Source organism: Rhizobium aouanii, assembly GCF_037002925.1.
GTDB lineage: Bacteria > Pseudomonadota > Alphaproteobacteria > Rhizobiales > Rhizobiaceae > Rhizobium > Rhizobium aouanii.
Genome location: NZ_JBAMYD010000004.1, coordinates 56725 through 438476, shown reverse-complemented (window position 1 = coordinate 438476; position 381752 = coordinate 56725). Strand labels below are relative to the sequence as shown.

Genomic DNA, 381752 nt, shown 5'->3' with positions numbered 1-381752 from the left:
CAAAAACCGCTGGAGCGAACTCAAAACTGGATAAAACTTGGGGGCAAGGTCACCCCCACCCAGCCAGACCTCCTCAAGGTTGGCCTGCAACATTCTGGACCGGCCTCGAAGAGTTCGTGCTCATCGAACTGTCCGCGAGCGCGATGCAGGCAAAGGGCATAGCCGAACTCACGCGGCTCAGGACGTCGTCGACAGGGATACCGCGGGCGGGCATTTATGAAGCGAAGCTTGTCATCAGCATCAAGCTTCAACAAAATTCAACCTGGCACTCTGAAAGCGCAAACCTGCGCCCATCGGAAACGATAAAATCTCCATCCTCGATACGTGCCAACAACAAGCCGCGTGCCTTAGCACCGGTTTGGACGTCCTTCCTCCAGCCGTCGACGTCACCGTGGTATCCAATCGCATGGAACAACGGGCCATTCGGCGGTGTGATCCTACATCCTCGTTCATTCATTCCACCGCGTGTTGCTGCCCTTGGGTCAACATAAGAAGTGAGACTTCGAAATTGCTTACGAAAATTATTTTTTCCATCATCGGAGAAATAGACGATTTCGACTCCATCAACCGACTGCGTGCCGGGAATGGCCCGCGCATCACGTCGCTCAAATTTGCCACCGAGGATTCTTTCTAGTCTATCCAGCTCGCTCGCCATATCGCCTCCTTTACTTAATGGGAGTAAGTAAGAATTTTACGTTTGTTATTCCGTTCGCGAGAAATACCTTCGAGTAATAGTTAGCAAATTCAACGCTATTGGTATGGTAAATGACACCACCTTCAAAAGCTTGGGAATATTTCTTTGCTTGTGCCAGCACCTTCGCCTGCTCCGTCTTCGACCATGACCAGGAACCAATGCTGCCGAATGGATTTCGGATCGATTTCGTCCAGTTGTCGACATATTTTGCTTCAACCGCAGTCGGTTTTCCATCTATTTGTGTGACCGCGTCCGCAACACCATTAACTATCTTTCCGTCAATCACGGTCTGGTATTCGCGCTCCTCAGCTGTGGCGTTATCGTATTTTTCTCGCACATTTTCTTCATAACTGTCGGCTTTCTCACGGGTCGTCTTGCCATCAGCCGTTACAGGTAAAGTTTCAACAAGCTGATCCCCCTTAATGCCCAGAGTCGGGTCTGAAGGATCAAAATCTCCTGGTATCTTTGGCCTAACGCCTGCCAATCCCTCGGCAGTTCGGATGTCATCCATGCACAGGAAATCGCAGGCGCCCAAAGTCGTTGTAATCGAGCGGGCAAGCAAGCCCTCGAACTCACCAAAGAGTGGAGTGCCCACGGTCACTTGAGCAAGATATTGCCAAGTCTCGCCTTCTACATCGCTCTGCCATCCGTAGAGCGTGTTTGCGATCGCCATAGGTGATGCGTTCGGATCCAGCGTCCAATCGGTATTGCCGATTAGGACGCGCATCTGGTCACCGTCTTTGATTTCCTTCAGATGCTCACTAACACAATTCAGATTATTGCCGCACAATTTGAGTGCAGTGAGGTTAGTGCGCGATTGGACAATCGCCGTGTTCCAGGCACTCTGGCGACATGCGACCGGATTGGCCACTTTTTCGCAGGCTGCGAATTTTTCATAGAGTTCCTGCAACTCCTTATGTTTGAGATAATTGTTTTGGTAGTTGGCCGCCGCATATCCAACACCTTCAGCTCCACCCACAGCTCCGCCCACACCAGCGGCAATGGTTGCGCCGATCAGTTTGGCGAGCGCATCACCTTCGGGCGTTCCTTCGTATTTTGTTCCCTTGAGCATGCCCTTGACGAGTTCAGCAATGGCCGGCGCCATCAAGGTCGTCGCGGCGCCGCCTAGAGCAGCTTTAATCGCTCCCTCCCATCCGTTGACGCCACCGAGAATGCCGCCGCCGATGGCGTGCAGCAGCGCGCGGCCAACACCACCTTCCTTCCAGTAGTCCATTCCAGCTTGGTCTTGGTTCAGAGCAGCCTGTTTGTAGAGGTCGGTGGCTATATCCCCAACGAGCCCACCCATGGCCTTCTGCGCTTCTTGCAAATCAGCCTGCGTCTTGTACTGATCGCGCAGGATGTTCTGCAGGTCCGGCAGGCCGGGCAGCGAGGTGTTGGTGTTATCAGTGTCGCGGCGGATCGTGCCAATGTCCTGCGTCTGGTGCTCGGGATCAGTGATCGTGATACCGATATTGCCGCCGATGGCCGAATAGGCCTTGCCGGTTGCACTCTCTCCTTCCTTGACGGGCGCGAAGCTCAAGCCGCCAACGCCTATGGAGCCGCCGTAGGTGTCGGCCTTCCAGGACGAATGGGTATCGACATCGGCGACATCGAGCGTGCCGGTTTCGAAATGGTTTGGCTCCGCTGAAGCCTGGCTGGTGATCAGGCCGCCGACGAGCGTCGTCTGCTTTTCGACGGTGAGATTGAGACCGCCGACTCCGGCATGGATGCCGGATTGTTCAGCGACGATGGCCACATCGCCGCTGGCCTTCTGCGTCGCGCCGGAGATGCCGGTGGAGCCGAAGCCGATCTGGCCGGAGAGGCTGAGTTGGTCGGCATGGGCCTTCGTCGTATCCACCAGGCTTTCGACAGTCAGGTTCCTGACGTCGGCCGCCACGGAATTGCCGGTAACGGTCGCCCCCCTCAGCGCCAGATCGTTGGTGAGGATGGTGACGTCGCCGGTACCGTTGACATGGGTGTTGGTATGGCTGGTGCTGATGGTGTCGGAATCGCCCTTGCCGTAGGAGCCAGTGGCGCCAACACTTGCTTCGCACCCAGTCTTCGTGGTGCAGCCGAAATTGACGCCGACGCCGGCGCTAAAGGATGAGTTCTTGCTTGATGTATCCGACGAGCCGGTCGCCGCATTGAGATTGATGTTGCCGTTCTTCGCCGACAGGAAGATATCGCCCACCAGCGGATCGTCGGAGATAGCGGGCAGGCCAAACTTGTCATAGCCAGCGGCGATCTGCGCGCCGTCGCTGGTGATCGAACTGTTCTCGGCCTCCATGGTGATCGAGCGGCCGGCGCGGATAGCGGTCACGACGGGCGTCGAAGATGACGAAGACGAGCTGCTTGCCTGATGGCTGACGCCGGCGTTGATGCCGATGTTGAACGATAGCTCCGTTGCGACGTTCGGATCTGTGCTGGTCAGCCCGTCATAGACACCCTGAAGGTTTTTGATGCCCTGATAGAAGCTGAGACCGGCAATCGCACTGTTGGTCAGCCCGTTGACACCACCTGGATCCGACAGGCGCTCCGCTCCGTTCATGATGCTCTGGGCTGCACTCCCCAACTGGCTCGAGACGGAGAGAGTCACGCCGGCGAATGTCTTCTCGTGTACCTCCTGGTAATTGGTGACGTTGTTGGCCGAGAGAAGATTGATGTCGTTGGCGGCGAAGAGGTTGGCGTCACGCTCGGCCGAGGCCTGGGCGGCCTGAAGGTTGACATTGTTGCCGGCGGAGATGTTGAGGTCGCGGCCGGCCGAGAGCATGGACGTGGCATTGGTGTCCGATTGCTGCGCCGAGCTGTCCTTGCTCGTCTGCGCGCCGATGCCGACGGAGAAGCCGCCATTGCCGGCGGAGAAGGATAGCCCGATGCCGGACTTCTTCTCCTGCTCAGACTGCGAGAAGCTTTCTGCGCCAGGCGTCACGTTGACGTCGCGCGCTGCCGACAGGTTGATGTCGCGCTCGGCATCGACGGACGAGCCCATAATGTTTAGGTCAGTTGCTCGGGCCGTCAGGTTGACATCCTCGCCGGCGGAAAGCGCTGAGCCGACATTGATGGTCGAGGCCTGGGCGCCCTTATTCTGCTGGCTGCCGTAGATCGATATGAAGCCGCCACTGGAGCCGACGCCGAGGCCTGACTTCTTGCGCTCGATCTCCAGCTCATGATACTCCTGCGCCCCGATGATCGAGACGCTATCGCCCTCGACGGAAATGGAACCGTCGGCATAGGCTTGCGAACCCGCGATCACCGCCGCCTTGCCGGCGTTCAGGCTGATATTGCCGGATGCGCCGAGCTCGGAAGCAACGGTCGTTTCGTCGTAGCTCTTGTAGCTGGACGAGCCTTTGGACAGGAAGCCGCTTCGCGAGCCATTGTCATCCTTGGCACTGGTGTCCTTGCCGGAGGCGATGATGAGGTCGCCCTTGGTGGTGATATTCAGGTTCGCGGTGCCGGCCTCATTGCCGGCTTCGATCCTCGAGGCCGAGATGACCGTGTTCTGGCCGGATTCAATGTCGACGCCGCCACCGCCCGTGATGGCGGAACCGACGGCCGTCGTCGTTTCCAGATGCGTGGTCGTCTTCTCGCTGCTGCCGAGGAAGCCGCCCTTGATGCTGAGCTTGGTGTCGAGGGTCGCGGTGTCGGTGGCTTCGGCGATCGTTAGGTCGCCATCAGCCTTGAGACCGACCTTGCCATCGGCGGCGAGCTTGCTGCCGACGATGTTGAGATCGTGATCGCCGCTGCCGCTGCCTGCCGTCACCGAGAGGTCGCCGCCCGCCGATATCTCCGAGCCGACATGGGTGATCGACGAGGCGGACTTCTTGCCGAAGGTGGATGCGGAATGCTCCTGCGCGGCGGTGATGTTGATATCGTCGCCGGCATTCAGCGCGACATTGCCGCCGGCCTTGACGGAGGAGCCGGAGAGCAGGATGTCGTCGCCGGCCTTGATCGTCGCATTCGTGCCGGCGGAAAGCTGCGACTGCTGCTGATCGGTGGAGAGGGTCCTGGTATAGCCGGATTGGTTGTCGCGGGTGACATCGGTCGAGACCACGGCTACCGAACCGTTGTCGGCGGTCACCTCGAGCGTCGTGCCCGCCTTGGCCGAACTGCCGATGACGTTGACGTTGTCGGTTGCCTTGATCGACAGAGCCCCGCCGCTGGCAACCTGGCTGCCGGTGGCGTTTTCAGTGTGACCGCTTGCGGTCATCGCGGGCTGACCGCCATTGTCAACCTTGACGGCATCCAGCGTCACATTCTTGCCGGTGAGCGAGGCATTGCCTGTGGCATTGACGGCAGCACCCTTCAGCGTTAGGTCGGTCGCCGCGGCAAGTGTCGCATTGCCGCCGGCGGTGACCGCGGCATTCGGGTTGACCATGGCCTGGCCGCCGAGATCCATGGATTGTGCCGTCAGCGTCAGCGCACCCGAGGAGGACAGCGAGACGTCGTTGTCGGCCTTGAATGTGCCGCCGTTCGAAGAAATCGAAGAGCCGGAAACGGAGAGATCGTTGGAGGCGACCATGGCGCCGGAGTTCTTGATCTCGCCGCCCGCAACGGAGACCGATGCGCCTGACATCAGCGCGCCGGAGGCGGTCAGCTGCGCCGTTGCCGTGCTCGGGAGATAGACGACCGGCGCCAGAACCTCGATGCCGTTGACCACCTGCTTCTGATAGAGGACGACCGGCTTCGTTAGCGCGGCGACTGCTTCGGGCGTGAGCGCCTGGCCAACCTGCAGATTGTGGTCGCTGGCGTACTTGACGCCATTGTCGAGCAGCGTCTTGACCTGCTCGGTGGCATCGCTGCCGGGGATGAAAGAACCCGGCCCCAGGCCCTGGCCAGCAAGCTGCTGGATCTGCTTTTCAATCAGCTGATTCTCGAAGTAAGCGTCGCCGAGGAAAGGAATCGTGGTGTCCGGTTGGTAGCCGATTTTGTCCATGAAATAGCCGGAGCCATAGAAGGTGCCGACATCGAGGTAGGCTGCGCGGGTTTCGAACAGGAAGGTCTGTCCGGCTATATTGCCGCCGAAGCCGCCCGATTGCGGGTTGGTCGAAGCTACAAGGGCGGTGCCGAGGCCCGCATTGACGGTGAACAGCGCGCCGCCGGCGGTCAGGCCGGAGAGCGCCGACAACGGATCGCCGGGATTGCTTGCGGCGGCCACGCTGGCGCCGCCGGCCATCGAGCCGGCCGCAGACGTGTTGTTGACGCTGCTGTAATTGACGGAGAGCGCGCCGCCGGCCTTGATATTGGCCGATACGCCGCCGATCGCCTGGACGGAGCTGACGATCGTCGTGCCGTTGGCGATGTTCTTCGAGGGATTGGCATTGCCGCTGGCATCATAGGCCGTGCAGGCGCCCTGGGCATGGCAGGTCGTCGTCGTCGTGCGAAAGAGGGTGACGCCCTCATTGGTCAGCGTCGAGCCCCGCAGCGTCGCGTCGCCGCCGGCCTCGATCGAGCTGTAGGAATTGCTGAGATTGGTGGCGTCGATGGTCAGGTTGCGGCCCGCCCGGATCGTCGCTTCCGGGCTGAGCGTGCCGACCAGCCTGTCTTCGTAGACCGACTGGCTGAGATGGGACGACCAATCCCATGAATAGGTGGTGCTTTCGTCCGAGCCGCTGAAATTCACCTCGTCGACGATGAAATAGCGCGACGGATTGTTGGGATCGACAACGGGATTGCCATTCGCGTCCCTCGGTACCCGATCCCGGATCCAGTCGATGATTGGCTCGACCTTCTCCGGTCCGTCGGCCGAGATCCAGGTCCATGCACGATAGGTCGTGCCGTCGGCAAGCGTCGCCTTCGACCAGAGCAGCGGCTGATAATCCTGCCACAGCCCCGGATCGACGCCGGCATAGAGCTGGTACATGTTCTGATCTGCGGTCTCGAGGTAGCCGAAAGGCAGGCCGGCGGCGACGGGATTGAGCGTAAAGCCGCTGACGACGCCTGACGAAACCAGCGTCCCGGTCGTCCACTGCGGCGCGGTAGCCCGCTCGTTGGTCAGATTGCTGGTGAGGATGGATATGTCGTTTCCGGCTTGGATCAGACCGGAAATATTGGTGACTTTAGCGTTCCTTTGTCCTGATGTCGTCCCGGCAATCTCAAGATCGTTGCCGGCGAGGATGGCGCCTTGATTGTTGGTGAGCACCCCGCCGATGAATAGGCCCGCGTCGTGGCCGGCATAGGCAAGGCCCGTGGCGCTGTTGGTGAAATTGCCGGAAATGTTGAGCGTCAGATCGTCGCCGGCGGCCAATTGGCCAGCATTGGTGAGAGACGGCAGCGTCAGCGTCAGGTCGTCGGCGGCGAGCAGCGCGGTGCTGACCGAGGTGGAGAGGCCGCCGGCGTTGATGTCGATGTCGCCCGAACCGCCGGCACTGGTGACGGCGTTGATGGTGGCGCCGCTGAGATTGGCCGTGCCTGAGAGATTGAGGGCGAGGCCCCCGAGTGTGATGCTGTTGTTGCTGAGATTGGCGCTATTGGCATTGAGCGTCAGCGTGCCGCCGGCGGTGATGTTGCTGGCTGCGCCATTGGAGAGATCGATATTGGTGGTGGTGAGCGTCAGGTTGCCTGTGGCGCTGGTGGGATTGCCGTAGCTGATCTGACCCGCGGCCGTGAGCGTTGCAGTACTCAGGCTCTGGAGCTGGCCATAGGCGATGTTCTGCGTCGCCGTGGCCGAAAGAGCGCCGCTGCTCAGCAGCGCGTTGCCGGCGGTGATAGAGCCGTTCGTCGCGGTAAGGCTCATGCTGCCTGTCTGCTGCAGCATCAACGTGCCGTTGGCCGATTGGGCGGTGGCGGCGAGATCGACGCCCGAGGCGACGGTCGCGGCTGCGATCGAGCGGCCTGAAGCCGTGACGTTGCCCTCAGCGAGCATATCGCCCGATATGGCGATGTCGGCGCCGGCGGATAGGGTGAGATTGTTGCCGCTGACAAGCGAGGCGGCAGAGATCGAGCCCGATGTCGCCGTGATCGTCAGCGCGTCGGCGCCGTTGACGGCGCCGGCAACCTGGATGTCGCCCGAGGTGGCGGACAGGGCGAGCGCATTGCCGGCCACGACGCTGCCGGCCGCAATGCCGGCGGCCGACGACATCAGGACGTTGGCCGCGCTGTTGACCTCGCCGCCGACACTCAACAACCCGCTGCCGCTAGAAAGCACGATATCGCCATCGGCGGCGACGGTATCGAGGGTGATGCCCTGATCCGCCTGAACGGCGACCTTTGCTTTCGACGTGACCTTGGCGGCCGTCACCTTCGCCTTCGAGGAGATCGACACGCCCTGCTCGCCGGAGACGTTGCCGAGCGAGATCTTGCCGTCGGCCGACAATGACAGCTCGTTGGTGTTGGCGGCTAGATTACCGCTCATGCGCACGCCGGCGCCGTTTTCGGTGACGACTATCTTGATGCGGCCGGCTTGCATCGCGCCGAGTGCCGAACCATCGATGGCGTATTGTGGCGTCCCTGACGTCGCGGACAGCGCCGTCGCATTGCCTGTCGCGTAGTCGAATTTGTTGCGCCCGGCGGTCACGCGAATATCGTTGCCGTAAATGGCGCCGTCGATCTTGACCGCACGGGAGACGACATCGAAAAGGTCGACGCTGCCGGCACCGGCGGCAAGGTTAGCGCCCTTGGAGCCGATGGTGACATCACCGCCGTTGACGGTGAAGCCCTTCAGCGCGCCATCGGCGCCGATATCGGGAACACCGGTCGTCAGCGTCGCATGCGGGGTGTTGATGAAGCCGCATCCGTCGCAGGTGATGCCGTTCGGGTTGGCGATGACGACATCGGCTCGCCCGCCGAACACCTCGATCGGGCCGTTCAAGGCCGAGCGGTTGCCGCTGATGACCTCGTTGAGGATGACCGATGCCGGGCCTGATGTGTTGAGATTGGCATTGCCCGGCGTGACGCCGCCGAGATTGGAGTTGCCGATCTCGCCCTTAAAGTTGTTGAGGATGAGGCCCGGCGTGCCGACGTTGAAATTGTCGTATTTGTTATGCGACAGGCCCTTGCTGTTCGGCGTGACGATGTCGATGAGCGGCACGCCGTTCGGCGCCGTGCCGAAGCCCGGCTGGTTGGCCGCAGGGGCCGTGGTGCCTGCCGAGACCGACTGCGCATTGGCGAGCATCGGCTGGAAGACCAGCAGGCTGCTGAGCAGGAGCGCGAGGGATTGCCGGGAAAAACGTGCAATCTTGCCAACAAATCTTCCATTGGCTCCGGCGACGCCCCTTGTTGCCGTCGTCGACTTACCCAACACTGCGCCCATTACTGCCTTCCGCCACCTGAATCCATAAGCGGATAAATCCCGCCTCGGTTGTAATTTTTGGCAGGAGCGAGACCACAATTGATAGTCATGGTCAACTTGCGCCTGTGCTTGAGGTAAATGCAATCCGAAGAAAACACCATCATTTATCGCGGTGCAGCAGTCCTGGCCGGCTATTACTCCGAACTTCTCGAAGCTGATGGAGAGGGACATCTCGCTTCTTGCTTCGTTACCAATGAGCCGATGCGCTGAAATAAAAGAGGCCGCCGTCGACGTGGTCGAGGCTGCTGGCAACGATGTCGGAATAGCCGATGTCGGCGCTGATATTGCCGCCGACAGCGCGGATACCGGCCGTCCAACTGGCGAGATCGCCGCCCGTCATGTCGAAGCGTTTTTGCGAATAGACGTGCCCGTAATCGAAGCCGAGATAAGGGCGCAGCTCACCGAGCGCCTTCGCAGCCGCGCCGCCGCTTTGGTTGGACCCCGTTCTCCAGACGATTTCGTTATGGCTGAAGAGGCCGTTATTGCCGAAGAGCACGCTTTCGCGTGTGCCGCGGACATTGCTGTAGCTGCCAAGCGAGATCTGCTCCGCGCCAAGGAGATTGTCGGGGGAATATTGACCGCTGAGCAGCGAGGTCAGCTCGAACTGCCGACCGGCCAGCGTGAACGGCTGCGTCACGCTGATCGTCGTGTTGAATTTCGCAAATCGCGGATCGGCATTGCCGGCGCCGGGATCCCCTGGTTCCACGGCATCGAAGAGACCGAGCCCCTTGTCATAGCTGGCGTCGAACACCCAGATGCCGCCGAACATGCGGCGGGAATGGGAAATGCCGATCTCGCCGACCGTATATCGGCGGCTGCCGACCTCGATCAGGTTGCCGAGCAGGAAGTTGTTGGTCTGCTTGTAGGTCAGGCTGCTGCGGACGGTGGTGATCGAATCCTTGTCGCGCAAGACAACGCGATCGATGCCGAGACCCGCCTGCCCCGAATTGCCCGAAGTTTCCAGCGATTGGAAGTTTCCTTCGACCGCACTTTCATATTGGTACCAGGAGCCGTTCAGCGACACGGTGGAGTAGCCGTAGGGGACGCTGACGCTGCCGGAATAGCTGTTGCCATATCCCCGTCCGTCATTGCTCCAGGGATAGTTCGGACCGCTATGCTCGTATGAAAAGTTCCACTGGTCGTTGATATCGAGCAAATCGTCGAAGCCGAGCGAGGCCGAGCTCCTGGAAAAACCGGTGCTTTCCTGTCCCATATTGTTGTTGCCGAAGGCGACATGCCAGGGCCGGCCCGGACGGTTTTCGATGTTCAGGATCGACGTTCCGTCCTTGGGGCCGGGCAGCATGGCGGATTTGGCGTCGTTGGCCTGCAGCCGGTTCATCTGGTCGAGCCCCTGCTCGATATCGCGGATATTGACGACCCGGCCGATCAGGCCCGGAAAGGCTGTCGCCAGCGAACCGCTGCCGGCGACTTTCTGACCATTGAGATAAATGTCCGAGAGCGTGCCTTCGACGACGAGCAGGCGAAGGATCCTGGTCTTGCGAATATCCTGCTGCGGCACATAGGCGCGCGAGGTCACATAGCCATGATCGATATAGAGGTGCGTGACATCCCTCAGCACCGCGTTGATTTCGGCAAGGCCGACGCATCGGTTGCCGTAAGGTGCGGTCACCTTGCCGATATCCTGCGCCGAGAGCAGGGTTGCCCCATCGATCTCGACGCGCATGATGTCGAAACAGGCGCCATTTCCGGGACCCGCGGGCAAAGTCCCGTTTTCCCCATCCGTGCTGCCGCCCGGTGTTGCGCGGCGAAGCGCATCCAGCCGCTGCGACTGCGTCTGCTCTTCCTGGCGGCGGCTAAAATCGTCGGCCGGCGATTGTGCATATGCGGGGATGGCACCGATTACGAGGACGGCGCCGGCGACCAAGAAGGATCGAATCTCTGCGGTCATTTTGAAATTCGGCTACTTCACGGCAGTGGACTGGAGTTCGTCGAGGGCCGGTTTCAGCCCTTTCAGCGAGAAGCGGATATTGACGTCCTGGCCGTTCATCAGTCGCACCAGCCCTTCGGCGCTCGAGCCCTTCGTCAACGCCGCGGCCATCTTCGTATCCAGTGCCTGCTGCGCCCAGCATCCGGACTGGTTGCAATTGCGGTAATCGAGTTTGGCGACCGGCTTGCCGTCGGCCTTGATCGACAGGCCGGAGGGCAGGAAGACGTTGAGCGGCAGAAGGGCGGTCAGCATCAGCCGCGGCTTGCCCTTGTCACCCTTGCCCTTGCCCTTGTCGGTGGAACTGACCGGCGAGGCGGCGATCGCCACCGTCAGGATATTGACGGGTTTGCCGTCTTTGGTGACTTGCGCAACCTGTGCGACTTCGCAGGCCTCCGTGCCTGCCGAACCGGTGCAGCGATAATACCAGTCGTCGAATTTCTGGGATTTCAGGGCCGGGACAGGATCCTGTCCTTGAACCGCCGCATCAGGAGATTGCGAAAAGGAGGGGCTGGCGCAGCCAATGAATATCAGGAGGGAAGCGATGGTACGAAGGCCGCCCTTCATGCCGTTTTCTGAAAATTTACCCATCAAAATTGCAACTTCAAGAAGTTTTTATTCACGTGCAGAACCATATCGCTACCATCGATCATCGGGTCAACCTTAACGTGTCGGAACGGTAAAGTTTCTGTTAGATAGTTACATCGGGTTTCAGCAGATAAATCTCTTTATTTGCCGGCTTCTTGTCAGGAGGCCGGCGGTAAATTGAGAACTTCATGGTACTGAAACGACACATACAATCAGACAATACGCAACTTACGCGGAGCTTTCCATCTGCTCGCCTGCATTGAAAATGTGGTGGGTGAACGTAAAAGATGAACAAACGGGTACAATCTGAAATCAATGAAGGTCCGTATGAAGAAGACCGCTTGTTCCGCAAAGAAGAGCATTGTCCGGCAGCAGCATCCCTGCCGGCTAGACACCGAAACTCCGGAAGATCAAGTTGGCGTTGCGTTATTCGCAAATCCCAAGCTGTATGTCAGATAGATTACACGCATGATTGTCCGCAGTTATTCTTCGTCGAAAAGAGAGGGCGCGCACGGCGAAGGCCGGCATAGTATCTGCGTAACGCCGCTGGCCAGGACCCGACTCGTCCACGCTCTTTGGCTGGCAAGATCGTCGGCTGATCATCCGGCCATCGTCGATGGCTCGGCCGCGCTCGGTCGCGGAATGTCATTTTCGGGATGACATCAGCCCCGTTCTCTGCGAAAAAGAGCGCGATGAGAGACAGGGGCGCCCGTCGACAGACGGGCTGAGAAGCACCCTTCGAACCTGAACCGGATAATGCCGGCGGAGGGAGTCGCTCGGGGTTGGGCTCTGCCGCTTGAACCGCCCCGTGCCTGCCCCGCCTGAAAGGGGCCATATGCAGATGAAGACCACACCAGGAGCGATGCTGAAGGCGATGCGCGAAAAGCCGCCGCTCGTTCAGTGCATCACCAATTACGTCGCCATGAATATCGCCGCGAACGTTCTGCTCGCCGCCGGCGCCTCGCCCGCCATGGTGCATGCCGCGGAAGAAGCCGGCGAATTCGCTGGGATCGCCAGCTCGCTGACAATCAATATCGGCACGCTGTCGGCGCAATGGATCGACGGCATGCAGGCCGCGGCAAAGGCGGCGACATCCGCCGGCAGGCCCTGGGTGCTCGATCCGGTCGCGCATTATGCGACGGCCTTCCGCCGCAACGCCGTCGCCGAACTGCTGGCGCTGCGTCCAACCATCATCCGCGGCAACGCGTCCGAGATCATTGCGCTTGCCGGCGGAGAGAGCCGCGGCCAGGGCGTTGACAGCCGCGACCCAGTCGAACAGGCGGAAGGTTCGGCGCGATGGCTGGCCGAGCGGCAGCAGGCGGTGGTCGCCGTTACCGGTGCCGTGGATTTCGTCACCGACGGCGAGCGGGCCGTGCGCATCGCAGGCGGATCGGCTTTGATGCCGCAGGTCACAGCACTCGGCTGCTCGCTCACCTGCCTCGTCGGCGCCTTTGCCGCGACGGCGCCTGAGGATATCTTCGGCGCGACGGTTGCTGCACTTGCAACCTTCGCCATCGCCGGCGAGGAAGCGGCCCTTGGGGCCGCCGGCCCGGGCTCTTTCTCCTGGCGTTTTCTCGATGCGCTGGCCGCGCTCGACGCCGAAACGCTTGACGCCAGGGCAAGGATATCAGCCGCATGAAGGCTTTCGACCTTTCGCTCTATCTCGTTCTCGACCCCGATCTCTGCGCCGGGATCGGCATGGTCGAGACCGCGCGCCTTGCCGTTGCCGGCGGCGCGACCATGGTGCAGCTGCGCGACAAACATGCCGGCACCATCAGGATGATCGAGACCGGCCGCGCCCTGAAACAGGCGCTGGATGGGACCGGCGCCCTCCTCATCGTCAACGATGACGTCGAGGCGGCAATCGCCATCGGCGCCAACGGCCTGCATATCGGCCAGGAAGACATGGATGCGATGAGAGCGCGTGCGATGGTCGGCCCCGAGATGATCCTCGGCCTTTCGGTCGAGAGCGAGACGCTTGCTAACGCGGTCGATCCTGGTCTCGTCGATTACACCGGCGTCGGGCCGGTGTTTGCGACACCGACCAAGGCCGATCACAAGCAGCCGATCGGCTTTGACGGACTTGCAAGGCTGGTAAAGGCCTCGCCAGTACCATCGGTCGCGATCGGCGGGCTGAAGGCCGATCATGTCGCCCAGGTGTTTGCCGCAGGCGCCAAGGGGCTTGCCGTCGTCTCCGCCATCTGCGGCACGCCCGACCCCGAAGCGGCCACGCGCCGCATCGCTGCAGAAATTCGAAAGGCCCGCGCATGATCCGCAACGTACTCTCCATCGCCGGCTCCGATCCCTCGGGCGGCGCAGGCATCCAAGCCGATCTCAAGGCCTTTTCCGCCCGCGGTGTCTACGGCATGGCGGTGCTGACCGCACTGACGGCGCAGAACACGCAAGGTGTCAGCGGCGTGCATCTGGTGCCGCCGCAATTCGTCGCCGACCAGATCAATGCCGTCTTTGCCGATGTCCGCGTCGACGCCGTCAAGATCGGCATGATCGCCAATGCCGGCATCGCCGACGCCGTTGCCGGCGCGCTGACAGACCATCGCGACATGCCGATCGTCATCGACCCTGTCATGATCGCCAAGGGTGGAGCCGCCCTGCTCGCGCCCGAAGCGGTCGACGTGCTGACCTGCCGGCTGCTGCCGCTTGCCACATTACTGACCCCGAACCTGCCCGAAGCCGCCGCCCTGCTGCACCAGCCGGTCGCGACAAACCGTGCTGAGATGGCGGCGCAGGCCGAACGCCTGGTGGCGCTTGGCCCGGCCGCGGTACTGGTCAAGGGCGGCCATCTCGACAGCAACGAGAGCCCTGACGTGCTTGCCACGGCCGCCGGCCTGCACTGGTTCGAAGCCAGGCGCGTGCCGACCAAGAACACCCACGGCACCGGCTGCACCCTCTCCAGCGCGCTGGCGGCCGAGCTCGCCAAGGGCGCCTCGGCGCGGGAGGCCGTCGCCATCGCCAAGGAATATCTTGCCGGCGCGGTCGCGGCATCAGGACACCTCACCGTCGGCTCCGGCCACGGCCCGGTGCAGCATTTTCATGCGCTTTGGAAAGACGGCGAATAGGCGCTCGCTCCACCAATACTCCGCCAATCGACAACGGCCCGGCCTTCCCGGGCCGTTTTTGCGTTCGGCACCTACCTGCGTTGAAACTGCGGGGAGCGGCGGGTCGTGCCTCTGGCCGTCTGAAAAACCTTGTTGACAAGCCCGGTCAGATGGCCAAGTCTATGACACTAAAAGGGGATATATTCCGCAATAAAGGAACAACTGGAGGAGTGACGGGTGCCAGACCTGCTTGTGAGCCTATATTCCACGGAGCTCGCCGACCTGAAACGCAAAGCCGACGATGTCGGCGTCTCTATCCGCCCGGCGCACCCCCCGGAACTGCATCTCGTCATCAGCTGGGTTCGCGAACGGTTCAGCGAAAACTGGGCAAGCGAAGTCGCGGTCGCCTTCTCCCGCCAGCCCGTTGCCTGCCTGATCGCCGTCGACGGCGGCAAGCTGCTCGGCTTTGCCTGCTATGACACGACGGCGCACGGCTTCTTCGGCCCGACCGGCGTCGACCCGCAAGCGCGCGGCAAGAGCATCGGGCTCGCCCTCTTTTCCGCCTGCCTTCAGACCATGAAGACGCTCGGCCACGCCTATGCCTTCATCGGCGATGCCGGTCCCGTCGATTTCTACGCCAGGACCGCAGGCGCAACCGTCATCCCCGCCCCCGACAAGGGCATTTACGAAGGCATGCTGAGAAGCACGCCGAAATGACCATCTGATCCCGGAGCACCAGAATTGTCCTCGACCCCGCTCGCCCTTTTCGTCGGCCTTCCGAATCCCACTATTTCGGATGATGAATTCGCCCTCTTTCGCGAAACCAATCCGCTCGGCCTCTTCGTCGGCCGACGCAATCAGCGCGAGCCGGAGCAGACGAGGCGGCTGATCGACCGCTTCCGCGAAGCTGTGGGCCGCGATGACGCGCCTGTCTTCACCGACCAGGAAGGCGGCCGCGTTCAGCATCTCGATGCCGGCCCCTGGCCGCTCTTCCGCAGCTTCGGCCAGTTTGCCGAACTTGCGCGCCGCGATTTCGATCTCGGCAAAAAAGCACTGCGCCTTTCCTCCCAGGCCATGGGCGCGATGATGACGGAACTCGGCCTTTCCAGCGGCTGCTCGCCCGTTCTCGACCTCGTCTTCGAGACGACGAGCGCGGTCATCGGCGCCCGCTCCTTCGGCCCTGATCCCGATTTCATCGCTGCCCTCGGCCGGGAGGTGGTCGATGGCCTGCTCGAGACCGGCAACATGCCTGTCATCAAGCACATTCCCGGCCATGGCCGTGCGACGCTCGACTCCCACAAGGAGCGTCCGGTGGTCAATGCCAGTCGCGAGATGCTTACCGCCACCGATTTCAAGCCCTTCGTGGCGCTGAAGGATACGCCCTGGGCGATGGTCGCCCATGTCGTCTATTCGGCCTATGACGCGGAGCTGCCGGCGTCCGTCTCGCCTGTTATGCACGACGTGATCCGCAACGACATGGGCTATGACGGCGTGCTGATTTCCGACTGCATCTTCATGGAGTCGCTCTCCGGCACCCTGCCGGAGCGCGTCAAACAGGTGCTCGACGCAGGCTTCGACATCGCGCTCCACAGCCACGGCGACATTCCGGAAAGCGAAGCCGCCGCCAAGGCCGCCCGTCCGCTGACGGAAGCTGCCTTGAAGCGGATCGACGCCGGCAAGGCCCGCCTCGGCAATCTCAAGATCGACTTCCGCGCCGCCCATGCTGAAGTCGAAGACATGTTTGCAAGCGCGCTGGTCTCCTGACCGGCACCTCATCTCTCACCGCATAAGAAAAGGGGAATAAAATATGAAGAAATATCTTCTTGCAGCCGCAGCACTCACCCTGCTTTCCGGATCCGCCATGGCGCAAACGGTGCTGACGGCGAATATCGAACCGGCGACGACCTGGGTTCGCAACTTCAACCCGTTCAACCAGACCTCGGCGCGCCAGTCGACGCTCGATTTCATCTACGAGCCGCTGGTCATCTTCAACCGCTTCGACAGCAACAAGCCGGTCTATCGCCTGGCCGAAAGCTTCAAGCTCTCCGATGATCTGAAGAGCATCGAATTCAAGCTGCGCTCGGACCTGAAATGGTCTGACGGTAAGCCGCTGACGGCAGCCGACGTCAAGTTCACCTATGATTACCTGAAGAAATTCCCGGCGCTCGACTTCGTCAGCATCTGGACCTTCGTCACCGATATCAAGGCCATCGACGGTCAGACGGTGCGCTTCACCCTCGCCAATCCGAGCTCGCTTGCCGCCGAGCAGATCTCACAGTTGCCGATCGTCCCGGAACATGTCTGGAAGGACATCTCCGACCCGGTCACCTTCGCCAACGAAACCCCGGTCGGCAGCGGCCCGCTGACGGAAGTGCCGCGCTTCACCGGCCAGACCTATGACCAGTGCCGCAACCCGCACTATTGGGACAACGCCCATCTGAAGGTCGATTGCATTCGCTTCCCGCAGCTTGCCGACAACAACCAGATGCTGACCGCAACGGCCGATGGCACGCTCGACTGGGGCGTGTCCTTCATTCCCGATATCGACAATGTCTATGTCTCCAAGGATCCGGCGCATTTCCACTATTGGTATTCACCGAGCAGCATGGTCGCCTTCCTGTTCAACCTGGAAACGGCAAACGAGAACAACAAGAAGGCCTTCAACGACCTGAAGTTCCGCCGTGCCGTCTCGATGGCGCTCGACCGCAAGACGATGATCGACGTCGCCGGCTACGGCTATCCGACACTGAACGAAGACCCCGGCCTGATGGGTGAGCTTTACAAGAGCTGGGCGGACCCGTCCGTCAAGGCCGACTTCGGCAAGTTCGCAACCTATGATGCCGATGCCGCCAAGGCCCTGCTCGACGAGGCGGGCTACAAGGACAAGGACGGCGACGGTTTCCGCGACAATCCCGACGGCACCAAGATCTCCTTCTCGATCATCGTCCCCAGCGCCTGGACGGACTGGATCGACACCGTCAACCTCGCCGTCGAAGGCATGCAGGCGGTCGGCATCGACGCCAAGATCGAAACGCCGGAGGAAGCCGTCTGGACCGGCAACCTCATCAACGGCACCTTCGATGCGGCGATCAACAGCCTGCCGGCATCGGCCTCGCCCTATTACCCCTACAAGCGCGCCTTCAGCGCTTCGGACAAGGGCAAGACCCGCTTCACCGCCCAGCGCTGGTTCAATCCAGAGGTCGAAAAACTCGTCACCGAGTTCACCCATACCGCCGACCTTGCCAAGCAGAAGGACGCGATGAACAAGGCGCAACGCATCGTCGCCGAAAACATGCCTGTCATTCCGGTGTTCAACAATCCGAACTGGTATCAATACAACACCAAGCGCTTCACCGGCTGGTCGACCAAGGAAAACCCCTTCGTCAATCCGTCGATCTCCCGGACCAACCCGGCACGCCTGCTGAACCTGCTGGCCCTCGAGCCGGTCAAGTAAGCACCGCAATCCTCGGGAGCGGCGTAAAGCGCCGCTCCGTCAGGACGGAGTCCCCATGGCCTTTCTGCTTCGCCGCCTCGTCTTCTACATGGCAGCCTTCATCGCGGCAGCGACGATCAATTTCTTCCTGCCGCGTCTGATGCCGGGTGATCCGGTGCAGATCATGTTCTCCAGCGCCGGCACCGAATTGCCGCCGGAAAGCCTGCAGGCGCTGAAACTCACCTTCGGCTTCGTCGACGGCCCGCTCTGGCAACAATACCTCACCTATCTCGGCAGCATCTTCACCGGCGATCTCGGCCGCTCGATCAAATATTTCCCGCTGCCGGTCACCTCGGTGCTCGGTCAGGCGCTGGTCTGGACCGTCGGCCTGATGGGCACGGCGACGATCGTCAGCTTCGCGCTCGGCACCTTTCTCGGCATCGTCGCCGCCTGGCGCCGCGGCAGCAAGTTCGATGTCATCGTCTCCGTCGGCGCGATCTTCGCGACTTCGGTGCCGGCCGTCGTCACCTCGCTGATCGTGCTCTTCATCTTCGGCTTCACGCTCGGCTGGTTTCCGAATGGTTATGCCGCCGACCCATCGCTCGATCCGGCCTTCAGCCTGCAATATATCGGCAGCCTCGCCTATCACGGCATCCTGCCGATGGTGACGCTCTGCACCGTGCTGATCGGCGGCTTCACCGTCACCATGCGCAACAACATGATCAACCTGCTCGGCGAGGACTATATCGTCATGGCCCGTGCCAAGGGCCTCTCGGATCGGCATGTGATGCTCTGGTACGCAGCCCGCAACGCCCTATTGCCAACTGTCTCCAGCCTTGCCATCGCCATCGGCACCATCCTCGGCGGCTCGCTGGTGACGGAGGTCGTCTATAATTACCCCGGCCTCGGCAACATTCTCTACCAGGCGATCCTCGCCCGCGATTATCCCGTCATCCAGGGCCAGTTGCTCATCATGACCGCGACCATGCTGATCGCCAACTTCATCGTCGACGTCAGCTATGTGCTGCTCGACCCGCGGCTGAAGGGAGCGTGAGATGAAGACCCTGCTTCGAAACCGCAAGGCGCTCACCGGTCTCGTCATCATCGCCTTCATCGTCCTCGTCGCGATCGCAGCGCCCCTGCTGACGCAGTACGATCCCGCCGCCCGCACCGGGCGGCCGCATCAGGCTCCGTCGCTCGATCATATTCTCGGCACCACGCGCATCGGCCAGGATGTCTTTGCCCGGCTGATCTACGGTGCCCGCACCTCGCTTGCGGTCGGCTTCGGCGCCGGCCTGCTGATCACCCTCGTCGGTACCGCGCTCGGCATCATCTCCGGCTATCGCGGCGGCAAGACCGACGAGATCATCAGCTTCTTCACCAATATGGTGCTGGTCGTTCCGAACCTGCCGCTGCTGCTCGTGCTTGCGGCCTTCATCGGCCAGGCAAGCCCCCTCGTCATCGCCCTTATCCTCGGCGCCACCTCCTGGGCCTGGGGCGCACGCGTCACCCGCGCCGAAACGCTCTCCGTCAAGCAGAAGGATTTCGTCAAATCGGCCGAGATGATGGGCGAGCCGCAATGGCGCATCATGACATTCGAGATCTTTCCCAACGTGATTTCAATCGTCGGCATCAATTTCATCGGCAGCGTCATCTTCGCGATCATCACCGAGGCGACGCTCGAGTTCCTCGGCCTCGGCGATCCGAGAGCGATCTCCTGGGGCACGATGCTCTATAATGCGCAGAAGGCCTCGGCCCTTTCGGTCGGCGCCTGGTGGGATATCCTCACCCCCTGCTTCGCACTCGCCTTCCTCGGCATCGGCATGTCGCTCTTGAATTTCGCCGTCGACGAAATCGCCAATCCACGGCTGCGCACCGGCAATCATCTGAAGCGCTGGGCCCTGCTCGTCCGCTCCGGGGAGGGCCGCCTGTGACGCAGCCGCTGCTCTCTGTGAGGAACCTCACCATCGACTATATCGGCGAGGAGAAGGATTTCCGCGCCGTCAACGATGTCAGCTTCGATGTCGCGCCCGGCGAGGTCTTCGGCCTTGCCGGCGAATCCGGCTGCGGCAAGAGCACCATCGCGTTTGCCATCAGCCGCCTGCACAAACCGCCGGCGCTGATCCGCAAGGAGAGCCGCATCCTGCTCGACGGGCGCGACGTGCTCGGCCTCGACCGGCAGGCGCTCAGTGCGTTCCGCTGGCGCGAGGTCGCCATGGTCTTCCAGAGCGCCATGAACTCGCTGAACCCGGTGCTGCGCATCGAGGCGCAATTCTACGACATGCTGCGCACCCACAAGGGCATGAGCCGTGCTGCAGCCCGCGAGCGCACCGCTGAGATGCTGACGCTCGTCGATATCGCGCCGGATCGCATGCGCGACTATCCGCACCAGTTTTCCGGCGGCATGCGCCAGCGCATCGTCATCGCCATCTGCATGGCGCTCGATCCGAAGCTCGTCGTCATGGACGAACCGACGACGGCGCTCGACGTCGTCGTCCAGCGCGAGATCCTGCAGCGCATCAACGAATTGCGCCGCAGCTTCGGCTTTTCCGTGCTGTTCATCACCCATGATCTCGGGCTGATGGTGCAGTTCTGCGACCGGATCGGCATCATGCTATCAGGCCAACTGGTGGAGCAGAGCACGGCCGAGGCGATCTACAGGACGCCTGAGCATGACTACACGAAAAAGCTCTGGGCCTCCTTCCCCTCCCTGCATGGAGGAGTGCTGTTATGACAGACGCCATTCTCGCACTCGACCAGGTGACGAAGACCTTCGGTCACGGTTCCGGGGCCGTGCATGCGGCGCGCGCCATCTCGTTTTCGCTGCATGCCGGCCGGGCGCTGGCGCTGGTTGGCGAATCCGGCAGCGGCAAGACCACCTGCGCCCGCATGGCGATGCGCGAATATCTGCCGACATCGGGCCGAATTCTCTACAAGGGCCGGCCTGTCGAAGCGGCGAAATCCGCCGAGATCGCCCGTTACCGCCGTTCGGTGCAGATGATCTTCCAGGACCCCTTCGCCTCTCTGAACCCGGCCCACACCATAGCCCATCATCTCAGGCGGCCACTGAAACTACACCGCCCGGAGATCAAGGGGGCCGAGATCGACGCCGCGATCCGCGAGCTGCTGCAGCGCGTCAGGCTCGATCCCGATCTCGTCGCGCCGAAATATCCGCATGAACTCTCCGGCGGTCAGCGCCAACGCGTCATCATCGCGCGCGCCCTGGCCGTCAAGCCGGAGGTGATCGTTGCCGACGAGCCGACCTCGATGCTCGACGTCTCGGTGCGCCTCGGTGTGTTGAACCTCCTGAACGAAATGAAGCAGGAGATGAATCTCGGCCTGCTCTACATCACCCATGACATCGCCACCGCCCGTTACGTCGCCGAGGACATCGCCGTGATGTATGCGGGCCAGATCGTCGAATGGGGCAGCGTTGCCAAGGTGATCGACAATCCGCTGCATCCCTATACAAGGCTGCTGCTGTCGGCCGTGCCCGATCCCGAGATCCGGTTCGACGACCCGAAGGCCCGGCTGAGGCGCGACGAGGTGGAGGACATCCGCCGCCGTTCGGCCGTGCCGCAGGACGACATCGTCGAATTCGAGCAGGATCATTTCATGCGGATGATCTGATGCCGGCTTGCTGGCCTCATCTGGCGCCCTATGCTAGGGGACGGTCCCTTTCATGTGAGGCGAAGCCGTCATGCTGCCCTGGATCCAGCTCGATTCCGCGACCATTCCCGGTGAAACCGGCGAATTGCGGCTGAAGCAGCGCGGCAGCGAGTTCTCGATCATGCTTGGCGCCAACGAGCTGATGAACAGCCGTCTCAGCGGCTCGGAGGAAGCGCTGGCGACCCTTTCCTGGGATCGGATCAAGGCGCACCCGAAGCCAAGGATCTTGATCGGCGGGCTCGGCATGGGTTTTACCCTGCGCGCCGCTCTCGCCGTTCTTCCCGAAGATGCCGGCGTCACCGTCGCCGAGCTGGTGCCGGCCGTTGTCGCCTGGGCTCGCGGGCCGATGGCCGAGGTCTTCAAGGGCTGTCTCGACGATCCGCGGGTCGGCATCCATCAGGGCGATGTCGGCGAAGCGATCCGCGCCGGCAAGGCTGCCTATGACGCCATTCTGCTCGATGTCGATAACGGCCCTGATGGCCTCACCCGCAAATCCAACGACCGGCTCTATGATTTTGCCGGCCTTCGCACCGCTCGCGACGCCTTGCGCCCCGGCGGCGTGCTCGCCGTCTGGTCGTCCGGTCCGGACGCCGATTTCACGCGGCGCCTCAAGGGCAGCGGTTTTGCCGTCGACGCGATCAATACCCGCGCCAACGGCAAACGCGGCGGCGCCCGTCACGTCATCTGGCTGGCGGTCAAGCCGGTGAGATGACGCTCAAGCAGAAGCGATCCTGCGGGCGGCATTGATGGCGCGGCGGGCGCCGGAGCGCAGTTGCGCTGTCTCGGCGCCTGCAATGACCAGATCGAAGCCGAATTTCAGCAGTTCGCCGGCCCGCTCGCCGTCGGCGGCGAAGGCACAGGCGAATTTGCCGTGGGCGCGGCAGCGCGAAACTGCATGCTGCATGGCGCTGTCGATCTCGGCGGCGTTCGGCGCCACCTGGTCGCCGTTCGAGAGTGCGATCGAAAGATCGGAGGGGCCGATGAAGATCCCATCGATACCGGTAACGCCGAGGATGCCGTCGATCGCCTCGAGTGCTGCCCGGGTCTCGACCATGGCGATGGCGACGGTCAGCGCATTGGCGTTCTTCAGATAATCATCGGCCGACAGGCCTGTATGGTTGAGCGCCAGCGACGGTCCCCAGCTGCGTTCGCCGAGAGGCGGGTATTTCGTGGTCTTGACGAAGGCCTGCGCGTCTTCGGCCGAATTGATCATCGGCGCGATGATGCCGGAGGCGCCGGCATCGAGCAGGCGCGAGGCGGACGCGAAATCACCGACCGGTATGCGCGCCAGCGCCGGCTTGCCGGCAAGCCGCACCTGGGCCACGGCGTTCGCTGCCGAGGGCATGTCCCACATGCCGTGCTGCATATCCAGCACGATTGTGTCGAAGGCCTCCTGCGCCAGGTGGTTGGCGAGCGTGGCGTCGGGAATACCGATCCAGGCGGAAATCATGCCGCCCCGGTGCCTGATCCGGTCCGCAAAGCCGTCGATTTCAGCTGCGCTCATGCCATTCTCCTCAATCCCACAGGCCGCCAGGGGCCAGACATTTCTGCTCGAGGAACTCCTGAATGTCGAATTCCCTCAAAGCCATACACGGGTTGCCGGCTCATCCTCTCCGGCGCAGTCGTGAAATAATGATTGTCACGGCGAGCCCAGCGATAGCCATGATGCCTCCCCAGAGAGCCCAGATGCTTTGGTTGATCATGAAACTGGATGCGGGATAGGGAAAATAGCCGCTTCCCTGGGCGATCCAGATCAGCCCCAGGAGGATCATGAGCACTCCAACGACGTATCCGACGGTTCGCCACATGCTTCGGCCCTTTCCGATGAATCGATGCCACAATGTCGATCGGCATCGGTCATGACAAGGCTTCTCTCCTGAGCGCCAACATATTCCGGATGCGATGACGCGCCAGCCTCGGTCCGAATGTCATGTCCTGCCGACTTCATCCACCAGCCAGGTGCTGAGCCTCTCGCTATCAACATTTGCCGATCGCGGCGGTATCAGCCAATAACCGCGGTCCCAGGCCTCGAGCGCCGGCCCGGCTTCCACCAGCATATGTGTGGAGAGAAGCGTATCGACCAGACCCATCCAGCCGATCGCCACGCCCTGTTCGCTGAGAGCAGCCTGGACGACCAGCGAGTAGGTGTTGAAGCTGATATCGCCGCGGCCGGCATGGAGATCGCGAGTAACGGAGAATTCGGCAAAATAACTTCGCCAATCGAACCAGGGCGATGGCATCGGTGAATCGAGGTGGATCAAGATCGCCTTGGCAAGCTGCTGCGGATCGTCGAATGGGCCGTTGCGATCGAGAAAGCCTCGCGTGCAGACCGGCACCACCTTTTCCCTCAGCAGAAGCGATCCGATAGCGCCGAATTCAGCCTTTGTGCCGAAAACCACCACCACATCTGCGTCGTCACGAAAGCCGGGCTCAAGCCTCTGGGTCGCGACGATCTGTATATCCGTTTCAGGGTGAAGCAGGCGAAAGCCGTGCATGCGCGGGATCAGCCAAAGCGCTGAAAAGGCATAGTCGGTTCTCAGTCTGACGACCGGCCTTTGAGCCTCGGTGCGGAAACTGCGCGCCAGGGCATCGATGTCACCGACCGTTTTGGCCGCGACCTGGAAAAGCCGTTCTCCCTCCGCGGTCAACTCGACGCCGCGATGCAGCCGGCGCAGCAGGGCAACGCCGAACTGCTCTTCCAGCCGCCGGATCTGATAACTGACGGCAGGCTGCGTAAGGCCGAGACCTGCCGCCGCGGCCGAAAAGCTGCCGAGCCTTGCGACCTCCGCGAAGATGCGTATCCATCCCAGCTCAGGCGGGCGATCTGGCATAAAAATTCCTTTTGGCAACCATCGAAAAAAGCCTGCTTTACAGGCACGATGATACTGGCTTTGATAAGATCTGCAAATAGTGAAGGGGTTCCCCTTCCAGCAATGCCTTCCCCGGCCTTTGAGACCACAGGAGACAATTTCACATGACGCGTCCGAATATCCTCATCCTGATGGTCGATCAGTTGAACGGCACTTTCTTTCCCGATGGTCCTGCCGATTTCCTGCATGCGCCGCATCTGAAATCACTGGCGGAGCGTTCCGCGCGTTTCACCAACGCCTATACGGCAAGCCCGCTCTGCGCACCGGCGCGGGCCTCCTTCATGTCCGGGCAATTGCCGAGCCGAACCCGCGTCTATGACAATGCGGCGGAATTTGCCTCTGACATTCCGACCTATGCGCATCATCTGCGCGCTGCCGGATACCAGACGGCGCTTTCCGGCAAGATGCACTTCGTCGGCCCCGACCAATTGCATGGCTTCGAGGAGCGCCTGACGACGGACATCTACCCGGCCGATTTCGGCTGGACGCCGGACTATAGCAAGCCGGGCGAACGCATAGACTGGTGGTATCACAATCTCGGTTCGGTCACCGGCGCCGGAGTTGCCGAGATCACCAACCAGATGGAATATGACGACGAGGTCGCCTATCACGCCGGCCGCAAGCTGTTCGATCTCTCGCGCGGTCACGACGAGCGCCCCTGGTGCCTGACCGTCAGCTTTACCCATCCGCACGATCCTTATGTCGCGCGCCGCAAATTCTGGGACCTCTATGAGGATTGCCCGGCACTGGATCCGGCAATTGCCCCGATTGCCTTCGATCGGCAGGACCCGCACTCGCAACGCCTGATGAAGGCCTGCGATCACGGGGCTTTCGAGATAGACCGCGAGCAGATCAGGCGGGCAAGACGGGGCTATTTCGCCAATATTTCCTATGTCGACGAGAAGATCGGCGAAATCCTCGGCGTCCTGGAACGGAGCCACATGGCGGAAAATACGATCATCCTCTTCGCTTCCGACCACGGCGACATGCTCGGCGACCGCGGCCTTTGGTTCAAGATGAACTTCTTCGAAGGTTCGGCCCGTGTTCCGCTGATGATCGCAGCCCCCGGCTGGACGCCTCAGCAGATCGATCAGCCCGTCTCCACGCTCGACGTCACGCCGACGCTCGCCGGTCTTGCCGGGATTGATATCGCCTCGCTGAAGCCCTGGACCGAGGGTGAGGATCTGGCAGCGCTGGCCGAAGGCACCGGCAGCCGCAGCCCCGTGCCGATGGAATATGCTGCGGAAGGTTCCGAAGCGCCGCTCGTCTGCCTGAGGGATGGGCGATACAAGCTCTCGCTCTGCGAGAAGGATCCGCCGATGCTGTTTAATCTCGAGGCCGATCCGCAGGAGATCGACAATCTGGCGACCGACCCGGCGCATGCCGAGATCTTGGCAAGGCTTGTCGAACAGGCCGGCCGACGCTGGAATCTTGCCGATTTCGACGCCGCCGTGCGCGAAAGCCAGGCGCGCCGCTGGGTGGTCTATGCGGCACTCCGCAACGGGGCCTATTACCCATGGGACTACCAGCCGCTGCAGAAAGCCTCGGAACGCTACATGCGCAACCACATGGATCTGAACGTGCTGGAGGAAAACCAGAGGTTCCCACGCTAGAACAGGATGATTTTAGGCCGGGTCGGACTAAAATCTGAATCCTGTTCTATATTATATGTTTAGAGCATGATGTCGTCCGAAAACCGCTCACACTTTTCGGCATCATGCTCTAGAAATGAGCGAGAGGTGTTTCTGATTTAAGCCGACTTGCGCGTCGGCGCCTCGCGCAGGAAATCCTCGATGAAGGCCTTTTGCAGCAGGATGCCGTCCCATTCGTCAGGGAAGAAGGGCGAGTCGTAGATCAGCGTGAAGGGACCGTCGTAACCGGCCTTCTCGCACATCTCCAGGCACCTGCGGTAATCCTCGGCATCGAGGCTGGCAACGCCATAATCGGCCTTGGCATGGCAGATTTCCGCCCGGCCCATGATGTCGGCAAGGCCCTGATATTTCGCCGGCGCCGCCCAGTTGCCGAGGTCGCCGTTGAGGCCGACTTTGCCGTCCAGCCGGTCCAGCAGCCAGTTCATTTCGACGGGCGACGGCAGCAGGTCGAACCAGTTCTCTACGACGACACGCACGCCGCTGCCTTGGGCCTTTTCGGCCAGCCAGTTCAGATGGCGGGCGGCACGGGTAAGGTTTTCCTCCGTCGGTTTCTGCTTGCCGGCAATGACGCGCATCCTCTCAGCCCCGAGGGCTGCGGCAATATTGATCCACTCCGCCATCCATTTGACGTCGCGTTCCGCAGTCTCCGGATGGCTCGGATCGCCGTCCTCGACGAGCAGCGTCTGGAACAGCACATTCGAGGCCGCCATCGCATCGCGCAATTCGCTTATATAGGCGGCGTCGAGGCTCGGCAGATGGAAGGAACAGACCTCCAGCCGGTTGACGCCGCGTGCCGCAAGCGCCGCCGGGACGTCGATCAGCGCCGCGGCACCGGGGCCATAGGGCTCTTTCGGCGCGGCACTTTTGTCGGGATCGGGACTATAGGCATGAACGGCGCCAAGCAGCCGATGCAGCGACCATGTCGAAACCGCGAAACGTCCGTTTTGTAAAACCTGCACGTGCTTTCCTCCGGGATCTCCTCATGCCATCAATGGCAACTAAATCCCGGCGGTTCAATTGCCAATTCAGGCAAAATCACCGCGGATGACCGCCTCGGCCGCAAGGGCAATCCCCAGCAGCGCCTCATCGCGATGGGCGGTGGCCGAAAGCAGCAGTCCAACAGGCATGCCAGCCTCGCCCGTGCCGCAGGGAATGGAAACGCCGCACCAGTCGAGGAAATTGCCGAGTGCGGTGTTGCGCAACGTCTTGTTATTCGTCGCGAAGAACAGCTCGTCATCCTGCTCCAGCGGCCCGATCGGCGGAGCGACATGGGCGACGGTCGGAAAGGCGATCAGCCGGTCGCCGACGAGGCGCTCGACATCGGCGATCAGGCGGCTGCGCGCCTCGAGGATTTTGAGGTAATCGGGCAGAGTCGTCTTGCTTCCGAGACGGGTGCGCATGACGACACGGTGGTCCATCCTGTCCGCGTCCGCTCCCGCCAAGTGTTCCTGATGAAGCGCGAAAGCTTCCGCCGTGACCAGCGGACCATATCTCGTCATCAGCTCGAATATTTCGTCGAAGGCGGGGATGACGGTGCGGGCAACCTTGGCGCCGGCCTTTTGAAGACGTCCCAAAGCTGCCTCGAACGCAGCGACGACACCGGCTTCAGCGCCATCGAAGACGATATTTTCAGGCACGACGAGTTCCAGCCCCTGCAGGGAATGCGTGGCGACATCGGGCGCCGTCAGGCCGCGCATTGCCGCGTCGATCCAGACCGCGTCCCCGACGCTACGGCAGAGCGGTCCCAGCGAATCCAGGCTCTTTGCCAGCGGATAGACGCCTGCCATTGCGTGGCGGCCGCGCGTCGCCTTGTAACCGACGATACCGTTGAAGGCGGCGGGAATACGCACCGAGCCGCCGGTATCGGTGCCCATGGCGACCGGCACCAGCCCGGCCGCAACGGCGACACCGGCGCCGGAGGATGAGCCGCCCGGAATGCGCGGGAGATCGGTGCCACGCGGATTTGCCGGCGTGCCGTAATGCGGATTGATGCCGAGGCCGGAAAAGGCGAACTCGCTCATATTGGTGCGTCCGACGGCGACCATGCCCGCCTGTCTGAGCAAAGCGACGACAGCCGCATCGCGCTTGGCCGGCACATCCTTTGCCAGAACGACGGAACCCGCCGTCGTCGGAAGGCCTTCAATGTCAAAGAGATCCTTCCAGGCGATCGGAATGCCGTCCAGCAATCCAAGCGAGCGCCCTTCCCGCAGACGTATCGAGGAGGCGCGCGCCTCCTCCATCGCCCGGCTTTCGAGCAGTGTGGTGAAGACCGCCTTGTCGGCATAATTCGCGATGGAATCGAAGACCGTCTCGGCCACCTCGACCGGATCGGCCGCGCCACCTTGAATGAGGACGGAAAGCTGCGCGACCGACATCGCGCCGAAGGATTTGCTCATGGGACTATCCAGAAGAGAGATGTGCCTGTCTGAACTACCCCGGATCATTCCGGTGAACCAGAGCTTCACGATATTTTGCATTTATTGGTACGATTTTTTGAACACTGAGTTTGAATATCGCCCCTTCAATTGCCACGATCGAAGACACACATGCTGCTCGCATGCGAAGCCGGTTCGGCACGAGGGTGAGAGTTTGCTCTGAGAACCCGGCTCCGCATGTGTTGCAGGAGTAATTAAAATGACAGATTGTGAAACTTTAAGCCGTCGCCAGGATATGGTGACCCTCCATGTAAAAGAGGACGAAAACGCCGGTTTAGGCGAGCGCGATTATGTAGATCATGTCAGCGCCCAGAAACTTTCGGCCTTCGAGCGCATTGTCGTGGTCGGAGCGCTGGTTCTCTTGAGCTTTGCGGGTTTTGCCGCATATTCTTCCGGCAATACGGATCCGGTGACGACATCGGCTATTGCCGCGCCGGCCGGCGATACCATGCCGCCGCATCCGGCCTACGGCCATTGCCGCGATAGCAGCCCCTACGCTGAGAGGGTCTGCTGATCGCAAAACCAGTGCATAATTCCTTAAATCGGAACCGATTTAAGGATAAAATTATGCAGTCATTCAAAGTGCTACAGCGTCCTTTGCGCGTCTGAAAGACGCGCGGCGCTGTAGATCGCCGGGCATGGAAACCTTGGGCAAGGCTGCATCGACAGCAGGAAAAGGGAAAGGACCATGGCCGGTGACATCGACTACAAGCTTCACCGCTTCATCGACGCCCAGAACGGCGTCTATGAGCGGGCGCTCTCCGAGCTGGAGGCTGGACGCAAGACGTCCCACTGGATGTGGTTCATCTTCCCGCAAATCGCCGGTCTCGGCACCTCGCCGATAGCGGAAAAATACGCGATCCGCTCGGCCGAGGAGGCCGCGGCCTATCTCGCCGATCCCATTCTCTCAAGTCGGCTGCTGCGCTGCGTCGAGACGATTCTGTCGGTGGACGGCCGGTCCGCGCACGAGATTCTCGGCTCGCCCGACGATCTGAAGCTGCGCTCATCGATGACATTATTTGCCGCGATCAGCGAGCATGGCTCGCCTTTCCACCGAGCGATCGAGCATTTCTATCAGGGAAAGTTCGACGAACGGACGACGGAGATTCTCAGCGCCAGCGATTAGCCGAGTTGCTTTCCAGCGTAGCAATTTCCTCGGAAATTTCTCTCAGCCGCTGACGCAGATCGCTGTCGGTGCCGTCATCGACCTCTTCCTCGCCGAAACAATAGCGCGCATCATGGAGTTCCAGCTTGGCTTCGAGCTCGGCGCGTTTGGCATACAGGCGTTTGAGATAGACGTAGTTCATCTCCCTGCCTCCACATCGCCCTCGGGTTAGTGTGAAAACGGCATGGAAGCGGTAAGGTTCCCCTCCCACACACTTGCGGCGGTCAGGCGAAAGAAGCGATCGCCGCGTGGCAGGCCTTGGCGAAATGACCGCAGCAGCCGGCAGCGCCCATGGCCTGGCGGCTGACGCGTGCGCCCTCGAGCAGCAGCGTCAATGTATCGGCAAGAAGCTGGGGTTCGCGCGCGCCGGCCGCCGAACAGAGCGCGGCCAGGCGATCACGCTGTTCGGCCTTGTGCCGCTCGATCATTTCGTGGGCCGGATGGCCCTCGCCCTTCAGCTCGATGGCGGCATTGGCGAGATCGCAGCCGGCGGGCTCGCCGTTCAGACATTGCGCCCGCAGTTCCACCCAGGCGTCCAGCTGGGCGCGCGGATTGTCAGGATAGGCCGATTCCAGATCGCGCCAGATGGCACCCGCCTTTTCGGAGGCGCGGCGAAGCGTCTCGCACACGAGCTCGTCCTTCGAGCCGAAATGCCGGTAGAGCGTCATCTTGTTGGTCAGAGCCGCGTCGGCAATGGCATCAACGCCGATGCCGCGGATGCCGCGCTCGCGGAAAAGCTCCGAGGCGGTCGAGACGATACGCTCCCGCGGCGGGATGCGATCTTCTGGAACGGCAGCGGGGATTTCATTCGAAGTTTCTGATTTTTTTGCGGACGTAGTCCTTGACATCAATGTGACCGATCGGTAACAAATGCATTGTTACTTACCGGTAACACCACGAAACGCGAAAGTCAATGCCGAGGGCATGGCAGCGGAAAGTGGAACACGGGCGACCGCCCACGAAAGGAGGACAACCATGACAAAGACCAGAGATGACCTGACGATATCCGAAGCCCTTCGCGACCCCCTGATTGCCATGGTGTTGCGCGCCGACGGCGTGAAGCTTGAAGACTTCAAGCAGCTCCTGGAGACGGCCGCCCGCAAACGCGAACCGCGCTCGACATCTGTGGGCAATATGATCGGAGCGCTCGCAAGCCGCGCCAATCTGCCGGCAGTGCCCTGCTTCGGCTGAAGACGCCGCCTAAACAGCTTGGGGATCTCTCCCTGCCCCCGTCAAGGGCTGCCGTCACAACCAGACGGCGGCCCTTGTCGCTTTAAGCATGTCGCGCAAAAGCGTCCAACGGAATTGCGCGCTTTAGAGGATCGGCTTGCCGCCGGTCACCGCGATTGTCGTGCCGGAGACATAGCTCGACAAGGGATCGGCCAGCATCACATAGGCTGTCGCAAGCTCGGCGGGCTGTCCCGGCCGTTTCATCGGCACCTGCTTGCCGAAGTTGCTGACGCTGTCTTCAGGCAGCGTCGAAGGGATGAGCGGCGTCCAGATCGGCCCTGGCGCCACCGCATTGGCGCGAATGCCTTTCTCGGCCAAAAGCTGCGCAAGACCGGCGGTGAAATTCTGGATGGCGCCCTTGGTTGTCGCATAGGCAAGCAGCGTCGGGTTCGGGTTGTCGGAATTGATCGAGGCCGTGTTGATGATGGCGCTGCCGGGCTTCATGTGGGCGACGGCTGCCTTGGTCAGGTAGAACATCGCATGGATATTGACCTTGAAGGTCAGTTCCCACTCTTCATCGCTGATCTCGTCGATGCTCTTGAAACTCGCCTGATGCGCGGCGTTGTTGACGAGAATGTCGATACCACCGAGCTCCTTGACCGCCGTCTCGACGATCTGTCTGCAATGGGCAGGATCCTGGATGTCCCCGCTGACGAGGATAGCCTTGCGTCCGGCCTGCTCGACGAGCCGTTTCGTCTCATCGGCGTCCTCATCCTCGTCGAGATAGGAGAGCACCAGATCGGCACCTTCGCGAGCATAGGCGATTGCCACAGCCCGGCCAATGCCGCTATCGCCGCCGGTGATGATCGCCCGCTTGCCCTTCAGCCGCTCGGAACCGCGATAGCTCTTTTCGCCATGGTCGGGAACGGGGTCCATCTGTGCCGTGAAACCCGGCATCGGCTGCTTCTGGGATGGGAAAGGCGGTGTGGGATAATTTGGCATCGTGACCTCCTGGGTTTAGGGGGTCAAACTCGGAGTAGGGCTTGTTGTTCCAGCGGTGTTGCGGCGGAATGGCTTTTCGAGCAAAATGACCAAAATTGGTCGGTCCTCGAGGATGCATCATGGCAAGTGTCACCCTGGCGGCGGCAAAAGCCCATCTCAGCGAGTTGCTCAATCGCGTCGAAGCCGGCGAGACCGTCGAGATATTGCGGCATGGCAAGCCGGTGGCGCGGCTCGTGCCCGTGAAGACGCGCAAAAGTCCGATCGACGTCGAGCGGCTGAAGGCAATGACCGCCTTAATGAGGCCGTCGTCCGAACCCATTGATTCCACGAATTTTATTCGCGACATGCGCGACACCGATCGCTACTGATTCCCTACATCGCTACATCGGCTCCGGTCACCGCCTGCATGATCGAAAGCAAACAGACGACGCGCAGCGCTGGCTGGCAGCACGTCGAAAAGATCGCGGTCAAGCCGCCTGGTGTCAGCGATCGTAAGGTTCGCCAAGATTCCTTGGCTATCTTCTGTTGCGATTTGCCTCTACGACGGCTATGCCATAGTAATGTAACATAATGGCGTTTTTCATGAGGTGCGTGGAATTGGACGGAAAGACATCCCCCGCGGTTTACTCCGAAGACGAGGGCGTTGCCGACGAGGCTGCTGGCAAGGGCGCGCGCCGCGCGCGTGTCAGCGGTATCGACCGGGCGCTTCAGGTGATCGATCATCTTTACGAGACCGGATCGCCTGCCGGCGTCTATGCCATCGCCAAGGCGGTGAAGGCGCCGCTTTCGACCGTTTACGTGATCGTCGACGATCTCGTCGAGAAAAACATGCTGACACGCCAGGCCGACGGCTCGATCTGGCTCGGCGCGCGGCTCTACCATTACGGCCTTGCCTATGCCAGGTCGCTCGATTTCATGAGCATCGCTACCCACGAAATGCACGATCTCTGCCGCCAGGCCGGCGAAACCGTGCAGGTCTGCGGCCGCGACGGCGACTATATGCTGGTGCTCGCCATGGCCGACGGCCCGAGCCATTTTCAGGTGGCGTCCCGCGTCGGCACAAGGGTACCGCTGAACTGGACGGCCTCCGGCCGCCTGCTCGTCGGCCACCTGGCCGAGGAGGAGCGCATCGAACTGTTCAAGCGCTGTGCCCGCTCTTCACCGACCGGCCGTGCCGAGATCGATCCGGGCACGCTGTCGGAAGCCGCCGGCAAGGCCTTCGAATCGCGCCTGTCGATCCAGGCAGGGGAATCGGATTATGCGGTTGCCTGCATCGCCTCGCCGATCTGCGATCGCGACGGCCAGTGCGTCGCCACCATTTCCATCGTGCTGCCGGAACAGAAGGCGTTTTCCGACGAGAACCACTATACGGCCCATGTGCGCAGTTCAGCGGAACGGATCGAAAAGCTGATGGGCTGGCGCAACCGCTGAGCATTGCGCCCTTCAGCGGATCCTACCTGTAGGAATAGCCATGACTGTGGCGCACCAGCTTGCGCGCCCGCGGCACATAGCGGCTGGCGGCGAAGGCATCGGCGCCCATCACCGCATAGCGCGGCTCGAACAGCTTGTTGAGGACCGAAACGTCGCCGTTGGAATCCGTCGCCTCGAGATCGGAATCGACCAGATCGAAAATGGTGAATTCCGCTTGCGAGCCGACCGAAAGCCGATTCTCCATCGACAGCTTGATGACGGATGCCGGCGCATGGGTGACGGCTTCCACCACCTTGTCGAAAGGCATGCCGGCGCATGGGTGACGGCTTCCACCACCTTGTCGAAAGGCATGCCGACGCTGAGAAGCTTCGACATCGTCGTCGCCAGGTCCCAGACCGGGAAGTTCATCGAATGGCCGTGCAGGTCGGTCGAGATCGAGAACGGTAGAAGCCCGCGCGCGATCGCCGCCTCGGCGACCTTGAAGGAGAAGGAGGCGCCGCCATGGCCGATGTCGAGGCGGATGCCTTCGGAGGCGCAGCGCTCGGCAAGATTGAAGAGGTCCTCGTCTTCCATGATGCTCGAACCGGCCTTGCCGTTGAAGCAGTGGGTGACGACGTCGCCGGGGCCGAGGATCTCCAGCACCTCGTCATAGAGCGCCGGCGGCTCGCCGACATGCACCATCATCGGCACTTTCAAGATCTTGGCGATCTTCTTGCCGAGCTTGACCGGGGTGACGCCCCAGGATCCGGTGATGACATGGCTGGCGCGCACCTTGATGCCGACGATGTGCTCGCTGTTTGCGGCATAGACTTCGAGAATGCGGTCGAGATCGATATCGCGGATATCCCGCAATTCCGCGACGCGGTTGCAGGCGACGAGGCCGATCGAGCCGAGATTGAGGAAGGCCTTGATGCGTTCGCGCGACGGCTCGATGATATATTCCCGAAAGCCATGGAAATTCGCCTCACCGGCCGAACCAGCATCGACCAGCGTGGTGACGCCGCGCTCGACGCCGCATTCGGACGGGCGGATGGAAATATCGGTGCCGCCGTGCCAGATATGCACGTGCAGATCGACCCAGCCCGGCGAAATGAAGGCGCCCTTGCCGTCGATGCGCATCACATCCTGCGAGACGGAAAGCGACGGACCGATCTCGGCGATCCTGCCGTCGGCATTGACGAGAACGTCGGTTGCCCCCTCTGATGGGCCAGAACCGAAAGCCATCGGTTTGACATTGGTGAGGAGAAGCGGCTTCTTCGCCTGGTCGCCGGACATGACATGCATTCCTTTCGAAGTCTCGGACCGGGATCGCTCCTCAGTCATCCGTCTAAAATTCCATAGTTATGCTATATAAATCTTTATAATAGAAAAAAGCCGAGGATGCCGCTGTCAAGAAAAATGACGCGGACGGCACCGCTCAGGAAATGTCCGCGGCGCGATCCTTGCGAAGCGCGCCTATCTCGAAGATCCGGCAAATTCTCGTGTGTTTTCAATCCCGAAGGATCGAATAGTCGAGCCGTGCCAGGTGATCCGGATCGGCGATGGCGTCGATCGCGGCGATCCTGCCGTCGGCGATCGTCAGCGCCGCGACGACGCGGAGCTGGCCCTTGATCTCCACGACGAATCCGAGCTCGCCGTCGACGATGGCGATTTCTGCCGCCTGCGCCCGACCCTTGAAGGCTTCGGCCACGTGAGCTGCGCCGCGCATTTCGCCGATGGTGCCGAAGCGGGCGGCCGTCGCATCCGGCCGGAAGACGACGTCAGGGGCAAGCACCGCGATCAATCCCTCCAGATCGCCATTGCGCGAGGCCGTCAGAAAGGCCTCGGCGATCGTCCGCTTGCGGCCGAAATCGACATCAGGCGCTTCGTCCACCCCCTGCACCCGGCGGCGGGCGCGGCTGGCAAGCTGGCGGGTGGCTGCGGACGAACGGCCGATGATCGGCGCGATCTCGTCGAAGGGCAGGTCGAACATATCGTGCAGCACGAAGGCGACACGTTCGGCGGGCGCCAGCGTCTGCAGCACGACGAGCAGCGCCAGACCGACCGAATCGGCAAATGCGGCTTCGCGCTCGGGATCGTTCGCCGGATCGGCGATCCCGGCATGAACAGGCTCCTCCAGCGGCTCCTCGCGCCGGGTCTTGCGGGCGCGCAGCATGTCGAGGCAGATGCGCGCCACCACCGTCGTCAGCCAACCGCCGAGATTGCCGACCCCTGTCGTATCGGTGCGGCCAAGCCGCAGCCAGGCCTCCTGAACGGCATCCTCCGCCTCGCTGCGCGAGCCGAGCATGCGATAGGCTGCGGCTCTCAGATACGCTCTGTTCGCCTCGAATTCTTCAGTCAGCCATTTTTTCTCGTCCATGTGTCACATTCCTCCGCTGCGTTCCGTCAAGGCCATGACGAATGAACCCCGGCCGATGTGACAGCGCCGGCGGATCGTCAGACAGTCAACGCATCAAGGAGACATATCATGCAGGAGAGAATGGGAAATCCCGCCCTCGTCCTTCCCGCGGCCATGCAGGCGCTCAATGCCCTCAGCAAGGTGCCGGCAGAGAACGGCCTTTCGCCAAAGCTGCTCGAACTTGTCAATCTGCGCTGCAGCCAGATCAACGGCTGCAGCGTCTGCATCGATGGCCATTGGCGCATTGCCCGTAAACACGGCGAGACCGATGAGCGGCTCTTTGCCGTCGCTGGCTGGCGCGACGCCCCCTATTATAGCGATGCCGAACGCGCCGCGCTTGCGCTCGCGGAGGCGCTCACCCGCCTTAGCGATCGGGCAGATCCGGTGCCTGATGATATCTGGGATGAAGCGACCCGGCATTATGACGGCAGGAGCCTTGCGGCACTGGTCATCGCCATCGCCAATATCAACGTCTGGAACCGGCTGAACATCGCCACCCGGCAGATCGCCGGCGCCTGGAAGCCGTAAACGGCGACCGCCGGCAGCGCATCACCCCTGCGCCGCCGGCAACCATCATCCCTAATCAGCATGGGTCCAGGCCATGCCAAACAATCGGGCGTTCAGATGATGCCGCCGCCGCCGGCAGCGGAGGCGGGACGCTCGGCCGCCACTTGTCTGCGGTAACCGCTGGCGCGGTAGACGGCGATCGGGTCGATCGCGCCGCCGGCCCTGCGGCGGGCTTCGGCCAGAATCGGCTCGACATCGGCGCGATAGGCGCGCTTCAGCGTTTCCGACGCCATCAAGGCGTCGTTGTCATCCTGGTAGCCGGAGAGCGCCTTGCGGTCGACGAGCAGTGCCTGCGCGTAGGCGCGGCGGATTTCGTTGGCGCTGTTGATCAGGCTTTCGATCGGGTCGGTCACGTTGTGCGACTGGTCGATCATATGGGCCGGGCTGAAGTCGTTGACGCCGCGCTGCTCGGCGTCCACCAGTTCGTTGAAAACCAGGAACAGCCGGTAGGGATCGATCGCGCCGGCGTCGAGATCGTCATCGCCATATTTCGAATCGTTGAAGTGAAAACCGCCGAGCTTGCCGAACTGGATCAGTCGGGCGACGATCATCTCGATATTGGTGTTCGGCGCATGGTGGCCGAGATCGACGAGGCAATAGGCCTTGGGGCCGAGCGTCTGCGCGATCAGGTAGTTGGTGCCCCAATCCTGGACGATTGTGGAATAGAAGGCCGGCTCGTACATCTTGTGCTCTGAGAATAGCTTCCAATCGTCGGGCAGCGCCTTGTAGATATCCGCCATCGAGGCGAGGTAACGCTCGAAAGCCTTGGTGAAATGGCTCTGGCCGGGGAAGTTCGAGCCGTCGCCGATCCAGACCGTCAGCGCCTTGGAGCCGAGCGCCTTGCCGATCTCGATGCATTCGAGATTGTGCTCGACCGCCTGTGCCCGCGTCGCCGCGTCGGTGTGGCTGAGCGAGCCGTATTTGTAGGAATGGGCCTGGCCGGGCGCATCGGAAAAGGTGTTCGAATTCATCGCATCGAAGCCGAGGCCGAGCGCGTCGCCCTTGGCCTTCAATTCGCTAGCATCTGCCTTATCCCAGGGAATATGCAGCGAGACGTTCGGGGTCGCCTGCGTCAGCTGGTTGATGACGGCACAATCGTCGAGTTTGTCGAAGATGCCGCGCGGCTCGCCGGTACCGGGGAAACGGGCAAAACGCGTGCCGCCGGTGCCCACACCCCAGGAGGGAACCGCAACGAAGAATTCCGCAACCTGGCGCGTGACCGCCTCGATATCGACGCCGCGACGGGCAAGCGTCGCGCCCAGTGCCTCGTAATCGGCTTTCAGCGCGGTTGCCCGCTTGTCGTTATCAGTCGCGACCAGATCTGGCGCAATCCTGGATTCTGTCATCTATTCCTCCCTGGTCGCGAACCATAGGGCGCGGTTCGCGTTCAAACGCTTACATGTCTTCAAACGAAGGAGCTACGATGGACGTTCTCCGCATTCTTCTTGCGATCATCCTGCCGCCCCTTGGCGTATTCCTGCAGGTCGGGATCGGCCTGCATTTCTGGCTCAATATATTGCTGACACTCTGCGGCTATTTGCCGGGGATCGTCCACGCAATATGGGTGATCCTCCGGAAATAGCTCTAGCGCGTAAAACTCTGCACGTTGCCGGCATCGACGTTGATGATGTTGCCGGTCGATTTTGCCGAAAGGTCCGATGCGAGGAAATAGATCGCCTCGGCAATATCTTCCGGAAACACGTTGAGTTTCAGCATCGAACGCTTGCGGTAATGTTCCTCGAGATCGTCCACCTCGATCTTGGACGAGGCGGCGCGCTGCTCGCGCCATTCGCCGCTCCAGATCTTCGAACCGCGGAGGACCGCATCCGGATTGACGGTGTTGACGCGGATGCCGGCATCCGCGCCTTCCAGCGCCAGGCAGCGGGCAAGATGGATTTCGGCAGCCTTTGCCGTGCAATAAGCAGACGCATTCGGCGAGGCGGCCAGACCGTTTTTCGAAGCGACGAAGATGACGTTGCCGCCGAGCGCCTGACGGCGGAACAGGCGGAAGGCTTCACGCGAGACGAGGAAATAGCCGGTCGCCAGAATATCGATATTGCGGTTCCACGTCGACAGCTCGGTCGATTCGATCGGCGCGGAGGAGGCAATGCCGGCATTCGAGACGAGGATATCGATGCCGCCGAATTCGACGCAGGCTTCCGCGAAGGAGGCGATCACCGCATCTTCCTTGGTGACGTCGAGCCGGACGCTGCGCACGGCGTCGGCGCCGAACCTCTTGACGAAATCGGCTTCGGTGCCTTCGAGCGCTGTCTGGTCGATATCGGCAAGCACCACGCAGGCACCCTCGCCGACGAGCCGCGCGGCCGTCGCCCGGCCGATGCCGCCGGCGCCGCCGGTGACAAAGGCGACGCGGCCGGCAAGGCTCTTCGGCTTCGGCATGCGCTGCAGCTTGGCCTCTTCGAGCAGCCAATATTCGATATCGAAGGCTTCCTGCTCGGGCAGTCCCTGATATTCCGAGACCGTCGAGGCGCCGCGCATGACGTTGATGGCATTGACGTAGAATTCGCTGGCGATGCGGGCCGTCGCCTTGTCGCGGGCAAAGGACAGCATGCCGACGCCGGGCAAGAGGAAGATGACGGGATTGGCGTCGCGCATGGCGGGCGAATTGTCATGCTTGCAGTCGTTATAATAGCGGGCGTAGTCGGCGCGGTAGTCCTCCAGCGCCTTGTCGAGACCGGCGATAATCGCGCCGACATCCGGCTTGGCCGGGTCGAAATTGACGATCAGCGGGCGGATCTTGGTGCGCAGGAAATGGTCGGGGCAGCTGGTGCCGAGCGCGCCCAGCGGGCGCAGATGGCTGGAATTGACGAATTCGAGCACGGCGTCCTGATCGTCGAAATGACCGAGCTTGCGCTCCTGCTTGCCGATGCGGCCGCGAATCTCCGGCATCAGCCGGGCGGCGATGGCGCGGCGTTCGGCGACCGGCAGGCTCTCAGTGAGCGCGCCGCCGAAAATCGTCTTTCCTTCGGTCTTTTCGGCAAACCAGACGATCGCCTTGTTGATGATGTCGAGCGTCAGCTCGTAGCAGGCCTTGGCGTCGTTGGCCCAGGTGAAGAGGCCGTGGCTTTCGAGCACGACGCCTTTGGCATTCGGGTTTGCGGCAACGAATGCGCCGAGGTCCAGACCGAGCTGGAAGCCCGGACGGCGCCACGGCAGCCAGCCGATGTCGTCGCCGAAAATCTGCTGCGTCAATTCCCTGGAATTCTTCGATGCGGCGATCGCGATGATCGCATCGGGATGCATGTGGTCGACGTGGGTGAAAGGCACGAAACCGTGCAGCGGCGTGTCGATCGAGGCGGCGCGGGCATTCAGGTTGAAGGTGCAGTGCGGCAGGAAGCCAACCATACGGTCCTCGTCCTCGACACCCTTGTAGATGCCCTTCAGCGATTCCAGCTTGTCCTGGTAGAGTGTCGCGAAACCGTCGAGCTTGATCGTGCCGACGTCGCCGCCCGAGCCCTTGACCCAGAGTACCTTCACCTTGCCGCCGGTCAGCGGATCGGTTTCCATCACCTTCGCCGAGGTGTTGCCGCCGCCATAATTGGTGATGCGCTTGTCGGCGCCGAGCAGGTTGGAGCGATAGAGCAGCTTGCCAGGCTCATCGAGGCCTGCCGCGTAAGCATCATCCCACCGGTTTTCCAGAAGCCGGACGTTCGCCGCCATGTCATCCTCCCATATGAAATCATCATCGGAGCGCAAAGTTCGCGCCCCTTTTCGCTGACGGTATCGCTCATCAAAACCGAGGTTGTCAATCGAAAACGATCAAATTCGATTATTGTGCAGCGCAGTATGAAAATTTATGATCGTTTTTGATTGACACTTTGGCATATGTGCGAAATAAACCATCGAAGGAGGAGCCCCATGCACGAACGTGAACGCCATCGCATCATTCTGAGCGCGGTTCAGGAAAAGTCCGTCGTGACGGTTCAGGATATTTCCGAACTGACCGAGGCTTCCGAGGCGACGATCCGGCGCGACATCGCGGCTCTCCATGTCCAGGGCAAGATCCGGCGCGTGCGCGGCGGCGCCGAAGCCGTGCATCCGCCGCAGCTCGGTAATCTCGCAGGGCGCCCTTTCCGCGTTTCGGAATCCGTTAATATCGACAAGAAACGCGCAATCGCCCGTCAGGCCGTCGAGCTTTGCGATCCGGGCGACGCGATCATCATCAATGGCGGCACGACCACCTTCCAGATGGTGCATTTCATGGCGGCGCACCGCCTGCAGGTGATGACCAATTCCTTCGCGATCGCCGAACATCTGGTCAAGCATTCGAAGAACACGGTGACGGTGCCGGGCGGCGCGATCTATCGCGAGCAGAGCCTGATCCTCTCCCCCTTCGACAACGACGCGATCCGCAATTTCTACGCCCGCCGCTTCTTCATCGGCGCGCAGGGCATCGGCCCGCTCGGCATCATGGAAGCCGACGCGCTGATCATCCAGAGCGAGCAGAAGCTGATGCATCAGGCCGACGAATTGGTCGTCATGGCCGATTCCAGCAAGTTCCATCGCCGGTCGAGCCTCATTCTGTGCCCGCTCGAGCGTGTGTCTACGATCATCACCGATGACGGCATTCCAGAGGAAGCCGTCAGGATGATCGAGAATGCCGGCATCAGGCTCATCGTCGCGAGCCCGGTCGCCCAGGCAATCAAGGAGGATTCCTCGTCGGTCGCATAAGGCGCCGGGGAGGTGTGAAGAGTGTTAATCAAGTGGGAGGATGAAAGCATGAAACTCGCAAAGAAACTCGCAATCGGCGTGGCATTTGCCGTCGCCATGATGGCCGGCACGGCAAGTGCTGCCGACATCAAGATCGGTCTCGTCGTCAAGTCGCTCGGCAACGGCTTCTTCGATGCCGCCAACAAGGGCGCGCAGGAAGCCGCCAAGGAACTCGGCGGCGTTGAGGTCATCTATACCGGTCCGACGACGACGACGGCCGAAGGCCAGATCGAAGTCATCAACTCGCTGATCGCCCAGGGCGTCAGCGCCATCGCCGTTTCGGCCAACGATCCCGACGCGCTCGTTCCGGCGCTGAAGAAGGCTGCACAGCGCGGCATCAAGGTCATCTCCTGGGATTCCGGCGTGGCACCTGAAGGCCGCATCCTGCAGCTCAACCCGTCTTCCAACGAGCTGATCGGCAAGATGTGCCTCACCCTCGTCAAGGACCATCTCGACGGCGGCAAGGGTGACTTCGCCATCCTGTCGGCCACGACCACCTCGACCAACCAGAACATCTGGATCGACCAGATGAAGAAGCAGCTCAAGGATTTCCCGGGCCTCAACCTCGTCACCACAGTCTATGGCGACGATCTCTCGGACAAGTCCTATCGTGAAGCCGAAGGCCTCTTGAAGGCGAACCCGAACATCAAGGTCATCGTCGCTCCAACGACGGTCGGCGTTCTCGCCGCGTCCAAGGTCGTCGAAGACAAGGGTCTGGTCGGCAAGGTCTACGTCACCGGTCTCGGCCTGCCGTCCGAAATGGCCGGCGCGATCAAGTCGGGTGCGACGAAGGAATTCGCCATCTGGAACCCGATCGATCTCGGCTATTCCGCGACGCAGATCGCCTATCGCCTCGTCAAGGGCGAGACCGACGGCAAGCCGGGCAGCGAGATCGAAGCCGGCCGCATGGGCAAGATCAAGGTTGGCGACAATGGTGAAGCCGCCATGGCCGATCCCTTCGTCTACAATGCTTCGAATATCGACCAGTTCTCCAAGGTCTTCTGATCGTTAAGACCCCTTCTGGCCTGCCGGCCATCTCCCCCACAAGGGGGGAGATAATCTGAAGCAACGCCTCCGCCCATCGCGAGCCTCGGCATCGCGATGGGTCAAGCCCCTCCCCCTTGTGGGGAGGGGTTGGGGAGGGGTTTTCAAGGTGAAACGAATAATGCACGCCGCAACGCAAAAGCACGATGTCAGCCCCATGCCCGATACACCGGCCATTCTGGAAATGCGCGGCATCTCCCAGATCTTTCCGGGCGTGAAGGCGCTCGACAATGTCAGCATCGCGCTGCACCCCGGTACGGTGACCGCGCTGATCGGCGAAAACGGCGCCGGCAAATCGACGCTCGTCAAGATCCTGACCGGCATCTACAGGCCGAACGAAGGAGCGATCCTCGTCGATGGCCAGCCGGTGACCTTTGCCAGCGCCCAGGCCGCGATCGATGCCGGAGTCACCGCCATCCATCAGGAAACCGTGCTGTTCGACGAGCTGACGGTTGCCGAAAACATTTTCCTCGGCCATGCGCCGCGCACGCGTTTGCGCACCATCGACTGGCAAGCGATGAACAGCCGCGCCAAGGCGCTGCTGACCGCGCTCGAAAGCAATATCGATCCGACGATCCGGCTGAAGGACCTCTCGATCGCGCAGCGCCATCTGGTGGCGATTGCACGCGCGCTATCGATCGAAGCCCGCATCGTCATCATGGACGAACCGACGGCAGCCCTTTCCCGCAAGGAGATCGACGATCTCTTCCGCATCGTCCGGGGCCTGAAGGAAAAGGGCAAGGCGATCCTCTTCATCAGCCACAAGTTCGACGAGGTCTACGAGATCGCCGACGATTTCGTCGTCTTCCGCGACGGCCGCGCCGTCGGCCAGGGCCGGATCAAGGAAACGCCGCAGGACGAGATCGTCCGCATGATGGTCGGCCGCGACGTCGAGAACGCTTTTCCGAAGGTCGACGTCGCCATCGGCGGCCCGGTTCTGGAGATCCGCAACTACAGCCATCGCACCGAATTCCGTGACATCTCCTTCACCCTGCGCCAGGGCGAGATTCTCGGCATATATGGCCTGATCGGCGCCGGTCGTTCGGAACTCTCCCAATCGCTCTTCGGCATCACCAGGCCGCTTTCCGGCACGATGATGCTCGAAGGCCGCGAGATCACCATCCATTCGCCGCAGGACGCGATCCGGGCCGGCATCGTCTATGTGCCGGAGGAACGCGGCCGCCACGGGCTGGCGTTGCCGATGCCGATCTTCCAGAACATGACGCTGCCTTCGCTTACCCGCACCTCGCGCCGGGGCTTCCTCAGGGCGGCAGAAGAATTCGCGCTCGCCCGCAAATATGCCGAGCGGCTGGACCTGCGCGCCGCTGCTCTTTCCGTGCCCGTCGGGACGCTTTCCGGGGGCAACCAGCAGAAGGTCGTCATCGGCAAGTGGCTGGCGACGGCGCCGAAGGTCATCATTCTCGATGAACCCACCAAGGGCATCGACATCGGCTCGAAGGCGGCCGTGCACGGCTTCATCAGCGAACTCGCCGCCGAGGGCCTGTCGATCATCATGGTCTCGTCCGAACTGCCCGAGATCATCGGCATGTCGGACCGCGTCCTGGTGATGAAGGAGGGTCTTTCCGCCGGAATTTTCGAACGCGCCGAGCTGTCGCCGGAAGCGCTGGTGCGCGCCGCCACCGGCAATGCATGAGGCCCGCAATGCATAAGGCCCAGCAATTCATAAGGTAAGAGCATGGCAAGACTGATCAGAAAACGCGAAACCCTGCTGTTCCTCATCATCGTCGTGATGATCGCGATCTTTTCGACGCGCGCTGCCGATTTCGCAACGCCGGAGAATCTCGCCGGCATTTTCAACGATACCTCCATCCTGATCATCCTGGCGCTGGCGCAGATGACGGTCATCCTGACGAAATCGATCGACCTGTCGGTCGCCGCCAACCTCGCCTTCACCGGCATGGCGATCGCGATGATGAATGCCGCCTATCCCGACCTGCCGCTCGTCGTGCTCATCCTCGCCGCGATCGTCATCGGCGCCTGCCTCGGCGCCATCAACGGCTTTCTCGTCTGGGCACTCGAAATCCCGCCGATCGTCGTGACACTCGGCACGCTTACCATCTATCGCGGCATGGCCTTCGTGCTTTCGGGCGGGGCATGGGTGAATGCTCACCAGATGACGCCGGTCTTCCTGTCGGTGCCGCGCACGCCGATCCTCGGCCTGCCGGTTCTCGGCTGGGTGGGCATCGTCATCGTGCTTCTGATGTATGTCCTACTCAGATATACCCAGTTCGGCCGCTCGGCCTATGCCACCGGCGGCAATCCGACCGCGGCGGTCTATGCCGGCATCGATACAGGCTGGACAAAATTCCTGGCCTTCGTTCTGTCGGGTGCCTTGGCCGGTCTTGCGAGCTATCTCTGGGTGTCGCGTTATGCCGTCGCCTATGTCGATATCGCCAACGGCTTCGAGCTCGACAGCGTCGCCGCCTGCGTCATCGGCGGCATTTCGATTGCCGGCGGCGTCGGCTCGGTCGCCGGCACCGTGCTCGGCGCGCTCTTCCTCGGCGTCATCAAGAATGCGCTGCCGGTGATCGGCATTTCACCCTTCACGCAGATGGCGATTTCCGGAACCGTCATCATTCTCGCCGTCGCCTTCAACGCCAGGCGTGAGCGCAACCGTGGCCGCATCATCTTGCGCGACCGCGCCGCCGCCGAAATCAGAACGGAGGCCGCAGCATGAGCACCGTGTCCACACATGAAAAGCGGGTCATTCCCGACCGCCTCGGCACACCCTTCCGCCGCATCGTCGCGAGCTGGGAAGTGCTGCTCTTTGCCGTCGCCGTCCTGATCTTCATCTTCAATTCGTTGGCCTCGCCCTATTTCCTCGATGCCTGGAATCTTTCGGACGCCACCTTTAACTTCACCGAAAAGGCGATGATCGCTTTCGCCATGGCGCTGCTTGTCATATCAGGCGAGATCGATCTTTCGGTGGCTGCGATCATCGCGCTCGCCTCGACGGCGATGGGCGCGGCAGCCCAGGTCGGCATCGGCACACCGGGCCTGGTCGCGATCGGCATCGGCACCGGCCTTGCCTGCGGCATCTTCAACGGCGTGCTGGTCTCGGTGCTGAAACTGCCGTCGATCGTCGTCACCATCGGCACGATGAGCCTTTTCCGCGGCATTTCCTATATCGTGCTCGGCGACCAGGCCTATGGCAAGTACCCTGCTGATTTCGCCTATTTCGGCCAGGGCTATGTCGTCTGGGTATTCTCCTTCGAATTCGTGCTCTTCATCGTGCTGGCGATCCTCTTCGCCATCCTCCTGCATGCCACGAATTTCGGCCGGCAGGTCTATGCGATCGGTAACAACGACTTCGCCGCCCGCTTTTCCGGCATTCCGGTCGAACGCGTCAAATTCATCCTCTTCCTGCTGACCGGCGTCATGAGCGGCGTTGCTGCCGTCTGCCTGACCTCACGCCTCGGCTCGACCCGGCCGTCGATCGCCCAGGGCTGGGAACTCGAGGTCGTCACCATGGTCGTGCTCGGCGGCATCTCGATCCTCGGCGGTTCCGGCACGATCGTCGGCGTCGTCATCGCCGCCTTCGTCATGGGCCTCGTCACCTTCGGCCTCGGCCTGCTGAACGTGCCCGGCATCGTCATGTCGATCTTCATCGGCCTGCTTCTCATCATCACCATCGCCATCCCGATCATCGCCCGCCGCATCAAGGTCATGAGCTCCCGATGACTTTAGAAAAACACGCCTTCAAAATGCAGCTCAATCCCGGCATGGAAGCCGAATACCGCAGGCGGCATGACGAGATCTGGCCGGAACTGGTCGATCTCCTGCACAAGTCAGGCGCCAGCGACTATTCCATCCATCTCGACCGCGAGACCAACACTCTGTTCGGCGTGTTGACGCGGCCCGCCGACCATACGATGGCGAGCCTGCCGGAGCATCCCGTCGTGAAAAAATGGTGGGCTTATATGGCCGATATCATGGCGACCAATCCCGATAATTCACCGGTCCAGAGCGACCTGGTCACCGTCTTCCATATGCCATGAACGCCACCTCCTATCGCCGCATCGCCGTCCTCGACATCGGCAAGACCAATGCCAAGGTCGTCATCCTCGACAGCGAGACGGGCGCCGAGATCGCCGTGTTGAAACGGCCGAATATTGCGATCAAAACCGGTCTCTATCCGCATTATGACGTAGAGGCTCTCTGGTCCTTTGCGATCGATGCGCTGAAGAGCTTTGCGCGCGAGCCCGGCTTCGACGCCATTTCGATCACCACCCATGGCGCTTCCGCAGCACTCCTTGCCCGGGACGGCACGCTTGCCATGCCTGTCATCGACTATGAACACGAATATCCGAAGGAAATCCGTGATGCCTATACGCGGCTGCGCCCCTCCTTCGACGAAACCTTTTCGCCGCACCTCGCGATGGGCCTCAATGTCGGCGCCCAGCTGCACTACCAGAAGACCGCCTTTCCCGAGGAATTCGCCAAGGTGGCGACCATCCTCACCTACGCGCAATACTGGACGGCGCGGCTAACCGGTGTTGCCGCCAATGAGCTGACTTCGCTCGGCTGCCACACCGACCTCTGGAACCCGAGGGCCGGCAGCTATTCCTCGCTCGTCGACGGGCTTGGCATCCGCGACCTCATGGCGCCGATACGCTCGGCCTTCGATGCGCTCGGCCCGGTCCTGCCCGATATCGCCGCTGAGCTCGGCCGCGCCTCACCCGTGCCGGTCTATTGCGGCATTCACGATTCCAACGCCTCGTTGCTGCCGCATCTGGTGCATCGGGCCGCACCCTTCGCCGTCGTCTCCACCGGTACATGGGTCATCAACTTCGGCGTCGGCGGCGATCTCGATCATCTCGATCCGAAACGCGATGCGCTCGCCAATGTCGATGCCTATGGCCGCGCCGTCCCCTCCTCGCGTTTCATGGGTGGGCGGGAATTCGAGATCCTGTCGGCCGAGATCGGCCCTGTCGACGAAAAAGCGGCTCAGGCGGCAATCGGTCCCGTCATCGACGAGGGCATGCTGCTGCTGCCGAATATCGCCTCCGGTTCCGGGCCTTTTCCGGGAAAGACAAGCCGCTGGATCGGCGCCGAAGAGGCAAGCCGCGAAGAGCGCTCTGCCGCTGCCTGTCTCTATCTCGCTTTGATGACCGATGCCTGCCTCGGACTGGTCGGCGCCAAAGGCTCTATTATCGTCGAAGGGCCTTTTGCGCTGAATGGGACCTATCTCAAGCTGCTTGCCGCCCTGACCGGCCGCGAGGTCATGGCCCTTCCCGGTTCGACCGGCACCAGCCAGGGGGCGGCGCTTCTCACCGGCATCCGGCCAATATCGGGTGTCGAGACGCATGTTCCGCCGACCGCTATCCCCGGACTGACCGCCTATCGCACCCGCTGGCACGCGGCGATGGAATAGGAGTCTTTCCAAAAGCGGCCTTGTTCGTCCCTGCCTTGCCGCTAGTGTGGCACCTCGAAAATCATGTCGAGGAGATAGCATGACAGAGACATTCGATCCGCGCACGGTTGCAGCCAGGCTTCACAGCCTGCGACAGGCCGGTCGGCAGGAGGCAACGGACACGTTCGCGCTGCCAGCCGATCTCCATCAGGCGATGGAGGCGCAGAATTTGCTCACTGCTGCAGACGGTATTTCCAGCAATGCCTGGAAGGTGACGGTCTCGCCGCAGGGCCAGGCGGTCACCGCTCCGCTGCATCCCTATGCCGAAGCCGTCTCGGGCGCCGCCATTCCGTGGTATCCGGGCCTGAAATTCGAGACCGAGATCGCCGTCCGTCTCGGCAGCGACCTCCCGGTCCGCGCGGGCGTTCCCTACAGTCGCACTGAGGTGGTTGAGGCGATTTCCGCTGTCTATCTCGGCGCCGAGCTGCTGGTCAGCGCCGTGAGGGAAAGCGGCAGCGTTTCCTTTCTGCTGTTCGTCGCCGACCGGCTCGGCAATAGCGGCTACGTGCTCGGCCCGAAGCTTGAAAAGAGCGTTGTCGACACCGTTGGCGGAACGCCGCTCAAGGTCACCCATGCCGGCCGCACGATCTATGATGGCCCGGCGCAGCATCCGAAAGGCGATGTCCTCACTTGGCTCGTCGATTACGCCAATGACGGCTTGCGCCCCGAGACATCGCTGAAATCAGGTGCGCTCATCACCACAGGCACGTTGAGCGGCGCGATCGAACTGACCGAACCCGGCGAGATCGACATCCTGCTCGGCGACATCAGGCTCAGCTTCTCGGTGTCGAAGGCTTGATTTGACCCTGGTTTTCTCCGGTTTGGTGCCGGATTTGGCAATTGCCATCCGGTTCCGCCTGCGGTAATAAACTTGAGTGCAAATTGCAGGTTTACTTCCGGCGCGTGGCCGGAGGCGGAAGTGGAAATGACGTTTCAACCGCGGATGCAGAACAAGATCCAGGGCTTTTCCGTCATCGGCGGCGTGCATCGCCGCCTGTGGAACGGCATCGTCGCCGATGTCTGGGACGTGGAATGCGCCTCTTATGCTGGCGGCTATTACGTCTCGCGCGATCCGCGGTTGTTCATCATGCTCGACAAGCGCGGACCGGGCAATTCGCGTATCAAGCTCACGCCGAAGGCGCAGGGCACCGTCCAGGACACGGAGATACGGCCGATCTCCTATGTGCCGGCCGGCATGGAAGTCTGGGCCGATCTGACCGACGTGCATTCGGTGCGCCACCTCGACATCCATTTCGACACCGAGACCGTCAGCCGCCGGCTGATGGAGGATATCGATCCGCGCCGTCTGGAAAGTCCGCAGCTTCTGTTTTCCGATGAGCGGGTGCTGTCGCTGGCACAGCTGGTCGCCGCAGAATGCCTCAATCCGGAGCCGCTGCACGATCTCTATGGCGACGGCCTGGCATTGGCGCTGATCATCGATTTCCTGAAGATTGCCAAGGCAATGCCGCGCAAACGCAGCAAGTTGGCCTCCTGGCAGCTTCGCCGCGCCACCGAATTCATCGAGGAGCACTGCCTGCGCAATATCCGCCTCGAGGAACTCGCCGGCCTGACGGGCCTGTCGCAATCGCATTTCAGCCATGCCTTCAAGGCCTCGACCGGCATCGCTCCGCATCAATGGCAAACCAATGCCCGGCTCGACCGGGCCAAGCGGCTGCTTGTCGAAAGCGAAAATGCGTTGACCGCAATCGCCGCCGAAACCGGCTTTGCCGATCAGGCGCATTTTACCCGCGTCTTCCGCAAGCATGTCGGCATCACGCCGACGAGCTGGAAGAAGGCACAAGTTGCCTGATTGCAACGCTTGGCGGGCAATTGTTTGCAACGCGGAGAATTGCCCAAAAACGTTCAATTTTCCCCGATCACGACAATCCACCCCGGTAAAACTGAGTTAATCACTCATCTTATTCAGGGTTTCGCCGCACGTTAGCATCGCGCGGCACGAGTGGGGTATAGGACATATGCGCGGGCAGACCAGGGGTCTCAATTTCAAGGTAATTCTATTGGCAGGCGTGGCGATTGCCGGCCTTATCGCGGGCTCCGCCGCGGCACAGGAAGCGAATTCGACTGAACTCGCGCCGATCGTCATCCAGGGCGGCGGCGACACCGCCACCAGCCCGGTCAAGGGCTATGTCGCCAAGAACTCCTCCGCCGGCTCGAAGAGCGACACCCCGCTCAACGAAATCCCGCAATCCGTCTCCGTCGTCGGCACCGAAGAAATGGACGATCGGGGCATCACCAACAAGATCGACGAGGCGCTGCTTTATGCGCCGGGCGTCACGTCACAGCCCTTTGGCAACGACGGCGATACCGACTGGTTCTATATACGCGGCTTCGACGCCGGCCAGACCGGCGTCTTCTTCGACAATCTGACGCTGTTCAGCTACGGCTTCGGCGGCTTCCAGCTCGATCCCTTCATGCTGGAGCGCGTCGAGGTGCTGAAGGGTCCGGCCTCCGTGCTTTACGGCGGCGCAAACCCCGGCGGGATCGTCAATTTCGTCCGCAAGCGCCCGCTCGACGAGCCGCTGTTTTATACCGAGATCGGCATCAACAGCAACGGCAACGCCTTCACCGGGTTCGATGTCTCCGACAAGGTCGGCTCCAGCGGAGCGATGAGCTATCGCATCACCGGCAAGGTGGCCGGCGGCGACAATTATTCGGATTTTTCCGAGGATCTGCGCGGCTTCATCATGCCGCAGCTCAACATTTCGCCGGATGACAGCACGAGTCTGACGGTCTGGGGTTACCTCGCCGGGCTCGACCAGGTGCATACCGGCAACGGCTTCTTTCCCTATGTCGGCACTGTCGAGGATGCGCCGTTCGGCAAGATCGACCGCGACGCCTTCTATGGCGAGCCCGATATCGACAACGGCAGCTATGTGCAGAAAATGGTCGGTTACGAATTCGAGCATGAATTCGACAATGGCATCAAGTTCTCGCAGAATGCGCGCTACGGCCACCTCGACAAGCATGAGATCGGCCCCTACCTGAACGGTTGGGTCGGCGGCGTGCCGACGGGTCCGGACTACCAGCTGGCGCGCATCGGCTTCGAAGGCCGCTCGGGGGTCGATAGCTTCTCGATCGACAACCGGCTTGAAGGCGAGACCGAAATCGGCGGCGCCACGCATAATCTTCTCGTCGGGCTCGACTACACCTATTACCGCCTGGAAAATTGGCAGGCCTGCTGCGGCTCCAATTCGATCAGCGCGACCGATCCCATCTATGGCACAACACAGGGCGCGAATTTCGTCTATGCGGACGGCGTCGTGACCAAGAACCAGATCGGTGTCTACGCTCAGGATCGGATCCATTTTGGCGATGGCTGGCTGCTGACGCTCAACGGCCGCTACGACTATGTCGATATCGACCAGGACGCTGTAATCGGCACGACCTACAGCACCAACGACAGCGCGCTCAGCGGCCGCATCGGCCTTGCCTATGAGTTCGACAACGGCCTGACGCCCTATGTCAGCGCCGCGACTTTCTTCAACCCGCTCGTCGGCACCGGTGTATCCGGCGCGCTGAAGCCGGAAGAGGGCGAGCAGTTCGAAGGCGGCATCAAGTATGAGCCGAGCTTTATAGATGGCTCGCTGACCGCCTCGGTCTTTCACATCACCAAGCGCAACAACACGGTGACCAATCCCCTGACCTTCGCCCAGAGCCAGCTCGGCGAGGTGGTTTCGCGCGGCGCCGAACTCGAAGGCAAGGTCAATATCAACGAGAACTGGAAAGTTCTCGCATCGCTCGCCTATACCGACATGGAGGTGATGGAGAACGACGCCAATCCGGCGCTGGTCGGCAATTCACCCTATATCGTCCCGAAGGTGACCGCCTCTCTCTGGATCGACTACACGCTGACGACAGGGGCTTTCGAGGGCATGAGCTTTGGCGCCGGCGTCCGCCATCAGGGCTGGTCCTGGGCCGATGAGGCCAATACCGAGAAGGTGCCGGCCGCCACGCTCGTCGACGCTGCGATCCGCTACGAAAAGGAAAACTGGGGCGCCTCGCTCAACGTCGCGAATCTCTTCGACAAGGAATATGTCAAGGGTTGCGGCGGGCTCACCGTCTGCGGTTACGGCGATGCCCGCACCGTCACCTTCAAGCTCAGCAGGAAGTGGTAAGTTGACAATCGCAGTTTAGTTTTGCAGGAACCTGCGGGGAAAGGGAGAGCCTGCCCTCCCGAAGCCGTTGCAGCGCCGAACCTGGAGCAGATCATGCCTTCGCCTTTCCTTGCCCTGTCGGGAATCGATTATGCCATCGGGCCGAAATCCATCCTCTCCGGCATCGACCTCACGCTTGAGCGCGGCCGCATTTACGGACTGGTGGGGCCGAACGGTTCCGGCAAGAGCACACTTTTGAAGATCATCGCCCGCCAGGTCGGGCCGAAATCCGGCGCGATCTCCTTCGACGGCAGGCCGGCAGGTGACTGGGGCAGCCGGGCCTTTGCCCGGCACGTCGCTTACATGCCGCAATTCACGCCGGCGACAGACGGGATGACCGTGCGGGAACTGGTGGCGCTCGGCCGTTTTCCCTGGCACGGCACGCTCGGCCGCTTCACTGCGACCGATCGCAACATGGTCGAGGAGGCGATCGTCCGCACCGAGCTCGAGGATTTTTCCGATCGTCTGGTCGCCAACATGTCCGGCGGCGAGCGCCAGCGCGCCTGGATCGCCATGATGCTCGCCCAGGACGCCCGCTGCCTGTTGCTCGACGAGCCGACGTCGGCGCTCGACCTCGCCCATCAGGCCAGCGTTCTCTCGCTGGTGCAGGAGCTCAGTCACGAACGCGGGCTGACCGTCATCATCGTACTGCACGATATCAACCTCGCCGCGCGCTATTGCGACGCGATCATCGCGCTCAACCGCGGCCGGATCACTGCCAAGGGCACGCCTATCGAGATCATGCAAACCGACACGCTGCAGTCGATTTTCGGCGTCGGCATGGGCGTTTTCCCGCATCCGGTTCGAAGCGAGCCGGTCAGCTATCTGTTGTAGGCTATGGCGTTTTTCTCCCGCAGGCAGTTTCTGGCCGGTGTGGCGGCCTCGCTCTCCGTCCCCGCGTCTTCGCGGGCGGCGGAGAGCGTGCGCGTCGCAACGCTCGACTGGGCGCTGCTCGAAACCCTGCTGGCGATCGGGGCGAATGTCGTTGCCGCGACCGAACTGCGGCAATTCCGCGAGGTGGCGGTTACGCCTGAAGTGCCGGCGACGACCGCCGATCTCGGCCTGCGCGGCACACCGAATTTCGAGGTGCTGCGCTTTGCACGGCCGGACCTGATCTTCAACTCGAACTTCTATGCCTGGGCAGACGAACGCATGCGCGGGGTCGCACCGGTCGAGAGCCATGCGATCTACAAACCCGGTGAAAGCCCTTTCGCGCTGGCCGAACAGGCCACACTTGCAGTCGGCGAGCGTCTGCAGCTTGCCGCTGCCAGACAGCTGACCGAAGAGCTTGCAGCCGGGCTCGACCGCTACCGGGCTCTCCTTGCCGCCGGCGACGGGCGGCCGGTGATCCCGATCAATCTCGGCGATGCCAGGCATTTCCGGGTCTTCGGCTCCGATAGCATGTTCGGCGAGGTGCTGAAACGCGTCGGCCTCACCAATGCCTGGCAGGCTCAGACCAGCTACTCGGCCGCCGCTCCCGTCGGCATCGAGATATTGGCATCGATGCCCGACGCCTGGATCGTGATGATCCCACCACACCCGGCCGATGCGCTCGCCACGCTCTCCGTCAGCAACTTCTGGAATGCGCTGCCGGCCGTGCGCGAAAAACGCGTGCTGATGCTCGGCTCGATCAATCCCTATGGCGCTCTGCCGGCGGCCGGCCGCTTTGCCGATCTTCTGGCGGAGGGGCTCGACCATGCATGGAATGGTTAGCCGCGCCAAGCCCGCAGGAAGCGCGGGCATGCCCGTCTTCGCGATTTTGCTGCCGGTACTCTGCATCTCGACCTTCGCACTCCTCATCGTAACGCGTCCTGAGGTTCCGCACGGCAATGCCGATGCAGCCATGCTGAACGGGGTGCTGCTCTGGAACAGCATCATACCCCGCGCCATGCTGGCATTGATCGCGGGCGCGGCACTCGGCCTTTCCGGCACATTGCTGCAGCGTGTCCTTCGCAACCCGATTGCCGATGCTTCCACGCTCGGCATTGCCTCCGGGGCGGAACTGGCAATGACGGCGGCCATGGGCTTCTCGCCCCTGCTCATCGGATTTTCACGCGAGATGGCCGCCTTCGGCGGCGGACTCGCGGCTGTCGCCATCGTGCTGGCTTTGAGCTGGCGGCGCGGGCTCGATCCGCTGACCGTGGCGCTCTCCGGCCTGATCGTCAGCCTGATCGCCTCGGCCCTCAGCGTCACGCTGATCCTTTCGCGCGGCGAATATGCCATGTCGATCCATATCTGGGGCGCCGGTTCGCTCAGCCAGCAGGATTGGAACGGCGCGCTCTCGCTCGCCCCCCGGCTTGTCCTCGGCTTTGCCGCCGCTCTTCTCCTGGTGCGGCCGCTCCGCATCCTTGCCCTCGACGACAGCGGCGCCAGGAGCCTCGGCCTTGCCCTGCATTCGACCCGCCTGGCGATCGTCGCGCTCGCCGTCTGGCTTGCCGCCTCGGTGATATCAGAGGTCGGCGTGATCGGCTTCGTCGGGCTCGCAGCCCCCGCGATCGCAAGGCTTGCCGGCGCGCGCAGCACGGATAAGCTGATGCTGACAGCACCGCTGATGGGCGCCGGCCTGCTCTTCCTGACCGATTGCCTCACCCAGATCCTCGGTCCCGGCTTCACCGATCTCGCTCCGACCGGCGCCGCGACCGCCCTGCTCGGCGGCCCCTTATTGCTCTGCCTGCTGCCCAGCGTGCATTCGGTTTCGGTCGTTGCCGCCCAGTCGACTGCAGCGCTGAACAGGCTCGCCAAGCCGCTTCTGGCCCTTGGCGCGCTCTTTGTTGCCCTCATCCTGATCTTTGCCGTCGTCCTCACCCTCGGCCCTGCCGAGGACGGCTGGCATGTCGCGACCGGCTCGCTCCTGACCGATCTCCTGCCCTTCCGACTGCCGCGAACGATCGTGGCGGCCGGGGCCGGCGCCATGCTGGCGGCAGCCGGCTTCATCATGCAGCGGGTCACCGGCAATCCGATCGCCAGCCCCGAAGTCCTGGGCGTCAGCAGCGGTGCCGGTGCGGGCCTGACCGTGGCGCTCTTCCTCTTCGGCTTCCCCTCGCCCATCATCATGCTGCTTGCCATGGCGCTCGGCGCGCTGGCCGCCTTCCTTGCGATGATCGCCATATCAGCCCGCGCTCAATTCTCGCCGGAACGCATGCTGCTTGCCGGCGTCGGCATCGGCGCCTTCGCCATGGCGATCGTGACCATGGTGCTCGCCCAGGGCGATATGCGCGGCTATATCCTGCTGACATGGCTTTCCGGCTCGACCAACCGCGCCGGCGCCTTCGAAGCCTGGACGGCCGTCATCTCGCTCCTCGTGCTGACAGCGCCCTTGCCCTTTCTCAGCCGTTGGCTGACGATCCTGCCGCTTGGCGCCGGCCCCAGCCGCGCTGCCGGCCTTCATGTCGGGGCAAGCCGACTGGCGCTTGCCGTCCTCGCCGCGCTGATGACGGCGATCGCCACCTTCCTTGTCGGACCACTCAGCCTCACCGGTCTGATTGCACCGCATCTTGCCCGCCTTGCCGGCTTGCGCGCCCCAGGCCACCAGCTGACAGCGAGCCTTCTCTTCGGCGCCGGCGTGCTGACGGCGGCGGACTGGCTGTCGCGCGTCGTCATCTACCCCTACCAGGTGCCGGTCGGCCTCTTCGCGGCCCTGATCGGCGGCCCCTATCTCATCTGGCTGCTTTCGCGAAAGGAGGTTCAGCAATGATGGCTGAACGGTTTACAGCCCACAGCGAGAAGGCGTGAGGGGACGCTTTCTGTGATCGACTGCGATCGCGGCTTGCTCCCTCTTCTCCCCAACGGGGAGAAAGTGGAAGCGCCTCGGTCCCCCATCTTCTCTCCGGGAGCAAGTGACATCGGGCAAGAGTTTGCTCCCTCCTGCGATGGGCACGGAAATGAGACAGAGGTTGGCGAATATCATCGAGCTATCAGACTCACTTGCTTTCGCGGAACATCTCGATAATCGCGGAAAAGTCCCTTCCGCCATGTCCCAGTTTGTCGAAGAGCGCATAAAGCTGTGCTGCTTCCGCGCCAAGCGGCGTGGAGGCGCCACTCGCCAGCGCCGCTTCCTGGGAGAGCCTGAGATCCTTCAGCATCAGCGCTGCGGCAAAACCCGGTTTGTAGTCATTGTTCGCCGGCGAGGTCGGCACCGGTCCGGGCACCGGGCAATAGGTGTTGATCGACCAGCACTGGCCCGACGAGGTCGAGGCGACGTCGAACAGCGCCTGATGCGAGAGCCCGAGCTTTTCTGCAAGCACGAAGGCCTCGCAGACGCCCACCATCGAAATGCCGAGGATCATGTTGTTGCAGATCTTCGCCGCCTGTCCGGCCCCGGCCTCGCCGCAATGGACGATCTTCTTTCCCATGGCCTCGAGGATTGGTTTTGCCCTGGCGAAGGCTTCTTCCGAGCCGCCGGCCATGAAGGTCAGCGTGCCCGCCGTCGCGCCACCCGTGCCGCCGGAGACCGGGGCGTCGAGCGACAGGCAGCTGGCGGCCTTGGCCATCTCATGCGCCTTGCGGCTGCTTTCGACATCGATGGTCGAGCAATCGATGACCAGCGTGCCTGGCGCGGCGGTCTGCAGGATATCGGTCCAGGCCGTCAGCACGTGTCTGCCCTGCGGCAGCATTGATATGACGATGTCCGCGTCCTTGACCGCCTGGCTCGCATGGCTTGCCGGCTTGACGCCGCTCTCCTCGGCGGCCTTCAGCACCGAAGCCGCGAGATCGAAGCCGAGGACCTCGTGACCTGATTTGACCAGATTGGCCGCCATCGGCCCACCCATGTTGCCGAGGCCGATGAATGCGATCCTTGCCATGATCTTCTCCTATCGATTGTCTTCGAGGATCATGGCCGCCGCCTTTTCGGCGATCATGATCGTCGGCGAATTGGTGTTGCCCGAGGTGATCGACGGCATCACCGAGGCATCGGCGATCCTGAGCTTGCCGAGCGCCCGGAGCCTCAGCCTGGGATCGACGACGCTGTCCCTGTCGGCGCCCATGCGGCAGGTGCCGACGGGATGGAAGATCGTCGTGCCGATCTCGCCCGCCGCCCGCTCCAGATCGGCCTCCGTCTGATAGGTTGGCCCCGGCTTGAATTCCTCCGGCCTGTAACGGGCAAACGAAGGCTGCGCGACGATCCTGCGCGTCAACCGTATTGAACGAACAGCTATGTCACGATCGCGCTGCGTCGAGAGGTATTTCGGGCTGATCGTCGGCTGGGCGGCAAAATCGGGGCTGGACAGATGGACCGAACCGCGGCTTTCCGGCCTGAGGTTGCAGACGCTCGCGGTGATCGCCGGGAAAGGATGGACGGGATCGCCGAACTTTTCCAGCGACACCGGCTGCACATGATATTGCAGGTCGGGCGTTTCCCGGTCCGGGCCCGATCGGGTGAAGATGCCGAGCTGGCTCGGTGCCATCGCCATCGGTCCGGAGCGGCGGACGAGATATTCGAGCCCGATCGCCGCCTTGCCGATCAGCTTCGTCGCCTTCTCGTTCAGCGTCGGAACCCCCGTCACCTTGTAGGCAAGACGCAGTTGCAGATGGTCCTGCAGGTTCTCCCCGACACCCCTGACCTCGGTGACGACATCGACGCCTGCCTGCTGCAGAACCTCGCCCCTGCCGATGCCCGACAGTTCCAGAATATGCGGCGAGCCGATAGAACCGGCTGAAAGGATGGTTTCTTTGGCGGCATAGGCGCGTTTCGCCACGCCACGATGCTGGAACTCGACGCCGGCAACGGCACCTTCCTCCACCAGCAGCCGCCGGACCTGCGCCTTGGTGAGCACGGTCAGGTTGGAGCGCCTCATCGCCGGGCGCAGAAAGGCTTTCGAGGTGTTCCAGCGAATGCCGGAACGCTGGTTGACGTCGAAATAACCGGAGCCCTCGTTGCTGCCGCGGTTGAAATCCGCAGTCTCCGGAATGCCGGCTTCCCTGGCCGCCTGCTGGAAGGCATCGAGCACGGCCCAGCGCACACGCGCCTTCTCGATCCGCCATTCGCCGCCGGCACCATGCATCTCGTCTTCGCCGCGATAAAAGTCCTCGGACTTGCGGAAGAAGGGCAGAACATCATCCCAACTCCAGCCGCTGCAGCCCATCTGCCGCCAGAGGTCGTAATCGCGCGCCTGGCCGCGCATGTAGATCATGCCGTTGATCGATGAACAGCCGCCGAGAACCTTGCCGCGCGGATAGCTCAGCGCCCGGCCGTTCAACCCTGCTTCCGGCGCCGTGGTGAAGCACCAGTCGGTTCGCGGATTGTTAATGCAATAGAGATAACCGACCGGAATATGGATCCAGTGGTAGTTGTCGCTTCCGCCGGCTTCGAGCAGCAGCACCCGGCTCCTGCCATCGGCAGACAGCCGGTTGGCGAGCACGCAGCCGGCGCTGCCTGCCCCGATGATGATGTAATCGTAACGATCCATGCCCTGCACGAGACTCCAGATGCTTGCCGCTTCCCCCTCCCCGTGCTGCGGGGAGAGGAAGAGTCGCAGCGCCGCCGCCCGTCTCTTTTCCCGGGAAAGAGCGGTTCTTTCCTGAAAAAGAGAGGTCCGCCCGTTCAGCGGCGATAGACGAAGCCCAGTTTCCGCCCTAGCCGCGAGGCGTAGAATTCACCGATGATGCCGCGGCGGAAGATCAGCACGCAGACCATGAAGACGATGCCGGTGATGATCGTCACCGGGAATTCCGACGTGGCGAGGTAGTTTTCCAGCACCACCACCAGCCCGGCGCCGAAGAGCGGGCCGATCAGCGTGCCGATGCCGCCGAGCAGCGTCATCAGGATCACCTCGCCCGACATCTGCCAGGCGACGTCGGTCAGCGTCGCGAACTGGAAAACGATCGATTTCACTGCGCCCGCGAGCCCGGCAAGCGCTGCCGACATGACGAAGGCGCCGAGCTTGTAGCGCGCCACGGAATAGCCGAGCGAGATCGCCCGTTGTTCGTTCTCGCGGATCGATTTCAGGATCATGCCGAAGGGCGAGTTGATGAAGCGCCAGATGATCAGGATGCCGACGAGAAAGACGGCCAGCACGAAATAATACATGTTGGTCGAGCTGTTCAGATCGATGAAGCCGAAGAGGTGGCCGCGCGGCACCGACTGAATGCCGTCCTCGCCTTCGGTGAATTCCGCCTGCAGGCAGAAGAAGAAGAACATCTGCGACAGCGCCAGCGTGATCATCGCGAAATAGATGCCCTGGCGGCGGATGGCGAAGAAGCCCATGACGAGGCCGAGAAACGCCGCACCCGCCACGCCGATCAGGATGCCGAATTCCGGCGGCAGGCCCCATTCCTTCACCGTATAGGCGGTGAAATAGGCAGCACCGCCGAAGAAGGTGGCGTGGCCGAAGGAAAGCAGGCCGGTATAGCCGAGCAGCAGGTTGAAGGCGCAGGCAAAGAGCGCGAAGCAGAGCAGCTTCATCAGGAAGATCGGATAGAAAAAGAACGGCGCCAGCAGCAGGAGCAGCAGTCCCGCAAGCAGGAAACCCGCCTGCACCGAAAGGGCGGTTCGGCTTTTTTCCGTTCGGATGGTTTCGGTGATGTCGGCCATGTCAAGCATCCCGTCCGAAGAGGCCCGCGGGCCTGATGAGAAGCACGATCGCCATGATGACGAAGATCACGATGTTGGATGCCTCGGGATAGAAGACCTTGGTCAGGCCCTCGGCAATGCCGAGCACATAACCGGTGATGATCGCACCCATGATCGATCCCATGCCGCCGACGACGACGACGGCGAAGACGACGATGATCATGTTCGAGCCCATCAGCGGCGAGACCTGGTAGATCGGCGCCGCCAGCACGCCGGCAAAGGCGGCGAGGCCGGCGCCGAGGGCGTAGGTGAGCGTCAAGAGCACCGGCACGTTGACGCCGAAGACCTGCACCAGCACGGCGTTTTCGGTGGCAGCACGCAGGTAAGCCCCGAGTTTGGTCTTCTCGATCAGCAGCCATGTGCCGAGGCAGACGACGAGCGAGACGACCACCACCCAGCCGCGATAGATCGGCAGGAACATGAAGCCGAGGTTCGCCCCGCCGGCAAGGGCCGCCGGCGTTGCATAGGGCTGGCCGGAAGAGCCGTAGAGATAGCGGAAGGTGCCCTCGACTGCCAAAGCGAGGCCGAAGGTGAAGAGCAGGCCGTAGAGCGGATCGAGATCGTAGAGCCGGCGCAGGAACAGCCGCTCGATGACAGCGCCGGCAAGGCCGACAATGACAGGCGCCAGGATCAACGACGGCCAGTATCCGATGCCGGCATAGGTCAGCAGCAGATAGGCGACGAAGGCGCCGAGCATGTACTGCGCGCCATGGGCGAAGTTGATCACCCTGAGCAGGCCGAAGATGATGGCGAGGCCGAGGCTGAGCAGCGCGTAGAACGAGCCGTTGATCAGGCCGATCAGCAGCTGGCCGAACAGCGCCTGCAAGGGAATGCCGAAGATCATCGTCATCTGGTCACACTCCGAGAACCTTGTGCAGCGTATCCATGCGCTGCGGCAGTTCACCGACCGGGAATTCCGACACCATCTGCCCATGATCCATCAGATAGAAGCGATCGGCAATACGGCTGGCGAAACGGAAATTCTGCTCGACGAGCAGGATCGTCATGCCGCGTCCTTTTAGCGTCTGCAGCACCTCGCCGATGCGCTGGACGATAACGGGGGCAAGCCCCTCCGTCGGTTCGTCGAGAATGAGCAACCTGACGCCGGTGCGTAAGATTCGGGCGATCGCCAGCATCTGCTGCTCGCCGCCTGACAGTTTGGTGCCCGGGCTGCCGCGGCGCTCGTAGAGATTGGGGAAAAGCTCGTAGATCTCGTCGAGCGTCATGCCGCCCTGCGCCACGACGGGCGGCAGCACCAGGTTTTCCGAAACGGTGAGCGTCGAGAAGATACCGCGTTCCTCCGGCACGAAACCGATGCCCCGATGCGCCGTCTTGTGCAGCGGCACTTGCATCATATCGCTGCCGGCAAAGCTGATCTTGCCCTTGCGGGCCCGCACGATGCCGGTGATGGTGCGCAGCGTCGTCGTCTTGCCGACGCCGTTGCGGCCGAGAATAGTGATCGTCTCGCCTTGGGCCACGCGCATGTCGACGCCGTGCAGGACGTGACTTTCGCCGTACCAGGCATTGAGCCCCTGGACTTCGAGGAGAGTGGCCATCAATGCTCCTCCGTGCCCATATAGGCCACACGCACACGCTCGTCCTGGCTGACGGTCGCATAGTCGCCCGCGGCGAGGATCTCGCCGCGCTGCAGCACGGTGACGTGCTGGCAGATATTGGCGACGACGGAGAGATTGTGCTCGACCATCAATACGGCGCGGTCGCGGGCGACCTCCCGGATGATCGAGGAGACGACGCCGACATCCTCCTGCCCCATGCCGGCCATCGGCTCGTCGAGCAGCAGCACTTTAGGATCGAGCGCCAGTGTGGTGGCGATCTCCAGCACGCGCTTGCGGCCATAGGAAAGATCGGCGGCGATGTGATCGCGCTCCTTGGAAAGCCCGACGCTGGCGAGCAGTTGCTCGGCGCGCTCGTTCAGCCGATCGAGTGCCGAGAGAGGCCGCCAGAACTGTGTGGAAAGATTGTTCGGCCGCTGCAGCGCCACACGCACATTGTCGAGAACGGTCAGATGCGGGAAGACCGCCGATATCTGGAAGGAGCGGACCAGCCCCATGCGCGCCACCTTGTCGGGCGGCGTTTTCGTGATGTCTACGCCCATCAGGGTGATCGTGCCTGAGGTCGGCTGCAGGAATTTGGTCAGCAGGTTGAAGACCGTGGTTTTGCCGGCGCCGTTCGGGCCGATCAGTGCATGCACGCTTGCGTCAAGCACATCCAGATCGACGTTCTTGACGGCCGTGAAGCCACCGAAATCGCGGCGCAGGCCGCGGGCGGATAGCACCACCCGCGGCTTTTCCTGAGTTTCAATTGCGGAAACCGCCATCGTGCTTACTTCACCAGATTGCAGCCGCTCTTGGCGGGATCGATATAGGCTTCCTTGCCGGGAATGGTGGCGAGCACGTTGAAGTAATCCCACGGCTCCTTGCTTTCGGAAGGCTTCTTGACCTGCAGCAGATACATGTCGTGGATCATGCGGCCATTGGCGCCGACCGTGCCGCCGCGACCGAAGACGTCATCGACCGGCATTTCATGCAACTGCTTGGCGACGGCTTCCGTCTCGTCGGTGCCGGCCTTCTGCACTGCCTTCAGATATTGCGTCACCGCCGAATAGGTGCCGGCATGGACCATGTTCGGCATCTTGCCGGTGCGGGCGAAGAACTTTTTGGCGAAGGCGCGGCTCTCGTCGTCGCGGTTCCAGTAATAACCTTCGGTCAGCGTCAGGCCTTGTGCCGCCTCGAGGCCGAGACCATGGACTTCGGCGAGCGTGAAGAGCAGGGCTGCCAGATGCTGGCCGCCCTGGGTGATGCCGAATTCGGCCGCCTGCTTGATGGCGTTCGAGGTGTCGAGGCCGGCATTGGCAAGGCCGATCACCTTGGCGCCGGATGATTGCGCCTGCAGCAGGAAGGACGAGAAGTCCTGGCTCGACAGCGGATGGCGGACGGCGCCGACGACCTTGCCGCCACTCGACTTGACGTAATCGCTGGTCTGCTGCTCCAGCGAATAACCGAAGGCATAGTCGGCGGTCAGGAAGAACCAGCTGTCGCCGCCCTGCTTGACGAGCGCGCCGCCGGTGCCGACGGCCAGTGCATGGGTGTCGTAGGCCCAATGGAAGCCATAAGGCGAGCAGGCCTTGCCGGTCAGATCCGTCGTCGCCGCACCGGTGACGATGTCGATCTTTTTCTTCTCCTTGCCGATCGCCTGCACGGCGAGCGCCACAGACGACGTCGTCAGTTCCATGATCGCATCCACCTGCTCGGTGTCGTACCACTGGCGGGCGATATTGGAAGCGATATCCGGCTTGTTCTGGTGGTCGGCATTGACGATCTCGACCGGAACGTCGAGCACCTTGCCGCCGAAATCCTCGACTGCCATTTGAGCGGCTTCGACGGAGGATTTGCCGCCGAAATCGGCATAGACGCCCGACTGGTCGTTCAAGATGCCGATCTTGACCTTGCCGTCGGTCGCGCTCTGCGCGAGCACTGCAGTGCTGCTCGCAAGCAGAAATGCAACTGATGCAATGAGATTCTTACGCATATTCTCTCCTCCCAGAGATTGGCCAGATTGCGGATCTGTTCAAATTTGGCCAGTCGTCCTCCACAGAACGACGGACCCTCACCTTACGATCACGGAAATTCCGCCCTGAGGCAACGGGTGATTTACAACTAATTCCAAACAGTATCTGTTCGTTTTTGAACAGAGAGGATCGTGATGAACAATCCACCGCAGTTTACTTGGGACGATCTGCAGTTTTTTCTAGCCGTCGCCCGCACCGGACAGCTGTCGACTGCGGCCCGCCAGCTGCGCTCCAGCCATGCCACCGTCTCGCGCCGCATCGACCGGCTGGAGTTCACCCTCAAGGTCAAACTGTTCGAGCGCAATCCGCGCGGCTACGTTCTTACCGCCATGGGCACGCGTTTCATTGAAACGGCCGAGAGGATGGAGCAGGAGACCGAGCGGCTGCGCGCCGATCTTGCCGCCGGCTCGATGGCGCAGCGCGGCCTCGTGCGCCTCAGCGCGCCGGAAGGCTTTGCCAATTTCTTTTTCGCGACCGTGCTGCCGCAATTTGCCGCTCAGCATCCGCATCTGGCGCTCGAGCTGGTGACGATCCAGCAGATCATGTCGCTGTCGCGCAAGGAAGCCGATCTTTCCGTCGTGCTCGACGAGCCGAAGGGCGGGGCCTATTTTGCCGAAAAGTTGACCGACTACCACCTGCAGGTCTACGGCTCGCGCGACTATCTGGCGAAGGCCGCGCCGATCACCTGCCGCGAAGACCTGCTTGAGCATCCCTTCGTCAGCTATATCGAGGAAATGATTTTCGCGCCGGGCCTCGATTACCTCGGCGACGTGCATCCGCGCATCAAGCCGCAATTCCAGAGCTCGAGCATCTTCGCGCAGCTGACTGCCACGAGAAACGGTCTCGGCCTTTGCATCCTGCCCTATTTCTTCGCCAGCCGTTATCCAGAACTCGTGCGCGTGCTGCCAGACGAGATCGACCTCAAGCGCCACTACTGGATTACCTGCCACCGCGACCTGAAACAGGCGCCGCGCGTGCGCGCCGTCATCGATTTCCTGCGCGAGGCGGTGCGCGGTGAGGATGCGCGGTTCGTGCCGCCCTATGTCACCGCCGCCGGCCCGGCGCGCCGGGCAAAGGTGGAAACCTGACTACTTCAGGAATTCGGCCCGGTGCGGAGTGAAAGCATCGATCAGCCGGCCCTTTTCCAGCGCCTTGACGCCGTGGACCAGATTGGGGGGCACGATGAAGCTGCCGCCCTGCTTGAGCACCTCGGTCCGGCCATCGATCGTCACTTCGAAACTGCCTTCGGCGACGTAGCTGGCCTGAATATGCGGATGCGAATGGGCCGCACCCACTGCGCCGCTTTCGAAGGCCACTTCCACCATCATCATCTCGGGCAGATAAGTCATGATGCGCCTGACGACGCCGGGCTCGGGATTGACCCATTCGGCGCCTTCGGCCGATACGAACAGATCGCTTGACGACATTTCCGCCTCCTCGTTCCAGAATCGATCGCGGGCAAAGTGGATCATGCCGACGCTTTTGAAAAGATGGCGCGGCTCGTCTTTTCGACACGGCCGCCTTCTGTTGACGCGGTCGGCTGGCGGGTCTATGGCCAATTTGAGCGAGGCACGCTGAGGAGACACCGCCATGCAGCATACGCGCGAAGTTTTCGACTGGGCCGATCCGTTCCGCCTGGTGGAGCAGCTGACCAGCGAAGAGCGCATGGTGCAGGACACCGCCCATGCCTATGCGCAGGAAAAGCTTGCGCCCCGCGTTCTCGACGCCTTCCGCAATGAAAAGACCGATCTTGAGATCTTCCGCGAAATGGGCGAACTCGGCCTGCTCGGCCCGACGATCTCGCCGGATTATGGCGGCGCCGGCCTCGGCTACGTCGCCTACGGCCTGATCGCCCGCGAGGTCGAACGGGTCGATAGCGGCTACCGCTCGATGATGAGCGTCCAGTCCTCACTCGTGATGGTGCCGATCGAAACCTTCGGGTCTGAGGCGCAGAAGCTGAAATACCTGCCGAAACTCGCCACCGGCGAATGGATCGGCTGCTTCGGCCTAACCGAACCCGATCACGGCTCCGACCCCGGCTCGATGGCGACACGCGCCAAAAAGGTCGACGGCGGCTACAGCCTCACCGGCTCGAAGACCTGGATCTCCAACGCGCCGATTGCCGATGTCTTCGTCGTCTGGGCAAAGACCGAGGACGGCCTCATCCGCGGCTTCATCCTCGAAAAGGGCTGGAAGGGACTTTCGGCGCCCGCGATCCACGGCAAGGTGGGCCTGCGTGCCTCGATCACCGGCGAGGTGGTGATAGACGGGGTCTTCGTGCCTGAGGAAAACCTTCTGCCTGATGTGACCGGCCTCAAGGGACCCTTCACCTGCCTCAACTCGGCTCGCTTCGGCATCGCCTGGGGCGCACTCGGTGCTGCCGAGGATTGTTATGCGAGAGCCCGGCAATACACGCTCGAGCGCAAGCAGTTCGGCCGGCCGCTTGCCGCCAACCAGCTGATCCAGAAGAAGCTCGCCGACATGGCGGCGGAAATCTCGCTCGGCCTTCAGGGCTGCCTGCGGCTTGGCCGCATGAAAGAGGAAGGCCATCCGCCGGTGGAGCTGACCTCGATCCTCAAGCGCAACAGCTGCGGCAAGGCGCTGGAGATCGCGCGGGCGGCCCGCGACATGCTCGGCGGCAACGGCATCTCCGACGAATTCGGCATCGCCCGTCACCTCGTCAACCTCGAAGTGGTCAACACCTATGAGGGCACGCACGATATCCACGCGCTGATCATCGGCCGCGCGATCACCGGCATTGCCGCTTTTGCGAATTAGCGCATCGGCCCGAAAATCGAAATCGATTTTCGGAAAGCACGATGCGTAGATTCAAGGATGTTAGAGCGTCCTTTGTGCGTCCGAAAGGACGCACGGCGCCCTAATGCATGCCGCCCAAAAGTGTGCAGCGGTTTTGGGACAACGGCATGCATAAAACAAAGACTTAAAGCGCGTCACATGATTCCGATTCGACGCGACGCGCTTAGCGCATTGGCGCGAAAGGGCGAATTGCCACGCGCCTGACAATATGCAACCTTCCCTGACGGCGGCAAGAGCCGGCAAAAAGGGGATCATGCATGTTTCTGCTTCTTGCATTGCTGATTGGTGTCATTGCCGGGCTTCGCACGATGACCGCGCCCGCCGCCGTCGCCTGGGGCGCGACGCTTGGATGGTTCGATGTCACGCAGACGCCGCTGGCCTTCATGGGTTACCAGTGGACGCCGTGGATCTTCACGCTTCTCGCCATCGTCGAACTGATCGCCGACCAGCTGCCATCGACCCCGTCGCGCAAGGTGCCGATGCAATTCGGCGCCCGCATCGTCTCGGGCGCCTTGGCAGGGGCGACGATCGGTGCCGCCAGCAGCCTGCTTTTCGGCGGGCTGATCGCCGGCGTGATCGGCGCCGTCATCGGCACATATGGTGGCGCCGCCGTCCGCAGCAGGCTTGCCGCCTCCTTCGGCAAGGATCTGCCAGCTGCTCTCATCGAGGATGCGGTCGCCGTCATCGGCGCAGTGCTGATCGTGGGGGCCGTCGCATGAAAAGCTTCGACGCCATCGTTATCGGCGCCGGCCAGGCCGGCCCGTTTCTTGCCGCCAGGATGGTCGAAAAAGGCATGAAGGTCGCCCTGATCGAGCGCAAATTCCTCGGCGGCACCTGCGTCAATGCCGGCTGCATGCCGACGAAAACACTGGTCGCCAGCGCCCGCGCCGCCCATGTCGCGAGAAACGGCGCCGTTTACGGCGTGAATCTCCCAGGCGAGATTGCCATCGACATGAAGGTGGTCAGGGCGCGCGCCGAAACCGTGACCATGAACGCCCGCAACGGCCTGATCGGCTGGTTCGCCGGCATGGACGGCATGACCGTGATCTATGGCCACGCCCGTTTCGAGGACCCGAAGACCGTCAGCGTCAACGGCGAGACGCTGACCGCACCGCGCATCTTCCTCAATGTCGGCGCGCGCGCCGTCATCCCCGAGCTATCAGGCGTCAACGATATCGATTACCTCACCAGCACCTCGATCATCCATCTCGACACGCTGCCACGGCATCTGGCCGTGATCGGCGGCAGTTATATCGGGCTGGAATTCGCGCAGATGTATCGCCGCTTCGGCGCCGAAGTCAGCATCATAGAGCACGGCCCGAAGCTCGCATCGCGCGAGGACGACGATATATCCGACGCGATCGCCGATGTCCTGCGGTCGGAGGGCATCGACATTCATACCGGCGCCAGCGACATCGCCTTTACCAAGAGCAGCGACGGAATAACGGTCGACACCGATTCAGCGAGGATCGATGCGAGCCATGTGCTGATTGCCACCGGCCGCAAGCCGAACACCGACGATCTCGGCCTCGATGCCGCCGGCGTCATTACCGACAAGCACGGCTATATCACCGTCGACGACCGGCTTGCCACCAATGTCGACGGCATCTGGGCGCTCGGCGACTGCAACGGCCACGGCGCCTTCACCCACACCTCCTATAATGATTTCGAGATCGCCGCCGCCAATCTGCTCGACGGCGACGACCGCAAGGTCTCGAGCCGCATCCTGGCCTATGCGCTTTATATCGACCCGCCGCTCGGCCGCGTCGGCATGACGGAGAAGCAGGCGCGTGCCTCGGGACGCAAGATCATGATTTCGACCCGGCCGATGAGCCGCGTCGGCCGCGCCAACGAGCGCGGCGAGACCAAAGGCTTCATGAAGGTGATCGCCGATGCCGAGACTAAAAAAATCCTCGGTGCGGCGATCCTCGGCATCGAGGGTGACGAGGTGATCCACGGCATCATCGATGCGATGAATGCAGGCACGACCTATCCCGCATTGCAATGGTCGGTGCCGATCCATCCGACAGTGTCGGAGCTGATCCCGACGCTGCTTGGGGATTTGAAGCAGGTTTAGCTGTAGAAACCCCGGGCCGAGGACAGCTGCGTGTCTATCGAACTGCTGATCGAGCACTACGGCCTGTTGGCGATATTTCTGGGTGCAGCCTTCGAAGGCGAAACAGCCGCCTTCCTTGGCGGCGTGATTTCCCACCGCGGGCTGCTGACCTATTGGTCGGCGTCGCTGGCGGCAACGGCGGGATCCTTCGCCGGCGATCAGTTCTGGTTCTTCGCCGGCCGTTATGCCGCTCGATGGGGTCTCGTCCGCCGGCTGACGGAGACGCCGGCGCTGGCGCACGCCACCCGACTTCTGGAAAAATATCCCACAGGCTTCATCCTTGTATTTCGTTTTCTTGTGGGGTTGCGGACGATCAGCCCGATCGTCATCGGGACGACGCGAATAGCGACCGGTAAATTCGTCATCCTGAATGCCGTGGCCGCGCTGGTATGGGGGCAGCTGTTCACGGCGCTCGGTTATCTCTTCGGGCACGGCATCCAACAGACATTGGGCCACCTTCCCCTTCATCGTCATCTGCTGATTGCAGTCGGAGCCGCGGCTGTCGTCGCAGCCGCGGCTCTTGCCTTTCGCAAGATGAAACTGAGCACCAAGCACTCATAGAAGCGCTGTAGCGCCCTACTCCATCACGATCTGCAGCTTCACGTCGCTCGGCCGGGCCTCGACCGCGCGATCAAACGCCTTGATCGAATCCTCGAATTTGAAGGTCTCTGATATCAGCGGCTTCAGATCCACACGACCCGAGCCGAGCAGTGCGATCGAGCGCTCATACTGATGCGCGTAGCGGAACACCGTCTCGATGCGGATTTCCTTGGTGGATGCCGTCGAGACGTCGAAGCCGATCGGGTTGACCGGCAGGCCGACGACAACGATGACGCCACCCGGGCGCGGCAGCGCCATGATCGTCTCCCAGGCCTTCGGCGAGCCGGAGCATTCGAAGACGACATCGGCGCCCCAGCCGTCGGTCAGCCGGGCAACCTCTTCGGCCAGGTTTTTCTCGCGGATATTCACGGGAATGACGCCCTGGTACTGTGCGGCGATATCGAGCTTCGGCTGGGCAAGATCGGCGACGATGGCGCGGGCGCAGCCGCCGGCAAGCGCCGCGATCGCCACCATCGTGCCGATCGGCCCGGCGCCGAGGACGACGGCAGTATCACCCGGCGTAATCTTCGCCTTGGTGGCCGCCTGCATGCCGACGGCGAAGGGCTCGACCATGGCGCCTTCGGCAAAGCTGACATTGTCGGGCAGCTTGAAGGTGTAATTGGCGGGATGCACGACCTCAGGCGTCAGCACGCCATGGATCGGCGGGGTCGCCCAAAAGGTGACGGCGGGGTCGATATTGTACATGCCGAGCCGGCTTGCCTTCGAATTCGGATCGGGAATGCCGGGCTCCATGCAGACGCGGTCGCCGACTTTCAGATGCGTGACGCCGGCGCCAACCTCGACCACCGTGCCCGCCGCCTCATGGCCGAGCACCATCGGCGCGTCGACGACGAAGGGGCCGATCTTGCCGTGAGTGTAATAATGCACGTCCGAACCGCAGACGCCGACCGTGTGGATCCTGATCTTCACCTCGCCGGGGCCGGTTTCGAGCGGCAGATCGATATCGCGGAGCGCAAGCTCATGCTGGCGCTCGAGGACAAGCGCACGGACTTTGGTCATCGTCGGTTTCCTTCCCTAGTGGCTTGCCCATGACTCCATCGGGCAGCGTTGAAGCTGACTATAAAGCCCGAAGCCTTCCCAATTCAACCGGGTTGAGAAGGCTTTTGCTCAACAAATGAAAAAATGCTCACGCAGATTTGCCGAAGCTCAGCACCGGCAGCCACCATCAGGAAACTGCCCCAGCCTGGTCCGACGGCGAGCGGCCCGTAAGGGGCATTTATAAGATTTTTATATGGATGGCCTGTCGTCCGTCTCGAACCTTTATGCGCTTCGGCTCCATATTGATGTCCGAGAGATCGAAAAGATCATCTCCACGCCAGAAAGCATGAAAGGCGGTCTCCCAGCGCCCTTTGTCTTGTCTGACTCCAAGAAGAACAACAGGAGTCACGATCATGATGGATATCATTCTACTTAGCACCGCGATCATATTCTTCGCGCTGTGCTTTGCCTACACCCGAGCCTGCGACAGGCTTTGACAGGAGAAACGACGATGACCCTCGATTATGTCTTGAGCGGTGCAGTGACCGTGTTTCTCACCGTTTACCTCACCTACGCTCTCTTTCGCCCAGAACGCTTTTGAAGAGAACTGGCGCTTCTGAGGTCGCGCCTGCGCGACCGAGAAGCAGCCGGGTATTGAAAGTTTACCTCCATGACCCTCAACGGATGGCTTCAGATCCTGCTTTACTGCGGGATCGTCCTCGTGCTCGTCAAACCGCTCGGCGGCTACATGACGCGTGTCTACAATGGCGAGCGCACATTCCTCTCCCCGGTCCTTGTGCCGATCGAACGGGGACTTTACCGTATTGCCGGCACCAGCGAGCGCGAGGAACAGCACTGGACCTCCTATGCCTTCGCGATGCTGATGTTCAACCTGCTCGGCGTGCTCGTCCTCTACGCGCTCCTGCGCTTCCAGGACATCCTGCCCTATAATCCGGCCGGCATGGCCGCCGTCCCGCCGGAGCTTTCGTTCAATACCGCCGTCAGCTTTCCGACAAACACCAACTGGCAGAATTACGGTGGCGAAAGCACCATGTCGTATCTGACCCAGATGGCCGGCTTCACAGTGCAGAACTTCCTGTCGGCCGCGACCGGCATGGCGATCGCTGTCGCCTTCATCCGTGCCTTCGCACGGGCGTCGGGCAAGGCGATCGGCAATTTCTGGGTCGATATGATCCGCGGCACCTTCTACATCCTGCTGCCGATCTGCATCGTGCTGACCATCGTCTACGTCTATCTCGGCGTGCCGCAGACGCTTGGGCCCTATGTCAATGCGACCACGCTCGAAGGCGCGCAGCAGACGATTGCCGTCGGGCCTGTCGCCTCGCAGCTTGCGATCAAGATGCTCGGCACCAATGGCGGCGGCTTCTTCAACGCCAATTCGGCCCATCCGTTCGAAAATCCCGACGCGATCTCCAATCTCATCCAGATGGTCTCGATCTTCGCGATCGGCGCGGCGCTGACCAACGTCTTCGGCCGCATGGTCGGCAACCAGCGCCAGGGCTGGGCGATCCTCGCCACGATGGGCGTGCTGTTCCTCGCCGGTGTCGGTATCACCTATTGGGCCGAAGCTGCCGGCAACCCGCTGATGCATGCCTTCGGTGTTGGTGGCGGCAATATGGAAGGCAAGGAGGTCCGCTTCGGCGTCGCCCTGTCCTCGCTCTTTGCCGTCATCACTACGGCCGCCTCCTGCGGCGCGGTCAATGCCATGCATGGCAGCTTTACCGCGCTTGGCGGCCTCATCCCGCTGATCAACATGCAGCTCGGCGAAATCATCGTCGGCGGTGTCGGCGCGGGCTTCTACGGCATCCTGCTCTTCATCATCGTCGCCGTCTTCGTCGCCGGCCTGATGGTCGGCCGCACGCCGGAATATCTCGGCAAGAAGATCGAGGCGAAGGAAATGAAGATGGCCGTTCTCGCCATCCTCTGCCTGCCGCTCACCATGCTGGTCTTCACGGCGATCGCCACGGTGATGCCTTCCGCCGTCGCCTCGATCGGCACCGCCGGCCCGCACGGCTTCTCCGAAATCCTCTATGCCTATACCTCGGCTGCGGCCAACAACGGCTCGGCTTTCGGCGGCCTGACCGGCAATACGCCCTGGTACAACGTGACACTCGGCATCGGCATGCTCGCCGGGCGCTTCCTGGTCATCATTCCGGCGCTTGCCATCGCCGGCTCGCTGATCGCCAAGAAGACGATTCCGGCCTCGGCAGGCACCTTCCCGACCGACGGTCCGCTCTTCGTCGGCCTGCTTGTCGGCACGATCCTGATCGTCGGCGGCCTGACCTTCTTCCCGGCCCTGGCGCTCGGCCCTGTCGTCGAGCACCTGGTCATGATCGCCGGTCAAACCTTCTGAGGTGATGCCATGATCCTCCGTCACAGGCTTCGCAACGCTTCCCACCCTCGTCCCGGTGCGCCGGGACGAGGGAATGGCCCGACGACCCGCGCCTCCGACATCATCCTGGTGATGATGGCAGGCCTCCTCGTCATCGCCGCCATCTTCAAAATCCTACAGGGCTGACCGGCTTCCGGTTCGCCATCCTCGTTTCAAAGCTGGAGTCTCTTATGAGCCAGGCAAAATCCGCGAATGTCATGGATTCTCGCATCCTCATTCCGGCCGTGGGCGCCGCTTTCAAGAAGCTCAACCCCCGCGCGCTCGCCAGAAATCCGGTCATGTTCGTCGTGGCCACGGTCTCGGTGCTGACCACCGTCCTCTTCCTGCGCGATCTGGTGGCGGGCAACGGCAATCTCGGCTTCTCGTTCCAGATCAATCTTTGGCTTTGGTTCACCGTGCTGTTTGCCAATTTCGCCGAAGCCGTCGCCGAAGGCCGCGGCAAGGCGCAGGCGGATTCGCTGCGCAAGGCGCGCACCGAAACTCAGGCCAAACTGCTCACCGCCAATAATGGCAACGGCTACCGCATGGTGCCGGGCACCAGCCTCAAGGTCGGCGATCTCGTACTCGTCGAGGCAGGCGACATCATCCCGTCGGACGGCGAAGTCATCGAAGGTGTGGCCTCCGTCAACGAAGCGGCGATAACAGGCGAATCCGCCCCTGTCATCCGCGAATCCGGCGGCGACCGCTCGGCCGTCACCGGCGGCACGCAGGTGCTGTCCGATTGGATCCGCGTCCGCATCACCGCGGCTGCCGGCTCGACCTTCATCGACCGGATGATCGCGCTCGTCGAAGGTGCGGAGCGCCAGAAGACGCCGAACGAGATCGCGCTTAACATCCTGCTCGCCGGTATGACGCTGATCTTCGTACTTGCGACGGCGACGATCCCGAGCTTTGCCATCTATGCCGGCGGCTCGATCCCGATCATCGTGCTCGTCGCCCTCTTCGTCACCCTGATTCCGACGACGATCGGCGCTCTGCTGTCGGCGATCGGCATCGCCGGCATGGACCGCCTCGTCCGCTTCAACGTGCTCGCCATGTCCGGCCGCGCGGTCGAAGCCGCCGGCGACGTCGACACGCTGCTGCTCGACAAGACGGGCACGATCACGCTCGGCAATCGCCAGGCGACGACCTTCCGTCCGGTCCGCGGCGTGTCCGAACAGGATCTCGCCGATGCCGCCCAGCTCGCCTCGCTTGCCGACGAAACGCCGGAAGGTCGTTCCATCGTCGTGCTCGCCAAAGAGAAATACGCGATCCGCGGCCGCGACATGGCAAGCCTGAAGGCAACCTTCGTGCCCTTCACCGCCCAGACCCGCATGAGTGGCGTCGATCTCGAAGGAGCCTCGATCCGCAAGGGTGCGGTCGATGCCGTGCTGACCTATGTCAACGGCGACGCCTCCTCGAAGAACGGCAGCGAGGTCGTCCGCGAACTGCAGTCGATCGCCGACGAGGTCGCCAAGGCGGGCGGCACACCGCTGGCCGTTGTCCGCGACGGCAGGTTGCTCGGCGTCATCCAACTGAAGGACATCGTCAAGGGCGGCATCCGCGAGCGCTTCGCCGAGCTTCGCCGCATGGGCATCCGCACGGTGATGATCACAGGCGATAACCCGCTGACGGCAGCCGCCATCGCCGCCGAGGCCGGCGTCGACGACTTCCTCGCCCAGGCAACGCCGGAAATGAAGCTGGCGCTGATGCGTGAGGAACAGTCGAAGGGCAAGCTCGTCGCCATGTGCGGCGACGGCACCAATGATGCGCCGGCGCTTGCCCAGGCCGATGTCGGCGTCGCCATGAACACCGGCACGGTCGCCGCCCGCGAGGCCGGCAACATGGTCGATCTCGATAGCGACCCGACCAAGCTCATCGAGATCGTCGAGATCGGCAAACAGCTGTTGATGACGCGTGGCGCGCTGACGACCTTTTCGATCGCCAACGACATCGCCAAGTACTTCGCCATCATCCCGGCGATGTTCCTGACCTTCTACCCGCAGCTCGGCGTGCTGAACATCATGGGACTGTCGACGCCGCAAAGCGCCATCCTCTCGGCTATCATCTTCAACGCGCTTATTATCATCGCGCTGATCCCGCTGTCGCTGAAGGGTGTGCGCTACCGTCCGATCGGCGCCGGCGCGCTACTATCGCGCAACCTGCTGATCTATGGTGCCGGCGGCATCATCGTCCCCTTCATCGGCATCAAGGCGATCGACATGGCTGTCGCAGCCCTCGGTCTCGCCTAGCGGAACCCGGAAAACACTCGAAGGAGCAAGACAATGTTGAAAGAACTTCGTCCCGCGGTCGTCATGATCGTTGCCACCACCGCCATAACAGGCCTTCTCTATCCGCTCGCCATGACGGGTGCTGCCCAGGCCTTGTTCCCGGCCCAGGCGAACGGCAGCCTGATCGAGAAGAACGGCCAGGTGATCGGCTCGACGCTGATCGGCCAGGCCTTCACCAGCGACAAATATTTCCACGGCCGTCCCTCGGCCGCCGGCGGCGGCTACAACGCCACCGCCTCCAGCGGCTCGAATCTCGGCCCGACCAACCGGAAGCTGATCGACCGCGTCAAGGGCGACTATGAGGCCGCCAAGGCGGCGAACCCGACGGCCGATGTCCCCGCCGACCTCGTCACCGCTTCGGGTAGCGGCCTCGATCCCGATATCTCACCGGAGGCTGCCTATTTCCAGGTGGCGCGTGTTGCCAAGGCGCGAAGCCTTGATGAGGCCAAGGTCGAGGCGCTGGTCGACGGCGCCGTTCAAGGCCGCGAGCTCGGCATTCTCGGCGAACCCACAGTCGATGTTCTGGCGTTGAATCAGAGCCTTGATGCTTCTATGACTGAATGAAGGTTGCGGGCTACAGCCCCTCCCTCATTCTTGTGCTCGTCACAGGACTCCAGCCACGCGAAGTCCTTCGCGTGAAAAGAGTCTTCCGCGCCGCAGACGCGGCGCTGCTGGATCCCTGTGACGTCCCTCGGGTCAAGCCCGAGGACAGGGATGAGGGAAGGTGGAGCAAGCCTCGCCGACAGGAAAGACCATACGCATGCCAGACGACAACCGCGACCAGGCCGGCAGGCCCTCGCCCGATGCGCTTCTCGAAAAAGCCCGGGCCGAATCGCGCGGCCGTCTGAAGATCTTTCTGGGTGCCGCCCCCGGCGTCGGTAAGACCTACGAGATGCTCGTCTCCGGCCGCGCCAAGATCGCCGATGGTCTCGATGTCGTCATCGGCGTTGTCGAGACCCATGGCCGCAAGGAGACCGAAGCGCTCGTCGCCGGCTTCGAGATCATCCCCCGCGTCGAAATCAGCTACAAGGGTCGGGCGCTTGAAGAAATGGACCTCGACGGCATCCTCGCCCGCCAGCCCGATCTCGTGCTGGTCGACGAACTCGCCCACACCAATGCCGAGGGCAGCCGCCATCCGAAGCGCTATCTCGACGTCAAGGAATTGCTCGATCGCGGCATCGATGTCTATACGACGCTGAACATCCAGCATGTCGAGAGCCTGAACGACGTCGTCTCGCAGATCACCCGCATCCGCGTGCGCGAGACGGTGCCGGACTCGATCATCGACCTTGCCGACGACGTCGAGATCATCGACCTGACGCCGGATGATCTGATCAAGCGCCTGCATGACGGCAAGGTCTACATGCCGCGTACCGCCGAGCGGGCGCTGACCAACTACTTCACCCCAGGCAACCTGACGGCGCTCAGAGAGCTTGCGCTCCGCAAGACCGCACAGCGCGTCGACGACCAGTTGCTCACGCATATGCAGGCCCACGCCATATCCGGTCCCTGGGCGGCCGGCGAACGCGTTCTCGTCTCGGTCGACCACCATCCACGCTCCGCATCACTGGTGCGCTACGCCGCGCGTATGGCCTCGCGGCTGCGCGCGCCCTGGGCCGCCGTCTACATCGAGACCAACCGCTCGATCAATCTCACGGAAGCCGAGCGCGATACGGTCGCCGCCACGCTGCGCCTTGCCGAGCAGCTCGGCGGCGAGGCGATCACCCTTCCCGGCCGCGAGGTCGCCGAGGAACTCGTCCGCCATGCCACCGCCAACAATGTCACCCATATCGTCATCGGCGCCCCGAAAAAGCCGACATGGCGCGACTGGTGGAGCCGCTCGATCACCGACGAGCTGATCCGCAAGACCGGCGAGATCAGCGTCCATGTCATTTCAGGCAATGAGAAGGACGGCACCACCGCGCGCGGCGTCCGGGCGGCCGCCACCGCGCCGCCACTGGATTTCAGAGCCTACCTGTTGGCGACCGGCCATGTCGCCATCGCGCTCGGCGTCAGCGTCGTGCTCGATCAGGTGCTCGACGTGCGCAACCTCGCCCTCGTCTTCCTGATGGCGGTGCTGACCTCCGCCGTCCTCCACGGCCTGCGGCCGGCCCTTTACAGCTGCATCCTCAGCGCGCTGTCCTTCAACTTCTTCTTCCTGCCGCCGCGCTACACGCTGACGATCAGCGATCCGGAAAGCGTGCTTGCGCTCTTCTTCTTCCTGGGTGTCGCCATCATCGCCAGCAATCTGACCGCGACCGTGCAGCGCCAGGCGGCCGCCGCCCGCCAGCGGGCGCGCACGACCGAAGACCTCTATCTCTTCTCGAAAAAGCTCGCCGGCACCGGCACGCTCGACGACGTGCTCTGGGCGACGGCCTTCCAACTCGCCTCGATGCTGAAGGTCCGCGTCGTGCTGCTGCTGCCGGAAGAGGGTAGCATTGCCGTCAAGGCCGGTTATCCGCCTGATGACACGTTGGACGACGCCGATATCGCCGCCGCCCGCTGGGCCTGGGAGCACAATCATGCCGCCGGCCGCGGCGCCGATACCCTGCCCGGCGCCAAACGCCTCTATGTGCCGCTCCGAACCGGGCGCACCGCCGTCGGCGTCATCGGCCTCGACAGCGACCGCCGCGACGGACCGCTGCTGACGCCGGAGCAACAGCGGCTGCTCGATGCGCTGGCCGACCAGGCGGCCCTTGCCATCGAACGCATCCAGCTCGTCGCCGATGTCGACCGGGCAAGACTTGCGGCCGAAGCGGACCGGTTGCGCTCGGCCCTGCTGACATCGATTTCGCACGACCTGAAGACGCCGCTTGCCGCCATCCTCGGCGCCGCCGGCACGCTGCGCGATTATTTCGCCTCGATGCCGGAGGAGGATCGCAGCGACCTGCTGTCGACCGTCGTCGACGAATCCGAACGCCTCAGCCGCTTCATCGCCAACCTGCTCGACATGACCAAGATCGAATCCGGCGCGATGGAACCGAACCACGCGCTGCATTATGCCGGCGATATCATCGGCAGCGCGCTGCGCCGGGCCGCAAAGATCCTCGATCACCACAAGGCCGAGATGAGCATTCCCGCCGACCTGCCGATGGTGCGTGTCGATCCTGTCCTGTTCGAACAGGTGATCTTCAACCTGCTCGACAACGCCGCGAAATACGCGCCCGAGGGATCGGTGATCCATATCGGCGGCTGGGCCGATGCCGACAATGTCGTCGTGCAGGTCTCGGACGAAGGCCCGGGCATCCCGCCGGCCGATCTCACCCGCGTCTTCGACACCTTCTATCGCGTACGCAAGGGCGATCAGGTGCGCGCCGGCACCGGGCTTGGCCTTTCCATCTGCCGCGGCTTCATCGAGGCGATGGGCGGCACGATCACCGCCGGCAACCGGACGGGCCACCCGGGCGCCGTCTTCACCATCCGCCTGCCGAAACCCACCGACATTCCGAAACTGGATGAACTCAGATGACCGGTTCAGCCGTCAAAATCCTCGTCGTCGACGATGAGCCTCCGATCCGCAAGCTGCTCCGCGTCGGCCTGACCGCGCAGGGCTACGAGGTGCAGGAGGCGGCGAACGCCAGCGCTGCCCGTCAGTCGGTCGCCGCCGACATGCCCGACCTCATCGTGCTCGACCTCGGCCTGGCCGACAAATCAGGCTACGACCTGCTACAGGAGTGGCGCGACGAAGGGCTCTCCATGCCGGTCGTCATTCTGTCCAGCCGCACCGACGAGGCCGGCATCGTCAAGGCGCTGGAAAGCGGCGCCGACGATTACGTCACCAAGCCTTTCGGCATCAACGAGCTCGGCGCCCGCATCCGCGTGGCGCTGCGCCACCGCCTGCAGCAGCAGGGCGAAAAGGCGATCTTCCAGACCGGCGGCCTGTCGATCGATCTCGTCAAGCGCATCGTCAAGGTCGACGGCATGGAAATAAAGCTTTCGCCGAAGGAATACGACATCCTGCGCGTGCTCGCCCAGCATGCCGGCAAGGTGCTGACACACCAGTTTCTTCTAAAGCAGATATGGGGGCCGGCGGCTGATGTGCAGTATCTGCGCGTCTATGTCCGGCAACTGCGGCAAAAGATCGAGCAGGTTCCGGACCAGCCGCACTATATCACCACGGAGACCGGCGTCGGCTACCGGCTCAGGGAACCGGATTGACATCCCTTCCCTCCCGCTGCCCGAACAGTATCGAGGCGAACAGTATCGAGAATGACATGAACCTTCCCAACATCATCAGGCCGGAACACACCTTCATCGGCGCGTCGGCGCCGACCAAATGGCGCGCGCTGCAGACCATAGCCGACAAGGCCGCCAAGGCTTTCTCCGTCGACGGCCGGACCATCCTGAAGGCGCTGGAAGCGCGTGAGAAGCTAGGCTCGACGGGCATCGGCAACGGCATCGCCATCCCACATGCGGCGATCGACGGCATGACCAGCCCGCGCGGCCTTCTCATCCGTTTCGCCCAGCAGTTGGATTTCGAGGCGATCGACGATATCCCGACCGACATCGCCGTCGTGCTGCTCTTCGGGGAAACCAATCGCGGCGAATATCTGAACGTGCTCTCCGCCATTGCCAGGCGGCTGCAATCGGACGGCGTGCTTGCCGCCATGCGCAAGGCAAGAACGGTTGACGAATTCTATTCCGATTTCATCGCCGATTCACGGGTATGACGCCCGAAAACCGCTCACACTTCTCGGCATCATAAAAAGGGCGCGGCCCGAAGGCCGCGCCCGCTCGTCTGCAATCAGACTATCTTAGAAATCGCGCTGGAAGCGCAGGAAGCCGAACACTTCGTCGTCGCCTTCGTCCTCATCGTGATATTGCACGCTGAGCTTAGAACGCAGGTCTTCGACGATCTGGTAGTCGATGGTGACACCGGTCGTGTAGGCGCTGCCGCCGGTGAAGCCGTTGCCGTCAGCCTCGAGAGCGATGTTCTCGAAGTACTGGAAGCCCGGGGTGACCGACCACTTGTCGTTGATCTTCAAGGCATATTCTGCTGCGATCGTCCATTCGGACTCTTCGTAGTAGTAGTTGGCGCCGCTTGCCCATATGCCGGCAATGCCGAGCGTGCCCGGACCGATGTCGGCATAGACGATGCCGCGAACAGCGACTTCGCTGGTGTCGGTGTCATAACCGGCAAGCAGGTAAGCGCTGATGGCGCCGGCCTTGTAGGAGACCTGGCCTGCAACACCAAAGTTGTTCGGGCCTTCGCCCGGCTTGGTGGCGTAGTCTTCTTCCAGTTCGTCGACCGAAATGCCGGCCGCGAATGCGCCGGATTCGTACTGATAACGGATCGAGTTGTGGGTCGTCTCGTTGCTGGCGAGCGTATCGGTCTCGCCGCTCATGTCGTCATCCCACCAGCTGTACAGTTTACCGGCGCGGAAGCCGGCAATGTCGAGATAGCCTTCGTCCAGCAGAGCTTCCTGATCGGAGGCATTGTCGACATTGTAACGCAGCGTGATGACGCCGGTGAGCGTACCGTACTCGGTGTCGTTCTTGGTCTGGAAGGTGACCTGACCGCGAGTCCAGAAGTTTACGTCGGAATCGCCGGAGATATCGTCACCGAAGCGCACTTCGGTACGGATGTAACCGCCGATCGAAAGGCATGTTTCCGTCCCCGGAATATAAAAATAACCGGTACCGTAGGCGTCGCAAACGCGAACATATTCCACGGGCTCGGGTTCCGCCGCCACGATGGCGTCGGCTGCGCGGGCTCCGGAGGCCGCGGCAAGGGCGGCAACGGAGGCAAAAAGGATAGTTCTGATATTCATTTTGAATGGCCCTAACAGGTTGGAATGCGAGGCGCACTTCAAGGGGTGCCCCCGCGTAGCGGTCGGCGAATACGGCCGCACGCGAGCCATATAGGAATCCGCAAGTGTCATCGCGGCAAAATCCTGGCAAAAATCAGCACCATCATGTCGCTTTCGTGGAGGAACTGTGGCCAAAAAAACACGCTCCCGCGACAGGACGGCGGCGACGGCCGATTGGCCGCGGCCAACTTCGGCACGTCCATTTCCAAATTAACTCTGAAATGGAATGACATTCTAACACCCCGGCCGGAACCGGAAGAACCTTCGTTTCATTATACGACTGACTTGATAGAGTTAAGACAGAAAACAGGAGGGTTCCCTATGCAGACACCACGGCTCACCCGGCTCCTCGCAGCGGCGGTCATGGCAGGCAGCTTCGCGATCGGAAGCATCGCTCCGGCATTCGCAGATCAGACGCTTCTTAACGTTTCCTACGATCCGACCCGCGAATTGTATAAGGATTTCAACGCCGCCTTTGCCGCCAAGTGGCAAAAGGACAGCGGTGAAACCGTGACGATCCAGGCATCGCATGGCGGTTCCGGCGCCCAGGCCCGCTCCGTCATCGACGGCCTCGACGCCGATGTCGTGACACTTGCCCTCGAAGGCGATATCGACGCCATCGCCAAGGCGACCGGCAAGATCCCGGCCGACTGGAAGACCAAGTTCCCCAACAATTCGACGCCCTATACGTCGACCATCGTCTTCCTCGTCCGCAAGGGCAACCCGAAGGGCATCAAGGATTGGGGCGATCTGGTCAAGGACGACGTGCAGGTCATCACCCCGAACCCGAAGACATCGGGCGGCGCCCGCTGGAACTTCCTGGCCGCCTGGGCATGGGCCAAGCAGGCGAATGGCGGCGACGAAGCCAAGGCGCAGGACTACGTTGCGAAACTGCTGCAGCACGTCCCAGTTCTCGATACCGGCGCTCGCGGCGCCACGACCACCTTTGTCCAGCGCGGCCTCGGCGACGTGCTGCTCGCCTGGGAAAACGAAGCCTATCTTTCGCTTGAAGAGCTCGGTCCCGACCAGTTCGAGATCGTGACGCCGGCCTTCTCCATCCGCGCCGACCCGCCGGTTGCCATCGTCGACGGCAATGTCGACAAGAAGGGGACGCGCAAGGTCGCCGAAGCCTATCTCAACTACCTCTATTCGGACGAAGGCCAGAAGATCGCCGCCAAGCACTACTATCGGCCGACCAAGCCGGAAGCCGCGGATCCCGCCGACATCGCCCGCTTCCCGAAGCTGACCCTCGCGACCATCGACGACTTCGGCGGCTGGAAAGAGGCGCAGCCGAAATTCTTCGGCGACGGCGGGGTATTTGACCAAATCTACAAGCCGGCCCAATAATAGACTTCATGAAAGCACATAGCCCCACGCGGTGGCGGTTCAAACGGCCGAGCGTCATTCCGGGTTTCGGAATGGCGCTCGGCTTTACCTTGACCTGGCTCACCCTTCTGATCCTCATCCCGCTCTCGGGCCTTGCCGTCCGGTCGAGCGCGCTTGGCTGGGAGAAATTCTGGTCGATCGCACTCGATCCGCGCACGCTAAACGCGCTGCGCATCAGCTTCGGCAGCGCCTTCATCGCCGCAATCGTCAATGCCATTTTCGGCATCATCCTCGCTTGGGTGTTGGTGCGTTACCGCTTTCCCGGCAAGCGGATCATCGATGCCATGGTCGACCTGCCCTTCGCGCTGCCGACCGCCGTTGCCGGCATCGCCCTGACGACGCTCTATGCGCCGAACGGCTGGATCGGCCAGTTCCTGACGCCGCTCGGCATCAAGATCGCCTTCACGCCTGCCGGCATCGTCGTGGCGCTGATCTTCGTCGGCCTGCCCTTCGTGGTGCGCACCGTGCAGCCGGTCATGGAGGAGATCGACAAGGAAGTGGAGGAAGCGGCGGCAACGCTCGGCGCCAATCGCTTCCAGACGATTTTCCGCGTGTTGCTGCCGGGGCTGGCGCCCGCCGTGCTCACCGGCTTTGCGCTCGCCTTCGCCCGCGGCGTCGGCGAATACGGCTCGGTCATCTTCATCGCCGGCAACCTGCCGTTCAAATCGGAGATCGCACCGCTGCTGATCGTCATCAAACTCGAAGAGTATAATTACTCGGCGGCGACCGGCATTGCGGCGATCATGCTGATCATCTCGTTCGCCATGCTGCTCGTCATCAATCTCATCCAGAGCTGGAGCAGGCGGAGGTACGGCTATGGCGCTTGATGCGACCGCTCAACCGGCAAAGCTGCGGTCGGTGACCACCGAAAACAGGATCGCGCGCTACAGCCTCATCATCCTCTCGCTCGTCTTCCTGCTGCTGATCCTGCTTCTGCCGCTCGCGGCCGTCTTCGTGGAAGCCTTCCGCAAGGGAGCCGGCCCCTTTCTCGAGGCGCTCGCAGACGCCGAAACCTTCTCGGCGATTCGCCTGACGCTGATCGTTGCCGGCGTCAGCGTACCGCTCAACCTCGTCTTCGGGGTTGCCGCCGCCTGGGCAATCGCCAAGTTCGAGTTCAAGGGCAAGGCCTTCCTGACGACGTTGATCGACCTGCCCTTCTCGGTTTCACCCGTCATATCGGGCCTGGTCTTCGTCCTGCTGTTCGGCGCCAATACCTGGCTTGGCCAGTGGTTCAGCGCGCACGACATCAAGATCCTGTTTGCGGTGCCGGGGTTGATCCTCGCCACCATGTTCGTCACCTTCCCCTTCGTCGCCCGCGAGCTGATCCCGCTGATGCAGGAACAGGGAACGGCCGACGAGGAGGCAGCCCTTTCGCTCGGCGCCAGCGGCTGGCAGACCTTCTGGCACGTGACGTTGCCGAATATCAAATGGGGCCTGCTTTACGGGGTACTGCTCTGCAACGCCCGTGCCATGGGCGAATTCGGCGCCGTCTCGGTGGTATCAGGCCACATCCGCGGCCAGACGAACACCATGCCGCTGCAGGTGGAAATTCTCTATAACGAGTATAATTTCACCGGCGCTTTTGCGGTCGCCACGCTTTTGGCCTTGCTCGCGCTCGTAACTCTTGTTTTGAAGACGCTGCTGGAAATGCGCTATAGCGCCGAAATCGCCGCCAGCCGGCGGCACTGAAGGATTTGGAATGGAAGTACGCGTTCAAAACATTCGCAAGGAATTCGATCGTTTTCCGGCGCTGCACGATGTCTCGCTCGACATCCGCTCCGGCGAGCTGATCGCACTGCTCGGTCCTTCGGGCTCCGGCAAGACGACATTGCTGCGGCTGATCGCCGGCCTCGAAAGCCCGACGGAGGGGCTGATCTTCTTCGGCGACGAGGATGCCTCGAAGAAATCAGTGCAGCAGCGCAATATCGGCTTCGTCTTCCAGCACTATGCTCTTTTCCGCTACATGACCGTGCTCGAAAACGTCTCCTTCGGCCTGAAGGTTAGAAACAGTGCGCGGCGGCCGCCGAAGGCCGATATTCGCAGGCGGGCGCTGGAACTGCTCGACCTCGTCCAGCTTTCCGGTCTGGAAAAGCGCTACCCGGCCCAGCTTTCGGGCGGACAGCGCCAGCGTGTGGCGCTCGCCCGCGCCATGGCCGTCGAGCCGAACGTGCTGCTGCTCGACGAACCCTTCGGCGCGCTTGACGCCCAGGTGCGCAAGGATCTGCGCAAGTGGCTGCGCGATATTCACGACCGCACCGGACACACCACTGTCTTCGTCACCCACGACCAGGATGAGGCGCTGGAGCTTGCCGACCGCGTCGTCGTCATGAGCCAGGGCGCGATCGAACAGGTCGGCACGCCGGACCAGGTCTACGACAATCCGAATTCTCCCTTCGTCTTCGGCTTCATCGGCCAGTCGAACTGCCTTGAGGTCGAGATATCGGACGGCGACATTCGTTTCGACGGTCGCTCGCTCGGCCTCAATGCCGATGGCGAACCGGATGGCGCGGCACAGCTCTACTTCCGCCCGCATGACGTCAGGCTCTGCGAATCAGCTGAAAACTGCATCGCCGGCCAGCCGGTCTCCAGCCGCCGCGTGGCAGGCACCCGCCATATCGAATTGGATATCGGCAACGATCGCCCGCATATCGAGATCGAATTGCCGCCGAGCGAGGCCGACAGGCTTGACCGCAACCGGGTGGCCTTCAAGCCGACCCGCTGGAAACTGTTCCGCAGTTGATGGAGATGGGCGGCGACCGACTGCGCCCGTGCGTCTTTTCGAGAGCCGCAAAGGAGCTATAACACTTTGAATTCCTGCTTGATTTTATCCCTAAATCGATTCTGATTTAAGGAATATGCAGGAGGTCACCGCCGGAATCGTATTTGGCGAGAGTCCCTCGGGTTTTTTTGTGATCTAAGGTTGTTTGTATTTCACTCATATGACGAGTAAAACGTTTACGCTTAATCATTTAGGGCTGGACTAATCCCATAGGAGGCACCTGGCGTTGAGGGCGGAGATTTCCTTTGGAAAATCCCTGATCGGGATTTTTTTCGTAGGACTGGCAGCGGCAAGCTGCACGACGACATCGAAACCGGCGGCAACGGCGGCGAACACCAAGACGAAGCAGGGTCAACCGGCAAAAGTCACGTTCAATTATACGGCCAAGGATCGGGACTGCCTGCAGCGCGCGATGTATTTCGAATCGCAGCATTCGGACGAGGACGGCTACATGGCTGTCGGGACAGTTGTCATGAACAGGCTCACCTCCGGCGCCTATCCCCCTTCCATCTGCGGCGTCGTGGCCCAGAAGAGGCAGTTCGCGCCCGGCGTGATGACGCGCGAAGTCAAGCCGCAGGCGGAAACTGAGCTTGCGAGCGCGGCCGATGCGATCCTTGTCAAGGGCGCACGCCATCCTGAGGTGAAGAATGCGATGTTCTTCCACACGAATGGGCTGAAATTCCCCTACGACAACATGCACTATGTGACGGTTGCCGGCGGCAACGCCTTCTATGAGAAGCGCGACTCCAACGGCATGCTTCAAACGCCGCCGCCGCTGCCCTCCTACGAGGTGGCGATGAACTACGTGCCCGGCGAAAGCATGCTGCCGCCGCAATTCGAGGCTCTGATACCCTCGGCGGTTCCCGTTCCTCTGCCGGCTCCGGACCCCATGTCTACGGCGAGCACGGCGCAGATGCAGATCACTGCACCGGTGACCGTGCCGGAAACATCGCCGGTAACATCGGTCGAGCCCGAGCCGGGAATCCCCATCGCGATCCCGACGCCCCGGCCCGCCTATGACAGCGTGATGCTGCGTGAAAGCCTTCCGGCGAACGGCGGTTAATCAACCGCCCTTCCGGTTTAAAAGTTAGGTGGAAGCCGCCTTTGTTTCCGCGCAATTCCGGACACAAAACCGCTGCGCACTTTTGCTGGAATTGCTTTAAGCGCGCTCTTCCCAGACCTTTGCGAGCTCCACGATCGTTTTGACGGCCTTTTCCATATCCTGGCGGCTCACCCATTCAAGCGGCGAGTGGAATGCATGGCCGCCGGCGAAAATATTCGGGCACGGCAGTCCCATGAAGGAAAGACGCGAGCCATCCGTGCCGCCGCGGATGCTGCCGCGCACCGGCGTCATGCCGGCCCGGCGCACCGCCTCGATGGCGTTGTCGACGATCTCCGGATGACGATCGAGCACCACCTTCATGTTGCGATACTGCTCCTTCACCTCATAACGATAGGTCGAGCCGGGATAGGCAGCCATCACGTCCTTGACGATGGCTTCGAGCATCTCCTCCTTTTCCGTCAGCCCCTTGTCGGTGAAGTCACGGATGATGAGGCTCAGCGACGCCTTCTCCATCGAGCCGGTCACGCCGGTCGGATGGATGAAACCCTGCTGGCCTTCCGTGGTCTCGGGGGCAAGATCCCTCGGCAGCCGGTCGATGATGGCGCCGGCGATCTTGATGGCGTTTTCCATGCGGTCCTTGGCGAAACCGGGATGGATTGCCACACCTGATATGCTGATCTCGACGCCGTCGGCCGAGAAGGTCTCATCCTCGATATGGCCTGATGTCTCGCCATCCATCGTATAGGCGAAGTCGGCACCGAGTTTCTTCAGGTCGACCTTGTTGACGCCGCGCCCGACTTCCTCGTCGGGCGTGAACAGGATCTTGATCGTCCCGTGCTTGATATCAGGATTGTCGACGAGGAACTGGGCGGCGGTCATGATCTCCGCCAGTCCCGCCTTGTCGTCGGCGCCGAGCAATGTCGTTCCATCGGTCGTGACGATATCATTGCCAATCTGGTTCTGCAGTTCCGGATGATCGCTGACGCGGATCACCCGGCCTGTGTCGCCGGCAAGCTTGATATCGCCGCCGGCAAAATTCCTGATGATCTGCGGCTTGACATTAGTGCCGCTGAAATCGGGTGCCGTATCCATGTGCGAGCAGAAACAGATGACCGGCACCGTCTTGTCGCTATTGGCCGGAATAGTGGCGTAGACATAGCCGTGTTCATCGAGATGCGCGTCCGCAAGACCGATCTTCAGCAACTCATCGACCAGAACGCGGCCGAGATCCTTCTGCTTGCCCGTGGTCGGCTGCGTCGACGAGGCAGGGTCGGATTGCGTGTCGATAACGACATAACGGAGAAAGCGGTCGAGAACAGTGTCGGTCATGGCATCCAATCCAGCAAGATCACACGGACGATATAGTCCTCCTGGGTGATGCAGCAAAAGATTTTTCCGGCTCGCAGCACGTGAGGAATGTCGTTCAATCCATTTCATGCGCCGCTGTCGGGCACCGGAACCGAGACCACATGGGAAACCAGCCTGCCGTCGCTGACCTCATGCACGAGGAAGGACGGAGCGTCGATCACCGAAAGATCGGCACGGCCTTGCAGCAGAAGCGGATTGGGCGGGCAAAGGGAGCCGCAGGTCTGGACAGAGATCGATCCCAGCCGGCCAAATGCGGGTCGGTGAACATGGCCGCAAAGAATCGCCAGCGGTAGCCTGTCCATCGCCTCCAGTGTGCTGAGAAGCGCACTCTCGTTCCTGCATCCGACCCGGTCCAGCACCTCGATGCCGATCCTCAATGGCGGCTGATGCATGAAGAGAAGCGAGGGCGTCGTCACGTCCGCAAGCGCGCTCATCAGCCACGGCAGATGCGGCAGGACGTCGCCGTAGCTCTGGCCGGCGACGGTCACATCGACACCGAAGAGGGTCAGCCCACCGACGGCTGTCCGGAAATGCATCGGTCCCGTCGCATTGATCCACGTGCCGACGGCGGCCAGTTCGGAACGCATCAATTGCAGATCGTCACCGTTGCCCGGCAACAGGTGGACAGGGCAGTCCAGCGACCGCAAGTTTTCGGCGACAAGGCGATAGCCGTGCCGCCATCCGTCATCTACCAGATCTCCGGTGACAACAAGTGCATCCGGGCGGACCGTCTTCAGCCACGCTATCGCTCGCTCCAGCGTCCGCAGCGACGAAAGGTCCGGCCTCGCATGGATATCGGCTATCTGCGCAACAAGCATGTTCTGCCTCCCCGCCCCTGCCGGAGACACTATGCCAAAACCGATAGCAACGAGCCACCAGCCCAGCGGCTCAATCGACGCGTTTTCCCTCGACATCGAACACGTGCAGATATTGGGCGGGGAAGGCCACATTGACCTTCGGCCCCGCCTTCAGCGCGTCGCGGTTCAGCGTGAAGATCTTGAACGGCAGACCATGCAGGGCAAGATGCAAGATGATGCCGAAACCCGTGGGCTCGACGAGTTCCACATCCGCGGCAAGCCCCGCCCCACCGTCGCTCATCAGCACATGCTCCGGCCGGATGCCGAGCGTCACCTTTGCGCCATCTGAAAGCGGCAGAGGCTTTGCAAGCGGCACGATCGTGCCTTCCTTCAGCTTCACGCCGCCGGCATCATAGGTGGCCTCGAGGAAATTCATCCCCGGCGAGCCGATGAAGCCAGCAACAAAAAGATTGGCGGGGCGGTCGTAGAGTTCCAGGGGACTGCCAACCTGCTGGACCACCCCACCATGCATGGCGACGATCCGGTCCGCCAGCGTCATTGCCTCGATCTGGTCGTGGGTCACGTAGATTGAGGTCGCCTTCAGGTCGCCATGCAGTTTCTTGATTTCGGCGCGCATCTGTTCGCGCAGGCGCGCATCGAGGTTCGACAGCGGTTCGTCGAACAGGAAGGCTTTTGGCTGGCGCACGATGGCGCGGCCCATGGCGACGCGCTGTCGCTGGCCGCCGGAAAGCGCCTTCGGCCTGCGTTCGAGCAGCGGATCGAGGCCGAGCTTGGCGGCAGCCGCGGCCACCGCGCTGGCGATTTTCTCCTTCGCCACCTTCCGCAGCCTGAGGCTGTAGCTCATATTGCCGGCGACATTCATATGCGGATAGAGCGCGTAGGACTGGAACACCATGGCGATGTCGCGATCCTTGGGATGCAGCTCGTTCACCCTGACGCCGGCGATGCTGATCTCGCCTGATGTGACCTCCTCCAGCCCGGCGATCATCCGCAGCAGCGTGGACTTGCCGCAGCCGGACGGACCGACGAGCACGACGAATTCGCCGTCCTGGATTTCCAGGTCGACGCCATGCAGCACCTGCACATGGCCATAGGCTTTGTGGATATTCCGGATATCGATCGATGCCATTTGTTTAACCCTTGACCGCGCCGGCCGTCAGGCCCTGGACGAGATAGCGCTGGATGAGGAGGAAGAAGAGGCCGGCCGGAATGAGCGCCATGACGCCCGCCGCCATCATCTGGCCGAAATCCACCGAGAATTTCGAAACGAAGGTGAGAAGTCCGACCGGGAAGGTCGCCGCGTCATTGCCGTTGATCAGCATCAGCGCGAAGAGCAACTCGCTCCATGCGGCAGTGAAGACGAAACCGAGTGTGGCGGCGATCCCCGGCAGCGTCAGCGGCAGGATGATCTGGCGAAACGCCGTGAACTGCGTCGCCCCGTCGATCTTCGCCGCCTCTTCGAGATCCCTCGGAATGCCGTCGAAGAAGGACTGCATCAGGAAGGTGGCGAAAGGCACATTGAAGGCGGTGTAGACGATGACGAGCCCGGTCAGGCTGTTGGTCAGATGTAAGGGCGACAGGATCTTGAAGATCGGCGCCACCAGCATGACCAGCGGGAACATCTGGGTCAGCAGCATCAAGGCGACGATCCAGTATTTTGCCCGGAAATTGAAGCGTGACAGCGCGTAGCCGGACAGCGAGGCGCAGATCGTCACGGCCACCGCCGTCGAGGCCGAGACGATCAGGCTGTTCTTGAAAAAGGTCGGAAAGGCGCTGTGGCGCAGCACGAAGGCATAGTGATCCCATGTCGTGCGCGACGGCCACATGCGAACGCCCTCGCTATAGAGCAGGTCGTTCGGCGTCACCGAAACCTTGAGCAGCCAAAACAGTGGAAAGAGCGAAAAGGCGATGTAGCAGAGGATCGCCAGACGGTGTGCGATGGTCGGAATGACGGATCGTCTCATGGCCTCAATCCTTATTCAGCAGCGTCTGCCGGAGCAGGATGATCAGCATCGAATAGGCAAGCAGCAGCACGAGCAGCACCAGCGCGATCGCCGAGGCATAACCGAAATCGAGCCGCCGGAAGGCCGTCGTGAAGATGTAGCTGGCGACAATCTGCGTCCGGTCCGCCGGCCCGCCACTGGTCATGACGACAATCAGATCGGCGAAGTTGGAAATCCACACGGTGCGTAGCAGCACGGTAATGGCAATCGTTGGCGCCAGAAACGGCAGGGTGATCGAGCGGAAGCGCTGGAACCAGCCGGCGCCGTCGATCGATGCCGCCTCATAGAGATCACGCGGGATCGCCTGCAGCGCCGCAAGCAGCGTGATGGCGAAGAAGGGAATGCCCCACCAGACATTGGCGACGATCGGCCCCCACATGGCATAATTGGGATCGGAGAGGATATTGCCCGGCTCATGCATCAGCCCGAGGCCGAAAAGCCAGTGCGGGATCGGCCCGATCACGGGATTGAACAGCCAGGCCCAGTTGAGGCCGGCGAGAAAGGACGGCACGGCCCAGGGCAGGAAGACCAGCGCCTGCGCGATTGCCCTGCCTTTGAACGGCTTGTCGAGCAGCAGCGCCAGGATCAGCCCGAAGACGAACTGCAGGACGACGGAGGCGCCGGTCCACCACAGCGTGTTCCGAAGCGCGCCGTAGAAGGCGGCATCGCCTGCAAGCTCGCGGAAATGATCGAGCCCGATGAAGCCGCCGGAAAACGGATTGAGCAGCTGGATATCGCGGAAGGCGTAGGAGATGCCGACGGTCAGCGGCACCAGCATCACCGCAATGATCAGGATCAGCGACGGCGCGCTGTAGAGATAGGGCTCCGAAGCATCGGCAACGCGACGCAGCCACGGCCTGCGGTCGCGGCGCATGTCGAGCGTATCGGCGGAAATGGTCATCAGCCAGAAGTTCCCGTTCGCGGCGTTCATGCGCCGTCTGTATCATCAAAGAAGCGACGGCGGCCCCGTCTCGAGGAGCCGCCGCCGTCGATCCGTCGCTTATTTCTTGGCGAGGAACTTCTGCTGCGCCTTGGTGAGATATTCGGCCCACTGGTCGGCCAGATCCTTCGCCGAGATATCGCCGAGCAATGCTTGCTGCGAGGTCTTGATCGCCAGCGAATCCTTGAAGAAGGCGAATTCCTCGAGGTAGGTCGGCATGACTGTCGGTACCGTGTTCGGATCTGCCAGTTCCTCGAACCAGCCCTTGAACTGGTCACCGGCGTAGAAGGGATCCTTCTCGGCCGCCGTATAGGCCGGCAGGGCGCCGATGCGCTTGTTCCACTCAAGATTACCTTCCGGCCCTTCGAGGGTGGCGATCAGCTTCCAGGAAAGATCCTTGTTGCCGCTGGTCGCGAACATCGACCAGCCGCCGTAACCGATCGTCGGGAAGGACTTGCCGTCCGGACCCTTCGGCAACGGTGCGACACCGAAATCTTCCTTCTTCATGCGCTCGGCGATGGCGATCAGCGCGTCCGGGTCCTGGTCGAGGAAGGCGCAGGTGCCGGAATAGAAGCCGGCGACGACTTCGTTGAAGCCCCAGTTGACGCTGTCCTTCGGCGCGTAACCCTTCTTGTAGAGATCGACCATCCATTCGATGCCCTTGGCCCAGCCCGGGCTGTTCATCGTCGAGGTTCCGTCGTCGTTGAAATACTTGTTCGAGCCGGCCATCGAGGCGGCGAAGATCATCCAGCCGTTGAGGCCGCCCGGTCCGCCGCGCATGCAGTAGCCGTATTTGCCGGGCAGTTTGGAAACCTTTTCCGAAGCGGCAGTAAATTCTTCCATCGTCTTCGGCGGCGCGGCGACGCCGGCTTCGGCAAGCAGCTTCTTGTTGTAGAACATCGCCCTGAGGTAGAAGCCGTAGGGCAGCATATAGGCGGTGTTCTTGACGTCGCGGCCGAGTTCGAGCGCGCGCGGCGTCAGTTCCTTGGTGTGCTCCCACTTTTCGAGGTAGGGCTCCAGGCTCTCGAGCATGCCGTTATTGGCATAGAGCGACAGCCAGGTATCGGGCATCTCCATCACATCGGGCACGTCGCCGGCAGACACCATGGTCGCGAACTTCTGGAACGCTTCGTTCCAGGGCAGCGATATGATGTCGACCTTGGTGCCGGGATTGGCCGCTTCGAATTTGCCGACGATCGATTTCAGCGTTTCGGTGCGCTCCGGGCTGGTGATGACTTCGACAAGCTTGAGCGTGGTATCGGCGAAGGCCGTACCCGCCATCATCGAAGCAAAGAGCGTCGAGATTATTAGTTTTTTCATGGCTCAGTTCCCCCTTGTTAGGTCTCTCTCGGGTTTCAGGATTGTGAGGCGGCGGCGAGCGCCTCCTCGATATCTCTCCACAAAGCCTCGGTTCCTTCGAGGCCGACATGGAGACGTACGGATCGCGCATGAATGCCGAAGGCATGTGCGGAATTTGGCCGTGCCTTCTGCTGAAGCACCACCTCGCCCGGTACGATCAGGCTTTCATGTCCACCCCAGCTTACACCCAGTTTGAAGAGCTTGAGGTGATCGGCGAAGGTGCGGATATCGACGCCCTCGCGGAATATGAAGGAAAACAGGCCCGAGGTGCCGTTGAGCCCGGTGGGCAGACGGTTGGCGAGCCCCGGATGGCAGACCGTCTCCACGACCTCGAGCTTCTGCAGGCGCCTGGCGATTTCGAGGCCGGATGCCTCGTGGGCCCTCATGCGCAGCGGCAGCGTGCGCAACCCGCGGATCAGGAGCCAGGCGTCGAACGGCGAAAGCTTGCCGCCAAGATAGGGATAGGCCTCGGCCTTGACGCGCGCGATCATCGCCTGCGAGCCGGCGATGACGCCCGCCACCACATCGCTGTGGCCGCCGAGATATTTCGAGGCCGAATGGATGACGAGATCGACGCCGAGCGTCAGCGGCCGCTGGAAGAACGGGCTTGCCCAGCTATTGTCGATCATCGAGACGACGCCGTGTTGTCTGGCGAGTGCGGCGAGCGCGCCGACGTCATGCGCCTCCATCACCCAGCTCGTCGGGCTTTCCATGTAGAAGAGCTTGGCGCCGGGCAGCGCCTTGGCGACCGCTTCCTCGTCACGCCCGTCGACATAGGTCACCTCGATCTTCATCCGTTTCAGGATGGTGCCGAATAGGCGAAAGGCATCGGGATAGACATGCTTGACGGCGACGATGCGGTCGCCCGGCTCGACGAAGCTTAAGACTGCCGACGAGATCGCCGCCATGCCGCTTGCAAAACCCAGCGCATCCTCGGCACCTTCGAGCTTGGCGAGCATTTCTTCGAAGGCACGCACCGTCGGGTTCAGGCCGCGCGTATAGATCGGCCGCACCTTCTCGCCGCGATAGGAGGCGATCATGTCGTCATAATCGGAAAAGGTGAAAAGGGAGGTCTGGAAAATCGGCGGCACGACGGCGTCGGCGAAGTTGCCTTCGTCATGCGCGGTGATGAGGGAAGCAAGATCGAACGGTTCTGCGCCGTTGCTCATTTGGACATTTCCTTGATGTCTTCCTCGACGATATCGAGAATTTTCAATGTTTCGGCACGCGCCGCTTCGGGATCCCCGGCAGCGATCGCGTTAAAAAGGGTGCGGTGAAAGGGAAAGGACCGGCGCGCGAAATCCTGCCGGTCGAAGGGATGCTCCCAGAAACGCTCGAAGGTCTCGCGCATTTGCTCGAGAAGCTGGCGAAACAGCGGATTGTGGGCGGCGTCATAGACGGCGAGATGGAAGGCCAGATCCTCCGGCCCGGAGGTGCCCTTCTCCAAGTGCACCCGCTCCATCGCGTTCAGCTTTTCCTCGATGACGACGAGGTCCTTTTCGGTGCGCCGCCGCGCCGCGACCATGCCCGCCTCGCATTCGATGCCGCGGCGGACCTCCAGCGTCTGCAACAGCACGTCGCGCAGATGAACCGTGTCGAACGACAGCGGCATGTGGATCGTCGCCCTGGAAACCGGCTTCAGCAGATAGGTGCCGCTGCCCTTGCGCGTCTCGATGACGCCGAGCGCCTGGAAGTGGCGGATCGCCTCGCGAATGGTCGAGCGGCCGACGGCAAGGGCTGCCATCAGCTCGCGCTCGGCCGGCAGCCGGTCGCCCGCCTTCAACCTGGCTTCCTCGACATAATCCGCCAGCGCATCGGTCACCTGACGCGCGCGGTCCATGACCGGAAGCGGCCGGATCACCGGCCTGTCGCTACGATTTGCCTTCATGGTTCCCCATTTTCTTACAGGCAGTCAGGTCCTTAGAATTGGTCTGACATCTTAGCATTTCTCAAAGGGAGGAAAGCGTCAAGGGGTGTTTGTTCGCAGGTTGGCCCGCCGTTCCACAATTCCCTTTGCACCTCCGAAATGGTCTCAAAGCACATGATCCGATGTCCTCCATCGGTAACGAGAGACCTCGACACGCGATGTGGCTGGTCTACCGCAGGGCGCCGTGGTCGAAGTTTGATATCCGGATGCAGGCGCACCAGCGCCGGTAGATGCCGTCAGTTCGTAGGCACGCAGTGGAACCGGCTCTCTCTTCAGGTGTTCCTCTCGATCAGCAGGGAGCTTTCAAATGACCTATGTCGCATCGCCAAGCTATGACCGTAACGACGCCAGCCGCGCCTCGAATCTCCGTCAGTGTCTCGAGACCGCCAGACGCCACCTCGATGAGACTTCGCACCACTCGGAAACCGAGAAAATCGAAACGCTTGTGGCTTCCGCCGTCGAGGCGGGTTGGGAAGAGGATGAAGTGCGCGAGGCACTGAGCGCCGGCGACGAGCAAGGAAACAAGATGCCGGAGCACAAACCACCCGTCCCAACGATCGGCGTGGTCCCTTCGTCATCTTTCTGAGAAGTGGCGGACGCTAGCGCAGTCCGGGCAAGCGGCGAGATTTCGATGTATCTCGCCGTGTAATCACCTGTGCGGGTAGTGTTGGCCAATCGCCACCGCTCGGGCGCGGTTCCGTCAGACGTGCGTGATCCTCTTTCCAGCAAACCATATGACTGTGGCCTGAAAAAGCGTCGGCGCCGACCTAGTTAGTCACCGACGGTCGGGGATGGCGGCCGTCGGGCTTTTGAAAACTCGAAATCAACGACAAGAGGATAAGTTGATGAAAAGGACGTTTCTATATTATTGCGCTTTGATATCTGCACTGTCGGCGATAACGGCTTCCATTATCGGCGCACCCGCTCTCGCGGAAGAATTTGTTGCTTCGCAGAGCAAGACGGTCGTCGAAACCAAGAAGGGAAGTCTCGTCGGCGCACTCGACGACGGCATCTACAGCTATCTTGGCGTCCGCTATGCTCATGCCGACCGCTTCATGCCGGCGGAAGAGGTCGCGCCTTGGAAAGGCATCCGTCCCGCAGTCACCTATGGCGAGAACTGCTTCATCCCCCGAATGAAGGAAGTGGCCGGCGACGAACTCTTCAATCCGCACCGCTATCTGCCGATGAGCGAAGCCTGCCAGTTTCTGAACATCTGGACGCCTGCGATCAAAGACGGAAAGAAACGGCCGGTCATGGTTTGGATCCATGGGGGCGGCTTCACGAATGGCTCCGGCATCGAGCTGACCTCGTATGACGGCCATAATCTGAGCAAGGACGGCGATGTCGTCGTCGTTACCCTCAACCACCGGCTCAACGTGCTCGGCTTCCTCGATCTTTCCGCCTATGGAGAGAAATACAAACGGTCGGGCAATGCCAGCGTCACCGATCTCGTCGCTGCGCTGAAATGGGTCCACGACAATGCTGAAGCCTTCGGCGGCGATCCCGGCAACGTGACGATTTTCGGCCAGTCCGGCGGTGGCTACAAGGTGCGCGCCTTGATGGGGACGCCTTCAGCGAAGGGCCTCTTCCAGAAGGCCATCGTCCAGAGCGGCTCCCGGACCGACTCAGTCATCGATCAGGCGTCCTCGCGGAAGGTGGCCGAGCTGACGCTCGCCAATCTCGGTCTCAAGGCTGACGAAATCGACAAGCTTGTCGACGCGGACTATTACGATCTCCTTGCCGCAGCCGACAAGGCCATCAAGGACGCCACTGCCCAAGGGGCGAAGGACGCCCGCTATGCACCCGTTCAGGACGGCGACTACATTCCTGCGAACCCTGTCGGAACACAGTGGGTCGATCAGGCCAAGGACATTCCCCTGATGGTCGGAAACACCCTCAACGAGTTCGAGACGGTGATCACTCACAAGGCCGGCGAGCTTTTTGCCGACAACAAGAACAACTGGGGCGAAGAGAAATCCGAAGCCAAACTGAAGGAGCGCTTCGCCGACAAGGCCGACGCGGTCGGCAAGGCATTCATGGCCGCCTATCCCGAGAAGAAGATCGCCGACGCCTATTTCCTGGATCTGCGCTTCCGGCCGGGAGCCATCCGTGATCTCGACCTGAAGGCGAAGCAGAACGGGGCTCCGGTCTACTCCTATATGTTCGCCTACGAGTCACCGGTCCTTGACGGGATCGCGATGGCCTGGCATTGCGCGGAACTGCCCTACGTGTTTGCGAACGCCGCGCTGGTCAAGACATCGACCGGCGGCGGCAGCAACGCCCTAGCGCTTTCCAGGAAGGTGAGCCAGGCCTGGGTCAACTTCGCGCGCAACGGCAAGCCGAGCGCTGAGGGTTTGCCCGACTGGCCGGCCTACACAACCGACAGGCCGGCGACTATGGTTCTCGACAAGCAGTCCCGCGTGGCAGTCGACCTCGATCGCAAGCTGCTGCAGGCAGCGGGCGCCCTTTAGCACCAATTGCAGGATTGGACATACGGCGCCGGCTGCCATCGACCCAGCCGGCGCCGGCAGCGGCATTTGATCGCCGCGGTCAGCCATCGACATCGGCTGAAATCGTCACCTCCTTGAAGGCGTCGAGCTCAGCCAACCGCTGGACCAGCGCCTTGCGGATCGAGACATAACTGCCGGCGCCGAGCGCCAGTCGCTTCGGAGTCGAGTGTTGTTCGGCAGCCTCGATCATCGCCTGCGCCATCTTGACGGGGTCACCCTTGGCCTCGAACCTGCCTTCGGCGATGGCGCGGCGGATTTCGCCGGCCGGCGTCGCGTCATAGGCTTCCATCGGCTGCGGCGCGACCAGGCCGCGCCCGAAATCGGTCCGCGCCGGACCTGGCTCGGCGATGATGAATTCGATGCCAAAGGGGGCGACTTCCTGCGAAACGGCTTCGATGAAGCCCTCGATACCCCATTTGGTCGCATGGTAGAGGCTGAAATTGGGATAGGCGATCTGCCCGCCTTCCGAAGACACCTGTAGGATGCGGCCGCCGCCCTGCGCCCGCATATGCGGCAGCGCTGCCCGGATCACCTGGATCGAGCCGATCAGGTTGGTATCGATCTGATGGCGGATCTGTTCGTCGCTGACCTCTTCTGCAGCACCGAACAGGCCGTAGCCGGCATTGCTGACCACGACGTCGATCCGGCCCATCGCTCCAAAAGCCGCGTCGACGACCTCGCGCACCGCCCCATCATCGCTGACGTCAAGCGTCGCGATCCAGAGGCTCTCGCCGTAATGCGACTTCAGATCGTCGAGCGCTTCCGGCCTGCGCACTGTCGCCGCGACGCGATCGCCGCGCGCCAGCAGTTTTTCGGTCATGATGCGCCCGAAACCGGAGGAGGCGCCCGTTATCATCCATGTCTTTGCCATTGTCTTACCTTTCATGCCGCGGGATTGCGGCTGCTCTTGAAGGTAAAGATAGATAAGCCTATTCCTGCTTCTATCCGTCGAATGCTGCATGAGTTGGTGAATTTTAGCCATGAATTACAAGCCGACCCTTGCCGATCTGAGAGCCTTGTCCGCGATCGTCACCCATCGCAGCTTCCGCAAGGCCGCTGACGAGTTGGGTCTGTCGCCTTCGACACTCAGCCATATGATGCGTTCGCTCGAAGCAAATATGGGCGTTCGGCTTCTCAACCGGACGACCCGCAGCGTCGCGGCGACGGAAGCGGGCGAGCGTCTCGTCGCCCGTCTGACGCCACTGTTCAAGGATTTCGATCTGGCGCTTGAGGAGGTAAACGAATTCCGTGGCCACCCCAGCGGCACTTTGCGGATCAATACCAGCGAGATCGCCGCCCGGGTGCTGCTCGATGCCGCCATCCCGACCTTTCTCACACGCTATCCCGACATGTCGCTCGATCTCGTCACCGACAATCGGCTCGTCGATGTCGTTGCCGACGGTTTCGATGCCGGCATAAGGCTTCGCGAGGCGGTGCCGCTCGACATGATTGCGGTGGAATTCGGCGGCGATACCCGCTTTGTTGCCGTCGCTTCGCCGGCCTATCTCGCAGCGCATCCGGCGCCACAGACACCGGACGAACTAAAGACCCACGCCTGCATCCGCTTCCGGCTGCCAAGCGGCAAGCTCTTCCGCTGGGAGTTCGAAAAACACGGCCACGAGCTTGCCGTCGACGTTCCGGGCGCGCTGACGCTCGACCATGTCGAGCTGATGGCGCAGGCGGCGGCAAAAGGGCTCGGCATCGCCTATGTCTCGGATCGCACCGCCAGGCCTTTTCTCGAAAGCGGCGCGCTTGTCACCGTGCTGGACGATTGGTGTCCCGCCATTCCAGGCCTCTGTCTCTATTATCCCGGCCACCGTCACGTGCCGCAGGGTTTGCGGGCTTTCATCACAGTGCTGACCGAGGTCGAGCGGCACAGTCGATAGATCGCTCTTGCCACCATTCGCTGAGACGGACAGTTCGGGATCACCCGACCTGGGACCCGATCCAGCGAAGGAAGGACGATGCAACTGGGCTGAGCGGTTCGAAGCTCTGAAAGGCGTCGCCGGCATCATGGTCGGCTTGTTGATCTCGACGAAACTGAATTTTGCGGTCTGGCCCGTGCTGCTTCTTATCGCGGACCACCGTCTGCCGAGCGTCGTCGCGATTTCAACGGCCGCCGATTAATGGCCGGTTCGGTCTACGCTGGAGCCCTCGTCCTGCTCCTCACCGGTCTGATCGCTGTTGAGCGGCAAAGGCAATCTGCTGGTCATGCTTTCCTGCGGTAGATGCGCCAATTCGTTGTCTCCCGCACTTTGTCGTAATGGCGGGCGATATAGTGAGCAAAAATGTCGCGCATGCCATTTGCCGTCCAGATTTCGATGGGCCATTTGGGATCGAGGATCAGGTCGACGTGTGCAAACATCTCCTCCGCGGGTGGATGGTACTCGGGACCGAGCGTCCGTCCCCAGTGATACCAGACGCTGTCACCAACAGGCGGCGGGAGCGCCAGGCCGGCCGAGAAGGGGTTGACGAAGTCCAGTACGGCGACAGTCGCTTGGCGAGCGCCAAACTGGGACAGCACGTCCGACGCCTCAGCCAGAGTGCGATTATACTGCACAAAGTAGTCGTACTGACCAACACTCCATGTCTGGACAAGCCGAATTCTCGAAAATTCCGGCAGCGGCATAGGCTCGCCCTGCCCGGCGATGGCGTAACGGGCATGAATGGCGACAGCCGAGGCATTGCTTATCGCCGCCGGCACAAGCAGAAATGCCAGAAGTAGCGGCAAGACGAGGCGAGCCTTCCGCTGCAGTCGGGAAAGCTCGGCCTTCAAAAGAGATTGAGTGATGACAGCTGCGCTCGGCCCCAGCGTCAGGATGCCCGCGCGTTGAAAGTTTTGTTCAATGAGCAGCACACCGGTTACGCCGCAAAAAACTATAAAAAAAAGATGACGGCAGCTTGGTGCGAGGACAAGAAACATACCGGCGACAAGTGCGTAGACAGTAAGGTCAGCGAGATTGTTCAGCAAGACGTGCCCCAGAGCGCCGAGCGTCGGGAGGCCGCCTGTATTCTCGCCCGCAAGGCGCAGATCCGCGAGATAGTTGAGGCCACCGCGCCAGAGAAGTTCGATGGCAAGGACGCTGCTCGCGATTATCCCGAGCGCCAGCGCCGTCCACCCGATTTGGCGTCGGTCGGTAGCCAGGAAGACCAGAAATGCAAGCTCTACGACGCCATAGGTGATTTTTGTGTAGATCATGAGCAATACGAGGAAGCTTGCGCATGCGGCATCCACGGCCTTGCTCCCAGCGCTGGATAGGCGGGGCAGGTACATGACCAAAAGAAGACCGAGCGAAGCCCAGCCCAGTCGATTGTAGAACATCGCAAATGTGAGATCGCCGATCCGTTCTCCCGGATTGGCAGGAGCCGCGACGAGCAAAAGCAGAAAAGCTGCCAAGGGCAAGCCGAGCGCCTTGTGCATGCGGCTGCCGAGGATCTCCGCGGTAACGGCTGCGAACAGCAGGATGACTATGGCCATTCCCACTGGCATCGCGCCGCCCATACTTCCCGAAAGGCCATAGCCGGCAGCGGGAATATAGAAGGTGAGCGCGCCAAGCGACGTATGGAAATCAACGTTCGGAACTTGTCCCGACCAGATGCGATGCGCACCGTCGAGGAAAACATATAGATCGTTGACGTATTTGCTGGTGATCGTCTGGTTGGGCAGAGCGAGAAGAGCTGAAAGTCCCAGAGCAAATGAGGCGATGGCGGTCCACCAGAGGTATTGGCGGCCCGCCCGTGGCGATGCGCCTTCCTGCTCCGGCATCGACCTCACTGCCTGCGTCATCGCGCCTCGCTTTCCAACGCGGTCTGTGGTCGCTGGTAAATCGTCCATTCCGGCGTTTTCTGCACCATGTCGAAATTCTTCGAAATGAACGGTCCATACAGCTCCTGTAACGGCAGGCTATTGATGCCAGTCTTCGGCACCATCACGATCTTCACGTCGGCGAACAGTGCTTCTGGTGGGATGTAAGCCTTCTCATTGATGTTGCGGTTCCAGTGGAACCACGCAGTGTCACCTGTGGGAGGACGTATCCCGAGCCCCGCTGAAAAGGGGTTGACGAAATCGAGCACGAATACCCGCTCGAGCGGAATCGGCAGGGCCTGAAGTAGAGCCCCTCCACTTTCGATACTATTGAGGTAGCGCTGAATGAAATCAGGCTCGCCACCGGGCGGGTCGATTTCCCGGACGTCCTCAAAAAGCGGAGGGCCAAGGGGCTTGCCCACATTCTCCGCCGCAAGTGCCGCGTGGAGAGCGATCGCCTCTCCGTGGTGGACGATGGGCGGCAACAGAAAGAAGATTAGAAGCAGCGGCAGTGCAGTTGCAAGACGACGGGCGGGCCGCTCCATTTGCGCGCTGTGGTCGACAGATTGAAAGCGCCGTGCCTTTTCCGCCAGGACGGCCGCTCCGCAATAGAGAGTGATGATACCCCAGCTGTGGGCGTTCTGGTTGATGATTGCCAATCCTGCACCCACGCAGAAGCCACTGTAGAGGAGGTCTCGAAGGCTGCGGATGTGCCAGAAGGCAACCAACGCAAACACCGTGAAAACCACCAGATCCGACAAATTCTCACGGACATTTTTCAGTATGCTGCGGACGTCATGATCACCGCTAACCCGTGCGGCGGCCCGCAGGTCCTCTATATGCTGAAGCGTGCCGCGCCAGAAGAACTCGATGACGATCATTGCCAGTGCGGTCAGGAGCAGACTGACCAGGATCCAGGAACGTTGCTGCCGGTCCAACAATAGGAAGATCAGAAAGGCCACGCCGCAGAGTCCGTAGGTCGCCTTCGTGTAGAATTGGACAAGTAGAAGAAAGGCCGTCGCGAGACTGTCTGCAACGTCGTTGCGCGCGGCTTCGGATCTCGGCGTCAGGTACATCACCAGGATGAGCCCGAGAGCGACCCAGCCGATGCGATTGTAGAACATCGCAAAAGAAAGAAGCCGGACCGGACTTCCGAGATTGATCGGGACAGCGAGAATAAGAATCAGGAATATGCCCAAGGCGATGGCTGAGGGTGAGCTGAGGCGCGAAAGAAGGATACGGATCATCGCAGGCATGAACGCGACGGTCAGGAGCGCCATTCCCATCGGTATCGCGGCGCCGAAATTTCCGGACAAGAGGTATCCCAAGGCAGGGATATAGAAGACCAACGGTCCGAGCGCCGTATGAAAATCACGGTTTGGCACCTGCCCGACAGCGATACGATGCGCTCCATCAATGAATATCAAAACATCGTTGATGAAAGCGGTGTTGATGGTCCGTCCAGGAAGGGCAAGCATGGCGGCACAAATTGCCGCGACCACCAGGAGCGCAACTTGTGCGGAAAAAAGGCGGCGCCTCATCTCGACCCCGTCCTTCCCGAGGGCAGGCCTTGATCCGCATCGGCGCGCGGAAAAAGCGGATCAACAAGATGGAACATGCGGACGACGAAGCGACCAGGGCAATCTCTATCTTCTATTCCCCAGGTTTCGATCACAGCCGCAACCTCTTGAAGATCGGTTCCGGGATGCCTCGGATTATCGCCATGAGCGGATACCAAATCCGCCTGACATAGACGACGTCCCCTCCCTTGCTGCCATCGGCAACGGCGAAGATCCTTTGAGCGACCTCTGCAGGCTCGGCCGTAAGCATGGGTGGAAGCTTCATTCCATCAGTCATCCGCGTTCGCACAAAACCGGGTTTAATGGTGAGGACGCGTACCCCGGCTGTGGATAGTCTGTTCCTGAGACCCGACAAGAACGCCGTCAGGCCAGCTTTCGCGGCGCCATACACATAGTTTGATCCTCTCCCGCGGTCGCCGGCGACCGAACTTAAGCCGACGATGGTGCCGGACCCGCGCGCGGCAAAGCGGCTAGCCAGGAGGCCGAGCATCAAAGCCGGTCCTTCGAAGTTTGTCCGCATCACCATGGCGGCGTGTTCGAGTTCCCTTTCGGCGCGGGCCTGCTCGCCGAGTTCGCCGACGACGCAAATGGCCGTGTCAGGCAATGGCGACACGGTGCTCAGGAACTCTTCGAAGCGGCCGGTATCAAGAATATCCAGTTCATGGGCGGCGACGACGGCGCCGGTGCGCGTGACGATGTCATCGGCTTCGCGTTGGACAAGCTCACGCCTGCGTCCGACCAAATGAATGTCCCAGCCCGCCTCGGCATAGACCAAGGCAGTCGCACGACCAATATCCGACGTCGCGCCAATCAGGAGCAGTGTCTTGCCGATGGCTTTCATATGCCAAGCCTTTTTCCCAGCTGGGAACTAAAGTGACGGTCGGCTCCCGTAGTTCGTCGCAGCTCTTTGAACGCCTGCAGTTGGGGGTAACCGGCTTCGAATGTATGACGGGATTGCCTTGCATCCTTGGCGAGATAGAGCCGCCCTCCCGCCGCGACAACCAGCTTGTCAATTTCGTCTAACAGCTGGAACACGTCGGGTGCGACTGGCAGGTCGAGTGCAAGGGTATACCCTGGCGCCGGAAATGACAGAAGGCCTGCGCCACCCCTCAGCCTTTTCAGCACGGCCAGGAATGAGGCTTTCCCAGAAAGAGCGAAACGATCGAGCATACTGCTCAGAACCGCAAGTGCGTTTTCGTCAGGCACCACGCATTGATGCTGCAGGAAGCCGCGCTTGCCGTACAGGCGGTTCCATTCGAGAAGACCGTCAAGCGGGAAGAAGTAGCTGTCCCAGTGGACCAAAGAGACTCGGGCTGCTTTGCGGGCACCCGCCCGATAATAAAGATCGTTGAATGCGGAAACACTCCTTCTGTTGAGCGCCCAACCAGGCAGGTCGACCGGCAGTGAAAAACGGGCTGCCTTGAAGGGAGGCAATGGCGCTGCTTTTGGCATTTGAGCGATGTCGCTCGGGCTGGCGTGCTCGCCGACAAAGATCAGCGAGCGGCCGAGCGAAGCGCCCCGCGAAAGGCAATCAATCCAGGCGACGGAATAGGTCGCGTCGTCTGTTTGCTTCAAGGCTTTCAGCGTATCGCCGAGATTTTCTGTCGCGACCGTCTTTTGAACAATCCAGCCGGTACTGATGGGCCTCAGCGTAAAGGTCGCTTCAGCGATGATGCCCGTCAGGCCCATACCCCCGAGCGTCGCGAAAAAAAGCTCTGAATTCTGGGTTCTGCTGCAGGTAATGATCTCACCGCTGGCGATAACCAGCTTGATTTCGCGAACGTGTTCGCCGAACCCACCGTCGCGATGATGGTTCTTCCCGTGCACATCGGATGCGATCATTCCTCCAACTGTGACGAACTTCGTTCCTGGGACTACCGGGGGGAAATAGCCCCGGGGGATGAACGACCTGAGAATGTCCGACAGCATGACGCCACCTTCGACGGTCAGCGACGCGTTCACCTCGTCGAAGCTTTTCATCCGGTTCAATGCACCGCAGGTCAAAGTGAGATGCTCACCGATCGCGGCATCGCCATACGAGCGGCCGTTGCCGCGAGCAATCAGACCCGCGCGCGATGACACCGTTCCAGGCAGCGCTTCCGGCAGCCTGCAATCAAGCACTTCACCATCATGGCGTGGATAACGTCCCCATCCCTCCATCAGTCTGTCACGCCCCTTCCAACTTGAACACGAATTTTCGGTCGAGCGCGAATTTTGAGATGTAGCCGATCGCCAGACCGATCGCCCCGCCCGCATACTTCGCTAGATCCGTTCTCCAGACTGTCCAGAAGACAATTTCGAATCCCCAGAATATGATCGTCGTCACGACGCTGAACAGGCCGTAAAGGACGATCTTGAGCAATTCGTCGCCGTGCGACTCGTATCGGTCAAAGAAGATCCACCTTTTGTCGAGGAAGTACTTAAGCCCGAACCCGGCGGCAGTGCCCGCGAGCATTGACGGCACGAGGCTTTGCGACGGGTAGATCTTCACGACAGCCGCCTGAACCGCAAAATTTGCTAAAGTCGAGAGGATCGCGAACACGACATAGCGAACTGCGATGCGGGTCGGGATCCCTTCACCCCCATAATGGGAACGCATCTCGCTCACCTCACAGTGCGGCGACAACAAAGGCGCTGGCAACGCCCAGAGTCGCAAGGCTCACCTTGTCCTTGATCGCAAATACGACCGGATCGTCATGCATCAGTCCCCTATGGGCGAGCAACAGGATGCGGGCAATCCAGCAAGCCAGGATTGGTCCCGCCAGCCATAAAATTCCCGGCCGGGTGTAGAGATCCTGCACGCTGTCGCTTGCAGCGTAGAGCGCATACAATGTGAGCGCGTTCATTCCGGCCCCGGCCGCCAATGCGCCGATCATGCCGACGTCTCCATTCTTGTAATCGCGGCTCTTCGAGTCGGGTAGGTTCGCGGCTCGGCGCGAAATGAGCTCAGTGTATCGCTTGACGAGCGCAAGCGAGAGGAACCAACTCATCATGAAGGCAAGCAGCCAAGGAGAAGGCCAAACCGAGATCGCCGCCGACCCTCCTACCACGCGTGTGGTGTAAAGAGCTGCAAGGGTCACGACATCGAGGATCATCTTCCGCTTCAGAAAGAACGAATAGGCGGTGGTCAACGCAAAGTATCCGGCGAGCACCAAAATGAAGGCGGGTGTAATCGTCAGGGCGACCATAAACGACAGCAGAAGGAGAACGGGGATTGCCATGAGCGCGTGTGAGAGCGGGATATCGCCGCACCCCAGCGGCCTGCGGCATTTGCTGCGATGACCGCGATCGTCTTGAAGGTCGACCAGGTCATTCAGCACATAGACGCTCGACGCGCAAAGCGAGAAGGCGACCAAAGCCAGAGCGGAATTGGCAAGACTATGGACGTCGAAGAGTTGATTTGTCAGCAACGGGATAAAGACGAGCCCGTTCTTGACGTATTGATGCACCCGCAGCAACCGCGCCCAAGTCCGCCAGGTCGGTTTGTCGTGCGCAAGATGTTCAACATTGTGGCATTGGCGCGACAGTTGCCTCGCTACCCTGGCCGGCGTCCGAATAGCGTATGATTTTCCGGCGTGGCGCCATACAGGCAGATCTGCGGCGTTGTTGCCGGCATAGTCGAAACCGCCATGGCCAAAGGCCGAAACGAGCTTTTCCGCCTTCACCTCGGCGGCGCAGTTTGTCGTCTCGTCCGTTGCAAACCAGCCGTTGAAGACACCTAGATGGTCGGAAATGCGCGAGACAAGGCGCTCGTGAGTCGCGGATGCGAGATAGACCTGACGTCCCTCTTCCCGCGCCGTATGGATCAAGTTCAGAACCTCGGGATCAAAGGGCAGGATAGCCGGATCGAAATCCGCGGGTGTGGAAAGACGGTGCTTGAGGCATGCCTTTCCCCTGCACGTTGCGAGGACAAGGTCAACGATGGAAAAGGGGCGGCGCCTGAGTTCAGAAAAGGCGGCCTCAATCAGCAGGTCGGATCGAACCAAGGTGCCATCGAGATCGATGACCAGCGGCCGCGACGAATCCGAACTTTGTGGTGTCGACGAGCCACCGAGCGTTGATATCGTTCGACGAGGTGAAATCCACTCGTCCTCCTGACCCGTCGGTAGAAAATCTCTTCGAAGCTCAAACTCCTGGCGCAATTCGCTCAAAGGATTTCCCTTTATACTTGAGGTATGTGGAAATCGCCGAACAACGGCCAAGCCGCTTAGTTCCATAGCCCAGTCGCTTGTGTCTGACTCTTTGCTCGACCTTCACCTCTAAGTTTAGACAGGCAGCGGATACCCTTGCGCACGGAACGAATGATCAGTGATCTATCCGGCACCTCCTCGTTGCCGGGGCGTAGGCTGGTTGCACTGAGCGATGTACCCACCGGACGGAGTTTCGACGGCCGGAACAAACCGCTGATGTATCGGTTGGGTGCCCCATACGCAAAGACCGGTTGAACGAAGCGATGAACTTGGCACTTGTTTTTGGGACATTGACACTGACTTGCTGGATGGTCGGCGGGGCTATTGCCGTCATAGGAAATGCAGAGCATTGCCATCCCCACCGTCAGCAGATCAGCGGGTTCGTCTCGCTCGGCTTGAACATCCTTGGACTCGTCTGCGCAATCCTGATGGGAGCCGTTCTGGTCGCGCAGTAGTGCCGACAAGGTTGAACGGTCTTTAGTTACTAGAAGCTCCGCTTGGCGCGGCTTGCTTTGCCTATCGCCTCTGTCGTCGTGGCGCTCCCATGCAGAATTTGTCCCATAGCGAATCCCTCCTAGCCTGTGAGAAGATTGCACCATCAAAATCCGGGATCAAACGTCTAGCTTGTCAGCTGTAAATCCAGCTGGCGATCGCCACTGCCAGCGCAACAAGAGCCAGTGTGGCGATGACGATGCGTAAAGGGTTAGAGCGCGTCGTCTGGGGCATGGTCCCTGCACTCCCGGGTTCACGCATGGCGACATCGTAGTTGCGTTGGCGATCGGCCACTCCCCTGCTCTGGGTATGCAGCGCCGTCTCGATCTCTTCGTGGCTCATCGGCTGACCTGCGGCCTCAGCATCTGTTTCCAGTGGCGCGGCTGCAGGGTCAAATCCCGATCTGATGTCTCCGCTGTCTCCTGATTGGATTCGACCGCGCACTTCGGCAGCGGTCTTGCCATCCTTCTTGATCATCGCGGTTCTCCTATTTCGCTTGGAGATGATGCCGCACCGTCGCCCCCGCTCAACCACCACATTGAGATCGAGCCCGCGGTGATGATGAGGCCGGCACCCACGTAGGACGAAAGCAACCACGGGGATGAGCCTTGGTCCATTGTCGATCCTCCTCCTGCCTTGTAAGCCTTCAAAAGCTTCCGCAACGCGCTGCCGCCCGGCTGCCAACCCTGAGGGACAGAGATAACAGCACTCCCATTGATGATGGGCACCGTTGGTTCATGTAACGCTGGGTCCTCAGCCGTTCCTATGCTTTTCCACCAGCATCTGGGCCGGTTGCCTCGGGATAGACCAGCGGCAATACGGCCTTTGCCGTGCAGATGCCGCTAACATTCAAGCTCAGCAAAGGTTCCACGGTATCGGGTCGCCGAAGGCCGGCCACCGTCGGGTCGACTCCGCGACGGGGCGAGGCACATCGATTCCAATTCGGAGCTCGCATGCGTTGGTTTCTCGGCGCTCCTTCGGGTGGTATCACCGTTCCTCATGCGCGAAGATTGCCCCTTCGCCTCGGGCAACTAACGCCTCATCAGTCGTTCTTGCGTTCGCGCAGCCGATTGTGAATGGCGACGGCCGCGATTTCGCCTTGCGCCATCGACACACCGAGTTGGTTCAGACCTGTGACAACATCGCCAACCGCGTAGATCCCCTGGATGTTTGTTTCCTGATGTGAACCAACTTTGATCCGCCGATCCCTATCGAGTGCAACAGCCAGTCGCTCAGCGAGCTGCGAGTGGGGCCGAACCCCCAACGCGGAATAGAGCACGACCTTTTCGAGCACAGTCGATGCTTCAAGGACGAGGTCGACCGTTCCGTGCTCGGAACGCAAGCATCGCACCAAGCGCTCGCACCGTACGGTGACTCGGTCGTCGATAAGCCGATCCATCGTTTCGGCTGTGACGTCCAAGGTATTCCCGAGGGTCGCAATGGCGATGTCGGTTGTGAATGATTTTAAGAAGCGCGCTTCGGAAGCGGCCCGCTCCGTTGCGCCGATCACCACTGCCGGTCGTCCCGCAATTTCGTAACCGTCACAGATCGGGCAGAAGCGGAGGTGGCCAGAGCGGACGAGATCATAGGCTCCATCTATGGGTGGGAATATGTCCCTAAGACCCGTTGCCAGCACGATGTTTTCCGCCCAGATCCGACCGCCGGTGAATTCAACCAAAAAGCAACGAGCTTCACATCGCCTCAGCCGCCTAACGGTGCCAATCACAGTGTCGACGGCGAAGTTCTGCAACTGCATGCTCATGCGCCGCAATAACTCGGTTCCCTCGATGCCTTCAGGGAAGGCTGGATGGTTGCGTGAGCGAGGGATGAGCAGTGCGCGACTGTGGCCAGAGTCGACCACAGCGATCTTGCGGTTCAGCCGCGCCAGATAGATAGCAGCCGTCATGCCTCCGGGGCCCGCGCCTACCACTACGGCGTCGAGAATCCGCAATTCCGTCGTCATCGCTTCGGTCCCTCGATCCAATGGGGCTTCCCACGCTCGCGACGTTCGATCTTGTCGAATTTCCGCGGAACCGATCATCGCTAACCCTGATCACGCTCTTACAGCATGCGACCACTTGGTCTCTCGGGTTTGTCTGCGTCTTTGAGATGGATTAGTTCGGACCGGGCCCGCCTCTTCCACTCTTCCTTGGTTCCGCCATGCTGTCGACGCCGGATGCCGGCCCACCTCCTGGCGAGGTTCCGCCCCCTTGCAGGCCGGTCGCCGACCCCGTCGAGCCGGTTTTTCCATCGTCGCCTTCACCAGCTGCCGCGTTCTCTGCATCAATCTCGCGGGTAGCCTGCTCCCAATGACGTTCCTGATTACCCTCGCCTCCTCCTTCGCGCTCCCAGATCTGATGGGCGCGTTCGCGGATTCTGTTTTCTCGATCCCGATCTTCCATAACGCTTCTCCTTTGCACCGGCGGAAGCCGATGGCCTCGCCGCTAACTCGTCGTCCTCAGCGAAGTTCCCGGCATCCAGGCGCCGTAGACACGCAGGAGAAGCCGAGCGGCGGGCTCGATGCCGAAAAGGCCAGTAAAGACGAGTCGCAACGACCGTTTCGGTGTTCGTTGAAGCTGAAGGTGGATCGCGCGGAAGGCGCTTGGCATGGGCGTGATCTTTACCCCACAGTTCCGATCCTGAGGCCCTATCAAGCTCAAGGGAACATTCGGCCGCTTAAGCCCGCGCGTCGGCTCCGTTCTTCACACTGCTGCTGGTTTCAGATCCACAAGCGCCTTGATCGGCAGATGGTCGGACGCGACGCGGGCGAGCGGCGTATCATGCGCTTCGACTTCGGATATGATGCCTTTGCGGTTGGCGATGATGCGATCCAGCGCCAGAATGGGCAGGCCGGCGGGAAAGCTTGGCACGGCGCGCGGCAGCTCGCCGAAGGCGGATTGGAAGGTGTTGAGCGAGGAGCGGTCGCCGAGCCGCCATTCGTTGAGGTCGCCGAGCAGGATGGTCGGCATCTCGTGCCTGTCGTTGATGAGCTCGACCAGGGTGCGGGCCTGCTGGGCTCTGTTATGGCGCAGCAGGCCGAAATGCGCGGCGATGATGCGCAGCACCCCGCCCTCTTCGAGCTCGATCTCGGCGACAAGCGCGCCGCGCGGCTCGAGACCCGGCAGTTTGACCTGATGCACGTCATGCACCAGCCCTCTCTTGAAGAGCACGACATTGCCATGCCAGCCATGCGCCTTCGCCATACCGGCAATTGGCACCGGAATGAGGCCCGTCTCCCGCTCCAGCCGGCCGAGGTCGAGAATGCCGGTGCGCTCGCCGAAACGCGTATCGGCCTCCTGCAGCGCAATCAGGTCGGCGCCGATTTCGTGAATCACCCGGCTGGTGCGCTCCGGATCGAAACGCCGGTCGGTGCCGACGCACTTGTGCACGTTGTAGGAGGCGATCAGCGTGCCGGCGCTACGCGGCCTTGCCTCCATATGCGCCGCGTCGAGCCGCTTTTTCCTGCTCCTGATCGAGGCGAGAATACTGGCGGGAAGACTGTCTTTCCTGGCGTGCATAGGGCGGCGCACTTGTTCCGTTGATCAAAAGGGCTACTCATTCGGCAGTATAGGCAGCCGGACGGAACTTGCCATGTCAGAATGCAAAAAATTCGTCAGAGATAGGGCGAGCCCAGCCACAGCACCTTCTCGAGCAGGCGCACCGCGAAGGGCCGCGCGCGCAGCCCGTCGAGCGTCACCGGCGTCGCTGATTTCAGGGTTTCCTCGATATGCTCGTCGATCTCGGCGGCAAAGCCCTCATTCAGCACTTCGAGGTCGACCTCGAAATTCAGCCTCAGCGAACGCGGATCGAGATTGGAAGAGCCGACATAGGCCCAGGTGCCGTCGATCGTCAGCAGCTTCGAATGGCTGAAGCTGCCGGTGGAGCGCCAGATGCGGCAGTAGTTCTTGAGGATTTGGTCGAATTGCGCCGTCATCGCCCGGTCGACCAGCACGAGGTTGTTGACCGCGGGCACGACGATATCGACTTCGACGCCGCGCCGCGCCGCCGTCACCAGGGCGCTGATGAGTTCACGGTCCGGCAGGAAATAGGGCGACATGATGCGGATCGATTGGCGCGCCACGGAAAAGGCGCCCATCAGCATTTTGTGGTTGGTCTCGACGCTGCGGTCCGGGCCGGAGGCGACGACGCGCATCAGGATGGGGTCGCCGGGGCTGCGCTCTGGCAGTTCGATGCGCCAGGGCTCGTCGTTCAACAACTCCTGCGTTGAGAAGCGCCAGTCCTCGGCGGCGAGGTCGAAAAGATCGGCCACGACAGGGCCGGTGACGCTGAAATGCGTGTCGTGGGCAAAGCTCTCGCCCGTCGCCTCCTCGCTGAAGCCCGCCCTGATGTTCATTCCGCCCGTCAGCGCGATTTTCCCATCGACGATCAGGATCTTGCGGTGGGTGCGCAGATTGGCATAGGGCAGCCGCAGCCCCATGATGACGTTGCCGTTGAAGACGGCGACGGTGACGCCGCTCTCACGGAGATGGCCAAGAATGCTCGGCACCGAATAACGCGCGCCAACCGCGTCGATCAGCACCCGGACCTCCACACCACGCCTGACCGCAGCAATCAGCGCATCGGCGATGCGAAGGCCGACCGCATCGCGGTCGAAGATATAGGTTTCGAGCAGGATGCTGCGCGTCGCCTCGTCGATGCTTGATTTCATCGCAGCATAGGCCTCGTCGCCGGTCTCCAGCATGTCGATCGTATTGCCTGAAGTCAGCGGATTGCGCGTTACCCGGTCGCCGAGTGTCTGCAGCGCCGCAAAGCGGCGACCGAACTGGCTGATCACCGTCTCGGCCTCGGCGTCGAAGGTCTCCAACTCGTCGAATTCCGCCGCAAGCAGTAGCGCGTCACGGCGGACGCTTAGCGACTTGCGGCGGATACGGTTGATGCCGGCAATCGCATAGAGCACCGCGCCGATGATCGGAGACAGGATGATGACGCCGACCCAGCCGATCGCGGCACGCACCTCCTCCTTGGTCATGGCGGCATGGATCGCCGCCGCGGCCCCCATGGCGATCGAGACGACAAAGAGGATATGCGGCCAGTAGGTCGACAGGAGATAGAACATCGCTGGCGAATATAGCCGCGAAACGGCGGCGTTCAATCGCGCCGTCGCTCTCCCATGACGCGAAATTTTTCACGGTGATCATTTTGCCGGCCTGGCGCCGTCCGTTTCAGCAGGGAACAATCCCTGCGCGGATCGATTGATCCCGAGGAGGTGAGGATCGCCATCATGAACATCGCCGCAAACATCGGTCCCGCATTGGCGCTCGAAGTCGCAGATGCAGACAGCATTGCCGAACTCCGGCATCAGGCCGAAGGCTGCACTCGTTGTGATCTTTACAGGAATGCCACGCAAGTCGTCTTCGGCGAAGGCCCTGTGACATCCGAGATCGTCCTTGTCGGCGAGCAGCCGGGCGACCAGGAGGATCTGACCGGCAGGCCCTTTGTCGGCCCCGCCGGCCGCCTGCTCGATCGCTGCCTCGAAGAGGCCGGCCTCGACCGCCGGCGCTGCTATGTCACCAATGCCGTCAAGCACTTCAAGTTCACGCCGCGCGGCAAACGGCGGCTGCATGCAAAACCGAATGCCGGCGAGATCAGGCGTTGCGCCTGGTGGCTCGGTGCAGAGATCAACATCCTGCAGCCGAAGCTCGTCGTGACGCTCGGCGCAAGCGCGCTTTATGCGTTGCTCGGTCCGAAGGTGAAGCTGACGCCAGAGCGCGGCCATATCCTGCATCCGGAAAACCGTCCGCCCGTCCTGGTCACGATCCACCCCTCCTATCTCTTGCGCATCCGCGACGAGGCGGAGCAGCGCCGGCAGCGCCGGGATTTCGTCTCAGATCTGCACAAGGCGGCGGAGTTTCGGTCCCAGTGAAGGCCGATTCTCAACCCTAATATGCTGCGATGCGAAATATTTCCGGTTGCGGCGCGATTTCGCTTGAAAGAGCTCCCCTCCTCTGGAACCATCCAAGCAGTATCGCGTTCGAACGACGGCATCATGTGACTGGAGATCAGCGATGGCAGAAACTCGTGAAGAGTGGATCAAAAAACGTGCATACACCCTCTGGGAAGAAGAGGGTTATCCGACAGGGCGAGATTCCATCCATTGGGAACAGGCACGACACGAGCGCGACGCGCTCGAGGGCTCGGCTGCATCTTCCAAGGGCAAAGAGGTCAAGCCCAAGGCGAAGCGCACTGCGACAGGCGCCAAGACGAATGGCGTGGTCACGCCGGCGCCGAAGCGCACCGCGAGCCGCAAGACCGCGTCCTGAACGCTAGAATACTGAGCATCTCGATTAAAAAGGGCGTCGTCTCGACGCCCTTGATCCTTTTTTGTCATATGCTTGAATTGGTTGTGCGATATTGAATTGCAGGGGTGGGGCTTCCATGCGGGGGTGAACAGAGGCCGGATGACGCTGCAAGCTTTGAGGCTTCCAAAAAAGTTGAGCCCTGCCCGGATAATCGGAAACAAGAGCATCCGATGGCTGTTTATGGCGAAACTGGGGAAGTTGCCATGAACGACGGCCGTATCGAAATCCCCTCAATCCCGCTCTTCGCCGCCAGCGGCCGCGTTTCAACCGCGATCGTGTGAGGGATGGAGATGTCGCTCCTGCTCATTGCCGCACTGCTCTACCTCGGTCTCGCGCTCGGGTTCATCCTTGTGGTCGACAATCTCGTCGGATTGGTTTTTCGCGATCCGCGCGCGCCGGTTCAGCTGGTCTCCGTCTACATCGGCCGCGCCTTTGCCGCATCGCAAAAACTCTATCGAAAATAACACCTCGCAGGCGACGTCCGCAGGCTGCTAAATGTGTTGAACGCCCGGCAGTTAAGGATATTTCGACCGCGCCCTTTCCCTCCCATCGGAAGCCTCTATGTTGACGGTTTGGAAGGGTTGAACCCCGAGGTGGCAGATCACCCCGGCGCGGCTGATGACAAGAAAGCGATTTTGAATGAGAAGCGTCGGGAACGGCTGGCCGAGAGGCGGCGGCGAAATCGGCGAATTGTTACGGCATCCGGCTTTCCACGCCGTCGGTCTCGGTCCGGTCGAAAGCTGGCCTGCGTCTCTCAAGCATATCGCCGAAATGGTGTTGAATTCCCGCCAGCCCAAATTCGTCGCCTGGGGTCGGGATCTCGCCTTTCTCTATAATGACGCCTACGTCCCTGTTTTCTCCGAGCGGCATCCGGATGCCCTCGGAAGACCCTTCCGCGAGGTCTGGGCGGATATTTGGGAACAGTTCGCGCCGATCGTCGCCAGCACGCTGGAAGGCAGTTCGCAGCTCTTCAAAGAGCTGCTCATCCCGATGCGCCGCGACGGCCGTACCGAGGACACCTGGTTCACCTTCTCCTACACCCCGCTGCGCGACGATGACGGCAAGGTCGCCGGCATCCTCTGCGCGGCCCTTGACGTCACCGACCAGGTGTCGGCCAAGCGCGGGGAACAGATGGCGCTCGAAGAACTGCGTGCAAAATCGGAGGCGCTTGCGGTCGTCAACCGAGCGGGCGCCGCCATCATCACCGAGCCCAATGTCGAACGCCTCACCCAGATTGTCGTCGATGCCGGCGTGACGCTGACCGGCGCGGAATTCGGCGCCTTCTTCTACAATGTCGATGATGGCGAGGGCGGCAGCTACATGCTCTATGCGCTCTCCGGTGTCGATCGGAAGAACTTCGAGAAATTCCCGATGCCGCGCAATACCAAGGTCTTCGCGCCGACCTTCAACGGCGAAGGCATCGTGCGCTCCGAGGACATCCTGCTCGACCCGCGCTATGGGCAGAATGCGCCGCATGCAGGCATGCCGAAGGGGCATCTTCCGGTCAGGAGCTATCTTGCCGTGCCGGTGAAATCACGCGACGGCAGCGTCATCGGCGGCTTGTTCTTCGGTCACGGGCAGCCCGGCCGTTTTTCGCAAGCGGCCGAGGCGAGCCTCGTCAGCCTCGCCGGCCAGTCGGCCGTCGCGATCGACAATATCCGGCTCTTCCGTGCCGCCAAAGTCGAAATCGACCAGCGCCGCGACATGGAAGATCAGCTGCGGAAACTCAATGAAATGCTCGAGGTCCGTGTCGCGGCCGAGATTGCCGAACGCCAGCAGGCCGAAGCGGCACTGCAGCAGTCGCAGAAGATGGAATCGATCGGCAAGCTTACCGGCGGCGTTGCCCATGACTTCAACAATCTGCTGCAGGTGATCTCAGGCAATCTGCAGCTTCTCGGCAAGGACGTGGCAGACAGCGGCCGGGGCAAGGAACGCATTTCCAACGCGCTTGCCGCCGTCGAACGCGGCTCGCGGCTGGCAAGCCAGCTGCTCGCCTTCGGCCGCCGCCAGCCGCTGGAACCGAAGGTCGTCAACATCGGCCGTCTCGTCACCGGCATGGACGACATGCTGCGCCGCGCGCTCGGCGAGGAGATCGAAGTCGAGACCGTGGTCTCCGGCGGCCTCTGGAACACCTTCGCTGATCCGATCCAGATCGAAAACGCACTGCTCAACCTTGCGATCAATTCACGTGACGCGATGGATGGCGCCGGCAAGCTGACGATCGAGGTCGGCAACGCCTTCCTCGACGACTCCTACAGCCGCATCCATCCTGAAGTCACCGCCGGCCAATATGTCGTGCTCGCGGTGACCGATACCGGCTCCGGCATGACGCAGGAGGTGAAGGAGCAGGCCTTCGAGCCCTTCTTTTCGACGAAACCGGAAGCCAAGGGCACCGGTCTCGGCCTGTCGATGGTCTATGGCTTCGTCAAGCAATCCGGCGGCCACGTGAAGATCTACAGCGAGATCGGCGAAGGCACGACCGTCAAGCTCTACCTGACCCGCTCGTTCCGAAGCGAGGATCGGGTCACGGCCGTCGACAACGTGCCGGCAGCCGGGGGAACGGAAACCATCCTTGTCGCCGAGGACGACGAGGGCGTGCGCGCCACCGTCATCGAGATGCTGTCGGATCTCGGCTACTATGTGCTGAAGGCCAAGGATGCACAAAGCGCGCTTACCGTGATCGAAAGCGGCGCTCATATCGACCTGCTCTTTACCGATGTCGTCATGCCCGGGCCGTTGAGGAGCCCGGAGCTTGCCCGCATGGCGCGCGAGCGCCTGCCCGATATCGCCGTGCTCTACACATCAGGCTATACTGAAAATTCGATCGTCCATGGCGGCCGGCTCGATCCCGGCCTCGAACTGCTCTCCAAGCCCTATACGCGCGAGGAACTCGCCCGCAAGATCCGCCACGTGCTTGCCAGTCGAACGCCACGCCGCCAAGGGGCGAGCGATGCCGCAGTGGCCGCTGCCAAACACCCCGAGATCGCCCGCGAAAAGCTGAAGCTGCTGCTCGTGGAAGACGACGCCTTCATCCGCATGGATACTGCCGAGATTCTGCAGGATCTCGGCTATGACGTCATCGAAGCTGACAGCGGTGAACGGGGCGTGGAAATCCTCGGACACACCATTGTCGACATCATCGTCGCCGATGTCGGCCTGCCCGGCATGTCGGGCCAGGTCTTTGCCGCCAAGGCGCGCGAGGCCTTTCCGTCGGTCGGCCTGGTCTTTGCCACCGGCAACAGCAGCCTGCCGGATGCAAACCGTCTCCCCGGTTCGGTGCTGCTGTCGAAACCTTTCAGCAGCACGGCGCTCGATCAGGCGGTTAAGAACGCCGTCCAGCAGCGGCCTGGCGCTTAGAGTATCTCTGTTTTCTTTGCTGCCACCTCTGCTTTTATGCGTCGGCGCCGTCGAACTCGGGATATTTGCGCATCAGATCCACCTCGCTGGTGCAGCTGTCGTCGCGCGCCGTCAGTTCGATCGAGATCGTGTCGGCAGGACCGAGACGGCCATTAACGTGATAATTGCCATCGTCGTGATGGCTGCCGCCATCGTGATAGACGGGAATGCGCGCGCCGCTCTGACTGATCAGCACTGCATCCCGCTCGAAGCCCCTTTGCAGCAGCCAGTCACGCGGCGCCCTCAGGCGGATGTCGACCTCGTAGGAACGTCCCTTCCCTTGCTTGAGGCCGACGGTATAGGTGACCGGCGATACCTGGCCATTCACGTCGATCGCGCCGTTTCCGTCGGCTTTGACGATGTGTTTTTCCATGTTCAGGGCTCCTTCCTATGCAGGCTTTTCCCATTGGAAACCGGATAAAACCGGCTTTTGTTCCGAAATCTGGACCAGTGATCCTACGGGCGGAACTTTTGAGCTCCGCACCGGTTCGGCCCTTTGCAAACCAGAGGAGGCCAAGATGCCGAGAGGTGACAAATCCGACTATACCGACAAGCAGAAGCGCAAGGCCGAGCACATCGAGGAGGGTTACGAGGATCGCGGCGTCTCCGAGAAGGAAGCCGAACGGCGCGCTTGGGCAACCGTCAACAAGGAAAGCGGCGGCGGCAACAAATCCGGTTCCGGCCGCGGCAAGAAGGATACGCATGAATCTTCCGAAAAGGGCGGCCGCGCCGGCGGTGCTGCATCCGCCGCACGCTCGAAGGAGGAACGGTCCGCTTCCGCGAAGAAGGCCGCTGCGACGCGCAAGCGCAACGAACACCACAGCCACCATTAACAACTGATGCGGCAAGCGGAGGCTTTCCGTCAGCCGCATAGGGAGTTTAACCCATGGCCAAATCGAAAAAGAAATGGTCGCAGGACGTCACCGAACACAGCGATGCGATGGACCTGAAGGAAGGCGTGTTCAAATCGGACGATCCGAAGAAGATTGCCCGCTCCGTCAAGCACTCCGCCGAGGAGAGCGATCGCCGCAAGTCGAGCCCCTTCCGCGCCGCCATGTCGATGCTGACCTTCTACATCAACCGCGCCGGCGACCAGCTGACGAAAAAGCGGCGCGGCACCCTTGAAAAGGCCAAGGACGAACTGCGAAAAGACTTCGGTCGTCAACCGAAGGATTGAGCGCTCATGGCATACGAACTTTATTATTGGCACGGTATTCAAGGCCGCGGCGAATTCGTGCGGTTGGCGCTGGAAGATGCCGGCGCCGACTATGTCGACATCACCCGCCAGCCCGGGCGGGGAACCGGCGCCATGCTCGACTCCATGAAAAGCCAAAGCGAACCGCATATTCCCTTTGCGCCGCCCTTCCTGAAGGACGGCGATCTCATTGTCCCGCATGTCGCCAACATCCTGTTTTACCTCGGTCCAAAGCTCGGCCTTGCGCCTAAGGATGAAGGCCTTCGCCATGTCGTCAACGGCCTGCAGCTCACTGTCACCGATTTCGTCGCCGAAGTGCACGATACGCACCACCCGATCGACATGTCGCTCTATTACGAGGATCAGAAGCAGGAAGCGAAAGCCCGCTCCACTGCCTTCATCCGCGACCGCATTCCGAAATTCCTCGGTTATTTCGAGCGTGTGCTGCGGCAGAACCCGCAAGGCCCCGACCATTTCGTCGGCGATGCGCTGACCTATGTCGACCTCTCGCTCTTCCAGGTGATCGCGGGACTGACCTATGCCTTTCCGAAGGCCATGGCGAACCGAAAAGCGGAATATCCCGCCCTGCTGGCGCTGCATGATGCGGTGGCTAAGCGTCCGAACATCGCCCGCTATCTCGCCTCCCCCCGCCGCCTCGCCTTCAACGAGGAAGGGATTTTCAGGCATTATCCTGAGCTCGACCGCGAGAGATGAGTTAAAAGCCGTTTATTCCAGAGGCACGGCCGCATCGAAGAAATCGCCCCACGGATCCCTCCGACGGCTCTCCACTCGCCGCGGCACGTTGCCGAGCGTGAAAGCGGCGGGACCGCTCACCTCGTGCAATTCCGGCCAATCCAACGGCATCGAAACCGGCGCACCCGGTCGCGCCCGCGTCGAATAGGCCGCGACCGCCGTGTTGCCGCGGCCGTTGCGCAGATAATCGATGTAGATATGCCCACCGCGTTTTGCCTTCGTCGCGGTTGCCAAATATGTGTCCGGCGCGTCGGCCGACATGCTTTCGGCCAGCGAGTGGGCGAAATCCTTCACTTCCGCCCAGCCGGCCTTCGGCGCGAGCGGCGTCACCACATGCAGTCCTTTGCCGCCCGACGTCTTGACGAAGGCAGCCAGGCCGCGGGCTTCCAGCCGCGCCTTCAATTCAAGCGCTGCTGTTATGACAGCGCTCCAGGCTACGTCCTCGCCGGGATCGAGGTCCATGGTGATCATGTCGGGTTTTTCCCAATCGTCAGTCGTTACGCCCCAGGGATGAATTTCGAGCACGGCCGACTGCACCAGCGCCACGAGCCCGTTGAAATCGGCGATGCGCAGCAGCTTTTCGCCGTCCGCATCCTGCGGGTCGGCGATCTCCTCGATATGCGGATTCATACCCTTCCAGGCATGTTTCTGGAAAAACCGCTGGTGGCTTTTTATGCCGTCGGGCAGGCGCAGCAGCGCCAAGGGCCGATTGACGACATAAGGCGCAATGAACGACCAGACTCCGGCGTAATAATCCGCCAGCGCCTGTTTGGTCACGCCCTCATCCGGCCAATAGAGCCGGTCGGGATGGGTCAGCGATACGTCCGATACCGGTGGATGTCTGGGGCTCATTCTTCGATCTCGCTTGTGAGGAAATCAAGTAGCCTGTTTTCCTCGGCCCGCAAGCCCCGTAGCGGCTCGTTAACAGTCTCGATCAGCGGATGGTCGTTGCCGGCGAGCGCGATGATGGCGGGATGGATATAGCTCGAGCGCGAGATCGCCGGTGTGTTGTGCAGCGCCTCGGCCGCAGCCTCCGACATCTGCTTTACCGTCGGCCGGCCGCCACTGAGGATCGTCTCACGCGCCACACCGAAGGCCGCCAGCGATCCGGCCCAGGTGCGGAAGGTTTTCGCCGAAATCGGAATGCCCGATATTTCGGCCAGATAGGCGTTCAACCGGCCGGAATCGATTGGTTTCAGTGCCCCGCTTTCGTCCTTCCAGACGAAGAGCTGGCGGCCGGGCAAGTCGGCTATCTCCTCCAGGATCTTCTGCAGCCTGGGATGCTTGAGGCTGCGCTGGACGCGCCTGCCACCCTTGGCGCGAAATTTCAGCTCTATCTGACCGTCGACGATCTTCAGGTGGCGCTTCAGCAGTGTCGTTGCGCCATAGGTGCCGTTCTCCCTGACATAGGCCTGGTTGCCGACGCGTAAGTGTGCCTCGTCGAGCAACGTCGTCAAAGCCGCGAGCACGCCGTTGACATCCTCCGCACCGGTGTCGAGATGGCGCAGCACTGTGCGGCGTATCTTTGGAAGTGCCCGGCCGAATTCGATCAGCTGGTGGAATTTGCCGGCGCTGCGGAAGGATTGCCAGTCCTTGTGATAGCGGTATTGCTTGCGCCCGCGCGCATCGAAGCCCGTCGCCTGGAGGTGGCCGTTGTCGTAGAGACAGATCCAAACATTTTCATAGGCCGGCGGCAGGCCAAGCGCTCTGATGCGCGCCCGCTGCAATTCATCGGCAAGCGTCGTGCCGTCCGGCATGACGTAGCTGAAGCCCTTGCCCTTCCTTCGTCTGCGGATGCCTGGTTCGGTATCGCTGACATAAACGAGACCAAGTTCGGTGATGGCTTCGGCATTCATGCTGTCTGTGACCCGCTATTTGCTGCGGCGGCCGAACTGGAACCACCGGCGGCGCTGAGCCTTGGTTGCCCCCTCCGGCGGTTGGGTCTGTCCTTTCGGCGCAAAGACCGCCACGCTCTGGGCATAGACCATGACCGGATTGTCCTCATCGTGCACCTCGAAGGCCTCCGTCTCCGTTCCAGTATCGAGAACCCTCGACCATTGTTTCAGTCCGTTGACCACAGGCAGGTGAACCTCGCAGTCGCCGCCGGCATTGAAGATGAGGAAGAGGTCGTCCATCGTCTCGGTGTCCGGCGCATGCACGCTCCTCGAGAGATAGACGCCGAGCACCTGCAAACCGTCGTCGTTCCAGGCACCGTCATCCATGAAATTGCCGTCCGGCTTGTACCAGGCGATCTCGATGCGCCCATCCTCGCTGACCTCTCCGGTGAGGAACCGCTCCTGCCGCAGCACCGGGTGAGCCTTCCGGAAGGCGACGGCCTGCCGGCAGAAATCGAGGAAGGGGTCGTCGAGCCCTGCCCAATCGGTCCAGCCGATTTCATTGTCCTGACAATAGGCGTTGTTATTGCCGCCCTGGCTGTTGCCGAGTTCGTCGCCGGCCAGGATCATCGGCACGCCCTGGGAGAGCATCAGCGTCGCCATCATGTTGCGCCGCCGCCGTGCCCGCGCGGCATTGATATCGGCATTATCCGTCGCACCCTCGGCGCCCATGTTGTCGGAATGATTGTCGGAATGGCCGTCCCGGTTATCCTCGCCGTTCGCCTCGTTGTGCTTGTCGTTGAAGGAGACCGTGTCCATCAGCGTAAAGCCGTCATGGGCCGACAGAAGATTGATCGAGGAGGTCGCGCCCCGGTCGGAATGGTTGAACTGCAGCGCCGAGCCGGTGACGCGCGCCGCCACCTCCGACACCATGCCGCCATCGCCCTTCCAGAAACGGCGCACGTCATCGCGGAACTTGTCGTTCCACTCACGGAAGGGATGCGGGAAGCCGCCCACCTGATAACCGCCCTCGCCGATATCCCAGGGTTCGGCGATCAGCTTGACGCCCGATAACATCGGATCCTGCCGGATGGCGCCGAAGAAGCCGCCCTGCCGGTCGAACTCCAGATCCTGCCGGCCGAGCGTACTGGCAAGATCGAAGCGGAAGCCGTCGATATGCATAACGCCCACCCAGTAGCGCAGGCTGTCGAGGACCATGCGCATCACCATCGGGTTGGCGACATTCAGCGTATTGCCGGTGCCCGTCGTATCGAAGGTGTGGCGCGGATCGTCGGGAGAGAGGATGTAATAGCTCGCATTGTCGAGCCCGCGGAAGGACAGCGTCGGGCCTTTTTCGCTGCCTTCGGCGGTGTGGTTATAGACCACGTCCATGATGACTTCGATGCCGGCGGCATGGAACTTCTTCACCATGGTCTTGATTTCGGTGATCTTGTCACCGGAGAGGTAGCGGGATTGGGGCGCGAAGAAACCGAGCGTCTGGTAGCCCCAGTAATTGCGTAAATCCTTTTCCAGGAGATAGCGATCGTCGAGGAAATATTGGATCGGCAGGAGCTCGATCGCGGAAATGCCGAGCTTGACGAGATGGTCTATAATCGGATCGCTGCACATGCCGAGAAATGTACCGCGCAAACGATCAGGCACTTTCGGATGGGTCATCGTCAGGCCGCGCACATGCGCCTCATAGATGATGGTGTCCGGCCACGGACGGCGGATCGCCTCTTCACCCGCCCAGTCGAAGTCCGGATCCTGCACCACGCCCTTCACCGTAAAGGGTGCGCTGTCGCGCTCATCGAAGGTAAGGTCGTCCTCGCCGATCTGATAACCGAACAGCGCGTCATCCCATTTGAGCTCGCCCGTCACTTGTTTGGCATAGGGGTCGAGCAGGAGCTTGTTCGGATTGAAGCGATGGCCTGCTTGCGGGTCATAGGGACCATGAGCGCGATAACCGTAAACGGTGCCCGGTCCGACGCCGGCAATATAGCCCGACCAGATGTCGCCTTCGCGTTTCGGCAGTGGCAGCCGGGCGATCTCATTCTTTCCGTCAGACGAGAAGAGGCAGAGCTCCATCTGTTCCGCATGGGCGGAGAATACCGCGAAATGGGTGCCAGAACCCGTATACTCCGCTCCCAGCTCCGGCTTGAGGAAGTCGAGTTCCGAAAATGAAAAGCTCATGGTGCCCCGCTTGCTGAAAAGACCAAGCGGGAAACGTCACGGCCGTTCGAAAGTTCCCTTTTTAAAAGGGAAAGCGAAGGATCTTGCTCGCCGATCGAAGCGTTTACGGCATCAGCTGGCCGCCATTGACCTCGATGATCTGGCCGGTGATGTAACCCGACAACGTCGGCGAGGCGAGGAAGAGATAGGCGCCGACGCAATCTTCCGACGTGCCGACGAAACCCATCGGGATCGACTTGCGCTGCAACTCCATCTGCTCGTCATTGGTATAACGTTCGTGGAAGGGTGTCGCGATAACACCCGGCGCTACCGCGTTGACGCGGATCCTGTCGGCGACGAATTCCTTGGCATGCCCGCGCGTGATCGTCGAGACGAATCCCTTGGACGCCGCATAAAGGATCGCACCATTGCCGCCGCCGTTGCGCGCGGCGATCGAGGTTGTGTTGATAATGAAGCCGCCCTGCTTCTTCAGCCAGGGATGCGCCGCACGTGTTGCCGCCAGCACCGAGCGGGCATTGAGGTCCATGACCGCCGCATAATGCGCATCGGTATATTCCGAGGTCGGCTTGCGCCCGAGCATGCCGCCGGCATTGTTGATGAGCCCGTCGAGATGACCGAAGGTCTTCGCCGTCTCGTCGACGACACGCTCGGTCTCCCCTTCCCTCGAAACGTCGCCCTGGATCAGATGCACGGTGCCGCCGGCAGCCCGGATTTCCTCTGCAAGCTTCTCCGCCGGTTCGCGGCTGGCATTGTAATGCACGCCGACCTTGGCCCCTTGAGCGGCAAAGGCGCGGGCGAGCGCCGCGCCGATCCCGGTCGAGGCGCCGGTGATCAGCACCGCCTTGCCGGACAGGTCCGGCAACTTGATGGATGCGAGCGATTGCGCAAGTTCGACCATGGCGACGATTGCCTCCCGAAAAACCAAGGACATAGGTGATGAAACGAATAGGAGAAGTCTTATCAGGGGAAATCGACGAAGGGCAATGCACGAAAAGGCGAGATTTGCGTCGCTCTTAGGGAATGCTGGATGATCTCACGCGGGCGGCGCCATCGTCACCGAGGGCCGCCCTGAAGCCAGCAAGAACCGAGGAGGGTCTGGTTACGGAGCCGCGTCAAAGACCGGCTGCGGCTCCCGACGGACAAGGGGTGGGAATGCCAGCGCGATCGCCGCCGCTCCCAAACCGACCATCGCAGAGCCGATGAACAGCCAAGAATAATTGGCGAATGTGTCGAAGATCCAGCCGCCGATCAGAGGGCCGAAGGCCATGCCGAGGCTGGAGAGCATCGTTGCCGCGCCCAGGACGGTACCGATGATGCGCTGGCCGAAATATTCCCGCGCCAGCACCGCATAGAGCGGCATCACGCCGCCATAGGCGCTGCCGAAGACGATGGCGAGTGCGTAGAATTCGCCGAGCCGGCTGACGAAGAGATAGGTCGCGAGCGCTGCCGCCTGCACCAGCAGGCCGGCGACCAGCACCGGCTTCACGCCGATCCTGTCGGCAAGGCTGCCATAGAGCAGCCGGCCGCCCAGTCCCGCCAGCCCCTCGACGCTGTAAATGCTGACAGCCGCCATAGGTGCCACGCCGCAGATCGTCGCATAGCTCACCATGTGGAAAATCGGCCCGGAATGGGCCGCACAGCAGGCAAAGAAGGTCAGGCCAAGCACGATGAATTGCGGCGATCGAAAGACTTTCGACAGTTGCGGCCGGGCGCCGTCAGCCGCGAACGCGGTCCCGCTGTCGGCGGTCTCGGTCGGCGGGCGCCTGACCAGCAGAGCGGCCGGAACGAGCAGCACCCAGGCAGCGATGCCGATGATCAGCATGGCCGGCCGCCATTCATAGGCCGAGATCAGCCAGCGCGCGAAGGGTGAGATCGTCATCGGCGCAACGCCCATGCCGGCGGAAACCAGCGACACCGCAAGGCCGCGGTTTTCGTCGAACCAGGCGGTCGTCGCCGCGATCATCGGCGCGAAGAACGTGCTGGCGGCCAGTCCGACAAGGATGCCGTAGGTCAGCTGGAACTGCAGCAGGGTCTCGGCCCGGCTCGCCAGCACCAGCGCCAGGCCGAGCAGAACGGAGCCTATCAGCACGACCACGCGCGGGCCGAAGCGGTCGCTTGCCGCCCCCCAGAAGAAGCCGCCGAAACCCATGACGATGAAGTTCAGCGTCATCGCGCTCGCTATGCCGACATGCGACCAGCCGGTCGCCGTTGCAATCGGCTCCTGAAAGATCGCCAGCGAGAACATCGCGCCGAGCGCAACGCATGTCATCAATGCGCCCGCAGCGACGATGACCCAACGATAGGAAACACCCATGGCTTCATAACCTCCATGCCGACAGAGTGATCGCGGCGCATGCGGCAAGCCTACCGCACTTTACGCCTGCGATCTCAAGACGTTTGGGCCGCGGCGGATTCGACAGCGCACTCACATCTTTTTTAAGTCGAATCGGCAAAGGCCCTATCGGCAATGCGCTCTGATCCTCGAAGCTAGCCCAATCCCAGCCTGTTAAAAAGCTCGGCCGGTGCGCCATACTGCTCGATGACTTGCCGCATAAGATGCAACATTCGTTCTCGCTCTTCGGGCCGGTCCTGCCAGAGGTCGTGCTTTTGCCCTGGATCCTTGCGTCGATTAAATAGCAGTGGCTGGCTGTCCAGGTTCCGCCGGTCTCCGGGGCCGTCGGGGGTGATCGGAATTTTCCATTGCGGCATGTCGATACCGGGAATGTAGTAGCCATGATCAACCGGCTTGTCCTGCGGCTCGATGGTGGTCGGCAGCATGGTCGAGTAGGCGTAAAGCGGTTTCTCGCGATCTGGCGGCTGGATCAGCGTCCATTCGCCATCGGTGCAGCAGATGCCTTGCCCGAATGTCCCGTAAATGACGGCGTTCCGCGCGTTGCTGGTATCTCCTTTGAGAAGCGGCAGAAATGAATGCGAGTGCGTCTTTCGTGGCGGTTCGACGCCGGCGATCGCCAGGATCGAGGCGAAGAGATCGACGGTCGACGTCAGATTTTCAATCGCGCCGCCATTGGCTTGGAAGCCGGGGTGCCAGACGAGCAGCGGAATGTTCGCGTGGCTATCGAAATGCGGGAACTGTTTGCCATAACCGCCGCGTTCGCCGAGGTCGTGTCCGTGATCGGTGGTGACGATAACGGCCGTGTCGTCCCAGAGTTGGAGTTCGTCCAGGGTGGTGAACAGCTTGCCCAGCCACCGGTCCGTCATCGTCAGTTTGGCGCCATATTGCGAGCGAACGAAAGCCAGTTCCTCGGGCCTCGCCTGGCTCATGAACTCCGCCTGGCGTGCCGCATCCTGATAGGGCGGCCACAGCGTGAAGCGGTCACGCGCCGCACCGTCGCCGTACATCGATGCATAGGGCTCCGGCACATCGAAGGGTTCATGCACGTCAAAGGACTCGACCTGCAGGAAGAACGGCTTTCCGGTCTTCGGCTTGGCGAGCCATTCGCTCGCTGATGTCATGACCTTGGCGGGGAAGAAATCAGACTCTTCCTTGAAATTCGCGACATTGGAAAAGTAGCGATGACCATAGCCCGGGCGCCATTTCTCAATATTGTGCGCCCATTGCGGCAGATCCGCCTCCGGCACGAGCGGCTCCCAGAAATCCAGTTCGTGCCCTCGAATGAATTCCGCACTTTGGAAGCTCTGGATGTAGCCGTTCGCCGACTCCTCCCAATAGTGATAGTGATCGGTGACGATCGCGGTAGTGTAACCCGCACTCTCCAGCAATTTCGGCAGACGAAGGTCGAAGGGTTCAAGTGGTCCCCAAGGACGCCATTGCATGCCGCTGAAGCCTGCAAAAATCTCACGCCGCGCCGGCATGCAGGGCAGGCTGCCGACGAAGTGATTGTCGAAACGCCAGGCCTTTTGGGCGAAAGACTGGAGATTCGGCGTCGCGAACTCGGTTCCGCCATAGGCCGAAAGAGCATTGCGGTTAACGCTGTCGATAAGCACGAGGATGATGTTCATGGAAGGACCTTCGATGTTCGTTCGAGGCGTTCACACCGCTACAGCTTCACCGCACCGGCCGCGAGATCGGAGACGAGCTTTCGCTGAAGCAGCATGAAAAGGACAAGCGTGGGCAGCGTCGAAATCACCGATGCCGTCATCACCAGATTCCATTGGGTGGTGTATTCGCCGAAAAAGCCGGCAAGCCCGACCGGCACGGTCTTGTTTTCGTCCGCTGTCATCAGTGTCAGGGCAAACAGAAATTCATCCCACGCCGACACGAAGGCGTTGACCGCGACCGTCACCACACCCGGCCAGGCGATCGGCAGTATGACCTTGAAGATGATCTGCATCGTCGAAGCGCCGTCGAGCTTGGCCGCCTCGTCGAGATCCTGGGGAATTGTGTCGAGGTAGCCGAGAAGCAGATAGATGGCGAATGGCAGGTTCATCGCCGTATAGGAAAGAACCAGGCTCAGCGGACTGTTGATCAAGCCGACGGCGAAAAACATCGAGTAAAGCGGCGTGATCAGGATCACGTAGGGAAACAGTTGCGTGCAGATCACCAGGATCAGCAGTAGGCCGCGGCCGCGGAAATCGCGGTTGCGCGAAAAGCCATAGGCGGTGATCAGCGAGATGGTAACGGCCGCAACAGTCGAGATCGTGCAGACGACGAGGCTGTTCCTGAGGTAGCTCGGGAACGGCGAGTTCTGAAGGAGCGTGTAGTAGTTTTCCAGGGTGACGCTGGTGAACAGCTGAAACGTCCGGGTGAAGATCTCCTTGTCCGGACGGAAGGAAATCAGCACCACCCAAATGAAGGGGAATGCCAAAATCAGCAGCAGGCCGAGACCCAGAATGACGGTGATTAGATCCTTTGCAAACCTGATGTGCCGCGCTCGATGCGTCATCGAAACATTCATGACGACGCTCCCCGTTTCCTGCGGGAGAGAACCCCGAGGTAGATGAGCGCGAAGGCGAACATCATCAGGCTCATGAGAACGCCGATTGCGGCACCCTCGCCGACGCGATAGTCGACAAACGAGACCGTATACATCTTCGTTGCCAGAACCTGCGTGTAATCGCCCGGCCCGCCTCGGGTGGCGAGCCAGACGTAGACGAAATTGTTGAAAGTCCAGATCGTCGTCAGCAGTGCGACGACCGCGATGACAGGTTTCAGCATCGGCAGGATGATGCGCAGGTGTATCTGAAACTCGGACGCACCGTCGATGCGGGCCGCTTCCCTCAGTTCCCTCGGAATCGACTGCAGCGCCGCGAGAAAGGTGATGATGACGAAAGGGAGCTCGCGCCAGATCAACATGGTTTCGACCGCGCCCCAGACCGTCGACGTCCTGGAAAGGAACGGAATTCCCCTGTCGATGAGCCCTGTCGACAGGAGAAGCTGGTTGACCGCGCCATAGCGGGGATCGAGCAGCCACTTCCAGGCGGCAACGGCGACGACCGGCGGCGTTACAAATGGGACAAGCACCAGCGACCGGACAAGCCAGCCGATGCGCCATCTGGCAAAGACCTCGGCGTTGAGAAGGATCGCGAGCGCAAGTCCGAGGGCCAATCGAATGACGACCGTCACGAATGTCAGCAGGAAAGCCGTGTTGAACAACGCGCCGGCAATTCCTTCATCCTTGAGGACCGTGGCAAAGTTGGCAAAACCGACCCACCGACCCTCCTTTCCCAGATCGAAAAGGCTGAGGTCCTGAAAGCTGAGCGCGATATTGTAGAATGCCGGGCCGGCGAAAAAGATTGCCAGGATGAGTATCGCCGGCATGACCAGGCCATAAGGCTCGAAATGCCAACTCCGGAATGATCCTCGTCTTTCGGCGCGCTTGGCCAGCGCGCCGTCCGGGTTTGCGGAAACAGACATGGTCAGTCCTTGCCGCGGGCGAGCAAGTCGTTGAGCTCCTTGATGATGACATCCGCAGCCTCATCAGGATTGCGCTGCCCGGAGAATACGGCGCCGAACTCACGATTGATAAGGGCTGTCATGCTCGACACCTTGATCGGGGAAGAGATGTACCGCTCGAAGGTCTGCGCCAACGGAAGCATCGTCACATAGCCCTGCTCGGCCGGCGGAAACTGGAGCTGTGAAAGCAGCGACTTTTGCGAGGGATACTGGTTATAGGTTTTGAAGGTCTCGGGGCCGACCAGATATTTGACGAACTCCCAGGCCTCCTTCTGATGCTTGGTGTTGGGATTGATACCCAGCGCACGTCCGCCAAGATGGGAGATGCGCTTCTCCGTCCCTTTCGGGATTGGTGCCGTCAGCAGCGGCTTGTCCGATTGTTTCTGGGCGGCCCTGAAGGTTTGCGGCGGAAAGAAAGTGATCGCGCAATCGCCTCGGCCAAGCCCCCCGATCAGCTCCGGATCGCCCCACGCATTCACGGTGATGAGATTTTCCGGCGCTGTTCCGTCCACGAAAAACTGGTTGAAATAGTTCATCGCCGCCGCCAGTTGCTCCGGCGTCACCGACACCTTCCATTTCCCCGGGCTTCCCTCCGTGACCAGGGTCGAGCCGTTGCTCCAGAGGTAATAATTCACAAGTGTCCACATGCCACTGTCGGGTGCGCTGCCTGCGGGGAAGCAGAACCCGTATTGTTCGGTTCCGCCACCTTCGGTGGTCAATGTCTTGGCAGCTGCCGCAAGATCGTCCCAGCTATCCGGAAAGTTTGAAACACCTGCTGCCTGTAGGAGATCCGGGCGATAGGCCATTGAGAATGTATCTGCCGTCCATGGCAGGCCGAAGATTTTGCCGTCGAGGGTGGCGAGGTCGAGAGCCAGAAAATCGTCGGTGCCAGCTCCCGGCGCATTCGATTGGATGAGAGGACTGAGATCGAGCAGCAGCTTCGATCGCGCCAGATCACGCGTCCACACGAAAGCCAGCTGTTGAACATCCGGTCCCGCACCGGCGGGAATTTCGCGCGCCAACTGGGCAAGTGTGTCGCCGCCCGACATCGTCTCCAATTTGACCTGGACATCGGGATGACCGGAGTTCCAGGCGTCGACGGCGGCAATCAGGCCTTGAATTTCGGTCGGGGGATCGAATTGACGAAACGTCAGCTGGACCTTGTCCTGCGCTGCCGATGGAACGATCGCAAAGATCATCGACGCCGCCGTCGTCGCGGCGAAAATCAGCTGCCGGCCTATGCCGTTTTTAAACATCGGTTCCTCCTCCTTCTATCCCCATCCCGCGCTCCGATTTCCTTGTCGAAGGCTTATTCTTCTGTGTAGAGCATCCGTCGAAACGTGCCGATGAGCACGAAATCCCGTACATGATGGGCTTTCGTCGCTCTTGGCACGCCAGAATTAGTCTACTATTGTTGTGTACAATGTGGCGCAGATGGTGCTGAGGTCAAATGCAAACATGCTATATGTTATGCATAATTCGCATAGGGAGAGAGACGGATGCGGGAGCTACGCCAATTTGTCGAAGTGGCAAACCAGCGATCGATCTCGCGTGCCGCCAAGAAGCTGAATATTTCGCAGCCGGCGCTTTCCCGCGCTATCCGGCAACTCGAAGACAGCTACGGTGTTCCGCTGTTCAACAGGACCGGAGCCGGCGTCGAATTAAGCGTTTACGGTTCAGCCCTTTACAGCCGGGCGGTGCGGATATTGCCGGCGCTCGATGAAGCGAAAGAAGAGATCGAACATCTTCAGGGCCGCGCCAAGGCCGTTATTCGCATAGCCACCGGCGATCTTTGGGGGCTCGTCATATTGCCGGGCATCATAAAAGCCTTCAGCCGGACGCATCCGGGTGTCGTCGTCCACGTCGAGATAGCCGATGACGGCACGCGTTTCGAGGGGATGCGGCACGGCGTCTACGATCTCGTCTTCGGAACGCTCTCCTACAAATATGAAGCCGTCATGCAGGTCGAGTTCGAAACGCTGGCAAGACAGGCAACCTACATCTACTGCGATAGGGATCACCAATTGGCCAAAGCGGCGACTGTCACCCTCGATGATCTTCTGCGTCAGCGCTGGATCAGCCCCGGTTACGGAGATGACGAAGGGCCTGGTCAACTCGAGCGTCAGACCCGCGATTTTGCGGTCCGTGTGGATTCCATGTTGCAGGCTCTGTTGATCATGCAGGGTTCGCCGCTGGTGATGGCCGCCTCCAGCGGCTTTGCGAAATTGTTCGATGGGTTCGGGATCAGACCGGTGATGTTCCAGGACCACGGCCGGGTACAGGAATCGGGTGCAATCTATTCTCCGCGTGCACTCGAAAAATCTGCGGTCCGCGATTTCCTGCGTCTGGTGCGTGGTTCGATGCCGTTGTTGGCGTTGCCTGAATTCTCGCTCGCTGAAACTGCGTGATCAAAGCATGCGAAACATCACCAATGCGTCGACGTAACCTCGCGTCGGATGAAGGAAGACACCAGGAAGCCGGCCGACGATATCGAAGCCAAGAGATTGCCACAGCTGAACCGCGCGCTCGTTGCTGCTGACGACGAAGTTGAACTGCATGGCCCGAAAGCCCCTCAGGCGGGCATGGTCGAGGGAATGTTCGTGCATCCGGCGGGCGACGCCGCGGCCGCTCGCAGCAGCATCGGTCATGTAGCCGCAATTGCAGACATGCCGTCCGCCACCGGCTTGATTGGTCTTGATGTAATATGTGCCGAGGATCACGCCATCCTCTTCGGCGACGAAGGTCTCGCGGTCCGGCCCCATCCAGTAGGCGAGCGCATCGGCTTCGGTCAGATCGCGATCGAGCGCATAGGTTTCGCCGGCGCGGATCGTCGGACCGATGATCCTCCAGATGGCGCTTCGATCGTTCTCGTCTGCAGGTCGGATCAGCATGCCCGATCTCTAACGAAACCGGGCGCGCCACGCAACGGGTAGCCAGCCTCCGGCAAAGTTGGAAGCGTCCCGATCTCAAACTCTCTCGAGTGCGATCGCAATCCCCTGTCCGACGCCGATGCACATGGTCGACAGCGAGTATTGTCCGCCGGTCTCCAGAAGCTCGAGCGCTGCCGTGCCGGTAATGCGTGCGCCCGACATGCCGAGCGGATGGCCAAGCGCGATCGCGCCGCCATTGCGGTTCACGCGTGCGTCGTCATCGGCAATCCCGAGCGCGCGCAGCACCGCTAGCCCCTGGCTGGCAAAGGCCTCGTTGAGTTCGATCACGTCGAACTGGTCCGCGGTCATGCCGAGCCGTGCCATCAGCTTGCGCGAGGCTGGGATCGGCCCGACGCCCATCACCCTTGGCGGAACGGCGGCAGCCGCGCCGCCGAGGATGCGGGCGATCGGCGTCAGGCCATATTTCCGCGCCGCCGCTTCGGAAGCGACGATCAGTGCGGCCGCCCCGTCATTGACGCCGGAGGCATTGCCTGCCGTCACCGTGCCGCCTTCCTTCTTGAAAGGTGTGGCGAGTTTCGCCAGCGTTTCGATCGTCGTTGCGCGCGGATGCTCGTCCTTCTCTACGACAACGGGATCGCCCTTGCGCTGCGGAATGCTCACCGGCGTGATCTCCTTCGCCAGCCGTCCGTTCGCCTGGGCGGCGGCCGCCTTCGCCTGGCTTCGCACCGCAAACGCATCCTGATCTTCGCGGCTGACATGATAGTCTTCGGCAACATTCTCGCCGGTCTCCGGCATGGAATCGACGCCATACTGCTTCTTCATCAGCGGATTGACGAAGCGCCAACCGATCGTCGTGTCGTGGATTTCGGCGGCCCGCGAGAAAGCCGTCTCGGCCTTCGGCATGACGAAGGGCGCGCGTGACATGCTTTCGACGCCGCCAGCGATCATCAGCTCGGCCTCCCCGGCGCGGATGGCGCGCGCCGCCGTGATCACCGCATCCATGCCGGAGCCGCAGAGCCGGTTGATTGTCGTGCCGGGAACCGCGATCGGCAGGCCGGCGAGCAGGGCCGACATGCGCGCGACATTGCGGTTGTCCTCGCCCGCCTGGTTGGCGCAGCCGAAGATCACATCGTCGACGGCGTCCCAGTCGACGGCGGCATTTCGTTGCATCAGCACCTTCAGCGGGATTGCGCCGAGGTCGTCGGCGCGCACCTGGGAGAGCGAGCCGGCGAAGCGGCCGATCGGCGTTCTGATATAGTCGCAGATAAAAGCTTCGGTCATGGCTTTTCCTCAGAGTTTGGGGACGACGAGGTCGGCAACCGGCCCCTCGAGGTGCAGCGGCGCGCCGGTCATGGCCTGCAGTTCCTCCTGTGACATCGCGGCCAGCTTCTCGCGCAGGACGAAACGTCCCTTGACGATGTCGATGACGGCGTGGCTGGTATAGACGCGGGTGATGCAGGCGACGCCGGTCAGCGGGAAGGTGCATTTTTCCACCAGCTTCGGCTCGCCTGTCTTGGTGACGTGCTCGGTGATGACGCAGACCTGCTTGGCGCCGTGCACCAGGTCCATGGCGCCGCCGACGGCCGGCACGCCTTTGCTGCCCACCCGCCAGTTGGCAAGGTCGCCGCTCTGGGCAACCTGATAGGCGCCGAGGATCGCGACGTCGAGATGGCCGCCGCGCACCATGGCGAAGCTGTCGGCGTGATGGAAGAAGGCGGCACCCGGCTTCAGCGTCACCGCCTTCTTGCCGGCGTTGATCAGATCCCAGTCCTCTTCGCCGGCTGCCGGCGGCTCGCCGAAATTCAGGATGCCGTTTTCGGTGTGGAAGATCGCCTGCCGGCCGGGCGGCTGATAACGGGCGACCATTTCGGGAAAGCCGATGCCGAGGTTCACATAGGCGCCGTCGGCAATGTCCTGCGCGGCGCGCCAGGCGATCTGCGCGTTGGAAAGCTTGATGTCTTCGCGGGTGTTAATGGGGCTGATATCGATGGTCATACGTAGGCCACTCCGGCTCGAATGAGCTCTTCTTCCTGCTGGGGATTGGGAACGGCAACGACGCGGTCGACGAAGATGCCCGGTGTCACCACCTGCTCGGGATCGATGCCGCCGGCCGGCACGATGGATGAGACCTGGACGATGGTCTTTGCTGCCGCCATGCACATTAGCGGATTGAAGTTGCGGCCGGCCTTGTTGTAGGTGAGGTTGCCCTGGATGTCGCCGATCGCAGCCTTGACGATCGCGAAGTCGGCCTTCAGCCAGCGCTCCTGCACGTAATGGCGGCCGTCGAATTCGGCGATGACCTTGCCGTTGGCCAGTTCGGTGCCATAGGCCGTCGGCGTATAGAAAGCCGGGATGCCGGCCCCGCCGGCGCGGATGCGCTCGGCAAGCGTTCCCTGCGGCACCAGCTCGAGCTCGATTTCGCCGGCCAGATATTTGTCGGTAAAGGCGCGCGGATCCGATGAACGCGGGAATGAGCAGATCATCTTCCGCACCATGCCGGCATCGATCATCGCAGCGATACCGATGCGCCCGTTGCCGGCATTGTTGTTGATCACGGTAAGGTTCTTGGAGCCCTTGTCGATCAGGGCATGAATGAGCTCGATCGGCGCGCCCGAGCCACCAAAACCACCGATCATGACGGTCGCGCCATCCCCGATCTCAGAGACGGCTTCCGCCGTGCTCCCGACTGTCTTGTCCATGCGGGATCTCTCCTTGGCTAGATGCGGCCGGGAACTCTCCATCCCGCCCTCTGCCGTAGACATAAAGCGCGGCAGGTCAAGCGACAATATATTTGTGCGATATTTGACATTTGTTCGTATATCGCACAAAATGAAGTGAATCCATTGGAGACCGAACCCATGCGCGAAACGGATTTCGTCAGCGGCTTTGCCCGCGGCCTGAAGGTGATCGAAGCTTTCGGCGAAACCCGGCAGCGGCTTTCGATTGCCGAGGCCGCCAAGCTGACGGAGCTTGACCGCGCCACCGTGCGTCGCTCGCTGCTGACGCTCGCCGAGCTCGGTTATGCCGATTATGACGGCAAATTCTTCACGCTGACGCCGAAGATCCTGCGCCTTGGCCATGCCTATCTCGCAGCGACGCCGCTGCCGGCGCTGCTGCAGCCGCATCTCGATCATCTTTCGGAAAAGGCCGGGCAGAGCGCCTCGGCCTCGGTGCTCGACGGCACCGACATCGTCTATATCGCCCGCGCCTCGCAGCGCCGCGTCATGTCGATCAACCTCACCCCCGGCAGCCGCCTGCCCGCCTACTGCGCCTCGATGGGCCGCGTGCTGCTTGCGGCCTTGGCCGAGAGCGAGGCGCGCGCCATCCTTGCCCGCAGCGAGCTGAAGCAAAACACGCCGAATACCAAGACAGACCCCGAGGACCTCATCGCCGAGTTCCGGCGTGTCCGCGCCGAGGGTTATGCCATCATCGATCAGGAGCTGGAGATCGGCCTCTGCTCCATCGCGGTGCCTGTCGACAACGACCGCGGCGAAACGGTCGCGGCAATCAACATCGGCGCGCCGGCCGCCCTCGTGCCGGCGGCGGAGATGAAGGAACGCTATCTGCCGCTGCTGAAGGAAACACAGGCCGCGTTGCGGCCTCTGCTGCGGCGGTGACGGTGGCCGACGCAGCGCATATTGCGGGCCCGCGCCGTGACCCAGCTGGGGATCTGCCGGGCTCACGGACCAACGACATCTTTCTCAACAATAACAATCAAGCCGTCGAAGCATTCCCACTTGATGTATCATAATTTCCGATATACATCATTTCATCGGAAATGGTGGGGGAATGATGGAACGCTCGTTTTTGACGATTGCCGCCGGCGAGAATAATGATGCGATACGCGCGCTTTCGGCGCCGGCGCGGCTGGAGATGCTCAAGCTGCTTTGCGCCAAAGGGCCGATGAATATCAACGATATCGCGCGTGCCCTTTCTCTTCCTCAATCGACTGTCGCTACCGGGATCCAGATTTTGGAAGATGCCCGGCTTGTCGATTCCCAGCTGACAAAGGCCCGCAAGGGAAACCAGAAGATCTGCTCGGCGATCTACAGCGAAATTCTGATCAGCTTTGAGGAAAGTGCGGCCCAAAGGGCCAACAATATCATCGAAGTCGAGATGCCGGTCGGGCTCTATACCAGCTGTGACGTGCATGCGCCGTGCGGTCTTTGCTCTACCGAGAGCGTCATCGGTCCGCTCGATGTGCCCGACTATTTTCTGGATCCACAACGTATGCAGGCCGGGCTTGTCTGGTTCGGCAGGGGCTATGTGGAATATAAATTCCCCAACAATGCCAAGGTGTTGAATAAAGATATCCGCGCCATCGAGTTTTCGCTTGAGCTGTCGTCCGAGGTGCCGGGCACCAATCCGGACTGGCCTTCCGATATAACCCTCTGGGTCAATGGAATGGCGATCGGAACCTGGACGTCGCCCGGCGACTATGGCGACAAGCGCGGCGCCTTCACTCCGGCTTGGTGGAAGCTCGAGGGCTCGCAATATGGGATGATGAAGACCTGGCGGATATCCACGCGCGGCACCTTCATCGACGGTATCGCCGCCTCGAATGTCACGCTCAGCGATCTCGCGCTTGCCCAGCACTCTTCCATCCGGCTCCGTGTCGGTATCGCCGAGAATGCCGGCCATACCGGCGGCGTCAATATTTTCGGCCGCGGCTTCGGAAATCACGGACGCGACATCATCATGCGGCTGCATGTATAAAAAATCGAAATCGGAAATCTTGATTTAAATATCACGATTCTTTCCAGTTCGGGTCGCGAATAAAATCGCCCAAACAACTGTAATTACACAATTTTTTCTGAAATTCCTATTAGTATGATTAAAGTCGCAACTTGGTTGACAGAACAACATTCCTGATATCAAGTTAGAGGCAAGAAAACAAAATACCTGATATATAAACGGGAGGATCCGTTGAAGACGAACGTTGTGGTTCACCGCGATTTCCGCATCGCGACCATTGATTCCAGGCTCTACAGTTCATTTCTCGAGCATCTCGGCAGGGCGATCTACGGGGGCATTTATGAGCCCGGACATCCGACCGCCGATGAGGACGGATTCCGCCGCGATGTCCTCGATCTGGTCCGTGAGCTCGACACGCCATACTGCCGCTATCCCGGCGGCAACTTCGTCTCGGCCTATAATTGGGAAGACGGCGTCGGCCCGCGCGCCGAGCGCCCGGTGCGCCTCGACCTTGCCTGGCGCACCCGCGAAGCCAACCAGATCGGCGTCAACGAATTCGTCGACTGGTGCAAGAAGGCCAACACCAAGCCGATGCTTGCCGTCAATCTCGGCTCACGCGGCCTGGATGCCGCCCGCAATTTCCTCGAATATTGCAATCATCCGGGCGGCACCTACTGGTCGGATCTGCGCCGCAAGCACGGCTGGTCCAATCCGCACGATGTCAAATTGTGGTGCCTCGGCAACGAGATGGATGGCCCCTGGCAGGTCGGCCACAAGTCGGCCTATGAATATGGCCGGCTGGCGGATGAGACGGCGAAGGCCATGCGCGGCTTCGACAAGTCGCTTGAACTCGTGGTCTGCGGCTCGTCCAATTCCGACATGAAGACCTATCCCGAATGGGAAGCGCAAGTCCTCGAGCAGTGCTATGACAGCGCCGACCATATCTCGCTGCATATGTACTTTGCCAACCGCGAGAAAAATACCCTCAACTATCTCGCCCGCGCGACGAAGCTCGACCGCTACATCACCACCATCGGCGGCGTGATCGACTACATCAAGGCGAAAAAGCGCTCGAAGAAGACGATCGGCATTTCCTTCGACGAATGGAATGTCTGGTATCATTCCAACCAGCAGGACAAGGAGATCCTGGCGCGCGACGAGTGGCCGGATGCGCCGCATCTCCTGGAAGACATCTATAATTTCGAGGACGTGCTGCAGGTCGGCGGCATCTTGAACACCTTCATCCGCCGCTCCGACCGGGTGCGCATCGCCTGCATCGCGCAGCTCGTCAACGTCATTGCCCCGATCATGACCGAGGACGGTGGCGCGGCATGGCGCCAGACCATCTATTACCCGTTCTATTACGCCTCCAGATATGGCCGTGGAACGGCGCTGCAGCTGATCGTCGATGGCCCGACCTATGATAGCGACGAGGAGAACGACGTCCCCTATCTCGACGTATCGGCAGTCCATTCCGAGGACGGCAGGACGCTGACCTTCTTTGCCGTCAACCGCCATCCGAGCACGGCGCTCGATCTCGATGTGCGGCTGGAAGGCTTCGGAAATGCCCGCGTGGTCGAGCAGGTGGAAATGACCCACGGTGATCTGGAAGCCGTCAACACGGCAGCGCGGCCGCAGACCGTCGCCCCAGTCAATGTCGAGAGTGGAAAGATTGAGGATGGACGGTTGCGGGCAGCGTTGAAACCGTTCTCCTACAACGTCATCCGGCTGTCGGTGTGACAGCTACCGCCGGGGTAGCCCATTTGGGGCACGCCCCGGCTGAAGATATTCGGCTCGCTGCGAGGAGGCAGGGAGCCGGAGGGATGGTTCACTGAGGCTCTGGACTTTCAGGTCCTGATGCCTCTGCGAACCGACAACCGCGACATGCCCATGCGTGCCTTTGCGGCCGCGGCATGATCGCATTCAAGGGAGGAGTTCATGCAAAAGTGGAAGAGGTTTGCATTCGGCTTCGTGCTGGCCACGTTCGGCCTGACCGCAGTGGCCGGAGCCCAAGAATACACCTCCTTGCCGCGCAAGGAGACGCTCATCGTCGAAAATCCGGAAGGGACGATCAAAAATCCCGGCTGGTTCAACATCTGGGTCAATGGCGGCGGCGGCGTATCGACCGGCCTGCAGCAGCTGACCATGGATACGCTCTGGTATATCGACCCCGAACAAGGACTTGGCGGCGCGACCTGGGACAATTCGCTGGCTGCCGACAAGCCGCAATATAATGGCGACTTCACCGAGATGACCGTGAAACTGCGCAAGGGGCTCTTCTGGAGCGACGGCGTGGAGTTCACGGCAGACGACGTGGTCTATACCGTGAAGACGCAGATGGATCACCCCGGCATGGTCTGGAGTGCTGCTTTCTCGGTGCAGGTGGCAAGCGTCGAGGCGACCGACCCCTCGACGGTCGTGTTCAAGCTGAAGAAGCCCAATTCGCGCTTCCACGCCCTCTTCACCGTTCGCTGGAACGGCGCCTGGATCATGCCCAAGCATGTCTTCGAGAAAGTCGAAGATCCGCTTCGTTATGATTTCGCCAATCCCGTTTCGCTCGGCGCCTACAAGCTCAAGTCATACGACCCCCAGGGCAAGTGGTATACCTGGGAGAAGCGTGACGACTGGCAGCGGACCTCGCTTGCCCGCTTCGGCGAGCCGGCCCCGAAATACGTGACCTATACCGATCCCGGCCCGCCGGATAAACGCACCATCGCGCAGCTCGAGCACAATCTCGATATCATTCACGACAACACGCCTGAGGGCATGTTCACGTTGAAGGAAAAATCCAAGACGATCGAGACATGGTTCCCGGGCTTCCCCTTCGCCCATCCGGATCCGACACTTCCGGCGGTCATCTTCAACACCCAGAATCCGCCCTTCGACAATGCCGATGTACGCTGGGCGCTTGCCCTGCTGATCGACATCAAGGCGGTTGATATGGCGAGCTACCGCGGCGCTGCCACGCTTTCGGCGCTCGGCGTGCCGCCGACGGCGGCCACGATGAAAGACTATCAGGCGCCGATGCAGGATTGGCTGAAGAATTTCGAGATCGATACCGGCAAGAGCAAGATCAAGCCTTATGACCCGACGGTCGGGCAACAGATCGCCGATATCCTGCGCAAGCAGCCGAAGTTCAAGGACCAGATCCCGACCGACCCTGAGGCAATCAGCGGTGCGTTCGGCTATGGCTGGTGGAAACCGGATCCGAAGGCTGCCGGCGAACTGCTGGAGAAGGCAGGCTTCAAGAAATCCGGCGGCAAATGGCTGACCCCTGATGGACAGCCCTTCAAGATCCGGATGACGGTGGAAGGCGACACACGCTCGGTCTTCACCCGCGCCGGGACGCTGATCGCACAGCAATGGGCGGCATTCGGCATCGACGCCAAAGCCGTGCCGGCCGCGAAACTTTGGCAGACGGCGCTACAGCCCGGCGATTTCCAGGTGGCGATCGCCTGGAGCGTCGAAACCTGGGGCGGCGATCCCGACCTGTCGTTCTTCCTCGATAGCTGGCATTCGCAGTTCGTGGCCAAGAAGGGTGAGAACCAGCCGCCGCGCAATTGGCAGCGCTGGAGCAATCCGGAGCTCGACAAGATCATCGAAAGCATTCGCGGCATCAGCGCCGACGATCCCAAGGGCGTCGAGCTCGGCAAGGATTATCTGAAGCTGGTCGCCCGCGAAATGCCGACGATCCCGCTGATGTCGTATAACGTCTTCACCTCGATGGATACGACCTATTGGACCGGCTATCCGACGATCGCCGATCCCTATACCGATCCGGTGCCGAATTGGGCCAACTCCAGGCTGATGATGGTCAAGCTCAAGCCGGCACAACCGAAATAATCCTCCCAACGCCGGCGCGAGTGTTGCGCGCCGGCCCCCTAATCGACGGGCATGTGGCATGTCCGTCGATCCTTTCCACTTGATGAAGGGAACCAGAGAGGAACCACCGCCCTATGACGTCCTATCTGATCTTTGTGCTGAAGCGGTTCGGTCAGTTTCTGCTTGTCGTATTCCTTGGCGTGACCATCACATTCTTCGTCACCCACCTGACCCCGATCGATCCGGTCGAAGAAAGCATAGGCGCCATCACCCAGATGGGGCAGTCCGATCCCAATGCGATCGAGCTGATGCGCCAGTCGCTTCGCGAGCTCTACGGCATGGAGGGCTCGATCTGGCAGCAATATCTGAATTTCTGGCTGCGGCTCGCGACCGGTGATCTCGGTCCCTCGCTCTCGGCCTTTCCCACACCCGTTTCCACCATCATCCTGCGGTCCCTGCCCTGGACCATCGGGCTGATGACGGTGTCGACCCTCATCACCTTCGTGCTCGGCAATGCCATCGGCGCGCTTGCCGGCTATTACCGCAAGGACATGGTGCTGAAAGCCGTCAGCCTCGTCTTCATCGCCCTGCTTCCCATTCCCTATTACATTCTGGCCTTCGTGCTTTTGATTGTGTTCGGCTATCTCTGGCCGGTGCTGCCGATCAATGGCGGCTACGAGATGAACGCCAATCTCGACCTCTCCTTTGCGCTGGTCTTCGATATTCTGAAACACTCGATCCTGCCGGCCTTGTCGCTGATTCTGGTCGGCGCCGGCAGCTGGCTGATCGGCATGCGCGCGCTTGTTTCCAACATCATCACCGAGGATTATGTCGTCTTCGCCGAGCTTGGCGGCGTTCCGAAGCGGAAGATCCTGCGCTCCTATATCGCCCGCAATGCCATGGTGCCGCAGTTCACCGGGCTTGCCATGTCGCTGGGCGCGATCTTCAACGGCACGGTCATCACTGAAATCGTCTTCGGCTATCCGGGCATCGGCAACCTGCTGATCGAAGCAGTGCATGCCGGCGACTACAGCCTGGTGCTCGGCCTCAGCGCATTGTCGATCGTCGGCGTTGCCGCCGCGGTGTTCATCATCGACATTCTGAGCCCGCTGATCGATCCGCGCATCAAGGTGGAATAGAGCATGTTTACGATCGTCCGCGACCTCGCGCGCCAGAATATGGAATTCCTCAGCGGCCTGCTGCTCTTTGCCGTCATCGTCGGATTGATAGTGGTGTCCTATTTCTCGCCTTACAGCGCGACCGACATCTATCTTCTGCCGCCCGATATGCCGCCCGATGGCGAATATTGGCTCGGCACGACGTCGCGCGGCCAGGACGTTTTCTGGCAACTGACGACCGCGCTTCGCAACACCCTGTTTTTCGGCATCGGCGTCGCCGTCATTTCACGCATCATCTCGCTGGTCGTCGGCCTCGTCGCCGGTTATGCCGGCGGCGCCGTCGACCGGGTGCTGATGGCCATCAACGACAGCGTCATGGTCATCCCGCAATTTCCGCTGCTGATCCTGTTCTATTTCGTGCTGAAGGACAGCATGACCTGGACGGCACTGATCCTCATCATGGCCTCGCTCGGCTGGTCCTACGACGCACGCCTCATCCGTTCGGTGGCGATCAGCCTGAAGACGAGATCCTTCACCACCCAGAGCGTCTATTCCGGCATGAGCATGCGCAAGATCCTTGTCGAGGAGCACCTGCCCTATGTTCTGCCGATCGTCTTTGCCACCACGATGAACAACATGATCTGGTCGATCGGCATGGAAATCACCCTGTCGGTGCTCGGCTTTACCGATATCGAGACACCGACCATGGGCATGATGATCTATTGGGCCAATGCGCATTCGGCGCTGATATCGGGCATATGGTGGTGGGTGGCCGCCCCCGTCGCCGTCATCGTCGTCCTCTTCCTAGCGCTCTTCCTGCTGTCCATGTCGATGAACGAATACAATGATCCGCGCAGCCGGCTGAACCGGATGGGAAGTTAGTATGGATCCTTTGGTCGAAATTGAGAATCTGAAAGCCTATTACCGTGCCTTCCTCTTCGGCGTTGATCGCGAGGTGCGCGCCGTGGACGATATCAGCCTGACGATTGCCCGCGGCGAGGTCTATGGCGTTGCCGGTGAATCGAGCAGCGGCAAGACCACCTTGATCAAGACCATCGCCGGCGCCATCCGGCCGCCGCTGCGGGTCGTGTCGGGAAAAGTGACTTTTCATTTCGACGGCGGCACCCAGGATATCTACGCGATGAAGCCGGAAGATCGGCTGGCGCTGCGCTGGAAGCATCTGTCCTATATCATGCAGGGCTCGATGAATGTGCTCAATCCGGTGCGCCGGATCCGTCATTCCTTCACCGATTTCGCCTTTCGCCACATGAAGGTCAGCGGCCCGGTGTTTTTCGAAAGGGTCGCCACCCATCTGCAGCGGCTGAAGCTCGATCCGCATCTGCTCGACGCCTATCCCCACGAACTCTCAGGCGGCATGCGCCAGCGCATGACCATTGCACTGGCCACCATCCTGACGCCCGAATTCATCATCGCCGACGAACCGACGACCGCGCTCGACGTCATCGTTCAGCGCGACGTGCTGTCAATGATCCGCGAAATCCAGCGCGAGATGGGCTCGTCCTTCCTGTTCGTCACCCATGATATGGGGGTTCACGCGACGGTCTCCGACCGCATCGGCATCGTCTATGCCGGGCGTCTTGTCGAGGAAGCGCCGACCCCCAAGCTCTTCAACATGCCGCTCCACCCCTATACGCAGCACCTCGTCGGCAGCCTGCCGCGCATCGGCGACGCGACGGCTCGCCCTTCGCTGGAGGGGCGCCCGCCGAACCTCGCCATGCCGCCGGAAGGCTGCCGGTTTCACCCGCGCTGTCCGAAGCGCATGGACATCTGCTCGCAGAAGGTTCCGCCGCTCGTCACCGTCGAGCCGCAGCGGCGCGTCGCGTGTTTTGCCGTTACGGGAGATCAGGTTTGAGCGCTCTTCTTAGCCTCTCGCATGTCACCAAAGTCTACCGCCAGGGCGGCATGCTCGGCCGGCGGCTGATCACGGCAGTCAAGGACGTCAGCTTCGAACTGGGAGCGGAGCCAGAGATCCTCTCGATCGTTGGCGAATCCGGCTCGGGAAAATCGACGATCGCGGCGATGATCCTCGGCCAGACCGAACCAACGGAAGGCGAGCTTCAATTCAGCGGCAGGACCGTCGCAATCCATAGCAGAGCCGAACGCACGGCTTTCATGAAAGAGGTCCAGCCCGTTCTGCAGAACCCCTTCGAAGCCTTCAATCCGCTGAAACGTGTCGATCGTTATCTCTTCGAGACCGCCCGCAATTTTTCGTTCTCGGGAAACCGGCCGGACCGAGAGCAGGCGGAGAAGATGGCGGATGCCGCCCTCGTCCATGTCGGCCTGACCCTTGAAGAAGTGAAAGGCCGGTTTCCCCACGAATTATCGGGCGGCCAGCTTCAGCGCGTCGCCATCGCCCGGGCGCTGATCCCGCAACCCCGCCTGCTGGTGGCCGATGAACCGGTCTCGATGGTCGACGCATCGCTGCGCATGGCCATCGTCAATCTCTTCGCCCGCTTAAAAAATGAGCTCGGCCTTTCGATCGTTTACATCACCCACGACCTCGCCACCGCCTATTATATCAGTGACAACATCATCATCATGCGCAAAGGCGAAATCGTCGAGCGCGGACAGGCGCGGGCCGTGTTGGATGATCCGCAGCATGAGTATTCGCGGGCGCTGAAGGATGCGGTGCTGGCGGCGGATTTTAGCGTGGCGACGTAGGCGCTGCGGGGCAGATGCGGCAATGCCTGCGTCTGTCGCCCGGCGCGATCTCTTCGCGTGGGTGGCGGGAAAACGGGGCTCATTCGCTCGAGTTACTCAACGACGGTGGCTGGCAAGCCGGCACCGCTCATAAGTTGACTGTTGTGGTCTCGCGCGGACATTTGAAGAGATGGCTGACAAATCAGTCGCCTTGACGGGGATCTGGACCGTCAACGACGCTATTTCGATCGCGTGGGATAACAGCCACGTACGGATTCGGTCGGTCGCGCCGTCCAACTACTGTTTGCTTTACCGGATCTGAATTTCCGCCTATTCCCCGACTGATTTACCTTCCGGCTCGAATCTCCAGTTGAGGCGCGCGCCCGCATATCCTATTGATTCGGTTATTCGTTGGGCGAAATCATTGGATGAGATTGATATCCAAATGATTTTGCTGCGTGGGCTGAGATCGTAAACGCGAGATCGGCCTTCCCAGGCTTTATAGCGGATCTGATCCGCGCGTGTATGGTCGATCCGGGGAGCTGGAGAATGCTGTGATGATCGAGTGCTTCAATCTGCGGGGCGTGTATACCAACCCGCTCTTCGAGAGCGGCAATCAGGAGCGCGAACTTACAAACAGATACTATGGTTGGAGAAACGGCCTCGACGCACAATATTCGAGAACACGGAAGCTGCTAGAAAATTTCAAAGCGGTGGGATGCCCGACGCAACTGATGAAGATGATCAGGCGAACCGTGATCGTATGAGGCTGTATCCATGAACTCCGCCGCGGCAAAACTCGCGATCGCGCATCAATAGACAGAGTATTCACTGTATTTTGGGGGTTCACGTTTTACTTCGTTGGATCCGCACGATAAATAAATAAATGGTGAACGAATGAGCAAAGAACTCAACTTTCGTGTTTCGGCCAAAACCGCTCGGCTAATCGGACGAGAAAACGTTTCAGCCGCTGATGGTGCAATCTCGGAACTGGTGAAAAACTCGTATGATGCGGACGCTGCGGTTAGCGTCGTCGCATTCCTTTCTAGGTACAGATCGCTCCCGCAGACTTTGCCAGCTGAAGAACATCGATGGCTGCTGCAGCGCCATCCGGAAATGGCGATTTATTTTGAGATAAAGGAGAAGGCGTTTGCCGTTCGCCCCGATCTTCCGGAACAGGACCGCGAAATTCTGGAAACCGCCGTCCTACGTATTCGCGACCTCTTCATCCTCGATAACGGAAAGGGCATGTCTGCAGATGCTATAATCCATAGCTGGATGGTAATCGGCACGAATTTTAAGGAAAAGAATGATCTTTCGGATGGCGGGCGAACCCGAACAGGTGCCAAGGGAATTGGTCGGTTTGCTCTGGACCGCCTCGGCGAGAAGAGCCTTGTGGCTTCGCGGGCTTTTTCGCAGTCCGGCATCCTTGAAGGTCTGACCTGGTCCGTTGACTGGGGCGCGTTCGAAGATGAAGGTGCCGTACTCGACGACATTAAAGCTGTACTTGATGAAGGTACTGACGATTTTACAACAATCGTGAAGCGCCTTCTTGGCATTCAGCAGATCGCCTCTGCACTCCGACAAACGAGCGAAGCCGAAGAGGAAATTACTCAGCCAGTAATATGGGAAACAGGTACCTGTATCCAGATTTCTTTACTCCGTGACGATTGGAACGAGACCGGTATTGAAAACCTGCGTCACGCACTTGGTCTGCTTGTTCCACCGGATGAACAAGCCTCATTCAGGATCGTGATGTTTGACGAAAGCCATCCCGGCGAGGACGTCGAAGTGACATCCGAGGTGCTACAAGACTTTGATTACAAGATCGAAGCAACCGTTCGAGAAACTGGCAACGTCGAAATCTCGATCTGGCGCAACGAGCTGGACACAAGTAAGCTCTCAGATCCGCTCTTTGAGCGGCGGGAGATGAAGAAATTTCCGTTCAACCGCGAATCTTTTTCCAAGCAACCAGTCGAGTACACCAAAACCCTCGCCGAATTGTTTGGCGCAAAGAATAAGGAGCTGTTAGGCGCCGCCAAGCAAATTGGGCCCTTCTCGGTCAAGCTTAGGTTTTACAAGCTCACACTGGGTGGGAAAGACGATCAACGCAAATATCCCTATCGTGCATTTCAGCCAGGACCTCGCAAAGATTGGCTGGATAGGTTTGCCGGCATCAAAATCTACCGCGACAACTTTTTTGTACGGCCCTACGGCGAGGTCGGCAGTAGGGCGTTCGACTGGTTGGGGTTGGGCGGAAGACGCGCGGCAAACCCCGTCCAGCCTTCCCGCAAGACGTGGCCCGTGTCACCGCAAAACATTTCAGGGACAATCAGCATATCCCGAAAAGCAAATGCCAAGCTCGGTGATCAATCAAACCGCGAAGCTATCATTGAGAATGACGAATTTAACGCATTCAGGGAGATCGTGCTGCGGCTTATCCGTGAATTCGAACTCGATAGAAGCACCATCCTTGCTAATCTACTTGGGCTTTACAACGAAGAGAATGGCTCTGAAGATTTGCGCCGCGAAGGTGAGCGGATTGCCGAACTGGTCGTTCAGGCTGCCGAGAATGCAGGTAAATCGAAGCAATCGACTCCGCCGAAACTAGCCACGGCCCCAGACTATGAAAGGCTCACACTGAGTAGAACAGTCAAGGTCCAGAAGCAGGAGCTCGAGGAAAAACTTGAGGAGCTTATGGCCCTTCAGTCGCTCGCTACGCTCGGCACCGTACTCGTTTCATTTACTCACGAGATGGGTCACATGCAGAATGCGATGGGCTCAAGGTCGAAAGCGTTGGCAGAGATCTTGGAACCCTTTATCCCGAGAGAAGTCGCCGCGAAAGAGAAACCGGCTTTCAATCCTTATGTTATGCTGGACGAGTGGGCGGGCGAGGATAAGAAAGTCAAGCAGTGGTTCTCCTTCGTCTTGAACTCCGTTCGGCCGGAGCGCCGAAGGCGCAAACATATTAACTTACGAGATCACCTTAGCGGCCTACCGTCCGAGTGGGAGGGTTTCCTTAAGCCAAGGCACGTTCAACTCCAGGTTACCCACGATGGCGTACCTGACGCTACGATACTGGCCTTTGAGATCGAGCTTGACAGCATATTCCACAATCTGATTCTTAATTCAGTGGAAGCTTTCATGGAGGACGACAGGCCCCAAACCAGCCGCATCATCACTTTGCATACGTCACTGGAGACAGGGAAAGATTTTGTTATCGAGTATAGCGACAACGGGCCTGGCTTGGACCCATCAATCACCCGCCCAAACGACATTTTCGAATTCGGCAACACGACCAAAAAGAGCGCATCTGGAAAAACTGTCGGCACTGGCTTGGGAATGTGGATTCTTGAGTCGATCGTACGCAAATTTGGCGGGATAGCGGATGTTAAGAGTTCAACGGGGAATGGTTTCAAGATAGAAATTCGGCTGCCTGCATCGCGAGTTGAAACAAATGACGGAACTACTTTACATTGACGAAGAGCCCGCACAGGGCAACATGGTCATCAGGGCAGCTGTCCATTCGGGCTTTTTTGCCAAAGAGAACGTCGATACCGTGACGCCCGTCGCCGATATTGACGAGATGATTGACTACATCCTTGAATCCAAGTGCAAAGTACTGATTTCAGATTACCGGCTCGGTGACAAGATGCTCGGCATCCCCTATACGGGCCTTGATCTCATCAACGCCTTTCAGAAGCGATTTGACGGTTTTCCATGCTTTTTGACGACTAATTTCGTCGGCGACGCGCTGAATGAACACGTTGAAGTCAACGTAATCTTCCCAAAATCGGACCTGGAACCGGATAAGGAGAAAAGCGAGTTGCCGTTCTTTCACCGTGTCCGAGCCAAAATTGAAGAGCGCGACGTGGTAACGGCGGCGAAGGAGCAACGTTTTCAGCTGCTTCAGAACAGAATGAAAATAGAAAGCCTCGGTGCTGCGGAGGTGCAGGAGCTCCTCGAGCTCGACGACTTTTTGGAGGGGATGATCAACAAGGTGGATGCCGTTCCTCGTTTGCTTAAGCAACAGGCACTCGAGCCGTTTGACAAATTAATCGATAGTGCAGAGAGGCTGATCGAAAGAATCGAGCTTGAACTTGCCGCCTCACAGAACCCGCCGGAAAAAAAAGACTAATGGCAAGAACTCGCATACCTGTCCGGTCGACACCGGCACCGCAAACAAATTACAGGCTTTACAAAACCGACCTCCGCACCGACTTCGAGCGTCAATGTGGATATTGTTCGACGCCTGATTATATCCTTGGTGGGCGCTCGGTCTACCATATTGATCATTTCGCGCCACACTCAAGGTTTCCCACTCTGAAGCTCGTTTATGGCAACCTTGTCTACGCTTGCGCCTATTGCAATCGATCCAAGTCCAACAAGTGGATAGGAACTATTGCGACGGTTTCGCACGATGACACACAAGGCTTCGTCGATCCGTGCAGTCCCGACTTTGACCTTCACATTGATCGTGACCAGGCTGGCAGATTTGTTTCACGTACAGCTGTAGGCTCCTACATGATTGAAAACCTCCGCCTCGACCTTCTGCGCCATCAGCATGTGTGGCAATGCTTGAAACTTACCGAACTGCGCGAGCGCCTGCGATCGATTAAAGAGAAAGTCGGGGACGTCAGAGATAGGCTTGAACTCTTGGAAGCAATCGATGTACTGACGCAGGCCTACGAGCGATTTCGAGAACAGATTGTTGAAGGCTGACGTTGATAACCGAAGGGCACATGGCGTTGTATACACGCCTCAAACGGTGGCTGATGCCATTGTTGCAGTTAGCCACGCCCGATCAACACGCATTGCAACCGCGCTGGAACCTAGCTGCGGCGATGGTGCTTTTTTGCACGCTTTGCGCGAGCGGTGCGGCCCTGGAACGCACCTTACAGCTGTAGACATCGACGCGAAGGCGCTACACGCGGCCTCGGCCGTTGACGCCTCCACCGAGCTTGTTCTTCAGGATTTCCTCGTCTTCGCCGAGTCTCCAGAGAGACAGAACAAATATGATCTAATCATTGGAAATCCTCCATACGTTCGGCGACATAATTTCAGTGATCCGTTGAAGCAAAGCGTGGCCTCGCTGTCAATCAAGACCGGGTATCCGCTTGGCCAGTTGAAAAACAGCTGGGCTGCCTTCGTGGTCGCTGCTCACGGGCTCCTCACGGAAGAGGGTACACTATCCTTCGTGGTGCCCTATGAACTCATCACCGTGGCCTACGGAAAGTTCCTTCGCGATTGGCTTGCATCGAGGTTCCGCCGCATCGATATTTTCATCCCTGATGAAAAAGCTTTCAAGAAAATTGACCAGGATGCTGTAGTCCTACTTGCGACTAACGCGCCCGGCAACGTTAGCGGCGTCAACTTGTGCAGGGTTTCTAGTCTTGAGGAACTCTCTTACAACGATCATGCGGAACCAGCTCAAGCTAATGGCTCGATCGAGGATAAATCGTTCCTACTCAATGCTGAGACAAGGGAGTTGCTTCACCGACTCCGCGTCGATGCTAAGTGTATAGGTGACGCCTGCACCAGCGTCGCAGGTACAGTGACTGCAGCAAACGACTACTTTATCCTTTCACATAAGGACGTAGACTCCTACGAACTCTGGCCTTGGGCTCGGCCAATTTTGAAGAAGGGTGCCCTCGTTTCGTCAATGCCCATTTTCGAAACTGAGCACTATAGAGCTCTGACGGCGACGGAACCCACTTATCTGATTGATTTCTGCAAAGCAGGATCCCCACCACTGGACGATCGTGCCACCAAGTATATCGAACGAGGGGAGCAGCTGGGCTTGAACGAACGGTACAAGTCTCGATATCGTACTCCTTGGTACAGGATTCCAGTTGTCGCGCCGACCGAAGGACTCTTTTTCAAGCGGTCACATCGACTCCCCAAGCTATGCATCAACCGAGCAGGTGTTCTGGCAACTGACACGGCGTACCAAGTCAGCCCAAAAAATGATCACACCATGGAAGGCATCTGTTTCTCATTCTACAATTCATTGACTGCAGTTTTCTGCGAAATCGACGGTCGCTTTTATGGCGGAGGAGTTCTTGAACTGACTCCCAAGGAGTTTCGTGGTCTGCCTCTGTGGTATCGGCAGCCTAATCCTGCCGATTTTAGAGAGTTCGAGCTGGCCTTTGGGACGCCAGGCGAGGTCATCTCACTCGGAGACCGCCGTTTATCGTTTGAGCTTAAGCTTACGTCTGCAGACAACGAAAAGATCTCGAACGCTTTGAGCACCCTGCAAGATCATCGCTTGAGACATGGAAGGGCGCCAGCGATCAACAAACAGTAGCTAATGAAAACGGTGATAAGTCGCAAGCAAATCCCTAGCGATGATCAGTTCATCGGCCTGTGAATATCGTGGCCGGCTTCGTAGAGGACAGGATCCTCGCGAACGGACAAGTTCGCCATCAATCACTTTACTCGGGGGGATCCAAGTGCGTTCAAGGGAAGGCGATGGAATGTCGACACGACCATCCCGGGCCACACCTTCGTTGCAAAGTGGTAGCCCATCCCAACAAAAGCCCCGCGGCCGTTGCCACCGCAAGGCTCCTTGAGGTGAGCGGCGAGTACTGCCCTCTTCTGTGACATCGTGGGCTGACCTGTTCCACAAAGTTTCAATTGACCGTTTCCGATGGCGAGGCGACACTTGCACCTGGAGCGAGGGCAGGAGGAAAACGATGGACGACACAGATCGCTGGCGCGACATGGCAAGCGCACCGAGAGACGGTAGCCGGATCCTCGTCACGATTCGCCCGTCCGAACAGGGGCCGGCGGAAGTTGACCTCGCCTATTGGTCGAATGGCGATCAGTTTGCTGGAGAAGGCTGGCGCGCCTCGGATTCCTCACCCGGGCACATCATCGAATATGCCGAGCCGGAATTGAAGTGTTGGATGCCGATGCCCTCGGCCAATCGCACCTCGATGCCCTCCCCTTGGGAAGGCGACGATGAGCAGGAGCTCTACGGGTCGGGGATTTAATAGATCGGGCGCCAATCACATTGCCGGCGACATGCCTTAGGCGCCTACGCTGCGCGCACCCTGTCCCGGCCGCTTAACTTGGCGGCATAGAGTGCTTGATCGGCGCGGCGATAAAGATCCGACGCGCTGTCTGACGGGGCACAAGCGGCGATGCCGGCAGAACAGGTGTAGCTGAAGTCGGGCGCTTCAGGCAGAGGCCGGGAGAAGCGGATCACCGTCAGCATGCGCTCGACCATGGCGATGGCTTCTTCCGGCCCCGTTGCCGGCATCACCAGAACGAATTCCTCTCCGCCGACCCGTCCAAAACAATCGTTGCGGCGGACACTCTGATGGATGCGATGGGCAAAATCGCGGAGCACGAGATCGCCGGCGTGGTGACCGAGCCGGTCATTGATGTGTTTGAAATTGTCGATGTCGAAGACGGCAAGGCAGCCGTTGCTTCCATGCTGGGCGGCCGCCAGCATGTCGTCGACGCGGGCCATCACAAAGCGGCGGTTGGCGACGCCGGTGAGTTCGTCGGTGTAAGACGCCTTGATCGCCTGGTCGCGATCTTGCCGGACGATCCTGCCATGCGCCCGCAAACCGGTGATGTCGCTCGCAATGCACAACATCCAACCATTCTTCTGGACCGCCTCGGTCATCCAGAACCATCGGCCATCATAGAGGTCCGTCTCGAACGCGCGATAGCCGATCTTGCCGCGGCGCGACTGTGTCGACCGTAGCCACTCGTCGAAATTGCTCGTCCGGATGACCGTGCCTCGCGCGAGCTCGAAATTGCGCCGCATGAGATCCGGCCAGAGCGGCGTTTCATCGGGCTCGATGAAATAGACCGAACGAAAGGCGCTGTTGGCGTATTGCAGCCGGTCAAGATCATCATAGACCGCGATCAGCGTTTCGGTGTCGCCAGCAAGGTGCAGAAGCTGTTCGAATATCTCGTCCACACCGAACCCTGTCTGGTTGCCTTGGTATGACATGGCGGAGAAACTTTATGGGAAAAGAGCCAGTCCGCAAGCAAAGGCGCCTCAAGTGATTACGCAAACGTCAACGCACGGCGTTTTTCAATCGTGATTGGACAACGGCTTCGACCTGAGCGACGCTGTTATCGGGAGGCGGACCATCTATTTTTCCGGAGATAGGAGGCCGAAATGGAACAGTACGCATTAGACCAGTTGAAAAGCATCGCAACGGTCAGCCCGACCTGCAAGCGCCTTGAAATGACCAGGCGCGAACGGCTCGAACGGTGGGCCGAAAGTCTCGAATGCAGCCCCAGACCGTTCCTCAAGACACTTCACGAAACCGAATATCAGCCGATTGCCGATCGGCTTGCTCTCAGGGATGACGGCACCCCGATTTCCGTTGCATTCGCTGATCCCATGCTGCGGGCGGCAGGAATGGAAAATGACAGCTATGGAGAAGCCAAGCGGTTTTTCGAACTCAGCGATGAGCAATTGCATGATCTGGTGTGCTTCTGCCATTTCGGTGAACGCGTCAGCGCGGCAGTCGTCGCTCGCCGCTTGCGGAAGATGGCAGGATCCAAACCAAGCGGGTTCTTCGCTCAGCTGCGTGCGTTCTTTGGCTGATTGAGGCTAAGGGCCACTCGGCGCTGTAAGGCTGGCGCTCGCCGCCGTGGTGAAACGGTCGCCACGGCAATCGGCAGGTCGCGATTACTGGCAATCTCCAGTTGCTTGGCGGTGGCGTCATCGCCAACAAAACTGGGGTGGATCTTCGTAACCTGCCTGGCGGAACACCAATGGCTGGGAATGCTGGCGGTTGAGCCGTTGCGGCAGAGACCAACTGACCGATTTTGATGTGCCTTCGATTGGGGTGCAAGTGCGCTCAATGAAGGGCGATGGAATGCCGACCCGCCCATCTGGCCTTCCCTTCAAATCCAGACGGCTCAATCTCACGCGAAATCCGGTACGACACCAAAAAGATGAGCCCGAAGCAATACGACCGGGCATGCGCATGCGTTGCGGTTACAAGAGGGCAGCTCATGATCCAGCCGCAGGCCAGATAACGGATACATTTGCACCACCGCACGAAAAGCTTGCATGCAAGCTATAAATCGGATGTCCTGAGAAAGGCTTCTGTGGTGTTGGGCGACCCGGCATGAAAACCCTCGACGCGAGAATTCGGTTTACAGGTGAGCGGCGACAGGTCACTGCCCTTTTCTATGACATCGTCGGCTCGACGGAGCTCTTGTTGCGGAGCGAGCCGGAGAAATTCTTTCGCTCCGTGTCGGCATTACATCAGAGTGCCGAGACGATCATAAAAAAACATGGAGGCTTTCTTCATCAGCGGCTCGGTGATGGGGGATGCTGTTTCTTCGGATATCCCGATCAATCCGAGGATGCGGCTGAAAGCGCGGTACAGGCTTCGTTGGATTTGTTGCGCAGCGTAGCGATCGCAAAGGGCAAGGCGCGCGCAGCTTTCAGGCTGCGGATCGGCGTTGCTACGGGTCTTGTCGTCTTCTCCACGCAAGGAGACGAGATCGTCGGCACGGCACCCGTCCTGGCTGCTCGCCTGCAGGCGGAGGCCGAACCGAATTCCGTCCTGGTCGCAGATTCCACCGTTCAGCTCACGCGGCACAAGTTTGACTACAGCCTGATACGGAAGGCCAAGCTCAAGGGCTTCGAAGATGCGGTTGCGCTCTGGCGCCCGCAGGAGCGTGATCGATCAGCGTCTGAACCATCGCTAACCCATGAGTGGGACAGGCCGATAAGAGGCCGGGAAAGAGAGCTTGCCGCTCTTTCGAACGCCTGGAATTCAGCTCTCGACGGCAAGGGCAGTTCGATCACCGTGGTCGGAGAGGCAGGCATCGGCAAATCCAGACTGATCGGCGAATTCGCCCGCAGTCTATTGCAAACTTCGCACGAGACCCTGATCTTTCAGTGCGGCAGGCGCCTGGAGAGCCAGCCTCTGCACCCATTTATGTCGTTCCTTGAGAGGCTTGTGGCCGAACCCTCGGTTCTGAAGGATGGTGATAGGGGGGCTTTCATGCAGGCTCTTCAAACATCCGGCCGAGACGTCGACGCAGGCATCGTCGACACCATTCTCTCATTTACGTCAGACCGATCGCCGGCGACCTCGCGCAATATTCGCGTGTCGGATCTGTCGGGGCGGGCATTCAGACGGAAGGTCATCGAAGCCGCTGCCGACATCCTGACGTGCAAAGCCACCGGCGTTCCGACGCTCCTCGTCTTCGAGGATGTCCACTGGGCCGACGGCATGACGTTGGAGCTGATCGATCGGCTTGAATCGCTCGCAGGCAGGTTGCCGATCCTCGTGGTTCAGACATCGAGGATCAGGCGATCCCTGGCACTGGCGACCGAGATAGAATTATCCGGATTGGCCTCTGCCGCGGTTCGCGATCTCGTCGCCTCGGTCTGGCGTGAGCGTCCCCCGCCGGGTCTGTCCGATTTCATTCTGGATCAATGCGATGGCATGCCGCTCTATGCGGAAGAACTGGCCAACTTCTTCCTGGGAAGGCAACCCTTGGGCAAGGCCCCATCCGAATGGAAAGGGCTGCTTCTGGAAGGTGGCGTCAGCTCGCTGAATGATCTGCTTTCCGCCAGATTAGCGGCGACCGGTTCCGCACGACGCGCGGCGCAATTTGCGAGCGTCATCGGCCGCGAATTCAACATCTCACTGCTTGCCTACCTTCTCGACAGCCGGCAGACGGTGGAGGTCGCGGTCGAGCGGCTTGTTTCCCAAGGCATCATCGAGCCTTCATCCGCCACGCCCGGCTTCTTTCAGTTCCGGCACGTACTCACTCAGGAAGCCGCCTACAGCAGCCTTCTCAAAAGCGACAGACGACGCATACACAGGCGGATCGCCGAACTCCTGATCGGAGAAGCAAAACCCAGTCTGCCGGCTGCCATCGCTGCCTGGCAATGCGCCGAAGCAGGCTTGCACGACGCCGCCGCCAGGTTTGCCCTGGCGGCGGCCGAGGCGAGCGTTCTGCGCTCCGCCATGCATGAGGCGAACGTGTCGCTCGAGCTCTGCGCGCAGGAGGTCTACAGTCTTTCCCGGCGCCATCCAGATCGCACCGAACTGGCATTGGGCCTGCTCGAACTTCAGGGCGTCGTTGCGACCGCACTTGAGGGAGAGGGCTCGGAAAGCGCGCGCCGGGCCTATTCCCGCGCAATGCAGCTTCTGAGGAAACAGGCCTCGGCTGTTCGGTCGAAACATTTCCCGGTCTATTGGGGATGGTGGTTCACGGCGCCCGATATTCTGACGCAGCAGTCTCGCGCGCGCATTCTCGTCGGCGACATGCAAGCGGTCGAAGATCAGGAGGCGCGGCTTCAATCCTATCACTGCGGATGGGCGACGAGCTTCCATGCCGGCGAGCACGAATTCTGCCTCGATTGCGTCGCCAGAGGCCTTGATCTTTACGACCCAGAAAGAGCAGTCAGAAATCGCGCCTTCTTCGGCGGACATGATGCCAAGGTCTGCGGCTTGGGCGAGAGCGCCCTGTCCTACCTGCTTCTCAACGATGCCGATGCCAGTGAACATGCGATCAGACAGTGCCTGGACTGGGCGGCCTCGACCGATCATGCCGGGAGCATGGTTCACGCGCTCTATTATGCCATTGTCCTTCGCCGCTGCCAAAGCAGATATGACGATGTCCATGACCTCGGCGAACAAATGCTGGCGCTTGCCGAGCGACACGGCCTCGCCGCCAGCCAGGCGCGCGCCAACATGTATTGCGGCTGGGCGGAGCTGATGACGTCGTTTGCCGAACGGGGTGAAGAGCGTTTCCAACAGGGTCTGCTGCTCCAGCAGCAATTGGGCACCGACGATAATTTTTCCATGCACAGCGACATGCATGCGCAGGTGCTGCAGCGGCTCGGCAAGCCTACTGAAGCCCTGGCGACCATTCACAAGGCGATCAATGTCGGCCGCAACAGCGGTCAACGGTTCTGGCTGGCCGAACTCTACCGCCTCAGCGCAAGACTGAGACGAGATCTGAACGACCCTCCATCCTTGATAAGGAGAGACCTGACGAGGGCGGTGCAGATTGCCGACGCGCAGGGAGCGGCATGGATTCTGGTACGGGCCAAGCGGGATTTGGGAGGCATTGGTTGAGGATATGATCAGAGGGCGATCTTGCTGAACGGAGAACAACTCGAAAGAATGTTAGCGGCCCCGATTCAGCCGCTGCGTGATCCAATGGAGACCGTTCGCCGAATTCTCGAGCGGAAGCGGGAATTCGGTATCACGAGGCTGGGTTCCATTACCGAACTTGACCGCATCGGAATCCCGGTTGCTCAAGTCGTAAGGCCGTTGTCGCGTTCGGTGAGCGTGAACCAGGGCAAGGGTCTCACTCACGGGCAGGCCGCCATCTCCGCTCTCATGGAATCGCTGGAAGGGTGGTCTTCGGAACGCATCCCCACCGAGCGGGTCGAACTGGCGGGTTTCCGTTCCATGAACGGGCAAGGCTACTGGTCGCACCTCGCGGATGATGGGGAACGCGATGAGACACTTGCGTGGATCGAAGGCTGGGACCTCTTCTCGTCCAGGGCGGTGCCTGTACCGCTTGCCTTGGTTGACACCGCCTATACGATACCCTCCCCCCATCCCGGCTGGCTGCCGAGGAACACTACGGGCCTGGCGGCAGGAACAAGCTGGCGGGGGGCAATTGAGCATGCTTGTTTCGAAGCGCTCGAAAGGCACGCGCGTTGTGCGGCGATGAAAATACCGCACTTCTTCGACCGTTATCAAGTGGACAGTCGTTCCGTTCTTGCCGGAGCCGCGGGAGAGATAGTCGGCCGACTGCGTTCGGCGGGCTGCTCTGTAGGAATCTGGTCAATCCCGACGGAACACGGCCTCCCCGTCTATTGGTGTCACGTCATGGAGAGCGACCTACAGGCTCCTTTGGCCCCCTGGCCAGCGGAAGGCTTCGGCTGCGACCGGACCCACGACCGAGCGCTCGCCAAGGCGCTGCTGGAAGCATGTCAGTCCCGCCTCGGGATCATCTCGGCCGCGCGGGAGGATATGGCGGGACACATTTACCGCCACCAGGACGCTAGGGAACTATCAGCATGGCGACGGCGACTCGCCATTCCCGGACTGCCTTACCCGTCACCGGACGGGGCTGACCTGAATACCGATCCATCGCCGCTGCCGGTGGAAGCATTGCGACGCGCGGGGGCAGAGGCCGTCATCGTCGTGGCACTGTTTTCCGATGAAACCATACCACTCCATGTGGTGAGGGTTGTGACCCCTCCTCTCGAAACCGACCCGGAGTTCCAGAATGGGGTATGAGATCGTCGTGTTCCTTGGGCCTACAATGAGCGTCGCGTACGCCAGGGAGCACCTGGATGCATTGTACCTCACACCCGCGGGCAACGGGGATATCGTTAGGGCGGTGATCGAACATGCTCCCAGCGCGATCGCACTCATCGACGGCGTGTTCGGCCAGTCCCCGGCGGTGCGCCACAAGGAAATCCTCTGGGCGATGTCGCGCGGCGTGCGCGTCTACGGAGCCTCCAGCATGGGTGCCATGAGGGCCGCTGAACTGACGGAGTACGGGATGGGCGGACACGGCATGGTCTTCAGGTGGTACCGCCGGACCGCGCTCGCCGACGATGCGGACGTGGCGGTCGCGATGGCCCCCGCGCAATTGGGGTCCTTTCCCCTCGGTCACGCCCTCATCGACATCAGGCTCACACTGAAAAAGGCCATGCGTAACCGCATTATAGGGCGGCAGCTTCAAGTGACGCTGGAAAGACTGGCCCGCTCCATCCACTATACGGAAAGGAGCTTCGGGAAGCTAATTTCCATTGCGGCCGAGCATGGCATGTCCAGTCAGGAACTCCGCGTCCTCGATCTTTGGCTCGTGGACGGAAAGCGGAAGCAGAAAGAAGTCGATGCCATCGGTCTTCTTGCGCTCCTGTCGTCGAACAGTTTTGAGATGAAGAAACGCAGCGAGCCGAGGAGTTTTGAACTGACGGAGGCTTTTGCCTACGATATGGAATACTACAATTTGACGGATATATTATTGGACCCCGACCATCATTGATAGTTTTCTAATATATAGTATAGTCTCCACTTCGCCCGGCAAGGAAAACGGGCGGTGGGGGCAACGTTGGATGCCATCGCAAATTCGGGCGACGCGGGACAGGTGGTTTCCGACCTCCTGATCGGGACGCGTTTCCTGGTTTTCCCGCAGCCGCCGTTCATCAGTGGATATGAGAAGCCGGAGGTTGTCTGGATTGGCCGCTCCGACGGGCCGATCCTTGCTGGTCCTTCCGACAACCGCATGTACGTGGCCGATCCGGTCGAACGAAAGCGACCATATGCCCTTCCCGACCTCCCGCCCTACCCTGGAGTTCTGCGCCCCCCCGCCGAGCCGGGGCCGGACGGGCACTTCGACCATATACTCCCAGGATCGCCTGCCTTTCTTTCAGCCCACAGCTACGCTTGCTCCCGTCGCGTGCTGGATATCTGCGAGGGGTACGTCGGACGGCGCATCGATTGGTTTTTCGAGCCGACCTACGACAGGCTGGAGATCGTGCCGCACATCCCCCAATGGGAAAACGCCCAGTCGGGATTCGGTTTTCTGGAACTGGGCGAGAGCGAACCTCCGACGCCTACCTCCAGTTTTGCGTTGAACTTCGATGCGATCGCCCATGAGATGGGTCATCTCGTTCTGTTGGGCGAACTCGGCATTCCCTACGGAGACGGCCAAGACGCCGACTTCTTCGCCTATCACGAGGCGGTCGCGGATTTCATATCGCTTCTCGGCCTTCTGCACTTCGACACGGCCATCGATCGGCTCCTCCGGCGGACAGGCGGGAATCTTCTGATCCACAACGAACTCGATCGTTTTGCAGAAATCAGCGATGAAAAGCAGCTCAGGTCGCTCAACAATTCGCTCAAGACCTCAGACGTCGGCGATGATGTGCACGACAGGTCGAAGCCTTTCGCGGCCGCGATGTTCGACAGCCTCATAGAAATTTACCAGACGCTGCTCTTCGAAAGGGATGTGACCGACCTCGATCCGCGCAGGTTCAGCAACCTACGCCAGCAGATGGCCCCCGCACTGATCGAGGAGACCTTTCGCATTCCCAAGTCCGATTACGAGAAAAGGCATTTTGCGAGCAAGGCCGCGCTACAGGAGGCTAGGGATATTATTGGAGAGGCGCTTGTCCAGTCATGGGCGCGCCTCGACCCCGACCGTCTGACATTCCAGGGGGCAGCGGAAGCGCTTCTGGTATCAGGCTACAAGGGCCGCGCCCGCCCCTACGTCAGGCAGATCGAAGACTGTCTCAGATGGAGGCAAATATGGTGATGGAGGCTGGAAAATGGTCGATGTGAGCGTACCCGCACCCGAGAAGCCGGGGATGCATTTCTCGGACATGGTGATCCTTTATGGTGTCAAGCTTAATACAGGAACCGATTATGGCGAATTCGACGCGGGCGAGAACGGAAGCGCCGCCCTTCAAATGCAACTCTATAGATCGAGCCAGATACAAAAAGAGAACCAGTACTCGATCGTACTGGGCTATGCCTACGCTTTCGAGGGTCATTGTTATCGCTTGGACACCAACAGGGTTTTCATCGTCAAAGGTCCGAAGCCCGAGGACGCCGTCGGGTGCGGATTCGACGATCTTCCCACATCCGCGAAGGGAAAGTACCAAATGTGGCGAGTCCGATCTTCCGAGGAATTGCTCGAAATTGTCCTGAACTACGGCGACGTCAAGAAACTGATCCTCGACGCTAACCTGCCCGGCAGGAGATCGCCGTCATCTTATGCAATTACCGCATCGTTGGCGCACAGAGATGGTCGCCTTAACCGGGAATAGCGCTTTCGCAAGCGGAGGGAGAACCCATGCCAATTAAAGTCAATATTTATTTTACCCAGGCCTTGACGAACGTGGTGATCACAGATTTGAGGTCGGGCGATAAGACTTTGCCGCACAACGTCCCCAACAAGGACACCGAAGAGTTCGAGCCGGAAGACTTCGAAGGAGAGGCAAACGTTAGAGTCACCAGCAACGAGCAACCGCTAGGAGAGGAGCGATTGAGAAACGGGGAAACGTACCGATACCCTCCAAGCCAGACCCTTAACGAGCTCGCAAAATTCAATGGCCTCGGCGAATTGGCACGGGAAATCGACACGATACTCAAGAGCACACCTTCTCCAGCTGCCAAGTCTTCCCGTGCCGCCAAGTCGCCTCCTTCTGCCCCCAAAGGGCCGAAATAGCAGTTCGTCTGACTGGCAAAAGCGCATGCTCGAGGCTCGAGATCAATGACCGATGACCTCTGCCGGATGGCGGAGTCATGCTGTTTCCCTACGCTTTAAATAATTTCCACTTTCAGCCGACGATCCGCCAGGTGTTGAGCTCGGGCAGGATTTGAACCTGCGGTGCCTTCAGGTTATGAGCCACGGACGAACTACAGACCTCCGGGTCATGAACGTGGTGCTACTTATCCCAGCAGCCTCACCCTCTCCCTCCCGGCACTCCCCACAGCCCAATCGCCCACACTACGCCGGTCCGATGATGCAAACGAGCGCCCCCTTGATCGCAAAGCTTCCCACGCAAAAAACCCCGCGGTTGTTGCGACCGCGGGGCTCCTTGACGCCTTGCCCGGGAGAGGGGGTCAGGCGGCCTGTACTTTGCGGGACGTGCGTGCCCATTCGGGCAGCCAGTCGCCGTGGGTGGCGAGCAGGTCGTCGACCAGCGACCAGATCTGGTCGAGGTCGAGTTCGGCTGCCGTATGCGGGTCCATCATCGCGGCGTGGTAGATGTGCTCGCGATTCTCGGTCATCAGCGCCTCCACCGTCAGCTCCTGCACGTTGATATTGGTGCGGATCAGCGCGGTCAGCTGCGGCGGCAGGTCGCCGATGAAGGTCGGCTGGATGCCGGAGGCGTCGACGAGGCAGGGTACCTCGGCAGCGCAATTGGCAGGCAGCGAGGTGATGCAGCCATTGTTGCGGACATTGCCGTAGATCACCGAAGGCTCGCCGGTCCAGACCGAATTGATGATCGAGGAGGCATATTCCTTCGACGGCTTGACCTCGATCTTGTCGGCCGAACGATAGGCTTCCGCCTGGCCTTTCCAGCGCTCGATCTGCTCGATGCAACGCTTCGGATATTCATCGAGCGGAATGCCGAATTTCTCGATCAGGTCGTCGCGGCCCTCCTTGATGAAATAGGGCGTGTATTCGGCGAAATGCTCCGAGCTTTCGGTGACGAAATAGCCGAGCCGCGTCAGCATCTCGTAGCGCACCTTGTTCGGGCAGCGCGGGTTCCAGCCGGGCTTCGGCGCCCTGCCCTCGCGATAGGCGCGCAGCAGGTCGGGATAAAGGTTGCGATAGGAACCGTCCGGCTGGCGATGCTCGAATTTGAGATAGAAGGCCATGTGGTTGATGCCGGCCGCGCGGTAGCGGATTTCCTCGTAAGGGATGTCGAGGTCGTGGGCCAGTTCCATCGCCGTGCCCTGCACCGAATGGCAAAGGCCAACCTGGCGGATGGTCGGATATTTCTCCGATATCGCCCAGGTGTTGATCGCCATCGGGTTGACATATTGCAGCATGATCGCCTGCGGGCAGACGGCGAGCATATCCTCGCAGACCTTCCAGAGATGCGGCACGGTGCGAAGCCCACGCATGATGCCGCCGACGCCGAGCGTATCGGCGATCGTCTGCCGCAGCCCGTATTTCTTCGGCACTTCGAAATCGGTGACCGTGCAGGGCTCATAGCCGCCGATCTGGAAGGCGACGACGACGAAATCGGCGCCCGAAAGCGCCTTGCGCTGGTCGGAATAGGTCTCGGCCTTCGCCTTGACGCCAAGCGTCGAGATCAGCTTGTTGACGACGATGGCGCTTTCTTCCAGCCGCTGCGGATTGAGATCCATCAGCGCAATGGTCGCGCCCGACAGCGCGGGCCGCTGCAGCACGTCGCCGACGATGTTCTTCATGAAGACGGTGGACCCTGCTCCGATGAAAGTGATTTTGGGATTTCCTGCCATTATAGCCTCCGGCATTCGATAATCATGCTACCTCGAAAGCGGCCTTGACGAGCCGTTCGGTGTAGGCGGTCTTGGGATGGGATAGTACTTCGTCGACGGGACCCTCTTCGACGATCTTGCCATGCTGCATGACGATGACGCGATGGCAGAGCGCCCTGACGACCTTGAGATCGTGGGAGATGAAGAGGTAGCTCAGGCCGCGCTCGTCCTGCAGCTTGCGCAGCAGTTCGATGATCTGCGCCTGGACGGAAAGGTCGAGCGCCGATGTCGGCTCGTCGAGCAGGATGAATTCCGGCTCCAGCGCGATGGCGCGGGCAATGGCGATGCGCTGGCGCTGGCCGCCGGAAAATTCGTGCGGAAAGCGCGACAGGATATTGCCCGGCATGCCGGCAGCAATAAGCGCTTCGCGCACCCGATCCTGCCGTTCGGCCTTGGTCGCGCCCAGCCTGTTGACGACCAGCCCCTCCTCGATGATCTGGCCGATCGTCATGCGCGGGTTGAGCGATGAGAAAGGATCCTGGAACACCACCTGCATGCGGGCGCGCAAGGGCCGCATCTCGGACCTGGACAGGCCATGGATCGGCTGATTGTCGAAACGGATCTCGCCGCTGTCGGGTGTGTTTAGCCGCAGGATCGCCTGGCCGAACGTCGTCTTGCCGGAGCCGGATTCGCCCACCAGCCCCAGCGTCTCGTGACGGCGCAGCGTCAGGTCGAGGCTGTCGACGGCGACAAGCTCACGCATCGCCGGCTTGAGAAAGGTACCGTGACGCATCATGAAGGAGACCCGCACGCCTTTGGCATCGAGAATGATATCCGACCCTTCGGGCAGCGGATTGGCCTGACCGCGCGGCTCGGAGGCGAGCAGATGTTTGGTATAGGCGTCCTGCGGATTGGCAAACAGCGCTTCGGTGGTGTTGTGCTCACGCACTTCGCCAAGCTGCATCACATAGACATAATCCGAGAACTGCCGCACCACGGTCAGGTCGTGGGTGATGAGGATGACGGCCATCCCCAGCTCTTTCTGCAGGTTGCGGATCAGGTTGAGGATCTGCGCCTGCACGGTGACGTCGAGGGCCGTTGTCGGCTCGTCGGCGATCAGCACGTCCGGATCGTTGGCAAGTGCCATGGCGATCATCACCCGCTGGCGCTGGCCGCCGGAAAGCTGATGCGGATATTGCATGAGCCGCGCGGCGGGATCGGGGATCTGCACATGTTCGAGCAGCTCGAGCGCGCGCTTCTGCGCATCCCTCTTGCTGATGCGGCGATGCACGCGGATCGCCTCGACGATCTGGCTGCCGATCGTATAGATCGGGTTCAGCGAACTCATCGGCTCCTGGAAGATCATCGAGATGCGGTCGCCGCGCAGTTTGCGGCGCGCCCGCTCGGAAAATTTCAGGATATTGCTGCCGTCATAGGCGACCGTCGATTTCTCGGAGACGGCGGCGCGCTTCGACAACAGCCCCATCACCGTTCGCGCCGTCACCGATTTGCCGGAGCCGGACTCGCCGACGATCGCGATCGTCTCGCCGCGATAGAGCTGAAACGAGACGTCCTTGACGGCTTCGACCATGCCGTCCTCGACCTTGAAATTCACCGCCACGTTGCGGGCGTCGATGATCGGCGTGTCCGAACGGCCATCATGATCGTGGCGGACGGGCGGGGCGAAGGAATTGACCAGTGCAAGAGCCATATCAATCACCTCAATAAGGATCGACCGCGTCGCGCAATCCGTCGCCGAGCGCATTGAACGCGAAGACGGTGACGAGCACGAAGCCGACGGGGGAGAGAATCCAGGGATAGGAGCCAATCACCGAATAGGTCGCCGTATCCTGCAGCATCAGCCCCCAGGAGATCAGCGGCGGCTTGACCGCAAAGCCGAGGAAACCGAGGAAGGATTCCAAGAGCACGACACTCGGTATATGCAGCGTCACCGCGACGATGACGTGGCTCATCACATTCGGCAAGATGTGCTGCATGATGATGCGTGTATCGGTCGCGCCGACGGCCATCGCCGCTCGGACATAATCGATGCGGGCGAGCGCCAGCGTCTTGCCGCGCACCTCGCGCGACATCTGCGCCCAGCCGAGCGCCGACATGACGGCGATGACGAAGGCGAGGAAGACATTGGTCGGCGCCGTCACCGGGATCAGCGAGGTCAGCGCCAGATAGAGCGGCAATTGCGGGAAGGCGAGCACCAGTTCGACGAAACGCTGCAGCCAGACGTCGAAGGTGCCGCCGAAATAACCGGACACCATGCCGACGGTGGTGCCGATGATGGTGACGATGAAGACGACCGTCAGGGCGATCATTAGCGAGATGCGCGAACCGATGATGGCGCGCGACAGCACGTCGCGGCCGAACTTGTCGGTGCCGAGAAAATGCACCGGCTGGCCGTCCGTCGAGCCGAAGAAGTGCCGGTTGGCTGGGATCAGGCCGAACAGCCGGTATTCGGCGCCCTTGACGAAGAAGCCGAGCAGCCGCGGATTGTCGTAGTCGATGCCGACGATCGGCTGAAAGGTGACCGGATCAAGCTCTTCGGAATCCGACAGCGCATAGACGCGCGGCTGGAAGACGAAATTGCCGTCCTTGTCGTGGAAGCTCATCATCTGCGGCGGCGCGAAGCCGACATCGGTCGCCTTCGGATCCATCGGCGCGAAGAAATCGGCAAAGATCGCCATGAGGATCAGGAGCACGACGAGCACCAGGCCGGCCATGCCGGTCCAGGAGCGCCTCAGCCGGCGCCAGACAAGGGCGATATAGCTCTCATGGCCACGCGCTGGCTTGGTCACGATGTCGGTCGTCGGCGGCGTTGCAGAAGAGTCGAAAGCAAGCATCTCAGGCTCCTCCATATTGGCGGACACGCGGATCGAGCAAAGCGAGCAGCATGTCGGCGATGATGTTGCCGACGATCAGAGTGGCGGACAGCACCATCATGAAGGTGGCGGTGACATAGACGTCGCCGACCGCCATCGAGCCGACGATCGCCGGACCGACGGTCGGCAGCGCGAAGATGATGGCGGTCTCGATCTCGCCGGTCAGCATGTAGGGCAGCACGACGCCCTGGTACATCACCAGCGGATGCAGCGCGTTCGGCACCGCATGGCGCATCACCACCGCTCCGCCTGAAAGCCCCTTGGCCTTGGCCGTCTCGACATATTGGGCGTTCAGCGTATCGAGCAGATTGCCGCGCATGACGCGCATGTTATAGGCGAGCCCGCCGAAGGTGGCGATCGCAACGACCGGCCAGACATGGTTGACGAGATCGACGAATTTCGCCCAGGACCAGGGCGCCCCGCCATATTGCGGCGAGAAGAAGCTGCCGATCTCGGTCACGTTGAGCTGGAAGACCAGGAGATAGACGATGATCAGCGCCATCAGGAAGCGCGGCACCGTCATGCCGAGGAAGGAAATTCCCGAAAGCAGGCTGTCGATCCAGCTGTATTGGCGGGTTGCCGCCCAGATGCCGAAACCGATGCCGAGCACCGAAGCAAAGAGATGGCAGACGAGCGCCAGAAGCAATGTCCGCGGCAGGCGTTCACCGACGACATCGGCGACCGGCTTGTTGTAAAACATGCTGTAGCCGAAATCACCGCGGGTTACGATGCCGCCGATCCAGTTGACGTACTGGACGACCAGCGGCTTATCGAGGCCGTGTTCAATGCGATAAGCCTGCGCCTGCGCTTCGGCCTGGGCATAGGACGCGCCGCCCTGGTTGATCAGCTGGGAGCGGATGTAATCGGCATAATCGCCAGGCGGGGCCTGGATGATTGCGAAGGTCACCACGCTCAGGATGAAGAGAATGGGGATCGCGGAGGCTATGCGCACGAGCAGGAATCGTAACATCAGACGGTTCGCTTCTCCTTGCCGCCAGTCGCTCCTTGTCAGCGCGGCCGGCTTGTTGGTCATATCAGGCCGCGCGCGGCACGCGCGGCCCGGAACTCACTTCAGCTGGGAGGGAACTCTTCCCGCGCGTCGCATCAGATGCGATGCGCTTTAGCCCTTTGTTCAGGCATCATGCATCAGTTGATGGGACCCTTCTCGCCGGGCTTGCCGGGCAGCTGCTGCGGGAACAGCTCATATTTGCCCTGCTTGTCGGCGGCCACCCACATGCGTTCGCGGATCACGGAGTCTTCAGCCCAGTTGAACATCATGATCGGCGTGCCCTGCGGCACGTTCGAGAACCGCTTGTTGATGATGAGCGCGCCCGGATATTCCGTCAGGCCCACCGTGTTGACGTGCTCGGTCGAGATCTTCTGATACTGCTTCATCAGGTCGACGCGCTCCTCATTGCTTTGGCTCGTCCTGAACTTGTTGATGACGTCGATAAGCTCCTTCTCGAACGGCATCAGATCGACCTGGTCATCCTTGCCGGCACGATGATGCCAGCTGGTGCGCGGACCGACAGGGGCAAGCTGTTCGGTATTCTGCACGACCGACGACAGTTCCGTCGTGTTGCGCTGGATCAGCCAGTCGAAGCGGCCGGCATAATGGGCGTCGTCACGCTTGGCGCCGTCGAGCGCATTGATGACGATCTTCAGCCCGAGTTTCTCCATCTGGCCGACGACACCTTCGGCAAGGCTCTTGTCGGTCGTGTACTGATTGTTGATCAGCATGACGATTTCGACATCCTTGCCGCCTGCCTTGCCGGCTGGAAAGTTCACGACGCCGTTGCCGTCGGTGTCCTTGAGGCCGGCTTTGGCGAGTTCGGCCTTGGCGCCCTCGAGATCGAAGGGATAGTAGACGGTCGAGTTGCGGTCGTAGAAGCTGGTGCCGGAAGAGAGCCCGCCGGGATAGATCGCGGTGAATGGTCCCTTGACCAGCGAGTCGCCGATCGCCTTGCGGTCGAGCGCCATGGTGACGGCCTTGCGGAAGTCCTCGTTGCGGTTCAGCTCGCGGATTGCCTGACCGCGCTCGTCCGGATTGCCCCAGCCATTGGCGGAAAAGTTCATGCGAAGATTGTAGCCGATGAGGCGCGGGCCGAAGGCCAGGCGGGCGGGCGCCGTTTCTTCCGCGGCACGCTTCAGCGAGGCGACGAAGTTTTCCGGCTGCTCGAGGTTCGAGATGTCGGCGGATCCGGCCACGGCCTGAACGTCACGGTCGGCCCAGGTCGAGAGCTTGTAGTGCAGCTCGTTCAGATAAGGCAGCTGATTGCCCTTCTCGTCGACCTTCCAGTAATAGGGGTTGCGGCGCATGACGATGATATCGTCGGAGCGATATTCCACCGGCACCCAGCCGCCCATGACCGGCATGTTCATGAACTCCGGCGGGAAGGCGTTCTTGAACTGGTCGTAGGTATTCTTCGAATATTTCGGATGCTTCGGCTTCAGGATATGCGACGGACCCGGGCAGAAGTTCGGGTAGGACATCGTATAGAGATATTGTTTCGGGAAGGCCTCCTTGAAGGTCCATTCGACGGTGTAGTCGTCGATCTTCTTTAGCGTCGTCCCGGTGCCGAAGGCTTCCGGCGAGGCGCCGCCGCCAAGCGGCGAGACATTCGGATCGATGACTTCGTCTTCCCAGTAGAACATGATGTCGTCGGCGTTGAACGGCGCGCCGTCGGACCATTTGGCGCCTTCGATCAGGTGCATGGTCAGCTTATGGCCGTCTTCAGACCAATCCCAGCTCTTGGCGAGGTTCGGCAGCGGTTCGGTATCGGAGGCCTGCACCTGGAACAGCGGCGCGGTGCGCGTCAGGCATTCGGAAAGGCCGATATCGATGCCGCCCCAGCCCTGCGTCTGGCCGGCGCCATAGTTCCAGCCTTCCGGCCGGCCGCCGATGACGTGGCGCATCGTATCGCCGTAGACACCGATGCCGTCGGGCATATTGCCTGTCTTGAAGACCATCGGCTCCTTCGGCAGGCGATCCTTGACCGGCGGCAGCTTGCCGGAAGCGACGAAATTCTTCGTGACCCAGTCGGGCTCGTGATATTCGGGCAGCGCCTTGAACTCCAGGATGGAGTCGCGCGCGACATAGTTGATCTTGCCTTCGGCGGGGAAGTCGGCCGGCGCCGGCGGGATGGTTGGCTCGGAGGCATAGGCGTTCAGCGCCGCGGCTGAGACGCTGAGCGCCAGTCCGGCCAGAATGCCTGCGTTACGGAAATTCATCATCGTTTCTCCCTCTTGTTCCGGAGCGCGGATCACGCGGCTCCTTTTCCTCGAACGACATGAAAGCGGGCCTGATGTCATGGATTTCCCTCCCGGAAACCCATGACGACCCATCCTTCACAAAAATCAGACGGCCTGTTTCAGCGCCGCCTTCTCCGCGCGCAACTCCTCGATCGAGCGAACGTTGCGGCGTGCTGCCCCCGCCCAGTCGCGGGTCTGCACCTTCGATTTCGACAGCCGCTCCTTGGCGGCCGGTACGGCGTCGGCATATTGCGGCAGCCAGCGCGCCTGGGCAACGACCATCTCGTCGACCATTTGCCAGACTTCCTCCGGCGTCGAAACGGCGCCAACCAGCGGGTCGTGCAGCACGGCCAGCTTCAAGAGGTCGATGTCGCCTGATATCGCCGCATGCACCGACATGCGCTGGACATTGATCGACGCGATGCAGGTGGCCGCACAGGCTTCCGGAAGGGTGACGCCGGAGACCATGTTGATGCCGAAGCGATCGACGAAGCCCGGCGATTCGATGATCGCATCGGACGGCAGGTTGGTGATGACGCCATTGTTCTTGACGTTGAAGTGGCCGCGATAGACCCGGTTCGTCTCCAGCGCCTCGAGTATGTGGCTCGCATGTTCGTTCGAGCGCTTGGCGGGATCGATCGGCTTTGCGGCCGATTCCAGGAATTGCGGATATTCCGTCTCGAACCAGTTGCGCGTTTCGGTGGAATGGCGGAGATAGCCGCCGGTCTCGCCGTGGATCCAGTCGGACATGTCGATCCAGCGGGTGATTTCATCCGGCCGCTTGCGATACCAGGGCAGGTATTCCGAGAGATGGCCGTTGCTTTCGGTGGAATAGACGCCGAAACGCTTCAGCACGTCGATGCGCAATTTCTCCTGCTGCGAATAAACCGGATGCGCCTCGAAGGCGGCGATGAGCTCGTCCTTGCCGATCCTGCGGCCATTGAGGCGCAGGTCGATGAACCAGGTCTGGTGGTTGATACCGGAGCAGATATAGTCGAGTTCGCTCAGCGACTTTGCGCCGAGCACCTCGGCGATCTGTTCGGCGCCATGCTGGACACCGTGGCAGAGGCCGACGGTGTCGACCTTGCCGTATTCGATCGCCGCCCAGGTGTTCATGGCCATCGGGTTGGCATAGTTCAGGAATTTCGCGCCGGGTTCGGCGACCTCTCTTATATCCTTGCAGAAGTCGAGGATGACGGGGATGTTGCGCTGGCCATAGAGGATGCCGCCAGCGCAGATGGTATCGCCGACGCACTGGTCGATGCCGTATTTCAGCGGAATTCTGATATCATCGGCATAGGCCTCGAGCCCACCGACCCGGACGCAGCTGATGATGTAGCGCGCGCCTTCCAGCGCCTGGCGTCGGTTAGTCGTCGCCGTCACCTTCGTCGGCAGCCCGTTCGCCTCGACGACCCGGTCGAGGATCGCCTTGATCATCTCGAGATTGTGTTCGCTGATATCGGTCAGTGCAAACTCGATGTCGCGGAACTCCGGCACGCACAATATGTCGGTGAACAGCTTCTTGGTGAAACCGACGCTGCCCGCACCGATGATAGCGATTTTGAAACTCATGATCTTCACCTCGACCCAATCGAATGCTAAGGAAAAGAAGGCTATGGAGGATCAGGCCGCATGCCGACGCATGTGGCTGAAAACACCGCAAAATCTGCCTTTTTCCTCCCGGCCGCTCTGTCGGCCGTGGTCTCTTCCTCTTTTCGAGCGGGATTATGCCCGAAATCGGCAGGGCGACCAGAGAAGGATTATGCTTTCAGGGGTAATTTTGTGCTGCAGGATTTGATCGCCAACGGACAGTCGATGAGGACGGTGTCGCTGCCCCGCGGCCGCCAGCGTTTGCATGCCATGCCGACCAGCGCCGGTTATGAAGTGCGCGAGAACGAGACCTATGACTGGGACGGTCGTCGGCGCGGCCAGACCCCCTTCACCGTGCTGCAGCACACGATCAGCGGCAGCGGCCAGCTGCGCTACCAGCACCGCAACTATCGCCTTCAGGGCGGCGACACGCTGCTGGTGCTGGTGCCGCACAATCATCGCTACTGGCTGGAGAAAGGCGACCGCTGGGAATATTTCTGGATCTCGATGAACGGCGAGGAAACGCTGCGCATTCACCAGATGGTGCTGTCGACCGCCGGCCCGGTGCTGAAGCTGCAGCCCTCGACGATCGATCATCTCGCCGATTGCAGCCTGCGCCTCGTCAAGGGCGCGACATCGCCGGGTGCCGCCTCGGCGATTGCCTATGAAGCGGCGATGGCGCTTTACGACGATGTCTTCGGCTCGCCGGCCTTTGCCGCCGAGCTCAGTGTCATGCAGCCGGTGATCGACCATATCAACGCCAATCTCGAAAAGCCGCTGCCGGTCAGCGAGCTTGCCGGCATCGTCGGCCTCAGCCGCGCGCATTTCTCGCGCAGCTTCGCCGAGAGCGAGGGCATGCCGCCGGCCGAATTCGTGCTGCAGCAGCGCCTGCAGCGCGCCGTCAAGCTTCTGACCAAGGCCGACTTCCTGCCGGTCAAGGAAGTCGCCATCATGTGCGGCTTCGAAGACCCCAACTATTTCTCGAAGGTCTTCCGCCGCGTCTACGGTACCAATCCCACCGAATTCCGCACGACGGGCATGTATGCCAGCATCGGCAAGCTGCGATAGCTGGCAATCTCAGTTGCCAGGCGGCGCATCTTGAGATCGCTATGATCGGTCGAGGACTAGGACACTCGTGCCAGCCCGCCCAATGCAGACGACCGTCGCGTTTCCGCATTTGATGTGTCCTCCGAACGAAATCGTCGGCGTGCCAAATCACAACACTTTAAACGTGATCTGAGCGTTGTTGAAAAACAATTTGAACGTGCTATAGTATTTCGATGACGGCGTGAGAGGAATGCTTTTTCGAAAGCCAAGTGTCGCCGCCGATGATCATAAAACTGCAAGCTTAGGCGATCCATCAAACATCGGGGAGGGCTCCATCATGGACCCGCTGAGCCTAGTTGTGGCCTTTTTACTTTCGTTGGTCGTGCCTGTCATTGTCATTGCTATCCGACAGACCGTTAAATTGCACCGAGGCGAGGTAATTCAGGATTTGGCTGCCGTCTTCCATTCGGCAAAAGAACCGGAGTCGGAGCGGCTAATCCCGTCTTTCGAATTCGTCAAATTCAAATACTTCGTTCCGACGGGACCTGAGCGAGGGCAGAGGCAGGACTTCCAAGTTTGGGCCTGGGGGGTTGCTGTCTTTCCCTTCTTTCTGGTCGTCAGTTCGACAAGTTACATCTGCATCGAGTTTTTTCAGGACCCCGCTTTCGCTGGCACTCTCTTCGGAGAGCACGCTCCCGTTACTCTTTGCATGATAGCTGTGAGTGCGGCATTCTGTGGTGGCTATTTAAATTCGATCCGGGCTTTGACCCAATCAATACAGAATTTCGATCTCAGTCCCTCATTGATCGTAGCGTTGGCTACGGAGATCTTCGCCGCTGTCGTCCTCGCGGCGATTTTTGCCTATGCTGTGCATGCCATTTATGGCGCCTCTGGCCTGCCTAAAGGAGTGGGTGTGCCACAGGTGGTGGCTGTCCTGGCATTCGCAATCGGTTTCTTCCCGGACGCCGCGCAACGCACACTCGTCGGGCGGTCGAAGCTAAAGAACTTCAAGCGCGAAAATCTTTTGGTCTACAAATACACGCTTGCGACGCCCGTGGAGCTTATCGACGGCATCGACACGGAAATTCGCAATCGGCTCTCCGATTTTCATATCGAAACAACACAGAACCTGGCGACCGCCAACCCGCTCATGCTCTTCGTCGAGACGCCCTTCGGTGTCTACCAGATCATGGACTGGGTTGCGCAGGCGCAGCTCTGCGCGTCTGTTGGTGCAGAGGCGATGACGTCAATGTGGAGGCTCGGCGTGCGAACCCTCTTTGATCTGGAGAGAGCGGCGCTCGACGAGCGTTGTCGCCATCCCGAGCTTCTGCAATCGATTGGGAGGCACCTGCTGGGCCAGAAGGATGACAAGTCCGACTTCAGTCCCGAGGCGATTACCGCCAACATCCAGATGCGCCTTGACGATCCCCACGTCCACCGCTTGCGCCAGATTTACATGCAGGTCGGAGAGCGGATCGGTGAACGTCATTGGAGATTCCTCACGCGCGACGACGGCATTGGCCCTCGGAGCTACGATGCCACTGGCATCGTCTTCCAGACTCCGAACCGAATATGTCTTGCGAATAGCAGAATCGACATTCGCCCGAATGACTATTTGGCCGTTGTGGGCGGCAAGAACAATGGCAAGCTACTCAAAGTAGGTGGCGTCGATCGAACATTGGTCACGGTCGATAAAGACGTGATTGACGAGAACGTCGGGCCTAACGCGGGGTCGGTCAGACTATTTAGGATCAACCCGTAGCATAGCTAGAACAGGATGATTAAAGCCGACCCGGTCTAATCCTATTCTCAACTAATGAGTTAGAGCATGATGTCATTCGGCACCATGCTCTAGCGCCACCTCGCTGGAACCGATCATAGGCTGATCACTCCAACTTGTCTTCCCCACGAACAAGTTTCCTCAGGCCCGCACCTCGAACACCATGTTGAACGGCGTTTCCGTGGCGCGCCGGAAATGCGTGAACCCGGCGTCGAGCGCGACCTTTCGAAGCTTCATTTCTCCCGCCTGCGCGCCGAGCCCGAGCCCTACCTCCTGGGAAAGTGATGCCGGCGTACAGATCATCGTCGACGCGCCGTAATAGACGCGGCCGACCGGATTGAGATTGTCCTTGAGATGGTCATGGGCAAAGGGCTCGACGATGAGCCACGTCCCGTTCGGCCCAAGCGTGTCCTTGACATGCCGGCCGGCGCCGACCGGATCGCCCATGTCATGAAGGCAGTCGAACATGGCGACCATGTCATAGCCGCGCCCCGGAAATTCCGCCGCCGAGCCCTGCTCGAAGGTCACACGGTCGGCGACACCCGCATCCTTCGCGGCAGCCTTTGCCCTTTCGATCGACGGGCCGTGATAGTCGAAGCCGGTGAAGCGGGACGCGGGATAGGCCTGCGCCATCAGGATGGTCGATGCCCCATGACCGCAGCCGACATCGGCGACACTGGCGCCGGCCTTGAGCTTTTCTTCGACCCCGGCCAGGGCCGGTATCCATTCGGCGACGAGATGGCTGTTGTAGCCGGGGCGAAAGAACCGCTCGGTCCCGCGAAACAGGCAGGTGCTATGCTCATGCCAGCCGAGACCCTTGCCTGTGCGGAAGGCATCAGCGACCTTTGCCTCGTCCATCCACATGGATTGGACGACTTCGAAGGCGCCGACGAAAAAGGCGGGGCTGTTTTCCTCGGCAAAGACCATCGCCTGCTCCGGCGTCAGGCTGAACCGATCGGTCTTTTCATCGTAAGCGACATAGTCTGCAGCCGCCTGGGCGCTGAGCCACTCCCTGAGATAGCGCTCCTTTATCCCCGTCTTCTTGGCAAGATCCTGGACGCTCATCGGCGTTCCGTCGGCCATCGCCTTGTAGATTCCGACCTGGTCGCCAAGCACGACCAAGGCACCTGACATCGCGGCGCCGACGTCCCCAACAAGACGACCGACAAGCGCATCGAGTTTTTGCATATCCGGCTCACGCATTGTTACCTCCCGGGTGCGTGATAAAGGTAAACTAAATTAGACTTTAATAATATTCAGTCAATCAACTTGGTCGTTCGATAGATGAGCGTGGAGTATTAAAGGTCGACAGAATGGAGTGACGGTGTTTGCAACACGAGCAGGAGGTTCATCGTCAGCTCAAGAGATCGCCGCTTTGCCCCTCATCCGGCTGCCGCCACCTTCTCCCCGCTCGCGGGGCGAAGGGACATGCCGCACCGGCTTCCGCTAACCTCAACGCTGCGTTTGGCACGTCCCCTCGCCCCGTTTTTTACGGGGTCCGCAGGACGGGTCGAGACCAGTGGCTCGACCCCGGCAAGGTTAGGGTGAGGGGCAGCCCAGCCATCGGCGCGAGCCGGACAATCATGCTCGCCATCCATCCGCTTGCTCTCATCACCGCTTGTATCGAGATTGCGTTTTTAATATAATCTGCCCGAGGCAGAATCACACTTTTGATGCAAGGTTATTGTTTTGTGTCTATCTTCCGCTCAATGCCGCGCTGCTCGTGCCCTTTTGGCATGGTCTCAGGACGATCTCTCGTCGGCCTCGAAAGTCGCCAAGGCGACGATTGCTAATTTCGAGGCCGGGAAGCGTTCTCCCTACGAACGAACCCTTCAGGATATGAAGCACGCCCTGGAAGGCGCAGGCGTCATTTTCATCCCCGAAAATGGCGGGGGGGCCGGCGTTCGCCTGGCAAAACGCGCCGATGCCTCGATCGACACGAATGAGACCGAGACGGTTCAATATGAAGAATATCTCGAAAACGACGCACCGCCCGGTGCGGGTGGCTGAATAATGGCAAAAAAAGAAAAGCTAGAGCACTCCGAACTGGCGGGAGAATTCACCGACGACGGTGTCACCGTGCTCGTCGATATCTTCCGCACATCGGGCAGCAATGAAGACTGGACGATGGAAGTGGTCACGCAAGCGGAAGATCTGATCCGCTGGGACGAGCCATTTGCGACTGACCGGGATGCCTTCGACGAATTCCTGGCCGTCGTCGCGCGCGACGGCATTCGATCGTTTCTCGAAGATGAAGAGCCATCCGTGCATTGAGGGAATCCCGTGAAAAGCATCAATGATCTCGTCGCATCGGCGAAAACCGTCTGCGATCGATACCGGGCCGGGCGAATGGAGCGCGAGACCGTGCGGGAATGGGTTCTTGGACTCGGCGCCTATCCGCCGCCGCATGGAGATCGGGTGCGCGAGGCAGCCGAATGGTTCCGGCTGCACAATCGCGAACCTGTTTCGGAAGACATCGTGCTTGTCGACATCGACCGGCTCCAGGCGATTTCAGCGCCGTGATCCCGGGGCGTGCGGCGCTGTTTTGCGGTTGCCGCGCTGCCTCGATCCGGACTGGCGCAATTACGCCGTTACTAGGCGGCGTAGGACCAATGACGATCATGAGCCTTATGCATAATGTCCTCATCGCAGCGTCCATGCGGAGGGGTCTGGGGGTTCGGCTGCTTCGGCAAATGTGACACCCCCACGAGGCTGACATGGCAACTGCATCTCAAGCGCGCAGCGTACGTCAAGCGCAGCTCGAGTATTTTGATTCGTGCGATAAATAGAAGGAACAGCACGTGGCAGCATTTCCGGAAAAGGCAAAGGTCGTCATCATCGGGCTCGGCGGTATCGTCGGCGCCTCCATCGCGCATCATCTCGTCGAGCGGGGATGGGATGATATCGTCGGCATCGACAAGTCGGGCATACCGACGGATATCGGCTCGACAGCCCATGCCTCGGACTTCTGTTACACCACGAGCCACGACTATCTGTCGGTCTGGACCACGCAGTATTCGATCGATTTCTACGAGAAGATGGGCCACTACGCCCGCATCGGCGGCCTCGAAGTGGCGCGCACCGGCGACGATACCTGGATGGAGGAAATCAAGCGCAAGCTTTCCTCGGCACGCGCTTTCGGCACGCGCGCCCATTATGTCAGCCCTTCCGAGATCAAGGAGAAGTTCCCGCTGATCGAGGAAGATCAGGTGATGGGCGGCCTTTACGATCCGGATGCCGGCCTCGTCATTCCGCGCTCGCAGACCGTTGCCGGCAAGCTGGTCGATGCCGCCGAAAAGGCCGGCAAGCTCAAGGTATTCGGCAACACGCCGGCGAAGTCGCTGATCGTCGAAGGCGGCCGCATCAAGGGCGTCGTCACCCATCGCGGCACGATCATGGCCGACCACGTCATCGTCTGTGCCGGCCTCTGGGGGCGCCTGATCGCGGAGATGGTCGGCGAAGACCTGCCGGTCATGCCGGTCGACCATCCCCTCACCTTCTTCGGTCCGTATAACGAATTCGAAGGCACCGGCAAGGAAATCGGCTACCCGCTGCTGCGCGACCAGGGCAACTCCGCCTATATGCGCGATACCGGCGACCCGGCGACGACGGAGGGCGGCCAGATCGAGTGGGGCTATTACGAGGCCGCCAATCCGCGCATGTGCCATCCGCGCGATCTTCTCGAAAAACACGAAGCGCGCCTTTCGCCCTCGCAACGCGATCTCGAGATGGAACAGATCATCGAGCCACTCGAGCGCGCCATGGAACTGACGCCGATCCTCGGCGAACTCGGCTATAACGAAGGTCACTCTTTCAACGGCCTGCTGCAAGTATCCGCCGGCGGCGGCGCCTCCTGCGGCGAGAGCCAGAAGGTGCGCGGTCTTTGGTATTGCGTTGCCATCTGGGTCAAGGACGGCCCGGGCTATGGCAAGCTGATCGCCGACTGGATGACCGATGGCCGTACAGAAATCGATCACAACAGCATCGACTACGCCCGCTTCTATCCGCATCAATTGACGGAAGAGTTCATCGAGGGCCGCTGCTACGAAGCCGCCCAGAAGATCTATTTCCCGGCTGTTCACACCCGCGAACCCTATGCATCCGGCCGCAACGCCAAACGCTCGCCCTTCTACGAACGCGAAAAGGAACTCGGCGGCTACTTCATGGAACTTGGCGGCTGGGAGCGTGCGCATGGCTACGCCGCCAACGAGCACCTTCTGGAGAAATACGCCGACCGCGTCCCGGTTCGCGAGAATGAATGGGATAGCCGCCATTTCTGGCGCGTGTCGAATGCCGAGCATCTGGCGATGAGCGAGGATTGCGGCATCGTCAATCTCAGCCACTTCCACATGGTCGATATCGAGGGACCCGACCATGTCGAACTGATGGAATGGCTGTGCGCCGCCAAGATCGGTGGCGATGCAAACATCGGCAAGGGCATTTACACCCACTTCCTCGACGACGAAGGCATGGTGCGCGCTGACTTCACAGTCTTCCGCATGGCCGATCGATGCCGTCTCGTCAACGGCGCCGATGCCGGCCCGCGCGACCTGCACTACATGAAACGCGTCGCCGAAGACCGCGGCCTCGACGTGATCATCACCGACGTCTCGGAAAAATTCGTGACGATCGGCATCTGGGGTCCGAACGCGCGCGACACGCTGAAGAAGGCCGTGGCCGATCCGGCCGGGCTCGATCAGGAAAATTTCGCCTTTGCGGCGATCAAGCCGATCGAAATCGCCGGTAAGCCCGTCACCGCTTTCCGCATCTCCTATGTCGGCGAGCAGGGCTGGGAATTGCACATGAAGTACGAAGACGGCCTCGCCGTCTGGGATGCGCTGCGGTCGACCGGCGTGATGGCCTTCGGCGTCGAAACCTATGCGAACTCACGCCGCATGGAAAAGAGCCTGCGCCTGCAGAACGCCGACCTCCTGACCCAGTACAACCTGATCGAAGCGGATCTTGCCCGTCCGAAGGTCAAGGAAGCCGATTTCCGCGGGAAGGAAAAACATCTGGAATACAAGGCGCGCGAGCACCAGCCGGCCATGCTCTGCACGCTTGTAATGAGCGAGAATACCGACAAATCGGGCGTGAAGCGCTATCCCGTCGGCAACATGCCGGTTGTCGATCCCTCAACGGGAGAGGTTCTGGTCGACGAGCTTGGCCGTCGGTCCTACACGACCTCGGTCGCCTACGGCCCAACGATCGGAAAGAACATTGCCCTAGCCTATCTGCCCTGGTCGCATTGCCAGGTCGGACGCAGGCTGAACGTCGAGTATTTTGCCGAGACTTATCCGGTCGAGGTTGTCGGCGTCGGGTACAAGCCGATCTATGACCCAGAAAATCTGAAGCCGCGCAGCTAAGCACTCAAGTGCATGTGGCGCCGCAAGCACGCGGCGCCACGCTGAACGGCGGCTCGATGAGCTCGCTGGTGACATCTGTTCCAGGTGCCCAATAGGTGCTCTAAATCAAAGAAATAGAGCATGTTTTCGGCATCATGCTCCAGGCTATTTCCCCTGGAACTTCTTCCGCGCCGCGCGCACGACGCTCTCGGCGAGGATCAGCAGGCAGCCGAGGAGAAGCAGAGCGGCGGCGAACAGCGCGTCGGCATGGGCGAATTTCACCAGCGCGCCGACGACAGCGATCAAGAGCAGCGCTGCCAGCGCCAATGCGCCGTCGTCGATGAACATTCCGAAGAATTCCCTGAACACGACTTTCAGAATGTTCATCATGCGGTGACCTCGGCATGGGCGTTGAAATACTGGCGCAGCATCCGGACTGCGGCGAAGGAAAAGACGGCAAGTACGGCAAGGATCGCCAGGAGCGACAGGTCGTCGCCCGGCCAGTCGGCGCCGATGCCCTCGCCGACCCAGAATATGCCGAAGGCGCTGAGCAGCAGCCCAACAACAAATTTGAGGCTGTTCTCCGGAACTGCCGAAAGCGGTTTGTGCACGAAGATGCCGATGATCAGCACCAAAAGGCAAGCCGCCACTGCGCCGAGGCTGGCATAACCGATCATGCCGTGCCCGGCGCCGGTAGCGATGACGATGAACACTACCTCGATCCCCTCGAGCAGCACGGCCTTGAAGGCCGCAATGCCCGCCAGGAGATTCGCGCGGCGCTCCGAGGATTGGCGCCTCAGGCTATCCGTCTCGGCGGCAAAGGCCTTGTCCTCGTCGTGCAGCGCGATGAAGCCCGAAGCCCTGAGGATCGCCTTGCGCAACCAGCGCAGGCCGAAGAGAACGAGCAGCGTTCCGATGACGAACTGCATCAGCTCGACCGGAATTAGGCCGAGCAATGGACCGAGCGCCAGCACAAGGATGGCCAGAACGCCGAGCGCAAGACCGGTGCCGATGAAGGCCGGCCGCCAGCTTTGCGTGACGCCGACGGCGAGGATGATCGTGAAGGCTTCAACGACCTCGACGAAGGAGCCGAGAAATGCGGCCGTGACCGTCGAGGTGATCGTTGTCAGAGTTGTCATGGTTTTTGTCCGTTATGCTGGCGGAGATCAATGCGTTGCCGATGCCGGCAGCACTGTGCAACAGCTGCGAGAAAGGGAAAAGGCGTGCGCTGCTAAAGATTGTGCATGAAGAATATTGAAGGATGACATCGAAAATCTGGAATCGGCCTTGATCGACATCCCCTATCTCTCCGCCGCCAACGCGATGGACGAGACTTGGGAGAACTATCTGCTGTCACCGTTTTCAGCTTCGGCGCCATCGTCAGGGGCACGACTTGGAACGAAGCGCTTCGAGATCAGCCAGCAGCCAAGCGCCCAGAGCGCGCCGGCGCACCATCCGGCCAAGACGTCCGTGGGGTAATGGACCCCGAGATAGATCCGGCTCAAGCCGACGATGACGGCGAGGAAGACACCGGCGCCCATGACGAAGATCCGCGTCGACGGATAACGCTGCGTTCGCGCCACGAGCGCCCCGAGCGTCAGATAGGTCACCGCCGAAACCATGGCATGTCCAGAGGGAAAGCTGAGGTCGCTCACTTCGACCAGATGCGGCACGATATCGGGACGCGGCCGGGCGACGAGGATTTTCAGCGTCGCGCTCGCCAGCCAGCCGGTTAGCACCGAGGAAAAGACGAAGATGGCGATCGGCCAGCGCCGGTCGAACAGAAGATAGATGGTGATCAGAGCGGTTAGGAGCGAGAGAACGGTGATGCCGCCGAGGGCGGTGATATCGTCGACGGCATGCGTCAGCCAGTCGGGGCCGATCGGCACGGCAAGATCGTCGGCGCGTCTCAACGCCAGCAGGATCACCTCGTCGAAGCGAAAGGTCTCGCCTTCCAGGACTTCACTGGTCAGCCGCTGGAGCACGAACAGCCCGCCGGCGATCGTCGCGAGCGTAATCAGCGTCAGCGGTTCATAGGCGGTAAGCCTTGTCAGAAAACCTTGTCGTCGAACCTCGGTCATGCCTGCCGTCGAACTCCCTTTACTCATGTCGGTCCCCGCCAGATTGGCAATGCGAAGCGAGGTTTCAAGACCTTACGGCATTCAAGGACATTCCCGAGGGCGGCAGTCACCTGATCTGGACACGCTTAGTAGCAAAAGCTCAACCTTCTTTTGCTATTGCTGAAGCCGATTGCGTTGGAGACGATTTCGGCGATGAAAATTCCGACAGTGACGGTTCTGATGGCGGCCCTCCTGCAGCCGGTCTCAGCCTTCGGCGAGACCGAATGGATCGGCGGCGCGCGACAATGGTCGGTCGGCTTTGCGAGCGAGAGCCCGCATCCCTATTGCCGCCTGCTGTGGGACAGCGAGATCGGCAAGACCATGGAATTCCGCCAGAGCGCAACCGAGACGTTCTGGCTGGTCGCAAAGAACACATGGGACATTCCGGCCGGCACCAAGACCGAGGTGACGCTGACCGACCGTGTGGCGACAAAGGTAATCGCTGCCGATTTCTTCGACAAGAACACGCTTCGCCTCTGGGGTCCGGCCAGCAAGGGGAGCGCCGGACTGAAGAAGATCATCAAGAATTCCTTTGCCGGAATGCCTGACGTGCAGATCACTTTTGCCGGCGATGAAGGCGACTGGACGCTGCCGCTTTCGCGGGTGGAGCAGCTCTACCCGACTTATCTCCAGTGCCTCAAGCGTCTCGAGGCCGGCGAAATGCCAAAGCGGAATTCCGAAACCCAGCCGTTCTGAGGCCGATCATAGCGGCGGCGCAGTCTCGCGAATCAGGGTGCGGACAGCCTCGATATCGCCGTTGAGCGGCCGTTCGTCGCCATAGTGGGAAACATGTTCCCGCACGGCTTGATAGACAAGGTTCGTGCCTGGCGCCCGCGGCGCGGTAGCCGCCAGGAAATCATGCGCCTGGGCAGCGGCCATTAGCTCGATCGCCAGGATATATTCGACGTTGTCGATGATGGCGAGCAGCTTGCCGGCGGCGGCCGTCGGATGCGCGAGAAAATCCTCCTGCAGACCGGAGGTCAGTCCTCCGTCCATGGCCGTCGGTGCCGCGAGGCGGCGGTTCTCGTTGCTGAGGGCGGCGGCGGTATATTGGGCGATCATCAAGCCGGAATGGCTGCCGGCATCGCTGGCGAGGAAGGGCGGCAGACCGCTCACCAGCGGATTGACCAGCCGGTCCATGCGCCGTTCGCTGATCGCGCCGAGCTGTGCGAGCGCAATCGCCAGACTATCGGCCGCCTGTCCGAGCGCGGGGGCAACCGCATGCGCCTCGGAGGAGACGATCGGCCGTTCCGGCGTGCCTGAGACAGCCGGATTGTCCGTCACCGAGGCAAGCTCCTGATCGACGACGCGGGCGGAATTGTCGAAGACGTCGCGGGCGGCGCCATGCGCATGCGGCACCGAACGAAGGCTAAGCGCATCCTGCGTGCGCCGGCCGAAGGCGGCGGCGACAAGGCCGCTGCCGGCAAGCCGCGCGCGCAGCGTCGCTCCGACTTTCTCTATTCCCGCCGATGGGCGCAGCGCCAGCACAGCCGCGTCGAAGGCGGCGATCTGGCAGCCCGCCGCTTCCAGCGTCAGGGCTGCGGTCGCATCGGCCCAGTCGAGCAGCCGCTCGGCGCGTGACAGTGCCACGGCGGTCAGGCCGGTGGCGCAGGCCGTGCCGTTGACAAGGCTCAAGCCCTCCTTGGCGCCGAGCACCAGCGGCTCGAGGCCGATCGCCGCCAGCGCCTCGCGACCGCTCATGCGCCGGCCGCCCAGGTGAGCGCTGCCTTCGCCGATCAGAACAAGCGCAATATGGGCATTGTGGACGAGATAACCGGCAGAGCCCTTGGATGGCACGTCGGGAATGCAATCATGTTCCAGCATGGCCGCAAGATGCTCGACGATCTCGCGCCGCACGCCGGAATGGCCATGGGCGAAATTGGCGATCTCAGCGGCGATGATGGCGCGCACCTCGCGGGCAGGCAGCAATGGCCCGACGCCGCAGGCATGGCTGAGCACGATGCTGCGCGACAACAGGCTCTGCGAGGCCCGATCAACGACGGTATCCGCCAGCGCCCCGACGCCGGTATTGACGCCGTAGGCGCGCACCCCCGTCTCGACGATACGCGCAACGATTCGGCTTGCCTGCTCGATTCGCGCCCAGGCGGTCGGCGACAGCGCAAGCGCTTCCCCTGCCCCGACGCGCGCGACATCGCGCCAGGTCAGCACGGCGTCGATGGTGATCGTCATTGACCGCTTCCGAAATGGCCGATGAACTGGCGGAAAGCCGGTGTCGCACCGCCGGTGAACATCTCGTCCGGCTTGCCGCTGCTTTCGATCAGCCCTTCGCGCATGAAGACGACGCGGTTCGAGACGTTGCGGGCAAAGCTCATCTCATGGGTGACGACGAGCATGGTCATGCCTTCCTCGGCAAGCGCGCGCATGACGCGCAGCACCTCGCCGACAAGCTCCGGATCGAGCGCCGAAGTCGGCTCGTCGAACAGCATGACCTTCGGTTTCATCGCCAGCGCACGGGCAATCGCCGCACGCTGCTGCTGGCCGCCGGAAAGATGGGCCGGATAGGCATGACGTTTATCGGCAATGCCGACCTTTTCGAGCAGCGCTTCGGCCTCGGCGATGCAGTCGGCGCGCGGCCGCTTCAACACATGGATCGGACCTTCGATGACATTCTGCAGGATCGTCATGTGGGACCAGAGATTGAAGGACTGGAACACCATGCCGAGCTCGGAGCGGATATGGTCCACCTGCTTCTGGCTAGCCGGCTTGCTTCGCCCGCCCTTGTGCACCATGCGGACCTCCTCGCCGTCGACCCAGATCTCGCCGTCGCTGGCGGTTTCGAGCATGTTGATGCAGCGCAGAAAGGTCGATTTGCCGGAGCCGGAGGCGCCGAGCAGCGAGATCACATCGCCGTCTTCCGCATCGAGGGAAATGCCGCGCAAGACCTCGTGCGTACCGAAGCTCTTGCGGATATTGCGGACCGATAGTCGGGTTACGCCTGGCATGGGTGCTCCAATCGGGTCAAAAACTGCTACGCCTTCAGCGCCTGCGGAGCCGCACGGCGGTGTCGGGAGAGCGAATATTCGAGCAGAGCCATGCCCTGCAGGATGATGAAGTTGAGAACGAGATAGATGATCGCCGCACAGAGAAAGACTTCCATCGTGCGGTAGGTCTGCGAGATCAGCCGCTGGGCGACGCCGGTGACTTCCCAGACGGTGACGAGGCTTGCGAGCGCCGTCGACTTCATCATCAGCACGATCTCGGTGGAATAGGCCGGCAGCGCATGGCGGAAGGCGATCGGCGCCAGGATCCGGCGGACCAGCAGGAAGCCGGACATGCCGATCGAGCGCGCCGCTTCGATCTCCTTCGGCGAGACGGCGCGAATGCCGCCGCGGAAGATCTCCGCCGTGTAGCCGGCGGTGCAGAGCGCCAACGACAGCACGGCGCAGACCATCGGCTCGCGCAGGAACGTCCAGAGGAAGGAGTAACGGATGAAGCCGAACTGGCCGAGGCCGTAGAACACCAGGAACATCTGGATCAGCAGCGGCGAGCCGCGGAAGATGAAGATGTAACCCTTGGCGAAGCCCGAAAGCACCGGGTTGCCGCTGGTCCGCATCCAGACCACGACGAGCGCCAGCAGGCCACCTGTGATAATCGACAGCGAAAACAGGATGAGCGTCGTCGGTACGGCCTTGAGCAGGGTGACCATGGTTGAGGCGATGAAGCTGAAATCCATTGTCGCCTCCTTACGCCTGGCCCATGGCGGATGCCGGCATGCTGCGGTTGGCGCGGCGCTCCGCCCCGTTGAAGATGCGGTCCGAAAGGCTGGTCAGGATGAGATAGAGGCAGCCGCCGGCGATGAAGAACAGGAAATATTGCCGGGTCGAGCCTGCCGCCACCTGGCTGGTGCGCATCAGCTCGGCAAGGCCGGTGACGGAGATCAGCGCTGAATCCTTGAGACTGAGCTGCCACACGTTACCGAGGCCGGGAATGGCGAGGCGAAACACCTGCGGCATGATGATGCGGCGAAGGCGCATGCCACGATGCATGCCGATCGCCGAGGCGGCTTCCAGCTCGCCCTTGGATATGGCAAGGAAGGCGCCGCGGAACACCTCCGCCTGGTAGGAGCCGGAGATGATACCGACGGCAAGCGCGCCTGCGATAAAGGAGGGCAAGCCGAGGAAACCCTCGTAACCCATTGCCTGGCCGATCGCGGTGACGGCCGAGGAGCCGCCGAAATAGATGAGATAGATGATCAGCAGTTCGGGCACGCCGCGAAACACGGTCGTATAGACGTTGCCGAGCGTGACGAGGATAAGATTGCCGGAGAGTTTTGCCGCCGCGACAATCGCGCCGAGCACCGCGCCGATCGCCAGCGCCGTTGCCGTGACGGCCAGCGTCATCAAGGCGGCGGCAATGAGCAGCGCGCCCCATCCTGTCGAGCCGAAGCCGAGCAGTTCCAAGCTTGCCATAGCGTGCGTTCCCCGTCCGTGGCAGTGTTTTGCGGATTGACACCAGAGCATGATGCCGAAAAGTGTCAGCGGTTTTCGGACGACATCATGCTCTAACTCTGAAATTTAGAACAGGATTCAGATTTTAGGCCGACCCGGCCTAAAATCATCCTGTTCTAACACGCAGTCCCCGGCGATAAAGCCGGAGACCCGTGTCTGCGGCCGAAAGGCCGAAACGCTTACTGCTGGGGGCTGACGTCCATCTTGAACCACTTCATCGACAGGGTCTTGACCGTGCCGTCGGCGAGTGCGGACTTGATCGCTACATTAAACTTGTCGCGCAGATCAGTATCGGCCTTGCGCAGGCCGAGACCTTCACCCTCGCCCCAGATCGAGCCGGCGATCTCTGGGCCGGTGAAGGCGAGCGTGTCGTTGGCGGCCTTAAACGCATTGGCGAAATAGACAGCGTCATCGAAGCCGAGGTCGATACGGCCGTTCTGCAGGTCGAGGTCGCGATCGGCGCCGGTCTTGTATTCGCGGATCTCCGCGATGTCGCCGAAATTGTCATAGACGAACTTGGCGTAGACGGTGGCCGCCTGGATGCCGATCGTCTTGCCCTTGAAAACTTCCTTCAGCGCGTCGATCTCCTTCACGCCGGTCTGGCCGGGCGTCATCTTGATCGTGGCGCCGGTGCCGGCGGCGTTCGCCAGCGGGCTGTCCTTGGCGGCGGCGAAGGCGGCGGGCGTGGCGGCATAGGGAATGGTGAAGTCGATGATCTTCCTGCGCTCTTCGGTAATCGATAGCGCATCCATGATGACGTCGAACTTGCCGGCGTTGAGCGCCGTGATCATGCCGTCCCAGTCGGAGGCAACCAGCGTGCATTCGATCTTGGCGCGCTCGCAGAGCACCTTGGCAAGTTCCGGCTCGAAGCCGCCGAGCGTGCCGTCGGCATTGGTGAGGTTCCAAGGCGCGTAGGCGCCTTCGAGAGTAATAGTCGCCTTCGTCCAGTCCTTGGAAAAGGCAGGCGCGGCGAAGGCGGAAAAAGCCGCCACGCCACAAAGCAGGATTGCGCTGAATTTCATTTGTGAATTCTCCTCTGGAGTTGAAACAGACCTTGCGGCACCACGGCCGATCTTCGCCGGCTTGCCCTGTCAGTCCTATTTCTGTTTCAAGGACCGATTGGGAGGTTGTATATGGTACCATATGAGATATTTTGTGATATGCAAGTGGGAAAGTTGAATTATGTGGCGAATTCCATTCGTGCAAAAGGAATAGGCAATGAAGCGTCCCGGCGAGATGAAGCGCGAACTGGCGGAAAATGACAGCACCCCGCTTTATGCCGGCGTCAAGCAGGTGATCCTCGACCGCATCCACAGCGGCGAATGGCCGCCGAAATATCGCGTGCCCTCGGAAAACGAGCTGGTTGTCGAACTCGGCGTCAGCAAGATGACCGCCAACCGGGCCCTGCGCGAACTTGCCAACGAGGGCGAACTCATCCGCATCCAGGGCGTCGGCTCCTTCGTCGCCGAGCGCAAGGGCTATTCGGCACTGTTCGAAGTCCGCAACATCGCCGAGGAAATCGCCGAACGCGGCCATGTCCATGAGGCCGCCGTCGTCGTTCTCGCCCAGGAAACCGCCTCTCCCGAGGTTGCCGACGCGCTGGAACTTGCAATTGGCGCTGCGGTTTTCCACTCGCTGATCGTCCACAGCGAAAATGGCGTTCCGGTGCAGATCGAGGATCGGTTCGTCCATCCGGAGGCGGCCCCCGAATATCTCGCCCAGGATTTTTCGACGCTGACACCGAACGCCTATCTGACGGCCGCGGCCCCGCTCAGCGGCTCCGAGCACGTCGTCGAGGCGGCCATGCCGCAGGCCTGGGAGTGCAAGCTCTTGACCATTATGAAGACCGAGCCGTGCCTGACGATCCGCCGGCGCACATGGTCGGCAAAACAGGTGGTCTCAACCGCCCGCCTCGTCTATCCCGGCCACCGCTACCGGCTGGAAGCGCGCAGCGGCAAGATGTTCGAGGAGTGAAAACACCCGCGATGTTGTATATGGGACTTAGTAGGCTGCGCCATCGCCAGGCGGGAGGGTATGATCAGCAGCGGCCCGCATTGCTCGGCTGAGGAAACCGGGGGTTTTGGTTGTCCATGGCATTAGGCGGCCCGTTATAAGGCTTTGGCAGAGACCTATAACGGCCTCTAAAAATGAGCAGAGGCGACTTTTTTAAAAGGAGGCAAGAACGTTGGATCGGGCTCTTTATTACGATGCCGGCGTGAAACGCGCGACCAGCGCGTGACGATCGCCCGGATAGGTGAAGCGCACATGCGTCACAGGGCCGGCATTGCTCCAGGTGCGGCGCTCGACCACGAGGCAGGCGGTATGGCGTGGTATATCGAGAGCCGCCGCCAGCTCGGCACCAGCTGAGACGGCATGGATCCGGTGTTCGGCCGTGCTCCACGGCACCTGGTTGAGCAGCCAGGGGCCCGGCGCCATCGTCAGGAAATCGGCATCGGCGGCTTCAGGAACCGTCGCAAGACTGATCAGCCGCTCCTCCAGGCAAAAGGGCCGCGCGCCGGCATTGTGGATGCAGACGACCTCGACGACCGAGGACGCCACCGGCAGTTCCAGACGGCGGCTGTCGTCCGCCTTGGCCTTGCGGCTCACCTTCTTCGAAACCGCATAGGAATAGGGCAGGTTCAGCGACTGCACCTCGGCCTTGATGTCGTGGATTTCAAGAATGGCCGATTGCGCCTGCGGCTGGGTGACGAAGCTGCCGGATTTCTTGCGGCGCTCGATGAGGCCAGCCTTGGCAAGCTGGGTCAGCACCTTGTTCACCGTCATGCGCGAGCAGTCATACTGCGTGGCCAGATCGACCTCGAAGGGAATGCGGTGCCCCGGCGGCCAATCGCCCGAGACGATACGGCCCTCGATGTCGCTGAGGATGCGCTGATGCAAGGTGAGATCCCTGCTTTGGTTCATCGCCACGTTCCGATTGGTCTCCCGCTATCTCTTTGATTTTACGCAATCCCGGCCGCAAAACCGCTACACACTTCTGCTGGAATTGCTCTAATTCGAATGCTTGGACAGGAAAAGCTCTTTTCAGACGGCGAGCAACTCGCCCATCGCCGCGAGGAAACGCCGGTCGATGGCATCGCGCCTGAGATGGCGTCCGCCCTCCACCTGCTTGCGGCCGCGCGCCCAGGCGCAATCGACGGAAACGCCGCCTGCAAACAGCCAGTGATCGAGGATCTGGTCGCCCGCGAGATAAGGAACGGCCGTCGTATCGAGCGAAACGATATCGGCATGATGCCCCTCGGCGAGACCTGCCGGTGCTTTCAATGCGGCACCGCCGCCGGCAAGCGCTTGACTGAACAGCGAAAGCGCCGTCGATCCGCCGGGTGCTGCGACGACGTTGCGGGCGCGAAGCGCCAGGCGCTGCGAATATTCGAGTTGACGCAGTTCCTCCGGCACGGAGATCAGCACGTTGGAATCCGAACCGATGCCATAACGCCCGCCCTCTTCGAGGAAAAGCGGTGCGGCAAAGGCGCCATCGCCGAGATTGGCTTCGGTGATCGGGCAGAGGCCGGCGATAGCGCCGCTTTTCGCCATCCGCCGCGTTTCGTCCTCGGTCATGTGCGTCGCATGGATCAGGCACCAGCGCTCATCCACAGGCGCATGATCGAGCAGCCATTCCACTGGCCGCGCGCCGGACCAGGCGATGCAGTCCTCGACCTCCTTCACCTGCTCGGCGACATGAATATGGATGGGACCGGCGCCCGCCATCGGCACCAGCCTTGTGAGCTCGTCCGGGGTTGCGGCGCGCAGGCTGTGCGGCGCCAGCCCGAGCTCGGCGCCATCGAGCCGGCCGGTCAACGCCCGGCATCCCTCCATCAGCCTTTCGAAGCTTTCGAGCGAATTGATGAAACGCCGCTGGCCGTCGATGGGGGCAGCTCCGCCGAAACCGGAATGGGCATAAAAGACCGGCAGCAGCGTCAGGCCAATACCGGTCTCATCGCTCGCAGCACCAATGCGTTCGGCAAGCTCGGCGATATTGGTGTAGGCGCCGCCATCCCTGTCGTGGTGGAGATAGTGGAATTCGCCGACACGGGAAAAACCGGCCTCCAGCATTTCCGCATAAAGCTTGGCGGCGACCGCCTCCACATGCTCCGGCGTCATCGCCAGGGCAAATTTGTACATGACAGTGCGCCAGCTCCAGAAGCTGTCATTTGCCGGGCCGCGCACTTCCGCAAGGCCGGCCATCGCCCGCTGGAAGGCGTGGCTGTGCAGGTTCGCCATGGCAGGAACGAGGAGATCGTGGCGTTCATCGCCGGGCTCGGGAGCAGTGCCGATTTCGATCCGCGCGATGCGCCCGGCCTCAAGCGTCAGCCGCACATCCTTCTGCCAGCCCTGCGGCGTCAGCGCCGTGCCTGCGTGAAGTGTGGTCATCGCCTTCCCTCTCCTCTTGCCGTGCCGCCGATCTTTCTTTTCCAGAAAAGCGCACAAAATTTCTCTTGTCACCTGTCGATTATGTATATACATGTTTTGGCATAAGGAAAGGCGCAAAGCTGATGACCGGGAACAATTTTTCAGAGGAAGCCCCATCTGCCGACACCCGCCCAGTGGTGTGGCGCAATGCGCGGCTTGCCACGCTCGCGCCGACAAAATCGGGGCTCGGTATCGTCGAAAAGGGCGCCGTGCTCACCGAAAACGGCCGCATCGCCTTTGCCGGCGCCGAAAGCGAGGTGCCGGCATCGGCCATCGAACATTCCGAAATCGTCGATCTCGAAGGCCGCTGGGTAACGCCCGGTCTCGTCGACTGCCACACCCATATCGTTCACGGTGGCAACCGCGCCCGCGAGTTCGAAATGCGCCTGGCAGGCGCGACCTACGAGGAGGTCGCCCGCGCCGGCGGCGGCATCGTTTCCTCGGTGAAGGCGACCAATGCGCTGTCGGTCGAGGAGCTTGTCGCCGAGGCTCTGCCGCGGCTCGACACGCTGCTTGCCGAAGGTGTCACCACGATCGAGATCAAATCCGGCTACGGGCTGAACCGGACCGGCGAAGTGAAAATGCTGCAGAGCGCCCGGCTGCTCGGCCATATCAGACCGGTCCGCGTCGCCACCAGCTATCTCGGCGCCCATGCGACGCCCGTGGAATATAAGGGTCGCAACGGCGATTATCTCGACGATGTCGTGCTGCCCGGTCTCGACGACATGCATGGCCTCGGTCTTGCCGATGCGGTCGACGGTTTCTGCGAGGGCATCGCTTTTTCCACGACCGAGATCGCCCGCGTCTTCGACAAGGCCAAAGCGCTCGGCCTACCGGTCAAGCTGCATGCAGAGCAGCTGTCCAATCTCGGCGGCGCCAAGCTCGCCGCATCCTATGGCGCACTGTCGGCCGATCATCTCGAATATCTTGACGAAGATGGCGTTGCGGCCATGGCCGCAGCCGGCACCGTCGCCGTGCTGCTGCCCGGCGCCTTCTACGCCATCCATGAAAAGCAGAAGCCGCCGGTAGCAGCGCTGCGGCGGGCAGGCGTGCCGATCGCGATCGCCACCGATTGCAATCCCGGCACCTCGCCGCTCACCTCGATGTTGCTCACCATGAACATGTCGGCCACACTTTTCGGCCTCACCGTCGAGGAATGCATCGCCGGCGCCACCCGCGAAGGCGCCCGCGCGCTCGGTCTGCTCGACAAGACAGGAACGCTCGAAGCCGGCAAATCCGCCGATCTCGCCATCTGGAATATCGAAAGCCTCGCCGAGCTCGTCTACCGCATCGGCTTCAACCCGCTTCACGCACGCGTCTTCAAGGGCGAAAGGAACGGCCGATGACCATCACGCTCCACCCGGGCTCCGTCTCGCTCAAGGATCTGGAAATCATCTACTGGACCGGTGTGCCGGCACGGCTCGATCCCGCTTTCGATGCGGGGATCGCCAAGGCCGCTGCCCGCATCGCCGAGATCGCCGCTGGCAACGCGCCGGTCTACGGCATCAATACCGGCTTCGGCAAACTCGCCTCGATCAAGATCGACAGCGCCGATGTGACCACCTTGCAGCGCAATCTCATTTTGTCGCATTGCTGCGGCGTCGGCGCGCCGCTGCCCGACAATATCGTGCGGCTGATCATGGCGCTGAAGCTGGTCTCGCTTGGGCGCGGCGCCTCGGGCGTGCGGCTGGAGCTGGTGCGGCTGATCGAAGGCATGCTTGATAAGGGCGTCATTCCGCTGATCCCGGAAAAGGGCTCGGTCGGCGCCTCCGGCGATCTTGCGCCCCTTGCCCATATGGCGGCGGTGATGATGGGCGAGGCCGAAGCCTTCTTCGCCGGCGAACGCCTCTCGGGCGCTGAAGCCCTCGAGAGGGCTGGCCTCAGACCGATCGTGCTCGCCGCCAAGGAAGGTCTGGCGCTGATCAACGGCACCCAGACCTCGACGGCGCTGGCACTTGCCGGCCTCTTCCGCGCCCATCGTGCCGCACAGGCGGCGCTCATCACCGGCGCGATGTCCACCGATGCCGCGATGGGCTCTTCGGCCCCCTTCCATCCGGATATTCACACATTGCGTGGCCACAAAGGCCAGATCGACACGGCAGCCGCGCTTCGCGCGCTGCTCGAAAATTCCATCATTCGCCAGAGCCACATCGAGGGCGACGAGCGCGTGCAGGATCCCTATTGCATTCGCTGCCAGCCGCAGGTCGACGGCGCCTGCCTCGATCTGCTGCGCTCGGTCGCCCGCACCCTTGAGATCGAAGCCAATGCGGTCACCGACAATCCGCTGGTGCTCTCCGACAATTCCGTCGTCTCCGGCGGCAATTTCCACGCCGAACCCGTCGCCTTCGCCGCCGACCAGATCGCGCTGGCCGTCTGCGAGATCGGCGCGATTTCGCAGCGCCGCATCGCGCTGCTGGTCGATCCGACCCTCTCCTACGGCCTGCCAGCCTTCCTTGCCAAGAAGCCGGGCCTGAACTCCGGCCTGATGATCGCCGAGGTGACGTCTGCGGCGCTGATGTCCGAGAACAAGCAGATGTCGCACCCTGCCTCGGTCGATTCGACGCCGACATCGGCCAACCAGGAAGACCATGTCTCCATGGCCTGCCACGGCGCCCGCCGCCTGCTCGGCATGACCGAGAACCTGTTCGGCATCATCGGCATCGAGGCGCTAACCGCCGCCCAAGGCGTTGAACTGCGCGCGCCGCTATCGACCAGCCCGGAACTCGGCAAGGCGATCGCCACGATCCGCACCAAAGTTCCGAGCCTCGACGTCGACCGCTACATGGCAAACGACCTCGCCGCCGCCGCTGAACTGGTGGCGACGGGCACGCTGAACGCCTCGGTTTCGAATGGTATTCTGCCGGTATTGGAGGGTTGAGATGATGGTGACGGAAAAAGTCCCCTCCCCAACCCCTCCCCACAAGGGGGAGGGACTTAACGCCCGGCCCTCGCAGTATTCACTCTTGAGCGCAGCATATGCAGCGGGCTTGTTGTTTTGCGAGCCGGCGCCACAGCTTAGTCCCTCCCCCTTGTGGGGAGGGGTTGGGGAGGGGTTTTCACCATGACCTCTGTCTTCGAAATAACGCAGGGCACCTCCCCCATCATCCTCGGCTTCCCCCATACCGGCACCGAGGTGCCGCCCGAGATTGCCGAGCGCCTCAACGACAACGGCCGCATCCTCGCCGACACCGACTGGCACATCCACCACCTCTATGACGGCCTGCTCGACAACGTCACGACAGTGCGCGCCACCTTCCACCGCTACGTCATCGACGCCAACCGCGATCCGGCCGGCGTCAGCCTCTACCCCGGCCAGAACACCACCGGCCTCGTGCCGGAAACGGACTTCGACGGCAAGGCGATCTGGAAGGATGGGCAAGGACCTGACGGGGCCGATATTGCGGCGCGGCTGCGGGATTTTCACGCGCCCTATCATGCGGCGCTTGCCGCCGAGATCGAGCGCGTGAGAGCGATCCACGGCGTCGCGATCCTTTACGATTGCCACTCGATCCGGTCGCACATTCCTTTCCTGTTCGAGGGGAAGCTGCCGGATTTCAATATCGGCACCGATATGGGCAAGACCTGCGACAGCACGATCGAGCAGGCGACGCTCACCGTCGTCGAAGCCGCCGAAGGTTACGACGGCGTGCTCAACGGTCGCTTCAAGGGTGGCTGGACGACACGCCACTATGGCCGGCCCGACGCTGGTGTGCACGCAATCCAGATGGAACTTGCGCAATCGACGCATCTCCAGACTGAGGCACCGCCCTTCGCCTACGACGGCGCCAAGGCAGACAGACTTCGCGTCCATCTCAAAAACATTCTGGTGCGCATCGAACAGATTGCGCCAGGCCTGAAACGATAACGATCTCTCGACAGGGAAACCGCCATGAACAATCCACGCCACAACATCCGCGAAATCCGCGCACCCCGCGGCAACGATCTCAATGCCAAGAGCTGGATGACCGAAGCGCCGCTGCGCATGCTGATGAACAATCTCGACCCTGACGTCGCCGAAAATCCGAACGAGCTCGTCGTTTATGGCGGCATCGGCCGCGCCACCCGCACCTGGGAGGATTTCGACCGCATCGTCGCGACGCTGAAGACTCTGACGGAAGAAGAAACCCTGGTCGTGCAATCCGGCAAGCCGGTCGGCGTGTTCCGCACCCACAAGGATGCGCCGCGCGTGCTGATCGCTAATTCCAATCTCGTGCCGCATTGGGCGACCTGGGATCATTTCAACGAGCTGGATAAGAAGGGCCTTGCCATGTATGGCCAGATGACGGCCGGCTCGTGGATCTATATCGGCACCCAGGGAATCGTGCAGGGCACTTACGAGACCTTCGTCGAGGCCGGCCGCCAGCATTATGGCGGCAATCTCAAGGGCAAATGGATCCTGACCGGCGGCCTCGGCGGCATGGGCGGCGCCCAGCCGCTCGCCGCCGTCATGGCCGGCGCCTGCTGCCTTGCCGTCGAATGCAATCCCGATTCGATCGATTTCCGCCTGCGCACCCGCTATCTCGACGCCAAGGCCGAGACGCTCGATGAAGCGCTTGAGATGATCGACCGCTGGACCAAGGCCGGCGAGGCGAAATCCGTCGGCCTGCTCGGCAACGCCGCGGAGATCCTGCCGGAAATGGTCCGCCGCGGCATCCGCCCGGATATGGTCACCGACCAGACCTCGGCGCATGACCCGATCAACGGCTACCTGCCGAAGGGCTGGACGATGGGCGAGTGGAAGGCCAAGCGCGAAAGCGATCCGAAGGCGGTGGAAAAGGCGGCGCGGGCCTCGATGCGCGAACATGTCGAAGCGATGATCGCCTTCTGGAATGCCGGTATTCCGACACTCGACTACGGCAACAATATCCGCCAGGTCGCCAAGGACGAAGGCCTTGAAAACGCCTTCGCCTTCCCGGGCTTCGTGCCAGCCTATATCCGCCCGCTGTTTTGCCGTGGCATCGGCCCCTTCCGCTGGGCGGCCCTTTCCGGCGACCCGGAGGAGATCTACAAGACCGACGCCAAGGTGAAGGAATTGCTGCCTGACAACAAGCATCTGCACAATTGGCTCGACATGGCCAGGGAGCGCATCGCCTTCCAGGGCCTGCCGGCGCGCATCTGCTGGGTGGGCCTCGGCGACCGCCACAAGCTCGGCCTCGCCTTCAACGAGATGGTGAGAACAGGCGAACTCTCCGCCCCGATCGTCATCGGTCGCGACCACCTCGATTCGGGCTCGGTCGCCTCGCCGAACCGTGAGACCGAAGCGATGAAGGACGGTTCCGACGCCGTCTCCGACTGGCCGTTGCTCAACGCCCTGCTCAACACGGCGTCGGGCGCTACCTGGGTGTCGCTGCATCACGGTGGCGGCGTCGGCATGGGCTTCTCGCAGCATTCGGGCATGGTCATTTGCGCCGATGGCACGGATGATGCCGCAAGACGCCTCGAGCGCGTGCTCTGGAACGATCCGGCGACCGGCGTCATGCGCCACGCCGATGCTGGCTACGAGATCGCCATCGACTGCGCCAAAGAAAAAGGCCTGCGCCTGCCCGGCATTCTCGGGAACTGAGCCCGGTGAGGATGCTGCGCGCCGGCGATCACAAACGCATGCCCTGGAAAAACGGCAAGGGAGAGACGGTGGAGATCGCCGTCTTTCCACCCGGCGCTTCGATCAACGACTTCGACTGGCGCATCAGCATGGCGACCGTCGCAGAGGACGGCCCGTTTTCGATCTTTCCCGGCATCGACCGGACGCTGGCGATCCTCGATGGCAACGGCATGCTGCTCGATGTCGCAGGCAGCACGCCGGTGCTGCTGACAACGTCAAGCGATCCGCTGGCCTTCCCGGCGGATATTCCCGTTGCGGCCAGGCTCCAGGACGGAACGATCACCGATCTCAACGTCATGACGCGCCGTGACGGGCTCGCCCACACGCTGATCCGGATCGACGTCGATGGCAGCAAGACCATGCCGCTGCCGCCCTCGACATGCCTGTTCCTTTGCCATCGCGGCGCACTCTCATTCCGGCGGGACGGCGAGACCGGCGCGCTTGCGGCCGGCGATGCCCTGCTGATCGAGAACGCGGCCGCAATCGCGCTGGAAATCGATGGTGAAGCCAAATGTTATCTCGCTTCGATCACCACGGGCTGATGAAACAACAGATTGAAAACATTAAACAATCGATTATTTGGCAAAGCATCCGCATAAACCATCGCCATCTCGGGCCATGGACGTCATTCCTCGTTTCGGTCTAAACTTCGCCCTTCTGATGCAGAAGAAGACCTAGACTGCCCGCAACGTGCCGGGGAGCAAGGGAGCAGGCGTGACGGATCCATACGATATTCTCGGCGTTGAACGCGATGCGGACGAGGCGCAGCTGAAGGCCGCCTATCGGCGCCTGGCGAAGGTTGCCCACCCCGATTCGGGCGGTGATTCGGAAGCCTTTGCCAATCTGCAGAAGGCCTATGGGCTGCTTCTCGATCCGGTCCGGCGTAAGGTGTACGACGATACCGGCTACGACGTCGAATTCGCCGATGCCGCCGAATTGCAGGCGCTTGTGATGATCGAGAAGCTCGTCACCGACGCAGTGCTCGACGAGCGCGCACCGGGAAGTTTCGATCCCGTCGCCGTCATGCAGGACAGCCTTTCCGAAGAACTTCGAAAGGCGCGTTTCAGCAAGAGCGAGTTGGAGCGCCACGCCTCGCGCATCGGCCTGCATCTGGAACGGCTCGAAAAACAGTCCGGCCGCGATGTGCTCGCCCACATGTTCCGCGCCCGCATCGAGGCGATCTCCAAGGCGGTCGCGGAAACCGAGGCGAAGATCAAGGCGACGGAACGCGCCGCCGACATGCTCTCCGGCTATGTCTACGACATCGATCCGCCGCCGTTGCCGGATGCCGCGGTCACCAACATCGAATGGGTCGAGGCCTCAAGAAACCGCTCCACCGGCTGACGGCGGATGCCGCGACCGATCTAATAGGACAGCTTCGGATACCAGTCCGCCGGCCGGCCTTCGGGCGTCGAATCGATGATGGTCCAGAGCGGCATCAGGTCGGGGGCCCCGCGCGGATCCTCGCCGGGGTCGGCCGTCACCTCGCCCATCTCCTGGCTCCAGAAATGGCGGATGGTGCCGTCGCGGCGCGTGAAGACGTTGAAGGCCGCGTCATCGCCTCCACCCCTGCCGATCGCGTGATAGTCGCGGCTATAGTCGCCCGTCGTGTCGGAATAGAGCGGCAGGTGGTGCCAGCCGCGTTCCTTCTTGAAGGAGAGCAGCCTGCCGATCGGCGAAAGTGCGACGACGGCCAAGGCCGCGCGCTGCTGGATGTCGGGCACCTCGCCGTCCCAGGCCGACAGCAGCGAGGTGCACATCGGGCATGGGCGCTCGCGTTCCGGACCGAACATGTAGCTGTAGACGATCAGCGTCTCCTTGTCGGCGAAGAGCTCGCTGAAGGAGATCGGCCCGTCGCTGCCTTCGAAGCGGTAGTCTTTCGTCACCTCGCCGCCCGGCGGCAGCGCCCGGCGCTGTCTTGCCACACGCTCGATGTGCCGGCGCAATTCGATCTCTTCGGCCAGCAGCGCATCGCGGGCGCTGCGATAGGCCTCGCTCTCATTGGGGAACCGGACGCCATTCTTGGCCGCAAGCACGGCGGCGGGTACCAGATGCTGATTATCCATGACATATCCTCCTTCTATTGCCGCACGTCTCAGACGCACAAAGGACGTGCTGAAACCACGTCCCGGGTCGCAGCACATCATAACAAGGACGATCGGCTGATGCGAAAGTCGACAGAGCCGACGGAAAATATTTCGCCCCGCGCTTTGGCCGGCTCGGCGCTGGATCGGCCGCGAACTCAGTGAACGGTGATCACCCGAATGCCAGCTTCGTCGGCGGCACGGATAAGCGCAGCTCGTGCGTCCTCAGCCGGAATTTCCCCATGAATTGCATTTCGACACGCCCTAATCGCTATAAGATATTCTTCTCCGTCGTCGATCGGCCAGCCAACTGTCAGCATCTCGGCAGCCTGGCAAAGGGTTTCGACAAGCTTGTATTTTTCCGGCCCATTCACAACGAGCATCAGAGGGGCAAACTGTCCGGATGTGTGCCAATTCATGACATTAGGTCTCCCCACGGTAAACATATTAGTAACCGTGCAAGAACCGTTCCGTGATCTTCGCTGGCATGCCGAAGCTCGTTTCAGAGGCCGACGGTTCGGGGAAGCTTTGACGGGCGGGAACTTTAAGATCTCCTCTGCCTAGGCTCCAGAAGCAAGTAGCATCTCTTATGATGGCGTCCGCGAGACGAACCCGCGACGTGCGCAAATGCCTGCAAAGCAAAAAGGGCGCTCGACCCTTGCGGGGAGCGCCCTTATCCTGTCGGACAGCGAACAGTTCGACGACGTCGATACCACGCGCATCCATTTTTCAGGCAGGGCTGGTATATGGACCCTTTCCGCCGGGGTTTCAAGAGGCGGTTCTGCACAACAATCGACCCTAGAACAGGATGTCGTCCGAAAACCGCTCACACTTTTCGGCATTATGCTCTAACCGATCAAGAGGCGACCCCGGTGATCGGATTGACCACAGGTCTTTCGCTTTTGTCCCTGACCCCAGCCGGCTGCACCGCCGGCGGCGCCATCGATTCTGCGTCTGCGGGCTCCGGCTTCTCAGGAACGGCGCCGACATCTTTGGGGCGCCGCTGCTCGGGCTTTACGTTTTGATCATTCGTCGACATTGTCAGTCTCCTTTCCAGGGAGAAGTCACGGCCGTCGACATGGTTCCGGCGATGGGATGGAGGATTACCGATGTTTGACAGGTTTCTGCTGCAGGGGCCTCAGGATGCGCGCTTCACGATCCTTCTGGCGCATGGCGCCGGCGCGCCGATGGATTCGGCATCGATGACATCAGCGGCAAATGCACTCGCCGGCGTCGGCTTCCGCGTCGCTCGTTTCGAATTCGCCTATATGGCCGCCCGCCGTACCTCGGAAGGCCGCAAGCCGCCGCCGCGCGCCGAAACGCTCAATCCCGAATATGAGGCGGCGATTGCCGAGCTCGGCGCCAGCGGCCCGCTTATCATCGGCGGCAAGTCGATGGGCGGCCGGGTCGCCAGCATGATCGCCGACGATCTCCATCGCCGTGGGAAAATCGCCGGTCTGCTCTGCCTCGGCTATCCCTTCCATCCGCCCGGCCAGCCGCAGAAGCTGCGCACCCGCCATCTGACAGGGCTGACGACGCCGGCGCTGATCTGCCAGGGAACACGCGACGAATTCGGCACGCGGGACGAGGTGCCGGGCTATGATCTTTCCGACAGGATCGAGATCCTCTGGCTCGAGGATGGCGACCACGATCTCAAACCGCGCAAGACGATCTCCGGTTTCTCCAGTACCGATCACCTCGCCACCATGGCGAAGGCGGCAAAAGCATGGGCCGAACGATTGCCGGTTTGAAGCCGTCTTGCGGCTGTCGCCGTCAGGCTGCAAGTTTCCTGACATCGATGTGCCGGTCGATGGCGGACACGGTGATTTCGAAGTGGTCGGCCTGCACCACGTCCCGGATGTTGCGCGGCCGGTGGGCGACGATCGCCACTCCACCCCTCAGCCGGACACTGTCATAGAGGATACCGGCGCCGCCGCTCGAACGCACCTCTTCTCCCAGCACCTGCGATGCCGCATAGCTGGTGCCGTCATAGACATTGGGCCGTAGCGTCTGCTCCCCGCGAATGTCGAGATAGTCCCCAAACAGGGTGGCGGTATAGCTTCGATAGGTGCGCGCCATCGTCACCACCCCACGTGCGACAGCCTCGCGCCGGAGATGATGGCCAACTTCGGCGGCGGCTGTGCGGAGATCGTCGGCTGCATACCAGGCGCCGAGATCGGGGCCGTTGAAGCGCATTCCTCCCGGCGCAACATGCAGGAATGCTGCCATGACAATGCTGGCATTGGCAACGCCGTAAACCCATTGATCCTTGGGAAGCCGTTGGATGCGGTCGGCGACGAGACGGTCATTGGTCCAGCCGACGAGCTCCATGACGGCTTCGAGATCGGCCGCCCTCGTCACCGTCTCAAAAAGCCCGATTGGCGGAAATTGCGACGGGATCAGCCGGTACGATGGACGCGGCGCCTCAGCAAAACGGTCGCTCACCGGAAGACGATGTCCGCATCTTCGTAAGGTGTGAAGGCTTCGTCGAGCGTATTCGGCTGCATGTAGAGACCGCCGCGGGCGCCGTCGAGAAACCGGCGTACGGTCATCAACCCGTCCTGGGTCCCGTTCGTCACGATATCAAGCGGCGGATGGCCGCCGAAAACCGGCGCCTGATGCGGCGTGCGCAGCCAGGCGACGCCGGCGCGTTCATCGGAAAAAAGCACGCCGAGCGCCTGATGGATACCGAGCACGGCCGAGATGCGGGTCAGCGTATCGACATCGAGCGTGAAAGCGCCGTGCTCGCGCGCCTGTTTGGCCCAATTGTGGTAGGTCGACCGAGAGGGATAACCGAGCATGAGCAGACGCTGCTCCTCGGTCAGCCCCCAGAAATCGGCGATCGCCAGAAAGGTTCGCAAGGCGGGCGCGCTCAGCCTCTTGCGGTTGGCCGGAGCAAACCGCTCCATTTCCAGCCGCTGTGGCCCTTGGTCTTCCCGTTGCTCACGTCGCGCATGCTGCATCAAAGCCTCCCGTCTTGAATTAGACATAGTCCAAATCTGGGCGTTCAGCAAGTGAATTTAAAGGGTCGCCTCGCCCGCCGCCTCGCGGATCGTCTGCATCAGGATCGATTGCGGCAGAGACGGCACGGCATCGGCGCGCATCGTCAAGCCGACCGGCCCCTTGGTCTCGCCGGTATCGACCGGCAGAAGCGCCAGCCGCCCATCGGCGACATCGCCGGCCACGACGCCATTGGAAATGATCCAGATCGCATCGCTTGCCCGCAGGAAAGCGCGGCCGAAGGAATCCGACACCGTCTCGATCTGGTTCGGCAGGCTGGAAACGCCGTTGGCGATGAGGAAATTTTCAACCACCGGCCGGATGATCGAACCCCGCGTCGGCATCAGCACCGTGTAGTTGCCGAAGCCGGCAAACAGCGATTGCCGGCCGTCGAGCAGCGGATGGCCGGCGCGCACGGCAAACACCACCTGCTCGGAATAAAGATGCTCGAAGGAAAAGCCCGCCATCTTCTCGGCGCCGGCCAGGCGTCCGACGACGAGGTCGAGATCACCGACGTGAAGCTGTTCCAGCAGCACCGCGTTCTCGCCGGTGACGATCTTCACCCGGCTCCAGGTCTTTTCCTTGAGGAAGAGTTCCATCGCCCGCGGCATGATGCGCGATGACACCGTCGGCAGCGCGCCGATCCGGATCGGCGGCGCATCGGCGAACTGCTCCTGCGAGACGGAATCGAGACCCTGGCGCAGCGCCGTCAGCGCCGCGCCTGCGTGACGCAGGAAGACCTCGCCGTAGCGGGTGATCTTGATGCCGCGGCCGTCGCGCTCGAAGACATCGACACCCAGCACCTGTTCCAGTTCGCGGATCGTCTTCGTCACCGCCGGCTGGCTGACATGCAGCAATTCGGCGGCCTTCATGACGCTCTTCTGCCGCGCCACCTCGACAAAGGTTTGCAGATGGCGGAACTTGACCCGGCTGTCGATCATCGCTCGCATAACTCCACGGTTATCGAAACGCCAATAAATATCATTTTACTTAACCGGATCAACCAGTCAATTTCACCATTCAGGAGGAGAGTGACGTGCAATTCGCCCGCATAAACGACGTGACGATCCATTATCAGATCATTGGTGCCCCTGCCGACAGGCCGGTGATCGTCTTTACCAATTCGCTCGGAACGGATTTCCGCATCTGGCGCGACGTCGTGGTGCGGCTTGCCGGTGAATTTGCCATCGTGCTTTACGACAAGCGCGGCCACGGCCTTTCCGATGTCGGCCAGCTCCCCTCATCGATCGAGGATCATGCGACGGATCTCGCCGGCCTTCTCGATCTGCTATCGGTCAAGGATGCCGTCATCTGCGGCCTCTCGGTCGGTGGCCTCATCGCCCAGTCGCTCTATCATCGCCGGCCGGATTTGGTCCGCGCGCTGATCCTCTGCGACACCGCCCACAAGATCGGCACGGCGGAGAGCTGGAACGCCCGCATCGCCGCCGTCGAGCAAAATGGCATCGGCAGCATTGTCGACGCGGTCATGGAGCGTTGGTTCACGCCCGCCTTCCGCCGGCCCGAGAGCACCGCCTATGCCGGCTATTGCAACATGCTGACGCGCCAGCCCGTCGAAGGTTATGTCGCCGCCTGCGCCGCGATCCGTGATGCCGATTTCACCGAGGTCGCAAAGACGATCACCGTCCCGACGATCTGCATCGTCGGCGACCAGGATGGCTCGACGCCGCCCGATCTCGTGCTTTCGACAGCGAAGCTGATCTCCGGCGCTCGCTACGAGGTCATTCCCAATTGCGCGCACATTCCCTGCGTCGAGCAGCCGGAGGCGCTAACGGCGATCATCCGCGCCTTCCTCACATCCATTCCGCCTGGAGAAGTCAGCCCATGAATGAGACCGCGTCCCCTTCCGAGCGCTATTGCCAGGGCATGGCGACCCGCCGCGCTGTGCTCGGCGACGCCCATGTCGACCGCGCCGCCACTGCTGCGACGGAGTTCGACCGCCCCTTCCAGGAACTGATCACCGAAGCCGCCTGGGGGCATGTCTGGTCGCGCCCGGCGCTGACGAAGCGCGAGCGCTCGATCGTCACGATCGCTCTGCTCGCCGCCCTCGGCCAGGACGACGAGGTCGCCATGCATGTGCGCGCCACTGCCAATACGGGGGCGACCCGCGAGGATATCTGCGAGGCGCTGCTGCATGTGGCGATCTACGCCGGCGTTCCCGCCGCCAATCACGCGATCAAGATCGCAAAGCAGGCTTTTGAACAGATGGACGCCGAAAAGGCGGCCTGAGGGAGGAACATGTCCGAACGACCGAACCGCAAGCCCGAGACCGGCGGCTTCTTCGCCCGCGACCGCGCCTGGCATTCGCCGGCGCTGACCCCCGGCTACAAGACCTCCGTGCTGCGCGCGCCGCAGCGTGCGCTGCTCTCGCTCGACGGCACGATTTCCGAGACCACCGGTCCGGTCTTCGGCCATTCGATGATCGGCGAACTCGACAACGACCTGATCCTGAACTACGCGCAGCCCGGCGAAAGCGCGATTGGCGAGCGCATCATCGTCCATGGCCGCGTGCTCGACGAGCGCGCCAGGCCGGTTGCAGGCGCCTTGGTCGAGTTCTGGCAGGCCAATGCCGGCGGCCGCTATCGCCACAAGAAGGAAACCTATCTGGCGGCGATCGACCCGAATTTCGGCGGCTGCGGCCGCGCCATCACCGACGAGGATGGCCGTTATCATTTCCGCACCGTCCGCCCCGGCGCCTATCCCTGGCCGAACGGCATCAACGACTGGCGTCCCGCCCATATCCATTTCTCGATCTTCGGCCATGGCTTTGCCCAGCGCCTGATCACCCAGATGTATTTCGAAGGCGATCCGATGATCTGGAAATGTCCGATCGTCGGCACCATCCCCGACAAGGCGGCGATCGAGCAGCTGATTGCGCCGCTCGACTGGGGCAACACCATTCCGATGGATTCACGCGCCTATAAATTCGACATCGTGCTGCGCGGCCGCCGCTCGACGATGTTCGAAAACAAATTGGAGGGCAACTGACCATGCAGCAGCTCGGCTACCTCAAGGAAACCCCGTCGCAGACGGCGGGCCCCTATGTGCATATCGGCTTGACGCCGAATTTCTGCGACATATCGGGCGTCTACGACACCGATCTCGGCATCGGGGTGGTCAACGACAAGACGCTGGGCGAACGCATCACCGTCACCGGCCGGATCTTCGACGGTGCCGGCGCCTTGGTGCGCGATGCGGTCATCGAGATCTGGCAGGCCGACAGCGCCGGGCTCTACAACAGCCCGTCGGAAATGCGCGGCGCCGCCGATCCCAATTTCACCGGCTGGGGTCGCTGCCCGACCCGCGCCGAGGACGGCGTCTACAGCTTCGAGACGATCAAGCCCGGCCGCGTCCCCTTCAAGGACGGCCGCAGACAAGCCCCGCACATCACCTTTTGGATCGTCGCCCGCGGCATCAATATCGGCCTGCACACGCGCATGTATTTTCCGGAAGAGACGGAGGCCAACGCCGCCGACCCGCTACTTTCCCGCATCGAACATCGCGAGCGCGTCGCAACGATGATCGCCACCCGCGACGGCGCAACCTGTCATTTCGACATCCATCTGCAGGGTCCGAAGGAAACGGTGTTTCTCGATATTTAAGGCTCGGCGTCGCGATCGGCTTGCTGGGGCGGCTATGTGCAGGTAGCGTCCCCTCACCCTGCCCATCTCCCCAAGGGGAGAGGGGGACGTGCCCACGCGAGATCACCTGCCCATAAAGCGCGGACGCCGCCTCGAGTCCCTTCTCCCCAGCGGCGAGAAGGTGGCGGCAGCCGGATGACGGGCCGCCACCACAAACCGAGACGCTCATGACCGCATCGCCCTTCGACCACCCCTTCCTTTCCGGCCTGCTCGGCGACGACGAAATCGCGCCCTATTTCTCCGCCGAGGCGGAAATCCGGGCGATGGTTTCCTTCGAGGCCGCGCTCGCCAAGGCTGAAGCCGCTCACGGCCTGATCCCTGCCGAAGCCGCAAGGCGCATCACCAACACCTGCGCCGCCTTCTCACCCGATGTCTCCAGTCTTCGATCGGCAACGGCAAGGGACGGTGTCGTCGTTCCCGACCTCATCAAGCAGTTGCGCACCGATGTCGGCGAGGAAGCGGCAAAAAGCCTGCATCTCGGCGCGACCAGCCAGGATGTCATCGATACCAGCCTGATGATCCGCCTGAAGGCCGTCGTCTTCCTGTTTGCCGGCCGGCTTTCCACCATCGCCGCAGGGCTCGATGCGCTCGACGGCCAGTTCGGCCGGAACCAGTTGATGGGCCACACCCGCATGCAGGCGGCGATCCCGATCACGGTCTCCGACCGCCTCCGTGCGTGGCGGGAGCCGCTGGTGACCTATCGCGACCGCCTGACCGAGCAGGGTTTTCCCGTTCAGTTCGGGGGCGCGGCCGGCACGCTGGACAAGCTCGGTTCGCAGGCCGCGGCCATCCGGGCCTCGCTCGCCCAGGAACTCGGCCTCACCGATGCACCGCAATGGCAGAGCGGGCGTCTGCCGATCGCCGATATCGCCGGCCTGTTCGCGTCGATATCGGGTAGTCTCGGCAAGATGGGGCAGGATATCGCGCTGCTTGCCCAGGCCGGCGACGAGATCGAAATCTCAGGCGGCGGCACTTCGTCGGCGATGGCGCACAAGCAGAACCCCGTTTCCGCCGAGGTCTTGGTCTCGCTCGCCCGCTTCAACGCCAGTCTCCTATCGGGCATCCATCAGTCTATCGTGCACGAACAGGAACGTTCTGGCGCAGCCTGGACCCTCGAATGGCTGCTGCTGCCGCAAATGACGATGGCAACCGCCGCCAGCCTGCGGCTCGCCGGGGAGCTTGCAGGAAATATCAAGAGGCTTGGATCGCTTTAGCTTAGAACCTGAAGTCCGTGCTTCTGCACGATCGAGAGCAGCTTCAGCGCTATCCCGCTCGGCCGCTTGGCGCCACTTTCCCACTTCTGCACGGTGGATTCACTGGTATTGAGATATCGTGCGAAAACCGGCTGGCTGACGTGATTGCTTTCCCGCAGTGCCTTGATGGCCTCGGGACCCAGTGCGTGCGGCGAAACCAGGCAGCTTTCGTCGAAGGAGCGCATCGTTTCCTTGTCGATCGCTCCTATTTTATGGAGAGCCTCCGCGGACGTGTGAATCGCCTCGAACGCATCGCTCTTGTACTTAATGCTTTTTGCCATGTTCGATCTCCACAAAATGACCGATATCGAGCAACTCCTGAAGCTGGCTGTCAGAAAGACCGGCATAGGATTTGGTAAGTTTGCGAAACTTCACAAGTTCGTCGTCTTCAATATTAGCCCTGTCCTTTTTGGCGAACAAATACTCATACACCCAAAATCGGCCAGCATTCGCCAAGACGATCGACCGATGCTGGTTGTCGTTCAATCGCTTCTTAAAGACGCCGCCACCCAGATCATCGGCCTTGCCTTCCGCAACCTGCCTGATAGCTTTCAATAATTCGGAATCGGATATCCGCGCTTTGCGAGCTGCCTTGGTAAACCAGCCGGTTTTGAAAATCCGTTCCGCCATGACTCTAAGTAGCACCCGGTGCTATGTTTTTCAAGTTGACGTCCCAAGATGAGAGCAGCCTCTTGACCTTTCCCCTCTTCGATCTTTCCGGCCGCCGCGCCCTCGTCACCGGCTCCAGTCAGGGCATCGGCCGCGCATTGGCGGTCGGGCTTGCCGAGCATGGCGCTTCCATCATCATCAACGGCCGCAATGCGCAGAAGGCGGAAGCCGCCGCCGAGGATATCCGTCGCAGCCACCGCCATGCCGTCAGCGCCGCCTTCGACGTCACCGATGCGGAGGCCAGCCGCACCGCCATCGCCTATATCGAGGCGGAAATCGGCCCGATCGACATTCTCGTCAACAATGCCGGCATGCAGTTCCGCACACCGCTGGAGAACTTCCCGGTCGACAAATGGGACGAGATCTTCAAGACCAATGTCTCCAGCCTGTTCTATGTCAGCCAGCCCGTCGCCCAGGCGATGATAGCGCGCGGCCGCGGCAAGATCATCAACATCGCCTCCGTCCAGGCCGAACTCGCCCGTCCCGGCATCGCGCCCTATACCGCGACCAAGGGCGCGGTGAAGAACCTGACGCGCGGCATGGCGACGGACTGGGCGAAATACGGCCTGCAGGTCAATGCGATCGCGCCCGGCTATTTCCGCACACCGCTCAACCAGGCGCTTGTCGACGATCCCAAGTTCTCTGGTTGGCTGGAAACCCGCACGCCTGCCGGCCGCTGGGGCGAGGTCAGGGAGCTTGTCGGCGCCGCCGTCTTCCTCGCCTCGGACGCATCATCCTTCGTCAACGGCCACATGCTGACGGTCGACGGCGGCATCACTGCCTCGCTCTGAATTCGCATCATCCGAGTTTGGCGATCGCCCGCAGATTGTCGGCCGTCGTCGTCGGGAATTCGAAGAATTCGAGATAGGCGGGGATCTGTTCGAACAACATGTCGGTGCCAACCTGAAATGCACAGCCGCGCGCCCGCACGGCCTCGAGAAAGGGGGTTATTTCCTTCGTCATCACGACTTCGCCGACGAAGGTCGATGGCGAGATGCGGTCGATATCGATCGGCAGCGGGTCACCCCGTCGCATTCCGAGAGGTGTCGCGTTGACGACGATGTCGAAACCTGCCGGATCGGCGGAGCCGACCGTCACTTCAAGATGCGGATAATATTTCTTCAGCCTGTCCAGCAGCGCAGTCGCGGTCGTCTCATTGGCGTCGAAGATGGCGAGATGCTCCACGCCCGCCTGTGCCAAGGACGCCGCGATCGCCGAACCGACGCCGCCGGCGCCCGCTATGAGCGCATGGGCGCCTTCAACCTTTTTACCCTTGCGCAACACGCCGCGAACGAAGCCCTCGCCATCGAACATGTCACCGATCAGCCTGCCGTCCGAACCGAGGCGCACCGCATTGCACGAGCCGGCGACTTTCGCACTGGTCGACGCTTCGTCTAGCAGCGCCATCGTCGAAATCTTGTGCGGCATCGTGATGAGAGCACCGTGGATATTGGATAGCCGGAACAGAAGCTTCAGAAACGCCGGATAGTCCTCCGTCCTGCAGCCCATCGGCACAACGACGGCATCAATTTCGTTTATCTCGAAATAAGGATTGTAGATCAGTGGCGCCTTGAAGGACTCCGTCGGATAGCCGAGGTGCGCGATGAGTTTGGTCGTCCCGGTGATCATGTGGTCAGACTTTCTGGGGATCGGAAGAGGCGCTGACGTTGGAGAGGTGGATCATCTGCCCCCAGCGCGCCGATCTCTTGATCGCTTCGACGACCCTGAGTGTAGCGAGGCCCTCCCGGCCACTCACCAGAGGCGTGGCATCACCACGAATGACGTCGCAAAAATGTCTGAGCTGAACGCAAAGGGGATCGGCTGCTGCGTAAGGCACCCGCTCCTCGGCAAGCTGCTCCAGCCAGTCGGGCCTCGAAGGGCTCGTCCACAGCGTCAAATCGGGAATTCCGAGCGAACCCCTGGTGCCGCCGATCTGGTAGCAGAATTGATCGTAACGGGGAAAAGCGGGGTTTTCGCCGGTGGTCGCCTCCCAGCTCCAGGGCGCGGCCACGGCGTCACTGCCGTTGAGAGTGGCAAGCACCCCGCTTTCGAAACGCAGCGTCACGACAGCCGTATCCTCGACGGCATGGTTCCGCACCGCGTGCGATTCCATCGCATGGACGGCTTCGACCTCGCCGAAGAGATATCGGAAGAGATCGACATCATGGATCAGGTTGACGAAGACCGGGCCGGCGCCCACTTCGCGCCGCCAGGGTATATCGAAATAGTCGTCGGGCTTGGCCACCCAGAACGTGCCGTGCACCGCGATGATCCGGCCAAGCCTTCCGCCGTCGACGATCTGTTTGACCGCCTGGATCATCGGATTGTGACGCCTGTGATGGCCGACCAGCAGCGGTATGCCCGCCTTCTCGCCGGCGGCGACCAGTGCGGCTGCAGCATCGACATCGTCGGCGATCGGTTTTTCGATCAGGACAGGGATGCCGGCAGCGACGATCTCCATTCCGTTCTCAACGTGAAGCTGGTTCGGTGTTGCCACGATGACGCCGTCAGGCCTGTCCTCGACGCGGATGTCCAAGAAGTTCCGGTACCATCGAGCGCCGACAGTCTCGGCAAAGTCGCGACCGGCGGCGGAAGGATCGATCACCGCCGAGAGAACGGTTCCGGGCTCGGACATAATGCGCTCGGCGTGGCGCCTGCCGATGAGGCCGGCTCCCATGACTGCAATCTCCAGCGGCTTCATTGCCGGCTCCCATAATTTGCCAGACGCATCGACCTTGAGACCCTTACTTCCGCAGGATTTCTCCGAGGAATTTCCTGGTTCGCTCATGCTGTGGGTTTGTGAAGAACTCGGCGGGCGGGGCTTCCTCGACGATCGCGCCGCTGGCCATGAAGATCACGCGATCTGCGACCTGGCGGGCAAAGCCCATCTCATGCGTGACGCAGATCATCGTCATGCCCTCGTCGGCCAGCGCGATCATCGTATCCAGCACCTCCTTGACCATCTCCGGATCAAGCGCCGACGTTGGCTCGTCGAACAGCATGACTTTCGGCCGCATGCAAAGCGCACGGGCGATGGCCACGCGCTGTTGCTGGCCGCCGGAAAGCTGCACCGGATATTTGTCGGCCTGCTCCAGGATCTTGACCCGCTCGAGCAGCCCGCGTGCCCGTTCCTCAGCCTCCGCCCTGCTGACGCCGACAGCCTTCATCGGCGCCAGCATGCAGTTCTGCAGCACGGTTAGATGCGGAAACAGATTGAACTGCTGGAAGACCATGCCGACCTCGCGACGGATCGCATCGATGGTCTTGGCCTGATTGCCTAATAGAATCCCGCCGACGCGGATTTCCCCTTTCTCGTAGGTCTCGAGATGGTTGATGCAGCGAATGAGCGTCGACTTGCCGCTGCCGGAGGGCCCGCACAAGACGATCCGCTCGCCGCTGCGAACCGATATGTTGATGTCGTGCAGGGCTTGAAAAGCGCCATACCACTTCTCCACCCGCTCCATGGTGATCATGGTTTCCGCGCCTTGAGCAGGACTGGGACTGGTCATCGGTAGAACTCCATATTGGCGGGCTGGACCGCATCGAAGACGAGGGATGCGGATCAGCGCGCAGAGGCGGCGAACTTTCGTTCGAGGCGGGCGCCAAGAATCGTCAGCGGGCAGCACATCAGGAAATAGAGAATGCCGACGATGCCGAAGACCGTCAGCGGTTGGAAGATCTGGTTGGAGATGATGTTGCCGGCCCGCGTCAGCTCGGTGAAACCGACAATCGATGCAAGCGAGGTGCCTTTGATCAACTGCACGAGGAAACCGATCGTGGCGGGCAGCGAAATGCGCAGCGCCTGCGGCAGGATGACATCCTTCATCCGCGAGATGTATCGGAGGCTGAGAGCCTTTGCCGCTTCCGTCTGGCCGCGCGGAACCGCTTCGATCGATCCGCGCCAGATCTCGCCGAGATAAGCGCTGGCATGCAGGGTCAGTCCGATGGCAACAGCCACCCAGGCATCGAGCATCAGTCCCACCAGTGCCAGGCCGTAATAGACGACGAAAAGCTGCATCAGCAGCGGGGTTCCCTGGAAGACGGCGATGTAGCCGGCCGTGACGCGTTCCAGCAGCGGCATGCCCGAGGCACGGGCAAGGGCGACGCCGAGCCCTGCAATGCCGCCGCAGACAAAGCCGACGGCGGACAGGAGCACGGTCCATTTCAGGCCGATCAGGAGGAAGACGAATTCTTCGTGACCCATGGAATTCCTCCTACTTGACCGGATATTTGAAGTAGCGCGCCGAAAACAGCGCGAAGATGCGCATCATCAGCCAGGAGATCACGAAATAGAAAACCGTGACGGTGAAGTAGACCTCGAAGCTGCGGAAGCTCTCCGACTCGATGCGCTGCGAAACGGAAGTCAGCTCGTAGGCCGAAATCGCCGATGCAATACTGGTGGTCAGCGTCAACAGGACAAACTGGCTGGTCAAAGACGGATAGATCGCCCGCAGTGCCGGCTTGAGGATGATCAGCCGGAAAACCTGAGCCTTGTGCAGACCAAGCGCCAGACCCGCTTCCATCTGTCCCTTCGGGATCGACTGGACGCCGCCGCGAATGATCTCGATCGCGTAGGCGCCGCCGTTGATGCCGAGCGCGATAATCGCCGTCGGTGTCGGATCCAGCCTGATGCCTGTCAGCGGAAGCGCGAAGTAGATGAAGAAGATCTGCACCAGAAACGGCGTGTTGCGGATCAACTCGACGAAGGCGATAACCAGCCATCGCGCCGGCTTCAGGGCAGAGTCGCGCAAAGCAACGCCGCCAATTCCGATGATGATCGCCAGCAGCATCCCACAAATGGCAAGCAAGAAAGTCCCGAGGCAGCCGAGCAGAAGGCTCGGCAGGCCATCTATGACCGGGGTGAAATCCAACTTATAATTCATGGCGATCCTTCTGGTCCGTCTTCCTGAAAATTCAGTCCCGCTTGACCATTCCAGCCATTGCCTGGATAGCCAGTTCGTAGCCGTCGGCTCCAAAACCGATCATGATCGCCGTGGCAACGCTTGAGATCAGCGAATTGTGGTAGATGCTTTCGCGTGCATGGACATTGGAGATGTGCAGTTCGATCTTCGGCGGGTCGAACATTTTCAACGCATCGAGAAGAGCGATCGATGTGAACGTGTACCCGGCAGGATTGATTATGATGCCACAGGCGTCGGTCCGGGCCTGGTGCACGCTCTCGACCAGTTCGCCCTCGAAATTGGTCTGGCGGAAGTCGATGGTAAAGCCGAGACTGTCAGCCTTTACGAGGCACTTGTCCCTGATATCGGCCAGCGTCGTCGAACCGTAGATGGCAGGCTCGCGCTCACCGAGCAAGTTCAGGTTCGGTCCGTTGAGCACAAAAATGGTTCTGGTCATGTCGCGCACCTCAAACGGGCCGGGCCATAGGCATGGCGGTTGTGTTGACGGGCATGGCTGCCCGCCTTCATTGGTAAGAGCTTCGTCTGGACGTCAAAATCCCCGCCCCAAGGCGATCGCCGCCTGCCCCTCATCCGGCTGCCGCCACCTTTGCCTGGGTCGAGCCACGGGTCTCGACCCGTCCTCCGGACCCCGCAGGCGGGGAGAAGGGACCATGCCGCAAGCTCTCGGTCCCTCGCGCACTCTTCGCGGGGCACGTCCCCTCTCCCCGTTTTTACGGGGAGAGGGTTAGGGTGAAGGGCAGCTAGCCTTTGCCGTTCGATCAGTTCGCCGCGAACGGAATGCCTTCCAGCGTTTCCGGGAATTCCGGCACCGGAACCTTCATCCACTTGTCGTAGACTGCCTTGAGTTCGCCGTTTGCCTTGATCTTGTCGATGAAGGTGTTGAGCGCCGCATTGATTTCCTTTTCGCCGAGACGCGTGCAAGCACCGTTGTAGAGCTTCTGGAATTCAAGCTTGTTTTCGAATTCACCCGGACGGGCCTTCTCCACCCGGTCCATGTAGAAGATGTTGCCGCCAAGCGTCTCGACCTGGCCGGACACCAACGCCTGGACACTCGCGGCGTCGCCATCATAGCGCCGGATGGTCGTGCTCGGCGGTGCGTTCTTGGTGACCTGCGTGTCCTGGGCAGCCCCCTTGGCGACGCCGACCGTGAACTTGGCCATGTCGTCATTCGTCTTGATCTCAGCCGATTTCGGACCGATCAGAACGATGGCATTGGCAACATAGGGCTTGCTGAACTGCACGGCCTTTGCACGATCCGGCAGCATCGCCATCGTCGCGAAGAGAACGTCGACGCGGCCGGCCGTCAGTGCGGGAATGCGGTTGTTGACTTCAAGCGGCACGAACTCGACCGAAACACCCAGTTCCTTGGCAAACAGCGTCGCGATGTCGGCGTCGAGGCCGTCCTGTTTGCCGCCGCTGGTCACAAAACCCCAAGGCGGGTTGTCACCCTGAATTCCGACGATGATCTTGCCGCGAGCCTTGATTTCATCAGGCGTGATGGCGGCGGCCGGTTGCGCCAGGGTGACGGCAGCCACCAGGGCCGCGGCTCCGAGCATCGCGTTTCGGCGCGTCAGCATAGATTTCAACATGTGATTCCTCCTCCTTTACGGTCATTCGACCGGACAGCCACCTCACCTTTTGACTGTGTGAGGAATGATTGCCAGAGACGAGCGCTCAAATCAACAGAGTTTTTAAAAATCATATGAGAATTTATAATAAGACACGCTATTTGAATTCCTCACGACATTTGCCATAATAGTAGCGAGCGATTTCCAGTGTTCGGCGCTCGTTCAATCTCGTACGGATATCGGAAGGGCTTTGACATGAGGACCTCGATTGCGACTGTAACGATCAGCGGCGAACTTCCGGAGAAGCTCGAGGCGATCGCCCGAGCGGGCTTCGACGGCGTCGAGATCTTTGAAAATGATTTCCTTGCCTTCGACGGAAGCCCGGCCGATGTCGGAAAACTCGTCCGCGACCATGGCCTGGAGATCACCCTGTTTCAGCCGTTCCGTGATTTCGAGGGAATGCCGGAGCCGCTGCGAAGCCGCACGTTTGACCGCGCGGAGCGGAAGTTCGACGTGATGCAGCAGCTTAGAACGGATCTGGTGCTCGTCTGCTCCAACGTCTCGCCGGCCGCTATCGGCGGCATCGACCGTGCGGCGGCGGACTTTCATGAACTTGGCGAGCGTGCTGCCCGGCGGGGACTGAGGGTGGGCTACGAGGCGCTTGCCTGGGGCCGCCATATCAGCGACCACCGCGACGCCTGGGAGATCGTCCGTCGTGCCGATCATCCGAATGTCGGTCTTATCCTCGACAGCTTCCACACTTTGTCGCGCAAGATCGACGTCAATTCGATCCGCTCGATTCCCAAAGAGAAAATCTTCATCGTCCAGCTTGCCGATGCCCCTGATATCGACATGGACCTGCTCTACTGGAGCCGTCACTTCCGAAACATGCCGGGTGAAGGCGATCTTCCCGTCACGGCATTCACCGAAGCCGTCGCGGCGACAGGTTATGACGGGTATTTCTCCCTGGAGATTTTCAACGATCAGTTTCGAGGCGGTTTGTCGCGTGCGATTGCGGCCGATGGCCACCGCTCGCTGCTCTATCTTGGCGACCAGGTACGACGCCATCTCGGCATCGGAAGCATGACCGGGGCGGCGATGCCGGAAAGGCCTTCCGTCAAGGGTGTCGGCTTCGTCGAGTTCGCCACGGACGAACAGGATGAGGTCGAGTTGGTTGCATTGCTGCGCACCCTCGGATTCAAAAGGACGGCAATCCACCGCACGAAAAAGGTCTCGCTTTTCGAGCAGGGCGAGATCCGCATCCTCGTCAATGTTGATCAGGCAGGATTCGCGAACGCCGCCTACGCCGTTCACGGTACTTTTGCCTATGCCATGGCCCTGATCGTCGACGATGCGGCAAAAGCCTATGAGCGTGCGCTCGCCTTGGATGCCGAGCCATTCATCCAACCTGTCGCAGACGGTGAGCTTGAACTGCCTGCCATTCGGGGTGTCGGGGGCGGGATCGTCTATCTCATCGACGACAAGAGCGCATTGGGTCGCTTCTCCGAAATCGACTTTCAGCCGGTCACGGACGACAACGACACGTCGTCAGCAGGCCTTTTGCGCGTTGATCACGTCGCCCAGACGGTTGGCTACGATGAAATGCTCACCTGGCTTCTGTTCTACACGTCCATTTTCGAGACGCGGAAGACGCCGATGGTCGATATCATCGATCCAGCCGGGGTGGTGCGCAGTCAGGTCGTCGAGAACGACACCGGGGCGCTGCGCATCACCATGAACGGCGCCGAAAATCGCCGCACTCTGGCGGGACATTTCATGGCCGAGAAATTCGGGGCCGGCATCCAGCATCTGGCGTTTTCGACCGACGACATCTTTGCAACCGCCGAAAACCTTCGTGTTTGCGGTTTCAGATCGCTGCACATTTCGCCGAACTACTACGACGACGTCGAAGCACGCTTCGGCCTCGATCCTGCATTGACCGAGCGGCTGAAGGCGGAGAACATCCTCTATGACCGCGACGAGCATGGCGAATATTTCCAGCTCTATAGCGGAACCTATGGAGAGGGCTTTTTTTTCGAGATCGTCGAGCGCCGCGGCTACCGCGGCTACGGTGCGCCGAACGCAATTTTCCGGATCGCCGCTCTAAAGAAACAAATGCGACCGGAGGGAATTCCGAAAGATGCCTTTTGAGGTCCTGGTTTAGAGAATGCGGCCGCTCTTCAACACATGTTCTACGCCGCTTTGAACGTGCCGTCTGACGACGTCGGTCGCACCAGCGACGTCGCGCTGAATGGAAAGTTCAAACAAAAGCTTGTGGTCATCGACGACGGGCTTGCCGCGAAAACTTTCGGCCAGCATATGGTAGCGAAGAAAGCGGTCGAAGACGGACGACAATGTCGCCATCAGCGTCGCTGAATTGCAGGCCGAGACGATCGCCTGATGGAACTCCCAGTCGTATCGAACCCAGTCGACCGTCCGCGAGACATCGCCCGCGAGAAGCTTGCGTTCCGCGGCGGCCAGCCTGTGATGGGCGGCGACGATGCGCCCCTCCCATTCAAGATTTCCGGCAGCGAAGGCAAGGCCGATCGCATGCGTTTCCAGAACGATTCGGAGGTCGGCGAGCTCGAGGAGTTCGCGGCGCGAAGCGGGGCTGACTTCGAAACCACGCTGCCCCTCGGCCACAACGAGGTTTTCCGTGGTCAGGCGGCTCAGGATTTCGCGCAGCGATGAAATGCCGATGGAGTAACGTTCTTTTGCCTGCTCCAGCTTGATCTTGGTCCCCGGCGGCAATGTCCCGGATATGATATCCTCGCGGATCTGCCGGAAGACGACATCGCTTACTGTTTCAGCCGGGTCATGGACTTGCTTGAGCATGGCTTTTCCTGGTTCGCCGAAATGCAATTTGCGTAGTGGACCTAAAGCTCGAGAGAAACGTCCGGATCATTTCTATTTCAGCGTTCCTCTTGCCAGCGCATGTTCGACCCCGCCCTGGATATGCAGGACAAGCACCCGCTTGGCCGTCTCTGCGTCACGTCGCAATGCAGCATCCAAAAGCTGCTGATGTTCATTGGCCGCGACATCGCCTCGATAGGACAAGGCAACCATCTGATATCTGAGATATCTGTCGAAGATCACCGAATGCGTCTCCATCAGCAGTTTCGATCCACAGGCGGATATCAGCGCTTGGTGGAACTCCCAATCGTAGCGCTTCCAGTCCTCGGCCCTGCTGGTATCGCCGGAGGCCATCACCTGTTCCATCCGCGCCAATTTGTAATGCGCCGATACCAGGGGAGCCTCCCACTCCACGTCGCCATGCACGAAGGACTGCTCCAGCGCATGTGTTTCCAGCAGAAGCCTCAGCGCCGCTGTCTCCTTGAGGTCTGAAACCGATACCGGGGACACTTCGAAACCTTTCTGCCCCTCGGCGAGGACAAGCCCCTCGGAGGACAGCCGGTTCAGCACTTCCCGAAGTGTGCTGATACTGGTCTCGTAGGACTCCTTCAGGCTTTCCAGCTTCAACTTTTGTGCGGGAGCCAGCCTGCCAAAAATGATGTCGGCCCGAATGCGCCTGTAGCTGCTCTCGGCAATGGTCTCGTTGATAACCGGCTGCAGCATGGCGAGTCTCTTATATTTCCTGTATCGTCGGATATATCTCTTTTTGGCATTCTCAATCAAGGAAACATTCGCAGAAGAGGAACCCCACTTTTCTCATATGATGCAGGTTTTCCCGGAGAACGCGGGAGAGGTCGGGTCGGCAGGGCCTGACCACAATAACGTGCCCATGCTGTCGGGCCGGGCACTTTGGCGCCGGCTTTCGTGCTGCTCTTAAAATTGGACTTTCGGCTAAACTTGGCGGCAATTGTTTTTTCAATCGCGCGCAACCATCTAATAGGCATGACTTACGGGAAAATGTCCCCACCCTCAGCAGCGCGTTTACCGAAAACCAACCATACTGGCTTGCTTTCCGAGCCGAAAGCCGATTGCTTAGGAAAATCTACTTCTTCTTCCGCTAGCGGTTGGGAGAATACAAAGGGGAACAGACAAACCCGTGGAATTCTGCTGCTTCGCATCGAGACGAACTATGACTACGATGGCGATGCGGGAAGGCCGGTTTGAAGAACGATGACGACAGAACTGTTTCAGGTAAAATTTTGGGGCGTCCGCGGCAGTATTCCCGTGTCAGGCCCCGAGTTCGATCGCTACGGCGGTAACACTTCCTGCATCGAGATTCGCTGCGGAGAACATAGGATGATCTTCGACGCAGGCTCCGGCCTGCGCGAGGCCGGGCTTTCGATGCTCGCCGACAGCGTCAGCGACGTCGACCTCTTTTTCAGCCACTGCCATTACGATCACATCATCGGCCTGCCTTTCTTCAAGGCAATCTATTATCCGTCGATTAACGTCAACATCTGGTCCGGGCATCTCGATGGCAAGATGAGCACGCGGGAAATGGTCGAGCAGTTCATCAGCCCGCCCTGGTTTCCCGTCAAGACCGACATCTGTCAGGCGACGATGAACTTCCGCGATTTCCATGCCGGTCAGGTGTTGAACCCCCACGCGGGCATCGAGATCAAGACCTTCATGCTGAACCATCCGGGCGGCGCCATCGGCTACCGCATCGAATGGCAGGGTCGTTCGGTCGCTCTCGTCTATGACATCGAGCATACTCCCGGCAGCTATGATCCGGTCTCGCTGGAGATGATGCGGGACGCCGATCTCGTCGTCTACGACTGCACCTACAATGAAGACGAGATGCAGCGTTTCAAGGGCTTCGGCCATTCGACCTGGCAGCATGGCACCGAGCTTGCGAAAATGGCAGGCACCAAGCGCTTCGCGCTGTTCCACCACGCCCCTTCCCGCACCGACGAACAACTGGCGCAGATGGAAACTCAGGCGCAGGCCGCCTTCCCCGAATCTTTTGCCGCCCGCGACAATCAGACCGTGGTGATCTAGCAGGCTGCCGAAGGTTCTCTGACAGGTGGGCATACGTCGAACTGAGCATTCCCGTGTCGTCAACGGAACAGATGCCGGGCCGGGTCGTTTCCCCGGCAGCGCAAAATCATCGAGACAGGCATCCGTCATGATCGTGCTTTCCGAAAAGTGTCTCTGCGGGCAGGTGCGCATTTCCGTCCGAGGCGAACCTTTACGCGTTGGGATCTGTCATTGCACGGACTGTCGGCAGGAAAGCGGTTCGGCCTTTACCTTCTATGGGATCTGGCCCGCCGGCCAATTCGAACATTCAGGGGAAACCGCCGCATTCCAAGGTCGGCATTTCTGCACAAGTTGCGGTTCGCGCCTGTTTTCCGCCGATGACCAGGAGGCGGAAATCAAGCTTGGCATCCTCTCCGAGGCCCCGACGCCTCTGGTGCCGAGCTACGAACTCTGGATCAAACGCCGCGAGCCGTGGCTGCGACCGGTGGAAGGCGCCGAGCAGTATGACGAAGACCGAAAGTGAAGAACGGTTCTGAGGAGCTTCCCGATGGTCACTCTCGTCCGACATCGCTGGATGACGGTTGCAGGCGTCGAGACTTTTTACCGCGAGGCCGGCCGGGAAGATGCGCCGGTCTTGTTGCTGCCGCACGGATATCCCTGCTCATCCTATGAGTTTCGCAATCTCATGCCGCGCCTTGCCGACCGTTGGCGCCTTATTGCGCCGGATTTCCCGGGTGCGGGCTACAGCGGCACCCCCGACAATTTCGACTACAGTTTCGATGGATACGCTGCCTGGCTGGAGGCCTTTGTCGCTGCGATGAATGTCGACCGGTTCGTCCTCTACCTCCACGATTTCGGCTCGCCGATCGGTGCCCGGTTGGCGATCAGAGCCCCACAGCACATCGCGGGGCTGATCATCCAGAATGGCGATATCCCCTATGAAGATGCCCTTGGACCGAAATATGCGGATATCGAGGCGACATGGACGCTTCCGAGATCGGAGATGAGGAAGGTGCTGGCGGAGGCGATCAGCGAAGCGGCTTTCAAGGAGGAATTCCTCAACGATCTGCCGCCTCCTCTGGCCGCTACGATCCCGCCCGATCTCTGGAAGCTGCATTGGTCGCTGATCACCCCGAAGCGCAAGGAACTCGCCGTAGACCTGATCGCCGGACTGAAGGAGAACCGGGCCTGGTTTCCGGAACACCGCAAATACCTCAACGAATACCGGCCGCCCACCTTGATCGTCTGGGGGCCGAACGACCACTACATGCCGGAAAAATCGGCTCGGGCCTATCTGCGCGATCTGCCGGATGCCGAACTCCATCTGCTCGGCGGTGGACACTGGCTGCTCGAGACGCATCTCGATGATGTCGTGGCACTCATGCGCGAGTTCCTTGAACGGGTTCACGCGCCTGAGCCTTGAGAAGTGCCGACGCCGGCGACCAGCGGACGGCGGGATGCCGGGCTGTCGTCGCAAACAAGGCTGACAGAAAATCCCATGCGGCCGCGTCATGCACCAGATGGTGCGAGAGCACGCCGATGGGCTCGTCGCTGCCGGTAAATCGGTCGCCAAGCTCCGCCACCAGCTCGGCCACCAATTCCCCCGCGCTCCGTCCGCCGCGCGTGCCGTGCCAGTCGATGATGTCGATATGGGTGTTGAGCAGCGGCATCGGCCCATCCTGCTTTGCCCGCCCATAGACTGAAAGGGCAGCAAATCCGAGGCCGGGCAGCGCCGGGATGAGGGCCGCATCGATCCGGTTCCACGGCGGCACCAGCACTGGCAGGAAGCGAGCCGGATGCAGCCGCTCCAGCAACCGGAACCCTTCACCCAATTCGCCGAGCACGGCCTCCGCCGCCCGTTCGCCACCGAGTTCCTGCTTCTTCCGCTCCGGCCCCGCATGGTTCGTATGAGACCAGCCATGGACCGCGACCGCGACGCCCGCCTCCTCCGCCAGCCGCACGGCCAAGGCTTCGCCGGTCAGGCCGGGAATGACGGCAAGCGCCAGCGGCACCCCGCTTTCGCCAGTCAGCGCCAGCAGCGTCTCCAGATCAGGCGTCGGCTCTACCGCATCGTCGTCCCGCAGCCACAAGCGCGCCACGCGGCCGGCGGCCTGCCAGCGGTCGAGCTCGCGGCGCAGCGGCTCCCAGGCTATCCCGTCGGTCATCACGTCACTCCTGTTGCTGCATTGTCCCGCAAAATTCCGTTCAATACCTGCGCCGCCATCGCAAGCGAGCGCTGACCGAGCACGAAGCGCCGCGCCGCCTGCCCCATGGCGTCACGCCTTTGCCTGTCGTCAAGCAGGGCAGCCACGGCCTCGGCATAGGCGGCGACATCGCCATCCGGTGTCAGCAGACCGGTCACGCCAGCCTCGACCACCGCGGGCACGCCTGCCGTTTCCTGCGCGACGGCGGGCAGGCCGGCGGCCTGGGCCTCCAGATAGGCAAGGCCGTAAGCCTCGCCGCAGCCAGGCCAGACATAGATGCCGCCGCGTCCGAGCAATTCGGCGATCTCGACGGCATTGCGCTCGCCCAGCCATTCGATGCGGCCGGGAAGATCGGCAAACAGCGCCTGCACCTCCTGGTGCATCGGACCGTCGCCGATGACGGCAAGCGTCCAGGGCCGGTCTTCGATCAGCCGCAATGCTGTTGCGAGCATCGCATAACTGTCCATCTTGTCGCCGGCCCGCATCATCGCGACCGTCATCAGCCGGCGCGGATCGGGTACCGGCGACGCCTTTTCGAAGAGCGCCGTGTCGATGAAGGGTTTCAGCCCGGCAAGCCGCGCTTGCGGAAAGGCGGCTGCAAGCCCAGCCTGATCGCGCTCGGTGAAGCTGATATTGACCGCCGCCTGCATGATCGCCTCGCCCACGCGCTTCTGGGTAGCGGCCCAGCCGGTCCGGTCGCGTTTTGCCGCGTAGGAGGCTTCGGCGGTGACATAGGGAACGGCGAATTCGGCAGAGATAGCAGGCCCGAACGGATCCGGCGATTTGTAATAGGGGTGATAGCAGAACCAGAGTTCCGGCCGCGGCGCGGATTGCCATGTCAGCCGCAGCCGCTCCAGTTCGGCGCCGGTGGCGGGCTCGAGCGCGGCTGCCGCCTCCGGTGTAGACACATAAGTGCGGAATTCGGAGGCGACGTCGACCTGATGCCCGCCAAGCTCCAGCGCCCGGATCAACAGCCGCGCCATCAGCCGGTCGCCTGAGGGCACCGGATGGTTCGGCGATTTCATCGGCGCGTAGAAAGCCACCCGCATTGGGACACCTCAGGTAAGACACACTGTTTACAACTTTCGCGCCTGTCGGGAAAATTCCGCTATTGTCCCTTTGCCGAAAACTTGCGCATAAGCATATGGAATGTGATCGCGATCGAAGCAATTCCGCCTCTTTCCCAATCTCTATGGGCCTGCGGTTACATCGACAAGAACGGGAATGAATGACGACGGTCTCGGCCACAGGGATTTTTTCGGAGCGTACGATCAGAAGGGCGAGGCTCGGTTCCGGCCTCGTCATTTTCATCTTCGTCCTGCTGCATTTGTCGAACCATGCGATTGGCCTGATTTCCGTCGCCGCTGCCGATAAGGCCGCCCATCTCTTTCTGGCGATCTGGCGCAATCCTCTGGGGACCGCCATCTTCTATTCGTCGGTGCTCATCCATATCGCGCTGGTGCTGCGCGCCATCTATATGCGCCGCAGCCTGGTCATGCCGAAGGGGGAAATGGCGCAGATCGTGCTCGGCCTGATGATCCCGCTGCTTCTGCTCGATCATGTCATTGGCACGCGCATCGCCCACGAGTTCTACGGCTACATCGATGATTACGAAACGGTCGTCGGTTCGCTGTGGATCAGGTCTCCGGCGAATGGCGCGCGGCAGGCGCTTGCCCTCGTCGCCGTCTGGATCCACGGCTGCATCGGCATCCATTTCTGGCTGCGCTACCGCTCCTGGTACTCAGACTTCGCACCGCTCATGCTGGCGCTCGCCATCCTCGTGCCGGTGCTCGCGCTGCTGGGCTTCGTCGAAATGGGCCGGACGCTCGCCGACCCTTCCTACCAGCAGTCAATGACGGTCAGCACTTACAAGGAGGGCGTCAACACCCGTTACGCCTCGAATCCGGAAGTTCACCGTCAGATCGCCATGATCCGCGCCGGGCTCTACGGCGCCTTCTCGGCCTCGCTGCTCATCGTCGTCGCCGCCCGCGCCCGGCGCAAGCTGAAGGAGCGGCTCGACCAGGTCTCCGTGCATTATCCAGGCGGCGAGGTGATCCGTGTGCCGCGCGGCTTCTCGGTGCTGGAAGCGAGCCGGCTCGGCGGCCTGCCGCATTATTCCGTCTGCGGCGGCAAGGGCCAGTGTTCCACCTGCCGCGTGCAGATCCTCGGCGATTACGAAAGCCTGCCTGCCCCCGACAAGATGGAGCAAACGACGCTGAAACGCATCAATGCCGGCCCGGATGTCCGGCTCGCCTGCCAGCTTCGCCCGAACCGCGACGTTGCCGTCGCGCCGCTTCTCGTGCCGGCGATCGAGGCTGCCCTTCCCGCCAACAGCCAGGAGACGAGCCCCGGCCGCGAGCGCGAGATCGCCGTGCTCTTCGTCGATATCCGCCATTTCACCACGCTGACGGAAACCCGCCTGCCCTTCGACGTCGTCTTCCTGCTGAACCGCTATTTCGCCATCATCGGCAAGGCGGTGGAGCAGTCGGGCGGGCGGCTCGACAAGTTCATCGGCGACGGCGCCATGGCGCTCTTCGGGCTCAACACCGCGCCGGAGGAAGCCTGCCGCCAGGCGCTCGCCGCGGCAGCTGCGATCGTCGCCGAGATCGAGAAACTCGCCGCCGAGCTGGCCGACGAACTGGCACTGCCGCTGCGCATCGCAATCGGCATTCACACCGGCCCGGCCGTCGTCGGCACGATGGGATATGGCCGGGTGCGCAGCATGACGGCGATCGGCGATACCGTGAATGTTGCGAGCCGGTTGGAAAGCGCTGCCAAGGAGTTCGAAGCGGCGATCGTCATCTCCGAACCGGTGGCAAACCTTTCGGGTGCTGATCTTTCCGGCATCGAAAGCCGTGAAATCAGTGTGCGCGGCCGGGCCCTGCCCTTGAAAGTCTACGTCATTCCGAGAGAGAAAGCGGCAGAACCGCTCGAAGGAAAAACCTGATGCCCGGCAAGCCCTGGCTGACCGCCAAATACTGGAGCCGCCGGCTGCGCAAGGCGCGCAATGCCGCCGCTTCGCGCTTCTTCGACACCCGCTTCGGCCGCCGCCTGCTGATCGAGAATATCGGCCCGCGCGTCGTCTCGATGACGGTCGATGCCGGCGACCACCTGATGACCTTCTCGCCCGCCGACTATATCGGTCGCAAGGTGTTCCGGAAGGGCCATTTCGAGCGCGAGGCCGTCGACCGGCTGATCGTCATCCTGCGCGAGCGCGGCCTCTTGCGAAAGGACGCGACGCTGCTCGAGATCGGCGGCAATATCGGCACCCAGACCGTCTATTTCGCCCTCAGCGACACCTACATCAAGATCATCAGCATCGAGCCCGATCCGCGCAATTTCCCGCTCCTTGCCCTCAATATTCGCCAGAATCGGCTGGAGGAGAAGGTCCGCCTCGTCAACTGCGCCGCCGGCGAGCACGAAGGCGAGATCGACTTTTTCCTCAACCTCAACAATCACGGCAAGAGCAGCGCCATCCGCCAGAGCCCCAGCGACAGGAAGATCAGCGTGCCGGTGAAGCCGGTTTCCGAAATCCTTGCCGGACTTTCGGTCGATCCGGTCTCAATCGGCCTGGTCTGGATGGATATCGAGGGCTACGAGCCGGTCGCCTGCCGCTCGATGCAGCCGCTGCTTGCCCGCCGCGTGCCGCTCTATATGGAGTTCACGCCGCTCTTCTACGGGCGTGAGGGAACGAAAGCCTTCATATCCATGCTCTCAGGCTTCTACGAGGATTGCCTTGTCCTCTTCGAGGACCGCGAGGTGGAGATGAAGGTCCGCGAGTTGCCAGAGGAGTTCGATCAGTACAACGTGCTGTTTTTGCCGTAGGGGCCCTGTGGCCCCCTCATCCGCCTGCCGGAACCTTCTCCCCGCTGGGGAGAAGAGAATTGTGGCAACGCCCCGCTTCAACGTCTGCCTTGGAAAAAAGCGGCAGCGGTTTACTCCCCCTTCTCCCCAGCGGGGAGAAAGTGGCCCGCAGGGTCGGATGGGGGCCACACGGCACGCCTTTCATTATCGGAGCGACGCATTCCGGCGTCAGCGTTCATCACCAGCGTATGGCTGACGCCGGGGCGCCGACCACCTTGTTCGTCGCCGCCATCGATGCCACCCACGAAGTCGGCATCATTGCCACCACTTGGCCCTTTCAAGCAGGACTTTCCGCATCACTTTGTGGTTGTCGGGAACCCGAATCTCAATGGTTTTACTTTTGTTTCCTTTTATTTCCTCTTTACAAACTTCCAACATCGCCGGAATCAATGGCTCGCGAAGATCCAGCATTCCAAGAATGGTTGCAGCCCTCATTGCCGATGCTGGCGTCATGTTGAAACCGCATGCCGATTTGGTGATAGCCCGAAAGGAGTTTGCTGTTGCGGCTGTGCGATCGTCGGCCTGAGCGTGACCTGTGGCAGAAAGTATAAGCGCGACCGCGCCTAGGATAAGAAGCTTCATTATATCATCCCTGAATTACAATCTCTGGACACAATACAAATTCCCGAATTTCCGCAGTCAATGGGCTGCAGTTCAAAACCACGGTTCTTTCACAGTTCGATCGGTAGCCCCTCAAACAAGCTTCTTCGCCTCCGTCCGCGCATGCTCATGATACTTGTTCTCCCGCAGCGTTCCGAAAAGCTTCAAGCTCTCCAGATGCTCGCGCTGGGCGCGGTAGAAGTCGTTGAGGAAAAGCAGCTCCTGGCCGGGCTTCACGGTGTCAGGATACCGGATCCGCCGGGTAATGGTTCGCACGATCTGTTCGATCTCTTTATGGTTGGCTGTCTTCGTCGAGTCGCGAAGCACGTCCTCCAGCGTCTGCAGCTCATATTTGCCGTAGACATCGAGATGTTCCGGCAGGAATTCGAATTCCGCCTGCGACGAGACGGCGGCAGGAGCAGACAGGGCGAGGTCGGCGAGCAGCACGGAACGTGGAGTGTCGACCACCAGGGTGCCGGCAATGATGTCGCCGAGCCTTTGCCGGCGTCGGTTGGTGAAGGGGACGATGACCACCGCCAGAAGCCAGAGGATCGTCAGACCGTTTTCCCAGGCCGACTGGGTGCCAACCGAAGCCAAAAGGCCCATGGGGGCGAAAATCTCCACCTGTTTCATCAGGTTGCGTGCGGTCACCTGGTGCGGCGTCAGCCGCCGTCCGTCCATGTTGATGACGCGGATGCCCGTGATTCTTTTTCCGAGCGTGCGTCCGTTCCAGATGAGCTCCGAGAGGATGTAATAGGGGGTCTGCACCAAAAAACCGAGCATCACCATGAGCATCGCCTCCGCCGTCATGGGCAGCACGCCTGTAAAGAGGATGACGATAGCAACGATGAATATGATGATCGAAGTAAAGACGATGTCGAGGAATTGCGCGCCGAAACGGGTTCCGATCGAGGCAATGGCGAAGGTGATCGGGACGCCCTCCGGCGGGATGAACTGCTCGACGTGGCTGCCGTCCGTCACTGACTGGCTCATCGCATGGCCTCACGCGAAGCCTTGCTTTGGCGGCCTCCAAGCAGCAGCCAACCTACCCAGAAGAGGCCCATCCCCCATCCGATGACGATGCGCCAGAGCGGATCCTGAATCAGCTGGCGCAGGAATCCTTCGATGAAGGCGGCGGCAACGAGCATCAGCGCCGCCAGGATGGCGAGCTTGACGGCATCATGCGCCTGGTGACGCAGAGCTTCCTTTCGCGTTCTGGCACCGGGAAGAAGAACGGCAAGGCCGAGCCTTGCCCCACCCGCGCAGGCAATGGCGATGGCCGCAAGCTCGGTCACGCCGTGGATCGAGAGCCAGGCAAAGACGTCGTAGCCCAGACCCCTCTGATTAAACATCGCGAAGAACGCGCCGAGGATCAGACCATTGTAAAAGGTCAGGATGAAGCTCGGCACCGACACGAAAACGCCGAGGGTGAAGATCAGGATGACGATGGTGGTGTTGTGGGAAAAGAGAAACGCGGAAAATGCGGCCAGCCGGTCGCTGTCATGCCCTTCATCGCCATAGATGGTCGAGCGGAGGTAATCGGTCGAGGCATCAGGCGTGCGCTGGTCGGCCATCTCCGGCGGCACCAAGGTATAGAACCAGCTCGGGTCGTTGGTGCAGAGCCTGTATCCGGCCAGCGCGCCCAAAATGAGCGCCAGGAAGCCGATGAACAAAGGCAGGGCCGAGCGCCGCACCGCCTGGGGAATGCCGTGCGACAGCAGGCGCGACATCAGGCCGCCCAGGCTTTCCTGCGGAGCGTAGACGACGAGATAGGCCCGGGCACAGAGGCTTTCCAGATAGGCGATCAGGGCGCGATCGAGAGAAATATCGCGCGCCACGCTCAACGAGTTCATCGCCTGCCTGTATCCGGTGGCGAGATTGCGGACTTCGTCATAGCCGAGCGTGGCCGCGCCCCCTTTCTCGGCACGCGTCACGAGTTCGTCCAGTTGACGCCAGTGCGCCTCGCGTTCCAGCCGGAAACGGGCCGAGCGAAGCGTATCGTTGTGGCTGGCGCTGACATTGACTGTCGCGCCCTTGTCCATCCTGCCGTCGATACCGATATCCATCATATCATCTCACGGGATTTGATTTCGATGTAGCGCGCAATGAGATCCGAGGTCAGTGCCTCGGGCGTGCTGTCGAGGCAAAGCACGCCGAGACGCGCCAGCTTTTCCATGACGGCGCGCCTCTCCTGAAGGATCTGGCGCGCCGCAACCGAGCGAGCGACGGCATCGAGCGTCGTTTCCTCAGGTTCGATGAGCTTCGCGAGCATCGGATCGCGCAAGGCGACATAGACGACGAAGTGATGCCGGGCGAGCACCTGTATGTTCTCGATCATCAGCTCCGCCGTAATGGTGTCGACGAAATCGGAGAATATCACAATCAGCGACCGTCGCTTCAGGCGTCCCGACAGGTGGGTCAGTCCCAATGTATGGTTAGTCTCCTGGGTTTCGTAGCGCAGCCCGGCGCACACCGCCTGCAGCCGCGGAAAGGCCGCTCGTCCGGGCAAGGCCGGCACAAACAGGCGCGGACGACTGTCGAAGCTGTAGAAGCCGACGAGATCGCCGGCGAGGCCTGCGCCCCAGCACATGGCGAGCGCCGCATTGATGGCGCGATCGAGCTTCGTGAAGCCGGCAAGCTGTTCGGCCATCAGCCGTCCGGAATCGACGCAGAGGATGATCTGGTGGTTTCGCTCGGCCCGCATCTCGCGCACGACGAGGCTGCGCATGCGCGCCGACCGCTTCCAATCAATGCTGCGCGGATCCATGCCGCTTACAAATTCGCGCAGCTGGTGGAACTCCGATCCCTCGCCACGCAACCGCAAATCCTTCTGGCCGGCCTCCAGCGGCAGGATCTGGGTCTTGATCGCTCCCGACAGCACCGGCGATATGTCGGGCTGGACGGCGATCTCTTTTCCGACGGGCATCGTCGCGATCATCTCGAGCAGCTTCAACCGCGATGGCCACTTCAGCCACAGCTCGTTGACCGCGTATCGTCCTCGCCGGGTCAGATGAAGGTCCAGAGAAGCCTTGACCTCCGCTTTTCCGACACCCGATGCAGGGTTGAGCCACCTGATTTCGTCGACGATAAGTTCGGGAGCGAGATCGAGCCGGATTTCGATTTTCTGAGGCAGCGCGCGCTTCTGCGGCCGTATGCCGACCGTAAACGCGGTGGTGTGGCCGACAAAGCCTTGCGGCGGCAGATCGAAATCGATCGTCATCCTGCCCGCCAGGTTGGAGATGACCAGATCGGCGACCGTCAGGGCTGCAAGCGCAAGCCACATGAGGAGCAAGAGGTAGCTCATGTCGCGCCACCACACGCTAGTGAAGACGGTCACCGCGGCGGATATCAGAACGAGCGCGATCAGAGTGGAGGATGGCCGCATTTAACGGGGCGCATCCACGCGGTTCATGATATTGCGCAGCACCTCGTCCGGCGTGCGCCCGTCAATTTCCGCCGAGGGCGAAAGCACGATGCGATGGCGCAAGGCAGGCACCAGCAGCGCCTGGACATCATCCGGCAAGCCGTAATCCCTTCCCTCGAAAGCCGCGCGCACGCGCACTGCCGATGCAACAGCGTCGGCCGCGCGGGTCGACGCGCCGTAGAGAATGTCGGGATCAGAGCGCGTGGCGCGCACCAGGTCGACGATATAGGTCAGGATCGTGTTGTCCAGATGGATCGCATCGATCAGCGCCCGCCCCTCGGCAAGTGCGGCACTCGTGACAAGCGGACGGATGCCGGCATTGCGCAGGTCTGATTTCAGCGCCTGCGTCGCGTGTTTGGAGAGGATGGCAATTTCCGTATCGCGGCTGGGAAAATCGACGACAAGCTTGAACAGGAAGCGATCGAGCTGTGCTTCGGGCAGAGGATAGGTGCCCTGCTGCTCGATCGGGTTTTGCGTGGCAAGCACGAAGAAATCCGGCCCCAGGGAATAATCGGTCCCGTCAAGCGTGACCATTCGCTCGTTCATCGCCTGCAGCAGAGCCGATTGCGTCTTCGGGGGCGCGCGATTGATCTCGTCGGCGAGAAGAATGTCGGTAAAGACCGGGCCCTTGGTCAGGTGGAATTGATTTGTCTGGAAATTGAAGAGATTGACGCCCAGAACATCGCCGGGCATCAGGTCTGGCGTGAACTGGATGCGTCTATATTGCAGCGCCATGGCGGCGGAGACCGACCGGGCAAGCAAGGTTTTGGCCGTGCCGGGCGGACCTTCGACCAGGCAATGTCCGCCGGCAAAGATCGAGATCAGGACGAGATCGATGATCGCATCCTGCCCCTGCACCGCTTTGCCGATTTCGCCACGAACCGCAGCGATAAGAGTGCGAAATTCACCTAGATCCAAGGTCAGTGCTCCCTCGAGCATGATGCCGAAAAGTGTAAGCAGTTTTCGGGCGACATCATGCTCTAACTCTTTAATTTAGAACAGGATTCAGACTTTAGGCCGACCTGGCCTAAAATCATCCTGTTCTAGCGATTTTCTAAAAATTTCGAGATTGCGGTGCAGGTCCGCCCGCGTCATCCGATGTCCACGATCGATCAGCGCCTGCGCTGACGAATGCAATGCCTTCGCCGCAGCCTGATCGCGCCGCGCCAAGCGTTGAAACAGCCGCTCTATGCCAGCCTCGTTTCCGGCTCCGGGGCCGAAGATCAGTTGCGCCTTGTCCGCAAGCAGATGGAGCACGAACTGTCCGGTCATCCGACCATCATTGCCTGAAAGGCGCAACAGACGCGCCGTGGCCTCGATCGCGGCGGTCTTCGACAGCTCGGTGTTTGCGGATGCCTCGGGCAAAGCCGGCCCGAAGCGATGGGCGCCGCGCCAGAAACAAATGGCCGCAACGACGAGCAGCACTCCCCAGATGACGGACAGCGGATAAGTGAAAAACCGCTTAAAATCGGAGGCGGAGCGCTCGTAAGTCCGGCCCTCATCCACCGGTTTCTCGCTATCCAGAGGCAAGCCGGCCGTATCCAGATAGACCGGCCGTTTCTCGCCCGGACCGCGCAACAGCGTGACGAGCGACACGGCAAAGGAGGCGTTATCGGCGAGAGCCAATCCGTGATTGTTCAACAGGTCCGGATCCGACAGCAAATAGACGTTGGGGTCGTCCTCGCCACGCAGGAGCAGTGCGCCCGACGGCGTGCCCGCGAGTTCCTCCCAACCACTCGGCAGGCTCGATCGTTCGAAGGTTTGCGCCTGATAGAGGGCGATCTTGATGGCCTGGCCGGGTTTCAGCTGCGGCTGTGCCTCTTCAAAATCGGTGCTGCTACGGGCGAAGCCAAAATCCGAATAACCGATCTTATCAAGTTCGCCGCCGATATCGGCGAGATCGACCAGTCTCGATGTGCTGGCAACGCCATCCGTTGACACGCTGCCGCGCCATTTCGGCAAAATGATCAACGTCGGCAGGGCATAGCGGTTCGACTCCCGGATCGGGCTTTCCGGGCCTGCGTCATCCGCTTCTTCGTTTGCCCGAGGTGCGACGGCCTCGGCTTGGCGTATCGACAAGGGAATGATCCGCAGCGAGATTTCCGAACGCGCCGGAGCGACATGCGGATCGGATCGGACGACAGGAATCCCCTTGGATTGCAGCCACGATTCCAACCCCTTGTTGCCAAGCGGCGAGCGGTCGAAATCGCTGCCGCGCGAAAGCGCAAAGACTGCCAGCGCCGCCAGCGCAAGCAACAGCCCCAGAAACAGAAGAGGGCCCGAATTACGCATTGGTCACTCTGCCCGAAGACAGCAAACCGCGCGCCGTCGTGAGAAGGACACCGAAATGGCTTTCCGCGAGCGTGCGGCCGCCGTAATGAACGAGTTCCACCGCAGTCAGAAAGTTTTCGAGGCGATCGCGGTCGGGCATATTGTCAGGCAGGCGGGCGAAAACGGCCCGTTCCGTATCCGAGCGGAAAAGCCGCGTTCCGGTCACATCAGCCGCGTGAAGCAGGCAATGTCTGAGCAGCAGGACCAGCGCCTGCCGGCGATCCGCCATGGCGGCAATGCGTAGCAGGAAGTCGCTCGGCTTTTCCTCGGCTTCGTCTGCGGATGTGCGCCAGCTTTCCGGCGCCTCACCCTGCCGCTTGATGTCGCGTGGAGCAGACGAGAGCAAGACCCCGCCATTTCCGAAGCGTATCCACAAGCCGACGGCCACGATGAGACCGACAAGCACGATGGCAACCGCCAGAGGACCACTGACGACCGGCTCTCGCGGGATCATCAACGGCTTGCGTTGTGGCGACGATTTGGTCGTATTCGACGCCGGTTCGGGCTTTACAGAGGCGTCGCCATAGACGAGCGTGCAGCGCAATCCATTCAGCTGGCACTGCGAGGCATAATCGGCTCCGGCGGCGCTGCTTTGATGATCGCCGCCGCCCACCTGCTGACTGTCGCTATCCTGCGCCTGTACGGGCGAAAACTGAGCTGAGGTGGCGAGCAACAGAGCCACCAGCAGGCCGAGGTTGCGGATGGCCATGCTCTAGGCAAAGACCTCTGCTCTTATTTCCGGACGCAGCGGATCCGGCCCGAACTTGTTTGGGCCTTCTGTGCCCCTGAGCACGGTAATCACCAGCATCGCGATGCCCGCAATGAACCCGACGGCGGGAATCATGCTTAGGATAAACAGTGCGAGATACCACCAAGCGGAAATGTTGCGATCATGGAAGCGGCGAACCTGAAGAGATATCTGCGGCAAAAACATTGCAAGCGCGAACAATCCGCCAACGCCCCCGAAAGCGAATAACAGTGACGAAGGTCCATCCTGAGTATCGGAAAAGGCACCGGCCAAACCGGCCACGATTAAAAATGCGATCAGTACAAGCACGTAGAACAGCTGAAACCACCAGAACTCCGAGCGGGAGGCCCGGCCAGAGAAGGTTGCATATTTCTGCGTCAGAACTGTCCGAACAGCTTCAGTAAACCCCATTTTAATACCCCCGTTTCTGCTCGCTGCAAGCGCGGTGATCCACGGTCCCACCATCGTCTTGCTTGATAGTTGTTCAGATGAAAACAGCTACAATTCAAACGTAGAAATTGCAATGAGTCGGTTGCATCGGCTCATTATTTTAAAAGCACTGATTAACGCGTTGAGATTTTCACCTCGGTGATGAGATGGACGTGAAGGTCCCTGACCTGCTGGGGAAGAATTCAACCCGTTTAACTTGCTGTTTCCACCTTATGCGGTCGACTGCATGACAAGCGATTGATGGCAATGCACGCCGGCGAGCACGCCTGAGGCGGAGGCGAGCGTGGCATTGTGCATGGCGCTTGCCGCATCGCCGGCGGCGAAGACACCCTTGGCGGTGGTTTCCTTGTTATCGGCGATCCGAATGATTGGCCCGAACGGGCCGTCGTCGAAGGCGCAGCCGAGCTGTTCGGCAACCGGGCTCGCCATCGTCGTTTTCGGCGCGACGAAGATGGCGTCCAGCGGCACGACGCGGCCATCGGCGAGGCGAACGGCCTCAAGCTTTAAATTGTCGCCCAACAATTCCACGATAGGGTTGCGTTCGATCCGGACGCCACGGCCAGTCAGCTTCGCCAATTGCTCTTCATCGGGCTCGAACAGCGCCTGGGTGAAAAAGGTCGTCGCTCCCCAGTCCGGGATCATCATGGCCGAATGGGCCGAATGCGGATGGTTTGCAAGGACACCGAGCTTGCCGCCGCTGACCTCAAAACCGTGGCAATAGGGGCAGTGCAGCGCCGAGCGGCCCCATCGCTCCTTGAGGCCGGGGATTTCGGGCAGCGTGTCGCTGACGCCGGTTGCGAGCACGATGCGCGCGGCTCGTTCTTCGCCGCCGTCTTCGGTGCCGATAATGAACGTGTCACCATCGCTGTGCGCCCGGACGACTTTCCCCTCGCGAATGGTGATGGTCGGATAAAGCGAAAGCTGCCGCTTTCCCTCGCGCATGATCGCCGCCGGTGTCTGGCCGTCCTGGCCGAGGAACCCATGCGAGGCTTCGGAAAACCGATTGCGCGGCGCGCCGGCATCGACGAGCAGAACCCGCCGCCGCGCTCTGGCCAGCTGCATGGCGGCTGAAAGGCCGGCAAAATTTCCGCCGATGACGATGGCTTCGAACGACATGGAACTCTCCCTTGATATCGAACTCATGACTCAACATAAGTTACGTGACATGACGTCGTCAAGCATCATGTTACTTGTCTTGTTACGATCCGCTTGCGATAATGACCCGTCCGACCGACAGGAAGAGAACCATGCGCAACGACAGCCGCCTTTCACGCATGCTGCACGTGCTGATCCACATGGATAAGCACCAGCATTCGGCGACCTCCGAGATGATTGCGAAAATGCTGAACACCAATCCCGTCGTCGTTCGCCGCACCATGGCCGGCCTTCGCGAACAGGGTTACGTCCGCTCCGAAAAGGGCCATGGCGGCGGCTGGACGCTGGTGCGTCCCTTGTCTGACATCACCCTGCTCGACGTCTACCGCGCCATCGGCGAGCCGCATCTCTTCGCCATCGGCCCAGCCGACGACCAGCCGGAATGCCTGGTGGAACAGGCGGTGAATGTCGCCCTCGGCGACGCTATGAAGGAGGCCCGGGCCCTGCTCCTCCAGCGGCTGGGCGGCGTGACGCTGGACAAAATCGCGGCCGACTTCGAGGCGAAACTGGCCACGCGCCCGGCCACATCCTATTCCTGCGCCTCCTAAGTGGTCGAAGCTCACAGGGTGTGTCGTTTCCGCATCACTTTCCGTAAGGTTGCAAATTTCCGCTTGGCAATGGCGAATTGCTTCGGTACAAAACGCTGACCGCTTTAGTTCGAACATAAGGGAGGCGTTGCATGACACCAGCAATCATCGAAACCTTCCCGCACGGAATGTTCCGACGCTAGGTCATTTCCATTCGCGGCCCGCCTCGAGCGCGCCCGACATGCGGTTTTCCCTTAATTCACAGCCCGATTGATCTGACGGGATCATTTCGTCTCCCGCTTGGGCTGTGCCATCCAACTCTCTATTTTTGAGGACCGGTTGCCGAACACGGCGCCGAGCGATTAAAATGACTCGCAAGAAGCTCGATTTCCGCGCCGATGCCTATCGCCATGTGCTCGGCTTTGCTTTCCATCATTGGCGCCATCGGCCGGCATTAGTGGGCGTTATCATCGTGTTGGTGATAGCAAGCACGCTGGCAGAAGTCATGGTGCCGGTTTTTTCCGGCCAGATCGTCGATGCCATTGCCGGCAGCAATGCCGCTGACCGGGCGCTGCGCGCCTTCGTCATCGTCGTGGCACTGGGCCTGACCAGCGTGGCGCTGCGCTGGTTCATCTTCAACGGCATTATCCGGCTTACGCTGCGCACCATGGCGGATGTGACGAATAACGGTTTCCACAAGGTGCAGCGGTTCTCGACCGACTGGCACGCCAACAGCTTTGCCGGTTCGACGGTGCGCAAGATCACCCGCGGCATGTGGGCGCTCGACCAGCTCAACGACTTGCTGCTGGTCGCCCTGTTGCCGTCCATCGTCATGCTGGTGGGCGCCAGCATCGTACTCGGCAGCTACTGGCCGATCATGGGCCTGATCGTGGTTGCGGGGTCGCTGATTTATATCGGCGTGACCGTGGCGCTTTCCATGGGCTTCGTGTCGCCGGCGGCACGGCTTGCCAATGCCTGGGACACCAAGCTTGGTGGTGCGCTGGCAGATGCCATCAGCTGCAATTCGGTGGTCAAGGCCTTCGGCGCTGAAAACCGCGAAGAGGGACGCTTGCGCCACGTGCTGACCAAATGGGACAGCCGGACGCGACGGACATGGAAGCGCGGCACATTGAGCGGCACGATCCAGGGCTTCATGATGGTTTCCATGCAGGCAGGTATTCTGGGAACGGGCCTTGTCATGTGGCAGCAGGGGTTGGCGACGCCTGGCGACATCACCTTCGTGCTGGCCATGTTCTTCGTTCTGCAAGGCTATCTGCGCAATGTCGGCCAGGACATCCGCAATCTGCAGCGTGCCGTCAACGACATGGAAGAACTGGTGCTGCTCGACAAGATGCCGCTCGGCATCGAGGACAAGCCGAACGCCACGCCGATCGAGATTGGCGAGGGCGAGATCGTCTTCGATCGTGTCACTTTCCAGTATGGGGCGCATCCCACCCCCCTTTATGAGGATTTTTCGGTCACCATCAAGCCGGGTGAGCGCGTGGGCCTGGTCGGGCATTCGGGCTCCGGCAAGACGACCTTCGTCAAGCTCATCCAGCGGCTCTATGACGTGAACTCGGGCGAAATCCGCATCGACGGACAGGATATCGCGGCGGTCAAGCAATCAAGCCTGCGCGGCCAGATCGCCATCGTGCAGCAGGAGCCCATCCTGTTCCACCGCACGCTGGCGGAAAACATCGCCTATTCCAGGCCGAACGCCTCGCGGCGCGAGATCGAGCAGGCGGCAAAACAGGCCAGTGCCCACGACTTCATCATGGAGCTTCCCAAGTGCTATGAGACGATGGTCGGGGAACGCGGCGTCAAGCTGTCGGGCGGCGAGCGGCAGCGTGTCGCCATTGCCCGTGCCTTCCTGGCTGATGCGCCGGTGCTGATCCTGGACGAGGCGACGTCGAGCCTCGACAGCGAGAGCGAAGTGCAGATCCAGCAGGCGATGGAGCGCCTGATGAACGGCCGCACGACGCTGGTGATCGCCCACCGGCTGTCCACGGTGCGAGCACTGGACCGGCTGCTGGTGTTCGACAAGGGAAATATTGTCGAAGAAGGCGACCACCAGGCGCTGATCCGGCTCAATAACGGTATCTATCGACGGCTGTTCGAACGGCAGGCGCTGGAACTGACCAAGGGTCTGGTGGCGTAACCGAAACACGATAGCGGCGCTATAGCACTTTGAACTGCTGCCGATGCTATCCTTTACGTCCTTCGGTAGAGGAAATAACGGCCTTCCTTGATGCCATCTGGGAGCGGCAGCGCCATCAGCTCGGGATGCTCCAGCGGCAGCCCGCTGACGGCGATGCCGTTATGGGCGAGCACGCCGGCTATCAGTTGCGGCAGCCAGGTCAGCGTCACCGCGTCGATCTCGTCATGGCCGGTGCCGATATCGGCATGGGCCAGGGCTGCACCGATGCCGACGAAGGCCTGGCCGGACTCGCGGATATTGCCGGTCACCATGTCTTGTGCCTCTGGTGTCGAGGCCGAATAGGAGCGCACTTCCCAGTCGAAGGCGACAATGCGCCGGCCGGGAAAGTTCTCGCGCAAGTGATCATAGGTGCGGCCGTTACCGAGGCCGAATTCCAGCACCGGGCCCTGTATTTCTCCAACCAGATCGATGATCGAGTTCAGAATGTCGCGTTGAGCCGTCAACCGGCGAATGAAGCTGTCGAGGCGGCTCATCTAATCCGTATCCGTGATGAAAAATCGTGAGCGCGTGCTACCACATGAAACCTTGCCAAGTCGATTGCCGTAAATGGGAATTGGCGTTGCAGTGGCGACATGGGTCTGTGCTAAGCTGGACGATATGAAAACCGTGACCGACGAAGATTTCTTTGCCGAAGTGCCGCTCTTCAGCGAATTCGAGGGCGTGACCGACGCCGCCAATTACCGGCCGCTGCCGGACGGATGGGTGCTCGCGCTGGCCGACATCGTCGGCTCGACGCCGGCGATCGCCGCCGGCCGTTACAAGGACGTCAACATGGCGGGCGCCAGCGTCATATCGGCGGTGTTGAATTCCGTCGGCAAGGGCGATTATCCCTTCGTCTTCGGCGGCGACGGCGCGCTGATTGCGCTTCCGGGTTCGCTGGAAAGGCAGGCGCGCGACGCCCTTGCCGCCGTCCAGATCTGGGTCGAGGAGGATTTGGGCCTGACGCTGCGCATCGCCATCGTGCCGGTCGCCGACACCCGCGCCGAGGGCCTCGACGTCCGCGTCGCACGTTACTCCGCAAGCCCTTATGTCACCTATGCGATGTTCTGGGGCGGCGGCACCAGCTGGGCCGAAAAACAGATGAAGCTCGGCCGTTACGGCGTTGCCCGTGCACCTGCCGGAACGCGGCCCGATCTTAACGGCCTCTCCTGCCGCTGGAGCCCGATCGATGCGCGCAACGGCGAGATCGTCTCGATCATCGCGATTCCCGGCGAAGGGCGGCCGGGGCAGGAATTTCGCGACCTCGTCAACGGCATCGTCGCCATCACCACCGAGCAGAACCGGGACAGCCATCCGGTGCCAGTTGATGGTCCGAACCTTGCCTTCTCGCTGCACGGCATCAACCGCGAGGCCAAGGCCACCGCGCCGGCTGGCCGGCGGTTGCGGCAGAAGCTCATCATCTTCCTGCAGCTTGCCATCACCGTCGTGTGCTACAAGCTCGGCATTCCGCTCGGCCGCTTCGACGCCCGCCGCTACAAGCGCGACGTCGCCGGCAATTCCGATTTTCGCAAGTTCGATGACGGGCTGAAGATGACGATCGACGTCGACGCCGAACACCTGAAACGGATCGAGACGCTACTGGAAGCGGCGCGGGCCAAGGGCATTGTCCGCTACGGCCTGCATCGGCAGTCCTCGGCGCTGATGACCTGCTTCGTGCCGACGCCAATTTCGCGCGACCATATGCATTTCATCGACGGTGCGGCCGGCGGTTATGCGGTGGCCGCAAGTCGGATGACCGGCAAAGCGCTTTCTCCAGCGCCGCATCAAGCGTGATTCATGCAACGCACTTTGGCTCTAACCGCTGCACAGTTTTCTTCCGAAGAAAAGTAAACCCGTCGCTTTGACGGCGACGGGCTGATCTCGCATTGGTTTATGCAACGACTTTATCGGGAACGGCAACGGCCGGTTCTGGTGGTTTCCTTGTCGCCGTCATCATACGCAATACCAATCTTCTCGCCGCCAAGCGAGGTGATCTTGCCTGCATACCAATCGCCAGCACCCTTGTAGTTGCACTCCACCTTCATCCCGATGACCCAGTTGTAGGGACGCACGTCGCTCAAGGAAACAGTTTCCTTATCGCCGTCATCATATCGGATCGTGACCTTCCCGCCTGAGGCGCTGTCGATAACGCCAGGGAACCAATAACCGGCGCCCTTGTAGTTTCCGAGAACCCAGTCGCCTTTCGTCTGCGCAGATGCAACAGAAGCGCAGGAGCACATGACACCGATTGCGATAGCCGCAGCAACAAAACTCTTCAAGATATTCCTCCGTGGAAACTCATCCAACCCGCCCCCGAAATGGTTGTGGCGAGATCAGCATGCTTAAAGCGTAGTGATGAAGCCTGGCTTAACGAAAGAAACCTGCGCGGATTAATACTTTGAGTTGCTGTATAATTCCTTAAATCGATTTCAATTTAAGGAATTACGCCTTGATGACGTGCTCGGCCGAGAGGCCGAGCCGGTTGAAGACGTTGCGCGTGTCGACGATCAGCGCGGCGCTTTTTGCGAGCGCCGCATAATCGACCCGATCGTGGTCGGTCGCGACCAGCACCGCATCGTAGCCGGCAATGGTATCAGGCGTCAGCGTCACCGATTTGCGGCCCTTCAGCGCCTGGTATTCGCGCGTCGGCGGGATCTCGGCGACGAAGGGATCATGATAATCTGCATGTCCGCCACGCTCCTCGATGATCTCGATCAGCCGCAGCGACGGGCTCTCGCGGATATCCGCGACGTTCTTCTTGTAGGCGAGCCCGAGCACCAGTACCCTGCTGCGGCTCAATGCCTTGCCGGCACGGATGTCGAGCGCCTCGGCGAGCTTGCCGACGACATAACGCGGCATTGCCGAATTGATCTCGCCGGCGAGCTCGATGAAGCGGGTCGGCAGCTCGTACTCGCGCGATTTCCAGGTGAGATAGAAGGGATCGATCGGGATGCAATGGCCGCCGAGGCCGGGGCCGGGATAGAAGGGCATGTAGCCGAAGGGCTTGGTCTTGGCCGCGTCGATGACCTCCCAGACGTCGATGCCCATGGCCGCATAGACGGTCTTCAACTCGTTGACGAGGGCGATGTTGACCGACCGGAAGATGTTTTCGGTGAGCTTCACTGCCTCGGCCGTCGCATTCGAAGAGACCGGAACGACGGATGATACCGCCGCACCATAGAAGGTCTTCATCAACGCCAGTGCCTCGGCACCGTCGCCGGCGACGACCTTGGGAATCGTGGCGGTATGATAGTGCTGGTTGCCGGGATCCTCGCGCTCAGGCGAAAAGCCGACGAAGAAGTCCGAGCCGGATTTCAGCCCGGTGCCTTCGAGAATGACTTTCACCACGTCATCGGTCGTGCCGGGATAGGTGGTCGATTCCAGCACGACGAGCTGACCGGGGCGCAAATGCGCAGCGATCGAGCGCGACGTCGCCTCGACGAAGGAAAGGTCGGGATCGCGATGCTTGGTGAGCGGCGTCGGCACGCAGATGATGACGACGTCGCACTCGGCAAGGCCGGCGAAATCGGTCGTCGCCTTAAAGCGGGCCGCATCGATCTCGGCCGACAGCGCCTCGTCGCTCACCGCGTCGATATAGGAGCGGCGGGCATCAAGGGCCACCATCTTTCCCGGGTCGATGTCGAAGCCGGTGACCGCAAAGCCGCTGCGCGCCACCGCCATTGCCAGAGGCAGGCCGACATAGCCGAGGCCGATGATGCCGGCGCGAGCCGTGCGGGTTTCGATCTTCTGCAAAAGCGTATCGAAGGAGGAGCTGGCCAAGGCGGGATCTTTCAAACGGGGAAGAGAAGGCTGATCTAATGCATGCTCCAGCCAAATTAAACCCGGGCTCCGTCTCTCCGCTGACGAGAGGAGCAGAAAACAGGGCCGCGACCCCTTGCGATGCTTATCCGGGTGTGGCCGAAATGACTCGGCGACGGCCCTTGCTGCAACTTGAGCGCACAAAAACATGCGCATCCCATTGTTTCGCATTTGCAGCATCCCTATTTTGACTTTTGATAATGAACCACCTGGAAAGGACAACCCGTCCGATCCCCCGATATGGGGAGCTGAGGGGCGCCGCTGCCGGGCTTTCGGCAGATCCGTTGACACAATAATACCGCTCGTACATCCTGATTTCCTTGTGACCTGCGCATGAAAATGTGCCGGCCGGGGGGACTTTTGGCTCTTGGGGATGGCGTGCCTTATGAGGGATCATACCGAGAATGAGCACGATCGAATCCAGCGTGTCCTCCATCCTGTTGGACCGGGTCGCTGAATGGCTGACGAACTCCTCGCTGGCCGGAGACGAGCTTGAAAACATCGTCCGCGGTTTCTGCGAAAGGCTAACGGCCGCAGGCCTGCCGCTTGCGCGCGTGCATCTTTCTTTCTCGATGCTGCATCCGCTCTACGATGCGCTGAGCTTCACCTGGCGGCGCGCCAGCGGCGTCACCATCGAGGGCTTCCGCATGCCCGCCGGGCAGAAGCCGGACCGCTTCCTGCAGAGCCCTTATTATTACCTGCTCGACAACAATCTGCAGCACATCCGCCGCCGGCTGATGCAGGATGGGCCGAACGAATTTCCGATTTTCGAGGACCTGCGCAAGGACAGCATCACCGACTATCTCGCCTTCGTGCAGCCCTTCGGCGACGGCTCGGTGCAGGGCATGATGGGTTCCTGGTCGACGGACCATAATACCGGCTTTTCCGACGACATGATCGATGCGCTGCTCAGGATGCAGAACCATCTGGCGGTCGCCGCCAAGATGGCGGTGCTCGGCAAGCTCGCCAACAACATGCTGACCACCTATCTAGGCGGCGACGCCGGCAAGCGGGTGCTGAACGGCCAGATTCGCCGCGGCGACGGTGAGACGATCCGCGCGGCGCTGGTCATGGGCGACATGCGCGAATCCACCATGTATGCCGAAAAGGAAGGCCGGCAGGATATCGACACGCTGAACCAGTTCTTCGACGCGATCGCCGCCCCCTTCAACCGCAATGGCGGCGAGATCCTGAGTTTCCTCGGCGATGGCTTCCTCGCAGTCTATCCTTGCGGACGCCACAAGGACCCGTCGAAAATTGCTTGCGAAGCGGCTCTTTCGGCCGTCCATCAGGCGCAGGCACGGGTCGCCGAACTCAACAGGGACCGCGAGCAGAAGGGCCTGACCAGGGTCGGCTACGGCATCGGCCTGCATGTCGGCAACGTCATGTTCGGCAATGTCGGCCTCAAGGACCGCCTGACCTTCTCCGCCTTCGGCTCGGCGGTCAACGAGGTGCAACGTCTGCAGATCCTGACCAAGAAATACGGCCGCGAGGTCGTCGCCAGCCAAGCCTTCGCCGGCTATTGCGGCGGCGAATGGACGACGCTCGGCGAGGAGAAGCTGCGCGGCATCCGCCAGAAGGTGACGGTGCTGCAGCCGCGCGCGCCGGCGCCCGCAATCAATGTCGACGAGAGCTTCCGCGAGGCCGTGCAGAACGGACTTTCGGAAGCCGAGCAGGTCATTCTCCTGCATCGCGACGCCAAGAAACAGGTCAAGCGCAGCAGCATGGAGAAATTCATCCAGTAAGAGCTTAGAACCCTGTCATAATCTGCGCGTCTCGCCCGGGGAACTTCGGCGGGACGTGGGGGTTTTTCTATGATTGTCATCAACTGGACACCCCGTTTGCGGTACGCTAGTGTGCCTTAACGGGAACATAGAAGACTGGGGAATTTCATTGGTATGGCGTCTGCAGCGGATCTGTTGCGTATTGAAAATCTCGACGTCTCCTTCTCGGTTTTCGGTGACCGGCTACGCGTCGTAAAACAAGCCAATCTTCGCATTCTTCCGGGCAAGGTCACCGCTCTCGTCGGTGAATCCGGCTCGGGGAAATCGGTGATCAGCCAGTCGATCATGGGCATCCTACCCAATCCGGCCAAGGCCTCGGGCAGCATCCTGTTCACCGATCCGCTCGACGGCAGCACGACCGATATCCTGTCCTTTCCGCGCGACAGCGAGGAGATGCGCGACCTGCGCGGCCGGCGCATGGCGACGATCTTCCAGGAGCCGATGACCTCGCTCTCGCCGCTGCATACGGTCGGCAATCAGATCAGCGAAGTGCTGCTGATCCATACCGAAGCCGACAAGCAGGAAGCCCGTGAAAAGACCGAGGAGATGCTTGGCCTGGTCGGCTTCTCCAATCCACATCGCACCTATGACATGTATCCGTTCGAACTGTCCGGCGGCATGCGCCAGCGCGCGATGATCGCCATGGCGCTGATCTGCAAGCCGGCGCTGTTGATCGCCGACGAGCCGACGACGGCGCTCGACGTGACGATTCAGGCGCAGATCCTGGAACTGCTCCGCGAGCTGCAGGCGAAGCTCGGCATGGCGATGCTGCTCATCACCCATGATCTCGGCATCGTCGCCAACATGGCCGACGAGGTGGTCGTCATCTATCACGGCGAGATCATGGAGGCCGGGCCGGTCGAGGCGATCTTCCGCGATCCGCAGCATCCCTATCTCAAGGGCCTGATGGCCGCCGTTCCGCATTTCGACATGAAACCCGGCGAGCGGCTGAAAGCGCTGCGCGATGTGACGGTCAATCTCGAGTCCCTGGTCGGCAAGAAGAAGCCGCTCCAGGCAGAGGCGCCAGGCATCCTGCTGTCCGTCGCCAATCTCTCGAAGACCTACAAGACGCGCAAGCGCAGTTTCTTCGGCAAGCATGAAGCCACCGTCCTGCGCGCAGTCGACGACGTCAGCTTCGACATCCGCCGCGGCGAATGTCTCGGCCTGGTCGGAGAGTCCGGCTGCGGCAAGACGACGCTCAGCAAGATCCTGATGCGCGCCATCACGCCGGACAGCGGCGCGGTGGTGTTCAACGACGGCAAGGAGGTCGTCGACGTCCTGTCCGTCAAAGGCGCCGAACTGCAGGACATGCGGACCAAGATCCAGATGGTGTTCCAGGACCCGGTCTCTTCGCTCTCGCCGCGCATGACGGTGCGCAACATACTGAGTGAACCGCTCGAGATCCATGACCGCGGCGACAGCGATGAGCGCAAGCGCAAGGTCGAAGGGCTGATGGCGGCAATCGGTCTCGACAAGCGTTATCTCAGCCGTTACCCGCACAGTTTTTCAGGCGGCCAGCGTCAGCGCATCGGCATCGCGCGCGCACTCGCGCTCGGCCCGAAGCTCGTCATCCTCGACGAGCCGGTTTCGGCGCTTGACGTCTCCGTGCAGGCACAGATCCTCAACCTGTTGAAGGATCTGCAGAAAGAGCTGGGGCTTACCTATCTATTCATTTCGCACAATCTCGCCGTCGTCGATTACATGGCCGACCGCATCGCGGTGATGTGCAAGGGCCGCATCGTCGAGATTGCGCCGCGCGAGATCATCCTGCGCGATCCGGTGCACCCCTATACGAAATCGCTGCTCGCCGCCGTCCCCTTTCCCGATCTCGACCGGCCGCTCGATTTCAAGGCGCTCAGGGAAAACGGCGCCGCCGACAAGCAGAACTGGGGCGCGACCTTCACCGCCGAGCATGACGACGCTTCCGAGCTTGCCTATGCCGACCTCGGCGACGGCCATCTGGTGCGCGCCCGCAAAGGCGCCGATGCCAAGGAGTTGCGCTGATGGTGACGCGTCGCATTTTTCTGGGCGGCCTCGTCGGCGCGGCGATCGCGCCCGCGATGCTTCGTGCCGAACAGGCCGGCGAACCGGAATTCCTCAAGGAGCGGTTGGCATCAGGCAGCCTGCCGCCGATGGCCGAGCGCATTCCCGCTCGCCCACGCATCGTCAACCTGAAGGAGATGGGGCTGCAGCCCGGCACCTATGGCGGCACGGTGCGCACCATCATCGGCGGCCAGCGCGACATCCGGTTCATGACGATTTACGGCTATGCCCGCCTGGTCGGCTATGACAAGCACCTGCAGTTCCAGCCGGATATTCTGGCCGATTTCCACGCCGAGGACGAGAGGGTCTTCACTTTCACGCTACGCGAAGGTCATAAATGGTCAGACGGCCAGCCGTTCACGGCCGACGATTTCCGCTATTGGTGGGAAGACGTCATCCTGAACGAGAAGCTGACGCCGGGCGGCGGCGCGCTGGAGCTTCGTCCGCATGGCAGCCTGCCGCGCTTCGAGATGCTCGATCCGCTGACGGTGCGCTACACCTGGGAAAAGCCCAACCCGATGTTCCTGCCGACCCTGGCGGGGCCCTTGCCCCTCGTCATCGTCGGGCCGGCGCATTACCTGAAGCAGTTCCACAAGAAATTTCAGTCCGACGAAGCGAAGATGGAACAGATGATGAAGGCCAGCCGCGTCAAGAAGTGGCAGGACCTGCACATCAAGATGGCGCGCTCGTACCGTCCTGAGAATCCGAACCTGCCGACGCTCGATCCCTGGCGCAACACGACGCCACTGCCGGCCGAGCAATTCGTCTTCGAGCGCAACCCGTTCTTCCACCGCGTCGACGAGACCGGCAGGCAGCTTCCCTATCTCGACCGTTTTGTCCTCAACGTCTCCTCCTCGTCGATCATCGCCGCCAAGGCCGGGGCCGGCGAAGCCGACCTGCAGGCGACCGGCATCGATTTCAACGACTACACTTTCCTGAAGGAGGCCGAGAAGCGCTTCCCGGTGAAGGTCAATCTCTGGAAGCTGGCGCGCGGCTCGCGCATCACGCTGCTGCCGAACCTCAACTGTGCAGACGAGGTGTGGCGCGGCCTGTTCCGCGACGTGCGCCTGCGCCGGGCGCTGTCGTTGGCGATAAACCGGCACGAGATCAACATGGTCGCTTTTTACGGTCTGGGAACGCCGAGCGCCGATACCGTCCTGCCCGATAGCCCGCTCTTCAAGCAGGAATATGCCGATGCCTTCGTGAAGTTCGATCCCGACGAGGCCAACCGCCTGCTCGACGAACTCAGCTTGACCAAACGCGGCGACGACGGCATTCGGCTGCTGCCGGACGGGCGTCGCGCCGAGATCACCGTCGAGACCGCCGGCGAGAGCAATCTGGACACCGACGTGCTGGAACTGGTGCGAGATCACTGGGCCAATATCGGCCTGGCGCTCTATACCCGGACCTCGCAGCGCGATGTCTTCCGCAATCGCGCTATGAGCGGTTCGATCATGATGTCGATCTGGTACGGCCTCGACAATGGCGTGCCGACGGCCGACATGTCGCCGGCCGGCCTTGCGCCCACACTCGACGATCAGTTGCAATGGCCGCTCTGGGGCATGCATTACCTCTCCGCCGGCCAGGAGGGGGTCGCACCCGACTTGCCGGAGGCAGCCGAGCTGGTCAACCTGCTCAGCCAATGGGGCTCGACGGCGAAGTTCGAGGAACGCCAGGTGATCTGGCACAGGATGCTGTCGATCTATACGCAGCAGGTCTTCTCGATCGGCCTCATCAACAGCACGCCGCAGCCGATCCTTCGCGCCGCCAAGCTGCAGAACCTGCCGGACAGAGCGCTCTACGGCTTCGACCCCACCTCCTATCTCGGCGTCTACATGCCGGATGCATTCTGGTACAAGGAGGCCTGAGGCGTGCTCAGATACATTCTCTGGCGCATCGCCGCCATGGTGCCGACGCTCTTTGTCATTTCGGCGTTGGTCTTCACCATCATCGAGCTGCCGCCGGGCGACTTCTTCGAGAGCCAGATCGCCGAGCTGCGGGCCTCCGGCGAGACCGCCAATCTCCAGGAAATCGAAGAGATGCGCCAGCAATACGGCTTCGACAAGCCGGAAATCGTGCGCTATTTCTATTGGGTCGGCGGCATGCTGCACGGCGATTTCGGCTATTCCTTCGAATACCAGCTCCCGGTCTCGGACGTGGTCGGCGAACGGCTGTGGCTGACGATGCTCGTCTCCTTCACGACGATCCTGCTCACCTGGCTGATCGCCTTTCCCATCGGCATTTATTCGGCGACGCACCAGTACAGCTGGAGTGATTACGGGCTGACCTTCCTCGGCCTGCTCGGCATCGCCATTCCGAACTTCATGCTGGCGCTGATCCTGATGTATTTCGCCAATGTCTGGTTCGGTCTGTCGATCGGCCATCTGATGGACCAGCAATATCTGAACGCGCCGATGAGCTGGGAAAAGGCGAAATCGATCCTCGGCCATCTTTGGATCCCCGTCATCATCGTCGGCACTGCCGGGACGGCCGGCATGATCCGGCGGCTGCGCGCCAATCTTCTCGACGAGATGCAGAAGCAATATGTGACGACCGCCCGGGCCAAGGGCCTGCATCCGATGCGGGCCTTGGTCAAATATCCGCTGCGCATGGCGCTCAATTTCTTCGTCGCCGATATCGGCTCGATCCTGCCGTCGATCATTTCGGGCGCCGAAATCGTGGCGATCGTCCTGTCGCTCGAAACGACCGGGCCGATGCTGATCAAGGCGCTGCAGAGCCAGGACATGTATCTCGCCGGCTCCTTCCTGATGTTCCTGGCCTTCCTCAACGTCATCGGCGTATTGATCTCCGACATTGCCCTCGGCTTCCTCGATCCCCGCATCCGTCTGCAAGGCAGGAGCACCAAATAATGTCGCCCCTTCCCGCACCCGGCGCGCCGCTGCCGCACTACGTCTCGACCGCTCCCTTCGATCCCCAGGCGACCGAAAACTTGACGGCGGCCCAATCGCGCATCCATCTCGCCTCGCAGAAGCAGCTGATGTGGTGGAAGTTCAAGCAGCACAGGCTCGCCTTGATCTCCGGCATCTTTCTCGCCGTCGTCTACCTGATGATCCTGATCGTCGAGTTCCTGGCGCCTTATGGCCTGCACACGCGCAATGTCGATTTCATCCACGCGCCGCCGCAGCGCGTCCACTTCTTCGACAAGGGCAGCTTCGTCGGTCCCTTCGTCTACGGCCGCAGCATGGCGCTCGATCTCGACACGCTGCACCGCGTCTATACCGACAGGCCGAACGACGTGCAGCCGATCCGTTTCTTCTGCCGCGGCGATGCCTACAAATTCTGGGGCCTCGTCGCTTCGAACTATCATCTCGTCTGCCCGGCGATCGGCGGCCAGATGTTCCTGCTCGGTACCGACCGGCTCGGCCGTGACGTCCTCTCACGCATCCTTTACGGCGCGCGGATATCGCTGACGATCGGTCTGATCGGCATTTCGATCAGCTTCGTGCTCGGCATCGTCATCGGTGGCCTCGCCGGCTATCGCGGCGGCATTTTCGATCTCATCGTCCAGCGCCTGATCGAAGTGCTGCAATCGCTGCCGAGTCTGCCGCTGTGGATGGCGCTGGCCGCCATCATGCCGGTGACGTGGAGCCCGATCGTCATCTATTTCGGCATCACCGTCATCCTCGGCATCATCGACTGGACGGGGCTGGCGCGTGCCGTGCGCTCCAAGCTCCTGGCGCTACGCGAGGAGGATTATGTCCAGGCCGCACAGCTGATGGGTGCCAGCACGCCGCGCATCATCGGCCGGCACCTGGTGCCGGGCTTCATGTCGCATCTCATCGCCTCGGCGACGATTTCGATCCCCGGCATGATCCTTGGAGAGACCGCGCTCTCCTTCCTCGGCCTCGGCCTTCGTCCGCCGATCACCAGCTGGGGCATTCTGCTGACCGAGGCAAAAAGCGTCAGCGTCATCGCCTTCTATCCATGGCTGCTCTATCCGATCATTCCTGTTGTTCTCGTCATTTTGGCGTTCAACTTTCTGGGAGACGGCTTGCGTGATGCGGCAGATCCCTACAAATAGCAGGAAACGCGGCGGCGCATCACGGCACCGCCCCCACCTCTTGGCCTCCGGACGGTGGGGGTACTAACTATGTTGCTGAGCCCAGAAGGGATGCCCATGTCCAGACGTCTCGAAGATGCGCGCATCCTCATGTACAGCCACGATACCTTCGGTCTCGGCCATCTGCGCCGCTGCCGCGCCATCGCCCATGCGCTGGTCGAGGATTATCGCGGCCTCAATATTCTGATCATTTCGGGGGCCACGATCGCCGGCGCCTTCGACTACCGCGCCCGTGTCGACTTCGTGAAGATCCCGAGCGTCATCAAGCTCCGCAACGGCGAATATACGTCGCTCGCCAGCCATATCGACCTGCACGAGACGCTGAAGATGCGCGAATCGAGCATTCGCCACACGGCCGAGACCTTCCAGCCCGATATCTTCATCGTCGACAAGGAACCGATGGGGCTGAAGGGCGAGGTCGAGGATACGCTCGCCTATCTCAAGGCCCGCGGCACCGTTCTGGTGCTCGGCCTGCGCGAGATCATGGACGCGCCGCATCTGCTCGAGGCCGAGTGGAAGAAGAACAGCATCATGCAGAAGATCGACCAATATTACGACAGCGTCTGGGTTTATGGTCCGCCGGATTTCTACGATCCGCTGATCGGCCTCGACGTGCCGGCCAGCCTGCGCCGGAAGATGGATTTCGTCGGCTTCCTGCAGCGCAGCGTCTCCAGGGGCAAGACCTCGATCAACGCCCGCAAGGACAATTACATCCTCGTCACCACAGGCGGCGGCGGTGACGGCTCCGATCTCGTCCACGACGTCATGAATGCCTACGAGGCCGATCCGACGCTGACGCAGAAGGCGCTCGTGGTGCTCGGGCCCTATATGCCGGCCGCCGAGCGCTCCAAGCTGGTGCAGAAGGGGGAAGCCATTCCCTATATCGAGGTGATCGAGTTCGACAATCACATGGAAGAGCTGATCGACAGCGCCACCGGCGTCGTCGCCATGGGTGGCTACAACACCTATTGCGAGATCCTCTCCTTCGACAAACCGGCCCTCATCGTGCCGCGTGTCAAGCCGCGCGAGGAGCAGCTGCTGCGCGCCCAGCGGGCGAGCGAGCTCGGCCTCGTCGACATGCTGCTGCCGGACCAGTCGGTCGACCCCACAATCATGGCCGAGGCGCTGAAGCGCCTTCCTTCCCGCCAGCCACCGTCGAAGAGCGGCGGCAATATGCGTCTCGAAGGACTGGACCATATCTCGCAGACCGTCGGCCGGTGGATCGACGGCCGCGGCAGCCACCTTTCCCTCGTCGGCGCGGAATAGGGCACAGCCTTGCCGCCACGCCGCAAGATCCTCGTCGTGCTGAAAGGCTATCCCCGCCTCTCGGAAACCTTCATCGCCCAGGAGTTGCTCGGCCTCGAAAAGGCCGGCTTCGACCTGACGCTGATTTCGATGCGCCGGCCGACCGACAAGAAGCGCCATCCCGTGCATGACGAGATCCGGGCGCGCGTCGTCTATCTGCCGGAATATCTGCACGAGGAGCCGATCCGCGTGCTGAAGGGCCTCATCGCCGGTTTCTCCAAACCCGGCTTCAAGGCGCTGATGAAGCGCTTCCTCGCCGATCTCAAGCGCGACATCTCCCGCAATCGCTTCCGCCGTCTCGGCCAGGCACTGGTGCTGGGGCGCGAATGGCCGGACGAGGGCGAATGGCTGCATGCCCATTTCATCCACACACCGGCCTCGGTGACGGAATATGCGAGCATCCTCACGGGCACGCCTTGGACCTGTTCGGCGCATGCCAAGGACATATGGACGTCGCCAGACTGGGAGCTGAACGAAAAGCTCGGCAGCGCCCGCTGGACCGTCACCTGCACCAGAACGGGCTACGACCATATGCGGACGCTGACATCACGCAGGGAGGCCGTGCACCTGAGTTACCACGGTCTCGATCTCGCCCGTTTCGGCCACTTTGCCGGCGAGCGTTCGAACCGGACCGGCAGCGACCCCGACGATCCGGCCTTCATCCTCAGCGTCGGCCGCGCCGTCGAGAAGAAGGGCTACGACGTGCTGCTGCGCGCGCTGGCGCTGTTGCCCGCCGACCTTCACTGGCGCATGGACCATATCGGCGGCGGCGAAGAGCTTGCGAAACTGAAGGCGCTGGCGACCGAACTCGGCATCTCCAGCCGCATCGTCTGGAAGGGCGCGATGGCGCAGGAAGACGTGCTCGATCATTACCGCCGCGCCGACCTCTTCGCGCTTGCCTGCCGCATCGCCGCCAACGGCGACCGCGACGGCTTGCCGAACGTCCTGGTCGAAGCCTCCAGCCAGCGGCTCGTCTGTGTCTCGACCGACGTATCCGGCGTGCCGGAGCTCCTGAAGAACGGTGAAAACGGCCTCGTCGTGCCGCCGGAGGACCCGGCACTGCTGGCCGGAGCGCTGGAAACAGCGATCCGCGACCCGGCGCTGCGCAAGCGCCTCGGCGATGCCGCCGAAAGCCAGGTGCGCGAATATTTCGACTATCACTCCAGCATCAGACAGCTCACCGGCCTGTTCGAGGCCGAATGGCAGAAGGCGTCATGACGGCACCGCGTATTTTCTTCTATGTCCAGCATCTGCTCGGCATCGGCCACATAGCCCGCGCCAGCCGCATCGCCAATGCCTTGATGATGGACGGTTTTGACGTGACTGTCGTGACCGGCGGCCTGCCGGTGCCGGGCTTTCCCGGCGAAGGCGTGAAGACCGTGGCCTTGCCTGCGGTCGTCGCCAGCAATGCCGGTTTCTCCGGCCTCGCCGATGCCGAGGGCCGGCCAGCCGGCGAGGATTTCCTCCATGCCCGCCGCCAGCTGCTGCTCGACGCTTTCCATGCGGCAAAGCCCAATGTCGTCATCATCGAGGCCTTCCCCTTCGGCCGGCGCCAGATGCGCTTCGAACTGCTACCGCTGCTTGAGGCGATCGAAAAGGCCGAACCGCGGCCGAAGCTGTTAAGCTCGGTGCGCGACATCCTGCAGGAAAACCGCAAGGCCGGCCGCGACGCCGAGACCGTCACGCTGGTCAAGGACCATTTCGATGCCGTGCTCGTGCACGGCGATCCCGGTTTCGTCAGGCTCGAGGACACCTTCCCGCTGACACCCGAGATCGCCGACAGGCTGCGCTATACCGGCCTCGTCGCAGCCCCGCCAGCGCCGGAACCGACCGAGACATTCGACATCATCGCATCGGCGGGTGGCGGTGCGGTCGGCGCCGCGCTGATCGGCGCGGCAAAAGAGGCGGCAGCGCTGCTGCCGGACAATCTTCGCTGGCTGCTGGTCGCCGGCCCGAACCTGCCGGAGGCCGATTTCGCCGCGCTGGCTGAGGACGCGGCAGCGAATGTGACGCTGGTGCGCTTCCGCAAGGATTTTCCCTCGCTGCTGCGCGGTGCGAAAGTCTCGATCTCGCAGGCAGGCTACAACACCGTCGGCGACCTGCTGCGCACCGATTGCAGGGCGATCCTCATCCCCTTCGTCGCCGGCGGCGAGACCGAGCAGACGGTGCGCGCCGAACGGCTGCAGGCGCTCGGCCTCGCCGATATCCTGCCGGAAAACGGACTGACGGCGGGCCATGTGAAAGAGGCGGTCGAAAAGGCGCTCGCCGCAAAGCCACGGGGGCCGGTCTTGCTCGACCTCGACGGGGCGGAGAAAACCGCCGGCATCATTCGCTCCATGATTGCCGAATCCCTCGCCTAATCCAAAATTCCTGTGATATAAGCAATGTTCCGGCGAGAATCGGCATTTTTGCAGCCGGTCGCTTCGCCTTGTTTTCATTGCGATATCGGCGGTCCGGCTGCATGATCCTGTTCTCAAAATTCCTTCCCGTCCCGGCGCCCGGATCGCGCCCCCGGAATTTCCCAGCAAGCTGACGGTTAGCCATGGAAAAAAGCCTCGCCCGCTACATCTGGAAGAACACGCGGCTGCAGCAGCTGTGGATTCTGGCTGTCGTCGCCGCATCGATGGTGCCCTACTTCCTGTCCTTCGACCTGCCGAAGCAGATCGTCAACGGACCAATCCAGGGTGACGGTTTCGAAGGTCCGGGCGCGACGCAGACCTTCATGCACATTGCCTACGACCTGCCGCTGATCGGCCATGTCGAATTCTTTCAAGGGTTGCAGCTCAACCGCTTCCAGATGCTGATGGCGCTCAGCCTGGTTTTTCTGGCGCTGGTGGTGCTGAACGGCCTCTTCAAGTTTTACATTAACACCTATAAGGGCCGGCTCGGTGAGCGCATGCTGCGCCGTATCCGCTTCGAACTGATCGACCGGGTGCTGCGTTTTCCGCCCATTCACTTTAAGCGGGTGAAATCGGCCGAAATCGCCACCATGATCAAGGACGAGGTGGAGCCGATGGGCGGCTTCACCGGCGACGCCTTCGTCTCCCCTGCCCTTCTCGGCGGCCAGGCGATCACGGCCCTCGCTTTCATCATCGTGCAGAATTTCTGGCTCGGCATGATCGCCGCCGGCATCGTCGGCGTCCAGGCGGTCGTCATTCCCCGCATGCGCAAGCGTCTGCTGGAACTCGGCCGCCAGCGGCAGCTGACGGCGCGCGAACTCTCAGGCCGCGTCGGCGAAATCGTCGAGGGCATCGGCACGATCCACGGCAACGACACGTCGAACCTCGAACGCGCCGACATCGCCTCGCGGCTCGGCCGCATCTTCTCGATCCGCTACGACCTTTACCAGTGGAAATTCCTGGTGAAGTTCATCAACAACTTCCTCGCCCAGGTAACGCCTTTCCTGTTTTACGCGATCGGCGGCTACCTGGCGCTGCAGGGCCGGCTCGACATCGGCCAGCTCGTCGCCGTCATATCAGCCTATAAGGACCTGCCCGGCCCGCTGAAGGAACTGATCGACTGGGACCAGATGCGCCAGGACGTGCAGGTGAAGTACCAGCAGGTCTATGAACAATTCAATGTCGAGCCGCTGATCGACAGCCGCATCCAGGAACTCGCAACCGCCCCGGTCGGCGCGCTGACGGGCGCATTTGTCGTCACCAACCTGTCGCTCTCCGACGACAGTGGCGCCCGCCTCGTCGACCACGTCTCGGTCGAGATCAAGCCGAACGAGACGGTGGCGATCGTCGGGCCGAACGGCAGCGGCGCAGAAGCCTTCGCCGAAGCGCTCGGCCGCATGGTCTGGCCGGACTCCGGCCGCATCACCATCGACGGCCGCGATCTCCTCGACATGCCGGAATCGATTACTGGCCGGCGGATTTCCTATGCCTCGTCCGACACCTTCTTCTTCCACGGCACACTCGCCAGCAATCTGCTCTACGGCCTGAAACATGCGCCGATGACCGATCCCGTTTACGACGAGCGGGAAGCGCTGGAGTATAAATGGCATTCCGCCGAGGCTGAGAAGGCCGGCAATCCGACGCTCGACCTCAACAGCGACTGGGTGGACTACAAGGCCGCCGGCGCCAGCGGGCCCGAGGACATTCTGAAAGCGATCCGCCCGGTGCTCGACGCCGTCCTGATCTCGCAGGACATCCTCGATCTGGCGCTGCGCTCGACCGTCAATACCGATGTTCATGTGGCGCTCGGCGACCACGTCGTAGCGCTACGCGCCTCGCTCAGGGACCGGCTGCGCGACGAGGGGCTCGACTCGATCGTCGTGCCTTTCGATTTCGACGCCTATAACGCCCAGGCGACGGTCGGCGAGAACCTGCTCTTCGGCACGATGAAGCGGCCTTTGATGACCAACCGCAGGCTTGCCGCGCATCCCTATTTCCAGCAGCTCTTCCGAGAGACCGGCCTCAGCACCGATCTCTACGCCATGGGCCTCGAGATCGCCGAGAACGCGGTGGAACTCTTCCACGACCTGCCGCCGGACCATCCATTCTTCCAGCAGCTGACCTTCATGACGGCGGACGACATTCCGACCTACCAGGCGCTGCTGCAGAAGCTGCAAAGCCGCCGCTTCGAAGATGCCACGCCGGAAGAACGTTCGGCCATCATCCGGCTGAGTTTTGCCTATATCGAGCCGCGCCACCGCTTCGGCTTGCTGTCGAACGAGCTGATGGACAAGATCGTCAGCGCCCGCAAGCAGTTCCACGAGCACATTCCGGCCGATCTCGCCGAGCTGATCGAGCGCTACGACGCCGAGCGTTTCACCCCATCGGCAAGCCTGATGGACAATGTGCTCTTCGGCCGTATCGCCTATCAGCAGGCCGACGCCTCCGACCGCATCCGCGGCATCATGGGCGAACTCTTCGATGCGCTCGACCTTTATGACGACGTGCTGTCGATCGGCCTCGAATTCGACGTCGGCTCCGGCGGCAAGCGGCTGACCATGGTGCAGCGGCAGAAGCTGAACCTTGCCCGCGCGCTGTTGAAGCGCTCGGACTATTTCATCTTCAACCGGCCGCTGTCGGCGCTCGACCAACGCGTTCAGGATCAGATCACCCGCAACATCATCGAAGGCCTGCACGAAGAAGGGCACCGGCCGGCGATCATCTGGGTGCTCTCCAATGCCCGGCTGGCGGAGATGTTCGACCGTATCCTGCTCTTCGACCGAGGCGGATTGGCGGAAGCCGGAAACTATCCGGAACTTTCCGAGAAAAACGGGATGTTCAAGGAACTGTTATCGTAATATTCTATAGGGGCGGCGATGGTGGGTGTTCCCGATGGGGACGCCTCGGAGTTTGAAGATGCCTGGTCCTGCGGACCCTGCGTCAGGGGATTGAAACGCTCATGCTGTTGAGAGACGAAGTCGAAATGCTGCGAAGGGTGCCGATCTTTTCAAGGATCGCGCCAGCAAAGCTCAAGCTTTTGGCCTTTACCTCCGATCGCATGACCTACAAGGCCGGGCAGAACCTCTTTCATCAGGGCGATGTCGGTGATGCCGCCTATGTCATCCTCTCGGGCACCGCAGATATCGTCGTCTCCTCGCCGGCCGGCGAGATCAAGGTCGCCGACGTCGAACCCAATTCCATCGTCGGCGAAATCGCCATCCTCTGCGATGTCTCGCGCACGGCAACGGTGCGCGCCACCTCGCCGCTCGAGGTGCTGCGCATCAGCAAGGAACACTTCCTGAAGCTGCTCAGCGATTTCCCCGAGATGGCGGTGGAAATCATGCGCGTGCTGGCCGACCGCCTGAACCATACCACCGCGGAACTGACCGCGGCTCGGGCGGCGAAACAGCCGCAGATGGCACAGTAGGATTCAGCTATAGGATTTGGGTGGCTAAACGATCCTCACTTGCCCTCATTCTTGAGCAAGGCAAGCAACTCGGCACGCTCGCGCGCCATCTCTCCCTTAATGACTTCATCCGGGATCGAGACAGCGTTCGGATTATCGGCTTCCCGGATTGCTTCCTCGACCCGTTCGAGAAACCATCCCTCGTATGCCGCCGCCTCGTGAGTTCCCCGCAAAGCCTCGGCACGATCCGGTCCCACTTCTCTCCCAGGCATGGCTTCCTCGCAAAGTCCTATTCGCGCTGCTCCAGCGCTCTGCTGAAGGCGAGTGCTGCAAGCGTGCAGATGGCGCCGGAAAGCAGGTAGTAACCGACGAAGGTCAGGCCGAAGCGGCTGGAAAGGCTGAGCGCCACCAGCGGCGCAAAACCCGCGCCGATCAACCAGGCCAGATCCGAGGTGAAGGCGGCACCCGTATAGCGGTAGCCGCGGCCGAAGCGGGATGAAATCGAGCCGGTCGCCTGGCCGAAGGAAAGACCGAGCACGCCGAAGCCGATGATAACGAAAGCGTCATGGCCGCTGTTGCCGGATGCGATCAGGCTCGGCCCGATAAAGCTGAAGACGGCGATGATGACGGCGCAGATGGCAAGCTGGGCGCGCCGGCCGATGCGGTCGGCAATCAGGCCCGAGGCGATGATCGTGAGGATGCCGACCGCGGCGCCGATCACCTGCACCACCATGAAGGTGCCGATCGGCTGGTTGCCGTAAAGGCTCATCCAGCCGAGCGGGAAGATGGTGACGAGGTGGAACATGGCGAAGCTTGCGAGCGGCACGAAGGCGCCGATCAGAATATCGCGGCCGTGAACGCGCAGCACGTCGAGGATGGGTGCTGCTTCTAGTTCGTGCTGCTCCAGCAGCGTACCGAACTCCTTGGTCATGACGAGCCGCAAACGCGCAAACAGCGCCACGACGTTGATCGCGAAGGCGACGAAGAAGGGATAACGCCAGCCCCAGGAGAGGAAATCCTCACTGGAAAGATTGGCGACGAAATAACCGAACAGGGTGCTGGCCAGCGCAAAACCGATCGGCGCGCCAAGCTGCGGGATCATCGCATACCAGCCGCGGTGCTTGGCCGGCGCGTTGAGGGCGAGCAGCGAGGCAAGGCCGTCCCAGGCGCCGCCGAGCGCGAAGCCTTGGCCGAGGCGGAAGAGCGCCAGCAATGCGATCGACCAGACGCCGATCTCGTTGTAACCCGGCAGGAAGGCGATTGAGGCCGTGGAGCCGCCGAGCAGGAAAAGCGCGATCGTCAGCTTGGTGCCACGGCCGTACAGCCGATCGATCGTCATGAAGACGACGGAGCCGACGGGGCGGGCCAGGAAGGCAAGCGAGAAGATGGCGAAGGAATAGAGCGTGCCCGTCAGCCTGTCCGGAGCGAAAGGGAAAATCAGCTGTGGAAAGACCAGGACCGAGGCGAGGCCGTAGACGAAGAAATCGAAGAATTCCGACATGCGGCCGATCACCACACCGATGGCGATACTACCAGGCGAAACCGGCTTGTCGTCGTGAATGCGCCGCGCGTCGCGTTCCAGCGACGACGATGACGGCCCGTATTGCGATGTTGTAGCCATGAAACGCCTCCCTCGTTGAGGCGCTTTCGGCAAGGCGCCTCAACCTGATCTTGATCAAACCTGCAGGCTTATCAAGTCCGTAAGGCGTAAATAGTTCATCATCACGGCTCAAAATGAAGCGTAGGCGGAAAAAATAGCGTGATCCGGACCGCGAATTTTTCCCAGGGCCGCTGGCTTGGCAGGCTCTTGCGGATATATTGGAACAAAACATGCGCCGGCGGAAGAATCCTTCTTGATTTCATCAGGATTCCAAAGCTGTAGTGCACCATGATTTGTGCCGCAGTGCGGCATCCTTGCTGCACTGCGACCAAACACCTCATGTCGCTATCAGGTTCAGTGCGTTAGTCGCGGAACGAACGAAACAACAAGAGCTTAGAGACGTGCTAAAACTCGTGAAGTTTTCCCGCCTTCTATCCGTCTTGCCGCTGCTTTTCCTGGCAGGATGCAACATGGTGGTCATGGCGCCCTCCGGCGACATCGCCGCGCAACAGCGCGATCTCATCGTCATCTCGACGGTGCTGATGCTTTTGATCATCATCCCGGTGATCTTCCTGACGCTGTTCTTCGCCTGGCGCTACCGCCGCTCCAATACGGCCGCAACTTACGCGCCGGAATGGCACCATTCGACCCGCCTCGAAATCGTGATCTGGGCAGCGCCGCTTGCGATCATCATCGCGCTCGGCGCCGTAACCTGGATTTCCACCCATAAGCTCGATCCCTACCGCCCGCTCGACCGCCTCGATGCGGAGCGTGCCATTCCGGCCGATACCAAGCCGCTGATCGTCGAGGTCGTGGCGCTCGACTGGAAGTGGCTGTTCTTCTATCCCGAACTCGGCATTGCCACCGTCAACGAACTCGCTGCCCCAGTCGACATGCCGATCAATTTCAAGATCACCGCCTCCTCGGTGATGAACTCCTTCTACATCCCTGCCCTGGCCGGCCAGATTTACGCGATGCCCGGCATGGAGACGAAGCTGCACGCCGTCATCAACCGGCAAGGCGAATATGAGGGCTTCTCCGCCAATTACAGCGGAAGCGGCTTCTCGCACATGCGCTTCAAGTTCCACGGCCTCGATCAAGCGGGCTTCGACGCCTGGGTGGCGCAGGTCAAGCAGCAGGGCACGATGCTCAACCGCGACGCTTATCTGAAACTCGAGAAGCCGAGCGAGAAGGAACCGGTGCGTTATTATGCTGGAGCCGATGCCGACCTTTACAACGCCATCCTCAACATGTGCGCCGCTCCGGGCAAGATGTGCATGAACGAGATGATGCACATCGACATGATGGGCGGCGGCGGCAAGGAAAGTGCGGAGAACCGCGAGAAGCTGCAATACGACAACCGTCATGCCGACGAAGGCATCGTGGCGCCGGCCGCCACCGTGCCGGCGACCGGGGCTCCGGCACGCAGCGAGCCTGCCGAGCGGACCGACGGCATGCAGCACGACATGCCCGGCATGGACATGCAGCATGAGGGTCATTCCAAGCCCGGCACGGACAACGGCGCCACTCCGGCGCCGGCGCAGCTCAACAACAACAATTAACCTGGCGCTTTGCGTCGCAAGACATAATGAACGGGTTGTTCCATGTTTTCCAATCCTGACCTCCTGAAGTTCGTCTTCGGCCGGTTGACCCTCGATGCCATTCCCTATCACGAGCCGATCCTGGTCGTGACCTTCATCGGCGTCGTCATCGGCGGTCTGGCTGTGCTCGGCATCATCACCTATTTCAAATTCTGGGGTCCGCTCTGGCGCGACTGGATCTGCAGCGTCGATCACAAGAAGATCGGCATCATGTATGTGATCCTCGCCGTCATCATGCTGTTGCGCGGCTTCTCCGACGCGATCATGATGCGCGTCCAGCAGGCGATCGCCTTCAACGGCTCGGAGGGCTATCTGCCGCCGCACCATTACGACCAGGTCTTCACCGCTCACGGCGTCATCATGATTTTCTTCGTGGCGATGCCCTTCGTCACCGGTCTGATGAACTTCGTGGTGCCGCTGCAGATCGGCGCGCGTGACGTCTCCTTCCCCTTCCTCAACAATTTCTCTTTCTGGATGACCACCGCCGGCGCGATCATCATCATGCTGTCGCTGTTCATTGGTGAATTCGCCCAGACCGGCTGGCTCGCCTACCCGCCGCTGTCGGGCGCAGCCTACAGTCCGGGCGTCGGCGTCGATTATTATATCTGGGGCCTGCAGGTGGCCGGTGTGGGAACGACGCTTTCGGGCATCAACCTGATCGCCACCATCGTCAAGATGCGTGCGCCGGGCATGACCTTCATGAAGATGCCGGTCTTCACCTGGACGGCGCTCTGCACCAACGTGCTGATCGTCGCCTCCTTCCCGATCCTGACGGCAACGCTCGCCCTGTTGTCGCTCGACCGCTATGCGGGCACGAACTTCTTTACCAATGACCTCGGAGGCAACCCGATGATGTACATCAACCTCATCTGGATCTGGGGTCATCCGGAAGTCTACATTCTCGTGCTGCCGGCCTTCGGCATCTTCTCGGAAGTCGTCGCCACCTTCTCCGGCAAACGCCTCTTCGGCTACGCCTCCATGGTCTACGCGACCTGCGTGATCATGATTCTCTCCTACATCGTCTGGCTGCACCACTTCTTCACGATGGGCTCGGGCGCCAGCGTCAATTCCTTCTTCGGCATCACCACGATGATCATCTCGATCCCGACCGGGGCAAAGATTTTCAACTGGCTCTTCACCATGTATCGCGGCCGCATTCGCTTTGAGGTGCCGATGCTGTGGACGGTCGGCTTCATGGTGACCTTCGTCATCGGCGGCATGACCGGCGTCATGCTTGCCGTGCCGCCGGCCGACTTCGTGCTGCATAATTCGCTGTTCCTCATCGCCCACTTCCACAACGTCATCATCGGCGGCGTTCTCTTCGGCATGTTCGCCGGCGTGAACTACTGGTTCCCGAAAGCCTTCGGCTTCAAGCTCGATGCCTTCTGGGGCAAGATGAGCTTCTGGTTCTGGCAAATCGGCTTCTGGTTCGCCTTCATGCCGCTCTACGTGCTCGGCCTGATGGGTGTCACCCGCCGTGTGAGCCAGTTCGAGGATCCGTCACTGCAGATCTGGTTCATCATCGCCGCCTTCGGCGTCGGCCTGATCGCGCTCGGCATTGCCGCCTTCCTGATCCAGATCGTCGTCAGCTTCATGAAACGCGAGGAATTGCGCGACGATAGCGGCGATCCCTGGGACGGCCGCACGCTGGAATGGTCGACCTCTTCGCCGCCGCCGGATTACAACTTCGCCTTCACGCCGGTGGTGCACGACCATGACAGCTGGTACGACATGAAGAATCGCGGTTATGCGCGTCCGCTGGAAGGCTTCCGGCCGATCCATATGCCGAAGAACACCGGCACCGGCGCGATCCTGTCGGCCATCAGCGTCGCCCTCGCCTTCGGCCTGATCTGGTATATGTGGTGGCTGGTGGTCGTCTCCTTCGCCGCCATGCTGGTGGTCGCGATCGGCCATACCTTCAACTACAGACGCGACTTCCACATCCCCGCCGAAGAGGTGACCGAAACGGAAGGCAAGCGCACCGCGTTGCTTGCCGAGCAGGTGTGATGACCATGAGCGATCAGACTATCGACACGGCCGAAAAGCCTGAATTCTACCTGACGGAAGATCATCATCCTGAGAACAGCACCAATCTCGGCTTCTGGCTCTACCTGATGAGCGACTGCCTGATCTTCGCTGTGCTGTTTGCAACGCATGGCGTGCTCGGCCGCAACTATGCCGCCGGCCCCTCGCCCGCCGATCTCTTCGATCTGCCGATCGTTGCCCTCAACACCTCGATGCTGCTGTTCTCTTCGATCACCTACGGCTTCGCGATGCTGCAGATGGAACGAAACGCAAAGGCGGAAACGCTGTTCTGGCTCGGTGTGACCGGCTTGTTCGGCGCCGCCTTCATCGGGCTCGAGCTCTACGAATTCATCCACCTGATCCACGAAGGCGCCGGACCGACGCGTAGCGCCTTCCTCTCCTCCTTCTTCACCCTGGTCGGCACTCACGGCCTGCACGTCACCTTCGGCATCATCTGGCTGGTGACGCTGATGGTGCAGGTGTCCATGCACGGGCTGATCGAGGCCAACCGCCGCCGCCTGATGTGCCTTTCGATGTTCTGGCACTTCCTCGACGTCGTCTGGATCGGCGTCTTTTCCTTCGTCTATCTGCTGGGAGTTCTCGGATGAGTTCGCAAGCACCTGCCCATGAGGATGCCCACGAGGCTCATCACGGCCACAGCCACGGCCATCAGGCCGGCCATGGCACGTTCCGCAGCTACATGACGGGCTTCGTGCTTTCCGTCATCCTGACCGCCATTCCCTTCTGGCTGGTCATGTCAGGCGTCTTCGCCAGCCCGGCGCTGACGGCGGTGCTGGTGATGGGCCTCGGGGCGATCCAGATCGTCGTCCATATGGTGTTCTTCCTGCACATGAATACCAGGAGCGAGGGCGGCTGGACGATCATGGCGCTGATCTTCACCCTGATCATCGTCGCCATCGCGCTCTCCGGTTCGCTCTGGGTCATGCATCATCTCAACACCAACATGATGCCGATGAGCCCCGAGATGATGAAGAACATGCCGTGACGGTCACGAAGGGGCGCCGGCAGCGTCACCCGCAGGCTCCCTCGGAAAAATCGGAAAGACGGCGTCATCGGGTAAAACGCGCGATCTTCGCCATTTGCCTGATGCTGCTTGCCGCGGCACTCGCGGCACTCGGCACCTGGCAGGTGCAGCGTCTGACCTGGAAACGCGACCTCATTGCCCGCGTCGACCAGCGTGTGCACGCGGCGCCCGTGCCGGCGCCGGCACGCGCCGAGTGGAACAAGGTCAATGCCACCGATGACGAATATCGGCGGGTAACCGCAGTGGGGATGCTGGCGAACGACAAGGAAACGTTGGTCTATGCCTCGACCGCACTCGGTCCGGGCTATTGGGTGATGACGCCGCTGACGCTTGCCGACGGCACATCGATCCTCGTCAATCGCGGCTTCGTGCCGACCGACCGGCGCGATCCGGCCACGCGCCGCGAGGGGCAACCATCAGGCCCGGTCGCGATCACCGGGCTGATGCGGATGACGGAGCCGAAGGGATCGCTGCTGCAATCCAATGACGTCGCGGCCGACCGCTGGTATTCGCGCGACGTCGCAGCGATCACGCAAAAGCGCGGCGTCAGTGCGGCCGCGCCCTATTTCATCGATGCCGATGCCACTGCCAATCCTGAAGGCCTGCCTGTCAGCGGCCTGACCGTCATCGCGTTCCCCAACAACCATCTCCTCTACGCAATCACCTGGTACGGGCTGGCGGCGATGGTGCTGGCATTGCTGGTCTTCGTTCTCCGCGGCGAGAGGGCTGCTGCATAGTGCAGCACTGATCCCCTTATGACGCGACCCGGCTGATCGCCTCGGCGAGCTGCGCCTGCGAGAACGGCTTGCCGAGACGGGGCAGATTGGCGATGCCGGCGCCTTCGGGGATCTCGGCGTAACCGGTTGCGAGGATGATCGGTATGTCGGGCCATTCGCTGCGGATCGCCTGGGCGAGTTGCGCGCCCGTCATGCGCGGCATGGCATGGTCGCAGATCACCAGGTCGACCTGCTGCTTGCGCAGGATGTCGAGCGCCTCTGGACCCGCCATCGCCTCGAACACGGTATGGCCGAGATCCTCCAGCATCAGTGTCGTATTCATCAGGACCAGACCATCGTCATCGACAGCGACGATGCGCAGCCGGCGCGCCGCATTGTCCTCCTGTTGTTGCCGTTCGGCAGCGGCCCCGGTCGTCTGTTCGACACTTGCGACCGGGAACCACAATTCGGCCGTCGTGCCTTCGCCGAGGCTGCTCTTCATCATCAGGCGGCCGCCGGACTGGGATGCAAGGCCCTGCACCATGGAAAGGCCGAGACCGGTGCCCTTGCCGACACCCTTGGTGGTGAAGAACGGCGTGACTGCCTGCTCCAGCGTCTTGGCATCCATGCCCTCGCCTTCGTCGATCACCGCGATGCGGACATAGCGGCCGGGCGACAGCGGACCCTTTCCTGATAGCAGCGACTCTTCGGATGCGCGAAGCATGATCCGGCCGCCGGATGGCATGGCGTCGCGGGCGTTGACGACGAGGTTCAGGATTGCCATCTCCAGCTGGTTCGGATCGGTCAGGATCGTCGGCAGCCTGACGGGGAAAGAGGTCTCGATCACGGTGAGAGGGCCGAGCGAACGGCTCAGCATATCCATCATGCCGCGGACAAGGCCGGAGACGTCGATCGGCTCCATATGCAGTTCCTGCCGGCGGGAAAAGGCCAGCATGCGCTGCGTCAAGGCGGCGCCACGCTGGGCGCCCTGCATGGCATTGTCGACCAGCGATGTCAGCGAGAGATCCTGCGGCATGCGTTTCTTCAGTATTTCGAGACTGCCGAGCACAGCCATCAAAAGATTGTTGAAATCATGAGCGATACCGCCGGTCAATTGACCGATCGCCTCCATTTTCTGCGACTGGAAGAGCTCTTCGCGAGCCTGCTCCAAGGCCCGCTGGGTCTCCATCTTCTCGGTGATATCGCGGGTGATCTTCGCAAAACCAAGCACATCGCCTTCGTCGTCGCGGATGGCGTCGATGACGATGCTGGCCCAGAAACGGGTGCCGTCTTTGCGGACGCGCCAGCCTTCCCTCTCGAACCGGCCCTCGGTGCGCGCGACGCCGAGGGCGATCTCCGGCAGGCCAGCTTCGCGGTCCTCTGGGGTATAGAAGGTCGAGAAATGCCGGCCGATGATTTCCTGCGGCCGATAGCCCTTGATACGCTCTGCGCCGAAATTCCAGCTGCTGACATTGCCTTCGGGATCGAGCATGTAGATCGCATAATCCGAAACCCCCTGGACGAGCCGGCGGAACTGCTCCTCGCTCTGGCGGATCGCGTTTTCGGCGGCCCTGCGTTCGGTCAGGTCGCGGGTGATCTTGGCATAGCCGATGAGATCGCCGGATGGATGACGGATCGGATCGATGATCACATGGGCCCAGAAGCGGCTGCCATCCTTGCGCCGGCGCCAGCCTTCCCCTTCGAACCGGCCGTGCTCGACCGCCGTGGCAAGCGCGCGCTCCGGAATTCCTGCGGCACGGTCCTCTTCCAGATAGAAACGCGAAAAATGCTCGCCGAGAATTTCGGAAGGCTTGTAACCCTTGAAGCGCTGAGCACCGGTATTCCAGCTGGTAACGATGCCTTCGGGGCTCAGCATGTAGATGGCGTAGTCGGTGATGGCATCGACCAGAAGGCGAAAGCGTCCCTCTTCGTCAAGAGACGTATCATGTCGATTCAGCACTTCCATCGGCCCCTCTGAGTCACCAGCGCTTTATAACGCCGCGACAGGCAGATGGTTCCGAAGCGGCCTCAAATTTTCAGACGGCCTTGACCTGCGGGTAGAACCTCTCGCCGACACGCTCAGCAGCGGCATAGGCCTGCGAGACGATCTCCGGCACGAGATCGATATCGGGCAGGCTGCCGAGGCCGAGCGGGCCAACGGCAAAGAGCCCGGCGACCGTCGAACCGTCCTCGAGGAAGGGCTCGCCGCGTGCATTGACCGCCAGGCCAAGCGAGAGCTCGTCCGGCATGGCAAGCCCGGCGGAAAGCAGGCTCTGCATCAGCGGCGCTGAAAGATCAGGCGCCTGACAGCGGCAATCGATGATGCGCTCGGCATGGATGACCTCCTCGGCAGCGGAACCGGCCGGCGTGAAGAACAGGCCGCTCAAGCCCCGGCGGCCGGCCCGGCCACGGCGCAGCACCGTTCGGCCCTCGGCGAGCTCGCGTTTCAGGCGCAGGTGCATGGCCTCCGGCAGGCGGTTGCGATGGCTGTCGTAGATTGCTCTGAGGTGGCGGTTGAACTGATGTTTGTCGCGGGCCGGCAGCGAGCGCCAGAGCGAGCGGGCATGTTTTCTGAGGCCGTTCATCACCGATTGCCAGCTTCGCCCTGATTCTTCCGCCTCGCGGCAGGCTTCACGGATAAAGCGCACGATCTCCGGCAGGCTCTGCGGCAGCGTCTCGGCCGGGAACACCGGATCGGCGGAATTCGGCGTATGACTCTGGGGCAGGAAACCGCGCCTTGAAATGATCGTCACCTGGCCCGTGTAACCGGAATCGCGCAGCTGCAGCAGCTGATCGACGACGCGGATGCCGCTGCCGAGCAGCACCGCATGCGGCCGCGCGACGAGCCGCTGGGCCCTGATCGGCGAAGCGTCCTCACCGCCGGCATCCGGCGCCGTCAGGCCGTAGCCGGTGGCGAGGATCACGGTATCGAACAGCGGATTGGCGGGATTGGCGCTTTCGAGCAGGAAACGGTTGCCGTGGCTCCTGCGGATCGCCACAACAGGATCGTTGCAGACCTGGACGGTGATATCCCTGCGGGCGGCGAGTGCTTCCGAAAAGCGCTGGTATACATAATCGCTGAAGATTTCCTTCGGCACGAAGATCTGCCGGAATCCGGGAATGGCGGCCGGTACGGCGGCGCGGAAGGCGGCGTTGCCACAGAGCCAATCGTTGAAATCGTCGTTGTCGCCGACCGAGACCGAGAGATCGCGGACGCGGGTGTTGAGGATCGTCGAGGAGTGGGCCGAGGCCAGCGCCTGCCCGCCGCTGACGGACGAATTCGGGTCGAACAGTTGCAGGTGGAAGGGCGCGCGCACCGTCTTCATCAGCGCGATGGCCGTCATCATGCCGGAAAAGCCGCGCCCGACGATGGCAATGCGCGGCACGGCTGATATCTGCGCCGCGGCATTGGCTCTCGCGGAAAAAAGTCCCTGAACCGTCATCGCAACTCCTTTGCGGCTTCATCCGCACCGTGGGTCGATCGAGGTTTCAACGCATAAAACAGCGGTTCACGCGTTGATGAGGGTCATGCGGCCATTCAAAACACCTGCCGCGGCATCGGGTCCGAACCAGCGGTCCCGCAAGAGAACTAAGGGAGCAATCACGCTCATCCATAGTCTATCAAACTGGTAGTGTATGAAAGCGCTAAATGGCGCAGGTGGCAAGAGGTTTGTTGCCACGTCTTTTCAAGTTATTGAAATATAATACAATTTAGAAGTGTTCAATGGAAGTGTGGCCGGCTTTTGCATCCCGAACTGCGAATTGATCTCAAAATGTCAGGTCGGCAGCGACCTCAACTGCCCTCGCCCGGATATTGTTTTGCCTTCAGCAGGCGGGCCACATGCACCGTGTTGCGCGCCAGCATGTCGACGGCTTTGGTCACAACCTTCGGCACCTTGTCGAGATCGACGAAATTGGTGGAACCCATTGCCTCGCCGACCCAATAGGCGACCGCATTGGCCGGAATGGTGAAGCCGACGTCGTTCAGCGCCTGGAAAAGCTCGGCCGACACATGGTGGGCGCCGTCCTCATTGCCGACGACGGCAACGGCAGCGACCCTGCCATAGGAGACCATGCGGCCCTCATCGTCGGTCTCCTCGAGGAAGGCGTCCATGCGCTCCAGCGCCCGCTTGCAGACACTGGATGGCTGGCCGAGCCAGATCGGCGTCGCCATCAGCAGGATATCGGCGTCCAGCACCTTGGCGCGAATATCGGGCCAGTCATCGCCGGCGCCTTCGTCGGAGGTGACGCCGGGCTTGACGTTGAAATCGGCCAGGCGGAGCACCTCAGTCACCACCCCGTGTGCGGACATCGCCTTGTCGATGAGATCGATCATCCGGTCGGTCGAGGACGCGTCCTTGGCGTCGCTGGTCTTCAGCGTGGCGTTGAGGGCGAGGGCTTTGAGCGGCATGGGTCACTCCGGTAGCGGTCGGCAGTTGGCGTTCGCCTGCTGCAACCCCGTTCGCGCGCAGATTGTTCCCGCCCGGATACGAGGGACCTCACGTAAAAATAACCAACTGGTGAATTCTTTACTTGAACCCTCAAATGGAATCGGCAAAAGTGAAGGTGCTATCAATCCCTTCATGGATTTGCCGTCTTTTCGGGCCAGCGTCCGACCACACATCTATTGGAAAAAATACCGTGAGCAGCGATGCGTTAATACGCGCGACGAAGCCTTCGGCTTCGATGGCGCTTGCAACTGCGGCAGGCTGGGGCCGAGGTCTCTTCACCTTGGTGCGTATCACCATGATGGCCTTGCGCCACCCCTGGCAATCCGGCTTTGCGATCGGTGCCACGCTTGTTGCCTCCACCTTCCAGCTGATGATCCCCCGCCTTCTCGGCCAGGCCGTCGACCACACGCAGATGGCGATGAGCGGCGGTGCGGCGGGCCAGGCGGCACAGGACGCGCTTCTGACCACGGCGCTGCTGCTGCTCGGCGCCAGCGTGCTGCGCGGCCTCTTCACCATGGTGCAGAACTATTACAGCGAAGCCGTCGGCCATCACATCGGCTACGAGTTGCGGCTGGCCTGCTACGAAAAGATCCAGCGGCTCTCTTTCAGCTTTCATGACACCGTGCATTCCGGCGACCTGATCACCGTCGGCCTGCTCGATCTCGAAGGCGTGCGCATGTATTTTTCCACTGCACTCGTCCGGATGATCCTGCTGTCGATCCTGATCGGCATCGGCGCCTATATGCTGCTATCGACCGATATCGTGCTCGGTCTCCTGGCGCTGAGTTTCGTGCCCTTCGTCGGCTGGCGCTCGTCGGTGACGCAGCTCAGGCTTCGCGCCACCTGGCTCGACCTGCAGGAGCGGCTTTCGGTGCTGACCCGCATCATGGAGGAAAATCTCGGCGGCATCCGCGTCGTGCGCGCCTTTGCCGCCCACGCACACGAGATCTCGAAATTCGAGGCGGCGTCGAAGAGCGCGCTCGCGCTCGCCCATCAGCGCGTCGGCATCCGCGTTACCAACACCAGCGCTATGACCTTCTCCTTCTTCGCGGCGATGGGCCTGGTGCTCTGGGTCGGCGGCGGCAAGGTGATGTCGGGCGAAATCACCGTCGGCACGCTGGCCTCGTTCCTGACCTTCATGACCATCCTGCAGATGCCGGTGCGCCAGCTCGGCCTGATGGTCAATGCCTTTGCCCGCGCCTCCACCTGCGGCTCACGCCTCTTCGCCCTTCTCGACCTCGACATCGCGATCAAGGATGCGCCGGATGCGAGAGAGCTGAACCTCACGGAAGGCGTGCTACGCTTCGAAAATGTCAGCTTCGCCTATCCGGGTTCGGAAAAGCGCATCGTGCTCGACGATGTCTCCTTCGAAGCCAGGCGCGGCCAGACGATCGGCATCGTCGGGCCTCCGGGCAGTGGCAAGTCGACGATCGCCCATCTCATTCCCCGCTTTTACGACGTCAGCGGCGGCAGGATCACCATCGACGGCCAGGACATCCGCAAGGCGACGCTGCAATCACTGCGCCGGGCGGTTGCCGTCGTGCAGCAGGATTCCTTCCTGTTCACGACGACGATCGAGAACAACATCGCCTATGGCGACCCATGGGCGAAGGAAGGCCGCATCGAACGCGCCAGTGAAAGCGCCCAGTTGCACAATTACGTGCTCGGCCTTCCCATAGGTTACGGCACCGTCGTCGGCGAGCGCGGCGTTTCGCTGTCCGGCGGCCAGCGGCAGCGTCTTTCGATCGCCCGCGCGCTGATGCTGAAACCGGCGGTGATGGTGTTCGACGATTCGACGGCGGCAATCGATGCGGCCACCGAACAGCGCATCCGCGGCGCCATGCGCCGCTATGCCGCCGACCGCGTGACGATCATCGTCGCCCACCGGCTGAGTTCGCTGATGCATGCCGACCAGATCCTGTTCGTCGAAGACGGCCGGATCGTCGAGCGCGGAACGCATGAGGCGCTGCTTTCGCTCGGCGGGCGCTACAAGGCGCTCTACGACCTGCAAGTGCGGCCGGGCGACGAGGTCTTGAGTGCTTAGCGACCTACTCCCTCTTCTCCCCAGCGGGAGAAGTGCCGAGCAAAGCGAGGCGATGAGGGGGCGAGGAGCGGCAGCGACGAGTGCCCCGACCGGAAGCGATGGGCAAATAAGGGTGTGCCGTGTGGCCCCCTCATCCGCCCTTCGGGCACCTTCTCCCCGCTGGGGAGAAGAGAGGACAAGTACTGAATGTGCAGGCCACCGGACGTGATGGCCGCGGGAGGAATGGCATGGCCGAGGAACTGGAAACCGAGCGTCCCGACGTTCGCGAGGATGGACGCCGCCCGCCGCGGGCGGTGGTCGGCTCGCATCGCGTCGAGGAGGAGATGTTCGGCAAGGCTTTCGACGGCAATATCGTCAAGCGCATCTGGGTTTTCGTTCACCCCTATCGCCGCCAGGTCCTGTGGTCGGTCGTCGCGGTTTTGACTTTCACGATGATGCAGCTCACCATCCCGCTGATCATCCGCTATGCCATCGACCACGGCATGTCGCCGGGCGGCAACCATTCGGCCCTGGTGTGGTCGATCGTCGCCTTTACCATCGCCATATCAATCAACTATGCGGCAAGCTACGCGCAGGAGACGTTGGTCGGCGGCGTGGCAGAAGACGTGCTCTTCGATATCCGCAAGGCGATGTTTTCGCATCTCCAGCGCGTCTCGCTGTCCTTCATGGACAAGACCGAAGTAGGCCGGCTGATGTCGCGCTTGCAGGGCGACGTCAACTCGATGCAGGAATTCCTCGAAACCTCGGTGCTGTCAGTCGGCGACATCGTGCTGCTCTTCGGCATCGTCTTCGTGATGCTCTACCTCGATTTCAAATTGGGGCTGCTGACGCTCTCGGTGCTGCCGGTGCTGTTCATCGTCCGGCTGTTCTGGCTGCCGCTGGCGCGCAAATCCTTCATGGCCGCGCACGAGACCAATTCGGTCGCGAATGGTGCGCTTGCAGAAGCGATCCACGGCGTGCGTGCCGTCCAGAGCATGGACAGGCAGGGCGTCAACTTCACGCTTTACGACGACAAGGCGCATGCCAACCTCAAGACGCATCTGACGGCGGCGCGCTACGCGCAGGTGATGGTGCCGATCGTCGACAGCCTGACCGGCGTGGCGATGGCGCTCGTCATCGTCGTCGGCGGCGCCCGCGTTCTCAATCAGGCGCTCGATGTCGGCGTGCTCGTCGCCTTCCTGTTCTACATCCAGCGCTTCTTCGACCCGATCCGGTCGCTGACCCTGCAATATTCGGTGATGCAGCGCGCCATGGCGTCGGGCCAGCGGCTGACCGAAGTGCTCGATGTGCCTGTCGACATCAAGGACGCGCCCGATGCCAAAGCCTTGTCGCGCGACATGGACGGATCGGTGGAATTCAAGGACGTCGTCTTCGGCTACAATCCGAAACATCCGGTGCTGAAGCACGTCAGCTTCAAGGTCAATCCCGGCGAGACGGTGGCGCTGGTCGGGCCGACGGGGTCCGGCAAATCGAGCTGCATGTCGCTGATCCATCGCTTCTACGACGTGCAGCAGGGCCAGGTGCTGGTCGGCGGCGACGATGTGCGTGATCTGACGCAGGATTCGCTCGGAGCGCAGATCGCCATGGTGCTGCAGGAACCCTTCCTCTTTACCGGCACCGTCTTCGAAAACATCCGCTACCACAAGCTGGAGGCGACGCGCGAACAGGTGATCGAGGCGGCAAAGGCCGTCGGCGCGCATGACTTCGTGATGCGCCTGCCCGATGGTTACGACAGCGTTCTCGGCGAGCGCGGCGGCAACCTTTCGCTCGGCCAGCGCCAACTTTTGAGCTTTGCCCGCGCATTGGTGGCGGACGCGAAGATCCTCGTGCTCGACGAAGCGACGGCCAATATCGACAGCTATACCGAGATGCTGATCCAGAAGGCGCTGGTGAAGCTGCTCGAAAACCGCACCGGCCTCGTCATCGCCCATCGGCTTGCGACCATCCGCGAGGCGGACCGCATCATCGTGCTGCAGAACGGCGAAATCATCGAAAGCGGTAATCACCACCAGCTGATGAAGAACGGCAAGCTCTATTCCAAGCTCTACAATCTGAACTACTCCTCCTTCGACGACATTCCCGAAGACGTGCTGGAAGAGACGACGGCTGCGGACTCGGCGACCTAGCCCATCGTGCTTTCCGAAAATTGATTCCGATTTTCGGAAAGCACGATGCGAGGATTGAAAGTGTTAGAGCGACCTGTGTGCGTCCGTGAGGACGCACGGTGCTCTAGTCTCAAGACATGCATTAATGCCTGTCGCAAAGTTTGAACGAACAAACGCCTTGCTGCCGCATTTATTTCCTATCGGGGGACGAGTGCCACTGAGGAGAATGTTATGAAGAGAGTTATTAGCAGCCTGTTGATCGCAACGGCCCTTGTTGGATCGGTCCTTCAGCCCGCTGCCGCGCGTGATCGCCATTACCATGATGACACCGGCCGGGCCATCGCCGGCGGCGTTGCCGCAGGCGTCGTCGGCGGTCTGATCGGTGGCGCGATCGCCAATAGCGGCCCTCGCTACGTCGTTGGTCCGCGTTATGTCGAACCCGCGCCGAGATGCTGGTATGAGGACCGCGATGTCCGCAACCGCTATGACGGCGGCTATCATATCGAAACCGTGCGGGTCTGCGAGTAGACCTGACCTTCCTATGGCGGCGCGTGATCTGATCATTCGTCGCCGCCGTTGATTTTCGCCCATCAACCGAGGCTGCAATCGGCAGCCTCGGTTTTTCTTTGTGACACCCTTGTCCCGCCTCGGGCCAATGCAGTTAGTTCGCAGTTACTCCCCATAGCAAAAAATTCCGGCGGCATCGGCCGCCTGTCATCCGGCTGTTAGAGACGAGCAATAGCTGAAAGCCGATGAATGATGGTCCAGTGAACGGCGGCAAGACGCCAAAGAAAGAACGCATGCGCTTCGTCAGCGCCGAGCAGGTGGCGCAATTGGCGGGCGTTTCGCGCTCCGCCGTCTCGCGTACCTTCACGCCGGGCACCAGCGTGGCGCCTGCAACGCGCGAAAAGGTGCTGCAGGCGGCGCAAGAGCTCGGCTACCATGTCAACGACCTGGCGCGCGGCGTGCTTGCCAATCAGAGCCGCCTGGTCGGCATCGTCGCGACCCGGCCGGAAGTGGGTTTTCGCGCGCATCTGGCCGCAGCGCTTGCCAAATGCCTGATCAAACGCGGCAGCATCCCGATTCTCATCAATACCGGCCAGACGGAAGACGAGCTGCTTGCCGCCCAGAAGATGCTGATTGGTCACCGTGCCGAGGCGATCATCATCCTGTCCGGCTCGCCGCCGGCGAGTTTCTTCGAGCTCGCACAGCGAAATGGCCAGCCGCTCGTGGTGATCGGCCGTTCGGAACCCGACGCCGACCATGTGCGCGCCGGCAACTCCGAGGCATCCCGCAAGGCGGCGACGGCCTTTTACGAAAGCGGCAGACGGCGGCTGGCGGTCATCGGCTCCAACACCGGAACGCCTTCCATCATCGAGCGCGAAAGCGCCTTTCTGTCGACAGCCGAATCGCTCGGTGTATCCGTCGTCGTCGGACGCGGCGGCGATTCCGACTATGACGGCGGCGTCACTGCCGCACGCGCGCTTTTCTCGCAGACAATAAAGCCCGACGCCGTCTTCTGCGCCAACGACCAGATCGCCTTCGGACTGATGGATGTCGTGCGCCTGGAAACGCGACTGCGCATTCCCGAGGATGTCGCCGTCATCGGCTTCGACGACGTGCCGGAATCCTCGTGGCTGAGCTACAGTCTCACCACCTTCCGCCAGGATCCGCTGACCATGGCGCAGCGCGCCGTCGAGCTGATGGAGCGGCGGCTTGAAAACCCGGGCTTGCCTCCGGGCTACGAACGCGTCATTCCGGAGCTCCTCATCCGCCAGAGCTTCAGGCCCTGACCCTCCCCCACGGCTTTTCGCAGGCTCCATCCTGTGGCAAGAAGGGCTGACTGTTTATTTGACGCATGTCGTTATCCCAAAACCGCTGCACACTTTTGGGCGACATGCATGGGGAGGAACATCGCCTGAGATGAAGGGAATCCGCCAGCTCGCCGAGCATCTCGACATTTCGATCGGAACGGTGTCCCGTGCACTGAATGGCAAGCCCGACGTCAACGACGAAACGCGCCGGCGCGTGCTCGCCGCCGCCGAAGAGCTCGGTTACGTCGCCAACCAATCGGGCCGCAGCCTTCGCCAGGGCATGACCAACGTCATCGGGCTGATGCTCGAGGTGAGCCGCGAGACGGTCGAAAACAGCGACGACTTCTTTCTTGGCGTCACCGACGGGCTGCAGAGCGTCTTTTCCCGCCACAAGCTCGATCTCGTCATGCTGCCCTGCCCCGATGACGAGGATCCGCATGAATATCTGAAGCGTATGGTGGCGCGCCGGCTTGTCGACGCGCTGATCATCTCGGCGACACGACGCACCGATAGGCGTATCGAGCTCCTGGAAAAAGCCAGCATTCCCTTCGTGGCGCTCGGCCGCAGCGCGTCGGGCGGCAGCCACACCTGGATGGACCTCGATTTCGAGGGCGTGGCGGCGCGCGGCGTCGACCGCTTGGTCGCCAAAGGCCACCGACGGATCGCCGTGGCTGTCCCCTCCTCCGACATCAATCTCGGCTACCTCTTCCTCGACGCCTACCGCCAGGCGCTGCAACGGCACGGTATCCCCTTCGATCCGGCCCTCGTCATCCGTGTTAAGTCGAGCGAACAGGGTGGTTATCAGGCCGGCCACGAATTGCTGATGATCGAGCAGCGGCCGACCGCGATCATTCTGATCCACGAACTGATGGCGATCGGGCTTTACCGACGGCTTGCCGAGGCCGGCATCGTGCCCGGCCGCGATCTCGCCGTCGTCGGTTTTCGCGAGGAGCCGCGCACGCATTTCCTGCAGCCGACGCTGACCTCCTTCCGCATGTCGCTACGCGATCTCGGCGCGCAACTCGGCGAAACCCTGCTCGCCACCATGCCGGCCTATGCCGATCACTATCCGCAGGGCGCCCGCAACAGGATCTGGCCGCTGGAACTCGTTCCCGGCGAAAGCGACGCTTTCACGCTGACGCCCTGAAGCCGTCGGGTAGATACGTTTGGGCGTCTGCATCAGACCCGGCTCGGAGCCGCCGAATGCTCCCTGTGCGAGAGCTGACGCGTGACGACGAAGACCAAGAGGGCTCCGGCTGCAAGGCAGGCGGCGAGGAAGAACATCGGCGCGATCGTGCTGCCGCTTACTTCCTTGATCCAAGGCACGACGTTCTGGGCGACGAAACCACCGAGATTTCCGACCGAATTGATGGCGGCAAGGCCGGCCGCAGCCCCCGCGCCCTTGAGGAAACGGGAGGGCAGGCTCCAGAACACCGGTTGGGGCGCGAAGATCCCGGCAGCGGCGACGCAGAGGAAGGCGAATTGCAAAGTGTGGTTCGGGATCAGCGCCGAGAGCAGGAGGCAGGCGGCACCGATAAAAGCCGGAATGACGATATAGGATGTCTTCGATTGCGCCTTGTCGGCCATGGCGGGAACGGCATAGAGCGCGACCGCGACCAGCACCCAGGGAATGATGTTGAGAAAACCGTTCACCGTGTTGCTGACGCCGAAAGCCTTGACGATGGTCGGCAGCCAATAGCTGAGGCCATAGGCCGAAAGCGGAAAGGCAATATAGCAGAGCGCCATCAGCAGGACACGCGGGTCGATGAGTGCTTTGAAGCCGTTGCCGGCATTCTCGCCCATGCCGGCATTTTCGGAAGTGAGTCTTCGTTCGAGCCACTGCTTCTCCTCGCCGTTCAGGAAGCTTGCATGTTCAGGCCGGCCGGGAAGATAGAAGAAGGTGACGATGCCAGCGATCACAGCCGGAACGCCCGTCGCTAGAAAGACCCACTCCCAGCCGGCAAAGCCGTAGAGACCGTCGAGATCGAGCAGCACGCCGCCGAGCGGCGCACCGACGGCATTGGCGACGGCGCTGAAGATCATGAACAGCCCGACCATCCTGCCGCGATAGGTCGAGGGAAACCACAGCGTCAGCAGATAGAGCACGCCGGGAAAGAAGCCGGCTTCGCAGACACCGAGCAGAAAGCGCAGGATATAGAACATCGTCGCGTTCTGCGTGAAGGCGAGCGCGACGGTGACGATGCCCCAGGAGACCAGGATGCGCGCGAACCAGACACGGGCGCCGAGCCTGTCGAGGAAAAGGTTGCTCGGCACCTCGAAGAGAAAGTAGCCGATGAAGAAGAGCGATGCGCCGAGACCATAGGCATATTCGCTCATTCCGAGAGCATCGACCATCTGCAGCTTGGCGAAACTGACGTTCTGCCGATCGATATAAGCGATGAGATAAAGGATGCCGAGAAACGGCATCAGCTTCCAGGTGATTTTCGAGATCAGCCGCTTCTCGTCGACCATTAGTATTCTCCGGTATGACCATGCTTGGGGATCGGGTAAATAGCGCGGCCAGCCGATATTCAATTGTACGCGGCATTTTTTCGCAGCCGCAACCCTGATGATGCGACCGTACCCGAAGCCGGGTACGGTCTTTGATCATTCAGCGGCGGCGACGGCGGCGCGGCGGCCGATCGTTGCCTGGGTCAGTACGAAGGCCGAGAAGGCGCAGAGCGCGATGCCAGCCGCCATCGGAACGGCTGTGCCGTCGAAGAAGACGCTCGATATGACCATGGCGACGGCGGCGATCACGAAATGCAGCGTGCCCATCAGCGACGAGGCGGTGCCGGCGATCTCGCCGTGATCCTCGAGCGCGAGCACCGCGCTCGTCGGGATGACGAGGCCGAGGAAGCCGTAGCCGATGAACAGGAAAGTCGCCAGGACAGGCAGCTGGTTGAAGCCGGCGGCCATCACCACCGCCATGACGACCATGGCAAGGGCAAAAGCGCTGACCGCAATCCGCATGACGCGCACGAGGCCGAAACGCTGGCCGAGCCAACCCGTCGCCTGCGATACCGCGAAGAAGGACACGGCATTGATCGAGAAGGCGAAACTGTATTGCGTCGGCGTCAGCCCGTAATGCTGGATCAGCACGAAGGGGGAGTTGGCGAGATAGACCAGGAAGCTCGAAATGCCGAGGCCGCCGATGAAGGTCAGCGTCAGGAAGTTGCGGTCGGTTAGCAGCAGGCGGTAGGCCGCCATGGCGCTCTTCAGACCGCTGCCGCTGCGTTCGGCCGGTGAACGGGTTTCGTCAAGCTGGGTGGCGAGCAGGACGAGGCCGATGAAGGCTGCGATCGTCACGGCCCAGAATACGCCGCGCCAGCCGTAGAACTCGATGACGGCGCTGCCCGTCAGCGGCGCCAGGATCGGCGAGATCGAAAAGACCAACATCAGCAGCGACATCAGGCGGGCGGCCTGCACGCCGGTGTGCATGTCGCGGACGATGGCGCGCGGAATGACCATGCCGGCGGCACCGCCGATACCCTGAACGAAACGGAAGGCGATCAGCGTTTCGATATCGGTCGCCAGCGCGCAGCCGATTGAGGCGACGGAAAAAAGGCCGATGCCCAGATAGAGCGGCAGCTTGCGGCCCCACATATCCGACAGCGGACCATAGACCAACTGGGCGAGCGCAAATGAGATGAAGAAGGCGAGAAGGGTGAGCTGGGTGACGTTGTTATCGGCATGCAGGTCCTGTCCAATGGACGGCAGCGCAGGCAGATACATGTCGATGGCAAAGGGCCCGATGGCCGACAGAAGGCCGAGAATGAGGGCAATGCGAAAGAAGGGAGCCGTCATAATGGTGATCTTTCATAAAAGCGCAGCGGAAATATCGTATCGTCGCTCCGCGGCATTGCGTCCTCTCGGACGCACAAAGGACGCTCTAACTTTAAATCTACGCATCGTGCTTTCCGAAAATCGGTTCCGATTCTCCGGCCGATGCGCGGGTTCAATGATGATCGTTCGCGCGAAGACGAAGTTGGGAGCTCATATCTCAGCGGCGGAACCAGGAGTGTCAACAAATTTGGACACAGATGTAAAATTAGACGCCATTGTCTAAAACGTCAAGACGTCTTATCTTCGCTGTCATGAAAGATCGCATGACACCGGCAGTCCAGATGACGGGGCATACGCAGCGCGGACAATGCGCCAAGCGCATGTCGATCCTCGATGCCGCGGCTGACGTATTCTGCCGCCAGGGTTTTGCCGGCGCCAGCATCGACGAGATCGCCGCCGTCGCCTGTGTCTCCCGCCAGACGATCTATAATCACTACCGCGAGAAGGAAACGCTGTTCGTCGCCGTCGTCGAAGACGTCATGAACCGCGCCAACGCCATGCTCTTCTCCGTGCTGTCGACCTTCCCGGACCGGGCCGACAATCTGGAGGACGAGCTGACGGCCTTCGCCGTGCGCCTCAACAAGAACTGCATCTGCAACCACGACGGAAAATTCCTGCGCAAGTTGGTGCAGACCGAAGGCGAGCGATATCCGCACCTCTTCGAAAGCTGGCGCCAACAGGGGCCGGGCAAGCTGACCACCGCACTGTCAGCTCTTTTCGGGCGGCTTGCTCATAAGGGAGCGCTCGCCATCGACGATTTCGACGTCGCCGCGAGGCAGTTCGTGGCGCTCGGCAATGCCGATCTGCAGATGAAGATCCTTCTCGGCGGCACGCCCACCGATGAAGAACTGGAAAAGGCGGCGCGCAACGCTGTCCGTACCTTCCTCAAGGCCTATGGCAGGCCGGCGGAAAAGGCCGGCCATCCGCCGCAGCTCGCAGCCATATCCGGCTGATCAGACGCTTCCGGTCAGGCCCATCCGATCAGGCAAAGACCGTCATTTGTGAGGGTACGACCGCGAACATGCCGACACGGCGCGCGGCAAGATATTTCACCAGCTGTTCGACAACCGAAGGCATGACCGGCTTCTGGACCACGCCGACCGCGCCCTTGACGCCATCGGCAACCATCTCGGGATTGCCGGTCATGAAGACGACCGCAATGCCATGCTCCTGCGCCAACCGTCGGCCGATCTCAGGCCCGGTCGGCCCGTCGGCGAGATTGACGTCGACGAAAGCAATATCGGCAAGCGGCGCCAGCCGCAACGCCTGTTCGCGATCATTCGCAAGGCCCGCGACCTGCATGCCCATGCCTTCCACCGTCGCCTCGAGATCCAGGGCGATCAGGAATTCATCTTCGACGATCAATACTCTCTGTTTCATGAGATCATCTCGTTGCCAGCGCCGCACGACATTGGTGGCCATGATACGTCCCCTTGGTTACGCCTGTACTTCTAAGGAGGGATCCGCTCCGGCAGCCTATCCCACGCGAAACTCAAGGTGGTAACGGTCAACTCAACAATATGTTCCGGGATGGAACGCCGATTTCTATATTTAAGATATTGTTAACGTTGATAAATTCCTAAATTGACGAATTTGAAGCAAAAAAGAGGCGCCGGACGTGGTCGATCTCAAGTGTGCGCCTTCTGGATGAGGGGGCGATCGGGCAGTATAACCCTTCCGTTAGCTAAAGATGAGAATCATATTGAGAAACAAATTTATCGTATTAGCCGCCGTGATCATCAGCGTGTTCGTTTACACGAAATTGATGGCCAAGGTCGGCTCAGGCTCCCCGCCTCCAGATGCGCCGTTGGAGCAACGGGCTGACCTCATTCGTGTTTATAAAGCCGAACGTCGCATGGTCCTTCTGAGAGGCGATGCTCCCATCTCTACATATCGGATTTCTCTTGGGACGGCTGCCGATGAGGGTCCCAAGCAACGGGAAGGCGACGAGAAAACACCTGAAGGGCGTTATGAAATAGACTGGCGAAATCCACAGTCCATGGCGCATCTGAGCCTGCACATCTCATATCCAAGCCCCGATGATCGGCGCAACGCTGAAGCCGGTGGCTTTCCTCCCGGCGGCAATATCATGATCCACGGGCTGCCCAACGGTTGGGGCCTAGTCGGAAACGCCCATCAACTGTGGGATTGGACGGACGGGTGAATCGCAGTCACCAACTCGGAAATGCGCGATATTTGGGCCCGCGTCCCCAACCATACACCCATAGAAATTGTGCCCTGATCTATCGCTCTAAGCTGTCGGCATCATAAGCTCTTGGTCTTCATCACCAGGACCGGTTTGTCGCGGTAGTCGGCGGGAAATAGCGACTTCAGGTTCTCAATTTTCGGCAGGTCGTTGTAGACGATATAGGGATAGGTCGGATTGAGCGTAAGGAAATCCTGGTGATAGGCTTCGGCCGGATAGAAGCCTGTGGTTTCAGACACTTTGGTGACGATCGGCCGCGGGAAGACACGCGCCTTGTCGAGCTGGCTGATATAGCTCTCGGCGACCTTGCGCTGCTCTGGATCGACAACGAACAGCGCCGACCGGTACTGCGTTCCCCGGTCCGGACCCTGAAAATTCAGCTGCGTCGGGTTGTGCGCCACCGAGAAGAAGATCTGCAGCAACTTGCCGTAGGTGACCTGTTTCGGATCGAATTTCACCTGGACTGCTTCGGCATGGCCCGTCGAGCCGGTGCTGACGGTTTCGTATTGCGCCGTTTTGGCGTCGCCGCCGGCATAACCGGAGACGGCGCTCTCGACACCCTTCACGTGCTGGAAGACGCCCTGGACACCCCAGAAACAGCCGCCGGCGAAAATGGCCGTCTCGGTGCCCGGGCCGGCCGCCTCGTCGACGGCTGGCGGCGGGATGACGACAGCATCCTCGGCCGCGCCCGCGGCACCCGTACCGAGCGAGAGAAGAGCGGCTGCAAGGAGCGCGGCAAGGCTCCTGCGGTGGGAAGACGGAGACATGGCGCTACCTCCTGCGACGGCTCAAATCCTTGCTCATCCTGGCAAAAGTCGCAAATCACAAGGCGGTCACTCACGCCGATGTGACAGCCAGACGAAAGCGCCTGTGTGAAGATGAAACAGCGCTCAACTTGAGTTGACAATTTCGCGAGGAGTGAGGACAGTGCCGGCCGGTCAGAGCCAGCATTCCGGGGGGAACCTATGTCCGTGCGCTCGTTCTTTGCTTTCGCGACAATCGCATTTTCCATGATCGCCGTCAGTTTTCCCGCAGCCGCTGCGGATACCAAGCGCGACATCCAGACGATCAAGGACGCCGATTTCTTCGGCTTCGATCTTCGCACCGAGCAGAACGTCTCGCTCGATCAGTGCAAGACCTCTTGCATCGGCGACAAGAGCTGCAAGGCCTTCACCTACAATCCCAAGGTGAAATGGTGCTTCCTGAAATCCGATTTCAAGACGATGAACGCCTTCCCCGGCGCTATCGCCGGCAAGATCGTCGAAACCGCCGGCCAGCAGGAGCGGGATATCGGCGCGGCGCCGCGCCTGACCTTCCTGAGCAACGATCTCATCCAGCAGGCCCACGACTTCAAGGACAATCTCACCCTCGCCGACGACCAGCAGGGCCAGGGCGTCGACAGCCTGACGGCCAACGCCCGCCTCGACCTCACCGCCAACAACCTGGCCGACGCGCTGAAGTCCTTCCATGGTGCACTGTCGATCACACCTGACGACGCCGATCTCTGGCTCGAAACCGCCCGCGCCGCAGCGTCGCTCGGCAGCGCCGAGAGCAGCACGACGGGACAAGCGGTGGTCGACGCGCTGAACGGTTACGAGCTGACACGCACCACCGCCAAGCGTGCCGAGGCGCTCGCCGTACTCGCCAATGCACTGGAACGAAACGCCAATTACCGCCCGGCGCTCGACGCCTACAAGGCGAGCCTGGCGCTTGTCGGTGCCAAGGATGTGCAGGCGGCCTACCTGCAGCTGAAATCGACGCAGGGCTTCCGCATCACCGAACACACGGTCGATGCCGACAGCGCCACGCCGCGTGCCTGCGTCACCTTCTCGGAAGCGCTCGTCAAGACCACCGACTACACGCCCTTCGTGACGCTGAACGGCGAAGCGCCGAAGGCGCTGGAAACCAAGGACAAGCAGATCTGCGTCGAGGGGCTGACGCATGGCCAGACCTATAAGATCGGCTTGCGCACCGGCCTGCCGTCATCAGTCGACGAGGTGCTGGAAGCACCTGTCAGCATCGACGTTTATATCAAGGACCGCAGCCAGATGGTGCGCTTCACCGGCGACAGCTTCGTGCTGCCGTCGACGGCGCGCCGCGGCATCCCGATCGTTTCGGTCAACATGACCTCGGCCAACCTGAAACTCTACCGCATCGGCGATCGCGCCATTGCACCGCTGCTGACCAATTCGCAGTTCCTGAGCCAGCTCGACGGCTACAGCGCCCAGAACATCCAGGATCAGAGCGGCGAACTTGTCTGGCAGGGCTCGATCGACATCGCCAACGAACTCAACAAGGACATCGTCACCAGCTTCCCGGTCGACGAGGCGCTGCCCGAGCGCAAGCCCGGCATCTATGTGATGACCGCAACGGCGGCAAACGGCCCGGCGCAGGAGTGGAATTCGCAGGCGACGCAATGGTTCCTGGTCTCCGATATCGGCGTCACCACCTATGCCGGCACGGACGGGCTCAACGTCTTTACCCGCTCGCTCGCCTCGGCCAAGCCGATATCAGGCGTCGAGCTGCAGCTGCTTGCCAAGAACAATGAAGTGCTCGGCACCGCGACGACCGACGAAAACGGCCGCGCCACCTTCACTGCCGGCCTGATCCGCGGTACGGCGGCGCTAACGCCCGCCGTCATTGCCGCCAGGAACGGGACCTCGGACTACGTCTTCCTCGACATGACGCGTGCCGGCTTCGACCTTTCCGACCGCGGCGTGACGGGCCGCGCGGCACCCGGCGCGATCGACGTACTGACGTTTACCGAACGCGGCATCTACCGCGCCGGCGAGACGGTGCATGCCCAGGCGCTCGCCCGCGACACCGATGGCAACGCCATCGAGAACCTGCCGCTCACCTTCATCTTCAGCCGCCCCGACGGTGTCGAGGACCGGCGGATCGTCAGCCAGACCAGCAATCTCGGCGGCTATACCGTCGATTTCCCGACCCAGGAAAACGCCATGCGCGGCACCTGGACGATGAACATCTATACCGATCCCAAGGGCAGCGCGATCACCACCAAGAGTTTCCTCGTCGACGATTTCGTGCCCGATCGCACCGACATGGAGATCAAAACCGAGGCCAAGGAAGTCGGTCCGGACACGCCGGCGACGATCACCATCTCGGGCAAATATCTCTACGGCGCCCCGGCCGCCGGCCTGACGCTCGAAGGCGACGTCGTCGTCAAGCCGACGCGCGAGAGTGCGGCCTATAAGGGCTTCTTCTTCGGGCTTGCCGACGAAGAGGCGAGCGAGGATTCGCGCCAGCCGATAGACGGCCTGCCGGAGCTCGACGAGAACGGCGAAGCCTCGACGGATCTCACCATCAGCGAACTGCCGGCAACGACGCAACTGCTGAACGCCACCGTCTATATGCGCATGCAGGAGGCGGGCGGCCGCGCCATCGAGCGATCCTTGACCATTCCGGTGAAGAACGAGCGCGCATCGATCGGCATCAAGCCGGAATTTTCCGACGAGTTGCCGGAGAACTCGATCGCCAACTTCACAGTGATCGGCGTCAATGCCGACGGACAGAAGCAGGAGGCAAAGGGCCTGCGCTGGAAATTCTATAGCCTCAACCGGCAATACCAGTGGTATCGCGAGGGAACGGCATGGAAATACGAGCCGGTCTACACCGCCGAGCAGGTCTCCAACGGCAGCGTCGACGCGACCATGGACGGTGGCAAGATTTCCGTGCCGGTGAGCTGGGGCCGCTATCGCCTCGAAGTGGAAAGCCCCGATGCCGACGGCCCGACCTCTAGCGTCGAATTCGACGCCGGCTGGTTCGTGAGCTCGACCTCGACCGAAACGCCCGACGGGCTGGAGATTGCCCTCGACAAGGACAGCTACAAGATCGGCGAAACCGCCAGGCTGAAAATCACCTCGCGCTACGGCGGCGAGCTGATGGTGGTATCAGGAACTGAAAAGCTGGTTGCCGTACAGAACGCCACGATCGGCGAGACCGGCGGCGAGGTCGACATCCCCGTCACGGCTGATTGGGGTGCCGGCGCTTATGTCACAGCCACGCTCTTCCGTCCCGGCGACGCCCAGGACAGCCATATGCCGATGCGCTCGATCGGCATCAAATGGGTGAAGGTCGACCCCGAACAGCGCGCACTGCAGGTAACGCTCGACACGCCCGAAAAGATGCTGCCGCGCGGACCGTTGAATATCGGCCTGCAGGTGGCGGGCGCCGGCGCCAACGAGGATGCCTATGTGACGGTTGCCGCCGTCGATGTCGGCATTCTCAACCTGACGCGCTACGAACCGCCGAACCCGGAGGACTGGTATTTCGGCCAGCGCCAGCTCGGTCTTGAGATCCGCGACCTCTATGGCCGCCTGATCGACGGCTCGCTGGGTGCGACCGGCAAGCTTCGGACCGGCGGCGATGGCGGCGCCATCGCGCTGCAGGCAAGCCCGCCGACGCAGAAGCTCGTCGCCTTCTTCTCCGGGCCGGTGAAGCTCGACGCCGAAGGCAAGGCCAATGTCTCCTTCGACATCCCGCAGTTCAACGGCACGGCGCGCGTCATGGCGGTCGCCTGGTCGAAATCAGGCGTCGGCCACGGCGTCAAGGATGTCATCATCCGCGATCCCGTCGTGGTGACCGCAAGTCTGCCGAAGTTCCTCTCGCCTGGCGACAAAGCCAATCTGCGCCTCGACATCGCCAATACCGATGCGCCGGCCGGCGACTATAAACTGCAGCTGACCGGCAATGACGCGGTCGGCATCGAGCAGGCATCCGCCTCGCAGACGATCCGTCTCGAGGCCGGCGCGAAATCCGAGCTGACGCTTTCGCTTATCGGCAAACAGCCGGGCGCCGGCAGCGTCTCAATCAACCTCTCCGACGCCTCCGGCCTTTCGCTCGACCAGACTGTCGACCTGCCGGTGCGCCCGGCCTCCTTGCCGATCACCGAACGCAGGGTGCTGGCGCTGAAGCCGGGGGCAAAGCTCACCGTCGACAAGAACCTGCTTGCCGACAGCGTGCTGCCCGGCGCCTCGATCAGCGTCAACGTCACCCGTTCGGCCGCCTTCGATATCCCGGCACTCCTGATGACGCTCGACCGCTATCCCCTCGGCTGCGCCGAGCAGACCACCAGTCGGGCGCTGCCGCTGCTCTACCTCGCCGAGGTGGCGAAGCAGGCCGGCATGGCAAACGATGATGATGTGAAGAAGCGCGTCCAGGATGCGATCTACCGTGTGCTCTCCTATCAGGCCTCGGCCGGCAGCTTCGGTCTCTGGGGACCGGATTCAGGCGATGTCTGGCTCGATTCCTACGTCACCGATTTCCTGACGCGGGCCCGCGAAATGAAATATGACGTGCCGGAAAGAGCCTTTGTGCAGGCGCTCGAAAACCTGCAGAACACGCTGTCCTACACGACCGACATCAAGGGCCAGGGCGACCAGATCGCCTATGCCATCTACGTCCTTGCGCGCAACAAGAAGGCCGCGATCAGCGATCTGCGCTACTATGCCGATACGATGATCAACGACTTCCCGACACCGCTCGCCAAGGCGCATATCGCCGCCGCACTGGCGCTTTACGGCGACGCGCAGCGTTCGAAGACCATTTTCCTCGACGCGCTGCAGATGTCGGAGCAGTCGATGGTGTCGCGGGTGAACCTGTCGCGCACCGATTACGGCACGATCCTGCGCGACGGCGCGGCGATCCTGGCGCTCGCCGCCGAAAGCCGGCCGGTGCCGCCCGTCATCCCGGAACTCGCCAAGGCGGTCGGCAAGGAATGGCAGCGCAGCAAATACAAGAGCACGCAGGAAGAAACCTGGATGCTGCTTGCCGCGCGCGCCATCCAGGGCGGTGACGATGGCCTGAAGGTCGATGTCAACGGCGCCGCACACACCGGCGCCTACATGGCACGGATGACCGGCGACGCCCTGGCCGACCACCCGCTGACGCTGACCAACCAGACGAACGACGCGGTTTCGGCTGTGGTCACCACCGTTGCCGCCCCGACAGTGCCTCTGCCGGCCGGCGGCGACGGCTTCCTCATCGAGCGGACCTATTACACGCTCGACGGCGAGCAGGCGAATGTCAGCGAGGCGAAACAGAACGAACGCTACGTCGTCGTCATCCATGTGCGCGAAACCAATGACTGGCCGTCTCGCATCGTCATCACCGACCTTCTGCCCGCCGGCTTCGAGATCGACAATCCTAACCTCGTCGACAGCGCCCAGATGACAAATTTCGACTGGATCGGCGAGATCTCCACCGCCCATACCGAATTCCGCTACGACCGCTTCGTCGCCGCCTTCAACCGTGCGGCGGGCGACAATCGCGAATTCAACGTCGCCTATGTCGTGCGCGCCGTCACCCCCGGCACCTACGACCATCCGGCCGCAAACGTCGAGGATATGTACCGGCCGGAGCTTTCGGCCCGCACGGCAACAGGCAAGATGGAGGTCGTGACGGCGCAACCATGAGGCGGCGGTACAAGTTCGCGATCGGATCGGCTGCCGGCATCCTTCTTGCCGGCGCGGTTCTCTTTGCGCTCGATGCCGCCGACAAGGCCTACCCGCCGCCATTGGATAAGGCGAATGCCGTATCCGCCGAAGTGCTGGATGCCGATGGGCAATTGCTGCGTGCCTTTGCGACATCGGAAGGCCGCTGGCGGCTGAAGACGACGGTCCCCGACGTCGATCCGCAATTCCTGCGCATGCTGATCGCCTATGAGGACCGGCGTTACTACGACCACGGCGGCATCGACCCCTGGGCGCTCGGACGTGCCGCCATGCAATTGGTCGGCAACGGCCGCATCGTTTCCGGCGCCTCGACGCTGTCGATGCAGGTGGCGCGGCTGATCGAGCCGCGCGAAGGACGCTCGCTTTCGGCAAAGCTCTTGCAATTGGTGCGCGCCGTGCAGATCGAACGGCGGCTGTCGAAGGAAGATATCCTCGACCTTTATCTGACGCATGCGCCCTATGGCGGCAATCTGGAAGGCGTGCGCGCCGCAAGCCTTGCCTATTTCGGCAAGGAACCGCGGCGCCTGACGGTCGCCGAGGCGGCGCTGCTCGTCGCCTTGCCGCAATTGCCGGAACGGCGCCGGCCGGACCGCAATCTCAAGGCAGCCGAGGCGGCGCGCAAACGCGTGCTTGACCGAGTGGCGGTCGCCGAAGCCGTCGGCGACGGCGAAGCCGAGCGCGCAGAAGGCGTCGCGGTCCCGCCGCGACGCGTGCAGTTGCCCGCCCTTGCCGCCCATGTGGCCGAAGCCGCACTTCGCAAGGAGCCGACGGTTCTCAAGCATCAGACGACGCTGAAGAAGCTGGTGCAGCAGGGGCTGGAGGCGGTCGCCCGGGCAGCGGCCATGAAGCTCGGCCCGAAGCTTTCGCTCGCCATGGTGATGGCGGACGCGCAAACCGGCGCGATCGTCGGCGAAGTCGGCTCGGCCGACTATTTCGACGCCAGCCGCTCCGGCTGGATCGACATGACGCGCGTCAACCGCTCGCCGGGCTCGACGCTGAAGCCCTTCATCTATGGCCTCGCTTTCGAGCAGGGCCTGGTGTCGCAGGAGACGATCATCGAAGACCGGCCCGCCGATTTCTTCGGCTACCGGCCGCGCAATTTCGACATGAGCTATCAGGGCGACGTCACCGTGCGCGAGGCGCTGCAGCTTTCGTTGAACGTGCCGGCCATCAAGCTGCTCGATGCCGTCGGGCCGTCGCGGCTGATGGTACGCTTCCGCCGCGCTGAGGTACGCCCGGTCCTGCCGCCGAATGAGACGCCGGGATTGGCAATCGGTCTTGGCGGCGTCGGCATCACGCTGAAGGATCTGGTGCAACTTTATACGGCGCTCGCCAATCGCGGCCAGCCGGTTAGGCTCGGCGACGGCGTCACCGGCACCCCGGGCAAGCTCGACGGCGAACCGCTGCTGGAGCCGGCCGCGGTCTGGAACGTCGCCGATATTCTCTTCGGCGTCATTCCGCCCGCCGGCGCGCCACAGCGCGGCATCGCCTACAAGACCGGCACCAGCTACGGCTATCGCGACGCCTGGTCGGTCGGCTATGACGGGCGCTATGTGCTCGGCGTCTGGGTCGGGCGGCCAGACAATAGCGCCGTGCCGGGATTGACCGGCTATGGTACCGCCGCGCCTATTCTCTTTGAAGGTTTCGCCAAGTCGGGCATTGCGACGACGCCGCTGCCCCGCCCGCCTGCAGGCGCCGTGCGCATCGCCCAGTCCGAGCTGCCGATCAGTCAGCGGCGTTTCGCCCTCAATGCCAGCGGACTGCTCGTCGCCTCCGGCCGTGAGGCCGCGCCGCAGATCATCTATCCGCCCGAGGGCGCCCATGTCGAACTCGGCGCAAAGAGGGGCGACCTGTCGCCGCTGATGCTGAAGCTGCAGGGCGGCCGCGCGCCCTTCCGCTGGCTTGCCAACGGCAAGCCGCTGCCCGATCTCTCACGCCGGCGCACCCAGCAATGGCTACCGGATGGCGGCGGCTACTCAAAACTGACGGTCATCGACTCGGCCGGACGCGCCGCAAGTGTCGGCGTTTTCATCGACTAGCGCATCATTCTTTGCACGTCTGAAAAGACACGCCGCGCGGTAAGGGAACAAAAGCCGCGCTGCAACCGTTGGGGACAATCTCCTTCCAACGTCAGACGGCCCCATGACACTTCCGACAGCGACCTACCGGATACAATTCCGCAACGGCATGACCTTCGATCGCGCCTGCGACCTCGTCCCCTACCTCAAGACGCTCGGCATCAGCCACCTCTACGCCTCTCCGATTTTCACCGCCGTCAGCGGCTCGACCCACGGTTATGACGTCATCGACGCCAATGACATCGACCCGGCGCTCGGCGGCCGGGCAGGATTCGACCGGCTGACGGAAAGCCTCGCCTCGGCGGGCATGAGGTTGATCCTCGATATCGTGCCGAACCATATGGCAGCCTCGCCGGAAAACGGCTGGTGGCGCGACGTGCTGGCATTTGGCCGGCAGAGCGCCTATTCCCGCCACTTCGACATCGACTGGAGCGAGCCGCTGACCCTGCCGCAGCTCGGCCAAGACTTCGATGGGGCGCTCGCCGGCGGCGAACTGCGCATCGCGCTCGACGAAACGCATGGCAACTTCGCGTTCGGTTATTTCGAGACGCTGTTGCCGCTGAACCCCGTAAGTTACGGAGCGATCGCAAACCGGCTCGACGATCCGGTTGCCACGAGAATGGCGGAGGCTGCGGTCGCAACCTCCGGCGAGGACTTCAACCGCGCCATGCGCGATTTTCTCTTCGAAGGCGGCGATCGGGCAGTCCTTCAGCAAAAGCTCGATGACGTCTCGGCCGATCGCGATTTCGTAAGAAGTCTGCATGAGGGACAGCATTGGCGGCTAACCCATTGGAAGGACGCGGCACGACATCTGAGCTATCGCCGCTTTTTCGAGGTGACCGGACTGGTCGGCACCCGCGTCGAAGATCCCCCTGTGTTCGAGGACATGCACCGGCTGGCCATCGAGCTCGTGCGCCAAGGCAAGGTGCAGGGCCTGCGCATTGACCATGTCGACGGGCTCGCCGAACCCAAGGCCTATCTCGACAGGTTGCGGGAGGCGGTCGGACCGGACACCTATATCGTCGTGGAAAAGATCCTTGGCGCCGGCGAGGTCCTGCCGGAGAGCTGGCCGGTTGCCGGCACCACGGGATATGAATTCATCGCCGCACTGGGCGAGCTGTTCATCGACGGCGGCGGTCTGCGCATATTGGACGATGCCTATCGCAGCATCGCCGGCGAGACGGGTAATATCGAGGAGGGCCGGCGGATTGCCAAGCGACTGATGGTCGAACGCAATTTTGCCGGCGAGACCGACAGGCTGGTGTCGATCGCAGCCGGCATCTTTCCCGCAGCAAAAAGAGACGAGATCGCCACTGCGCTCAACGAACTGCTGATCGCCTTTCCCGTCTACCGCACCTATGGCGACGGCGGTCCCCTCAGCTGGCAGGATTCGGCGGTGCTTGCCGCGACCGCATCGCAAGCCATGGCACGGCTTGATGATCGACGCGCATGCGATCATGTGCTGACACTTCTCGAAGGCAAGGTCGAAGGTGATGCCGCTCATGAATTCCGCATCCGCTTCCAACAATTGAGCGGCCCTGTCATGGCCAAGGCGACCGAGGATACGCTGTTCTACCGCTATAACAGGCTGCTTGCCGCAAACGAAGTTGGCGGCGAACCGGGCAAGACGCCCGGCGGCCCGGAGGAATTCCACCGTCGCATGGCCGAGCGGGCGCGGCTGCAGCCGCATGGGCTTTCGGCAAGCGCCACCCACGACACCAAACGCGGCGAGGATGCGCGTGCAAGGCTTTATGCGCTGAGCGAGGGCGCGGATGTTTTTGCACAGGCGGTCGAGCGGTGGCGCGAGATGAACCGGCCGTGGCTAAAGGATCTGCCGGATGGCGCAGCGCCGGAACCGAATGTCGAATGGATGCTCTATCAGGCGCTGGCCGGCATCTGGCCGGAAGATCTCGACAGAGGACGGACGGAAGAACTCCGCGAACGCTTCACCGACTACGCGGTCAAGGCCGTGCGCGAGGCGAAACTTCGCAGCAACTGGATGGAACAGAATGCCGCTTACGAGGAAGCGGTCGCGGCCTATGCCGCGGCACTGGTTTCGCCCGATAATGACGCCTTTCTCGAGGATTTCGAAAGGGTGCTGCAGCCCTTCATCGCGGCGGGCTACCTCAACAGCCTGTCGCAGACGCTGCTCAAGCTGACGGCTCCCGGCATTCCCGATATCTATCAGGGTGCGGAGGGCTTTGATTTCAGCCTCGTCGACCCCGACAACCGCCGGCCGGTCGATCATGACCGGCTGACGGCTTGGCTTGATGAAGCCGGACCGATCGCCAAGCTGCAGGCGGCGGCGTTGAAGCAGCGCATCGTCGGGATCGGCCTGCAGCTGCGCCAGCGGCACGCGGGCCTCTTTGCTGGAGGCGATTATCTGCCGCTGAAGGTAACGGGCAACCGGCGCGACCATGTGCTTGCTTTTGCCCGGGTGCATCAGGGTGATTTCACGATCATCGCCGCGCCGCGGCTGATGTTCGGCTGGCTCGATCCGGGCGTGCTCTTTGCCGGCCCGGAATTCTGGGAGGATACGGCAATCGCCGTCCCCTCCCCGCTTCACGGTCTGAAGGCCGATCTGCTGACCGGAAAGACAATCGAGCCCGGGGGTAGCATTTCAGTCGCCGCTCTGCTCGGGAGCCAGCCGGTCGGGCTGATCACCCCGATCTGACGATCAGCCGTCACAAAAATCGACTCCATGAAAATAGTGCTTGACCTTCCAGTCACTGGAAGGTGGATAAGCCGTATCCAACGGCCCTTCGGGGTATAGGAGATAGTCATGGATACTAAACACGATCACCATCACGGCCACGCCAATGGGGATAATCATTGCTGCTCCGGTCATGATCAGGAGAAGCTTGCCGAGGCGGTGATCCGTGATCCTGTCTGCGGCATGATCGTCGATCCGCAGGCCGGCAAGCCTTCGCTCGATCATGACGGCCGCACCTATCATTTCTGCTCCGAGGGCTGCCGAACGAAATTTGCGGCGGCACCTGAGGATTACCTGACCGCGAAGGACCCCGTCTGCGGCATGACCGTCGATCGCTCGACGGCGAAACACTTTCTGAAAGTCGACGGTGAGAAATTCTATTTCTGTTCGGCCGCTTGCCAAACGAAGTTCGAAACCGATCCCGCAGCCTATCGTGACGGCAAGCGCCCCGCGGCAAAGCCGGCGCCGAAGGGTACGCTTTATACCTGCCCGATGCATCCTGAAGTCGTCAGCGATCGTCCCGGCGACTGCCCGAAATGCGGCATGGCGCTGGAGCCGATGGGCATTCCGCCTGATGGCGAAGGCACGAACCCGGAACTCGTCGATTTCATCAGGCGGCTTTGGGTGAGCGCCATTCTCGCCATACCGTTGCTGGCGCTCGGCATGGGGCCGATGCTCGGCCTGCCGTTCCGCGAAGCGCTCGGCGAGCCGCAGGCGACCATCATCGAACTGCTGCTGGCAACGCCGGTGGTGCTCTGGGCCGCCCTCCCCTTCTTCCGCCGCGCATGGGCGTCCCTCGTCAACCGCAGCCCGAACATGTGGACACTGATCGGTCTCGGCGTCGGCACCGCCTATGTCTACAGCGTCGTCGCCACGCTCGCGCCCGGCATCTTCCCGATGAGCTTCCGAGGCCATGGCGATGCCGTGCCGGTCTATTTCGAGGCGGCAGCCGTTATCGTCGCGCTGGTCTTCGTCGGTCAGGTACTGGAATTGAAAGCGCGCGAACGCACCGGCTCGGCAATCCGCGCTTTGCTCGACCTTGCGCCGAAGACTGCGCGGCGCATCGATGCCGAGGGCAGCGAAAACGACGTGCCGGTGGACGATATCCAGCCTGGTGATCGCCTCCGCGTGCGCCCCGGCGAGCGGGTGCCGGTGGATGGCTCCGTCCTCGAAGGCCAGTCCACCGTCGATGAATCGATGATATCGGGCGAACCGCTGCCCGTAGAGAAATCAAAGGGCGATAGCCTGACCGGCGGCACGATCAACAAGAACGGCAGCCTCGTCATGGCCGCCGAGAAGGTGGGCGCAGACACGGTGCTGTCGCGTATCGTCGATATGGTCGCCAAGGCGCAACGCTCGCGAGCGCCGATCCAGGGTGCGGTCGATCGGGTCTCGGCCGTCTTCGTGCCGGCGGTGGTCGCCGCCGCCATCCTTGCCTTCCTCGTCTGGGCAGCGATCGGGCCGGAGCCACGCATGGCGAATGCACTGCTTGCCGCCGTCGCCGTTCTCATCATCGCCTGCCCCTGTGCACTCGGCCTTGCGACGCCGATGTCGATCATGATTGCGACCGGGCGCGGCGCTCAGGAAGGTGTGCTGATCAAGGACGCCGAAGCGCTGGAGCGTTTTTCCAGGGTCGACACGCTGATCGTCGACAAGACCGGCACACTGACTGAAGGCAAGCCGAAGCTTACCGATGTCGTCGCCTTCGGCGGTGTCGGCGAAAACAGGCTGCTGTCGCTGGCGGCAAGCCTGGAGCGCAGCTCCGAACATCCGCTGGCCGAAGCGATCGTTTCCGGCGCCGAGGAGCGTGGCGTCTCCTTCGTCGAGGTCAGCGGTTTCGAGGCAAAGACCGGCAAGGGCGTTCAGGGCCTTGCCGACGGCACCACGGTGGCGCTCGGCAATGCGGCGATGCTCGCCGATCTCAGCATTGACCCAGCCGCACTTGCCGAGAAGACCGAAGCCCTGCGCGGTGACGGCAAGACAGTGATGTTCGTGGTGTTCGACGGTGCGCTTGCCGGTCTTGTCGCCGTCGCCGACCGAATCAAGCCGACGACAGCAGCCGCCATCAAGGCGCTGCACGACAGCGGGTTGAAGATCATCATGGCGACAGGCGACAACGAGCGGACGGCGCGTGCGGTGGCAAAAAGCCTCGGCATCGACGAGGTGCGCGCCGACGTGCTTCCAGAAGGCAAGAAGGCGCTGATCGACGAGTTGCGTACCAAGGGCGCCATCATCGCCATGGCCGGTGACGGCGTCAACGACGCGCCGGCGCTTGCCGCCGCCGATGTCGGCATCGCCATGGGTACCGGCGCCGACGTCGCCATGGAAAGCGCCGGCATCACATTGGTGAAGGGCGACCTCACCGGCATTGTCAGGGCGCGGCGGCTGGCGGAGGCGACCATGCGAAACATCCGCCAGAATCTCGGTTTCGCCTTCGGCTATAATGCGCTCGGCGTGCCGGTCGCGGCCGGTGTGCTCTACCCGATCTTCGGGCTGCTGCTGTCGCCGATGATCGCAGCGGCGGCCATGAGCCTGTCGTCCGTCTCGGTGATATCAAATGCGCTGAGACTGCGTTTTGCGAAACTATAGGAGATGGCGATGAATATCGGCGAAGCATCGGAACGGTCCGGCCTGCCTTCGAAGACCATCCGCTACTACGAGGATATCGGTCTCATCCACCCCGAAAGGGGCGGAAACGGCTATCGCGACTATGCCGCAACCGACATCCACAAGCTGCGCTTCCTGCAGCGCTCGCGCGGCCTCGGCTTTTCCGTCGAGGAATGCCGGCAATTGCTGGCGCTCTACGAAGACAAGGATCGGGCGAGCGCCGACGTCAAGGATATTGCTGAGACCAAACTTGCCGAGATCGACCGCAAGATCCGCGAACTGACGGAACTGCGCCGCACGCTCGAGCATCTCGTGCATGCCTGTCACGGCAACGACAGGCCGGACTGTCCGATCCTCGAAGAGCTTTCGGACGCCAGCTGACCATTCCGGGAGAGCAGGCGTCGCGTTTCAGATGATCTGCATCAGGAAAGCTGGGGAATGTTCTGGTTTGCCGCCTGCGAGGATTGAGGCTGCTCGTCAGGTCCCTCGCCTTCGCCGTCGTCCAGCACGCCGTCATCCAGCCGATGCTTGATCGCGAGCGCGTAGATCACGTCGAGAATATTGCGGTCCTTCAGGTGAGAATCGGTCAGGGCGAGAAGCGAGGCCCGAACGATCTTCCTGCTGGTGGCCTTCGGACAACGCGCCTTGACGAAATCGTAGAGCGCCTGATCGGTCAGCCCTTCCATGGCGCCGTCCACGAGAGCTTCGTAGACCCGCTTCTTTTCCTTCATTCTTTCTATTCCCCTCCAAATCAGCGGCGCCATGATCTGTCATGTAATTGTCATAAACAATCGCGGATTTAAGGCGCCCGTCCGCTGGAGAGGGATATTTGAGATGATCCGGCGACGGTTTGGGCCCGGCATGATTTTTTTACGCCCGCTGGGAATAATATCCGCCGGATTTTCGTATACTCAATCATGGAACGCAAAGATCGCCCCTTTGATGTCATCGGACAGCTTGCAGCGCTGCGGCGCTACGCTCGCTCGCTGGTGCGCAATTCGGACGAGGCGGAGGATCTGGTGCATGATGCGCTGGTGCGCGCCTTCGAGAAGCGGAAAAGCTTCCGCAGTGGCGGCAACCTGCGCACCTGGCTGCTCTCCATCCTGCACAATGCCCATATCGATCGTCTTCGCCAGAACCGGTCGTTGACGCGCCGCCACGACGAGGCGGCTGTCGAAGCCGAGCAGTCGCTGCCGGCCGGCCAGGAGCATGCCGTGCGCCTGCAGCAGGTGCGCGACGCCTTCTTCGATCTGCCGGAGGAACAGCGCGAGGCGCTGCAGCTCGTCGCGATTGAAGACCTTTCCTACCAGGAGGCCGCCGAGGCGCTTGGCATTCCAGTGGGGACGCTGATGTCGCGCATCTCCCGCGCCCGCGCTCAACTGCGCGAATTCGAAGAGAAGACACCGCGGGTTTCGCATCTGAGAATCATCGGAGGGAACGGCAATGAAAGCAATTGATCCGATCCTTGATGCCGATCTCGACGCCTATGTGGATGGCGAGCTCGATGTGGCCCGTCGCATCCAGGTGGAATCCTATCTTTCCGAGAATCCAGCGATTGCCGCCAAGGTCATGGCCGACCTCAGCGTGAGGGGCGAACTGCGTCTGGCGCTTGCCGGCGAAAGTGCCTTTGGCCGCCCCGAGACCCGCGATGCCGCCCGCCGGCTGGAACGTGGCCTTTCCTATGGCCGCATCTTCCATTCGATGCAGCGCGTTGCCGCCGTCGGCATTCTGATCGCCGCCGGCTGGGTGGCGCACAATTCCTTCGGCGCCTTCTCGGCGACCGAAGTGGTGGCATCGGTTCCGGCACCCGCCTATGTCGAGGATGCCGTCCGCGCCTATCAGACCGCGGCGCTGCGCCAATCGATGCCTCCGCAGACGCCGGCCACCTATAGCCCCGACGATATTCGCGCCGCCACGGCGATCGTGATGCCCGAACTGCCCAGGGATTGGAAGGTCGCGGACGTGCAGATCTTCCCGTCCGAATTCGGCCCCAGTGTCGAGATGGCGATCGAACAACCGGATGGAAAGCAACTGTCGCTTTTCGCCGTCCGTCCGGGCGCCTTCGAGGTCAAGCCGGTCAGTCATCTCACGCTGGAAAAAGCGGAAGCCGCCTATTGGCAGATCGGCGAGGTCGCTTATGCGCTGATTGCCGACGATAGCGGTCTCAATCTCGACCAGGCGGCCGAACGGCTCGCCCGCTCGCTCTATTAATTCAAACCGAGGAGATCAGCATGAACCCGATCAATTCCCGCTACGGCGCCGTCGCCGGCTCCCAGGCCCTCTTCGATGAAGGCCTGCGCCAGCATATGCTGCGCGTCTACAACTATATGGCTCTCGGCCTCGTCATCACGGGCCTCGTCGCCTTTGTCGTCGGCTCCACGCCGGCACTCTACGTCCCGATCTTCGGCTCGCCGCTGAAGTGGGTGGTGATGCTTGCCCCGCTCGCCTTCGTCTTCTTCTTCTCGTTCAAGATCCAGACGATGTCGGCCAGCACCGCTCAGATCACCTTCTGGGCCTTCTGCGCCGTGATGGGCCTGTCGCTCGCTTCCGTCTTCCTGGTCTTCACCGGGATGAGCATCGCGCGGACCTTCTTCATCACCGCCACAATGTTCGGCGCCACCAGCCTCTACGGCTATGCGACGAAGCGTGACCTCTCGCGCATGGGCTCGTTCCTGATGATGGGCCTCTTCGGCGTCATCATCGCCTCTGTCGTCAACATCTTCCTGGGTTCGAGCGCGCTGCAGTTTGCGATCTCGGTGATCGGCATCGTCGTCTTCGTCGGCCTCACCGCCTACGACACGCAGAACATCAAGGAACAGTATTCGGAAAACTTCGACCAGGAATCGAACCAAAAGCTTGCCGTCTTCGGTGCGCTCTCGCTCTACCTGAACTTCGTCAACATCTTCCAGCTTCTGCTCAACTTCACCGGCGAGCGGGAATAGGACTGCGCTTCTGGGGGCAATGGAAGCGCAAGAGCGCCTGGTCTGCAGTCTGTGACAGGATGGCGGACTGGGTGCTCACCTAAAAGGAAACGGCCGGGCCAACGCCCGGCCGTTTTCGTTTCAGATGATACCCCAGGCGCGGTAGCGGCCGCGGCCGGTGATTTCACGAATGCCGATGTCGTTGACCAGGTTCAGCGCACCGCGCGGCGTGATGCGCAGATGACGGGCAATCATCGCCGCCGAGACCATTGGCCGCGACAGGATGAAATCGGCAAGCTCCGGCAGGCTGCTGTTCGAACGGCGGCCGCGAAAGCGCAGCTCCATCTGCGTGCGCGCCAAGGTCAAGCGGTCGATTTCCTTTAGGCCGGCCACCGCACCCAGATGCATCGCCTCTAGAAAGGCTTGCAGCCGCGTGACGCGATCGCGTGCCCGACGACGCTCATGGCGCACCAGCTTCAGCCCGCCGTAAAAAGAAAAGAGATGCGAGGCGACCTTGCCGCGGGCGCGCAGATGGCTTGCGACCAGAAGACCGCCGAGCCAGTGCTGACGCCGCAACGGCTCGATCCTTTCCCAGGCTTCGAAGAGGATGATGGCGCCGAGAACCGGCGGCAAGCTATCGGCCAATGGCTGGACGCTTCGCCACTCCGCAAGCCGCTGTTCCTCGTCCCACTCTTCGTCACCGAGCAAACCGAGAGGGTCTTCGTTGCGTCTTGCCGGAGCAACGGCCGCCGCCTCGCTTGGCGGCGTTTTCCCGGTATGGATATCGAGCAGCTTCTGCGAGCGGGCAAGAAGCGCATCGATCTCCGCCATTTCCGCAGCGAGCGGCCCGGCCTCATCCTCGCCCTCTTCGTCGGTCTCGGCCGGAACTGCGGGGCTCATTGCTTCCTGCGCTTTCCCCTCCCCTTCCCCGCCGGTCGCAGTCAGCGTCGCAAGGCCAGAGACGCCGAGTGCCCAGGAGGGTTCGCCGGTCCAGATGCGCCGACGTGCCCGCAGCACGGAATGGGCGATCGTCAGTTCGTGGGTGGGAGCGCGGCTATCCATATGCGCATCATGCAAAACGAGATCCTCGACATGCACGAGTTCGCCGGCCACCCAGAGCGCGCCGGCGGCATCGAAGAAATGGCTGCGGTCGGCAAATCCCTCGCCGACCGGCGAGCGCAACACCCGCTCGTCCAGCCGCGCCACCGCATCCTCCGCCGCGGCAAGGGCTGGAAGCAGGGTTTGAAGCATCGTGCCTTCGATATCGTAGCGCATTGTTAAGCTTTACGGTTTCTCACAAATGGAAGCAAAACGCGTGTTTTCTTCCGCCATGTATGGCATGGTTAACAGCGTATTTCAACAAAACTGCGGAAATGGAAACCGTTAACATGGCTTGATCGACCGGCCGCATATGCTTCTAGCCGTCGCAGCTGGCGCGAAACTTTTCCATAGCCGTTCATCCGGTTTTCCTCGCCGTCGGACCATTTGCCCGCATCAGCGCCATCAGCATCGGTCCGAGCGAAAATTCGCCGCGCTCCGCCCGCCGCGTCAGGTCACGCAGGTAGCCGCCGGCCGAGTTGATATGTCCGCCCCTTTCCAGAATGCAGGCGATCACCGTGGCGGCGTTTTCCGGCCCCATGACATCGCAGGCCAGCTGGTAGGCGCTGGGGCTGACGCCAAGAGTGGAACGGACGATGACGGCCGCGGCCATCAGATCGCGCCAGCTGCCGATGCCGCCGCCCGGTCCGTAAGCTATGATCTCAGGGCAGGCCTGCAGCACCATGGCGAGGGGGAAGGATTTCGGCGTCTCCCGCCACGGCTGCGGTTCTTCCTCCGGCTTTGCGCCCTGCTTCGTTTCGAAGCTTGGTTCAAGTTCAGATGTTGAGTGTGGGTTTGAATTATGTATGTGCCGACCGTTTTGGTTATCATTGGCGTCTGTTTTTTCTGTTTTCGACTTCAATTCCAGCGTCTTGACGATCAGTTCGCGGAAAGCTTCGAGATCCGCCAGCAGGCTTTCCATCTCGGCGACCGACGGGCGGCGCGGCAGGCTAGCGGAAAGCAGATTGAAATGCTTCTGCATCTCGATCCATCCGCCGGCAATTTCCTCTTCCAGCGCGATCTCGATGAGCTTGGTGATGTCACGCCGGCAAAGTGTCAGGCGCTCCCTCAGGCGCTTCCATTCGAGCTTGGCGGCCATCACCTGAGCCGCTTGCGCCTCGATCTCGCGAGCGCGCACAAGCAGTGGCGCCAGGCTGAAGCCAAAAGCCTCACCAAGCCCGCCCTCGCCGTTGCGGCGGGCAAAACGTTTCCCGTTTGGACTATCCCGCCGGATGATCAGGCCGGCTTCCACCAGCATCGCCAGGTTCCGCCGCAACGTCGTGCCGGCCATGCCATGCGTGCGCAGCGACAGCTGCTCGTTTGAGGGAAAGACGACGAAGCCGTTGGCCTCGGCAATCTCGTTCTTCGGGTAGAAGGTCAACAGCGCGTTGAGAACAGCCAGGGCACGGTCCGATACGCCGACCATGTCCTTTGCTTCGCAGAGCGCACGAAAAATCTTCCACTTGTCGACCGATGCGTCCGGATCGACCTTGCTGGCGCTTTCCTGACTTGCCAGCATGCCACGTGTCATCGATCGCCGCCCAAAGGGCGTCGATACATATTGAGGCTCCATGTCCCTCACCTTTTTTCAAGGCAAAAGAAACCTACCACCCAAAAGGATGCCGAAGACGCTTGACAGTGATTCGAGGAAGTGCGATTCTCAGATTGTCCAGATATGAGAAAGGCTTCCGCGGCGGCAACGTTCGGAGGCTTTTTTCTTTTGCGGCCTACTCTCCTGCTTGCAACTTGCCGGCCCGATAGGCTTCGTAAAGCTCATCGAGACGGCGTGAAATGTAAGCGCCGAAATCCGGCGCATCGCCGGTTTTCAACGCGATCGTGAAGGAATTGCCGGCGCTCTTGATTCGGCCGGCAATCTTGCCGCCGCTCTTCGGCTTCCAGTCATATTCCGTGGTTTCCGGCTTTGCCTCTTTCTTGGCGAGCTCGGCAACCAAAAGCTCGAAACGGCGGTCGCTCTCTTCCGCCATGAAACTTCCCGACGCGATGAGCTTCGCAAGCCGGGCGGCCGTCATCCCATTCCAGTCCTGGGCAAGCGCCATCCACCGGCGTCGCCCGATGCCGGGTGCGGCCCCGACCGACCTGACGATTTCTGCGGGAATAGCTTTTGCGACGGATATCAGCTTCGATAGCTCCGTTTTGTCCGTCGACAGCGCTTTCATGATGACCGGGCGCTCAAAACCCTTCAGCTCGAGATTGAGGGCAAAGACCGCGCGCTCGATATAAGAAAGGTTCCGACGCGCCGAATTCTCAATACCCTGCGCGATGACGACATCGGTATCGTCGAGCTTACGGACGATCGCCTGTACCTTGAGGCCGAGCAGTTTGACTGCCTGCAGACGGCGATGGCCGTAGGCGACCTGGTAGCGGGCCTCATCATTGGGATGGCGGCGAACGAGGATCGGCACCTCTTGGCCGTTCTCGGCAATCGACTGCACCAGCTCGTCTTCGATATCGAGGGGCTGGCCGGCAAGGCGGTCGCGGACGAAGGAGGAATCGATCAGATCAGGATCGAGCTCGACGACGCGTTCACCGGAGAGCAAAGCCTCCTGCATCGCCCTGCTCTCTTCCTCCATGCGGCCAAGGGTCAGCGCCATCGTCCGAACCGGCCCGGCTGATCCGCGCGAAGATGGTTCCTCGTAGTTGGCCGCGGCCAACTCCTGCGCCGTATCGTCGAAAAGACCTTTCAGGCGATCGCGTCTGCTCATGCTCGACCCCAGGCTTTGTGAATACCGGCGAGAACCTCGCCGTTGGCGGCATTGACCGATTCCAGCGCCCGGTCATAGGTCGAGCGGCGCACCTGCCCCTTCTCGATCTCGTAAAGCGTCTGCTTGGTCAGGCCGACATCGGCGATTGCCGTCGATTTGAGAATGGTCGCCGTCAAAACATCATCGCTGAAGAGGCCGCGCAGCAGCGCGACGATCTGCGACTGCGGCGCATCGAAGGGTTCGTGACGAGTGACGACATATTTGATGAAATCGTGCTGCAGATCGCCACCGGCCTTGCGCACCACGGAAAGCAGATCCGAGGTCATCAGCAGGAACTGCGACATGGAAGCGACATCGACCATCTGCGGATGGATGGTAATGAGCAGCGATGTGGCGGCACAAACGGCGCCAAGCGTCAGATAGCCAAGCTGCGGCGGGCAGTCGATCACCACGATATCGTAATCGGCCTCGACCTCGGCAATGGCAACGCCAACGCGACGGAAGAACAGCTCGCCCGGCCGCTGCCGGTCGTTCAGCGCCCGTGGCGTCTCATGCTCGAACTCCATCAGTTCAAGATTGCCCGGCACCAGATCCAAACCGTCGAAATAGGTCTTGCGGACGATCTCCTTCAGCGGCTTGCGGCCCTCATCGTAGCGAATTGCGCCATAGAGCGTATCGCCCTCGGAAAGATCGAATTCGGGCTGAACGCCGAGCATGGAGGAGAGCGAGGCTTGCGGATCGAGATCGATGGCAAGCACCCGGTAACCTGCCAGCGCCAGATACTGCGCCAGATAGAGCGTCGTCGTTGTTTTGGCCGAGCCGCCCTTGAAATTGGTTACGGCAACCGTCTGCAGCTTTTCGCCAGGGCGACGCCACGGCTGATAGGAAAGCGCGTCCTTCGGCTTGAGCTTCGCCATATACTGGCGCAATTCATTGATCTGGCCGAGCGTGTAGGAACGCCTACCATTCTGAGCAAGATCCGGCTGCGGTCCCTTGCCATCCAGCGAAAGCTGGCGAAGATAGCCGTCCGAGACGCCGATCATCTGGGCCGCCTCGCCAGAGGAGAATGTTCGTAGCGTCTTTTGCGAGAGCGGCGGAAACAGCTTGTCGCGGAGGAGCTTCAGTTGCCGCGAAAGCTGGTTCGCATGCCGCTCGATCCGTACATCTGTCGTCGATACGCTAATGTTGTCCAAAACACTCAATCCTTTTCGATGCGCTTTTCTGTCAACATAGCGTCAAAAAGCGTATCGAAAGTGACACGATTCGGGATTTGCAGCAACAACAGGGCTGAGATGCCGCCCACAGGCCGGGTTGGCCGCGGCCAACTCCCTGTCCCGCCCTTGCGGCGAGCCGGCTTTTTCGGCAAAACGCCAGGACTCACCGGGGAGCATCCGCTTGAAGCACATCCATATCATCGGTATCGGCACGGGCAACCCGGAACACCTCACAATACAGGCAATCAATGCGATGAACGCATCCGACGTGGTTTTCCTGCCGGTCAAGGGCGCCGGCAAGGAAGAACTCGCCGAGATCCGGCGGGAAATCTGTGAACGCTATATCACGCGGCCGGCTGGCAGGATTTCAGAGTTCGCCGTGCCGCAAAGGCAGGCGGCAGACAAGACCTATGTGCAGAGCGTCGATGCCTGGCACGGCGAGATTGCCAGCATCTATGAAGCGCTGATCTCCGGTCTCCCGGATGACGGCAGCGGCGCCTTTCTCGTCTGGGGTGATCCCAGTCTCTACGACAGCACGATCCGCATCGTCGAACGCGTACGGCATGAAAGCAGCCTTGATTTCGATTACACCGTCATTCCCGGCATCACCAGCATTCAGGCCCTGGCGGCCAGCCACAAAATCCCGGTCAACCTCGTCGGCAAACCGATCGAGATCACCACAGGACGCAGGCTGGCTCGGGACGGGCTTCTGAGCGACAGCACCATCGTCATGCTCGACGGCGAACAGGCTTTTGCAAAGATCGACGATCCCGATGCCGAGATCTTCTGGGGCGCCTATCTCGGTACCAAGGACGAGATCGTCAGATCAGGACGACTTGGCGATATCGCCACCGACATTCTGAGGCTCAGGGCCGAGGCCAGGCAACGGCACGGCTGGATCATGGACATCTATCTCCTGCGCAAGGGACGGGATTTCGAGGAATAGCGCTTCGAACCGTTTCCATCAGCTTTGCCGGCCGGGCCGCGATCATGTAAGAAGTGGCCAGAGGATCGAGAATGAACATTCAGGCCGCAAAGGCGAGCGACAGGACAGGCGAGGCGGATCTGCACGATCGCCCGGTGGCAGAGATGCGTAGGCGCGGTGCCTGCCCCGCGCTTGCCGCGCCCATGCCGACCGGCGACGGTTTGCTGGTCCGGCTGCGGCCGGCCGGCGGCGCTTTGACGCTGTCGCAATTCGCAAGTCTTGCCCGCTCAGCCGCGGCCCGTGGAAACGGCATTCTGGAAATCACCGCGCGCGGCAATCTGCAGATCCGCGGGCTGCGTGCTGCGACGGTCGGACCTCTCGCTGCCGATATCGATGCCGCCGGGATTATCGTGCCGGACGGGCCGGCGATCGAGACATCGCCGCTGCACGGCATCGACCCGGAAGAGCTAGGCGATCCGGCCGCAATGGACATGGCCTTGCGCAGCACGCTCCGCGATCAGCTTGCCTCGCCGCGGCTCGCGCCAAAACTCTCGCTCGTCGTCGACGGGGGTGGAACCTTCGGCTTGTCAGCACTGTCCGCCGATATCCGTGTCGTCGCGCAATCCCCCGCAGATTGGCTGGTCGCGATCAATGGCGACAGTGAAACCGCAATGGCCGTCGCGATCGGTTCTGCGGAGGCGGCGATATCGGCCGTCGGCGAAATTCTGAGCCTGTTGGCAAGTCTCGGGCAGGGCAGGCGGGCAAGGGATATCGATCCGGCGCTTCTGCGGACGCGTTTTCCCTCAATGGATGGCATTCGATCCATTCCGTCCCGCGCGGCAGCGATGCCGCTTGCCGGCTCACACGGGCTTAAGGACGGCAAAACCATACTCGGCGTCCGGCCGGAATTCGGACAGATGAGAGCCTCCGATCTGGTCGCTTTGCTCGATCTGGCAGCGGACCGCGGCGCAACAGCCATCCGGCTTGCGCCCGGTCGCGGTTTCTTCCTCATCGGGCTTCCTGCAGATACAGTGCCGGCTATGCAGATTGACGCAGCCGGACATGGCTTCGCCGCGCAACCTGGCGAGAACAGCGAGCATATCGCCGCCTGCGCCGGCGCCGGCGCCTGTGGCTCGGCCTTCTACGAGACACGAACTCTGGCGCGTCGCATCATTGCCGCGGCACCTGCCCTCTTCGACGGTTCGTTGACGCTGCATCTGTCCGGCTGCGCCAAGGGCTGCGCTCTCGCGCGGCCGGCGCTGACCCTGACCGGTTCCGCGGAGGGTTATGGGCTCATCCTCAATGGGCTTGCTGCGGATCAGCCGGACGAACGGATCGCTGGCGGTCGGATCGATTTCGCTATAGAGAGGCTCGCCCGGGCCATCGAAGACAACAAAGGCGCTGGCGAATCGACCGCCGCCTGCCTTACACGGCTTGGCGCAACCGGCGTTTCGAAGGCGCTGCGACAGGAATAGGAATGCCAGACTACGAATATATCCGCAGCGGCGATGCGATCTACGAGCGTTCCTTTGCGATCATCCGTGCCGAGGCCGATCTTTCGCGCTTCACCGACGATCAAGCCGAAATCGCCGTGCGCATGATCCATGCCTGCGGCCTGGTCGAGGCGGCCGAGCATTTCCTGTTCTCCGCCGATTTCGTCAGCGCGGCGCGCGACGCGCTGAAGGGCGGGGCGCCGATCTTCTGCGACGCGGAAATGGTATCCCAGGGCGTCACCCGGGCGCGGCTGCCGGCGCTGAACGAGGTGATCTGCACGCTGCGCGATCCCGCGACACCCGAGCTTGCGCGCGAGACCGGCAATACGCGCTCGGCTGCCGCCATGCATCTCTGGCTCGATCGGCTCGGCGGAAGCGTTGTTGCGATCGGCAATGCACCGACAGCGCTCTTCCATCTGCTCGAACTCCTGCGCGACGGCGCCCCGAAACCCGCGGCGATCCTCGGCATGCCCGTGGGCTTCGTCGGCGCGGCGGAATCGAAGGATGCATTGGCGGAGAATTCCTACGGCGTCCCCTTTGCCATCGTCCGCGGCCGGCTCGGCGGCAGCGCGATGACGGCTGCGGCCATCAATGCATTGGCGAGGCCAGGCCTATGACGACAAGCGGCCGTCTTATCGGCGTCGGCACCGGGCCCGGCGATCCGGAGCTCCTCACCCTCAAAGCCGTGCGCGCCATCGAAGGCGCGGATGTGATCGCCTATTTCGCCAAGCAGGGCAGGGGCGGCAACGGCAAGGCGATCGTCGACCCGCTGCTGAAGTCCGGGGTGACGCTGCTGCCGCTCTTTTACCCGGTGACGACCGAGATCGACAAGAACGACGAACGCTATCAGAGGCTGATCACCCAATTCTACGATCTGTCTGCCAAAGCGGTCGCCGGGCATCTCGATGCCGGCCTGACCGTCGCCGTTCTCAGCGAAGGCGATCCGCTCTTCTACGGCTCCTATATGCACCTGCATGTCAGGCTTTCCACGCGCTATCCGACGGAAGTAATCCCGGGCATCAGCGCCATGTCGGGCTGCTGGTCGCTGGCGGGCATGCCGATCGTCCAGGGCGACGACGTGCTTACCGTACTGCCCGGTACGATGGCCGAGACCGAGCTGACGCGCCGCCTTGCCGATACGCAAGCCGCCGTCATCATGAAGGTCGGCCGCAACCTGCCGAAGATCCGCCGGGCGCTGGCGGCGGCCGGCCGGCTTTCGGAAGCCGTCTATGTCGAGCGCGGCACCATGGCGAATGCGGCGATGGAAAAGCTTGCCGACAGAACCGACGGCGATGCGCCGTATTTTTCGCTCGTGCTGGTGCCGGGCTGGGAGGGCAGCCGATGAGCGGCAGGCTTTTCGTGATCGGCACCGGTCCCGGCAACCCCGAGCAGATGACGCCGGAAGCGCTGGGCGCTGTCGATGCGGCGACGGATTTCTTCGGCTACGGACCTTATCTCGACAGGCTGCAGCTCCGCCACGATCAGCTGCGGCATGTCTCGGACAATCGCGAGGAGCTCGACAGGGCAGGGGCAGCACTCGCCATGGCAGCGGATGGCGCCAAGGTCTGCGTCGTCTCCGGCGGCGACCCCGGCGTCTTCGCCATGGCTGCCGCGGTCTGCGAAGCGATCGAGAACGGGCCGGCCGCATGGCGCGCGGTCGATCTCATCATCCTGCCCGGCATCACGGCGATGCTGGCCGTAGCAGCAAGAGCAGGCGCTCCGCTTGGCCACGACTTCTGCGCCATTTCGCTGTCAGACAATCTAAAGCCTTGGAATATAATAGAAAACCGTCTTGTATTGGCTGCAAAGGCGGGCTTCGTCATCGCCCTCTACAATCCGATCAGCCGGGCGCGGCCCTGGCAGCTCGGCGAAGCCTTCAAGCTGTTGCGTGACCATCTGCCTGCAGGAACGCCGGTTATTTTCGGGCGCGCGGCCGGGCGGCCGGACGAACGCATCGCCGTCCAGCAGCTGTCGCAGGCAGATGCGTCGATTGCCGATATGGCGACCTGCATCATCATCGGCTCGGCGGAGACACGCATCGTCACACGGCCAGGCCGGCTGGACCTCGTCTATACGCCGCGCTTCATGGCGGGGAGAAACAGGTGATCGATCGCCGCCAGCGCCGCCTCGACAGTGTCGACCGCCTTGACGATCGAGGCCGGGGCGCGCGCGACCATCATCACCTCGATGCCGAGCAGACGGGCTGCCTCGATCTTCGCATAGGTGGCCGCACCGCCGCTGTTCTTGGCGACGATGACGTCGATGTGGTGCTGCCTCAGCAGATCGCATTCCCTTTCCAGCGTGAACGGACCCCGATCAAGGACATAGTCGACATTATCAAGCGCAAGCGGCGGTTCGACGGGATCGACACTGCGGACGAGGTAGTGATGTTGCGGTGCGGCTTTCGCATGATGGGCACCCTGCCGGCCCGTCGCCAGGAAGACATGGCGGGGGGAGGGACCGAGCGCTTCGATGGCAGCCGGAATGCTCCGTACGTCCCGCCAGCGATCGCCGGCCATGCGCTGCCATTCGGGACGGCGCAGAGCGATCGCGGCAATAGAGGTGGTCTCGGCCGCAAAAGCGGCATTGGACGAAATGCGCTCGGCGAAGGGGTGCGTAGCGTCGATCAACAGATCATATCCGCCGGCCTTCAGGAAATCGGCGAGAGCCGCAGCGCCGCCGAAACCGCCGATGCGAACCGGAACAGGCTGCACGGCCGGTTTTTCGGTGCGGCCGGCAAGCGACAGCAGAACATCGCAATCGTCACGCGCCGCCAGCGCCTCGGCCAGCAGCCGCGCCTCGCTGGTGCCGCCGAGGATCAGGATGCGGGGTCTTCCCATGTCTGATGTCTCTCCTTCGTCCGGCCAGCGCTGGCTGACTATTATCGGCATCGGCGAAGATGGTCCAGAAGGGCTGGGCGAGGAGGCAAGGAGGCTGATTGCGACCGCGCCCGCCGTCTTCGGCGGCGCGCGGCACCACGCGCTTGCTGCATCGCTGATCACAGGCGAAAGGCTTTCCTGGCAGAGCCCGTTCGAGCGCTCGGTCGACGCTATCCTCGAAAGGCGCGGCACGCCGGTTGTTGTGCTCGCCTCTGGCGATCCCTTTCTCTATGGCGTCGGCGCGACGCTCTCCCGCCATGTGGCGGCCGAAGAGATGCGCACCATCCCCGCACCCTCGGCCTTCAGCCTTGCCGCGTCCCGCCTTGGCCGGCCGCTGCAGGACGTCGTGACGATCTCGCTGCATGGAAGGTCGATCGATCTGATCCGGCCGCATCTGCACCCCGGGCGGCACATCATCGCGCTGACCTCGGACGAGAAGGGGCCTGGAGATCTAGCTGCCCTGCTGACTGCTGCTGGCTTCGGTCAGTCACGACTTACAGTGCTCGAGGCGCTGGGCGGCGTTCGGGAGCGGCAGAGAAGTGCTACGGCGACGGATTTCGACCTTCTGGACATCGATCCCCTGAATGTCTGCGCCGTCGATATCGCGGCAGGGGAGGGGGCTCGCATCCTGCCTTTTGCCGCCGGGCTCGAAGACGAGTTGTTCGAGCATGACGGACAGATCACCAAGCGTGAAATCCGGGCGATGACGCTTTCGGCGCTCGCGCCGCGTCACGGCGAACTGCTCTGGGATATCGGCGCGGGCTCGGGCTCGATCGGCATCGAATGGATGCTGGCCGATCCCAGCCTGAAGGCAATCGCCGTCGAACGGTCGCCGGAACGGGCCGCACGTGTCGCCCGCAACGCATCCGCCTTCGGGGTGCCGCATCTTGCCGTCATTGAAGGTAAGGCGCCCGGTGCGCTGAAGGGCCTGCCGGAACCGGACGTGATCTTCCTCGGCGGTGGCGGCAGCGAGCCGGGTGTTGTCGATGCCGCGATTGCCGCGCTGAAGCGGGGAGGACGGCTCGTTGCCAATGCTGTGACGCTGGAGATGGAAGCGGTACTGCTCGCCGAACATGCCAAACGCGGCGGCTTCCTCACGCGGATCGAAATATCGCGCGCCCAGCCCGTCGGCGGCATGACCGGCTGGCGGCCGGCTATGCCGGTGACACAGTGGCGCTGGACGAAAGGATGACAAGATGACGGTGCATTTCATCGGTGCGGGACCAGGTGCTGCGGATCTGATCACGGTGCGTGGCCGCGATCTCATCGCCCGATGCCCGGTCTGCCTTTATGCCGGCTCGATCGTCTCGCCTGAACTGCTGCAATATTGTCCGCCGGGCGCACGTATCGTCGATACGGCGCCGATGTCGCTCGACGAGATCGAGGCGGAATATCTTCGCGCTGCTGCGGTTGGCCGGGATGTCGCCCGGCTGCATTCCGGCGATCTCTCGGTCTGGAGTGCGGTCGCCGAGCAGGTGCGCCGGCTTCAAAAGCATGGCATCGACTATACGATGACACCTGGCGTCCCGGCCTTTGCCGCCGCAGCCGCAGCGCTTGGCCGAGAGCTGACGATCCCGGCTGTGGCCCAAAGCCTAGTGCTGACCCGCGTTTCCGGCCGCGCGTCACCGATGCCGAACGACGAGACACTCGCGAAGTTCGGCATGACGGGCGCCACGCTGGCGATCCATCTGGCCATCCACGCACTGAAGCAAGTGGTCGAAGAGTTGACGCCGCTTTACGGCGTCGACTGCCCGGTCGCAATCGTCGTCAAGGCCTCCTGGCCGGACGAGCGCATCCTGCGCGGCACGCTCGCCGATATCGAAGTAAAGGTTGCCGCCGAACCGATCGAACGCACAGCGATCATCTTCGTCGGCCCCTCGCTGGCAGTGGAGGATTTCCGCGAAAGCTCACTCTATGATCCGGCCTATCAGCGCCGGTTCAGAGGTAGAGAGTAGCGTCAGGCGACCGCGCGGCTTTTAGACCCGCGCGCTGAGATACTCCATGCTGGCGCGCAGCGCACTGGCCGGATCCTTCAGCGCATGCACCTCCGCCGCGAAGGGCTCGAAGGAGAACGGGCCGGTATAACCCGCCTGCAGCAGCGCCCTGACCTGCCCGGCATTGTCGAGCAGGTCGTCGGCATTGACCAGGACGCGGTGGGAATCGCGCATATCGGCAACGGAAACAGCCGGATCGTCGACGCCGGAGATGTGCACAAGGCCGGTCAGTTGCGGAAAGGTCGCGGCTTCGCCGGCAAGGTGATGGTGGAAGGTATCGTGGACGAGCCTGAAGGTCGACTGCGCGCCGAGTTCCTCGATCGCGTCGGCCGCCTCGGTCTTCGAGCGCAGCGAGCAGATCTCGAAACCGAGCGGCTCGACGAGACCGATAATGCCGGCTTCCTCTAGCATCGGCTTCAGCGCAATCAGAGACTGGCGGAGATTGGCCTGCCGTTCGCCATCGGCGCAGCCGGTGCCGTCGTTCTTCGGAACGAGGACGAGCGCCTTGGCGCCCGACGCGCCGGCATAATCGATCAGCTCCTGCGCTTCGGCGGCTCTTGTCGCGTTCCACTCATTGAAGCGCTGCAGGGCATTGATCGAGATGATCGTCAGGCCATGGCGGGCAGCCGCTTGCCTGATCACCTCGGGTTTGGTGCCGTCGAGAATGGCATTGCCGGAAAGGTCGTTGCGGATCTCGACGGCATCGATGCCGAGCGATCTGGCCAGTGCGAAAAAATCGTCGATGGCAAGCGACGGTGCGGCCATATGGTTGAGCGCAAAACGGATCGAAGTCATGACTGCTATCTCCTCCTCATCTCCGCGTCAGGGCGGAGCGGTCCTCGTGAATGGGTCCCGCGAATCTCTATCGGAATTCGCGTCGTAATCCATCCGCCATCGCCGGTACTCGCTTTCATTGCTGAGAGAATTTCGAGCGAAATGATGTAATTCCATCATTCCTCAGATGTTCTCCGAAATATGAATATCGAAAGGCAGGAAGAGCTGCCCGGGAACAGCCGTTTCGCCGTTTTCGATGGCGCCTGTCATCAGCACCATCAATTCCTTGCAGAGGGCGGGCAGGGGGGTGCCGATCGCCATGGCGACGATATCGTCGGCAAGACCGGCTTTGCTGTCGGGCGTCAGCTCGTTGACCACGAGGACGATCTTGCCGCCGACACCTTCTTCGCGGAATGCCGAAATCGCCCCCTCCATGCCGCCGCCGCAGACATAGAGGCCGACGAGATCGGGATGTTTCTGCAGAAGCGTCAACGTCGCCTCATGGGTGATCTCGGGCGTGTCCAGATTGATCAGCGTGTCGACGACATCGAACTCAGGCGCATTCTCGCGAAAATAGGAGCGGAAGCCGATTTCCCGCAGTTCATGTCCGTGGAACCGGTGGCTGCCGACGAAGCAGGCGATCTTGCCAGGTCCGCGTGCCGTGCGCGCGATCGTCCAGGCGGCGGTGCGCCCGACCTTGCGGTTGTTGACGCCGACATAGGCATTGCGCACGCCCGAGGCGAAATCGGAGAGCAGCGAGAAGACCGGGATCCCTTTTTCCTTCAGTCCTTCGATGGCGGTCGTGACCGCAGGGTAATCGGGGGCAACGAGAGCAACGGCCTGGTTGCGGGCACCGAGCGCCTTCAGCTTCTCGACGATCGCTGCCGGTGTCGAGGCCGAAGGAAAGTCGATCTGAGTCTGGATGCGGGCGCTCGTTACCGCGCGCGCTGCGGTTTCGATCTCACGCACGAAGCTCTGATAGAAGGGCTGCGTCGGCTTCTGCAGCAGGAAGGCGAGCTTGTATTGCGGCAGGTCCTCGAAGACGCGCTGCTTGATCAGGCCGACAGCGTGATAGCCGATCGACTGTGCTGCATCATAGACCCGTCGCGCTGTTTCCTCGCGCACCCGGTGGCGCGCGTTGAGAACGCGGTCGACGGTGGCGACACTGACGCCCGAGGCGCGGGCAAGATCGGATATGGTGGGACGGCGCATGGGCGTTCTGGGCGTTCCTGATGGATTCGATCATAAATGCAAGCCATTCATGATGGCTTTTGATAGATTATATCAAGCCTGCATTGAGTGGTTTCCAAAGTCAACCTATTCTCCCAGGCAAGGGTATAACGGGAGGCGGATCATGGCGACCCAGACAAAGAAACGTGACTACGACCTTCTCGGCGAAAGCGGCCGCACGGCCGTCGAGACGGGGCTGGCGGCAGCCGAATGGTATCACACCGATATTCCGCGCAAGGAGATGAAGGCTTTGATGCAGCGCTCCGATGCGCCGGCGATCCGCGACACGGCCCTCTGGCTCGGCGCCATGGCAGTCTTTGCAGGGCTCGGCATTTATTTCTGGGGCTCGTGGATCGCACTCCCCTTCTTCCTCGGCTATGGCGTGCTCTACGGCTCGGCCTCCGATAGCCGCTGGCACGAATGCGGCCATGGCACCGCCTTCAAGACGCGCTGGATGAACGATGTCGTCTACCAGATCGCCTGCTTCATGATCATGCGCAATCCGGTGACCTGGCGCTGGAGCCATGCGCGCCACCATACCGATACGGTCATCGTCGGCCGCGATCCCGAGATCGCCGTGATGCGGCCGCCCGATCTGTTGCGGCTGGTCCTCAATTTCTTCGGCATCCTCGACGCCTGGCATGCGATCGTCGATATGCTGCGCAATGCCTTCGGCGGCGTCAGCGCGGCGGAAAAGACGTTCATCCCGGAGATGGAGCAGCCGAAGGCCATCCGCATCGCCCGCATCTGGCTGGCGATCTATCTGGCCACGATCGCAGCCGCGATCGCCATGGGTTCGATCCTGCCGCTGATGCTGATCGGCCTGCCGCGCCTCTACGGCGCCTGGCACCATGTACTGACCGGGCTGCTGCAGCATGGCGGTCTTGCCGACAATGTGACTGACCACCGGCTGAACAGCCGCACGGTCTATATGAATCCGATCAGCCGCTTCATTTACTGGAACATGAACTACCACGTCGAACATCACATGTTTCCGATGGTGCCTTACCATGCGCTGCCTAAGCTGCACGCGATGATCAAGCACGACCTGCCGGCGCCAAGCCCGTCGATCTGGTCCGGCTATCGCGAGATGATCCCGGCCTTCCTGCGCCAGCTGCGCAACGAGGATTATTTCCTGAAGCGCGAACTGCCGGCCACCGCGCGGCCCTATCGCGAGGAATTCCACAACGAGCTGGCCCCGGCCGCGCAATAAAGACAATCAAGGGAGGATAAGATGAGCGGAAATTGGATTCAGGTCTGCGACAAGGACGAGATCGACGAAGAGGATGTTATCCGCTTCGATCACGACGGGCGCACATTCGCGGTCTATCGCAGCCCGGACGACGAGTTTTTCGCGACCGACGGGCTCTGCACGCATGAACATATCCATCTCGCCGACGGGCTTGTCATGGATGAGATCATCGAATGTCCGAAGCATAACGGCCGCTTCAACTACAAGACGGGCGAAGCCAAGGGCGCGCCGGTCTGCGTCAATCTCAAGACCTATCCGGTCAAGATCGAAGACGGCGCCGTCTTCATCTCGCTCTGAGGGAGGCCGGCATGGCTCATTACGTCATCCTGGGCGCCGGCGAATGTGGTGCGCGCGCCGCCTTCGCCTTGCGGGAAAAGGGCTTTGCCGGCGAGATAACGCTGGTCGGCGCCGAGCCGCTTCTGCCCTATGAGCGGCCGCCGCTTTCGAAGGCCGGTTTCACCGATGAAAGCGATCCGAAATTCATCGCCGCGGCGGAAAAATATATTGAAAACGGCATCGGGCTGCTGACCGGCCTCGAGGCAAGAAATCTCGACACCGCATCCAGGAGCGTCACGCTTTCGGACGGGACGGCGCTCTCCTACGACAAGCTTCTGCTTGCGACGGGCGCTGCAGCGCGTTCGTTCCCCGGCGCGCCGGAGGGCAGCCGGCATACTTGCTCGCTGAGGACGCATCACGATGCGGCAGCACTGCGTGACGCAATGAAGCCGGGCCGGCATATCGCCATCATCGGCGGTGGCTTCATCGGCCTGGAACTTGCGGCAACGGCGCGGCTGCTCGGCGCCGAGGTCACCGTCATCGAAGGGCTGGAACGCGTGCTGAAGCGTGGCGTGCCGGAAGAGATCGCCCTTCTGCTCACCGAGCGCCATCGCGCTGAAGGCGTCGATATCCGCTGCGGCGTCTCCATCGAGGCGCTGGTCGAGGAAAGCGGAAAAGCCCTGATCAGATTGTCGACCGGCGAGGCGATCGAAGCCGATCTCGTCCTCGTCGGCATCGGCGCCCGGCCGAATGTCGAGATCGCCGAAAGGGCCGGGCTGGCGATCGACAATGGCATTGCCGTCGACACCTATCTCCAGACTTCCGCACCTGATGTCTTTGCGGCCGGCGACTGCTGCTCCTTTCCGCTGTCGATCTATGGCGGCCGGCGGGTGCGGCTCGAATCCTGGCGCAATGCCCAGGAGCAGGGCACATTGGCCGCGGCCAACATGCTCGGCCTCAACCAAGCCGTTTCGGCAGTGCCGTGGTTCTGGTCGGATCAGTATGACATGACGCTGCAAATATCAGGCCTTGCCGAAGGGGCCGCCACGCATCAGCGCCGCGAGCTCGGCGCAGGCGCCTTCATTCTTTTCCATCTCGACGCCGACGGACGCTTGATCGCTGCAAGCGGCATCGGGCCGGGCAATACTGTGGCACGCGACATCAGGCTCGCCGAAATGCTGATCGCGGCGCGCGCCCATCCGAACCCGGCAGCACTCGCAGCCAGCGACATCAAGCTGAAATCCCTGCTGGCCGCCTGAGCCGCCCGATATTTTCAAAGGAAGTGATGATGAAGAAACATAGACGCGCAACCGTCGCCGATCTGCTTGCGGAAAAAGGCAAGCGCCAGCTCACCATGCTGCGCGTCACCTCGCTGGAGGAAGCGGATGCCGCCGAAAAGGCGGGGATCGACATCGTCTCCGTGCCGCCTTCGCTGCTCGGGCCGGCCTTTCGCGAGATCGCCCCCACTCTCTTTGCCATTCCGGGGCTCGAATATGGCGACCATGTCTCGGCGGAAGACTATCTGCGTGCGGCCTTCGCGGCGCTCAAGGCAGGAGGTGATGCGGTCTATTGCGCCGCAAGCCTGCAGACGATCCGGCGCATGCGCGACGAAGGCATCCCGGTCTGCGGCCATCTCGGGCTGATCCCTTCAAAAGCGACCTGGACCGGCGGCTTCCGTGCCGTCGGCAAGACGGCGGCGAGTGCGGCCGAAATCTGGCGGCAGACCAAGGCGCTGGAAGAGGCCGGCGCCTTCGCCGCCGAAATCGAAGTCGTGCCTGGGGATGTCGCTGCCGCGATCAGCAGCAACACCTCGATGCTGATGATCTCCATGGGGGCTGGCAGCGGCTGCGACGCCCAATATCTCTTCGCCGACGACGTGCTCGGCGCCAATCGCGGCCACACTCCGCGCCACGCAAAGATCTATCGCGACTTTGCCGCCGAGCACGATCGGCTGCAGCGCGAGCGCATCGCCGCCTTCACGGAATTTGCCGAGGATGTCAGGACCGGCACCTATCCGGAAAAGCGCCATCTCGTCGGTATCGACGACGCCGAACTGGAGATCTTCCTGCAGCGGCTGAAAAGCGAGGCGGGCAATAGCTGAGGGCAAAACGAGTTGCCTCGATGATGTGGGAAGCGCCGCAAAGGCGCTTCCTCTCCATTGGCTTCCGTCCCGGCCTGTGTCAGGAATTATCCGTTCGATTCATTCGGAACGGAGTATTCGGTCCCCTGTGACGATCGGCTTTGCGCATGCGGAATTGATTGCGGTGCTCGTCGCGGTGACGGGGGACGAACCGCGCGTGATGACCATCCGTTCCGGCAATGCGCTGCCCTCTGGTCCTTTCGAAATGGGGCATCGCACCCTGCAATCGGGCCTGCGCGAATGGGTGCAGGAGCAGACGGAACACCCTGTCGGCTATCTCGAACAGCTTTATACTTTCGCCGACCGCGACCGGAACAACGACATCCCAGGCGGGCGGACGATCTCGATCAGCTATCTTGGCCTCGTCAACGAGCAGTCGGGCGCCGGCCGGCCGGGATGGCACGGCTGGTACGAATATTTCCCTTGGGAAGACCACCGGCAGGGCCGGCCAGTCGTGCTTGACGAGATCATGGCGCGTCTGAGGAGCTGGGCCGATGCCGATCCGGCAAGGCGTGACCATCGCCATCGCCGCGCGGATTTCACCTTCGGCCTCGACGGCGGCGGCTGGAACGAGGATCTGGCACTCCAGCGCTACGAACTGCTTTACGAGGCGGGGCTCGTCTCGGAAGCCGGATGCGGGGCCGAGGCCAATCTCGGCCGTGCGATGTTTGCCGATCACCGCCGTATTCTCGCGACCGGAATCGCCCGGCTGCGCGCCAAGATCAAATACCGCCCTGTCGTCTTCGAACTGATGCCGGAGAGCTTCACGCTGCTCCGACTCCAGCGCACCATCGAGGCGCTCGCGGGGCTGACACTGCACAAACAGAACTTCCGCCGTCTCATCGAACAGCAGGATCTCGTCGAGGAAACCGGCGGAACCGAAAGCGAAACCGGCGGCCGGCCGGCCAAGCTGTTCCGCTTTCGTTATACCGTGCTCGAAGAACGGGCGCTCGCAGGAACGAAATTACCGCTCTCCCGCAATTGACATATGCTCACCGTGAGAATATCTCTTCGCCTATGATATGCTCAAATGGAGCATAATTAGGAGCCGGTCATGAATTATCCTGTTTCCGCATCCTCGCTCTACGAGCGCGTCAGCCGCGTCATTCCCAAAGCCGAATGGATGACGTTCGAAAACGACGTCGACGCGATCCTCGAGCTCAAGCGCCGCCGCAACGCCGTCATTCTCGCGCACAACTATCAGACACCGGAGATCTTCCACGGCGTGGCCGATATCGTCGGCGACAGCCTGGCGCTCGCCCGCAAAGCAATCGAGGTCGATGCCGATGTCATCGTGCTTGCCGGCGTGCATTTCATGGCCGAGACCGCCAAGCTGCTGAACCCCGAGAAAACCGTGCTGATCCCCGACCTCGGCGCCGGCTGTTCGCTGGCGGATTCGATCACGCCCGAGGATATCGCGCTGCTGCGCCAGGCTCATCCCGGCGTGCCCATCGTCACCTATGTCAACACCTCGGCCGCGGTAAAGGCTGCCTCCGACATCTGCTGCACCTCGGGCAATGCCAAGCAGGTGGTTGAATCGCTCGGCGTGCCGAAGGTGCTGATGATCCCGGACGAATATCTGGCGCGCAATGTCGCCCGCGAGACTGATGTCGAGATCATCGCCTGGCACGGCCATTGCGAGGTGCATGAACTCTTCACCGCCGAGGACGTGCGCCAGCTGCGCGAAAACCATCCGGGCGTCACGGTGCTCGCCCATCCCGAATGCCCGCCCGAGGTGGTGGCCGAAGCCGATTTCGCCGGCTCCACCGCCGTGATGTCGGACTATGTCGGCAGGCAGAAGCCGGCCCGCGTCGTGCTGCTCACCGAATGCTCGATGAGCGACAATGTCGCCGTGCACCATCCCGATGTCGAATTCATTCGCCCCTGCAATCTCTGCCCGCATATGAAGCGCATCACGCTGGCCAATATCCGCGCGGCACTCGAGGAAAACCGTCACGAGGTGACCGTCGATCCGGCGATTGCGGTGGCCGCACGCCGTGCCGTCGAGAGGATGCTGGCGATATGACCGAGATTTTCGGGCATCTTGCCGGACGCACGGTGATCGTCGGCAGCGGGCTTGCGGGATTGATGACCGCGCTGACACTGGCGCCTGAACCTCCCGTGATCGTCACTCGCGCGGCCCTTGGCGCGGAGACGTCGAGCGCCTGGGCGCAAGGCGGCATCGCCGCCAGCATGGGCGCCGACGATAGCGCGGCGCTGCATCTTGCCGATACGCTTGCGGCCGGCGACGGGCTCTGCGATCCCATGATCGCCGCCGGGATCATCGCCGAGGCCCCGGCGGCGATCGCCGCGCTGGAACAAGCCGGCGTCCGTTTCGACCGGAATGCCGCGGGCGAACTCTCGCTCGGGCTGGAGGCGGCCCATAACCGCCGCCGCATCGTCCATGCCGAAGGCGACGGCTCAGGTGCTGCGATCATCGCCGCGATGATCGAGGCGGTGATGAAAACGCCAGCTATATCAGTACTCGAAGGCTTCGAGGCGCGGCGGATTCTGATGGACGGCCAGCAGGTCGCCGGTCTGCTTTGCGCGACCGCCAAAGGGGCCGTCATTCTGCCGACATCGAAGGTGGTGCTCGCCACCGGCGGAATTGGCGGGCTTTACGACGCGACCACCAATCCGATGGGTAATTTCGGTCAGGGGATCGCGCTCGCGGCAAGGGCCGGCGCCGCACTCGCCGATATGGAATTCGTCCAGTTCCATCCGACGGCGCTCGATTCGCGCCGCAGGCCGCTGGCGCTCATCAGCGAGGCGGTGCGCGGCGAGGGGGCTTTGCTCGTCAACGAACGAGGCGAACGGTTCATGGCCCGCATATCAGGCGCCGAACTTGCACCGCGTGACGTGGTGGCGCGTGCGATCAGCGCCGAAATCGCCCGCAGCGGCAGGGTCTTCCTCGATGCCCGCGCTGCTCTCGGCAGCCGCTTCACCCCCCGTTTTCCTGTCATTTCCGCCCTTTGCGGCGAGGCCGGCATCGACCCGGCGAAAGATCTCATTCCAGTGCGCCCGGCCGTTCACTATCACATGGGCGGTGTGGCCGCGGATGCAAATGGCCGCAGCTCGGTTCCCGGTCTCTGGGTTGCCGGCGAGGCGGCCTCGACCGGCCTGCATGGCGCAAACCGGCTTGCCAGCAATTCACTGCTGGAGGCGGCTGTCATGGGCATGCGGGCGGCGCGCGACATATCAGGCGCGCCCGCAAGTGCCGCCGGCGCGATCTTCGCCGAGAGACTGCAGGCGCCGGCCGATGCATCGCTCATCCGGCCGATCGTCTCGCGTCATCTCGGCGTGTTGCGCAATGCCGGCGCCATTCATGGCGCGATCGCCGCACTGCTGCCGCTTGCCGAAGGCAACGGCCCTGCCGCCGATCCGGCCATCGTCGCCCTGCTGATCGCCGTCTTTGCCAGCCTGCGGATGGAATCGCGCGGCGCCCATGCCCGCACCGATTTTCCGCTGAAGCTCGCCAACGCCAACCGGCGCCAGATGTGCCTTTCCGATGTTCTCGAGATCGCCCGCGCGACGCCGCCCTATGCCCTTGCAAGGAGTGCCTGAGATGAGCCTTGTTCCCCTTCCGCGCCTGATCGTCGAGCCGCTGGTGCGCGCCGCCCTGCTCGAAGATCTCGGTCTTGCCGGCGATATCACCTCGGCATCGGTCATCCCCTGCCATCATCGCTCGACGGTGGTGATGGCGGCGCGTCAGCCGGGCGTGATCGCCGGTCTCGATGCCGCCGAACTCGCTTTCGCTCTCGTCGATTCCGAGATCGCCATGCGCCGCCATCTTCAGGATGGCGACGCGGTCAAGCCCGGCGACGTGATCGCCACCATCGAAGGCCCGTCGCGTGGCCTGCTGAGCGCCGAGCGCACCGCGCTGAATTTCCTCGGCCATCTCTCCGGCATTGCGACTGTGACGGCTGAGATTGCCGCCGCCATCCGCGGCACGAGAGCCTCCGTCGCCTGTACGCGCAAGACGACGCCGGGCCTCAGAGCGCTGGAAAAATATGCAGTGCGGGCCGGCGGCGGCATGAACCACCGTTTCGCGCTTTATGACGCCGTGCTGATCAAGGATAATCACGTCGCCATCGCCGGCGGCGTCGCTGAAGCGATCCGCCGGGCAAGGGCCGGCGTCGGCCATATGGTGAAGATCGAGGTCGAGGTGGACACCCTCGATCAGCTGCGTGAAGCAATGGAGACCGGCGTCGACGCCGTGCTGCTCGACAATATGACGCCGGATCAGTTGCGCGAGGCCGTCGCCATCGTCGCCGGCCGGGCGATCACCGAGGCCTCCGGCCGCGTCACGCCGTCAACGGCTGCCGCAATCGCCGCTTCCGGTGTCGACCTCATTTCCGTCGGCTGGCTGACACACAGCGCCCCGGTGCTGGATATCGGGCTCGATTTCGTCGAGGCCGCGGCCGCGACGGAGGTTAGCCCGAAACGGATTGCACAGGTGCTGTGATCCCTCATGCCTGCTTCGGCTGGGCTTCCTTGTCGCTGTCGAATTCCAGCAGTTCGATCATTACGCCGAGATCGGGCACCGTGTCGTAATAGGCATAGCGCCCGTGGCCACCGTCGAATTCGCCACGCTGGAGCAGACGGTGGCCCTTGTCTTCGAGATAACGGTTTCGCGCGGTGAGGTTCTTCGTCTTGAAGGCGATGTGGTGGCAGCCGGGGCCTTTCTCCTCCAACAGATCGCGCCAGGCGCTCTTTTCCGGACCGGGCTGCAGGAACTCGACGTCGATATTGCCGAACTTGAACATGATGATGCGGCAGCCGACCTCGGCGGGCTTGCCGTTGTAGATCGCCTGCGCCTCATCCGGCTCGGCGGCCTTGCCTTCCGGCGGCACCGGTTTGCCAGTGAGTTCCGAAAACCAGGCAGCGGATTTCTGCACATCGTCGGTCACGAAGCAGATCTGCATGACGGCATCTTCGTCGAGCAAACGCTTGTCCATCGGTATTTCCTTTCTGTGATGGGGCGGGACGGTCCGTGTCCCTGAAACGAACCGCCCCTCCGGGAGAAACCTCGAGCCAAAACCGCTTAGCCGAGAATGGTCTTGTAGTTTTCCTTGATCTTGGCGATCGCGTCATCGACCCTCATGCCGGGATCGCTCCAGAAGTTGAAGGCCACGTCCCAGATCGAGTTCTCCCAGTCGGCATCACTGATGGCGTGCGGGTTCTGTACCTGATGCTTCGGATCAGCGACGATGCGAAGCACTTCCTTGGAGCAGGCGTCGAGACTGTCCTGCGGCGCGTCAAGGCGTACCGGCGTCGAGCCCTTAGCCTTGGCAAATTCCGCTTGGACATTCGGATCGACGACGATCGAGGCGAAGTTGAGTTCGGCCTTGTCCTTATCGTCGGGCTGGCCGCCGAGCAGCCCCCAGCTGTCGACGCTGGCAGCCACGGCTTTTGCGCCGGGGATCTGGATACAGCCGAAATCCTTTCCGGCGGTCTTGCCGGCCGCCAGCCATTCGCCCTTCATCCAGTCGCCATGGATCTGCATCAGCGCCTTGCCTGTTATGACGAGGTTGGTGGTGAGGTTCCATTCGCGGTTGGCCGAGCCTTCGTCGGCCGCCTGCTGGAATTTGCGCAGATAGTCGAACACCTGGCGGAATTCCGGCGTATCGAAGACGGCGGGATCGGGCTTTTCACCATAGATCTTGTTGAAGAAGTCCGGTCCGCCGATCGTCGCCGCCAGCGCATGGGTGAGGTAACCCACCTGCCATTGCTGGCCGCCGACCGCCAGCGGAATGACGCCGGCCGCCTTGATCTTGTCGAAGTCGGCAAACATTTCGTCGAGCGATTTCCAGGCCGTCGGATCGATGCCGACTTTCTTGGCGACATCCATATTGTAATAGACCATGCCGTCGATGTGCAGCGCGGTCGGCACCTTCATCACCTGATCGTCGACGACCATCGAATGGGCCACCGCATCCGGATACTTGTCCGGGTAGCCATGCTCCTTGAAGAAATCCGTCAGCGGCCGGCCGAGACCGGCTTTCGTCAGGTCGCGATAGACGCCGGGATTTGACTCCATGAACAGGTTCGGCGGATTGCCGCCGGCAACGAGGTTCATCAGGTTGACGTTGGAGCCGGTGTCGTGCGGAATGGCGATGTCGGTCCAGCTGTCGCCTTTGGCCTCCAGGTTCTTCTTGAGCACGTTCAGCGCCGCCACTTCAGGCGGCGCCGACCAGGTGTGGTAGATCACGAGATCGGTCGCGTGCGCGCTTAAGGGGACGGCGCCCGCAAGCATGGCGGCGGTGATGCCGGCAAGTATCCTGTTCATCATTTCCATTCCTCCCTTTGGTTGCTCATTCACATGCGGCGCCCGGTGCGGGCGTCGAAGACATTGGCTTTGCCGCGCGGAAAATCGGCGCGCAGGCTCTCGCCGGCGCTGAGGCCGGCGGCACGGTCCGGATCGACGCGCAGCGCCAGCAATTGATCGCCGAAGCCGAGATAGGCGGTAGCATCGGAGCCTGTGCGTTCGGCATGCCTGAGCGGCAGCTCGAAGCTTGCCGCTGCATTGGCGACCGGCTGATCGGCGACGACGAAATGCTCGGGCCTGAGGCCGATGACGACCTCGGCACCGCTTTCCGGCCGCTGCGAAAAACCATAGTCGCCGAGATCGATGACATCGCCGGTATCGAAGCCCGCCTTGACGCAATGGCCATCCACCTTCAGCCGCGCCGGGCGGAGATTCATCGCCGGCGCGCCGATGAAGCCGGCGACGAAAAGATTGGCGGGCTTGCCGTAGATCTCGTCGGGCGTTCCGAATTGCTGGATGACGCCGCCGTCCATCACCGCGATCTTCGTCGCCATGGTCATCGCTTCGATCTGGTCATGGGTGACATAGACGACGGTCGGTTTCAGCGTGTCGTGCAGCTTCTTGATCTCCAGACGCATCTCGGTGCGAAGCTTCGCGTCGAGGTTCGACAGCGGCTCGTCGAAGAGGATGACACCGGCTTGCTTAACGAGGGCTCTTCCAATCGCAACGCGCTGACGCTGGCCACCGGAGAGCTGCCCGGGCTTGCGGGCAAGCAGCGGCTCGATCTGCAGCAGCCTCGCGGCAGCCGCGATGCGTTGCTCGACCTCCGCCCGGTCGAGGCGGCTCGCGGCAAGGCCGAATTTCAGGTTTCCGTAGACGGTTTTGGTCGGATAGAGCGCATAGGACTGGAAGACCATGGCGAGGCCGCGGTCCCTGGGATCGAGATCGGTGACATCGCGCTCGCCGATCATGATGCGACCGTCGGAGACTTCGAGCAGCCCGGCAAGCAGATTGAGCAGCGTGGTCTTGCCGCAGCCGGAGGGACCGAGCAGCACCAGGAAATCGCCATCCTCGACCGCGAGATTGAGATCGTCGAGGATCGTCATCGCGCCGAACGACTTGACGATATGTTCGAAGGAAACGCGCGGCATGAGGTCAACCCTTGATCGCGCCGGCGGTGATCCCCTGAACGAAGAACTTGCCGACGAGGAAATAGATGACGAGGGGCGGAATGGCGGTGAGCAGGGCGGCCGCCATATTGTCGTTATAGGCGACGACGCCTGTGGACACGGTGATGAGATTGGCGAGGATGACGGTCATCGGCTGCGTGCCGAGCCCGCCGAAGGTGACGCCGATCAGATAGTCGTTCCAGATCGAGGTGATCTGCAGGATCAGCACGACGATCAGGATATTGCCCGACATAGGCAGGATGATTTCGATGAAGATCCGCCAGAAGGAGCCGGAATCGATGATCGCGGCACGCATGATCTCCTGCGGAATATCCTTGTAATAATTGCGGAAGATCAGCGTCAGCACCGGCATGGCGAGCACGGCGTGCACCACGGCGATGCCCCAGAGCGTGCCATAGATGCCGATCGACGCGGTGATGCGGATCAGCGGATACATGATGACCTGGAAGGGCACGAAGGCGCAGATGAAAAGCAGGAAGAGGAAAGCATTCGCCCAGCGCACATTCCAGAGCGCCAGCGCATAACCTGTGACGATCGACAGCGCGATCGACAGGATCAGCGACGGGAAGAGGATCAGCACCGAATTCCAGAAGCCGACTTTGAGGCCGTTGCAGTTGATGCCGGAGCAGGCCTTGTTCCAGGCGTGGTCCCAGGCCTCGAGCGTCCAGACATGCGGCAGAGAGAAGATCGCGCCCTCGCGGATCTGGTCCATCGTCTTGAACGAGGTGACGACGACGACATAGAGGGGCACGCAGAAGAACAGCGCGCACATCGTCAGGAACAGCAATATGGCGATGGAGCGCCCGCGAATGCGTTTCTTCTTGCGAGGGAAGAAAGGCTGGCGCGGGCCGGGTGAAGCGTTCGTCGCATCTTCCAGCACTGCTGCTTGCGTCACCATGGTCATCGCGAACCCCCGTTCGCCCGGCGCTGCTGCCAGGTGGTGATCAGCACCAGCGGCAGGAAGATCAGCGCGGTGATGACAAGCATGGTGATGGCGGCGGCCGAGGCATAGCCGATATTGCTCTTCGCCGAGAGCGCGTTGATGGTGAAATAGGCCGGAACCCAGGTCGAATTGCCAGGCCCGCCATTGGTCATCGCGACGATCACGTCATAGGCCTTGATGACGCCGAGCGAGAGGAGGATGGCGCAGGTGATGAAGGTGAACTTCATCATCGGGATGATGATTTCCAGATAGAGCCGCCAGAAGCTGACGCCGTCGAGGCGCGCGGCACTCCAGATTTCGGTGTTGATCGATTTCAGACCTGATAGCATCAGGGCCATGTAAAAGCCGGAACTTTGCCAGATCGAGGCAAGGATGATCGCGTACATGGCGGTCTCGGGGCTCGCCAGCCAGTTGAAGCTGACCGAGGTGAAGCCCAGACCGTGCAGGAAATTCTGAAGCCCGAGCTGCGGATTGAAGATCCAGCGCCAGGCAGCGCCCGTGACGATCAGCGAGACGGCGAGCGGATAGAGGAAGACCGTTCGGAAGAAGCTCTCGCCGCGCCATTCGCGATCGATCATCGCCGCGAGGATGAAGCCGAAGACGATGGCAAGGGCGCTGCCGATTCCAAGGATGACCAGGTTGTGCAGCGAGATCGCCCAGCCGGCATCGTTGAAGAGCCGTTCATACTGGCGCGTCCACTCGCTCCAGTCGATCTCATATTCCGGAACGCGGCGGCTGCGCGTCAGCGATAGCCATGCCGTCCAGCCGATCGCGCCGATGAATGCGACGAAGGTGACGGCGACAGCCGGCGCGAGAGCCAGCTGGGGCATCATCCGGCTCCAGCGTAGTTGCATCTCTTCCTCCCAGACCCGATGCTCCCACATCGGACCAAACCTGAACAGGCTTGTATTATCGTTAAACTAAGATCAAAAATGCTCATGCGTCAACAGGCGATTTTTGCCTGCTATCGCTCGAAACTGGCGATAAACTCGGCAAAATGGGCCGGATGCGACCGGAAGGATAGGAAGATCACATGGAAAATCAGCAGCTTATACCAAAACTGGGCTTCGGCACCTATGGTCGCAACGGCAGTCAGGGCATAGACGCCATCCTCTGCGCGTTGGAGACCGGCTACCGGCATCTCGATACCGCGCAGACCTATGACACCGAATTCGAGACCGGCGAGGCGCTGCGCCGGTCCGGCATTGCGCGGAGCGACGTCTTCATGACGACGAAGATCTCGACCGACAATTTCGGCGAAGGCAAGCTCATCCCTTCGCTCGAAAAGAGCCTGGAGGCGATGCACATCGACCAGGTCGACCTGACGCTCATCCATTGGCCGGCGCCCAATGGCGCCATTCCGCTGGAGGTCTATCTCTCGCAGATCGTCGAGGCACAGGAGAGGGGGCTGACGCGGCTGATCGGCGTCTCCAACTTCACCATCGCACTGCTGCAACAGGCAGAAGTGATCGTCGGAAAGGGGCGGATCGTCAACAATCAGTTCGAACTCAACCCACTGATCCAGAACAAGAAACTTGCGGATTACTGCAAGCGGAACGACATCCTCGTCACCTGCTATCTGCCGATCGCCCGCGGCACGCTTTCGGGTGATCCGGTGCTCGGCTCGATCGCCGACAATCACGCCGCCACGGTCGAGCAGGTGATCATCGCCTTTGAACTTGCCAAGGGCTATTGCGCCATTCCGACGTCGAGTCGGGCCGAGCGCATCCGCTCGAATTTCGCCGCCGGCGAACTGCAGCTGAAACAGGAGGAGATCGCCCTCATCGAGGCGCTCGACCGCAACCAGCGCACCATCGATCCCGACTGGGGTCCCGATTGGGATTGAATCCGCCGGCGGTTGACAATTCCGCACGGCGCGTACAATTGTGATCGCGTATTATCGTTAATTCAAAACGGACTTCTGTTGATCGAAACACCGTTGACGGCGGCGACCGACGCCGCCCGTGAGGAGGAAACATGCTTGGAATAACCGGCTACGGCCATGTCGCCATCAAGGTCAAGAATCTCGAAGCCTCGCTCGACTTCTACCGCGAACGCCTCGGTTTTCCCGAGATGCTGCGCCTGAAGAACGACGACGGCTCGACCTGGCTCGTCTATCTCCGCATCACCGACGACCATTATCTCGAGATTTTCCCCGGCGCCGAAAACGACCGGGCGCCCGGCTGGAACGCCAACGGCGTCAACCACATGTGCTTCACGATCGACGATCTGGATGCGACGGCGGCGAGGATCCAGGCGGCCGGCATCAAGCTCACCGCCGAGATCAAGCCGGGACTCGACGGCAATCGGCAGGCCTGGATCGAGGATCCCGACGGCAACCGCATCGAGCTGATGGAGATGCATCCGGATTGCCTGCAGTACCAGGGCATCGAACGGCTGCATGCCGAAGGAAAATAATGAGGATCGAGAAAGCCCCGTGGGGTGGTATCCCGCGGCTTTCGCTTCCGCTTTCCCCGGGAAGCTTCCGCTTTCCCCTGTGGAAACTTTCACTTTCCACGGGGGAAGGTTATGGAAGGAAGATTAAGCATCAGGACATGTAGCCGCCTTCACGATGACCAGATCGAGCGTCCGCCTCAAAGACATTGCCGACAAGACCGGATTTTCCGTGAACACGGTCTCGCTGGCGCTTCGCGGCAGTCCGCGCATCCCGGAGGAAACGCGCCAGCTGATCCGCACCATCGCCGAGGCGCTGAATTACCTGCCGAACCACATCGCCCAGTCGCTGGTCAGCCGCGAGACGAAGACGATCGGGCTTATCCTCACCGACATCACCAATCCGACGCTGATGCGCACGGCGCAGGCGATCGAGCTGGAACTCGCCGACAGGGGCTACGGTACGCTGTTTGCCACCTCCAACAACGATCCGGAGGAAGAGATCAGGGCGCTGGAAATGTTCCGCTCGCGCCAGGTCGACGGCATGCTCATCTATCCCCGCAGCCATCGCAAGCTCGATCATATCCGCAAGATCCGCCAGTCGAATTATCCGATCGTGCTGCTCGTCGGCGACCCGGATTCCGGCATTGACGCGGTCTGCGTCGATGAGAGGCGCGGCGCCTATAAGGCGACTCGGCATCTGATCGACACCGGCCATCGCAGGATCGGCATCATCGACAGCGCCAATCCGCTCGGCAATCTGGAAAAGAGCGAAGGTTACCTGCAGGCGCTTTCGGAAGCCGGCATCGCCTTCGAGCCGGTTCTAACGGCCGACCCGCAGGGCCATTCGGTGATGAAGGGCTATTGGGCGATGGACCAGCTGATGAGCGCCGCCAACCGGCCGACCGGCGTCTTCGCCGCCAATGATTCCCTTGCGATCGGCGCCTTGCGTTGGTGCCAGAAGAACGGCGTGAACGTGCCCAGGGACGTCGCCATCATCGGCTTCGACAATATCGAATTCGCCGAACATGCGGCAACGCCGATTTCGAGCGTCAACTACGCCGTCGACATCGTCACCGAGCTTGCCGTCGAACGGCTGATGCGGCTCGTCGCCGCCAAGGACGCGCTGCCCGACCCGCGGGTCACCATGATCGAGCCGGATCTCGTCATCCGGGAAAGTACCACCGGCCGAAGCTGAAGCCGGGGCCGGCACGAATGGGAGCAAGACATGCGCTATCCGATCTCCTACCAGCTTTATTCCTCACGCAATTTTCCGCCGCTTTTTGCCCAGTTTCCTGAGTTGAAGGCTTTCGGTTACGACGCGATCGAACCCTGGCTTCCGGCTTATGAGGCCGATGCCAAGGCTTTCCGCACGGCGCTCGACGGTGCCGGGCTGAAATGCCACTGCTTTCACATGCCGCTGCAAGGGCTGGTCGAGGAACCGCAGCGCTTCATCGACATCGCGCTGACGATGGGCGCCACCATCATGATCCCGCCCTATGTGGCGCCGGAAGAGCGCGGCACGACGGCGTCTTATTGGAAGAACCTCGGCGCGCAATTGGCCGAAGGGGCGGAGCAGGCGGCAGAACACGGGCTGAAGGTTGCCTGGCACAATCACGATTTCGAATTCTTTGCGCTGGCCGACGGGTCGCGGCCGATCGACCATATCTTCGAGGGAGGCGGCGACACTGTCTGGTTGGAGATCGATTGCGGCTGGATCACCCGCGCCGGCGCCGATCCGGCCGCCGAACTGAAGAAATTCGCCGACCGCATCATCGCTATCCAGATGAAGGACATGGCGCCGAAGGGCACCACGACGGAAGACGGTTGGGCTGCGACCGGCGACGGCATCATCGACTGGGAAAAACTCGTACCACTCTTCCGCGAGACAAAGGCTGAGCATATCGTCACCGAGCATGACAATCCGGCCGACTGGCGCCGCTTCGCCCGGCGTTCGATCGAGCACATCAAGGCGCTCGGCCTGTAACGCCGCCGCGATTTGGTTGGGAATAGCGGCTGACAAGGCCATCGACAGCGGAAATAACCTGCCGCCACGACACGCAAACCGCAGCCTCACGAAAGTGTTGGCAAGCATTTCCTCCCCGTGTGGCGCGAGAATATGCAAATGTTCGATGAAACTTCTTCTTTTTAAAGCAAAACCGCTATGCGTCGGGCTCTTATGGCTCTAACATGTTTTTGATTGGCCGTGCGCTTGCGCGCCTTGGCTTTCAGGGGTGAGAACCGAGATGCAACGGACATCCGGCAGATGCTGACGAACAGGCTATGCCTGCTCGGAAGACCGCGATTGCTGGCGGCGGGGAAGGAGCTCCCCTTGCCGGAGAAGTCGTATTTTCTCCTCGCCATGCTCGCCGCCGAACCCAATTTCGAACTCGACCGCGAAACCGTCAGGCGGCAGCTCTGGCAATCGGAGCTGCCGGAAAAGCGGGCCGGCAGCCTGCGCCAGCTGCTGGCGCGCATCGAACAGAGCATTCCTGCCGGCCTTCCATCGCTGCTTGCCGCGACCCGAACCCATATCAGCCTTGCGGATGGCTGGGAGGTCGACGTTCACATCCTGAAACAGAAAGGGCCGCTCGCACCCGAAGACTGCGACCTGCTGAACGGCGAATTGCTCGAAGGCGTCAAATCGCCGACGCAGGGCGCCGAGGACTGGCTGACCTTTGAGCGCCAGCGTGTCGACGAGTTGCGCTCCGCCCATCTCGCCCGGCTGGTCGAGACATCGGAAGACAGATCGGACGAAGAGCAGGTCACGCTTGCCAGGCGCCTGCTGGAACTCGACCCTGCCAGCGAGACGGCCTATCGCGCCTTGATGCGCACCTATGTCAGGATGAACGATCCGGCAGCGGCGCGTCAGGCCTATCTGAAGTGCAAGAGCCAGCTGAAGGACGACTTCGACACCGAGCCGGAAGAAAGCACCACCGCTCTTGCCCGCGAACTGAACCTGGTGCCGGCAGCACAGGCGACGTCGGGACATTCTCAGTCGGCGCCTAACCTTTCCGTCGGTCCGCTTGGTCAGCCGCGTATCATCATCCTGCCGCCGGAAAGCATCTTCACCGATCCGCTGATGGAGCGCGTCGGCAGGGCGCTTCTCGAAGACGTCACCATCGGCCTCAGCCAGCAGCGCGGCTTCAAGGTGATCGCGGCGCATACCAGCCTGGAAATCCTCAGCCGTTCGATCGATCCGTCCCGTGCCGTGCCCGGTCCGCTCGACCTCAGCTTCGACTATGCGGTCTACGTCACCATTCAGGGCCGCGACGAGGATGTCTATGCGACCTGCCGGCTGACGCGGACGACGACTTCGGAAGTGATCTGGGCCATCGAGCTGCCGCTGGTCATGCAGAAGATCAGCGAATCCTTCGCGCATCTGACGCGGCGGATCGTCTCCTCGCTCGCCGACACGATCGAGCGCCACGAACTGGCGATACCGATCGGCGAGGCGCCGCCGTCGGCCTACCGTCTCTACCTGGAAGGCAAGCGGCTGATCGCCCAGACCGACCTGCAGCATCTGCGCCAGGCGCGCAAATGGTTCAAATCCTCGCTCAATCGTTATGAACATTTCTCCGCCGCCCATGCCGGCATGTCACGCGCGCTCGGCATGGAATGGCTCATCCGCGGCATGCGGGACAAGGAACTGCTCGACGAGGCGAACGGAGCTGCCCGGCAGGCGCAGCAGTCCGACCCGAACAGCGGCCGGGCCTACCGCGAGCTCGGCTTCGTGGCGCTTTATCGCCGCCGCTTCGACGAAAGCCTGGAATATTTCCAGCAGGCTCAGGATCTCAATCCTAACGACGCCGACATCCTGGCCGATTATGCCGATGCGCTTTCCCATGATGGCGATTTCGATCGAGCGCTGGAGCTCAGCCGCGCTGCCTTCAAACTCAATCCGCTGCCGCCGGACTACTACTACTGGAATCTCGGCGGCATCCACTTCATGCGCGAAGAGTATGAAATGGCGATCGAGGCGCTGGAACCGGTCAAGACGAAGCAGGCGACGGCCCGCCTGCTTGCCGCCTCGCATGCCATGGCAGGCGACACGGGCAAGGCTGGGAATTACGCCAGGATGGTGCTGGAAAACTTCCCCGATTTCCGCAGCGAGGACATCCGCCATTTCGTCCCCGATCGCGATCCCGCCTATACGGAACCGCTGATACAGGGCCTGCAACTTGCCGGACTTCCCTGATGCACCGCCTTTTAACGAAGCCTGTAACGCTTAAATGACGCAGGCAATGTTTCCCTCCGATGGTTAACGGCAGCAAGGCGCTGCCTGACCAATCGGAGATGAAACATGAAGACGAATGCTGACACCACCGCAGCTCAGACACAGTCACTGCGCTTTTCTGCAGCCGCCAAGGCAGCCATGAAGCAGGACGAGCTCAACGTTTCCGCCAATGCGCTCGAGAGCCTGACGCATGCGCTGAGGTTCCGCTAAGGAACAAATCGGTATGTCTGCTTTCACCGACCTTGAAACGCTTGCCGGTGACCTCAAACGATCATCGGCTGGCGTCAGCGACTATCATGACCGCGCCGTCACGCCGGCTCAGACCCTCGCAGCCATCAGGCCGCATTTGCGCGAATTCGGCATCACGCGCGTCGGTCTGCTGACCGCGCTCGACGTTTTGAACATCCCCGTCGCCTTCGCAACGAGGCCGAACAGCCATACGCTCTCGGTCTTTCAGGGCAAGGGTATCGACAACGATGCCGCCATGGCCTCGGCGGCGATGGAAGCAGTCGAGACGCGGATCGCCGAAATTGCCCCCGCCGACCTGACGCAGGCGACGGTCGAGAGCATGCGGGCGGAGCGTGCCGCGATGATCGATCTCGACAATGTCGCACGCTGCGCGCCCGACGAGATCGGCAGCAGTCCTATTCCCTGGTGCTCCGGGCTCGACATCCTTTCCGGCAGCAGCGTCTTCGTACCCTGGTGGCTCGTCGGTCTCGACCATCGCGGCGAGAGGCCGCCGGGCTTCGAGCAGTCGAGCGATGGGCTTGCCTCCGGCAACACGCCGTCCGAAGCGGTCCTGCATGGGCTTTGCGAGCTCGTGGAGCGCGACGCCTGGGCCTTGACCCAGCTAAAATCGCCCGAGCGCCTGAAGGAGAGCCGCATCGACCCCGCCTCCTTCGGCGATGCGGTCATCGACGTCATGACAGACCGGATCACCCGCGCCGGCATGAAACTGCTGCTGCTCGACATGACGACGGATATCGGCGTTCCCGCTTTTCTGGCCGTCATCATGCCAGGCAACCTTTCCGACCGTGTCGACGCGCGCTGGTCGCATGTCTGCGGTGGCTGCGGCTGCCATCCCGATCCCGTGCGCGCCGCGCTGCGCGCCATCACCGAGGCGGCGCAGAGCCGGCTGACCGCGATTGCCGGCAGCCGCGACGATTTCTCGCCGCGTATCTATCAGCGGCTCGACAGGAGCGCGGCGATGCAGCAGGTGGTCGAACTCTGCGAGGGCGACGGCCGGATGCGCTCGTTCCAGGCCAGCGATCGCCGCCCGGCGACGATCCAGGACACCATCGGCCATATTGCCGACCGGCTGGCGGCGACCGGCATCGAGCAGATCGTCGTCGTGCCGTTTCCGCACCCGGCCCTGCCGGTCTCCGTCGTCAGGGTGGTCGTGCCGGGATTGGAGGTCGATATTTCAGGCCAATATATCCAGCTCGGCCTGCGCGCCGTCAACACCATGAGAGGAGCCGAATCATGAAGGTCCTGTTCGTCGGCCCGAGCCTTGGCAGCGATCTTGCCGCGGCAAGGGCCATGTCTCCTCGCATCGACTTCCGGCCACCGGCCGCCTGCGGCGACATCCTGAAAGCCGTTCGGGACGGCGCCACCGCGATCGGTCTCGTCGACGGCTATTTCGGCGATCTGCCCTCGGTCTGGCACAAGGAAATACTCTACGCACTCGAACACGATGTCGCCGTTGCCGGCGGCGCCAGCATGGGCGCGTTGCGGGCAGCCGAATGCGCGCCCTTCGGCATGATCGGGCTCGGCTCGATCTTCGAAGATTACGAGTCCGGGCGGCTGCTCGACGACGAGGCCGTTGCGCTGGTACATGCGCCGCAGGAGCTCGGCTGGCTACCGCTTTCCGTACCCTGGGTCGATTTCGAGCCGACCATCGATGCGCTTTACGCCAACGGCGAAATCTCGTCCGGCGAGCGCAAGAAGCTGCTGCTGGCGGGCCGTTTCCTGCATTTCTCCGAGCGCACCTATGCCAAGGTGGCCGACGAGTGCCATTTCCGCAAGCCGCGCCGCGACCACATCCTCGCCGCCATCCGGGGGAACCGCGTCGAGCGCAAGCGCGGCGACGCGTTACTGGTGCTGGAATGGCTGCGCCGGGACAAATTCCGCCCGGTCAACCGTGACTGGCGCTTTGCCGCGACCTCGCACTGGGAACTCCTGCACGCCGAAGTCACGCGCAATGCGGTTCCTGTAACGCTTGAATAACGGTCGCGGCGGAAGATGCAGTCATGATGGAATCGTAGGGTTCCACGACCAAAGAGGGCGGGAACGATGTTTGAACAACACAACGAAGGTACCGGCAGCGAATACGCAAGGATCTTCCGGCTACTGTCGGCAGCCAAGGAGGAGGCTGAAAAGCTTCAGCTGCGCAATCTGATGCACCTGACGAACATGGCGCTGCTGCAGGTCGTCATCGATTGGGACGGCATAGACCCCGACAGGGAGCTTGACGTCAATCTCGAAAAGCTGGTCGGCAGCAAAGCCAAGATCGCAATGAAGGATGCCAGCGAGAATCTGATCCTGATCGATCGCCATTGAGCCCGATCGATTGCTATTGATCTCGATCAACCGCCATTGATCCTCATGCGGTCCGTTCGGAGCGCGTGAAGGACAACCGGTCTATTCGGCGGCTTCAGTATCCAACTGTCCGGTGTTGGCAATCGCCTGGACGAGCTTCAGGATCTTCTTGCGAAGCGCTTCGTTCTTGATCGAAAAGAACGCCGCATTGAGAAGCACGCCTTCGCGCGAAATAACGAATTCCTCGCTGGGAGCAGCGTTGTCGTTGGCCGTATCAGGGGTCGACAGATCGTCGAAAAACGTCCTGACATCGACCTTGAGCGCGCCGGCGATTTCGACCAGCATGCTGGCGGAAACGCGGTTGGAACCCTTTTCGTATTTCTGGATCTGCTGGAACGTTACGCCCACACGATCGCCCAGTTCCGTCTGAGAAACTTTCCTCAATAGACGCTGGATGCGGATCGTCTTTCCGACGTGAACATCGACGGAATGCGGTTCTTCTTTCATCTCATTTCCCTTCTGAAGGCAGCGGACATGGGGTTATTCGCCATATCCGTGTCAACAACTTTTAGCCGAGATAAATAAGGCTAGCAATTGCTTGCATGTAGATAGAGTTAAACCCGAAAATCGAGCCCTTTTTGTTCCGGAATGGCACAAAAAACATGCCGAAATGGCACGTCCAGGAGGCCGGTCGCTTTATTTTGTGACGTCAGAGCGACCAGAGGCGCTGTGCATTAGCGAAAAGCAGCTTCGAGCGCTCTGTCTCGCTCACGCCGGAAAGCATCGCATGGGTCGCCGCAACCCAGGTGGAGAGGCCGCCGCCGAGCGTGCAGACCGGCCAGTCGCTGCCCCAGACGACGCGGTCCCAGCCGAAACTTGCGGTCACATGTTCGACATAGGGCTGCAGCGTTTGCGCCGTCCAAGTCTTCGCATCGGTATAGGCGACGACGCCGGAGATCTTGCAGACGACGTTCGGCCGCCGGGCAATCTCCGACATGCCGGCCTTCCAGGGCTCAAAGGCATCCGAGCGAATATCCGGCACGCCGCAATGGTCGAGCACGAACTGCACATCGGGCGCAAGATCGGCGAGGGCGGTCACCCGGCTCGCCTGATGCGGCAAAGTGCAAAGGTCGAAACTCAGGCCGCTGCCGCCGATGCGCCTGATGTTTTCGCGGAACAGGGCGCCTTCGGAGACATCATCGGGCACGACATGCAGCACGCGGCGGAACCCCTTGACGAAGGGATCGGCCTTTTGCCGCTCGAGATAGGCGGCAAAGCCCTCCTCTTCCGGCCGGCAGGAGACAATGGCGCCGGCAATCAGACTGCCTTCCTTCTTGGCGATCCTGGCGACGTGATCGGTCTCGGCCTGCATCGCGGCAGGATCGACGTCGACCTCCATATGCAGCACCGTGGTGATGCCGCAGCGCCGGGCCTCGGTCGCATAGGCCTCGTAAAGGAAATCATGATCGAGATCAGGCACGCCCGAGAGCCAGGGATAGGGCAGCGCCGACCGATCGATGATATGCAGATGGGTATCGATGAACACGCTCTTCTCCTCAGGCGTGGCTTTGTCGCAACCTATCCTTGGTGAATAGATTGTTCAAATAGAAATTCCCGATCATCGGGCATACGGTCCGGTTCGCGCCGATGGCTGCCCCTCACCCTAGCCCTCTCCCCGTAAAAAACGGGGAGAGGGGACGTGCCAAACGCAGCGTCGAGGTTAGGGGAAGCCGGTGCGGCATGTCCCTTCGCCCCGTTTACGGGGAGAAGGTGGCGGCAGCCGGATGAGGGGCCGGCATCGCAGTGGCCGTCAGCCGGAATTGACGACATCGGCGCCGGCAAGCAGTGAGAGTTGGGCCGCCGCCTTCTGCACCAACGTGATCGCCTGGGTGATATCGGGAGCAGACGGCGCATTGACGAGCGCGATGAAGGGGCAGGTGAGGGCGGCGATGCAGCGGCGGTCCGGCCCGAGAACGGGAGCGGAGAGATTGTAGACGCCTGATGTCTGGGCGCTCGCCATCATCTCGTAGCCGCGCTCGCGGATCTGGTCGAGACGATCGTAGAATTCTGGCCCGAGTTCGACATCCGCGCGGCTGCGCACATGTTCCGATATCATCATCTCCCGCTCCTCCTTGCTGCGGAAGGCCAGCAGCACATGCCCCGACCCGGTGTCGAAGAGGCTGATATGGGCGCCGATGCGGATCGAAAATCCCCAATAGTCCGGCGCCTCCTGCTGGGCGATGACGACGGCAGCACCCCGATCGAAGACGGCAAGATGATTGGCCTGGCGTGTGCGCTGGGCAAGATCGCGCATCAGCGGCGTGGCGTAAGAGGCGAGCCGGCGCACCGGCGCGTGGAGCTGCGCAAGACCGAAGAGCTTCAGCGTCAGCGAATAGCGGTCGCCATCCAGCCGGGTGACATAACCGCGGCGCACCAGCCGGTCGAGCATGCGATAGAATTCGTTGGGGCTGCGGTCGAGCCGCTTGGCGATATCAGCCTGGGTGAGACCGCTGTCGACGCCCGCGAGCAGCTCCAGGATATCGAGGCCTTTATCGAGGGCAGGAGCGCGATAGCGGTCGGACTCGTCGGTCTCCATTCCTTCCTCCTGTGAATATTATTCTGCATATACGCAGAAGCGACGCCGGAAAAGGAAAACTTCGTGCTTGACCCTTGGCCAATCGTCTGTTTGTCTATAAACAGACAAATCATTGCTGAAGAGCGGACGGACATAGGGAGGAAGACCATGCAACGCATGGGGATGGTCATCGGCCCTGCAGCCGGCGAAGTCGGCGTTCGCGTGCAGCGACCGACAGGATCCCGCGCTGGTCTGCCTTTGCAACAGTGGCAACTCCTCCATTTAATAGAGAGAGCCGCGCGCATCTTGCCAGAACCCGGTCGAAACGCGCAAAGAGGGCGAATGGCGGACGACGATGGACGAGGCGTTCCGTCACGACCGAGCTTCGCCAAGACATCAACCGCACTCCATCGTCCAGCGTAGACATTCCAGAAAAGGCCCGTGATATGACAACCCCCGATGTGACAAGCAGACTTTCCGGCAAGACCGTTCTCATCACCGCCGCCGGCCAGGGCATCGGCCGGGCGACGGCGGCAGCCTTTGCTGCGATCGGCGCCAAGGTCCACGCGACCGACATCAACACCGAGGCGCTGGCGACGCTTGCCGCGGAAACCGGCGTCTCCACCCATAAGCTGAACGTGCTCGAAGAGGATGCGGTCAAGGCTCTGGTCGCCGAGATCGGCGCCGTCGACGTGCTGTTCAACTGCGCCGGTTTCGTCCATGCCGGCTCGATCCTCGAAATGAAGGATTCCGATCTCGAATTCGCCTTCGACCTCAACGTCAAGGCGATGATCCGCACCATCCGCGCCGTGCTGCCCGGCATGATCGAGCGCAAGGACGGGGCGATCATCAACATGGCCTCCGTCGCCTCCAGCATCAAGGGCGTGCCGAACCGCTTTGCCTATGGCGTCACCAAGGCGGCGGTGATCGGGCTCACCAAAGCCGTCGCCGCCGATTATGTCGGTCAGGGCATCCGCTGCAACGCGATCTGCCCCGGCACCGTGGAAAGCCCGTCGCTGCAGGAGCGCATGCGCGCGCAGGGCGATTACGACGCGGCCCGCGCCGCCTTCATCGCCCGCCAGCCGATGGGCCGACTGGGCTCGCCGGAAGAGATCGCCGATCTCGCCGTCTATCTCGCCGGCGCGACCTACACGTCGGGCCAGGCGATCGCCATCGACGGCGGCTGGACGATCTGATTTCAGCGGATGCGGCCGGCCCGGCAGTCTTGCCGGCCGGCCCGGCCACTGCAATCGGCTCTCTATAATAGGCCCATATAATCGGGAGAAACACCATGACCCGCATCACCGACCTTCGTGTCTTCGATCTCCGCTTTCCCACCTCGCAAAGCCTGGATGGATCCGATGCGATGAACCCCGATCCGGACTATTCGGCGGCCTACGTCATCCTCGATACGGATGCGCCTGATCTTGCCGGCCACGGTCTGACCTTCACCATCGGCCGCGGCAACGATATTTGCTGCATGGCGATCGAAGCGATGCGCCACCTCGTCGTCGGCGCCGACCTCACAGAAGTTCTCGCCCATCCCGGCGCCTTCTGGCGGCATCTGACCAGCGATAGCCAGCTGCGCTGGATCGGCCCGGAAAAGGGCGCCATTCACCTGGCGACCGGCGCGGTCGTCAATGCCGTCTGGGATCTGCTTGCCAAGCAGGCCGGTAAGCCCGTCTGGCGGCTCGTCGCCGAGATGTCGCCGGAAGAGATCGCCGATATCGTCGATTACCGCTATCTCACCGATGTACTGACGCGCGCCGAAGCGATCGAGATCCTGAAGCGCGCCGAGGCGGGCAAGGCCGAGCGCATCGCCATCCTCGAAAAGGAAGGCTATGCCTGCTACACGACCTCGGCTGGTTGGCTCGGCTACGGCGACGAGAAGCTGCGGCGCCTCTGCCAGGAGGCGATCGATGCCGGCTTCAAGCATATCAAGATGAAGGTCGGCCGCGACCTGGAAGACGATATCCGTCGTCTCAGGATCGCCCGCGAGGTCATCGGTCCCGACCGCTACCTGATGATCGACGCCAACCAGGTCTGGGACGTCGGCCAGGCGATCGACTGGGTTAAGGCGCTCTCCTTCGCCAAGCCCTTCTTCATCGAGGAACCCACCAGCCCCGATGATGTCGCCGGCCACCGCAAGATCCGCCAGGCGATCGGCCCGGTGAAGGTCGCGACCGGCGAGATGTGCCAGAACCGCATCATGTTCAAGCAGTTCATCGCCGAGGGCGCGATCGACATCGTGCAAATCGATTCCTGCCGCATGGGCGGGCTGAACGAGGTCCTCTCCGTGCTCTTGATTGCCGCCAAGTTCGATCTGCCGGTCTGGCCGCATGCCGGCGGCGTCGGGCTCTGCGAATATGTGCAGCATCTGTCGATGATCGACTACATCGCGGTGTCGGGAACCAAAGAAGGCCGCGTCATCGAATATGTCGATCACCTGCACGAACACTTCCTCGACCCCTGCCTGATCGAGAACGCCGCTTACATGCCGCCCACCCTGCCGGGCTTCTCCATCGAGATGAAACCGGCCTCGATCAGCAACTATACGTTTCGAGGTTAAGGAAACTTCGCCGGCCGCATGTTGAATTCCTGATTTCGACAGTCTTTCTTGTCGATGATGGGCTTCCAATCTGACGGGACTGCTCCAATTCACTTGGAAGCGGCGAAGCTTGCTTTTTAGAGCGCCGAGGAATAGTTTTGAAACGTGAATGCGGAGGGGGCCCAGCACCAGCAGGCCAGCAATTTTATTGAACATAGACAATAGAATGTTTGCGATCGAGCCATGCCCAAGTTTCACTACGTCCAGAGACTGTGCGCTTATCTGCTGACCGTTGCAGCAATACTGCTGTCGATCGGTACCGCGCATGCCGCCATCACAGAGGAGAGCGGACGCCGCGTCGCCCTCGTCATCGGCAACTCGGTCTACAAGACGCTGCCCTCGCTTCCCAATCCCGCCAATGATGTCGAAGAGGTCGCGAACACCTTGCGCGCGGCCGGTTTCGACGTGACGATCGGCGTCAATGTCGACCGCATCGGGCTCGAAGATACGGTGCGCCGCTTCCTGCGTTCGACCAGCAATGCCGAGGCCGGCCTCATCTACTATTCGGGCCACGGCATCCAGGTGGGCGGCCAGAATTTCATCGTGCCGGTCGATGCGACGCTGGAGACGCCCTATGACGTCGAGACGCAGACCATGCCGCTCGACCTCATCCTGAACCATCTCAAGCAGAATTCGCGGGTGCAGCTGATCTTCCTCGACGCCTGCCGCAACAATCCCTTCAATGCCCAGAAATTCTGGATGGCGGAAAAACTGGAACCGGTCGGCGCCACTCGCGGACTTGCGCGCATCGACAGCGATCTCGGCAGCCTGATCGCCTTTTCCACCGAACCCGGCCAGGTGGCGCTCGATGGTACCGGGGCGCTCAGCCCCTATTCCGAATCCTTCATCAAGCGCGCCAGCGAACCCAACAAGGAAATCCGCCAGGTCCTGACCGACGTGCGCCGCGACGTGATCGCCATGACCGACGGCAAGCAGGTTCCCTGGGAAAACTCCTCGCTGATGGACAGCTTTTATTTCATTCCGGCGCCGCCGCCGCCGAGCGTCGAACCGATGCAGCAGGTGAGCGTGCCGGAGGGAGCCGCAACAACCAAATTGCCCATCGCCCCGCCGCATGACGAGACCGGCTCGGCATTGGTCGTCACCCTCAACCAGCTCCCCAAGACCGGCAAGCTCAGCTTCGACGGCAAGCCGGTCGAGCAGGGCGCGAAGATCCCAGCCGCGGCACTGACGGCGCTGACCTATGATTCATCGGGTGTTGCCGCCGGAACCGTCGGCCTGATCGGCTATACCGTCAGCGACCCTTACGGTCAGGCGACGCAGGGCGTAGTCGCGATCACCGTCGCGGCCGATGCCGGCGCCAAGCTCGCCCAGCTCGAACAGGAAAAGCAGGTGCGGCTCGCCGATGCCGACGCCTATCTGAAAACACTGCCACGCGACGTGAGCACGACGATCGGCGTCGGCCCCGTCGAAGCCAGCCTGCCGGTCGTGCCGGCATCGGCTGCGGAAATGACCTTCAAGGTCGCGGCCCTGCCCGACAAGGGCACGTTGCGCGCCGGAGACCGGGTGATCGGGCTCGGTCACGTGCTCGAAGCAGCCGATATTCCGGCCCTTTCTTATGAGCCGCAGATCGGCACCGAAAACCAGCCTTTCGCCCTGACGCTGCAGGCCGCCAATGACGACCTGCCGCCGGCGACCGTCACTTTCAAGCCGGTGCTCGACGCCTGCGACACATCAGCCGCCGCCCCCCTCGACCTGCAGGGCGTGACAGCAGGCAAGCTGCCGAACGAGATCGACCCCGATGAAGCACTGCCGGCCTGCAAGGAGGCGATAAAGGCCTATCCCGAGGTGGCGCGCTTCGTCTATCAACTCGGCCGTGCCCAGCTTGCCAACCGCGACACCAAGACGGCTTTTGCGACGATCAAGAAGGCGATGGATGCCGGGCATGTCCGGGCGATCGAGCAACTCGCCAGTTTATATATCGTTGGTGCTTCTGTACCAGCCAATCCCGCGAAAGCGAGTGAGATCGTCCAAGCCGGGGCCAAAAAGAACGATCCCTACGCCCTCTATGCCTACGGCAAGAGCCTCTTCTACGGACGCGGTATCAAGGCTAACACCCAGCTGGGTCTCAGACTCATGCTGCAATCCGCAGATCTCGGCCATACATTTGCAATGAACGAACTCGGTTATATTTTCCTCAACGGAGTTAACGTTCCTGCCGATCCAGAGCGCGGCATTCGCTTCTATGAGGCAGGCCTCGAACGCAATGATATTTATTCAATGAATAATCTCGCGCTGGTCTACCGGTTCGGAAAAGCCGTGCCTCAGGATCTCGGCAAAGCGTTGGAGCTTTTCACCAAAGCAGCAGAAGGCGGCCAACCTTATGCTCCTACAAACCTCGGCCGCATGTACAGAGACGGCATCGGTGTGGCCGCCGACAAGTCGGCCGCGATAAAGTGGCTGGAGACAGGCGCAGAACGTGGTGACTACTGGGGTGCGCTCGACCGTGCCAGACTGGCAAAGGACGAGGTCGCAGACCCCGAGAGCATGGCAATTGCGGCGCGTTATTTGGCGCTGGCAACTGCCGTCAACATGCCGAGAACAGGCGATCCGAAGAATCAAGCTCTGGCGGAACTCAAGACACTACCTAACGCTGCGAAGAAGAAAGCAGAGGCAAGCTTTGTCGCCGAGCTAAGTGCTCAGGAGCAAAAAGCAATTCCCAAGTCCAAGTCGCTCGATGACAGGCTCGTTAAGCTCGCCAAAGCGACATGGGTCAAGCGAAATCCAAGGTACGATCTCTTCTAAAAGCAACATGGGGCGCCCTACATGACCAGCAAATTCATCATCCGTGTACTCATGTGCTCGACCTTCATCGCGGGCTCCGGCACAATCCTACAGAGTTGCATCTTCGATCCAGGCGCCAGAACACTGTTCGCCAGTGAAGAGCCGGCCAGGAATGCCACACCTGCCAGGAAAACCACTCCCACCGTCCGAAGGGTAGCCGCAGCCAGCAATCAACCGGCTTTCGCCCGCTCTGAGAACGGCTCCGGTGGGAATTCCAGCTCGGGTGGCGGCATGGGCAGTTCTTCATCCAGCGGCAGCGACGCAGGTGGAGACAACACCGGTGGCGGTTGGGATGGTTCAGATCGCCGCTTGAAGACACAAGTTCGTCGCATAGGGACTTCACCCTCCGGAATTCCGGTTTACGCATTTCGCTACATATGGGGTGGACCACTCTTTGTCGGCACGATGGCTCAAGACCTCCTGCTGATCAGACCTGATGCTGTGATGCAAACTGCTTCAGGCTACTACATGGTGAGCTACGAAAAGCTCGATATCGATATGATATCTGTGGCAGAAGGCATCTCGCTCGCTACCACAGGAGCAGGTGCCACAGCCGTGGCACTTTCTGTTGACGCAGCAAGCAAACGCCAGAGGAAACCACCCGCGGTTCTTGCTTCGCAACGCGCTGTGCAACCGGCAATGTGAGCAGAAAAGTCGGTTAAGGGCTCCGTAAACGGATCTAAGCAACCTGAAGCCCACTCGTGATTCAGGTTGCGCCCTCATAGCCGTCTGGCTCATCTCTCGAAGAACAACCATCACCTGGTGGCTGGTTGCTATCCCAGGTTTCCTCGCCAGCGGCCTTGCGGAAGGGCTTGCCCGGGCCGGCATGCTGGCGATCGTCAGTCTTATCTACCTGCTGCGCGCGCGGCGGAGGAGCGTATGCTGAGCCGCGATCCCGCCTATCGGGACTATGCCGAGAGTGTTGCCGCGCATGGGCTTTTGGCGATGGCGAAGCGGCGGCTGGCGCCTACCGCGCCGCGCGTCTGAAACGACGCGTGAAGGACGTAGGCCAGGGCGAGCTTGACGGAAACGCATCCCCAATCTCCGTCATCCCGGGCCTTGAGCCACGCCTGTCCGGTTGGCGCCAATGGCTGCCCCTCACCCCAGCCCTCTCCCCGGAGAGGGGACGTGCCACGCGAGAGGCCTGTGGGGACGGAGAGGTTGCGGCGTGTCCCCTTCGCCCCGTTTACGGGGAGAAGGTGCCGGCAGGCGGATGAGGGGCAGCCGGCGATCTCCCACCGTTCAACCGTCGAGCCCCTTGAAGCGCACCGGCTGGTAGCCGCGCATCAACAGGCTGCCGAGCGAATAGGTATTGCGGCAGACGCGGCCCTTGCAGGCATTCGGCGAGGCCTCCATCACCTCCACCTTCTTATCGGCCGTGAAGCGCATGAACAGCAGCACATGCGAGCCGGGCTTGTTCAGCGCATCGCCCGGCCGCATCGACCAGGGGTCGGAGAGGCGCTTGGTGATCCCGGGGATGGCGCGCGTCGTCACATGCATCTTCAGTCCCCAGGCGTCGCTGACGAAGCCGGAGCAATCGACGCCGAGGATGTTGGATTGCGGTGCGCTCTTGGTGCAGACATTGCCGGCGGTCTGGCCCTTTTCCACGCCGCCGATGAACTTCTCGAGCGGCGTCTTGCAGCCCCAGCAGTAGGGAACACCCTTGACCGTCTGGCCGCGCTTGCCGATCAGGTAGATCGGGCGGCGCAGCCGGTTCATGTTGACGCAGCCAGGTCCGGGATCCCTGCCATAGGCGGTTGATGTCACCAGCCAGTTCAGCGTCTCGAAGCCGATTGCCCGCTCGATGACGTCGCTGCGCGATTTCGGCACGATCGCCACCTTCGGCGTCTTGCCTTGCTTGCCGGCAGTCGGCTGCTTGGTGGGCCTGATAACGGCAAGCTTGCGGCCGGGCTCCCGGCCGTCGAGCCGCAGCACCTGCGCCCGGCTTTCCTGCGATCGGAGATAAAGCACGTCGCCGCGCGGACCGATCGCCACGAAACGCCTGGAGAATACCGTGCCCGGTTCGATCGGCAGGTCGTAGACCCGGTCCATCATCCCGTTCGGCGTGAAGCGCACCACCAGCATGCCGGTGCGCTCGGGCCGGTCGGCGGGCACGAGCTCGACCAGTGCATAAGGCCTGCCTGTCGTATCGATGTCGAGAAGTTCGACGGTGCCGATGCGGCCTTCCGAGGTGAGCTGCAGCGAGAGGAAATTCTCCTCCGAGCTGCTGCGCCGCAGCAGGATCTCCGCTCTGTCGTTTGCGGCAGCCGAGACCTCGGCGACGATATCGCCGAGCCCGCGGCTCGGCACGTATTGAATGACCGGCGGGCGGGCCTCGGGCCGGCTGGTGCTGCGGCCGATCTCGTCAATGATGCTGTTCAGCGGCCCCGGCGATACTGAGCCCATCGAGGCGAAGACCGAGCGGGTGTAGTCGTCGGCATCGCCGCCGCCATCGACGGCGCGCAACGTCTGCGACCGGCCGTCGGCATCGGTGGAGCGCTCGAGCGGCACGACGCCGTCCGACCAGAGATAGAGTTCGTTGTGAACGACGGCGAGATCCTCTGGCGCGGCATTCTCCGGCAGCGGCAGGATCTCGGGCTCGGCCTGCGAGCGTTCGGCGTCGACGGCGAGCACGCGGCCGTTGTTTTGGTCGAGGATGTAGATGGTGCCATCGTCGCCGACGGTGATCGCCGCCGGCCCGGATGCCTCCGCTTCCTCGTTGGAAGAGATGATGCCGACCGAACGTGCGCCGTCGCCGCCGCGAAGCTCGATGATCGTCGTATCCTTGGCGAAAACCGGCGAGGCGACCGCAAGTGCCGCGGCAAACAAAATATGCGACCCTAAACTACGCATTGCCTCGACCCCCGGCATCATGCTCTGTGACCGTCAAGTCTTTAAAATGGTAGGCTAGATATGGCCCCTCAGCAAGCCGTTGCTTTCCAAACGATTTGGAGATCTGCGCCGGCGATAGTACAAGATCATCGTCTCGAAGATTTGTCGGCAGGAAATGCTTATGCTGGAATGGAACGGTGACGAACTGGCGCTCGACATAAGCTTGCTGGAGCAGGTTCGCGCGGCGCGGATAAACTTCTCGGACCGCGTCTGCGCCGCCTCTGCCAGCAAGGACGACAAGCATCTGGCGCAGCTGCGCTCGGAGCCGACCTATCTGATGGCCGAGTTCCTCTATTCGATGAAGGTCTTCGGCATCAACACCGCCGAGGATATCGAACGCTTCGCCGATCTGCACAATGATTACGTGGTTTCGCTCACCCGCGATCCGGCCAAGCTGCAGCGGCTGGGGCTTTCGCAGGATCGGGCGCTCGCCTCGATGTTCACCGCCGACACCAAGCCGCGGCTGATCCAGAACTGGGCTGATAAATCAGGCGCGATCGACCAGTCCAATCTCGCCCGTTTCCTTGTCGCGGTGATGTCGAGCGAGACCTGCCGCAAGACGTTGATCGATTTCGAGACGGCGGGCTTCATGCAGCGCAAGCGCTCGCCCTACGGCACCATGGTCGTCTGGTCGACCGGAATGATCGAGGAGATCTTCGGCGAGATGCTGCGCGATCTGCGCCTCGGCCTGCAGCAATTGAAGATCCTCTGACATTAGTTGCCAGTCGATTTCAACCCTCCCAATCGATTGGCACTGAGCGCCGTTGCCTTCCTTCCGGCCTTTACTTATTGTCGCAACGCTTGTCGCGCAGTGGCGCCAATAACACGGATTTGACGACGATGACGAAATCCTGGCGCATAACCTTGTCGATCAGCCTTCTGCTGGCGCTGCAGATACCTGAGCTGGCGCTTTCCGGCCCGGTCGAAGACGCGCTTGCGGCGCGAAACCCCACGCTGGCGGCGCTACGCCAACATGACGAGAAGGCCTTTGCCGCGGCGACCGCGATCATCGCCGAACACGAACGCGCCAAGGGGCTGGCGCCCGGCGAGGATAAGCTACCCGATGCGACCTCGCCCGGCCGCGACATGGGCTCGGGCCCCGGCAAAGAATTCACGGTCGACAATCCGGATATTCTCTGGCTCTACAATTCCTCGCCCGAGGGAATGAGCGACCTGATCTCGATTTTGAAATCAGCCGGACAGAAACCCAAGAACTAACCGCCTCCTCGCAGTTGAACGGACTATAACAGGTCACGGTTATTCCAGAGCCTGAGTCTTGCTCACGTCTTTGCCTTGGCGGATTCTTCCAGGCTCCAAATAATTTGTAACCCTCCCTCAAGCAAGACAGGCGAAACCGTCCCAATTTCGCCGGTCAGTGCTATTCTCATCTTCAACACAGTGTGAGATGTTCGAAGAGGAGGTTTTTCAATGCCGAACCGCAAAGCCATCCTGGCTGCAGCCACCTTTCTTTCGTTCTTTTCGGTGGTTCCCGCCGTCGAGGCGCAGAACGAACGCACGTTGACCGAAGCGCCGGCGCAGACCGGGCCTGTCACCATCACCTTCGATCGCGCTGAAGCCAAATACGCCATCGGCGAAGTTGTCGGCCTCTTCATCCAGTCGACCGAGAACGCCTATGTCACGGTGCTGAACGTCTCGCCGAACGGCGCCGTCGTGAAGCTTTTCCCGAACAAGTACCAGACCGACGCCCTTGTCGGCGCCGGCAAGCGCGTGCAGGTGCCGGATCCGGCAAGCGGCGCCAAGCTGCAGGTTTCAGGCCCGGTCGGCCAGGAACAGATCAAAGTCTTCTATTCCTCCAAGCCGCTTACCATCTTCGCCGATCTCGGCGGCAGCGGCGGCGGCATGTTCCGCTCGATCGACGGCGGCATGGATGCCGTTTCCCGCAGCCTTGAAGAAGCCCGCAGCCTCGGCACCAAGATCAGCAGCAAGACGCTGATGCTGACGACGGTCGATAGTCCGGCTGCCATCCCGCCCGTCGCAGCCGCCCCCGCAGCCAAACCGGTCGAGCAGGCTGCAAAGCCGCCCGTTGCGCCGAAACCTGCGGCCGCTCCAAAGCCGAAGCCGGTAACGAAACAGGAAGTCGCCAAGAAGCCGGAAACGGTGGTGGAAAAACCGAAGCTGGCTGCCCCGAAAAAGGTCGCGCCGAAGCCTGTCGAGCAGGCGACACAACAGCCGCCGAAGAAATACAAGATCGTCACCAATCTGGCGCCCGGCCAGGAGCTTTCCGCCGACGAACTGGAGCTGATCGGTCCCACCGACACCACCTCATCCACCCGGCCGACCCAGTATAAGCAGCCCACGCAGTATAAGCAGCCGGCCCAGTCTGCGCAGACGAAGATGCCGAAACTGCCGATGCCGCAGATCAAGATGCCTCAGTTCAAGCTTCCCGGCGGTTTCAGCATCAAGATGCCGCAGCTAAACCTCGGCCGTTCGGCCGAACCTGCCCAGGCCGGCGAAGAGATCGAGGTAGCAAATGCCGATACGCCTGTTTGCACCGCCCTTCTCGACAAGCTGAACACCGCCGTTGCCGCCAAGGATATCAGTGCTGCCGCGGCTGAGGCCGATGCGATCGCCGTCAGCGCCGATTGCGGCCAGTTCCAGGTGAATGCCCAGCGCCGCGTCGCGGCCCTCAGGCTTTCCGCAGCTCAGGAGATGATGGCCGCCAACCAGCCGGTTGCCGATTACGAGCCGCTGCTTGTCGCCGCCGACAGCCCGCAGGTGCTCTGGCAGGCCTCGGCCACGCTCGGCGAAATCTATTTCTCCGCACGCCGCTTTGCCGATGCCGCCGCCGATTACCAGCAGGCGATCGAGATCATCAAGAACGAGACCCGCACGCCAAAGGCGCCGCCCGCCGAGACGATCTCCGATCTTATCCAGCGCGCCGCCCAGGCCCGCATCCTTGCCGCCAACCCGACGAGCGACAATCCTGAAGGCAGCTTCGTGCCAGCAGAGAAGGACCACCGCAGCGGCGTGCTCGGCGGCATCTATTCCGAGAACGTGCGCGGCATCGTGCCGGTATCCATTCCGGTTCCGATCACCTTCGATTTCAACAAGTCGAGCTTCACCTCGATCGGCACCGAGGCCGCCCAGGAATTGCTGGAGGCGCTGAAGGAACAGAAGCCCGGCCGCATCATCCTCGTCGGCCATACCGACCGGCGCGGCGGTGACGACTATAATCAGAAGCTTTCCGAACGCCGCGCCCAGGCCGTCGCCGACTTCCTGAAGAGCAACGGCCTCGACGCGACAATCGACGCCGAAGGCCGCGGAGCATCCGAACCGGTGGACGTCACCGCGACCGCAAATCTCACCGAAGACGATGTCGATGCGCTGAACCGCCGCGTCGAATGGCGCCGCGAATAGGCCGGGCGAGGGGGAACTGGCCATGACCGCATTCGTTTCCATGGCCGCAGCACTTGCCCTCCTCACCATGGCGGCCACCGACAGCTTGGCAAAGGTGATCGAGGCGCCCGAGCGTGGTGCGGTCAGGGCCGTTCTGATCGGCATCGACCTCTACCGCAACGTTCCGCCGCTGCACGGCGCCGTCGCCGACGCCGACGACCTTTCGCTTTCGCTGCGCTCGGTCGGCGTCGAGGACATGACGCTCCTGAAGAACGGCGCTGCCGACCGCCAGGGCATTTTCCATGCGATCGAGGCCGTGACGGAACGCGCAGGGTCTGGAGACCTGATCGTGCTTGGCATCGCCGGTCATGGGTCGAGCGAGCCTGAACGCGTCAAGGGTTCCAAACCGAGCGGCCGCGACGAGGTCTATATCCTTGCAGGCTTCGACACCCGGCTGCCGGGATCGCGCGAGCGCATCTTCGGCGATGAATTCAAGGCGCTGATCCGCAAGCTCGAGGCCAAGGGCGCCGATGTCGTCTTCATCGCCGATACCTGCCATGCCGGCGGCATGACCCGCGACGTCGATCCGCGCGGCGCCGAGATCACCTGGCGTCAGGCGCCTTCCTATACGATCGAGGAGGACGATCTTGCGCCGATTTCGACGACGGCGGATGCGCTGTCCACCGGCTTCGATTTCAAGCGGCTGACCTTTCTCGCCGCCGTCGACGAAAACACCAAGTCGCCCGAAATCACCATTCCCGGCATTCCGCAGAAACGCGGTGCGCTGAGCTATGCCACCGCCCGCGCCTTCGAAGGGGCTGCGGACCGCAATGGCGACGGCGCCGTCAGCCGCCGCGAACTGTTCGAATATGTGCGCCAGGCGGTCTATCAGTTCACCAACCAGCGGCAGAACATCTTCACTGAAAGCCCGCCCGGAACCGATCTCGATCGGGCGGTCGTCTATCATTACGAAGGGGCGGGGGCACAGGCGGCGGCGGAGAAATCAAACGCTCCGCTGCCCGCCGAGCTCGCGCCGATCAGCGTTGCCACCCTCGGCTCCGAGCCGGTGCTGCAGGGGGTCGACCCCGCCGTCACGCCGTTCAAGCTGATGGAGGGTGCTGATGCCGAACTCGTCTTCGATCCCGAAAAACACGAGGCGATTGCCGGCGGCGATGTCGTCGCCTCCGGCGTCGGCGCCGGCGACATGCCTTTCGTCGTCGACCGGATGGCCGCGCTCGATGCGCTGAAGCGGCTCTCCGAGACCAACCCGCAGACCGTGCGCGTGACGCCTTCCGACACCGTCCATCGCGAAGGTGAGCGCGTCGGCGTCACGGTTTCGGATCTATCAACCCGCAGGCTCGTGCTCTTCGACGTCACCGGCGATGGAACCGTGCAGTTCCTCTATCCGGGCGAGAAGGAGGTCGATGCCGCGATGTCTCAGACCTTCGATCTCGACCTTTCAGTCGTCGCACCTTTCGGCACGGACCTGCTTGTCGCCGTCACCTCCGAAACCCCGATGCCCGACCTTATTGAATTCCTGAAGCAGAACGACAGACGCCGCACTGCCGGCAATATCGCCAAGCGCCTCGGCGAATTCCTGCCCAAGGGCGCTCGCCTCGGATTTACGGTCCTCTATACCTCCGCCGGAGCCAAGCTATGAGCACGTCGATCAGCAGGATCCTCAATATTGCGTCTGTCATGCTGCTGCTCGCCTCTCCGGCTCTATCGCAGCAGGATACCGATTTCGCCGGCGAGGATGGCGGGCGTGTCATCGGCGGTCAGGCGGCCAAGAAGGGCGAATGGCCCTGGCAGGTGAAGATCCTCGCGCCCGATCCCGAACAGCGCGGCCGCTTCGGCGGCCATTGCGGCGGCTCGTTGATCTCGCCGCGCTGGATATTGACGGCCGCCCATTGCGTCACCAGCGGCCGCTCCGGCAAGCAGGATCTCTTTGCCCGGGACCTGCTGATCGTCGAGGGCAAGTCGAAGATCGACAAGGTGATCGCGGTCGACGGGCCCGATAAGCCGGGCCTTGCCGTGGAAGAGGTGATCATCCACGAAGATTTCGACCGCAAGGTCTTCGCCAACGACATCGCCCTCATCAAGCTGAGCGAGCCCGCCAAATCGAAGCCGGCGATCCTTGCCTCGGCCTCGGATGACGAGGTGGAGGCCGCCGGCCGCCCGGCCATCGTCACCGGCTGGGGTTACACTAAGGCCGATCACGGCTGGGACGACAAATACCTGCCGACCGAACTGCAGGAAGTCGAACTGCCGATCGTCCCGCGCGAGGACTGCCGTGCCGCCTACCGCGACAGCTCGATGCGCATGAACCCGATCGACGAGCGCAATGTCTGCGCCGGTTATGCCGAAGGCGGCAAGGACGCCTGCCAGGGCGACAGCGGCGGGCCGCTGGTCGCCCAGCGCCCCGACAAGCGCTGGATCCAGCTCGGCATCGTCAGCTGGGGCGCCGGCTGCGCCGAGGCCGAACATTACGGCGTCTATACCCGTGTTGCCGCCTTCCGCGACTGGATCGCCGCAAAGACCGACGGCGACGTGCCTGATGTTGAAGGACCAGCTGCCGGCGATCAGGTTGCGTCCACCACGAATAGCGGGACGAAGCAGAGGAAGTCCGGACAGGAAGAGGCCAATCTCGCCATTACCCCGCCCGCCGGCGATACAGCGCCAGCCACTACGACCGAAACGCCCGACGCGCCCCCCGGCGATACCGCGCCGTCTGACCAGCCCGTCGCCGACGAACCCGTAGTTCAGCCGCCCGTCGTCCAGACGCCGGTGATCGAAAGCTCGCCCGGCGACCGTGCGCTCCTGATCGGCATCGACGATTACGAGATGCGCGAGGCGAAGCTGACCGGCTCCGCCACCGATGTGAAAGCGATGCAGGTCTTCCTCGCCAAGACGCTCGCCTACCGCCCGGAACAGATCCACACGCTGACCAACCGCAAGGCGACCCGCGAAGCGATCCTGGCCGAGATTGACGACTGGCTGGTGCGCCAGTCGACGCCTGGAAGCCGCGTCTTCCTCTATTTCAGCGGCCAGGGCTCGGAGGAAATGGGCGCCGACGCGACGACTAGCCCGACGCTGGTGGCCGCCGACGCCAAGCTGGTCCGCGAGGCCGGCAAGGTGACGGTCACCAACCAGATCCGCGAAACCGAGATCGCCGCAAGGCTGAACAGCCTCAAGGACCGCCGTGTGACGCTGCTGATCGACGCCTGCCATGTCGGCCCCGGCAGCCGCAGCGCGGTGGCCGCACCCTCCGGCACCGTGCGTTGCCTCGGCCCGGCGCTGGCAGCGCTCGAGCCGCCGAACAAATCGGGCAAGGAAGCGAAATTCTCCTTCGGCGGCGAAAACGCCATGGTCTGGTCGGCCGTTAACGCGGGGCAATGGGCGCTCGTCGACCGCGAGGCCAAGCCGGCGGTCGGCGTCTTCACCCGCCGCTTCATCGAAGGCGTGCAGGATGGCGTGGCGCGCGCGGCCGACAAGCCGAATGTCAGCAATGCCGCTTTGCTCGACTATGTCCGGCGCAAATCCGACGAATATTGCCGGACGCATGCCGAGGATTGCCGCTTCACCCCGGTTCCGCAATTTTACGGCCAGCCGGATGCGCTCGGCCGGGATGTCATCACCGGAGAGGAGGCGAAGACACCGCTCGCCGCCGTCGAGAACACGCTGAAGAGCGACAATGAGGCGGGCGTCGCCGTCGACGTGCTGCCCGGCACCGCGGTCAGCATCGGCGACAAGGTGGCGATGCGTGTCTCCACCAAGAAGTCCGGTTACCTGATCCTGGTCGATATCGACGCCTCCGGCAAGCTGACGCAGCTTTACCCGAACAAGCGTTCCATGGGCCTGAAACCATCAGCCAAAAGCGGCGACAACCGGCTCGATCCGGCCCGGCCGGTCGTCGTGCCCGATGCTCGCAATCCCTATACCGGCTTCGAATATGTGGTGGAGGGACCGGCAGGCGTCGGCATGGTCGTTGCCATCCTCAGCGACAAGCCGATCGAAGTGCTCGATCTTCCCGATGTGCCGACGCCGCTCGTCGGCCAGCGCGCCGCCTTCAACTATGTCTACGATCTCGCCCGAAGCCTCAGGATCGTCGGCGACGACGAGACCGGCGCCCAAGGCAAATGGTCGTTCGATTCCAAATTCTATCGCATCCGCTGAACAGGAGCGAACCATGCCGAAATCCACTCTGCTGGCGGGTCTTGCCGCTTCCTTGATGGCGCTTGCCCCAGCTCATGCCGGCGACAGCAAGGCGATGCTTGCCGCACAAGCAGGGCTTGCGGCCGAACTCATCGACCGTACGCTGGCAAAGGAGGGTGCTGCCAATATCATGGTGTCGCCGGCAAGCCTTGCCGCGGCACTCGGCCTTGCCGCCCTCGGCGCCTCCGACGAGGGCAAGGCCTCGATCGCCAAGGGCCTCGGCTTCGGCGGCGAGGTGAAGGGACCGGAGACGGCGCTTGACGCAATGTATCAGGAAAAGCCGACAGCGGCGGATGCGCCGTTGACGACGGCGGTCGCGATCGTCTTCGACGACAAGCTGGTGCTTGTTCCCGATGCGCTCTCCATGCTCGCCGGCCACCGGATCAAGCCTTCGATCGAGGATCTCGACGGGCCGAAATCGGTCGAGCACATCAACGGCTGGGTCAGCCAGGCGACGCGGGGCGCCGTTCCTATCATCCTGGACGCACCGCCGGGCGGCGGTTTCGTCAGCCTCGGCGCGCTTTCCTTCAAGGCGCGATGGAAGACGTCTTTCGATAGGGAAAGCCCGGCAAGCCCTTTTCAGCGGCCGGACGGATCGACGATTTCGGTGCCGATGATGCATCTTGCCGGCGATGGCCAGAAATTCCGCTTCGACGAGAGATTCACCGCCGTCGACCTTGCCTATGCCGGCGAGGGCTACAGCATGGTCGTGGTGGCGGCGCGTTCCGGCAAGGGTGTGGGCGGCGCGGACCTGAAGGCGCTCGTTTCCTGGCTGCAGGGGGAAAAATTCGAGGCCGCCAAGGGCGAAATCTTCCTGCCCCGCTTTTCCCTGAACGACGGGCGTGATTTGATGCCGATACTCAATGCGATGGGAGTGGCGCCCGAGAAGGCCAAGGATGCGGGATTCCCGGGTTTCACCAAGGAAAACATCAGCCTGGCACGCGTCCTGCAGAAGACGATGATCAAAGTTGACGAAAGCGGCACGGCGGCGGCGGCAGCCACGGCTGTTATCACGGAACGCAGCATCGATCCGAAGCTTGTACGCGTGGTGGCCGATGCCCGTTTTGCCTTCGCGCTTCGCGACACAAAGACCGGCCTGCTGCTGGCCGCAGGCCTTATCGGCGATCCATTACTGGCAGGCGAATAGAGTTCGGTTTCATGAATGTAATGAATGCAGGGGGACAAGTGCATGAGAAGTGATCTGATCGCCCGCTACACGATCGGCGAGCCGGTCTATGAAAACGAGTTCATCGTCTATCCCGCTCAGGACAAGCGGATGGACCATTCGGTCTTCATCGTCGCGCCCGATATGGCGCTGAAACTGGACAAGGCCCGTTTCGAGCGGGTCTGGACCTCCATCAACGAGGCCAAATCGCTGACGGCCCGGCGCTTCGTCGAAATCGAGGACCTCATCCCGCCGTCGCCGGAAGATGACAATTTCTATATCGTCGAGAAGCGGCCGTCGAAAACGCTGCACCAATATCTCGACGAAACGGAAATGGTGGCTTACGAACGCGCCGTCGAGATCGGCCGCCATATCCTCGAGGGCCTGGCGACGCTGCACGGCGCCGGCTACGCCCACAATGCCCTGACGGACCAGTGCATCTATGTGTCGGAGGATTATTCCGGCCTGTCGGTCCGGATCGGCAACCTGCACCTGATCTCGAAGATCGGCGAGCACATCATCCCGCCCTATGTGCCGGAATTCGGTGCGCCGGAAATCTATGCCAGCGGTACTTTTTCCGCCTCCGCGGCGCTCGACATCTATGCCATGGGCATGATCGCCTACAAGCTGTTCCTGCCGCGGCAGACCTATGCCAGCGTCTTCGACAGCGTCATGGTCTGGGAGGACGAACACCAACGCGAGCAGAGCTGGAAGAACATCCATCTCGACCCTTCCAATATCTTTCCCCGCCTCGACGTGCTGATCCCGGGCTTTCCCGAGGGGCTTGCAAGCCTTGTGGAAAGAATGCTGAGCCGCGACCCGAGCGCGCGACCGCGCACGGGCGCCGATGCGCTGGGCGAATTTGCGCGCGTGACGACAGGCATCCAGCCGATGTCGTGGGATCCGCGCGGCGGCATGCCGCAGCAGCAGGACACCCCGAAACCGAAAAAATGGACGCCAGTCAAGATCTCCATGATCGCAGCACTGCTCTTGATCTGCATCGGCGTCGGTGCCGTCACCATTCCGAAGTTGCTCCGCCCGGATCCAAAACTCGTCGCCGATGTCGGCACCTGGAAGAAGGAGGCCGAAAGCCGCAAGCAGAAGGCGATTGCCGCCAAGGCGCCGGAGCGCCCGGCCAGCGACCAGGCGAAACTCTCCTATGACACCGGCGCTGCGGCGCTGACATCGGCCGATGCGCTGCTCAAGGATGAAGACTACGAAAAGGCGCTTCCAGGCTTCCAGACGGCAGCCATCAATCTCGGCAATGCGCTGATCGGCATCTCGAAGGAGAATGCCGAGAAGGCGAAGGCTGCCGCTTCGGCGGCCGGCGGCGACAAGGCGCCAGGTTTTGCCGAGGCCGACGCCAAGATGAAGACCGCCGCCGACGCCGCCGACGCCAAGCAGATGCATGCTGCCGTCGACGCCTATGACGCATCGAAGACGACGTTCGACGATCTCGCCAAGGCGCTCACCGCGCTGGCAGCGGCCGAAAAGGACGCGACGGCAAAACGCGAAACAGTCGATCGCATCGGCGCCGGTGATAGCCCCGACGTCAAAAAGGCGAGTGGGCTGATGACGGATGCCAAGGCCAAGGCCGAGCAATGGCAGATGCCGGCCGCAACCACAGGCTATGGCGATGCCGCCAAACTGTTCGACGCCGTTATCGCCGATGTCATGGCGGCGAAGGATGAGGCGACGGCGCTGAAGCAGAAAGTCACCGATCTCAGCGCTTCGATCGCGACCCGCGCCGGTGCTGCCGATCCGACGCTTGCGGCGCTCGCTCCGAAGATCGGCGAGGCTGACGGCCGCTACACCGCGGAAGCCTATAAGCTGGCCATCGTTGCCTACCAGCCGATCCTTGCCGATCTCGAGGCGCTGTCGGCGCGCGGCTTCTGCCCGGTTTCGCCGACCCTTGCCTTCGAGACCGTGCCGGCGGGCAGTTATTCACTGGAGAATGTCCGGCTGATGACCTCGTCGATGCAGGAGCTCGGCGGCATGCTCGGCGTTGCCAATGGCGCCGTGAAGATCGACAAATCCTTCTGCATGCAGACGAAGGCGGTCACCCGTGCGGAGATGGCGGAATATTACGCCGCCAATTCCGACCCCGCCGCAGCGCAGGCCTATGCCGACAATCCTGAGCAGCCGGCCGACGACGTGCCGCTTGCCGTGGCGCAGAACTATACGGCCTGGCTATCGAAGCAGCTGAACGCGCCCGTCCACCTGCCGTCGGCGACGGAATGGATGGCGAGCGCGGCGAAGATCACGCCGGAAAAACTGCCCGACAACGGCGATATCATCCTGCAATGGAGCGCCACCCCCTGCGAAGCCGGCGGCAATGTCGCCTTCATGGCGCAGGAGGGCTCGACCTTCGTCGTCTGCTCCGACGCGTCGGCCGGCGGCATCTTCCGCGTCACCGCCGAATTGCGGTGAGCGCGGCGAAACTGGGGACCGAATAGGGGAGCGTGCGCGCCCTTTCTGCTTCATTCGACAGCTCGCGTTCAAGCCGTATAATTCGACAAATTTCAATTCCAAATTACAAAATACGCGCGTATATTGAACTGGGGACTGCAGTATCCGTGCCTTGAGGGGTCGAGGACAATGTGCTGGAACACATCATCAGCATTCACGCCGGTTGGCTTTGCTTTGCGAGGCTCGGCATCTCGTAAGATCGTCTGGACACTGGGCGACGCGGCACGTCTCCTGATCAACGATTGGCCTTGCGATGACGGCGAGGAATATGTGGCTGCCGTCAAAGCCTGCGTCGACGCATTGAGCGGGAAGATTGCCCCGGAACAATTCCGGGAAGCGCTTCTGCGCGCGGCCGATGAGGCGGGCATCGCTGCTCTGTCGCTCGTCCGGCAGGGAGTTGGAGAGCGACGGCCGGACCTGCCATCAAGCGCGCAAAGATAGTCCGAATTTCGAGGGGCCACCCGCCTATCGACGTCAGGTTTGTGTCATTTGCGGTTATTGCGCATGCATTGCAGATTAGAATGCGAGTTCCAGCTTCCGGATCGAGGCCTCGATCCAAGTAAGGACGACATCGACGCGAACGAGGTGGCGCAGATCAGGATGTGTCAGCAACCAGATTTCGCGTTCGGGAAAAGCGGCCCCAGCGACATTGCTGCGCCGGAGGCCAGATATCTGATCGGCTACGATGCAAGGAAGCAGAGAGCGACCAAGGCCGACTTGGACGCCGTGAAGGATCGCCTCGGCGTCATTGAAAGCGAGGGATGAGAGGTTGCCATCCCTCTCGACCGCTTTCGCAATCCACTGGGCTTGCGGTAAATGAGCCATTCCGTCGTCATAAGTCAGCCAGGGCAGTGTCGCCGTATCGAACTGGATATCGTTTGCGACATAGGCGGCATACCTCAGTTTCCCTATACGCTTGGAAAGCACCCTGCCGCCGGTGTCGCCAGTCGGCCTCGCGAGCCGAATTGCAATGTCGGCTTCCCGTCGGGTCAGGTTGAGGTCACGGGATTCTGCGATCAATTCCACGCGTAAATGTGGATGTTGTGCCATCAATCCGGCTACTGCTGGCACCAAAACCCTGTTGATCAAGATGGGGACGGCGGTGACACGCACCGTACCGCTGGCGGAATTATCAGCTCCCTGCATCGCCTCCTTCAGTCTACCAATCTCAGCCTCGAGTGTTTCGGCACGCCTTGCCGCAATCTCCCCGGCTTGAGTCAGGCACATAATGCCGTCAGCGCCGCGCTCGAACAATGAAACGCCGAGCGCGGCCTCGATCGCCCGAAGCCTGCGGCCAACCGTAGTCGGATCCACTCCAAGCTGGCGGCCGGCCGCTGAATGCGATCCTCCTCGCATGAGAGCGAGAACATATCGAAAATCGTTCCAGTCGAGTGCCTGCATTTTTGCAGCCCTGCTTCGCAATAGTTCGGCGTGATGCGGCAAATATACCCTGTTAGAAGCCGTACAAACAGGAGGCCATGACCATGCTTTTCGCTGTTTTTTTGAAGACGAGGCAGATCGCGCCAGCGATATTCGCCAACAGTATATGCTCGCACACCTGGACTTTCTGGAGCGTCATGCGTCCACCATCAAAGCCGCGGGGCCGCTCAGCGATGCTGATGGCAACCCGGCAGGAGGCCTCTGGCTGGTGCAAGCCAACGACCAGGAGCAGGTGCAAACGCTCGTGCGAGCCGATCCCTTCTGGCCAACCGGCTTGCGTCGCTCCGTGCGCGTGCTTGCCTGGACACAGGTCTTTGCCGATGGAGTGCGAGGCGGGAGGCTACAGTAGAAAAAGGACGCCAGCGGCAGAACCTGCAGTCTTCCTCGATCCGAACGTCGCTGAGGAACTGCCCGAAGCGAGCCAGAGGCCGACGAAGACAGGTTCCGCTTTGCGACACAGCGGTCATCAGATGAGGAGCGCCCGTCCCATCTGGCGGGCACGGACGCGCCACGACTTCTCATCAGGTTGCTTGGAGAACCATGTTGAGCGGGGTCTGGGCTGCGCGCCGGACATGTGTGAACCCGCCTGACCGGATCACCTCCGACAATCGCTTCTCTCCCGCCTGGGCGCCAAGTGCTAGTCCCGTCTCCTGTGCCAGGGAGGTGGGAACGCAGATCATCGTCGAGGCGGAGTAGTAGAGCCGCCCGACCGGGTTGATGTTGTCCTCAAGCGTATCCCCGGCGGTGGGCTCGACCACCATCCACGTTCCACCCTCCTTCAGCGCCTTTCTGATATGTGCCGCCGCAGTCTTGGGGTCGCCCATGTCGTGCAGGCAGTCGAAGCAGGTGATCAGATCGAAGTCTCTTCCGTCGAAGTCCTGCGCCCGGCCCACCTCGAAGTGCACGTTCGTCAGGCCATCTGCCCGGGCGTGGGCAGTCGCGGCCGCAATCGAATCCGCATGGAAGTCATAGCCGATGAACCGGGAATTGGGGAAAGCCTGCGCCATCAGGATCGTCGACAGCCCATGTCCGCACCCCACATCGGCCACACTCGCGCCTGCCTTTAACTGTCGACGACTCCATCGAGCGCAGGCAGCCAGTCCTGCACGAGGGCATTCACATAGCCGGGCCGGAACAGCTTCGCCACGGCGCAGAACATGCAGCCGGCCTGATCCCCCCAAGCCACGCCTCGACCGGTCTTGAAGGCAGACTGCACCTTCGGCTGGTTTTCGACCATGAGACCCGTCGCGCCTGACGGCATGAGACAGTTGTCCCGCGCAGCTGTGGATTCAGGCCCGGCAAAGGGGCGTTTGTCCCAAAAGCGTCGGCGACGCAGCCGCGCTACCTGGAAAGCGCCATGACGATCGCCTGCGAACGGTTACGCACGCCGAGCTTGCTGAAAATCACCGACAGTTGGTTGCGCACGGTCTTCACGCTCTTGCCAAGGCGGGCTGTGATCGCGCGATTGTCGAGCCCCTCCGCGACGAGGTCGAAAAGCGCCGCCTCGGCGGGTGTCAGACCGGCATCGCGAACTGCGCGCGGTCGCACGGGTCGATCCCGCCCGAGGAAGGTTGCGAGTTCGGCATGGAAGACGGCCCAGGCCGGTTCGTCCGGCAAGAGCACATGGTTCTTGCTCTCGAGCGGTATGAAGCGTGCTTCTGGAATCGCGGCTGCCAGCTTGCGGCCTTGGTCGAACGGCACGCGCATATCGCCGCGGCTATGTGCAACCAAAGTCGGGACGCGAAGTGTCGTCGCCAGATCAAGCACATCGAGCCCCTGCATCTGCCAGAGCAGTTGTGCGGCAACGTCGGGTGCTGCCGTCACACGCTCCAGATCGCCCCACCAGCGATGCTGTTCGGGTGTCCCGTCCGGAATGAAAAGGTTGGTAAAGAACCGACAGAATGCCGGATTGTCGCGACCCCAGCCGATGCGGATGAGGTTGACGAGCGTCTCGGCCTCCAAGCGCTCGGGCTCGGTCTGCGCGCGTGCCCGCGCACCCTGACTATAGGCATTCAGGAGCACCAGATGCGACACCCGCTCGGGATGCCTCAGGGCGAATGCGATACTGAGGGCGCCGCCTTGCGAAAGCCCGAGGAGGACAAAACGCGGTTCCTCGATGGAGGCTGCCACGGCGTCCAGGTCGGCGTGCCACGCCTCAACCGAAAGATCGGCGACATGCCGGTCCGATAGACCGCAGCCGCGCGGATCGTAGCGCACAAACCGATTGCCGGCCGAGAGCGCCTGCAGCCATGGCCGCCAGACCGGGCTCTTGACATCATAGTCGACATTACTAAGCCAGTGAGCCGCCCGCAGGATCACTTGTCCCGTCCCGCACGATGCGACGGCTATCCGAGTGCCGTCGGCGGAGGCGCAGAACCGTAGGGTCTGGCTGAGTTTCATCGGTCAAGATTAGCGCATCAAGAGGTTGCGCAACAGGTCCGTCCCCTACGAACTCAACCGCGTCCTTCGGTGTGGGCAGAACCAACTTGCCCTGCCGCGCCATTGTTCGCCAAGTGGACAGGTGGTTCGGCTACACCGTCGCTTCCCGAACCTGGTGTGTGACCGGCATGGCTTCAGCCACTGTCACGGGGCCTTGAGGTGGAAGCGGGCGAAAACCCGTCGAGGCTCGGGGCGAAGACGTTGTTCAGCCGCATGATGAAGCCGGATATACATCCTGGTGAACCGGTTTGGTTAGCGACGCTCGGTCGAGGCCGACATGACTAAGGGGTTGTCTGCTCATCCATCTGGTTGCTATCCAAGCATTCGTCATCGAGGCTTGACGAACTATCGGGTTCAGGCTCAGCGCGGAAACAATATATATGGCAAAATCAGCAATTCTCGTAAGCTGTTGCAAGCGCTTGGCCGCACTTTTGGCCGTCATCTCGCTATGCGGCTGCGACCCTATGCTTCAACATTTTGCCGATTTTGAGTTGAGCGGCGACTATAAAGCGATAGCCAACTGCGCAACGAAGTATCTGCCCAGCAATTTTTGGCTTCGCGAAAACTACGATGATGCGAAACAAGTGAGATTCATTCACCTCCCGCCACACAAAATGCAGACCATCATCGATGTTGTCCAAACGGGAGCTGGGCGGACTCACGTCAGCGTCACGGATTGGTCGATCGGAAACGGTATGATCGATTTGTATAGGAGCTATTTCACCTACTGTGCGTCGACGATCGCTGGATGACTGCTACGCCATAGAGACCATTCAGCTATTTGCGCTAAATAGCGATTGTGGCGAGTTGGACGAGAGGAGCAAACTCAATTGTCTGTCAGCGCTGGCCGTGCAGAACCGGCAATCAACGCCGTGCAGGCGGCTTCACCGCAGCCCGCCGCTGCAGCGCGAAGCGCGCGGCCGAGCAGTTGACGTCGGGAACGAGATCGTAGGTCTGCTGATAGAGGGTCTGCGCCAGCGTGTTGTTGCCGCGGTTTTCCGAGGCGAGGGCTGCGAGTGCGGTGCGTTTGTAAGCCTCGACGATCGGTTCGGCGGCCTTGGCCAGCGCGGCGTCGTCCGATGGTTCGGCGGCCAGTGAAAGGGCGGCATAGGTTGCGTTGCCATCGCGGCCGACACGGCCGCCGACGGCGCCGTTGAAGCTCGCCTCCGAGACCTGGCGCATGCGCCGGGCGTTCTTGATGCATGTCGGAATGCGGGCGGCCTCCGCATTGATGCGCTCGGCCGTCGGGCCACCCTCCGCGCTGCCGCTATCGGAGAGGATGACGTAGCCGATGATGCCGACGATGGCGAGATAGGCGACACCCATGCCGGCGAGGAAGGCCGGCTGCTTCAGCAGCGACTTCTTCGGCTTGTCGTCGCTCGTCTTGTAGGCCTCCTTCTTCGGCGTTTCCTTGGCGGCGGCCTTGACGACGAACTGGAATTCGACGTCCTTGCCGAGACGGAAGCTGTCACCGGCTTTCAGCGACGCCGTCTGCAACAGCGCTTCGCCGCGCAGCATGATCGGGTTCAGCCCCATGCGGCGAATGATGAAGCCGCCGTCGCTCTGCCGCTCGATGCGCGCATGGATCGGCGCCAGGAACGGATCGTCGACGACGATATCGGCATTGCCGGCCCGGCCGATCGACATTTCCGGCCGATCGAGCACATGGCTGCGGCTCTGGCCGCCGGGACCGGTCTGCAGAAGGCTAGGCTTGTTTCCGCGAAAAAAGGAAAAGACCATGATCAGAACATCCCACTCGACATCATCTCGACAATTGCAGGCGCCAGCACCAGAAGCAGGATCGATACGACGATCATCATCGCCGGCATGACGATCTTGGCTTTCAGCTTTTCACTGGCCCTGTCGGCCTTTTCCCAGCGGCGGAAGCGCAGGTCGCGCGCATGTTCGCGCAACAGCTCGACGCGGTTGCTGCCTTCGACTTCGCCCTGGATCACGGCGCGGATGACGCGGATGACCTCCTCGGCGGTCATGCGGCGCTCCAGCCGCTGCAGCGCCTCGATCATGCCGGTGCCGAGCGCCACATCCTTCAGCGTCTGTTCGATCTCCTCGCTCATGACGGTGCCGGGTGCGGCCTCGGCATAAAGCCTCAGGCTTTCCGGCAGGGTCGCCTGCGCCTGCTGCGTCATGACGACGAGATCGAGAAAGTAGGGAAATTCGCGCGAGATGCGTTCCTTGCGGTCCTGCGCCTTGTCGTCGGCGACGACCCAGAAATAGATGGCGGGGATCAGGCCGAGGATCAGGCCGGCCACAAGCCCGCCGATCACGCTGCCGCTGGCGATGCCGAACAGCAGGCCGAGCACGATGAAACCGAAGAGACTGAGAACCACGAGAAGCGCGATATATTCCCGCCCCGTGACGCCGCCGAAAGGCCGGCCGCCATAGATCAGCTTCTGCTCGAGCTGCGCGCCGTAATCGGCCAGCAGCGGCTCGAAATGCGTCAGCACGAATTCAACCGGCGTGCGCATGCCGATGCTGTCAACGATGTTCGGCGGCGGACCATCGCCGCCCGCGGTCCGGCGCACCACCTGAATGCTGCCGAGCATATCGCCGATCCACCAGACGAACAGCGCAGCGGTGATCCCGGCAAAGGCGATGGCGATCGGGGCGAGAGGTATCTGAGACATCATACCGACACCTTCATCATCGAGCGCATCCAGAAGAAACCGGTCGCATAGAGGATGGCGCCGACGATCGCGATGACGATGCCGATGGCGTTGCCGAATACCTTGTCGATCAGTTCCGGCTGGCCGAAGAAGATCATCAGCATCATGAACAGCGCGCCGCCATTGACGACGCGAAAGTTCATGCGCGCCTGCGACGACGAAGTGGTGATCTTCTGATCGAGCTTCCAGATTTCCTTGAAGGATTTCGACATTTCCGTCAGCGGCTCGGAAATGTCGCCGCCCTGGCGGGCAAAGAGACCGAGTGCCGCATCGACCATCTTGAAGTGCAGGCTCGGCACGTTGCGGCCGTGGCGGTCGAGCGCCTCGACCAGGCCGATGCCAAGCTTCTGTTCGCGGGCGATGCGCTCGAATTCGCGCGAGGCCGGCATCTGGCCGGTATCGGCCACCGCATTGACGGCGATGGCAAGCGGCTTGCCGGTGCGCACCGCCGAGACGATCTGGTCGACGGCATAGGGAAGCTGCGATTCGATCTGCAGCCAGCGGCGTTGCAGATAATAACGGATCACGCCCTTGGGCAGGAAGATGGCGACCGGGATTGCTATGACGAAGCCGAAGATCGGCCCGAAGATCAGCGAGATCACGATGAAGACGACGATCGCCGTGATGCCGTAGGCAAGGATCATCGTATAGGGCGGAACGGCATCGCGCCCGAAGACCTGCGCCGCCTCACTGGCGAGCGCAATGTCACGTTCGGTGGCGCGCAGCAGCGGCGCCGGCCAGCGCACCGGCGCGCCCCAGACGAGCAGTCCCGCGGTCACTGCGCCGAGGGCGACCGTAAAAATCTGCAGAATGCTGATATCCATGGCTTTGCCCTCAGACGAACATATCCAGTTTTTCGATCTCGCCGTCGTCGTTGAACTCGACGAGCTCGGCGACGAAGCTCGGCAGGTAGCCGGTGAAGGCATGCACGGCCTGGCCGCCGGCGCGGCCGACGAGATTGAAGATCGGCTCGACGATGATGAGGCCGGTATCCGGATCGATGCCGATCACCTCCGATATTTCGGTGACGGCGCGCCGGCCATTCGCCAGGCGGTTCAGCTGCACGACAAGTTCGACCGCGGCAACGATCTGCTGGCGGATCGCCATGACAGGTAGCGAGCTCTGGCCCTGCAGCACCATCACCTCCAGGCGGGTCATCATATCCTGCGGCGTATTGGCATGCGCCGTCGTCATCGAGCCGGCATGGCCGGTGTTCATCGCCTGGAGCATGTCGATCGCTTCGGCGCCGCGGCACTCGCCGACGATGATGCGGTCGGGACGCATGCGCAGCGCGTTGCGCACGAGGTCGCGGATGGTCACGCTGGTCTCGGACTCCGCCGTCTTCGGCCGCGATTGCAGGTAGACGACATGAATGCCGTCGAGCTGCAGTTCCGACGTGTCCTCGACGGCAACGACGCGCTCGCCGACGGGGATGAACTGCGACAGGCTGTTCAAGAGAGTCGTCTTGCCGGAGCCCGTGCCGCCTGAGACAACGATGTTCTTGCGCGAGCGGACGGCCGCCTCGAGGAAGGCGCGCATCGGCTCGCTGAGCGCGCCGGCGGTGACCAGCTTGCTGATATCGAGCCGCGACTTGCCGCCGAACTTGCGGATAGTCAGACAAGCGCCCTTGACCGCCAGCGGCGGAATGACGGCGTTGACGCGCGAGCCATCCGGCATGCGGAAGTCGGCCATCGCCTCGCTCTCGTTGATCGAGCGGTTGGAATCGACGGCGATGCGCTCAATCACCTTCATCAGCTGCCGCTCATTGGCGAAGGCGAAGGGATACCGCTCCAGCAGGCCGAATTTTTCGACGTAGATCTCGTCATAGCGCGTCACCATGATTTCCGAGATGACGTCGAGATCCATCAGCTCGGAGATCGTCCCCCAGCGATACATCAGCTCCTCGATATTGGAGCGCAGGTGCATATGGGCGATCTCGTAACGGTCGCCGGCGTTGAAAAGAGCCTGCCGGGACTGGAAGGCGGCGCTGAAACGGGTGTCGAGCTGGGCGAAGTCGGCGCGGGTGGATTCGAAGTTCAGCTTGAGCTGCAAGGCCGATATCAGCGCCTTGCCGACGTCGAAGAGGCGGCGATTGTCCTGCTCCTCGCGCGACAGGCTTGCGGCATTGGACGACGCATCCCGCCGGCCCGTGCGGGCGATGCGTTTGGCCAGCCACCGATAGACGGCGTTCTTGATGACGAGGATGACGAGATCCTGCTGTGCTGCGTCGAGCGCCTCCTTGATGAACATGTCGAGGCGCTCGCGGATTCGGTTTCGCGTGTCCTCGCGGCCGAAATCGGAAGATTTCACCAGCCGGTCATATTGCGTGTCCTTCAGCAGGCGCTCGTGGATTTCCATCTGCAGGGCGAGCACGCGTTCCTGGTCGGGAAATTGCGTGACCGCTTCGGCCACCGCCGCCGGCTCGACGAGTTCGATCGTGACGTTCGGCACCCAGATCGACATGCCGGCCGATACCGCAACCGGCGTGCCGGCCCGAAGCGGCTGATCGTCGACGCGCGTCGGGTTGCGGCCGTGATGCTGCACCGACCATCCCTGGCCCGATTTCCGCAGCACGAATTGCGGTGAAGAGACGTGGCTGCCGCGCAGCCGCACGACGCCTGCGCCGGCGGGCAGCGTCAGCGTGCTGCTTTCGCCGACGAAATAGGTCTCGTTCGCCGAGAGCGGGATGACCTCCCGACCGCTGCCGTCCTCATAGGAAATCTTCAACAGCATGGCTCATTCCCCCGCGGCGGTCACATGCGCGTCCAGTTGATGCTCGGCAGGTCCTCGACGGTATTGTCGGCCGGATTGCGCAGCACGAGGTTAAGGCTGCCGTTCGACTGGCCCATGGCAAAAATCAGCATTTCGGCTTCCGACGGTGTCACTTCGACGGTCACATTGTTGTACGTGCTGTTGGCCTTGGTGACCGCGCCCTCCGCCGTCGTCGCCGCCCCGACGGCCAGCACTTTGACATTCTGCAGGAAGGTGCGGGTGACGACGCGGGTGCGCGAGCTTATGCCCAGTTTATAATCCTGCGCCTGTTTGCGGTAGGCGTTGACATCGTTCTCGTCGGCGCCTGGATACTGGGTGAGATAGTTCTTCAGCATCTGCTCGACCGGCGACTGCGGCTGGGCTGGAGCCTGCGGCTGTCCGGCCGCGGTAGGCGCCTGGCCGGGGACGGCAGGCTGACCTGGCACGGCAGCGGGCTGGCCGGGAGCTCCCGGCTGGGTCGCAGCGGCCGGCGCCACGGGCTCGACCGGTTCGTCGACCGTGCCGAGGATATCGACATAGCTGCCCGGCTCGACGAAATGGCCGACGGCCGCGACCGCGTTGACGGGAAGGGTCAGCGCCCGCTTGCCGGGCGCGATCATCGTCGTCAGGCGTCCGCCGTCGGTATCGTCGAAATACTGGAAGAGCAACACGGAGCCGGCTGGAATATCGGCGGCGGCCGTCCTGTCCTTCAGCCATTCCTGATAGGCGCTGGCGGCGGGAACCGCGAGTTTGGCCAGCGGTCCGAAGCTTTCCGGCAGCATCACCGGTTCGGCGAGCATGTCTGGCGTAATCGCCTGTCCTCGCGTAACCTTCCTGTCGGGCTGAAGCCGCATGAAGGCATAGGCCGTCTGCTCGTTCTTGACGCTCTCGGTCCAGAAATAGAGCAGAACGCCGGTGATGAGCCCGACGATGACAGCCGCGATGAGCTTCCAGTTCATGGTGTTATTCCTTCGACGAAGGGTTGCCTGATTTGAATGACCTCGACGGTCCGGCCGTCGGTTTTGCTTCTGGTGTAAAGAACATTGGCCTCGACGCTGCCGCGCCGGCCATAAAGGGCAGTGACCCCGCCGCGCTGTGCCGGCGGCGTCTCGATGGTGAAACCATCGCGGGCAAGCAGATCGGCGCGCGCTTCGGCCCAGCGCACGGCCGACAGCGTGCCTTTCGACACGACCGTGCGCGACGTGTGGCCCTTGTCGCGATCGCCGATATCGCTCAGCACCTCGACACCGGCCGGCGGACGCAGCGACTGCGGCAGCTTGCCGACATCGGCAGGTGCTGCAAAGGCCGGCAGCGTCGAGGCAACATCGTCGAAGCGGCTCATCAGCACCTCGGACATCGGCGCATCGGCGGGCCTGCGGATCATGATCGTGACGCCGGGGATGGGCGCTCTCACCGAAGGATTTGCAGGATCCTGCCGTCTGAGATAATCGAGGGCAGCCTCGCCGTCGCCGTCAAAGAACCGCACCACCACGGCGAGATCGTCGCGGATGCGGCTCGTCTTCGGGACGATCAGCATGTTGGCGGCAATGACGGCGGTCAGTTCTTCCTTGTCGTTGCTTTTCGGCAGGGCAGGGCGGGTATTGACGGCCAGGACCCGCAGCCACTCGTCGGTGATATCGGAAATGCTGCGCTCGCTCTGGTAGGGCGTGAATTCAAGCGGCTGGCCGTTGATGACGAGATCGCGCGGCGCCCGCTCCGGCGCACCAAGGATGCCGGCCAGCATCGAATTCAGCGTCACCCTCAAATCCTTGTAGATCTCGGCTCGAACAGGTGTGGCCAGAGCGGCGAGTCCGATGACAAGCGCCAAGCCGACGAGACGAAAGGAGATGCGTGAACCCTGTCTCATCTTATTTGGCTCCCGGAAAGACGCCGTCGAACAGATCGCCGGAATCGTCGGCCACATCGCGGATTTCCCGGCGCAGCGTCGGATCGTAGCCGCGGCGCGTGGTATCGTTGTTGTGGGAAGCAAACAGCGTCGAATCATCAACCGTGAACGCGTCCTTCCAGCGGAGGCTCCTGATCGTATCGAGATCGTCGGAATCCCTGAACTTGTAGACCCGGTCGGCCGTCGCGGTGACGAGCTGCGGCTTCTCATTGGCGAGGTCGCCGACCATGTCTCCGAAATCGCGGCCATCGCTCTTCCAGGTATTCTGTACGTCGTCCCAGACAAAGGTGCGCTGAGGGTCGCCGCCGCCTTCATGCGATGGTGTGCGTGAGCAGCTCATGACGTCGCGTCCGGGCAGTGCCGGCAAGGCCGGGATCGGAAAGACGTTCGAGAAATCCGACGTGCAGTCCAGCCCATTCGCCTCGGCGAAGGCGGCGTTGCGCATCGCCACCATGGTTCCGACCTTCTTGGTGGAAATCTTGTTCGCATGAATGACAAAAATCACGATCAGCAAGATGACCGGCGCGGCGAGCACGAATTCGATCGAGGCAAGACCGCGCCTGTCGCGGTGCAGCCGCATCAGCAGCCCGCGGCCCGGAGGGCCGCCCATGGGCTCAGTGTGTGTTGACGGCAGCCCAGGCATTGGCTCCTCCCTGATCGAAGACGCGGGTCAAGCCGGTAAAACTGTCGGCCGCCGGGCTCTGCTTGATGGTGTTGGAAACCTCGCTGGTATCGTCGGCAAGCGTGGCGGGGGCAAGCGATGCGAGCCAGTCCTGGGTGTAGAGGTCGAAGGCCGTGTAATTGTGGACCCAGCTCTGCGCCAAGGCGTAGGCGGACGGTGTTTTGTCCTTGAAGATGCGGATCTGCAGCCTGGCGCGCGGGGCGCGGGAAACGATCGCCAGCGTCTGGTAGTCGTCGAGCTGCTCGCCGCCGAAGGGCGTGAAGTTAAACGGTATGCGTCCCTTCAGCCAGTAAGGCTTCGGGAAGGAGATCACGGGCAGTGCGCCTGCCATAGAAATCGCAGCGCCCGCCGGGCTGCAGACCCCATTCCAGATCGTGTCGAACTTGCGGGTGAAATCGTTCTCGTCCTTTGTCTGCTTGTCGGAATAGCGCGGCGGCACGTCGATCGGCAGCTGGAAGGGGTTCACGACGCCGAACTCGATGCCGAAGAATTCCTCGGCGACAAAGAAGCTGCCATCGAGCAGCAGTTCCTGCCACCAGCTGAGATCACCAAATTGCTCGATGATCGCCTTGAATGGAATCTTGCTCAGATAGGCCGGGCCGAAGGCTTCATAAAAGATGTAGAAGTCCACCAGCGCATCGTCGATGCCGCTCTCGTGGTTGACCCAGTCGCGGATATGGCTGCCGTCGACGCCGCCTGCGGTCAACGGACCCTTGCCGTCGGGGAAGCCACGCTTGGCAAACTCGCCGCGCATGAGAAGCGGGTCCTGCCCCTGGGTGCCATTGGCCATGGCAAGGCACATTTCAGCATAGGCCGAGGCGGGATTGATGCCGTCGCGATCGACCGGCAGGTTACCGCCCGCACCTTCTCCGGCGTCGTTGCAGGACTCGCATGGCGGATGGAAGACGACATGATCCGACTTGTTCAGGCGCACCAGATGCAGGGCTTCGTTGCCGACCCGCTGCGGAAAGCTCTCGACAAGGTAGTCGTTGAGGTCGTTCATGGCGTCGATGATGTCGCTGGACTTTTCGATAAGGCCCCATGGATCATAATCGAGCTGTGCTTTTACCGTATATGCAAGCGCTTTGGTGGCTCCTATCGCCCGAACCCCCTGGAACGCCAGGCAAGCACCGTAGATGATGCCGCCGACGATCGGAACCTTCTGCCAGCCCGGGCAATAGGGCATCGGCGGCATCGGCGGCAGGAGCGACGCCGGGCCGAAGCCTTCCGTGAAAGAATATTGGGCGAGTTTTGCCAGAATGGCGGTCGAGCGCAGGGCCAGCTCCGCCGTCGTCAGTTGGAAGGCGACCGAGGTCGCCATGACGACGGTTGCCTGCGAGGAAGCGACGTTGTTCATCGCCATGATGTTGAGATAGCGGGCTTCCCAGTCGGCATGGACGAGTGCTGCGGCGTCGGCCGTGTCCTGGGTGCGCTGCTTGTCGTAGATCATCTGTCCCGTATTCAGGATCCAGACGATCATCAGGGCGAGCGCGATCGTCATGTAGAGAATGATCGGCGACAGGAAGCCGCGTTCGTCGCGGTGTAGGCGCTTGATAAGGGTCGGTGTCATAGCAGGTTCACCTCCGCCGTCGAGATCGTGTAGTAGCGGCCGTCTTTCCTCTGGCCGCGGGCAAAGACCCAGCCGGCATATTCGAGCAGCAGGAAGCGGGCTTCCACCTTGGCGGTAACAGGCACATGCGGCGAGCGGTTGATGGCGGCATAGAGCGCCATCGGCGCGCGGTCGACGGTCACGGTGACGTTCTGCGGGTCGAACATATAGCGGGCCTGGTTGCGCATCGCGCGCCAGTTCTTCGAAAGACCGGAGGCATCGGCAAGGCTTTTCAGCGCATCTTCAGGCGGCTGGCAGGCGCCGACGCATCTCAGCTGGTCGTAGGGTGCGGCCGGGATCAGTGCCAGGCGGGCGGCAAGATCGGCCTTGCCGGCGGCAGCATCGTCGTCGCAGGTCCTGGCGTCGATCAAGCTCCGGATGGTGATCGGCAGGGCCGGACAGAAATAGACACGGGCGCTGCGCGCCGCCGCATAGGCGGCATAATGGGTGAAGAGGTGGTTCTTGGCCAGGATCGTGAACTGGAAGACCACGAACATGAAGAAGACGAAGACCGGTGTCACGAGAACGAAATCCATCATCGTCGTGCTGCCGGAGATGTCGCCGTGCAGCTCCGATATCCGGCGCCGGCGGGCGGAAAGCAGCGGCAGCAGCAGCATCGAGGCAAGCAGCATCACGGCGATCGCAAAGGTACCGAGGAGCGCGCCGTGATCCTGAGGGACCCAGAAGGTCCGCGAGTGCAGGATCGAACTCCAGAAGGCACCGTCGAAGAGGGGGCGTTCGAGTTCCGCGCGCATTGCCGTTACCTCACGAATGAAAGAGGGGTGAAATCGGGCATGAAAAGACACCAGAGAAGTCCGAGAGCCGCGGCAACGCCGAAGCGGACGGTATGATGGGTTTCGCGCGGCTTCAGCATCGAAGCGGCATCGCGGAAACCGGCAGGCAGGAGAAGCGCAAACAGTCCGACCGTTCGGGCCAGCACGCTCCATTGAACACGCCGCGCCATGGAGAAAACGGCGATCACGCCGCCGGCCATCAGCGATGCAAGCGTGACGTCGATGGCGGGCCAGAGGCCGAGAATGGCGCCGAGCGCCGCCATCAGCTTGACGTCGCCGCCGCCGCAGCTTTCGGCTGCGAAGGCGATGATGAAGATCAGGCCGGCTGCGAGGAGGCCGGCGAAGGCAAGCCCTATTCCTGCGAGACCGCCGCTGATTGCCGCCAACATGAACCCGCCAAGCAGGCAGGGGTAGGTGACGGCGTTCGGAATATGACCGTGGCGATGGTCGAGCACCGCCGCGGTCATGGTGCAGGCGACGGCAAGAGCCGCCGCCGCAGGCATCAGGGTCAGATCATAGGTCGTATCCATGATCCCGATCCGCTTATTGACCGGGCTCGGGAATTCTCTCGGCATCCGAGAGCGCCGTGTTCTTTTCGTTGAACCATTCGCCGATCTGTTTGCCGAATGCGAGCAGGATCAGCATCAGCGGAATGACGATCAGGGCGACCGCCAGGACGATCTGGGCCATGTCGCCGCGTTCGTCCTTGTGAAGTGCAATTGCGAGAGTCTTGAGTTTACCAAACATGTGATTACTCCTCATTCCCAGGTTTGTTTCGGTTCGAAGCCGTGGTGAAGATGAACCAAGCATACGCTATCGATCCGAACGAGCATGTTGCTCGATCCAATGATATTTTCTGCTTCAGCTTATCTTCCCCGGCGGCCAACGTTTGTTGAACAACACCATTAAGACCCAAGAGTGCGCCCAAGGCCAGCCCTCCGTCAAGCAAACGAAACGAAGGGTTCCAATTGTCTTGGAGGCATCGCCGGCACAATCGCAGTTGACGTCATATTATTTCAACTAACCGATTGAATAAGATACAGTTTTACCTGCATGGCCGAAGTTTTTGTCAACCTTGCAAGGCCTCGTCTACTGCTCCATAATTGGTCAATTCTTTCAAAGCGATAGAAGAAACCGCGTGCGGCGATCATAATGACTGCCTCCGCGGGACCTGGCCATGGCGTTGTTTGGCGATCTGGATTAAGCTTTCGTCAAATGGTGGGTATCGCCCGCCAGTCGATCCGGAGAGAGAACGATGGAAACGATGAGCAGCATCTTAATACTTGCATTGGTCCTCATTCCATTGATGATGTTCTTTCCCACCGCGGTTCAGATGATGGCAACACTGTTCGGCATGAGCACGGTCCTGGTCGGGATGCCGCTCTGATGAAAGCCGTTTCCGACGACGCTGCCGAACAGGCAACCTTCCAGGTCCTGACCCGGGCGCTGGACAAGCTGCTCGGGCCGATCCGTTTTCTCCTCGATGATCCGAGCGTGTCCGAAATCCTGATCAACGGCACATCCGACATCTTCGTCGAAAGGCGAGGCAAGCTCGAACGCGCCGATACGCGCTTCGCCAGCCGCGAAGACCTGGAATCGGCCGCGCGCAGCATCGCGCAGTTCTCAGGCAAGCGGCTGACGCCGGAGGAGCCGAGCGTCGAGGCGCGTTTGCCGGATGGTTCGCGCGTGCAGATGATCCAGCCGCCCGCCTCCCGCACCGGGCTTTGCATCTCCATTCGCCGCTTTCTGAAAGAACATCGCAGCATCCGCGATCTCGTCACCCAGGGCAGCCTGACCGACCAGTCGCTGACGCTGCTGCAGGCGGCCGTCGGGCTGCAGAAAAACGTGATCATCTCCGGCGGCACCGGCACCGGCAAGACGACGATGCTGAACGCGCTGTCGGAAGCCTTTGCCGACCACGAGCGCATCATCGTCATCGAGGACACGTCGGAACTGCAGATCCGCAAGGAACACGTCGTCTATCTCGAAGTGACCAAGCCCGACCGTTTCGGCCGCGGCGGCGCCAGCATCCGCGACCTCTTCCGCTCGTCGCTGCGCATGCGGCCGGACCGGGTCATCGTCGGCGAGTGCCGCGGCGGCGAGGCGCTCGATATGATCCAGGCGATGACATCAGGCCACAGCGGCAGCCTTTCGACGGTACATGCGAACACGCCCTATGACTCCCTGCACCGGCTGGAAACGCTGGCGCTGATGTCTGATATCGACATGCCGCTTCGGCCGCTGCGCGCCCAGATCGCCTCGGCGGTCGACGTCGTCGTGCAGATCGCCCGCTTCAAGCGCACCGGAAGGCGCCGGGTGATCGAGATCTCCGAGATCAAGGGCCTGAACAATGACGGCCAATATATCGTCGAAAGCATCTACAAGCTCGAGGGCGACGGCCATTCCAATCCCGATGGCGCACTGCTGTGGACCGGTGTCGTGCCGAGCTTCGCCGCCGATGCAGTGGAAGAGCTGCAAGGCGCCGAGCGCCCCGAGTGGGTCGGTGCCGCTGCGCTGCATACAGCTTAAAGACGATCGAAATTCTGTTCTACATTATATAGTTAGAGCATGATGTCATCCGAAAACCGCTCACACTTTTCGGCATCATGCTCTGTCAGACGCTATCCTTTTCAGCGCTCGCCGCCGTATGCGCGAGATCGTCCCAGAGGCTTTCGGCAAAACTGCGCAGGACCGTGAGTTCGAAGCTGTCATCGCCGGTGCGGACGATCTGCACGGAGAGATGACCGATCATCGTCATTGCCGAATGGCCTTCCGGAAAGACGGAAGGATCGAGATCGACGGCGGTCCCCCTTGAGAGAAGCGCCCGCGAAGAACGGCCGGAAACGCCGATGCGCACGCGGCCATGGCTCTGGTCCATGAGGAAAACCTTGCCCGCAAGCGCTGCCGCGAGAGCATCGAGGCTGGCCTGGATAAGCGGCTCATCGCCGGCAACGAACCATTGCCGGAAGCCCGCCTTACGGATCGAACTTTTCGCAAAGCCTGCTTTCACCAATTCCGCGGCGAGCGCTGATGGTTCGATCGCGCCGAGCACATGCACGAGATGGCCTTCCGGCAAGGCTTCCAGCCGGACGCCTGCCTCTGAGATACTCTGATATGCCATGCCGGCAAGAACCGGTTTGTGTTGCGGAAGATCACGCATGGAGCTTCTCGTTTTCGGGATCGATGAAGACGGGATGGCAGAGCACCGCATCGGTGAATTCGTTGCGCAGGCCGTTCCAGACCGTCACCTTTTCACCGATGCGCTCCGGCCCACGCCGGACGAGCGCCAGGCCGATTGTATGGCCGAGCCCCGGCGAAAAGGCGCTTGATGTCACGTAGCCCTGGTCGTTTTCGAGCGTCGCCCCACCGCCGTCGGCGAGAATATGCGAGCCGGTGCGGAAACCGGTCGCCGGATTAAGCGGCTTGACGCCGACGAGGCGCGGCCGCTCGGGATCCTGCAACCCTTCACGCGCAAGCATTGCCTTGCCGATGAAATCCGGCTTGGTTGATGAAACCATGCGGCCGAAACCGAGGTCGCCAGGCGTCACCGTGCCGTTGATTTCGGCATGGGTGACATGGCCCTTTTCGATGCGCATGACGCCGAGCGCCTCGGCGCCGTAGGCGCAGATGCCATGTTTCTCGCCCGCCGCCATGACCGCATCGGCAACGCCTTCGCCGTAGCCGGCGGGTACTGCCAGCTCGTAGGCAAGTTCGCCTGAGAAGGAGATCCGAAAGAGCCGGCCTTCGAGGCGGCCGCCGAAGAGGGAGACCTTGCGGGCGCTCATGAAGGGGAAGGCCGCATTCGACAAATCCTCGTCGACGATCTCCTGGAGAATGGCGCGCGACTTCGGTCCGGCAACGGCCATCTGCGCCCATTGATCGGTCGAGGAGGCAAAGCAGACGTCGAGATCGGGCCAGAGCGTCTGGGCGCAGAATTCGAGATGGGTCAGCACGCCGGCGGCAAGTGCGGTCGTCGTCGTCATGAAGAAATGCTCGTCACTGAACCGGCTGGTGGTGCCGTCATCATAGATGAAGCCGTCCTCGCGCAGCATGATGCCGTAACGCGCCTTGGCGACTGCAAGCTTGGCGAAGCCGTTGCAATAGATGCGATCGAGGAAGGTCGCGGCATCCTTGCCAAAGATTTCGATCTTGCCGAGGGTCGAGACATCGCAGAGGCCGGCATTCTTCCTGACGTTCAGCACCTCGCGGTCGACGCTTTCGCGCCATGTCGTCTCGCCGGGGCGCGGGAACCAGGCGGAACGATACCAGAGGCCGGTTTCGACGAAGACCGCGCCGTTCTTCTCGGCCCAGCCATGCAGCGGCGATTTGCGCGCCGGCTGGAAATGTTTGCCGCGCGATGCCCCGGTCAAAGCGCCGAAGGAGACCGGCGTATAGAAGGGCCGGAAGGTCGTCGTTCCCACCTCGGCGGGCGACACGCCGCGCGCCTCGGCAAGGATGCCGATGGCGTTGATATTGGAAAGTTTGCCCTGATCGGTCGCCATGCCTGATGTGGTGTAACGCTTGGCGAGCTCGACATGGCCGTAGCCTTCGCGGACGGCGAGGCCGAGATCCTTGAGATGCACGTCGTTCTGGTAATCGACGAAAGCCTTGCCCTTCGAGCCCTTGACCGACCAGAGCGGCTTTGCCTGTGCAGCCGCCTCGGAGGCCGCGGCAAAGGCCGGTTCCGCCGCCGCGAAGCCGATCGTCTTCAACGCGGCAGCTGCCTTTGCGGCGCCATCCCCAAGGCAGGTCGCCGTCTTCGCAAGGCCGGCGGCCGAGCCGGCAACGGCAAGGCCTTCCTGCTGGGCGGGCGCCAGAAACGCCGAGGCTTCGTGCGACCATTGCGGTTTCGCACCGCGATGGCAGGCAAGATGGATGATCGGGCTCCAGCCGCCCGACATGGCCAGCGCATCCGCCTCGATCCGGCGGGTGCCGTCTCCCGTCTTGACGGTGACGCTGCCCAGGCTCTTGCCGCCAAATGCATCGATGACCCTGGCGCCCTCCAGCACTTCGGCGCGGCCCTGCCAGCTCCCTCCTCCATCCCCGCGACTGTCGACGATCGCCGCGACGGCGAGGCCGGCGGCCTCGAGATCGGCGGCGGTGCGATATCCGGCGTCGTTGGTGGTGAAGATGACAGTGCTTCTGCCCGGTGCGACCGCCTGCCGATTGAGATAGCTGCGCATCGCGCCTGCCATCATCACACCGGGAATATCGTTGCCGCCGAAGACGAGCGGACGCTCCTCGGCGCCGGTCGCAAGGATGGCCTGGCGGGCGACGATGCGCCACAATCTTTCGACGGGGCGTTCCGGGTCGGGCATCGCCACATGCTTCTGCACCCGTTCGACCGCGCCGAAGACATTGTCGTCGTACCAGCCGAATACCGTCATGCGCGGCAGGCGGCGCACGTTCTCCAGGCTCGCCAGTTCGGCAAGCAGCTCGCCGAGAAAAGCCCCCGCCGGCTTGCCGTCAATGGTGCCGCTGTCCGAAAGCAGGCTGCCGCCGAGTTCGGATCCCTCGTCGGCGAGGATGACGCGCGCACCGGCCCGGCCGGCGGTGAGCGCTGCGGCAAGACCGGCGGGGCCGGCGCCGATCACCAGCAGATCGCAATGCGCCCAGCATTTTTCGTAGGAATCGGGATCGGCCTCATAGGATGCCCTGCCGAGGCCTGCCGCCTTACGGATCACCGGCTCGTAGAGCTTTTCCCAGAGGGCCGCCGGCCACATGAAGGTCTTGTAGTAGAAACCGGCGCTGAGGAAGGGCGACAGCAGCCCGTTGACCGCGCCGACATCGAAGCCGAGCGAAGGCCAGCGGTTCTGGCTCTTTGCGGTCAGCCCCTGGTAAAGCTCGATCATCGTCGCGCGCGTATTCGGTTCGGTGCGCCCGCCGCTGCCCGTCGTCACCAGCGCGTTCGGTTCGGCAGCCCCCGCCGTCAGGATGCCGCGCGGGCGATGATATTTGAAGCTGCGGCCGACGAGCTGGACGCCGTTGGCAAGCAGTGCCGAGGCGAGCGTGTCGCCCGGATGGCCTTCAAGCGGCCTGCCGTCGAAGGTGAAACCGAGCGTCGTGGTGCGATCGATGCGGCCGCCGGAGGAAAGACGGAAGCTCGTCATGCCGGTTCTCCGCCGAGCTTGGAGAGGGCGGCATCCCTGACGCCGTGGACCGCATGGGTGACGGTATCGCGTTCGACGATCAGCCAGCGGCGGCATCCGGAAGAGTGGTGCCAATATTCGCTGTGCCGGCCTCTCGGATTGTCGCGCAGATAGACATAGTCGAACCAGGCCTCCGCACCGGCATCCGGCGCAGGCCGAGCAAGGCCCGCATCGCCGCGGATCGAAAATTCCTCCTTCGGTCGGGCGCCGCAATGAGGACAGGAAATCAAGCTCGCCATCTTAAATGTCCTCAGTGCAGATTGGGCTGGGCGCCGACGCCCTTTTCGTCGATTGGGTAGCCGCGCGCGAAACGATCGAGCCTGAAGGCGCGGGCAGTCTGATGCGGCGCGTTGCGGGCGATCAGATGGGCATAGCAGAAGCCGGAGGCCGGTGTGGCCTTGAAGCCGCCGTAACACCAGCCGGTGTTGAGATAGAGATTGTCGATATGGGTGCGGTCGATGATCGGCGAGCCGTCCATGCTCATATCCATGACGCCGCCCCAGGAGCGCAGATAACGCACGCGCGACAGCGACGGGATCAGCGCCAGCCCGGCTTCGGCGACATGCTCGACCGAAGCGAGATTGCCGCGCTGGGCATAGGAATTGTAGCCGTCGATATCGCCGCCGAAGACGAGGCCGCCCTTGTCAGACTGGGACGCGTAGAAATGCCCGGCACCGAAAGTGACGACCGTGTCGATGAATGGCTTCAGCCCCTCCGAAACAAAGGCCTGCAGCACATGGCTTTCAATCGGCAGCCGCAGGCCGGCCATATCGGCGACGACGGTGGAGTTGCCGGCGGCCGCCAGCGCCAGCTTGCCGCAGCCGATGAAACCCTTGCTGGTCTCGACGCCGGTAATCTGACCGTTTTCGCTGCGGATGCCGGTCACCTCGCACTGGGTGATAATGTCGACACCGCGTTGATCGGCGCCGCGCGCATAACCCCAGGCGACCGCATCATGGCGCACCGTGCCGCCGCGCGGCTGGAACAGGCCGCCCATAATGGGGAAACGGGCATTGTCGAAATCGAGGAAGGGCAATTTCTTGCGTACCGCCTGCCGGTCGAGAAGCTCGGCATCGACGCCGTGCAGCCGCATGGCATTGCCGCGGCGCGTATAGGCGTCGCGCTGGGCGTCGGAATGGAAGAGGTTGAGCACGCCGCGCTGCGAGACCATGGCGTTGAAGTTGAAGTCCTGCTCCAGCCCTTCCCAGAGCTTCATCGACAGCTCGTAGAAGGGATTATTACCAGGCAGCAGGTAGTTCGACCGGATGATCGTCGTGTTCCTGCCGATATTGCCGGAGCCGAGATAGCCCTTTTCCAGGACGGCGACATTGGTGACGCCGAATTCCTTGGCAAGATAATAGGCGGTGGCAAGACCATGGCCGCCGCCGCCAACGATGACGACGTCGTAATGCGGCTTCGGCGTCGGATCGCGCCAGGCCGGCGCCCAGCCTTTGTTGCCGCGAAGGCCGTTCAGGAAAATCGAAAGAGCGGAATAGCGCATGGGTCACCCCGGAAAGAACAGGTGCATGATGCCAGAAAGGGGAGGGTTGACTTGCACAGAAGGGACAGGATTGGCTAAGAAAGAGACATGTCCTCGCTTGATAGCAGAAATGTGCAGACGATCGGCTTCATCCTCATCCCGGGATTTGCGCTGATGTCCTATGCCTCGGCGACCGAACCGCTCAGGGCGGCAAATCTTCTGGCCGGACGGGAGATCTATCGGCTGCAGATCTTCTCGCCGGATGGCACACCGGCACTCTCCTCCTCGGGTGTCAGCGTCCCCGCCGAACCTCTCCCGGTCAGGGGCTCGGGGCTCGGAACGGCCTTCGTCTGCGCCGGCGGATTGCCCCGCGACTGGCGCTATCCCGGCGTGCTGTCCTGCTTGAGGCAGCTGTCGCGCGAAGGTGTGAGGATCGGCGGCATCTCGGGCGGCCCCTATCTGATGGCCGCTGCCGGACTGCTCGGCGGCCGCGACTTCACCATCCACTGGGAGCATGCGGCAGCTCTTCTCGAAGCCTTCCCGGATCTCACGCCGCGCCAGGCGCGCTTCATGATCGACGGCAACCGGATCACCTGCGGCGGCGGCATCGCACCGCTCGACATGATGCATGTGCTGATCGCCGAGCGCATGGGGCCGGATTTCGCCCGCCGCGTCAGCGACTGGTATCTTCATACAGAGGTCAACGAGCCGGCTGCACCCCAGCGCGCCTCACTGGCGGAGCGCTATGGCGTCTATCATCCCGGCCTGCTCAGCGTTCTCGAACGGATGGAGGAGACGATCGAGATGCCGCTGGAGCGTGCCGCCATGGCGCGCATTGCCGGCGTCACCACCCGCCATCTCGACCGGCTCTTTGCGGCTCATCTCGGCAGTACCTTCCTCGAGCAGTACCGCAGGATCAGGCTGCAGCATGCCCATCGGCTGCTGAAGCAGAGCCCGCTTTCCGTCTCGGAAATCGCGGTGGCCACCGGCTTTTCCAGCCTGAGCCATTTTTCCCGGATGTTCCGTGCCGTCTACGGCATCGCTCCGCGTGAGGCACGGCGGGAATAGGTTTTCTTCACGGTTGAGAAATTTTCACTATGACGATAGGGTTGCCTTTGGACAAAAGAGAAGGCGGCAGGGGAAAATCCATGAAATCCAGGCGTGAAGCGGCAGAGCAACCGGAACAGGCGCATGGCGGGCGCGCTCCCTTTTCCCAAGACCCGCACGCCGTCCGCGAGCCGAAGGAAAACAATCTCGAAATGGCGATCGGCCATGAGGTGCGCGCCTACCGCAAGAAACTCGGCATTACCGTCACCGATCTGGCGGCGGCAACTGGCATTTCGCTCGGCATGCTGTCGAAGATCGAGAACGGCAACATCTCGCCGTCGCTGACGACGCTGCAATCGCTGTCGCGGGCACTTGGCGTGCCGCTGACGGCCTTCTTCCGCCGTTTCGAGGAACCGCGCAACGCCGTCTTCGTCAAGGCAGGCCAAGGCATCGAGCTCGAACGGCGCGGCACGCGCGCCGGTCATCAATATAATGTGCTCGGTCATATCGACAACAATACCAGCGGCGTCATCGTCGAGCCCTACCTCATCACCCTGACGACCGACTCCGACATCTTCCCGACCTTCCAGCACGAGGGGATGGAGTTTCTCTATATGCTCGAGGGCGAAGTCGTTTACCGCCACGGCGACCAGCTTTTCCAGATGCAGCCGGGCGACAGCCTATTCTTCGACGCCGATGCGCCGCATGGGCCGGAGCAGCTGGTGAAACTGCCGAGCAAGTACCTCTCGATCATCAGCTATCCACAGCAGAGCTCGAAAGGCTGACTTGCCTTAAAAGAAAAAATCTTTCTTCCGAGTTGAAAACTGAAAACAGACCTGCTAGTCCTTTCTCAACACGAACGGAGGTCTGGTCATGTGCGGAATTGTGGGTCTCTTCCTCAAGGATAAAAGTCTCGAACCGGAGCTCGGGGCACTGCTGTCCTCGATGCTGGTGACGATGACGGATCGGGGGCCGGACAGCGCCGGAATCGCGATCTATGGCGACGCCAGCGGCAGCAATGCCAAGATCACCATCCAGTCGGCCAATCCGAAGAAGGATTTCGCCGGCCTCGAGGCCGAGCTCGGCCAGGCGGTTGGCGCATCGGTCTCCATTCAGGTGAAGAGCACGCATGCCGTCATCACGCTTGCGAAGGATCTGCTCGACGCGGGCAAGGCGGCCGTTTCGGAATTGCGTCCGAACATCCGCATCATGAGCAGCGGCGACGCCATCGAGATCTATAAGGAAACGGGCCTGCCGAAGGATGTCGTCTCGCGCTTCGCGGTCAATTCAATGGGCGGCACCCACGGCATCGGCCATACCCGCATGGCGACGGAATCAGCCGTCACGACGCTCGGCGCCCATCCTTTCTCCACCGGCTCCGACCAATGCCTGGTGCATAATGGCTCGCTGTCCAACCACAACAATCTCCGCCGCGAGCTGAAGCGCGAAGGCATGACCTTCGAAACCGAAAACGACACCGAGGTCGCCGCCGCCTATCTGACGGCAGAGATGGCCAAGGGCAAGAATCTCGGCCAGGCGCTGGAAGGCGCGGTGGATGACCTCGACGGCTTCTTCACCTTCGTCGTCGGCACGAAGTCCGGCTTCGGCGTCGTGCGCGATGCGATCGCCTGCAAGCCCGCCGTCATGGCCGAAACGGACCAGTATGTCGCCTTCGGTTCGGAATACCGGGCGCTCGTCAATCTGCCCGGCATCGAGAATGCCCGGGTCTGGGAGCCGGAGCCTGCAACCGTCTATTTCTGGGATCACCAGAAGGTCGCTTGACCGGCGCCTCATGCGTATTCTCCAAGGGTTATCGAAACATGCCTGTCATTGATCTTGCCACTACGCCGTTGCGTGAACTCAACAGCGCCCTGCACAACATCCAGAACGGTTCGAACGATCTTTCCTTCGAAGTCGTCAATCCGCGCGGCAGCCATTCGGTTGCCGTCGGCATCGATGCGCCGGTCACGGTCGATGTGAAGGGGTCGGTCGGCTATTACTGCGCCGGGATGAACGACGGCGGAACCGTCACCGTTCACGGTTCGGCAGGTCCGGGTGTTGCGGAAAACATGATGTCTGGAACAGTCGTCATCGAGGGCGATGCCAGCCAGTATGCCGGCGCAACCGGCCGCGGCGGCCTCCTTGTCATCAAGGGCAATGCGGCGTCACGCTGCGGCATCTCGATGAAGGGCATCGACATTGTCGTTCACGGCAATATCGGCCACATGTCCGCCTTCATGGGCCAGTCCGGTCACCTCGTTGTGCTCGGCGATGCCGGCGATGCGCTTGGGGATTCGCTCTACGAGGCAAAGCTCTTCGTGCGCGGTTCGGTCAAGAGCCTGGGTGCCGATTGCATCGAAAAGGAGCTGCGTCCCGAACATCTGACGAAGCTGGCCGAACTTCTCGAAAAAGCGGGCGTGACCGAAGTGAGGCCCGAGGAATTCAAGCGTTACGGCTCCGCCCGCAAGCTCTACAATTTCAATATCGACAACGCTGACGCATATTAAGGCGAGGGACCATCATGAGCTATCACAACCCCTATACCCCGCCGCGCAAGTCCGCGACCTTCGACGATTACACGCTGGCGGAAATCCGCCGTGCTGCGGCGACCGGCATTTATGACATCCGTGGCGCCGGCACCAAACGGAAGGTGCCGCATTTCGATGACCTGCTGTTTCTCGGCGCATCGATCTCGCGCTATCCGCTCGAAGGTTACCGCGAGAAATGCGATACGTCGGTCGTCCTCGGCGCGCGCTTCGCCAAAAAGCCCATCCACCTGAAGACGCCGATCACTATTGCCGGCATGAGCTTCGGTGCGCTCTCCGGCAATGCCAAGGAAGCGCTCGGACGCGGTGCGACGATTGCCGGAACCTCCACCACGACAGGCGACGGCGGGATGACCGATGAAGAGCGCGGTCATTCCCAGACGCTGGTCTACCAGTATCTGCCGTCGCGATACGGCATGAATCCCAAGGACCTGCGTCGCGCCGACGCGATCGAAGTGGTCGTCGGTCAAGGCGCAAAGCCCGGCGGCGGGGGCATGCTGCTCGGCCAGAAGATCTCCGATCGCGTCGCCAACATGCGCAATCTGCCCAAGGGCATCGACCAGCGCTCGGCCTGCCGCCATCCGGATTGGACTGGCCCCGACGACCTCGAAATCAAGATCCTGGAACTGCGCGAGATTACCGACTGGGAAAAGCCGATCTATGTGAAGGTCGGTGGCGCGCGGCCTTATTACGATACAGCGCTTGCCGTGAAGGCCGGGGCCGACGTGGTGGTGCTCGATGGCATGCAGGGCGGAACCGCAGCCACGCAGGATGTCTTCATCGAGAATGTCGGCATGCCGACGCTCGCCTGCATCCGCCCCGCGGTCCAGGCGCTGCAGGATCTCGGCATGCATCGCAAGGTGCAACTGATCATCTCGGGCGGCATCCGTTCGGGCGCCGACGTGGCCAAGGCGTTGGCGCTGGGCGCCGATGCGGTTGCCATCGGCACGGCAGCACTCGTTGCGATCGGCGACAACGATCCGCATTGGGAAGAAGAATACCAGAAGCTCGGCACGACGGCCGGCGCCTATGACGACTGGCACGAAGGCAAGGACCCGGCGGGCATCACCACGCAGGATCCGGAACTGATGAAGCGGCTTGATCCAATCGCCGCCGGCCGCCGTCTCGCCAACTATCTGAAGGTCATGACGCTGGAAGCCCAGACCATCGCGCGCGCCTGCGGCAAGAACCACCTTCATAACCTGGAGCCGGAAGATCTTTGCGCCCTGACGATGGAGGCGGCCGCCATGGCCCAGATCCCGCTCGCCGGCACCAACTGGTATCCCGGCAAGGGAGGCTACTGATTTCTACTACCGGCCGGGCAGACGTCCCGGCCGTCTCGCATCCATAAGCGAAGTGTCTCGAAGAAATCCAAAGGGGAACGAGAATGACACTGGACCTTGCTGCTTTTGCCAAAGACAAAGGCATCAAATATTTCATGATCAGCTATACCGACCTGTTCGGCGGCCAACGCGCCAAGCTGGTCCCCGCAGAAGCCATCGCCGATATGCAGAAAGATGGCGCCGGCTTCGCGGGCTTCGCAACCTGGCTCGATCTGACACCTGCCCATCCCGACCTGTTCGCGCTTCCCGATGCTTCCTCCGTCATCCAGCTACCCTGGAAGAAAGACGTCGCATGGGTTGCCGCCGACTGCGTCATGGACGATCGGCCTGTCGAACAGGCACCGCGTGTGGTGCTGAAAAGACTGGTCGCTGAAGCCGCGAAAGAAGGGCTGCGGGTGAAAACCGGCGTAGAGCCTGAGTTCTTTCTGATCTCTGCCGACGGCTCGGTGATTTCGGACCAGTTCGATACAGCCGAAAAGCCTTGCTATGATCAGCAGGCCGTGATGCGTCGCTATGATGTCATCGCCGAGATTTGCGACTACATGCTCGAGCTCGGCTGGAAGCCTTATCAGAACGACCACGAGGACGCGAACGGCCAGTTCGAGATGAACTGGGAATATGACGACGCGCTTCAGACGGCGGACAAGCATTCCTTCTTCAAGTTCATGGTCAAGTCAGTCGCCGAAAAGCACGGCCTTCGCGCCACGTTCATGCCGAAGCCCTTCAAGGGCCTGACCGGAAACGGGTGCCATGCCCATATTTCGGTCTGGGACATAGATGGCAAGGTAAACGCCTTCGCCGACAAGGAAATGCCATTTGGGCTTTCCGCTCAGGGCAAAACCTTCCTCGGCGGCATCATGAAGCACGCCTCCGCGCTTGCCGCGATCACCAATCCGACGGTCAATTCCTACAAGCGCATCAACGCGCCACGCACGACATCGGGCGCCACCTGGGCGCCGAACACGGTCACCTGGACGGGCAACAACCGCACCCACATGGTGCGCGTGCCGGGGCCAGGACGCTTCGAGCTGCGCCTGCCTGACGGGGCTGTTAATCCCTACCTGCTGCAGGCGATCATCATCGCGGCCGGCCTTGACGGCATCCGCAGCCAAGCCGATCCCGGCCGCCACTACGATATCGACATGTATGCCGAGGGGTACCTGGTGAAGGACGCCCCGCGCCTGCCGCTCAACCTGCTCGATGCGTTGCGCGCTTATGATGCCGACGAGGGCTTGAAGCAGGCGGTCGGGGCCGAGTTTTCCGCCGCCTATCTGAAGCTCAAGCATCAGGAATGGAACGCTTACTGCTCGCATTTCACCCAATGGGAACGCGACAACACGCTCGACATCTGAGTGGCTGGACGCCTCCAATGACAGGCCAAGGCGCCGGGGCGAACAAGCTTCGGCGTGATCCGACCTTCTGTACTTGATATGGCGAAGAAAGTGACAGCATGAAGAACTTCGTACTCACCGTATCCTGCAAATCGACGCGCGGCATCGTCGCGGCAATTTCGAGCTATCTGGCCGACAAGGGCTGCAACATCATCGACAGCTCGCAGTTCGACGATCTCGATACCGGCAAGTTCTTCATGCGCGTCAGCTTCATTTCGGAAGAAGGGCTTTCGGGCGCCGATATCGACCCCGGTTTTGCAGCCGTCGCCGCTCCCTTCGAAATGGATTACGATTTTCACGACAGCGAGAAGCGCATGAAGGTGCTGTTGATGGTGTCGCGCTTCGGCCATTGTCTGAACGATCTGCTCTACCGCTGGAAGATCGGCGCGCTGCCGATCGATATCGTCGGCGTCGTCTCCAACCATTTCGATTACCAGAAGGTCGTGGTCAACCACGACATCCCCTTCCACCATATTCCCGTCACCAAGGCCAACAAGGCGCAGGCCGAGGCCCATATCATGGAGGTGGCCGAGCAGACCGGCACGGAGCTGATCGTGCTCGCCCGCTACATGCAGATCCTGTCGGACGAGATGTGCCAGAAAATGTCCGGGAAGATCATCAATATCCACCATTCCTTCCTGCCGAGCTTCAAGGGCGCCAATCCTTACAAACAAGCCTATCAACGCGGCGTGAAGCTGATCGGCGCGACGGCGCATTATGTCACTGCCGATCTCGACGAAGGCCCGATCATCGAGCAGGACACGGCGCGCATCACCCATGCGCAGTCGCCCGACGACTATGTATCGATCGGCCGCGATGTCGAAAGCCAGGTGCTGGCACGCGCCATCCACGCCCATATCCATCACCGCACCTTCATCAACGGCAACCGCACCGTGGTCTTCCCGGCTAGCCCCGGCAGCTACGCCTCGGAACGCATGGGATAGCGATGGTTGAGGGACGGAAAGAGCGTAGCCGCATCCCTCATTCATTCTGTGACGGCTGTAGCAAGGGCGCCGAAAGTTTTGCGAAATGCATGTCGGGCGGGCTTGCCACGGCGCGAAAGACTTATATAGTCAGGAAATAAATATTCCGTAGAGGAAACAAAAGGGAACGGACAATGGCTTTATCATGGCGTTTCTCCGTCTTGGCGGATCGGCATCGCGCTCTGGGATCGAAGCTCGAGGATTGGAGCGGCATGGGGACCGCCTGGACCTACGGCAAGGACATGTCGGAAGAGCATGTCGCCGTCCGCACCAAGGCCGGCATCATGGATGTCTCGGGCCTGAAGAAGGTGCATTTGGTCGGCCCGCACGCCATCGCCGTGCTCGACTACATTACCAGCCGTGACCTGACGAAGATCTATCCCGGCCGCTCGGTCTACGCGACCATGCTGAACGAGCGCGGCCACTTCACCGACGACTGCATCGTCTATCGCACCGGCCCGAATTCCTGGATGCTGGTGCATGGCTCCGGCTCCGGCCACGACGAACTCGTCAAACAGGCTGCGGGCCGCAATTGCGCCGTGCTCTTTGACGACGACCTGCACGACCTGTCGCTGCAGGGTCCGATCGCGGTCGACTATCTCGCCAAATATGTGCCCGGCATCCGCGACCTCAAATATTTCCACCACATGCAGACGACGCTGTTCGGCGCGCCGGTGATGATCTCGCGCACAGGCTATACCGGCGAACGCGGCTACGAGATCTTCGTGCGCGGCCAGGACGCCGTCATGGTCTGGGACCGGATCGTCGAGGAAGGCAAGGAGATGGGCATCATCCCCTGCTGCTTCTCCGTTCTCGATATGCTGCGGGTCGAAAGCTACCTGCTTTTCTACCCTTACGACAATTCGCAGATGTATCCCTTCGCCGATCAGCCGCCCGGCGACAGCCTCTGGGAACTCGGCCTCGACTTTACCGTCAGCCCCGGCAAGACAGGCTTCCGTGGCGCCGAGGAACATGCGCGCCTCAAGGGTAAGGAACGTTTCAAGATCTTCGGCATGCTGATCGATGCCGACGGACCGGCCGATCTCGGCGACGAAGTCTTTGCCGACGGCAAAAAGGTCGGCGTCATTACCTGCCCGAGCTATTCGTCGCTGACGAAGAAATCCATGGCGATTGCCCGTCTGGACGTTGACAAGGCGGTGCATGGGACGAAACTCGAAGTCCGCGGCAAAACCGTGAAGGCAGGCGCTACCGCCCACACGCTTCCTTTCGACGATCCGGAAAAGAAGAAGAGGACCGCCGTAGGTTAAGGAGCACGCCAATGCTCGTTGCAGGCATCAAAAGCCGACCAGTCTATACGGGCCTGACCATCCAGCCCAACGCCCGGCGGCACATTTTCGCGCTCGAAGGGGAGGGCGCCAAGGCTCTGCTCAATCAGCAGCCGGCGCTTGACGAAACGGCTCTTTCCCGCAGCGAAATCCTCTATGTCGCCCGCGGCTCGCAGGGCACCGGCCTGGACGAGGCGCTGCGCCGCCTCGGCGCCGACATGTTCTTCACGGCCCCGACCATCGCCACGCTGCTCTTCCGATTGAAGGGTTCGCTCACCACTGCCCGTATGGGCACGCGGCTTTATCTATCGGGCACGGAAGGCTTCATCGGCCAGGCAATGCTGGTGGCGCTCGATTACGGCATGGACCATGCCTCCGTCATCACCGAGCATCGCGGCTCGCTGGCCCGGCGCGTGCAATGCGTCCATTGCAAGGGCATCACCGACGACGTCACCACCAGCCCCTTCAATTGTAGCCATTGCGGGCTGCGCCTTCTGGTGCGCGACCATTATTCGCGCCGGCTGGCGGCCTTCCAGGGCGTCAACATCGATGCGGAAGAACCGGGCAGCGCGCCTGATCCGGAGGAGTTGTTCCTTTGAGCGGTGGCACTGAAATTCCTGTCCGCGTGACGCGGATCACGCCGATCGCCGAGCGCGTCAAGCGCTTCCGTTTCGAGCGCCTTGACGGCAAGCCCATGCCCTATTTCTCCGGCGGCGCCCACGTCATCGTTTCGATGAACGATGGCGGCCATATGCGCCGCAACGCCTATTCGTTGATGTCGCCGCCGCATGATTGCGCAGCCTATGAGATCAGCGTGCTGCACGTCGAGGATTCGCGCGGCGGCTCCACCTTCATGCATGAGAAGCTCAGCGAAGGCGACGAGCTCAAGGTCAGCTATCCCGTCAACCTGTTCCAGCCGGACTGGCGCGGACGCAAGCATCTTCTGATCGCCGGCGGCATCGGCATTACGCCCTTCATCGCAATGATGGAGCAGTTTTCCCGCGAAGGCGCCAATTTCGAGCTGCATTATGCCATCCGCACACGCGACCGCGGCGCCTATTGGCAGCAACTCGTCGAGCGCTATGGCGGACATCGCATCAAGATCTATTGCGACGCCGAAGGCGGCGCCATCCCCCTGACGCGCCTGCTCGGCACCCAGCCGCTCGGCACGCATCTTTATGTCTGCGGCCCATCCGGCATGATCGACGGCGTGTTGAAAACAGGCCTCGACGCCGGCTGGCCGGAACAGAACCTGCATTCGGAGCGGTTCCTGTCGTCTCTGCCCGGCAAGCCCTTCACGATGGAATTGATCCGTTCCGGCAAGACCGTGAAGGTCGGCCATCACGAAAGCATGCTGGAGGCGATCGAGGCGGCGGGCGTCGACGCACCCTTCCTCTGTCGCGGCGGCGCCTGCGGTCAATGCGAGACCGGGGTCGTCACCTGCGACGGCAAGCTGCTGCACCATGACGTCTATCTGACGAGCGAAGAAAAAGCATCCGGCCGCAAGGTGATGATCTGCGTTTCCCGCTTCGAGGGAAACACGCTGCATCTTGATCTCT

At 61.5% G+C, this 381752-nt stretch carries 343 protein-coding genes, 5 pseudogenes and 1 riboswitch (1 of these 349 running past the window's edge); of the genes and pseudogenes, 195 read left to right on the top strand and 153 right to left on the bottom strand.

Annotated elements, in window-relative coordinates; all coding sequences use genetic code 11:
* Positions 1-247: 247 nt before the first annotated feature.
* The 4 genes from V8P77_RS10090 to V8P77_RS10075 all read right to left on the bottom strand — a co-directional run bounded on the left by V8P77_RS10090 (position 248) and on the right by V8P77_RS10075 (position 11517).
* The gene (locus tag V8P77_RS10090) at positions 248-655 is read right to left on the bottom strand and encodes a hypothetical protein (RefSeq protein WP_335912175.1); all 408 of its coding nucleotides are present in this window, start codon (positions 653-655) and stop codon (positions 248-250) included.
* 10 nt (positions 656-665) lie between these two features.
* Positions 666-8942, bottom strand: a complete 8277-nt coding sequence (locus V8P77_RS10085) for a hemagglutinin repeat-containing protein (RefSeq protein ID WP_335912173.1) — start codon at positions 8940-8942, stop codon at positions 666-668.
* A gap of 226 nt (positions 8943-9168) precedes the next feature.
* Positions 9169-10890 carry a ShlB/FhaC/HecB family hemolysin secretion/activation protein gene (locus tag V8P77_RS10080; protein WP_335912172.1) on the bottom strand — a complete coding sequence of 574 codons (1722 nt, stop codon included), beginning with the start codon at positions 10888-10890 and terminating at the stop codon, positions 9169-9171.
* Between the two features lie 12 nt (positions 10891-10902).
* On the bottom strand, positions 10903-11517 hold the full coding sequence (locus tag V8P77_RS10075; protein WP_335912171.1) for an invasion associated locus B family protein: 615 nt from the start codon (positions 11515-11517) through the stop codon (positions 10903-10905).
* Positions 11518-12205: 688 nt separating this feature from the next.
* A riboswitch (TPP riboswitch) is annotated at positions 12206-12302 on the top strand.
* A 47-nt stretch (positions 12303-12349) separates the two neighbouring features.
* Here V8P77_RS10075 and thiM point away from each other — a divergent pair.
* The 11 genes from thiM (at position 12350) to V8P77_RS10020 (ending at position 22384) form a co-directional block, all read left to right on the top strand.
* A complete protein-coding gene (thiM, locus tag V8P77_RS10070) occupies positions 12350-13153 on the top strand; it encodes a hydroxyethylthiazole kinase (protein ID WP_335912169.1) in 804 nt (267 codons plus the stop codon).
* Positions 13150-13785, top strand: a complete 636-nt coding sequence (gene thiE / locus V8P77_RS10065; protein WP_335912168.1) for a thiamine phosphate synthase — start codon at positions 13150-13152, stop codon at positions 13783-13785. The genes thiM and thiE overlap by 4 nt, the downstream gene beginning before the upstream one ends.
* Positions 13782-14591 (top strand): bifunctional hydroxymethylpyrimidine kinase/phosphomethylpyrimidine kinase, encoded by an 810-nt coding sequence (gene thiD / locus V8P77_RS10060; RefSeq protein ID WP_335912166.1) that lies wholly within the window; start codon positions 13782-13784, stop codon positions 14589-14591. Before thiE ends, thiD begins: the two co-directional genes overlap by 4 nt.
* A gap of 216 nt (positions 14592-14807) precedes the next feature.
* Positions 14808-15287 (top strand): GNAT family N-acetyltransferase, encoded by a 480-nt coding sequence (locus tag V8P77_RS10055; protein ID WP_335912164.1) that lies wholly within the window; start codon positions 14808-14810, stop codon positions 15285-15287.
* A 24-nt stretch (positions 15288-15311) separates the two neighbouring features.
* On the top strand, positions 15312-16334 hold the full coding sequence (locus tag V8P77_RS10050; RefSeq protein WP_335912162.1) for a glycoside hydrolase family 3 N-terminal domain-containing protein: 1023 nt from the start codon (positions 15312-15314) through the stop codon (positions 16332-16334).
* A 43-nt stretch (positions 16335-16377) separates the two neighbouring features.
* Complete coding sequence (locus tag V8P77_RS10045) at positions 16378-18024, top strand: ABC transporter substrate-binding protein (RefSeq protein WP_335912160.1); 1647 nt, start codon at positions 16378-16380, stop codon at positions 18022-18024.
* A gap of 55 nt (positions 18025-18079) precedes the next feature.
* A complete protein-coding gene (locus V8P77_RS10040) occupies positions 18080-19057 on the top strand; it encodes an ABC transporter permease (RefSeq protein WP_335912159.1) in 978 nt (325 codons plus the stop codon).
* Position 19058: 1 nt separating this feature from the next.
* Positions 19059-19937: an ABC transporter permease gene (locus V8P77_RS10035; protein ID WP_335912157.1), complete on the top strand. Its 879-nt coding sequence runs from the start codon at positions 19059-19061 to the stop codon at positions 19935-19937.
* Positions 19934-20737 (top strand): ABC transporter ATP-binding protein, encoded by an 804-nt coding sequence (locus V8P77_RS10030; protein WP_335912156.1) that lies wholly within the window; start codon positions 19934-19936, stop codon positions 20735-20737. The genes V8P77_RS10035 and V8P77_RS10030 overlap by 4 nt, the downstream gene beginning before the upstream one ends.
* The gene (locus V8P77_RS10025) at positions 20734-21633 is read left to right on the top strand and encodes an ABC transporter ATP-binding protein (RefSeq protein WP_335912154.1); all 900 of its coding nucleotides are present in this window, start codon (positions 20734-20736) and stop codon (positions 21631-21633) included. Before V8P77_RS10030 ends, V8P77_RS10025 begins: the two co-directional genes overlap by 4 nt.
* 70 nt (positions 21634-21703) lie before the next feature.
* The gene (locus tag V8P77_RS10020; protein ID WP_335912153.1) at positions 21704-22384 is read left to right on the top strand and encodes a spermidine synthase; all 681 of its coding nucleotides are present in this window, start codon (positions 21704-21706) and stop codon (positions 22382-22384) included.
* Between the two features lie 3 nt (positions 22385-22387).
* Here V8P77_RS10020 and V8P77_RS10015 read toward each other — a convergent pair whose 3' ends face one another.
* The 3 genes from V8P77_RS10015 to V8P77_RS10005 form a co-directional block, all read right to left on the bottom strand.
* On the bottom strand, positions 22388-23176 hold the full coding sequence (locus tag V8P77_RS10015) for an HpcH/HpaI aldolase family protein (protein WP_335912151.1): 789 nt from the start codon (positions 23174-23176) through the stop codon (positions 22388-22390).
* A 100-nt stretch (positions 23177-23276) separates the two neighbouring features.
* Entirely contained in the window at positions 23277-23480 is a 204-nt protein-coding gene (locus tag V8P77_RS10010; RefSeq protein WP_335912150.1) for a hypothetical protein, read from the bottom strand.
* Positions 23481-23600: 120 nt separating this feature from the next.
* Positions 23601-24503, bottom strand: a complete 903-nt coding sequence (locus V8P77_RS10005; RefSeq protein WP_335912148.1) for a choline sulfate utilization transcriptional regulator — start codon at positions 24501-24503, stop codon at positions 23601-23603.
* A 143-nt stretch (positions 24504-24646) separates the two neighbouring features.
* On the opposite strand from V8P77_RS10005, the gene betC reads away from it, so the two are divergent.
* Entirely contained in the window at positions 24647-26155 is a 1509-nt protein-coding gene (gene betC, locus V8P77_RS10000; protein ID WP_335912147.1) for a choline-sulfatase, read from the top strand.
* 137 nt (positions 26156-26292) lie between these two features.
* On the opposite strand, the gene V8P77_RS09995 is transcribed toward betC, so the two are convergent.
* Both V8P77_RS09995 and V8P77_RS09990 read right to left on the bottom strand, forming a co-directional pair.
* Complete coding sequence (locus V8P77_RS09995) at positions 26293-27153, bottom strand: sugar phosphate isomerase/epimerase family protein (RefSeq protein ID WP_335912145.1); 861 nt, start codon at positions 27151-27153, stop codon at positions 26293-26295.
* Positions 27154-27219: 66 nt separating this feature from the next.
* Complete coding sequence (locus tag V8P77_RS09990) at positions 27220-28590, bottom strand: amidase (RefSeq protein ID WP_335912143.1); 1371 nt, start codon at positions 28588-28590, stop codon at positions 27220-27222.
* 274 nt (positions 28591-28864) lie between these two features.
* Here V8P77_RS09990 and V8P77_RS09985 point away from each other — a divergent pair, with 274 nt between their 5' ends.
* Entirely contained in the window at positions 28865-29143 is a 279-nt protein-coding gene (locus V8P77_RS09985; RefSeq protein ID WP_335912218.1) for a hypothetical protein, read from the top strand.
* Positions 29144-29317: 174 nt separating this feature from the next.
* A complete protein-coding gene (locus V8P77_RS09980) occupies positions 29318-29755 on the top strand; it encodes a DUF1810 domain-containing protein (RefSeq protein ID WP_335912142.1) in 438 nt (145 codons plus the stop codon).
* Here V8P77_RS09980 and V8P77_RS09975 read toward each other — a convergent pair.
* Together V8P77_RS09975 and V8P77_RS09970 are read right to left on the bottom strand one after the other, a co-directional pair.
* Complete coding sequence (locus tag V8P77_RS09975; RefSeq protein WP_335912140.1) at positions 29739-29936, bottom strand: DASH complex subunit DAD2; 198 nt, start codon at positions 29934-29936, stop codon at positions 29739-29741. The genes V8P77_RS09980 and V8P77_RS09975 overlap by 17 nt on opposite strands.
* Positions 29937-30018: 82 nt before the next feature.
* A complete protein-coding gene (locus tag V8P77_RS09970; RefSeq protein WP_094088656.1) occupies positions 30019-30642 on the bottom strand; it encodes a TetR/AcrR family transcriptional regulator in 624 nt (207 codons plus the stop codon).
* 127 nt (positions 30643-30769) lie between these two features.
* Between V8P77_RS09970 and V8P77_RS09965 the strand changes: the two genes are divergently transcribed.
* On the top strand, positions 30770-30985 hold the full coding sequence (locus V8P77_RS09965; protein WP_025397489.1) for a hypothetical protein: 216 nt from the start codon (positions 30770-30772) through the stop codon (positions 30983-30985).
* Between the two features lie 123 nt (positions 30986-31108).
* On the opposite strand, the gene V8P77_RS09960 is transcribed toward V8P77_RS09965, so the two are convergent.
* The gene (locus V8P77_RS09960) at positions 31109-31966 is read right to left on the bottom strand and encodes an SDR family oxidoreductase (RefSeq protein ID WP_335912135.1); all 858 of its coding nucleotides are present in this window, start codon (positions 31964-31966) and stop codon (positions 31109-31111) included.
* 119 nt (positions 31967-32085) lie between these two features.
* Between V8P77_RS09960 and V8P77_RS09955 the strand changes: the two genes are divergently transcribed.
* Together V8P77_RS09955 and V8P77_RS09950 are read left to right on the top strand one after the other, a co-directional pair.
* Complete coding sequence (locus tag V8P77_RS09955) at positions 32086-32334, top strand: type II toxin-antitoxin system Phd/YefM family antitoxin (protein WP_335912133.1); 249 nt, start codon at positions 32086-32088, stop codon at positions 32332-32334.
* Between the two features lie 214 nt (positions 32335-32548).
* Positions 32549-33397 carry an IclR family transcriptional regulator gene (locus V8P77_RS09950; protein WP_335912131.1) on the top strand — a complete coding sequence of 283 codons (849 nt, stop codon included), beginning with the start codon at positions 32549-32551 and terminating at the stop codon, positions 33395-33397.
* A gap of 22 nt (positions 33398-33419) precedes the next feature.
* On the opposite strand, the pseudogene V8P77_RS09945 reads toward V8P77_RS09950, so the two are convergent.
* Both V8P77_RS09945 and V8P77_RS09940 read right to left on the bottom strand, forming a co-directional pair.
* Positions 33420-34672: pseudogene (locus tag V8P77_RS09945) on the bottom strand (amidohydrolase/deacetylase family metallohydrolase).
* Between the two features lie 214 nt (positions 34673-34886).
* Entirely contained in the window at positions 34887-35756 is an 870-nt protein-coding gene (locus V8P77_RS09940; RefSeq protein WP_335912130.1) for a sigma-70 family RNA polymerase sigma factor, read from the bottom strand.
* Positions 35757-35864: 108 nt separating this feature from the next.
* On the opposite strand from V8P77_RS09940, the gene V8P77_RS09935 reads away from it, so the two are divergent.
* Positions 35865-36323: a carboxymuconolactone decarboxylase family protein gene (locus V8P77_RS09935; protein WP_335912128.1), complete on the top strand. Its 459-nt coding sequence runs from the start codon at positions 35865-35867 to the stop codon at positions 36321-36323.
* Positions 36324-36415: 92 nt separating this feature from the next.
* Here V8P77_RS09935 and rhaI read toward each other — a convergent pair whose 3' ends face one another.
* Positions 36416-37708, bottom strand: coding sequence for an L-rhamnose catabolism isomerase (gene rhaI / locus V8P77_RS09930; protein ID WP_335912126.1), 1293 nt, complete (start codon positions 37706-37708; stop codon positions 36416-36418).
* 77 nt (positions 37709-37785) lie between these two features.
* Between rhaI and V8P77_RS09925 the strand changes: the two genes are divergently transcribed.
* Positions 37786-37944 (top strand): YqaE/Pmp3 family membrane protein, encoded by a 159-nt coding sequence (locus V8P77_RS09925; RefSeq protein WP_032991071.1) that lies wholly within the window; start codon positions 37786-37788, stop codon positions 37942-37944.
* 2 nt (positions 37945-37946) lie between these two features.
* On the opposite strand, the gene V8P77_RS09920 is transcribed toward V8P77_RS09925, so the two are convergent.
* Positions 37947-40043, bottom strand: coding sequence for a bifunctional rhamnulose-1-phosphate aldolase/short-chain dehydrogenase (locus V8P77_RS09920; protein WP_335912124.1), 2097 nt, complete (start codon positions 40041-40043; stop codon positions 37947-37949).
* A gap of 198 nt (positions 40044-40241) precedes the next feature.
* Between V8P77_RS09920 and V8P77_RS09915 the strand changes: the two genes are divergently transcribed.
* From V8P77_RS09915 to fhuB, 13 genes are all read left to right on the top strand, one after another.
* Positions 40242-41054: a DeoR/GlpR family DNA-binding transcription regulator gene (locus tag V8P77_RS09915; RefSeq protein WP_011655152.1), complete on the top strand. Its 813-nt coding sequence runs from the start codon at positions 40242-40244 to the stop codon at positions 41052-41054.
* A 48-nt stretch (positions 41055-41102) separates the two neighbouring features.
* Complete coding sequence (rhaS, locus tag V8P77_RS09910) at positions 41103-42098, top strand: rhamnose ABC transporter substrate-binding protein (protein WP_026265566.1); 996 nt, start codon at positions 41103-41105, stop codon at positions 42096-42098.
* Positions 42099-42258: 160 nt separating this feature from the next.
* The gene (locus V8P77_RS09905) at positions 42259-43791 is read left to right on the top strand and encodes a sugar ABC transporter ATP-binding protein (protein ID WP_373694576.1); all 1533 of its coding nucleotides are present in this window, start codon (positions 42259-42261) and stop codon (positions 43789-43791) included.
* A gap of 42 nt (positions 43792-43833) precedes the next feature.
* Positions 43834-44835 carry an ABC transporter permease gene (locus tag V8P77_RS09900; RefSeq protein WP_003553868.1) on the top strand — a complete coding sequence of 334 codons (1002 nt, stop codon included), beginning with the start codon at positions 43834-43836 and terminating at the stop codon, positions 44833-44835.
* Positions 44832-45839 carry an ABC transporter permease gene (locus V8P77_RS09895; protein WP_017958022.1) on the top strand — a complete coding sequence of 336 codons (1008 nt, stop codon included), beginning with the start codon at positions 44832-44834 and terminating at the stop codon, positions 45837-45839. Before V8P77_RS09900 ends, V8P77_RS09895 begins: the two co-directional genes overlap by 4 nt.
* Complete coding sequence (rhaM, locus tag V8P77_RS09890; protein WP_003547822.1) at positions 45836-46156, top strand: L-rhamnose mutarotase; 321 nt, start codon at positions 45836-45838, stop codon at positions 46154-46156. Before V8P77_RS09895 ends, rhaM begins: the two co-directional genes overlap by 4 nt.
* The gene (locus V8P77_RS09885) at positions 46153-47532 is read left to right on the top strand and encodes an FGGY-family carbohydrate kinase (protein WP_335912116.1); all 1380 of its coding nucleotides are present in this window, start codon (positions 46153-46155) and stop codon (positions 47530-47532) included. Before rhaM ends, V8P77_RS09885 begins: the two co-directional genes overlap by 4 nt.
* Before the next feature lie 79 nt (positions 47533-47611).
* Positions 47612-48370 (top strand): fumarylacetoacetate hydrolase family protein, encoded by a 759-nt coding sequence (locus tag V8P77_RS09880; protein ID WP_335912114.1) that lies wholly within the window; start codon positions 47612-47614, stop codon positions 48368-48370.
* A 126-nt stretch (positions 48371-48496) separates the two neighbouring features.
* Entirely contained in the window at positions 48497-49381 is an 885-nt protein-coding gene (locus tag V8P77_RS09875; RefSeq protein WP_335912113.1) for a helix-turn-helix domain-containing protein, read from the top strand.
* Between the two features lie 166 nt (positions 49382-49547).
* Positions 49548-51707 (top strand): TonB-dependent siderophore receptor, encoded by a 2160-nt coding sequence (locus V8P77_RS09870; RefSeq protein WP_335912112.1) that lies wholly within the window; start codon positions 49548-49550, stop codon positions 51705-51707.
* Between the two features lie 93 nt (positions 51708-51800).
* The gene (locus V8P77_RS09865) at positions 51801-52580 is read left to right on the top strand and encodes an ABC transporter ATP-binding protein (RefSeq protein ID WP_335912110.1); all 780 of its coding nucleotides are present in this window, start codon (positions 51801-51803) and stop codon (positions 52578-52580) included.
* A gap of 3 nt (positions 52581-52583) precedes the next feature.
* Positions 52584-53459, top strand: coding sequence for an ABC transporter substrate-binding protein (locus tag V8P77_RS09860; RefSeq protein WP_335912109.1), 876 nt, complete (start codon positions 52584-52586; stop codon positions 53457-53459).
* Positions 53452-55440 (top strand): Fe(3+)-hydroxamate ABC transporter permease FhuB, encoded by a 1989-nt coding sequence (gene fhuB / locus V8P77_RS09855; protein WP_335912216.1) that lies wholly within the window; start codon positions 53452-53454, stop codon positions 55438-55440. Before V8P77_RS09860 ends, fhuB begins: the two co-directional genes overlap by 8 nt.
* A 226-nt stretch (positions 55441-55666) precedes the next feature.
* Here fhuB and mmsB read toward each other — a convergent pair whose 3' ends face one another.
* From mmsB to V8P77_RS09820, 7 genes are all read right to left on the bottom strand, one after another.
* Positions 55667-56548, bottom strand: a complete 882-nt coding sequence (gene mmsB / locus V8P77_RS09850; RefSeq protein WP_335912108.1) for a 3-hydroxyisobutyrate dehydrogenase — start codon at positions 56546-56548, stop codon at positions 55667-55669.
* Positions 56549-56557: 9 nt separating this feature from the next.
* A complete protein-coding gene (locus V8P77_RS09845) occupies positions 56558-58153 on the bottom strand; it encodes a GMC family oxidoreductase (protein ID WP_335912107.1) in 1596 nt (531 codons plus the stop codon).
* A 134-nt stretch (positions 58154-58287) separates the two neighbouring features.
* On the bottom strand, positions 58288-59277 hold the full coding sequence (locus V8P77_RS09840; protein WP_335912105.1) for a branched-chain amino acid ABC transporter permease: 990 nt from the start codon (positions 59275-59277) through the stop codon (positions 58288-58290).
* A gap of 1 nt (position 59278) precedes the next feature.
* On the bottom strand, positions 59279-60166 hold the full coding sequence (locus V8P77_RS09835; RefSeq protein ID WP_077980142.1) for a branched-chain amino acid ABC transporter permease: 888 nt from the start codon (positions 60164-60166) through the stop codon (positions 59279-59281).
* 4 nt (positions 60167-60170) lie between these two features.
* The gene (locus V8P77_RS09830) at positions 60171-60872 is read right to left on the bottom strand and encodes an ABC transporter ATP-binding protein (RefSeq protein ID WP_335912101.1); all 702 of its coding nucleotides are present in this window, start codon (positions 60870-60872) and stop codon (positions 60171-60173) included.
* Positions 60872-61654, bottom strand: a complete 783-nt coding sequence (locus tag V8P77_RS09825) for an ABC transporter ATP-binding protein (protein WP_335912099.1) — start codon at positions 61652-61654, stop codon at positions 60872-60874. Before V8P77_RS09825 ends, V8P77_RS09830 begins: the two co-directional genes overlap by 1 nt.
* Positions 61655-61659: 5 nt before the next feature.
* Entirely contained in the window at positions 61660-62865 is a 1206-nt protein-coding gene (locus V8P77_RS09820; protein ID WP_025397467.1) for an ABC transporter substrate-binding protein, read from the bottom strand.
* 174 nt (positions 62866-63039) lie between these two features.
* On the opposite strand from V8P77_RS09820, the gene V8P77_RS09815 reads away from it, so the two are divergent.
* A complete protein-coding gene (locus tag V8P77_RS09815) occupies positions 63040-63993 on the top strand; it encodes a LysR family transcriptional regulator (RefSeq protein ID WP_335912097.1) in 954 nt (317 codons plus the stop codon).
* Here V8P77_RS09815 and V8P77_RS09810 read toward each other — a convergent pair whose 3' ends face one another.
* Complete coding sequence (locus tag V8P77_RS09810) at positions 63994-64332, bottom strand: cupin domain-containing protein (protein ID WP_011655128.1); 339 nt, start codon at positions 64330-64332, stop codon at positions 63994-63996.
* A 163-nt stretch (positions 64333-64495) separates the two neighbouring features.
* Here V8P77_RS09810 and V8P77_RS09805 point away from each other — a divergent pair, with 163 nt between their 5' ends.
* From V8P77_RS09805 to V8P77_RS09790, 4 genes are all read left to right on the top strand, one after another.
* Positions 64496-65683: an acyl-CoA dehydrogenase gene (locus V8P77_RS09805; RefSeq protein WP_335912090.1), complete on the top strand. Its 1188-nt coding sequence runs from the start codon at positions 64496-64498 to the stop codon at positions 65681-65683.
* A gap of 296 nt (positions 65684-65979) precedes the next feature.
* Positions 65980-66441 carry a DUF4126 domain-containing protein gene (locus V8P77_RS09800; RefSeq protein ID WP_335912089.1) on the top strand — a complete coding sequence of 154 codons (462 nt, stop codon included), beginning with the start codon at positions 65980-65982 and terminating at the stop codon, positions 66439-66441.
* Positions 66438-67799, top strand: a complete 1362-nt coding sequence (locus V8P77_RS09795) for an FAD-containing oxidoreductase (protein ID WP_335912088.1) — start codon at positions 66438-66440, stop codon at positions 67797-67799. Before V8P77_RS09800 ends, V8P77_RS09795 begins: the two co-directional genes overlap by 4 nt.
* A 30-nt stretch (positions 67800-67829) precedes the next feature.
* Positions 67830-68399, top strand: a complete 570-nt coding sequence (locus V8P77_RS09790) for a DedA family protein (protein WP_221996239.1) — start codon at positions 67830-67832, stop codon at positions 68397-68399.
* Between the two features lie 15 nt (positions 68400-68414).
* Here the strand turns inward: V8P77_RS09790 and V8P77_RS09785 are convergent, their stop codons facing one another.
* A complete protein-coding gene (locus V8P77_RS09785; RefSeq protein WP_335912087.1) occupies positions 68415-69458 on the bottom strand; it encodes an NAD(P)-dependent alcohol dehydrogenase in 1044 nt (347 codons plus the stop codon).
* Positions 69459-69948: 490 nt separating this feature from the next.
* Between V8P77_RS09785 and kdpF the strand changes: the two genes are divergently transcribed.
* From kdpF to V8P77_RS09745, 8 genes are all read left to right on the top strand, one after another.
* Positions 69949-70038 carry a K(+)-transporting ATPase subunit F gene (gene kdpF / locus V8P77_RS09780; RefSeq protein WP_335912085.1) on the top strand — a complete coding sequence of 30 codons (90 nt, stop codon included), beginning with the start codon at positions 69949-69951 and terminating at the stop codon, positions 70036-70038.
* A 69-nt stretch (positions 70039-70107) separates the two neighbouring features.
* Positions 70108-71811 (top strand): potassium-transporting ATPase subunit KdpA, encoded by a 1704-nt coding sequence (gene kdpA / locus V8P77_RS09775; protein ID WP_335912084.1) that lies wholly within the window; start codon positions 70108-70110, stop codon positions 71809-71811.
* A 9-nt stretch (positions 71812-71820) separates the two neighbouring features.
* Entirely contained in the window at positions 71821-71976 is a 156-nt protein-coding gene (locus V8P77_RS09770) for a hypothetical protein (protein ID WP_335912083.1), read from the top strand.
* A gap of 44 nt (positions 71977-72020) precedes the next feature.
* Entirely contained in the window at positions 72021-74081 is a 2061-nt protein-coding gene (kdpB, locus tag V8P77_RS09765) for a potassium-transporting ATPase subunit KdpB (RefSeq protein WP_335912082.1), read from the top strand.
* Between the two features lie 33 nt (positions 74082-74114).
* Positions 74115-74684: a potassium-transporting ATPase subunit KdpC gene (gene kdpC, locus V8P77_RS09760; RefSeq protein WP_335912081.1), complete on the top strand. Its 570-nt coding sequence runs from the start codon at positions 74115-74117 to the stop codon at positions 74682-74684.
* A gap of 196 nt (positions 74685-74880) precedes the next feature.
* Positions 74881-77589 (top strand): DUF4118 domain-containing protein, encoded by a 2709-nt coding sequence (locus tag V8P77_RS09755; RefSeq protein WP_335912080.1) that lies wholly within the window; start codon positions 74881-74883, stop codon positions 77587-77589.
* On the top strand, positions 77586-78278 hold the full coding sequence (locus V8P77_RS09750; RefSeq protein WP_335912079.1) for a response regulator transcription factor: 693 nt from the start codon (positions 77586-77588) through the stop codon (positions 78276-78278). The genes V8P77_RS09755 and V8P77_RS09750 overlap by 4 nt, the downstream gene beginning before the upstream one ends.
* Positions 78279-78334: 56 nt before the next feature.
* Positions 78335-78790: a PTS sugar transporter subunit IIA gene (locus V8P77_RS09745; RefSeq protein ID WP_335912078.1), complete on the top strand. Its 456-nt coding sequence runs from the start codon at positions 78335-78337 to the stop codon at positions 78788-78790.
* Between the two features lie 84 nt (positions 78791-78874).
* Here V8P77_RS09745 and V8P77_RS09740 read toward each other — a convergent pair whose 3' ends face one another.
* Complete coding sequence (locus tag V8P77_RS09740) at positions 78875-79891, bottom strand: porin (RefSeq protein WP_335912077.1); 1017 nt, start codon at positions 79889-79891, stop codon at positions 78875-78877.
* A 360-nt stretch (positions 79892-80251) separates the two neighbouring features.
* Here V8P77_RS09740 and V8P77_RS09735 point away from each other — a divergent pair, with 360 nt between their 5' ends.
* The 5 genes from V8P77_RS09735 (at position 80252) to V8P77_RS09715 (ending at position 85158) form a co-directional block, all read left to right on the top strand.
* Positions 80252-81277: a sulfate ABC transporter substrate-binding protein gene (locus V8P77_RS09735; protein ID WP_335912076.1), complete on the top strand. Its 1026-nt coding sequence runs from the start codon at positions 80252-80254 to the stop codon at positions 81275-81277.
* 8 nt (positions 81278-81285) lie between these two features.
* Entirely contained in the window at positions 81286-82143 is an 858-nt protein-coding gene (cysT, locus tag V8P77_RS09730) for a sulfate ABC transporter permease subunit CysT (protein ID WP_335912075.1), read from the top strand.
* A complete protein-coding gene (gene cysW / locus V8P77_RS09725; RefSeq protein WP_065283806.1) occupies positions 82133-83005 on the top strand; it encodes a sulfate ABC transporter permease subunit CysW in 873 nt (290 codons plus the stop codon). The genes cysT and cysW overlap by 11 nt, the downstream gene beginning before the upstream one ends.
* Before the next feature lie 10 nt (positions 83006-83015).
* A complete protein-coding gene (locus V8P77_RS09720; RefSeq protein WP_335912073.1) occupies positions 83016-84056 on the top strand; it encodes a sulfate/molybdate ABC transporter ATP-binding protein in 1041 nt (346 codons plus the stop codon).
* 265 nt (positions 84057-84321) lie between these two features.
* Complete coding sequence (locus V8P77_RS09715) at positions 84322-85158, top strand: cell wall hydrolase (protein WP_335912072.1); 837 nt, start codon at positions 84322-84324, stop codon at positions 85156-85158.
* A 96-nt stretch (positions 85159-85254) separates the two neighbouring features.
* Here the strand turns inward: V8P77_RS09715 and pepT are convergent, their stop codons facing one another.
* The 8 genes from pepT to V8P77_RS09675 all read right to left on the bottom strand — a co-directional run bounded on the left by pepT (position 85255) and on the right by V8P77_RS09675 (position 93534).
* Positions 85255-86487, bottom strand: coding sequence for a peptidase T (gene pepT, locus V8P77_RS09710; protein ID WP_335912071.1), 1233 nt, complete (start codon positions 86485-86487; stop codon positions 85255-85257).
* Positions 86488-86591: 104 nt separating this feature from the next.
* A complete protein-coding gene (locus V8P77_RS09705) occupies positions 86592-87344 on the bottom strand; it encodes a metallophosphoesterase (RefSeq protein WP_335912069.1) in 753 nt (250 codons plus the stop codon).
* Positions 87345-87414: 70 nt separating this feature from the next.
* Positions 87415-88473 carry an ABC transporter ATP-binding protein gene (locus tag V8P77_RS09700; RefSeq protein ID WP_335912068.1) on the bottom strand — a complete coding sequence of 353 codons (1059 nt, stop codon included), beginning with the start codon at positions 88471-88473 and terminating at the stop codon, positions 87415-87417.
* 4 nt (positions 88474-88477) lie between these two features.
* Entirely contained in the window at positions 88478-89308 is an 831-nt protein-coding gene (locus V8P77_RS09695; protein ID WP_335912067.1) for a carbohydrate ABC transporter permease, read from the bottom strand.
* Between the two features lie 4 nt (positions 89309-89312).
* Positions 89313-90248, bottom strand: coding sequence for a carbohydrate ABC transporter permease (locus V8P77_RS09690; RefSeq protein WP_072642039.1), 936 nt, complete (start codon positions 90246-90248; stop codon positions 89313-89315).
* Between the two features lie 99 nt (positions 90249-90347).
* Positions 90348-91607, bottom strand: coding sequence for an ABC transporter substrate-binding protein (locus tag V8P77_RS09685; protein WP_335912066.1), 1260 nt, complete (start codon positions 91605-91607; stop codon positions 90348-90350).
* A gap of 35 nt (positions 91608-91642) precedes the next feature.
* Positions 91643-92815: a PLP-dependent transferase gene (locus V8P77_RS09680; RefSeq protein ID WP_335912065.1), complete on the bottom strand. Its 1173-nt coding sequence runs from the start codon at positions 92813-92815 to the stop codon at positions 91643-91645.
* Positions 92812-93534, bottom strand: a complete 723-nt coding sequence (locus V8P77_RS09675; RefSeq protein WP_335912063.1) for a FadR/GntR family transcriptional regulator — start codon at positions 93532-93534, stop codon at positions 92812-92814. The genes V8P77_RS09680 and V8P77_RS09675 overlap by 4 nt, the downstream gene beginning before the upstream one ends.
* A gap of 346 nt (positions 93535-93880) precedes the next feature.
* On the opposite strand from V8P77_RS09675, the gene V8P77_RS09670 reads away from it, so the two are divergent.
* Both V8P77_RS09670 and V8P77_RS09665 read left to right on the top strand, forming a co-directional pair.
* Positions 93881-94159: a hypothetical protein gene (locus tag V8P77_RS09670; RefSeq protein WP_335912062.1), complete on the top strand. Its 279-nt coding sequence runs from the start codon at positions 93881-93883 to the stop codon at positions 94157-94159.
* A 259-nt stretch (positions 94160-94418) separates the two neighbouring features.
* Positions 94419-96044 (top strand): carboxylesterase/lipase family protein, encoded by a 1626-nt coding sequence (locus tag V8P77_RS09665; RefSeq protein WP_335912061.1) that lies wholly within the window; start codon positions 94419-94421, stop codon positions 96042-96044.
* A gap of 79 nt (positions 96045-96123) precedes the next feature.
* On the opposite strand, the gene V8P77_RS09660 is transcribed toward V8P77_RS09665, so the two are convergent.
* Positions 96124-96954 (bottom strand): SDR family oxidoreductase, encoded by an 831-nt coding sequence (locus V8P77_RS09660; RefSeq protein WP_335912060.1) that lies wholly within the window; start codon positions 96952-96954, stop codon positions 96124-96126.
* Positions 96955-97063: 109 nt separating this feature from the next.
* Between V8P77_RS09660 and V8P77_RS09655 the strand changes: the two genes are divergently transcribed.
* Positions 97064-97969 (top strand): LysR family transcriptional regulator, encoded by a 906-nt coding sequence (locus V8P77_RS09655; protein WP_335912059.1) that lies wholly within the window; start codon positions 97064-97066, stop codon positions 97967-97969.
* Between the two features lie 323 nt (positions 97970-98292).
* Here V8P77_RS09655 and V8P77_RS09650 read toward each other — a convergent pair whose 3' ends face one another.
* The 6 genes from V8P77_RS09650 to V8P77_RS09625 form a co-directional block, all read right to left on the bottom strand.
* Complete coding sequence (locus tag V8P77_RS09650; RefSeq protein WP_335912058.1) at positions 98293-99870, bottom strand: hypothetical protein; 1578 nt, start codon at positions 99868-99870, stop codon at positions 98293-98295.
* Positions 99867-101429: a glycosyltransferase family protein gene (locus tag V8P77_RS09645; protein ID WP_335912057.1), complete on the bottom strand. Its 1563-nt coding sequence runs from the start codon at positions 101427-101429 to the stop codon at positions 99867-99869. Before V8P77_RS09645 ends, V8P77_RS09650 begins: the two co-directional genes overlap by 4 nt.
* A 130-nt stretch (positions 101430-101559) precedes the next feature.
* Positions 101560-102309 (bottom strand): SDR family oxidoreductase, encoded by a 750-nt coding sequence (locus V8P77_RS09640; RefSeq protein WP_221945165.1) that lies wholly within the window; start codon positions 102307-102309, stop codon positions 101560-101562.
* Positions 102306-103628 (bottom strand): FAD-binding oxidoreductase, encoded by a 1323-nt coding sequence (locus tag V8P77_RS09635; RefSeq protein ID WP_335912055.1) that lies wholly within the window; start codon positions 103626-103628, stop codon positions 102306-102308. Before V8P77_RS09635 ends, V8P77_RS09640 begins: the two co-directional genes overlap by 4 nt.
* Before the next feature lie 7 nt (positions 103629-103635).
* Positions 103636-104067 carry a GtrA family protein gene (locus tag V8P77_RS09630; protein WP_025397419.1) on the bottom strand — a complete coding sequence of 144 codons (432 nt, stop codon included), beginning with the start codon at positions 104065-104067 and terminating at the stop codon, positions 103636-103638.
* A 10-nt stretch (positions 104068-104077) separates the two neighbouring features.
* A complete protein-coding gene (locus tag V8P77_RS09625) occupies positions 104078-105532 on the bottom strand; it encodes a UbiA family prenyltransferase (RefSeq protein WP_373694577.1) in 1455 nt (484 codons plus the stop codon).
* A 377-nt stretch (positions 105533-105909) separates the two neighbouring features.
* Here V8P77_RS09625 and V8P77_RS09620 point away from each other — a divergent pair, with 377 nt between their 5' ends.
* Entirely contained in the window at positions 105910-106113 is a 204-nt protein-coding gene (locus V8P77_RS09620; RefSeq protein WP_246622090.1) for a hypothetical protein, read from the top strand.
* A 172-nt stretch (positions 106114-106285) separates the two neighbouring features.
* Here V8P77_RS09620 and V8P77_RS09615 read toward each other — a convergent pair whose 3' ends face one another.
* From V8P77_RS09615 to V8P77_RS09595, 5 genes are all read right to left on the bottom strand, one after another.
* Entirely contained in the window at positions 106286-106627 is a 342-nt protein-coding gene (locus tag V8P77_RS09615; RefSeq protein ID WP_170268816.1) for a hypothetical protein, read from the bottom strand.
* A gap of 565 nt (positions 106628-107192) precedes the next feature.
* Positions 107193-108113, bottom strand: a complete 921-nt coding sequence (locus V8P77_RS09610; RefSeq protein ID WP_131661929.1) for an NAD(P)/FAD-dependent oxidoreductase — start codon at positions 108111-108113, stop codon at positions 107193-107195.
* A gap of 151 nt (positions 108114-108264) precedes the next feature.
* A complete protein-coding gene (locus V8P77_RS09605; RefSeq protein WP_131661930.1) occupies positions 108265-108552 on the bottom strand; it encodes a DUF2934 domain-containing protein in 288 nt (95 codons plus the stop codon).
* A 300-nt stretch (positions 108553-108852) separates the two neighbouring features.
* On the bottom strand, positions 108853-109668 hold the full coding sequence (locus V8P77_RS09600; RefSeq protein WP_131640778.1) for an endonuclease/exonuclease/phosphatase family protein: 816 nt from the start codon (positions 109666-109668) through the stop codon (positions 108853-108855).
* Between the two features lie 95 nt (positions 109669-109763).
* Entirely contained in the window at positions 109764-111227 is a 1464-nt protein-coding gene (locus V8P77_RS09595; RefSeq protein WP_077980276.1) for a phospholipase D-like domain-containing protein, read from the bottom strand.
* Positions 111228-111392: 165 nt separating this feature from the next.
* Here V8P77_RS09595 and V8P77_RS09590 point away from each other — a divergent pair, with 165 nt between their 5' ends.
* The 5 genes and pseudogenes from V8P77_RS09590 to V8P77_RS09570 all read left to right on the top strand — a co-directional run bounded on the left by V8P77_RS09590 (position 111393) and on the right by V8P77_RS09570 (position 115827).
* Positions 111393-112034, top strand: a complete 642-nt coding sequence (locus V8P77_RS09590; protein WP_335912049.1) for a UdgX family uracil-DNA binding protein — start codon at positions 111393-111395, stop codon at positions 112032-112034.
* A 142-nt stretch (positions 112035-112176) separates the two neighbouring features.
* Positions 112177-112431, top strand: a complete 255-nt coding sequence (locus V8P77_RS09585; RefSeq protein WP_335912048.1) for a DUF2934 domain-containing protein — start codon at positions 112177-112179, stop codon at positions 112429-112431.
* Positions 112432-112569: 138 nt separating this feature from the next.
* Positions 112570-112751 (top strand): annotated as a pseudogene (locus V8P77_RS09580) (hypothetical protein).
* A 9-nt stretch (positions 112752-112760) separates the two neighbouring features.
* Positions 112761-112934: a hypothetical protein gene (locus V8P77_RS09575; RefSeq protein ID WP_164986495.1), complete on the top strand. Its 174-nt coding sequence runs from the start codon at positions 112761-112763 to the stop codon at positions 112932-112934.
* Between the two features lie 175 nt (positions 112935-113109).
* Positions 113110-115827: a hybrid sensor histidine kinase/response regulator gene (locus V8P77_RS09570; RefSeq protein WP_335912046.1), complete on the top strand. Its 2718-nt coding sequence runs from the start codon at positions 113110-113112 to the stop codon at positions 115825-115827.
* Between the two features lie 34 nt (positions 115828-115861).
* Here the strand turns inward: V8P77_RS09570 and V8P77_RS09565 are convergent, their stop codons facing one another.
* Positions 115862-116239 carry a hypothetical protein gene (locus V8P77_RS09565; protein ID WP_335912044.1) on the bottom strand — a complete coding sequence of 126 codons (378 nt, stop codon included), beginning with the start codon at positions 116237-116239 and terminating at the stop codon, positions 115862-115864.
* A gap of 145 nt (positions 116240-116384) precedes the next feature.
* Between V8P77_RS09565 and V8P77_RS09560 the strand changes: the two genes are divergently transcribed.
* Genes V8P77_RS09560 through V8P77_RS09550 form a run of 3 tightly spaced genes read left to right on the top strand, consistent with a single transcriptional unit; the run spans position 116385 to position 117775 of the window.
* Positions 116385-116699, top strand: a complete 315-nt coding sequence (locus V8P77_RS09560; protein WP_335912043.1) for a plasmid stabilization protein — start codon at positions 116385-116387, stop codon at positions 116697-116699.
* Positions 116700-116752: 53 nt separating this feature from the next.
* Complete coding sequence (locus V8P77_RS09555) at positions 116753-117043, top strand: DUF3175 domain-containing protein (RefSeq protein ID WP_020053081.1); 291 nt, start codon at positions 116753-116755, stop codon at positions 117041-117043.
* A gap of 6 nt (positions 117044-117049) precedes the next feature.
* Positions 117050-117775 (top strand): glutathione S-transferase, encoded by a 726-nt coding sequence (locus tag V8P77_RS09550; protein WP_335912041.1) that lies wholly within the window; start codon positions 117050-117052, stop codon positions 117773-117775.
* 12 nt (positions 117776-117787) lie between these two features.
* Here the strand turns inward: V8P77_RS09550 and ligD are convergent, their stop codons facing one another.
* The 9 genes from ligD to V8P77_RS09505 form a co-directional block, all read right to left on the bottom strand.
* The gene (gene ligD / locus V8P77_RS09545) at positions 117788-118666 is read right to left on the bottom strand and encodes a non-homologous end-joining DNA ligase (RefSeq protein WP_335912040.1); all 879 of its coding nucleotides are present in this window, start codon (positions 118664-118666) and stop codon (positions 117788-117790) included.
* Positions 118663-119670, bottom strand: a complete 1008-nt coding sequence (locus V8P77_RS09540; protein ID WP_335912039.1) for a DNA topoisomerase IB — start codon at positions 119668-119670, stop codon at positions 118663-118665. The genes ligD and V8P77_RS09540 overlap by 4 nt, the downstream gene beginning before the upstream one ends.
* Before the next feature lie 15 nt (positions 119671-119685).
* Entirely contained in the window at positions 119686-121842 is a 2157-nt protein-coding gene (gene glgX / locus V8P77_RS09535; RefSeq protein ID WP_335912037.1) for a glycogen debranching protein GlgX, read from the bottom strand.
* Positions 121843-121945: 103 nt separating this feature from the next.
* Positions 121946-122740 (bottom strand): SDR family NAD(P)-dependent oxidoreductase, encoded by a 795-nt coding sequence (locus tag V8P77_RS09530; protein WP_026265610.1) that lies wholly within the window; start codon positions 122738-122740, stop codon positions 121946-121948.
* A gap of 201 nt (positions 122741-122941) precedes the next feature.
* Entirely contained in the window at positions 122942-124156 is a 1215-nt protein-coding gene (locus tag V8P77_RS09525; RefSeq protein WP_335912036.1) for an MFS transporter, read from the bottom strand.
* A gap of 173 nt (positions 124157-124329) precedes the next feature.
* Positions 124330-125823, bottom strand: coding sequence for a sulfatase (locus tag V8P77_RS09520; protein ID WP_335912034.1), 1494 nt, complete (start codon positions 125821-125823; stop codon positions 124330-124332).
* Positions 125824-125861: 38 nt separating this feature from the next.
* The gene (locus tag V8P77_RS09515) at positions 125862-126719 is read right to left on the bottom strand and encodes a carbohydrate ABC transporter permease (RefSeq protein WP_335912033.1); all 858 of its coding nucleotides are present in this window, start codon (positions 126717-126719) and stop codon (positions 125862-125864) included.
* Entirely contained in the window at positions 126716-127678 is a 963-nt protein-coding gene (locus V8P77_RS09510) for a carbohydrate ABC transporter permease (protein WP_335912031.1), read from the bottom strand. Before V8P77_RS09510 ends, V8P77_RS09515 begins: the two co-directional genes overlap by 4 nt.
* 2 nt (positions 127679-127680) lie before the next feature.
* Positions 127681-128973, bottom strand: coding sequence for an ABC transporter substrate-binding protein (locus tag V8P77_RS09505; RefSeq protein ID WP_335912029.1), 1293 nt, complete (start codon positions 128971-128973; stop codon positions 127681-127683).
* Positions 128974-129216: 243 nt separating this feature from the next.
* Here V8P77_RS09505 and V8P77_RS09500 point away from each other — a divergent pair, with 243 nt between their 5' ends.
* Positions 129217-130125: a LysR family transcriptional regulator gene (locus tag V8P77_RS09500; RefSeq protein WP_335912027.1), complete on the top strand. Its 909-nt coding sequence runs from the start codon at positions 129217-129219 to the stop codon at positions 130123-130125.
* Here the strand turns inward: V8P77_RS09500 and V8P77_RS09495 are convergent, their stop codons facing one another.
* From V8P77_RS09495 to V8P77_RS09480, 4 genes are all read right to left on the bottom strand, one after another.
* Positions 130126-130608, bottom strand: a complete 483-nt coding sequence (locus V8P77_RS09495; RefSeq protein ID WP_335912025.1) for a GNAT family N-acetyltransferase — start codon at positions 130606-130608, stop codon at positions 130126-130128.
* A gap of 75 nt (positions 130609-130683) precedes the next feature.
* On the bottom strand, positions 130684-131889 hold the full coding sequence (gene pcaF, locus V8P77_RS09490; protein ID WP_335912024.1) for a 3-oxoadipyl-CoA thiolase: 1206 nt from the start codon (positions 131887-131889) through the stop codon (positions 130684-130686).
* A 9-nt stretch (positions 131890-131898) separates the two neighbouring features.
* Positions 131899-132603, bottom strand: coding sequence for a 3-oxoacid CoA-transferase subunit B (locus V8P77_RS09485; protein ID WP_335912022.1), 705 nt, complete (start codon positions 132601-132603; stop codon positions 131899-131901).
* A complete protein-coding gene (locus V8P77_RS09480; protein WP_018483357.1) occupies positions 132600-133307 on the bottom strand; it encodes a 3-oxoacid CoA-transferase subunit A in 708 nt (235 codons plus the stop codon). The genes V8P77_RS09485 and V8P77_RS09480 overlap by 4 nt, the downstream gene beginning before the upstream one ends.
* A 159-nt stretch (positions 133308-133466) precedes the next feature.
* Between V8P77_RS09480 and V8P77_RS09475 the strand changes: the two genes are divergently transcribed.
* From V8P77_RS09475 to V8P77_RS09415, 13 genes are all read left to right on the top strand, one after another.
* Positions 133467-134225: an IclR family transcriptional regulator gene (locus V8P77_RS09475; protein ID WP_335912019.1), complete on the top strand. Its 759-nt coding sequence runs from the start codon at positions 133467-133469 to the stop codon at positions 134223-134225.
* A gap of 172 nt (positions 134226-134397) precedes the next feature.
* Positions 134398-135324, top strand: coding sequence for an ArsR/SmtB family transcription factor (locus V8P77_RS09470; protein WP_011655028.1), 927 nt, complete (start codon positions 134398-134400; stop codon positions 135322-135324).
* Positions 135325-135534: 210 nt separating this feature from the next.
* Positions 135535-137043 (top strand): arabinosylfuranosidase ArfA, encoded by a 1509-nt coding sequence (gene arfA / locus V8P77_RS09465; RefSeq protein WP_335912013.1) that lies wholly within the window; start codon positions 135535-135537, stop codon positions 137041-137043.
* Positions 137044-137241: 198 nt separating this feature from the next.
* Positions 137242-139146, top strand: a complete 1905-nt coding sequence (locus V8P77_RS09460) for an ABC transporter substrate-binding protein (protein WP_335912012.1) — start codon at positions 137242-137244, stop codon at positions 139144-139146.
* A 113-nt stretch (positions 139147-139259) separates the two neighbouring features.
* The gene (locus tag V8P77_RS09455) at positions 139260-140264 is read left to right on the top strand and encodes an ABC transporter permease (protein WP_020053050.1); all 1005 of its coding nucleotides are present in this window, start codon (positions 139260-139262) and stop codon (positions 140262-140264) included.
* A 3-nt stretch (positions 140265-140267) separates the two neighbouring features.
* Entirely contained in the window at positions 140268-141125 is an 858-nt protein-coding gene (locus V8P77_RS09450; protein ID WP_020053049.1) for an ABC transporter permease, read from the top strand.
* A 1-nt stretch (position 141126) separates the two neighbouring features.
* The gene (locus V8P77_RS09445; RefSeq protein ID WP_335912008.1) at positions 141127-142116 is read left to right on the top strand and encodes an ABC transporter ATP-binding protein; all 990 of its coding nucleotides are present in this window, start codon (positions 141127-141129) and stop codon (positions 142114-142116) included.
* On the top strand, positions 142113-142925 hold the full coding sequence (locus V8P77_RS09440; RefSeq protein ID WP_335912007.1) for an ABC transporter ATP-binding protein: 813 nt from the start codon (positions 142113-142115) through the stop codon (positions 142923-142925). The genes V8P77_RS09445 and V8P77_RS09440 overlap by 4 nt, the downstream gene beginning before the upstream one ends.
* 876 nt (positions 142926-143801) lie before the next feature.
* Positions 143802-146384, top strand: coding sequence for an ATP-binding protein (locus V8P77_RS09435; RefSeq protein WP_335912005.1), 2583 nt, complete (start codon positions 143802-143804; stop codon positions 146382-146384).
* Entirely contained in the window at positions 146362-147042 is a 681-nt protein-coding gene (locus tag V8P77_RS09430) for a hypothetical protein (RefSeq protein ID WP_335912004.1), read from the top strand. The genes V8P77_RS09435 and V8P77_RS09430 overlap by 23 nt, the downstream gene beginning before the upstream one ends.
* Positions 147042-147626 (top strand): HNH endonuclease, encoded by a 585-nt coding sequence (locus tag V8P77_RS09425; RefSeq protein WP_335912002.1) that lies wholly within the window; start codon positions 147042-147044, stop codon positions 147624-147626. The genes V8P77_RS09430 and V8P77_RS09425 overlap by 1 nt, the downstream gene beginning before the upstream one ends.
* Positions 147613-149211, top strand: coding sequence for an Eco57I restriction-modification methylase domain-containing protein (locus V8P77_RS09420; RefSeq protein ID WP_335912000.1), 1599 nt, complete (start codon positions 147613-147615; stop codon positions 149209-149211). Before V8P77_RS09425 ends, V8P77_RS09420 begins: the two co-directional genes overlap by 14 nt.
* A 388-nt stretch (positions 149212-149599) precedes the next feature.
* Entirely contained in the window at positions 149600-149899 is a 300-nt protein-coding gene (locus V8P77_RS09415) for a hypothetical protein (RefSeq protein ID WP_130826308.1), read from the top strand.
* 44 nt (positions 149900-149943) lie between these two features.
* Here the strand turns inward: V8P77_RS09415 and V8P77_RS09410 are convergent, their stop codons facing one another.
* Positions 149944-150840, bottom strand: a complete 897-nt coding sequence (locus V8P77_RS09410; RefSeq protein ID WP_335912213.1) for a GGDEF domain-containing protein — start codon at positions 150838-150840, stop codon at positions 149944-149946.
* A 204-nt stretch (positions 150841-151044) separates the two neighbouring features.
* Between V8P77_RS09410 and V8P77_RS09405 the strand changes: the two genes are divergently transcribed.
* The 7 genes from V8P77_RS09405 (at position 151045) to V8P77_RS09375 (ending at position 159110) form a co-directional block, all read left to right on the top strand.
* Positions 151045-151479, top strand: coding sequence for a hypothetical protein (locus tag V8P77_RS09405; RefSeq protein ID WP_335911997.1), 435 nt, complete (start codon positions 151045-151047; stop codon positions 151477-151479).
* 529 nt (positions 151480-152008) lie between these two features.
* Entirely contained in the window at positions 152009-154987 is a 2979-nt protein-coding gene (locus V8P77_RS09400; protein WP_335911996.1) for an ATP-binding protein, read from the top strand.
* A gap of 21 nt (positions 154988-155008) precedes the next feature.
* The gene (locus V8P77_RS09395; RefSeq protein WP_335911995.1) at positions 155009-156166 is read left to right on the top strand and encodes a YcaO-like family protein; all 1158 of its coding nucleotides are present in this window, start codon (positions 155009-155011) and stop codon (positions 156164-156166) included.
* Positions 156156-156923 carry a TfuA-like protein gene (locus V8P77_RS09390; protein ID WP_335911994.1) on the top strand — a complete coding sequence of 256 codons (768 nt, stop codon included), beginning with the start codon at positions 156156-156158 and terminating at the stop codon, positions 156921-156923. The genes V8P77_RS09395 and V8P77_RS09390 overlap by 11 nt, the downstream gene beginning before the upstream one ends.
* Positions 156924-156989: 66 nt before the next feature.
* Positions 156990-158195: a gluzincin family metallopeptidase gene (locus tag V8P77_RS09385; protein WP_335911992.1), complete on the top strand. Its 1206-nt coding sequence runs from the start codon at positions 156990-156992 to the stop codon at positions 158193-158195.
* Positions 158196-158208: 13 nt separating this feature from the next.
* Positions 158209-158709: a hypothetical protein gene (locus tag V8P77_RS09380; protein ID WP_335911990.1), complete on the top strand. Its 501-nt coding sequence runs from the start codon at positions 158209-158211 to the stop codon at positions 158707-158709.
* A 26-nt stretch (positions 158710-158735) separates the two neighbouring features.
* A complete protein-coding gene (locus tag V8P77_RS09375) occupies positions 158736-159110 on the top strand; it encodes a hypothetical protein (protein ID WP_335911989.1) in 375 nt (124 codons plus the stop codon).
* Positions 159111-159508: 398 nt separating this feature from the next.
* Here V8P77_RS09375 and V8P77_RS09370 read toward each other — a convergent pair whose 3' ends face one another.
* The 6 genes from V8P77_RS09370 to V8P77_RS09345 form a co-directional block, all read right to left on the bottom strand.
* Positions 159509-160879: an alpha-glucosidase/alpha-galactosidase gene (locus V8P77_RS09370; protein WP_335911988.1), complete on the bottom strand. Its 1371-nt coding sequence runs from the start codon at positions 160877-160879 to the stop codon at positions 159509-159511.
* A 22-nt stretch (positions 160880-160901) separates the two neighbouring features.
* A complete protein-coding gene (locus tag V8P77_RS09365) occupies positions 160902-162569 on the bottom strand; it encodes an ABC transporter ATP-binding protein (RefSeq protein WP_335911987.1) in 1668 nt (555 codons plus the stop codon).
* A gap of 10 nt (positions 162570-162579) precedes the next feature.
* Positions 162580-163713, bottom strand: coding sequence for an ABC transporter permease (locus tag V8P77_RS09360; protein ID WP_335911985.1), 1134 nt, complete (start codon positions 163711-163713; stop codon positions 162580-162582).
* Between the two features lies 1 nt (position 163714).
* The gene (locus V8P77_RS09355; RefSeq protein ID WP_335911983.1) at positions 163715-164722 is read right to left on the bottom strand and encodes an ABC transporter permease; all 1008 of its coding nucleotides are present in this window, start codon (positions 164720-164722) and stop codon (positions 163715-163717) included.
* Between the two features lie 176 nt (positions 164723-164898).
* Positions 164899-166986 carry an ABC transporter substrate-binding protein gene (locus V8P77_RS09350; protein ID WP_335911981.1) on the bottom strand — a complete coding sequence of 696 codons (2088 nt, stop codon included), beginning with the start codon at positions 166984-166986 and terminating at the stop codon, positions 164899-164901.
* A gap of 123 nt (positions 166987-167109) precedes the next feature.
* Positions 167110-168576, bottom strand: coding sequence for an alpha-glucosidase/alpha-galactosidase (locus tag V8P77_RS09345; protein ID WP_131621455.1), 1467 nt, complete (start codon positions 168574-168576; stop codon positions 167110-167112).
* A gap of 60 nt (positions 168577-168636) precedes the next feature.
* Between V8P77_RS09345 and V8P77_RS09340 the strand changes: the two genes are divergently transcribed.
* Both V8P77_RS09340 and V8P77_RS09335 read left to right on the top strand, forming a co-directional pair.
* Positions 168637-169662 carry an AraC family transcriptional regulator gene (locus V8P77_RS09340; RefSeq protein ID WP_335911979.1) on the top strand — a complete coding sequence of 342 codons (1026 nt, stop codon included), beginning with the start codon at positions 168637-168639 and terminating at the stop codon, positions 169660-169662.
* Positions 169663-169978: 316 nt separating this feature from the next.
* Positions 169979-171403 (top strand): hypothetical protein, encoded by a 1425-nt coding sequence (locus V8P77_RS09335; RefSeq protein ID WP_335911978.1) that lies wholly within the window; start codon positions 169979-169981, stop codon positions 171401-171403.
* A gap of 159 nt (positions 171404-171562) precedes the next feature.
* Here V8P77_RS09335 and V8P77_RS09330 read toward each other — a convergent pair whose 3' ends face one another.
* Positions 171563-172624: a class I SAM-dependent methyltransferase gene (locus V8P77_RS09330; RefSeq protein ID WP_335911977.1), complete on the bottom strand. Its 1062-nt coding sequence runs from the start codon at positions 172622-172624 to the stop codon at positions 171563-171565.
* Between the two features lie 486 nt (positions 172625-173110).
* Between V8P77_RS09330 and V8P77_RS09325 the strand changes: the two genes are divergently transcribed.
* From V8P77_RS09325 to V8P77_RS09305, 5 genes are all read left to right on the top strand, one after another.
* A complete protein-coding gene (locus tag V8P77_RS09325; protein ID WP_020053007.1) occupies positions 173111-173431 on the top strand; it encodes a helix-turn-helix domain-containing protein in 321 nt (106 codons plus the stop codon).
* Between the two features lie 3 nt (positions 173432-173434).
* Positions 173435-173695, top strand: coding sequence for a hypothetical protein (locus tag V8P77_RS09320; RefSeq protein ID WP_032991118.1), 261 nt, complete (start codon positions 173435-173437; stop codon positions 173693-173695).
* A 9-nt stretch (positions 173696-173704) separates the two neighbouring features.
* Positions 173705-173944 (top strand): hypothetical protein, encoded by a 240-nt coding sequence (locus V8P77_RS09315; protein WP_025397792.1) that lies wholly within the window; start codon positions 173705-173707, stop codon positions 173942-173944.
* Positions 173857-174120, top strand: coding sequence for a hypothetical protein (locus V8P77_RS34770; protein ID WP_373694575.1), 264 nt, complete (start codon positions 173857-173859; stop codon positions 174118-174120). The genes V8P77_RS09315 and V8P77_RS34770 overlap by 88 nt, the downstream gene beginning before the upstream one ends.
* Before the next feature lie 102 nt (positions 174121-174222).
* On the top strand, positions 174223-176784 hold the full coding sequence (locus V8P77_RS09305) for a GcvT family protein (protein WP_335911974.1): 2562 nt from the start codon (positions 174223-174225) through the stop codon (positions 176782-176784).
* Between the two features lie 144 nt (positions 176785-176928).
* Here the strand turns inward: V8P77_RS09305 and V8P77_RS09300 are convergent, their stop codons facing one another.
* The 3 genes from V8P77_RS09300 to V8P77_RS09290 all read right to left on the bottom strand — a co-directional run bounded on the left by V8P77_RS09300 (position 176929) and on the right by V8P77_RS09290 (position 178844).
* Entirely contained in the window at positions 176929-177153 is a 225-nt protein-coding gene (locus tag V8P77_RS09300) for a hypothetical protein (protein ID WP_335911973.1), read from the bottom strand.
* Positions 177150-177902 (bottom strand): COG4280 domain-containing protein, encoded by a 753-nt coding sequence (locus tag V8P77_RS09295; protein ID WP_335911971.1) that lies wholly within the window; start codon positions 177900-177902, stop codon positions 177150-177152. Before V8P77_RS09295 ends, V8P77_RS09300 begins: the two co-directional genes overlap by 4 nt.
* Before the next feature lie 204 nt (positions 177903-178106).
* Positions 178107-178844: a phosphatase PAP2 family protein gene (locus tag V8P77_RS09290; protein ID WP_335912210.1), complete on the bottom strand. Its 738-nt coding sequence runs from the start codon at positions 178842-178844 to the stop codon at positions 178107-178109.
* A gap of 192 nt (positions 178845-179036) precedes the next feature.
* On the opposite strand from V8P77_RS09290, the gene V8P77_RS09285 reads away from it, so the two are divergent.
* Positions 179037-179579, top strand: coding sequence for a hypothetical protein (locus tag V8P77_RS09285; protein WP_335911968.1), 543 nt, complete (start codon positions 179037-179039; stop codon positions 179577-179579).
* A 6-nt stretch (positions 179580-179585) separates the two neighbouring features.
* Here V8P77_RS09285 and V8P77_RS09280 read toward each other — a convergent pair whose 3' ends face one another.
* From V8P77_RS09280 to V8P77_RS09260, 5 genes are all read right to left on the bottom strand, one after another.
* Positions 179586-181073: an HAL/PAL/TAL family ammonia-lyase gene (locus V8P77_RS09280; RefSeq protein ID WP_335911966.1), complete on the bottom strand. Its 1488-nt coding sequence runs from the start codon at positions 181071-181073 to the stop codon at positions 179586-179588.
* Positions 181070-181846 carry an ABC transporter ATP-binding protein gene (locus V8P77_RS09275; RefSeq protein WP_003548676.1) on the bottom strand — a complete coding sequence of 259 codons (777 nt, stop codon included), beginning with the start codon at positions 181844-181846 and terminating at the stop codon, positions 181070-181072. Before V8P77_RS09275 ends, V8P77_RS09280 begins: the two co-directional genes overlap by 4 nt.
* 26 nt (positions 181847-181872) lie before the next feature.
* A complete protein-coding gene (locus tag V8P77_RS09270) occupies positions 181873-182577 on the bottom strand; it encodes an ABC transporter permease (protein ID WP_335911955.1) in 705 nt (234 codons plus the stop codon).
* A gap of 10 nt (positions 182578-182587) precedes the next feature.
* Complete coding sequence (locus V8P77_RS09265) at positions 182588-183313, bottom strand: ABC transporter permease (RefSeq protein ID WP_335911954.1); 726 nt, start codon at positions 183311-183313, stop codon at positions 182588-182590.
* Between the two features lie 218 nt (positions 183314-183531).
* Entirely contained in the window at positions 183532-184374 is an 843-nt protein-coding gene (locus V8P77_RS09260; protein ID WP_335911952.1) for a transporter substrate-binding domain-containing protein, read from the bottom strand.
* 196 nt (positions 184375-184570) lie between these two features.
* On the opposite strand from V8P77_RS09260, the gene hutC (V8P77_RS09255) reads away from it, so the two are divergent.
* Entirely contained in the window at positions 184571-185326 is a 756-nt protein-coding gene (gene hutC / locus V8P77_RS09255; RefSeq protein WP_335911951.1) for a histidine utilization transcriptional repressor HutC, read from the top strand.
* A 228-nt stretch (positions 185327-185554) separates the two neighbouring features.
* Here hutC (V8P77_RS09255) and hutC (V8P77_RS09250) read toward each other — a convergent pair whose 3' ends face one another.
* Both hutC (V8P77_RS09250) and V8P77_RS09245 read right to left on the bottom strand, forming a co-directional pair.
* Entirely contained in the window at positions 185555-186274 is a 720-nt protein-coding gene (gene hutC / locus V8P77_RS09250) for a histidine utilization transcriptional repressor HutC (RefSeq protein ID WP_335911949.1), read from the bottom strand.
* A gap of 120 nt (positions 186275-186394) precedes the next feature.
* Positions 186395-187741, bottom strand: coding sequence for a formimidoylglutamate deiminase (locus tag V8P77_RS09245; RefSeq protein ID WP_335911948.1), 1347 nt, complete (start codon positions 187739-187741; stop codon positions 186395-186397).
* 122 nt (positions 187742-187863) lie between these two features.
* Here V8P77_RS09245 and hutI point away from each other — a divergent pair, with 122 nt between their 5' ends.
* The 6 genes from hutI to V8P77_RS09215 all read left to right on the top strand — a co-directional run bounded on the left by hutI (position 187864) and on the right by V8P77_RS09215 (position 194726).
* A complete protein-coding gene (gene hutI, locus V8P77_RS09240; protein WP_335911947.1) occupies positions 187864-189126 on the top strand; it encodes an imidazolonepropionase in 1263 nt (420 codons plus the stop codon).
* Positions 189123-190658 (top strand): histidine ammonia-lyase, encoded by a 1536-nt coding sequence (gene hutH / locus V8P77_RS09235; RefSeq protein WP_335911946.1) that lies wholly within the window; start codon positions 189123-189125, stop codon positions 190656-190658. The genes hutI and hutH overlap by 4 nt, the downstream gene beginning before the upstream one ends.
* A 183-nt stretch (positions 190659-190841) precedes the next feature.
* Entirely contained in the window at positions 190842-191645 is an 804-nt protein-coding gene (gene hutG, locus V8P77_RS09230; RefSeq protein ID WP_335911944.1) for an N-formylglutamate deformylase, read from the top strand.
* Between the two features lie 24 nt (positions 191646-191669).
* Positions 191670-193343: a urocanate hydratase gene (hutU, locus tag V8P77_RS09225; protein ID WP_335911943.1), complete on the top strand. Its 1674-nt coding sequence runs from the start codon at positions 191670-191672 to the stop codon at positions 193341-193343.
* A gap of 5 nt (positions 193344-193348) precedes the next feature.
* On the top strand, positions 193349-193924 hold the full coding sequence (locus V8P77_RS09220; RefSeq protein ID WP_335911942.1) for a HutD/Ves family protein: 576 nt from the start codon (positions 193349-193351) through the stop codon (positions 193922-193924).
* Positions 193925-194096: 172 nt separating this feature from the next.
* Positions 194097-194726, top strand: a complete 630-nt coding sequence (locus V8P77_RS09215; protein ID WP_131621411.1) for a J domain-containing protein — start codon at positions 194097-194099, stop codon at positions 194724-194726.
* Positions 194727-194746: 20 nt separating this feature from the next.
* Here V8P77_RS09215 and V8P77_RS09210 read toward each other — a convergent pair whose 3' ends face one another.
* The 3 genes from V8P77_RS09210 to V8P77_RS09200 all read right to left on the bottom strand — a co-directional run bounded on the left by V8P77_RS09210 (position 194747) and on the right by V8P77_RS09200 (position 196505).
* The gene (locus V8P77_RS09210; RefSeq protein WP_335911936.1) at positions 194747-195448 is read right to left on the bottom strand and encodes a DUF899 family protein; all 702 of its coding nucleotides are present in this window, start codon (positions 195446-195448) and stop codon (positions 194747-194749) included.
* 176 nt (positions 195449-195624) lie between these two features.
* The gene (locus V8P77_RS09205; RefSeq protein ID WP_335911934.1) at positions 195625-195885 is read right to left on the bottom strand and encodes a DUF982 domain-containing protein; all 261 of its coding nucleotides are present in this window, start codon (positions 195883-195885) and stop codon (positions 195625-195627) included.
* 437 nt (positions 195886-196322) lie between these two features.
* Entirely contained in the window at positions 196323-196505 is a 183-nt protein-coding gene (locus V8P77_RS09200; protein WP_018071481.1) for a hypothetical protein, read from the bottom strand.
* 70 nt (positions 196506-196575) lie between these two features.
* Between V8P77_RS09200 and V8P77_RS09195 the strand changes: the two genes are divergently transcribed.
* Positions 196576-197217 carry an alpha/beta hydrolase family protein gene (locus V8P77_RS09195; protein WP_335911931.1) on the top strand — a complete coding sequence of 214 codons (642 nt, stop codon included), beginning with the start codon at positions 196576-196578 and terminating at the stop codon, positions 197215-197217.
* A gap of 22 nt (positions 197218-197239) precedes the next feature.
* Here V8P77_RS09195 and V8P77_RS09190 read toward each other — a convergent pair whose 3' ends face one another.
* Genes V8P77_RS09190 through pcaQ form a run of 3 tightly spaced genes read right to left on the bottom strand, consistent with a single transcriptional unit; the run spans position 197240 to position 199407 of the window.
* Positions 197240-197911 (bottom strand): RES family NAD+ phosphorylase, encoded by a 672-nt coding sequence (locus V8P77_RS09190; protein ID WP_335911930.1) that lies wholly within the window; start codon positions 197909-197911, stop codon positions 197240-197242.
* The gene (locus tag V8P77_RS09185; protein WP_335911929.1) at positions 197908-198429 is read right to left on the bottom strand and encodes an antitoxin Xre/MbcA/ParS toxin-binding domain-containing protein; all 522 of its coding nucleotides are present in this window, start codon (positions 198427-198429) and stop codon (positions 197908-197910) included. The genes V8P77_RS09190 and V8P77_RS09185 overlap by 4 nt, the downstream gene beginning before the upstream one ends.
* 57 nt (positions 198430-198486) lie before the next feature.
* The gene (gene pcaQ, locus V8P77_RS09180; protein WP_025397748.1) at positions 198487-199407 is read right to left on the bottom strand and encodes a pca operon transcription factor PcaQ; all 921 of its coding nucleotides are present in this window, start codon (positions 199405-199407) and stop codon (positions 198487-198489) included.
* Positions 199408-199502: 95 nt separating this feature from the next.
* Between pcaQ and pcaD the strand changes: the two genes are divergently transcribed.
* From pcaD to V8P77_RS09155, 5 genes are all read left to right on the top strand, one after another.
* Positions 199503-200312 carry a 3-oxoadipate enol-lactonase gene (gene pcaD, locus V8P77_RS09175; RefSeq protein ID WP_335911927.1) on the top strand — a complete coding sequence of 270 codons (810 nt, stop codon included), beginning with the start codon at positions 199503-199505 and terminating at the stop codon, positions 200310-200312.
* On the top strand, positions 200309-200713 hold the full coding sequence (gene pcaC, locus V8P77_RS09170; protein ID WP_335911926.1) for a 4-carboxymuconolactone decarboxylase: 405 nt from the start codon (positions 200309-200311) through the stop codon (positions 200711-200713). Before pcaD ends, pcaC begins: the two co-directional genes overlap by 4 nt.
* Before the next feature lie 9 nt (positions 200714-200722).
* Positions 200723-201472 carry a protocatechuate 3,4-dioxygenase subunit beta gene (gene pcaH / locus V8P77_RS09165; RefSeq protein WP_164052634.1) on the top strand — a complete coding sequence of 250 codons (750 nt, stop codon included), beginning with the start codon at positions 200723-200725 and terminating at the stop codon, positions 201470-201472.
* A 2-nt stretch (positions 201473-201474) separates the two neighbouring features.
* On the top strand, positions 201475-202086 hold the full coding sequence (gene pcaG, locus V8P77_RS09160) for a protocatechuate 3,4-dioxygenase subunit alpha (protein ID WP_335911924.1): 612 nt from the start codon (positions 201475-201477) through the stop codon (positions 202084-202086).
* Between the two features lie 206 nt (positions 202087-202292).
* Positions 202293-203339, top strand: coding sequence for a 3-carboxy-cis,cis-muconate cycloisomerase (locus V8P77_RS09155; RefSeq protein ID WP_335911923.1), 1047 nt, complete (start codon positions 202293-202295; stop codon positions 203337-203339).
* Here the strand turns inward: V8P77_RS09155 and V8P77_RS09150 are convergent.
* Positions 203336-203659 carry a helix-turn-helix domain-containing protein gene (locus tag V8P77_RS09150; RefSeq protein WP_260299639.1) on the bottom strand — a complete coding sequence of 108 codons (324 nt, stop codon included), beginning with the start codon at positions 203657-203659 and terminating at the stop codon, positions 203336-203338. The genes V8P77_RS09155 and V8P77_RS09150 overlap by 4 nt on opposite strands.
* Positions 203643-204008, bottom strand: coding sequence for a type II toxin-antitoxin system RelE/ParE family toxin (locus V8P77_RS09145; RefSeq protein WP_335911921.1), 366 nt, complete (start codon positions 204006-204008; stop codon positions 203643-203645). The genes V8P77_RS09150 and V8P77_RS09145 overlap by 17 nt, the downstream gene beginning before the upstream one ends.
* 62 nt (positions 204009-204070) lie before the next feature.
* Here V8P77_RS09145 and V8P77_RS09140 point away from each other — a divergent pair, with 62 nt between their 5' ends.
* Entirely contained in the window at positions 204071-204838 is a 768-nt protein-coding gene (locus V8P77_RS09140) for an SDR family oxidoreductase (protein ID WP_168347567.1), read from the top strand.
* A 7-nt stretch (positions 204839-204845) separates the two neighbouring features.
* On the opposite strand, the gene V8P77_RS09135 is transcribed toward V8P77_RS09140, so the two are convergent.
* From V8P77_RS09135 to V8P77_RS09105, 7 genes are all read right to left on the bottom strand, one after another.
* On the bottom strand, positions 204846-205676 hold the full coding sequence (locus tag V8P77_RS09135; protein WP_335911920.1) for a shikimate dehydrogenase family protein: 831 nt from the start codon (positions 205674-205676) through the stop codon (positions 204846-204848).
* A gap of 4 nt (positions 205677-205680) precedes the next feature.
* Positions 205681-206748, bottom strand: coding sequence for a Gfo/Idh/MocA family protein (locus tag V8P77_RS09130; protein ID WP_335911918.1), 1068 nt, complete (start codon positions 206746-206748; stop codon positions 205681-205683).
* Positions 206749-206791: 43 nt separating this feature from the next.
* On the bottom strand, positions 206792-207556 hold the full coding sequence (locus V8P77_RS09125) for an amino acid ABC transporter ATP-binding protein (protein ID WP_017957841.1): 765 nt from the start codon (positions 207554-207556) through the stop codon (positions 206792-206794).
* Between the two features lie 53 nt (positions 207557-207609).
* The gene (locus V8P77_RS09120; RefSeq protein ID WP_062940504.1) at positions 207610-208251 is read right to left on the bottom strand and encodes an amino acid ABC transporter permease; all 642 of its coding nucleotides are present in this window, start codon (positions 208249-208251) and stop codon (positions 207610-207612) included.
* Between the two features lie 10 nt (positions 208252-208261).
* Positions 208262-208930: an amino acid ABC transporter permease gene (locus tag V8P77_RS09115; protein WP_017991876.1), complete on the bottom strand. Its 669-nt coding sequence runs from the start codon at positions 208928-208930 to the stop codon at positions 208262-208264.
* 31 nt (positions 208931-208961) lie between these two features.
* Positions 208962-209405 carry a type II 3-dehydroquinate dehydratase gene (locus tag V8P77_RS09110; protein ID WP_335911909.1) on the bottom strand — a complete coding sequence of 148 codons (444 nt, stop codon included), beginning with the start codon at positions 209403-209405 and terminating at the stop codon, positions 208962-208964.
* 322 nt (positions 209406-209727) lie between these two features.
* Entirely contained in the window at positions 209728-210558 is an 831-nt protein-coding gene (locus tag V8P77_RS09105) for a transporter substrate-binding domain-containing protein (protein ID WP_335911907.1), read from the bottom strand.
* Positions 210559-210792: 234 nt separating this feature from the next.
* Here V8P77_RS09105 and V8P77_RS09100 point away from each other — a divergent pair, with 234 nt between their 5' ends.
* Positions 210793-212688, top strand: coding sequence for a bifunctional sugar phosphate isomerase/epimerase/4-hydroxyphenylpyruvate dioxygenase family protein (locus V8P77_RS09100; protein ID WP_335911906.1), 1896 nt, complete (start codon positions 210793-210795; stop codon positions 212686-212688).
* Positions 212689-212697: 9 nt separating this feature from the next.
* Here the strand turns inward: V8P77_RS09100 and V8P77_RS09095 are convergent, their stop codons facing one another.
* Positions 212698-213372 carry a GntR family transcriptional regulator gene (locus tag V8P77_RS09095; protein ID WP_335911904.1) on the bottom strand — a complete coding sequence of 225 codons (675 nt, stop codon included), beginning with the start codon at positions 213370-213372 and terminating at the stop codon, positions 212698-212700.
* Positions 213373-213444: 72 nt separating this feature from the next.
* Positions 213445-214113: a GntR family transcriptional regulator gene (locus V8P77_RS09090; RefSeq protein WP_335911903.1), complete on the bottom strand. Its 669-nt coding sequence runs from the start codon at positions 214111-214113 to the stop codon at positions 213445-213447.
* 507 nt (positions 214114-214620) lie between these two features.
* On the opposite strand from V8P77_RS09090, the gene V8P77_RS09085 reads away from it, so the two are divergent.
* The 3 genes from V8P77_RS09085 (at position 214621) to V8P77_RS09075 (ending at position 216853) form a co-directional block, all read left to right on the top strand.
* Positions 214621-215451, top strand: a complete 831-nt coding sequence (locus tag V8P77_RS09085; protein ID WP_335911902.1) for an MBL fold metallo-hydrolase — start codon at positions 214621-214623, stop codon at positions 215449-215451.
* Positions 215452-215578: 127 nt separating this feature from the next.
* Positions 215579-215953: a GFA family protein gene (locus V8P77_RS09080; protein ID WP_335911901.1), complete on the top strand. Its 375-nt coding sequence runs from the start codon at positions 215579-215581 to the stop codon at positions 215951-215953.
* Between the two features lie 24 nt (positions 215954-215977).
* On the top strand, positions 215978-216853 hold the full coding sequence (locus tag V8P77_RS09075) for an alpha/beta fold hydrolase (protein WP_335911900.1): 876 nt from the start codon (positions 215978-215980) through the stop codon (positions 216851-216853).
* On the opposite strand, the gene V8P77_RS09070 is transcribed toward V8P77_RS09075, so the two are convergent.
* Positions 216810-217595, bottom strand: a complete 786-nt coding sequence (locus tag V8P77_RS09070; protein ID WP_335911899.1) for a polysaccharide deacetylase family protein — start codon at positions 217593-217595, stop codon at positions 216810-216812. The two genes, V8P77_RS09075 and V8P77_RS09070, sit on opposite strands and share 44 nt — an antisense overlap.
* Positions 217595-218683, bottom strand: a complete 1089-nt coding sequence (locus V8P77_RS09065; RefSeq protein ID WP_335911897.1) for a glycosyltransferase family 4 protein — start codon at positions 218681-218683, stop codon at positions 217595-217597. The genes V8P77_RS09070 and V8P77_RS09065 overlap by 1 nt, the downstream gene beginning before the upstream one ends.
* A gap of 179 nt (positions 218684-218862) precedes the next feature.
* Between V8P77_RS09065 and V8P77_RS09060 the strand changes: the two genes are divergently transcribed.
* Both V8P77_RS09060 and V8P77_RS09055 read left to right on the top strand, forming a co-directional pair.
* On the top strand, positions 218863-220581 hold the full coding sequence (locus V8P77_RS09060; protein WP_335911896.1) for an adenylate/guanylate cyclase domain-containing protein: 1719 nt from the start codon (positions 218863-218865) through the stop codon (positions 220579-220581).
* On the top strand, positions 220581-221459 hold the full coding sequence (locus V8P77_RS09055) for an FkbM family methyltransferase (protein ID WP_335911895.1): 879 nt from the start codon (positions 220581-220583) through the stop codon (positions 221457-221459). Before V8P77_RS09060 ends, V8P77_RS09055 begins: the two co-directional genes overlap by 1 nt.
* Before the next feature lie 294 nt (positions 221460-221753).
* On the opposite strand, the gene V8P77_RS09050 is transcribed toward V8P77_RS09055, so the two are convergent.
* From V8P77_RS09050 to V8P77_RS09010, 9 genes are all read right to left on the bottom strand, one after another.
* Positions 221754-222080: a hypothetical protein gene (locus V8P77_RS09050; RefSeq protein WP_335911893.1), complete on the bottom strand. Its 327-nt coding sequence runs from the start codon at positions 222078-222080 to the stop codon at positions 221754-221756.
* Positions 222081-222191: 111 nt separating this feature from the next.
* Entirely contained in the window at positions 222192-223091 is a 900-nt protein-coding gene (locus V8P77_RS09045; protein ID WP_335911892.1) for an RDD family protein, read from the bottom strand.
* Positions 223088-224164, bottom strand: a complete 1077-nt coding sequence (locus tag V8P77_RS09040) for a stage II sporulation protein M (protein WP_335911891.1) — start codon at positions 224162-224164, stop codon at positions 223088-223090. Before V8P77_RS09040 ends, V8P77_RS09045 begins: the two co-directional genes overlap by 4 nt.
* Positions 224164-225483 carry a DUF58 domain-containing protein gene (locus V8P77_RS09035; protein ID WP_335911890.1) on the bottom strand — a complete coding sequence of 440 codons (1320 nt, stop codon included), beginning with the start codon at positions 225481-225483 and terminating at the stop codon, positions 224164-224166. Before V8P77_RS09035 ends, V8P77_RS09040 begins: the two co-directional genes overlap by 1 nt.
* Entirely contained in the window at positions 225484-226440 is a 957-nt protein-coding gene (locus V8P77_RS09030) for an AAA family ATPase (protein ID WP_025397722.1), read from the bottom strand.
* A gap of 87 nt (positions 226441-226527) precedes the next feature.
* Complete coding sequence (locus V8P77_RS09025) at positions 226528-227814, bottom strand: DUF4350 domain-containing protein (RefSeq protein ID WP_335911888.1); 1287 nt, start codon at positions 227812-227814, stop codon at positions 226528-226530.
* The gene (locus V8P77_RS09020) at positions 227807-228562 is read right to left on the bottom strand and encodes a hypothetical protein (RefSeq protein WP_335911887.1); all 756 of its coding nucleotides are present in this window, start codon (positions 228560-228562) and stop codon (positions 227807-227809) included. The genes V8P77_RS09025 and V8P77_RS09020 overlap by 8 nt, the downstream gene beginning before the upstream one ends.
* 3 nt (positions 228563-228565) lie before the next feature.
* Positions 228566-229012 carry a DUF805 domain-containing protein gene (locus tag V8P77_RS09015; RefSeq protein WP_129419354.1) on the bottom strand — a complete coding sequence of 149 codons (447 nt, stop codon included), beginning with the start codon at positions 229010-229012 and terminating at the stop codon, positions 228566-228568.
* A gap of 249 nt (positions 229013-229261) precedes the next feature.
* Complete coding sequence (locus V8P77_RS09010) at positions 229262-230167, bottom strand: NAD(P)/FAD-dependent oxidoreductase (RefSeq protein ID WP_335911885.1); 906 nt, start codon at positions 230165-230167, stop codon at positions 229262-229264.
* Between the two features lie 131 nt (positions 230168-230298).
* Here V8P77_RS09010 and V8P77_RS09005 point away from each other — a divergent pair, with 131 nt between their 5' ends.
* Together V8P77_RS09005 and V8P77_RS09000 are read left to right on the top strand one after the other, a co-directional pair.
* Positions 230299-230754 (top strand): Rrf2 family transcriptional regulator, encoded by a 456-nt coding sequence (locus V8P77_RS09005; RefSeq protein ID WP_335911883.1) that lies wholly within the window; start codon positions 230299-230301, stop codon positions 230752-230754.
* A gap of 346 nt (positions 230755-231100) precedes the next feature.
* Positions 231101-232891: an ABC transporter ATP-binding protein gene (locus V8P77_RS09000; protein WP_335911882.1), complete on the top strand. Its 1791-nt coding sequence runs from the start codon at positions 231101-231103 to the stop codon at positions 232889-232891.
* Between the two features lie 53 nt (positions 232892-232944).
* Here the strand turns inward: V8P77_RS09000 and V8P77_RS08995 are convergent, their stop codons facing one another.
* Positions 232945-233424, bottom strand: a complete 480-nt coding sequence (locus tag V8P77_RS08995) for a class I SAM-dependent methyltransferase (RefSeq protein ID WP_335911880.1) — start codon at positions 233422-233424, stop codon at positions 232945-232947.
* Between the two features lie 73 nt (positions 233425-233497).
* On the opposite strand from V8P77_RS08995, the gene V8P77_RS08990 reads away from it, so the two are divergent.
* Entirely contained in the window at positions 233498-234724 is a 1227-nt protein-coding gene (locus V8P77_RS08990; protein ID WP_335911878.1) for a DUF3095 domain-containing protein, read from the top strand.
* Positions 234725-234834: 110 nt separating this feature from the next.
* Here the strand turns inward: V8P77_RS08990 and V8P77_RS08985 are convergent, their stop codons facing one another.
* Together V8P77_RS08985 and V8P77_RS08980 are read right to left on the bottom strand one after the other, a co-directional pair.
* Positions 234835-235209, bottom strand: coding sequence for a tudor domain-containing protein (locus V8P77_RS08985; RefSeq protein ID WP_335911877.1), 375 nt, complete (start codon positions 235207-235209; stop codon positions 234835-234837).
* Positions 235210-235372: 163 nt separating this feature from the next.
* Entirely contained in the window at positions 235373-236710 is a 1338-nt protein-coding gene (locus V8P77_RS08980; RefSeq protein WP_335911876.1) for a nucleotide sugar dehydrogenase, read from the bottom strand.
* Between the two features lie 443 nt (positions 236711-237153).
* On the opposite strand from V8P77_RS08980, the gene V8P77_RS08975 reads away from it, so the two are divergent.
* The 10 genes from V8P77_RS08975 (at position 237154) to V8P77_RS08930 (ending at position 251788) form a co-directional block, all read left to right on the top strand.
* A complete protein-coding gene (locus V8P77_RS08975) occupies positions 237154-238494 on the top strand; it encodes an adenylate/guanylate cyclase domain-containing protein (RefSeq protein ID WP_335911875.1) in 1341 nt (446 codons plus the stop codon).
* A gap of 153 nt (positions 238495-238647) precedes the next feature.
* A complete protein-coding gene (locus tag V8P77_RS08970; RefSeq protein ID WP_335911874.1) occupies positions 238648-240537 on the top strand; it encodes an ABC transporter ATP-binding protein in 1890 nt (629 codons plus the stop codon).
* Complete coding sequence (locus V8P77_RS08965) at positions 240537-242444, top strand: ABC transporter substrate-binding protein (protein ID WP_335911872.1); 1908 nt, start codon at positions 240537-240539, stop codon at positions 242442-242444. Before V8P77_RS08970 ends, V8P77_RS08965 begins: the two co-directional genes overlap by 1 nt.
* 3 nt (positions 242445-242447) lie before the next feature.
* A complete protein-coding gene (locus V8P77_RS08960; RefSeq protein ID WP_017957812.1) occupies positions 242448-243446 on the top strand; it encodes an ABC transporter permease in 999 nt (332 codons plus the stop codon).
* A complete protein-coding gene (locus tag V8P77_RS08955; RefSeq protein ID WP_165504092.1) occupies positions 243446-244618 on the top strand; it encodes an ABC transporter permease in 1173 nt (390 codons plus the stop codon). The genes V8P77_RS08960 and V8P77_RS08955 overlap by 1 nt, the downstream gene beginning before the upstream one ends.
* 96 nt (positions 244619-244714) lie before the next feature.
* Positions 244715-245923: a glycosyltransferase family protein gene (locus V8P77_RS08950; protein ID WP_017957810.1), complete on the top strand. Its 1209-nt coding sequence runs from the start codon at positions 244715-244717 to the stop codon at positions 245921-245923.
* A gap of 9 nt (positions 245924-245932) precedes the next feature.
* A complete protein-coding gene (locus V8P77_RS08945) occupies positions 245933-247180 on the top strand; it encodes a glycosyltransferase (RefSeq protein WP_335911869.1) in 1248 nt (415 codons plus the stop codon).
* Positions 247177-248322 carry a glycosyltransferase family protein gene (locus V8P77_RS08940; protein ID WP_335911866.1) on the top strand — a complete coding sequence of 382 codons (1146 nt, stop codon included), beginning with the start codon at positions 247177-247179 and terminating at the stop codon, positions 248320-248322. Before V8P77_RS08945 ends, V8P77_RS08940 begins: the two co-directional genes overlap by 4 nt.
* A 182-nt stretch (positions 248323-248504) precedes the next feature.
* Entirely contained in the window at positions 248505-251219 is a 2715-nt protein-coding gene (locus tag V8P77_RS08935; protein ID WP_335911865.1) for an ABC transporter transmembrane domain-containing protein, read from the top strand.
* Positions 251220-251320: 101 nt separating this feature from the next.
* Complete coding sequence (locus V8P77_RS08930; protein WP_027687699.1) at positions 251321-251788, top strand: cyclic nucleotide-binding domain-containing protein; 468 nt, start codon at positions 251321-251323, stop codon at positions 251786-251788.
* 35 nt (positions 251789-251823) lie between these two features.
* Here the strand turns inward: V8P77_RS08930 and V8P77_RS08925 are convergent, their stop codons facing one another.
* Positions 251824-252039 (bottom strand): hypothetical protein, encoded by a 216-nt coding sequence (locus V8P77_RS08925; protein WP_335911863.1) that lies wholly within the window; start codon positions 252037-252039, stop codon positions 251824-251826.
* Positions 252040-252056: 17 nt separating this feature from the next.
* Positions 252057-253388 carry an MFS transporter gene (locus V8P77_RS08920; RefSeq protein ID WP_168327444.1) on the bottom strand — a complete coding sequence of 444 codons (1332 nt, stop codon included), beginning with the start codon at positions 253386-253388 and terminating at the stop codon, positions 252057-252059.
* Between the two features lie 380 nt (positions 253389-253768).
* On the opposite strand from V8P77_RS08920, the gene cyoA reads away from it, so the two are divergent.
* Genes cyoA through V8P77_RS08895 form a run of 5 tightly spaced genes read left to right on the top strand, consistent with a single transcriptional unit; the run spans position 253769 to position 258775 of the window.
* Positions 253769-254929, top strand: coding sequence for a ubiquinol oxidase subunit II (gene cyoA, locus V8P77_RS08915; RefSeq protein ID WP_335911861.1), 1161 nt, complete (start codon positions 253769-253771; stop codon positions 254927-254929).
* Between the two features lie 42 nt (positions 254930-254971).
* Positions 254972-256975: a cytochrome o ubiquinol oxidase subunit I gene (cyoB, locus tag V8P77_RS08910; RefSeq protein ID WP_335911860.1), complete on the top strand. Its 2004-nt coding sequence runs from the start codon at positions 254972-254974 to the stop codon at positions 256973-256975.
* 5 nt (positions 256976-256980) lie between these two features.
* Complete coding sequence (cyoC, locus tag V8P77_RS08905; protein ID WP_222353426.1) at positions 256981-257601, top strand: cytochrome o ubiquinol oxidase subunit III; 621 nt, start codon at positions 256981-256983, stop codon at positions 257599-257601.
* The gene (cyoD, locus tag V8P77_RS08900) at positions 257598-257999 is read left to right on the top strand and encodes a cytochrome o ubiquinol oxidase subunit IV (protein WP_027665778.1); all 402 of its coding nucleotides are present in this window, start codon (positions 257598-257600) and stop codon (positions 257997-257999) included. Before cyoC ends, cyoD begins: the two co-directional genes overlap by 4 nt.
* Positions 257996-258775, top strand: a complete 780-nt coding sequence (locus tag V8P77_RS08895; protein WP_335911857.1) for an SURF1 family protein — start codon at positions 257996-257998, stop codon at positions 258773-258775. Before cyoD ends, V8P77_RS08895 begins: the two co-directional genes overlap by 4 nt.
* 16 nt (positions 258776-258791) lie before the next feature.
* Here the strand turns inward: V8P77_RS08895 and V8P77_RS08890 are convergent, their stop codons facing one another.
* From V8P77_RS08890 to V8P77_RS08880, 3 genes are all read right to left on the bottom strand, one after another.
* Entirely contained in the window at positions 258792-260720 is a 1929-nt protein-coding gene (locus V8P77_RS08890; protein WP_335911855.1) for a hybrid sensor histidine kinase/response regulator, read from the bottom strand.
* A 70-nt stretch (positions 260721-260790) separates the two neighbouring features.
* On the bottom strand, positions 260791-262197 hold the full coding sequence (locus V8P77_RS08885) for an FAD/NAD(P)-binding protein (RefSeq protein WP_335911854.1): 1407 nt from the start codon (positions 262195-262197) through the stop codon (positions 260791-260793).
* A 350-nt stretch (positions 262198-262547) separates the two neighbouring features.
* On the bottom strand, positions 262548-263165 hold the full coding sequence (locus V8P77_RS08880; RefSeq protein ID WP_168344301.1) for a flavodoxin family protein: 618 nt from the start codon (positions 263163-263165) through the stop codon (positions 262548-262550).
* Positions 263166-263287: 122 nt separating this feature from the next.
* On the opposite strand from V8P77_RS08880, the gene V8P77_RS08875 reads away from it, so the two are divergent.
* From V8P77_RS08875 to V8P77_RS08855, 5 genes are all read left to right on the top strand, one after another.
* The gene (locus tag V8P77_RS08875) at positions 263288-265249 is read left to right on the top strand and encodes an ABC transporter ATP-binding protein (RefSeq protein ID WP_335911850.1); all 1962 of its coding nucleotides are present in this window, start codon (positions 263288-263290) and stop codon (positions 265247-265249) included.
* A 227-nt stretch (positions 265250-265476) separates the two neighbouring features.
* Entirely contained in the window at positions 265477-267375 is a 1899-nt protein-coding gene (locus tag V8P77_RS08870; RefSeq protein WP_335911848.1) for an ABC transporter ATP-binding protein, read from the top strand.
* Between the two features lie 210 nt (positions 267376-267585).
* Complete coding sequence (locus tag V8P77_RS08865) at positions 267586-267882, top strand: hypothetical protein (RefSeq protein ID WP_335911846.1); 297 nt, start codon at positions 267586-267588, stop codon at positions 267880-267882.
* A gap of 224 nt (positions 267883-268106) precedes the next feature.
* A complete protein-coding gene (locus tag V8P77_RS08860; RefSeq protein WP_335911844.1) occupies positions 268107-269147 on the top strand; it encodes a LacI family DNA-binding transcriptional regulator in 1041 nt (346 codons plus the stop codon).
* Positions 269148-269277: 130 nt separating this feature from the next.
* A complete protein-coding gene (locus V8P77_RS08855) occupies positions 269278-270315 on the top strand; it encodes a LacI family DNA-binding transcriptional regulator (protein WP_335911842.1) in 1038 nt (345 codons plus the stop codon).
* Between the two features lie 32 nt (positions 270316-270347).
* On the opposite strand, the gene V8P77_RS08850 is transcribed toward V8P77_RS08855, so the two are convergent.
* On the bottom strand, positions 270348-271640 hold the full coding sequence (locus V8P77_RS08850) for an MFS transporter (protein WP_335911841.1): 1293 nt from the start codon (positions 271638-271640) through the stop codon (positions 270348-270350).
* A 135-nt stretch (positions 271641-271775) separates the two neighbouring features.
* Positions 271776-272975, bottom strand: a complete 1200-nt coding sequence (locus tag V8P77_RS08845; RefSeq protein ID WP_335911839.1) for a multidrug effflux MFS transporter — start codon at positions 272973-272975, stop codon at positions 271776-271778.
* Between the two features lie 254 nt (positions 272976-273229).
* On the opposite strand from V8P77_RS08845, the gene V8P77_RS08840 reads away from it, so the two are divergent.
* Positions 273230-273967: a TetR/AcrR family transcriptional regulator gene (locus V8P77_RS08840; RefSeq protein WP_335911838.1), complete on the top strand. Its 738-nt coding sequence runs from the start codon at positions 273230-273232 to the stop codon at positions 273965-273967.
* 28 nt (positions 273968-273995) lie between these two features.
* Here the strand turns inward: V8P77_RS08840 and V8P77_RS08835 are convergent, their stop codons facing one another.
* Positions 273996-274436, bottom strand: coding sequence for a response regulator (locus V8P77_RS08835; RefSeq protein ID WP_105009226.1), 441 nt, complete (start codon positions 274434-274436; stop codon positions 273996-273998).
* Positions 274437-274704: 268 nt separating this feature from the next.
* Here V8P77_RS08835 and V8P77_RS08830 point away from each other — a divergent pair.
* Positions 274705-275256 (top strand): annotated as a pseudogene (locus V8P77_RS08830) (L,D-transpeptidase family protein).
* 23 nt (positions 275257-275279) lie between these two features.
* Here V8P77_RS08830 and msrA read toward each other — a convergent pair.
* Positions 275280-275987 (bottom strand): peptide-methionine (S)-S-oxide reductase MsrA, encoded by a 708-nt coding sequence (gene msrA, locus V8P77_RS08825; protein WP_335911834.1) that lies wholly within the window; start codon positions 275985-275987, stop codon positions 275280-275282.
* A 198-nt stretch (positions 275988-276185) separates the two neighbouring features.
* Between msrA and V8P77_RS08820 the strand changes: the two genes are divergently transcribed.
* The 5 genes from V8P77_RS08820 to cueR all read left to right on the top strand — a co-directional run bounded on the left by V8P77_RS08820 (position 276186) and on the right by cueR (position 289472).
* Positions 276186-281654 carry an MG2 domain-containing protein gene (locus V8P77_RS08820; protein WP_335911832.1) on the top strand — a complete coding sequence of 1823 codons (5469 nt, stop codon included), beginning with the start codon at positions 276186-276188 and terminating at the stop codon, positions 281652-281654.
* A complete protein-coding gene (gene pbpC, locus V8P77_RS08815; protein WP_335911830.1) occupies positions 281651-283732 on the top strand; it encodes a penicillin-binding protein 1C in 2082 nt (693 codons plus the stop codon). The genes V8P77_RS08820 and pbpC overlap by 4 nt, the downstream gene beginning before the upstream one ends.
* Before the next feature lie 103 nt (positions 283733-283835).
* Positions 283836-286445 carry a malto-oligosyltrehalose synthase gene (treY, locus tag V8P77_RS08810; RefSeq protein WP_335911828.1) on the top strand — a complete coding sequence of 870 codons (2610 nt, stop codon included), beginning with the start codon at positions 283836-283838 and terminating at the stop codon, positions 286443-286445.
* A gap of 108 nt (positions 286446-286553) precedes the next feature.
* Positions 286554-289073, top strand: a complete 2520-nt coding sequence (locus V8P77_RS08805; RefSeq protein ID WP_335911826.1) for a heavy metal translocating P-type ATPase — start codon at positions 286554-286556, stop codon at positions 289071-289073.
* A 9-nt stretch (positions 289074-289082) separates the two neighbouring features.
* Positions 289083-289472, top strand: a complete 390-nt coding sequence (cueR, locus tag V8P77_RS08800; protein WP_335911825.1) for a Cu(I)-responsive transcriptional regulator — start codon at positions 289083-289085, stop codon at positions 289470-289472.
* A gap of 41 nt (positions 289473-289513) precedes the next feature.
* Here the strand turns inward: cueR and V8P77_RS08795 are convergent, their stop codons facing one another.
* The gene (locus V8P77_RS08795; protein WP_077979976.1) at positions 289514-289822 is read right to left on the bottom strand and encodes a hypothetical protein; all 309 of its coding nucleotides are present in this window, start codon (positions 289820-289822) and stop codon (positions 289514-289516) included.
* A 186-nt stretch (positions 289823-290008) separates the two neighbouring features.
* Here V8P77_RS08795 and V8P77_RS08790 point away from each other — a divergent pair, with 186 nt between their 5' ends.
* From V8P77_RS08790 to V8P77_RS08780, 3 genes are read left to right on the top strand one after another with little or no spacing between them, the layout of a single operon-like run.
* Positions 290009-290548, top strand: coding sequence for a sigma-70 family RNA polymerase sigma factor (locus V8P77_RS08790; protein ID WP_335911823.1), 540 nt, complete (start codon positions 290009-290011; stop codon positions 290546-290548).
* Positions 290535-291302 carry an anti-sigma factor family protein gene (locus V8P77_RS08785; RefSeq protein WP_335911821.1) on the top strand — a complete coding sequence of 256 codons (768 nt, stop codon included), beginning with the start codon at positions 290535-290537 and terminating at the stop codon, positions 291300-291302. Before V8P77_RS08790 ends, V8P77_RS08785 begins: the two co-directional genes overlap by 14 nt.
* Positions 291303-291322: 20 nt before the next feature.
* Complete coding sequence (locus tag V8P77_RS08780) at positions 291323-292033, top strand: Bax inhibitor-1/YccA family protein (protein ID WP_335911820.1); 711 nt, start codon at positions 291323-291325, stop codon at positions 292031-292033.
* Between the two features lie 120 nt (positions 292034-292153).
* Here V8P77_RS08780 and V8P77_RS08775 read toward each other — a convergent pair whose 3' ends face one another.
* The 4 genes from V8P77_RS08775 to repA all read right to left on the bottom strand — a co-directional run bounded on the left by V8P77_RS08775 (position 292154) and on the right by repA (position 297026).
* A complete protein-coding gene (locus V8P77_RS08775; protein WP_335911818.1) occupies positions 292154-293287 on the bottom strand; it encodes an RHE_PE00001 family protein in 1134 nt (377 codons plus the stop codon).
* 181 nt (positions 293288-293468) lie between these two features.
* A complete protein-coding gene (gene repC, locus V8P77_RS08770) occupies positions 293469-294683 on the bottom strand; it encodes a plasmid replication protein RepC (protein ID WP_335911817.1) in 1215 nt (404 codons plus the stop codon).
* Between the two features lie 154 nt (positions 294684-294837).
* Entirely contained in the window at positions 294838-295833 is a 996-nt protein-coding gene (gene repB, locus V8P77_RS08765; protein ID WP_335911816.1) for a plasmid partitioning protein RepB, read from the bottom strand.
* A complete protein-coding gene (repA, locus tag V8P77_RS08760; protein WP_335911814.1) occupies positions 295830-297026 on the bottom strand; it encodes a plasmid partitioning protein RepA in 1197 nt (398 codons plus the stop codon). The genes repB and repA overlap by 4 nt, the downstream gene beginning before the upstream one ends.
* A 202-nt stretch (positions 297027-297228) precedes the next feature.
* Between repA and cobF the strand changes: the two genes are divergently transcribed.
* The 5 genes from cobF to V8P77_RS08735 all read left to right on the top strand — a co-directional run bounded on the left by cobF (position 297229) and on the right by V8P77_RS08735 (position 301571).
* Positions 297229-297993: a precorrin-6A synthase (deacetylating) gene (gene cobF, locus V8P77_RS08755; RefSeq protein WP_335911811.1), complete on the top strand. Its 765-nt coding sequence runs from the start codon at positions 297229-297231 to the stop codon at positions 297991-297993.
* 71 nt (positions 297994-298064) lie between these two features.
* Positions 298065-299447 (top strand): precorrin-3B synthase, encoded by a 1383-nt coding sequence (cobG, locus tag V8P77_RS08750; RefSeq protein WP_335911809.1) that lies wholly within the window; start codon positions 298065-298067, stop codon positions 299445-299447.
* Positions 299448-299449: 2 nt separating this feature from the next.
* Positions 299450-300082: a precorrin-8X methylmutase gene (locus tag V8P77_RS08745; protein WP_335911808.1), complete on the top strand. Its 633-nt coding sequence runs from the start codon at positions 299450-299452 to the stop codon at positions 300080-300082.
* Positions 300079-300810 carry a precorrin-2 C(20)-methyltransferase gene (locus tag V8P77_RS08740; RefSeq protein ID WP_335911807.1) on the top strand — a complete coding sequence of 244 codons (732 nt, stop codon included), beginning with the start codon at positions 300079-300081 and terminating at the stop codon, positions 300808-300810. Before V8P77_RS08745 ends, V8P77_RS08740 begins: the two co-directional genes overlap by 4 nt.
* Positions 300807-301571, top strand: coding sequence for a precorrin-3B C(17)-methyltransferase (locus tag V8P77_RS08735; RefSeq protein WP_335911806.1), 765 nt, complete (start codon positions 300807-300809; stop codon positions 301569-301571). The genes V8P77_RS08740 and V8P77_RS08735 overlap by 4 nt, the downstream gene beginning before the upstream one ends.
* Here V8P77_RS08735 and V8P77_RS08730 read toward each other — a convergent pair.
* Positions 301535-302305: a cobalt-precorrin-6A reductase gene (locus tag V8P77_RS08730; RefSeq protein WP_335911805.1), complete on the bottom strand. Its 771-nt coding sequence runs from the start codon at positions 302303-302305 to the stop codon at positions 301535-301537. The genes V8P77_RS08735 and V8P77_RS08730 overlap by 37 nt on opposite strands.
* On the opposite strand from V8P77_RS08730, the gene cbiE reads away from it, so the two are divergent.
* Together cbiE and cobM are read left to right on the top strand one after the other, a co-directional pair.
* The gene (gene cbiE / locus V8P77_RS08725; protein WP_335911803.1) at positions 302304-303536 is read left to right on the top strand and encodes a precorrin-6y C5,15-methyltransferase (decarboxylating) subunit CbiE; all 1233 of its coding nucleotides are present in this window, start codon (positions 302304-302306) and stop codon (positions 303534-303536) included. The two genes, V8P77_RS08730 and cbiE, sit on opposite strands and share 2 nt — an antisense overlap.
* A gap of 4 nt (positions 303537-303540) precedes the next feature.
* Positions 303541-304299 (top strand): precorrin-4 C(11)-methyltransferase, encoded by a 759-nt coding sequence (gene cobM / locus V8P77_RS08720; RefSeq protein WP_335911802.1) that lies wholly within the window; start codon positions 303541-303543, stop codon positions 304297-304299.
* 21 nt (positions 304300-304320) lie between these two features.
* On the opposite strand, the gene V8P77_RS08715 is transcribed toward cobM, so the two are convergent.
* Positions 304321-305133: a TIM barrel protein gene (locus tag V8P77_RS08715; RefSeq protein WP_335911800.1), complete on the bottom strand. Its 813-nt coding sequence runs from the start codon at positions 305131-305133 to the stop codon at positions 304321-304323.
* 162 nt (positions 305134-305295) lie between these two features.
* Complete coding sequence (locus V8P77_RS08710; RefSeq protein WP_335911799.1) at positions 305296-306324, bottom strand: LacI family DNA-binding transcriptional regulator; 1029 nt, start codon at positions 306322-306324, stop codon at positions 305296-305298.
* A gap of 142 nt (positions 306325-306466) precedes the next feature.
* Here V8P77_RS08710 and V8P77_RS08705 point away from each other — a divergent pair, with 142 nt between their 5' ends.
* The 8 genes from V8P77_RS08705 (at position 306467) to nadC (ending at position 314475) form a co-directional block, all read left to right on the top strand.
* Positions 306467-307555: a fatty acid desaturase family protein gene (locus tag V8P77_RS08705; protein WP_335911798.1), complete on the top strand. Its 1089-nt coding sequence runs from the start codon at positions 306467-306469 to the stop codon at positions 307553-307555.
* Positions 307556-307576: 21 nt separating this feature from the next.
* The gene (locus V8P77_RS08700; RefSeq protein WP_003548266.1) at positions 307577-307891 is read left to right on the top strand and encodes a MocE family 2Fe-2S type ferredoxin; all 315 of its coding nucleotides are present in this window, start codon (positions 307577-307579) and stop codon (positions 307889-307891) included.
* An 11-nt stretch (positions 307892-307902) separates the two neighbouring features.
* Positions 307903-309129: an NAD(P)/FAD-dependent oxidoreductase gene (locus tag V8P77_RS08695; protein ID WP_335911788.1), complete on the top strand. Its 1227-nt coding sequence runs from the start codon at positions 307903-307905 to the stop codon at positions 309127-309129.
* Between the two features lie 26 nt (positions 309130-309155).
* Entirely contained in the window at positions 309156-309971 is an 816-nt protein-coding gene (locus V8P77_RS08690) for a 3-methyl-2-oxobutanoate hydroxymethyltransferase (RefSeq protein ID WP_335911787.1), read from the top strand.
* Positions 309972-309996: 25 nt separating this feature from the next.
* On the top strand, positions 309997-310995 hold the full coding sequence (locus tag V8P77_RS08685; protein WP_335911785.1) for an NUDIX hydrolase: 999 nt from the start codon (positions 309997-309999) through the stop codon (positions 310993-310995).
* Positions 310996-311064: 69 nt separating this feature from the next.
* Positions 311065-312036 (top strand): quinolinate synthase NadA, encoded by a 972-nt coding sequence (gene nadA / locus V8P77_RS08680; protein WP_017991961.1) that lies wholly within the window; start codon positions 311065-311067, stop codon positions 312034-312036.
* The gene (locus V8P77_RS08675; protein WP_335911784.1) at positions 312033-313574 is read left to right on the top strand and encodes an L-aspartate oxidase; all 1542 of its coding nucleotides are present in this window, start codon (positions 312033-312035) and stop codon (positions 313572-313574) included. Before nadA ends, V8P77_RS08675 begins: the two co-directional genes overlap by 4 nt.
* Positions 313552-314475: a carboxylating nicotinate-nucleotide diphosphorylase gene (gene nadC, locus V8P77_RS08670; protein WP_335911783.1), complete on the top strand. Its 924-nt coding sequence runs from the start codon at positions 313552-313554 to the stop codon at positions 314473-314475. The genes V8P77_RS08675 and nadC overlap by 23 nt, the downstream gene beginning before the upstream one ends.
* 4 nt (positions 314476-314479) lie before the next feature.
* Here the strand turns inward: nadC and V8P77_RS08665 are convergent, their stop codons facing one another.
* From V8P77_RS08665 to V8P77_RS08645, 5 genes are all read right to left on the bottom strand, one after another.
* Positions 314480-314968 (bottom strand): VOC family protein, encoded by a 489-nt coding sequence (locus V8P77_RS08665; protein ID WP_335911782.1) that lies wholly within the window; start codon positions 314966-314968, stop codon positions 314480-314482.
* An 86-nt stretch (positions 314969-315054) separates the two neighbouring features.
* Positions 315055-316302 (bottom strand): ABC transporter substrate-binding protein, encoded by a 1248-nt coding sequence (locus V8P77_RS08660; RefSeq protein ID WP_335911781.1) that lies wholly within the window; start codon positions 316300-316302, stop codon positions 315055-315057.
* Positions 316303-316328: 26 nt separating this feature from the next.
* Positions 316329-317429, bottom strand: a complete 1101-nt coding sequence (locus V8P77_RS08655) for an ABC transporter ATP-binding protein (protein ID WP_335911780.1) — start codon at positions 317427-317429, stop codon at positions 316329-316331.
* 4 nt (positions 317430-317433) lie between these two features.
* Positions 317434-318372, bottom strand: a complete 939-nt coding sequence (locus V8P77_RS08650; protein WP_335911779.1) for a carbohydrate ABC transporter permease — start codon at positions 318370-318372, stop codon at positions 317434-317436.
* A complete protein-coding gene (locus V8P77_RS08645) occupies positions 318369-319265 on the bottom strand; it encodes a carbohydrate ABC transporter permease (RefSeq protein WP_130703634.1) in 897 nt (298 codons plus the stop codon). The genes V8P77_RS08650 and V8P77_RS08645 overlap by 4 nt, the downstream gene beginning before the upstream one ends.
* A 179-nt stretch (positions 319266-319444) precedes the next feature.
* Between V8P77_RS08645 and V8P77_RS08640 the strand changes: the two genes are divergently transcribed.
* From V8P77_RS08640 to V8P77_RS08600, 9 genes are all read left to right on the top strand, one after another.
* Positions 319445-320257, top strand: coding sequence for an aldo/keto reductase (locus V8P77_RS08640; RefSeq protein WP_335911776.1), 813 nt, complete (start codon positions 319445-319447; stop codon positions 320255-320257).
* Between the two features lie 131 nt (positions 320258-320388).
* Positions 320389-320829 carry a VOC family protein gene (locus V8P77_RS08635; RefSeq protein ID WP_335911775.1) on the top strand — a complete coding sequence of 147 codons (441 nt, stop codon included), beginning with the start codon at positions 320389-320391 and terminating at the stop codon, positions 320827-320829.
* Positions 320830-320983: 154 nt separating this feature from the next.
* Positions 320984-322003, top strand: coding sequence for a LacI family DNA-binding transcriptional regulator (locus V8P77_RS08630; protein ID WP_113547826.1), 1020 nt, complete (start codon positions 320984-320986; stop codon positions 322001-322003).
* A 30-nt stretch (positions 322004-322033) separates the two neighbouring features.
* Positions 322034-322792, top strand: coding sequence for a sugar phosphate isomerase/epimerase family protein (locus V8P77_RS08625; RefSeq protein ID WP_335911773.1), 759 nt, complete (start codon positions 322034-322036; stop codon positions 322790-322792).
* A 219-nt stretch (positions 322793-323011) separates the two neighbouring features.
* Entirely contained in the window at positions 323012-325003 is a 1992-nt protein-coding gene (locus V8P77_RS08620) for an AfsR/SARP family transcriptional regulator (protein WP_335912208.1), read from the top strand.
* A 105-nt stretch (positions 325004-325108) separates the two neighbouring features.
* Positions 325109-325252 (top strand): hypothetical protein, encoded by a 144-nt coding sequence (locus V8P77_RS08615; protein ID WP_012763602.1) that lies wholly within the window; start codon positions 325109-325111, stop codon positions 325250-325252.
* Between the two features lie 13 nt (positions 325253-325265).
* Positions 325266-326528: a YcaO-like family protein gene (locus tag V8P77_RS08610; protein WP_335911769.1), complete on the top strand. Its 1263-nt coding sequence runs from the start codon at positions 325266-325268 to the stop codon at positions 326526-326528.
* Entirely contained in the window at positions 326525-327268 is a 744-nt protein-coding gene (locus tag V8P77_RS08605) for a TfuA-like protein (protein WP_025397651.1), read from the top strand. The genes V8P77_RS08610 and V8P77_RS08605 overlap by 4 nt, the downstream gene beginning before the upstream one ends.
* 66 nt (positions 327269-327334) lie before the next feature.
* Complete coding sequence (locus V8P77_RS08600) at positions 327335-327601, top strand: hypothetical protein (protein ID WP_020052848.1); 267 nt, start codon at positions 327335-327337, stop codon at positions 327599-327601.
* 81 nt (positions 327602-327682) lie between these two features.
* On the opposite strand, the gene V8P77_RS08595 is transcribed toward V8P77_RS08600, so the two are convergent.
* The 3 genes from V8P77_RS08595 to V8P77_RS08585 form a co-directional block, all read right to left on the bottom strand.
* On the bottom strand, positions 327683-328087 hold the full coding sequence (locus V8P77_RS08595; protein ID WP_025397650.1) for a helix-turn-helix domain-containing protein: 405 nt from the start codon (positions 328085-328087) through the stop codon (positions 327683-327685).
* Positions 328088-328289: 202 nt separating this feature from the next.
* Entirely contained in the window at positions 328290-329126 is an 837-nt protein-coding gene (locus V8P77_RS08590) for an amidohydrolase family protein (RefSeq protein ID WP_335911765.1), read from the bottom strand.
* A gap of 264 nt (positions 329127-329390) precedes the next feature.
* Entirely contained in the window at positions 329391-330176 is a 786-nt protein-coding gene (locus V8P77_RS08585; protein WP_240605154.1) for an IclR family transcriptional regulator, read from the bottom strand.
* Between the two features lie 440 nt (positions 330177-330616).
* Here V8P77_RS08585 and V8P77_RS08580 point away from each other — a divergent pair, with 440 nt between their 5' ends.
* From V8P77_RS08580 to V8P77_RS08560, 5 genes and pseudogenes are all read left to right on the top strand, one after another.
* A complete protein-coding gene (locus tag V8P77_RS08580) occupies positions 330617-331351 on the top strand; it encodes an SDR family oxidoreductase (RefSeq protein WP_335912207.1) in 735 nt (244 codons plus the stop codon).
* Between the two features lie 95 nt (positions 331352-331446).
* On the top strand, positions 331447-332724 hold the full coding sequence (locus V8P77_RS08575) for an L-fuconate dehydratase (RefSeq protein ID WP_335911764.1): 1278 nt from the start codon (positions 331447-331449) through the stop codon (positions 332722-332724).
* 222 nt (positions 332725-332946) lie between these two features.
* Entirely contained in the window at positions 332947-335526 is a 2580-nt protein-coding gene (locus V8P77_RS08570; protein ID WP_335911762.1) for a caspase family protein, read from the top strand.
* Positions 335527-335547: 21 nt separating this feature from the next.
* Positions 335548-336210 (top strand): tail fiber domain-containing protein, encoded by a 663-nt coding sequence (locus V8P77_RS08565; protein ID WP_335911760.1) that lies wholly within the window; start codon positions 335548-335550, stop codon positions 336208-336210.
* A gap of 109 nt (positions 336211-336319) precedes the next feature.
* Positions 336320-336552, top strand: a pseudogene (locus V8P77_RS08560) (hypothetical protein); the annotation flags it as partial.
* A gap of 255 nt (positions 336553-336807) precedes the next feature.
* Here the strand turns inward: V8P77_RS08560 and V8P77_RS08555 are convergent.
* Positions 336808-338418 (bottom strand): NHL repeat-containing protein, encoded by a 1611-nt coding sequence (locus V8P77_RS08555; protein ID WP_335911758.1) that lies wholly within the window; start codon positions 338416-338418, stop codon positions 336808-336810.
* 160 nt (positions 338419-338578) lie between these two features.
* Between V8P77_RS08555 and V8P77_RS08550 the strand changes: the two genes are divergently transcribed.
* The 8 genes from V8P77_RS08550 to V8P77_RS08515 all read left to right on the top strand — a co-directional run bounded on the left by V8P77_RS08550 (position 338579) and on the right by V8P77_RS08515 (position 350104).
* Positions 338579-339169, top strand: coding sequence for a hypothetical protein (locus V8P77_RS08550; RefSeq protein WP_222283432.1), 591 nt, complete (start codon positions 338579-338581; stop codon positions 339167-339169).
* Between the two features lie 128 nt (positions 339170-339297).
* Entirely contained in the window at positions 339298-339675 is a 378-nt protein-coding gene (locus tag V8P77_RS08545; RefSeq protein ID WP_335911754.1) for a hypothetical protein, read from the top strand.
* 210 nt (positions 339676-339885) lie between these two features.
* Complete coding sequence (locus V8P77_RS08540; RefSeq protein ID WP_335911751.1) at positions 339886-341835, top strand: DUF4384 domain-containing protein; 1950 nt, start codon at positions 339886-339888, stop codon at positions 341833-341835.
* A 22-nt stretch (positions 341836-341857) separates the two neighbouring features.
* Entirely contained in the window at positions 341858-343474 is a 1617-nt protein-coding gene (locus V8P77_RS08535; RefSeq protein WP_335911749.1) for a caspase family protein, read from the top strand.
* Positions 343471-345990: a trypsin-like serine protease gene (locus V8P77_RS08530; RefSeq protein ID WP_335911748.1), complete on the top strand. Its 2520-nt coding sequence runs from the start codon at positions 343471-343473 to the stop codon at positions 345988-345990. The genes V8P77_RS08535 and V8P77_RS08530 overlap by 4 nt, the downstream gene beginning before the upstream one ends.
* A gap of 13 nt (positions 345991-346003) precedes the next feature.
* The gene (locus V8P77_RS08525; protein ID WP_335911746.1) at positions 346004-347176 is read left to right on the top strand and encodes a serpin family protein; all 1173 of its coding nucleotides are present in this window, start codon (positions 346004-346006) and stop codon (positions 347174-347176) included.
* 42 nt (positions 347177-347218) lie between these two features.
* The gene (locus V8P77_RS08520) at positions 347219-349624 is read left to right on the top strand and encodes a protein kinase domain-containing protein (RefSeq protein WP_335911744.1); all 2406 of its coding nucleotides are present in this window, start codon (positions 347219-347221) and stop codon (positions 349622-349624) included.
* A gap of 168 nt (positions 349625-349792) precedes the next feature.
* Positions 349793-350104: a DUF982 domain-containing protein gene (locus V8P77_RS08515; RefSeq protein ID WP_335911743.1), complete on the top strand. Its 312-nt coding sequence runs from the start codon at positions 349793-349795 to the stop codon at positions 350102-350104.
* Between the two features lie 75 nt (positions 350105-350179).
* Here V8P77_RS08515 and V8P77_RS08510 read toward each other — a convergent pair whose 3' ends face one another.
* Positions 350180-351064, bottom strand: a complete 885-nt coding sequence (locus V8P77_RS08510; RefSeq protein ID WP_335911741.1) for a LysR family transcriptional regulator — start codon at positions 351062-351064, stop codon at positions 350180-350182.
* Between the two features lie 49 nt (positions 351065-351113).
* Between V8P77_RS08510 and V8P77_RS08505 the strand changes: the two genes are divergently transcribed.
* Positions 351114-351452: a YciI family protein gene (locus tag V8P77_RS08505; protein ID WP_335912206.1), complete on the top strand. Its 339-nt coding sequence runs from the start codon at positions 351114-351116 to the stop codon at positions 351450-351452.
* 172 nt (positions 351453-351624) lie between these two features.
* Here the strand turns inward: V8P77_RS08505 and V8P77_RS08500 are convergent.
* Together V8P77_RS08500 and V8P77_RS08495 are read right to left on the bottom strand one after the other, a co-directional pair.
* Positions 351625-352343, bottom strand: a pseudogene (locus V8P77_RS08500) (class I SAM-dependent methyltransferase); the annotation flags it as partial.
* 101 nt (positions 352344-352444) lie between these two features.
* Positions 352445-353503 carry an alpha/beta fold hydrolase gene (locus tag V8P77_RS08495; protein WP_335911739.1) on the bottom strand — a complete coding sequence of 353 codons (1059 nt, stop codon included), beginning with the start codon at positions 353501-353503 and terminating at the stop codon, positions 352445-352447.
* 419 nt (positions 353504-353922) lie between these two features.
* Here V8P77_RS08495 and V8P77_RS08490 point away from each other — a divergent pair, with 419 nt between their 5' ends.
* Positions 353923-354294, top strand: a complete 372-nt coding sequence (locus tag V8P77_RS08490) for a hypothetical protein (protein ID WP_335911737.1) — start codon at positions 353923-353925, stop codon at positions 354292-354294.
* A 112-nt stretch (positions 354295-354406) separates the two neighbouring features.
* On the opposite strand, the gene V8P77_RS08485 is transcribed toward V8P77_RS08490, so the two are convergent.
* Genes V8P77_RS08485 through V8P77_RS08435 form a run of 11 tightly spaced genes read right to left on the bottom strand, consistent with a single transcriptional unit; the run spans position 354407 to position 364715 of the window.
* A complete protein-coding gene (locus V8P77_RS08485; RefSeq protein ID WP_335911735.1) occupies positions 354407-355282 on the bottom strand; it encodes an FHA domain-containing protein in 876 nt (291 codons plus the stop codon).
* Positions 355283-355284: 2 nt separating this feature from the next.
* The gene (locus tag V8P77_RS08480) at positions 355285-356190 is read right to left on the bottom strand and encodes a type II secretion system F family protein (RefSeq protein ID WP_017957731.1); all 906 of its coding nucleotides are present in this window, start codon (positions 356188-356190) and stop codon (positions 355285-355287) included.
* The gene (locus V8P77_RS08475) at positions 356187-357050 is read right to left on the bottom strand and encodes a type II secretion system F family protein (protein WP_027665446.1); all 864 of its coding nucleotides are present in this window, start codon (positions 357048-357050) and stop codon (positions 356187-356189) included. The genes V8P77_RS08480 and V8P77_RS08475 overlap by 4 nt, the downstream gene beginning before the upstream one ends.
* 10 nt (positions 357051-357060) lie before the next feature.
* Positions 357061-358959: a TadA family conjugal transfer-associated ATPase gene (locus V8P77_RS08470; RefSeq protein WP_335911731.1), complete on the bottom strand. Its 1899-nt coding sequence runs from the start codon at positions 358957-358959 to the stop codon at positions 357061-357063.
* A gap of 20 nt (positions 358960-358979) precedes the next feature.
* A complete protein-coding gene (gene cpaB, locus V8P77_RS08465) occupies positions 358980-359936 on the bottom strand; it encodes a Flp pilus assembly protein CpaB (protein WP_335911730.1) in 957 nt (318 codons plus the stop codon).
* Positions 359933-360844 (bottom strand): hypothetical protein, encoded by a 912-nt coding sequence (locus V8P77_RS08460; RefSeq protein WP_335911729.1) that lies wholly within the window; start codon positions 360842-360844, stop codon positions 359933-359935. The genes cpaB and V8P77_RS08460 overlap by 4 nt, the downstream gene beginning before the upstream one ends.
* A 1-nt stretch (position 360845) precedes the next feature.
* Positions 360846-361526 (bottom strand): TadE/TadG family type IV pilus assembly protein, encoded by a 681-nt coding sequence (locus tag V8P77_RS08455; RefSeq protein ID WP_335911728.1) that lies wholly within the window; start codon positions 361524-361526, stop codon positions 360846-360848.
* Positions 361498-363135: a TadE/TadG family type IV pilus assembly protein gene (locus V8P77_RS08450; RefSeq protein WP_335911727.1), complete on the bottom strand. Its 1638-nt coding sequence runs from the start codon at positions 363133-363135 to the stop codon at positions 361498-361500. The genes V8P77_RS08455 and V8P77_RS08450 overlap by 29 nt, the downstream gene beginning before the upstream one ends.
* Entirely contained in the window at positions 363132-363929 is a 798-nt protein-coding gene (locus V8P77_RS08445) for a TadE/TadG family type IV pilus assembly protein (RefSeq protein WP_335911726.1), read from the bottom strand. Before V8P77_RS08445 ends, V8P77_RS08450 begins: the two co-directional genes overlap by 4 nt.
* A 5-nt stretch (positions 363930-363934) precedes the next feature.
* Positions 363935-364498 carry an A24 family peptidase gene (locus V8P77_RS08440; protein WP_335911724.1) on the bottom strand — a complete coding sequence of 188 codons (564 nt, stop codon included), beginning with the start codon at positions 364496-364498 and terminating at the stop codon, positions 363935-363937.
* A gap of 13 nt (positions 364499-364511) precedes the next feature.
* Complete coding sequence (locus tag V8P77_RS08435) at positions 364512-364715, bottom strand: hypothetical protein (protein WP_003548168.1); 204 nt, start codon at positions 364713-364715, stop codon at positions 364512-364514.
* A 508-nt stretch (positions 364716-365223) separates the two neighbouring features.
* Between V8P77_RS08435 and V8P77_RS08430 the strand changes: the two genes are divergently transcribed.
* Positions 365224-365355, top strand: a complete 132-nt coding sequence (locus V8P77_RS08430; RefSeq protein WP_003594894.1) for a hypothetical protein — start codon at positions 365224-365226, stop codon at positions 365353-365355.
* Complete coding sequence (locus V8P77_RS08425; RefSeq protein WP_017957721.1) at positions 365355-366497, top strand: TadA family conjugal transfer-associated ATPase; 1143 nt, start codon at positions 365355-365357, stop codon at positions 366495-366497. The genes V8P77_RS08430 and V8P77_RS08425 overlap by 1 nt, the downstream gene beginning before the upstream one ends.
* Before the next feature lie 85 nt (positions 366498-366582).
* Here the strand turns inward: V8P77_RS08425 and V8P77_RS08420 are convergent, their stop codons facing one another.
* Genes V8P77_RS08420 through V8P77_RS08405 form a run of 4 tightly spaced genes read right to left on the bottom strand, consistent with a single transcriptional unit; the run spans position 366583 to position 371618 of the window.
* Positions 366583-367128, bottom strand: a complete 546-nt coding sequence (locus tag V8P77_RS08420) for a sarcosine oxidase subunit gamma (RefSeq protein WP_335911721.1) — start codon at positions 367126-367128, stop codon at positions 366583-366585.
* Positions 367121-370078, bottom strand: coding sequence for a sarcosine oxidase subunit alpha family protein (locus tag V8P77_RS08415; RefSeq protein WP_335911720.1), 2958 nt, complete (start codon positions 370076-370078; stop codon positions 367121-367123). The genes V8P77_RS08420 and V8P77_RS08415 overlap by 8 nt, the downstream gene beginning before the upstream one ends.
* Positions 370075-370356 (bottom strand): sarcosine oxidase subunit delta, encoded by a 282-nt coding sequence (locus V8P77_RS08410; protein ID WP_027690120.1) that lies wholly within the window; start codon positions 370354-370356, stop codon positions 370075-370077. Before V8P77_RS08410 ends, V8P77_RS08415 begins: the two co-directional genes overlap by 4 nt.
* Positions 370357-370367: 11 nt before the next feature.
* The gene (locus tag V8P77_RS08405) at positions 370368-371618 is read right to left on the bottom strand and encodes a sarcosine oxidase subunit beta family protein (protein ID WP_335911716.1); all 1251 of its coding nucleotides are present in this window, start codon (positions 371616-371618) and stop codon (positions 370368-370370) included.
* Between the two features lie 87 nt (positions 371619-371705).
* On the opposite strand from V8P77_RS08405, the gene V8P77_RS08400 reads away from it, so the two are divergent.
* The 10 genes from V8P77_RS08400 to V8P77_RS08355 form a co-directional block, all read left to right on the top strand.
* Entirely contained in the window at positions 371706-372665 is a 960-nt protein-coding gene (locus V8P77_RS08400; protein ID WP_335911715.1) for a GlxA family transcriptional regulator, read from the top strand.
* An 80-nt stretch (positions 372666-372745) separates the two neighbouring features.
* Positions 372746-373429, top strand: a complete 684-nt coding sequence (locus V8P77_RS08395; RefSeq protein WP_335911713.1) for a helix-turn-helix domain-containing protein — start codon at positions 372746-372748, stop codon at positions 373427-373429.
* An 88-nt stretch (positions 373430-373517) separates the two neighbouring features.
* Positions 373518-374426, top strand: a complete 909-nt coding sequence (locus V8P77_RS08390; protein ID WP_168258995.1) for a class II glutamine amidotransferase — start codon at positions 373518-373520, stop codon at positions 374424-374426.
* 38 nt (positions 374427-374464) lie between these two features.
* Positions 374465-375151, top strand: coding sequence for a GltB/FmdC/FwdC-like GXGXG domain-containing protein (locus V8P77_RS08385; protein WP_003548139.1), 687 nt, complete (start codon positions 374465-374467; stop codon positions 375149-375151).
* 14 nt (positions 375152-375165) lie between these two features.
* Positions 375166-376494: an FMN-binding glutamate synthase family protein gene (locus tag V8P77_RS08380; protein ID WP_003548137.1), complete on the top strand. Its 1329-nt coding sequence runs from the start codon at positions 375166-375168 to the stop codon at positions 376492-376494.
* Between the two features lie 83 nt (positions 376495-376577).
* Positions 376578-377885, top strand: a complete 1308-nt coding sequence (glnT, locus tag V8P77_RS08375) for a type III glutamate--ammonia ligase (RefSeq protein ID WP_335911664.1) — start codon at positions 376578-376580, stop codon at positions 377883-377885.
* A 98-nt stretch (positions 377886-377983) separates the two neighbouring features.
* Complete coding sequence (purU, locus tag V8P77_RS08370; protein ID WP_335911662.1) at positions 377984-378868, top strand: formyltetrahydrofolate deformylase; 885 nt, start codon at positions 377984-377986, stop codon at positions 378866-378868.
* 173 nt (positions 378869-379041) lie between these two features.
* Positions 379042-380175 carry an aminomethyl transferase family protein gene (locus V8P77_RS08365; protein ID WP_335911660.1) on the top strand — a complete coding sequence of 378 codons (1134 nt, stop codon included), beginning with the start codon at positions 379042-379044 and terminating at the stop codon, positions 380173-380175.
* A gap of 11 nt (positions 380176-380186) precedes the next feature.
* Positions 380187-380792 carry a dimethylamine monooxygenase subunit DmmA family protein gene (locus V8P77_RS08360; RefSeq protein ID WP_335911659.1) on the top strand — a complete coding sequence of 202 codons (606 nt, stop codon included), beginning with the start codon at positions 380187-380189 and terminating at the stop codon, positions 380790-380792.
* A protein-coding gene (locus V8P77_RS08355; RefSeq protein WP_335911657.1) for a PDR/VanB family oxidoreductase crosses the window boundary here: on the top strand, positions 380789-381752 show its 5' portion. Its footprint extends 2 nt past the window's final position; 964 of the gene's 966 nt are visible here — the first part of the coding sequence; the start codon lies at positions 380789-380791; only part of the stop codon is in view: it crosses the right edge, with 1 base visible at position 381752. The genes V8P77_RS08360 and V8P77_RS08355 overlap by 4 nt, the downstream gene beginning before the upstream one ends.

Bases quoted from the DNA above. Each gene is read 5' to 3' on its own strand.
- V8P77_RS10090 (WP_335912175.1), bottom strand. From the start codon at position 655: ATGGCGAGCGAGCTGGATAGACTAGAAAGAATCCTCGGTGGCAAATTT.
- V8P77_RS10085 (WP_335912173.1), bottom strand. From the start codon at position 8,942: ATGGGCGCAGTGTTGGGTAAGTCGACGACGGCAACAAGGGGCGTCGCC.
- V8P77_RS10080 (WP_335912172.1), bottom strand. From the start codon at position 10,890: ATGACCGCAGAGATTCGATCCTTCTTGGTCGCCGGCGCCGTCCTCGTA.
- V8P77_RS10075 (WP_335912171.1), bottom strand. From the start codon at position 11,517: ATGGGTAAATTTTCAGAAAACGGCATGAAGGGCGGCCTTCGTACCATC.
- thiM (WP_335912169.1), top strand. From the start codon at position 12,350: ATGCAGATGAAGACCACACCAGGAGCGATGCTGAAGGCGATGCGCGAA.
- thiE (WP_335912168.1), top strand. From the start codon at position 13,150: ATGAAGGCTTTCGACCTTTCGCTCTATCTCGTTCTCGACCCCGATCTC.
- thiD (WP_335912166.1), top strand. From the start codon at position 13,782: ATGATCCGCAACGTACTCTCCATCGCCGGCTCCGATCCCTCGGGCGGC.
- V8P77_RS10045 (WP_335912160.1), top strand. From the start codon at position 16,378: ATGAAGAAATATCTTCTTGCAGCCGCAGCACTCACCCTGCTTTCCGGA.
- V8P77_RS10040 (WP_335912159.1), top strand. From the start codon at position 18,080: ATGGCCTTTCTGCTTCGCCGCCTCGTCTTCTACATGGCAGCCTTCATC.
- V8P77_RS10035 (WP_335912157.1), top strand. From the start codon at position 19,059: ATGAAGACCCTGCTTCGAAACCGCAAGGCGCTCACCGGTCTCGTCATC.
- V8P77_RS10025 (WP_335912154.1), top strand. From the start codon at position 20,734: ATGACAGACGCCATTCTCGCACTCGACCAGGTGACGAAGACCTTCGGT.
- V8P77_RS10020 (WP_335912153.1), top strand. From the start codon at position 21,704: ATGCTGCCCTGGATCCAGCTCGATTCCGCGACCATTCCCGGTGAAACC.
- V8P77_RS10015 (WP_335912151.1), bottom strand. From the start codon at position 23,176: ATGAGCGCAGCTGAAATCGACGGCTTTGCGGACCGGATCAGGCACCGG.
- V8P77_RS10010 (WP_335912150.1), bottom strand. From the start codon at position 23,480: ATGTGGCGAACCGTCGGATACGTCGTTGGAGTGCTCATGATCCTCCTG.
- V8P77_RS10005 (WP_335912148.1), bottom strand. From the start codon at position 24,503: ATGCCAGATCGCCCGCCTGAGCTGGGATGGATACGCATCTTCGCGGAG.
- betC (WP_335912147.1), top strand. From the start codon at position 24,647: ATGACGCGTCCGAATATCCTCATCCTGATGGTCGATCAGTTGAACGGC.
- V8P77_RS09990 (WP_335912143.1), bottom strand. From the start codon at position 28,590: ATGAGCAAATCCTTCGGCGCGATGTCGGTCGCGCAGCTTTCCGTCCTC.
- V8P77_RS09985 (WP_335912218.1), top strand. From the start codon at position 28,865: ATGGTGACCCTCCATGTAAAAGAGGACGAAAACGCCGGTTTAGGCGAG.
- V8P77_RS09980 (WP_335912142.1), top strand. From the start codon at position 29,318: ATGGCCGGTGACATCGACTACAAGCTTCACCGCTTCATCGACGCCCAG.
- V8P77_RS09975 (WP_335912140.1), bottom strand. From the start codon at position 29,936: ATGAACTACGTCTATCTCAAACGCCTGTATGCCAAACGCGCCGAGCTC.
- V8P77_RS09970 (WP_094088656.1), bottom strand. From the start codon at position 30,642: ATGTCAAGGACTACGTCCGCAAAAAAATCAGAAACTTCGAATGAAATC.
- V8P77_RS09965 (WP_025397489.1), top strand. From the start codon at position 30,770: ATGACAAAGACCAGAGATGACCTGACGATATCCGAAGCCCTTCGCGAC.
- V8P77_RS09960 (WP_335912135.1), bottom strand. From the start codon at position 31,966: ATGCCAAATTATCCCACACCGCCTTTCCCATCCCAGAAGCAGCCGATG.
- V8P77_RS09955 (WP_335912133.1), top strand. From the start codon at position 32,086: ATGGCAAGTGTCACCCTGGCGGCGGCAAAAGCCCATCTCAGCGAGTTG.
- V8P77_RS09950 (WP_335912131.1), top strand. From the start codon at position 32,549: ATGAGGTGCGTGGAATTGGACGGAAAGACATCCCCCGCGGTTTACTCC.
- V8P77_RS09940 (WP_335912130.1), bottom strand. From the start codon at position 35,756: ATGGACGAGAAAAAATGGCTGACTGAAGAATTCGAGGCGAACAGAGCG.
- V8P77_RS09935 (WP_335912128.1), top strand. From the start codon at position 35,865: ATGCAGGAGAGAATGGGAAATCCCGCCCTCGTCCTTCCCGCGGCCATG.
- rhaI (WP_335912126.1), bottom strand. From the start codon at position 37,708: ATGACAGAATCCAGGATTGCGCCAGATCTGGTCGCGACTGATAACGAC.
- V8P77_RS09925 (WP_032991071.1), top strand. From the start codon at position 37,786: ATGGACGTTCTCCGCATTCTTCTTGCGATCATCCTGCCGCCCCTTGGC.
- V8P77_RS09920 (WP_335912124.1), bottom strand. From the start codon at position 40,043: ATGGCGGCGAACGTCCGGCTTCTGGAAAACCGGTGGGATGATGCTTAC.
- V8P77_RS09915 (WP_011655152.1), top strand. From the start codon at position 40,242: ATGCACGAACGTGAACGCCATCGCATCATTCTGAGCGCGGTTCAGGAA.
- rhaS (WP_026265566.1), top strand. From the start codon at position 41,103: ATGAAACTCGCAAAGAAACTCGCAATCGGCGTGGCATTTGCCGTCGCC.
- V8P77_RS09905 (WP_373694576.1), top strand. From the start codon at position 42,259: ATGCACGCCGCAACGCAAAAGCACGATGTCAGCCCCATGCCCGATACA.
- V8P77_RS09900 (WP_003553868.1), top strand. From the start codon at position 43,834: ATGGCAAGACTGATCAGAAAACGCGAAACCCTGCTGTTCCTCATCATC.
- V8P77_RS09895 (WP_017958022.1), top strand. From the start codon at position 44,832: ATGAGCACCGTGTCCACACATGAAAAGCGGGTCATTCCCGACCGCCTC.
- rhaM (WP_003547822.1), top strand. From the start codon at position 45,836: ATGACTTTAGAAAAACACGCCTTCAAAATGCAGCTCAATCCCGGCATG.
- V8P77_RS09885 (WP_335912116.1), top strand. From the start codon at position 46,153: ATGAACGCCACCTCCTATCGCCGCATCGCCGTCCTCGACATCGGCAAG.
- V8P77_RS09880 (WP_335912114.1), top strand. From the start codon at position 47,612: ATGACAGAGACATTCGATCCGCGCACGGTTGCAGCCAGGCTTCACAGC.
- V8P77_RS09875 (WP_335912113.1), top strand. From the start codon at position 48,497: ATGACGTTTCAACCGCGGATGCAGAACAAGATCCAGGGCTTTTCCGTC.
- V8P77_RS09870 (WP_335912112.1), top strand. From the start codon at position 49,548: ATGCGCGGGCAGACCAGGGGTCTCAATTTCAAGGTAATTCTATTGGCA.
- V8P77_RS09865 (WP_335912110.1), top strand. From the start codon at position 51,801: ATGCCTTCGCCTTTCCTTGCCCTGTCGGGAATCGATTATGCCATCGGG.
- V8P77_RS09860 (WP_335912109.1), top strand. From the start codon at position 52,584: ATGGCGTTTTTCTCCCGCAGGCAGTTTCTGGCCGGTGTGGCGGCCTCG.
- fhuB (WP_335912216.1), top strand. From the start codon at position 53,452: ATGGTTAGCCGCGCCAAGCCCGCAGGAAGCGCGGGCATGCCCGTCTTC.
- mmsB (WP_335912108.1), bottom strand. From the start codon at position 56,548: ATGGCAAGGATCGCATTCATCGGCCTCGGCAACATGGGTGGGCCGATG.
- V8P77_RS09845 (WP_335912107.1), bottom strand. From the start codon at position 58,153: ATGGATCGTTACGATTACATCATCATCGGGGCAGGCAGCGCCGGCTGC.
- V8P77_RS09840 (WP_335912105.1), bottom strand. From the start codon at position 59,277: ATGGCCGACATCACCGAAACCATCCGAACGGAAAAAAGCCGAACCGCC.
- V8P77_RS09835 (WP_077980142.1), bottom strand. From the start codon at position 60,166: ATGACGATGATCTTCGGCATTCCCTTGCAGGCGCTGTTCGGCCAGCTG.
- V8P77_RS09830 (WP_335912101.1), bottom strand. From the start codon at position 60,872: ATGGCCACTCTCCTCGAAGTCCAGGGGCTCAATGCCTGGTACGGCGAA.
- V8P77_RS09825 (WP_335912099.1), bottom strand. From the start codon at position 61,654: ATGGCGGTTTCCGCAATTGAAACTCAGGAAAAGCCGCGGGTGGTGCTA.
- V8P77_RS09820 (WP_025397467.1), bottom strand. From the start codon at position 62,865: ATGCGTAAGAATCTCATTGCATCAGTTGCATTTCTGCTTGCGAGCAGC.
- V8P77_RS09815 (WP_335912097.1), top strand. From the start codon at position 63,040: ATGAACAATCCACCGCAGTTTACTTGGGACGATCTGCAGTTTTTTCTA.
- V8P77_RS09810 (WP_011655128.1), bottom strand. From the start codon at position 64,332: ATGTCGTCAAGCGATCTGTTCGTATCGGCCGAAGGCGCCGAATGGGTC.
- V8P77_RS09805 (WP_335912090.1), top strand. From the start codon at position 64,496: ATGCAGCATACGCGCGAAGTTTTCGACTGGGCCGATCCGTTCCGCCTG.
- V8P77_RS09800 (WP_335912089.1), top strand. From the start codon at position 65,980: ATGTTTCTGCTTCTTGCATTGCTGATTGGTGTCATTGCCGGGCTTCGC.
- V8P77_RS09795 (WP_335912088.1), top strand. From the start codon at position 66,438: ATGAAAAGCTTCGACGCCATCGTTATCGGCGCCGGCCAGGCCGGCCCG.
- V8P77_RS09785 (WP_335912087.1), bottom strand. From the start codon at position 69,458: ATGACCAAAGTCCGTGCGCTTGTCCTCGAGCGCCAGCATGAGCTTGCG.
- kdpF (WP_335912085.1), top strand. From the start codon at position 69,949: ATGACCCTCGATTATGTCTTGAGCGGTGCAGTGACCGTGTTTCTCACC.
- kdpA (WP_335912084.1), top strand. From the start codon at position 70,108: ATGACCCTCAACGGATGGCTTCAGATCCTGCTTTACTGCGGGATCGTC.
- V8P77_RS09770 (WP_335912083.1), top strand. From the start codon at position 71,821: ATGATCCTCCGTCACAGGCTTCGCAACGCTTCCCACCCTCGTCCCGGT.
- kdpB (WP_335912082.1), top strand. From the start codon at position 72,021: ATGAGCCAGGCAAAATCCGCGAATGTCATGGATTCTCGCATCCTCATT.
- kdpC (WP_335912081.1), top strand. From the start codon at position 74,115: ATGTTGAAAGAACTTCGTCCCGCGGTCGTCATGATCGTTGCCACCACC.
- V8P77_RS09755 (WP_335912080.1), top strand. From the start codon at position 74,881: ATGCCAGACGACAACCGCGACCAGGCCGGCAGGCCCTCGCCCGATGCG.
- V8P77_RS09750 (WP_335912079.1), top strand. From the start codon at position 77,586: ATGACCGGTTCAGCCGTCAAAATCCTCGTCGTCGACGATGAGCCTCCG.
- V8P77_RS09745 (WP_335912078.1), top strand. From the start codon at position 78,335: ATGAACCTTCCCAACATCATCAGGCCGGAACACACCTTCATCGGCGCG.
- V8P77_RS09740 (WP_335912077.1), bottom strand. From the start codon at position 79,891: ATGAATATCAGAACTATCCTTTTTGCCTCCGTTGCCGCCCTTGCCGCG.
- V8P77_RS09735 (WP_335912076.1), top strand. From the start codon at position 80,252: ATGCAGACACCACGGCTCACCCGGCTCCTCGCAGCGGCGGTCATGGCA.
- cysT (WP_335912075.1), top strand. From the start codon at position 81,286: ATGAAAGCACATAGCCCCACGCGGTGGCGGTTCAAACGGCCGAGCGTC.
- cysW (WP_065283806.1), top strand. From the start codon at position 82,133: ATGGCGCTTGATGCGACCGCTCAACCGGCAAAGCTGCGGTCGGTGACC.
- V8P77_RS09720 (WP_335912073.1), top strand. From the start codon at position 83,016: ATGGAAGTACGCGTTCAAAACATTCGCAAGGAATTCGATCGTTTTCCG.
- pepT (WP_335912071.1), bottom strand. From the start codon at position 86,487: ATGACCGACACTGTTCTCGACCGCTTTCTCCGTTATGTCGTTATCGAC.
- V8P77_RS09705 (WP_335912069.1), bottom strand. From the start codon at position 87,344: ATGCTTGTTGCGCAGATAGCCGATATCCATGCGAGGCCGGACCTTTCG.
- V8P77_RS09700 (WP_335912068.1), bottom strand. From the start codon at position 88,473: ATGGCATCGATCGATATCCGGAATATCCACAAAGCCTATGGCCATGTG.
- V8P77_RS09695 (WP_335912067.1), bottom strand. From the start codon at position 89,308: ATGAGACGATCCGTCATTCCGACCATCGCACACCGTCTGGCGATCCTC.
- V8P77_RS09690 (WP_072642039.1), bottom strand. From the start codon at position 90,248: ATGACCATTTCCGCCGATACGCTCGACATGCGCCGCGACCGCAGGCCG.
- V8P77_RS09685 (WP_335912066.1), bottom strand. From the start codon at position 91,607: ATGAAAAAACTAATAATCTCGACGCTCTTTGCTTCGATGATGGCGGGT.
- V8P77_RS09680 (WP_335912065.1), bottom strand. From the start codon at position 92,815: ATGAGCAACGGCGCAGAACCGTTCGATCTTGCTTCCCTCATCACCGCG.
- V8P77_RS09675 (WP_335912063.1), bottom strand. From the start codon at position 93,534: ATGAAGGCAAATCGTAGCGACAGGCCGGTGATCCGGCCGCTTCCGGTC.
- V8P77_RS09670 (WP_335912062.1), top strand. From the start codon at position 93,881: ATGACCTATGTCGCATCGCCAAGCTATGACCGTAACGACGCCAGCCGC.
- V8P77_RS09665 (WP_335912061.1), top strand. From the start codon at position 94,419: ATGAAAAGGACGTTTCTATATTATTGCGCTTTGATATCTGCACTGTCG.
- V8P77_RS09660 (WP_335912060.1), bottom strand. From the start codon at position 96,954: ATGGCAAAGACATGGATGATAACGGGCGCCTCCTCCGGTTTCGGGCGC.
- V8P77_RS09655 (WP_335912059.1), top strand. From the start codon at position 97,064: ATGAATTACAAGCCGACCCTTGCCGATCTGAGAGCCTTGTCCGCGATC.
- V8P77_RS09650 (WP_335912058.1), bottom strand. From the start codon at position 99,870: ATGACGCAGGCAGTGAGGTCGATGCCGGAGCAGGAAGGCGCATCGCCA.
- V8P77_RS09645 (WP_335912057.1), bottom strand. From the start codon at position 101,429: ATGAGGCGCCGCCTTTTTTCCGCACAAGTTGCGCTCCTGGTGGTCGCG.
- V8P77_RS09640 (WP_221945165.1), bottom strand. From the start codon at position 102,309: ATGAAAGCCATCGGCAAGACACTGCTCCTGATTGGCGCGACGTCGGAT.
- V8P77_RS09635 (WP_335912055.1), bottom strand. From the start codon at position 103,628: ATGGAGGGATGGGGACGTTATCCACGCCATGATGGTGAAGTGCTTGAT.
- V8P77_RS09630 (WP_025397419.1), bottom strand. From the start codon at position 104,067: ATGCGTTCCCATTATGGGGGTGAAGGGATCCCGACCCGCATCGCAGTT.
- V8P77_RS09615 (WP_170268816.1), bottom strand. From the start codon at position 106,627: ATGATCAAGAAGGATGGCAAGACCGCTGCCGAAGTGCGCGGTCGAATC.
- V8P77_RS09610 (WP_131661929.1), bottom strand. From the start codon at position 108,113: ATGACGACGGAATTGCGGATTCTCGACGCCGTAGTGGTAGGCGCGGGC.
- V8P77_RS09605 (WP_131661930.1), bottom strand. From the start codon at position 108,552: ATGGAAGATCGGGATCGAGAAAACAGAATCCGCGAACGCGCCCATCAG.
- V8P77_RS09600 (WP_131640778.1), bottom strand. From the start codon at position 109,668: ATGCACGCCAGGAAAGACAGTCTTCCCGCCAGTATTCTCGCCTCGATC.
- V8P77_RS09595 (WP_077980276.1), bottom strand. From the start codon at position 111,227: ATGTTCTATCTCCTGTCGACCTACTGGCCGCATATCCTCTTTGTCGTC.
- V8P77_RS09590 (WP_335912049.1), top strand. From the start codon at position 111,393: ATGAACATCGCCGCAAACATCGGTCCCGCATTGGCGCTCGAAGTCGCA.
- V8P77_RS09585 (WP_335912048.1), top strand. From the start codon at position 112,177: ATGGCAGAAACTCGTGAAGAGTGGATCAAAAAACGTGCATACACCCTC.
- V8P77_RS09575 (WP_164986495.1), top strand. From the start codon at position 112,761: ATGTCGCTCCTGCTCATTGCCGCACTGCTCTACCTCGGTCTCGCGCTC.
- V8P77_RS09570 (WP_335912046.1), top strand. From the start codon at position 113,110: ATGAGAAGCGTCGGGAACGGCTGGCCGAGAGGCGGCGGCGAAATCGGC.
- V8P77_RS09565 (WP_335912044.1), bottom strand. From the start codon at position 116,239: ATGGAAAAACACATCGTCAAAGCCGACGGAAACGGCGCGATCGACGTG.
- V8P77_RS09560 (WP_335912043.1), top strand. From the start codon at position 116,385: ATGCCGAGAGGTGACAAATCCGACTATACCGACAAGCAGAAGCGCAAG.
- V8P77_RS09555 (WP_020053081.1), top strand. From the start codon at position 116,753: ATGGCCAAATCGAAAAAGAAATGGTCGCAGGACGTCACCGAACACAGC.
- V8P77_RS09550 (WP_335912041.1), top strand. From the start codon at position 117,050: ATGGCATACGAACTTTATTATTGGCACGGTATTCAAGGCCGCGGCGAA.
- ligD (WP_335912040.1), bottom strand. From the start codon at position 118,666: ATGAGCCCCAGACATCCACCGGTATCGGACGTATCGCTGACCCATCCC.
- V8P77_RS09540 (WP_335912039.1), bottom strand. From the start codon at position 119,670: ATGAATGCCGAAGCCATCACCGAACTTGGTCTCGTTTATGTCAGCGAT.
- glgX (WP_335912037.1), bottom strand. From the start codon at position 121,842: ATGAGCTTTTCATTTTCGGAACTCGACTTCCTCAAGCCGGAGCTGGGA.
- V8P77_RS09530 (WP_026265610.1), bottom strand. From the start codon at position 122,740: ATGGTCGAACTTGCGCAATCGCTCGCATCCATCAAGTTGCCGGACCTG.
- V8P77_RS09525 (WP_335912036.1), bottom strand. From the start codon at position 124,156: ATGGGTGTTTCCTATCGTTGGGTCATCGTCGCTGCGGGCGCATTGATG.
- V8P77_RS09520 (WP_335912034.1), bottom strand. From the start codon at position 125,823: ATGAACATCATCCTCGTGCTTATCGACAGCGTTAACCGCAATGCTCTT.
- V8P77_RS09515 (WP_335912033.1), bottom strand. From the start codon at position 126,719: ATGAATGTTTCGATGACGCATCGAGCGCGGCACATCAGGTTTGCAAAG.
- V8P77_RS09510 (WP_335912031.1), bottom strand. From the start codon at position 127,678: ATGTCTGTTTCCGCAAACCCGGACGGCGCGCTGGCCAAGCGCGCCGAA.
- V8P77_RS09505 (WP_335912029.1), bottom strand. From the start codon at position 128,973: ATGTTTAAAAACGGCATAGGCCGGCAGCTGATTTTCGCCGCGACGACG.
- V8P77_RS09500 (WP_335912027.1), top strand. From the start codon at position 129,217: ATGCGGGAGCTACGCCAATTTGTCGAAGTGGCAAACCAGCGATCGATC.
- V8P77_RS09495 (WP_335912025.1), bottom strand. From the start codon at position 130,608: ATGCTGATCCGACCTGCAGACGAGAACGATCGAAGCGCCATCTGGAGG.
- pcaF (WP_335912024.1), bottom strand. From the start codon at position 131,889: ATGACCGAAGCTTTTATCTGCGACTATATCAGAACGCCGATCGGCCGC.
- V8P77_RS09485 (WP_335912022.1), bottom strand. From the start codon at position 132,603: ATGACCATCGATATCAGCCCCATTAACACCCGCGAAGACATCAAGCTT.
- V8P77_RS09480 (WP_018483357.1), bottom strand. From the start codon at position 133,307: ATGGACAAGACAGTCGGGAGCACGGCGGAAGCCGTCTCTGAGATCGGG.
- V8P77_RS09475 (WP_335912019.1), top strand. From the start codon at position 133,467: ATGCGCGAAACGGATTTCGTCAGCGGCTTTGCCCGCGGCCTGAAGGTG.
- V8P77_RS09470 (WP_011655028.1), top strand. From the start codon at position 134,398: ATGATGGAACGCTCGTTTTTGACGATTGCCGCCGGCGAGAATAATGAT.
- V8P77_RS09460 (WP_335912012.1), top strand. From the start codon at position 137,242: ATGCAAAAGTGGAAGAGGTTTGCATTCGGCTTCGTGCTGGCCACGTTC.
- V8P77_RS09455 (WP_020053050.1), top strand. From the start codon at position 139,260: ATGACGTCCTATCTGATCTTTGTGCTGAAGCGGTTCGGTCAGTTTCTG.
- V8P77_RS09450 (WP_020053049.1), top strand. From the start codon at position 140,268: ATGTTTACGATCGTCCGCGACCTCGCGCGCCAGAATATGGAATTCCTC.
- V8P77_RS09445 (WP_335912008.1), top strand. From the start codon at position 141,127: ATGGATCCTTTGGTCGAAATTGAGAATCTGAAAGCCTATTACCGTGCC.
- V8P77_RS09435 (WP_335912005.1), top strand. From the start codon at position 143,802: ATGAGCAAAGAACTCAACTTTCGTGTTTCGGCCAAAACCGCTCGGCTA.
- V8P77_RS09430 (WP_335912004.1), top strand. From the start codon at position 146,362: ATGACGGAACTACTTTACATTGACGAAGAGCCCGCACAGGGCAACATG.
- V8P77_RS09425 (WP_335912002.1), top strand. From the start codon at position 147,042: ATGGCAAGAACTCGCATACCTGTCCGGTCGACACCGGCACCGCAAACA.
- V8P77_RS09415 (WP_130826308.1), top strand. From the start codon at position 149,600: ATGGACGACACAGATCGCTGGCGCGACATGGCAAGCGCACCGAGAGAC.
- V8P77_RS09405 (WP_335911997.1), top strand. From the start codon at position 151,045: ATGGAACAGTACGCATTAGACCAGTTGAAAAGCATCGCAACGGTCAGC.
- V8P77_RS09400 (WP_335911996.1), top strand. From the start codon at position 152,009: ATGAAAACCCTCGACGCGAGAATTCGGTTTACAGGTGAGCGGCGACAG.
- V8P77_RS09390 (WP_335911994.1), top strand. From the start codon at position 156,156: ATGGGGTATGAGATCGTCGTGTTCCTTGGGCCTACAATGAGCGTCGCG.
- V8P77_RS09380 (WP_335911990.1), top strand. From the start codon at position 158,209: ATGGTCGATGTGAGCGTACCCGCACCCGAGAAGCCGGGGATGCATTTC.
- V8P77_RS09375 (WP_335911989.1), top strand. From the start codon at position 158,736: ATGCCAATTAAAGTCAATATTTATTTTACCCAGGCCTTGACGAACGTG.
- V8P77_RS09370 (WP_335911988.1), bottom strand. From the start codon at position 160,879: ATGGCAGGAAATCCCAAAATCACTTTCATCGGAGCAGGGTCCACCGTC.
- V8P77_RS09365 (WP_335911987.1), bottom strand. From the start codon at position 162,569: ATGGCTCTTGCACTGGTCAATTCCTTCGCCCCGCCCGTCCGCCACGAT.
- V8P77_RS09360 (WP_335911985.1), bottom strand. From the start codon at position 163,713: ATGCTTGCTTTCGACTCTTCTGCAACGCCGCCGACGACCGACATCGTG.
- V8P77_RS09355 (WP_335911983.1), bottom strand. From the start codon at position 164,722: ATGTTACGATTCCTGCTCGTGCGCATAGCCTCCGCGATCCCCATTCTC.
- V8P77_RS09350 (WP_335911981.1), bottom strand. From the start codon at position 166,986: ATGATGAATTTCCGTAACGCAGGCATTCTGGCCGGACTGGCGCTCAGC.
- V8P77_RS09345 (WP_131621455.1), bottom strand. From the start codon at position 168,576: ATGAGTTTCAAAATCGCTATCATCGGTGCGGGCAGCGTCGGTTTCACC.
- V8P77_RS09340 (WP_335911979.1), top strand. From the start codon at position 168,637: ATGCCGACGCATGTGGCTGAAAACACCGCAAAATCTGCCTTTTTCCTC.
- V8P77_RS09335 (WP_335911978.1), top strand. From the start codon at position 169,979: ATGGACCCGCTGAGCCTAGTTGTGGCCTTTTTACTTTCGTTGGTCGTG.
- V8P77_RS09330 (WP_335911977.1), bottom strand. From the start codon at position 172,624: ATGCGTGAGCCGGATATGCAAAAACTCGATGCGCTTGTCGGTCGTCTT.
- V8P77_RS09320 (WP_032991118.1), top strand. From the start codon at position 173,435: ATGGCAAAAAAAGAAAAGCTAGAGCACTCCGAACTGGCGGGAGAATTC.
- V8P77_RS34770 (WP_373694575.1), top strand. From the start codon at position 173,857: ATGGTTCCGGCTGCACAATCGCGAACCTGTTTCGGAAGACATCGTGCT.
- V8P77_RS09300 (WP_335911973.1), bottom strand. From the start codon at position 177,153: ATGATGAACATTCTGAAAGTCGTGTTCAGGGAATTCTTCGGAATGTTC.
- V8P77_RS09295 (WP_335911971.1), bottom strand. From the start codon at position 177,902: ATGACAACTCTGACAACGATCACCTCGACGGTCACGGCCGCATTTCTC.
- V8P77_RS09290 (WP_335912210.1), bottom strand. From the start codon at position 178,844: ATGACCGAGGTTCGACGACAAGGTTTTCTGACAAGGCTTACCGCCTAT.
- V8P77_RS09285 (WP_335911968.1), top strand. From the start codon at position 179,037: ATGAAAATTCCGACAGTGACGGTTCTGATGGCGGCCCTCCTGCAGCCG.
- V8P77_RS09280 (WP_335911966.1), bottom strand. From the start codon at position 181,073: ATGACGATCACCATCGACGCCGTGCTGACCTGGCGCGATGTCGCGCGC.
- V8P77_RS09275 (WP_003548676.1), bottom strand. From the start codon at position 181,846: ATGCCAGGCGTAACCCGACTATCGGTCCGCAATATCCGCAAGAGCTTC.
- V8P77_RS09270 (WP_335911955.1), bottom strand. From the start codon at position 182,577: ATGGATTTCAGCTTCATCGCCTCAACCATGGTCACCCTGCTCAAGGCC.
- V8P77_RS09265 (WP_335911954.1), bottom strand. From the start codon at position 183,313: ATGGCAAGCTTGGAACTGCTCGGCTTCGGCTCGACAGGATGGGGCGCG.
- V8P77_RS09260 (WP_335911952.1), bottom strand. From the start codon at position 184,374: ATGAAATTCAGCGCAATCCTGCTTTGTGGCGTGGCGGCTTTTTCCGCC.
- hutC (WP_335911951.1), top strand. From the start codon at position 184,571: ATGAAGCGTCCCGGCGAGATGAAGCGCGAACTGGCGGAAAATGACAGC.
- hutC (WP_335911949.1), bottom strand. From the start codon at position 186,274: ATGAACCAAAGCAGGGATCTCACCTTGCATCAGCGCATCCTCAGCGAC.
- V8P77_RS09245 (WP_335911948.1), bottom strand. From the start codon at position 187,741: ATGACCACACTTCACGCAGGCACGGCGCTGACGCCGCAGGGCTGGCAG.
- hutI (WP_335911947.1), top strand. From the start codon at position 187,864: ATGACCGGGAACAATTTTTCAGAGGAAGCCCCATCTGCCGACACCCGC.
- hutH (WP_335911946.1), top strand. From the start codon at position 189,123: ATGACCATCACGCTCCACCCGGGCTCCGTCTCGCTCAAGGATCTGGAA.
- hutG (WP_335911944.1), top strand. From the start codon at position 190,842: ATGACCTCTGTCTTCGAAATAACGCAGGGCACCTCCCCCATCATCCTC.
- hutU (WP_335911943.1), top strand. From the start codon at position 191,670: ATGAACAATCCACGCCACAACATCCGCGAAATCCGCGCACCCCGCGGC.
- V8P77_RS09210 (WP_335911936.1), bottom strand. From the start codon at position 195,448: ATGGATAATCAGCATCTGGTACCCGCCGCCGTGCTTGCGGCCAAGAAT.
- V8P77_RS09205 (WP_335911934.1), bottom strand. From the start codon at position 195,885: ATGAATTGGCACACATCCGGACAGTTTGCCCCTCTGATGCTCGTTGTG.
- V8P77_RS09200 (WP_018071481.1), bottom strand. From the start codon at position 196,505: ATGTCGACGAATGATCAAAACGTAAAGCCCGAGCAGCGGCGCCCCAAA.
- V8P77_RS09195 (WP_335911931.1), top strand. From the start codon at position 196,576: ATGTTTGACAGGTTTCTGCTGCAGGGGCCTCAGGATGCGCGCTTCACG.
- V8P77_RS09185 (WP_335911929.1), bottom strand. From the start codon at position 198,429: ATGCAGCATGCGCGACGTGAGCAACGGGAAGACCAAGGGCCACAGCGG.
- pcaQ (WP_025397748.1), bottom strand. From the start codon at position 199,407: ATGATCGACAGCCGGGTCAAGTTCCGCCATCTGCAAACCTTTGTCGAG.
- pcaC (WP_335911926.1), top strand. From the start codon at position 200,309: ATGAATGAGACCGCGTCCCCTTCCGAGCGCTATTGCCAGGGCATGGCG.
- pcaH (WP_164052634.1), top strand. From the start codon at position 200,723: ATGTCCGAACGACCGAACCGCAAGCCCGAGACCGGCGGCTTCTTCGCC.
- pcaG (WP_335911924.1), top strand. From the start codon at position 201,475: ATGCAGCAGCTCGGCTACCTCAAGGAAACCCCGTCGCAGACGGCGGGC.
- V8P77_RS09155 (WP_335911923.1), top strand. From the start codon at position 202,293: ATGACCGCATCGCCCTTCGACCACCCCTTCCTTTCCGGCCTGCTCGGC.
- V8P77_RS09150 (WP_260299639.1), bottom strand. From the start codon at position 203,659: ATGGCAAAAAGCATTAAGTACAAGAGCGATGCGTTCGAGGCGATTCAC.
- V8P77_RS09145 (WP_335911921.1), bottom strand. From the start codon at position 204,008: ATGGCGGAACGGATTTTCAAAACCGGCTGGTTTACCAAGGCAGCTCGC.
- V8P77_RS09135 (WP_335911920.1), bottom strand. From the start codon at position 205,676: ATGATCACCGGGACGACCAAACTCATCGCGCACCTCGGCTATCCGACG.
- V8P77_RS09130 (WP_335911918.1), bottom strand. From the start codon at position 206,748: ATGAAGCCGCTGGAGATTGCAGTCATGGGAGCCGGCCTCATCGGCAGG.
- V8P77_RS09125 (WP_017957841.1), bottom strand. From the start codon at position 207,556: ATGACCAGTCCCAGTCCTGCTCAAGGCGCGGAAACCATGATCACCATG.
- V8P77_RS09120 (WP_062940504.1), bottom strand. From the start codon at position 208,251: ATGGGTCACGAAGAATTCGTCTTCCTCCTGATCGGCCTGAAATGGACC.
- V8P77_RS09115 (WP_017991876.1), bottom strand. From the start codon at position 208,930: ATGAATTATAAGTTGGATTTCACCCCGGTCATAGATGGCCTGCCGAGC.
- V8P77_RS09110 (WP_335911909.1), bottom strand. From the start codon at position 209,405: ATGACCAGAACCATTTTTGTGCTCAACGGACCGAACCTGAACTTGCTC.
- V8P77_RS09105 (WP_335911907.1), bottom strand. From the start codon at position 210,558: ATGTTGAAATCTATGCTGACGCGCCGAAACGCGATGCTCGGAGCCGCG.
- V8P77_RS09100 (WP_335911906.1), top strand. From the start codon at position 210,793: ATGAGGACCTCGATTGCGACTGTAACGATCAGCGGCGAACTTCCGGAG.
- V8P77_RS09095 (WP_335911904.1), bottom strand. From the start codon at position 213,372: ATGCTCAAGCAAGTCCATGACCCGGCTGAAACAGTAAGCGATGTCGTC.
- V8P77_RS09090 (WP_335911903.1), bottom strand. From the start codon at position 214,113: ATGCTGCAGCCGGTTATCAACGAGACCATTGCCGAGAGCAGCTACAGG.
- V8P77_RS09085 (WP_335911902.1), top strand. From the start codon at position 214,621: ATGACGACAGAACTGTTTCAGGTAAAATTTTGGGGCGTCCGCGGCAGT.
- V8P77_RS09080 (WP_335911901.1), top strand. From the start codon at position 215,579: ATGATCGTGCTTTCCGAAAAGTGTCTCTGCGGGCAGGTGCGCATTTCC.
- V8P77_RS09075 (WP_335911900.1), top strand. From the start codon at position 215,978: ATGGTCACTCTCGTCCGACATCGCTGGATGACGGTTGCAGGCGTCGAG.
- V8P77_RS09070 (WP_335911899.1), bottom strand. From the start codon at position 217,595: ATGACCGACGGGATAGCCTGGGAGCCGCTGCGCCGCGAGCTCGACCGC.
- V8P77_RS09065 (WP_335911897.1), bottom strand. From the start codon at position 218,683: ATGCGGGTGGCTTTCTACGCGCCGATGAAATCGCCGAACCATCCGGTG.
- V8P77_RS09060 (WP_335911896.1), top strand. From the start codon at position 218,863: ATGACGACGGTCTCGGCCACAGGGATTTTTTCGGAGCGTACGATCAGA.
- V8P77_RS09055 (WP_335911895.1), top strand. From the start codon at position 220,581: ATGCCCGGCAAGCCCTGGCTGACCGCCAAATACTGGAGCCGCCGGCTG.
- V8P77_RS09050 (WP_335911893.1), bottom strand. From the start codon at position 222,080: ATGAAGCTTCTTATCCTAGGCGCGGTCGCGCTTATACTTTCTGCCACA.
- V8P77_RS09045 (WP_335911892.1), bottom strand. From the start codon at position 223,091: ATGAGCCAGTCAGTGACGGACGGCAGCCACGTCGAGCAGTTCATCCCG.
- V8P77_RS09040 (WP_335911891.1), bottom strand. From the start codon at position 224,164: ATGGATATCGGTATCGACGGCAGGATGGACAAGGGCGCGACAGTCAAT.
- V8P77_RS09035 (WP_335911890.1), bottom strand. From the start codon at position 225,483: ATGCGGCCATCCTCCACTCTGATCGCGCTCGTTCTGATATCCGCCGCG.
- V8P77_RS09025 (WP_335911888.1), bottom strand. From the start codon at position 227,814: ATGCGTAATTCGGGCCCTCTTCTGTTTCTGGGGCTGTTGCTTGCGCTG.
- V8P77_RS09020 (WP_335911887.1), bottom strand. From the start codon at position 228,562: ATGGCCATCCGCAACCTCGGCCTGCTGGTGGCTCTGTTGCTCGCCACC.
- V8P77_RS09015 (WP_129419354.1), bottom strand. From the start codon at position 229,012: ATGGGGTTTACTGAAGCTGTTCGGACAGTTCTGACGCAGAAATATGCA.
- V8P77_RS09010 (WP_335911885.1), bottom strand. From the start codon at position 230,167: ATGTCGTTCGAAGCCATCGTCATCGGCGGAAATTTTGCCGGCCTTTCA.
- V8P77_RS09005 (WP_335911883.1), top strand. From the start codon at position 230,299: ATGCGCAACGACAGCCGCCTTTCACGCATGCTGCACGTGCTGATCCAC.
- V8P77_RS09000 (WP_335911882.1), top strand. From the start codon at position 231,101: ATGACTCGCAAGAAGCTCGATTTCCGCGCCGATGCCTATCGCCATGTG.
- V8P77_RS08995 (WP_335911880.1), bottom strand. From the start codon at position 233,424: ATGAGCCGCCTCGACAGCTTCATTCGCCGGTTGACGGCTCAACGCGAC.
- V8P77_RS08990 (WP_335911878.1), top strand. From the start codon at position 233,498: ATGGGAATTGGCGTTGCAGTGGCGACATGGGTCTGTGCTAAGCTGGAC.
- V8P77_RS08975 (WP_335911875.1), top strand. From the start codon at position 237,154: ATGAGCACGATCGAATCCAGCGTGTCCTCCATCCTGTTGGACCGGGTC.
- V8P77_RS08970 (WP_335911874.1), top strand. From the start codon at position 238,648: ATGGCGTCTGCAGCGGATCTGTTGCGTATTGAAAATCTCGACGTCTCC.
- V8P77_RS08965 (WP_335911872.1), top strand. From the start codon at position 240,537: ATGGTGACGCGTCGCATTTTTCTGGGCGGCCTCGTCGGCGCGGCGATC.
- V8P77_RS08955 (WP_165504092.1), top strand. From the start codon at position 243,446: ATGTCGCCCCTTCCCGCACCCGGCGCGCCGCTGCCGCACTACGTCTCG.
- V8P77_RS08950 (WP_017957810.1), top strand. From the start codon at position 244,715: ATGTCCAGACGTCTCGAAGATGCGCGCATCCTCATGTACAGCCACGAT.
- V8P77_RS08940 (WP_335911866.1), top strand. From the start codon at position 247,177: ATGACGGCACCGCGTATTTTCTTCTATGTCCAGCATCTGCTCGGCATC.
- V8P77_RS08935 (WP_335911865.1), top strand. From the start codon at position 248,505: ATGGAAAAAAGCCTCGCCCGCTACATCTGGAAGAACACGCGGCTGCAG.
- V8P77_RS08930 (WP_027687699.1), top strand. From the start codon at position 251,321: ATGCTGTTGAGAGACGAAGTCGAAATGCTGCGAAGGGTGCCGATCTTT.
- V8P77_RS08925 (WP_335911863.1), bottom strand. From the start codon at position 252,039: ATGCCTGGGAGAGAAGTGGGACCGGATCGTGCCGAGGCTTTGCGGGGA.
- V8P77_RS08920 (WP_168327444.1), bottom strand. From the start codon at position 253,388: ATGGCTACAACATCGCAATACGGGCCGTCATCGTCGTCGCTGGAACGC.
- cyoB (WP_335911860.1), top strand. From the start codon at position 254,972: ATGTTTTCCAATCCTGACCTCCTGAAGTTCGTCTTCGGCCGGTTGACC.
- cyoC (WP_222353426.1), top strand. From the start codon at position 256,981: ATGAGCGATCAGACTATCGACACGGCCGAAAAGCCTGAATTCTACCTG.
- cyoD (WP_027665778.1), top strand. From the start codon at position 257,598: ATGAGTTCGCAAGCACCTGCCCATGAGGATGCCCACGAGGCTCATCAC.
- V8P77_RS08890 (WP_335911855.1), bottom strand. From the start codon at position 260,720: ATGGAAGTGCTGAATCGACATGATACGTCTCTTGACGAAGAGGGACGC.
- V8P77_RS08885 (WP_335911854.1), bottom strand. From the start codon at position 262,197: ATGACGGTTCAGGGACTTTTTTCCGCGAGAGCCAATGCCGCGGCGCAG.
- V8P77_RS08880 (WP_168344301.1), bottom strand. From the start codon at position 263,165: ATGCCGCTCAAAGCCCTCGCCCTCAACGCCACGCTGAAGACCAGCGAC.
- V8P77_RS08870 (WP_335911848.1), top strand. From the start codon at position 265,477: ATGGCCGAGGAACTGGAAACCGAGCGTCCCGACGTTCGCGAGGATGGA.
- V8P77_RS08865 (WP_335911846.1), top strand. From the start codon at position 267,586: ATGAAGAGAGTTATTAGCAGCCTGTTGATCGCAACGGCCCTTGTTGGA.
- V8P77_RS08860 (WP_335911844.1), top strand. From the start codon at position 268,107: ATGAATGATGGTCCAGTGAACGGCGGCAAGACGCCAAAGAAAGAACGC.
- V8P77_RS08855 (WP_335911842.1), top strand. From the start codon at position 269,278: ATGAAGGGAATCCGCCAGCTCGCCGAGCATCTCGACATTTCGATCGGA.
- V8P77_RS08850 (WP_335911841.1), bottom strand. From the start codon at position 271,640: ATGGTCGACGAGAAGCGGCTGATCTCGAAAATCACCTGGAAGCTGATG.
- V8P77_RS08845 (WP_335911839.1), bottom strand. From the start codon at position 272,975: ATGACGGCTCCCTTCTTTCGCATTGCCCTCATTCTCGGCCTTCTGTCG.
- V8P77_RS08835 (WP_105009226.1), bottom strand. From the start codon at position 274,436: ATGGCCACCAATGTCGTGCGGCGCTGGCAACGAGATGATCTCATGAAA.
- msrA (WP_335911834.1), bottom strand. From the start codon at position 275,987: ATGTCTCCGTCTTCCCACCGCAGGAGCCTTGCCGCGCTCCTTGCAGCC.
- V8P77_RS08820 (WP_335911832.1), top strand. From the start codon at position 276,186: ATGTCCGTGCGCTCGTTCTTTGCTTTCGCGACAATCGCATTTTCCATG.
- pbpC (WP_335911830.1), top strand. From the start codon at position 281,651: ATGAGGCGGCGGTACAAGTTCGCGATCGGATCGGCTGCCGGCATCCTT.
- treY (WP_335911828.1), top strand. From the start codon at position 283,836: ATGACACTTCCGACAGCGACCTACCGGATACAATTCCGCAACGGCATG.
- V8P77_RS08805 (WP_335911826.1), top strand. From the start codon at position 286,554: ATGGATACTAAACACGATCACCATCACGGCCACGCCAATGGGGATAAT.
- cueR (WP_335911825.1), top strand. From the start codon at position 289,083: ATGAATATCGGCGAAGCATCGGAACGGTCCGGCCTGCCTTCGAAGACC.
- V8P77_RS08795 (WP_077979976.1), bottom strand. From the start codon at position 289,822: ATGAAGGAAAAGAAGCGGGTCTACGAAGCTCTCGTGGACGGCGCCATG.
- V8P77_RS08790 (WP_335911823.1), top strand. From the start codon at position 290,009: ATGGAACGCAAAGATCGCCCCTTTGATGTCATCGGACAGCTTGCAGCG.
- V8P77_RS08785 (WP_335911821.1), top strand. From the start codon at position 290,535: ATGAAAGCAATTGATCCGATCCTTGATGCCGATCTCGACGCCTATGTG.
- V8P77_RS08780 (WP_335911820.1), top strand. From the start codon at position 291,323: ATGAACCCGATCAATTCCCGCTACGGCGCCGTCGCCGGCTCCCAGGCC.
- V8P77_RS08775 (WP_335911818.1), bottom strand. From the start codon at position 293,287: ATGCGCTACGATATCGAAGGCACGATGCTTCAAACCCTGCTTCCAGCC.
- repC (WP_335911817.1), bottom strand. From the start codon at position 294,683: ATGGAGCCTCAATATGTATCGACGCCCTTTGGGCGGCGATCGATGACA.
- repB (WP_335911816.1), bottom strand. From the start codon at position 295,833: ATGAGCAGACGCGATCGCCTGAAAGGTCTTTTCGACGATACGGCGCAG.
- cobG (WP_335911809.1), top strand. From the start codon at position 298,065: ATGAACATTCAGGCCGCAAAGGCGAGCGACAGGACAGGCGAGGCGGAT.
- V8P77_RS08745 (WP_335911808.1), top strand. From the start codon at position 299,450: ATGCCAGACTACGAATATATCCGCAGCGGCGATGCGATCTACGAGCGT.
- V8P77_RS08740 (WP_335911807.1), top strand. From the start codon at position 300,079: ATGACGACAAGCGGCCGTCTTATCGGCGTCGGCACCGGGCCCGGCGAT.
- V8P77_RS08735 (WP_335911806.1), top strand. From the start codon at position 300,807: ATGAGCGGCAGGCTTTTCGTGATCGGCACCGGTCCCGGCAACCCCGAG.
- cbiE (WP_335911803.1), top strand. From the start codon at position 302,304: ATGTCTGATGTCTCTCCTTCGTCCGGCCAGCGCTGGCTGACTATTATC.
- V8P77_RS08730 (WP_335911805.1), bottom strand. From the start codon at position 302,305: ATGGGAAGACCCCGCATCCTGATCCTCGGCGGCACCAGCGAGGCGCGG.
- cobM (WP_335911802.1), top strand. From the start codon at position 303,541: ATGACGGTGCATTTCATCGGTGCGGGACCAGGTGCTGCGGATCTGATC.
- V8P77_RS08715 (WP_335911800.1), bottom strand. From the start codon at position 305,133: ATGACTTCGATCCGTTTTGCGCTCAACCATATGGCCGCACCGTCGCTT.
- V8P77_RS08710 (WP_335911799.1), bottom strand. From the start codon at position 306,324: ATGCGCCGTCCCACCATATCCGATCTTGCCCGCGCCTCGGGCGTCAGT.
- V8P77_RS08705 (WP_335911798.1), top strand. From the start codon at position 306,467: ATGGCGACCCAGACAAAGAAACGTGACTACGACCTTCTCGGCGAAAGC.
- V8P77_RS08700 (WP_003548266.1), top strand. From the start codon at position 307,577: ATGAGCGGAAATTGGATTCAGGTCTGCGACAAGGACGAGATCGACGAA.
- V8P77_RS08695 (WP_335911788.1), top strand. From the start codon at position 307,903: ATGGCTCATTACGTCATCCTGGGCGCCGGCGAATGTGGTGCGCGCGCC.
- V8P77_RS08690 (WP_335911787.1), top strand. From the start codon at position 309,156: ATGATGAAGAAACATAGACGCGCAACCGTCGCCGATCTGCTTGCGGAA.
- nadA (WP_017991961.1), top strand. From the start codon at position 311,065: ATGAATTATCCTGTTTCCGCATCCTCGCTCTACGAGCGCGTCAGCCGC.
- V8P77_RS08675 (WP_335911784.1), top strand. From the start codon at position 312,033: ATGACCGAGATTTTCGGGCATCTTGCCGGACGCACGGTGATCGTCGGC.
- nadC (WP_335911783.1), top strand. From the start codon at position 313,552: ATGCCCTTGCAAGGAGTGCCTGAGATGAGCCTTGTTCCCCTTCCGCGC.
- V8P77_RS08665 (WP_335911782.1), bottom strand. From the start codon at position 314,968: ATGGACAAGCGTTTGCTCGACGAAGATGCCGTCATGCAGATCTGCTTC.
- V8P77_RS08660 (WP_335911781.1), bottom strand. From the start codon at position 316,302: ATGATGAACAGGATACTTGCCGGCATCACCGCCGCCATGCTTGCGGGC.
- V8P77_RS08655 (WP_335911780.1), bottom strand. From the start codon at position 317,429: ATGCCGCGCGTTTCCTTCGAACATATCGTCAAGTCGTTCGGCGCGATG.
- V8P77_RS08650 (WP_335911779.1), bottom strand. From the start codon at position 318,372: ATGACCATGGTGACGCAAGCAGCAGTGCTGGAAGATGCGACGAACGCT.
- V8P77_RS08645 (WP_130703634.1), bottom strand. From the start codon at position 319,265: ATGCAACTACGCTGGAGCCGGATGATGCCCCAGCTGGCTCTCGCGCCG.
- V8P77_RS08640 (WP_335911776.1), top strand. From the start codon at position 319,445: ATGGAAAATCAGCAGCTTATACCAAAACTGGGCTTCGGCACCTATGGT.
- V8P77_RS08635 (WP_335911775.1), top strand. From the start codon at position 320,389: ATGCTTGGAATAACCGGCTACGGCCATGTCGCCATCAAGGTCAAGAAT.
- V8P77_RS08630 (WP_113547826.1), top strand. From the start codon at position 320,984: ATGACCAGATCGAGCGTCCGCCTCAAAGACATTGCCGACAAGACCGGA.
- V8P77_RS08625 (WP_335911773.1), top strand. From the start codon at position 322,034: ATGCGCTATCCGATCTCCTACCAGCTTTATTCCTCACGCAATTTTCCG.
- V8P77_RS08615 (WP_012763602.1), top strand. From the start codon at position 325,109: ATGAAGACGAATGCTGACACCACCGCAGCTCAGACACAGTCACTGCGC.
- V8P77_RS08610 (WP_335911769.1), top strand. From the start codon at position 325,266: ATGTCTGCTTTCACCGACCTTGAAACGCTTGCCGGTGACCTCAAACGA.
- V8P77_RS08605 (WP_025397651.1), top strand. From the start codon at position 326,525: ATGAAGGTCCTGTTCGTCGGCCCGAGCCTTGGCAGCGATCTTGCCGCG.
- V8P77_RS08600 (WP_020052848.1), top strand. From the start codon at position 327,335: ATGTTTGAACAACACAACGAAGGTACCGGCAGCGAATACGCAAGGATC.
- V8P77_RS08595 (WP_025397650.1), bottom strand. From the start codon at position 328,087: ATGAAAGAAGAACCGCATTCCGTCGATGTTCACGTCGGAAAGACGATC.
- V8P77_RS08585 (WP_240605154.1), bottom strand. From the start codon at position 330,176: ATGGAGACCGACGAGTCCGACCGCTATCGCGCTCCTGCCCTCGATAAA.
- V8P77_RS08575 (WP_335911764.1), top strand. From the start codon at position 331,447: ATGACCCGCATCACCGACCTTCGTGTCTTCGATCTCCGCTTTCCCACC.
- V8P77_RS08570 (WP_335911762.1), top strand. From the start codon at position 332,947: ATGCCCAAGTTTCACTACGTCCAGAGACTGTGCGCTTATCTGCTGACC.
- V8P77_RS08565 (WP_335911760.1), top strand. From the start codon at position 335,548: ATGACCAGCAAATTCATCATCCGTGTACTCATGTGCTCGACCTTCATC.
- V8P77_RS08555 (WP_335911758.1), bottom strand. From the start codon at position 338,418: ATGCGTAGTTTAGGGTCGCATATTTTGTTTGCCGCGGCACTTGCGGTC.
- V8P77_RS08550 (WP_222283432.1), top strand. From the start codon at position 338,579: ATGCTGGAATGGAACGGTGACGAACTGGCGCTCGACATAAGCTTGCTG.
- V8P77_RS08545 (WP_335911754.1), top strand. From the start codon at position 339,298: ATGACGAAATCCTGGCGCATAACCTTGTCGATCAGCCTTCTGCTGGCG.
- V8P77_RS08540 (WP_335911751.1), top strand. From the start codon at position 339,886: ATGCCGAACCGCAAAGCCATCCTGGCTGCAGCCACCTTTCTTTCGTTC.
- V8P77_RS08535 (WP_335911749.1), top strand. From the start codon at position 341,858: ATGACCGCATTCGTTTCCATGGCCGCAGCACTTGCCCTCCTCACCATG.
- V8P77_RS08530 (WP_335911748.1), top strand. From the start codon at position 343,471: ATGAGCACGTCGATCAGCAGGATCCTCAATATTGCGTCTGTCATGCTG.
- V8P77_RS08525 (WP_335911746.1), top strand. From the start codon at position 346,004: ATGCCGAAATCCACTCTGCTGGCGGGTCTTGCCGCTTCCTTGATGGCG.
- V8P77_RS08520 (WP_335911744.1), top strand. From the start codon at position 347,219: ATGAGAAGTGATCTGATCGCCCGCTACACGATCGGCGAGCCGGTCTAT.
- V8P77_RS08515 (WP_335911743.1), top strand. From the start codon at position 349,793: ATGTGCTGGAACACATCATCAGCATTCACGCCGGTTGGCTTTGCTTTG.
- V8P77_RS08510 (WP_335911741.1), bottom strand. From the start codon at position 351,064: ATGCAGGCACTCGACTGGAACGATTTTCGATATGTTCTCGCTCTCATG.
- V8P77_RS08495 (WP_335911739.1), bottom strand. From the start codon at position 353,503: ATGAAACTCAGCCAGACCCTACGGTTCTGCGCCTCCGCCGACGGCACT.
- V8P77_RS08490 (WP_335911737.1), top strand. From the start codon at position 353,923: ATGGCAAAATCAGCAATTCTCGTAAGCTGTTGCAAGCGCTTGGCCGCA.
- V8P77_RS08485 (WP_335911735.1), bottom strand. From the start codon at position 355,282: ATGGTCTTTTCCTTTTTTCGCGGAAACAAGCCTAGCCTTCTGCAGACC.
- V8P77_RS08480 (WP_017957731.1), bottom strand. From the start codon at position 356,190: ATGATGTCTCAGATACCTCTCGCCCCGATCGCCATCGCCTTTGCCGGG.
- V8P77_RS08475 (WP_027665446.1), bottom strand. From the start codon at position 357,050: ATGGATATCAGCATTCTGCAGATTTTTACGGTCGCCCTCGGCGCAGTG.
- V8P77_RS08470 (WP_335911731.1), bottom strand. From the start codon at position 358,959: ATGCTGTTGAAGATTTCCTATGAGGACGGCAGCGGTCGGGAGGTCATC.
- cpaB (WP_335911730.1), bottom strand. From the start codon at position 359,936: ATGAACTGGAAGCTCATCGCGGCTGTCATCGTCGGGCTCATCACCGGC.
- V8P77_RS08460 (WP_335911729.1), bottom strand. From the start codon at position 360,844: ATGAGACAGGGTTCACGCATCTCCTTTCGTCTCGTCGGCTTGGCGCTT.
- V8P77_RS08455 (WP_335911728.1), bottom strand. From the start codon at position 361,526: ATGCCTGGGCTGCCGTCAACACACACTGAGCCCATGGGCGGCCCTCCG.
- V8P77_RS08450 (WP_335911727.1), bottom strand. From the start codon at position 363,135: ATGACACCGACCCTTATCAAGCGCCTACACCGCGACGAACGCGGCTTC.
- V8P77_RS08445 (WP_335911726.1), bottom strand. From the start codon at position 363,929: ATGCGCGCGGAACTCGAACGCCCCCTCTTCGACGGTGCCTTCTGGAGT.
- V8P77_RS08440 (WP_335911724.1), bottom strand. From the start codon at position 364,498: ATGGATACGACCTATGATCTGACCCTGATGCCTGCGGCGGCGGCTCTT.
- V8P77_RS08435 (WP_003548168.1), bottom strand. From the start codon at position 364,715: ATGTTTGGTAAACTCAAGACTCTCGCAATTGCACTTCACAAGGACGAA.
- V8P77_RS08430 (WP_003594894.1), top strand. From the start codon at position 365,224: ATGGAAACGATGAGCAGCATCTTAATACTTGCATTGGTCCTCATTCCA.
- V8P77_RS08425 (WP_017957721.1), top strand. From the start codon at position 365,355: ATGAAAGCCGTTTCCGACGACGCTGCCGAACAGGCAACCTTCCAGGTC.
- V8P77_RS08420 (WP_335911721.1), bottom strand. From the start codon at position 367,128: ATGCGTGATCTTCCGCAACACAAACCGGTTCTTGCCGGCATGGCATAT.
- V8P77_RS08415 (WP_335911720.1), bottom strand. From the start codon at position 370,078: ATGACGAGCTTCCGTCTTTCCTCCGGCGGCCGCATCGATCGCACCACG.
- V8P77_RS08410 (WP_027690120.1), bottom strand. From the start codon at position 370,356: ATGGCGAGCTTGATTTCCTGTCCTCATTGCGGCGCCCGACCGAAGGAG.
- V8P77_RS08405 (WP_335911716.1), bottom strand. From the start codon at position 371,618: ATGCGCTATTCCGCTCTTTCGATTTTCCTGAACGGCCTTCGCGGCAAC.
- V8P77_RS08400 (WP_335911715.1), top strand. From the start codon at position 371,706: ATGTCCTCGCTTGATAGCAGAAATGTGCAGACGATCGGCTTCATCCTC.
- V8P77_RS08395 (WP_335911713.1), top strand. From the start codon at position 372,746: ATGAAATCCAGGCGTGAAGCGGCAGAGCAACCGGAACAGGCGCATGGC.
- V8P77_RS08390 (WP_168258995.1), top strand. From the start codon at position 373,518: ATGTGCGGAATTGTGGGTCTCTTCCTCAAGGATAAAAGTCTCGAACCG.
- V8P77_RS08385 (WP_003548139.1), top strand. From the start codon at position 374,465: ATGCCTGTCATTGATCTTGCCACTACGCCGTTGCGTGAACTCAACAGC.
- V8P77_RS08380 (WP_003548137.1), top strand. From the start codon at position 375,166: ATGAGCTATCACAACCCCTATACCCCGCCGCGCAAGTCCGCGACCTTC.
- glnT (WP_335911664.1), top strand. From the start codon at position 376,578: ATGACACTGGACCTTGCTGCTTTTGCCAAAGACAAAGGCATCAAATAT.
- purU (WP_335911662.1), top strand. From the start codon at position 377,984: ATGAAGAACTTCGTACTCACCGTATCCTGCAAATCGACGCGCGGCATC.
- V8P77_RS08365 (WP_335911660.1), top strand. From the start codon at position 379,042: ATGGCTTTATCATGGCGTTTCTCCGTCTTGGCGGATCGGCATCGCGCT.
- V8P77_RS08360 (WP_335911659.1), top strand. From the start codon at position 380,187: ATGCTCGTTGCAGGCATCAAAAGCCGACCAGTCTATACGGGCCTGACC.